385 protein-coding genes, 1 tRNA gene and 4 pseudogenes (1 of these 390 only partly in view) are annotated in these 405460 nt (G+C 64.6%); 150 read left to right on the forward strand and 240 right to left on the reverse strand.

The annotated features are described in order from the left end of the window. From ACWHYV_RS19930 to ACWHYV_RS19970, 9 genes are all read right to left on the reverse strand, one after another. Window positions 1–212: the beginning of a PAS domain S-box protein gene (locus tag ACWHYV_RS19930; RefSeq protein ID WP_447978237.1), read on the reverse strand. Its footprint begins 2485 nt before the window's first position; 212 of the gene's 2697 nt are visible here — the first part of the coding sequence; the start codon lies at window positions 210–212; its stop codon lies off the left edge, out of view. Between the two features lie 198 nt (window positions 213–410). Then, window positions 411–1349 (reverse strand): response regulator, encoded by a 939-nt coding sequence (locus tag ACWHYV_RS19935; RefSeq protein WP_447978238.1) that lies wholly within the window; start codon window positions 1347–1349, stop codon window positions 411–413. A 10-nt stretch (window positions 1350–1359) separates the two neighbouring features. After that, window positions 1360–3498 carry an ATP-binding protein gene (locus tag ACWHYV_RS19940; RefSeq protein ID WP_447978239.1) on the reverse strand — a complete coding sequence of 713 codons (2139 nt, stop codon included), beginning with the start codon at window positions 3496–3498 and terminating at the stop codon, window positions 1360–1362. 24 nt (window positions 3499–3522) lie between these two features. Continuing rightward, window positions 3523–4557 carry an ATP-binding protein gene (locus tag ACWHYV_RS19945; protein ID WP_447978240.1) on the reverse strand — a complete coding sequence of 345 codons (1035 nt, stop codon included), beginning with the start codon at window positions 4555–4557 and terminating at the stop codon, window positions 3523–3525. A 37-nt stretch (window positions 4558–4594) separates the two neighbouring features. Then, window positions 4595–5002: an anti-sigma regulatory factor gene (locus ACWHYV_RS19950; protein ID WP_447978241.1), complete on the reverse strand. Its 408-nt coding sequence runs from the start codon at window positions 5000–5002 to the stop codon at window positions 4595–4597. Next, the gene (locus tag ACWHYV_RS19955) at window positions 4983–5372 is read right to left on the reverse strand and encodes an STAS domain-containing protein (protein WP_447978242.1); all 390 of its coding nucleotides are present in this window, start codon (window positions 5370–5372) and stop codon (window positions 4983–4985) included. The genes ACWHYV_RS19950 and ACWHYV_RS19955 overlap by 20 nt, the downstream gene beginning before the upstream one ends. Window positions 5373–5418: 46 nt before the next feature. After that, window positions 5419–6351: an STAS domain-containing protein gene (locus ACWHYV_RS19960; RefSeq protein ID WP_447978243.1), complete on the reverse strand. Its 933-nt coding sequence runs from the start codon at window positions 6349–6351 to the stop codon at window positions 5419–5421. A 156-nt stretch (window positions 6352–6507) separates the two neighbouring features. Next, window positions 6508–7767: an acetate/propionate family kinase gene (locus ACWHYV_RS19965; protein ID WP_447978244.1), complete on the reverse strand. Its 1260-nt coding sequence runs from the start codon at window positions 7765–7767 to the stop codon at window positions 6508–6510. Window positions 7768–8024: 257 nt separating this feature from the next. Next, the gene (locus ACWHYV_RS19970) at window positions 8025–8999 is read right to left on the reverse strand and encodes an MlaA family lipoprotein (RefSeq protein WP_447978245.1); all 975 of its coding nucleotides are present in this window, start codon (window positions 8997–8999) and stop codon (window positions 8025–8027) included. Between the two features lie 366 nt (window positions 9000–9365). Between ACWHYV_RS19970 and ACWHYV_RS19975 the strand changes: the two genes are divergently transcribed. After that, the gene (locus ACWHYV_RS19975; protein WP_447978246.1) at window positions 9366–9695 is read left to right on the forward strand and encodes a PilZ domain-containing protein; all 330 of its coding nucleotides are present in this window, start codon (window positions 9366–9368) and stop codon (window positions 9693–9695) included. 97 nt (window positions 9696–9792) lie between these two features. Here ACWHYV_RS19975 and ACWHYV_RS19980 read toward each other — a convergent pair whose 3' ends face one another. The 8 genes from ACWHYV_RS19980 to lon form a co-directional block, all read right to left on the reverse strand. Continuing rightward, window positions 9793–10299, reverse strand: a complete 507-nt coding sequence (locus ACWHYV_RS19980) for a DUF3015 family protein (protein ID WP_447978247.1) — start codon at window positions 10297–10299, stop codon at window positions 9793–9795. Between the two features lie 94 nt (window positions 10300–10393). Next, window positions 10394–10888 (reverse strand): DUF3015 domain-containing protein, encoded by a 495-nt coding sequence (locus tag ACWHYV_RS19985; protein ID WP_447978248.1) that lies wholly within the window; start codon window positions 10886–10888, stop codon window positions 10394–10396. A gap of 208 nt (window positions 10889–11096) precedes the next feature. After that, complete coding sequence (locus tag ACWHYV_RS19990) at window positions 11097–12140, reverse strand: M48 family metallopeptidase (protein WP_447978249.1); 1044 nt, start codon at window positions 12138–12140, stop codon at window positions 11097–11099. A 170-nt stretch (window positions 12141–12310) separates the two neighbouring features. Continuing rightward, window positions 12311–12994 (reverse strand): TIGR00266 family protein, encoded by a 684-nt coding sequence (locus ACWHYV_RS19995; protein WP_447978250.1) that lies wholly within the window; start codon window positions 12992–12994, stop codon window positions 12311–12313. 75 nt (window positions 12995–13069) lie between these two features. Further along, the gene (locus tag ACWHYV_RS20000) at window positions 13070–14554 is read right to left on the reverse strand and encodes an amidohydrolase family protein (RefSeq protein ID WP_447978251.1); all 1485 of its coding nucleotides are present in this window, start codon (window positions 14552–14554) and stop codon (window positions 13070–13072) included. Between the two features lie 132 nt (window positions 14555–14686). Then, window positions 14687–17251: a hypothetical protein gene (locus ACWHYV_RS20005; protein WP_447978252.1), complete on the reverse strand. Its 2565-nt coding sequence runs from the start codon at window positions 17249–17251 to the stop codon at window positions 14687–14689. A gap of 132 nt (window positions 17252–17383) precedes the next feature. Beyond that, entirely contained in the window at window positions 17384–18955 is a 1572-nt protein-coding gene (locus tag ACWHYV_RS20010; RefSeq protein WP_447978253.1) for an ATP-binding protein, read from the reverse strand. A 168-nt stretch (window positions 18956–19123) separates the two neighbouring features. Next, window positions 19124–21424 carry an endopeptidase La gene (gene lon / locus ACWHYV_RS20015; RefSeq protein WP_447980757.1) on the reverse strand — a complete coding sequence of 767 codons (2301 nt, stop codon included), beginning with the start codon at window positions 21422–21424 and terminating at the stop codon, window positions 19124–19126. A 316-nt stretch (window positions 21425–21740) separates the two neighbouring features. Here lon and ACWHYV_RS20020 point away from each other — a divergent pair, with 316 nt between their 5' ends. Further along, window positions 21741–22304 (forward strand): type 1 glutamine amidotransferase domain-containing protein, encoded by a 564-nt coding sequence (locus ACWHYV_RS20020; RefSeq protein WP_447978254.1) that lies wholly within the window; start codon window positions 21741–21743, stop codon window positions 22302–22304. A 95-nt stretch (window positions 22305–22399) separates the two neighbouring features. On the opposite strand, the gene ACWHYV_RS20025 is transcribed toward ACWHYV_RS20020, so the two are convergent. From ACWHYV_RS20025 to ACWHYV_RS20095, 15 genes are all read right to left on the reverse strand, one after another. Further along, window positions 22400–23020, reverse strand: a complete 621-nt coding sequence (locus ACWHYV_RS20025) for a class I SAM-dependent methyltransferase (protein ID WP_447978255.1) — start codon at window positions 23018–23020, stop codon at window positions 22400–22402. A gap of 229 nt (window positions 23021–23249) precedes the next feature. Further along, complete coding sequence (locus tag ACWHYV_RS20030) at window positions 23250–23714, reverse strand: bactofilin family protein (protein ID WP_447978256.1); 465 nt, start codon at window positions 23712–23714, stop codon at window positions 23250–23252. A gap of 114 nt (window positions 23715–23828) precedes the next feature. Next, window positions 23829–24731, reverse strand: a complete 903-nt coding sequence (locus ACWHYV_RS20035; protein ID WP_447980758.1) for a glycosyltransferase family 2 protein — start codon at window positions 24729–24731, stop codon at window positions 23829–23831. 7 nt (window positions 24732–24738) lie between these two features. Then, the gene (locus ACWHYV_RS20040; protein ID WP_447978257.1) at window positions 24739–25428 is read right to left on the reverse strand and encodes a PIG-L deacetylase family protein; all 690 of its coding nucleotides are present in this window, start codon (window positions 25426–25428) and stop codon (window positions 24739–24741) included. A gap of 20 nt (window positions 25429–25448) precedes the next feature. Further along, complete coding sequence (locus tag ACWHYV_RS20045) at window positions 25449–26600, reverse strand: glycosyltransferase (protein WP_447978258.1); 1152 nt, start codon at window positions 26598–26600, stop codon at window positions 25449–25451. A 23-nt stretch (window positions 26601–26623) separates the two neighbouring features. Then, window positions 26624–28381 carry a carbamoyltransferase family protein gene (locus tag ACWHYV_RS20050; protein ID WP_447978259.1) on the reverse strand — a complete coding sequence of 586 codons (1758 nt, stop codon included), beginning with the start codon at window positions 28379–28381 and terminating at the stop codon, window positions 26624–26626. After that, window positions 28341–29453, reverse strand: a complete 1113-nt coding sequence (gene waaF, locus ACWHYV_RS20055) for a lipopolysaccharide heptosyltransferase II (RefSeq protein WP_447978260.1) — start codon at window positions 29451–29453, stop codon at window positions 28341–28343. Before waaF ends, ACWHYV_RS20050 begins: the two co-directional genes overlap by 41 nt. Next, window positions 29443–30222, reverse strand: coding sequence for a D-glycero-alpha-D-manno-heptose-1,7-bisphosphate 7-phosphatase (locus ACWHYV_RS20060; RefSeq protein ID WP_447978261.1), 780 nt, complete (start codon window positions 30220–30222; stop codon window positions 29443–29445). The genes waaF and ACWHYV_RS20060 overlap by 11 nt, the downstream gene beginning before the upstream one ends. A gap of 119 nt (window positions 30223–30341) precedes the next feature. Further along, window positions 30342–31067: an SDR family oxidoreductase gene (locus ACWHYV_RS20065; protein WP_447978262.1), complete on the reverse strand. Its 726-nt coding sequence runs from the start codon at window positions 31065–31067 to the stop codon at window positions 30342–30344. Between the two features lie 9 nt (window positions 31068–31076). After that, the gene (locus ACWHYV_RS20070) at window positions 31077–33008 is read right to left on the reverse strand and encodes a glycosyltransferase (protein WP_447978263.1); all 1932 of its coding nucleotides are present in this window, start codon (window positions 33006–33008) and stop codon (window positions 31077–31079) included. Further along, window positions 33005–34027: a glycosyltransferase gene (locus tag ACWHYV_RS20075; protein WP_447978264.1), complete on the reverse strand. Its 1023-nt coding sequence runs from the start codon at window positions 34025–34027 to the stop codon at window positions 33005–33007. Before ACWHYV_RS20075 ends, ACWHYV_RS20070 begins: the two co-directional genes overlap by 4 nt. Beyond that, window positions 34024–35028 (reverse strand): glycosyltransferase family 9 protein, encoded by a 1005-nt coding sequence (locus ACWHYV_RS20080; protein ID WP_447978265.1) that lies wholly within the window; start codon window positions 35026–35028, stop codon window positions 34024–34026. The genes ACWHYV_RS20075 and ACWHYV_RS20080 overlap by 4 nt, the downstream gene beginning before the upstream one ends. 220 nt (window positions 35029–35248) lie before the next feature. Beyond that, entirely contained in the window at window positions 35249–37006 is a 1758-nt protein-coding gene (locus tag ACWHYV_RS20085; RefSeq protein ID WP_447978266.1) for an ABC transporter ATP-binding protein, read from the reverse strand. A 218-nt stretch (window positions 37007–37224) separates the two neighbouring features. After that, window positions 37225–38415: a class I SAM-dependent rRNA methyltransferase gene (locus ACWHYV_RS20090; RefSeq protein WP_447978267.1), complete on the reverse strand. Its 1191-nt coding sequence runs from the start codon at window positions 38413–38415 to the stop codon at window positions 37225–37227. Window positions 38416–38494: 79 nt separating this feature from the next. Beyond that, window positions 38495–38818 carry a PilZ domain-containing protein gene (locus ACWHYV_RS20095; protein ID WP_447978268.1) on the reverse strand — a complete coding sequence of 108 codons (324 nt, stop codon included), beginning with the start codon at window positions 38816–38818 and terminating at the stop codon, window positions 38495–38497. Between the two features lie 289 nt (window positions 38819–39107). Here ACWHYV_RS20095 and ACWHYV_RS20100 point away from each other — a divergent pair, with 289 nt between their 5' ends. The 3 genes from ACWHYV_RS20100 (at window position 39108) to ACWHYV_RS20110 (ending at window position 40537) form a co-directional block, all read left to right on the forward strand. Continuing rightward, entirely contained in the window at window positions 39108–39692 is a 585-nt protein-coding gene (locus ACWHYV_RS20100; protein WP_447978269.1) for a vitamin K epoxide reductase family protein, read from the forward strand. 206 nt (window positions 39693–39898) lie between these two features. Beyond that, a complete protein-coding gene (locus tag ACWHYV_RS20105; protein WP_447978270.1) occupies window positions 39899–40249 on the forward strand; it encodes an SPW repeat protein in 351 nt (116 codons plus the stop codon). Window positions 40250–40336: 87 nt separating this feature from the next. Continuing rightward, window positions 40337–40537 (forward strand): DUF1328 domain-containing protein, encoded by a 201-nt coding sequence (locus ACWHYV_RS20110; protein ID WP_447978271.1) that lies wholly within the window; start codon window positions 40337–40339, stop codon window positions 40535–40537. A gap of 74 nt (window positions 40538–40611) precedes the next feature. Here the strand turns inward: ACWHYV_RS20110 and ACWHYV_RS20115 are convergent, their stop codons facing one another. Together ACWHYV_RS20115 and ACWHYV_RS20120 are read right to left on the reverse strand one after the other, a co-directional pair. After that, complete coding sequence (locus ACWHYV_RS20115) at window positions 40612–41046, reverse strand: hypothetical protein (RefSeq protein ID WP_447978272.1); 435 nt, start codon at window positions 41044–41046, stop codon at window positions 40612–40614. 440 nt (window positions 41047–41486) lie between these two features. Beyond that, window positions 41487–41768 (reverse strand): hypothetical protein, encoded by a 282-nt coding sequence (locus ACWHYV_RS20120; protein ID WP_447978273.1) that lies wholly within the window; start codon window positions 41766–41768, stop codon window positions 41487–41489. 215 nt (window positions 41769–41983) lie between these two features. Here ACWHYV_RS20120 and ACWHYV_RS20125 point away from each other — a divergent pair, with 215 nt between their 5' ends. The 6 genes from ACWHYV_RS20125 (at window position 41984) to ACWHYV_RS20150 (ending at window position 47810) form a co-directional block, all read left to right on the forward strand. After that, window positions 41984–42424 (forward strand): TraR/DksA family transcriptional regulator, encoded by a 441-nt coding sequence (locus tag ACWHYV_RS20125; RefSeq protein ID WP_447978274.1) that lies wholly within the window; start codon window positions 41984–41986, stop codon window positions 42422–42424. A gap of 21 nt (window positions 42425–42445) precedes the next feature. Next, the gene (locus ACWHYV_RS20130; RefSeq protein WP_447978275.1) at window positions 42446–42982 is read left to right on the forward strand and encodes a YybH family protein; all 537 of its coding nucleotides are present in this window, start codon (window positions 42446–42448) and stop codon (window positions 42980–42982) included. Window positions 42983–43124: 142 nt separating this feature from the next. Then, on the forward strand, window positions 43125–43403 hold the full coding sequence (locus ACWHYV_RS20135) for an integration host factor subunit beta (RefSeq protein ID WP_447978276.1): 279 nt from the start codon (window positions 43125–43127) through the stop codon (window positions 43401–43403). Between the two features lie 358 nt (window positions 43404–43761). Further along, entirely contained in the window at window positions 43762–44958 is a 1197-nt protein-coding gene (locus ACWHYV_RS20140; RefSeq protein ID WP_447978277.1) for a BON domain-containing protein, read from the forward strand. Between the two features lie 285 nt (window positions 44959–45243). Further along, complete coding sequence (locus tag ACWHYV_RS20145; protein ID WP_447978278.1) at window positions 45244–45693, forward strand: hypothetical protein; 450 nt, start codon at window positions 45244–45246, stop codon at window positions 45691–45693. Further along, the gene (locus tag ACWHYV_RS20150; RefSeq protein ID WP_447978279.1) at window positions 45690–47810 is read left to right on the forward strand and encodes an amylo-alpha-1,6-glucosidase; all 2121 of its coding nucleotides are present in this window, start codon (window positions 45690–45692) and stop codon (window positions 47808–47810) included. Before ACWHYV_RS20145 ends, ACWHYV_RS20150 begins: the two co-directional genes overlap by 4 nt. A 63-nt stretch (window positions 47811–47873) precedes the next feature. Here the strand turns inward: ACWHYV_RS20150 and ACWHYV_RS20155 are convergent, their stop codons facing one another. Genes ACWHYV_RS20155 through ACWHYV_RS20170 form a run of 4 tightly spaced genes read right to left on the reverse strand, consistent with a single transcriptional unit; the run spans window position 47874 to window position 53848 of the window. Next, window positions 47874–48791 (reverse strand): YihY/virulence factor BrkB family protein, encoded by a 918-nt coding sequence (locus tag ACWHYV_RS20155; RefSeq protein WP_447978280.1) that lies wholly within the window; start codon window positions 48789–48791, stop codon window positions 47874–47876. 3 nt (window positions 48792–48794) lie between these two features. Then, window positions 48795–49559, reverse strand: coding sequence for an ROK family protein (locus ACWHYV_RS20160; protein ID WP_447978281.1), 765 nt, complete (start codon window positions 49557–49559; stop codon window positions 48795–48797). Then, the gene (locus ACWHYV_RS20165; RefSeq protein WP_447978282.1) at window positions 49556–52648 is read right to left on the reverse strand and encodes an efflux RND transporter permease subunit; all 3093 of its coding nucleotides are present in this window, start codon (window positions 52646–52648) and stop codon (window positions 49556–49558) included. The genes ACWHYV_RS20160 and ACWHYV_RS20165 overlap by 4 nt, the downstream gene beginning before the upstream one ends. Before the next feature lie 57 nt (window positions 52649–52705). Continuing rightward, on the reverse strand, window positions 52706–53848 hold the full coding sequence (locus tag ACWHYV_RS20170; RefSeq protein WP_447978283.1) for an efflux RND transporter periplasmic adaptor subunit: 1143 nt from the start codon (window positions 53846–53848) through the stop codon (window positions 52706–52708). Between the two features lie 329 nt (window positions 53849–54177). Here ACWHYV_RS20170 and ACWHYV_RS20175 point away from each other — a divergent pair, with 329 nt between their 5' ends. Continuing rightward, entirely contained in the window at window positions 54178–54522 is a 345-nt protein-coding gene (locus tag ACWHYV_RS20175; protein WP_447978284.1) for an RNA recognition motif domain-containing protein, read from the forward strand. Between the two features lie 122 nt (window positions 54523–54644). Continuing rightward, window positions 54645–55487, forward strand: coding sequence for a response regulator (locus ACWHYV_RS20180; protein ID WP_447978285.1), 843 nt, complete (start codon window positions 54645–54647; stop codon window positions 55485–55487). Between the two features lie 101 nt (window positions 55488–55588). On the opposite strand, the gene ACWHYV_RS20185 is transcribed toward ACWHYV_RS20180, so the two are convergent. From ACWHYV_RS20185 to ACWHYV_RS20325, 29 genes are all read right to left on the reverse strand, one after another. Next, on the reverse strand, window positions 55589–55885 hold the full coding sequence (locus tag ACWHYV_RS20185) for a hypothetical protein (protein ID WP_447978286.1): 297 nt from the start codon (window positions 55883–55885) through the stop codon (window positions 55589–55591). Between the two features lie 13 nt (window positions 55886–55898). Next, window positions 55899–56357, reverse strand: a complete 459-nt coding sequence (locus ACWHYV_RS20190) for a hypothetical protein (protein ID WP_447978287.1) — start codon at window positions 56355–56357, stop codon at window positions 55899–55901. Further along, window positions 56354–56989 carry a small metal-binding protein SmbP gene (gene smbP, locus ACWHYV_RS20195; protein WP_447978288.1) on the reverse strand — a complete coding sequence of 212 codons (636 nt, stop codon included), beginning with the start codon at window positions 56987–56989 and terminating at the stop codon, window positions 56354–56356. Before smbP ends, ACWHYV_RS20190 begins: the two co-directional genes overlap by 4 nt. Before the next feature lie 126 nt (window positions 56990–57115). Next, window positions 57116–57667, reverse strand: coding sequence for a Slp family lipoprotein (locus ACWHYV_RS20200; RefSeq protein WP_447978289.1), 552 nt, complete (start codon window positions 57665–57667; stop codon window positions 57116–57118). A gap of 31 nt (window positions 57668–57698) precedes the next feature. Then, entirely contained in the window at window positions 57699–58274 is a 576-nt protein-coding gene (locus tag ACWHYV_RS20205) for a BON domain-containing protein (protein WP_447978290.1), read from the reverse strand. 58 nt (window positions 58275–58332) lie between these two features. After that, entirely contained in the window at window positions 58333–58782 is a 450-nt protein-coding gene (locus tag ACWHYV_RS20210; protein WP_447978291.1) for a BON domain-containing protein, read from the reverse strand. A gap of 32 nt (window positions 58783–58814) precedes the next feature. Then, on the reverse strand, window positions 58815–59099 hold the full coding sequence (locus tag ACWHYV_RS20215; RefSeq protein ID WP_447978292.1) for a hypothetical protein: 285 nt from the start codon (window positions 59097–59099) through the stop codon (window positions 58815–58817). A 32-nt stretch (window positions 59100–59131) separates the two neighbouring features. After that, window positions 59132–60244: a hypothetical protein gene (locus tag ACWHYV_RS20220; protein ID WP_447978293.1), complete on the reverse strand. Its 1113-nt coding sequence runs from the start codon at window positions 60242–60244 to the stop codon at window positions 59132–59134. Window positions 60245–60393: 149 nt separating this feature from the next. Next, entirely contained in the window at window positions 60394–62133 is a 1740-nt protein-coding gene (locus ACWHYV_RS20225; RefSeq protein WP_447978294.1) for a class I adenylate-forming enzyme family protein, read from the reverse strand. Next, window positions 62108–63259 (reverse strand): citrate/2-methylcitrate synthase, encoded by a 1152-nt coding sequence (locus ACWHYV_RS20230; RefSeq protein WP_447978295.1) that lies wholly within the window; start codon window positions 63257–63259, stop codon window positions 62108–62110. The genes ACWHYV_RS20225 and ACWHYV_RS20230 overlap by 26 nt, the downstream gene beginning before the upstream one ends. Beyond that, entirely contained in the window at window positions 63256–64158 is a 903-nt protein-coding gene (gene prpB, locus ACWHYV_RS20235; protein ID WP_447978296.1) for a methylisocitrate lyase, read from the reverse strand. The genes ACWHYV_RS20230 and prpB overlap by 4 nt, the downstream gene beginning before the upstream one ends. Next, window positions 64151–65554, reverse strand: coding sequence for an MmgE/PrpD family protein (locus ACWHYV_RS20240; RefSeq protein ID WP_447978297.1), 1404 nt, complete (start codon window positions 65552–65554; stop codon window positions 64151–64153). The genes prpB and ACWHYV_RS20240 overlap by 8 nt, the downstream gene beginning before the upstream one ends. A gap of 92 nt (window positions 65555–65646) precedes the next feature. After that, on the reverse strand, window positions 65647–66423 hold the full coding sequence (locus tag ACWHYV_RS20245; RefSeq protein ID WP_447978298.1) for an enoyl-CoA hydratase-related protein: 777 nt from the start codon (window positions 66421–66423) through the stop codon (window positions 65647–65649). Between the two features lie 46 nt (window positions 66424–66469). After that, window positions 66470–67237, reverse strand: coding sequence for a methylmalonyl Co-A mutase-associated GTPase MeaB (meaB, locus tag ACWHYV_RS20250; protein ID WP_447978299.1), 768 nt, complete (start codon window positions 67235–67237; stop codon window positions 66470–66472). After that, window positions 67234–68163 (reverse strand): hydroxymethylglutaryl-CoA lyase, encoded by a 930-nt coding sequence (locus tag ACWHYV_RS20255; RefSeq protein WP_447978300.1) that lies wholly within the window; start codon window positions 68161–68163, stop codon window positions 67234–67236. The genes meaB and ACWHYV_RS20255 overlap by 4 nt, the downstream gene beginning before the upstream one ends. After that, complete coding sequence (locus tag ACWHYV_RS20260; RefSeq protein ID WP_447978301.1) at window positions 68160–68966, reverse strand: enoyl-CoA hydratase-related protein; 807 nt, start codon at window positions 68964–68966, stop codon at window positions 68160–68162. The genes ACWHYV_RS20255 and ACWHYV_RS20260 overlap by 4 nt, the downstream gene beginning before the upstream one ends. Window positions 68967–69028: 62 nt before the next feature. After that, complete coding sequence (locus ACWHYV_RS20265) at window positions 69029–70627, reverse strand: carboxyl transferase domain-containing protein (protein WP_447978302.1); 1599 nt, start codon at window positions 70625–70627, stop codon at window positions 69029–69031. A gap of 1 nt (window position 70628) precedes the next feature. Beyond that, window positions 70629–71045: a cobalamin B12-binding domain-containing protein gene (locus ACWHYV_RS20270; RefSeq protein WP_447978303.1), complete on the reverse strand. Its 417-nt coding sequence runs from the start codon at window positions 71043–71045 to the stop codon at window positions 70629–70631. Next, entirely contained in the window at window positions 71042–71884 is an 843-nt protein-coding gene (locus ACWHYV_RS20275; protein WP_447978304.1) for an MBL fold metallo-hydrolase, read from the reverse strand. Before ACWHYV_RS20275 ends, ACWHYV_RS20270 begins: the two co-directional genes overlap by 4 nt. A gap of 61 nt (window positions 71885–71945) precedes the next feature. Continuing rightward, window positions 71946–73541 carry an acyl-CoA mutase large subunit family protein gene (locus tag ACWHYV_RS20280; RefSeq protein WP_447978305.1) on the reverse strand — a complete coding sequence of 532 codons (1596 nt, stop codon included), beginning with the start codon at window positions 73539–73541 and terminating at the stop codon, window positions 71946–71948. A gap of 85 nt (window positions 73542–73626) precedes the next feature. After that, on the reverse strand, window positions 73627–74487 hold the full coding sequence (locus ACWHYV_RS20285) for a 3-hydroxyacyl-CoA dehydrogenase family protein (protein ID WP_447978306.1): 861 nt from the start codon (window positions 74485–74487) through the stop codon (window positions 73627–73629). Next, window positions 74484–75677: a thiolase family protein gene (locus ACWHYV_RS20290; RefSeq protein WP_447978307.1), complete on the reverse strand. Its 1194-nt coding sequence runs from the start codon at window positions 75675–75677 to the stop codon at window positions 74484–74486. Before ACWHYV_RS20290 ends, ACWHYV_RS20285 begins: the two co-directional genes overlap by 4 nt. Beyond that, a complete protein-coding gene (locus ACWHYV_RS20295) occupies window positions 75674–76843 on the reverse strand; it encodes a dihydrolipoamide acetyltransferase family protein (protein ID WP_447978308.1) in 1170 nt (389 codons plus the stop codon). The genes ACWHYV_RS20290 and ACWHYV_RS20295 overlap by 4 nt, the downstream gene beginning before the upstream one ends. Window positions 76844–76964: 121 nt before the next feature. Then, window positions 76965–77969, reverse strand: coding sequence for an alpha-ketoacid dehydrogenase subunit beta (locus ACWHYV_RS20300; RefSeq protein WP_447978309.1), 1005 nt, complete (start codon window positions 77967–77969; stop codon window positions 76965–76967). An 82-nt stretch (window positions 77970–78051) separates the two neighbouring features. Beyond that, window positions 78052–79056, reverse strand: coding sequence for a thiamine pyrophosphate-dependent dehydrogenase E1 component subunit alpha (locus tag ACWHYV_RS20305; protein ID WP_447978310.1), 1005 nt, complete (start codon window positions 79054–79056; stop codon window positions 78052–78054). A 91-nt stretch (window positions 79057–79147) separates the two neighbouring features. Next, window positions 79148–79903, reverse strand: a complete 756-nt coding sequence (locus ACWHYV_RS20310; RefSeq protein ID WP_447978311.1) for a hypothetical protein — start codon at window positions 79901–79903, stop codon at window positions 79148–79150. Continuing rightward, the gene (locus ACWHYV_RS20315; RefSeq protein WP_447978312.1) at window positions 79900–80892 is read right to left on the reverse strand and encodes a fumarylacetoacetate hydrolase family protein; all 993 of its coding nucleotides are present in this window, start codon (window positions 80890–80892) and stop codon (window positions 79900–79902) included. The genes ACWHYV_RS20310 and ACWHYV_RS20315 overlap by 4 nt, the downstream gene beginning before the upstream one ends. Beyond that, window positions 80889–81995 carry a homogentisate 1,2-dioxygenase gene (locus ACWHYV_RS20320; protein ID WP_447978313.1) on the reverse strand — a complete coding sequence of 369 codons (1107 nt, stop codon included), beginning with the start codon at window positions 81993–81995 and terminating at the stop codon, window positions 80889–80891. The genes ACWHYV_RS20315 and ACWHYV_RS20320 overlap by 4 nt, the downstream gene beginning before the upstream one ends. A 66-nt stretch (window positions 81996–82061) precedes the next feature. Beyond that, the gene (locus ACWHYV_RS20325; protein ID WP_447978314.1) at window positions 82062–82643 is read right to left on the reverse strand and encodes a VOC family protein; all 582 of its coding nucleotides are present in this window, start codon (window positions 82641–82643) and stop codon (window positions 82062–82064) included. A gap of 263 nt (window positions 82644–82906) precedes the next feature. Between ACWHYV_RS20325 and ACWHYV_RS20330 the strand changes: the two genes are divergently transcribed. The 3 genes from ACWHYV_RS20330 to ACWHYV_RS20340 are packed head-to-tail and all read left to right on the forward strand — an operon-like array spanning window position 82907 to window position 86032. Further along, window positions 82907–83629: a TenA family transcriptional regulator gene (locus ACWHYV_RS20330; RefSeq protein ID WP_447978315.1), complete on the forward strand. Its 723-nt coding sequence runs from the start codon at window positions 82907–82909 to the stop codon at window positions 83627–83629. 10 nt (window positions 83630–83639) lie between these two features. Continuing rightward, the gene (locus ACWHYV_RS20335) at window positions 83640–84596 is read left to right on the forward strand and encodes a hypothetical protein (RefSeq protein ID WP_447978316.1); all 957 of its coding nucleotides are present in this window, start codon (window positions 83640–83642) and stop codon (window positions 84594–84596) included. Then, complete coding sequence (locus ACWHYV_RS20340) at window positions 84596–86032, forward strand: tryptophanase (protein ID WP_447980759.1); 1437 nt, start codon at window positions 84596–84598, stop codon at window positions 86030–86032. The genes ACWHYV_RS20335 and ACWHYV_RS20340 overlap by 1 nt, the downstream gene beginning before the upstream one ends. Here the strand turns inward: ACWHYV_RS20340 and ACWHYV_RS20345 are convergent. The 3 genes from ACWHYV_RS20345 to ACWHYV_RS20355 form a co-directional block, all read right to left on the reverse strand. After that, window positions 86017–86547, reverse strand: a complete 531-nt coding sequence (locus ACWHYV_RS20345; RefSeq protein WP_447978317.1) for a hypothetical protein — start codon at window positions 86545–86547, stop codon at window positions 86017–86019. The genes ACWHYV_RS20340 and ACWHYV_RS20345 overlap by 16 nt on opposite strands. 125 nt (window positions 86548–86672) lie before the next feature. Beyond that, entirely contained in the window at window positions 86673–87047 is a 375-nt protein-coding gene (locus tag ACWHYV_RS20350; protein ID WP_447978318.1) for a YybH family protein, read from the reverse strand. 154 nt (window positions 87048–87201) lie between these two features. Beyond that, window positions 87202–87672, reverse strand: coding sequence for a hypothetical protein (locus tag ACWHYV_RS20355; protein WP_447978319.1), 471 nt, complete (start codon window positions 87670–87672; stop codon window positions 87202–87204). A 152-nt stretch (window positions 87673–87824) separates the two neighbouring features. Between ACWHYV_RS20355 and ACWHYV_RS20360 the strand changes: the two genes are divergently transcribed. Next, window positions 87825–88532: a PrsW family intramembrane metalloprotease gene (locus ACWHYV_RS20360; protein ID WP_447978320.1), complete on the forward strand. Its 708-nt coding sequence runs from the start codon at window positions 87825–87827 to the stop codon at window positions 88530–88532. 90 nt (window positions 88533–88622) lie between these two features. Here the strand turns inward: ACWHYV_RS20360 and ACWHYV_RS20365 are convergent, their stop codons facing one another. From ACWHYV_RS20365 to ACWHYV_RS20375, 3 genes are all read right to left on the reverse strand, one after another. Continuing rightward, window positions 88623–89948 carry a flavin monoamine oxidase family protein gene (locus tag ACWHYV_RS20365; protein ID WP_447978321.1) on the reverse strand — a complete coding sequence of 442 codons (1326 nt, stop codon included), beginning with the start codon at window positions 89946–89948 and terminating at the stop codon, window positions 88623–88625. A gap of 217 nt (window positions 89949–90165) precedes the next feature. Beyond that, entirely contained in the window at window positions 90166–90588 is a 423-nt protein-coding gene (locus ACWHYV_RS20370; RefSeq protein ID WP_447978322.1) for a hypothetical protein, read from the reverse strand. 36 nt (window positions 90589–90624) lie between these two features. Next, window positions 90625–90909, reverse strand: a complete 285-nt coding sequence (locus tag ACWHYV_RS20375; protein ID WP_447978323.1) for a hypothetical protein — start codon at window positions 90907–90909, stop codon at window positions 90625–90627. Between the two features lie 478 nt (window positions 90910–91387). Between ACWHYV_RS20375 and ACWHYV_RS20380 the strand changes: the two genes are divergently transcribed. From ACWHYV_RS20380 to ACWHYV_RS20390, 3 genes are all read left to right on the forward strand, one after another. Beyond that, complete coding sequence (locus ACWHYV_RS20380) at window positions 91388–91738, forward strand: hypothetical protein (RefSeq protein ID WP_447978324.1); 351 nt, start codon at window positions 91388–91390, stop codon at window positions 91736–91738. A 36-nt stretch (window positions 91739–91774) separates the two neighbouring features. Further along, the gene (locus tag ACWHYV_RS20385; protein ID WP_447978325.1) at window positions 91775–92068 is read left to right on the forward strand and encodes a hypothetical protein; all 294 of its coding nucleotides are present in this window, start codon (window positions 91775–91777) and stop codon (window positions 92066–92068) included. 67 nt (window positions 92069–92135) lie between these two features. Beyond that, window positions 92136–92312 (forward strand): hypothetical protein, encoded by a 177-nt coding sequence (locus ACWHYV_RS20390; RefSeq protein ID WP_447978326.1) that lies wholly within the window; start codon window positions 92136–92138, stop codon window positions 92310–92312. Between the two features lie 18 nt (window positions 92313–92330). Here ACWHYV_RS20390 and ACWHYV_RS20395 read toward each other — a convergent pair whose 3' ends face one another. From ACWHYV_RS20395 to ACWHYV_RS20435, 9 genes are all read right to left on the reverse strand, one after another. Next, on the reverse strand, window positions 92331–93179 hold the full coding sequence (locus tag ACWHYV_RS20395) for an acyl-CoA desaturase (RefSeq protein ID WP_447978327.1): 849 nt from the start codon (window positions 93177–93179) through the stop codon (window positions 92331–92333). Between the two features lie 73 nt (window positions 93180–93252). After that, window positions 93253–93399, reverse strand: a complete 147-nt coding sequence (locus ACWHYV_RS20400) for a hypothetical protein (protein WP_447978328.1) — start codon at window positions 93397–93399, stop codon at window positions 93253–93255. 138 nt (window positions 93400–93537) lie between these two features. Continuing rightward, the gene (locus ACWHYV_RS20405) at window positions 93538–93858 is read right to left on the reverse strand and encodes an RNA recognition motif domain-containing protein (RefSeq protein WP_447978329.1); all 321 of its coding nucleotides are present in this window, start codon (window positions 93856–93858) and stop codon (window positions 93538–93540) included. Window positions 93859–94126: 268 nt separating this feature from the next. Further along, entirely contained in the window at window positions 94127–96601 is a 2475-nt protein-coding gene (locus ACWHYV_RS20410; RefSeq protein ID WP_447978330.1) for an ATP-binding protein, read from the reverse strand. A 160-nt stretch (window positions 96602–96761) separates the two neighbouring features. Then, window positions 96762–97628 (reverse strand): tRNA 2-thiocytidine(32) synthetase TtcA, encoded by an 867-nt coding sequence (gene ttcA, locus ACWHYV_RS20415; protein ID WP_447978331.1) that lies wholly within the window; start codon window positions 97626–97628, stop codon window positions 96762–96764. 469 nt (window positions 97629–98097) lie between these two features. Beyond that, window positions 98098–98679, reverse strand: a complete 582-nt coding sequence (locus tag ACWHYV_RS20420) for a hypothetical protein (protein WP_447978332.1) — start codon at window positions 98677–98679, stop codon at window positions 98098–98100. Window positions 98680–98756: 77 nt separating this feature from the next. After that, window positions 98757–99101, reverse strand: coding sequence for a metal-sensitive transcriptional regulator (locus tag ACWHYV_RS20425; protein ID WP_447978333.1), 345 nt, complete (start codon window positions 99099–99101; stop codon window positions 98757–98759). A 133-nt stretch (window positions 99102–99234) separates the two neighbouring features. Next, entirely contained in the window at window positions 99235–101877 is a 2643-nt protein-coding gene (locus tag ACWHYV_RS20430) for a heavy metal translocating P-type ATPase (RefSeq protein ID WP_447978334.1), read from the reverse strand. A gap of 247 nt (window positions 101878–102124) precedes the next feature. After that, window positions 102125–102562 (reverse strand): response regulator, encoded by a 438-nt coding sequence (locus ACWHYV_RS20435; RefSeq protein ID WP_447978335.1) that lies wholly within the window; start codon window positions 102560–102562, stop codon window positions 102125–102127. A 219-nt stretch (window positions 102563–102781) separates the two neighbouring features. Between ACWHYV_RS20435 and ACWHYV_RS20440 the strand changes: the two genes are divergently transcribed. After that, a complete protein-coding gene (locus ACWHYV_RS20440) occupies window positions 102782–103342 on the forward strand; it encodes a cold shock domain-containing protein (RefSeq protein WP_447978336.1) in 561 nt (186 codons plus the stop codon). 34 nt (window positions 103343–103376) lie between these two features. Here ACWHYV_RS20440 and ACWHYV_RS20445 read toward each other — a convergent pair whose 3' ends face one another. Beyond that, entirely contained in the window at window positions 103377–103853 is a 477-nt protein-coding gene (locus ACWHYV_RS20445; protein WP_447978337.1) for a flagellar basal body-associated FliL family protein, read from the reverse strand. 288 nt (window positions 103854–104141) lie between these two features. Beyond that, complete coding sequence (locus ACWHYV_RS20450) at window positions 104142–104366, reverse strand: hypothetical protein (protein WP_447978338.1); 225 nt, start codon at window positions 104364–104366, stop codon at window positions 104142–104144. 293 nt (window positions 104367–104659) lie between these two features. On the opposite strand from ACWHYV_RS20450, the gene ACWHYV_RS20455 reads away from it, so the two are divergent. The 7 genes from ACWHYV_RS20455 (at window position 104660) to ACWHYV_RS20485 (ending at window position 110598) form a co-directional block, all read left to right on the forward strand. Further along, window positions 104660–105343 (forward strand): response regulator, encoded by a 684-nt coding sequence (locus ACWHYV_RS20455; protein WP_447978339.1) that lies wholly within the window; start codon window positions 104660–104662, stop codon window positions 105341–105343. Beyond that, window positions 105340–106776, forward strand: coding sequence for a sensor histidine kinase (locus ACWHYV_RS20460; RefSeq protein ID WP_447978340.1), 1437 nt, complete (start codon window positions 105340–105342; stop codon window positions 106774–106776). Before ACWHYV_RS20455 ends, ACWHYV_RS20460 begins: the two co-directional genes overlap by 4 nt. 569 nt (window positions 106777–107345) lie before the next feature. Then, on the forward strand, window positions 107346–108203 hold the full coding sequence (locus ACWHYV_RS20465; protein ID WP_447978341.1) for a substrate-binding domain-containing protein: 858 nt from the start codon (window positions 107346–107348) through the stop codon (window positions 108201–108203). A 348-nt stretch (window positions 108204–108551) separates the two neighbouring features. Further along, window positions 108552–108947: a hypothetical protein gene (locus ACWHYV_RS20470; protein WP_447978342.1), complete on the forward strand. Its 396-nt coding sequence runs from the start codon at window positions 108552–108554 to the stop codon at window positions 108945–108947. A gap of 314 nt (window positions 108948–109261) precedes the next feature. Further along, window positions 109262–109504 (forward strand): hypothetical protein, encoded by a 243-nt coding sequence (locus ACWHYV_RS20475; RefSeq protein ID WP_447978343.1) that lies wholly within the window; start codon window positions 109262–109264, stop codon window positions 109502–109504. Window positions 109505–109544: 40 nt separating this feature from the next. Then, on the forward strand, window positions 109545–109775 hold the full coding sequence (locus ACWHYV_RS20480; RefSeq protein ID WP_447978344.1) for a YtxH domain-containing protein: 231 nt from the start codon (window positions 109545–109547) through the stop codon (window positions 109773–109775). A gap of 151 nt (window positions 109776–109926) precedes the next feature. Next, window positions 109927–110598, forward strand: a complete 672-nt coding sequence (locus ACWHYV_RS20485; RefSeq protein ID WP_447978345.1) for a TetR/AcrR family transcriptional regulator — start codon at window positions 109927–109929, stop codon at window positions 110596–110598. Window positions 110599–110705: 107 nt separating this feature from the next. Here ACWHYV_RS20485 and ACWHYV_RS20490 read toward each other — a convergent pair whose 3' ends face one another. The 3 genes from ACWHYV_RS20490 to ACWHYV_RS20500 form a co-directional block, all read right to left on the reverse strand. Beyond that, entirely contained in the window at window positions 110706–111086 is a 381-nt protein-coding gene (locus ACWHYV_RS20490; protein WP_447978346.1) for a c-type cytochrome, read from the reverse strand. A gap of 272 nt (window positions 111087–111358) precedes the next feature. Beyond that, the gene (locus tag ACWHYV_RS20495; RefSeq protein WP_447978347.1) at window positions 111359–111976 is read right to left on the reverse strand and encodes a hypothetical protein; all 618 of its coding nucleotides are present in this window, start codon (window positions 111974–111976) and stop codon (window positions 111359–111361) included. Between the two features lie 251 nt (window positions 111977–112227). After that, on the reverse strand, window positions 112228–112752 hold the full coding sequence (locus tag ACWHYV_RS20500; RefSeq protein WP_447978348.1) for a hypothetical protein: 525 nt from the start codon (window positions 112750–112752) through the stop codon (window positions 112228–112230). A 258-nt stretch (window positions 112753–113010) separates the two neighbouring features. Between ACWHYV_RS20500 and ACWHYV_RS20505 the strand changes: the two genes are divergently transcribed. Further along, window positions 113011–113238: a hypothetical protein gene (locus ACWHYV_RS20505; RefSeq protein WP_447978349.1), complete on the forward strand. Its 228-nt coding sequence runs from the start codon at window positions 113011–113013 to the stop codon at window positions 113236–113238. 69 nt (window positions 113239–113307) lie between these two features. Here ACWHYV_RS20505 and ACWHYV_RS20510 read toward each other — a convergent pair whose 3' ends face one another. From ACWHYV_RS20510 to ACWHYV_RS20555, 10 genes are all read right to left on the reverse strand, one after another. Continuing rightward, a complete protein-coding gene (locus ACWHYV_RS20510) occupies window positions 113308–114054 on the reverse strand; it encodes a hypothetical protein (RefSeq protein ID WP_447978350.1) in 747 nt (248 codons plus the stop codon). 22 nt (window positions 114055–114076) lie between these two features. Beyond that, complete coding sequence (locus ACWHYV_RS20515) at window positions 114077–114562, reverse strand: hypothetical protein (protein ID WP_447978351.1); 486 nt, start codon at window positions 114560–114562, stop codon at window positions 114077–114079. A gap of 188 nt (window positions 114563–114750) precedes the next feature. Further along, on the reverse strand, window positions 114751–116100 hold the full coding sequence (locus tag ACWHYV_RS20520) for a TolC family protein (protein WP_447978352.1): 1350 nt from the start codon (window positions 116098–116100) through the stop codon (window positions 114751–114753). A gap of 20 nt (window positions 116101–116120) precedes the next feature. Then, on the reverse strand, window positions 116121–117263 hold the full coding sequence (locus ACWHYV_RS20525; RefSeq protein WP_447978353.1) for an efflux RND transporter periplasmic adaptor subunit: 1143 nt from the start codon (window positions 117261–117263) through the stop codon (window positions 116121–116123). Window positions 117264–117301: 38 nt separating this feature from the next. Continuing rightward, window positions 117302–120511, reverse strand: a complete 3210-nt coding sequence (locus ACWHYV_RS20530) for an efflux RND transporter permease subunit (RefSeq protein WP_447978354.1) — start codon at window positions 120509–120511, stop codon at window positions 117302–117304. 236 nt (window positions 120512–120747) lie between these two features. Then, complete coding sequence (locus tag ACWHYV_RS20535; RefSeq protein ID WP_447978355.1) at window positions 120748–120963, reverse strand: hypothetical protein; 216 nt, start codon at window positions 120961–120963, stop codon at window positions 120748–120750. Window positions 120964–121291: 328 nt separating this feature from the next. Continuing rightward, window positions 121292–122539 (reverse strand): MFS transporter, encoded by a 1248-nt coding sequence (locus ACWHYV_RS20540; protein WP_447978356.1) that lies wholly within the window; start codon window positions 122537–122539, stop codon window positions 121292–121294. A gap of 158 nt (window positions 122540–122697) precedes the next feature. Next, on the reverse strand, window positions 122698–123111 hold the full coding sequence (locus ACWHYV_RS20545) for a hypothetical protein (RefSeq protein WP_447978357.1): 414 nt from the start codon (window positions 123109–123111) through the stop codon (window positions 122698–122700). A 5-nt stretch (window positions 123112–123116) separates the two neighbouring features. Further along, window positions 123117–124238, reverse strand: coding sequence for a hypothetical protein (locus tag ACWHYV_RS20550; RefSeq protein ID WP_447978358.1), 1122 nt, complete (start codon window positions 124236–124238; stop codon window positions 123117–123119). Continuing rightward, a complete protein-coding gene (locus ACWHYV_RS20555) occupies window positions 124177–125124 on the reverse strand; it encodes a hypothetical protein (protein ID WP_447978359.1) in 948 nt (315 codons plus the stop codon). The genes ACWHYV_RS20550 and ACWHYV_RS20555 overlap by 62 nt, the downstream gene beginning before the upstream one ends. A 348-nt stretch (window positions 125125–125472) precedes the next feature. On the opposite strand from ACWHYV_RS20555, the gene ACWHYV_RS20560 reads away from it, so the two are divergent. Beyond that, window positions 125473–126588 (forward strand): glycosyltransferase family 4 protein, encoded by a 1116-nt coding sequence (locus tag ACWHYV_RS20560; RefSeq protein WP_447978360.1) that lies wholly within the window; start codon window positions 125473–125475, stop codon window positions 126586–126588. A 74-nt stretch (window positions 126589–126662) separates the two neighbouring features. Here the strand turns inward: ACWHYV_RS20560 and ACWHYV_RS20565 are convergent, their stop codons facing one another. The 4 genes from ACWHYV_RS20565 to ACWHYV_RS20580 form a co-directional block, all read right to left on the reverse strand. Next, a complete protein-coding gene (locus ACWHYV_RS20565; protein WP_447978361.1) occupies window positions 126663–127079 on the reverse strand; it encodes a response regulator in 417 nt (138 codons plus the stop codon). A gap of 3 nt (window positions 127080–127082) precedes the next feature. Continuing rightward, window positions 127083–127469 carry a YtxH domain-containing protein gene (locus tag ACWHYV_RS20570; RefSeq protein ID WP_447978362.1) on the reverse strand — a complete coding sequence of 129 codons (387 nt, stop codon included), beginning with the start codon at window positions 127467–127469 and terminating at the stop codon, window positions 127083–127085. Window positions 127470–127648: 179 nt separating this feature from the next. Next, on the reverse strand, window positions 127649–129052 hold the full coding sequence (locus tag ACWHYV_RS20575) for a sigma-54-dependent transcriptional regulator (RefSeq protein WP_447978363.1): 1404 nt from the start codon (window positions 129050–129052) through the stop codon (window positions 127649–127651). After that, window positions 129045–130646 carry an ATP-binding protein gene (locus tag ACWHYV_RS20580; protein WP_447978364.1) on the reverse strand — a complete coding sequence of 534 codons (1602 nt, stop codon included), beginning with the start codon at window positions 130644–130646 and terminating at the stop codon, window positions 129045–129047. The genes ACWHYV_RS20575 and ACWHYV_RS20580 overlap by 8 nt, the downstream gene beginning before the upstream one ends. 375 nt (window positions 130647–131021) lie before the next feature. Between ACWHYV_RS20580 and ACWHYV_RS20585 the strand changes: the two genes are divergently transcribed. The 3 genes from ACWHYV_RS20585 to amrS all read left to right on the forward strand — a co-directional run bounded on the left by ACWHYV_RS20585 (window position 131022) and on the right by amrS (window position 133691). Next, on the forward strand, window positions 131022–131681 hold the full coding sequence (locus tag ACWHYV_RS20585) for a hypothetical protein (RefSeq protein ID WP_447978365.1): 660 nt from the start codon (window positions 131022–131024) through the stop codon (window positions 131679–131681). Between the two features lie 406 nt (window positions 131682–132087). Further along, entirely contained in the window at window positions 132088–132465 is a 378-nt protein-coding gene (locus tag ACWHYV_RS20590) for a hypothetical protein (RefSeq protein ID WP_447978366.1), read from the forward strand. 128 nt (window positions 132466–132593) lie between these two features. Continuing rightward, entirely contained in the window at window positions 132594–133691 is a 1098-nt protein-coding gene (gene amrS, locus ACWHYV_RS20595) for an AmmeMemoRadiSam system radical SAM enzyme (protein ID WP_447978367.1), read from the forward strand. A gap of 49 nt (window positions 133692–133740) precedes the next feature. On the opposite strand, the gene ACWHYV_RS20600 is transcribed toward amrS, so the two are convergent. The 3 genes from ACWHYV_RS20600 to ACWHYV_RS20610 form a co-directional block, all read right to left on the reverse strand. Next, a complete protein-coding gene (locus ACWHYV_RS20600; protein WP_447978368.1) occupies window positions 133741–134847 on the reverse strand; it encodes a DNA topoisomerase IV subunit A in 1107 nt (368 codons plus the stop codon). A gap of 7 nt (window positions 134848–134854) precedes the next feature. After that, complete coding sequence (locus ACWHYV_RS20605) at window positions 134855–136972, reverse strand: DNA topoisomerase VI subunit B (RefSeq protein ID WP_447978369.1); 2118 nt, start codon at window positions 136970–136972, stop codon at window positions 134855–134857. 68 nt (window positions 136973–137040) lie between these two features. After that, window positions 137041–137280 carry a hypothetical protein gene (locus ACWHYV_RS20610; RefSeq protein WP_447978370.1) on the reverse strand — a complete coding sequence of 80 codons (240 nt, stop codon included), beginning with the start codon at window positions 137278–137280 and terminating at the stop codon, window positions 137041–137043. Window positions 137281–137429: 149 nt separating this feature from the next. Here ACWHYV_RS20610 and ACWHYV_RS20615 point away from each other — a divergent pair, with 149 nt between their 5' ends. Then, window positions 137430–138308, forward strand: a complete 879-nt coding sequence (locus tag ACWHYV_RS20615) for a fatty acid desaturase (RefSeq protein WP_447978371.1) — start codon at window positions 137430–137432, stop codon at window positions 138306–138308. A gap of 102 nt (window positions 138309–138410) precedes the next feature. On the opposite strand, the gene ACWHYV_RS20620 is transcribed toward ACWHYV_RS20615, so the two are convergent. The 3 genes from ACWHYV_RS20620 to ACWHYV_RS20630 all read right to left on the reverse strand — a co-directional run bounded on the left by ACWHYV_RS20620 (window position 138411) and on the right by ACWHYV_RS20630 (window position 140332). Further along, a complete protein-coding gene (locus ACWHYV_RS20620) occupies window positions 138411–138776 on the reverse strand; it encodes a hypothetical protein (RefSeq protein WP_447978372.1) in 366 nt (121 codons plus the stop codon). A gap of 529 nt (window positions 138777–139305) precedes the next feature. Then, window positions 139306–139773, reverse strand: a complete 468-nt coding sequence (locus ACWHYV_RS20625) for an FKBP-type peptidyl-prolyl cis-trans isomerase (protein WP_447978373.1) — start codon at window positions 139771–139773, stop codon at window positions 139306–139308. A 64-nt stretch (window positions 139774–139837) separates the two neighbouring features. Then, window positions 139838–140332: a hypothetical protein gene (locus tag ACWHYV_RS20630; RefSeq protein WP_447978374.1), complete on the reverse strand. Its 495-nt coding sequence runs from the start codon at window positions 140330–140332 to the stop codon at window positions 139838–139840. Between the two features lie 658 nt (window positions 140333–140990). On the opposite strand from ACWHYV_RS20630, the gene ACWHYV_RS20635 reads away from it, so the two are divergent. The 3 genes from ACWHYV_RS20635 to ACWHYV_RS20645 all read left to right on the forward strand — a co-directional run bounded on the left by ACWHYV_RS20635 (window position 140991) and on the right by ACWHYV_RS20645 (window position 142789). After that, complete coding sequence (locus ACWHYV_RS20635; RefSeq protein ID WP_447978375.1) at window positions 140991–141425, forward strand: CBS domain-containing protein; 435 nt, start codon at window positions 140991–140993, stop codon at window positions 141423–141425. A 74-nt stretch (window positions 141426–141499) separates the two neighbouring features. Further along, window positions 141500–141937: a BON domain-containing protein gene (locus ACWHYV_RS20640; protein WP_447978376.1), complete on the forward strand. Its 438-nt coding sequence runs from the start codon at window positions 141500–141502 to the stop codon at window positions 141935–141937. A 69-nt stretch (window positions 141938–142006) separates the two neighbouring features. Continuing rightward, the gene (locus ACWHYV_RS20645) at window positions 142007–142789 is read left to right on the forward strand and encodes a hypothetical protein (RefSeq protein ID WP_447978377.1); all 783 of its coding nucleotides are present in this window, start codon (window positions 142007–142009) and stop codon (window positions 142787–142789) included. Between the two features lie 81 nt (window positions 142790–142870). Here the strand turns inward: ACWHYV_RS20645 and ACWHYV_RS20650 are convergent, their stop codons facing one another. After that, window positions 142871–143455, reverse strand: a complete 585-nt coding sequence (locus ACWHYV_RS20650) for a cupredoxin domain-containing protein (RefSeq protein WP_447978378.1) — start codon at window positions 143453–143455, stop codon at window positions 142871–142873. A 292-nt stretch (window positions 143456–143747) separates the two neighbouring features. Here ACWHYV_RS20650 and ACWHYV_RS20655 point away from each other — a divergent pair, with 292 nt between their 5' ends. The 3 genes from ACWHYV_RS20655 to ACWHYV_RS20665 all read left to right on the forward strand — a co-directional run bounded on the left by ACWHYV_RS20655 (window position 143748) and on the right by ACWHYV_RS20665 (window position 145534). Continuing rightward, window positions 143748–143921 (forward strand): hypothetical protein, encoded by a 174-nt coding sequence (locus ACWHYV_RS20655; RefSeq protein ID WP_447978379.1) that lies wholly within the window; start codon window positions 143748–143750, stop codon window positions 143919–143921. Continuing rightward, complete coding sequence (locus ACWHYV_RS20660; protein ID WP_447978380.1) at window positions 143918–144133, forward strand: hypothetical protein; 216 nt, start codon at window positions 143918–143920, stop codon at window positions 144131–144133. The genes ACWHYV_RS20655 and ACWHYV_RS20660 overlap by 4 nt, the downstream gene beginning before the upstream one ends. A gap of 162 nt (window positions 144134–144295) precedes the next feature. Beyond that, window positions 144296–145534 carry an NAD(P)/FAD-dependent oxidoreductase gene (locus ACWHYV_RS20665; protein ID WP_447978381.1) on the forward strand — a complete coding sequence of 413 codons (1239 nt, stop codon included), beginning with the start codon at window positions 144296–144298 and terminating at the stop codon, window positions 145532–145534. A gap of 7 nt (window positions 145535–145541) precedes the next feature. On the opposite strand, the gene ACWHYV_RS20670 is transcribed toward ACWHYV_RS20665, so the two are convergent. Then, on the reverse strand, window positions 145542–146918 hold the full coding sequence (locus ACWHYV_RS20670; protein ID WP_447978382.1) for a GAF domain-containing protein: 1377 nt from the start codon (window positions 146916–146918) through the stop codon (window positions 145542–145544). Window positions 146919–147204: 286 nt separating this feature from the next. Here ACWHYV_RS20670 and ACWHYV_RS20675 point away from each other — a divergent pair, with 286 nt between their 5' ends. Continuing rightward, window positions 147205–149001 carry an ATP-binding protein gene (locus ACWHYV_RS20675; protein ID WP_447978383.1) on the forward strand — a complete coding sequence of 599 codons (1797 nt, stop codon included), beginning with the start codon at window positions 147205–147207 and terminating at the stop codon, window positions 148999–149001. A 27-nt stretch (window positions 149002–149028) separates the two neighbouring features. Here the strand turns inward: ACWHYV_RS20675 and ACWHYV_RS20680 are convergent, their stop codons facing one another. The 6 genes from ACWHYV_RS20680 to hyfB are packed head-to-tail and all read right to left on the reverse strand — an operon-like array spanning window position 149029 to window position 156322. Next, window positions 149029–149538: an NADH-quinone oxidoreductase subunit B family protein gene (locus tag ACWHYV_RS20680; protein ID WP_447978384.1), complete on the reverse strand. Its 510-nt coding sequence runs from the start codon at window positions 149536–149538 to the stop codon at window positions 149029–149031. 16 nt (window positions 149539–149554) lie between these two features. After that, window positions 149555–151132 (reverse strand): hydrogenase large subunit, encoded by a 1578-nt coding sequence (locus ACWHYV_RS20685; protein WP_447978385.1) that lies wholly within the window; start codon window positions 151130–151132, stop codon window positions 149555–149557. 10 nt (window positions 151133–151142) lie between these two features. After that, complete coding sequence (locus ACWHYV_RS20690) at window positions 151143–152675, reverse strand: proton-conducting transporter transmembrane domain-containing protein (protein ID WP_447978386.1); 1533 nt, start codon at window positions 152673–152675, stop codon at window positions 151143–151145. Window positions 152676–152678: 3 nt separating this feature from the next. After that, window positions 152679–153347 carry a hydrogenase gene (locus tag ACWHYV_RS20695; protein ID WP_447978387.1) on the reverse strand — a complete coding sequence of 223 codons (669 nt, stop codon included), beginning with the start codon at window positions 153345–153347 and terminating at the stop codon, window positions 152679–152681. Beyond that, window positions 153348–154301 carry a respiratory chain complex I subunit 1 family protein gene (locus tag ACWHYV_RS20700; protein WP_447978388.1) on the reverse strand — a complete coding sequence of 318 codons (954 nt, stop codon included), beginning with the start codon at window positions 154299–154301 and terminating at the stop codon, window positions 153348–153350. Then, window positions 154298–156322, reverse strand: a complete 2025-nt coding sequence (gene hyfB / locus ACWHYV_RS20705) for a hydrogenase 4 subunit B (RefSeq protein WP_447978389.1) — start codon at window positions 156320–156322, stop codon at window positions 154298–154300. Before hyfB ends, ACWHYV_RS20700 begins: the two co-directional genes overlap by 4 nt. A gap of 501 nt (window positions 156323–156823) precedes the next feature. Between hyfB and ACWHYV_RS20710 the strand changes: the two genes are divergently transcribed. The 3 genes from ACWHYV_RS20710 (at window position 156824) to ACWHYV_RS20720 (ending at window position 159182) form a co-directional block, all read left to right on the forward strand. Continuing rightward, a complete protein-coding gene (locus ACWHYV_RS20710; protein WP_447978390.1) occupies window positions 156824–157981 on the forward strand; it encodes a hypothetical protein in 1158 nt (385 codons plus the stop codon). A gap of 307 nt (window positions 157982–158288) precedes the next feature. Beyond that, the gene (locus ACWHYV_RS20715) at window positions 158289–158768 is read left to right on the forward strand and encodes a hypothetical protein (protein WP_447978391.1); all 480 of its coding nucleotides are present in this window, start codon (window positions 158289–158291) and stop codon (window positions 158766–158768) included. 51 nt (window positions 158769–158819) lie between these two features. Beyond that, a complete protein-coding gene (locus ACWHYV_RS20720) occupies window positions 158820–159182 on the forward strand; it encodes an FHA domain-containing protein (RefSeq protein WP_447978392.1) in 363 nt (120 codons plus the stop codon). A gap of 71 nt (window positions 159183–159253) precedes the next feature. Here the strand turns inward: ACWHYV_RS20720 and ACWHYV_RS20725 are convergent, their stop codons facing one another. Beyond that, the gene (locus ACWHYV_RS20725) at window positions 159254–160408 is read right to left on the reverse strand and encodes a YncE family protein (RefSeq protein ID WP_447978393.1); all 1155 of its coding nucleotides are present in this window, start codon (window positions 160406–160408) and stop codon (window positions 159254–159256) included. 291 nt (window positions 160409–160699) lie between these two features. Here ACWHYV_RS20725 and ACWHYV_RS20730 point away from each other — a divergent pair, with 291 nt between their 5' ends. Together ACWHYV_RS20730 and ACWHYV_RS20735 are read left to right on the forward strand one after the other, a co-directional pair. After that, a complete protein-coding gene (locus ACWHYV_RS20730) occupies window positions 160700–160885 on the forward strand; it encodes a hypothetical protein (protein ID WP_447978394.1) in 186 nt (61 codons plus the stop codon). A gap of 138 nt (window positions 160886–161023) precedes the next feature. After that, entirely contained in the window at window positions 161024–161476 is a 453-nt protein-coding gene (locus ACWHYV_RS20735; protein WP_447978395.1) for a CBS domain-containing protein, read from the forward strand. On the opposite strand, the gene ACWHYV_RS20740 is transcribed toward ACWHYV_RS20735, so the two are convergent. Next, the gene (locus tag ACWHYV_RS20740; protein WP_447978396.1) at window positions 161439–162077 is read right to left on the reverse strand and encodes a pseudouridine synthase; all 639 of its coding nucleotides are present in this window, start codon (window positions 162075–162077) and stop codon (window positions 161439–161441) included. The genes ACWHYV_RS20735 and ACWHYV_RS20740 overlap by 38 nt on opposite strands. Before the next feature lie 101 nt (window positions 162078–162178). Then, on the reverse strand, window positions 162179–162586 hold the full coding sequence (locus ACWHYV_RS20745) for a hypothetical protein (RefSeq protein ID WP_447978397.1): 408 nt from the start codon (window positions 162584–162586) through the stop codon (window positions 162179–162181). Between the two features lie 455 nt (window positions 162587–163041). Between ACWHYV_RS20745 and ACWHYV_RS20750 the strand changes: the two genes are divergently transcribed. The 4 genes from ACWHYV_RS20750 (at window position 163042) to ACWHYV_RS20765 (ending at window position 167586) form a co-directional block, all read left to right on the forward strand. Beyond that, window positions 163042–164313, forward strand: coding sequence for a cation:proton antiporter domain-containing protein (locus ACWHYV_RS20750; RefSeq protein WP_447978398.1), 1272 nt, complete (start codon window positions 163042–163044; stop codon window positions 164311–164313). A gap of 102 nt (window positions 164314–164415) precedes the next feature. Next, on the forward strand, window positions 164416–165591 hold the full coding sequence (locus ACWHYV_RS20755) for a PAS domain S-box protein (protein ID WP_447978399.1): 1176 nt from the start codon (window positions 164416–164418) through the stop codon (window positions 165589–165591). Between the two features lie 258 nt (window positions 165592–165849). After that, window positions 165850–166617 carry a hypothetical protein gene (locus ACWHYV_RS20760; protein WP_447978400.1) on the forward strand — a complete coding sequence of 256 codons (768 nt, stop codon included), beginning with the start codon at window positions 165850–165852 and terminating at the stop codon, window positions 166615–166617. A gap of 15 nt (window positions 166618–166632) precedes the next feature. Continuing rightward, window positions 166633–167586, forward strand: coding sequence for a hypothetical protein (locus ACWHYV_RS20765; RefSeq protein ID WP_447978401.1), 954 nt, complete (start codon window positions 166633–166635; stop codon window positions 167584–167586). A 39-nt stretch (window positions 167587–167625) separates the two neighbouring features. Here ACWHYV_RS20765 and ACWHYV_RS20770 read toward each other — a convergent pair whose 3' ends face one another. Continuing rightward, a complete protein-coding gene (locus ACWHYV_RS20770; RefSeq protein WP_447978402.1) occupies window positions 167626–168999 on the reverse strand; it encodes a hypothetical protein in 1374 nt (457 codons plus the stop codon). Between the two features lie 588 nt (window positions 169000–169587). On the opposite strand from ACWHYV_RS20770, the gene ACWHYV_RS20775 reads away from it, so the two are divergent. After that, window positions 169588–169881: a hypothetical protein gene (locus tag ACWHYV_RS20775; protein WP_447978403.1), complete on the forward strand. Its 294-nt coding sequence runs from the start codon at window positions 169588–169590 to the stop codon at window positions 169879–169881. A gap of 223 nt (window positions 169882–170104) precedes the next feature. Further along, window positions 170105–170563, forward strand: coding sequence for a response regulator (locus tag ACWHYV_RS20780; RefSeq protein ID WP_447978404.1), 459 nt, complete (start codon window positions 170105–170107; stop codon window positions 170561–170563). A gap of 9 nt (window positions 170564–170572) precedes the next feature. On the opposite strand, the gene ACWHYV_RS20785 is transcribed toward ACWHYV_RS20780, so the two are convergent. From ACWHYV_RS20785 to ACWHYV_RS20795, 3 genes are all read right to left on the reverse strand, one after another. Next, complete coding sequence (locus ACWHYV_RS20785; protein WP_447978405.1) at window positions 170573–170989, reverse strand: response regulator; 417 nt, start codon at window positions 170987–170989, stop codon at window positions 170573–170575. Window positions 170990–171289: 300 nt separating this feature from the next. Next, window positions 171290–171601, reverse strand: coding sequence for a hypothetical protein (locus tag ACWHYV_RS20790; RefSeq protein ID WP_447978406.1), 312 nt, complete (start codon window positions 171599–171601; stop codon window positions 171290–171292). A gap of 322 nt (window positions 171602–171923) precedes the next feature. After that, window positions 171924–172247 (reverse strand): hypothetical protein, encoded by a 324-nt coding sequence (locus tag ACWHYV_RS20795; protein WP_447978407.1) that lies wholly within the window; start codon window positions 172245–172247, stop codon window positions 171924–171926. A gap of 266 nt (window positions 172248–172513) precedes the next feature. On the opposite strand from ACWHYV_RS20795, the gene ACWHYV_RS20800 reads away from it, so the two are divergent. From ACWHYV_RS20800 to ACWHYV_RS20810, 3 genes are all read left to right on the forward strand, one after another. Then, window positions 172514–173764: an MEDS domain-containing protein gene (locus tag ACWHYV_RS20800; protein WP_447978408.1), complete on the forward strand. Its 1251-nt coding sequence runs from the start codon at window positions 172514–172516 to the stop codon at window positions 173762–173764. Window positions 173765–173919: 155 nt separating this feature from the next. Beyond that, on the forward strand, window positions 173920–174843 hold the full coding sequence (locus ACWHYV_RS20805) for an endonuclease/exonuclease/phosphatase family protein (protein ID WP_447978409.1): 924 nt from the start codon (window positions 173920–173922) through the stop codon (window positions 174841–174843). A gap of 257 nt (window positions 174844–175100) precedes the next feature. Then, complete coding sequence (locus ACWHYV_RS20810; RefSeq protein WP_447978410.1) at window positions 175101–175265, forward strand: hypothetical protein; 165 nt, start codon at window positions 175101–175103, stop codon at window positions 175263–175265. Between the two features lie 48 nt (window positions 175266–175313). Here the strand turns inward: ACWHYV_RS20810 and ACWHYV_RS20815 are convergent, their stop codons facing one another. From ACWHYV_RS20815 to ACWHYV_RS20825, 3 genes and pseudogenes are all read right to left on the reverse strand, one after another. Further along, window positions 175314–177797 carry an ATP-binding protein gene (locus ACWHYV_RS20815; RefSeq protein WP_447978411.1) on the reverse strand — a complete coding sequence of 828 codons (2484 nt, stop codon included), beginning with the start codon at window positions 177795–177797 and terminating at the stop codon, window positions 175314–175316. A gap of 175 nt (window positions 177798–177972) precedes the next feature. Then, a complete protein-coding gene (locus tag ACWHYV_RS20820; RefSeq protein ID WP_447980760.1) occupies window positions 177973–181347 on the reverse strand; it encodes an ATP-binding protein in 3375 nt (1124 codons plus the stop codon). A gap of 105 nt (window positions 181348–181452) precedes the next feature. Beyond that, window positions 181453–181608 (reverse strand): annotated as a pseudogene (locus tag ACWHYV_RS20825) (zinc-ribbon domain-containing protein); the annotation flags it as partial. A 427-nt stretch (window positions 181609–182035) separates the two neighbouring features. On the opposite strand from ACWHYV_RS20825, the gene ACWHYV_RS20830 reads away from it, so the two are divergent. Together ACWHYV_RS20830 and ACWHYV_RS20835 are read left to right on the forward strand one after the other, a co-directional pair. After that, complete coding sequence (locus tag ACWHYV_RS20830; protein ID WP_447978412.1) at window positions 182036–182668, forward strand: SRPBCC family protein; 633 nt, start codon at window positions 182036–182038, stop codon at window positions 182666–182668. Window positions 182669–182863: 195 nt separating this feature from the next. Next, the gene (locus tag ACWHYV_RS20835) at window positions 182864–183400 is read left to right on the forward strand and encodes a hypothetical protein (RefSeq protein ID WP_447978413.1); all 537 of its coding nucleotides are present in this window, start codon (window positions 182864–182866) and stop codon (window positions 183398–183400) included. Between the two features lie 23 nt (window positions 183401–183423). On the opposite strand, the gene ACWHYV_RS20840 is transcribed toward ACWHYV_RS20835, so the two are convergent. The 16 genes from ACWHYV_RS20840 to ACWHYV_RS20915 form a co-directional block, all read right to left on the reverse strand. Then, window positions 183424–183630 (reverse strand): hypothetical protein, encoded by a 207-nt coding sequence (locus ACWHYV_RS20840; RefSeq protein WP_447978414.1) that lies wholly within the window; start codon window positions 183628–183630, stop codon window positions 183424–183426. Between the two features lie 104 nt (window positions 183631–183734). Further along, on the reverse strand, window positions 183735–184505 hold the full coding sequence (locus ACWHYV_RS20845; RefSeq protein WP_447978415.1) for an SLBB domain-containing protein: 771 nt from the start codon (window positions 184503–184505) through the stop codon (window positions 183735–183737). Between the two features lie 52 nt (window positions 184506–184557). Next, window positions 184558–186513, reverse strand: coding sequence for a polysaccharide biosynthesis protein (locus tag ACWHYV_RS20850; RefSeq protein WP_447978416.1), 1956 nt, complete (start codon window positions 186511–186513; stop codon window positions 184558–184560). A gap of 30 nt (window positions 186514–186543) precedes the next feature. Further along, complete coding sequence (locus ACWHYV_RS20855; RefSeq protein WP_447978417.1) at window positions 186544–187677, reverse strand: DegT/DnrJ/EryC1/StrS family aminotransferase; 1134 nt, start codon at window positions 187675–187677, stop codon at window positions 186544–186546. Between the two features lie 42 nt (window positions 187678–187719). Beyond that, window positions 187720–188370: an acetyltransferase gene (locus ACWHYV_RS20860; RefSeq protein WP_447978418.1), complete on the reverse strand. Its 651-nt coding sequence runs from the start codon at window positions 188368–188370 to the stop codon at window positions 187720–187722. Further along, entirely contained in the window at window positions 188367–188978 is a 612-nt protein-coding gene (locus ACWHYV_RS20865; RefSeq protein ID WP_447978419.1) for a sugar transferase, read from the reverse strand. Before ACWHYV_RS20865 ends, ACWHYV_RS20860 begins: the two co-directional genes overlap by 4 nt. Further along, window positions 188975–191377 (reverse strand): glycosyltransferase, encoded by a 2403-nt coding sequence (locus tag ACWHYV_RS20870; RefSeq protein WP_447978420.1) that lies wholly within the window; start codon window positions 191375–191377, stop codon window positions 188975–188977. The genes ACWHYV_RS20865 and ACWHYV_RS20870 overlap by 4 nt, the downstream gene beginning before the upstream one ends. Before the next feature lie 92 nt (window positions 191378–191469). Beyond that, window positions 191470–192978 carry a hypothetical protein gene (locus ACWHYV_RS20875; protein ID WP_447978421.1) on the reverse strand — a complete coding sequence of 503 codons (1509 nt, stop codon included), beginning with the start codon at window positions 192976–192978 and terminating at the stop codon, window positions 191470–191472. A 5-nt stretch (window positions 192979–192983) separates the two neighbouring features. Continuing rightward, window positions 192984–196343 (reverse strand): glycoside hydrolase domain-containing protein, encoded by a 3360-nt coding sequence (locus ACWHYV_RS20880; protein ID WP_447978422.1) that lies wholly within the window; start codon window positions 196341–196343, stop codon window positions 192984–192986. Window positions 196344–196498: 155 nt separating this feature from the next. Continuing rightward, a complete protein-coding gene (locus tag ACWHYV_RS20885; protein WP_447978423.1) occupies window positions 196499–197842 on the reverse strand; it encodes a lipopolysaccharide biosynthesis protein in 1344 nt (447 codons plus the stop codon). Then, window positions 197839–199011 carry a hypothetical protein gene (locus tag ACWHYV_RS20890; RefSeq protein ID WP_447978424.1) on the reverse strand — a complete coding sequence of 391 codons (1173 nt, stop codon included), beginning with the start codon at window positions 199009–199011 and terminating at the stop codon, window positions 197839–197841. The genes ACWHYV_RS20885 and ACWHYV_RS20890 overlap by 4 nt, the downstream gene beginning before the upstream one ends. Then, the gene (locus ACWHYV_RS20895; RefSeq protein ID WP_447978425.1) at window positions 199008–200372 is read right to left on the reverse strand and encodes an O-antigen ligase family protein; all 1365 of its coding nucleotides are present in this window, start codon (window positions 200370–200372) and stop codon (window positions 199008–199010) included. The genes ACWHYV_RS20890 and ACWHYV_RS20895 overlap by 4 nt, the downstream gene beginning before the upstream one ends. Before the next feature lie 3 nt (window positions 200373–200375). Then, the gene (locus tag ACWHYV_RS20900; RefSeq protein ID WP_447978426.1) at window positions 200376–202592 is read right to left on the reverse strand and encodes a GumC family protein; all 2217 of its coding nucleotides are present in this window, start codon (window positions 202590–202592) and stop codon (window positions 200376–200378) included. 11 nt (window positions 202593–202603) lie between these two features. Continuing rightward, a complete protein-coding gene (locus ACWHYV_RS20905; RefSeq protein WP_447978427.1) occupies window positions 202604–203212 on the reverse strand; it encodes a UpxY family transcription antiterminator in 609 nt (202 codons plus the stop codon). Between the two features lie 61 nt (window positions 203213–203273). Next, window positions 203274–204647, reverse strand: coding sequence for an outer membrane beta-barrel protein (locus ACWHYV_RS20910; protein WP_447978428.1), 1374 nt, complete (start codon window positions 204645–204647; stop codon window positions 203274–203276). A 466-nt stretch (window positions 204648–205113) separates the two neighbouring features. After that, on the reverse strand, window positions 205114–205584 hold the full coding sequence (locus ACWHYV_RS20915) for an arsenate reductase ArsC (RefSeq protein WP_447978429.1): 471 nt from the start codon (window positions 205582–205584) through the stop codon (window positions 205114–205116). Window positions 205585–206077: 493 nt separating this feature from the next. Between ACWHYV_RS20915 and ACWHYV_RS20920 the strand changes: the two genes are divergently transcribed. Together ACWHYV_RS20920 and ACWHYV_RS20925 are read left to right on the forward strand one after the other, a co-directional pair. Then, a complete protein-coding gene (locus ACWHYV_RS20920) occupies window positions 206078–206551 on the forward strand; it encodes a response regulator (protein ID WP_447978430.1) in 474 nt (157 codons plus the stop codon). Window positions 206552–206575: 24 nt separating this feature from the next. Then, window positions 206576–206923 carry a hypothetical protein gene (locus ACWHYV_RS20925; protein WP_447978431.1) on the forward strand — a complete coding sequence of 116 codons (348 nt, stop codon included), beginning with the start codon at window positions 206576–206578 and terminating at the stop codon, window positions 206921–206923. 104 nt (window positions 206924–207027) lie between these two features. On the opposite strand, the gene ACWHYV_RS20930 is transcribed toward ACWHYV_RS20925, so the two are convergent. The 4 genes from ACWHYV_RS20930 to ACWHYV_RS20945 form a co-directional block, all read right to left on the reverse strand. After that, complete coding sequence (locus ACWHYV_RS20930) at window positions 207028–207531, reverse strand: outer membrane beta-barrel protein (RefSeq protein WP_447978432.1); 504 nt, start codon at window positions 207529–207531, stop codon at window positions 207028–207030. 299 nt (window positions 207532–207830) lie between these two features. Beyond that, the gene (locus ACWHYV_RS20935; RefSeq protein ID WP_447978433.1) at window positions 207831–208199 is read right to left on the reverse strand and encodes a hypothetical protein; all 369 of its coding nucleotides are present in this window, start codon (window positions 208197–208199) and stop codon (window positions 207831–207833) included. Window positions 208200–208213: 14 nt separating this feature from the next. Beyond that, a complete protein-coding gene (locus tag ACWHYV_RS20940) occupies window positions 208214–209581 on the reverse strand; it encodes a tetratricopeptide repeat protein (protein WP_447978434.1) in 1368 nt (455 codons plus the stop codon). Window positions 209582–209688: 107 nt separating this feature from the next. After that, window positions 209689–209889 carry a hypothetical protein gene (locus tag ACWHYV_RS20945; protein WP_447978435.1) on the reverse strand — a complete coding sequence of 67 codons (201 nt, stop codon included), beginning with the start codon at window positions 209887–209889 and terminating at the stop codon, window positions 209689–209691. A 288-nt stretch (window positions 209890–210177) separates the two neighbouring features. On the opposite strand from ACWHYV_RS20945, the gene ACWHYV_RS20950 reads away from it, so the two are divergent. Further along, a complete protein-coding gene (locus tag ACWHYV_RS20950; protein ID WP_447978436.1) occupies window positions 210178–210342 on the forward strand; it encodes a hypothetical protein in 165 nt (54 codons plus the stop codon). 159 nt (window positions 210343–210501) lie between these two features. Beyond that, complete coding sequence (locus tag ACWHYV_RS20955; protein ID WP_447978437.1) at window positions 210502–210669, forward strand: hypothetical protein; 168 nt, start codon at window positions 210502–210504, stop codon at window positions 210667–210669. 506 nt (window positions 210670–211175) lie between these two features. Here ACWHYV_RS20955 and ACWHYV_RS20960 read toward each other — a convergent pair. Beyond that, on the reverse strand, window positions 211176–212348 hold the full coding sequence (locus tag ACWHYV_RS20960) for a phospholipase D-like domain-containing protein (protein ID WP_447978438.1): 1173 nt from the start codon (window positions 212346–212348) through the stop codon (window positions 211176–211178). Window positions 212349–212576: 228 nt separating this feature from the next. Here ACWHYV_RS20960 and ACWHYV_RS20965 point away from each other — a divergent pair, with 228 nt between their 5' ends. The 3 genes from ACWHYV_RS20965 (at window position 212577) to ACWHYV_RS20975 (ending at window position 214715) form a co-directional block, all read left to right on the forward strand. Next, window positions 212577–213266 (forward strand): DUF2238 domain-containing protein, encoded by a 690-nt coding sequence (locus ACWHYV_RS20965; RefSeq protein ID WP_447978439.1) that lies wholly within the window; start codon window positions 212577–212579, stop codon window positions 213264–213266. 57 nt (window positions 213267–213323) lie between these two features. Further along, window positions 213324–214022, forward strand: coding sequence for a hypothetical protein (locus ACWHYV_RS20970; protein WP_447978440.1), 699 nt, complete (start codon window positions 213324–213326; stop codon window positions 214020–214022). Window positions 214023–214499: 477 nt separating this feature from the next. After that, window positions 214500–214715, forward strand: a complete 216-nt coding sequence (locus ACWHYV_RS20975) for a hypothetical protein (protein WP_447978441.1) — start codon at window positions 214500–214502, stop codon at window positions 214713–214715. A 167-nt stretch (window positions 214716–214882) separates the two neighbouring features. On the opposite strand, the gene ACWHYV_RS20980 is transcribed toward ACWHYV_RS20975, so the two are convergent. Next, window positions 214883–216025: a DUF2235 domain-containing protein gene (locus ACWHYV_RS20980; protein ID WP_447978442.1), complete on the reverse strand. Its 1143-nt coding sequence runs from the start codon at window positions 216023–216025 to the stop codon at window positions 214883–214885. A 289-nt stretch (window positions 216026–216314) separates the two neighbouring features. Here ACWHYV_RS20980 and ACWHYV_RS20985 point away from each other — a divergent pair, with 289 nt between their 5' ends. Further along, complete coding sequence (locus ACWHYV_RS20985) at window positions 216315–216863, forward strand: UpxY family transcription antiterminator (RefSeq protein WP_447978443.1); 549 nt, start codon at window positions 216315–216317, stop codon at window positions 216861–216863. Window positions 216864–216952: 89 nt separating this feature from the next. Beyond that, the gene (locus ACWHYV_RS20990) at window positions 216953–217114 is read left to right on the forward strand and encodes a hypothetical protein (protein WP_447978444.1); all 162 of its coding nucleotides are present in this window, start codon (window positions 216953–216955) and stop codon (window positions 217112–217114) included. A gap of 150 nt (window positions 217115–217264) precedes the next feature. Here ACWHYV_RS20990 and ACWHYV_RS20995 read toward each other — a convergent pair whose 3' ends face one another. Then, complete coding sequence (locus ACWHYV_RS20995) at window positions 217265–218101, reverse strand: hypothetical protein (RefSeq protein WP_447978445.1); 837 nt, start codon at window positions 218099–218101, stop codon at window positions 217265–217267. Window positions 218102–218552: 451 nt separating this feature from the next. Between ACWHYV_RS20995 and ACWHYV_RS21000 the strand changes: the two genes are divergently transcribed. Beyond that, window positions 218553–218924: a hypothetical protein gene (locus tag ACWHYV_RS21000; RefSeq protein WP_447978446.1), complete on the forward strand. Its 372-nt coding sequence runs from the start codon at window positions 218553–218555 to the stop codon at window positions 218922–218924. 680 nt (window positions 218925–219604) lie between these two features. Here ACWHYV_RS21000 and ACWHYV_RS21005 read toward each other — a convergent pair. Further along, complete coding sequence (locus tag ACWHYV_RS21005) at window positions 219605–220099, reverse strand: response regulator (protein WP_447978447.1); 495 nt, start codon at window positions 220097–220099, stop codon at window positions 219605–219607. Window positions 220100–220519: 420 nt separating this feature from the next. On the opposite strand from ACWHYV_RS21005, the gene ACWHYV_RS21010 reads away from it, so the two are divergent. Continuing rightward, entirely contained in the window at window positions 220520–220867 is a 348-nt protein-coding gene (locus ACWHYV_RS21010) for a hypothetical protein (RefSeq protein ID WP_447978448.1), read from the forward strand. A gap of 217 nt (window positions 220868–221084) precedes the next feature. On the opposite strand, the gene ACWHYV_RS21015 is transcribed toward ACWHYV_RS21010, so the two are convergent. The 4 genes from ACWHYV_RS21015 to ACWHYV_RS21030 form a co-directional block, all read right to left on the reverse strand. Next, complete coding sequence (locus ACWHYV_RS21015; RefSeq protein ID WP_447978449.1) at window positions 221085–221981, reverse strand: FkbM family methyltransferase; 897 nt, start codon at window positions 221979–221981, stop codon at window positions 221085–221087. A gap of 255 nt (window positions 221982–222236) precedes the next feature. Further along, window positions 222237–222641 carry a hypothetical protein gene (locus ACWHYV_RS21020; protein WP_447978450.1) on the reverse strand — a complete coding sequence of 135 codons (405 nt, stop codon included), beginning with the start codon at window positions 222639–222641 and terminating at the stop codon, window positions 222237–222239. Window positions 222642–223150: 509 nt separating this feature from the next. Next, on the reverse strand, window positions 223151–223438 hold the full coding sequence (locus ACWHYV_RS21025) for a hypothetical protein (RefSeq protein WP_447978451.1): 288 nt from the start codon (window positions 223436–223438) through the stop codon (window positions 223151–223153). Window positions 223439–225117: 1679 nt separating this feature from the next. Beyond that, a complete protein-coding gene (locus ACWHYV_RS21030) occupies window positions 225118–225366 on the reverse strand; it encodes a hypothetical protein (protein ID WP_447978452.1) in 249 nt (82 codons plus the stop codon). A gap of 445 nt (window positions 225367–225811) precedes the next feature. Between ACWHYV_RS21030 and ACWHYV_RS21035 the strand changes: the two genes are divergently transcribed. Next, window positions 225812–226903 (forward strand): aminotransferase class V-fold PLP-dependent enzyme, encoded by a 1092-nt coding sequence (locus tag ACWHYV_RS21035; protein WP_447978453.1) that lies wholly within the window; start codon window positions 225812–225814, stop codon window positions 226901–226903. A 122-nt stretch (window positions 226904–227025) separates the two neighbouring features. On the opposite strand, the gene ACWHYV_RS21040 is transcribed toward ACWHYV_RS21035, so the two are convergent. Next, window positions 227026–228405 carry a sigma 54-interacting transcriptional regulator gene (locus ACWHYV_RS21040; RefSeq protein ID WP_447978454.1) on the reverse strand — a complete coding sequence of 460 codons (1380 nt, stop codon included), beginning with the start codon at window positions 228403–228405 and terminating at the stop codon, window positions 227026–227028. A gap of 114 nt (window positions 228406–228519) precedes the next feature. Continuing rightward, complete coding sequence (locus ACWHYV_RS21045) at window positions 228520–229158, reverse strand: SRPBCC family protein (RefSeq protein WP_447978455.1); 639 nt, start codon at window positions 229156–229158, stop codon at window positions 228520–228522. 69 nt (window positions 229159–229227) lie between these two features. Here ACWHYV_RS21045 and ACWHYV_RS21050 point away from each other — a divergent pair, with 69 nt between their 5' ends. From ACWHYV_RS21050 to ACWHYV_RS21085, 8 genes are all read left to right on the forward strand, one after another. After that, complete coding sequence (locus ACWHYV_RS21050) at window positions 229228–229956, forward strand: helix-turn-helix transcriptional regulator (protein ID WP_447978456.1); 729 nt, start codon at window positions 229228–229230, stop codon at window positions 229954–229956. A 591-nt stretch (window positions 229957–230547) separates the two neighbouring features. Further along, window positions 230548–230826 carry a type II toxin-antitoxin system RelE/ParE family toxin gene (locus ACWHYV_RS21055; RefSeq protein ID WP_447978457.1) on the forward strand — a complete coding sequence of 93 codons (279 nt, stop codon included), beginning with the start codon at window positions 230548–230550 and terminating at the stop codon, window positions 230824–230826. 12 nt (window positions 230827–230838) lie between these two features. Further along, the gene (locus tag ACWHYV_RS21060; RefSeq protein WP_447980761.1) at window positions 230839–231159 is read left to right on the forward strand and encodes a HigA family addiction module antitoxin; all 321 of its coding nucleotides are present in this window, start codon (window positions 230839–230841) and stop codon (window positions 231157–231159) included. A gap of 346 nt (window positions 231160–231505) precedes the next feature. Further along, window positions 231506–232123, forward strand: a complete 618-nt coding sequence (locus ACWHYV_RS21065) for a hypothetical protein (RefSeq protein ID WP_447978458.1) — start codon at window positions 231506–231508, stop codon at window positions 232121–232123. Between the two features lie 514 nt (window positions 232124–232637). Further along, a complete protein-coding gene (ligD, locus tag ACWHYV_RS21070) occupies window positions 232638–234635 on the forward strand; it encodes a DNA ligase D (protein ID WP_447978459.1) in 1998 nt (665 codons plus the stop codon). A gap of 487 nt (window positions 234636–235122) precedes the next feature. Continuing rightward, the gene (locus tag ACWHYV_RS21075; RefSeq protein WP_447978460.1) at window positions 235123–235368 is read left to right on the forward strand and encodes a CopG family ribbon-helix-helix protein; all 246 of its coding nucleotides are present in this window, start codon (window positions 235123–235125) and stop codon (window positions 235366–235368) included. A gap of 2 nt (window positions 235369–235370) precedes the next feature. Continuing rightward, entirely contained in the window at window positions 235371–235772 is a 402-nt protein-coding gene (locus tag ACWHYV_RS21080) for a putative toxin-antitoxin system toxin component, PIN family (RefSeq protein WP_447978461.1), read from the forward strand. A 459-nt stretch (window positions 235773–236231) separates the two neighbouring features. Beyond that, window positions 236232–237341, forward strand: coding sequence for a hypothetical protein (locus ACWHYV_RS21085; RefSeq protein WP_447978462.1), 1110 nt, complete (start codon window positions 236232–236234; stop codon window positions 237339–237341). Window positions 237342–237901: 560 nt separating this feature from the next. Here ACWHYV_RS21085 and ACWHYV_RS21090 read toward each other — a convergent pair. Next, the gene (locus ACWHYV_RS21090; protein WP_447977236.1) at window positions 237902–239086 is read right to left on the reverse strand and encodes an IS256 family transposase; all 1185 of its coding nucleotides are present in this window, start codon (window positions 239084–239086) and stop codon (window positions 237902–237904) included. Window positions 239087–239281: 195 nt separating this feature from the next. Here ACWHYV_RS21090 and ACWHYV_RS21095 point away from each other — a divergent pair, with 195 nt between their 5' ends. Further along, window positions 239282–240163 carry a PAS domain-containing protein gene (locus ACWHYV_RS21095; RefSeq protein WP_447978463.1) on the forward strand — a complete coding sequence of 294 codons (882 nt, stop codon included), beginning with the start codon at window positions 239282–239284 and terminating at the stop codon, window positions 240161–240163. Window positions 240164–240207: 44 nt separating this feature from the next. Here the strand turns inward: ACWHYV_RS21095 and ACWHYV_RS21100 are convergent, their stop codons facing one another. Further along, on the reverse strand, window positions 240208–240462 hold the full coding sequence (locus ACWHYV_RS21100) for a DUF433 domain-containing protein (protein ID WP_447978464.1): 255 nt from the start codon (window positions 240460–240462) through the stop codon (window positions 240208–240210). 352 nt (window positions 240463–240814) lie between these two features. On the opposite strand from ACWHYV_RS21100, the gene ACWHYV_RS21105 reads away from it, so the two are divergent. Beyond that, the gene (locus tag ACWHYV_RS21105; protein ID WP_447978465.1) at window positions 240815–241039 is read left to right on the forward strand and encodes a type II toxin-antitoxin system HicB family antitoxin; all 225 of its coding nucleotides are present in this window, start codon (window positions 240815–240817) and stop codon (window positions 241037–241039) included. Continuing rightward, window positions 241032–241252: pseudogene (locus ACWHYV_RS21110) on the forward strand (type II toxin-antitoxin system HicA family toxin). The gene ACWHYV_RS21105 and the pseudogene ACWHYV_RS21110 overlap by 8 nt, the downstream one beginning before the upstream one ends. A 238-nt stretch (window positions 241253–241490) precedes the next feature. Here the strand turns inward: ACWHYV_RS21110 and ACWHYV_RS21115 are convergent. From ACWHYV_RS21115 to ACWHYV_RS21185, 15 genes and pseudogenes are all read right to left on the reverse strand, one after another. Next, window positions 241491–241712 (reverse strand): type II toxin-antitoxin system HicB family antitoxin, encoded by a 222-nt coding sequence (locus tag ACWHYV_RS21115; protein ID WP_447978466.1) that lies wholly within the window; start codon window positions 241710–241712, stop codon window positions 241491–241493. Between the two features lie 332 nt (window positions 241713–242044). Then, complete coding sequence (locus ACWHYV_RS21120) at window positions 242045–242239, reverse strand: DUF2283 domain-containing protein (RefSeq protein WP_447978467.1); 195 nt, start codon at window positions 242237–242239, stop codon at window positions 242045–242047. Next, entirely contained in the window at window positions 242223–242498 is a 276-nt protein-coding gene (locus tag ACWHYV_RS21125; RefSeq protein WP_447978468.1) for a DUF4258 domain-containing protein, read from the reverse strand. The genes ACWHYV_RS21120 and ACWHYV_RS21125 overlap by 17 nt, the downstream gene beginning before the upstream one ends. A gap of 1062 nt (window positions 242499–243560) precedes the next feature. Continuing rightward, window positions 243561–246383 (reverse strand): helicase-related protein, encoded by a 2823-nt coding sequence (locus tag ACWHYV_RS21130; protein ID WP_447978469.1) that lies wholly within the window; start codon window positions 246381–246383, stop codon window positions 243561–243563. After that, window positions 246383–248452 carry a hypothetical protein gene (locus ACWHYV_RS21135; protein WP_447978470.1) on the reverse strand — a complete coding sequence of 690 codons (2070 nt, stop codon included), beginning with the start codon at window positions 248450–248452 and terminating at the stop codon, window positions 246383–246385. The genes ACWHYV_RS21130 and ACWHYV_RS21135 overlap by 1 nt, the downstream gene beginning before the upstream one ends. A 2-nt stretch (window positions 248453–248454) precedes the next feature. Next, window positions 248455–249783 (reverse strand): hypothetical protein, encoded by a 1329-nt coding sequence (locus ACWHYV_RS21140; protein WP_447978471.1) that lies wholly within the window; start codon window positions 249781–249783, stop codon window positions 248455–248457. Between the two features lie 17 nt (window positions 249784–249800). Then, window positions 249801–250310 carry a hypothetical protein gene (locus ACWHYV_RS21145; RefSeq protein WP_447978472.1) on the reverse strand — a complete coding sequence of 170 codons (510 nt, stop codon included), beginning with the start codon at window positions 250308–250310 and terminating at the stop codon, window positions 249801–249803. Continuing rightward, a pseudogene (locus ACWHYV_RS21150) lies at window positions 250307–252411 on the reverse strand (3'-5' exonuclease). The gene ACWHYV_RS21145 and the pseudogene ACWHYV_RS21150 overlap by 4 nt, the downstream one beginning before the upstream one ends. A gap of 65 nt (window positions 252412–252476) precedes the next feature. After that, entirely contained in the window at window positions 252477–252692 is a 216-nt protein-coding gene (locus ACWHYV_RS21155; protein ID WP_447978473.1) for a KTSC domain-containing protein, read from the reverse strand. Then, window positions 252685–254532 (reverse strand): ATP-binding protein, encoded by a 1848-nt coding sequence (locus tag ACWHYV_RS21160; RefSeq protein ID WP_447978474.1) that lies wholly within the window; start codon window positions 254530–254532, stop codon window positions 252685–252687. The genes ACWHYV_RS21155 and ACWHYV_RS21160 overlap by 8 nt, the downstream gene beginning before the upstream one ends. A gap of 5 nt (window positions 254533–254537) precedes the next feature. Next, window positions 254538–255731, reverse strand: a complete 1194-nt coding sequence (locus tag ACWHYV_RS21165) for an SIR2 family NAD-dependent protein deacylase (RefSeq protein WP_447978475.1) — start codon at window positions 255729–255731, stop codon at window positions 254538–254540. A gap of 21 nt (window positions 255732–255752) precedes the next feature. Next, window positions 255753–258536, reverse strand: a complete 2784-nt coding sequence (locus ACWHYV_RS21170; protein ID WP_447978476.1) for a site-specific DNA-methyltransferase — start codon at window positions 258534–258536, stop codon at window positions 255753–255755. A 2-nt stretch (window positions 258537–258538) separates the two neighbouring features. After that, window positions 258539–261001: a BPTD_3080 family restriction endonuclease gene (locus ACWHYV_RS21175; RefSeq protein ID WP_447978477.1), complete on the reverse strand. Its 2463-nt coding sequence runs from the start codon at window positions 260999–261001 to the stop codon at window positions 258539–258541. 171 nt (window positions 261002–261172) lie between these two features. Beyond that, window positions 261173–264589: a TM0106 family RecB-like putative nuclease gene (locus ACWHYV_RS21180; RefSeq protein WP_447978478.1), complete on the reverse strand. Its 3417-nt coding sequence runs from the start codon at window positions 264587–264589 to the stop codon at window positions 261173–261175. Window positions 264590–265029: 440 nt separating this feature from the next. Then, window positions 265030–265105, reverse strand: a tRNA-His gene (locus ACWHYV_RS21185). Between the two features lie 360 nt (window positions 265106–265465). On the opposite strand from ACWHYV_RS21185, the gene ACWHYV_RS21190 reads away from it, so the two are divergent. Next, the gene (locus tag ACWHYV_RS21190) at window positions 265466–265792 is read left to right on the forward strand and encodes a YnfA family protein (protein WP_447978479.1); all 327 of its coding nucleotides are present in this window, start codon (window positions 265466–265468) and stop codon (window positions 265790–265792) included. A 214-nt stretch (window positions 265793–266006) separates the two neighbouring features. On the opposite strand, the gene pyrF is transcribed toward ACWHYV_RS21190, so the two are convergent. Beyond that, window positions 266007–266744, reverse strand: a complete 738-nt coding sequence (pyrF, locus tag ACWHYV_RS21195; RefSeq protein WP_447978480.1) for an orotidine-5'-phosphate decarboxylase — start codon at window positions 266742–266744, stop codon at window positions 266007–266009. Between the two features lie 252 nt (window positions 266745–266996). On the opposite strand from pyrF, the gene rpsT reads away from it, so the two are divergent. Further along, complete coding sequence (rpsT, locus tag ACWHYV_RS21200) at window positions 266997–267275, forward strand: 30S ribosomal protein S20 (protein WP_447978481.1); 279 nt, start codon at window positions 266997–266999, stop codon at window positions 267273–267275. Here rpsT and holA read toward each other — a convergent pair. From holA to ACWHYV_RS21245, 9 genes are all read right to left on the reverse strand, one after another. Further along, window positions 267256–268347 carry a DNA polymerase III subunit delta gene (holA, locus tag ACWHYV_RS21205; RefSeq protein ID WP_447978482.1) on the reverse strand — a complete coding sequence of 364 codons (1092 nt, stop codon included), beginning with the start codon at window positions 268345–268347 and terminating at the stop codon, window positions 267256–267258. The genes rpsT and holA overlap by 20 nt on opposite strands. Before the next feature lie 2 nt (window positions 268348–268349). Continuing rightward, the gene (gene lptE / locus ACWHYV_RS21210; RefSeq protein ID WP_447978483.1) at window positions 268350–269024 is read right to left on the reverse strand and encodes an LPS assembly lipoprotein LptE; all 675 of its coding nucleotides are present in this window, start codon (window positions 269022–269024) and stop codon (window positions 268350–268352) included. Between the two features lie 95 nt (window positions 269025–269119). Then, window positions 269120–271762: a leucine--tRNA ligase gene (gene leuS / locus ACWHYV_RS21215; protein ID WP_447978484.1), complete on the reverse strand. Its 2643-nt coding sequence runs from the start codon at window positions 271760–271762 to the stop codon at window positions 269120–269122. Window positions 271763–271928: 166 nt separating this feature from the next. After that, the gene (locus tag ACWHYV_RS21220; protein WP_447978485.1) at window positions 271929–272105 is read right to left on the reverse strand and encodes a hypothetical protein; all 177 of its coding nucleotides are present in this window, start codon (window positions 272103–272105) and stop codon (window positions 271929–271931) included. Between the two features lie 34 nt (window positions 272106–272139). Beyond that, entirely contained in the window at window positions 272140–272817 is a 678-nt protein-coding gene (locus tag ACWHYV_RS21225; protein WP_447978486.1) for a SprT-like domain-containing protein, read from the reverse strand. Next, window positions 272814–273809, reverse strand: a complete 996-nt coding sequence (locus tag ACWHYV_RS21230) for a hypothetical protein (protein ID WP_447978487.1) — start codon at window positions 273807–273809, stop codon at window positions 272814–272816. The genes ACWHYV_RS21225 and ACWHYV_RS21230 overlap by 4 nt, the downstream gene beginning before the upstream one ends. Window positions 273810–274132: 323 nt before the next feature. Beyond that, window positions 274133–274708 carry a D-sedoheptulose-7-phosphate isomerase gene (locus ACWHYV_RS21235; protein WP_447978488.1) on the reverse strand — a complete coding sequence of 192 codons (576 nt, stop codon included), beginning with the start codon at window positions 274706–274708 and terminating at the stop codon, window positions 274133–274135. A 77-nt stretch (window positions 274709–274785) separates the two neighbouring features. Further along, window positions 274786–275724: an SPFH domain-containing protein gene (locus ACWHYV_RS21240; protein ID WP_447978489.1), complete on the reverse strand. Its 939-nt coding sequence runs from the start codon at window positions 275722–275724 to the stop codon at window positions 274786–274788. A gap of 27 nt (window positions 275725–275751) precedes the next feature. Beyond that, window positions 275752–276186 (reverse strand): NfeD family protein, encoded by a 435-nt coding sequence (locus ACWHYV_RS21245; RefSeq protein ID WP_447978490.1) that lies wholly within the window; start codon window positions 276184–276186, stop codon window positions 275752–275754. Window positions 276187–276332: 146 nt separating this feature from the next. Here ACWHYV_RS21245 and ACWHYV_RS21250 point away from each other — a divergent pair, with 146 nt between their 5' ends. Continuing rightward, window positions 276333–277595: a response regulator gene (locus ACWHYV_RS21250; RefSeq protein ID WP_447978491.1), complete on the forward strand. Its 1263-nt coding sequence runs from the start codon at window positions 276333–276335 to the stop codon at window positions 277593–277595. 166 nt (window positions 277596–277761) lie between these two features. Next, window positions 277762–278061, forward strand: coding sequence for a hypothetical protein (locus ACWHYV_RS21255; protein ID WP_447978492.1), 300 nt, complete (start codon window positions 277762–277764; stop codon window positions 278059–278061). A gap of 181 nt (window positions 278062–278242) precedes the next feature. Here ACWHYV_RS21255 and ACWHYV_RS21260 read toward each other — a convergent pair whose 3' ends face one another. Both ACWHYV_RS21260 and ACWHYV_RS21265 read right to left on the reverse strand, forming a co-directional pair. Continuing rightward, window positions 278243–278440 (reverse strand): hypothetical protein, encoded by a 198-nt coding sequence (locus ACWHYV_RS21260; RefSeq protein WP_447978493.1) that lies wholly within the window; start codon window positions 278438–278440, stop codon window positions 278243–278245. Between the two features lie 259 nt (window positions 278441–278699). Then, the gene (locus tag ACWHYV_RS21265; protein WP_447978494.1) at window positions 278700–279107 is read right to left on the reverse strand and encodes a hypothetical protein; all 408 of its coding nucleotides are present in this window, start codon (window positions 279105–279107) and stop codon (window positions 278700–278702) included. A gap of 219 nt (window positions 279108–279326) precedes the next feature. On the opposite strand from ACWHYV_RS21265, the gene ACWHYV_RS21270 reads away from it, so the two are divergent. Beyond that, window positions 279327–280574 (forward strand): TIGR02710 family CRISPR-associated CARF protein, encoded by a 1248-nt coding sequence (locus ACWHYV_RS21270; RefSeq protein WP_447978495.1) that lies wholly within the window; start codon window positions 279327–279329, stop codon window positions 280572–280574. 64 nt (window positions 280575–280638) lie between these two features. Beyond that, complete coding sequence (locus ACWHYV_RS21275) at window positions 280639–281076, forward strand: acyl-CoA thioesterase (RefSeq protein ID WP_447978496.1); 438 nt, start codon at window positions 280639–280641, stop codon at window positions 281074–281076. Window positions 281077–281214: 138 nt separating this feature from the next. Here ACWHYV_RS21275 and ACWHYV_RS21280 read toward each other — a convergent pair whose 3' ends face one another. Beyond that, complete coding sequence (locus tag ACWHYV_RS21280; protein ID WP_447978497.1) at window positions 281215–281805, reverse strand: hypothetical protein; 591 nt, start codon at window positions 281803–281805, stop codon at window positions 281215–281217. 221 nt (window positions 281806–282026) lie between these two features. Then, window positions 282027–282590, reverse strand: coding sequence for a thermonuclease family protein (locus tag ACWHYV_RS21285; RefSeq protein ID WP_447978498.1), 564 nt, complete (start codon window positions 282588–282590; stop codon window positions 282027–282029). A gap of 160 nt (window positions 282591–282750) precedes the next feature. Between ACWHYV_RS21285 and ACWHYV_RS21290 the strand changes: the two genes are divergently transcribed. Beyond that, window positions 282751–282978, forward strand: a complete 228-nt coding sequence (locus ACWHYV_RS21290; RefSeq protein WP_447978499.1) for a hypothetical protein — start codon at window positions 282751–282753, stop codon at window positions 282976–282978. A 119-nt stretch (window positions 282979–283097) separates the two neighbouring features. Here ACWHYV_RS21290 and hemL read toward each other — a convergent pair whose 3' ends face one another. Then, window positions 283098–284381, reverse strand: a complete 1284-nt coding sequence (hemL, locus tag ACWHYV_RS21295; RefSeq protein ID WP_447978500.1) for a glutamate-1-semialdehyde 2,1-aminomutase — start codon at window positions 284379–284381, stop codon at window positions 283098–283100. 284 nt (window positions 284382–284665) lie between these two features. On the opposite strand from hemL, the gene ACWHYV_RS21300 reads away from it, so the two are divergent. Together ACWHYV_RS21300 and ACWHYV_RS21305 are read left to right on the forward strand one after the other, a co-directional pair. Further along, window positions 284666–286210 carry a hypothetical protein gene (locus tag ACWHYV_RS21300; protein WP_447978501.1) on the forward strand — a complete coding sequence of 515 codons (1545 nt, stop codon included), beginning with the start codon at window positions 284666–284668 and terminating at the stop codon, window positions 286208–286210. A 2-nt stretch (window positions 286211–286212) separates the two neighbouring features. Continuing rightward, window positions 286213–286446, forward strand: a complete 234-nt coding sequence (locus ACWHYV_RS21305; RefSeq protein WP_447978502.1) for a hypothetical protein — start codon at window positions 286213–286215, stop codon at window positions 286444–286446. Here the strand turns inward: ACWHYV_RS21305 and ACWHYV_RS21310 are convergent. Continuing rightward, window positions 286412–286972: a barstar family protein gene (locus ACWHYV_RS21310; RefSeq protein ID WP_447978503.1), complete on the reverse strand. Its 561-nt coding sequence runs from the start codon at window positions 286970–286972 to the stop codon at window positions 286412–286414. The genes ACWHYV_RS21305 and ACWHYV_RS21310 overlap by 35 nt on opposite strands. Window positions 286973–286980: 8 nt before the next feature. Then, window positions 286981–287478 (reverse strand): ribonuclease domain-containing protein, encoded by a 498-nt coding sequence (locus ACWHYV_RS21315; RefSeq protein WP_447978504.1) that lies wholly within the window; start codon window positions 287476–287478, stop codon window positions 286981–286983. A gap of 132 nt (window positions 287479–287610) precedes the next feature. Here ACWHYV_RS21315 and pyk point away from each other — a divergent pair, with 132 nt between their 5' ends. Next, on the forward strand, window positions 287611–289041 hold the full coding sequence (gene pyk / locus ACWHYV_RS21320; protein WP_447978505.1) for a pyruvate kinase: 1431 nt from the start codon (window positions 287611–287613) through the stop codon (window positions 289039–289041). Next, window positions 289038–289607: a hypothetical protein gene (locus ACWHYV_RS21325; RefSeq protein WP_447978506.1), complete on the forward strand. Its 570-nt coding sequence runs from the start codon at window positions 289038–289040 to the stop codon at window positions 289605–289607. Before pyk ends, ACWHYV_RS21325 begins: the two co-directional genes overlap by 4 nt. Before the next feature lie 188 nt (window positions 289608–289795). Here the strand turns inward: ACWHYV_RS21325 and ACWHYV_RS21330 are convergent, their stop codons facing one another. Genes ACWHYV_RS21330 through ACWHYV_RS21340 form a run of 3 tightly spaced genes read right to left on the reverse strand, consistent with a single transcriptional unit; the run spans window position 289796 to window position 295931 of the window. Next, the gene (locus ACWHYV_RS21330; RefSeq protein WP_447978507.1) at window positions 289796–290776 is read right to left on the reverse strand and encodes an esterase/lipase family protein; all 981 of its coding nucleotides are present in this window, start codon (window positions 290774–290776) and stop codon (window positions 289796–289798) included. A 10-nt stretch (window positions 290777–290786) separates the two neighbouring features. Continuing rightward, complete coding sequence (locus ACWHYV_RS21335) at window positions 290787–292478, reverse strand: hypothetical protein (RefSeq protein ID WP_447978508.1); 1692 nt, start codon at window positions 292476–292478, stop codon at window positions 290787–290789. 48 nt (window positions 292479–292526) lie between these two features. Beyond that, entirely contained in the window at window positions 292527–295931 is a 3405-nt protein-coding gene (locus tag ACWHYV_RS21340; protein WP_447980762.1) for a GMC oxidoreductase, read from the reverse strand. A 1471-nt stretch (window positions 295932–297402) separates the two neighbouring features. On the opposite strand from ACWHYV_RS21340, the gene ACWHYV_RS21345 reads away from it, so the two are divergent. The 6 genes from ACWHYV_RS21345 to ACWHYV_RS21370 all read left to right on the forward strand — a co-directional run bounded on the left by ACWHYV_RS21345 (window position 297403) and on the right by ACWHYV_RS21370 (window position 303716). Further along, window positions 297403–298044: an HAD family hydrolase gene (locus ACWHYV_RS21345; RefSeq protein WP_447978509.1), complete on the forward strand. Its 642-nt coding sequence runs from the start codon at window positions 297403–297405 to the stop codon at window positions 298042–298044. After that, window positions 298041–299657 carry a M16 family metallopeptidase gene (locus ACWHYV_RS21350; protein ID WP_447978510.1) on the forward strand — a complete coding sequence of 539 codons (1617 nt, stop codon included), beginning with the start codon at window positions 298041–298043 and terminating at the stop codon, window positions 299655–299657. The genes ACWHYV_RS21345 and ACWHYV_RS21350 overlap by 4 nt, the downstream gene beginning before the upstream one ends. 8 nt (window positions 299658–299665) lie before the next feature. Beyond that, on the forward strand, window positions 299666–301138 hold the full coding sequence (locus ACWHYV_RS21355; RefSeq protein ID WP_447978511.1) for a M16 family metallopeptidase: 1473 nt from the start codon (window positions 299666–299668) through the stop codon (window positions 301136–301138). Between the two features lie 221 nt (window positions 301139–301359). Further along, entirely contained in the window at window positions 301360–301908 is a 549-nt protein-coding gene (locus ACWHYV_RS21360) for a macro domain-containing protein (protein WP_447978512.1), read from the forward strand. After that, window positions 301895–302761: an MBL fold metallo-hydrolase gene (locus ACWHYV_RS21365; RefSeq protein ID WP_447978513.1), complete on the forward strand. Its 867-nt coding sequence runs from the start codon at window positions 301895–301897 to the stop codon at window positions 302759–302761. Before ACWHYV_RS21360 ends, ACWHYV_RS21365 begins: the two co-directional genes overlap by 14 nt. Further along, window positions 302751–303716: a site-2 protease family protein gene (locus ACWHYV_RS21370; protein ID WP_447978514.1), complete on the forward strand. Its 966-nt coding sequence runs from the start codon at window positions 302751–302753 to the stop codon at window positions 303714–303716. The genes ACWHYV_RS21365 and ACWHYV_RS21370 overlap by 11 nt, the downstream gene beginning before the upstream one ends. Before the next feature lie 48 nt (window positions 303717–303764). Here ACWHYV_RS21370 and ACWHYV_RS21375 read toward each other — a convergent pair whose 3' ends face one another. Both ACWHYV_RS21375 and ACWHYV_RS21380 read right to left on the reverse strand, forming a co-directional pair. Further along, a complete protein-coding gene (locus tag ACWHYV_RS21375; protein ID WP_447978515.1) occupies window positions 303765–304673 on the reverse strand; it encodes an NAD(P)-dependent oxidoreductase in 909 nt (302 codons plus the stop codon). Window positions 304674–304687: 14 nt separating this feature from the next. Then, a complete protein-coding gene (locus ACWHYV_RS21380; protein WP_447978516.1) occupies window positions 304688–305179 on the reverse strand; it encodes a hypothetical protein in 492 nt (163 codons plus the stop codon). 324 nt (window positions 305180–305503) lie between these two features. On the opposite strand from ACWHYV_RS21380, the gene ACWHYV_RS21385 reads away from it, so the two are divergent. Next, complete coding sequence (locus ACWHYV_RS21385) at window positions 305504–306898, forward strand: M20/M25/M40 family metallo-hydrolase (protein WP_447978517.1); 1395 nt, start codon at window positions 305504–305506, stop codon at window positions 306896–306898. Window positions 306899–306916: 18 nt separating this feature from the next. Here the strand turns inward: ACWHYV_RS21385 and ACWHYV_RS21390 are convergent, their stop codons facing one another. The 6 genes from ACWHYV_RS21390 to ACWHYV_RS21415 form a co-directional block, all read right to left on the reverse strand. After that, window positions 306917–308644 carry a hypothetical protein gene (locus ACWHYV_RS21390; protein ID WP_447978518.1) on the reverse strand — a complete coding sequence of 576 codons (1728 nt, stop codon included), beginning with the start codon at window positions 308642–308644 and terminating at the stop codon, window positions 306917–306919. 77 nt (window positions 308645–308721) lie between these two features. Then, complete coding sequence (locus ACWHYV_RS21395) at window positions 308722–309144, reverse strand: cupredoxin domain-containing protein (protein ID WP_447978519.1); 423 nt, start codon at window positions 309142–309144, stop codon at window positions 308722–308724. Between the two features lie 42 nt (window positions 309145–309186). Then, window positions 309187–309441 carry an anti-sigma factor family protein gene (locus tag ACWHYV_RS21400; RefSeq protein ID WP_447978520.1) on the reverse strand — a complete coding sequence of 85 codons (255 nt, stop codon included), beginning with the start codon at window positions 309439–309441 and terminating at the stop codon, window positions 309187–309189. Between the two features lie 16 nt (window positions 309442–309457). Further along, window positions 309458–310114, reverse strand: a complete 657-nt coding sequence (locus ACWHYV_RS21405; protein ID WP_447978521.1) for an RNA polymerase sigma factor — start codon at window positions 310112–310114, stop codon at window positions 309458–309460. A 238-nt stretch (window positions 310115–310352) separates the two neighbouring features. Beyond that, complete coding sequence (locus ACWHYV_RS21410; RefSeq protein WP_447978522.1) at window positions 310353–310898, reverse strand: ferritin-like domain-containing protein; 546 nt, start codon at window positions 310896–310898, stop codon at window positions 310353–310355. A 99-nt stretch (window positions 310899–310997) separates the two neighbouring features. After that, the gene (locus ACWHYV_RS21415) at window positions 310998–313229 is read right to left on the reverse strand and encodes a response regulator (RefSeq protein ID WP_447978523.1); all 2232 of its coding nucleotides are present in this window, start codon (window positions 313227–313229) and stop codon (window positions 310998–311000) included. A gap of 382 nt (window positions 313230–313611) precedes the next feature. Between ACWHYV_RS21415 and ACWHYV_RS21420 the strand changes: the two genes are divergently transcribed. Further along, window positions 313612–314433, forward strand: a complete 822-nt coding sequence (locus ACWHYV_RS21420; RefSeq protein WP_447978524.1) for a hypothetical protein — start codon at window positions 313612–313614, stop codon at window positions 314431–314433. A gap of 8 nt (window positions 314434–314441) precedes the next feature. Here ACWHYV_RS21420 and ACWHYV_RS21425 read toward each other — a convergent pair whose 3' ends face one another. The 4 genes from ACWHYV_RS21425 to der all read right to left on the reverse strand — a co-directional run bounded on the left by ACWHYV_RS21425 (window position 314442) and on the right by der (window position 319598). Further along, window positions 314442–315479 (reverse strand): DUF1207 domain-containing protein, encoded by a 1038-nt coding sequence (locus ACWHYV_RS21425; protein ID WP_447978525.1) that lies wholly within the window; start codon window positions 315477–315479, stop codon window positions 314442–314444. Then, the gene (locus ACWHYV_RS21430; RefSeq protein WP_447978526.1) at window positions 315479–316915 is read right to left on the reverse strand and encodes a cytochrome B6; all 1437 of its coding nucleotides are present in this window, start codon (window positions 316913–316915) and stop codon (window positions 315479–315481) included. Before ACWHYV_RS21430 ends, ACWHYV_RS21425 begins: the two co-directional genes overlap by 1 nt. 173 nt (window positions 316916–317088) lie before the next feature. Continuing rightward, complete coding sequence (locus tag ACWHYV_RS21435; protein WP_447978527.1) at window positions 317089–318162, reverse strand: cytochrome-c peroxidase; 1074 nt, start codon at window positions 318160–318162, stop codon at window positions 317089–317091. A 95-nt stretch (window positions 318163–318257) separates the two neighbouring features. Continuing rightward, window positions 318258–319598, reverse strand: a complete 1341-nt coding sequence (gene der, locus ACWHYV_RS21440) for a ribosome biogenesis GTPase Der (RefSeq protein WP_447978528.1) — start codon at window positions 319596–319598, stop codon at window positions 318258–318260. A gap of 143 nt (window positions 319599–319741) precedes the next feature. On the opposite strand from der, the gene ACWHYV_RS21445 reads away from it, so the two are divergent. After that, window positions 319742–320419: an HAD-IA family hydrolase gene (locus ACWHYV_RS21445; RefSeq protein ID WP_447978529.1), complete on the forward strand. Its 678-nt coding sequence runs from the start codon at window positions 319742–319744 to the stop codon at window positions 320417–320419. A gap of 40 nt (window positions 320420–320459) precedes the next feature. On the opposite strand, the gene ACWHYV_RS21450 is transcribed toward ACWHYV_RS21445, so the two are convergent. From ACWHYV_RS21450 to ACWHYV_RS21465, 4 genes are all read right to left on the reverse strand, one after another. Next, window positions 320460–321482: a D-alanine--D-alanine ligase family protein gene (locus ACWHYV_RS21450; protein WP_447978530.1), complete on the reverse strand. Its 1023-nt coding sequence runs from the start codon at window positions 321480–321482 to the stop codon at window positions 320460–320462. Next, window positions 321479–322540 carry a putative zinc-binding metallopeptidase gene (locus tag ACWHYV_RS21455; RefSeq protein WP_447978531.1) on the reverse strand — a complete coding sequence of 354 codons (1062 nt, stop codon included), beginning with the start codon at window positions 322538–322540 and terminating at the stop codon, window positions 321479–321481. The genes ACWHYV_RS21450 and ACWHYV_RS21455 overlap by 4 nt, the downstream gene beginning before the upstream one ends. Before the next feature lie 95 nt (window positions 322541–322635). Further along, window positions 322636–323253 (reverse strand): class I SAM-dependent methyltransferase, encoded by a 618-nt coding sequence (locus ACWHYV_RS21460; protein ID WP_447978532.1) that lies wholly within the window; start codon window positions 323251–323253, stop codon window positions 322636–322638. A 43-nt stretch (window positions 323254–323296) separates the two neighbouring features. Continuing rightward, entirely contained in the window at window positions 323297–323557 is a 261-nt protein-coding gene (locus ACWHYV_RS21465; protein WP_447978533.1) for a hypothetical protein, read from the reverse strand. Window positions 323558–323685: 128 nt separating this feature from the next. Between ACWHYV_RS21465 and rfaE2 the strand changes: the two genes are divergently transcribed. The 4 genes from rfaE2 (at window position 323686) to ACWHYV_RS21485 (ending at window position 329847) form a co-directional block, all read left to right on the forward strand. Continuing rightward, window positions 323686–324162 (forward strand): D-glycero-beta-D-manno-heptose 1-phosphate adenylyltransferase, encoded by a 477-nt coding sequence (gene rfaE2 / locus ACWHYV_RS21470; protein ID WP_447978534.1) that lies wholly within the window; start codon window positions 323686–323688, stop codon window positions 324160–324162. A 49-nt stretch (window positions 324163–324211) separates the two neighbouring features. Then, a complete protein-coding gene (gene mfd / locus ACWHYV_RS21475) occupies window positions 324212–327664 on the forward strand; it encodes a transcription-repair coupling factor (RefSeq protein WP_447978535.1) in 3453 nt (1150 codons plus the stop codon). 23 nt (window positions 327665–327687) lie between these two features. Then, window positions 327688–328611, forward strand: coding sequence for a peptidylprolyl isomerase (locus tag ACWHYV_RS21480; RefSeq protein WP_447980763.1), 924 nt, complete (start codon window positions 327688–327690; stop codon window positions 328609–328611). A 279-nt stretch (window positions 328612–328890) separates the two neighbouring features. Then, window positions 328891–329847, forward strand: coding sequence for a peptidylprolyl isomerase (locus ACWHYV_RS21485; protein WP_447978536.1), 957 nt, complete (start codon window positions 328891–328893; stop codon window positions 329845–329847). Window positions 329848–329857: 10 nt separating this feature from the next. On the opposite strand, the gene yihA is transcribed toward ACWHYV_RS21485, so the two are convergent. Continuing rightward, entirely contained in the window at window positions 329858–330541 is a 684-nt protein-coding gene (gene yihA, locus ACWHYV_RS21490; protein ID WP_447978537.1) for a ribosome biogenesis GTP-binding protein YihA/YsxC, read from the reverse strand. Between the two features lie 51 nt (window positions 330542–330592). Here yihA and mtgA point away from each other — a divergent pair, with 51 nt between their 5' ends. After that, complete coding sequence (mtgA, locus tag ACWHYV_RS21495) at window positions 330593–331315, forward strand: monofunctional biosynthetic peptidoglycan transglycosylase (RefSeq protein WP_447978538.1); 723 nt, start codon at window positions 330593–330595, stop codon at window positions 331313–331315. A gap of 81 nt (window positions 331316–331396) precedes the next feature. Then, window positions 331397–331714 carry a quaternary ammonium compound efflux SMR transporter SugE gene (sugE, locus tag ACWHYV_RS21500; RefSeq protein WP_447978539.1) on the forward strand — a complete coding sequence of 106 codons (318 nt, stop codon included), beginning with the start codon at window positions 331397–331399 and terminating at the stop codon, window positions 331712–331714. A gap of 55 nt (window positions 331715–331769) precedes the next feature. On the opposite strand, the gene ACWHYV_RS21505 is transcribed toward sugE, so the two are convergent. Then, a complete protein-coding gene (locus ACWHYV_RS21505; RefSeq protein WP_447978540.1) occupies window positions 331770–332207 on the reverse strand; it encodes a VOC family protein in 438 nt (145 codons plus the stop codon). Window positions 332208–332516: 309 nt separating this feature from the next. Between ACWHYV_RS21505 and ACWHYV_RS21510 the strand changes: the two genes are divergently transcribed. Further along, on the forward strand, window positions 332517–334094 hold the full coding sequence (locus ACWHYV_RS21510) for a PEP-CTERM sorting domain-containing protein (RefSeq protein WP_447978541.1): 1578 nt from the start codon (window positions 332517–332519) through the stop codon (window positions 334092–334094). A 64-nt stretch (window positions 334095–334158) separates the two neighbouring features. On the opposite strand, the gene ACWHYV_RS21515 is transcribed toward ACWHYV_RS21510, so the two are convergent. The 5 genes and pseudogenes from ACWHYV_RS21515 to murJ all read right to left on the reverse strand — a co-directional run bounded on the left by ACWHYV_RS21515 (window position 334159) and on the right by murJ (window position 338523). After that, the gene (locus tag ACWHYV_RS21515; RefSeq protein WP_447978542.1) at window positions 334159–335079 is read right to left on the reverse strand and encodes an isoaspartyl peptidase/L-asparaginase family protein; all 921 of its coding nucleotides are present in this window, start codon (window positions 335077–335079) and stop codon (window positions 334159–334161) included. A gap of 148 nt (window positions 335080–335227) precedes the next feature. After that, window positions 335228–335788: a hypothetical protein gene (locus ACWHYV_RS21520; protein WP_447978543.1), complete on the reverse strand. Its 561-nt coding sequence runs from the start codon at window positions 335786–335788 to the stop codon at window positions 335228–335230. A gap of 123 nt (window positions 335789–335911) precedes the next feature. After that, window positions 335912–336359, reverse strand: a pseudogene (dtd, locus tag ACWHYV_RS21525) (D-aminoacyl-tRNA deacylase). Beyond that, window positions 336359–336907 carry a methylated-DNA--[protein]-cysteine S-methyltransferase gene (locus ACWHYV_RS21530; protein WP_447978544.1) on the reverse strand — a complete coding sequence of 183 codons (549 nt, stop codon included), beginning with the start codon at window positions 336905–336907 and terminating at the stop codon, window positions 336359–336361. The pseudogene dtd and the gene ACWHYV_RS21530 overlap by 1 nt, the downstream one beginning before the upstream one ends. Beyond that, complete coding sequence (gene murJ, locus ACWHYV_RS21535; RefSeq protein WP_447978545.1) at window positions 336904–338523, reverse strand: murein biosynthesis integral membrane protein MurJ; 1620 nt, start codon at window positions 338521–338523, stop codon at window positions 336904–336906. Before murJ ends, ACWHYV_RS21530 begins: the two co-directional genes overlap by 4 nt. Before the next feature lie 115 nt (window positions 338524–338638). Here murJ and ACWHYV_RS21540 point away from each other — a divergent pair, with 115 nt between their 5' ends. The 7 genes from ACWHYV_RS21540 to ACWHYV_RS21570 all read left to right on the forward strand — a co-directional run bounded on the left by ACWHYV_RS21540 (window position 338639) and on the right by ACWHYV_RS21570 (window position 346462). Beyond that, a complete protein-coding gene (locus tag ACWHYV_RS21540; RefSeq protein ID WP_447978546.1) occupies window positions 338639–340384 on the forward strand; it encodes an AAA family ATPase in 1746 nt (581 codons plus the stop codon). Beyond that, window positions 340384–341913 carry a proteasome accessory factor PafA2 family protein gene (locus ACWHYV_RS21545; protein WP_447978547.1) on the forward strand — a complete coding sequence of 510 codons (1530 nt, stop codon included), beginning with the start codon at window positions 340384–340386 and terminating at the stop codon, window positions 341911–341913. The genes ACWHYV_RS21540 and ACWHYV_RS21545 overlap by 1 nt, the downstream gene beginning before the upstream one ends. Beyond that, complete coding sequence (locus ACWHYV_RS21550) at window positions 341904–342095, forward strand: ubiquitin-like protein UBact (protein ID WP_447978548.1); 192 nt, start codon at window positions 341904–341906, stop codon at window positions 342093–342095. Before ACWHYV_RS21545 ends, ACWHYV_RS21550 begins: the two co-directional genes overlap by 10 nt. Window positions 342096–342216: 121 nt before the next feature. Beyond that, a complete protein-coding gene (locus ACWHYV_RS21555; RefSeq protein WP_447978549.1) occupies window positions 342217–342993 on the forward strand; it encodes a proteasome subunit alpha in 777 nt (258 codons plus the stop codon). Next, on the forward strand, window positions 342986–343783 hold the full coding sequence (locus ACWHYV_RS21560; protein WP_447978550.1) for a 20S proteasome subunit A/B: 798 nt from the start codon (window positions 342986–342988) through the stop codon (window positions 343781–343783). Before ACWHYV_RS21555 ends, ACWHYV_RS21560 begins: the two co-directional genes overlap by 8 nt. 34 nt (window positions 343784–343817) lie before the next feature. Then, window positions 343818–345293 (forward strand): proteasome accessory factor PafA2 family protein, encoded by a 1476-nt coding sequence (locus tag ACWHYV_RS21565; RefSeq protein WP_447978551.1) that lies wholly within the window; start codon window positions 343818–343820, stop codon window positions 345291–345293. A 266-nt stretch (window positions 345294–345559) separates the two neighbouring features. After that, on the forward strand, window positions 345560–346462 hold the full coding sequence (locus tag ACWHYV_RS21570) for a hypothetical protein (protein WP_447978552.1): 903 nt from the start codon (window positions 345560–345562) through the stop codon (window positions 346460–346462). Between the two features lie 186 nt (window positions 346463–346648). Here ACWHYV_RS21570 and ACWHYV_RS21575 read toward each other — a convergent pair whose 3' ends face one another. Further along, window positions 346649–347476: a mechanosensitive ion channel family protein gene (locus ACWHYV_RS21575; protein ID WP_447978553.1), complete on the reverse strand. Its 828-nt coding sequence runs from the start codon at window positions 347474–347476 to the stop codon at window positions 346649–346651. 68 nt (window positions 347477–347544) lie between these two features. On the opposite strand from ACWHYV_RS21575, the gene ACWHYV_RS21580 reads away from it, so the two are divergent. Next, a complete protein-coding gene (locus ACWHYV_RS21580) occupies window positions 347545–347865 on the forward strand; it encodes a transcriptional regulator (protein WP_447978554.1) in 321 nt (106 codons plus the stop codon). Here ACWHYV_RS21580 and ACWHYV_RS21585 read toward each other — a convergent pair. Both ACWHYV_RS21585 and ACWHYV_RS21590 read right to left on the reverse strand, forming a co-directional pair. Next, window positions 347852–348337: an MEKHLA domain-containing protein gene (locus ACWHYV_RS21585; protein WP_447978555.1), complete on the reverse strand. Its 486-nt coding sequence runs from the start codon at window positions 348335–348337 to the stop codon at window positions 347852–347854. The two genes, ACWHYV_RS21580 and ACWHYV_RS21585, sit on opposite strands and share 14 nt — an antisense overlap. After that, complete coding sequence (locus ACWHYV_RS21590; protein WP_447978556.1) at window positions 348330–349616, reverse strand: NAD(P)/FAD-dependent oxidoreductase; 1287 nt, start codon at window positions 349614–349616, stop codon at window positions 348330–348332. Before ACWHYV_RS21590 ends, ACWHYV_RS21585 begins: the two co-directional genes overlap by 8 nt. Window positions 349617–349805: 189 nt before the next feature. Here ACWHYV_RS21590 and ACWHYV_RS21595 point away from each other — a divergent pair, with 189 nt between their 5' ends. Both ACWHYV_RS21595 and ACWHYV_RS21600 read left to right on the forward strand, forming a co-directional pair. After that, the gene (locus ACWHYV_RS21595; RefSeq protein WP_447978557.1) at window positions 349806–349985 is read left to right on the forward strand and encodes a hypothetical protein; all 180 of its coding nucleotides are present in this window, start codon (window positions 349806–349808) and stop codon (window positions 349983–349985) included. A gap of 55 nt (window positions 349986–350040) precedes the next feature. Beyond that, window positions 350041–352365, forward strand: coding sequence for a 6-phosphofructokinase (locus tag ACWHYV_RS21600; RefSeq protein ID WP_447978558.1), 2325 nt, complete (start codon window positions 350041–350043; stop codon window positions 352363–352365). Window positions 352366–352526: 161 nt separating this feature from the next. On the opposite strand, the gene ACWHYV_RS21605 is transcribed toward ACWHYV_RS21600, so the two are convergent. From ACWHYV_RS21605 to ACWHYV_RS21620, 4 genes are all read right to left on the reverse strand, one after another. Next, window positions 352527–352964, reverse strand: a complete 438-nt coding sequence (locus ACWHYV_RS21605; RefSeq protein WP_447978559.1) for a hypothetical protein — start codon at window positions 352962–352964, stop codon at window positions 352527–352529. Between the two features lie 71 nt (window positions 352965–353035). Beyond that, the gene (locus ACWHYV_RS21610) at window positions 353036–354193 is read right to left on the reverse strand and encodes a pyridoxal phosphate-dependent aminotransferase (RefSeq protein WP_447978560.1); all 1158 of its coding nucleotides are present in this window, start codon (window positions 354191–354193) and stop codon (window positions 353036–353038) included. Between the two features lie 228 nt (window positions 354194–354421). After that, complete coding sequence (locus tag ACWHYV_RS21615; protein ID WP_447978561.1) at window positions 354422–355651, reverse strand: CsgG/HfaB family protein; 1230 nt, start codon at window positions 355649–355651, stop codon at window positions 354422–354424. A 71-nt stretch (window positions 355652–355722) separates the two neighbouring features. Further along, window positions 355723–356157: a response regulator gene (locus tag ACWHYV_RS21620; RefSeq protein ID WP_447978562.1), complete on the reverse strand. Its 435-nt coding sequence runs from the start codon at window positions 356155–356157 to the stop codon at window positions 355723–355725. A 151-nt stretch (window positions 356158–356308) separates the two neighbouring features. Here ACWHYV_RS21620 and ACWHYV_RS21625 point away from each other — a divergent pair, with 151 nt between their 5' ends. Continuing rightward, the gene (locus tag ACWHYV_RS21625; protein WP_447978563.1) at window positions 356309–357931 is read left to right on the forward strand and encodes a SulP family inorganic anion transporter; all 1623 of its coding nucleotides are present in this window, start codon (window positions 356309–356311) and stop codon (window positions 357929–357931) included. Window positions 357932–357937: 6 nt separating this feature from the next. Here the strand turns inward: ACWHYV_RS21625 and ACWHYV_RS21630 are convergent, their stop codons facing one another. Next, window positions 357938–358840: a hypothetical protein gene (locus tag ACWHYV_RS21630; RefSeq protein WP_447978564.1), complete on the reverse strand. Its 903-nt coding sequence runs from the start codon at window positions 358838–358840 to the stop codon at window positions 357938–357940. A 201-nt stretch (window positions 358841–359041) separates the two neighbouring features. Between ACWHYV_RS21630 and ACWHYV_RS21635 the strand changes: the two genes are divergently transcribed. Further along, window positions 359042–359224 carry a hypothetical protein gene (locus ACWHYV_RS21635; RefSeq protein ID WP_447978565.1) on the forward strand — a complete coding sequence of 61 codons (183 nt, stop codon included), beginning with the start codon at window positions 359042–359044 and terminating at the stop codon, window positions 359222–359224. Between the two features lie 27 nt (window positions 359225–359251). On the opposite strand, the gene ettA is transcribed toward ACWHYV_RS21635, so the two are convergent. Beyond that, on the reverse strand, window positions 359252–360937 hold the full coding sequence (ettA, locus tag ACWHYV_RS21640; RefSeq protein ID WP_447978566.1) for an energy-dependent translational throttle protein EttA: 1686 nt from the start codon (window positions 360935–360937) through the stop codon (window positions 359252–359254). Between the two features lie 123 nt (window positions 360938–361060). On the opposite strand from ettA, the gene ACWHYV_RS21645 reads away from it, so the two are divergent. The 5 genes from ACWHYV_RS21645 (at window position 361061) to ACWHYV_RS21665 (ending at window position 364034) form a co-directional block, all read left to right on the forward strand. Next, window positions 361061–361201, forward strand: a complete 141-nt coding sequence (locus tag ACWHYV_RS21645) for a hypothetical protein (protein ID WP_447978567.1) — start codon at window positions 361061–361063, stop codon at window positions 361199–361201. A 123-nt stretch (window positions 361202–361324) separates the two neighbouring features. Next, window positions 361325–362638, forward strand: coding sequence for an MFS transporter (locus tag ACWHYV_RS21650; RefSeq protein ID WP_447978568.1), 1314 nt, complete (start codon window positions 361325–361327; stop codon window positions 362636–362638). A gap of 70 nt (window positions 362639–362708) precedes the next feature. Next, on the forward strand, window positions 362709–363398 hold the full coding sequence (locus tag ACWHYV_RS21655) for an SDR family NAD(P)-dependent oxidoreductase (RefSeq protein ID WP_447978569.1): 690 nt from the start codon (window positions 362709–362711) through the stop codon (window positions 363396–363398). After that, window positions 363395–363664: a DUF1653 domain-containing protein gene (locus tag ACWHYV_RS21660; RefSeq protein ID WP_447978570.1), complete on the forward strand. Its 270-nt coding sequence runs from the start codon at window positions 363395–363397 to the stop codon at window positions 363662–363664. The genes ACWHYV_RS21655 and ACWHYV_RS21660 overlap by 4 nt, the downstream gene beginning before the upstream one ends. Further along, window positions 363654–364034 carry a hypothetical protein gene (locus ACWHYV_RS21665; protein WP_447978571.1) on the forward strand — a complete coding sequence of 127 codons (381 nt, stop codon included), beginning with the start codon at window positions 363654–363656 and terminating at the stop codon, window positions 364032–364034. The genes ACWHYV_RS21660 and ACWHYV_RS21665 overlap by 11 nt, the downstream gene beginning before the upstream one ends. 47 nt (window positions 364035–364081) lie before the next feature. Here ACWHYV_RS21665 and ACWHYV_RS21670 read toward each other — a convergent pair whose 3' ends face one another. Genes ACWHYV_RS21670 through ACWHYV_RS21685 form a run of 4 tightly spaced genes read right to left on the reverse strand, consistent with a single transcriptional unit; the run spans window position 364082 to window position 366517 of the window. Further along, window positions 364082–364234 carry a hypothetical protein gene (locus tag ACWHYV_RS21670; RefSeq protein ID WP_447978572.1) on the reverse strand — a complete coding sequence of 51 codons (153 nt, stop codon included), beginning with the start codon at window positions 364232–364234 and terminating at the stop codon, window positions 364082–364084. 33 nt (window positions 364235–364267) lie between these two features. Further along, a complete protein-coding gene (locus ACWHYV_RS21675; protein WP_447978573.1) occupies window positions 364268–365044 on the reverse strand; it encodes a hypothetical protein in 777 nt (258 codons plus the stop codon). Between the two features lie 7 nt (window positions 365045–365051). Beyond that, a complete protein-coding gene (locus ACWHYV_RS21680; protein WP_447978574.1) occupies window positions 365052–366032 on the reverse strand; it encodes a hypothetical protein in 981 nt (326 codons plus the stop codon). Next, window positions 366032–366517 (reverse strand): hypothetical protein, encoded by a 486-nt coding sequence (locus tag ACWHYV_RS21685; RefSeq protein ID WP_447978575.1) that lies wholly within the window; start codon window positions 366515–366517, stop codon window positions 366032–366034. The genes ACWHYV_RS21680 and ACWHYV_RS21685 overlap by 1 nt, the downstream gene beginning before the upstream one ends. Before the next feature lie 151 nt (window positions 366518–366668). Here ACWHYV_RS21685 and ACWHYV_RS21690 point away from each other — a divergent pair, with 151 nt between their 5' ends. Both ACWHYV_RS21690 and ACWHYV_RS21695 read left to right on the forward strand, forming a co-directional pair. Beyond that, on the forward strand, window positions 366669–366884 hold the full coding sequence (locus ACWHYV_RS21690) for a hypothetical protein (protein ID WP_447978576.1): 216 nt from the start codon (window positions 366669–366671) through the stop codon (window positions 366882–366884). Between the two features lie 11 nt (window positions 366885–366895). After that, on the forward strand, window positions 366896–367876 hold the full coding sequence (locus ACWHYV_RS21695; RefSeq protein ID WP_447978577.1) for a hypothetical protein: 981 nt from the start codon (window positions 366896–366898) through the stop codon (window positions 367874–367876). On the opposite strand, the gene ACWHYV_RS21700 is transcribed toward ACWHYV_RS21695, so the two are convergent. Further along, on the reverse strand, window positions 367873–368352 hold the full coding sequence (locus ACWHYV_RS21700) for a PilZ domain-containing protein (RefSeq protein ID WP_447978578.1): 480 nt from the start codon (window positions 368350–368352) through the stop codon (window positions 367873–367875). The genes ACWHYV_RS21695 and ACWHYV_RS21700 overlap by 4 nt on opposite strands. A gap of 180 nt (window positions 368353–368532) precedes the next feature. Between ACWHYV_RS21700 and ACWHYV_RS21705 the strand changes: the two genes are divergently transcribed. From ACWHYV_RS21705 to ACWHYV_RS21740, 8 genes are all read left to right on the forward strand, one after another. Then, the gene (locus tag ACWHYV_RS21705; RefSeq protein WP_447978579.1) at window positions 368533–369312 is read left to right on the forward strand and encodes an inositol monophosphatase family protein; all 780 of its coding nucleotides are present in this window, start codon (window positions 368533–368535) and stop codon (window positions 369310–369312) included. 119 nt (window positions 369313–369431) lie between these two features. Further along, entirely contained in the window at window positions 369432–369890 is a 459-nt protein-coding gene (locus ACWHYV_RS21710; RefSeq protein WP_447978580.1) for a hypothetical protein, read from the forward strand. A gap of 17 nt (window positions 369891–369907) precedes the next feature. After that, window positions 369908–370369: an SRPBCC family protein gene (locus tag ACWHYV_RS21715; RefSeq protein ID WP_447978581.1), complete on the forward strand. Its 462-nt coding sequence runs from the start codon at window positions 369908–369910 to the stop codon at window positions 370367–370369. 178 nt (window positions 370370–370547) lie between these two features. Next, window positions 370548–371324: an exodeoxyribonuclease III gene (xth, locus tag ACWHYV_RS21720; RefSeq protein WP_447978582.1), complete on the forward strand. Its 777-nt coding sequence runs from the start codon at window positions 370548–370550 to the stop codon at window positions 371322–371324. Between the two features lie 132 nt (window positions 371325–371456). Then, window positions 371457–372023 (forward strand): sirohydrochlorin chelatase, encoded by a 567-nt coding sequence (locus tag ACWHYV_RS21725; RefSeq protein ID WP_447978583.1) that lies wholly within the window; start codon window positions 371457–371459, stop codon window positions 372021–372023. Next, window positions 372020–373375 (forward strand): tetratricopeptide repeat protein, encoded by a 1356-nt coding sequence (locus ACWHYV_RS21730; protein ID WP_447978584.1) that lies wholly within the window; start codon window positions 372020–372022, stop codon window positions 373373–373375. Before ACWHYV_RS21725 ends, ACWHYV_RS21730 begins: the two co-directional genes overlap by 4 nt. A 13-nt stretch (window positions 373376–373388) precedes the next feature. After that, on the forward strand, window positions 373389–376169 hold the full coding sequence (locus ACWHYV_RS21735) for a sigma 54-interacting transcriptional regulator (protein WP_447978585.1): 2781 nt from the start codon (window positions 373389–373391) through the stop codon (window positions 376167–376169). A 297-nt stretch (window positions 376170–376466) separates the two neighbouring features. After that, window positions 376467–377264, forward strand: coding sequence for an OmpA family protein (locus tag ACWHYV_RS21740; RefSeq protein WP_447978586.1), 798 nt, complete (start codon window positions 376467–376469; stop codon window positions 377262–377264). Window positions 377265–377434: 170 nt separating this feature from the next. Here the strand turns inward: ACWHYV_RS21740 and ACWHYV_RS21745 are convergent, their stop codons facing one another. Genes ACWHYV_RS21745 through ACWHYV_RS21755 form a run of 3 tightly spaced genes read right to left on the reverse strand, consistent with a single transcriptional unit; the run spans window position 377435 to window position 381079 of the window. Then, window positions 377435–377836 carry a secondary thiamine-phosphate synthase enzyme YjbQ gene (locus tag ACWHYV_RS21745; protein ID WP_447978587.1) on the reverse strand — a complete coding sequence of 134 codons (402 nt, stop codon included), beginning with the start codon at window positions 377834–377836 and terminating at the stop codon, window positions 377435–377437. After that, window positions 377833–379491 carry an alpha-amylase family glycosyl hydrolase gene (locus tag ACWHYV_RS21750; RefSeq protein WP_447978588.1) on the reverse strand — a complete coding sequence of 553 codons (1659 nt, stop codon included), beginning with the start codon at window positions 379489–379491 and terminating at the stop codon, window positions 377833–377835. The genes ACWHYV_RS21745 and ACWHYV_RS21750 overlap by 4 nt, the downstream gene beginning before the upstream one ends. Next, window positions 379451–381079, reverse strand: a complete 1629-nt coding sequence (locus ACWHYV_RS21755) for an alpha-amylase family protein (RefSeq protein ID WP_447978589.1) — start codon at window positions 381077–381079, stop codon at window positions 379451–379453. Before ACWHYV_RS21755 ends, ACWHYV_RS21750 begins: the two co-directional genes overlap by 41 nt. A 101-nt stretch (window positions 381080–381180) precedes the next feature. On the opposite strand from ACWHYV_RS21755, the gene ACWHYV_RS21760 reads away from it, so the two are divergent. Beyond that, a complete protein-coding gene (locus tag ACWHYV_RS21760; protein ID WP_447978590.1) occupies window positions 381181–381846 on the forward strand; it encodes a glycerophosphodiester phosphodiesterase in 666 nt (221 codons plus the stop codon). 57 nt (window positions 381847–381903) lie between these two features. On the opposite strand, the gene ACWHYV_RS21765 is transcribed toward ACWHYV_RS21760, so the two are convergent. The 3 genes from ACWHYV_RS21765 to ACWHYV_RS21775 all read right to left on the reverse strand — a co-directional run bounded on the left by ACWHYV_RS21765 (window position 381904) and on the right by ACWHYV_RS21775 (window position 386159). After that, window positions 381904–383274: a YhjD/YihY/BrkB family envelope integrity protein gene (locus ACWHYV_RS21765; protein WP_447978591.1), complete on the reverse strand. Its 1371-nt coding sequence runs from the start codon at window positions 383272–383274 to the stop codon at window positions 381904–381906. A gap of 87 nt (window positions 383275–383361) precedes the next feature. Next, window positions 383362–384687 carry a TldD/PmbA family protein gene (locus tag ACWHYV_RS21770; RefSeq protein WP_447978592.1) on the reverse strand — a complete coding sequence of 442 codons (1326 nt, stop codon included), beginning with the start codon at window positions 384685–384687 and terminating at the stop codon, window positions 383362–383364. Between the two features lie 2 nt (window positions 384688–384689). Then, complete coding sequence (locus ACWHYV_RS21775; protein ID WP_447978593.1) at window positions 384690–386159, reverse strand: TldD/PmbA family protein; 1470 nt, start codon at window positions 386157–386159, stop codon at window positions 384690–384692. A 122-nt stretch (window positions 386160–386281) separates the two neighbouring features. Between ACWHYV_RS21775 and ACWHYV_RS21780 the strand changes: the two genes are divergently transcribed. From ACWHYV_RS21780 to leuD, 9 genes are all read left to right on the forward strand, one after another. Beyond that, window positions 386282–387031, forward strand: a complete 750-nt coding sequence (locus ACWHYV_RS21780) for a hypothetical protein (protein ID WP_447978594.1) — start codon at window positions 386282–386284, stop codon at window positions 387029–387031. A gap of 63 nt (window positions 387032–387094) precedes the next feature. Then, window positions 387095–388732 (forward strand): acetolactate synthase large subunit, encoded by a 1638-nt coding sequence (locus ACWHYV_RS21785; protein WP_447978595.1) that lies wholly within the window; start codon window positions 387095–387097, stop codon window positions 388730–388732. Window positions 388733–388843: 111 nt separating this feature from the next. Continuing rightward, on the forward strand, window positions 388844–389476 hold the full coding sequence (locus ACWHYV_RS21790; protein WP_447978596.1) for an MBL fold metallo-hydrolase: 633 nt from the start codon (window positions 388844–388846) through the stop codon (window positions 389474–389476). 5 nt (window positions 389477–389481) lie between these two features. Beyond that, window positions 389482–390201, forward strand: a complete 720-nt coding sequence (locus ACWHYV_RS21795) for a dioxygenase family protein (protein ID WP_447978597.1) — start codon at window positions 389482–389484, stop codon at window positions 390199–390201. A 12-nt stretch (window positions 390202–390213) separates the two neighbouring features. After that, on the forward strand, window positions 390214–391389 hold the full coding sequence (locus ACWHYV_RS21800) for a hypothetical protein (protein ID WP_447978598.1): 1176 nt from the start codon (window positions 390214–390216) through the stop codon (window positions 391387–391389). A 62-nt stretch (window positions 391390–391451) separates the two neighbouring features. Continuing rightward, entirely contained in the window at window positions 391452–391988 is a 537-nt protein-coding gene (locus tag ACWHYV_RS21805; RefSeq protein ID WP_447978599.1) for a GNAT family N-acetyltransferase, read from the forward strand. Then, window positions 391985–393481: a glucose-6-phosphate dehydrogenase gene (gene zwf / locus ACWHYV_RS21810; RefSeq protein ID WP_447978600.1), complete on the forward strand. Its 1497-nt coding sequence runs from the start codon at window positions 391985–391987 to the stop codon at window positions 393479–393481. Before ACWHYV_RS21805 ends, zwf begins: the two co-directional genes overlap by 4 nt. Window positions 393482–393555: 74 nt before the next feature. After that, window positions 393556–394956 carry a 3-isopropylmalate dehydratase large subunit gene (gene leuC, locus ACWHYV_RS21815; RefSeq protein WP_447978601.1) on the forward strand — a complete coding sequence of 467 codons (1401 nt, stop codon included), beginning with the start codon at window positions 393556–393558 and terminating at the stop codon, window positions 394954–394956. Between the two features lie 24 nt (window positions 394957–394980). After that, entirely contained in the window at window positions 394981–395601 is a 621-nt protein-coding gene (gene leuD / locus ACWHYV_RS21820) for a 3-isopropylmalate dehydratase small subunit (protein ID WP_447978602.1), read from the forward strand. A gap of 70 nt (window positions 395602–395671) precedes the next feature. On the opposite strand, the gene ACWHYV_RS21825 is transcribed toward leuD, so the two are convergent. Beyond that, window positions 395672–396463: a hypothetical protein gene (locus ACWHYV_RS21825; protein WP_447978603.1), complete on the reverse strand. Its 792-nt coding sequence runs from the start codon at window positions 396461–396463 to the stop codon at window positions 395672–395674. Window positions 396464–396589: 126 nt separating this feature from the next. After that, complete coding sequence (locus tag ACWHYV_RS21830) at window positions 396590–398062, reverse strand: protein adenylyltransferase SelO (protein ID WP_447978604.1); 1473 nt, start codon at window positions 398060–398062, stop codon at window positions 396590–396592. A 102-nt stretch (window positions 398063–398164) separates the two neighbouring features. Between ACWHYV_RS21830 and ACWHYV_RS21835 the strand changes: the two genes are divergently transcribed. Further along, window positions 398165–398434, forward strand: coding sequence for a hypothetical protein (locus ACWHYV_RS21835; protein ID WP_447978605.1), 270 nt, complete (start codon window positions 398165–398167; stop codon window positions 398432–398434). A gap of 65 nt (window positions 398435–398499) precedes the next feature. Here ACWHYV_RS21835 and ACWHYV_RS21840 read toward each other — a convergent pair whose 3' ends face one another. Then, on the reverse strand, window positions 398500–399645 hold the full coding sequence (locus tag ACWHYV_RS21840) for a baeRF3 domain-containing protein (protein WP_447978606.1): 1146 nt from the start codon (window positions 399643–399645) through the stop codon (window positions 398500–398502). 242 nt (window positions 399646–399887) lie between these two features. Here ACWHYV_RS21840 and ACWHYV_RS21845 point away from each other — a divergent pair, with 242 nt between their 5' ends. Further along, complete coding sequence (locus ACWHYV_RS21845; protein WP_447978607.1) at window positions 399888–400076, forward strand: hypothetical protein; 189 nt, start codon at window positions 399888–399890, stop codon at window positions 400074–400076. A gap of 7 nt (window positions 400077–400083) precedes the next feature. On the opposite strand, the gene ACWHYV_RS21850 is transcribed toward ACWHYV_RS21845, so the two are convergent. Both ACWHYV_RS21850 and ACWHYV_RS21855 read right to left on the reverse strand, forming a co-directional pair. Next, entirely contained in the window at window positions 400084–401118 is a 1035-nt protein-coding gene (locus tag ACWHYV_RS21850) for a tetratricopeptide repeat protein (RefSeq protein ID WP_447978608.1), read from the reverse strand. A gap of 76 nt (window positions 401119–401194) precedes the next feature. Next, window positions 401195–402676: an FAD-dependent thymidylate synthase gene (locus tag ACWHYV_RS21855; RefSeq protein ID WP_447978609.1), complete on the reverse strand. Its 1482-nt coding sequence runs from the start codon at window positions 402674–402676 to the stop codon at window positions 401195–401197. A gap of 143 nt (window positions 402677–402819) precedes the next feature. On the opposite strand from ACWHYV_RS21855, the gene hisS reads away from it, so the two are divergent. The 4 genes from hisS (at window position 402820) to ACWHYV_RS21875 (ending at window position 405126) form a co-directional block, all read left to right on the forward strand. Continuing rightward, window positions 402820–404079: a histidine--tRNA ligase gene (gene hisS / locus ACWHYV_RS21860; RefSeq protein ID WP_447978610.1), complete on the forward strand. Its 1260-nt coding sequence runs from the start codon at window positions 402820–402822 to the stop codon at window positions 404077–404079. A gap of 102 nt (window positions 404080–404181) precedes the next feature. After that, entirely contained in the window at window positions 404182–404502 is a 321-nt protein-coding gene (locus ACWHYV_RS21865; RefSeq protein ID WP_447978611.1) for a DsrE family protein, read from the forward strand. A gap of 9 nt (window positions 404503–404511) precedes the next feature. Further along, window positions 404512–404856, forward strand: a complete 345-nt coding sequence (locus tag ACWHYV_RS21870; RefSeq protein ID WP_447978612.1) for a hypothetical protein — start codon at window positions 404512–404514, stop codon at window positions 404854–404856. A 3-nt stretch (window positions 404857–404859) separates the two neighbouring features. Next, on the forward strand, window positions 404860–405126 hold the full coding sequence (locus ACWHYV_RS21875) for a hypothetical protein (RefSeq protein ID WP_447978613.1): 267 nt from the start codon (window positions 404860–404862) through the stop codon (window positions 405124–405126). Window positions 405127–405460: the final 334 nt, after the last annotated feature.

Genomic DNA, 405460 nt, shown 5'->3' on the forward strand with positions numbered 1-405460 from the left:
ATATCGCCGTAGCGCTCGAACAGGATCTGATCGAGACGCTCGGCGATATCGGACGCGGCGACCGCCAAGGCCTGCCCGGTTCGATCGAGCAGCGAAGTGGCCATGTACTGCCGCAGGAACACCGCGGCGAGCACGGCGACCGCGAGCAGCCCGGCGATCAGGACCGGCAGCCGCCGATATGGGAAGAGACCTGGATCTTCAACACGGGACACGTCCGACTCCCGGCGCTAGTGGGCGCGAGACCGAAGGGACGGGTGGCGGTGACATCGAGCAGCAGCGTGAGGTGTGGGCACGAAGAACCCCCTTCTCCACTCCGGCCTCCGCACGAGACGGGCAATCGAAGGACGACCGGCAGCTCCAGGCGCGCGCGGTAACGGCGGCCGATACAGCAGGCCGGTGATCGAATGGTCCTACCGTTCCGCGAGCTTGGCCTTCAGGCGCTTGATCTCCGTTTCCATCTCCATCATCTTCAACTCGCGGCCGACGACGGCCTGCTCGAACTTCTCCAGATCGAGGATCTTCTCCTGCAACTCACGCCGGGACCGCTGGAGCTCGTCGATGCGCTCTTGCAACGAGGCGTTGAGCTTGCGGATCTCTTCGTCTTGACGGCGCCGGTCGGTGATATCGGTCACGATACAGACGGCGCCGCACCGCACCCCTTCTTCCATCACGGGGTCCACCGCGAGTCGATACCAATGGTTGCCGACCGTGATCGTCGTTTCCTGCCGGCTCGCGGCGTGCACCAGGTCCTTGAGCCCCTGCTCGGCCCCCGCCCTTGGATCGAAGAGCAGCAAATCCGTACACGGCCGCCCCACGATCTCGTCGAACGGTTGCGAGAGCAGCTTGCTCCACGCGCGGTTGCACCGGAGCACCACCCCTCGCTCGTCGAGCAGCGCGATGCCGTCCTGGATCGCATCGAAGGTGACGCGCCACTGCCGTGCCGCTTCGCGCAACTGAGCCTCGGCCTCACGGATGCGCAGGAGCGACCGCACCGTGGCGAGGAACTCCTCCGGCTGGGTCGGCGAGGTCAAATAGCCGTCGGCGCCCCCTTCCAGCCCCCGGACCTTGTCCTCCTGCCCGATGAACGAGGCGGACATCTGCAGGACCATGATGCGGTTGGCCGAGTCGCTCTTGATGCGGCGGCAAACCTCATGCCCGTTCACGTCGGGCAATTTGACGTCGAGACAGACGAGGTCGGGCCGCTCGGCGGCGACGAGGTGCAGCGCCTCTCCTCCCGTGGCCGCCTCCAGCACGACATAGCCGGCCTGGCGCAGCATTCTCGCCTTGGCGTAACGATTGGCCTCGTCGTCGTCGACGACGAGAATGGCGGGCGTGGATCGCGAAGCCATGGAAGCCTCCTCAGGATGCCTTGTCCCGGCCGACGGCCGGCGCACCCCATGTGTGCCGAAGCGTTGCGAGAAGATGCCGCCCGAGGCGGTCCTTGGTGAGGACGGCCGCGCCCTGGGCTACCAACCGGCGGTGCTCGTCGGAGCTCAGCACCTTCGAGGTGATGATGGTGACGGGGATCCCGCGGGTCGCCGGGTCTTGCTTCAACTCCACCAACACGTCGAACCCCGACATGTCGGGCAGGACGAGGTCGAGGAGGATCGCGGATGGACGGTCCCGTTTGGCTATGTCCAGCCCATACCGGCCTGCGGGTGCCTCCCGAACCGTGTACCCGCCGCCCTTCAGCAAACTGGCCACGACGTAGCGGCTCGACTCCTCGTCGTCGATGACGAGGACGTGGTCCCGCGCCGGAACGGGCGCGCGGAGCGACAGTTGCTCGAGGAGCCATCCCCGGTCGACCGGCTTCATGCAATAGGCGTCGGCCCCCAGCGCCAGCGCCTTGTGCTCATCTTCGACCCGGGTGATCACGAGGACGGGGATGTCGGCGCTGACCGGATCGGTTTTCAGCTTGGTGAGGAACAGCCACGTGTCCTCGCTCTTCAGCATGACGTCCAGTAGGATCGCACGCGGCCGGACGGTCGCGAGCACCCGGCGCGCGGCCGTCAGATTCCGGACCGGATAGAGCTGATAGGCGGTATGCTTGAGATATTTTTCATAGACCAGCACATCCGTGGCGTCGTCCTCGATGAGCAGGATCGGCACCCGGGTTCCGTCGGCCTCCGGCACCTTCTCGGACGTCGTCCCCATCTCGGTGTGGCGCCGGGGAATCCGGGCATAAAAGGTGGAGCCCACTCCGACCTGACTCTCCACCCAGACCTCTCCACCGAGGAGCTCGGCCAGCTTCTTGGACAGCGGGAGTCCCAGCCCCGTGCCGTGCACCAGGCGTTGAATCGGATGCTCGACCTGGGTGAACTCCTGGAAGATCCGCTCCTGGTCCTCGGGCGCGATGCCGATCCCGGTGTCCTGGACGGCGAAGACGACCGCTGCTCCGTCCGCCGACAGGGCGGCGGAGAGCCGCACCTCGCCCTTGCGGGTGAACTTGAGCGCGTTCGAGAGGAAGTTCCGGAGGATCTGGGAGACCTTCCCCTCGTCGGTCTCCAGCGCGGGGAGCCCGTCGGGCTCCTCCACGACGAGTTGCACCTCGGGGTTGACCAGGAGCGGCCGCAACATCCCGCGCAGGGCGCTGAACAACGTGGCCACTTCGAACTCGCTGGGCCGCACGATGGTCTTCCCCGCTTCGATCTTGGCCAGGTCCAGCAGGTCGTTCACCAGCTCAAACAGCTCCCCGGCCGCCTTCTGGATGAAGCTCACCTGCCGCTCCTGCTCGCCCGTGAGGTCCCCGTCGGTGCGATCGAGCAGGATGTGGCACAAGGCCTGGATCGAGTTGAGCGGGGTGCGGAACTCATGGCTCATGTTGGAGAGGAAGCGGGATTTCAGCTCATCCGCCCGACGCAGGTGGTCGGCCTTTTCATCCAGCTCCGCATACAGGGCCACGACCCCGCGATTGGTGTCCTCCAGCTCACGGTTGAGCTGGACCAGCTCTTCCTGCCGTTGGCGCAGCTCCTCCAAGGTGCGCAGCAGTTCTTGATTTTGGCGCTGCAGCTCCGCGAAGGGGTTCTCGGGCTGCTGCTCGGCCAGGCGAGCGAGGAGATCCGCCAGACCTTTTCCGGCCACCGGCATCGCGCTCTTCGGGAGCAGCTTGCCGAGCCAGACCGTGGTCCCCGCCCTCGACGTGTCGACGCGAAACTGATCGACCAGGCGGCGGGCGCCCGTCATCCCGAGCCCCATGCCGGTCGCCGAGCGATACCGGCCCTCGAGGATCTCCGTGAGGTCGGCGATCCCGGGCCCTCGATCACTGATCTTGACCTGAAAGAGCTGCGGCGGCGTCCGACCTTCGATGAAGAACTCCGCCTTCCCTTGCTTGGCGTATTGGAAGGCGTTGCGCGCGATTTCGGAGACGGCGGTGGCGATCCGCGTCTGCTCTTCGTGGTCGAAGCCCAGAAGAGCGGCGAGGTGCCGTGCCCGCTGGCGCGCGAGCACGACGTCGTGCTCGAAATGGAGGGCCACGGTGAGGAGGGGCTGCATGGTCATGGCCTGGTTGCGCCTGGCATCGCGTCACTGAACCGCCTGTTTAGCGACCACGATCGTGACGTCATCACGCCCGCGGTTGAAGTCCCGGTAGAGGGTCGCCGCGATGACGGCCGGGTGTCGCTGTGCCAATCCCGGATAGTCCGCCAGCTTCCAATGCGTCCCCAGCCCGTCGGAGTGGAGGATCAACGCCGCACCGTCCGGCCAGGGATAGGAAAATTCGGTGACCTTCCTGATCTCGACGCCCGCCGTCCCGCTGAGCGAGACCAGGTTCCTGACGGTCTCGCCGTTCGTGATCACGGCGCTGATGTTCCCGACCCCGACGAACTGCACGACCGATCGTCCCACGTCGAGATCGGCCACCGCGACCGCGGCTCCCCGGGTGGCCCTCAACCCAAGATGAATCGTCTCGAGCACGGTGGGCAAGGGTTTCAGATGGTGCGCCTCGAACAGCCGGGACGCTTCCAAGGCCGCCTCCGCGGCGTGGAGGCCGTGCCCCAGACCGTCCGCCACCAGGAACCGCCACCGTCCTTGATGCCGGCGCACCGCCCAGCCGTCGCCGCAGGCCTCTTCGCCGATCTTCGAGCGGCACACCGCACCGACCTCCATGGCGGCGCTCCCGGGCTCGTCTCGGTAGGGACGCAGCTCGGCCCAGACGACGCTGCCTCGCTCGGGCTGGGAATAGAGGTCGAATCGATCGGACAGCCGTCGGATCGCGCCGAGCCCGGTGCCGGCGCTCCCGCTGGTCGAATACCCGTCGCGCAGGCATTCGGCGGCGTTGCGCATGCCGTGTCCTTTGTCGACGGCCGTAATGTGCATGGCCGGCGCGGCCGATTCCGCCCCGACCGTCCCGAGCAGCACTTCGCCGCCGCCCGCGTGCTTGACCAGGTTCGTCCCGACCTCGGTGACGATCAAAGCCACCTTTTCGGCCTGGCTCGCATCGCAACCGAGCCGCCGGGCCGCCTCGGTCGCCACCCGGCGGGCCTCCGCCACCTGGCTCGTCTCGGTGATCGGGACGACCATCGACTGGCGCGCTCCACCGGCAAAGACATCGGGGCTCATGGCACGGGAACCCTTTCAAAGGCGACGGCAACCTCGGCTATTTCCATCGCGTGATCACCACTCTGGTGCCCTCGCCGGGACGCGAGACGATCTCGAATTCGTTGACGAGCCGCTTGGCGCCGCCCAATCCCAGGCCGAGCCCGTGCCCCGTGGTGAAGCCGTCCTTCATCGCCTGCGGGATGTCGGCGATCCCCGGGCCCTTGTCCTCGAACGCGAGCCGGAGCCCCTGGCGGCCGAGGTGGCTCACGGTCTCCATGGAGACGACGCCGTCGGCGCCGGCGTGGTCCACGATATTGCGGGCCAGCTCGCTGGCCGCCGTGATGAGCTTGGTCTGATCGACGAGGCCGAACCCGATCTCGACCGCCCGCGCGCGGACCCATTGACGGAGGCGGACGATGTCTTCGCCGGAGCGGATGCGGACGGTCTCAACGGTCGACGACGGCACGGATCACTGCCTTCTCGCGGAGCGACGTACGAAGCAACTCCATGCCCTTGTCCACGTTGAGCGCCGTCCGGACACCCGTCAACGAGAGGCCCAGCTCGACCAGCGTGATCGCGACGGCGGGCTGCATGCCGACCACGACGGTTTCGGCGTCGAGCACCCGGGCCATCGACGCGATCGTCGCGAGCATCCGGCCGATGAAGGAGTCCACGACGTCGAGCATTGAAATATCGATCATGACGCCGCGGGCCCGCGTCTTCACGATCATCTCGGTGATATCGTCCTGGAGCGTCATCGCGAGGCGATCGTGCATGTCCACCTGAATGGACACCAACAGGAATTCATTCAACTTTAAAATAGGAATCCGTTCCATGATCTCCGTTCCGATCCTCGACGATCGAGAGAGGGTCGACGCCGCCTCAGTCGCCGGCGTGCGCGCGCGACGGGACGGGGGCGCGCCCCGCGCCGTTGGCATTGGGTGCGGCCGAGTCCTGGGGGGTGCCCTTCATGATGACGTGGCCCGTACGCTGAAACGCCACGGCGAGCGCTCCGGACAGGGTGGCCTTGGTGACGACGTCGTGGAGATCGACGCCGAGATGGACGATCGTTTGCGCGATTTGCGGGCGAATGCCGCTGATGATGCAGTCGGCCCCCATCAGCCGCGCGGCTGCGATCGTTTTCAGCAGATGTTGCGCGACCAGCGTATCGACGAGCGGGACACCGGTGATGTCGATGATGGCGATGCTCGAGCCGGTCTCCACGATCTTCTGCAGCAGGTTCTGCATGACGACCTGCGTCCGCTCGCTGTCGAGGGTGCCGATCAACGGCAGCGCCAGCACGCCTTCCCAGAGCTGCACCACCGGGGTGGACAGTTCCGTGAGCTCCTTCTGCTGCCTCGCGATGACTTCCTCGCGACTTTTTTGAAACGCTTCGGTCGTGAGCAGGGCCAGTCTGTCGAACAAGACGGTCGCGGTCCACAGCTCGGAGGCGAGCGCGTCCCCGTCCTTGGCATACTCATGGCGAAGACGCTCGAAGAGCGGCTGCTTGAACGAGAGGACGAACGTGGCGGTTTCGTTCGGGCTGAACCCTTGCCTGGCCCGCAATGCCGACATTTCGTGAAGCAGGGCCCGGACCGGCGCCCAACCCTCCTCATCGACGTTCATCCCGCCGGCTTGCAGCGCCTCGCGTAACCTCTCCAGGAACTGGGACGACTGCTCCCGCAACTGCGACTCTTTCAGCAAGTCGCTCCGGAGGGTCCCGGCCGACAGTTGCAGCGTGATCCATTCCTTCAACAGGTCTGCTTCGTGACGCTTGATGATCTCCGGAATGCGGGTCCTGGACGCGGCAGTCATGACGTTCCTCCTGGAAGTACGCGGGTTCGAAAGAAAAGAGCCTTACCTTATAGCGGGACGATCGCGGAAAAGATGTCCGTGCCCATCCTACACCGATCTGACGGATGACGACTGACAATGCGCGGACATCCGAACAGGGTTGAATGGCTCCTCCGGTCATGCGGCCAAGACCCTGACCGTCTCGCGAGCGATCTCGGACTCTTCGTCCACGGCGACCACAAATACGGGGAGGTGCCCATCCGCGCTGACCCTGGCCGTCTCTCCGGGGGACAAGGCCACCACCTCCCGGTTCCGCCGGGTGTCGAGGACGAGCCCGCACCAGTCCATCCCCTCGCAAATGCGCTCACGGATCGCCGGCGCATGCTCGCCGATGCCCCCGCCGAAGGCGACCGCCTCGACCCCGCCCAGCACGGCCAAGTACGCGCCGAGATACTTTCTGACCCGGTAGCAGAAGAGCTCGAGCGCGAGCTTGGCGTTCGGCTGCCCCCTGCTCTCCGCGTCGAGCAGCACCCGCACGTCGTTGGACAGCCCCGAGAGCCCCAGCAGCCCCGAGCGCTCGTTGAGCCACTGCTCGACGACTCCGGCCTCGACTGCTTCACACCGGGCGAGATAGGGCACGACGGCCGGGTCGACGTCGCCGGATCGCGTGCCCATGACCAGGCCTTCCAGCGGTGTCATCCCCATCGACGTGTCGACGGACCGGCCGCCCCGGATCGCCGTCGCCGAACACCCGTTGCCGAGCTGCAGCGTGATCAAGCGGAGCCGCTCGAGCGGCCGGCCCAACACCGCGGCACATCGCCTCGCCATCGAGGCGTGCGCGATCCCGTGGAAGCCGTACCGGCGGATGGCATGGCGGCGCATCACGTCCTGCGGCAGGGCGTAGAGCGAGCCCGTGGGCGGCATGCCGGCGTGAAAGGCCGTATCGAAGACGGCGACCATGGGCACGCCGGCCGGCAGACCTCGACGGGCCGCCCGGATCGTCGCCAGGCTCGGCGGATTGTGCAGCGGCGCCAGCGGTGTGAGCTGGTCCAGCTCGGCGATGACCCCCTCATCCACACGGACCGGCTCGCTGAAGCGCGTCCCGCCATGAACGACCCGATGCCCGACCGCATCGATCGATTCCCTCTCCAGGTGCTCCAACAACCAGGTCACGGCCTCGTGATGCGTCTCCAACCGGGGCGCCTGGGGGCTCTCAGCGGGCTGGGGTTCTATGGTGAGGACCGGCCGGCCGCCGATCCCGCTCACCGCGCCGGACGAGATAGTGCTGAGTGCTGAGTCCTGAGTGCTGAGTGGGGGAACAGGAGCAGTGCCGAGTGCTGAGCCCTGAGTGCTGAGCGGGGGAGTGGGAGCATGTGGAGCGTCGAAGAGACGGAACTTCAGGGAGGAGCTGCCGGCATTGAGGACGAGGATGCGCATGGGGTCATCAGTCCTGAGTCCTGAGTTCTGAGTTCGGGAGAAGCCGTGAGGCTGAGTGCTGGATCCCTCTACCGAGCCGAACCGCTACGAGAAGAACCCAACTCTTGACCGACGCCCGGAGACCATTTTGGCCATGCGTAACGATCACGCTGTCTCTTCAGTCCCGAGTTCCTGAGTCCTGGGCCTTTTCCTCCACTCAGGACTCAGCACTCAGCACTTTTTGGCATCTGGCTCAGCACTCAGCACTTTTTCGAGCCTCATTGCCTGATCGCGCGGGCCCGCTTCTGCAGGTACGCATTACGGACGGCGCCGTAGAGGTCCACGGTCGCCTCCTCGACGCCCTGGAACGTTTCCAGATTGATCGAGCGCTCGTTGAGCTGGTAGCCGACGTTCATCGGGAAGAGCGTGGTGAACGGCAGAAAGTAGTTCATGGGATTGAGCGCGAGATCGAACAGATAACCGACCCCGTCCCGGATCGTGAACGGCTGGGGGAGCAGCGGCAAGATCAAGTAGGGTCCCGGTCCGGACCCATAGCGCCCGAACGTCTGGCCCGTGTCTTCGTCGGGCGTGTCGAGCCCCAGCATGTCTTTCGAGAAATCGAGCATGCCCGCCCACCCGAACGTCGTATTCAAGATGAACCGCGTCAACTCGATCCCGGCGCCCTTCAATTTGCCTTGGAGCAGATTGTTCACGAAGCGCGGCACGAACCCGATGTTGTGAAACCCGCGGCTGATCCCTCGCTCGAGCCCATCGGGCATGACTTTGTCGTAGACCTCCGCCACGGGCTTCACCAGGTACTTGTCGACCTTCCGATTGAAATTGAACATGGCGACGTTGAACGGCTCCCACGGGTCGTACTCTTCGAAGGCATCCGGCTGCTCTCCTGGCTCCTGAAACGGATCGTACAGCTCGCTCTCGATCGACGTGGGCTCCGCTTCCCGCTCGGCGGCCTTCTCTTGCGCCTCGGCGGCGCTTGGCTGGGTGCCGGGCAACGGCCCGCGCGGGGAGCCTGCCGACGGCGGGCCGGCGTTTCCCGCAAACGCCACGGCACCGGCCGCGTCGGCGCTCTTTCCATCAGGCATGATCGGGGAAGCACCCGGGCTCCGGGCCTCGGACATCTCCTCGCCGGAGACCGTGGTCCGAAGCGCCATGTGATCGGCGCACCCGGCCATCACCGACACGAGCACGACAAGGACGCTCGCGCGCACACACGACCATAGTCGTTCCTTCACCCTACCGCCTCCGCATGGCCCGGACCGAAATCGCGGCACTGTACCAGAATGCACCGGGACAGAAAAGTCCCGTGCGCCCAGCCGGATCGGTGGGGAGGAATAGGAAGATGACGTCGGTCGACGATTGAAGCCGCCTGATTGCAGCCGGCTCGGATTGAGCGGGCTTGAGGCGGCGCGACGGACGGCGGCACACCGAACAGCCGCCTCCCGGGCCTGATCGGCGCACGGAAGGATACACCGAGTACAATTTTGGACCGAAATAATTAGGCTTGATATTTTAATTCAAAGTACTTAAGACTATGGCGCACTTATTGCCTCTTGTCCGTGGGCGGACGCGCCCGTTGGCTCCTAACCGTGAGGCGAAGCATGACCGATCGTCGCAGGGCGCCCCGATACGCCGCGGCCGGCTGGGTCTCCTTCACCGGAGAGGACGTGGTCAGCTCGGGGCAACTCGTCAATCTTTCGTTGGGCGGCTGTCTCGTCGGGGGGTCGGTCCCCATGCGGGTCGGCACGCGGCTCGCCCTGACCGTGCAGCTCGAACGGGACCGCGAGCCGATCGAGGTCGAAATGGGGACCGTGCAGTGGGTGTCGGGCTACCGATTCGGGATCGAATTTCTCATTGCACGCACCGAAGACATGGCGCGCCTGCGGTCCTACCTGTCACGCCACGTCGCCAATCATCCGGGTACGGGATAACCAGCGATCCCTGGGAGATGCGGTCAGATTCCGGCATGGCTCGACGTGAGCGTTCACGACTTTCGGTGATTCGGCGGGGAACGTCCCTGACCGGCGCTTAGAGGGACGCAGCAAACGGCGCGAGCGCTGGATCGCCGGACATGACGCGTGCGAGCGCGTGGAGCACCGTTGACGGTGTCGCCTCCGGGACGGCGATCGCGCGATACTCCTCCTGCACGAGAAGAAAGAGACGCGGGCGCACGGCTTCCGGCACGCCGAGCAAGTCGGCCAGCGAGGAGAGATGCTCCCCGGACCCTCGCGCCATGTCCTGCATCAGGTCGCGGAAGTTGGCTCCGGCGAAGACATTCACCTTCTCGCGCCGGGCGATCACCCCGTCGTTCGTACACCCCGATGTGCCGCTGCTGAGGGCCAGCGTTTGGAGGCCCGTTTGATTCGTCGTCGCGATCATCGCCTGCTGCAGGATGCGCTTCTTGGCCGGTGAATCCGCCCACAGCATGGCGCCGAGCCCGCATCCCGGGCCGGTCTCCATCAACGGCGCGCCGGCACCGGCCACAGGCAGGCCGGCCGCCAGCGCCGCCACGATCAGGGCCCACGCCTTGTTCATGTCATCCTCCGGAGGTACGCATGGAGAGTCGAGGATCGGCCGGGGTGGGAGGCGGCGGGTCGGGCTCCCGGCCGAGCCGGGAGCCCTAGGCAGGTCAATGCGTCAGCTTGACGAGAACAGGATGGGTGGTCATCGCGCTGTGCAGGGCCGTCAACATGGCGGCCGGGGTCGTCTCCCCGGACTGAATCAGCGCGGTGTACCGCTCTTGTGCCATGGCAAAAAATTCGGCGTGATGCTCGGCGGGAACGCCCAACAGCGCCGCCAGGGACGCCAGATGCTCCCCGTGTCCCTGAGCCATTTCTTGCGAGAGGTTCTCGAAATTGATCGCCGCGAACACGTTGACCTGTTGATCCTTGACGATCATCCCGTTGTTGGTGCATCCGGAGGTCCCGCTGCTGATCCCGAACGTCTGGGAGCCGAACGTGCCGTTGGTCGTCGCGCCGAACACCTGCATCATAATCGACTTGGGTTCCTTTTCCCACAGCATCTTCCCGAGCCCGCACCCCGGCCCGTCGCCCCAGGCCGCGAACGCCGCCCCGCCCTGAGCACAGATGAAGATCGCCGCCGCCATGATCCCTACTCGTTTCATCGCCATACCTCCGGTAAGTGTGCCAGTCCTCGCCCGGTCGCCCATCCCACCGGGATGGCCGCCGATGGCTCGTCAACTCAGCGTTAGAGCGTCAGTATGATCCGCTACTCTTTCTTGCTGCATCGGAGCCCGTCTGTATTCGGTGTAGTATTGCGTTACCGGCGGTGTCGGGAGCGCCGTGCGGCGCGCGGAGGCGAGGCGGCGCCCGTCACGGTGAGAGCGAGCCCTTGACGGCGGACCACTCGAACGGCAACGGGACCGGCTCCTGAGGAGCCAGCGCGGCGGCGGCCCGTTTGAGTCGATCGGCTCGGTCCCGGCTCAACGGATGCGTCGAGAGCCAGGCGACTCGCGGCCCTTCGGCGGAAGCCAGACGCTCGAAGAACGTGACCATGCCGTCCGTCGGGAGAGCCGCCCGGTGCAGCAATTGCAATCCTTCGAGATCTGCTTCCGTCTCCTTTTCCCGGCTGAACTTGAGCGTCGCGAGCTCGATCCCGAGCCGCTCGACCGCGCCAACGAAGCCCTCCCGGTTGCCCGTGACGACCATCAACGCGGCGACGAGACCCAGCGATTGCACGAGCCCTTCCAGCCCGTGACGGAGGAGGACATGGCTCACTTCGTGGGCCAACACGCCTGCCACCTCTTCCGGAGTGCCGGCCTGCTTCAGAAGGCCCGTATAGACGACGATCGTTCCGCCGGGAAGCGCGACCGCGTTGACCACGTCGCTGCGTACGACGATGACGGTGAAGCGGTAGGGATTCGCCGGCGCCTGTCCGACCAGGCGCTCGGTGATGGTCTGGACCGCCTCGACCGCCGGCCCTTCCGTCAGGAGACGTTGCCCTGTCAGGATCTCCTGCTTGGCCGCCTCGCCCAACTGTCGTTCCCAGTCGTGGGGAATGTGCGCCACGGCCGCGCGAAGCAGGGCGTCCGAGCTCCACCAGAGTCCGCCGGCGGCCAGGAGCAGCACGAAGGCGCCGATCCCCACTCGGCGGCGGAGCGACCGGGGACGCTCGGCGATCCGGCGCGTGGCCCGTCGCAGTTGCGCCGCCAGTGCTGCGGGGGCCGACGACTCAAGGCTTCGCAGCACCGCCGCGTCCTTGAGGTACACGCGGCGGTCGCTCTCTCCCGCGCGCCAGACCAGGACGAGGTGATCCTCGTCGAACCCGCCCGCCGCGACCGCGATGTGGTCATACGGAATGACGGTCGCCGGCGCCTCCGGGAGCTCCAGGACCAGACCGTCGACCTTAGGCTCCACCCGGCAGGCTCTCCCGGACGCCGGAAGGTCACGTCCAAAGCACAAGGCGTTGGGAGTCATCAGGAGGATGGTGATAATGGGGTAAAGTGGTAGGGGTTAGGGGCGGATCAGTGTATCTCCAATCACATATCCCATACCCCTTACCCCCGTCCTCCCTACCCGTACCCCTACTATTCCCCGGTCGGCATGAATTGGCGCAGCCAGGAGCCGAAGCTGCGAGGGTTGCGGCTTTGGATGTAGACGACGCCGGGGCCGCGAAATCGGCAGACGAATCCTTCACCCGACGTGAAACTGGCGATCCATCCGGCCGCCGCGGTCTCGATCGCGTAGGACGTGGTCGCCGTCCATGCGACCAGATGGCTGTTGTCGACGATGTACTCCTCATCGGGACGCAGGGTCACGGTGTGAACGGCGCCGAAGCTGTTCAGGATCAATCTCCCTTTGCCGCCGATCTTCAGGATGAAGAAGCCTTCTCCACCGAAGAGCCCGCGGCTCAGGCTCTGCATCTTGCTCTCGATCGAGAGGTCTTCGGCGCCCGCGAGAAAGCCGTCCTTCTGCACGAGATATTCCGTGACGCCGTCGAGGTCGAGGAGGATGATGTCGCCCGGAACGGTGGGCGCCAACAGGACCTCGCCAGGACCGTGCGTGGCCCGCAGGGTTTGGAAGAAGAACTTCTCGCCGGTCAGCACCTTTCGTGACAGCGCGCCGAGAAACCCGCCTTCCATCTTGCTGTCGAGTTCGATCGTCGGCGACGAGGCGACCATCGCCCCGGACTCGGCTTTCAGGCTCTCCCCGACGGCCAACGCGACCCGGACCATCGGAAAGGCCCCCGGGTACAAGATCTCGGATGTCATGTCATGCTCCCTCTTCGCGACGGCGATGCCGGCGTGTGCGGCCGCTGATCCCGATGCTCGACCGGCTGGAGCCCGTCAGCCTGCGACCCATCCATAAAAGCGCCCGCTCGGCTCCGGCCCTTCTTCCATGTACCCCAGTTTGATCCGGCTCAAGTAGTCCTTCGGCACGGCATGGCGGATCGCGTCGACCTCGACCGCGAAGACGCGCGCCGCATTCACCCCGAAGATCCGGGCCTTCACGTCCCGGGTCAACGCCGGATAGCCGTGCCGCTCGATGAGTCGTTCCGGCATCTCGAAACGCCGGAACGCTTCGATCTGCCACTGCGGCGTGCCGTACCAGATCGAATCCGTTCCCCAGAGGACGTGATCGGGGCCGAAGGCCGTGAGAAGCTGGCCGAGCAGGTGCGCACAGATTTCAGGGTGCGTGATCACGAGCTGGCCGAAGGTCGAGCCGAGCTCCATATAGAGGTTGCCGATCTCCGGGTGCGCGCGCTTCATGCGGCAGAATTCGGTGGTCCAGGGGATCGTCCCGGTCTTCGCGAACGTGTCCTCGATCCCGGCCGCGCTCTTGAACCCGGAGTGGTACACGAGGAAGTCGATCTCGGGGAAGTCTCGGGCGGCTCGAATCAGATCCTTCGGGTGGTTATAGTCTTCGACCGGGCCCAGCGGCAGCCCCTTGTGCACACAGACGCGCGGCACCCTCAGCTGCTTGGCCTGTTCGAGCATCGGGTAGGCGACCGCCTCGTCGTCCATCCACCAGCCGTGATCCACGCCTTTCGGTGGCGACCCGGTATAACACTTCCAGGCATCGACCCTCAGCGTCTCCGCTTGCATGGCCATGAATTCATGGTCCGCCGCGCCGAGCTGCGGCGTGGCCAGGCCGTGGGCCAGCATGCGTTGGGAGCCGGTCAGCCGATTGACCTCGTCTCGAATGTGGGCCATTTCGTCGGGGGGTACGACGGCCTGGCTGGGATAGGGTCCCGGCGGCGTGCTGATCAAGGCCAGCGTGGTGTCGCTGTCCAAGAAGACCTCTTTGACGAAATTCTCCCAGGCGAGGTCGGCGATCGTCCCGCGATCCTGGTGTAGCGCCGGGTTCAGCCCCGCCTCCCGCGCGCGGCGCCGAAGAGCCAAGAGGGCGTCCTTCGTGACCGCCCCCTTCCGGTGCCGCTCCTGATCGTCGGCGTCGTATCCGGCGCCGACATAGTGGGTCTGCACGTCGAAGATGAAAAACGGCTGGCCGCGCCGTTCGGCGAACGCCGCCGGGTCCGCCGCTTCGACCTCGAGGACGTCGAAGAACCGGCCGAACACCGCATTCATGGCGATCAGCGAGACGGCGAGCCCGCCGGTTCCTTTCAAGAAGGCGCGACGGCTCATACCCAGCCGAGGGGCGATCCGCCCCGCGGCCGAGACGGCCAGCTCCTCGACCTTGGCTTGCGCCGGCGTTTGGGCCGGCGGCACGAACTCCTCGTTGGAAATGATCCGGGTCGGAAGCGCGGCCGGCCAATGGCCGCCCTTCTGCAGCCGGGGGGTGGACGAGCGAGGGTGGATCCGACGGCGCACGAGGGCCCTCTTCAGTTGCGGGGATTCTGGGAGAAGCCGGTGATGATGTCAAGGCGGGCGGCTCAGCAGCAGGAAACGCGGTTCGAGTCTCTCGCGGCCCTCGACGAAGGGCGGGCTTCCCCACGTCGCGGGCTACGGGGTCGGGAACCCGGCGACGACGTCCCGCGTCGGATCCCCCTGGTCGTCCCTCCGGTCGACGCCCACGCTGTAAAGCGCCCGGCGGCCGGTGTTCACGAGCATGGGCAACTCGGTGAACGGGTCGTAATACTTGGGACCTGCCTGCGCGATCTGCGTGACGACGCTGCCGCTCGAAGCGGCGCCGCGCAGGCGTGCCTGTAACCCGGTCAGTCGGAGGCGCGCATCCGTCTCCAAGACCATCCCGTTGAGCTGCTCCCAATCGGGATGCGGATCCGGACCGAGCAGGTTGTCGATCGGGTTCCGGTAGTAGTCGAGCCACGAGCCGGCCGGAGCATGGATGAAGTCCTGGAGCCGCGGCCACGTCGTCTTCGGCGTCCACGCGACCTTGGTGAGCGCGTCGTAGTAGGCCGCGTATTCGTTGAGCGTCCGCTGCTTCGGCAACGGCATCTTCGAGAGCACCACCGTCAAGATGGGATCTTTGTCGGCTTTGCGGCGCAGCCGGGCGTCCACCCGCTTCACCGCCAGCGGAAACTCATTGTGCATGGGCCAGCGCAGCGACCGCTCCTCCGCTTCGAGCGGCCGGGCCATCCGGGTCACGCGCTGGAGGACCTTCTGCTCGACCGCCGGACGCATCAACAGCCCGGACATGACGGCCACGTCGTCGTTGACGCTTTCCGCCGCCAGTCGCTTCATGGAGGCGGTCTTCGCCTGCGCCAGCACCGTACGCCATGCGGTCAGGTCCGTTTCGAGGCGTTCGAGGCCGGGCGACAGCCCCTGTGCAAAGCCCTCGGCCAGATACAGGCGGTGAACGGCAAGGATTGTTTCGGCGTCCATGCTGCCCCGATAGCCGAACCCCCAGTCGTCAAACGGGAGCCCCAGCCATTGTTTGTAGCGGGTGAGGAGCCTCGCCTTGGGGTCGACCTTCTCACGCACCTCGACCCCTTCTACGGCCATTCGCGCTGCGGGGTCCGGGGCCTGGAACCATGCGGCCGGCCGGCGGAGGTCGCCGGTGAGCGAGTGTGTGGAATCCGAATCGCCGTCGGTCGGCGATTCCGCCGGCGCCGACAACCAACGGGTGTACCCGTCTTGCATCGGATCGCTCGAGGCTGGGGCGTCGATCCCGAGCAGGAGCAGGTAGCCGTTGTGCTTGGCGTCATCCAGCACCTTCGGAGGCGCGATCCGGGAGAGCTGCTCGAACAGCGCGCTCGGCTTTTGCTCCATCCCGAGCCACACGCCGGCGGTGCCGAGCACGACGAGCACCAGCCAGGCCACGGCGGCGATGCACACGAACAGGGTCAACCGGGTGAACGAATTCGTCATCCTGATCAGGCGGCGCGTCAGGATCCTCACGTATCGGAAGACCCATTGCGTCAACACCGAGGGGATGGCGCGGCGGCCGGACTCCCTGGCAGTCGATCGCGGCCTGGGGATCTCGCGCGAGGGGGTCGGCGCGTGAGCCTCCGGCGTTGCACCGGTGACGCGGCCCCAATAGGGGTCCTGGGCCGGCGCCTGCGGCCGGAGCGCGAACCCGTCCGGCGAGTGCGCCCACGGCGGAACAAACACTCCACGCGGCGAGTCCTCGTCCCCCTGGTCGCCGGAGCCTGACGGCAATGGCTCTTCGAATACGGCAGGCACTTCGGCATCGGCAGGAGGAGATGATTCGGGAGCTGCGGGCGCTTCGGTCATCGAGGCAGATTTCCCCGGCCCGAAGAGCACCGGTTCGGAGACCGAGCTGCCGCCCACCGGCATGCTGTTGACGGGAGGAAACGGGACCCGTTCGTCCACGTCGCTTGAGTCGCCATCCTGCTCGCGCCCATCGGCGCCGACTGGCGACACCTCCTCTTCCGGTCCATCGGAATCGGCATCGCCTTCGACCCTCTCGTCGGCGGAGTCGGGATGCGGGGAGAGCATGCTTGGAGCGTCCTCGTCCGCTTCGCGGTCATCGGGCTCGTCCGTCGGTGGCACGGAGACGTCCTCGGCTTCCAGCACACCTTGCTCGGCTTCGTCATGATCGCCTTGATCCTCGCGGCCGTCTTGCACATCGTCTCCATCGACCACGGGTGGAGCGTCGGGGGCCGGCATGCGGGCCGCGACCCGGTTCGCGACGAAGCTCGACGGGGCGAGGAGCTTGATCCGGTCGAATAACTGTTGGGCATAGTCCGGCCGCTCGGGGTCCGGCTCCGCCAGGAGGAGATCCACGGCTTTTTCATATTCGAAGACGGCGGCCAGCGGATCCCCCTTGGCCTCGTAGACCTGACCCAGCAGCTCGATGAAAGGGATGCACCGCGACGCCACGGCGAGGTATTCCCGAAGCAGCGCCTCGGCGTCCGCATGGGCGCCGCGGTGCATGGCTTCTTTGATCAACGATTCGAAGGCGCTTTTCGCGGTGGCGAGATTGCCGAACTTGAGCAACAGCGTCGCCAAGAGGTGGCGGCCTTCATAATGGGAGGGATCGGCCGCCAGGAGCTCTTTCAACACGGCAAACGATCGGCTGTATTTGCCGTCGTTCATGTGCTGGACGGCTTGCTGCAGCAGATCCGCGCTCTTGACGGCTTTCACGGAAGCGACGCCCCCTTGGAATGGTGCACTAAATGTAGCACTGGACGGAAGGTTCGTCGAAACGAGACCCGGAGAGAGCCGCCCGGGAGGGGGTCGGTCTGGAGGAGAAGGCTATCCGCCAATCCGGCGTGTCTAGGCTTTCACCGCGTCGAGCGTTTCCCTGACCTTCCGGGCCAGAGTCTCCGGTGTGAAGGGCTTTTGAAGGAAGGCGCTCCCGGTACTCAGGACCCCGTGATCGACCATGGCCGTTTCGGTGTAGCCGGACATGTAGAGGACCTTCATGTCCGGGTGCAGCTTCATCAACCCCTCGGCCAGCTCGCGCCCGTCCATCTGGGGCATGACGACGTCGGTCATCAGCAGATCGATCCGGCTCGCCTGCTGGCTGCCGATCAACTGCGCTTCGAACCCATGGCGCGCCTCCAGCACCGTATACCCGAAGAGCCGCAGGGTGTCGCGGATCAGGACGCGAACGGTCGGCTCGTCTTCGACGAGCAGGACCGTTTCGGTGCCGTACGGCAGGGTGGGCGGGAGCCGTTCGTTGTCCGGCGGCTCGATGACCGGATCCTCGACCAACGGCAGGTAGATCGTAAAGGTCGTCCCCGCCCCCACCTGGCTGTCCACGACGATGTGCCCGTCGCTCTGCTTGACGATCCCATAGACCGTGGAGAGCCCCAAGCCGGTGCCCTTGCCCTGCCCCTTCGTGGTGAAGAAGGGTTCGAAGATGCGTCCTTGGGTGGCCGGATCCATGCCGCAGCCGGTGTCGCTGACGATCAGCCGCGCATACCGGCCGGGCGGGATTCTGGCCTCACCCTGATCGACCGTTTCCAAGACCTCCACGTTGGCGGTTTCGATCGTCAATTTCCCGCCCTTCGGCATCGCGTCACGGGCATTCACGGCAAGATTCATGATCACCTGCTCCATCTGGGCCGGATCCGCTTTAACGTGTCCGAGCCGTGGATCCAGTGCCGCGACGAGATGGATGTCTTCGCCGATCAACCGCTGGAGCATGGTGTCGATGGTCTCGACGATGCAGTTGAGATTCAGCACCTTCGGCATCAGCACCTGGCGGCGGCTGAACGCCAGCAATTGCTGGGTCAGCGAGGCCGCCCGAACCGCCGCCTTTCGGATCTCTTCGACATCGGCCCGCAACTGATCGTCGTGGCGCAACCGGCTCAGCAGGAGCTGGCTGTAGCCGGTGATGATGGTCAAGAGGTTGTTGAAATCGTGGGCGATGCCTCCGGCCAGCCGGCCGATCGCTTCCATCTTCTGTGCCTGCTGGAGCTGGGCTTCCCGTTGGATCAACGTCTCTTCGGCGCGCTTGCGCTGGGTGATGTCCCGCGCAATCCCGAGGATCGTCGTCCCGTGATCGGCATCCCGCTCCCCGGCCAGCGAAATTTCCACGAACAGCCAGTCGTCGGATTTCGTCCGCAGGCGGGCTTCGAAGAGCGGCGGCCGTTCCCCGTCGGCCGCTTGACGCAACAGATCGGCGATGCCGCCGTGTTCCTCCGGGTGGACCAGCGAGAGAAAGGATCGGCCCGTCCAGTCGGCGACCGGCCAACCGGTCAGGACCTCGAACGCGGGATTCAGCGACAGCACCGTCAGATCCGATGAGAGCGAGACGATGATGTCCCGCGAGAGCTCCATCAGATGCCGGTACCGCTGTTCGGAAATGGGCAGGATCGGGTTTCCGGAGCTCGGCGTCATGACTCGTCGGATTCCTCGAATCGTCGGCGCGCTCGGGCCGATCGGAACCCCACAAAGGTATCTCGGACGTTCAAAACTGTCCAGGAAGCGCCGAAGATTGATCGCGCGGCGTCGAGTGGAGAGGGCGTGGCGCCGCGGTCATCCGACCGCGGCACCGAGGAGAATGGATCACCCGCAGACGAGCTGATACTCGGGGGCCTTGGCCCCGAGCGGCTCCCGCAGAGCCAGCGGGAGCAGATCCTCGATCGTGTCGACGAACTCGATCGTCATGTCGGCCCGGACCTCTTCGGGCACCTCCCGTACGTCCTTCTGGTTGGCCTTCGGGAGGATCACCCGCTTGATCCCGGCGCGTCGCGCGGCCAAGACCTTCTCCTTGATCCCCCCGACGGGCAGCACGAGCCCGCTCAAGGTGATCTCCCCCGTCATCGCGGTGTCGCTCCGGACGGGAATGTTGAGGTAGAGCGACGCCAAGGCCGTCGCCATCGTCACCCCCGCCGACGGCCCATCCTTTGGGATGGCCCCGGAGGGCACATGAATGTGCACGCCGTTTCGCTTGAACCGCGTGACGTCGAGGCCCAGGCGATCGGCGTGGGACCAGAGATAGCTTCGCGCGGCTTGGGCCGATTCCTGCATCACGTCCCCCAACTGTCCGGTGAGGGTGAGTCCTCGGCCACCGGGGAGCAACATGGCCTCGATGTACAGCACGTCGCCCCCGGCCTCGGTCCAAGCCAACCCCGTCGCCACGCCGGCCGGAAGATCCTTTCGGGCCTCCTCCGGCATGAACCGCTCCGTGCCCAACCAGTCGTCGAGTTGCTCGCGACGGACGACCACGGTGTCGACCTCGCCGTCCTGCTCGGCCACCTTCAACGCCACCTTACGGGTCAGCCGGCCCAGCATCTGCTCGAGCTGCCGCACGCCCGCCTCGCGGGTGTACCGGCTCACGATGTCCTTCAGCACGTCGTCGTCGAGCCTCACGCGCGTCTCCGCGAGACCCGCTTCCTTCAGCCGCCTCGGCCAAAGGTAGCGGCGGGCGATCTCGAGTTTCTCCTGCTCGCTGTAGCCCGGCAGGCGAATCACTTCCATCCGGTCCAACAGCGGCTGCGGAATCGGGTGCAGCGCGTTGGCCGTGGTGATGAAGAACACCTGCGAAAGATCGAACGGCAGATCGAGGTAGTTGTCCCGGAACGTATGGTTCTGTGCCGGATCGAGGATCTCCAGCAGCGCCGCCGCCGGGTCACCGCGAAAGTCGCGCCCGAGCTTGTCCACCTCGTCCAACATGAGGACCGGGTTCTTCACGCCCGCGCGACGCATTGCCTGGATGATCCGTCCGGGCATCGCCCCGATATAGGTGCGCCGGTGCCCCCGCAGCTCCGCCTCGTCATGGACCCCGCCCAAGCTCATCCGCTCGAACGTCCGGCCCATCGCACGGGCGATCGACTGCCCCAGACTGGTCTTCCCGACGCCGGGCGGGCCGACCAGGCAGAGAATCGGGGCCTTGGCGGCCGGATTCAGCTTCAGCACCGCCAGGTGCTCCACGATCCGCTCCTTGACCTCCTGGATGCCGTAGTGGTCCTCGTCCAGCACCGTCCGGACGTGCGCCAGCTCCAATTGGTCGGCCGACGTCGCGTTCCACGGCAGCTCCAGCAGGAGCTCCAGATAATTCTGGATCAGTTGGTGCTCGGGTGAAGCCGCCGGCGTCTTGGCCAGGCGCGCGAGCTCGCGATCAGCCTCCTTTTGCACCGATTCCGGCAGCGCGGCTTTCTCGATCCGCTCCTTCAGGTGCGCGACCTCGCTCCCCTCGCCGTCGGTTTCGCCCAGTTCCTGCTGAATCGCCTTGAGCTGCTGCCGCAGCATGTACTCGCGCTGAGACTTCCCGATTTCGGCCTGGGCCTCGCTGGCGATCTCGTTTCGCAGTTGCAGCACCTGGACTTCGTGCGTCAGCGCCGAGAAAAGCCGGCGAAGCAAATCGGCCCGGCTGGCCGCTTCCAACAGCCCCTGTTCGGCTTCGACCGTGAGGTTGAGCAAGGAGGCGACGCGATACGCGAGCGCGACGGGATCCTGTTCGGCTTGCAGCGCCTGGACCACTTCGCGGATACCGGACGACTGGACCAACCCGGGCAATTCGCTGACCTTGTCCAGGATCGCCCGATGCAACGCCTCGATTTCGGTCCCGGTATCGGTTGCCGCCTCGAGCTGCCGGCACCGAACGAGCAGGAACGGCTCCACCTGCTCGGTTCGCAGCAGCACGACCCGCTCGACGCCTTGGAGCAGCGTCTGGAGCATGCCGTCGGTGCCGCGCACGACCTGCTTCACGACCGCCTTCGTCCCAATCGTGAAGAGATCATCGATGGTCGGATCCTCTTGATCCGGCTTACGCTGCGCGACGACCAGAATTGTTTTTTCTTCCGTTTTCAACGCGGCTTCGAGCGCGGCGATCGACCGGCGCCGCCCGACCGTGATGGGCAGCATCACGCCGGGAAACAAGACCGAGCGCTTAATCGGCAGCACGGGAAGCGTCGCGATCGGCTTTTCAACGTTAGATTCCACGGTTCACCTCAAAGGGTTCAGAAAAGGGTTCAAAGTTGTGGCGTCAATGGATGGTCAGGTAATCACGATTCGGCTCGAGGAAAGGGGGCCACCCGCGACCCGACTCGGCGCATCCTTGTCAGCGGAGACCGGTGATCGAGTTCACCGGGTCAGACCCGGGTCTCTCACCCCGGCCGATATCGCCCGCCCCGTCATTAGGATAAGGAGAGAGGCCGGACCGACAGGACGAGGAGGACGTATGGCACAGAGAACATTGGAGAACTTGCGCGTCGCGATCCTTGTGACCGATGGATTTGAACACTCGGAGCTGGTGGAACCGAGGCGAGCCCTGGAAGAGGCCGGGGCGACCACCCGAACCGTCGCGCCCCATGAAGGGCGAATCCAAGGGATGCGGCATGACGAGAAGACCGAGACGGTCCCGGTGGACATGACCCTCGACCAGGCCGATCCGGCCCAGTTCGATGCCGTCCTCTTACCCGGCGGGGCCTTGAACGCCGATGCCCTGCGGGTCGAGCCCCGAGCGCAGGCATTCATCAGGACGATCCATCAAGGAGGCAAGCCGATCGCGGTGATTTGCCACGGCCCCTGGCTGCTCGTCTCGGCGGGGCTCGTCAAAGGCCGCACGCTGACCAGCTATCATACGATCCAGGACGACATTCGCAACGCCGGCGGACGCTGGGAAGACCGGGAGGTCGTGCGCGACGGGAACTGGGTCAGCAGCCGCAAACCGTCCGACATCCCCGCCTTTACCCGGGAACTGCTCGCTCTCTTCGCCGAGCACAGGAAGGCCGAGGCGGCCTGACACGGACTCAACTTGAGACGTTAATGGTTAATCGTTGATCGTTATTCGCGGGCCAAAGAGGCGGCCTAACACGGGCTGGAAGCGTCCGGATGAGCTCAGCGGCGCCGGCGCGCGAGCACGTTGAGCCAACGGCCGCGGCGCTCCTGGTGCACGACGACGGTGAGCGCCTCCACGGACCATCCCGATCGGAGGAGCGCGCGGCTGAGCTCGTCCTTGGTCCAACGGGAGATGTACCGGCCGGGGATCCAGCCGCGCCGGAGCACGCCGGACGTGCGGCCGTGCACGAACGTGGCGCCCAAGACCGCACCGGGCCGGACGGCGTCACGGAGGTCCGCAAGGACCTTGCGGACGGCCGGCTTGGGGAGATGGATCAGCGACGCCGCGGCCCAGATGCCGCCGAAGGCGTCCGGCCCGAAGGGCAAGTGTCGAAGATCGGCCTGAACGAGGGGAAGGCGCCGGGCTCGCGTTCGGCCGTAGCGAAGGAACCGTTCGAGCACATCCAGACCGACGACGCGATACCCGGCGCGTTCGAGTGCGCGGCCGTCCTGCGCCAGCCCGCACCCGAGATCGAGCAGAGGCGCCTCGGGATCGACTCTCCTGAGCCACTCGCGCAGCCATGGCGGCCGGCGGTACCGACCGCCCCATTGGCGCACGAACGACTCCGCGTGACGGCGATAGGCACGGACGGAGAGGGCGGAGACGTCAGGACGCGCCATGGCTGCTGCTCATCGTTCCGAGGCCGGCAACCCGAACAGGCGGCTCTGTGCACGGCTGACGCCGCCACGGTCCAAGGAAGGGAAGCGTTGAAGCCCGATCAGCAGGCGGAGCATGACGGATGGAGGTCCGCCGAGGCACGGAGGGGAAGGACGAGGACCGCGTCGCCTCACCGGCTGAGGCGCGGTGAGAAAGCGACGCGGCCGAGGTTGTCACGGGATGCTCGTGCTGCTAGCCGGTCATCCGCTTCACGTTCCCGGCGGGCTGGCTCACCGTTCTCACCTGCTCGCGCGGCAACTGGCGGACTTCTTCGCCGGTCATTTCGCACGTCCCATCGAACAGGACGCCTTCTTCAATGGAAAACACGGGGGCTTGCACCGAGCCGTTCAGCACCGCGGGAGCCATCAACTTCACCCGTTCCTTCGCGACCACGTCGCCGGTGATCTTGCCCTTGCTGACGACCGTGCCGGCGTGGATCTTTGCCGTAATGACGGCCTCTTCGCCGACGATCAGGACCCCACTGGTATGGATTTCGCCATCCACCCGTCCATCGATGCGGACCGTGCCCTCATAATTGAGCGCGCCTTTGAACTCGACGCCCTTACCCACGAACGCAATGATTTCGCCCGTGCCTGCCGCCGCCTCCGTGGCCGCCGGCTTGGCGGCGCTTGCTGTCTCGCCCTCTTTCTTCCACATGATGGTCCCCCGTGATGAATGGTTTCCCGTAGCCGGGTGAGGATAGGCTCCAAAGGGGGAGGGTCATATCAGGTTTGCGCTTTTTTGTCTGTAGGACCATGGTCCTACAGTGTGCTACGGACGAATCCCAATCCTCAGCCGCGCCAGGCGTGCTTCGACGTCCATTGGGGGAAGCCGTCGATGTTTCCACACCCATCCACATCCCGCAAGGGCTTGGGCGAACGCCAAGAACGAGCCCTTGTCGGCCCAAGCGAGGCCCAGGAGCCGACGTGTGTGACGCCATGCGACCGGAATCGGGCGTCGGAGCCAGAGAAACCATAAGGTGTTGCGCAGGAGCAGCCGGCGACGGGCCCGGGCATCGCGCCGGGGCGAGGGATGGTGGTGGACGACGAGCGCCGGAACGTAGCAGAGACTCCAGCCTCGCGCGGCCAGGTCGACGGCGAGCAGCATCTCTTCACCACCTAAAAAGAAGCGCGGCTCGAATCCGCCGGCTTCGAGGAAGGCGGCACGACGGACCATCGAGGCTCCGGCAAGAAAGCCCAACACCGGCGCTCCAGGGAGCGTGGGATCGGCCGGCAGGGGGCTGTCGGCCATTTCGACGCACGTCGGATCCTCTCGCTCCTCGGGTCCCACGAGGACCCGGGCGTTGACGACGGCCAACTTGGGGTGTGCATCGAGGAGGTCAGCCGCCTGGGCGAGCGCCCCGGGAGCCCACCAGGTGTCGTCGTCGCAGAACGCGACGTACGGGGTCCGCGCCGTGCGCACGCCGATGTTTCGGGCGACGGCCCCGACGTTCGCGTTCAGGGCGACCACTTCCACCCTGCCGTACCGCGCAAGCGCGGCGGCGGTGCCGTCCATGGAGCCATTGTCGACGACGACGATCGCCGGATGCTCGGGGAGCGCGATCACTCGCCCGACCGTGCGGAGTACTTCGTCCTTCCGGTTGAACGTGGCGATCACGACCGTGATCCGAGGGTCGGGTCGCGAAGGCGCTCGCAGCGCTCCATCGAAGCTCATGGCCACGCTATCGGCCAAGTCGCCAAAACCCCTCCTCGGCCGTGGTATCGCCGTGACCCGGCCGGCCGGGCGTCGCGAGTGCCCGCAGTTGCGAGGCATAGCAGCGCACCGCGCGACGTTTGAGCTCAACGTCACCCGCCGGAGGAGCCTGCACGCGCTCCAGCCGTAGCCCGGCTCTTCGACATTCCGCCGTGCGGGCGTCGAGGAGGCCGGGAATTCGGCGATACAGCGCGTCCTCGTACAGCCAGACCGAGAGGCGGGGGCGGCGGGCCAGCACGCCGATGACCGCCTCGTGCGACAGGCGATGGTCGCTGTGGAAGAGACCGAGCGGCGCCAACAGCGACCGCGTCTCGACCTCGTCGATCAGCCGCGCCAACGCCCGGGTCACCGTCTCGACGCGCGGCGTCAGGCCGTACTGGCTGTCGCAAAAGTCGAACCAGTAGGAGTGAGCGCCGAGCATCTCGAGCGCACGGCGGTCCTCTTCCCGTCGCACGCCTATCACGTCGTCACCCGGCTGAAATCCGGCGGCCCGGTCCCATTCCGTCAGCTCGGACCCTGCCGGCGGCCGGCCCGCGAAGAGCGTCGCCACGAGCGCCCCCGGCATGGCGGCCAACCAGCGCCCGCACGAAAAGACGGCATCGTCGCAATGGGGCGAGATGACCAGCCAGTGATCGGATCCGGTCGACGAGCCGCGCATTCGATGGGCTTCGAAGGCGCTCAGAGAAAGAGCACCTGATACTTCACCGCCCCCCGCAGGCGCCAGAAGACGGCGACTGGAGGAATGACGGCCGAGGTGACGAGCATTTCCAAGACGTGGCCCAGGCGCCGGGAGGTCCGGGACAGCCGGTGCGCACAGAAGTCCGCCGTCAAGCCCGCCCACACGATGAGCGCAAGCGCGGCGGCGGCGGTGTGTCCGGACAGGACCATGACCGTGGCGAGCGTTAAGGCGGCCGTGATCGTATAGTAGTGCCACGGCGGATGCTCCTGAATCCATTGCCGGTAGAGACGCGGATGCTTCTTGTACAGCAACGCATTGAACACGCTGTTCCGCTGCAGGCGGATGCTTACCCCCCAGGGGGCCGGTCGAACGGGATGGACGACCACCGCCTCGGGTTGCGGCACGCAGCGGTAGCCGCGTTCGATCACGGAAAAATGCAGATCGCTGTCCTCACGCCAGGCCCGGGTGAACCGCTCGTCGAATCCTCCGACGTCGGCCAACGCCTGGCGTCGGTAGAAGCAATTGGCGGTGGCGAGAGGTGCATTCTCCAAACCGGCGACGGACTTCTCGTAGTCCGTGGGCTCGGCGGAGATCGGGACGATGATGCGTCCCCACACCCCTGCCACCCCGCGTTGCTCGAAGGCCCGCACCCCGGCGGCCAGCCATTCCGGCGACGGGATGCAGTCGTCATCGGTGAACGCAATGATCGCGCCTTGCGCCGCCCGCCAGCCGAGGTTGCGGGCTGCGGCCGGCCCATGGAATCCCGTGACCGCATGGTAGGCGACCGTAAGGCCGGGACGGCGCGGCGCCCAACGCATCACCACCCGGCGCGTCTCCTCGTCCGGCCCGTCGTCCACGACGAGCACCTCGTAGGCCTCGGCGTCGAAGATCTGGGAGACCAGCGCGGCCAGGCACCGGTCCAAGAGGTGCGGGCGCTTGTACGTCGGGACCACCACGGAGACAAGACAGTGCCGAGTGCCGCGTGCGGAGCGCCGTGTCTCGGAAAGGACCGGGTCCGTGTCGACCGTCGAAGGCAACGGGCTGAGCGCTGCGACGGACACGCACGAGGCCGCTTCGCCGGCGGACTGATGCCGTTCCTCCGAGGAAAAGAGGTCGATCTGCTCGTGGTCCTGTTCCTTCGCCGTGCTCATCGTTCTCACTCAGGACTCGGCACTCAGCCCTTCTCGAGTCGCTTCTCCAGGAGAAACGACCCGATCACGAGCGCGTCGAGCGGCGAGGTCCAGAAACACTCGAGGGCGTCGCGCGGGGTACAGACGATCGGTTCACTGCGCGTATTGAAGGAGGTGTTGACCAGGACGGGCACGCCCGTGCGGCGCCGGAACGCACGGAGCAGGTCGTAGTACAGGGGATGCTGCGCGCGGCTGATGGTCTGCACGCGGGCCGTCCCGTCCACGTGCCGCACGGCCGGAATCCGGTTGGCCTTGTCCGCACGCACATCGTCCACGAACAGCATGAACGGGGAGACCCGCCCGGGCGTGAACCACTCCGCCGCCTCCTCTTCCAAGACCACGGGCGCGACCGGACGAAAATCTTCGCGGTCCTTGATCGCGTTGAGCCGCTCCTGCATCGACGCCGACAGCGGCGAGGCCAGAATCGATCGGCCGCCGAGGGCGCGCGGGCCGAACTCCATGCGGCCCTCCATCCAGCCGACGATCAGGTCGCGCGCCAACAGCTCGGCCGTCTCCTCGGGCACATTGGCCAGCCGGCGATAGCGCACCTTCGACCGGAGAAGGAACTCCTCGATCTCGTCGTCCCCATACGCGGGCCCCAAGAACGCGTGGTCCATCCGGTAGGCGCGCGGCGTCCCCCGGCGACCTTCACAGGCATCCACCCACAGCGCCGCGCCGAGCGCGGTGCCCGCGTCGCCCGCCGCCGGCTGCACCCACACGGCGTCGAAAGGACCGTGGTCGCGGATCTTGGCGTTCATCACGCAATTCAATGCGACCCCGCCCGCCAGGCAGAGCGCGTCCACCTTGGTCGCCCGGTGCAGCCATCGCACGAGCTCCAGCACCGTCTCCTCGAGGACGACTTGAAGCGACCGCGCCACATCATAGTGGCGCTCCTCCAACCGGCCGCCGCGCTCCCGGGCCGGCCCGAACCGCTCGACCAGGCGCGGGTCAGCGACTTGATACCGCCCGCCGTCGAGCACCTGGACGATCTCGCGGAACTGCGCGGCATACCGCGGCTTGCCGTAGGACGCGAGCGCCATCACCTTGTATTCGTCGGACGCATGCAGGAATCCCAAGTACGTGGTCACCTGTTCGTAGAGCAACCCCAGCGAATGCGGCATCCGGACCTCGGCCAGCGGCTCGAATCGGGCGCCGTGGCCGAGATGATAGGCGGTGGTCGCACGTTCTCCCCGGCCGTCGAGCGTCAATACCGCGGCCCGCTCGTGCGGCGACGCGTGGAACGCGCTGGCGGCATGCGCGACGTGATGCGCGACGAAATGCCAGCGGTAGGGTCCGTCGGGGCGCGCGCCCTTGAAGCGCGCCGCCAGATGGTGCGGTGCGCCCGCGGCCAACTGCCGCGGCGCGTTGACGACATAGGACAGAAACAACGGGTCCCACGGCGATTCCCAGGCATGCCGGACCGGGCGTGCGCTCGGCTGGAGCGGCAGGCTGATCGTCTCGTCCGCTCCGCGTTCCCCGAGCAGGAGGAACGGATCGTAGGAATAGGCCACGTGATCGACGTCGACCAACCGAATGCCCGCGGTGCGCAGGCAAAAGTCGATGGCATGGAAGGGCAACTCATAGGCGGTGAACGGGACGGGGCGCTTGCCGTGTTTGATGCGCGTGAACCGCTCTTCCTCCGCCGCCGCCACGACCCGTCCGTCTTGAACCAGACAGGCCGAGGGATCGTGGAAGGCGGCGTTAATACCGAGGGTGTACAAGGCGAAGCCCCTTGACTTCACGCGCCGTCTGCTCGAGCAGCTCGCCGGCCGCCCGCACGACCGTCTCGGGCTCCACCCGTCCCAAGCAGTCGTGGTGCCCTTCGGGGCACACGCTCTTGTAGCAGTACCTGCACGGCACATCATGGAAGAGGACCCGGTGCGGCACCTGCCACGGGGTATGCTGCGGGTTCGTGAGCGCGTAGAGGTCGACGACGGGCGTCCTCACCGCGGCCGCGAGATGGACCGCACCCGTGTTGTTGCTGATCAGCAGCGGCGCGCGGGCCAAGAGGGCGGCGAACAGCGCCAGGTCGAGGAGCCCGACCAGTGAATGGGTCGGCCGCCCCACCCGGTGCTGAATCGACGCGACCAGCTCGGATTCCGGCTCGGTGCCCGTCCAGACGATCTCGCAATCGAGCTCTTCGATCAGGCGCCGGGCGACCTCCGCGAACCGCTCGGCCGGATACCGCCGGGATGGGGCGCTGGCTCCCGGGTGCAGGACCACCCAGGGCCGGCCGTCGTCGACGCGATCGGCCATGAGGGCGTCGATGCGGGCGAGCGCCGCGGGCGGCATTCGAACCGACAAGCGCTCGTCCTGCGTCCGAGCCCCGATCTCGGCGACCAGATCGAGCTGCCGGCGCACTTCGTGCCGCAGCGAGGTCTCGGGTTCCGTTTCCCGAATCCAGTCGGTCAGCAGGTGGTAGGGGTTCTCGCGACAATGGGCGAGCCGGAGGGGAATCTCGGCGAGATAGCAGAGCAGGGCCGCCGGGAGCGGACTTTGGCTGTAGACGGTGAAGATCACCGCGCCGTCGAACCCGGCCGCCCGCAGCCGGCCGGCCATCTCCCAGTCCGATCGGCTGGTCCGGCGCGCCGCCGTCGCCTTCATCCACGGCGCCTCATAGACGAGGATCTCGTCGATCTCCGGGAGCAGCCGAGCCGCGTCGGCACCGGCCGCGGAGGTCAGCAGCGTGAGCGACCGCCCGGGAGCCGACTCTTTCAACGCGCGCATGGCCGGCCCGGTCATCAGCACGTCGCCGAGCGTATCGAGGCGCACGCACAGGAGCCGCCGCGCTTGGGACCAGCGATTAGCCGACATGCACGCTCCCGCTCCTGTCCCGCCACGGGACGGCTGGCGCCGCCATCCGCTCGGCGCCGGTGATGATCGAGGCCGCCTCCCGGAGATCCTGGGCCAGGTAATCGGGCCAGCGGCACCGGCCCAGTCGCCATTCGGTCTCGTGCCCATTGTCGAGCAGGATCGTCGTGCACCCCGCGCGCCGGCCTGCTTCCACGTCGTCCAGAATGTCGCCGATCATCCACGAGGCATCCAGGCGGAGGCGGTGCTCGGCGGCCGCCCGCTCGAGCAGTCCGGGCGCCGGCTTGCGGCACCGGCACGGCCCCGCGTGCGCGGGCACGGTCCCTTCAGGGTGGTGCGGGCAATAGTAGAAGCCCGAGAGCGGGACTCCCGCTTCCGCGAGCAGGCGGCGCAGCCGGTCCTGGACGGCGCTGAAATCCCCTTCGGTGAACCGGCCGTGGGCGATCCCCGCCTGGTTCGAGACGACGAACAAGAGATAGCCGGCCTCGTGCAGCCGGCGCAGGCCCTCGACCGCGCCCGGCATCAGCCGGACCAGCCGGGGATCACAGTTGTAGGGCACGTCTTCGATCAGCGTCCCGTCCTTGTCGAGGAGGACGGCGCTCTTCAGTGCTGAGTGCCTCTCCTCAGTGCTGAGTGCTGAGTGCTGAGTGCCTCCCGAAAGTGCTGAGTGCTGAGTGCTGAGTGCTGAGTGATCGGTCCTAAGTCCTGAGTCGAAGCCCGTCAGCACTTCAGGATAGTACTCAGCACTTTCTGTCTTTTTGAACTTCGTCAACTCTGCACTCCCCTAACTCAGCACTCCTCTCTGCACTCCCCTAGCTTTCGTCCTGAGTCCCCTCGGACTACTCAGCACTCAGGACTCAGCACTCAGCACTTCTTCAACTCAGCACTCTCTTAGGGCCAGGAGGTTTCCCGCATCGGGATGACCATAAGCTCCGGCACGACGGTCTCCGCCGGCAGTTGCAGAATGCAGCGGATCGTGTCCGCGACGTTTCGAGGATCTTGCAGCGTGGTCGTGTCGATGTCGGGGAAGCGCTCGAGCAAGAAGGGCGTTCGCATGCCGCCGCTCACGACCGCGGTGACCTTGACCTGATGCGGGCGGGCCTCGACGTGGAGCGCATGGCTGAAGCCGAGCAGTCCCCACTTGCTCGCATGGTACGCCGAGGCATTGGCCCACGCCCGCTTCGCCGCGGTCGAGACGATGTTCACGATGTGGCCGCGGCGCTGCTGCTTCATGAGCGGGAGCACGATCTTGGACAGGACGAACGGCCCCCGCAGGTTCGTCGTCAGAATGCGATCCCATTCCTCGAACGAGAGCTCCTCGATGGAGACCGTCCGGTCGATTGCCGCGTTGTTGACGAGAATGTCGATCCGCCCGAACGCTTCCCCCACACGCGTCACGGCCTTGCGCGCCTGCTCCTCATCACCCACGTCGAGCATGATCGGCAAGGTCCTGACGCCGTCCTTCGCAAGCGCTCCGGCCACCGCCTCCGCCCGATCGATGCGGAGGTCGGCGACCGCGACGACCGCGCCCGCTTCGCCCAACGACCGGCAGATCGCCTCGCCCAGACCTTGCCCGCCGCCGGTCACGAGGGCCACCTGTTGCTTCAGTTCCGGCATCCTGTCCTCCTATTTCCTCGCCTCGCGGGCGGCGCCGACCCGCGTGCGGCGGGTCTGCGGTCGCCGGGGCAATTCCCACATCGTCCGGACCCGCTGATCCTGCCACGCCAGGCGATCGCCGGAGGCGAGCCGTTCGTCCACCAGGCTGCACAGCAGGTGCATGAGCACGAGATGCACCTCTTCGATCGAGTGCCGATCGGAGCACGGCACCATGAGCATGACGTCCGCGAGCCGCCGGACCTCCGTACCCTGGAGCCCGAGCAGCGCGATCGTATGCAGGCCGCGGGCCTGCGCGGCCTTGAAGGCCTGATAGAGCGATCGGGACCATCCGGCGGTGCTGATCCCGATGAGCACGTCGTCGGGCTGCCCGAACGTTTCGACCTGCCGTGCGAAGACCGCGTCCGAGGCCGCATCGGACCGCAAATAGGCGCTGCCGGCGTTCAAGGAGAGGGCGGGCAGGCCCGGGCGGTCCGCCGACCGAAGGCGGCTCACGAACGAGGCGGCCAGGTACTCGGCGTCCGCGGCGCTGTCGCCCTGTCCGCAGATCAGGACCTTGCCGCCGCGCGCGAAGCAGCCGCTCACCATCTGCGCGGCTTCCAGCACCAGCGACCGCAACCGCCGCCGGGACTCCTGGATCACCTCCAGCGCCGCCTCGAACCCTTGATCGACGGCGGCCAATTGGTCCGGCTCCTTGCAGCGCTCGGGTTGGTTGGCGAGCAGCACCGTTTCGTAGAGCGCGGACAGCGCGTTCGTGACCTTCTGCCACGTGAACAAGTCGTTCGCGCGCTGGACCGCCTGCCGGCTGAACACCGTCAGGAGCTTCGGATGGCCGTACAGGTGCGCGAGCTTTTCGGCGAGCGCCTGCGGATTGTTCGCCGGGACGAGGTAGCCGGTCTCGCTGTCGCGGACGGTGAATTTGATGCCGCCCACGTTCGATCCGACGACCGGCGTGCCGCAGGCCATCGCTTCCACGGGCGTGATGCCGAAGGGCTCGTACCACGGCGTCGTGACGAAGATGTCCGCGGCGCTGTAGTAGTACTTGAGCGTGTCGCGGCCCCGCCGGCCGACGAACGTGACGTGCTCCGTCACCCCCTCGTCGCGGGCGACGGCTTGAAGGCGGGCGATTTCCGGGGTGACGGCCGGATCCGGCTCATCCGACTCGCCGCCCACGATGAGCAGCTTCGCCTGCACGCCGTGGTCCCTGAGGAGGCAGGCGAACCCTCGGATCACCGTCTCGATGCCTTTGCGCGGAACCATCCGGCCGACGTGCAGGATGACGCGGCTGTCCGGGGGCAGTCCCAGCGAGATCCGGGCCAACGCCTTGCTGATCGGCCAGAGCTCGGTCGGGTCGAACCCGCACGGAATGATCGTGATCTTGGCCGGATCGGCGTTGTAGAGCCGGATCAGGTCCTCTTCGTCCTGGGGCGCCTCGGCGACGACGTGGTCGGCCTCGAGGACGATGCGGTCCTCGATCTCGAAGCGGGCGTCCGGAAATTCATCGGCCTGGCGCTGGTGCAGGCGGCGCACGCGGCCGAGCGCATGAAACGTGATCACGAACGGGATGCCGAGCTTCTTCTTGAGCTCGGCGGCGACGAGGCCCGACATCCAGAAGTTGGCATGGATCAAGTCATAGGCTTTGCGCTGGCAGCGGCAGAACTTGAGCACGTACTCCGTGAACTCCTCCATGTACGGCAGCAGTTCCTCCTTGCGCACGAAGGACGCCGGTCCCGCGGGCACGTGCACGATCCGCACGCCGTTCACCCACTCGGCGGTCTCCGGGAGGATCTCGCTGTCCCGGCGGGTAAAGACGTCGACGTCATACCCCATCGCGGCCAGGCCCTTGGCGACCTGCCCGACGTACAGATTCTGGCCGCCGCAATCCACGCCGCCCAGGACGCTGAGCGGGGACGCATGTTCGCTGATCAATGCGATTTGTTTCATCGTGGAATCCCCTCCGCCAGCGCGGCTTCACCGGCCGCGCCTTGGCGCTCGGCCTCCGCCCCTCGCACGGCGACCTCGACCAACGTCCGATGCCAGGCCTCGACGAATCGCGCGATGCCGAACCGCCGGCGCGCGGTCCGGCGCGCCCCTTCACCCAGCCGCTTCGCGTGCTCCGGGCTGCGAAGCAGCTCGCGCATGCGCTCGATGAGCCGATCGACGTCCGTATCGACGTAGCCGGACACCCCGTTCTCGACCGCCGTGGCCATCTCCGTCGTCGCCAAGCCGATGATCGGCATGCCCAGGCTCATCGCTTCACAGACGGCCAGGCCCAAGCTCGTGTAGCGGATCGGATTGAAGACGAAGCGGTAGCGGCTCGTGAACGCCGGCAAGGCGTCGTGGGCGATCTCTCCGAGCCCGCCGGCCGACTCGGACTCCATCCCGACGAGATCGAGCGGGATCCGCCGCCGCACCCGCTCGAACACATCGGCCCCCAGGCGACGCCCGCGCCGGTGGAGGCCGTTGACGATTACGAGGCCCCGGTCCAACTCGCCGGTGTACCGGAGGTCGCCGGGCACCGGCACCCCGTGCTCGATCACCCGGGTGGGCGTCCGGCCGCTGTCCCACATCAGCGCGTTGAACGGCGTGACGTGAACGAGCAGCGCGGCGGGATCGTCGACGATGTGCCGGGTATTGGTCGGATGCTCCTGAGGCGGATCGTGCTCGAGGTAGACCCGCGGCAGCCGGCGCTGCGCCTCGGACAGGATCTCATACTGGTCCTCGACGAAATGCTGCTTCGATTGGAACAGCAGGACGTCCAGGTCCAGATCCGCGACCTCCTCGGCGGGGACCTCGTGCACGTTGGGCGGCCACGGGAACCCGGGCGCGCGTCCCGCGTATCCCGGGCCCGATCGGCCGACCGGGACATAGAATTCATGGGGCGTCTGGGAGAGATAGAAGAGGTAGTTGCCGTGCACATGCCAGGTGAACACCCTCACGCGACCTGACCGCTCGCCCGTCACGCGCGAACCTCTACCGCATGCTCCTCGATCAGGTGCTCCGCCTCTGAGAGCACCCGGTCCACCGTCGCGGCCGACCCCACACAGATGCGATGTCGCCGGCGATCGAGCGGCGCCCAGCGGACCGGGTCGGATCCGGTCACGACGACGACGCTGGGGACCTGGAGCGCGGCCGACACATGGGAGACCCCGGTATCATTCGCGACCAACAGGCGGGCGCCGCGCAGCAGAACGCCCAACGTGCCCAAGTCCGTGCGGCCGGTGAGATCGACGGCGGGCGCGCGCATCGCCTCCACCATGGTCCGCACCAGCCCGGCTTCTTCCGCGGTCCCCGTGATGACGATCCGAAGGCCCCGCGCGGCCAGACGATCGGCGACCGCCGCAAACCGTTCGGGCGCCCACCGCCGGTTCACCCCGCGCCCGCCGGGATGCACGCAGACGTAGTCGCCGGCCCGAAGCGACGCCGTCTCGTCCAGCGCACGGAACCGCCGCTCGTCGGCCGCGGCAAGGGGAAACTCCAGATGGTCCCCGCGGGGGGGAATGCCGAGAAACTCCATCAGCCGGAGATGCCGATGCACCTCGGGCAGGTCGTCCGGGTAGGACATGAAGCGGGACGGATCAGGGCAATACTCGCCGGGCACGACGAACCCGGCGGTGTCGCGGGCTCCGAGCAACGCCACCAAAGGGTTGATAGAGCGCCCGCTGCCGTGCATCTGGATGAGAAGATCGAAGCGGCGCTTCTGCATCGCCGCCAGGAAGGGGGGCAACAGGTCGGGTACGAGCGGGCGCTCGGGCAAGCCCGGGTAGCCGGGAAACTCGATCAGCTCATCGAGATAACGGTGAAACCGTGCGACGAACTGGTGCGCCCAGGGCAGGCCGATCAGACTGATCCGGGCCTCCGGAAACGCCGCGCGGAGCGCCCGCCAGGCCGGTACGCTGCACAGCAGATCGCCGAGGAACAGCGCTCGCACGATGCCGATGGTCTTGATCGATCCCCCACCCATCAGAGGGACGCCCAGAGGGACACCGTTCTTTCCATAAGGCCCATGTTCGTACGCACTTCCCACGCTCCATCTTTAGCTGATGGATGATCGCTGCAAACATCAGCAAATGCACGGAAAGCGTGTACACATCTCGGGCAAGCGTCGAGCGGCATCTCTTCTACGAGGCGCTGGCTAGGGATTTCGCAAGGAGGAGGGAGAGCGCCGACCGACGCGGCGGGCGTTAGACGGAGACGGGCTCCGGCAGGCACTGAGCCGCCTGGACCGCATGGCGGAGGCGCCCGTGCTCGAGCGTCAGACGAAGATCGCAGTGCCGCAGCACGCTCAGCCGATGGGTGATGACGAACGTCGTCCGCCCGCGCATCAAGGACTCGAGGCCCTCGAGGATCGCCGACTCCGTGCCGACGTCGAGCGCGCTGGTCGGCTCGTCGAGGACGAGAATCGGTGCATCCCGGAGGAACGCACGCGCCAGGGCGATCCGCTGCCGCTCGCCGCCCGAGAGCTTCGCGCCTCGTTCGCCGACCGGCGTCTGATACCCCTCCGGCAGGCGCTCGATGAACTCATGGGCCTGCGCGGCTCGTGCGGCCGCGGCGATCTCCTCGGCCGTGCTGTCGGGGCGGCCGTACCGGATGTTCTCCGCGATCGTGGTGGACAGCAACACCGGCTCCTGGAGCACGATCGCGAACTGCCGCCGGAGGTCGGCGAGTCGATAGTCGCGAAGGTCGATCCCGTCCAACAGGATCCGGCCGCCGGTGGGGTCGTAGAAACGCATCAGCAGATTGAGCAGCGTCGTCTTCCCGGCTCCCGTCGTGCCGACGATCGCGACCCGGGCTCCCGGGGGGATCGTGCACGTGACCCGATGGAGGGTCGGGCGCCCGTCGTACGCGAAGGAGACATCGTGAAAGACCACGCCCCCGCGGGCCCGAACGAGCGGACGCGCCCACGGGCGTTCGGCCGGCTCCGGCTGCGCGTCGAGGACGGCGAACGCGCGTTCCACCCCCGCCAACGACGATTGCAGCTCGGCGATCTTCTTGGTCAACGTCTCGAGCGGCCCATAGAGCTGGGCCAAGTAGGCCATCACCAACAGGAACTCCCCGAGCGTGAGCAGCCCCTGCTCGACGTGCCGGACGCCGATGCACAGGGCCGCCGTGGTCCCGCAGGCGATCACCATGCTGATGCCGAAGTCGAAGCCGCTCGCAATCCCGGCGAGACGGTTGTGGCCGAGCCGGCACTGGTCGATGCGCGACGCAAAACGGGCCTGTTCCTGCGCCTCGGTCCCGAAGGCCTTGACGAGGCGAACGGCGCCGAACACCTCGTGGGCCACGCCCATCGCGCGGGACTCCGTCCCCTTGACGCAGGCCCATTGCGCCCGCAACCGGCGGCCGCAGACCCGGGTGAGCACGAAGAGGATCGGCGCGGCCGTCAACGCCACCGCGGCCAATTGCCAATCGATCACCGTCGTGACCGTGACCATACCGACGAACATCAGCAGCGCCGTCACGAACGGAATACATCCATCGATCGGGATGTGCTTGATGGCGGCCGCGTCTTGCTGGAGCCGATACATGGGGTCCGCGGTGCCTCGGCCTTCGTGATACCCGATGGACAGACGTTGGAAGTGGTGGAACAGCCGGCCCCGGAACTCGCAGATCAAGCGCTCCCCGGCATAGGAAGACAGCCGCCAAATGGCGAGCCCACGCAGGTGCGTCAGTGCGGCGATCGACAACGACAGGGTCAGCACGGCAAGCAGCAGGCCCTGTTTCCCCCACGTCGCCATCGGGAACAGCCTGAGCCAGTCGGGGGGAGGCTGCGAGCCGATCACGGAATCCACCGCGATCTTGAGCGGCAAGGGAGCCAGCAAGGCCAGGGGAATCGACAGCAGGCCCAAGAACAAGATTATGAGCAGATGCGGGAGGGCGGGGCGTAGTTGCGCGAATATCCGGCGAGAGAGCCGCTGATCCGACCGCTGTAGCGATGTCAACGTGCCAGACCCATTGTTCCTAGCCAAAGCAGCTTAGTAGGAAAAACAGGAAATGTCAAATAAGTCAAATAGTTACGTATAATAGTGGTGGGTTATATAACTAGGTAGGCTGGCCCGGGGTCGGTTAGGTCGGTTTCGTCCGTTGAGTCCGTTCGGTCCATTGGGCGGAGCGGAAGGAGCGCCTCTCACATAGCCCTTTACCCCTTTACCACCGATCCCTATTCGAGGACTTGGAGGAGGAAGCACTTCAAGTACCGGGTCTCCGGCATGGCGGCGAGCATCGGGTGATCTTTGGCTTGGGACCGGCTCTCGAGGAGTCGAATCGTGCGACCCGCGTCCCGCGCCGCGTCCACGATCGTCGTCCAGAGCTCGGCTTCGCTGACGGGCTGTGAGCACGAGCAGGTGGCGAGAAAGCCCTCGCGCCGGACCGCCTTGAGCGCTCGAAGGTTGATGTCCTTGTATCCGGCGAGCGCGTGCGGAACGGCCTGCTTGCTGCGGGCGAAGGCGGGAGGGTCCAGGATGACGAGATCGAACCCGGGCCCGCGCTCGAACCGGCGCAGCGCGTCGAACGCGTCTGCCGCTTCATACCGACAGCGCGCGCCGACCTCGTTCATCTCGGCGTGCTGACCGGCCAGCGCGAGCGCCTCTCGGCTGGCATCGACCCCGAGGACCGCCCGTGCGCCCGCGCGTGCGGCCTGAATGCCGAACGCGCCGGTGTGGCAGAACACGTCCAGGACCTCGGCTCCCGGCGCCAAAGCGGCCACGGCCAGCCGGTTCTCACGCTGGTCGCAGAACCACCCCGTCTTCTGCCCGTGTTCGATGTCGACCGAGAAGCACGCGCCCCCTTCCTCGATCTCGATCCTCGTCGCCGGACCGCCCCGGAGGAAGCCTTTGGTCAGGGGCAGCCCCTCGAGGCGTCTCGTCTTGGCGTCGTTTCGCAGATAGACGCCCCGCGCGCCCGTCTCCGCGAGGAGGAGCTCGGCCAGCAGCGCTGTTCGCCGATCGATCCCGAATGAGAGGAGCTGCAGCACGAGAACGTCCGCATACCGATCGACCACCAACCCGGGCAGGAAGTCCCCTTCGGCGTGCACGACCCGATAGGCCGTGGCTCCGGACACGACGCGCCGTCGCAGCGCCGCCGCGGTCGCGACGCGTGTGGCCCAGAACGTGTCGTCGATGGCCTCGTCCAGGAACGTCAGGAGGCGCACCCGGATCTTCGAATGGGGATTGAAGAGGCCGCGCGCCCAGAACCGACGCGCGCTCGTCTCGACGTCGACCACGTCGCCCGGCGCGGGATCGCCGTGAATCGACTCGATCTCGCCGGCGTAGATCCACAGGGAACCGGACAAGGCCCGGTGCGCGCGCGTGCGCGCGAGGCGGACGCGTCCGGTCGGCGTCTCCCGTCCCATCCGGCTCACGCTCCGGCTGTTCCGGCGGGACGCTCCGAGTGGAGCGATGCGGGGAGGAGCGAGCGGCGTCGGCTGGAGCTCAGTGGCCCACCTGTTCCTTCAGTCTCATGATGAACCGGCTGAGCCGCGCCCGTTGCGCGTCCTGGAGGCTCAGAAACTCGAGGCCGAACGACCGTCCTTTGACCCAGCGGACGAGGGCCCGCTCGACCGTCATCGGCCAGGAATAGTCGGGCACGAACAGCGACACCCTCAGCTCGGAGCCGTTCGCCGGTTGGTGGTCGCATTCGACGCGGCAGCCGCCCCTGGAGAGATCGACCACGACTCCTTCGCCTTCCAACCCTCCGTCACCCTGGAAAAACACCCGGACTTGGAGGCGATACCGTTCCGACGATCGTGGCCGCATCAGGAAGTCCGAACCGACATACGAGCGCGCTACATTACCCAATCGTCCTCCCCCGATCAATCCCCGGCCGCCCCGACGGCCGGCGTCCCACCGCGCCCGGAGCCGGATCAGCCTGGACGCTTCAATTCCGTCCTGCAATTCTTGGCACGCGGCATGCTGGAGCAGCCCGAGTACGCAGTCGACAAGCATCCGAGGACGGGGCCGATCGAGGTCCAGATGACCCAGGAGCCGATCACCGCGGCCGTGCCCGGGATCGCCATCGCCAAGTAAGCGGAGAAACGGACGAGGGATGATCGATCGAACGTCGGAAGGGCGCCCCGCCACGCCACCGCGCGAAGGATTCCATGCCGATCGCCCGCCGGGATGGAGCTACAACCCCTCGAGCTGGGCCGAGCGGCTCCCGATCGTCGGCGTGGCCGTCCTCGGTTTCGCCATCGCCCTCTACCTGGCGCTCTATCAGTGGGGCATCGTTGCGACGGTCTGGGAGCCTTTCTTCGGCGACGGCAGCGAGCGAGTGCTTCACTCCTGGCTCTCGAAAGTCCTGCCGATTCCCGATGCCGCGGTGGGCGCGTTCGCCTATGCGCTCGATGCCGTCACGGGGCTGATCGGAGGCCCCGCCCGCTGGCGCACGATGCCGTGGATGGTCGTGCTCTTCGGGATCGCGGTCGGGCCGCTGGGGCTCGTCAGCATTTTTCTCGTCATCGCGCAGCCCGTGCTCCTGGACGCGTGGTGCTCGCTGTGTCTGGTGTCCGCCTTCCTGTCGCTCGTCATGATCGGCCCCGCCATGGATGAGGTGCTTGCAAGTCTCCAGCACATGAGACGGGAGTACGATGCCGGGCGCTCGCTCTGGAGCGCGTGGCTCGGCGGCGCCTGAGGGTCTCGACAAGATGTCCTCCGGTCGACACCGTGTCCGGAGGCCGCGGCAACCGTGCCCGCTTCCCCATTCGACCGCTTGCTCACGAGCCCGGCGGGTTTCCGATGAGACGGCGCGCGAACGCGGGATCCGGAGGCCGTCCTAGGAGCCGGCCGCCCCCTCCAGCCGAAGACGGCCGGGTACGGATCTGGCTACTGGTAGGCAGTATGGCGCCCCAGCTCGTGAACGCCGCGCTCGGTGTCTGGCTGATGGCCGCGCCGGACGTGCTCGGGTACGGCGGACCGGCCCGAACGATCGATCAGGTGTTGGGGCCGATGATCGCCAGTATGGCGATCATCAGTACATCAGAGGTGATGCGACCTCTCCGCTGGGCCAACGTCCCGGTCGGTGTCTGGCTGATCCTCTCGCCCTGGCTGTTGGCCTATCCGGCGGAGGCGCGGTGGAACAGTCTCCTGGTCGGTGTGCTGGTCGCCGCCTTCGCCGCGATGCGCGGCGCGGTGCGCGCGCGATTCGGCGGGGGCTGGCGGGTCTTGTGGGAGCGGCGCCGCCCGGCGTGACGACCCCGAGCGGCAGGTCCCGTGCAGGGGTGCCGCGCGCGGCGATCGAGACAGCGGTCGCCTTGCTCGAGTGAAGGAGGGATGGCCATGATGACGGTGGGCGCGATACTGGCGATCATCACGATCGTGACGGCCTTGTACGGATTCGGGTTTTTCAATACGCCGTACATCGGCACGTTCCGGATCGCCTTCTATTTCTTCTTGATCTTTTTCCTCGTCACCGTCGTCGTCGGGATGGTCACGCAGTCCTACTACGGCGGGTATGACCCGACGCCGCAGAGCCGCTGAGGCGAGCGGGCCCCGGCGGGCGATCACGCTCGGCGCGGCAGGCGCGGCGCGACGACTCCCCGGGCGCGCGCCTCTCACTCCACGAGGACGGTGCCGCTCGTGTTGGCTTCGCCGCCCGCCGCCGTCGATTCCATACGGACGTTGTAGACGTATGACCCGCTCGAGGCGAAGCACAGGCTCGCATACTCGTTGGGCTCGATCGTGGTGACGTTGAGCTTGCCGGCTTCATCCGAGAACATCGACATGAGGCGACCCGAGCGGAAGCTGTTCTGGCAGACGAGCTTGTCGCTCAAGGAATCGACGAAGACGATTTTGACCGGCGCGGACCGGCTGTTGATCCACCGCACCTCGTCACCCACGCGCACGGATACCTGTTTGGGGTTCAGGTCCTGGCCGATGCGCACGTCGTGGATCTTCCCGGTCCGGGTCGAGGGGGCGAGATCCTTTCCGGCACATCCGACGAGCGCGGCTCCGAGCACCAGTATCGAGACAAGTCGTTGGACCATCATCTTCCTCCTTTCTCGTTTCTTCGTATGTCTCATCCTACCGCAGGCGACCGCCGCTGTCTGTCGGTTGAACCCCGACGGTCGAGGCCTGTCGGATCGTCCCGGTCCCGGCGGCGAGAAGGAGAGAGACGCCGGCTCAGCGCCAGCCGGTGGAGGGCCATGAGGACACGGACGGTCTGGGCGATCGCCGCAGTCGTCGCCGTAGTGCTGATCCTCTTGCTGTGGGACTATCTCTGGGTCAACCTGATCCACAGCGGCGGGGTCGACGCACCGTGACGAGGACCTTCATCGGCGGCGTGCGGGAGGGGGCTCTTCACGGGGCGGCTCTTCGGGCGGAGGGTCTCGACGGGGCGGGCGAGGCCGGGGCGGTTCACGGCGAGGCGGCTTCTTGCGCGGCGGCTCCCGGACCGGTGAGCGAGGCATCCTGCCGCTTCCCTTCGTCCTCACCGCCCTCGCTTCTTGCTCTGCGAACGGAGTCCGGCACGCGAGCCGCCGGTCTTGCCGCCCTTCGCGCCCCGCCTCGAAATCGTACGTTCCTCGGACGGCTTGACGCGTTCGGCGCGGACCACCGCGGATTTTTTCGTCGCCTTCTTCGCATGCGGCGCCCGTACCGCCCGGTCGTCCTCTTCCTGTCGATCCGGGACCCGGGCCTGGTTTTTCCGCTCCTGCTCGAGCGGGAAATGCGTGACGCCGACGGCGCGAACTCCTTTGCCCAATCTGGCCATGATGTCCTCCTTGTAGGTGACCAGTATAAGCGATCTCCTACCGGCGGCTATCGGCCTCCACGTGAACACCTCGTCGGCGCTCTCGCCATGCCGTGTCGGCCACGGGTCGGGAGTCGGCTTTCGCGACCTTTCTGAGCGCAACGACAGCCCGTTGCAGCCGCACCGACATTCTTTCCGTGGGAGCCGCAATAGACTACCCCATCCCAGGAGGTGCTATGAACGGACACGACACGGAACATCGGCCGGCCGGCGCGGCGGCCATCGACGACGACCGGAAAGAGACGCTTCGCCGGATGTTGCTCGAGCGCCGGCAGGTGCTGACGCGCGAGATCGACGATCTGCTCGCCCGGCGGCGGATTGATCAGGGGATCCAGCGGGAGCAATCCGTCCCGGATCCGGGCGATTTATCGCTGCAAGACGCGACCGGCGACCAACAACTCTCGATCCTCGAGGTCCGCAACCGCACGCGGAACCAATTGGACGAGGCGCTTCGGCGGCTCGATGAAGGCACGTATGGGATCTGCGAGGACTGCGGCGAGCCGATCAGCCCCGAGCGCCTGAAAGCGATCCCGTTCGCCCGCCGGTGCATCGAGTGCCAACGCAAGGCCGAGATGCTCGAGCAGATCGAGAAGGAACCCGACCGTGACGAGATCTAGACGAAATCGAATGGGCCGCCGATGAGCTCGAAAGCCGGGCCGACCGCCTGCCTGGCACCGGCACTGGCGGCAGTCAGCCTGGCGGTCGCGCTTGGGACGGCCGGCCCGCTCAAGAGTCCTGTGGCGGCCGGGCCCGGCAAGCCGGATGCGGGTCCGGAGCGGGCCGTGCGGGCGGCGAATCTCGACGGGGTCAGAGAAACCGTCCGAGACTTCATCCGTGCGTGGAACCGCGACGACGCGGACGCACTGGCGGCACTGGTCCTGCCGGACGGTGATTTCGTGAGCCCGACGGGACAGACCGCAACGGGCCGGTCCGACATCACACGCCTGCTGACACGGGAGCACGAAGAGATCTTCAAGGGGACCTCGCTCAGCAAGACGATCCATCGGATCGACTTTTCCACCTCGACCGCGGCGGAGGTCACGGGCGTCTACGAGCTCGACGGCGTGAAGGCGCTCCTTGGATTTACCGTCTCGGCGGCGGGGACGTTCACCTTCACCCTCAAGAAACAAGGAGGTCGGTGGCTGATCGAACGGGCCTCCATCACCCGGTCCTGACGGCCGCTCCACCGCCCGAGGCGGCGCCGACTTTCTGAGCGCACGGCCTCGCCGCAGCACGAAAACCAGCTCCAACCCCTTGACAAATCCTCGTTTTTCGCTTAGACCTGCGGAGTCAACCGTGCCGACCAAGGGAGAGTGTATGACGAAATCCGACTTGATCGAAGCCGTGTCGCTTCAGGTCACGACCTTGACGAAAGCCCAGGCCGAACGCGTCGTCAATCTCATGTTCGATACGATTCGCGACGCGCTCCACAAGGGTGACAAGGTCGAGATCCGCGGGTTCGGCAGCTTTCGGCTGCGCGCGCGCCGGTCGAAAGAAGGCCGTAACCCCAAGACGGGTCAAGCCGTCAGCGTCCCGGCCAAGAAAGTTCCCTTCTTCAAGGCGGGGAAGGAACTCAAAGAGCAGCTCAACGCGTAGCGCGACCGTGCCGGTGCGTCCGTCCGGCGCCGCGCTCGGCCCCCCGATCGGCGCTGCCGCGCCATGGCTCGGCCTCACCCGCCGCTGCACGTCCTCCTCCCCGTGCCGATCCTTCCCGCACCCGCTCTCAGACCGTGACGCGGACGACACCCACCCTGGGGCTGCCTCGTAAGCCGCTGCCCCGCGGCAGACTCCTTCCGTATCAGACCCCCGATCTCACGTCCGCCGATGCGCGGTGGCCACGCGTGGACTTTACAGTGAAAGGAGCACCCGAAACGGCCACTGTGAGAATCAGTACATGTGATCAGTGCATGTGATGGTTCCGAATGTGAATGGATTCAGGGAAGGAGGAGGCACCATGCAAGTTGGCAAAGTCCGTATCACGCCGAGGAAGGCGTTGCTGGTCGCAAGTGCACTGCTGATCGGATCCATGAGCACGCCGTCGTGGGCCGCGCGATCCTACGACGACGACACCGGACGAGGGCAGGAGCGGGAACACCGCATGCGCGGCGGCTCGCCGTTTCCAAGCCATGGCCGCGGTTACTACGAGATCACGGCGGAGCGGGGCTATCTGGTCGGCGGCGAGGGCCGCACGGGCGACTCCATGCGGTACGAGGGCCGCGAAATCTGGACCGGCCCGAGCTCGGCCCTGATCCTCGTCGATGAACGCAAGAACACGGGCATGGTCACCGGGACGGTGCGCACCAAGGGCCACACCTATACCGTGCTCATGAATCGGTTCAACGGCGACAAGCCGTTCATGAGCGGAGGCATCGCGAAGGACCTCTACCTGCACGGCGTCACCGGAAAGGAAGGGCCCGCGCTCCCGAAGGTCTGGACGTACCTGGCCGGGTGGGGGGATGACTGCACCGTGTACAAGGATTCCGAGATTCTATACGACGACTTCACCTGCCACTTCATGGTGACGGAGACGGTACGCGACCCCTCGACGCACAAGATCCCGAACTACCCGAGCCGTGAGGAGCTAGAGGACTTGCTGCGGGCGAAAGAGGAGCAAGGAGACACCGAGGCCGTCGCGGACATCAAACGGCAGATCCGCGAGGCGGGCGACTCGGATCGCCGGGGCATGCAGTTGCACATCATCGCCCACTCTCCGAATCGCAACCTGAGCAACGTCCCGCCCTACGAACGCGCCATGCACTTCATGTGGGACAAGGTCACGTGGTGGAGCGGCCCCGAAGGCCCGCGAGGCGCGGGAGCCTGGCAGGGCGACGGCCGACACGGCCGCGGGGAGACGGACTCGGATCGGAAGCTGAAGCAGCGACTGGAGCGGGACATCAAGTACAACTACCCGTTCGTCGATTCGGACGACGTCCACATCCGAGTCCGGGACGGCGTCGTCGTCTTGACCGGCACCGTCGATACGCCGCAGGAAGCCGAGGACCTCGTCGAAATGGCGTATGACCGCGGCGCCAACAAGGTCGTGAACAAGCTGATTGCACGCGCGGAGGACGTGCCGCCCGGCGAGCACTCGGGGAATTTCGCCCCCTGGGGCACCTCGGGTGATTCCGGGAGCTTCGACTACTTCCGCTAGTGTTCTACGCGCGGGGGAGGGCTCCTGTGCCCTGCCCCGCGTTCATCCTCCTGTGTCCTTCCAAAGCCTTCTCTCCGCCACTCAGCCGCTCATCCTCTCCCCCGTTATTGTCTCGGCCTCGGTCGGTCGCATCGAGTTCGGAGGGTCGCTGCTCCGCCGCATTGTCGCGACGTTCGTGGGGCCGATGGGCACCTAGAGATCGAGGAGAATCCGCAATTGCTCGGGCACGGTTTGTAGGTCGCAGGCCGACGATCGGGACACGCCGGAAGGCATAGAATACGAGCGATGGACGTGCTGTCATGGCGTGAGGTTGATTTTCCTGGTGTCACGCTCGCGGGCCTCATCGCCGGCTACGTCATGGCGGTCGCCGGGCTGTGGGCCGGTCAAATCCCCGGTCTGGTCGCGATCGACATCGCCGACTTCGGAAGACGCTACATGGTCAGCGACAGCCCCATCGCCTGGTTGGTCGGGATCGCCTCCCATCTGATCAACAGCGTCCTGCTCGTCTTCGTCTGGGCCTCCGTGATCGACCCCAACCTCGGGTGGCCGCGGCCGCTCGAAGGCCTGCTGTGGGGGCTCGTGCTGGCGACCGTGTTCGCGGGCGCGCTCGTCGCGCCCATCTCCGGTCTCGGGTTCATGGGCTGGAAGACCGGCAATCCCCGATTCGCCGCCACCAGCCTGCTCCTTCATGCCTTGTGGGGCACGATCGCCGGGATCGTGTACGCGCCCCGATGATCGGCGAGGTCCGCGTCCCGCATCCGCTGACCGTCCTGCACGGCGGAGGCGTGGCGCTCGCGTGCGGGCCCGACGCGCAGATCCGGGCCCATCACCTGCACGGGTTCTTCGCCGGCGACACGCGGGTGCTCTCCACGTATCGGTTGTCGGTCAACGGGCAGCCGTGGCATCTGTTGGGCCGATCGCTCCTCGGCCGCGCCACCGCGCGGTGGGAATTTCAGAACGCGGCGTTTCGGGACGCGCGGGGCGAGATCCCGCGCGGCCACGTGCTGCTGAGCCTGCGCCGGCGCGTGGACGGGATCCTGCACGACGACTTGCGCCTCTGCGCGTATCACGAGCGCCCCCTGAAGCTGCGCCTCACGCTGCAGCTCGACGCGGACTTTTCCGATATCTTCGAGGTCCGGCGCCACAGCGTTCGTCCCCGGCTGACCGTCCGCCGTGACGCGGTGCTGTGCGGCGGCGTCTTGTCGTACGAGGTCCCCGGTTTCTCCCGCAAGCTGCACCTGGCGTGTCGCCACTGCGCCGAGCCGTCCTATACCGGCTCCCAAATCATCTTCGACCTCGATCTCGAGCCGCACGTCGAATGGACCTGCTGCTTGGACGCGATTCCCGAGATCGACGGGGAGCGCCTGTCCCTGTCCGCCGATCCGCACGGCCCGGAGCCAAGCCCGGCGGACGCCTATCGGAAGGTCACGCTCCGCGCGCCGCCGCTCCTCGAAAATCCGTTCGAACGCGGCGTCCAGGATTTCTACTCGTTGGCCGTCCCGCAGCCCGACCACGCCCCCTACGTGGCCGCCGGCGTTCCCTGGTTCCTGGCCCTGTTCGGTCGCGACACATTGATCAGCGCGCTGATGTCCGGGTTGGATGGGCTCTGGCCGGCCTTGGGCGCGCTCGCCGCCCTGGGACGGTTGCAGGCCACGGAGCGAGACGACTGGCGCGACGCGGAGCCGGGGAAGATGCCGCACGAGGTCCGCCGCGGCGAGCTGGCCGCACTGGGGCGGATCCCCCACTCCGCCTACTACGGGGCGCATGACGTGCCGGCGCTCTATTGCCTCACCCTGTGGCACACGTGGCGGTGGACGGGGGACCGGCGCGTCCTGCGCGATCATCTGAGCACGGCCGAGGCCGCCATGCGCTGGTGCGACGAGATGGGCGACCGGGATGGGGACGGATTCCTCGAGTACGCCACCCGGAGCGAGCAGGGCTACTACAACCAGAGCTGGAAGGACTCGGGCGACGCGATCGTGCACGAGGACGGCGCGTTGGCCGAACCGCCCTTGGCGACGGTCGAGATGCAAGGCTATCTGTTCGCCGCCCGGTTGGCGCTCGCCGAGCTGTTCGACGAGGAGGGCCGAGCCGCGGAGGCGGAGCGCCTGCGGCGCGCCGCCGCCGACCTGCGCCGGCGCGTGGAGGAGCGGTATTGGATGGACGATCGCGGCTTCTACGCGATGGCGTTGGACGGTCGCAAGCGCCAGGTCCGGAGCGTTTCGTCCAATCCCGGGCATCTCCTGTGGTGCGGGCTCCCGACCCGTCCCCGCGCCGAACGGCTCGCGCGGCGACTGCTGGAGCCGGATCTCTTCAGCGGCTGGGGCCTGCGCACGCTCTCATCGCGGCATCCCGCCTACAACCCGCTGTCCTATCAGTTGGGCTCGGTCTGGCCGCACGACACGATCCTGGCCGCCGCCGGGCTCTGGCGCTACGGCTTCTACGACGCCGGGGGCCGGTTGATCGAGGCGATCCTCGAAGCCGCCGAAGTGTTCGAGGCCGAACGGTTGCCCGAGCTGTTCTGTGGAGTGGACCGCTCGCATGGGCTCCCGGTGCCGTACGAAGAGGCCAACAGCCCGCAGGCCTGGGCGGCCGTCGTCCCGATCCTCATCGCCCAGCTCTTTCTGGGACTGGTGCCCGACGCGCCCCGTCAGCGCTGCTTCCTGACCCCCCATCTGCCGACCTGGCTGCCGCGGCTCGAGCTTCGCGGCATCGGCGTCGGCCAGGGCGTGCTGGACGTCACGATCACCCGTCGCCGGGACGTCACCGAGATCGACCATCTCAACACCAAGAACGTCGAGGTGGTCCTCGAGACGCCGCCCGCGCCGCTCTGGGGACTCCCGCCCGCGTGACGTTCACGCGGCGGGCCTGTGGATCCTCGCGGGGTGTGCGGCCGGCAGGGTCGTCTGGCGGGTTCACCCGGCCTGTTGATGAACGGCCGGCTCCGTGCGGACGGCGCCTTCGGCGGGCGCGATCCGCGAACCCAGGCGGTTCGCATACACGGCGGTGAATTCGGCCCCGAACAGGAAGATCTGGGCGGAATAGTAGACCCAGACGAGGATGACGACGAGGGACCCGGCCGCGCCGTAGGCCGAGGCGATGTTGCTCTTGCCGAGATACAGGCCGATCAAGAACTTCCCGATCGTGAAGAGCAGCGCCGTCATGGCCGCCCCGATCCACACGTCCCCCCACGCGATCCGGGCATCGGGAAGCATCTTGAACATCATCGCGAACAGCATCGTGATGACGGCAAAGGACAGCGCGAAGTTCAGCGCGTGGAGCACGACCTCCGGGACCGGCAGCCACGCTTCGAACCATCGTCCGACGGCGGCGAGCGCCGCGCTCAGCACCAGCGAGACCAAGAGGAGAAACCCGGTCCCGAGCACGGCCAGCAGCGAGATGAACCGGTCTCGGAGCAGACCCAGGAGCCCGCGGCCGGGCTTCGGCTCCACCTCCCAGATCGTGTTCAACGCGTCCTGGAGCTGCCCGAAGACGGCCGAGGCGCCGACGAGGAGCGTGACGACGGCCACGACCGTCGCCATCACACCGGTGGACGGCTGCTGCGCCCGCTCGAGCATGTCCTTGATCGTCGCCGCCGTCTGCGGCCCGATCAGCGCGGCGATCTGACCGAGGATGTAGCTCTCGGCCGCCTCCTGGCCGAACACGAGCCCGATCACGGCGATGATGATGACGAGCAAGGGCACGATCGAGAAGACCGTGTAGTAGGCGAGCGCGGCGCCGAGACGCGGGGCGCGGTCTTGGCTCCATTCATCGGCCGTCTCCTTGATGAGGTCCCAGCCTCGCCGCCACACCGGGGATCGCTCCTTGGCCACGGGTCACCGTCCACGCGCCGGCTCGTGGTTCGCGGAGGCGCGCCGGACCGGCCGTTCCGTCCAGAGCGCCAGGCCCCCGACGAGCCCGTTGAGATTCGACACGATCGTCACGTTCGCCGGCAGGTCTCCGATGTCGACCAGGCGCGCGTTCCCGCCGCCCAGGTACAGCCGGTCGAAGTGGAACGTCGCCTCGAGCTTCCGGATCATTTTTCTCACCCGCTTGTTCCACTTCCGCTTGCCGACCGCGGCCAGGGCGGCATCGCTGAGCTTGTCCTTGCCGACCTCGACGTTGGGGACCAGCCGCCCGTCGACGAACAGGGCCGAGCCGACGCCGGTCCCCAACGTGATGACCAGCTCCACACCGGTCCCGGCGATCACGCCCAGCCCTTGGACATCGGCGTCGTTGGCCACCCGCACCGGGGCCTTGAGACGGGCGGCGAGGACGTCGGCGAGCGCAAAATCCTTCCACTCCTCGGCCAGGTTCGGCGCCTCGACCACCTTGCCCTGCCGGATGATGCCGGGGAACCCGACCGAGACCCGATCGTAGGGGCCGATCTCGTCCGCAAGGGCCTTCACCGCGTCGAGCACTTCCCCCGGCATCCCGGAGGCCGGCGTCTTGACCCGCTCACGGTCGGTGACGGGCTCGCCCAGCTCGTTCAGCACGGCCGCCTTGATCCCCGTCGCCCCGATGTCGACCGCGAGCGTCCGGATCGGCTTGGGAGTCCCGGCACCGTTCTTGCCGCGATCGGAGCGTGTCGCCGTCTTCATGGCTCAAGCGTAGTGCGCCGGCCCTCGGTCGCGCTGTCGGCAGGCGGGGCAGGGAGGTGTCCGTGATGTCGGTACGTTCGACGGGAACGGCGCCGGGCGGTGTCGTGGGATCTACCCGCGCTCGGCGGAGGGCGCGTACGGCGCCGGCTCGGGGGCCGCGGCGGCATGACGCTCGCGATCCATTCGCGCCGCCGGGCGCCGAGCACGGTGGCGAGCGTCGTCATCGCAATGGGCCGCAACCGGAGCAGGGCGGCTTCGACCGCGGCCTCCGCCGCGTCCATGCCCGCCGCGCGCCGCTGATTCGCCACGTCGACGATCAGGATGGCGTTCTTGGTCACGAGACCGAGCAGCATGATGAGGCCGATTTCACTGTAGAGGTTGAGCGAGCCCCCGAGCACGAACAACACGATCAGCGCGCCGGTGACGGCCGGAGGCACGGACAGCAGGATCGTCAGAGGATGGACGAAGCTCTCGAACTGGGCGGCCAGGACCAGATAGACGACGAGGAACGCGAGGACGAAGGTCGCCCACAAGGCGCCGCTCGCCTGTTTGAGCTCCTTGGACTCGCCGCCGTAGGTGATCCGGACGCCGGCGGGCAAGACCTCCTGGACGATCCGCTCGACCTCGGCCAGGGCATCGCCCAAGGCGTACCCGTCCGCGACCCCCGCCGTGATCGTCGCCGACCGCATCTTGTCGTAATGGTTCAGCTCGGTCGGCACCACCGTTTCCTCGACGTCGACGAGGTTGCTGAGCTGGACGAGCTGGCCCTCGTCGCCGCGGACGTAGAGCACGCCGATATCGGCCGGCGTCGCCCGGTCCCGGTCGTGGATCTTCACCAGCACGGGGTGCTCGCGACCGTCTCTGGTAAACGTCGTGACCACGCGGCCGCCCAGCAGCGTCTCGAGCGTGCGTCCGATGTCGGCCACCGAGACGCCCAGATCGGCGGCCTTGTTCCGATGCACGTGGACGTCCAGCTCCGGTTTGTTCATCTCCAGATCGCTCCGGACGTTCCTGACGCCGGGATAGGCTTTGATCCGCTCGACGGCCTGCCCCGCGACCCGTTCGAGCTCTTCGTACGAGCCGGCCCGCAGGATGAGCTGGAGCGGCGGCTTCGTGCCGGCCTGCTCGAAGGCCGGGGGATGGATCGGCACCGCCTCGATGCCGGCGATCTGCTGCATCTTCGGCGCAAGCGCGGCGACGATCTCCTGTTGTGACCGCGACCGTTGGTCCCACTCGGTCAAGGTCACCCAGGTGCCGGCCCGGGTCACGCGCGTGGGCCGCGTCCCCGTCGCGACCCACGTCAGGTACGCCTTGATCTCCGGCACGTCGGCGAAGAGCGCTTCGAGCTGCCGCACGTAATGGTCGGTGTAGCGGATGGTGGCGCCCTCCGGAGCGATCATCGACACCATGAACGCCCCGCTGTCCTCGAGCGGCGCCAGCTCGCTCGGGAGCGCCAGGAACAGGACGCCGCCCAGGACGAGCAGACCCAGGCTCGCCGCCAGGACGCCGGGGCCGGCGTGCACGAGGCGCTGGAGCAGGCGGCGATAGCCGTCGAGCAGGCCGCGCGCGGCCCGGCGGACGCCGGCGGGCACGGGGACGCGCCGGCCCGCGGACGCCGGGCGCAACCAACGCGCGCTCATCATCGGCGTGAGGGTCAGGGCGATGAAGCCGGAAATCAGGACCGAGGCCGCGACGGCGACCGCCATCTCCGCGAACAGCCGGATGGTGGGTCCCCTGAGGAAGAGCAAGGGCACGAACACGGCGACCAGCGAGACGGTGGTCGCCAGCACCGCGAAGCCGATCTCGCGGCTTCCCTCCACGGCCGCCTTCAGCGCGGGCTCGCCGCGTTCGATCCGTCGATGGATGTTCTCGAGCATCACGATCGCGTCGTCGACGACCAGCCCGATCGCGAGCACGAGGCCCAACAAGGTCAGGATGTTGATCGTGTAGCCGAAGGCGTACATGAAGATGAAGGCGCCGATGATGGACGCGGGGATCGCGACCGCGGGGATCAGCGTCGCCCTCGCGCTGCCGAGGAAGAGAAAAATGACGAGGACGACGAGGACCAGGGCGATGGCCATGGCGACGTACACCTCGTCGATCGCCCGTTCGATGTATCGGGAATTGTCCGACGCGATCTTGAGTTGCATCCCGTCGGGGATCGTCGGTTGGAGCTCGGCGAAGGCGGCCTTGACCGCGCGGGCCACCGCCAGCGCGTTGGCCTTCGACTGCTTGACGACGCCGATGCTGACGGTCGGCACACCGTTGAGCCGGACGAGCTTGCGGTCGTCCTCCGCCCCGATCTCGGCGAACCCGACGTCCTCGAGACGGATGGGATAGCCGTTCCGCGCGGTGATGATCAGACGGTTGAACTGCTCGGGGGTGTCGAGCTCGCCGCGGGTCCTCACGCTGAATTCCAGGCGATCGCTCTCGATCCGGCCGGAGGGAATCGCCACGTTCTGCGCTCTGAGCGAGGCCTCGACGTCCTGGACCGTCAACTGGCGCGAGCTGAGCCGGTCGGCGTCCAACCAGATGCGCATGGCGTAGCGCCGAGCCCCCCAGACCCACACCTGCGCCACGCCGGGAATCGAGGCCAGGCGGTCCTTGATCTCGCGTTCCGCGTAATCGGTCAGCTCGAGCTCGTTGTACCGGTCGCTGAAGAGCGACATCCACACCAAGGCCTGCGCGTCGGCGCTGGCCTTCGTGATCACCGGCTCCTCGATCGTGAGCGGCAGGCTGCGGCGCACCGCGAAGACCCGGTCGCGCACGTCGTTGGCGGCGGCGTCGAGATCGCGGCCCAGCTCGAATTCCAGGGTGATCCCCGACACTTCTTCACGGCTGATCGAGCTGAAGGTCTTGACGCTCTCAATTCCGCTCAGCGATTCCTCGAGCACCGTGGTCACGTCGGTCTCGACCAGCCGGGCGCTCGCACCCGGATAGACCGTGCGGACCGAGACGACCGGCGCGGTGATGTCCGGGTACTGCCGGACGGACAGGCGGGTGAACGAGAGCACGCCGAACAGCACGACCACCAGCGTCATGATGGTGGCCAGCACCGGCCGGCGTATGGACACTTCGGACAGCTTCATGAACGGGACGCGTCTGGCCGGGAAGGTTTCGTTACCAGGGGCTCGAACCGCTCGATGTCACGGTGTCTCCGCGGACGCGACGCGCATGCCGTCACGCAGCTTGTGATGGCCGACGCGCACGACGGTGTCCCCTTCGCGCAGCCCGGTGAGCACCTGGACGAGCCCGCGCTCGCGGACGCCGAGCGTCACCTCGGTCCATCGGGCGACGCCGTCGATCGACCGGAAGACGAAGTACTGTTCGTGCTGGGGGATCACGGCCTCTTCGGGGATGAGGAGGGCCTTGGGCTGCTCGCCGAGCACGAGGTGCACGTTGGCGAACAGGCCGGGGCGGAGGGCGCCGCCCGAGTTGGGAATCCGGGCACGGAGGTGGACCGCCCGGCTGTTCGAATCCACCCGCGGGTCGATGACGTAGATCTCACCCGAGACGACGGCGTCGGGGTCGGCGTCGGTCGTGACGTCCACGCGCTGTCCGACCGCCAGCCGGTGCAGGTACGTCTCGGGAACTTTGAAATCGATCTTCAGCGTGCGAAGGTCCTCGAGATTCACCAGATCCTGGCCCGGCTGGACGTAGTCGCCCGGCGAGACCCGCCGAATGCCCAGGTAGCCGGTAAACGGAGCCCGGATGCGCGTCTTGGCGAGGCGCGTCTGATAGAGGGCGTACTTCGCCTCCGCCGCGCCCAGGTTGCTGATCGCCTGATCGATCTGCTGCGCGGACACGAACGGGTTCTGGTTGCCCATGAGCTGCTTCATCCGATCGTGCGTCGAGCGGGCGATGGCGAGCTGCGCATGCGCTTCGGCGAGGCTGGCTTTCAGTTCCGAGTCATCCAGCTCCAGGAGCACCAGCCCCTTCTCGACCCCCTGCCCTTCGGTAAAGAACACACGGGTCACGACACCGGGGATTTCGGGGCGGATCATCACGGACTCGTTGGCTTCCAGGGTGCCGACGGCCCGGACCCCCTCGGTAATCCTCCCGGCGGTCGCCGGCGCCAGCTCCACCAACGTCGGCGCGACGGCGGCCTCGCCGGCGGCTCCGGGCAGCCCGCTGGCCTTCTCGTTCCACACGTGGAACGTCCCCAACACGAGCAGGCACGCGCCAAAGAGGGCGGAGATGAGCAGCAGCCGCGAACGGTTCCGGGAGCGGTGGGACGAAGAGGGAGGCGCAATCGGGTCCGACGGCGCAAGAGGGAGCTGCGGCGTCATGAGACGCGCATTCTCCTCCATTCGATACCGTCAATCAAGTAGCAGGATCACGTAGGCCGTCGGGGCCCGGCGTTCATGGTGGTCGGTGCGGTCCGTGTTCGAGGCCTCCTTGTACGCGCCAAGCCGACGGCCTGCTTCTCCGGGACCGACGCCGGCCGGAGCCGCCGCGGGCGACTCGTCGTAACCTCTTGAGATCGAAGCGTTCGCCGTTGAATCGATCGAGAGGCGGCGCCGTTCGGGCGTCGGAGCAGGCCTACGCCCCAATGCCGGGTCGCCTGCTATGTTCCCGGGTGCCCCGGCCGGTAATGTGAGCGACAGGGAGCGAAGCGATGGCATCTTTGGTGTACGTAGAAGGGCTTCCCGCGTGGTATTCGCACGGCGATCTCAGCCGGTTGTTCGAAAGCGCCGGCGCAGTCGCCTCCGCGTACATCATCAAAGCCGGACAAGAAGCCCCGGAGCGCCGGCTGGTGTGCGGGGTCGTGGCGATGGCGAGCCGCGAGGAGGCCACGCAGGCGGTGGCGCTCCTGAACGGTCGCGAATGCTGCGGTGGACGGCTGTTGGTGGAACCGCTCGCCGAGTACGTGCTGACCAGTTCCGAGACCTGCCGCCGCTATCACAGCCGTTTGACCGCCCGGTGGAGGAGGTGGCCCCGCCGCCCCCGCCGATGCGGTTGAGGGCTCCCGCTAAGGGTGCTCGCTCGTCCTTTGACCGCCCTCCCGTCAGGAGGCGTCTTGACTCCTGCGCAGGCGGTGCCGCACAATTCACCCCCGCTCTTCAGGATGAATGGCCCGCACGAATGAGCCGCAGAATCTTGATCGTCGATGACGACGCCTCCATGTTGCAGGCACTGGCCGTGATGGTCCAGATGCGGTTGCCCGAGCTCGTCCCGGAGACGAGCGCGTCGGCCCGCGAGGCGTTGGACCGGATGACGGCCACCCGATTCGAGGCGGTCGTGAGCGATATCAAGATGCCCGGCATGGACGGGCTCGAGTTGACGAAGCAGCTCAGGCGCACCCATCCCACGACGCCGATCGTCCTGATCACCGGTCACGGCGATGAGGATCTGTGTCTTGAAGCGCTGGGCGCCGGGGCGTTCGCCTTCGTCCAGAAGCCGATCGATCGGAATTACTTCCTGGCGGCGGTCGGCCGCGCGATCGAGTTCGGCCGGCTGAGCCGGGACGTGCAGCGGCTTCGCGAGCACGAGGAACGGATGCGGTTGGCCCAGTCGGCGGCACACGCGGGACTCTGGGACTGGGACGTCAAAGCCGACCGCGCCGTGTGGTCGGATGAAACCTGGGATCTATTCGGACTGCCTCGTCACAGTCAGCCCGTGACCTTGGAATTCTGGCAGAGCCGTCTCCATCCCGACGATCGCGGCATGGCCGTGAGCGTCATCCAACGCACGTTGGCGCACGGAGAACGCTATGCCGACGAGTTCCGCATCATCAAACCGGACGGTCAAGTATGCTGGCACGCGGCCCGTGGCCGGGTCATGCGAGATGCCGACGGCGCCCCGATCCGGCTCATCGGTCTCACGACCGACATCACGGCGAGAAAACGCGTGGAGGAAGAACTGCGGATGCGGCTGGCGGACACGCATGAGCTCCTGAAATCCCTGCCGCCCCCACTTCCCGCGTAGCCCTCTCTTCTTGTCTTCCCATCACGCATATCCCATACCTCTTACACCTCTAGCCCCACTGTCCCATACCCCATATCCCACTACCACTCTCCCCCCACTTTCTACCCCCACTTCCCCCGCTTCTGATGGACGATCAGCCGCAGCCGCCCGTACTGGACCGGCTTGTCCGGGTCGCGCGTGTATTTGCCATGGTCCTCACCGATCTCGACCTCGCCCAAGGGGACGGTGATCTCCTGGCGCAGGTGGGGAAACGCGGTCTCGAGCGCGAGATCGACCACTTCACGGTTGCAGGCCGTCACCTCGGCGTTCAGGTCGCGCTCGTCTTCGAAATCCACCGTGATCCGCTCGTCGGGATCGATCCATAGGCGTATCCGGGCGGCCTTTTCCTCGTTGTCCATGGTCACTCCGTTTTCACGGCCGGGGCGCGGGCAGAGCCGGTGCGGCCAGCATCGAACGTCCCTGCTCGTCCCACAAGAACAGGGAGGGCTCGCCGTTGCGTAAGAGCGTCAGCTTCGCCCGGTCACGGCCCTCGGGGTCGCGCAGGGTCAAGGACGGCTCCTCCTCCAGCAGGTTCAAGGCGGCCCGAATGTGCTCCTGCGCGTCGAAGAGCCGGAGGCCGGGGGTGCCGTCGGCCAGCAAGCCGACCTCGATGCGACGCGCCCCTCGCGCGTCGTAGAGCCGCAAGGCCGGCGCCTCGTTGTCTTGCAGCGTCAGCTCGGCGCGCAACCCGCCGGCCGCATCCCGCAACAGGACGCTTCGCGCCTCGAAGACCGGCTCTACCCGTCGTGGACCGCCGAGGCCCGCGAGGACGGCGGCCGCGACGAGGATGGCCGGAAGGACCGTCCACAGGCCCTCGGCTCGGAGGCTCATCGGTCCGTCCCGATCGATCGCAGCGCGCGCACCCGCCCGCTCTCGTCGGTCTGGGCTTCGATCACATCGCCGACCTTCAGCTCACGTTTCAGGTCGGGACCGACGAACAGATGGACTTCTTTGCCCGACGCATCCTTGATCGCGAAGAAATCGCCCTTTTCGACCTGCAACACTTCCCCTTTGACGACGACTTCCCCTCGAACCGTTCGCCCCGCGCTCCCGGCGCTGGTGGGATGCAACCCTTCGGGAATCTGAAGCCCGGCCGCCTGGGACAGCTTCATGATTGCATGCATGACGTGCTCGCGGGCGTCGACCGTCTCGTTCTGCCGGCCGTGTTCGATCGCCTCCCCGAGCGCATAGACCCCTTCGTTCAACCGCTCGTTGTGGCCGGCGCGCTGGGCCTGCTTCGCTTTCTCGAGCGCCATCTCCGCGTGCTTGAGGAGCGCGTCGGGATTCCCCTGCTCGCCGGCCCGGTCGGCTTCCTTGGCGTGGGTCAGCGCCTCCTGCACGATGCCCTTGATCTGCTCGCTCGTTCCCGCTTGCGCGGCGGCCTGGGGCTCGCCGGCCCAGAGCATAGCCACGAGACCCGGCCATGCGAGCATCGGCGCAAGGGTGCAGACTGCGATTGCCATCGTTCCCTTCCGTAGTGTCATCTTCCGTCGTGTCATCGGCTCTCCTTTCGAATGTTCCGTCCTGTTGCCAGGCTTCGACGTCTCTCCGACAGCCCTCGGCAGGGCACACGGGCCCCCGCCGGAATCTCAGCTCCTCACCCGGCTGCCGCTCCAGAAGTAATAGGGCCGGTACCCATAGCCGTAGTAGTAGCCATAATAGGGGTAGGGCCTCGGGACCGCGCTCTCCTTGTCCCAGACCGTCATGTCTCTGATCGCCAGCGTCGGATAGGTGTACTCGCTTTCCCCGATGCGGCCCGTCGTCGGCGGCTGGACCTCCCCGATGATGGTCACCGGGGTGCCTTCTTTCACGACCGCCGGGTCGATCTCCGTCCCCTGATCGACCGCGAGGAACCGGCCCTGGGATTCGGTCCGCTCGGTCGTCGGCACGAGGTCATCGGTCAAGGGAAGCTGCAAGACTTCGATCTGGGTCTGGCCCTCGAGCCGCTTGGCCGACAGGACCTCTCCCCCCAAGACCACCAGACGGCCGGTATAGGAAGCCGGCGACTGTTTCACCTGCTCATACCCGACTTCTTGGTCCACCTTTCCCTTGAGCTCGTCCGGAATGACTTGATAGCGATTGCACGCGGTCGTGGAGACGAGCGCTACGAGCACGACCGCCGCCATGCTCCATCTGTTCATGGCATCCCCTCCTTCCCTCCGGGCCGGAGCCCTACCGCGGGGCGACGATCAGGCGGTCGACGATGTCAACCACGCCCGGCACGGCGAACACCGCGTACTGGACACGCAGACGCTCGAACGGGGAGGAGACCTGGCCGGTCAAATAGACGACGCCGTTCACCACCTCGGCGGTGACGCGATCCGGGTCGAAATACGGCGTGCGGCTGAGCGCCGCCCTCACCCGCATCTCCACGCTGTCGTCATCGGGTAACGAGGACGGCACGACGGTGAGGCCGTTGTCGACGCCTCGCACGCCCGGCACGCCCGCCGCCGCTTCCTCCGCCGCACGGCGTTCGTGCGCCGAGTTGACCGAGCCCATCAGGCTCACCACCCCATCCTTCACGGCCGCCGTCGCATGGGCGCCGGCCAAGCGCGGGTCGCGCTGAAGGACGGCGTGCACCGCCTGCCGGATGTCCTGATCGCGGCGATACCGGTCCCGCGGATCTTCGGAACCGGCCCCGACGGCGGCGCGCGGCACCAACGTTGCCGCGACGAGGAGCGCCGTCACCAGTGCTTTCGGGAATCGCCCGATCGTCTCCATCGCGTCTTGCTCAATGACGGTGTCCACTGGACGAGTGGTCAATTTTGTCGCGACTGCTCGCACCCGCGTGGCGGCTCCCGGTCGCTCACGGAAGAATTTGCCGATCTTTGAGCCCGGGCTGCCCTTCGAGCACTCGGTCTCGCTCCTGCTCCTCTACATGGGCCGCCTCACGGCGCTCGTCCTGGCCTTCGTGCCCCGGCTCGACGAGGATCCGGTTCGTCACGGCCGCGACGCCGGGCACCGTGCCGGCGGTCTTGGCCGCCCATCCACGCTCCTCTGGGGTCGGCACCGTCCCGTAGAGCGTCACCGCGCCGTTCTCGACGTCCACTCTGATGTTCTTCCACCGAATCCGGTCCTCCAGGCGCAAGCGTTTCTCGACGGTGGCGGCGAGCGCCTCGTCGGTACGATCCGACGCGCCCTCCGAGCGCGGGATCGGCGACGGCGTGCCTTCCGCTCCGACGCCGGCACCCGCGGCCCCGAGGACCGCCACCATCGCCACGATCCCTAGGCTCATCCATACTGCTCCTCTCGTCATGCTCCCTCCTGGTTCCTCGCCTGGTTCACGGGTCAAAAGTCGAAGATCCCGGAGGCCTCCGCGTCGTCGTAGATCATCTGGAGGTCGTTGACGTCGCGCCAGGACCCCCGTTCGTCGTAATAGCCGGCCTGGTAGCCGGCCTCCTGGCTGCCGGTTCCTTCGTAGTAATCGAAAAACCAGTCGTCGTCGTAGTAACCGTCGTCGAAGAACCCTCCTGAATACCCCGGGTCGTACACCGCCTCCGACGCCCCCGGCGCGGCAAGCACCAAGGCCCCCAGCAGCACGAGCGCCACCCACGGCCCCCATCCGGTCCTCATGACCTCTCCTTTCTCGGCATCCGTGGATGCCGTCACCGCAACGTACTGTCCGGCGGCGCTTGCCGAGACGGCTGTTCAGAGCCGCCGGTCTGCCCGCCCTCCCGCGACGGCATGGACGACGATCCGCCGCCGTGCAGTTTTTCGATGCGGGTGACCCGTCCGTCGTCCCGGACCTGTGCCTGGATCTCATCGCCGACCTGGAACCCTCGGTTCATGTCCTCGGAGACCATCAGGTGCACTTCCCGCCCCGACGGATCCTTGATGACATAGAAGCCGTCACGGTCGATCTTGAGGACCTCCCCCTTGACGACCACCTCGCCCTGGATCGTCTCCGGCTGTCCCCGCTCGCCGCCGGGCTTTCCGGTCTCCGCAATCATCATGGACTTCTTCTTCCGATCGATCTGCGCGGTCTTCCCGTCGGCCGTCACCTCTTGGGCCACCAGCAGTGGCTTGTCGCCCAGCCGAATGACCGGTCCTTTCGCCGCGATCTCCTGGCCGTCCTTGATGCTCAGGCCTTGCAGGTCGTGCCGATCGCCCAGATCGACCGCCATGCGCGTCCCTTCGTCCGTCTTGATCCGGGCCACGAGGTGCTTCCGCTCCGACCCGCGGAGCTTCAGTTCCTTGGCGGCTTCCACCTGTCCCTGCACCTCGCGGACTCGCGCGCGCGGTCCGCGGGCGTCGCCGACTTGCCCGCCCCGCGCGATCGAGACCGTCTCGCCGTAGATCCGCATCTGTTGCGCGAACAGGACCCGACGCCCGCTCACGCGTCCGACGGGACCGCGGACCGCGATCTCGTCCCCGGTGCGCAGCTCCCACTCCTTGAGCGCGTGGGAGGGACCCAGGTCCGCGAACACGGGAAATCCTGGTTCGGTACGGATCAGCGCGACGAGGTGCTCCGTCCGGCTCCCGCGCACGCTCACTTTTTTCAACCGCTCGATTTCACCGCTCACCTGCTTCCAGTCCCGACGCTGCATGCCGCGCCGATCCCGCGGCCGCGACGGTTCCTCCTGCTGCATCGACGGGTGTTCCTCCTGCACGCGCGCCTGGCGCTCCGACGACGCGCCGGCGGCGTGCGCCACCCCGACAGGACCGAGCAGCAGGGCGACGGCCAGGACCGAGGCGGACCGCATCCCGTGAGCCTTCATGACGGCCTCCTTCTCGTTCTTCTGTTTCGTGGAACCCTACTAGAGCACCGTACCTCACCGCGCACGGCTCCAGCCATCGGAAAGGCCCTGACGGCCGCGTCAACCGGCCGCGGAACGCGCTATAGGCGGTGTCCGTACGAGTAATTGTTCTAGGAGGAGGAGGGACCCTGCTCGGGGGCGAAGGATGATCCGGGCCGGCCCGGAGTCGAGTCGTCTTTGAACTGGCGGTCGCGGTAACGCGCGAGCGTCGGAGCCAGCCGCGCTTTCAGCTCCAGTCGTTTCGGTTTTCCCGTCGTCGTGTAGGGGACCTCGTCGCCGAAGAGGACGATCTTGGGCTGTTTGAAGTAGGGCAGGCGGGGCCGGCAGAAGGCGAGGATCTCCGCTTCCGACGGCGGAGCGGCGGGATCGCGGGGCACGACGTAGGCCGCGATCTCCTCCCCGTAGTACCGGTTGTCGAATGGGATCGCCAGCGCGCACTTCACGGCCGGATGGCCCTTGAGCACGTCGTCGATCTCGAGCGGAGAGACGTTGACGCCGCCCCGGATGATCAACTCCTTCAGCCGTCCTGAGATGAAGAAGAACGACCGGCCCTGCTCGTCGCGGAGGGCGAACCCTTCGTCCCCGGACCGAAACCACCCCCACTGAAACGCCGCCGCATTGGCATCCGGACGTTTGAAGTACCCGCGGCACACGGTGCGCCCGCGAATACAAATCTCGCCGCGCTGTCCCTCGGGAACCCTCCTGCCCTGGGCATCGAGAATCGCCATCTCGTTGTGGCGAAGGGGGACCCCGATCGAGGGATAGTCGTACGCGGTCAGCCAACGGCGCCGTGCGACCGCGGAGAGATCGGCCGGCAAGAAGCACGAATAACAGGTGGTTTCCGAGAGGCCGTAGCCGTGGCGGACGGCCACGCCGAATCGCTCTTCGAACCGGGCGGCGGTCTCCTTCAGCAACGGGCCGGCCCCGCAGATGACCCCTTTGAACCGATCGAGCGGATGGCGGCCGACGTCCGCGTGCGCTTCCAGCAGGAATTCCAGCAGGGTCGGGACGACGCTCACGCACGTGACCCCTTCCTCGTGGATCCGCCGCCAGAAGGGCGCCGCTTTGAATTTTCGGTTGAGGACGACGCCGCCGCGGCAAGCGAAGGGCGTCACGAGCGTCACCACGGTCCCGTTGACGTGGTGGATCGGCAGCACGCACATCAGGCGGTCGTCGGGACCGAAGCCGTGCCAGCCGGCGATCGCGTCCGCGTCGATCAGCAGGTTCTCGGCGGTCAGGATGACCCCCTTCGGCGCCCCGGTGGTCCCCGAGGTGTAGACGATGAGCGCCTCGTCGTCGAGGGAGGCTCCCGGCTCGGCGGCCGGCCACGCATCGGACGCCGGCGCGAGGTCCTCGTCCCCGACCGCGACCACGTGCCGCAGCCCCGGCACGTCCGCTTGCCACGCGCGGATGTCCTCGACGGCGTCCCGCCAGCCGAACACCGCCTTCGCCTCCGAATGCTCCAGGATGTAGCGCTTCTTCTCGGGCGTCTCCTCCACGTTGATGGGGACGACCGCGGCGCCGATCGTCCAGGCGGCAAAGTAGACCAGCACCGTCTGGTCGTGGTTGAACAGGACGGTCGCGAGCCGGTCGCCGCGGCCGAGGCCGAGCCGGTCGCGCAGGAAGCCGGCCAGGCCCGCGACCTTGCGTCCGAATTCGCCGTAGGTCATCGCCCGCCGAAGCCCGCGATCGTCGTCGTAGTAGGTGAGGAAGGGCCGCGTGACGAGGGCCGGATCGCGGACGCGCGCGCGGACGAGGTCGGCGAAGGAACGCCACGGCAGGCTGAACGGCGGGCCGTCCATTTGACGCGCCCGGTCGATCGGATCACGAACGTCGATCGAGAGGGACATAGGGTTGCGGCGGCGGCCCGGTGTAGAGCGCCCGCGGCCGGATCAGCCGGTTGTGGTCGTGTTGTTCGATCACGTGCGCGCACCATCCCGCGATCCGCGAGCAGACGAACACGGGCGTGTAGAGATCGCGGGGAATCTCCATCAGCAGGTACGCGACCGCCGTATAGAAATCGAGGTTGGGGTACAGGCCCTTCTCCTGCTGCATGATGCGATCAATGGTATGGGCGATGTCGTACCAGCGCGTGTCGCCCACGAGGCGGCTCAACTCTTCGGCGCGGCGTTGGATGATGCCCGACCGGGGATCGCCCTTCTTCAACACGCGGTGGCCGAAGCCCATGATCCGCCGTTTGTGCGCCAAGGCCTCGCGCACCCACGCCTCGGCCCGGTCGGGCCGGTCGATCTCGCGCAGCATCGCCGCGACGGCTTCGTTCGCGCCTCCGTGCAGCGGGCCCTTCAGCGTCCCGACCGCGGTGGTCACCGCGGCATGGAGATCACTGAGCGTGGAGGCGGTGACGCGAGCCGCAAACGTCGAGGCGTTGAATTCATGCTCGGCGTAGAGGATCAGCGACACGTCGAGCACGCGGGCCATCGCCTTCGCGGCCGGATCGCCGTGCTTGCCGGTCAGCAGATAGAGCACCTGCTCGGCGAAGCCGAGGTCCGGCCTCGGCTGGACCTGGGGCTTGCCGGCGGCCAGGCGATGCGCCGCGGCGATGAACAGGGGGATTTGGGCGAGCAGCCGGATCGACTTGCGAAGGTTGGCGTCGTGGGACCCGTCGCCGGCTTCCGGGTCGGTCATCCCCAGCAGCGAGACGCCGGTCCGCAGCACGTCCATCGGATGCGCGGTCGGGGGGACGACGCCGATGAACGCGTCGACCGGGCCGGGCAGACGCCAGTTGCTCCGAAGCCGCCCGGTGAAGTCGTCCAGCTCCTTGCGGGTCGGCAGATGGCCGACCAGCAGCAGCACGGCGACCTCTTCGAACGTCGCGTGGTCGGCCAGATCTTCGATGGCATAGCCGCGATAGCGCAGGCCGGACGATCCTTCATCGACCTGGCACAGCGCACTCTCGCCGGCCAGCACCCCTTCCAGTCCCGGGCTGTAGCCCGGATGTGGCGCGTCAGCCGTCATGTCCCGCTCCGATCACACGGCGTCGGCTCGCGCTCGTACTCGGCGTACCGGAGGACCTCGTACAGTTGCTGCCGGGTCTGCATCCGGCCGAGCCATTCCCGCTGGGTCCCGGTCTGCCGCAACTCGGCCAGCATGGCTTCGACGGCTTTCGCGGCGACGCGAAGCGCCGTCACCGGAAAGAGCACGAGGCGATAGCCCAGCGCCTCGAATTCCCGGGCGCTGAGGTACGGCGTCTTGCCAAATTCCGTCATGTTGGCGACCAAGGGGACGGTCCCCGCGGCCTTCCGCATGCGCTCGGCAAAGCGGCGGAACTCGTCGGCCGACTCCAAGGCCTCGGGGAAGATGGCATCCGCACCGGCCTGCACGTACGCTTCGGCGCGCGCGAGCGCCGCCTCGATCCCGTCGACGGCCCGGGCATCGGTCCTCGCCACGATGACGAAATCCCGATCGCGGCGCGCCGCCGCCGCCGCCCGGAGCTTCGCGACCATCTCGTCGACCGGCACCAGGCGCTTGCCGGGAAGATGCCCGCACTTCTTCGGCATCTCCTGATCCTCCAATTGGATGCCGGCCACGCCGGCGCGCTCGAACTCCTCGACCGCGCGCGCGACGTTCAGCGGCGGCCCGAACCCGGTGTCGGCGTCGGCGATCGCCGGGATCCCGACGGCGCGCGCGATCGCCCCCGCATCCGCCGCCATCTCGGTCATCGACAGCAGCCCGAGGTCCGGGAGGCCGCGCGCGGCGGCCAGCGCCGCGCCCGAAATGTACATCGCCTCGAATCCCGCGCGTTCGATCTGCAGCGCGGTCAGCGCATTGAAGGCGCCGGGCAGGACCAAGGTCCGCGTCCCCACGAGGTCCCGCAGGCAACGGCCGGGGCTGGGGTTCCGCCCTCCGTCACTCACGGTCCGACACCTTCAGCAGCGGCATCAGCTCACCGATGTCCGAGAGGGTCTCGAATTTCCAGACCGTCTCGGCGACGGCCGTGGCCGCGGCCGCGCCGACGACCGGGACGGACAGGGCCATGAACTTCTCTTCGAGCTCGCGATCCGACATGGGATTCTTGGGATGCCCGAGCGGATGCTCCACCTGTCTCGTATAGCTCCGGCCGGTCGCCGTCCGCACCGTCACCCGGGTGGGCATCGCGGCCGGGTACCGGTCGACGAAGGCGGCCTCCCGCACGACTTTCACCCGCTGCATCATCGCCTGAAGCGCGGGATCGTCGAGGCGATCGGAGTCGAAGGAATGCAGGTCCACGACGCCGTCGCGAAGCGCGACCGCCACGCAGTAGGGAAAGCTGTGATCGGCGGTCTCCCGCGTTTTCGGCCGCCACTTCTCCTCGTCCTTTCCGATGATCTCGATCGCGACGTCATAGCTGCCGACCTCGATCTGCTCGATCGCCTCGACCGCCGTCGGGCCTTCGGCCGCGAGTAGATCGCTTCGAAGCGCCAACGCCGCCTCCACCGCGGTCTGCGCATGGTACTCGACCGGGAAATGCTTGATGTACGTCTCCCGGATCTTGAACGGGACGGTCGCGGCCCCGTCCTGATCTCCGCCGAAGGCCGCCAGCTCCAACGGGCCGGACACGAGCTTCATGAACCCTTTCTCGCCTTCGAAGATCGGAGACGGCCCGGTCATGCCTTCCCGCGCCAAGAGCGCCGCAAAGACCCCGTTGCGGGCGGCATTGGAGAAGGCGCACGCCTTCCACATGCTCATGTCGCCGACGCGCGTCTGCCGGAGCGCGACATTCGACACGCCGGCCAGATTGATCGCTTGCCGGGTCTGCTCGTCGGTGAACTTGAGGACCTTGGCCACGCCCAAGGCCGATGAAAACGGCCCGTACGTCACGTGGTCCCACCCACGAGGCCGCAGGCCGGCCGCGTCACAGAGCCGGCAATGGACCTCGTACGCCACGACGAGACCTTGGATGACGCGCTGGCCCGACTTGTGCGCGAGCTCCCCGGCGGCGAGGACGGCCGGGATGTTGTCGGAGGGGTGGGCGGGTTCCTTGGAGAGGTAGGTGTCGTTGAAGTCGAGATACCGCACGAGGGCGCCGTTGGCAAAGGCGGCGAGGTCGGGCGACGTCTTGTGGGCGGTGCCCCAGATCGTCGCGCCCTCCGGCACGCTCACCGAGGCCGCGACCCGCCGCGCGATCCGGCAGGGGTCGGCATCCCAGGCCCCGAACGCGCAGGCCAGACTGTCGAGGATCCTCCGCTTCACCTCGTGGACGACCTCCTGCGGCAGGTCGTCGTAGCACACCGATCGCGTGAATCGGGCAAGACGTTCGGCAATCGTCGTCATCTCGCGCTCCTGAGAAGTGTGGTCCGTTAGGTCCGTTGAGTCGGTTCAGTCCGTTCGGGTCCCGGAGCTGCAAAGAGCACAGGGGATTGATGCTACCCCTCGAACTTCGGCTCGCGCTTCTCGAGGAAGGCGCGGGTGCCTTCTTTCTTGTCCGGTGACTCGCACAGTTCGCCGAACAGCTCCGCCTCGCGCGCCAGGCCCACCGCCAAGGGGCTGTCGAGCCCCGAGCGGATCGCGCGAAGCGCGCACTGGATCGCCAGACGGCCCCGCGCCTTGATGTCCCCGGCGAGCGCCTCGGCCTCCCGGAGGAGCTCGGCCGGGAGCACCACGCGGTTCACCAGCCCAAGCGCGACGGCGTCCTGCGCGGCGATCGTCGCCCCCGTCAAGATCAGCTCCGCCGCCTTCGACGGCCCGACGATCCGGGGGAGCCGTTGCGTACCGCCGAAGCCGGGAATGAGACCGAGCTTTACTTCGGGAAGACCGAGCACGGCCCCTGCCGCGGCGACCCGGATGTGACACGCCAAGACGAGCTCGAGCCCGCCGCCGACGCACGTCCCGTTGATCGCCGCGATCACCGGCTTGTCGTACCGTTCGATGCGGTTCAGCAAGGCCTGCCCTCGACCGGCGAATTCCGATCCCGCCAGGGCGGTGTTCACCGTGGTCAGCTCGTTGATGTCCGCCCCGGCGCAGAACACCGTCCCCGTCCCGGTCAGGACCACCACGCGAACACGGGTGTCCCCCTCCAGGGCCCCGAAGGCCCGGTCCAGCTCCTTCAGCATCGCGGACGTGAGCAGGTTGGCCGGCGGGTGATTGAGCCTGACCCAGGCCACTTGCCCTCCGATGTCGACGTTCACGAGCTGCTGGACCATCGATCCTCTCGTTGGCACGGCTCGAGCATGGCCGTCCACAGGGGCCTCAGGCCGACCGCCCGGCCCCGTGCCGGTCGATCGCAGCGATCAGCTCCGGGATCCCTTCCCCTTTGAGGGCCGCCGTCCGGATGACCTCGGGGCACCACTCACGGAGATCACGCAAGGCCGCATCCGCCCCCTCCCGATCGGCCTTGTTCACGACGACGATGTGGGCCACTTCGAACAGGCCGGCTTTCATGGCTTGGACCTCGTCCCCCAGGCCGGGTGCCACGACCGCGACGACGACGGGAGCCACCTTCGCGATCTCCAGCTCGTCCTGTCCCACCCCGATCGTCTCGACGAGCACGATCTGAAAGCCGGCGGCCCGTAAGACCACCGCCGCGTCACGGGTCGCCGCGGCAAGGCCGCCGTGGCATCCGCGGGTCCCCATGCTGCGAATGAAGACGCCGGGGTCCGCCGCATGCGCCTGCATCCGGATGCGGTCCCCCAAGATGGCCCCGCCGGTCACCGGGCTGCTGGTATCGACGGCCAGTACCGCGACCGTCTTGCCGCCGCGACGGTACGCGGTGATCAGTTGATCGATCAGCGTGCTCTTCCCCGCCCCGGGGTAGCCGGTGATGCCGACCACCGTTCCGCCACGAGCCGGCGCCGGAAGCCGCGCGAGGGCGGCGGCCCCTCGGGGGTCGTCGTTCTCGAGCCACGTCACGAGCCGCGCAATCGCGCGCGGGCGCTGCGCGCGGACGCCGTCGACCACATCGGCGACCTCGCCCTGCGCGGTCGGGGCTCCCGTGGCGCCGGCCTCGGCCATCGTCATGCATCCCCGCTCGGCCGGCTCTCGACCGCCTGGGAGACGCGCGAGGCCAACGCCCGACCCAAGTGGGGCAGCAGACCTTTCGCCGCCGAGACAACCTGACGCTCGTCGACCCGGATCTCGGCGCCCGACGCCTTCAAGGCGTGGACCAGGTCTTCGGTGGCGACGTTGCCCGCCGCTCCCGGAGCGAAGGGACACCCGCCCAATCCGCCGGCCGACGCATCGAAGGCCGTGATCCCATATTCGAACCAGGCGGTCAGCGCGTTGGCGATCGCCAAGCCGTAGGTGTCATGAAAATGGAGCGAGAGCCGCCGCCGATCGAGGCGCGGGAGCACCCGCTCCAACACCCGTCTGACGTCGGGGGGCGCCGCCTTGCCGATCGTATCCCCCAGGGAAATCTCCTCCACGCCAAGATCAAGCAGCCGCTCGACGACGTCAAGCACGTTCGAAGCCGGGATGACCCCCTCATAGGGGCAGACGAACGCCGTCGAGACATAGCCGCGCACCGCGATGCCGTCGCGTCTGGCTCCCGCGACCACCGGCTGGAACCGCCGCATGGACTCGTCGATCGTCGCGTTGATGTTCCGTCGGGTAAAGGCGTCGGAGGCGGCGGTGAAGACGGCGATCTTCGTTAGACCGACCGACCGGGCCCGTTCGAGCCCGCGTTCGTTTGGCACCAACGCCGAGTACACGACGGCGGGCGCGCGCTCGATTTTCCGACACACCTCTTCGGAATCGGCCAACTGCGGGACCCGGGCCGGCGACACGAACGCCCCGACCTCGATCTCGGCCACGCCCGTCCGGGACAGGGCGTTGATGAAGGCGACCTTGTGTTCGGTCGCCACCGTCCGGGGCTCGTGCTGCAAGCCGTCGCGCGGCCCGACTTCCGTGATCCGAATCGGGCCGGCCGCCGCGTTCGCGGTCATCATGGCCGGGACCCGTCCGGCCTCGCCCCCGCCCACCTCGGCGGCCGCTTGTCGAGAAAGGCCTCGAGCCCCTCGTGCGCCTCGGCTGACAGCCGCGCTTGGACGTTTGCCCCGATCGCCGCCGCCGCTTGGTCCGGCCCTTCCAGCAGGCGCATCCGCCGGATCAGCGCCTTGGTCTCCCGCACGGCACCGGGCGCGGCCCGCAGGGCGGCGGCCTCGAGCTCCGCGATCCTCTCGTCGAGGCCCTCGTTCGGGACGACGTCATGGACGAGGGTGAATTGCCGGGCGACGGCCGCCGAGAACGGATCCCCCGTCAGCGCGTACCGGCGCAGGAACGATTCCCCGGTCTTGCGCAGGAGGAACGGCATGATGACCGCCGGCACCAACCCGAGGCGGACCTCGCTCAAGGTGAAGCTGGCATCCTGCCGCGCGACCACCATATCGCAGACGGCCATGAGGCCGACGCCGCCGCCGAACGCGGGGCCTTGCACCCGCCCGATGACCGGGCACGCGCAGGCGTCGATCGCCTGATACAGCCGCATCAGGAGCTCGGCGTCTCCGCGCGCACGCTCTTCCGACGGCGCCCCGGCCGCCTTCATCCACTGAAGATCGGCGCCCGCACAAAAGACCGGCCCCTCGGCTCCCAGCACCACTGCGCGGACGGCAGGGTTCTCACTGGCCGCCTCAAAGACCTCGGCCAGCTCGCGCACGAGCTCGGCGGTCAAGGCGTTCCGCCGGTCCGGCCGGTTCAGAGACACGCGGAGGACGGCGGCCTGCTGCTCGACGCGAAGCCCCCGCACGGCCATCGCCGGACTCGTCGGCCGTCGACCGATTGATCGTTCACGGTCTGTCACGTAGATCGCTCCGCTTACATCCGGTACACCGGCGCCCGGGTCTCCTTGATCGGCGCCGCCATGGCGAGGTCCAAACACAGACCGACCACCCGGCGCGTCTCGACCGGATCGATGATCCCGTCGTCCCACAGACGAGCCGTCCCGTAGTAGGGGCTGCCTTCCCGTTCGTATTGCTCGGCGATCGTGTCCATGATGCGGCGCCGGGCCTCGTCGGTGACGGCGCCGGCCTTCCCGTCGCGCGGCTGCTTCACCGCGACAAGCACGTGGGCCGCCTGCTGCGCGCCCATCACCGACACCCGCGCGTTCGGCCACACGAACAGGAACCGGGGATCGTAGCCGCGGCCGCACATGGCGTAGTTGCCCGCGCCGTGCGAGGCGCCGATGACGACCGTGATCTTCGGCACCTCCGCCGTGGCCACCGCCTGGACCATCTTGGCCCCGTCCTTGATGATCCCACGCGCTTCGTACTCACGCCCGACCATGAATCCCGTGATGTTCTGGAAAAAGAGCAGCGGGATCTTGCGTTGCGCGCAGAGCTCGACGAAATGCGTCCCTTTCAACGCGGCCTCGGAAAAGAGGATCCCGTTGTTCGCCAGGATGCCGACCTGATGGCCCATCCACTCCGCGAAGCCGCACACCAACGTGGGGCCGTAGCGCGCCTTGAACTCCTGGAACCGGCTGCCGTCGACCAGGCGCGCGAGCACCTCCCGCGCGTCGACGACCTCCCGCGGATCGCGGGGCACGACCCCATACAGCTCCTCGGCCGGATACAACGGCTCGTCGACGCCGGCTCGCCGGGGCTTGGCCGGCTTCCTCAGCGTGGCCACGATGCTCCGGCAGATCTCCAGCGCCTCCCGGTCGTCCTCCGCCAGGTGGTCGCTGACCCCCGAGAGCCGGGTGTGGAGATCCGCTCCACCGAGCTCCTCGGCCGTCACCTCTTCGCCGGTCGCCGCCTTGACGAGCGGCGGGCCGCCGAGGAAGATCGTTCCCGTCCCCTTGACGATGATGTTCTCATCGCACATCGCCGGGACGTACGCGCCCCCCGCCGTACACATCCCCATCACGACGGCGATCTGCGGGATGCCGAGCGCCGACAGGCGGGCTTGATTGTAGAAGATGCGCCCGAAATGGTCTTTATCGGCGAACAGCTCGGCCTGGAGCGGCAGGAAGACGCCGCCCGAATCGACCAGATAGATGGCCGGCAGGCGGTTCTCCAGCGCGATGTGCTGGGCCCGCAGGTGCTTCTTGATCGTCATCGGGAAATACGTCCCGCCCTTCACCGTCGCATCGTTGGCGGCGATGACGCACGGCCGCCCCGAGACAAAGCCGATTCCGGTGATCAGCCCGGCAGCCGGCGCCTGATCGTCGTACATCCCGAACGCGGCCAGCGGGCTCAGCTCCAGCCATGGTGCGTCGGAATCGAGCAGGGCCTTGATGCGCTCGCGGGCCGTGAGCTTCCCGCGCTTCTTGTGGAGCGCCACCGCGTCGACCGGCCCCCCGGTCTGGACTTGGGCCAGATATTTCCGCAGATCGGCGACCAGGCTCTGCGCGTGCGCCTGGTTGCGTCGGAACTCCTCGGAGCCCACCGCCACGGACGTGCTCAGCACGCGCATCTCAGCCTCCTCGGTGCGGCCGTCGCAGGCCCTTGACGAAGTCGATGATCTCGTTCATCGGGGTCCCGGGCCGAAACAGCGCCCGGACGCCGGCCGCCTTCAAACGCGGCATATCCTCGTCCGGAATGATGCCGCCGCCGAACACGACGACGTCCTCGGCCCCCTGCTCCTTGAGCAGCTCGAGCACGCGAATGAAGAGCGTGTTGTGCGCGCCGGAGAGCATGCTGAGGCCGATCGCGTCCACGTCTTCCTGGATGGCGGTCGCAACGATCTGCTCGGGCGTCTGGTGAAGCCCCGTGTAGATCACCTCCATCCCGGCGTCCCGCAGGGCCCGGGCGATCAACTTGACGCCGCGGTCGTGGCCGTCCAGCCCGACCTTGCCGATCAAGACCCGCAGGGGCGCGACCACCACCGTCATACCTGCACCTCGTCGAGCACGTACTTGCCGTCGATGTCCTTGCGCAGGTAGCCGCCGTGGACCGACGGATCGTGCTCGAACAGCAGCAACCAGCGCTCCGCCAACGCGCGATCGAGCAGCCGGCGCTTGCTCTCCAGCGTCCGCAGCGGATAGAGGTCATAGCCCATGATGTAGGGCAGGGGCAGATGCGCGACGGTGGGGATGAGATCGCCGAGGTAGAACGCCGTCCGCCCTTCGGATTCGATCTTCACCCCCTGGTGCCAGCGCGTATGGCCGTCGGTGACGACCACCGAGACGCCCGGCAGCAGCTCGGTCTCGCCGTCCAGGAACTCCCACAGGTTCACGTGCGCGACCGGTGTGAAGTTCTCCCGGCGGTAGCTCGCGCGGGTCCGTTCGTTGGCCCGGGCCGCATCCTCGTACTCGCCGCGCTGGACGAAATACTTGGCCTTGGGAAAGGCCGGGACGAGGCCGCCGTCGCCGTCACGCAGCGTGTTCCCGCCCGCATGGTCGAAGTGCAGATGCGTATTGATCACCATATGGACGTCTTCCCGGGCGACTCCCAGGCGCTTCAACGACTCCTCGAGCGGCGGGCGCCGGTCCACCGCGAACCGCTGCCGGAACGCGTCGTCCTCCTTCCCGCCCAAGCCGGTGTCGACGAGAATGTTGCGGCCGTGGGCGCGGATCAGCAGCGGGTGCAGCCCCAGGGCGATGCGGTTCTGCTCGTCGGCCGGGCAGCACCGCTCCCACAGCACCTTGGGCACCACCCCGAACATGGCTCCGCCGTCGAGCCGAAAACGCCCGTCGGTGAGCATATGAAGCTCGAACGCGCCGAGTTTCATCGCTTCGCCGGACCCCTCGGCCCCTGTCTCGCCGTCAGCGTCATGAACACACGAGGCCGCCTCACAGCACCACCGGCTCGCGATACGTGCCGAAAATCTCCTTGAGCGCGGCACTGATCTCCCCGAGCGTCGCATGGGCCTTGACGGCGTTGATCAAGTACGGCATCACGTTCTCACTGCACGCGGCCGCTTCCTGCAGCTCCTCCAAGGCGCCCGCCATCTTGTACGGATCGCGCACCTTCCGCAGGTCCGAGAGCCGGGCGATCTGCTCGCGCTCGATCTCAGGGCCGAGCTTCAAGATCGCGAGCGGCCGGGACTCCGGCTCGACGTACTCGTTGACGCCGACGATGATCCGCTCCTTCTGCTCGACCTCGCGCTGGTACCGCTGGGAGGCCTCGAGGATCTCACGTTGAGGAAACCCGCTCTCGATCGCGTTCACCATGCCGCCCAGCTCGTCCAGTTTCCGGAAGTAGTTGCGCGCCCCCTCTTCCAGCCGATTGGTCAGCGCCTCCACGTAGTACGACCCGCCCAACGGGTCCACGGTGTTCGTCACCTCGCTCTCATGCGCGATGATCTGCTGCGTGCGGAGCGCCAGCTTCACCGACTCCTCGGTCGGGAGCGCGAGCGTTTCGTCCATCGAGTTGGTGTGGAGGGACTGGGTGCCGCCGAGGACGGCGGCGAGCGCCTGGAGGGTGGTGCGGACCACGTTGTTCATCGGCTGCTGGGCCGTGAGCGAGCAGCCGGCGGTTTGCGCGTGGCAGCGAAGCTGAAGCGACCGCGGGTCCTTCGGCTGGTACCGCCGGGCCATCTCGCGCGCCCACAGCCGCCGCGCCGCCCGGAACTTGGCGATCTCTTCGAAGAAGTCGTTGTGGACGTTGAAGAAAAACGAGAGCTGCGGCGCGAACCGATCGACCTCGAGGCCGGCCTGCACGGCCGCCTCCACGTACGTCAGCCCGTCATACAGCGTAAACGCCAACTCCTGCACGGCGGTCGATCCCGCCTCCCGGATGTGATAGCCGCTGATGCTGACCGGATGCCACTTGGGTACGCGTTCGGCGCAGTAGCCGAGGGTATCCACGATCAGGCGCAGCGACGGCTGCGGTGGGAACAGCCATTCCTTCTGGGCGATGTACTCCTTCAGGATGTCGTTTTGCAGCGTCCCGCCCAAGCGCTCCAGAGGGATGCCGCGCCGTTCCGCGACCGCCAGGTACATGGCCAACAGGATCGCAGCGGGGCCGTTGATCGTCATCGACGTCGTCACCTGATCGAGCGGAATGTGCTCGAACAGCCGATCCATGTCGGCGAGCGACGAGATCGAGACCCCGCAATACCCCACTTCGCCGTGGGCACGGGGATCGTCCGCGTCCAGCCCCATCAGGGTCGGCATGTCGAAGGCGACGCTCAGGCCGGTCTGGCCGTGCTCCAGGAGGTACCTGAACCGCCGATTGGTGTCCTCGGCCGACCCGAAGCCCGCGAACTGCCGCATGGTCCACAGCCGCCCGCGGTACATGGTCGGGTAGACGCCGCGCGTGAACGGGTAGTCGCCGGGACGTCCGAGGTCCGCGTCCGAAGACCAATCTTTCAGGTCATCGGCGGTATAGCACGGCTGAATGTCGAAGCCGGAGAGGGACGTGAAAGACGGTTTGCGTTCGGGCATGAGAGACCCTGTCGTCGTTCGCTCCGCTCATTCCGTTGGTCCGGCAACGAAACCACGCGGTCCGAACGGACACAACGGACGAACCTTATTGGTACACGTAGAACCCCTTTCCGGTCTTCCGGCCCAGCCATCCCGCCTCGACGTACTTCCGCAGCAAGGGCGCCGGGCGGAACTTGGGATCGCCGATGTCGTGGTGCAGGACCTCGCAAATCGCCAGGACCGTGTCCAAGCCGATGCGGTCGGCCAGCGCCAACGGGCCGACCGGATGGTTGGTTCCCGCCGTCATCGCGAGGTCGATGCCCTCGGGACCCGCGGTGCCTTCCTGAAGCAAGAAGACCGCTTCGTTGATCATCGGCATCAGCACGCGGTTGACGATGAACCCCGGCGCGTCCTTGCAGACGACGGGCGTCTTGCCGAGCCGCTTGACGACCTCGAGCGCGAGCTCGGTCGTCTCCTGGGACGTCGCGACGCCCCGCACGACCTCGACCAGCCGCATCACCGGCACGGGATTCATGAAGTGCAGCCCGATGACGCGATCCGGACGTCCGGACGCCGCCCCCAGCCTCGTGATCGAGATCGACGAGGTGTTGCTCGCCAGCACGGTCTCGGCCGGGCAGAGCAGGCCCATTTGACCGAACAGGTCGACTTTGAGCTGGGCATCCTCGGGAACCGCTTCGATGACGAGCTGGGCATCCCGGATGCGCGCCAGGTCCGCGATGGGGCTGATCCGCGCCATCACCGCGCCGATCTGTTCGGGACGGATCGCCCCCTTTTCGGCCGCGCGCCCGAGCGATTCACGGATCTTCTTCAGCGAGGCGTCCAGCGCCGTGTCGCTGACGTCGACCAGTTGCACGTGCCAACCGGCGACGGCCGCGACCTGCCCGATGCCCCGGCCCATCTGGCCGGAGCCGATCACCGCGACCGCCCTGACGTCTTCGATCCTCATCCCGGCTCGCGTTCGATCAGGATCGCCAAGGCCTCCCCTCCGCCGATGCAGAGGCTCGCCACCCCGCGCCGCAACCCGCGGGCCTCCAGGGCATAGAGGAGCGTCGTGAGAATGCGCGCCCCGGTGGCGCCGATCGGATGGCCCAAGGCCACGGCGCCTCCGTTGACGTTCACCTTCTTCGGATCCAGCCCCAGCTCCCGGTTCACCGCGATCGACACCGCCGAAAAGGCTTCGTTGATCTCGAACAGGTCGATGTCGTCCACCGAAAGATTGGCGCCCGCGAGCAGGCGCTTCACGGCTTCGACGGGCGCAATGGTGAACCACTCCGGCGCCAAGGCGGCGCCGGCATACCCGACGATCCGCGCCATCGGCCGGAGCCCGCGGCGCTCGGCCTCCTGCTCCGCCATGACGACGAGCGCGGCCGCCCCGTCGTTGCAGGCCGGCGAGTTCCCCACGGTCAACAACCCCTGGGGCCGAAAGGCGGGCTTGAGCGCGCGCATCTTGCCGAGGTCCGCGCGGTTCGGCTCTTCGTCCTCGGCGACCGTCAGGGGGCCGCCTTTCTTCTGCGGCACCTCGACGGCGACGAGCTCGCGTTTGAACGCGCCCGTGGCCATGGCCTCGCGCGCCCGGCGGTAGCTTTCGAGCGCATAGTCGTCCAGCTCAGCCCTGGTGAGCCCGTACTTGGCGGCGCACAGCTCGCCGCAGTCGCCCATGTGCATGTCGTTGTAGACGTCCCAGAGGCCGTCCTTGATGAGACTGTCGACCACCTCCGCGTGCCCGAGCCGATATCCTTGACGCGCCTGCTGCAGCAGGTACGGCGCCCGCGTCATGCTCTCCATGCCGCCCGCGACGACGAGCCGCGCCTCACCGAGCCCGATCGCCTGCGCCGCCATGATGACGGTCTTGAGACTCGATCCGCAGACTTTGTTGACCGTCGCCGCCGGGACGGAATGCGGGATCCCCGCACCGATCGCGGCTTGGCGGGCGGGCGCTTGCCCGAGGCCCGCGGTGAGCACGCAGCCCATCAGGACCTCGTCGACGGCCTCGGGGGCGAGCGCGATCCGTGTGAGCGCCTCGGCGATCGCCACGCTGCCCAAGGTTGTCGCGGGAACCGAGCTGAACACGCCGTTGAAGCTGCCCATCGGCGTTCGCACGGCGCTGACGATGACGGCCGGCTGTCGTCGTGTCACAAGCACGCCTCCCATCGGCTCTGCTCCAGGTAATGCTTGACGCGTGCCATGAAGCGATCGGCGGTGGCGCCGTCGATCACCCGGTGGTCGAAGGACAGGCTGAGATACGACATCGGACGAATCGCAATGGCGTCGTCGATGACGACGGCGCGCTTCTGGACGGCGCCCACCCCGAGGATGGCGATCTGGGGCTGATGGATGATCGGGGTGCTGAACAGACTGCCCATTCCGCCATGATTGGTGATCGTGAAGGTGCCCCCCTGCACCTCTTCGGGACTCAAGCGCTTGGTGCGCGCGCGCTCCGCCAGGTCAGCCACTTCCTTGGCCAACTGCGACAGCCCCTTGCGATCGGCGTGGCGGACGACCGGCACGAGCAGGCCGTCCTCGAGCGCGACCGCGATGCCCATGTGCACGTCCTTTTTCACCGCGATGCCGCGGTCCGTCCACGACGAATTGAGCACCGGTACGTCCTTGATCGCGCGGGCGACGGCGTGGATGACGAACGGCAGATAGGTGAGCGACCGGCCCTCTCGGAACTTGGCGATCGCCGAGCAGTCCGCCTCGAAGAACGTCGCCACGTGCGCGGAGGTCTGCTTGCTCTTGACCATCCGCTCGGCGATCGTCTTTCGCATCGCCGTGATCGGAAGCAGCTCCTCCTCGGCCTGCGCGGGCGCCTCGTCGCGTCCCGCTGCCACACGCGCCGGCTGCGCTTCGGCCGCGGGCCGCGCTTGGCCCGCTTGCCGCTGTGCGACGACATCCAGCACGTCCTTCTTGGTGATCCGACCGCCCGCGCCGGTCCCCGTGATCCGGCTCAGGTCCACCCCGTGCTCCTTGGCGAGCTGCCGCACGGCCGGGCTGTGATGATCCCCTTCGGGCTGGTGCCGGACGACGACCCCGCCGACCCGATTGACCACGCCGGTGGCCGCCTCTTCCGCCTCGATGCGGCCGATCACGGTGCCGACGGGCACGACGTCTCCTTCCTTGTAGAGAACCTCCGTCAACGTCCCGGCCGCGGGCGACGGGATCTCGAGCGAAACCTTGTCGGTCTCCACCTCCAGCAGGGACTGATCCTTCTCGACCCGCCCGCCCTGGGCGACGAGCCATTTGACGATCGTCCCTTCCGCGATGCTTTCCCCGAGTTGGGGCATGAGAATGTCGGTGGCCATGGCGTTGTAAGTAATGTTAACTGTTAATCGTTGTTCGTTAAACGGGAGGACAGAGCGACGTTTCTCACGCTCATTTCAGTGACCTGCTCGAATAACGAATAACGTCCATCGAATAACGAACTCAATACGCCGCCAATTTCCTTGCCGCCTCCACGACGTCGGTGGTCTTCGGCAAGAAGAACTCTTCCAACGGCGTGCTGAACGGCACCGGCGTGTCGGGGGCCGCGATCCGGACGATCGGGCCGTCGAGCGCATCGAAACACTCTTCGGCCAGGAGGGCGGCGATCTCCGCGCCGATCCCCCCCGTCTTGTTGTCTTCGTGAAGCACGATCGCCTTGCTCGTCTTCCGGACCGACTCGAAGATCAGGTCCTTGTCGAGCGGGACGAGCGTCCGCAGGTCGAGCACCTCGAGGTCGATCCCTTCACCCGCCAATTGTTCGGCCGCCTCGAGCGCCAGGTGCACCATCGCCCCATACGTCACCACGGTGAGGTCACGGCCCGTGCGCTTGATCTCCGCTTGTCCGATCGGGACGATGTAATCCTCGGCCGGCAACACGCCCTTGATGCGGCGGTAGAGGAACTTGTGCTCGAAATAGATCACCGGATTGGGGTCGCGAATCGCCGCCTTCAACAGACCTTTGGCATCGTAGGGGGTCGACGGGGCGACGAGCTTGAGGCCCGGCGAGTGGAAGAACCAGCCCTCGGGGCACTCGGAGTGAAACGGCCCGCCGTGCACCCCGCCGCCGAACGGGGCGCGGATCACCAGCGGGACCGGAGCGCGCCAGCGGTAATGGTTCTTCGCGGCGACTTCGGTGATCTGGTCGAATGCGCAGGAGATGAAGTCGGCGAACTGCATCTCCACGACCGGCCGCATGCCCATCATGGCGGCCCCGATGGCCGCGCCGACGAAGCCCGACTCCGAGAGCGGCGTATCCAGCACGCGCCACTCGCCGTACTTCTTCTGAAAGCCCTCGGTGATCCGGAAGGCGCCGCCGTACGGGCCGATATCCTCCCCCATCAGGAACACCCGTTCATCGCGCGCCATCTCTTCGTCCAGCGCCTGGGAGATGGCTTCGAGATAGGTCACCTCGGCTTGACCTGCTGCGGGAGACACGCGTGTCGTCATGATTCCCTCGTGCTTCTCGGTGGCCGCGCCGGCCGACGCCGCCCCCCGATGATGACGGCGCCGGCCTCGCCCGGACGGCCGTTCACGACAACTCCCTCGCCTCTTCCTCGGTGGCAAATACGCCTTCCAGCGTTTCCTTGCCCTCGGGCAACGGACTGCGTTCGGCGAATTCCACCCCGGCCTCGATCTCTTGCTTCACCCGCGCCTCGATCCGTCGCAACTCCTCGTCGTCCGCATAGCCCAACTCTCTCAGCAGGCGCTCGGCCTTGTCGATCGGATCTTTGCGCTTCCACTCCTCCAACAGCTCGCGGGGTACGTACTTGGCCGAGTCGTGCTCGGAGTGCCCGTGCATCCGCATGGTCTTGCATTCGATGAAGGTCGGTCCCTCCCCCGCACGCGCCCGTTGAATCGCCCGCTTCGCGGCCAGATACACGGCGGCGACGTCGTTCCCGTCGACGATCTCTCCGGGCATCGCGTACGCCTTCGCCCGATCCACCACGTCCGTGATGGCCATTTGCAGGTGCAGCGGCGTGGAATAGGCGTACTGGTTGTTGTTACAGAAGAAGACGACCGGCAGCTTCCGGACGGAGGCGAAGTTGAGGGCCTCGTGGAAGTCCCCGCGACTCGTCCCCCCGTCGCCCGTGTTGGTGATCACGACCCGTGACTCACCGCGCAGCTTGAAGGCCAAGCCGATGCCGGTGGCGACCGGGAGATTGTCGGCCAGGTGGCTGACGAAGCCGATGACTCCCCGTTTCAGATCCCCGATATGGACGTTGCCGTCCTTGCCCCGGGTCGGACCCGTCCGCTTGCCGAGATACTGCGCGATCACTTCTCCCGGCGTGATGCCGCGGATCAAGAAGGCGCCCATGTCGCGGTGGTACGGAGCGATGATGTCGTCGCGCTCGATGGCCGAGGCGTACCCGACGGCGATCGCTTCCATCCCGTGGCTCGTATAGACGCCCCCGACGATCCGCCCCTGGCGGTACAGGGCCGTCACCCGCTCCTCCAGAGCCCGGGTCAGGCGCAGGGAGTAGTACATCGCGAGCAAATCGGCGGGCTTGATGTCCTTCACGGCGTCACGATTCATAGGGCCTCCGCGTATCGGCCGCCAGCTCTCGGGCGTCCGCGTTCAGCAGAACCGCTCTGCTGATCGCTGAGCGCCGCTCGCTGACGGCTGTTCAGAGCTCCGGCATGTCCTTCCATGAGAGCAGCGGCTGCTTGCTCGCGCACAAGGGACATTGGGACGGCTCCCACTGGGGCATGGCGAGGTCGGCCGTGTAATAGAACTTGTGCCGCCGGGTCAGCTCGTCCACGAGCGGGAACTGCCCGCTGTCGCGACGGGCGAACACCATCATGCCGGCCAGCACGCCCTGGTGCTCCGTGACCACGTTGCCGAGCTTGCCGACGCAGTTCCCCCGCGTCGTCACATCGTTGAGGACGATGAAGCGCTCGCCGGGCCGGATCGCGCCCGTCAGGATGCTCGTCCCGATCTTGCCCGTCTCGTGCTCATAGGGCGTCAGCACGACGCGCAGCCGCATGCGGTCATGCAGAATGTCCGCCACCCGTTCGGCCAGCACGTGAGCGGCGGAGGCCGTGGAGACGATCCCGACGATCGGGTCGCGCTCGAAGTGCTGGCGGATCCAGTCGGCCATGTCCCGCGCGATCACGCTGACCAGTTGGGAGATGCGGGCGATCGACTCGAACCGCAGGTAGGTGGCGGTGTGGTGGCCGGACACGACCTCCACGTGCGTGTCGAAGAACACGGCCTGCGCGCTCCGCAGGATCCGGTGGACGTCCCAATCCGACAGCTTCGAAAACGGCACGTCGCGGATGATCGAGGCGAGCTTGGCGTCGATCGCCTCCCCCTCGTACAGCGCACGGTGCCGCTGGATCACCTCCGCCAACGTCTGCTCATCCGTCACCGCTGGGCTCATCGTCCCGATTCCTCCTTGATGACCTTCGTTCTCAACACCCCGATCGGCTGGATCTCGAGCTCCACCACGTCGCCGGGGCTCAGGTAGCGGTCCAGCTCCAGCCCGCAGCCTCCGCCCACCGTGCCCGATCCGAAGAGATCACCGGGGTAGAGCGTCTCACCGCGCGAGACGTGCGCGATCATTTGCGCAAACGACCAGTGAATGGTCCCGAACCGGCCCTTCGACCATTCCTCGCCGTTCACCCGCGCGATCATCGTCAGCGCGCTCACGTCCGGGATCTCGTCGGGCGTCAGCAGGCACGGCCCGATCGCGGTCGCGAAATCCTTCCCCTTGGCCGGGCCCAAGCGGCAGGCCATTTCCTGGAACTGGATGTCGCGCGCGCTGAAGTCGTTCATGATCGTATAGCCGGCGATATAGTCCTCGGCCTCGCGCTCGCCGATGTCGATGCCGCGACGCCCGACCACCATCGCGAGCTCCAGCTCGTAGTCCAGCTTCGTCGTGTCGAGCGGCCACGCCAGGACGTCCTCGGGCCCGATGATCGTCCGGTGGTTCCCTTTGTAATAGACGGGCGCCTTGTACCATTCGGGCGGAATGGGCTGCCCGCGACGCTTGGACGTGGCGGCGATGTGGTCCTCGAAGGCGATGAAGTCGCGCAAGGACGGAGGATGAGGAAGCGGAGCCAGAAGCCGGACATCGCGGCGCCGATGGAGCACCGTTTCGCCGTCCGGACCGCGGACCTCGTCGCCCTGAGCCAGGGCGTACTCGAACGCTTCACGCGCCCGGGCCATCGCGGGCAACTCGCCCTCCAGCAGGTCCAGCAGGGTCGGCGGGACCAGCACGTCGGCCAGCCGGCGCGGTTTCGGCTCGTGGCCGTCCGCGAGCAGCCTGGCATAGGCCATGTTGAGATCGACGATGCGTTCCCCATCCTGGGCGCCCACCCGCGCCGCGCGCCCGAGCGGGGTCCGGATCTCGAACGTGACGAGTCTCATCCGCGGCTCCAGCTCATCGCATAGTCCTTCACCTCGGCCCGCTCGAACTCGGGCAAGACCTCGAACGGCCGGCGCGACTCGATCATCACCGCGATTTCGGTGGTCGCGGTCTTCTCTCGGCTGGCCTGGACGGCCTGAGGCTGCGGACCGTGGTGGATCCCTTGCGGATGGAGCGTCAGCATGCCCGGCGTGATGCCCGCCCGGCTGAAGAACTCCCCCGCGTGATAGAACAGGACCTCATCGTAGTCCATGTTGCGATGATAGAAGGGCACCTTGAGCGACTGCGGATCGCTTTCGAGCGGGCGCGGCGCGAACGTCGAGAACAGCGCCCCGCCGGCCTGAAAGGTGGCGTGCACGCTGGGCGGCAGGTGGTACCGCGGGCTCATGACCGGACGAAAATCACGCACGTTGAGCTTGGCCGCCCACAGATCGCCCTTCCAGCCGACGACGTCCATGGGGTAGAAGGGGTACGCGACCGTGGTGACGGCCCCATCCCTCTTGATCCGGACCTCCCACTCCGGCCGTTCCTTCCCGTCGAGCGACGGATCCAACTCCGGCGCGGTCACGACCCCGAGGTCGAACAGCGCGTGGTGACCGAGCAGGCCGCGGTCGGGGACGCCGACCGGCGCCGGCGTCTCCACGATGAGAGACAGGCAGGGCCCCGCATCGACGTGGATGCGGTAGGTGGTCCCCTTCGGGATGACGACGTAATCACCGGGCTCGTACGCCAACACCCCGTAGTCGGTCTCAATGCGCCCCTGCCCGGCATGGATGAAGTACACTTCGTCCCCGTCCGCGTTTCGCAGGAAATACGGCATGGTGTGGGCGCGCCGCGAGACGAAGACGCGGGCATCGGGGCTTCGGAGAATTTCGACGGGGCCGCCTGCGGCCGCTTCGAGGTCGGGAACGGGGAGGGCCGCGCAGGCACAGGCACGGGGCCGGAGCGGCCCGTCGATGCGCACCCAGCCGGTCGGAGGATGGCTCCGGTACAGGTGCGACGAGGGGCCGGTGAATCCCTGGCGGCCGTGCTCTTCTTCGTACAGCCCGTCAGGCACACCCACGTGCGCCTGGCCGGGCGCCTTACCCCGCTTCACGAGATACATCGCGGGCCTCCCCTCTCGTAGGATCTGAACAAGGCCGCGGACTCCACACTGGACGAGGCGCTCTGCTCACGAGGCTCGACGACGAGGCGCCGCTTCGGTCGAGATCGCGTCGTAGTCGATGATCATCTGCTCCACTCCCTCCACTTGATCTTGCTCGATGTCTTTGTAGAGCGATTCGACCGTGCCGCGCACGAACGTGCGCGACTGCTCGTTGCCGTGCTGCCGTTGGGTCAGCTCGAGAAAGACGCCGGCGCCCGGAAAGAGCGGATACGTGAACCGCTGCTTCAACGGGCCGAACCCGTCCCGGCCCTCTTTCAGCGGCCCGCTGAACTTCACGCCGCGCGCTTCCCACTCCCGGCACACCGCCTCGATGTCGTCGACCTCGATGGCGACGTGCTGCACGCCCGGGCCGTACTTCTCGATGAACTCGGTGATCTGGGACTTGATCGCTTTGTCCCGCCCCTTCATCAGCGCGATCTTCGCTTCGCCGCGCTGCACCACGATCGTATCCATGCTGGACCGCTCGGTCCCCACGTCCCGCGCCGACCAGATGACTTCGAACCCGAGGACCTTGGTGAACAGATACTCCGCCACGTCCAGATTCTCGACGCACAGCGTCACATGGTCGATCCCTGCCGAGCCGCTCATGGTGCCCTCCGTGTTGCCTGATGCCTTCGAGGACTCGCCGGCTGCCGATTGCTGAAGACAGTATAACAGAACTTGACGCGCGATCAATATAGTTTTTCTATCATTCAATTCATCCACGGCATTGCAATATTCCAGCCTTGCATCAAGCCGTTTCTTGCGTTGTGGACTCATGACAGGAGCCTGGAATGATTTTGTCTTGCACGAATGATAAAAGAGTTATATTATTTGGGCACTCTCCCGAGTGTCTGCCGAGGAGGTGGAAGATGTCGTTCTACACCGATATGCGAACCCTGGTCCTCCGGCATGGGGCGATCAACAACCCCTATCTGGATCGCTTCAAAGCAGGCGCCTTGACGGACGAGGAGGTGCGGACGTTCGCCATCGAGTTCTACAACTTCGCCCGCTTCTTTCCCAAGATCCTCGTCGCCCAGTTGGTCAATACCGAGGACGAAGCGGTGGCGGACGAACTGACGACCGTGCTGTATTCCGAGCTGGGCGACGGCCGGACACGCAACCGGCACGAGCTGCTCTACCGCGACTTCCTCCGCTCGATCGGCATCGGCGTCCACACGGCGATGACGCAGCCGATGCTGCCTTCCACGAAGGCCTACATCGAGGGCATGGAAGCGCTGTACAGCAGCGGCAACCACGCCATGGCGCTGGGCGCCTCCTTCGGCCTGGAGAACATGGCGATCACCATGTGGGACCACCTGATCCCCGGCTTGAAGCGGCTGCGCGACGAGCGGTATCCCGGTATGGACCTGACCTATTTCACCTTCCACCGCGAGCTGGAATCCCGCCATGAGGAAGCGATGAAGAACGCGGTCGGCGCCATCGACGGGGGCCAGGCGGCCCTGTCGCCTCAAGAGCGCCGGGATTTCCAGCGCGGCGTCGAACAGGTGCTCGACTATCTGGAAGGGTTCTGGATGGGGCTCGAGCGGCGCGGGGTACGGCATGCCGAGGCCGCCCACCGCCTGTCCGCCTGACGAGGTCCCGGTGTCCGACATCTCCGGCTACATCGAAGCGATCAAGCATCGCTATCACCTCACCAGCGATTATGCGCTGGCTGAAAAGCTCGCCATCGCGCAGCCGGAAGCCAATTTGATTCGCCGAGGGTTGAAGATCCCCAAGCCGGAGCTGTGCATCAAGATGGCCAAGCTGCTCGACAAGAACCCCGTCGAGCTGCTCCTCATCGCGCAGAAAGACAAAGCCCCGAAGCAGGCCAAGGAATATTGGGAGCTCGCCTTGACCGCGGTCGACGTCATGCTCCACGTACCGAAGACGCCCCGGTACCTTCCGAAAAAGGTCGAAGCGATCGGGCGCGAGCTGCGCCAGCTCGAATCCCAGACCCTGGTCTACGAAGGCGCCGCCGCCAATGCCGAGGCGGTGCGGCTGATGGAGACGGCGGAGCACAGCGTCGACGCGATCATGGAACGCTGGAACATCTGGAAGAAAGGCGAGGCGCTCTACCCCAACTACCTCCTCGCGAATCAGGCGGCCGTCCGCCGGGAGGTGGCGATTCGCCGCCTGCTGATCCTCGCGACCGAGGACATGCATCAGCCCGACCTCGTCGCCGACGCCGTGGAGGTCATGGAGACGCAGCAGCGGGCGGGTATCAAGATCTTCTATGCCTTTCGCGACGACCTGGAGCGCTCGCCGACGTTCCAGCGCATGAGCGAGGAGTTCAAGAAGCAAGGGGCGGCGCACGACATCAACGCGGCGATGTTCGACGGCGAGATTCTCATCTATTCGCAGTCGTACGGGCAGGTGCCCTTGGGCGTGGTCGGCCGCCCGACTCCGATCACCATGATCCATCAGCTCAAGATCACCTGGAAGCCCGAGCTGATCCGGGAACTGAACCCCGCCCCGCTGTTCGATATGACGCGGTACGTCTTCGAATACGAAGGGGCGAAGCCGTTCAAGGTCAAGGTCGCCCGCTTGAAGGGCCGATGATGCGCTTCCCGTCCGAACCGTTCAAGATCAAGGTCGTCGAACCCATCCGCCGGACCACGCGAGAGGAGCGGCAGCGCCTGCTGTCCGAGGCGGGCTACAACCTCTTCCACGTGCCGGCCGAGAGCGTCTATGTCGATCTCCTGACCGACAGCGGCACGTCGGCGATGAGCGACCACCAATGGGCCGGCCTGATGCTGGGCGACGAGTCCTACGCGGGCAGCAAGAACTACTTCCACTTCGAGGAGGCCGTCCGCTCCATATTCGGCTTCAAGCACGTCATTCCCACCCATCAAGGCCGGATGGCGGAAAACCTGCTCTTCTCCACCGTCGTCAGGGCGGGCATGGTCGTGCCGAACAATATCCATTTCGACACGACGCGGGCCAACGTGGAGCACCAGGGCGCCGAGGCGGTCGACGTCGTCGTCAAGGAAGCCTACGACCCGCAGTGCGACCTGCCGTTCAAAGGCAACATGGATCTGGTTCGGTTGGAGCAGACGATCGACCGGATCGGGCGCGACCGCATCCCGCTGGTCATGCTCACGATCACGAACAACAGCGGCGGCGGGCAGCCCGTGTCCATGCAGAACATCCGCGAGACCCGCGCCCTGCTCGACCGCTACCGCATCCCGCTGTTCTTCGACGCCTGCCGCTTCGCCGAAAATTGCTTCTTCATCAAGGAGCGGGAGCCGGGGTACGCCGATCGCCCGATTCTCGACATCGCCCGTGAGCTGTTCGGCTATGGGGACGGCTGTACCATGTCCGCCAAGAAGGACGGGCTCGTCAACATCGGCGGGTTCCTGAGCCTGAACGAGGACCAGTGGGCGCAAGCCATCACGAACATGTTGATCCTCGTGGAGGGCTTTCCGACTTACGGCGGCCTCGCTGGGCGCGACCTCGAGGCCATGGCCCGCGGGCTGCGGGAGGTCCTTGAGGAGGACTACCTGCGCTTCCGCATCGGACAGGTCCGCTATCTGGGCGAATTGCTCGATCAGGCGGGGGTGCCGGTCCTCAAACCGATCGGAGGGCACGCCGTCTATCTCAACGCCAAAGCGTTCCTGCCGCATCTCCCGCAGTCCGAATTCCCGGCGCAGGCGCTGGCGGTCGCCCTCTACCGCGAGTACGGCATCCGCGGCGTGGAGATCGGGACGGTGATGTTCGGAAAGACCGACCCGTCCACGGGCCGCACGATCTATCCGGAGCTGGAAATGGTCCGGCTGGCGATCCCTCGCCGCGTCTACACCAACATGCAGATCACGTACGTGGCCGAATCGATCATCGAGTTGTTTCAGAAGCGGGAGACGATCGGCGGCCTGAGGATGACGTACGAAGCGCCGGTCTTACGCCATTTCACCGCCCGATTCGAGGAAGCGGTCCCAACCGGATCGCGCCCCGGGCCCCTCACGGGGCCGACGGCGAAGCCTCACGGCGTGGCGTGACACCGCTGCCCACCGGCGGCATCGGGCACACATCGAATCGAACCGGGGTAGGCCGACCCCACCGGTGCATGAATCGTATACGCAGGCACGACGGGTCCGGCGGCGGCGCTCTGGTCTCCGGGCCGGACCGAGGGCGACGAGGGCTTCCGGCGCTTCGGGACGGCGCGCTTGGCGGGCGGCTCGCTTTTGGGTGGTGGCTCGATCCGGGGCTGGATTTGGAGCGATTGGGGCTCCTCGGGCGGCTCTGACTGCGGGGATTCGCTGACCGCCGGCGGCCGCTGAGGCTCGGGCGGCGGCGCCGGAAGGGAGGGCTGGGCGGTCTCCTTCGGTTCTCGTTCTCCGGACTCGGGGGAAGCTTCCCGCTGCATCTTCAACAGCTCACGCACGGCCTCGAGGTTCTTGGCCGCCTGGTTGCCCCCCGTCTCATCAACCTCCACGATCACTCGATCTTCCCCAGTCAGAACGCAGGCGGAGAGCCAGCCGACCAGCACCAAGACTGCGACCCTGACCGCCATCGTGGAAGTCTCCTGATTGCACGATGACCCACGGCGGTTGGTGTGTCAAGCGGAGAAGGGTCGGGGTGGGGGTGGCGGCTCGACGGCAACAGCAGGAGCCGCCTCAGCGGCGAAGCGGGCGCATCCTATGCGCCACCGAAGGGGTCGTCGATGAGGAAACGCCAGGACCCGTCCGGCTGGCGACGGGCAATTTCGATCCCTCGCTGGGACATTTCCACGGGAGTCCCGTCAGGGGCGGTCCCCGTCAACGTCCAGCGGGACCGCAACAGGGCGACCCCGCCCGATTCAATCGCCTGTTCGGTCGCACAGGTGACGCGGGGCTTGAGCGCGAGAAACGTCTCCAGCACCTGCCGGATCGCTTCCCCGGTGACGGGCGGCCGACCAGGCTCGGGAACCAGCACCGCTCCCGGCTCATACAGGGCGAGCACCGCATCCACGTTTCCGGCCGAGAAGGCGTCCGCGAAGAGACGATGCAAGTCTTGTGGCTGAACCGCATTCATGTCGTGTCGTCTCCGGCGTTGCTGTCACTCCAGCCAGTAGGTGTGAGCCGAGGTGACAACGATCGGGAAGAAGCGCCTCCGTCAGCAACGGATGATCCGGCCCCCTCCACAATGCTTCACCTCAACCTCAACCTTACCCTCAACCTGGCCCCGGTCATGGCCGAGGCTCCGGCCCGGCTTCGAGGATCCGCAGCGCATGCAGCCCTTGTCGGGCTTGCTCGGCGTACCGTTGATCGAGGCCCTGCGGGTAGTGATCGAGAATGCGCCGGTAGGTCGCCTGCGCCCGCTCGTATTGCTTCTTGATCGCCAAATACTGGGCCAGCGCCAGCCAGTTCTGAACCGCCGCCTCGTTCGCCGCCTTGTACTGCACCCAGTCGCGGTCGATCTGATTTGCGCCGGGCTCATGCCCCCGCCGCCGGATATCCTCTCCGATGTGCGCCGCCACCGCTTCGATCTCTTGATTCTCCCGCACCGCCGCTTCCACACGGCCGTCTTCCAGCTGTGAATAAAACTGTTTCGTATGAGCCTTGATCGCATCGGTCCGTTCCCGATACCGATCCTGCCCGCAGCCCGCCGCGATCGACGCCAGCAGCAGGACCATGGGAATACCGACCCGTATTCGCATGCGCGCAGCCTAGCATCTTTCGGGGACGAATTCGAGTACGGCGGGATCGAGGGCCAGTAGAATCGCGGCCCGCACTCCACTATCCTGAAGCGACGCACCTGAAGCAACGCGCCTGAAACCCGCACCCGGAGTAACGCGACTCGGAGGAGGACGTGGCCTATCTCATGCTTTTTGCTTTGTCGTTTGCACCCGGCCTCCTCTGGTTGTGGTTCTTCTATCGCAAGGACACGCTCGACCCCGAGCCCGCTTCACTGATCATCAAGACCTTCCTCATCGGGATGGGCCTGGGCGTTCCCGCGACCGTCCTCGAGTTGCTGTTCACCGAGTCGGCGGTGGTCACGGTGGCGATCGCGCCGGTGATCGAGGAGCTGCTGAAGTTCGCCGGGGTTCGTTTCACCGTCTATCGCCGGGCGGAATTCGATGAGCCGCTGGATGGGATCATCTACACGGCGGCGGTGGCCCTCGGTTTTGCCTCGATCGAGAACGGCCTCTACCTGCTGGCCACCTATCTCACCGCGGTGGACACCGCGGCATCCTTGAACGTCATCACGCCGTTCGGGGTGCTCACGTCCGTGTTCCTCGTGCGCGCGCTGCTCAGTGTCCCGAGCCACGTGCTCTATTCCAGCATGTGGGGGTATGCCTTGGGGAGGGCGAAGTTCAGCGCGCCCGGCGAGGGGCGGCGGCTCCTCCTGACGGGCTTGGTCCTCGCGATCCTCTGTCACGCCCTGTTCAACTTCTTTGCGTCGCACCTCCCGCAGGCGGCGCTCGCCGAGCTCCTGCTCGTTGCGATCATGTGGCGGGTCGTCTTCAAGCGGATCGACGAAGGCTTGCGGACCTCGCCGCACCGGCCGACCGGCTAAGGCCTGTAGGCTCCGCGGGGCGGCAGGCTCGATCGCAAGCGAGCAGGACCCGTCATCCACGACGAAACGACCGGTGCGCGCTCGTCCCTGTCACCCGGTGCCGGGCGGTTCGCCGCCGAGCGCGGCCCCCGGACCGCTCACGCCGGCCAGCAACCGCACTTCGGCCGCCGCCCGCAAGCCGCTCTCGACTGCCCCGTTCATATAACCCTGCCATCGCATGCTCGTATGCTCGCCGGCGAACAGGACGCGACCATGCGGCCGGACCAGCCAGGGCCGAAGCGCCGGGTCGAAGGCGGGGTCGAAGTAGGCGTAGCCGCCCAAGGCCCAGGGATCGTCCTCCCACGAGACCACCCGGGAAGCGAGCAGCTCCGCCTGATCGGCTCCCAGCCAATCCAAGAAACGCACGATCCGATCCATCCCGCCTTCCTTGATCAGCTCTTGAGTCTCCCGGCTGGCAGATGCGCCGGCCATGAGGCTCAGGATGCCGTGGACGCCGGCCTGCTCCTCGTTGCCGTCCCAGAAGGCACCGATCGGGAGCTCACTGCCGAAGGCCTTGGGGGATTGCGGACGGAGCCAGAACCGCCGGTCGAACTGCAGCAGGGTCTTGGTGACCGGACCATAACGGAGGGTCGCGATCGCCTCGTGCTGCTCCGGCGGCAGCGGCGGATCGAAGTACACGACCTTGATGAGCGGAGCCGGGATGGTGACGACGAGGTACTCGCCGAGGAGATCGCTCTCGCTGCCGTCGGCGTGCCGGACCCGGGCCCGGACCCGGTCACCATCCTGAATCACGGCGGTGAGAACGGTCCGCAGCAGGACGCGATCACCCAACCTTGCGGCCAGCGCCGCGGGCAGGCATGCATTGCCGCCCTGAATCCGGTACGTCCGGCCCAAGCCGGGCGCCTCGCTGAGCTGATCGACCAGCGCAAGCAGTGACAGGTCCTCGGGGTCCGCGAGAAAGAAGCCCCGCAGCCCTCTGACGATGGCCCGCACCTCCTCCTCGGCTCGGATCTCCTCCAGCCAAGCCGCCACCGAGACGCGACCGATGGCCGCCGCAATCCCGCTGTCCCATCGGCGTTCGGCCAGTCGGTAGGCGCGAAGCAGCGGCGCCAAGGGTTCGGCCAACTTAGCCCATACGCTACCCGACCGAATGACGGGCTGCGGGACCGGCCCAGCCGCAGGGGTACGGACAAAGGCAAACCCACCGGATAGGATCGGCGTCAAGGTGAGACCGAGGGCGCTGGCCAGGTGCTGGATCTCGTCCTGCCCGTCGTCGATCAGGTCCCCGCCGGCTTCGGCATGTTGGCCGCCGATAAACCCCTCATGCAACGTCCAGACTCGCCCTCCGACCCGGTCCCGCGCCTCCATGACCTTGACGTTCACATCGGATTGCCGGAGATCGGCGGCGGCCGCCAAGCCGGCGAGCCCGGCACCGGCGATCAGGACGGTGGGACGGCGGGGCGAAGTGCATGACTGAGCGGCACACAAGGGAAGGGAACGCCGGGGCGGTAGAGGCGAACGGGAAGGCGGGGGCGGGGACGGCCAGCGACGGCATGGGCCCCGCGGGCCTGAAACTGAAACAAGGCCAGGCCGGCGGAGGAGCCGTCGCGCTCCTCCGCGGACTCCGATCTCGCTACGAGACTGGCGCCTTTCGGTCCACCAGGATCAGATAGTCGGTCAGTTCCTCCATCGCCAGACACGGCAGCTCACAGGAGATCCGATAGAAGTCCTCGCCACGCTCGCCCACGGTGAATTCCATGGAGGCGGTCTTCGGGCCGTCAGGACCGATCGCGCGGCTCTTCATCTCGGTCTTGAGCGAGGTAACCGTGAACTGATGGAGGTTCCGATTCGAATCGGCGTGCTCGAAGATGAGCTTGACGCGCGTACCGGCCCTCAGCGTCAAGCGCTTTTCCACCACCGGCGCGTCGTTCGTCATCAACCCCTGCTCGGTCACCTTGAACGTGATCGTCGTCTTGTCCGCCGTCCACCCGACCTGTGCGGAGACGAGGATCACAAGAGCGGCTCCAAGCATTCCCTTCCACGATCTTCTCTTCATGCCAACTCCTTTGTCTGAGGATCCCGCGTCGACTCCTTACCCCAATACCCGGCTCACCGGCGTCTGCCCGAAGATCGACGGGAGGATACCCGCGCACCGTTCTCGGCATTTCACCGGACATTCGGTCCTGTGATCGCACTCCAGCAGCCGGACGCACTGACGCTCCGCGTCCCAGTCGAGCAGGACAAGCGCTGCCTGGTGATCCTCAGGACAGGTGATGCGGCGACGCTCGACCGGCGGGCGTTGCCTCGGCATGGCGAGCCCGGAAGCGACGAGCATCGCGCCAAAGGTGAGAATCAATGATCCACCCACAAGATCCATGTCGTACTCCTTTCGCGGCTGGTGACTCTGCTGTGCCGACCAGTCAGAGAGGGAGCGCAAAGACGATGCCACTGCACAATGGAGCATGAGGCGCTGATGAGATCGAGACTTGTACAATCGATCGCCGAGCGGCGGCGGCGGCGTGGGGAGGAACGCTACGGCGAGCAATCGGGAAACGAGGCGGAGCTCCACAGGGTCACTACGTGGTCTTCAGTAGGCCATGGGCCCGGCGCGCGGCACTCTGATGCCGTTGCATTCAGCGCTCGGCGTGCACGATGCGTCGCCCGGTTGACAAACTCACCCTAAACGCTCATGCTGCAGGTACAGGGCAGACGGCTCGCGATCATTCGCGTCCCTTTTTCCTCCCACCCGACGCGATCGATTCCTAACCGCCGCTCCATCTCGATGCCTCTCGTCCCGTCCTGGTTCATCGAGCGACCGCATCCAAGCTGCGCATCCTTGCCGAAGGGAGAGTGTGATGTCCACGAGGAAAGTCGTCATCAACGCGTGCTGCGGGAAGTTCAGCTTGAGTCACGAGGCGTTCGTGCGGCTTCGCGAACGCGGGCAGCCCGACGCCTTGATCGAGCCGGATACCGGTCGCTACTGGCCAGCCGCCTACGGACCAAAGGAACCGAGCCTGAACCAATATGGCGCCCTCATTCCACGCGACGACGAGCGGTTGGTGAAGGTCGTGGAGGAGTTGGGAGCGGAGGCGAACGGGCACTGCGCCGAGCTGAAGATCGTCGAAATCCCCGGCGACATCGAATGGGAAGTGGAGGGGCTCCACGGCAGAGAATGGGTGAGCGAGGCCCATCGGACCTGGCGATGAGGCGTCGCCGCGGACGACGGCGTAACGAAGGCAACCATGGCAACCCTCAACGTTGAGCCGATCATCACGTTTGCCGACGGTTCCCGGTTGCTGCTGAGCACGGAATACGTCGGGGAAGCGAGTTTTCGGTGTGAGCTCTACCTCTCTTCAGAGGCGGCCGGAGACACGGCGGCCCGCTTCCGGTTGGTCACACCGTACCTCATTGAAGCCGGTACCTGCCTTGCCGCTCAGAACAAGGCCTACTCCTACGCGACACGTCTCTACCCCGAAGCGGCCTGCGACATGAAGAAGCCGCCGTATTTGATTTGGCGCGGCCCTCAACGACCATAACGGCACGGATCCCGCCCGGATCCGTCGGATCGGCGAGGGCGCCGGCGCCCCGCCCGAAGGAGAACCCATGCGCCCGTCGTTCACGAAGAAGAAGCGGCTGAAGAACGCCCGCAGCAGCGTGAAGATCAATTGGCATCAACTGGGGCTCACGGACCCCAGCGATGACAAGGAGAGCGTCCCGATCGAGGAGATCCGCCGTCAGGTGACGGTGGTGGCGAGCAAAGGACTCAAGCGCAACGGCTGAGGCGGGTGGCCGGCTCGCCTAGGCCTGCCCTTTCGTCGCGCGACGGAGCGAGCTGGCGAGGCCCAAGAGGGAGAGCGAGTAGATCAGCCATTTCGACGGATCGAAGTTGTACCAGCGCGGGCCGTTCCGATAGTCGCTCTGATAGGTATGGTGGTAGTTGTGATACCCCTCGCCGAACGTCAAGAACGAGACCCACCAACTGTTTCGGCTGGAGTCGAGCCGGCCGTGCGGCTGGCTTCCCCAGAGATGGCAGATGGAATTGATACAGAACGTGGAGTTCAACACCCAGAAGACCCGCCCGACGCCCGCGAGCAGAAAACCGCTCAGTCCCCCCCTCCACCCGTTCATCATCAGGCCTAGCAGAAACGGCAGCGCCAAGCCGGAGAGCACGATCGGCAGGTAGAACCGGTGTTGCCACAGGACGACGGGGTCTTGCCGCAGCGTGACCAGATATTTGTCGTTGACGTGCGGATCGCGATAAAAGACCCAGCCGCAGTGGCTGTACCAAAACCCTCGTTGGGCGTTGTAGGGATCCTGGTCCCGATCGCATTGCGCGTGGTGCCGGCGATGGTCGGCCGCCCATTTCAACGCGGAATTCTCGAGCGCCCACCCACCGGCGATGAGCAGCAGCGTCTTGACCCAGTTCGGACAGGTGAAGCTGCGATGGGCGATGAGCCGGTGATAGCCGACCGTGATGCCCAGCCCGGTCACCACGTAGAGCGTCCCGAACATCACCCAATCCAGCCACGTGTAGTCGTAGAAGTAGGCGAACAGCGGAACCCCGATCAGCGCGGTTAGGGTGATAAGCCCGAACAGGACCGTGGACACGTAATTCAGGCGCGGGGCGGACGACATGGCATGAGCCATCGTGAACGACTCCTGGGTTGAAGTGCGAGACACGAACGGACGGGCGGCCTGAGCGGAGGACGGGTGGTCGGGCCTAATGGTAGAGGGGATCCTGCGGTCCCCATTTCAGCCCCGCCAGATCGGGATCATCGCCATCCTCGCGCCGGGGGGTGATTTTCTTCTCTTCCTTGCGCTGAGCTCGCCGGGCCGCTTTCTCTCGTTGCTTGGTCTGTTTGGCCACTTCGCGAGCCCGCTTCGCGGCAGTCGCTTTGTTCGGCTTAGGAATAAGAGCCTCCTCGTACTGGGGAATGGGACATGGGACGAGCAGGGGCGGCTTTTCGACCGCCCCTGCCCTTGCTACCGCTTCAAGACGGTGTCGTTACCAGCGCCCGCGACGCTCGGTCCGGTTGCCCCCGCCTCCGCCTCCGCTGCGCATGCCACCTGTCCGTGGCTCTTGCGGCTTGGCTTCGTTGACGGTGAGCGTGCGGCCGTCGAGCTGAGTCGCATTCAATGCGGCGATGGCGCGCTGCGCCTCTTCGGAGCTCGCCATTTCGACAAAGCCGAATCCGCGCGATTGTCCCGTAAACTTGTCCGTGATGACCTTCGCCGACTCGACGGTCCCGTGCGCTGCGAACAAATCGTTCAGCTGCGACTCGGTTGTTGAATACGGCAGACCGCCCACATAGATCTTCGAACCCATCGGTTCCTCCTTATGATGTTGGATATTGTCTCAGAGCTCGAGAACTCGCAATGACAGGAAGGAGAGGGCCGAAGACGCGAGGCGCTTAGGTCAGGCTTCCGATCGGTTTCCCGGGCTAGAACAACATCGACCAGGCCTTTGGTTGACGCCTCACCACCGGGCCTTCGATGGTGAAGCAGACTGCACGATACCACGTTCGACCCATAAAAGCAAAGACACCTTCCGGCCGATGAACGACAGCCGGCTCCAAGGCCTCCTTGGAGGGCATTCATCGGACCGCCGTCGGTGTTGCCATCGACCGATCGACCAGTGGCAATTGAATCACGAACGTCGTCCCGTGCCCCGGGGTGCTCACCACCTGGATGTCGCCCCCGTGCTCTTTGACGATCCCATAGGTGATGGAAAGACCGAGGCCCGTGCCGAGCCCCACCGGCTTGGTCGTGAAGAAGGGATCGAAAATGCGGTCCTGCACCTCGAGGGGAATGCCGCTCCCGGTATCTTTGACCAGGACCTCGACTTGGGGGCCGAGAAAGGCCGTGGAGATGGTCATCCGCTTGACCGGACCGTCGGCCATGGCATCCTTCGCATTGACCAGCAGGTTGATGAAGACCTGCTCCAACTGAATGCGATTGGCGAGCACCGAGGCCTGATCGGCGCCGAGGTTCAAGTCCACCGAGATGTTCGCCATGCGGAGCGGTTCTTCCACCAAAGACAGGGCGGCATGGATGACATCGTGCACGAGGGTCGGCTCGCGCTCCGAGGCGCCCGCCCGGGCAAAGGTCCGGAGGTGTCCGATGATGCTGGCCGCACGCCGGACCTGCTGCAGAGCCCGCTCCAGATCGCCGATCATCATCCCCGTCGCCTGCCCGCGCTCCAACCGGTCGATCGCGTTCCCGATGAAGAGCCCGATGTTGTTCAGGGGATTGTTCAATTCGTGAGCGATCCCGGCGGCCATTTCTCCCAGACTGGCCAGCTTGGCGCTCTGGATCAACAACAACTGCTTGTCGCGCAACTCCTTGTTGCGCCGCTCCGCTTCGACGAGCAGTCGAGAGACGTTCTCTTCGGCCCCGGCCAGCCGCTTGCGCTGGGCGATCAAGGTCCGCACCCGGGCGCTCAGCTCCTCGATCGAGAACGGTTTGCTCAGATAGTCCTGAACCCCTTCCTTCAACAGGCGGACCCGGAGGTCCTCGTCGGCTTTGGCGGTCAGCACCAACACGGGCACTTCCTTGAGCTCCGGGAGCTCCCGCAACCGGCGGATCAACTGGTCCCCGCTCATGTCCGGCATCATAATGTCCGTGATGATCAGGTCCGGGCGGAGCTCCAGGGCCTTCTTCAATCCCTCGTCCCCATCGGCCGCCGCGGTGACCTGGTACGGAACGGACAGCGACTCGATGAGGAACCGGCTCAGCTCGACATTGTCCTCGACCACCAAAATCGTCGGCGCACTGCCATTGTGCGCCCCGGTGCCCCCAGAGGTCGGCGGCGACGCATCGGCGGCCGACCCGGGTCGCGGCTCGTGGTTTGGCTCAACGAGCTCCTGCGCTCCGGACCCGGATGCCGGCACATCCTGAGCAGAAGGCTCCGCTTCCGCCGTCTTCCCTTCGATGGCTTCCGACTCGGCCGGCTGTACCGGCAGATGGACCTGAAACCGAGCGCCGCCGCCCGGAGCCTCGTCGGCCCAGATTCGCCCCCCGAGCAGTTCACACAATTCCTTGGCGATCGCCAAGCCGAGACCCGTGCCGCCGTAGCGGCGGGTCGCCCCCCCGTCCCCCTGGCGGAACCGTTCGAAGATGGCCTCGCGCTGCTCGAGCGGCACGCCTGGGCCGTTGTCCTCGACGATCAGGACGATCCCACCCTCGGACGCGTCGAGGGTGCATCGTACGGCGCCGCCGTCATGGACGAATTTGAAGGCGTTGGACAGCAGGTTCACGAGGATCCGTTGCAGCTTCTCAGCGTCCGTCCGTACCCAGAGGTGCGGAGGCGTCTCGACGGAAAACGTGATCCGCCGTTCCTCCTTGGCCGCATCGAACTGTGCGGCGGTCAGCCGGACGAGGGCGCCGACGTCGGTGGCCCCGGGCTGAACCAATATCTTGCCGGCGTCGAGCTTCGCGATGTCCAACAGATCGTTCACGTGCCTGAGCAGCGTCTTGGCGTTCCGTTCGACGACCGTCAAATCATGGCGTTGCTTGTCGGTGAGCGCCCCGCTCTTCAGCAGCCGCTCCGTCGGTCCCGTGATGAGCATCAGCGGCGTGCGCAGCTCATGACTCACGTTGGCGAACAACTGAGATTTCAACTCATCCAGTTCTTTGACCCGCCGGTACAGGACTTCCAGCTCTTGATTGGCCCTCTCGAGGCCGAGCTTGCGCTCTTCGGACAGCTTGGCCGCTTGGATGAGTGACAAGGTCTTCGGAATGAGCGGCGGCAAGACCAGCGCGGTCGCAACGGAGGCCAAGGCCGTCAACGCCTTCACGTCTCCGGCCAGCCAGTAGGTGGGGGTCCAGAGCGTCCAGACCTCCATGAAGTGGGTCGCCCCGCAAGCAATGATAAACGTCCCGAACGCCAGGAAGACCCAATGAAAAGGAATGTCCCGCCGGGCCCGATGCACCAGGTAGGTGAGCGAGGCCGAGATGGCGACATAGGAGAGGCCGATCAGCGTATCGGAGGTCAGATGGAGCCAGACGAGCCCGGAATTCCAGAGGTAACACTGCCCGTGGGGGAGAAAGCCGTCGGCGAGGTTCGTCATGGTGCACCTTTGCGGATGATGAACGTGATGAGCCGACCCCGGTCTGCGGGGGTGGGAATGGGCTCCCCAGTATGTCGTACATTCTCCGTGTGGGGTATCAGATGATGTCCTACACGCTCGGGCGGCATCCAGAGGCGCGGCCGCCGATCGGCCAGCACCCTCAGCGTCGCGACCGGGCGGGGGTGACGAAGCCGGCTTCGGAAACCGAAGCCGGCTGATCAGGGAGGGCTTGAAAATCGAACAGCCGCCGGTCGAGCAGATGCGCCGGGAAGACGTTGGCGAGCGCCGCAAACATGGAATCGGTACATCCAGGATAGCGGGTTTCCCAGTCTCGAAGGAGCGCTTTCACTTCCTTACGCTTCAAATGCTCTTGCCCTCCACAGAGATCGCAGGGGATGAGTGGGAAGGCGCGCAGCTCGGCGTACCGTGCGAGGTCCGCTTCACGAACGTACGCGAGCGGCCGGATGACGATGTGGCGGCCGTCGTCCGAGCGCAACTTCGCCGGCATGGCCTTGAGCTTGCCACTGAAGAACAGGCTCAAGAACAGCGTCTCGAGGATGTCGTCGCGGTGGTGCCCCAAGGCGATCTTACTTGCGCCGAGCTCCGACGCCAGCCGATAGAGGATGCCTCGCCGAAGGCGCGAGCAGAGCGAGCACATGGTCTCGCCCTCGGGGACCGTCCGTTTGACGATCGAGTAGGTGTCCCGTTCCTCGATCCGGTAGCGGACGCCGAGGCGATCGAGATACTCGGGCAGCACATGGGCCGGGAAGCCGGGCTGCTTCTGGTCCAGGTTGACGGCGACCAGCTCGAAGCGAACCGGGGCGCGCTGTTGAAGGACGCGGAGGATGTCGAGGAGGCCGTAACTGTCTTTGCCCCCGGAGAGGCAGGCCATGACTGTATCCCCCTCCTCGATCATGCCGTAGTCTGCAATTGCCTGGCCGACGAGGCGACAGAGCCGCGTCGTGAGCTTCTCGAGCTCTTCGCCGGCTTTGCCTTGCCGGCCGTCGTGGTTGCGTGAGTGCTTCATGCCGCTCCTTGCGGCGCTATTGTAGTGCTCGGATGGTCAAAAAGGTAGCCGGCCCTCGAAAGCCCCCCGACCGGCGCTGCAGGGATGGCCACGGTGAGCGCGGTCGACCCGCGAGGGGTCCCGATCAGCGGCGCAGCCGCCGATGAACATCACGACCGTTGCCCGTGGAGCGGTGTCCCGACTTGGTCATACCGACCCCGCAGGGCGTGCCCCGTCAGGGGGCGAAGTACCAACCGAACGCGCGCCCGGTCAGGTCTCGTAATAGAGCACGACCGTCGTCTTCCCGCACTTGCTGCAGACGCCTTGCTTGGTCATCGGGATAGTCTGGCCCATCATCGCTCCTTTGATTGAGGTGAGAAGCGACCGATCATCCAACCGGAGTAGAAGATCAAGGCCCTATTCCCTGTTCGGCGCCAGGAGCAGGAGCGGAGCGGTCGAGCACGAGCGGCGGGTCCAGGCGCCCGTCCGATCAGTGATGGGAGAACGGCGAGACCCGCCGGGCCATCCTAAGAAGAGGGTTCGAGCGGGTCAAGCTTGGCGAGCCGGCCTCCCCGGAGACGATCGCGGCGGCGACCGCCATTCTTTCCAGACGCCGGGCCCACTCGTGGACACAGAGCAAGGCAGCCGCACACTGGACGAAGAAAAACACTTGGACGAGCTGCTGCACGTCCCAGCAGGAACGCCTGGTTTCAAACGTCTCGGCGGTGAGCCACGGGAAGGTGCAGAGCTGAAAGGCGAGGTACGGCACCAACGGCCACGTCAAGCACACGAACCACAGCAGGAGATCATCGGCATACGGTGAGAGGCGAAGCATCACGCCGCCGAAGCGACGCTCACGCAGCAGCCGGGTCACGCTGAAGCCGAGGACGGCGCCGATCGTGGCGCCGGACCCGAGCGTCAGTGCAAGCACGGGCCAGGAAAGACGCGGTCGGCCGGGGAGATCGATCAGGAGGCTGACGAGCTGCACGACGGCCAGCAGACAGAGGACCCGACGGAGCAGGCGGACGAACGACTGGATCGAGACTTCATGGGTCTGCACCTCGGCCGCCATCGACCGCACCCCCTCCACGGATCTCCACCCCGCTCGAGAAGTGTAGCCGATCCTCCCCGTTTGCGCCGAGCCTCCCGTTACCGTGAATGCTTGTAAATCAGCTCCATGAGCTCGTCGTACATGGCTTCGGCCTCCTCCCGGGAGCCCTTGCCGAGCGCCTCAGCCGCACAGTGCTTCAGGTGGTTCCGCATCAGCGCCCGTCCGACCGCACGCAGGGCTTCCTGGACCGAGGAGATCTGCACCATGATGTCCGGGCAGTAACGGTCTTCCTCGACCATCTTCTGAAGCCCGCGGATCTGCCCTTCGATCCGCCGGAGCCGATTCAAATTCGAGGCCTTGATCTCGGGGTCGACCGCAATCGCTTTTCGACCTTCCTTCACATCGCAGCCGCACGCACCGACCTCCTGATGCTCGTGAGTCATCCGGATCTCCTTGATCACGAACGTTGCTGTACGAGGCGACCTTCGCACCCGGCCCCATCTTCGGAACCCGGCCGAGCACGTGGCCGCCGAGAAAGGGCCGCGACACGCTTGGCCCTTCTGCCGCGGACGCCGCTCACAGCGCCAGCCTCCGCAATCGCAGGGCGTTTCCAATGACGGACACCGAGCTGAAGGTCATCGCGGCGCTGGCGATCATCGGGCTCAGGAGAAGACCGACAACAGGGTACAGGAGTCCCGCGGCGACCGGCACCCCGATCGTATTGTAGGCGAAGGCGAAGAAGAGGTTCTGCTTAATGTTGCGTATGGTGGCCCGACTCAAGCGCCGCGCCCGCACGATTCCGCGCAGGTCTCCCTTGATCAGCGTCACTCCCGCGCTTTCCATCGCGATATCGGTCCCGGTGCCCATGGCGATCCCCACGTCGGCTTGAGCCAGCGCCGGCGCATCGTTGATGCCGTCCCCCGCCATCGCGACGAGACGGCCCTCGGCCTGCAGTCGCTTCACGATCGACGCCTTGTGCTCAGGCAACAGGTCGGCGTGCACCTCGTCGATCCCCGCCTGACGCGCCACCGCCTCGGCCGTCGCCCGGCTGTCGCCCGTCAGCATGACGATGCGGATCCCATCCGCATGGAGTTGCCCGATCGCCTCCGGCGTCGCGCGTTTCACCGGGTCCGCGACGCCGAGGAGGCCGGCCAAGCGCCGGTCCACCGCCACCCCGATCACCGTCTGCGCGTCACCACGCAGCCGCTCGGTCTCTTCCAAGACCGGCGTGACGTCGACGCCCGACGCCTCGAGGAACGCCAGGCTTCCGACCGCGACGACCTGCCCATCGACCTCGGCTTCGATGCCCTTACCGGTCGCTGAACGGAAATGCCGAGGCGTGGAGAGCGCCATGCCCGCTGCACCCTTGACGACGGCGGCCGCCAGCGGGTGTTCGCTCGCCTGCTCGGCGCTGGCAGCCAGACGGAGCAGCGTCGAGCGATCATAGCCCGCAAGAGCCCGGACGGTCACGAGCGCGGGCTTCCCTTCGGTCAACGTGCCGGTCTTATCGATGACCAGCGTATCGACCTTCCCCAACACCTCGAGCGCTTCAGCGTCGCGGACCAGGATTCCCGCCGAGGCGCCCCGCCCGGTCCCGACCATGACGGACATCGGGGTCGCGAGCCCCAAGGCGCAGGGGCAGGCGATGATGAGCACCGCGATCGCGTTCAAGAAGGCGTAGGCGAGCCGGGGCTCCGGCCCCCAGAGCGCCCACGCGACGAAGGCGAGGGCGGCGACGAGGATCACCGCAGGCACGAAATAGGCGGCCGTCGCATCGGCCAGGCGTTGGATGGGCGCCCGCGTCCGTTGCGCCTCGCCGACCATCCGGACGATCTGAGCCAAGAGCGTCTCGCTGCCGACGCGCTCCGCTCGCAGCACGAAACTCCCGGTTCCGTTCACCGTTCCGCCCGCAACCCGATCGCCGGCCCGCTTCTCGACCGGCATCGGTTCCCCCGTAATCATCGATTCATCGACGCGGCTGTTCCCCTCCTCGATCACGCCGTCGACCGGGATCTTCTCGCCCGGCCGGACCCGAAGACGGTCGCCGGGGCGCACGTGCGCGATCGGCACGTCGAGCTCCGTGCCGTCGTCCTCCACACGGCGTGCGCGGTTCGGCGCAAGCCCGAGCAAGGCCCTGATGGCGCTCCCGGTCTTGCTCCGCGCGCGCAGCTCCAGGACTTGCCCGAGGAGCACCAGCGTGACGATCACCGCGGCGGGTTCGAAGTACAGCGCGATCTCGCCCGCCGCGGTCTGAAACGACGCCGGGAAGATGTGGGGGACCAGCGTCGCCAGGACGCTGTGCAGGTAGGCCGCCCCTGTTCCCAGCCCGATGAGCGTGAACATGTTGAGATGGCGGTTGACGACCGATGCCCAGGCCCGCTGGAAGAGCGGCCAGCCGGCCCACAGGACCACCGGTGTCGCCAACACGAGCTGGAGCCAGGCCAACATCCGGCCAGACAAGAGCTGTTGGAGCGGCCGGCCCGGCCACATGTCCGAGACCATCACGGCCAGAATCGGCACCGTGAGGCCGAGCGCCACCCAGAACCGGCGCGTCATCTCCGTCAGCTCGGGAGCGGCTTCTTCAACCGTGACCGTACGCGGCTCCAGCGCCATTCCGCAGATGGGACAGGAGCCGGGCTCCGATTGGACGATCTCGGGATGCATCGGACACGTGTACTCCACGCGAATGGCGGGCGCTTGGGTCACCGGCTCGAGCGCCATCCCGCACTTCGGACACGCCCCCGGCCCTTGTTGGCGGACCTCCGGATCCATCGGGCACGTGTGCTCGCGCGTGTCGGCCGGCCGCCCTCCCGCGGCGGCGTGCGCGCGTGAGTCCCCGTCCCGATGCGCCGCTGCCTCGGTCTTGCCGAGATAGCGGGCCGGGTCGCTCTTGAACCGCTGGACGCACCCCTCGCTGCAGAACGCGTAACGCCGACCCCCATGCTCGACATGGCCCGCGGCTTCGTGGGGCGCCACCTCCATGCCGCACACGGGATCACGATCACGTTCCACGACTGGGGCTGCCGCGGCGCCGGCATAACGCTCCGGCTCCCGGCCAAATCGCTGGTGACAGACAGGACTGCAAAAGTAGTAAGTCTGCCCTCGATGCTCATGGGCCCCGGCCGCATGTTCGGGGTCGACGGTCATCCCGCAGACTGGATCGATGTGATGGAGAGCTGCATCGGACACTCCAAGGACGGGACCCGTTGGCGTTCTCATGGCGTACACACCTCCGCAACGATCTAATCCTGAATACCTCTACCCCCTATACGGTGGACAGTATAATACCCCTCCAGGGTATGTCAAGTGGGGAAAGCCGGCTCGGCTCATGGTTGTCGAAGCATCACACCCTTACATGAGTCGAGCTAAGGCGATGGCCACGAGGAAGAGACTCCCGGCGGCTCAGCCGCCGGGTGCCGGCAGTTCACCAGAAGCGAGGCGCGGGAATCGGTCCGAGCGTGCGTCGTCAGATCGCGCACGCGGGGCGGAGCAGATGCAGGCGGCGTTGAACGACGGCTTGCTTGAGCAACGCGACGATGAAATTCGAATCAAGGGGTTTGTTCAGAAAGGCGTACGCGCCGGCGGCGATCGCCTCGGGACGGAGGTTCTCATCTGCGTGCCCGGTGATCATCAACACCGGCGTCTCCGGTTGGATGGCGTTGACCTTCCGGAGCAGCGTCACTCCGTTCATCCGCGGCATGCAGAGGTCGCAGATGACCGCGTCGTACTCGTTCGAATAGACGCAGCTCAACGCCTGCTCGGGCGTGTCGGCCGTGTCGATCTTCGATTCGGGCAAGCGGTGCTGAATCGAGTACGGCAGGGCGCCGAGCAGGACCTCGTCATCATCGATGATCAAGATACGAGCGGGCGAATTCCACAGCGCTGTGGTCTGTGATCGTGTCATAGATCCCTCCCGAAAAAGTGAGGTCAGTAAAGCACGTGGGGCAGGATGGAGGTATCAGCCGACGGCTCGCAAGTCCCGGTTGAACGCCCTACGCAGTTCCGGCCCGGGCACGGTCGACGGTGGGCGCCAAGTCGGGGGCGTGCCGGCATGGGAATGGCCGACAGGATGATGGTCGCCCGCCGCCGGGCATGATCCAATGGTGAGAGTCAAGGAGGCCGCATGGATCTTCAAATCGAGACCCGCAACACCGACTTGAGCCCCGCGTGGCGAGAGGAGATCGAGTCGCGGGTCGAGGATCTTCGCGCCGGGCGCGACGATCTCACCCACGTCCGCGTCACGCTCAAGAAGAATCGCCACAAGACGACCGAGGAGGATGCCGAGGTTCTGATCGTCGCGCAGATCCCCGGACGCACGCTCACGGCTCGGAAGACCGAGAATACGTTCGAGGAAGCGCTTCGCGTGACGTTCGAGACGCTCCGGCTCGAGCTCGAGAAGCACCGGGACAAGATCGGCTCCCATGAAGTCCGGCTCCCCCCGATTCCGGCACGAGGCGTGATCGCGCGCGTCTTTCGCGACGAAGGGTATGGATTCATCCTGAAGGAGGACGGCGAGGAAGTGTACTTCCACCGCAACGCGGTCCACGACATGGAGTTCGATGCCCTGGAAGAAGGCACGGAAGTGACGTTCAACGTGGAATTGGGGTTGAAAGGCCCGCAGGCGACGACGGTCAACCCGCCGCCACCGCCGATGATCGAGCGGTACGAGCACAAGGCCAGCTGAGGGCGTACGCCGCCGAGCAGGCCGAGCCGGCGCCTCAACTGTGAATCAGGAATTCCAGGAAATAGGCGGTGCGGATGGGGGCATCGGGAACGACCAGGGTCAGGTCCCGTGCGATCTCCTCGCGAAGCTGGAACTTCCCTTCCGGCGTGCGAAGGCGTTCACGATCGTAGCTCGACACGGTCACCATCAATCTGTCCCGTACGGACGGCAGGCGCCTTCGTACCGCGGCGGTCGCCCGCGGGTCTCCCACCTCCAGGCCGACCTTGAGGCGGAGGTAGCGCCCATCGGTCAGGCTGATCACGAACGGCTCGAGGACGATGATCTGAGCGGGTGCCTGGCCTGCCGCGGCGCCGTCAGTCCGCACCGCGGCGGTGATCGCGCTCAAGAGCTGGCTCTCCGAGTGGATCGTGAGCGGGGCGGTCATGGCGAGCGCCGCCACCAAGCCGGCGACGGCCGCGAGCGCGGCCAGGCTCCAGCACACCGCTCTCCTTGAACGCGAGGTGATCGTCACGGCGTGCGGTTCTCCTCATCCAACAGCCGCCCCCGGGGCGGCCGCACGCGGCTCCGATTCTGCAAAACGAGGACCACGCCGGTCGAGCGCGCTCACGCTCGTTGATGCCCGATAGCGAATATTCGCAGGGCCTGCCGCCCGCAACTCAAACGCCTCCCCGGCTGAACCGACAATAATTGCCAGCGGCGGACGGGAACGCTCCCTCCCGGGCAGGTCGCTCAAGTTCTCCTCGGCACGGCCGATAGGCTCTGCCCCCGCCCCGGCTCTTGCCGGCGGAGCTCCAATGACTCATCCCACTTCGCGAACGATTCGCCGCAACGCCTCCATCGTCGCCTCAGCCTCCCACTTCGGATCGCCGACCAACATGCGATAGACGATCCAGGCCAGACCGCCGAGCGCCGAGGCACAGAGGACATCGTTCGGATCCCCGTCGCCCAGGGTCAGCCTCGCCTCGATCGACCGCAACGCGCCGTCCTCGATCCTCCAGCCGCCGGTTCCGGCGACCGCCGGCACGCCGTTGGGTCGGTCGGATCCCCCCGGTCGCGTCCGTCGGATGCCTCGCCGTCCCCGCCGGCCGGCATCCCGGCTTCCGGGGTGACCTGGACCATGCCTCGCCGAGGACTGCCGCCTGCCGCTCCGCATAGCGCCGGGATGGTATGCCCGCCTCATGAAGCTCTCGTGAAGCCATCGTGAAAATTCGGTGGAGCCCTCTTCCTCGTCAAAACCCTTTCATGCTAGGGTCAGCGCAGCGGGGCCGTCCGGGCCCGTGGACAGGCGAGGCGCCGTGTCGGCCTTCGGAGGGAGTCATGCGTCTTCTCGTCGTGGAAGATGACCTGAGCGTCGCACATTTTCTCGAGAAGGGGTTGCGGGAGGAGCGCTATGCGGTCGACGTCGTGACGGACGGAGAGACGGCGCTCCATCTGGCGGAGGATACGCCGTACGACCTGATCATCCTCGATCGCATGCTGCCGAAGCGCGACGGCTTGTCGATGTGCCGGGCGCTGCGGAGCACCGGCCGAGCGACACCCATCCTCCTGCTCACCGTGTGCGACTCGACGGAGGACAAGGTGTTGGGGCTCGATTCCGGCGCCGACGATTACCTGACCAAGCCCTTCGCCTTTTCGGAGCTGCTTGCGCGGGTCCGGGCCCTGCTCCGACGCGGCCATGTGCAGCCGCCCGGTCGGCTCAAGCTGGGGGATCTCGAGCTGGACCCGGCCGCCCATCGGGTCTGGCGGGGGCAGACCGAGATTTTCTTGACGAGCAAAGAATACGCCCTGTTGGAGTATCTCCTGCGGAATGCCGAGCGGGTGCTCACCCGCACCGCCATCATCGAACACGTCTGGGACTTACGTTTCGACTGTATGACGAACATCGTCGACGTCCACATCCGCGCGCTGCGCGCAAAGATCGACCGCCCCTTTTCGGAGTCGCTGATCAAGACGGTTCGCGGGGTGGGGTACGTCCTGCAGCCGCCCAAAGACTCGCCATGACCTCCTTCCGCGGCCGCATCCGGCACTTGACGCTGGCGCTGATCGTGCTGCTGCTGGTTGCGTTCGACCTCACCGTCTACTGGGGCTTCCAAGGGGTCCTGAATCAATACGTCGATTCACGGCTGACCGCCATGGCGGAGAGCTGGGCGGACATCGCGGCGCGCAATCTCGCGATGCTGCTCGAGGCGTCCCAGAAGGGGCAGGAGGCGGCGGTGCCGACCGCGGTGCAGAACGAAGGGGAGCAGATCGAATTGCGCGAAGCGGCCCTCTCGATCCAGCTCTTGTCGCTGGACGGGAGCGTGCTGTGGAAAGGGGCCGCGGCCGTCACGGATCCGCCTCGCGACTCGGCGTTCCTCGAAAGCATCCGGCGAGGCGATCGGGTGATCGAGACGGTCAGCGATCCGGCCGGCGATTCCATTCGCCGCATCTGGGTCCCGATCCGAAAAGGCCATGAGGTGCGCTACCTCCTGCAAGTCGAAACGCCCATGCGGCTCATGGAAAAGGCCTTGAATTGGCTCGCGGCGATCCTGACCGCCGCCTCCGCGCTCGTGTTCCTGGTCGCCTGGTTCGGGAGCAACTGGCTGGCTCGCCAAGCCCTGATCCCCGTCGAGGCGCTGAGCGCAACCGCGCAGCGAATCTCCGAGCCATCGTCCCTCGGGACGCGCCTGGTTCTCGACGCCCCGTACACCGAATTTCGGCGGCTGGCCCAGGCCTTCAACACCATGATGGACCGGATCCAACGGGTCGTCGAAAGTCAACGACGCTTCATCGCGGACGCGGCGCACGAGATTCAGACTCCGCTGACCTCGCTCAAGGGCAACCTCGAAGTCTCGCTGCGCCAGCATCGGGAAGCCGCCGACTATCGGGAGGCGTTGATCAGCAACCTGGGCGCCGTCGATCGCCTCATCAACCTCAGCCGGTCGCTCTTGACGCTCGCGCGGTTGGTCGAGCCGGAGTCGCCGGCCTCGTACACCACCCTCTCGCTCGAGCCGATCCTCAAGGACCTCGTGGAAGAGCTCACGGTGCTGGCGCAGGACAAGGGCGTCGAGTTGAAGCTGATGAGCTTCTCGGCCCCGCTCGTCCGCGGGAGTCAAGAGCAGCTCGAACGGGTGTTCCTCAACCTGCTCGACAATGCCTTTCGCCACACGGACAGCGGCGGGACCATCGAGGTCCGGCTGGATCGCGACCATGGCGACGCCGTCATCGCCGTCGTCGATACCGGGGTCGGCATCCCGGCCGAGCACCTCCCGTATCTCTTCGAACGCTTCTACCGTGTCGATCGAGCGCGCTCCGAGGACTCCGGGGGCGTCGGCCTGGGCCTGGCCATCGTGAAAGAGATCATCGTCGCCCATCAGGGCTCGATCAGTGTGTCGAGCGAACTCGGCAAAGGCACGACCGTGACGATTCGCCTCCCCTCCGGCGACTGTCGCTGATCCCGGACGTCGCGCGCGACCGTGCAAGTTTTCATCGAACCTTCATCGATTCTTCATGTATCGGTGCTACCGTCTCACACGGGAGGCCGCGAACGATCGCACCTCCTAACTGGATGGTAGTGAGCGCCGGGTGGGAGTCGGCGGACGCCGGCTCCCACCTTGCTCCCTCTCAAGGGTTCTCTCTTCACTTCTTCAAGTCCCTACAGCCACCGTCTGATCTTGCTGCTGATCATGTTGCCGCCGGGACCGGTGATACCCGCCTCCTTCACCGTGGAACGATGCATCCTCCTCGGTGCCGACCCGCCTCAACAGTCGTGACCGTCCTCGAAAGCAGTCGTTCTCCGATAATCCCCTGACCGGGCCTCGGGTAGCTTGGGGAAGGCGCGGATGCATAGGCGATCGCCCCGGACTCACGAGGCCCCATAGACGATCGAGGCACTGTGAGGCGGCGGAGCGATGTTGAGAAGGGGAAGGGGAAGGCCGAAGCCAACCTGATGACCCAGCATCTGCATCTGTCGATGCAGGAGTGTGACGCTTCGAAGAACAACCGAGGAGCGCGCATAGCAGATATGGACACCCTCTTGTCGACGCCCAGTGAGAACCCCGAGAGGGCTCGGCCGCGCCAAGTGGCTCCGTTCCTACCGGCGATCCTCGGAGGGTTGCTCCTCGTCCTGTTGAGCAGCGCGCCGGCCGCCTGGGCAGGCGGGCATCTCCTCATCGTCGGTCACGGGCCGGAGCAGCGGATGATGCAGGATCTCGCCCTGGCGTTCGAGAAGAGCCACCCCGGCTCCGTCGTCGAGGTTCAGTGGGAACGCACGTTCAAGACGGCCGAGCTGGTCGCGAACGGCGAAGCGGATCTGGGCGTCGCGGGCGACGAGGCGCAGGGGCTCCGCGCGACGCCCGTTGCCTGGGACGGGCTCGCCGTGATCGTCAACTTCGCCAATCCCATCCAGTCGTTCACGATGGATCAGCTCAAGGGGATCTTCAGCGGCGCGATACAGTCCTGGGCGGAATTGGGCGGCGCAGAGGTCAAGATCGAGGTCATCCACCGGCCTCATGATCGGAATCTGCGAAGCGGATTGGAAAAGGTCTTGGGCGTTCCCAACACCTCTCGGACAGCGAGGACGATTCGTTCGGATCAAAAGGTCCTGAGCGCGGTCGGCGGGGAGCTGGCCGCGATCAGTTACCTGTCCTGGGGCCCGGCGACGGAAGCGCTCCAGTTCGGCGTCCCCGTCCGCATCGCTCTCATCGAGAGCATCGAGCCGGCCGAGCCCACGGTCAAATCCGGGCAGTATCGACTGAGACGCCCGGTTCTCTTGCTGCATCGGCCGGACGCGCATGCCGTGCGAGAGCAATTCCTTGCGTTCGTCCGTTCGCCGGCGGGGCAGAAGATCGTCGACGAGAGCTACGTCCCCTACAGCGAATAAGAGGCTGCTGCCCCTCGCGCCGAGCCCTGCCTCACACAACGACGTCGCCAATTCTTCGCAATCGTCCATGGCCGGTCTCGCCCGCTGATCCGGGGGACGTCGCGCCAACGGACCAGGCCCACGCCTCGATCCTCCGCCTTCCCTCGCGCTCCTACCCCACCTGCGCCCTTTCACAGTGAAGACGCGGCCGCACGCTCAGAGGACCGAGAATCGCTTGACACCTCCGACCGAATAGCCTATTATTGACCATACAGTCAGTTATGGTTTTATGGTCTGTTAAGAATATTAGGTCATGTTTGCACGAGACGGTCATGTTATGGCGTGTCGGCTCTGGACGGAGGAGACGTCATGAGAGCATCGCGTGCCACGACACACTCGCCTTCCCGGGTGTCTTCGATTGTCTCGCCCAAGGCAGCAGAACGGCCGGGGGGCGTGTCCGGCGCCTCCGTCCGATACACGACCGCGGAAGGGCAGGGCTATGTCGGTAAGGCGCGGCGCCACACTGCCGCGACGCTCTTCATCGAAACACCGGACCTCATCCCACCGGGGACGAGCATCGCGGTGGTGTTGATCCTCGAAGGTGAGCCCAAGAGCGAGCGCCAAGGCCGGGTGGCGTGGGTCTGCCCGCATCCCGATGAGTTCGGTTTTCAGCCGGGGATCGGGATCAACCTGACGGCGCAAGAGGCCGACCGGTCCCCGGCGGACCTCGCAAGCCTGGCGAATGAGGCGACGGAGCCTTCGTGAGCAGGGACCGCGGAGGAGGGAGGGACTATGCACTGCCGACGCTGCAACGGTCAGATGGTGCGGGAACGACTGCTCGATTTCAATGACGACAGCGGCAACCTGTACTGTGACGCCTGGCGTTGCCTGAACTGCGGCTCAATCGTGGATCTCCTCATTCTCCAGCACCGCCTGGAACAGCCGAGCGCGCCGTACCGGGGGAAAGCCAGGCGGAGAATGGGGAGGGCGGCACCCCCGGCGCGTGACGCGGGTGCCTCGAAACGAACCCGCGCGTCGAAGGCGGTGAGCTCACCTGCCATGAGAGGAGGTGCACAACCATGACCGGGAAGATGCAGCCGGTTGAAAGCCGACGCGGGAAGGTCGGGACCGTGTGGAAGGCGTTACAAGGGCTGGCGTGCCCGCGGTGCGGATGGCGCCGCTATTCTCTGGTCTTCCGCGCGACCGCCAAGGGTGGAGTCGGCCAGCTCGCCGCTCGGTGCAGTCACTGTCAGGCCCTTCGAGCGCTCGAGCCGACCGAGATCGAACGAGATCTCCAACTCATGGCTTCGGGCCGATGGTGACGACGAGAATCGGCAGCTCACTCAATCAAGGAGGTGGATCATGGCTGGATTGGAGAGGATGGGAATTGGTGTCGTGGCGTTCATGTCCGGCGCGGTGATCGGCGCCGGCCTCGGCCTCCTGTTTGCGCCTCAGCCCGGCGTACGCACGCGCCGGCGGCTCCGCGACGCGGCCGAGGATCTGAGTCGACAAGCCTCGACCTTGGCGACCGACGTGAAACAGATGGTCGATGACACGATCGACTCGGGGAAACGCGTGGTGGGCCTCGGATAGACCGGCCTGATGGCGCCGCCATCGGCATGGCGGCGCCTCTCCACGGCAACGGGTTCACCCATTTCTTTTCTGATCTTTTCCGAGCATGCTTGCGTCCGGGTCGATTGCTCCCCCGCCGCGATCTTGCTATTCTCATCACCCCGAGAGGAACATGGGCAAAACGACGGCCAGATCCGCGCGCGTGAGCCGCAAGGACATCGAGATCCCCGCGGCCGCTCCCGGGACCTCCCGCGTCGAGCGCAAGAAATCACGGACCCGGCGCCTTCTGCTGGACATGGCGCTGGCGCTCTTCTACGAAAAGGGAATCTACTGGACCAAGATCGAAGATATCACCGAACGCGCGGACATCGGCAAGGGCACGTTTTATCAATACTTCGAAACCAAAGAAGCCCTCCTGCACGCCCTTCTCAAGGAAGGCCTCGATAAACTCCTCGCTCAGACCAAGGAAGGCTTACGCGGCCTTCCTCCCTCGTCCCCGGACATCATTCGAAGGGTCATTACGGCGAGACTAGACTTTTTCCTGGCCCACCCTGAATTTCTCCTGCTGTTCCACCAAGTCCGAGGGCTGCTCCAGCTCGCGACGGAGTCGGCCAAGGATCTGCGCCAGGTCTACATCGAGCATCTCGACCAGCTGGCCGATCTCCTTCGCTCCGTCACCGGAAAGCGCCTTTCTCCACGGGAGCTCGCCACGGCGATCGTCGCGTTCACGTCGGGCATGCTCACCTATCATCTGTTGTTCGACAAGCCCGAGGACTTCGCTCGCCGTCGTGCAGATATCCAAGCCAGGCTCGAACGGAGCATTTCCGCTCTGGTCGCCCCCTGATCGGCTCGCTCCCGCATGTTGAAGACACGAGCGGCGATTGGCTGCGTCGCCTCGGCATGGCCACCGTCAGCGGCGGCCGATGAGGACGAGAGAGCGAGAGAAGATCGTTAGGAGATGGGTTTGAACGGGGCCATGTGGCGGAGGTAGCTGAGCACGTCGCGCATGTCCTGCTCGGTCAGCACGTCCCGGAATCCGTGCATCGGAGTGAACATCACGCCATGGGCGATGATCACCATCAATTCCCAGTCGCTCTTGACCCGGGAGCTGAGGGACTGGAGGTCGGCCGGGCGGATTTTCAGATACTGCGCCTCGGGCCCGGCTCCGTCGAGCTTGGCCCCATGACACCGGAGGCACAGCTCCTCATAAATCGCCTGGCCGTGTTTCGGGTTGCCCAACGAGCTCTGCGCAGCCACGTAGGAAGCGGCGCCGATCGAGGCCAGCACAGCCACGATCGCCAGGAAGGATATCATCGTGCGTCGGCTCTGCATCCGGCGGTATCCGGAACAAGTCGCGTGCCCAGCGACCAAATCTTCCGCCGGGACCCTGACCTGGCGGAGCTGGCCGAGTCATCCTCGGCGTGCTGCTGATCGCTCAGCAGGTCAGCTCCGCTTGCCTGAGCGCAGTGTGCCATGGACCACGGCTCGCGCCTATCGGAAAGGGAGGTGATCTACTGTGGGAGAGTTTCTGATGGCGCTCGAGGCAGCCCGTCAAACATCCGCTCCGTTCATCAGAGATCAGCCATGGTGGCCCCGCGGCACGATCAGTCGTGCTCTCCAGGGGCACGTCCCGCTCGGGGCTCGGACTTCTTCGAGCTTTCCGGCGACGCCTCCCGTTGAAGCGCCGTGTTCGTCGACCGCTCCACGGTCAGCCCCTCCAAAATCTTGAGCCGCTCCTTGAGCGTCATCAATTCGGTTTTATACCCCTCGCGGACGAGTCCCCCCATCAGTTGAACCTGCTTCTCGAGAGAGGCCGAAAGGCCGCCCAAGCTTTCCACCACCTTCGTGACCGACTGCATGGTTTGTTCGAAGCGTTGATGGTCCTTCACCAATTGCTCCCGGGTCTTCGTTTCCAGTTCGACGGCCTCGACGACCGCTTTGAGCTCCCGGTCCAGCGTTTCATAGGAGCGACGGATGCTCTCCGCCTGGCTATAGACCACGGTCCGCAGCGAATCGGAGACTTTCAGGACCTCTTCCTGACGCTTCTCCTGCGCGCGGAGATCCTTCTTCAATTCGCGCACCTCGTTGGCAAGGGATGAGACCGTGGTGCCGAGAACATCCAGCTTCCGATTGGCCGCTTGCTCGGCCTCATTCGTCGTGGCACATCCGATGAGACCGACGAAACTCAACGCCGCCGCGAGTGCCCCCGCATGTAACCGCATAACTCCTCCTCTCTAGGGCCGACAAAAGGTCCGCCATTCTACTCGGCCACGAGCAGCCTGACAGTCGGTGGGGAACCTACGCGCTTTGGGGTGGTCCTGAACCGATCGAGAAGGCGGTGGGAGACCTGTCCCGACCATGGTCGACGTGAACCAGTCGCGCACTCGGGATTCTCGTCCCGGTGGGACGGCGAGAGAGTGGTCGGCTGGTCGCGAAGGCGTTCGCCCGAGGCATCACGGGCCGGGGGCGCCGCTCAAGCCGTTCCGGCTGTAGCCGGGTAGGTCAAAACCCCGGGACGATACCAGGGGGAGAGATCGAGGCGAATGACCGCCCGGCTGGACGGATCGTCGATCAGGTGAAGCTGCAAATCTTCCGGCGTGAGCCGGCCGCCTGGACTCCCCTCGACGCCCATGTCCCCGAAGAAGGTCTGCCTGAGGGACTCGCCATCGACCTGTTGCAGCTCGTACTTGTCGTGCACGGTCGAGGCCTCGGGCCTCGTATTGTAGAGGTCGCAATAACGTTTGAGCGTGTCGGCCAACAGCACGAAGTGGATCGGGGCGAGTTGGTAGACGTCGCCTTTGACCTCGTGCGCGAGCTTGAGCTGCTCCAGCGTATGAAGAGCGGTCAGCGCGTCCAGGAAGCTCGAGGCGCGCGGCAGCAGTTCTTGGTATGCCCGGCGATCCTCCTTGTATTCACGCAGGTCTTCCACCATCCACTCCAGCGCTTCCTGCATGATGTCCTGGAAGACTTCATCCGGGGTGTGCAAATACCGCAACATGGCCCTCCACCGGCAACGTCGAGCGGTTGGAGCGTGCCGTCAATCTACTGCATCGTGAGACTGGAGGAGGTCAGCCGAGGGGAACCCGGGCTGTCAGACGATGGTCGCTCCCTCTCGCTCCTCCACGCGCGACGGTCGTCTCGCCGGCTCGCACCGTTTTCAGCGCTGCGGAGATCGACCATGGGTTCGACGGCCGACACGCAGGGCGGCCGACCACGGCCTAAGATTCAGGGAAGACGATGACGATGGAGGTGGAGCATGAGGTTGATCACGACCCTCTGGAGCTTGGTCCTGTCCTTGGTGCCGGCGGCGGCGTGGGCGGAGGAGGTCCATGCGTACTCCCGGGGGAATGCCTTTGTGTATTTCACGATGATCGCGTTCATCTTGATCTACGGGATTCACGATGCCTTTCGCAATCGGATGCTGACGTCCGTGAGTGCGGTCGTGATCCTGGTGACGCTGTACCTGCTCTTGCCGGCGAGTTGAGGCATGTCGAGATGGAAGAGGGGATGACGACGCCCGTCCCGGCGCACGCGCCTCGATCGGCCGGTTGGGTTAAGGCAGTTTCGCGATCGCCGCGCGCAGGTCGCCCAACGTCTGATAGCGCTCGGTCTCCGCCGTGGCATAGCCGCCGCCTTGATCGGTCCGTGTCCCGAGCAGGTAGATCTTCCATCCCGTGAGCGGCAGGCGGTCGTCGAAACGCGGAGGCTCCGGATCGCGATGCCAGATGCCGGCAAAAGCCAGCTTCTCGGACTTCTTCTTCTCTCCGGAAAAGGAAAAGACGAACTCGAAGCCAACCTTGTCCGGGGCCAACGGTGTCGCCTCGCCGGTCACGCGCCAAGGCGGCGAGAAATACCCCTTCGCGCCCGTCGTTCCGATCCTGATCGGCTCCTTCTTTTCCGTGATCGCGATCGTTTTTCGACCTTTCACCGACGACGGTCCCTGAGGGTAGGCCCGCGCCAGGATGTGCTCCACGAGCTGCACCTGCAGACCGGCCGTATCCAGCAGCTCCAGCTCTTTCCCGCTCGGCACATCGTCGCCGGTCACTGCCACCGCTTTCCCGCCGACGAGCAAGAGCGTCACCCCTTTCACCGTCTCCTGCTGCTTCACCTCGCGCCGGACCCACACGTCGCCGCCTTGCCCGACTTCCATCGTGAGCAGGGACGTCCCGTCAAACCCGCCCGGACGCAGCTTGATTCGATTCCCCTGCAGCCATTCCTCCTGGCCGCCCGGCGCAGTCCCCGCCAGCCCCAGGAGGACGACAAGCGTGAGAGCGGCTGCGCGGCTCCGTGTGGCCATCATTGATTCCTTCGGCGCGGCGCGCTCATCGCGGCTCGCCATCGGAATGGGCGGGCACTTTCGTGAGATCGACGTGAAGCTTCTCCAAGCTCCCTTCGTCATACACCAGGTGGACCAAGCACCGTTCGGGCTTGCACCGTGCGATCTCCTCGGATTCACTCGCCTGGATCCACCCGACGCGCTTCAGGTTGATATAGCGTCCAGGCGAGCTGAGGCTGGGCAACCAGTGCGCGCTCGCGCGAATGGCCTCCTCGATCTGCTCCTTCACCGCCCCTGCCACGGAGCTCCGCAGCTTGCCGGTCAGCCAGAGCACCGCGGTATCGCCTTTGAGGTCCACCCGCATCATCCGATCGATGTGAAAAAAGCGCGCGTGCTCGACCTTTCCCGTTGAGCTCGGCGCCGCGAGCCACGAGAGGGCAAGAGAAGCGTCCCCTCCCTCCGATCGTGCATATCCCCCGAGGCAGGCGATTCCGATACACACCGCACCGAGAACGAACAATCGTCGCATCATCCCTCCTACGTGATGGAACAACTCGAGCCCTCCGGACACCTCGTCATCGGGTCCTTTCCGGCAGTCTAATGAGGCGCGACCGCGAAAGTCCAGGCTCTCCATCGCGGTCCTGCTCCTCTACGGATAGAGCCGCCCGAGGTCACGCGGCGGGACGATTCTGAAGAGGAATCGGGCGGACGACAGGGCGGCTAGCGCGGTCCTGCCCGCAGGTTCCTGCCCGTCACATAGGACAAGGTCGCCTCGGCGATCTTGTAGTCGTACTGCGCTTGAGCCAGTCTGGTCTTGGCCGCGGTCACCGCCACCTCGGACTGTGTGACTTCAACCACCGAGCCGAGGGCGAGCTTGTAGCGCTGTCGCGCCAGCTCCAGCGCTTCCTCCGCCGTCATCACTTGCTCCTGCGCCAGCTTGATCTGTTCGGCCAATGTCAGCGTCTCCAGGTGGGCGGTGATCACCTGCTGCTTGAGCGTCTGCTCGATCGTCGTTTTCGCTGCGATGGCGGCATCCTTGTCCGCGACGGCCTCCCGCACCTGGTTCTCGATGAGAAATCCCGTGAACAGGGGCATCGACAGGACCGCGCCGGCCGTCCACCATCCTCCGGTGCTGACGTTCCGCTCCCGATCGTACACTTCGTAGTCGCCCGCGCTGGCGATGGCGGACAAGGTCGGCAAGTATTGCTTCTTGGCCGCCTTCGCGCGGGAATCCGCCGACAAGGCCAACTGCTGGACCCGTTGGACGTCCGGATGACCGAGACTTTCAGCGACAAGGTCGTCGAGCGGACCGTGGGCTCGGACCTCGATCGGAAGATCCTCGAGGACATAGTCGTCCCGGCCTTCGACCCCCATGGCGCGATTCAGGTCCGCATAGCTGGCTTTCAAGTCGTTCCGGGCCTTGACCAGCTGCGACTCGGCGTTCGTGAGCTCGACTTGCACGAGATCCAGATCGAGCTTCGACTTGAGCTGATTGCGGTACAAGGAGGCGACCTGCGCCCGGATCACGCCCCGTTCCCGCACGGTGTCTTCGGCGATCTGGACGAGCCGTCGCTGCTTGAGGCTCCGGAAATAGCTCCGCTGGACGTCGAGCAGGACGAGGGCCTGCCTCGCGCTGAGATCGTGCTCTTGGGCGCGGCCCGCGAATTCCGACGACTCGACCAAGGCATTGGTGAACCCGAAATCATAGAGCCGTTGGCTCGCGATCACCCCGGCCGTGTATTGGGAAAGGTTCGGCTGCAGCAGTCCTCCGCCGATCAAGAACCTCGGATTGACCCTGCCCGCCCCGGCCGTCGTATCGGCGTTCGCATAGATGTGCGGGTAGTACAACGACTTCGATTGCTCCGTGCGCGCCATGCTCGCTCGCAGCGTGGCCGCCGCCTCCTGCACCAGCGGATGCGTGGTCAGGGCCGTTTCGATCGCCTGCTGAAGGGACAGAAACGCTCCCTGCGCCTTCGGCGCGGCTGTGCCGGTTTCTGCCCGCGCCCTCCCCGGCCCGAGGACGGACAGGCAGAGGACGATCAGCATGGCCCCCACGCAACGACACGGCATCCGCGCGCCTCCAACCGCGATCATAATTTTTGCGACGACGGAGTCCCCTGGGGGAGCAGGTAGGGAGAGGCGCGCACCCGCTGGCCCGGGACCAACTCTCCCTTGCCCACCACCACGACATCCTCGTCCCCGCTCAATCCGTCGACCACTTCGACCCACACCCCGTCGTCGAGCCCGGTTCGGATGCCGGCGCGTCGCACGATGCCCTGGTCCACGATGAAGACCGCCTTGTCGTCCGGGCCGCTGTCGAGGATCGCGGAGGGCGGGATGGCCAAGGCGTCCGGTCGCTCCTCCAAGTAGAAGGTGGCCGTGATGAACATCCCCGGCTGCAGACGATGCTCCGGGTTCGGCAGATCGATCTCAACCAGCAAGGTTCGGGTCGAGGGATCCAGCACCCCCGTCGTTCTCGTGATGGCGGCGGTGAATTCCCGGCCGGGAAGCTCCTTGAGCCGGAGCACGACCGGAAGGCCGGGCTTCGCGAGAAACGAGACCTCCTGCGGGAGGCCCGCATAGACCCGCAGCGTGTCCAATTCCATGAGCGTGAACAGGGCCGCCCCTTGGCCCGCCGATGCCGTGGCCGAAGGGATCAAGGCTCCGGGGTCGACGAATCGCGCGGTGATCAGGCCGTCGAACGGGGCGTACACGGTGGTGTAGTCCAGCAAGACCTTCCGTGTATCCCGAAGGTGCCGGGTCGCCTTGGCTTCCGCCTCGGCGACGTCGACGTCTTGCTTGGCGATGACGTCGGGCGTCTCCCTCCACACGCGGTGGTACCGCTCATAGGTCAGCCGCTTGATTTCATGTTGCGCCTGCGCCTCTCGGTACTGCTGCTCGATCTCCGGTGCATCGATCACGGCGAGCCGTTGCCCCCGCTTGACGACATCGCCCTTGTCCACGCTCACGGACTTCAGATAGCCGGGGACCTTGGCGTACACCGTCGCTTGCTGCCACGGGGCGATCGTGGCCGGAATCGTGAGCGTCTTCCGGAGATGGCGGCGAGCCGGCTTCACCACCTGCACCGAGGCCAGGCCGGACGCATCGGCGTGCTGACCCGCCGCACGGGGCGCCGTCGCTTCCGGTGAGGAGGCGTTGAAGACCGTCAAGCTCAGGGCGCCGGCCGCGACACCGGCCAGCGTGGCGGTCCAGATCACTTTGCGAGCGATCACGTCATTCTCTCCTGTCGCTCCCCGCTCCTTCTGCCAGGTCAGACGGCATCCGCGGCCGGAGCGCGCCCGCGCCGGACCAGCGCATGCAGGACCGGGATGAAAAAGAGCGTCATCACCGTCGAGACCAAGAGCCCGCCGATCACGGCGCGGGCGAGCGGCATATTGGCTTCGCTCCCTTCCCCGATACCGAGCGCCATCGGCGCCAGGCCCAAGATCGTCGCCAGCGAGGTCATGCAAATGGGGCGCAGGCGAAGGCGGCCGGCTTCCAGCACCGCCTCTTCCAATGGTTGTCCGTCACGCATGCGCCGGTTCGCGAAATCGACGAGCAGCACGCTGTTCGACACGACGATCCCGATCATCATCAGGGTCCCGATCAACGATTCGACGTTCACCGACGTCCGGGTGGCCAGCAGCATGCCGATGACGCCGATGAAGCCCAACGGCACGGCAAACATGATGACGAGCGGATCGAGATAGGACCGGAAAAGCCCGACCATGACGAAGTAGATCAGCACGATGGCCAACGGCAGGATCCCGGCAAACCCGATGAGCGCCTTCCGCATGCTGTCCACTTCGCCCTTGAAGGTCACCCGCACGTCTTCCGGCAACACGACCGCCTCCACGGCCTCCTCCACGGCGGCCGCCACCCGTCCCAGGTCGTTGCCCGGCACTCCGATCAGCACGTCCATCGTCCGCTGCAAGTTGTAGTGATCGACCGTTTCCGGACCGTTCTCTCGCTTTACCTCGACGAGGTCGCGGAGCAGGACCGAGGCTTGGCCGTTGTCGGCTTTCGTCGGCGGCCTGGTAAACGCCGTCTGGTGGAGCGAGCCCGAGCTTCCGCGCTCGAGGGGCGTGCGGTTTTCGAAGGCGCCGGGCATGTCGACTTTGGCGCCCAGGAGCGGAATATTCAGGAAGTCTTCGAAGCCGACCAGCGTTTGCTCGGGATACTGAGCGACCACGAAGTAGGCGTTGTTCGATTTCGGATCGATCCAATAGCCCGGGCTGTACTGCAGGTTGGAGCTGAGGCCGATGGCCAGATCCATCACGATCTGACGCTCGTTCAGGCCGAGGTAGGCCGCTTTGGCTCGGTCGATGTCCAAGTGCAACTCCGGATAGGCCATACCCTGCTTGATCTGCACGTCGGCCGTACCCGGCACCTGGGAGACGGCGTGCCGGACGGACCGGGCCGCCTGCGCGACCTGATCCAGGTCCCTGCCGCTCACCTTGACGTCGATGGGAGCGGGCAAGCCGAAGTTGATGACGTCGCTGACGATTCCCCCGGTCTGGAACGAGAACTTGAGCCCGGGCAGCGCCGCGGCCAGTCGCGTGCGGAGCCGTTCGACGATCGCGTCGGTGCGCAGGGCATGGTCGTGCGCCAGGCTCACGAGGAGGAAGGCTTGGTGCGGGCCGTTCACCGGCGTGAACATCACCATCCATCCTTGCGGCAGGCCGATGTTTGCCACGATCTGGTCCAGATCGGACGGCGGGATTGCTTCCCGAATCAGCTCTTCGACCTGCGCCACGACGGCTTCAGTGTCCTCGATCCGCGTCCCTTCCGGCGCCGACACGTTGAGGATGAATTGGCCGGCGTCCACCTTCGGAAAGAACTCGGTCGCCAGGTTCGGAGCCAGACCGACCGCGCCCAAGAAGACCCCGGCCACGACGACCACCACGGCGATCTTGTGCCGGAGGCACCGGCGCAGGAGCGCTTCGTAGACGCCGACCAGACGGGCGAACAGGCGGTCGAACCAGCGGGCGCTCGTCTCCCCGTGCCCATGATGCGCCCGTCCCATGAGGCTGACGATGGCGACCGGCGCGACCGTCATCGAGGCGAAGTACGCCACGACCATCGCGTACGCGACCGCCATGGCGAGCGGCACGAACAGAAATTTGATGATGCCGGTGAAGAACATGATGGGGAGGTAGACGATCAGCGTGCTGACCATTGCCACCAGCATCGGCAGCGCGACTTCACTCACGCCGTCCAGTGCGGCTTGATGGATCGTCTTGCCCAAGCCTAAATGGCGATGGACGTTTTCGAGCACGACGATGTTGTCGTCCAACAGCGTCCCGATGACGAGGGCCAGTCCGCCGAGGGTCATGATATTGACCGTCTGGCCGGTGACATAGAGGAGAACGAACGCGGCCAGGATCGAGATCGGAATCGCGAGGGCGATGATCACCGTGTACCGCAGGTTCCCGAGGAAAAGGTACACCATGAGACAGGCCAGGCCCCCGCCGAGCAGTCCCTCATGCTCGAGCGTCTGGATCGACTGCCTGATGTAGAGCGATTGATCGAAGATGAGCTTGACGGTCAGATCCTTGGGAAGCCCGATGAGCTTCGGCAGCGCCTCCTTGATGCCGTCGATGACCTGAATGGTATTCGCCCCGGCCTGTTTGAGGATCGGCAGGTACACGGCCCGCCGGCTGTTGATCCTCACCACGTTCGTCTGGATCATGGTCGAGTCGACGGCCCGCCCCACGTCGCTCAATGTGACCGGCTGCCCGTTCACGATCTTGACGGGGATCCGGTTCATGTCTTCCACGAGCTTGATCATGCTGTTCGTGTAGACGTTGTAGTCGATCCGGCCGATCTTCACGTTCCCCGCCGGCATCAAGAGGCTTTGCGTGTTGACCGCCGTGACGACGTCTTGAGTCGACAACCCTCGAGCCAGCAGCCGCTCGCGGTCGAGAAAGACCGTGACTTGGCGGACCGCGCCTCCGAAACTCGGCGCGACGAAGACGCCCGGCACGTTGGCCAGTTGCGGGCGCACCGAGTAATAGGCCAGGTCGCGCACCTCTTTCTCGCTGCGGCTCCCGCTGCTCACCGTCAACGTGCCGATCGGCTGGCTGGCCGCCCCAAACTTCACGATGATCGGTGGGAAGACCCCCTGAGGCAGATAGCGCAGGGCCGAATAGGTGAGGCTGGTGATTTCCGCCACACCCGCATTCACGTCATAGGAAGGATGGAAATAGATCTTGATCAGGCTGACGCCGGGCAGCGATCGAGATTCGATGTGCTCGACGTACGAGGCTTGTAAGTAGAGCTGCTCCAACCGGAGGGTGATCGCCCCCTCGATCTCGCTGGGGCCCATGCCCTTGTAAAACGTGGCCACTTCGACGACGGGAATATTGATCTCCGGGAAGATGTCGACGACCATGCTCTGGAACGAGACGACCCCCAGGATGATTACGATCGCGGTCACCGCGACGATCGCATAGGGATTCCGAAGCGCCGCGCTAATCATCGGAGTGGCTCATCCGCGAGTGGCGTGCGGGCAGTCGTGTGGCCTCTCATTGGAACGAAGGATAGCAGGTTTTCCCGTTTCGGCCGGTCCGTCGCGTTCGGCTCAGGCGAGATCATGATGGAGTGAGAGCAGGCGGACAGTGCAGGCACGAACGTTTCGGCGGACATGGCCCGCAGCGCGGCCTCGGCCGGTCTCGCCGCGCGAGACCATGAATCTGCGGTGAGGCGAGGCCTGCACTAACGCGTATCCATCGTCTGCTTCCGCTCCCAATCGTGCAACACCGCCTGGAAGAGTTCGAGGCAATTGTTGATCATGGCCTTCTCATCTTCGTTGAGCTTGCCGCCGTCGTGCAGCAGCTTGATCATCACGGTCGTCGCCCTGACGTATTCCGAAACTTCCAGCCGATACCCGCTGTTGTCACCGGCTTTTCCTGCCCTGCCGTCCCGCTTCATCCCCACCCCACCGTTCGTGAACAGACCATGACCACTCGGGGGTGAGCAAGGAGCTTGCCGCCCGGGGTCATCGCAACGGGTTGATTTGACGGTGTGCGTCTTTCTCGTCACGCGTGCGGAGCTGCCTGGGCGGGCCGGCGCACAGTGCGCGGCAGTGGCACGCTCAAAATCGACGGGCGCCCGGCCCCACGTCGAGAACCGGATAGACGCAGCCGACGTTGGGGAGAGACCGACTCATGAAGCAATGGGGGACTGACTCGTGACGGCTCGGGGCAGAGCGGCGCCCGGAAAGACAGCGGAGCGCGCAGACCGCCGGCGGGATGCGCCGTCAGAATCGGGTGCGGAGGCTGGAAACCGCGGCGATGAACGCCGTGGCGAGCAAGGCGCCTGCGATGCCGAGCAGGGCGGCGGACAGGCCGATGGTATCCGCGGCCCATCCGACCCCCGCCATCCCCGCCATCGCCGAGGACATCCCGCCGGTGCTGAACGTCGTGAAGACGCGGCCGAGCAAATGCTGAGGGGTGATCTCCTGGAGAATGCTCCAGACGACGGGCGTAAAGACCGCTGTGCTGCCGCCGATCACCAGCACCATCAGGCCGGCCAGGACAGGGGTATGAAAGAAGCTGAGCCCGAAGACCGCGACCGCCCCCAGGAACATGGCGAACGCCACCAAACGAAACCGCGCGCCGAGCCCGCCCGGATGGATCGAGGCGAGCCATCCGGAGGAGATGAGCATACCCAGACCGAGCGAGGACCAGAGCCCTCCCAGCTCGGCCGGCCCGAGCTGCAAGGATTCCGAGGCCAACATCGGAAGCAGAAAGACCAGGGCGCTCGTCCCCAGGCTGTACAGCGCCGCCACGGCCATGAGCACGACGATCGTCCGCTGCTGCGTAAAGACGAACTGAAACCCCGCCAGGAGCTCCTGCACGAACCCCGCCGGCGGCCGATGCTCGAGCGGGGTCGGCGGCGCCGTGAACGTCAGGGGCAGGAGGCACAGCGCCGACACGACGAACGTGAGGGCGTCGATGTACAAGACCTGCTGCGGGCCGACGAAGGCGATGCCGATCCCGCTCACGACCGGTCCAACGAGCAATCCGATGTTCGTCGTGCTCTGCAACAAGGCGTTCGCCGACGTGAGCTGACCGGGGCGAACCAGGAGCGGCACCGAGGACGCCAAGGCGGGGCCAAAGATGGTCGAGACGACGGCGATGAGGAAGACGAGCGCGTAGAGGCGCTCGAGCGTCAAGACCCCGGCGCTATAGAGGAGAGGAATGCTCGCAACGAGCACGGCCCGCACGAGGTCGACCCCGATCAGCACCTGTTTCTTGGGCAGCCGATCCAAGTAGACCCCGATCAACGGCCCAAAGATCAGCGGCGGCACGGTCTGGAGCAGCCCCACGATCGTGGTCTTCATGGCCGAGCCGGTCAGGCTGTAGACGAACCACAGCAGCGCGACCTTGTGCAGGCTGTCGCCGACTTGCGAAATCGTCTGGCCCCACCACAGGCAGCCGAAATCGCGACTCGCCAGCAGTCGCCATCCAACCGCGTCGGGCTCGCCGCTCACACGTTGCGACATCGGGTTCCCCATCCTCTCTCTTCTACCTGCTCTTCGACCTGGTTCGGTCTTGGTTGCGTCTCGGAGAATCTCCTGAGCCGGATGGGCGACAGGAGGATCGGGCTTGCAGCAAAGGCAGCCCTTGGCCCCCCAGGTCGAGGAACACGAATGCTCGCCGGTTAGAATGGCAGGCGAACGCCGACCTGGACTTCACTGGGGACGAGTCCTTGGCTGAGATCCTTCAGTGACGACTGTGCCGGGCTCCCGAAGAGCGAGTTCCGGTAGATCTGATGATTGGCTTCAGGCGTGAAGCCGCCGCCGAGCCCGAGGCCGATGTACGGGACCACGGTGAGCTCGCTGAAGCGATAGCCTTTCGAAAGGCTGGGCGGATCATGGAACAGCCGCACATCCAGGCGCCCGGTGGAAAGCTCGCCGAGCACCGGTTCGGAGGTCCCATCGACCAGGGGACGCGAGGTAGGAGGCTCACCGGCGGTGAGGTCCAGCGCCAGAGCGGCGCCGGGCGGCCAGGTCGCGGAGGCCGCAAGACCCGCCAAGAACGTCACGGTTCGTACGAGAGTGCGGAGGGTGTTCATGATCCTCAATGACCGCTTTGCAGGCTGGTCTTCAGCGCTTTGACGAACGCACGCTGCTGGACCGACTCCAGGAGTTTGTCTCGCGACTCTTGCTTGGGGAGGGTGACCTCCACGCTGTACCAGTCCCCCTCATGGCGGCCCGGCCGCCCCTTGATGTCTTGGATCAAGCCTTCGATACTTTCTTTCGGCGTGCCTTCCTTGAACGACACCCAAAACGTGAACGGAGAGGGCGTCTCGCCTTTGGCGTCGGCGACGAGCGGGGCGGCGGCCGCATGGGCGCTCGCTTTTGCGTCCGCAACCCGAAGCTGCTCCTTGAGGGACTGCACGAGCGCCGCCTGACGGCCCTCGAGCAGCGCGACCTGCTGCACCAGCGCCTCTTTCGCGCTGGCGAGCCTGGCGACCTCCGCCTGCACCCTTTGGGCTTCGTGCATGGCCGCGGTATGCCGTTCTTCGAACCGGCGGTCCAATCCCGCCAGTTGCTGATGGACTTCCCGCTCCAACGTCTCGAACCGCTTCTGCTGAGCGGTAGAGAGGCTGAGCAGGAGCTCGGCTTGATCGGCCGTCCGCTGAAGAGAGGCGTTGTCGGCCTGAAACCGATCCCAGACCAGCACGCCGGCCAAGAGCGCCACACTCAGCGTCACGACCGTCTGCGCAAATGCGACCCGCCGAGCCCACGCACCTCGACCGGCTCGGGGCGCCCCGCCGTCGCGGCCGCGGAGGACCTGAAAGGCGGCTCCGGGGAGCGCGGCCCACGCCCGGCGCCAACCGTCCGACAAGATCAGCGGCGTCGCGGCCACGCGGATCGACGTGCCCCCTGCGTCGTTCGTCGCCTCGACTTCGACCCGATGATGCCGGGTCTTGATGTGGACCGTGCGGGAGCCCGAAGACGGGATGAAGAGGCTGCTGAGCAAGAGCCCGTCGGCCGATCGAACGTACACGGACTCGAGCGGCCGGGGGCATTTGGCGCGGAGGGTGCTCCTCCCGTGCCCGCACTCCACCGTCCCAAGACATTCGCTGTCGCCGAAGACCTGCAATTCATCGAGGTCCCGGCCCTGATCGGCATCACTACCGGCGAGTAGCCGAATCAGGTATCGCCGATAGCCGGCAAGACTGTTCGTCGGTTCCATGGCTTGTCCTCGACTTGAGACCCAGATTGAACAATCCCTCTCTCGCTAACGGGCGCAGTCGAACGGCCACCCTCGGGGGGCTCATGCCCCCTAACGATCTCCGTCTCAGATCATAGACCAGCTCGGTACACTCGGTGCACAGGGCGAGGTGCCAGATTCGATAGTCGATCCCATAGTCCTGCTCGAACAGCTCGGCCCATTGCGCGCGTGTCCGGCATTCGTAGTGGTCCGGCTCGCTCTTGCGGTAATGCGGTTGCACGATGGCCAGCAACCGGCGGGCTTCGTTGTCGAGGCCGCACCGATCCTTCAGCAACGTCTGCTCCAACTGCTGAAGGTCGTCCTGGGTCAGGCCGCTCTCTTCGAGCATTCGGCTCCATCCGCTCCGCCGCCAGCGCTCAAAGTTCTTGTAGATCCGCTGCAGGTCATTGACGCCCAACTGCAGCAGTCGCACGACCTGGCGCGGCGAGTAGCCGTACAAGTGATGGAACAACGCCACGAGGGCGTCGCGGCTGATCACCGCCCGCGCGGTCAACGCTTCCAAGAAACGCCCCAACGGCGACGTCAGATCCTTATGACAGCAGAACGCGTCCGCCTGGCTCAGAAACCTGGCCAGGTTGCTTTCCAGCAATAAAAGGGGACGGCACGGGAGCTCGAGCCTGGCAGCCGGCACGAAGCGCTGGACCAATTCAAAGGCCCACCGGAGCGCCAGCTTTTCATGGTAGCAGTCATCCGCCCATTGTCCGGTCTCTCGCATGAACCGGCGGATGCGGAGCACCGCATGGTCCAGCAGCTCGGGCAACCTGGACGCGATGAATTGATCGTACTCTTCGGGCGTGCCGACGAGACAGTTGAGGTCGCCCTTGTCCTCGATGCCCTCGTCCACCATTGCACCTCACTTTTATCGCATTGCGAACCGGCCGGGCAATCGACGTTTTTCCCCCGCTCCGTTGGATTGTGTCCACCCAGAAGAGAACGGTGAGCGGGTGCCCGCCCTAGATCAGGCTTATCTTGCCGGCACATGTCCGTGCCCGGTTTCAACACCATCGCACCGCCTGGAGGGCCGGACCCGCTTTCGCGCTCCTTCCGTGCGAAGGCGGTACCGCACCGTGTGGACCGCGCCACACCGCACGCAACTCGACATATTGTTTGCGGTTCCACGGTTTTTGTCGCCGTGGCGGCCGCCTGCCCCTGTTAGACTGCCGTTAGGATTCTCAACAATCGAGAGGAGGCTCATATGCGCATTGCCCAGGTCGCCCCCTTATGGGAAAGCGTTCCACCCAAACTGTATGGGGGAACCGAACGGGTGGTCTCCTATCTGACGGAGGAGTTGGTCCGGCAGGGGCACGACGTCACCCTCTTTGCGAGTGGTGACTCCGAGACGACGGCTCACCTCGTGCCGGTCACTCCCCGATCACTCCGGTTACACGACGGCATCTTCAACCGAGACGCGCCCATCACGCTCCAGTGTGAGCAGGTCTTCGGCAGCGATCTCGGCTTCGACGTGATTCACTCACATCTCGACTTCCTCGCATTTCCCTTGGCCCGCCGCTGCCCCTCTCCCGTGCTCACCACGATCCATGGACGGTTGGACCTCCCCGAGCTGACCCCGGTGTACCGAGAGTTTCGGGAGCACCCGCTGGTGTCGATCTCCGACGCCCAACGCCGGCCTATTCCCTGGGCGAATTGGGTGGGGACGGTCCACCACGGTCTTCCCCCGAACCTGTACCGATTCCACCGGGGCGGGGGAGGCTATCTGGCCTTCCTAGGCCGCATCGCGCCCGAAAAGTGCCCCGATCAGGCCATCCGGATAGCCCAGGCGACCGGAATGCCGCTTCGCATCGCGGCGAAGGTCGACCCGGCTGACCGCGAATACTTTCATTCCAAGATCGAACCGCTCCTCTCGGATCCCCTCGTCGAATTCATCGGCGAGATCGACGATGAGGAAAAAAATGATTTTCTTGGTGACGCGCTTGCGCTCCTCGCCCCGTTCGATTGGCCGGAGCCGTTCGGGCTGGTCCTGATCGAGGCGCTCGCCTGCGGCACCCCGGTGCTGGCGTATCGGCGCGGCTCCATCCCTGAGATCATCGAGGACGGCGTCACGGGCTTCGTGGCCGACACGCTGACGGAGCTGATCGACGCGGCCGGCAAGGTCCGGACCGTCGATCGGGAGCGGTGCCGGAAAGCCTTTGAAGAGCGGTTCACCGTCGAGCACATGGTACGGCGTTATGTCGCCCTGTACGAAGGGCTGGTGTCCGTCCAGGCGGGCGTTCGAGGCCAAGCGGGCGGCACGTGGAACGGATCCGCACCGCGGGCCGGGCGGGAGCAGCCGCGGCACCGGGAAGCCTTTTAACTGAACGTCGCGGTGGTGGCGCAGCATCCTCACTATCGCTGGAGCACGCACGTATGGCCCGGGGTACTGGCGCGTCAATCAGCCGGCAGGAGCCGCGGGGCGGAGGAGCCAGATAGGGGGTCGCCGAGTCGAAGGGCTTGCTCGACCAGCGCGAGTAGGGTGTCCGGCGCCACCGGCTTGTGCAAAAAGGCATAGGCGCCGAGCTGGGCCGCCTTTTCTTCTAACACCGGGCTCCCATACGCCGAGACCATGATCACTCTGTGGGGCCAGCGCATCACTCGGGAGGCAAGCAACAGGGACCAGCCGTCCAGACCCGGCAGGTAGAGGTCTGTGATGACGACGTCGAAGCTGGACTCGCGAAGATGGCCAAAGGCCTCTTCGGCCGTCGACACGGCGGTGACGGCCCACGTCGGGCAGTGGACGAAGAACAATGCACGGTAGGCGAGCAGCGTCGCGGGATCATCGTCGACGACGAGGAATCGGGGTGCCATGCTCTAGCGCTCGCGACCTTTTGTGACCCGATCCCTATAATGGGTCGGCTTGACCGACCGGCACGTGGGACCCGCTCGCTCGCCGGACCCTTCGCTCAAGAACGCCGCGCGTGTCCTTCGCCACACCTCACGCAGGCGCCGAAGGCTTTGCTTCGTGGATTGACGGAGATCACACCCGATCCCGGAGTAGATCTCGCCGGCCTCCGTCGCAACCTCTCCCATGGCCTTTTGCAACGTGGTCATCCCTCGAGCCAGTCGTTGACGGACCTCTCGCCCCGACCGGGGTGTCGCAAGGAGGGTCACCGCCACGCCGACCACCGCGCCCAGCAACGCCGCAACAACGAGGGAGCGCGTGCCCGCGTGTCGGCGTGATCCATCTTGCTCGATCATGACGTTCCTCGTACCAATGCCGATTAGAAAAGCCACTCTGCGACCTACAGAGGCCTTCCAACGTGGTGCAAGAGACGATCCGCTCAGACGCCGCCGAAGCGGTTGATTCGGCAAGCGGCTCTCAGGGAAGGCGCGTGCGGGAGCGTGCGGAGGCGCCGCGGATGTGTGCGGAGGCTCTCTTAAAGATCCGTCTTGCCATGCGGAGACTGGTCTTGAACGCCGTACTTTTCCAGCAGGCGATAGACCGCCCATCGGCTGATGCCGAGGAGCTGCGCCATATGGGCTTTGTTGCCGCGCGCGCGTTCATAAGCCGTGACGACGTCCTCTCTCGTCATGGTCGCGGCTTTTCGGCGCGCGGTCGCCAGCGGGGTCGGCTCCTCCGAACCGGCCTTGACGACGTCCGGGGCGTTGAGGTGCCGAACGTCGTCCGGAAGATCCTCGACGGACAACATCGAATGGGTGGCCAAGGTGACGCTGCATTCGATCACGTGTTCCAATTCCCTCACGTTGCCCGGCCAATCGTAGCGCACCAACACGTCCATCGCCTCAGCGGAAATTCCGCACATATTCCTGTCCGAACCGTATCGCGCCAAGAAGAGATCGGCCAGTAAGGGAATATCATCGGGGCGTTCTCGGAGGGGCGGCACGGTGATGGACACCGTCTTGAGCCGATAGAACAGGTCCTCGCGAAACCGTTTGTCTTTGACCATCTGCTGCAGGTCCCGGCGAGAGGCGGCCAGGAGGCGCAGATCCACCTTGATGTTCGTGTTGCTGCCGACCCGGCGAATCTCCCCTTCCTGGAGCACGCGGAGCAGTTTGGCCTGCCCGGCCGGCGAGAGGTCCGCAATTTCGTCGAGGAACAGCGTCCCTCCGCTGGCCTCCTCGATGAGCCCCCGCCGCAGACGATCGGCATGGGTGAAGGCCCCCTTCACGTGCCCGAACAATTCGCTCTCGAGCAGATTATCGGGGACCGCGCTGCAATTGATCGCGACAAAGGGGTGATCGGCCCGCGGACTGTTGTCGTGGATCGCCCGCGCGATCAGCTCCTTCCCGGTGCCGCTCTCCCCGTAGATCAACACCGAGGCCCTCGTGGGCGCCACTTTCCCGACCACTTTGAAGATCTCGATCATGCTTCTGCTCTGCGCGACGATGGAACCGGCACGCAGGCGCTCTCGGAAGGCCTTCCGCAGATCTCGGTTTTCACGCACCAGCCGATAATGCTCGACGGCCCGGGCGATGACGACCTGCAGTTCCTTGAGGTTGATCGGCTTCGAGAGATAATCAAACGCGCCGCTCTTCATCGCCTGGATCGCCGTCTCGACCGTTCCGAACGCGGTCACCAAGACCACCGGAGTGTCCGGGAAGTTTTCTCGATACCATTTCAGCATGGTGATCCCGGACACGGCCCCCATCTGAATGTCGGACACCACGACGCTGAACTCCTGCTCGCTCGCCTTCCGACAGGCTTCCTCGCCGCTGTCCGCCACCTCGACCCGGTAGCCGTTCTGGCCGAGCGCCTCTCTCAAGCACTCTCGGTTTTGCAGATCGTCGTCGACCACGAGCACGGCATCGCCGTCAGCCATCTCCGCACCTCGTCTGCTCGCCCCACAGCGGGAGGTCGATCGTGAACGCCGTACCCTTCCCCGCCGCCGTCTCGACGGCCAAGCGTCCTCCGACGGACGCAACCGTTCTTCGGCAGATCGCCAAGCCCAGGCCGGTTCCGCCTTGTTCCTGCCGTGTCGTCACAAAAGGCTCAAACATCCGTCTCACGAACTCCTCGGGGACGCCGGGCCCCGTGTCCTTCACGATCAACCGAGCCAGCGGTCCGGCTCCCACCCCTCCCTGAAGGATCACGTGTCCGAGGAGAGCCTCATCGCGACAGAGCCGGGTGACGATGCCCAATTCGCCTCCGCCTTCCATGGCCTGGAGCGCATTGGTGACCAGATTCAGGACGAGACCGTGAAGGGAAGCCCGATTGATCGCGACACCGGGCACGTCCACCCGGAGGTCCGTGGTGATCCGTGCCGGGTGCGGGGGGAGCAGCGCGAGGACCTCTCGAATCACCTCGTTCATGTCGACCGACGAGACGGCCGCCTCGACCCGCGTCGAGTGCAGGATGTGGCGGATCACCGTCGTCATGCGGTCGATCTCCGATCGGACGACCTGCAGATGTCGCCGGTGGTCCTTGAGATCGGTGGCCGCATCGATCAGTTGAAGGCGTCCCGAGATCGCATTGAGCGGGTTCCCGAGCTCATGGGCCATGACCGCGGACATCTCGCCGAGCGCGGCCAGCTTCTCGTTCCGTTCGGCTTCGATTTGCGCCTTGACCAGTTTTCGATTGGCCTCATCCAGGTTGGACACCGCGCTCGCGACGCGCTCTTGAAGCGAGGAGTTCAAACGACGAATCTCGTGGACGAGGGCTTCCTTCTCACGGATCCCTTCCTGGATTTGGCGGAGCATATCGTTGAACGTGCGAGCCAACCGCGAGATTTCGACCGGACCGACGACCGGGGCCTGCAGCGCCAACTGCCCCGACCCCACCTGCTCCATGGTTTCGAGGAGACGGGCGATGGGGCGATGGACTTGGATCCGGATGAGCACCAAGAAGGCGATCGAGGTGACGACGATGGCGCCGATCCCGACGATTTTGGCGACCTGCCGCTGTTCCACGATCAAGGCGTCGTATTTGGAGATCGAGAAGCGCCCTCGGATGGCCCCGATCGTCGAGGCGCCGAATCGAATCGGGGCGGCGATCAGCCAGGCCCGCTCATCAGCGGCGTCATCGAAGTGCGAGACCACATGCCCGGCTTCGATTTGGTCGACTTCGTGCGCCGTCAACAGGCCCGCCGGCCGCCCCGCCCCCTTGCTGATCACGGAGGTCGCCCGTCCGGAGTCGAGGGCCAAGACCTCGACCGACCGTATCCCGGGGCGCAGCTCCAGGATGTCGTTGAGCACCCGGTCGAGCAAGGACGGCTTGCGCACGTCCTCAGCACGCACCAGCGCCCGCCCGACCGCCGCCGCGGCGCGCAAGAACTCCGCATGACGGTGGCGAGCCGCGGCCTCCTCGATGATCAGCCGGTCCAGCGCCTTCACCGTGGCGACGGCCAGCGCGACGAGCACGATCCCGACGATCAAGACGGAGATGACCAGCGCGTTGAAGAGTCGAAGGTGGGTCATTGCCCTTGGGAATCTGCCCCGGCCATGCCATTCTCCTGCGGTCGCGATCGGCCAGCGGAGGAACGACTCGAACACCCGGCCAGGTGGGGAAGGTGTGCCAGAAATCGACGTGAAAGACAACCCTGAAGCAATCGGACGAGACGATCGCCGACTCGGCCTCGGGCCTCGAGGAGGCTCCTGCGGGCAACCCGAGCGGCATTCCCGATGACGCGGAGCGCTCATTCTTTCGACCGTCGGTGCTCGAAGAGCGGAATGCTTTATGAAAACTTCATGGTCCGCTCACATCGGGTTCATCAGAAGGGGCTACCGTTGACTCACCGACGCGAGTGGTTCCCGACGATGATTGAGCCCGGCAAGAGAGTGGCCGTGAGGGCTATGGCCGAAGACTCGAGCGTCGCCCGCCGAATCGTCGTGATGGAGGCTGATGACGCCCTGTTGGAGGACCTGCCCGCGCTGATCGAAGACCGGCTGCCCCACGTGGTGGTCGACGCTCGTCCGGCTCCACACCCCGTGCATGCGGAGCTGGGCGCGGATCGGCCGGCGGTCCTGCTCGTCGGGATCCCCATCCCCGGCGTCCCGTGGAATCGCATCATCGCGGACGCCAAGACCTTCCTGCCCGACGTGTCGGTCGTGCTTCTCGCGGAACAGGTGGACGGAGGCTTGGTCGAAGCGGCCACCTCGGCGGGGGCTTTCGAGGTCGTCCCCAAACCCTTCGACCGGTACGACTTCCTGTTGACCGTTAGGCTCGCGTTGCAGGCCAACCGCCTCGCCCGGTTCCTCAGAGCCAGACGGCTGATCGTCGAACGAGTCAATGCGAGGATCAGGGCGCTCGCGGAAGGCTTGGGGAGCCAACCTGGCGAGAGCCCGGATCTCCGGATGGGAAGACCATACACCGGCGGCGTGACCGCCTGCCACCGGACGGCCTATCACAATCTTCGGGCAGCCGAGCAACGGCTGTGTGCGAGCGCCGAACAGCTTCAGAACGCCTACGCGGCGGGGAAACAACGAAGCTGGAAACGGATCCTCGGGCTTTAGCCGCTCCAAGGCCCCACCGGCGCGAGGCAGCGCCAGCCCGATTCGAGTGCAAAGCCGAGGTTGGGCTCAGCGTCCATGGACGAGCCCGCGGCCTGAGCGCTCACCAAACCGACAAAGTCCCACACAGCCGCCTCGCCCGCAGAGCCCAGTACCCGAGTGGCCGGTTGGTCGGCACCCTGCAAAGACAAAATGTCCTCTCGGCGGACGGTTCGTATGGATTTTTTGCCAGGTAAATCTCCCCCCAACGAAGTTCCGAGCAGTTAAGCCGATCGGCAAGGCTGCACGGTGTGGCCTGCGGTTTGCCAGAAGGTGGTCATGGCGGGACTGGAGCGCCGCAGCTCGTGTGTCGGCTCGAGACACCGCCGCCATCCGATCGGGAAGTGTGCTCACAACACGGAGGTTGTCCATGCGAAGACTATTGCTGTCACTGGCGCTGCTCACGCCGGTGCCCATGTTCGCTCAGGCAGCGGATCTACAGTTGCAGCTCGTAGACAAGGATTGCTGGATCGAGGTCTTCGACGACGACAAGTACGACGCCGATGATCCCCACGTGAAGATTCCAGGTCCGCAGGAGTTCGCCAGCTTGAAAAATCTCGGCGGCCGTGACTGGGCCAACGACATCGAGAGCGTGATCGTGGGGCCGAGCGCGACCGTGCACGCGTACAGCGACAAGGACTTCCACGGGACGGAGCTCGCGTTTACTCCCAACCAACGCGTCCCGGATCTGGCCAAGCTGGACATGGCGAACGACATCGAGTCCATGAAGATCAGCTGCGGCAAGTGAGGGGGTAGCACCGCCGGGAGCGCGTGCCGCGCTCCCGGCTCGCCCTGACGACCGTCCGCCACGCGGTCGCATCCGCCCACATCCTCCGATCGCTTGGTATATTGGTATAATGGCCGCTGAAGATCGCCATGAACACGGTGGTACCGACCCGCTACTGGCATGCGCTCGGCGACGGCCGAATCCAGTGCGACCTCTGTCCGCGGTTCTGCACCTTGCAGGAAGGGCAGCAGGGGCTGTGCTTCGTCCGCGGCCGCCGGGACGACCGGATCGTGCTGAGCACGTACGGGCGCTCCAGCGGGTTTTGCATCGATCCGATCGAAAAGAAGCCGCTCCATCATTTCCTCCCGGGCTCAGCCGTGCTGTCGTTCGGCACGGCGGGGTGTAACCTCTCGTGCCGATTTTGCCAGAATTGGGACATGAGCAAGTCCCGGGAAATGGAGACGCTGGCGGACGAGGCCGCTCCGGACGCCATCGCCCGGGCGGCGCAAGCCTCCGGCTGCCGGAGCGTCGCCTATACCTATAACGATCCAGTCATCTTCCATGAATATGCGATCGACGTGGCGCAGGCGTGCCGCGAGGTGGGCATCAAGTCGGTGGCGGTGACGGCGGGGTACGTGTGTGAGGAGCCGCGGGCCGAGTTCTACCGCTTCATGGACGCGGCGAACGTCGATCTGAAGGGATTCACCGAGCGCTTTTACAAACGGATCTGCGCCGGGAGCCTGGAGCCGGTCCTAGACACGCTTCGCTACCTCAAACATGAGACCGCGGTGTGGCTCGAAATCACCACGCTTCTCATCCCCGGCGAAAACGATTCCGAGTCCGAGCTGGACGCCCTGACGCAGTGGATAGCCGGGGAGCTCGGGCCTGACGTCCCGCTCCATTTCACCGCGTTCCATCCGGATTGGAAGATGATGGACAAGCCGCCGACGCCGCCCGCGACGTTGAGCCGCGCCCGCCGGATCGCGCTCGCGAACGGATTGCGATACGTGTACACGGGCAACGTCGACGACGAAGAGGGAGGCCGGACCTCCTGCCATCACTGCGGGACGACGCTGATCGGTCGCGACTGGTATCACGTCACGGCATGGGGCCTCACGGACACCGGCTCCTGCCGGCGCTGCGCGACGGCCTGCGCCGGCGTCTTCGAAGCCGCACCGGGGGCATGGGGCGCCAGGCGCCGGCTGGTCGTCATTCGGAGCGTGGGCGGCGAGCCCCGGGCCTCCTAGGAGACGGTCGCCCGCTCCCGCGCCGTCCGATCGTCCGGCAGACGCTCTCTCAATCCAACCAGTCTTTCTCCTTGAGCTTCCGCGGCAGATACTTCTTCGTGAGGAACTGGAAGTCCTTGTTGGCGAGCGCGTCGAGCTCATACTTGAGGCCGCTCCCCAGCATGCGCTTGATCTCCTGCTGCCAGGCCGGCTTCTGGAACCACGGATAATTGAGCAGCTCCTTGGCCCGGGTGATGTCCTTCTCGTTCAGCTTGATGCCCACGTTGCGAGGCAGCTCGTACCGCTCGGGGTCGGCGCTCGACAGCCCCATGAACTTGGCCTTGGGAATCGCCATGCGCTGGCTTTCAAAGGCCAGGTTGATCGAGCCCTGCTTGACGACCGAGTAGATGTAGTACCCCCAGGGATCGTTGTCGACCAGCACGTAGACCGGCAGCCGATGCTCTTCGTGCAGCCGCCGCGCCAATCGCCGGACCCCGCGGGGCGGCTGGCCGTTCCCGGTCAAGAGCACGCAGTTGTAGCGCCGCCAGAACTTGTCTTCGGAGAGCCGGTTCCACTGGGTCCCTTTCTCCACGAGCAGCACGAAGTCGGCCGTGCAGCGGCGAATCTCGAGATATTCGGGCTCGACGATCGAGGGGACCGAGTAACCGCCCTTCCCCAGCTTCGCGCAGTCGACGCGGTCGCCGTCGTCGCCGAGGACCAACGGGCCGACCACGCTCCCGCCGTTCTCCGCCCGCACATGGAGCTCTTCACGCAGCGCCGCCAGCGACACTTCCAGATCTTCGATGATCGGATCGGATTCGTCCTGCGTGTCGAAGGTGTTCTCGTGCGAGTTCCGGATCGTGTGTTTGGTCCGGTAGTAGATTTCGCGCAGCGAGGTGGTCAACCGTGCCCGCTGCAGCTCGCACAGCGCGTCGGCGACGAGCATGGTCTGCATGAACTTCTTGGCCATGCCGACGTTGAAGAACGAGCGCGCCTGCTTTTTGCCCCCCATTTCGATCATGCCCTTCCGCTCGTTGAACGCAACGTTCGAGAACGCGCGAATGGGGATCGCCAGCGTCGGATCTTTGGAGCGCTGAGCGGCGGTCACCACCAGGTCGGCAAGACCAACCAGTTTCTTCTCCACGAGGCCGTTGGGCTTGTCTTTCTTCTGTGCCATCGTCACCCTATTGCTTCCGGCCGGCCGCCGGGCGGGGCCGTTCCTTCCGACTTCGTCGCCGGCCCGGGGCCGGCGTCCCAGCCGAAGCTCCCGTATCGGCGAAGAGCGGGAGCTGAGCCGCTGCGCCCTTGGCGGGCTTGAGGCCCGTGCCCGGCCGGTCTCCCGATCCGTCGGACGCCCCGGACGGCGGCGCCGGCGTCTTGTCCTCACCGGACAGAGCCGCCTGGGGCGCACTCGCTACCGGCGCGGTATGACCGTGAGACGCCCCCGCCTCCGCGGCCACCGGCACTTCTCCCTCGATCCCTTCCGGCGTCACGATGATCGAGTGGGGCAGGCCTTCCGGTCCCGCTCCCGTTTTCCCGAGCACCTCGTCCGTTTTGAGACCGCCCGTCCGCGACGCCGCAATCTTCTGGAGTTGCGCCTTGAGCTTCTCGGTCGGCACTTTGCCGCCCTTGAGGCGGTTGCACGCCTCGACCACTTCTTCGATGTAGAGCTCGAAGAGGTTGCGCCGCCGATATTCGCTCGCCGCCCGTTCCCGGCGCCGTAAGTAGAGACCCAACCGCCGGCCGCATTCACGCAGCGCCAGCGTGATCTCTTTATGAATCTCGTCGTAATCGGCGATCGCCTCCTTGCTCTCGCTCGTGAACGGCACCCATACGGATGCCATGTGGACGAAGATCACCATCGGCCCGGCCGGGAGCGCCCCTCGCGACTGCGCGATGCCGTAATTGCGCCAAGTCGTGTCGAGCACCGCCTTGAAGGTCGCGCAGGCGGACTGCTGGTACAGCAGCGGCACCCGGTTCGCATAGCGGATCACCCTGGCCAGCTCCGAGTCTTCGTCCCGCCCCTCCCCCTCGGCCAGCGGTCCCGCAGGTCGCGGCTTCGCCGCGGCGTCCGAGCTGTTCCCGTAGGCCACGCCCGCCTCGATGATGAAGGGATTGCCGCGATACACGGCCGGCGGCCGGCTCACCGCTGTATAGAACTCCCCTTTGATCTGCTTGTAGAGGCCGGCGAGAATCGCCTTCTCGCCGATCGGCGAGAGACAGTTCGTGGGCGGCGCCATGATCTTGGTGACTTGAATCGTCTGATAGAGCCGCTCCGCGGTCGGGCCGTGGATGGCCCGTGGACGGGTCTCGGGCGCCACCTTCGCGGCCTGGCAGATCTCCTCCGCCAGCGCGGGCGACACCCGACAGAAATCGCTCGACAGAAAGCCCGCGAGCGTGTGGCTCTTGGTGTCGTGCAACATCTTGAGGAGCATCCCGAACTCGATCCCGTACGGGTGCGGCTTGATCTCGCGGGGAGCCGGCGGCAATTCATGGTACGTGCGCGGGTACTCCTTCGTCTCGCCGTCCGGCGTCCGGTACACCAGCCGCACGTGCGGGTTCGCAATCGAGGTCTGCTCCAGGTACTCGTCGACCGACGCCCGCCCTTTTTGATACCGGCCGTCCACTTCGAGCGAGACCTGAGTGCCGCGAGGCTGCTCCCAATCGATCTGCTTGTTCTCGTGCACGAGCGGCTCGTTCTTCTTCGTGTCGATCTGGACTTCGAAGTAATGCGCCGCCGCGCGCGGACCGGTCCGCGAGATGATCCTCACCGGCTTGCCGGTCGTCAGTTGGCCGTACATGCCCGCCGCCGAGATCCCGATCCCTTGCTGTCCTCGGCTCATCCGGAGGCGATGGAATTTGGACCCGTACAAGAGCTTGGCAAAGATGCGGGGAATGTGCTGGCGGACGATCCCGGGGCCGTTGTCGGTCACCGTGATGCGAAACCGGGTGGCCTGGCTCGCAGGCGGTGTCGCGCCCCCGTTCGCCACCACGTCGAGCTGCACCGTGACATCCGGCAGGATCCCGGCTTCCTCGCAGGCGTCGAGCGCATTGTCGACCGCTTCCTTCACGCAGGTCAGCAGGGCCTTACGCGGGTTGTCGAACCCCAGCAGATGGCGGTTCTTCGTGAAAAACTCGGAGACGGAGATTTCCCGCTGCCGCGCGCCCATCTCCACGGCGGTCACCGTCTGGGCGGGACGGCCGCCAGGGGGACGGCCCTTGGGGGACGCGATTGGTTCGGCAGGAGGCACGGGTGGCGCCGCGGGCGAGGCAGACGATGAGAGATCCTTCTTCTTGGCCATTGACCCTCTCAGATGATGGGCGATCCGACTTCGGCACGAAACCGGTGGGCATTCTACCAGAAGACCGGTCAGTCCTTTCCGAGCCCGGCAACCGTGAGCACGGCGTACGGTGCCAGGTAGTAGCCGGCCACGGAGGCGGCGACGCCGAAGACGGCACCCGGCAGACCGGAGAGAAGGACGCCGATGATCGGGGAGAGGAACACGATGAGGATCATCAGCACGGCGATCGGCTTGTTGCGATCGTAGAACGCGCGCCGCGGCTCACTCTTGAGCAGGTGACTGAAGGAGCGGTCGGGATGATGGCTCACGGGAACAGGATAACAAAAGAGGGAGCGATCGTTCCAGGCCCGGCGGGCACCACATCCACCCCGGCCAGCGATGAATTGCGTAGAACACCCAGATTGACTAATTGACCGAGTAGGCCTAGAACCTACGCACGTCATCCCAAGGATTTTGCATGCGACGGATCAGCCAGCTAGCCGAGCCCGACGAATGGCAGTGGGTTCGCCGAGCGCTGCTCGATTGGGCGGTCATCGTGGCGGCGGTCGTGGTCACGGGATGGCTGGACCACCCTGTCGCCTTTGTCTTGGCGGCGCTGATCATCGCGGTGAAACAGCACGCGCTCGCGATACTCGCCCATGACGGTGCGCACCGCCTCGTCAGCCGCAACCGACGGTTGAACGACCTGCTGACGAACCTCTTCTGCTTCTGGCCCTTGGGCTTCCCGCTCGAGGGCTACCGTCGCTTTCACTTTCAGCACCATCGGGCGACCGGGACGGATCAGGATCCTGAATTGATTCACAAGCGGGCGTTCGGGCAATGGGAGGTGCCGATCACCTCCCGTCAACTCACGATGCACGCGTTGACGGATTTGCTCGGCGCGGGAATCCCCCATCTTGCCATGGCCGCCTATCTCACCCGCGCCGTCTCCTTCGTCGACGGCATCATGGCCCCGTTGTTTTGGCTCGTGACCGGCACCGTGGCCTGGCTGGCCGGGCAGGCGTGGATTGTGATCCTGTGGTGGGCAAGCCTGCTGTTTTGCCTCTGGCCGATCTTTCGGTTGAGGATGTGGACCGAACACGGGGGCACTCACGGAACGCACCGGATTTCTGCCGGCCTTCTCGCCCGGGCCTTGATTCTGCCCCACAATACCTACATGCACTGGGAGCATCATGAGTTCCCGATGATACCCTGCTGGAACCTCCCTCGAGTCCGTGACCTGATTGCCGCCCCGACGATTACGTCGCTGCCGCACCTGTTCCGGGCGCTTCGGCAGCCGGCTGCGCCGGACACCGTGGCATTCACATCCGATACCCGGCGGGCCGCTAGCGACTGACCCCGACGGCACCCAATACGAAGTCTGGGGAAGCCCTCTCCGCTCCATCCGCATGCACCAGCCCCGCCACATGCCCCAGCCCCGGCTGCGGCCAAACTGGCCTCAGAGCTCGGTGGCCTTCTCCCCGGCCTCGTCCGGTGTGGCTTTGAAGATATAGATCGTCTGCGTTTCGAAGTCGGCCACGAGGCGAAGCTCATCTCCAATGCCGACGTCCGCCGGGGCCCCATCGACGGGGAGCCGCAGCTCCTGACCTTCTTCCGTCTCGGCGATGAATTCGTCGCCCTCCTTTCCCACGATCGTGGCCCGCATGGTCTCCGCGGGCTGAGCCTCATTGGAGGGCCCGGTGTTTTCCACGCCGCGCGCATCCCGGCCGTCCGTGGATAGGATGGATCTCGGGGCCTGAGCCCCGGCCGGTGCAGCCAGCAGCCCCACGCCAAGGGCAAGAGTCGACAGCAGGTGTGTGAACATGGTGACCTCCGTTCCTTCATCATCACAGCCTGCCCGGGCGATCACAATCGGAGCGTCTCCGGCACCTAAAGAGAAGAATGTCTGACAGTTGTGAAGACGCGCGCGGCCGCACGGTCTTCATAATAGGATGGGGAGGAACCCGTAAGTACTTCGCAGCCACGAAGCTCCGGCTTCCTCGGACAGCCTCGGACGGATCGTCTGACTGCCCTCGGGAACGGACCGGGGTACGGTTGGGGCATGTTATGCGCGTTGTGTTTTCACAGGGACTTCGTCCACACCGGGGCCTTCTGGCGGTGCAGGCAATGCGGGCACATCGTCACGGGTCAAGCCTTGTTGGTGGATGACGACCAGCGGGACGGTCCCCCGCGTCACGCTCGTCGACCCGAAGGCCGCAAGGAACCGCGCGGCGGGTAACGCCGGCCGTCCCCTGCCCCGCCGACCCGACGACTGTGCATTGTCACACCGTGCCTCGGTGACCGGCGTCCCGCGGCTTCTCTATTATTCTGTCTAGCTCCATCTAGTATTCTGTCTAGGCTGACTCTTTCCGTGAAGACGATTCGGGGACGTCGACGATCTCAACGAGGTCGATGTCGAAAATCAAATCCTTCCCCGCAAGCGGGTGATTGGCGTCAAGGGTCACGCCGACCTCGGAGACCTCGGTCACGCGCACAGGAACTGCGTTGCCATCCGGACTCCGTACCTCCAGCTCCATCCCGACATCGGGATGGACCCCCTCTGCGACGAACAGGGCGGGGTCGACGGTGACACAGAGGGATTCTTGGTGAGGGCCATAGCCGAGCTCACTGGGGATCTTTTCCGTCTTCGAGTCGCCCGGCTTCATGCCAAGGACCGCCTGATGGAAGCCGCGGATCAAATCATTGCTTCCGAGCTTGAACTCCAATACGCTCCCTCCTTGTGAGGAATCAAAGACCGTCCCATCCTCTAGCTTGGCGGTGTAATGGACTCGGACGGTATCTCCTACTTGCGCCTGCCTCATGGTGTCACCCTCAAAAATGTTGAGCATCCGCCACCGGTGGTCGATGGTCGCGGTATGCTTGCTCTCACTGTAAGGCCAACGACGTGATGCTCGCCCGGCATGGCCGGCCGTTCTTATCCGGCCGGATCCAGATCCAGACGTTGGTCACACCCTCTCCCGGTATCTGCCATTCTTCGTGCTCGAACGTCGTACCCGGCGGGCTGAACGTATATTCCTGGCGGAGGATTTCTCGGTACGTCTGCCCACCGTCCCGTGAGATCGAGAGGGCGAGCTCCTGGATTCGACTGACCTCAGGCTCTTCGACTTCGAGACTCACTCGACGAACGGTGTGCGGAGCATCGAAGGAGAGCACCACGCTTTGATCGCCGGACTCGCCGGCAATCCAACGTGTGCTGCCGGGCCCGTATTGGCCGTCGCAGATGTGGTCGACGGGATGCTCCGGCATCTCTGAGGACACCAGGACCGTGGCCACCTCGGGGATCGAGATGCCGGCTGGTCCGTGGCGACGGCTGCTTCCGCCTATGCGATGGCCGCTCCCAAGTATCTGTTTGCGTAGCATTGCGCTTCCTCCTTGCCCTCGAGGGCCGCACACGACCGTCCGCCCATCCGCACACTATGCTCCATGTCTACTCCACCCCCCGGGAGAGAAGCCTATCAGTCAGATCACGGATTTCTTGTAGGACCGAGCGGAGCAGTGGGCAAAGGTAAGGCAAGCATACGTTCAACGGAACAAAGGCCTGGTTGACGAAGGACAAGCGGAATCGCGCTCATGAGAATGAAAATGAATCGGGAATGTCGTCATAGGACCCGCCGCTCGGACATCTCGTTCTGGTCCGGACACCTTGACCCGTATTCGGAACATGGTCCGCAGCGTGAGCTGCCGTGCGCATGGAGCCATCCCGTATCACTTTGTGCGATCCGCCGTAAGCCGCGCAGACTCCCCGCCTTTCGACTGCTTACCCGACGTAGCAGACGAGCCGACCGCTCTTCGCTCGCTTGACTGACGCAGGGCACCGGACTTGCCTCGGTACAGCAGTGAGGCACGGCCCATCGATCAAGCACCGGACGAGGCAGAACCAAGGCAGCAAGGTCGCGTATGACACCGCCCAGACGTCTATTGGCCGCCTCGTGCTTCGTGCGCCTCGGCGCGGCGACACCTGGCTGAGCCGCGGTGGACGCGGTGGAAATTGGAAAGATTTTACCAGGAGGAACCAGACATGACATGCGAAGACATCATGACGCGAAACCCCACGACCTGTACCCCGGCAGCGACTGCACAGGCTGCGGCGCTGATCATGTCCGAAGAAGACGTCGGGATCGTTCCGGTGGTTGACCCACAGACCCGCCGGCTCGTAGGCGTTGTCACCGATCGGGACCTCTGTCTGGATGTCGTCGCGGCGGGACGGAACCCGCACGACGCCAAGGTGGCCGAGAGTATGCACACCAACCCGATCACCTGCCGTCCCGAAGACGATCTTCAAGCCTGCCTGCACCAGATGCGGCGGCATCAGGTGCGGCGCATCCCAGTCGTCAATGAAGAAGGCTGCTGCGTGGGCATCATTTCCCAGAAGGATCTCGCCTTGGCACTGAACGAGCCGGACCAATTGGCCGACACCGTCAAGGAGATCTCGAGGCCCGCGCATGCGGCATGAGGCACGACCGAGGCGGGGAGGACAGTGACTCGCACAGCTCGCACAGACAGCTCGCACAGGAAGGAGGAACCGCCATGAAGACGGCATGTTCGACTGGACTCGTGCTTGGTGGGCTCCTCGTGTTTCCGCTCGGACTGGGGACCCTGGACGGCCATGCGGCAGAGACCGTTCCCTTGGTGGATCAGAAGAGCACGGGCCCGCGAGACGATGAGATGTTGTCGGCCAAGCTCGAAGAGAAGCTCCGGATGGACGGCCGGATCAATTGGGGCCTGCTTGCAGTCGCCGTCAAGGATGGGCAGGTCACGCTCTACGGGGTGGTGAAGACCCCGGAGGAGGAAGGGCTCGCGACCCGGATTGTAATGTCCGAACCGGGAGTCAAGGCCGTCCAGAACAGCCTGGTCGTTGAACCCAGTCTTCCAGAAACGGAGAAGAAACCAGACCTCACGGACAAGGATGGCAAAGCCGTCCTTGAAGGCGAGGGACAGATCAAGGAGCAGCAAGTACTGCCATGACGATCCATCGGATGTTTGAGCCTGCATCCCTGTCCGCTGTCCCAGAAACTCTACGAGAGGAGAACAGCCATGAATAGGATACGGGGGATGGTGATCGTGGCGCTGCTGGCGGGAGGAAGCGTCTCCGTCGCGCTGGCGTCAGATCCACCCGGGAACCTCCTTCAAGGGAATCGGCATGTGATCGGGATCGTCGAGGACGTGAAGAGTGGCCAAATTCAAGTGAATACGGGAGAGGTGCAGCCTCGGTTCCTTCCCGTGCACCAATCTACCGACAAAGCGATGGCTTCCGTCAAGAAGGGGGACCGGATCGAGATCACGCTCAACGAGCAAAATCTCGTCGTTGACTACCACCTTGCCGGGCAGCCGGGCACCCACCGAATCATCCATGGACGGCTGATGCAGCCTCTGGTGATCGGGCATGAGGAAGCGTTGATCAGGACCGACGAGGGAAAGGAAGAGACATTCGGCGTGCTCCCACAGGCGCGCAGTAAGGTCGCCTCGATCCCGGTCGGGGTGGAGGCTGAGTTTCTCGTGGACGAGGCAGCCCGCATCGCCGATGCGATCTTCGCGAGCCAAGAGGCCCTGCACCGGGCACAGGCGAGTCCCGAGCGCAAATCGCCGCTCAAAGGTGCGCATCGTCGGGTCGAAGGGACGATCGTCGAGCCGCTGGAAAAGAACATGGTGACCATCCAGACGGTCGAGGGTGAGCGACAGCCTTATGAAGTCAGGAGGTCCGTGCAAGAGAAAGTCTCAAGGCTGGGGAAGGGCGATGCCGTCGTGCTGATGGTCGATGGCGAGGACAAGGTGATGGACATCGCGACCGAGGTGAAGGCAGGAGGCCGAGAAGGATAGCGGACTGCCATCCGGCGGGGCGGCTTCCGCCGCTCCCGCCGGTGTACGCGCTCGGGGCGCCCGAGAGGTCAAAGGTTGGCCTTACTTCTCCTCGGGCGTCAGCGTCAGCCCCGCCTCCGCCTCGGGTCTCGACGGCGTGATGCGTGGCGGCGTCTTGCCTTCCTCCACTTCACGCCGAGAAGCCGATGTCCCTTCCGGCGCGGCCTCGCTGATCGAGGCGGCCGTCGCCCCGCCCTCTTCGACACGGATCTGCGCCGAGAGGACTTTTTCTCCGCCGGCCACCGGGCCCTTCTCCCGAGCCATATATTTCACCGTCCCGGCTTTATCAAAACAGAAGCTCGCATAGCGACCGGGGCTGATCTCCGCCTCCTGGTCGATCGCGGCCCGGAACCCGCGTTGGCACGCGGCGTGGTGGGCCGCCTCGATCAGGATCACCCGTATGGGCAAGGTTCCATCATTGATGAATCGGACCTCGTCCCCCACATCGACCTTCAAATCGGCCGGTGCGACGGAGGCAAAGTTGATCCTCACGTCCACGACCTTGCCGGTTCGACTGGTTTCAGGAATGGCGGTCCGCTGACCCGGTGTCAACTGCTGGCACGCCAACAAGAGAATCGCCATTCCCCCTATGCCGAGAATTCGCCCTGCTCCAAGCATTCGTTTCATGGTGGCCTCCTTGACTGGTGATGCCTTTCTTTCAGCGTACTCCGCACTAGAGGAACGAGGCCAGGGTGGCAGATTCGTAGGGCTTGGGGGAAGGTATGCCGGCGCGGGGCGCGGGCGGGGCGGCCCGTCGTTCCTCCGACGCCGCTGCATCAGGATCCGTCCAGGACGCCGCCGTGTGACTCGTCGGGTGAGCCGTTCTTCGCCGCCGTCCGTCCGCCTATTCCGTTTTCGCACGTCATGCAGTAAGATAGGCTCGTCGGTCGACGTGTTCTCTCGTAGACAGGATGCGAGTGTGATGTCGAAGCGTTTGACATACGATGAACAAAAGGCTGCTGAAGCGGCATTTCGCGGCCTTCCACCGGACAGCAAATGGTCTTCGTCTGCGCGGGCCATCTACGACGGAATCATCAAGGTCACCCAAGGCCGGGATGTCGCGGAACCACTGGTCGAGGAGGTGACGGTATGAAACGCCATGACAAAGAGCCGCGCGTGCAGGCGGACTGCTCGGAGCGCTCACTTCGGTCCTGGGCGCTGGTCGAGGCGTGCCCTCGGTGCCACCGCAATTCCTTGGTCCAAACCGGCGCCTTCTGGTCTTGTCGGCACTGCTTCTACGCGATCACTCACACCGCCCTCCGGCGCGATCAAGCTGAACGCAGCACCGATCCCCGCCCGCGCTAACTCGCCGGACCGCTGCGCACCTCACCTGCCCGCGACCTCGCCCATGTTCTTCGCGGTCCTTGACGCATCGTTCCCATTCGCCTGCGCACCTGCTGATCGCCAGGAGAAACGGGGGCCCACTCCAAAGTGCTGGAGCCGCGACAGACGAAGGACCGGCGTCGAGTGGTGATCATCGGCGGGGGCTTTGGCGGCCTGACGGCTGCACAACGCCTCGCCGGGATGCCTGCGGACATCACGCTGGTCGATCGGACCAACCATCACGTCTTTCAGCCGCTCCTGTACCAGGTGGCCACGTCCGCCTTGTCGGCCGGCGACATCGCGTCCCCGCTTCGGACGATTCTGCGTCGGAGCGGGGTCACGGTCATGATGAACGAGGCGATCGCCGTCGACCGTGCGGCGCGAACGGTGCGGCTCCAAGACGGGGAGCTGCCCTTTGACGACCTGGTCCTGGCGCCCGGATCGCGCCACTCCTATTTCGGTCATGAGCAGTGGGGGCGGATCGCCCCGGGCTTGAAGACCCTGGCGGATGCCTTGGAGATCCGCGAGCGGATGCTGCTCTCGTTCGAATGCGCGGAGCGGGTCGGGGGGCAGGCGGCCAAGAAGCATCTGACGTTCGTCATCGTCGGCGGCGGGCCGACCGGGGTGGAGTTGGCCGGTGCGATCGCCGAGATCGCGCGGCGGTCCATCCTCCCGGATTTCCCGCGCATCAGCCCGGACGACATTCAACTCGTCCTGCTCGAGGCGGGCGACCGCATCCTCGCCGGGTTCGACCCGCGTCTCTCGGCGGAGGCGCAGACGGTCCTCGAAGAGTTGGGGGTGGACGTCCGTTTACAGGCGCGCGTCACCGAGGTCACCCCATCCGGTGTCTGGATGGGAACCGACGTGCTCGAGAGCGCCAACATCATTTGGGCGGCGGGGAACGAAGCCTCACCGCTGCTGCGCTCCCTCGATGCGCCGCTGGATCGGCAGGGCCGCGTGATCGTCGAGAAGGACCTCTCGATCCCGGGCGACTCCCACATCTTCGTCATCGGGGACGCGGCGTGCTCGATCGACAAGGACGGCGCTCCGCTGCCCGCGCTGGCTCCGGTGGCGATGCAGCAGGCCCGGTACGTGGCGCGAGTGATTCGGCGCGGCGTGCCGGCCGACTCGCGGCGGCCGTTCGTCTATCGGGATCGCGGCATGTTGGCCACCATCGGGAAAGCGCACGCGGTGGCGCAAATCGGCCCGATTCGGACCGTCGGTGTGATCGCCTGGCTGCTCTGGTCCCTGGTCCACATCTTCTTTCTCATCGGCTTCCGCAACCGGCTTCGCGTCATGTTCGAATGGGCCTGGTACTACCTGACCTACCGCCCGGGCTCCCGCCTGATCGTCGGGAACAAGAGCGAGAGAGACGGGCTCTAGTCGCCTCTCATCGCGGTGCCGTGCCTGTCTCCACCTCCGCCATCAGCCGGTCGCGCCGGATCAACTCCTCCATCACGCGTTGGACGGTGGGTGAGGCGCCGATCAAGCGGTCGGGCAACCCTCCGCCCGCTCCCACCCGGACGTCGATGATCACGGCAAGAATCTCGGCGATGAGCTTTAGAAACCCGCGTTCATCATCGGGCCACTGACGGGACTCGCCGACTGAATGAGCGGAGAGCACGCCGAGGAACCGTCCCTCCCGGTGAATCGGCACCTCCAAGCCCGACAGCGCCACGGCGGGATCGTCAAGGAAGACGGGCTGAACGGGAGCCATGCGCTCATCGGAGACGAGATGGTCGACCTGCACGACGCGTCCGGCCATCAAGGGCTCCAGGTAGGCGGGATCCGGCCGGACGAATTGCCCGGCGATCACACGATGCAGTTGGGGGGTGCGCCGATACAGGTGCCGGCACTGCAGCGTTCCGGCTGCCGCATGATACTGCCAGACGGCCATCCGAACGATGCTCACCCCTTCACCCGCTTCCTCGAGGATCCGGCGAATCGACTCCGCCGCGCTCCTGTCCGTCATGAGGACGTCGAGCGAAGCGAGCAGGGCCCGCTGTTGCCGGTGCAACCGCGCCCTATACCCGATCTCGGCCGCCGTCGCTGCTTCCCAGAGGGAGGCCGGTCTCGCCTCCACCGTCTCCGCAAGGCCGTGCGACACCAACAAGGCCGAGATCAAGACCCAGAAGTAGCCGAACGGATAGAGGGCCGCCCCAAGCTTGGGAATGAAATCCACGCCGGCCAGATACCCCGTCACGATCCCCAACCCGACGAATTGGACCATCCGCTTCCGCCCATAGGACTCCGCGGTCTTGTAGGCGCGATAAAAATGCCAGAGGCTGGCCGCCGCCATCGCGCCGAAGTATCCGATGAAGGCGATCCCGGCGTGACCATAGAGCGGGTAGAACCCCCACCACTGCCTGGTCACCCGAGGGATCAGCTCGGTGTTGAAGGCGAGTCCGGCAAAGAGGAGCGAGACCAGCCACGCCGCCCAGACGGCCGGTCGTTGCGTGTCGTAGAGATCACGGAGGCGGATGGCCAAATGGTAGGTGGCGGCGCAAATGAACGGCACGCCCAGATAAGCGAGCTTGGCCCACGCAAGCGCGTCCTGCTCGCTCTTGCTCGAATACATCAAATGGAAGGACAGTAACCAAATCGCAGCCGCCACGAACACGAGGCTCAGGGGCAGCCGGATGCTACGCGGGACCCCGTGCACCAGGAACTGGAGGAGCACAATGCACAATCCGGCTGCAGCCGCGAACGGCGGCAGCGCATAGGGATTGAAGAAGTAGTGGTTCGTGTCCAGCAACTCGGTCAACATGACCTACCAAAGCGTGCACCGCCCCACCCAATCCTTTTAGTGTTTCATACTCGCGCCCCACCGGATTAAGAGGCCGGCGAGTACTTCGACGTGTGACGATTACTTACGTATCCGGCCAAGAGAAGCCCGGTATACGACGTAAGCATCCGGCTGATAGCCGGCGTTACCAATTTCCGTCATGATGCCGCCCCTGAATGCTACGGACTCTTCCCTCCCTGACTCATCGATTTTCCCATGGCGCGGCGGTGCTCCGACCGAGTTGTCCCATCGTCTTTGCGTGACCAGCATGCGTCCGACTGAAGAACGTCAGTTGCTCGAGCGGGAAGCATTGGCCAGTGTTGCCACCAGCATCAGCTCCATTTTCACGGTCCATGAGCCGCTCGATCGCATGCTGCACCTGTGCATGGAGTCCCTCGTCTGGCATTTGGACGTGTCGTTGGCCCGAGTGTGGTTGCTGGACCACACGGGGGACACGCTGATTCTCGCCGGGAGCGCCGGGCTCTCGACCAACCTCAAGGGCGAGTATAGTCGCGTCCCGGTCGCCGCCCCCCTGAAGATCGGGGAGATGGTTCGGGATCGTCGCCCTCGTCTGACCAATCGCCTTCAAGAGGAATCATGGGTCCGCAACCCGCAGTGGGTCGCGCGGGAGCACCTGCGGGCGTTCGCCGGGTATCCCCTGGTCGCCCAGGACAAGGTGGTGGGCGTGCTGGCCCTGTTTGCTCGTCATGAGCTCGGTCCGCGGACCCTCGATGAATTGGCCGGGATCGCCGCGAACCTCGCGCAGTGCATCGTCCGGAGCCGGACCGAGGAGGCGCTCCGCACGAGTGAGGAACGGCTGGCCTTGGCGGTGGAAGGGGCAGGGATGGCCCTGTGGGACTGGGACCTGCAGTCGGATGCGATGGTCTGGTCCCCACCGTTCTTTGCGCTCTTGGGTTATGAGGTCGGCCGGACGCTTCCCAGCCGAGAGGCCTGGGAGGCGCGAATCCATCCCGAAGACCGAGCGCGGGTGCGTGCTGAAATGGCCCACTGCCTTCAGCGACACCAGCCGTTGAGTCACGATTACCGGTTGGTTCGCGCCGACACGGGTGACGTCGTGTGGGTGGCCGCCCGGGGCAAATACCTGTACGACGCGGCGGGAGTCGGCATTCGTCTCATTGGCGCCCTCTTCAACATCAACCATCGAAAGCAGGCGGAAGCCGAGATCCAGCGCCTGCTCGAGGAGGCGCAGGCCCGTCAGCGCGAGCTCCGCGAAAAGCAGGCCCAGTTGGTCCAGAGCGCCAAGTTGGCCTCCATCGGAGAGCTGACGACCGGCCTCGCCCACGAGCTCAACAATCCGCTCAACAACATCGCGCTGTTCCTGGGAAACGCGCTCGACCTCATCGAGGCGCACCTGACCGGGCCGCTCAAGGACCCGCTCATCTCCTCTCTGCGTGAAGCCAGCGGGCAGGTCGACCGGGCGGCGGCCATCATCACTCACCTCCGGATGTTCGGGCGATCAGGGAAGGAAAGCTTTCAGCCGCTCGAGATCAATAGCGTCATCCGAGCCGCCCGGGCATTGCTCGCAGAGCGGATGCGGCTGGCTCAAGTGGAGACCATCGTGTCGCTCGAGGTCGCCAATCCGTTGGTCGACGGGTGTCAGATCCAACTGGAACAGGTGCTCGTGAACCTCCTCGCGAACGCCATCGACGCGGTCGCGGAGGCTCCTCGAAAAGCCATCACGCTGTCTTCGACCCTCACCGACGATCGCGTGACCGTCTCCGTCAAGGACAGCGGGATAGGGATCCCGCCCGAATACCTGTCGCGGGTCTTCGATCCCTTCTTCACGACGAAGGAAGTCGGACAGGGGACCGGGTTGGGTCTCTCTATCGCCTTCGGCATCGTCAAAGAACACCATGGCGAGATCGCCGTCACCTCGCAGGTCGGTCATGGAACGGAATTTACGATCCAGTTACCGATCTCCGGCGCGGCAGTCTTGGCCCAGCGACCGCTCGAAGACGCGTCGACGAACAGGGTGGAACGGCTCACTGAGGAGGCAGATGGTGGATGGTCGGGCGACCGGGTTGCGAAGGAGCACGGCAGTTGACGTGTCGATCGTCCGCCTCCCCGCCGCTTATCGCTTCTCGTCGCTCCGGAGCTCGCTCAAGATCTTCAAGAATTCGGATGGCCGAGGGGGACAGCCCGGAATGGTCAGATCAACGGGCACATGCCGGGCGACAGGCCCGGTGACCGCATAGCTGCCCTTGAACACCCCGCAATCGATCGCACAATCACCGAACGCGATCACCAATTTGGGCGCCGGCGTACTGTCGTAGGCGTCCTTGAGCGCTTCCTCCATATTGACCGTCACCGGTCCGGTCACGACGAGCGCGTCGGCGTGCCGTGGTGAGGCGGCGACGTGGATGCCGAAGCGTTCTTGATCGTAGATCGGGCTCGCCAAGGCATTCAGCTCCATCTCACAGGCATTGCACGATCCGGTGTCGACCTCCCGGAGCGTGAGCGACCGCTTGAACAGCCGGGCCTTCGTCCTGGCCTCCGCGATGTCGCGGTCCACATGCGGCGGCTCCGGATATTGCCCCGTCACGATCCCTTCCTTGACGCTCTTTTTCAGTATCCGAAACATGGTGTCCTCCTTTCCTTCAGAGATCATTGCCGGCATAGGAGAGATTGAAGCTCTTGTTGATGAGCGGGAAGTCCGGGACGATGTTGCCGAGCACCGCCTGCTGAATCGACGGCCAGTTGACGAACGACGGATCGCGGACCTTACAGCGCTCGATCGCGCCGCCGGCGCCGGCATGCACCGCATAGAGGATTTCGCCGCGCCAGCCTTCGACGGCTGCCACGGCCCATCGGCCTTTCGCCGGAACGGTCCCGCCCGTCGCGACGTGAGGACCATCCGGGATTCGTTGCGTCGCTTCACGGAGCAGCCGAATCGATTCATGGATCTCGTCGACCCGGACCCGGAAACGCGCACGCACGTCGCCATAGCGGTACAGCACGACGTTCACGGTCAATTCGTCGTAGGCGGCAAACGGCCGATCGCGTCTCAGGTCACGGTCGATCCCCGAGGCACGGCCGACGACGCCGACGGCCGCGTGCCGCCGGGCTTCGTCTTCCGTCAGCACTCCGGTGGTTTCCAGCCGATCGACCAAGGACGCGTTGGCGAAGAGGATCGCTTCGAGCTCGCCGAAATCCGCCGCGATGCGGTCGCTCTCTGCCGCGATCTCGGCAAGGTGCCGGCGCTCGAGATCGCCCGTGACGCCGCCCACGCACAGCGCGCCTCTCAGGAAACGCGAGCCGAACAGCCGGTCGTTGAGCTGGAGCACCCGCTCCTTCAGCCGGCTGCAGTGGGCGTGCGCGGCCGCATACGCCGTGTCATGACAGATCGCCCCGACGTCGCCGAGGTGATTGTGCAGCCGTTCCAGCTCCAACAACAGCGTTCGTAGATATCGGGCGCGCCGCGGCACGTCGAGCTCGTACAGCGCCTCGACCGCCTGACAATAGGCCAGCCCGTGCCCAATCGTGGTATCCCCACTGACCCGTTCGGCCAGCGACACCCCATCGAGCAGCGACCTCTGTTCAAAGAGCTTTTCCACGCCCCGGTGCTTCCAAAAGTGCCGGAGCTCCAACTGCATGATCGGTTCGCCGGCGACGGAGAAGCGGAAATGCCCGGGCTCGATGATCCCGGCGTGAATCGGACCGACCGGCACCTCAAACACCCCCTCTCCCTCGATCCGCCTGAACCGATAGCCGCCGGCGTGCCGGTCGAGGACGCAATCCCACGCCACGTCCTTTCGTAATGGATGCGCGGCCTCGGGCCAATGTTCATGCCTCACGAGCCTCCGCAAATCGGGGTGGCCGACGGCGACGAGGCCGAACAAGTCCTTGATCTCACGCTCGTACCATTTCGCGGCGAGGGTCTGCGGGGTGATCGAGGGATAGTCGGGAGTATTGGCCGGCAGCTCGACATGGAGCAGGAGCCACTGTTTGGACGGCAGGAGCGTGAACAAGTAATACAGATCGTACCGGCCGTGCGGCTCCCGCGCGTCCAGGGCCCACAGGAGCGAGAGCAGGCCGTCGAGGCGCTTCACGACGCAGCCGACGACGTCGGGAAGCCGCCGGCATGTCACGCGGAGCACCGGCGCTCCGGCCTGCCGCCCCTCGCACGCGATCGCCTCCCCGAATTCCCCCTCGAGCACGTTCAGCACGGCATTCATCTGACCTCCTTCAATGTGAGACGAGCACCGCCGCGGCCCGGTCGAGCAGCACCTGAAGAGGTGGAGGGAGCGCCAGACTGAACCCGACCAGGACCGCGACGATCGCGATCAGCGGGGCCTTGCCGACATGCCATTGTTCGCCGGACCGCACGCCGTCCGGCACCTCGCCCCACACCATCGAGCTGATCCTCGACATGACGCCCGCGAACAGGGCGACCGCGAACGTCAGAAAGAGCGAGACGATGGCCAAGCTCCGCACGTGATCGGACAGCGTGAGCGTCAAGAAGCTCCCGAGGTGCATCGTGTCCGAGGCAAACGTCTTGGTCGCCAGCGACGAGATGATGAGGGTCTCGCTGACGAACAAGGAGAAGGGGGGCATGCCGACCAGAGCCAGCGCGGCCACGAGGATGGCCACGGCCGTCACCGGCTGGGCCTTCGCAAGCCCCCGCACTCCGCCGATCTCCAACGTGCCATACCGCCGATGGACGTTTCCGGCGGCAAAGAACGCCAGGGCCTTCGCGAGCGCATGGTTCAGGAGGTGAAAGAGGCCGCCGAACGTCCCCATCACGCCGCCGGCCCCGAATCCGATCATGGCCAGCCCCATGTGCTCGATGCTCGAGTAGGCAAACAGCCGTTTGTAGTTCTGCTGAACGAGGAGAAAGAGCGCCGCCACGCCGAACGACCCGAGGCCGAAGAGCAACACGAGATTCCCCGCAAAGCCGCCGGGCAGGGCTTCATCGACGATCATCTTGCTCCGCAGGATGGCATAGACCGCCACGGTTTCGAGCACGCCCGCCAGCATGGCCGTAACCGGGGCCGGGGCCTCGCTGTAGGCATCGGGCAGCCAGGTGTGCATGGGGACCAGGCCGACCTTCGTGCCGTAGCCGACCAGGATGAACACGAACGCGAGCTTGAGCACGTGCGGATCGAGACGAGCCGCGACCTCCTGTAACTGGGTCACGTTCAACGCGCTGCTGACATCACCCAACACCCGGATGGACGAATAATAGGTGAGGACGGTCCCGAACAGCGCGAGCGCGATCCCGACGGAGCATAGGATCAAATACTTCCACCCGGCTTCCAGCGCCTGCCGCTTCCTGGAGAACGCGATCAGGAACGTCGTCGCGAGCGTCGTGCCCTCGATCGCCACCCACTGGAGGCCCAGGCTGTTGGCCACGACGGCGAAGACCATCGCGAACAGGAACAGATGGAACAAGAAGAAGAAGCGGCTGAGCCGCGCAGGGGCGATGACGCCGCGTGCCACCCAGTCGTCCAGGTAGGACCACATGTACAAGGAGCAGGAGACGCCGATGATCGCGATGATGAGCAGGATGAGCAGCGCGAGCGCGTCGATGTACACGACGCCGAACAGGGCCGTCACGGCGCCCTGCTCCAAGACGCCGCGGCCCAACATCCACTCGGCGACCACCAGGGCCGCCATGCTGAGCACGTTCACGGCATGGAGGAGCCGGGCCTGCTTGATCAGCAGGCTCATAAGGCCGGCAAGCAGCGGAGCGGAGAGCAGCAAGAGAGTCGCGATCATGCCTTAGTCCTTCAAGGTGGTCAGGCGGCTCGTATCGAGGCTGTCGAAGGCGTCTTGGATCCGGTGACTGTAGATGCCGGCGATCAGCCCGCCGACGAGCACATCAAAGAAGACCCCGAGCTCCACCAGCAGCGGCATGCCATAGGCCGCGGCGGTGGCGCCGAGGAAGAGCCCGTTCTCCATCACGAGGAAGCCGATGACTTGGGTCACGGCCTTCTTCCTCGCGATCATCGTGAAGAATCCGATGAGGACGATCGCGAGCGCGATGCCAAGTGAGTCGCGTGTGAGCAGGAACCCCAACGGAATGATCGGTTGGGTGATGAAGAAGGCCACGATGACGAGCCCGCCGCAGACGAGCAGGCCGGCGGGCACGTTCACGTTCATGACCAGTTCCCGCGTCACGTTCAGTCGCTCGACCACCCGCCTCAGGATACGGGGAAGGATCACGGCTTTGATCCCCACCGTCAACAGCGCCGCCAAGTACAGATGAGGCATCCCGGTGAGCGCGGCCACGAGGACGGCCGTCACGGCGAGCCATGCCGACTGCAGGGCGAAGAGATCCACACACGAGGACAGGCGGCGCTGAGCCACGATGGCAAAGCTCGTGAGCAGGAGAACGGCGGCACACAGGTCGACCAGTTGAGTCGCCACCGTGGGTGAAACGTGAAGCACCTAGCCTCCCAAGATGTAGAAAAAGACGAGCGCGAGCAGCGCCAGGACGAACGCCAGCCCGAGGAACTCGGGCACTCGAAAGAGGCGCAGCTTGGCAAACATGGATTCGATCACCCCGATCAAGACCGCGAGGCCGGCGATTTTCAGGAGATAGGCGCCGAGGCCGACCGCCAAGGCCGTTCCGGTGCGCGTCGTGGCGATTCCCCACGGACCAAACACGTTCGCCAGGAGCGTCAAGAACACCAAGAGCTTGATGCCCGACGCCCATTCGATCAGGGCCAGATAGCGGCCCGAATATTCCAAGACCATCGCCTCGTGGACCATCGTCAGCTCCAGGTGCGTCGCGGGATTGTCGACGGGCACCCGGCCGGTCTCGGCGAGGGTCACGATGAAGAGAGCCGCCAACGCCATCATGTGCGACGGGGAGGCGCCGAGGAGGCCCTGCTGCGCGCTCTTGTGAACGATCGTGCTGAGGTTGGTCGACCCGGAGGTCAAGGCAATGGCAAAGATCGACAGGATCATGGCCGGCTCGGCCAGGGTCGTGATGATCGCCTCACGGCTGCTCCCCATCCCGCCGAAAGCCGAGCCGGCATCCAGCCCGGCGAGGATCAGAAAAAACGTTCCGATGGCCAGCACATAGACCAGCGCGATGATATTGCCGGCGAAATTCAAGGGGGTCGTCGACACGAACATCGGCACGAGGAGCCCCGCCGCAAGGGAGGACGCGAAGACGATGTACGGGGTCGCCGTAAACAACCACGAGGTGGTGGTCGAGACCACCGGTTCCTTCCGGAACAGTTTCGCCATGTCCGCGTAGGGCTGCCAGAGCCTCGGCCCGCGCCGGCTCTGGAGAAGCGCCTTGACCTTTCGGATCAACCCGAGCACGAAGGGCCCCAAGAGGAGCAGCAGGACGGCTTGGGCGACCACCACGAGCCCATGTGCCGCGAGCGTCATGAGGCCGCCACCAACAACAGGACGAGCACCACGAAAATGTAAGACAAGTACACGTGAATGCTCCCCGCCTGCACGACCCGAAGCCGGTCCGCCGCCCGTTGAAACCAGGCGGCCACCGGCTCGTACAGGACGCGCTGGATGACGGGCTCGATATGGAACTCGAAGCGCCGTCGCTTGGCGAAATAGCGCGATTCCTCCAAGAACTCGGTTTCCAATTTGATCGTCGGGCGATAGATCGTGCTGAAGATGCGTTTGATCGGCTGGACGAACCCGATCGCGCTGTACTGCATGCGCGGCGACAAGGGAAGACCGCAGTTCCACGTGTGGGAAGAGCGCCGGCGCAGTGCGCCCCCGAACCATCGCGCGAGCCCGAGGCCGAGGAGGCCCAGAGCGACCAACATGACCGCCAGCGCCGCCGGGGAGATGCTGGAGAATTCGGCGTTCGCCGGTGTCAACGCCCAACCCTCGAGTGCCAGGGCTTTTTCTGCGATGGCCGTGCCGACGAACGGCGCGGTCATGCGGTCAAGGAGCGGCACGACGGCGAGCGGAGCCAGGCCGAGGAGGAAGCACCACGACGCGAGGAACCCCATACCCACCCGCATCGACACCGGCACTTCGCGCGCGGCCGCGGCGTGGTGGGACCGTGGAAGCCCCAGAAAGGCGATGCCGAAGGCTTTCGCGAAACACGCCAGCGCCAGCGCCGCCGTCAAGGCCAGGATGGCCGCCGCGAGCGGCAGCATGAATTTGAGCAGCAGGGTGGGCAGGTGAAAGCTGAGGAACAGCGTTTGGAACACCAGCCATTCACTCACGAACCCGTTGGTCGGCGGAAGCGCAATGATCGAAGCCGACCCGACCAGGAAGAAGGCCCCGGTCCATGGCATCCGCCGCAGAAGACCGCCGTAGTCCTCGATGTTCTTCCCGCCTGTCGACGACACCACCGCGCCCGCGCCCAGGAACAGCAGCCCCTTGAACACGGCATGGTTCAGCGTGTGATAGAGGGCCGCGAGCAGCCCTAGCGCTGCAAGCTCGTTCAGCCCGTACACGCGGAAGACCATCGCGGCGCCGATCGCCATCACGATGATGCCGATGTTTTCCACGCTGTGGAAGGCCAGGAGGCTCTTGATGTCGTGCTCCATCAGCGCATACAGCACGCCGAGGAAGGCGGAGACGGTGCCGAACGCGAGGAGAAGCACGCCCCACCACCAGGCGAATTCCCCGCCCATGAAGTCGAAGGACACGCGCAGGAGCCCGTAGATCGCCGTCTTGATCATGACGCCCGACATCAACGCCGACACATGCGACGGCGCCGCGGGATGGGCGTAGGGGAGCCATACATGGAGCGGCACGATGCCGGCCTTGACCCCGAACCCGATCAGCGCCGTGAGGAACGCGGCCGCGCGCATGCTCTCCGGCAGCGCCTGCCCGGCCTGCCGGAAATCCTGAAACGAGAACGAGCCGGCTTCCTGGAAGAACATCAGGAACGTGAGCAGGATGAACGCCGTGCCGAGATGGGCCATGACGAGATAGAAGAGCCCGGCATACCGGACCTCCGCTTTCTCGTGCTCGGTCACCACCAGGAAGTAAGAGGCCAGGGACATGACTTCCCAGACGACCAGGAACAGCAGTCCATTGTTCGCCAGGACGACGAGGGTCATGGAGGCGAGAAACAGGTTGTACATGGCCCCCAACAGGGGCACGCGCGCCGGCTCATGGGAAGCGAGCGAGCCGAACGCATAGATGGAGGCCGGGAAGCCGACGAGCGAGATCGTGGCGACGAAGAAGCCGCTCAGGGCATCGAGCGAGAGCGACAGGTCCAGGAAAGGCAGGTTCGAATCGACGGCAAAGACGGCCGGTGCGCCGCTGAGCACGGCACGCAGACCGAGAATGAAGCCAAAGATGGTTCCGAGGATAGCGGGAAGGCTGGCGGCTGTAACCGAGAGGGCGGCCGGCTTCTTAAGAAAGAACGGAAGAACGACGCCGGTCGCATAGCTGACCAGCATCGCGAGCAACAAGGCCTTCATTCAAGAATACCGAGACAGTTCAAAGAGCTGCGAGAAACGAATGCGAGTACTGTACCAGAATTCGGGCGCGAAACGTGACTGGAAATTGAAGGCAAATTCGAATGAGGTGAAAATAGTTCGGCTCAAAAGCGCCCCACCGCGTGTGAAGTTGTGGCGCTCCTGCTCTTAGGTGGTCTGCTCGGAGCGTGAGGAGCTTCGCCCACCGGCGCCCACGCGGCGCGACGGCCCCCATCACGGCGAGAAGCCCGACGTCGAGGGCTCGACTCGGTCATTCTTGTGCAGCGACGCCGAATTTCAGCCGCTCGGCTCGGGCCGTGGAGGGCGCCCGATCAAGAACGCCAAGCCGCGAAAGGAGATAGCCTCGTCCTACGAATCGGTACGTAACCTGCAGATGCCTCCCCTGCCTGCCAGAGCCGCAGTCGGGGCTCTCACCCGGGAGCCCCGTCGCAGCCTGTCCTCTGATCGGAAACGGGCAACTGTTCACCTTTTTGGGAGGTTGTTATGCCGTACCCCTTCGCTCCTCGGTCCCTTGCGGCTGCGGTGTCATCGGCAAGCCTCTTCGCGGTGGTCGGGATGACGTCGATCGCGGGGGCCGACGAGACCCCGATCCCTCTGTTGAGCAACTGGGAAGCCAACATGACGAAGTTCGGTCGCCAGCATTGCAACACGCTCGCCCCCGGGGCGGCCGATTACTCGACGCAATTGAACGCGGTGTACTACGACGGTGAGCGCGTCTACTACCAGATCAAGGACTATACGGGCGATCCCACGTGGAAGTACTGCGCCGGCCTCGCCGAGGCGATCTACCGCGACGGGTACGTCATTCCCAACGGGGGCAAGGTCGCGGGCTTCATGAACTTCACCAAGGGCATGGTGATCGATTACCAGACGACCGCCGACCAAGTCTCGCGGGACACCATCATCTCGATGGCGCAGCGGGCGAGCTACTGCCCGGACGGCACCCCGCTCGAATGGACCGCGAATACCGACCGCAGCCGTGAAGTCGCCTACGTCATCATGAGCTATCTGAGCGCGGAAGCGATGGGGGAGCCCCGACGGGCTCGGCTGGCGGACATGGTCAACCAAGCGCTCGGCCACATCGACCAGTGGTTCGTCACGAAGACGGCCCCGTACGTTCGCCCGTTCATGGTCGGGATCACCATGCAGGCCCTGATTCAGTACTACGAAGCCACCGGTGATGCGCGCGTCCCGCCGAAGATCCAAATCGCGCTGGATGAGCTGTGGGCGCACTCCTGGATGCCGGACAAGCTCGTGTTCATGTACACCGACCGGGAATCGAATGACGGGAGTGGAGGCATGACGCCGGCCCCGGACCTCAATCTCATCATTGCGCCGGCCTATGCCTGGTACTACTTCCATACCGGCGAGACCCTGTATCGCGACCGCGGCGATCTCGTCTTCCAAGGGGGCGTGACCAACGCCGAAAGCTGGTTGTACCTGGCCAAGCAATTCGATCAGAGTTATTGGTGGAGCGTTGATTACGTGAAGTGGAGAAAGGCCGCGCAGCCGGGCATGACCACGACTCCGGTGTCTTCTCCCACGCCGACCGAGCCGACCGTCGAGCCGGCCCCGGCACCCGAACCCGACCCGACCCCTGCGCCGATCCAGAAGAAAGGGAAGGGGCATTACAAGCGCTGACCGGAAGCACCCCGACTCGCGGAGGGCGGTGACAGGGTCATCGCCCTCCTTTCAGGTATGGCGGCGCCGGTGACGTGATGGCGTTCCTGGTCGTCGGCATCCCGGCCCGGCTCTCTGCAAGATCGGATACCGCTTCCGCTCAAGATCAGCGAGTCGTCGAACCGAGAATCATCGACGCACTCACTTTTTGTCGCTCTCGTACAATTTTGTGTGCCACGAGCACACACGGCGGTCCGACTCGCCTTGTGAATCGATGCTCTTTCAAGGGTACGCCGCTTGCTCCGTCCGGGCGACAAGAAGGGACCCGTTGGTCATCGAAGCCGAACGCGTGAAAGACCGAGCGCTCCTCCTGTGGCAGGCGCTGCTCCGCCGTCTCGATGCCTGCTTGCGCCAGTGCGGGCTCAAGGCGGGAGACCGCAGCGATTATTTCATCAATGCCGTCACCGTGTATGCCTGGTTGGGCGAGACCGAGGCCAAGCACGCGGCCCTGCGGTGTGCCCAACGAAGCAGCAAGGGACAACGAACGGCCATGCTCCTGTATCTGGCGACGATGGCACAGGACCTGAGCCGGCTGGTGTCCGTCTCGGGCGACCATGCCAGGTTCCCGGGACGACTCAAAGAGGTCGAGGCGGTCATCGAGCGCATGAACTGGGACGGCCCCGACGACTCGGACGAGCGCCAAGAGCCGCTCAGCATTCCTCCGGAATACCTCACGGCCCTGAATGAGGCCGACGCGCATATCTTCGAGCGCAAGTACCCGGACCTCTTCAAGGCGCTGCAGCGATGACGCCGACGCGAGGCGAAGGGCGCTCTTGATCCGAGACGGGTTGACGACGACATGAGCCATGCCAAGCTGCGGGTCGTGCTCTTGAGCAGAGCCGAAGAAGAGCTTCCATTGGAACAGGGCGAGCTGACGATCGGCCGCGCCCCCGATAACCATCTGATCCTCGGCCACGCGGACGTGTCGGACTATCACGCGCGCCTCGTGAGGGTGGGCTCCACCTTCTACCTGGAAGATGTCGGCAGCGCGGAAGGGACGTACGTCAACGGCGTCCGCGTCGACGAACAGCCGTTGATGCACCGAGACCGGATCAGGATCGGGCCGCAGCTCCTGATCTTCGAGCACATGGAGAGCGACGGGTCTCCCGACACCCGTGATCGGGATCGCGCGCAGTTCGACGCTCGAGAACGGGCCTCGTAGTCACACTCCTCCCCGCCTGCCGAAACGCGCTCCCGTCGCGCTGTGAGCCCATTGGCAGGCAGGCCGACCCATTAGCGCGCCTCCGTCGGAAGAAGGACGATGCAGTTCGGGTTGAACCCCGCGTGCTTCAGCGTGTCCATGCTTTTGACCACCTCCCCTCTTTCCACATCGATCACCGTGACGGAACCGTCGCTCATGTCGGGGAGATTCAGCAAGCTGTTTTGGACGAACAGATAACGCTCGTCGGGGGAAAGGACCAGATGGTGAGCTCCAGCCGCCGCCGGGATCATCTTGAGGAACTTCGGGCGCTGAGGATCGCTGGTGTCGTAGATGCTCACCGCGCCCGGCTTGGCGGTCGTGACAAAGAGCCGATCCCCCCTCTTGTTGTACAGCATTTCGAGGGGAACGCCTTGACCACGTGCGGTGAAATCATCCACCTGCGCAAACGTGAACTCCTTGGAGGCGGGATCCCAGACCGCGGCCCAGAGCGTGCCTTCCAGCATATTCGTGATATGCGCGACCGGCGGGCTGGCGTGCCGGGAAAACAGGACTTCTACCGGGGCCGCCTTGGACGGGGATCCCTTCGAGGAGACCTTGTGGGTAGACAGCAGCCTGCCGCTGCTCGCTTCGACGACCGTAATCGTCTCGCCTGCTTCCGCCAAATTACCGGGGGCCACCGTGCTCGTCACCAGCATGCGATCGATGTCGTTGTTGACATCGATTCCGTGCGGATATCGAATGAAGGGCGAGGCCGAGTCGCTCGAGCCGATGGTCTTGATCGGCCGGTCCGTAGAGGCGTCGCCCACCACGACATTGTCGGATCCCATACACGTCAGGTACCAGGTGCGATTGTCGGCGGAGAGGACGAGATCCTCGAGCACTTTGCAGTCCGGGATCTCGATCGCCTTCATCCGATAGGGGAACCGCGTGAGGTCCAGGACATGGAGGACACTCTGCCCGAGCGCCGTGACATAGGCTTTCGTCCGATCACGATTGTAGAAAATGTGATGCGCGACGAGATCCGATGGGAGGGGAATGTCCATGAGCACGCGCCCAAAGTCCGCGGACGCCGGATCGACGTCCATGATCGCGATGCCCTCCTTGCGGACCGCCTGTCCGGGCTTACTTTCGTAATTCAGCATGGCGAGGATTTCCGATCGCGCCTCAGCGACCGATAAGGTCAGGAAGACGGCGGCGATGAAGGGAAGAAGACGAAGCGTCGTCATGGCATGCACCTCCTCTTCGGGCCTCGAAACGTCCGGTGGAATAGCCTCCATCTAGGGGAACCGTGGCGGGATGTCAATCGGACGAGGGAACTCAGGAAGTTGAGGCGAAGGTCGAGCTCGAGGTGAAGACGAACCGAGCCTCTCTCTGAGGCCTCGTGCTCACCCGAACGGGTGAAGCCAAATACACCAAGGAGTGTATAGCCTCAGCCGGGGAACCGATCTTAACGTACTCTGTTGCCGCCCTGCGGCAGAGGTCTCGGGCAGTGTCACGCCCAAGGTGAGGAGTCTCCAATGGAGCCGGCTATTCGGAAGCAGTACCGTCTCGAGCACCCAAGTCTGAAGATGGACCCGGGTTCCCAGGCACAACGGGAGGTGCCGGACTGGGAAACGAGATTGGGCAAAGCCATCTTCTACATCACGTGCGCGACGGCGATTTGGTTCTTCTATTGGTTGAACGGCATTCAGTGTCCCTGTTAGCCGGTCTTGTTCCGTCGTCCGTTGTCGAAAGCCGGGCCCGTCGGGGCCCGGCTCCCACCTTCCCATGCACCCCGCTCGCTGCCGGAGCAGCAGGGCCGCCACTTCCAGGGCGGCCGCAGGAGGAGAAAGGAGGGCGCCATGTTGGTCCGCGAGGTGATGTCGACGGGATTGGTCACCACGAGAGCGACGGAGACGGTGCGCTCCGTCGTGGTGAAGATGGTGAGCCGGCGGTGTGGAGCCGTTCCCGTGGTCGAAGACGGCCATCGTTTGATCGGCATCGTCACCTTGCGAGACATCATGCTCCCGCTCTATCCCAACTACGGCGACTACATCCACGACAACGTGCACAGCCGGGATTTCGTCGAAATGGAAGCCGGCTACCCGGAGGTGCTCGCGAAGAAGGTCGAAGAGGTGATGAGCCGGAATCCGCTCACCGTGAGCCCCGATGATCCGGTGCTCGAGGTCGCGTCCTATATGGGCCTGAAAAACTTCCGGCGCATCCCGGTGGTGGACGGCGCCCGGAAGCTCGTCGGCATGGTGACGATCGCCGACATCAACCGCGGACTCTTTTTCGCCCAGTACGATCGGTGAGGCGCTGAGGCACGGGGGCATCCGTCCACTGAGTGAGCCGCTCGATCTCACCGTTCGTCAACTCCCGCCATTGACCCGGCTCCAGAGCGCCCAGTCCGATCGGACCGATCGCGATGCGGACGAGTCGTAGAGTCGGATGCCCGACCGCCGCCGTCATCCGTCGCACCTGTCGGTTCAGTCCCTCCCGCACGGTGATCTGGAGCCAAGTCGTTGGGACCGATTTACGAAATCGGATCGGCACCGGACGCTCAGGCAGGTCGGGAGCGGTCTCCAGGCGCCGGACTTCAGCCGGCCTGGTGCGCCGTCCCTCGAGGACGATCCCGCGTCGTAGCTGGGCCAGCGCATCGTCGCTCGGAACACGTTCCACTTGGGCCAGATAGACTTTCGGCAGCTTGTGCAGGGGGTCCGTGATGCGATGCGCCAGGAGACCATTCGAGGTCAGGATCATCAATCCCTCGCTGTCCCGATCGAGTCGTCCCGCCGCGTAGACATCGGGCACGGGCACGAAATCCGCCAGCGTCGGCCGTCTCTCAGGATCGGTGAAGCAGGGCAGCACGCCATAGGGTTTGTGGAAGACCAGCGTGCGAGATCGTGGCTTCATGGCACAGCGCCCGGTTGACGACGGCTCCACCGGCCATGCCGGGCTGACGGCCGCCTGGTGAAGTGATCCCAATGACAACGGCGGATGCGCTGGACAGAGCGTTAATACCCTCGCCCGCTGCCGCTCCGCCCCATCCGATCCAGCGGGAGGGCTTCATACCGTTGCTTCAGGTCAGGATGCTCGTCGAGATACCGCTTGACGGCCGCCTCGTCGGCAAAGACCTCGGAGCTTCGCCGCCGGTAGTCTTCGACCGTCAGGTCATACTTCGCCAGGATCGTGCTGAGCTTCGCGTTGATGTCTTCTCTCATTTCGCGCATCCGGTCGGGCGAGGGCCGCTGCCCTTCCCCGAAGGCCATCCCTCCGCCCTGAAAGTAGCTCGTCATCATCTCCCCGACCTCGATGCGGGCGTGGACGAACTTCTCGATCTCGGCCGGATCTGCGGCCAGGCCGCGCCCGCCGAAGAGCAGGACACCGAATGAGAGAGCGATGATGGTGCGTGCAGGATTCATGATATTCCTCTCAAGTCTCGATCAGCATGTGCTCCGTCCAATGCACGCATCATATCATCTTGCCCCCTGCCACCGGAGGTGCGCGGGCTGTCCTGAGGCTCTCATCGGGACGGCGGTCGGAGCGAGAGCCGACCGGCCGCCGTCACCCGATCCTCTTCGTTTGAATCGTGCGCTCTCGTCCTCCCACCCCCGGTCGTCGAGCGATCGGAACCGGGGTAGATCGACTTCCGGCTCGGTCAGCAGTTGCAAGACGATGAAGGCCAAGTCGCAGAGACGGCCGCGGCAGTCCCGTCCCATTGGATGCTGGTGGAAGTGGCCCCCGTCTTGGTGCCGCCGCTCGGGCGGGCGGAAGGTTCTAAAGGTACTACCGGTGCATCCTTCAAAAGTAGGATTGTGCGGCAAATCCGGAGAGAGCTAGTGTGGTCGCCGCATTGCCCGGGAGACTGTGGGCCGTCATGCCGAATCTCTTGCTGCTCCTCGTTCAGATCGCAGCGATCATCATCGTCGCACGACTCGTGGGGTTCGCCTTTCGGACGATCAACCAACCTCAAGTCATCGGCGAGCTGGTCGCCGGGATCCTGCTCGGACCGTCGCTGTTGGGATGGCTGGCCCCCGAGGTCTCCTCGGTGCTGTTCCCCTCCGACAGCTTGGGCTTCCTCAACGCGATCAGTCAGCTCGGCATTCTCGTCTTCATGTTTCTGGTCGGCCTCAAGCTCGAGCCGTCCAAGCTCAAAGGGCACAGCCGGGCGGCCTTCGTGATCAGCCAATGCAGCATCCTGCTGCCCTTCCTCATGGGCGCCGCGCTGGCCGTCTATTTTTATCCACGACTGACCGACGGACGGGTGACCTTCACGGGGTTCGCGCTCTTCATGGGCGCGGGGATGTGCGTCACGGCCTTTCCCGTTCTTGCCCGTATCCTGGCGGAAGGGAATCTCTCGCGGACCCGAGCCGGCTCCCTGGCGATCGCCTGCGCCGCGATCAACGACGTCACGGCCTGGTGCATCCTCGCCGCGGTCGTGATCCTCGTCCGGTCGTCGGAGCTCGCCTCATCGCTGTGGCTCACCGTGGTCGGCTCCGGCATCTTCGTCGCGGTCATGGTCTTCGGGCTTCGCCCGATCCTTCACCGGCTCGAAGCCCGCGCCCGCGAAACGGGGAAAGTGACGCAAAACGTCCTCGCCGTGATCCTCGTCTTGATGCTGATCTCCGCGTCCGTCACCGAATGGCTGGGGATCCATGCGCTCTTCGGGGCCTTCCTCCTCGGCGCCGTGATGCCGAAGGACGGGGAGTTCATCGCGGGCGTGGTGCAGAGACTGGAAGACGTGACCTTGGTGTTCTTGTTGCCCCTGTTCTTCGCCTTCAGCGGCCTTCGCACCAGCATTGCCCTCGTCTCCGGAGCCGAGATGTGGGCGTACTGCGGCTTGATCCTGGCCGTCGCCATCGCCGGCAAGTATGCCGGGTCGGCCGTCTCGGCGTACTTCATGGGGATTTCCTGGAAGGAGGCGAGCGCGATCGGCATCTTGATGAACACCCGCGGCTTGATGGAGCTGATCATCCTCAACGTCGGCCTGGACATCGGCATCATTTCGCCGACCGTGTTTGCGATGATGATCATCATGGCGCTCACCACGACGTTCATGACTGCCCCGCTGCTCCGGTGGACCTATCAGCCGGCCTATGAGCCGCTCCCGGTCGAGCCGAGCGCCGAGCGGGAATTGTCCCTCCACTAGATCCCTGGCTGAGATCCCTGGCCCCGGGAACCCCGTGTCCTTCGGCACTTGATTCCGTCTCGCCCGCTTCAGTACGATCTGGCCTTTCCCATGAGCCTACGCATGCCCTCCAGGCTTCTCATCGTCGACGACGATGTCGATTCCCTGCACGCGATCCGCGACCTGCTCCTCTTTCATCTCCAGCATGCGGAGGTCGAGACGACCCGATCGGGGCAGGAAGCGCTCCAGCACCTGCGGTCCAAGACCTACGATGCGGTCGTGAGCGACATCAAAATGCCGGGCCTCGATGGGCTGAGCTTGATGGCCGCGATTTGCCAGGAACACCCCAACCTGCCCACCCTGCTGATCACCGGACACGGCGAGCGCGAGCTCGGCGTCAAGGCGATCAAGAGCGGCGCCTATGCCTACATGCAAAAGCCACTCGATCGGGAGTACTTCGTCGCCTGGGTCCAGCGCGCCATCCAGCTCTCGGCGCTGACGCGCCGCGTCGAGGAACAAAACCAGGTGATGAAACGGCGCGCGCAGGAGCTCGAGGAGGCGCTGCAAGCGTTACGGGACAGCGAAGAGCGGTTTCGCCAATTGGCCGAGGCGACGTTCGAAGCGATCGCGATCACCGAGCAAGGGGCGATCCTCCGGGTCAATTCGAATTTCTCGAAGATGTTCGGCTATGAGGAGACCGAGCTGACGGGCATGCAGGCGGTCGATTTTCATCCGGCCGAAGCGCGCGAGTTGGTGCATCGGATGAACACCGTGTGCGACGAACGGCCGTACGAGGCGGTGTGCCTCAGAAAAGACGGGTCGACGTTCATCGGCGAGATTCACGGGAAAGCCATCCCCTACCACGGCCGGCAGGTGCGGGTGACGGCCATCAGAGACATCACGCTCAGAAAACGCGCGGAGCAGTCCTTGCGCGAATCGGAGGAGCGGTATCGGACGCTCATCGAATCCGCGACGGACGTGATCTACACGCTGTCCCTTCACGGCGAGATCACCTCGTTGAATCCGGCCTTCGAGGCCAGCACGGGTTGGGATCGGCAGCAGTGCGTGGGCCGGCACTTCGCCGACCTCGTCCACCCTGAGGACTTGCCCTTGGCGGTCAACTCCTTTCAGCAGGCGTTGGCCGGGCGCGAGGTGCCGATCTTCGAGCTGCGGATTCTGGCGAAATCGGGCCAGTATCGGATCGGCGAGTTCAAGCAGAAGGCGCTGACCGAAGGACAACGCCTGGTGGGTGTGCTGGGAATCGGACGTGACGTGACGGACCTGAGGCCCAAAGCGTGAGCGCCGACCCGAGTACCCACCCCTCCTAAGGCCGCTCGGCGCACGCTCTAGGGACCGACTCCTACAGCGATCCCGCATCGCTGCTGACTGCACGGCCGATTCTGACGCCGTATCTTCCCCTCGTCCAACGGCGACGCCGCTCTGAACGGTGACTCGGTATCGCCCCGCGCACGCGAGCGTCCGCGAGGCGTTGTCCCGCCGGAGTCTGGATGATTCAGCTCAGCCGAACGATCGACGCTTCGTTGGAGGGAACCGACGATGGATCATGAGGGGATGAAATGGCTGGCTTCGGGGTTGCTCCTCCTCGGCATCTCGAGCGCGGGGTGCGTGACCACGCATCTTGAATTCGACCGGATGACGGGCTCGGCCTTCCCTGCCGCTCAGACCGTGGATGGCGACCAGGTGACGCTGACGTCGATCTACGCGAACGCGGGGCATGTGCTCGTGGTGAATGAGGACGAAACGGACATTCCCGCCCTCGGCGGGGAAGACCTGATCGATGAAGACTGTATCACCAATGCGGAGTTGGATGCGCTGGAGACGGATCACCGAGCCAGCCAGGTGGAGGCGGCCTCGTTCGAATGCGGCTGGGGCTGGTTCAGAACCACCTGCACCCGCTATCACTTGTACGGCGTCGTGGTGAATCATTACGGCACGAATTCCTCGGGAACCAGTTGCGATACCGGGTTGCTGGGCAGGATGTGGTCGACCAGCAAGCGACAAGCGTTTGCCATGTACTATAAAAACAGCACGGTCAACGGCAACCCGAAGAAGTACCTCCGGAGCGCGGCCCATGAGATCGGGCACGCCTACAACCTGCATCATGAAGACGGCGACGGGAGCACGACCATCATGAATCAAACCGGGGTCGTCGGCGACAGCTTCGTGTACGAGTTCTCCGACACGAGCCAGACGCATCTGAAAGAGCACCCCGCCCAGTGCAAGTTTCCCGGGACGGGCAGCTTCTACTCGGTCCATCCGGACCACACGCTGCACAGCTACGTCTCGGCGACCTGCAGCGACTAGCTCGGGAGGTCCCTCATGCCATCAATGAGTCGGGGACAAGCCCTCGTTCCGGACCTCCTGCGCCTCGGCATGGTCATGGCCGGTGTGCTCGGGCTCGCCCTGCTGCCGGCGTTGAGCGCCGGGCAAGAACCCTCCGGCGCCCTGAAGCTCGTGCTCACGACCGACAAGCCACAGGTGTTGCTCGGCGAACCCGTGTATGTGACGGTTCAGCTCCTCAACACGGGGGCAAGCCCCGTGGAGGTGTTTCAGAACTTGGACCCGGAAGTCGGTGCGTTGCAAGTGGACGTCACCGGACCGCAAGGCGCGTTTGGCTACGTGCCGTACGCGATTGCCGATTCCGAGATCCGGTTGGAGCCGCTGGCGCCACGAGCAGAGGTGAGCGCCGTCGTGCCGATCTTCTACGGGGGGCGCGGGTGGACCTTCACGCAACCGGGCGACTACACCATCCAGGCCGTCTACACGAATCCCGTGCGCAGGTCCATGCCGGTCCGCTCCAATCCTCTCTCGATCACCGTCCAAAGACACGCCGCTGGAGAGTTCCTGATGAAAGGCGAGGCCGGAGAAGAAGCGGGCAAATTTCTGCTGTGGCAGCAAGGGGACCATCTCCGCAAAGGCCTTCGCCGGTTGACCGACCTGATCGAACAGTACCCGGATTCGCCCTTGGGGGACTACGCGAGGCTCGCCCTCGGCCTGAACCTCAGCCGATCGTTCAAGGACTACTCGATCGGCCAAGTCCGGAAACCCGACTATGAAGTCGCGAACCGGTACCTGCAAAAGGTGGAGCCGGCCCGGTTGCCCGCAAGCCTGCAGATCGAAACACATCTGGCGCATGCCCGAAGCTTGCTGCAACTCGGCCGTGGCGAGGAGGCACGCCGCCTGGTCGACGACGCCCGTCGCATCGCCGGGGACCGGACGCCTCTGCTGTCCCGGCTCAAGGAGGTGCTGCGTCGGCATCCGGAATTGCGCTGAGGCACTCTGAGCCGGCTGGCCGGCGAATGGAAGGTGGGGTCAGTGGTCCACCGTCCAGTTGATGGCAACAATCCGCCACCCTCTTTCCCCCTTCGCGGCGGAGACGATCACCACATCGTGGGGCGCATGCTTGAACCGCACGAGCGCCGCGAATGCGGCGGCCGATGCCTTCGATGAGCCCGGCACCCGCACGAGCAGATAGGGTGGGGTGCCGGGTGCGAACGGAATCAGCGCGTCATCGGCCGTCTTGAAGTCGGTCAGCGCCTTGCGCGCGGCGAACGCCTCACGCAACGCGCCGAAGCCCTCCTTCCCCTTCGGTCCGCCAAGGCCGTGGCCCAGCTTGTTCACCAGCCCGTGATCCCGCACCCGCCACATCCAGAGTTGCGCGGCCACCAGGTCGGGCCCCGCCTCTGGGTTTCGGCCCTGCGCGCGCAGATGCTGCACCGCCTGCTCCATCCCGATGAAGCGCTCGAGGACCGGCCCGGGACTCGGCTGAGTGAGCCAGGCGTCGAAGAACGTCTGAAAGAAGGCGTGGACTTCCCGGGGCACGTCGAGCGCGCCCTTTCCGACGAGCGCATTCGGCGGCACCTTCCCGACCGCATGCGCGAGGCGGGCCGAATAGCCGAACGTCTCTTCGCCGTCCTCCAGGGTCGTCTCGTCCAGGAACTCGACGTCGGTGAAGCCATGCCTGACGAACCAGGCCTTCTTGGCCGTCTTGGTCGCCAGCGGGGCGAAGTCCCGCACCTCTCCCTCGATGGCCGCCCAGGACTTTGCAGATCGCGGCCACCCTCGCTTCTCCAGATACGCGTCCAGAAACTCGTAGGTCGCCTTGGCCGTGTCGAGGGTGTCCGCGGGATAGCGTGAGGTGAGGTCGGCATCGTGGCTCGCCCACCCGCCGCGGTCCGCGGGGTGGGCCCACGAGAGACGCTCGCTGCACGAGAGGAAGGCGAGCCGCGGCGTGTCCGGCACGCCCTGGTGCGACCAGGAGTCCTGGAGCGCGTGCAGGGCTTCCCCGAACTTCCCGAGCTCGAAGGCCCGCTCGCCCTCCGAGTGGGTCAGAGGCGCCACTTCCTGCAGGGCTCGCCGCCTCGCGGCCTTGCCGCCGGGGTCCACTTTTCGCGCCGGTGGCAGATCCGGGAGCTTCGCGAAGGAGGGAAAGTGCGAGTCACGCACGAGCTGAGAGGCCTGCTCGTCCCGCCCGAAGCACGCGTAATGAACGACCAGATGCCGCGCATCGAACAGCCCGTGATCCATGTTGAGCGTGCCCCCCGCGATGAGCCGGGCATCCGGCTCGGAGAATCCGGCCTCGAGGGCAAGCCATTTGGTCAAGCCGAAGTGGACGTCGCTCTCCCAGGCGAGGACGGGCGCACTGAAGAGGACGCATGTCAGCCCGGCCACGACGAAGACTTTCATCTGAGAGACTCCCGAGAAGCTGGGATCCGATGGGAGCACGTCCTCGAGGCGCAGGGGCGGAGCGGGTGGCAAGCCTGCGGGGTGAAGGACCGAATCGTTGGCCTCTTCTGCAGGAATGGAAGCAGCAGCGCCTGCTTGAGACGTAGCGCCTGAAGTATAAGGAACGACGCGCTGTGAGGCAACCCGACGAGTCGAGGAAGTCAAGCGGAGGGAGGAGGACGGGAGGCGAGTCGTCATCATCCGGGCGACAAGGACTTCTCAGGCCGTCTGATTCTCCTCGAATGAGAGAGGGCCTACACTACAGCTTGGGGCCAAGGTGGGAACCGCAGGACCTTGCACCTTCACCAACCTGCTAGTCGCTCAACGAAGTGCAAGGAGTGTTTCAATCTTGGCCTCTCATCTAATAGAGGCTGACGCGTCTTTCGTGCTGGAGTGATTGCCAGCCCTTCGTTGAGAAGGCCGCCCCGTCCGGGGCGAGCGCGATCGCCGGCAGAGGTACACGCCAGCCTCTTTATTTTCGTCCTCCCGATAGCGTCGCTCCGGACATCTACGACTACTCCCGGCTCCCGGCGCGCGATACGATGACGCATGAAGAGTCTGCCTATCGCGCTGGCAGCCGTGGTCCTTGTCACCGTAGGCGCGGGCTGCGGCGGAACCACCGGCCTTGGCTTCTACGGGACGACCGGCTACGCCGGTCCTCTGTATGCTGACCCGTTCTGGCCGCCTGGCGCGCCCTACTCTTACTACTATCCTTATCGGTTCGGCCTTGGACCCCGCCTCTACACGGGCCCGTTCTATTATCCGCCCACCTTTTTCTCGCCGTATCGACCGTACCCCTATCGGTACGGCTGGCGCGGCCCTCGCCGCTTCTCACGTCGTTAGCTCCCTGGTCGGTCCCCGCCCGTCACGCCGCTCGGGCCTTCACTTTTGTAAGTGCTTGAATTACCGAGGCCAACGGCCGTCCAAGAGGGTTCTATGGGGCCAGGGGCGCGAGAAGCGTCGGTGAGGACTCGCGCTCTCGCAACGATTCGATACACTTGGAGGGGACAGGAGCCGGAGCGGCGCTGCTTCAACTCTTACACAAGGAGTACCTAAGGAGACGATGATGGGATTCGAGGTACGACAACCGACCGTTCTGCTGGTCGATGATCATCCTTCGGTTCGCTTGATTCTCACGGCGGGGCTGAAAGCGCAGGGATTCAACGTCCTGACGGCCGCGACCGGCGAGGAAGCCTTGAATCTTTGTCGCGATGCGCACGGCAAGGTCGATGTCTTTCTCACGGATCTCGGCTTGATTTCACCGGATCTTTCCCCGGAAGAGGCTGAAGCGGTGGCGATCCCGAACGGGCTCGTGCTGATCGAGCGCGCACAAGAACTCTACCCGGACATCAAGTTTCTGTTGTTCACCGGGCACTCCGATGAAAGCTTGGAGCGGTTTGGGCTGCGGGCTGATCTGGTTCAGTTCTTGAGAAAGCCGGTAGAGTTGGCAACCCTGGTCGCGACCTTACGTGGCTTGCTGCCCGAGAGCACGGCAGGGTGGAAATGGAAGCATGAAGGACCGTAAGCCTGAACCTCACGCGTGAACCGCGGCAGGTCGGCTCGCGGTCAGAGCACGCCGCAACACCGCTTTGATCTCCTCACGATCAAACGGCTTTCGGATCGTGTGATACGCGCCCAGTGCCGCCGCCTCCTTTGCCCATTCACCGATGTCATAGGCCGTCATCATGATGACGGGGACGTCCAGCCTGAGCCGTTGGACGCGCTTCAAGAACGCCAGGCCGTCCATCCCTGGCATTCGCAAATCGAGCGCGATCATACAATAGCGCCGTGGTGACGCTTCAACCGCCAGGAGTGCGAGAATGGGGGACTCGTAGGTTTCGACTCGGATCGAGGGCACCCAATACGGGATGGCATCAGACAAGCCCCGGAGGAGGTCTGGGTCGTCATCGATCAAGAGAACCGTATCCCGCTCCACCAGTGATTCGGACATTCGTACGTCTCCCGCCGCGAGCTTTTCTGTCCCGACAAAGCCGAGGCCTGTGTAGGCGATGGACTGTACTCAGGACCGGCGTGGCCTTCTATCGCTGCGCCTAGGAATTTTGTGTCCTAAGCCGTTCGATAGGACTGGTTCGTAAGGAGCGAGCGCTAGCCGCGAGCTGCAGCGCGGGAAGGCGCACCGAAAAGGGTTAGCCAGAGCTGAGGGCGGCGAGCGGCATGGGTGCCGTGAAGCATTTCAGACTGGAAAGGGAGGGCAGGGACTTTCCCAGGTCCGGGCTGTCGTCGATATTCGTTATCCGGCCGACTTCCAGCGATAGGCGCGCAAGGCGGACTGCGTCAGCTCTGCAAAGATTGACGCGAGGCGCTGCCCTTCCAGTGATTCGCCTTCCGTGACGCTCAGACTTCCCTCGGTGGCCAGGCGGCTGTGCTCGAACAGTGCCACTGCCGCACGGGCTTCTTCCAGCGTCCCGAATGCTAATTGCCAGAGAGTCCCGTGAACCGACGTGGCGGATCGCTTGTCGTGCGGGGGACAGGCGCGAAACAGCGGCGTCAGCATGCCTTCAGTCACGTGCGGAGCGGTCCGGAGGTAGACGGTGGGACGCATGACGAGCCTCCTTGGTCTGGGTGGGAGGCTCGAAGCTAACACTAAGACCGAGCACTTGCAAGACGGAACCGAACAAAGGCCTACCGGAAAGATCTCCACGTGGTACGCTCGCCCGCGCTTACCACTAGAGGTGAGCCTTGCTACGCGTGGGCTTCGGTCACAGGCGAGACGCTGTCCGCGCTTGCGCCGGCCCGAGAACCAAGGACCGCGCAGGATAGGAGGGCCGGCGATCAGCACCGTCCTCCCTTGGGGCATATCGCCGCCACGTGCACGATACCGCGGCGGCATGCCCTCTTTTAGATACTAGAGAGAAGACTACCGGCTAGTGACTGGGCTTCGCGGCGCCAGACGTCGTACCGGCGCCCGACTGCCCCATCGATCGACCCGCGTCGGTGTCACTGCGCTTCGACCCATGGCTCGCTCCGGCTTCCCTTCCGGACTCCGAGCGTGGACGAACCGCGCCGGTTGCGGACCCGCTCTCTTCATTCCGTCCGGACTTCGAATCGACCGGCGCCCGGTCCCCGGTCGACATCTGCCCCTCGGCTTCCTGGTGCGTCCCTGTCCCCGTCGATTGACCCGGATCGTATGCCAAGACCACTGCCAAGACCGCGAGCGCCCCATACCCCGCCGATGCCATCCTCATCATCGTCCTCCCGGTAAAACCGCCGTCGCTCGATCCTGTTGGTCTTACAGTACTGACCGGCGGGAGAGCCGGACATCGGCCGCCCAGAGGGAGAAGGCGTGCGCGGGGCTGACGCTGCGTAGAGGTGTGGGGGACCGGTCGTGTCTGGGAAAGCACGCGTCGATTCCTCGGAATCTGACAGACAGTCAGGCTCGTTTCTGCTAGGGTGCATTGGGTTCGGTATGCCGCTCGTTCTGACAACTCCGCTCCGCCCTCCTAAGGAGGAGAAGATGCAGCCCGACGATTTCTTCCAGACCGTTCCCTCAACCGATGTGACCAGCCTTCATCAGTGCGACCACTTCGTCCAATTCTATGAGCGGGAGGACTTCCTGCTGGATGCGTTGAGCGGCTTCATCGGCTCGGGACTACGGGGCGGAGACGCCTGCGTGGTGATCGCCACCCTCCCCCACAGAAACGGCCTGGAGGCGCGCTTACAGGCGTCCGGCCTCGACCTGCCCCATGCCATCGCGACCGGCCAGTATCTCTCACTGGACGCCGCCGACACCCTGAGTCGGTTCATGGTCGAGGACGGCCCTGATCCCGATCGATTTGCCGGCACGATGGCCCCCGTCCTTGCGCGAGCGGCCGCCGGTGGGCGAGCGGTCCGGGCATTTGGCGAGATGGTCGCGCTGTTGTGGGCGGATGGAAAGATGCAGGCGGCCTTGCGTCTGGAAGAGCTGTGGAACGACATGGTCAAACGCGATCGCTTCTCCTTGTTCTGCGCCTATCCACTCACCGCCTTTCTGCGCGCCGCGGACGGGGACGCGTTCGCGGAGATCTGCATGAAGCACTCCCGGGTCATTCCGGAAATCCCCGACACGGAGCGGGCGTCTCTCAGTAATCCGCAGACGGTCATCGCCCTCCTCAGGCAGAAAGCGATCGCGCTGGAAGCCGAGATCGCGGAGCGCCAGAAGGCCGAGGAGAGACTGGCTCGCCGGGAGAAGGAACTGGCGGATTTCTTGGAAAACTCCGTCGTCGGTTTGCACCAGGTCGGTCCCGATGGAACCGTCCTCTGGGCCAACAAGGCCGAGCTGGACCTCCTCGGGTATGCGCCTCAGGAGTACATCGGCCGTCATATTGCAGAGTTCCACGTCGATCCCGACGTGATCGACGACATCCTCGCAAAGCTGCGTCGCGGGGAGGCCGTGTACGACTACCCTGCACGGCTGCGATGCAAGGACGGCTCGGTCAAACACGTGCTGATCCATTCCAATGGATGCTTCGAAGACGGCAGGTTCATGCACACGCGCTGCTTTACGCAGGACGTGACCGAGCACTGGAAAGCCGAGCAAGAAATCCAACGTCTCAACCGGGAGCTGACCGGCAAGGTCGAGGAACTGGAGCGGTCTCGGGCCGACCTCAGCGAGAAGGTGATCGATCTGGAACGGTTCCACGACGTCGCCGTGGGCCGCGAGTTGAAAATGATGGAGCTGGAAAAGAAGCTCGAGGCGTTGACGTCGGTTCCCCGCGACCTTCCCTGACCGCCGTCCGGTTGTCGCCCTCCGCAGAAAGCCGGCAGGCAATCCACCTCCGTTTCGCCTACCCTCGGCTCAGAGCGCAGCCGCCGGTCGGTCTTGACGACGTGCCGGCCCGTCGCCAACATGGCCTCATGTGGCTGGCCCTCCTGTGCCTTTTCATGCTCGGCTCTGCACCGGCCGTTGCGGCTGCCGACGGAGCTGTTCTCCCCCTCCGTGTGGTCACCTACAACGTCCTCCATGGGGGCCTCGTCTCCGGCTTCGCTGAAGGCGACACCCATCTCGAGGCGCGGCTCGCGATGGCCGTCGAGGAGCTGAAGGCGCTGGACCCGGACATCATTGCGCTACAGGAAGCCTCGGAAAGCCGACGCCACGGAAATGTCCCGCGCCGCCTCGCCGAGCACCTGGGCTTCCACGTCGTCTTCGCCCCCGCCACCGAGCGCATCGTGAGATTCCGGCCGCTCGACAGGCTGATCGTCGCCCTCCTCGGCTTCAAGGAAGGCATCGCCATCCTCAGCCGCTTCCCGGTCGTGCAGAAAGCGATCCATGATTTGCCGCGATGCCGGCACAAGCTCGAGCCACGTATCCTGCTCCATGTCGAGGTCCAGACGCCCGCGGGGCCCCTGCCCGTCTTCTCGACGCACACGGCGCGCGGGGATGAGTGTCAGATCGAGCGGGTCGGGGAGATCGTGCAAGCGGGCCGGGGCCCCGGGCTCTCACTGTTGATGGGGGACTTCAACGTGGCCGAGACCTCCCCGGCGCTCACCACGCTTCGGCAAGAGCCCGGGGTGATCGATGCCTTCCGTGCCGTCAATCCGGACGATCCCGGGCCCACGGTGTGGCAGCGCATCGAGGTCGAGCGGCCGACCGTCTCCCGGCGGGTCGATTTCATCTTCCTGTTGAACGGGGGAGCCTCGAGCGGCGCCGTCCGATCCAGCCGGACGGTATTCAATCGCCCCGGCCGTCTCGCCAACGGAGCCGCCCTGTGGCCATCGGATCACTACGGCGTCTTCGCCGAGGTGGAGCCCTCCTCGATCGAGAGCAGGCGGACGGCCGAGCGGTCACGAAGGGGAGTCGGCCAGTAGTCACGCGCCTCAGCGTCACCGTTCAGAGTCTGCTCGTAACCTGCTGGAGCGTATCTCCCCCGATACAGGTGTATCCGTACCGCTGGTCTCGCACCTCGAAGAGACCGCGAGTCGGTGTCCTTCCTCTCTCCAAGCGATGTGAATGACTGGGCTTTCCTTCAGCCACTCGCCTTGGTATTGCCTTTGCTCAACCACCGCATCAGGACAGTCGGACAACGGCATGAGGTCAACGACCATCGGGCAGGAAGGAGGACACCATGGCGTGGATGGTGCTCACATCAGCGGCGGCAATCTTCGGGATGTTCGTGCTGATCTTCGCGGAGCCGCGAAAGGGAACGTATCAGACCTTTGGGTCGGTGGTCCTCAATGCACCTGAGCCCGAGGCGGACACGCATGAAGAGACGCGGCGGTTGGCCGCGTAGAGGGCCTTCGGCGGCGTGTAGCCTCGCGGGCTCGAAGGGCCGGCACCATCAGCCCGCGCTCCGCCATCCGAGAACGTTGTGCGCGACGAGGGGCTTGCGAAACCCTTTCAAGCTGAGAGGACCGATACACTCCACCTGAACGTGATCATGAAGAACGTGAGCCACTCGCTCGGAGACGAGGATCTGACCGTGCCGCGCTTCCCCACAGAGCCGAGCCGCGAGATTGGTGACGGGGCCGATGGCGGCATAGTCTTGGCGCCCTTCGAATCCGATAATGCCCAGCGTGGCATACCCGGTTGCGATGCCGATTCCCGCCCCGAGATCGATGCCGCGCCGGTTCCAGGCCTTGCATAACTCCGCCATGCGAGCCTGCATGGCCAGCGCCATCCGGACTGCTTGCTCGACGTGATTGGGGACGGGAAGGGGATCGTTGAAGAAGACCATGATCGCATCGCCCGCGAACCGCTCGAGCGTGCCCCCATGGTCGGCAATGAGCCGTCCCATCTCGGCGTGATAGTCTCGCAGCACCCCCATCAAATCCTCCGGGGCGGCCGCCTCGGCAAACTCCGTGAAGCCCCGCAAATCGATGAACACGACCGTGATCTCGCCACGATGACCTCTTAGGAAGTCTTCCCGGTCGCCGGCGACGATCATCTCGGCCAGGTGAGCCGGAAGGAAGCGCGCCATCTTCTCCTTTTGCAGTTGCATGAGCTCGCGTTCCTGTGCGCGCGCCCGGATGAGGTTGCCGACCCGGGCCAGCAGCTCATGCTCGTCAAAGGGCTTGGCCAGATAGTCATCGGCCCCGGCATTGAGGCTCTCCACCCGCGCCTCGGTCCCCGCCCGGGCGGTCAAGAAGATGACGGGGATCGACCGGAGCGTCTGATCCGCCCGCACCGCGTTCAACAGATCGTAGCCGCTCATGCGGGGCATCATGGCGTCGGTCACGATCAACTCCGGACGGTCGGCCCGGACCTGCTCCAACGCGTCCGCCCCATCATGGGCCAGGATCACGCGATAGTGCCGTGCCAGCACGCGCTCCAAGTAGACCCGCATATCGGCGTTGTCGTCCGCGACCAGGACGAGCGGCCGCTCGATGGCGCTGTTGATGGGAGCGCCACGAGACGGTCCTTGGGCGGGTTCACTCCCGCCGACGGCCGGCAAGAAGGTGACCTCGTCGTCCTCTTCCAATGGGACCATGCCGCCGGCCCCCCCGACCGCGCCCCTGGGGAGTCTGACCGTGAAGGTCGAGCCGCGGCCGAGGTCACTGTCCACGGTGATCGTGCCGCCGTGCATCGTGACGATGTCTTTCACCAAGGCGAGTCCGATCCCGCTGCCTTCATAGCGCCGCGTGGCGCTGCCCTCCACTTGCGTGAACCGGTCGAAGATGCGGCCCAACTGGTCGCGGGGGATACCGATGCCGTTGTCCTCGATCTCCAGCTCAACGGTCGAGTCGCCGGCGGTCAACCGGATCCACACCTGTCCCCGGTCGGGGTCGCTGAACTTGAACGCGTTCGACAGCAAATTGAACAACACCTTCTTCATCTGTCGCGCATCCGCTTCCAAGGCAACCGGCTCACCGAGGCCCTTGAGATGAATGCGTCGGGGTTGGCTGGAGTCGAAGTTGGTGACGACGCTCCGCACCAGGGCGGCGAAATCGATGCAACGTTTTCTCGGCGCGGCCTGCCCGCTGTCGAACTTCGCCAGATCCAACAACTCATTGATGAGGAACAACAGGCGCGAGGTGTTGCGCAGGCCGGATTCCGCCAGTTGCCGGGTGTCCTGGTCGGCGGCACGCGGCAGGAGGGTCTTGAACGCGGCCAGGCTGAGGGTGAGCGGCGTGCGGAGCTCATGGCTGATGTTGGCGAAGAATTCCGATTTCAGCCGGTCCAACTCGAGCAGCTTCTTGTGCGAGGCCTCCACCTCCTGGCGGGCCCGGCGCTCGGAGCCCCTCGCCTCGAATTCCGCCCGCTGAAGCCGCTCGTAGAGGTAGACGGAAAAGAGCAGGGCCACACAGGTCCAGAGAAGAAAAAACGAATTCTCGATGGCGGCATTGACGTCGGCGGGCGACGTCGCGCTCATGACGTTGGCGCCATAGTACGCCGCCATCGTGACGAGCTGGGCGATCAAATGGCTTCGCCACGACACCGGGACGATCACCGCGGCGGCCAAGAACACGAGGTTCAGCCCGTTGTAGTACTGCGCGGTGAACCCGCCCAAGATCACGGTCATGCGGACGACGCAGAGATTGCCGACGAGAACCCAGAGGATCAGTAAGCCGTTCGGGGTGACAAGAGGGGCTCGTGTGGTGAGGGCGGCGAACCCGGCCAGTAAGCCGAGCTCGAGGACGACGCGGGTAACGAACAGCTCCCCCAGGTGGTCGCCGTGCAGCAGGACGTCCGCGCCGATGAACACGGGATTGGCGACCAGCCCCAGATAATACAAGACTCGCAGCCGTTCGCGGATGAAGTCGCGGCGCCACCGGCCATAGTCGTCGGGGTCGTCGCGTGACCGTTGCTCCGGCGGCTGGGCCATCGCGGGAGGCCTCCAAGAGAGGACAGCTGCGCCCTGGACATCCGAGCGGTGAGCTTCTGCAGGCTAGGCCGCTCTCGGATGCAAGTCAAGCGCGGCCGGAGAACGTCAGGCCAGTAAGAAACTCGGCTCATGACCTTCGGAGCAGGCGACGACTTCATCGGTCCCCGGTCCCCGCTCACCGGCATTCGATCATGCCCGCCTTCGAGACAAGGACCTCGGCTCGATGGAGGAACGTTTCCTCACCCGTGCGATTCCCGATTTCCAGGTAGATCCGCGCACGGTCATACTCGAGTCCCAGGGCCTCGGCGGTGCGCACACTCCGTTCCCACCAAGCACGCGCCTTGGCGGTCTTCTTGCTGTGCCAATAATAGGTCCCCAGACAGCGATAGGCGGCCGGCAAGCCGGTTTCATCGAGCTGGCTCTTCCGTAAGGCCAGACCGCATGCGTCTTTGGCCTCGGCGGCAGCGGCCTGATCCCTCGGTCCCGACGGCTCATCGAGCAAAGCCAGTTTTAGCTCCGCCATACCGACATAGACTTGCGTGAGGAGCAGGCCTCTCAACCGACGGACCGTAACGGTTTCAGAGGCCGATTCCAGGATCGTGCGCGCATCCGCCAAGGCATCGTTCCGGATGTAGCACATCGCCAAGTCGGCCTGAGCACACGCGACAAAGGGATAGTCGGGGACCGCCTTGAAGAGATCAACCGCGCGCTGAAGATGAGGGATCGCCTCGTCGATTCGCCCGGACTTCCACAGTGCCCGCCCCAGGCCTTGAAGTCCCCATCCCCATACCTGGCGGTCGGCGGTACTCTCTCCAATCTTGATAATCTCTTCACTCAGCTCTTGTGCTTCATTGAGGGGCAAGAGCCAACTCAGAAGTACCGACGCGGCGCCCCATCCATGCCAATCACCCGCTTCTCTATACGCGGCTGCGGAACGGCGGTAATAGCGGATGGCCGGCTCGAGTCGGCCTCGACAGGCTTCATGCATACCGAGGCCATGGTAGGCGTAACCGGTGGCGATGGGATTCCGTAGCTTCTCGGCGATCGCGGCGGCACGGTGGTGGTACCCCGAAGCGATTCTCCGCAAAGAAATGAGATCCAGAACCGTTCCGCAGACCATCGCCCCCACTGCGGTTCCCAATGCATACCCGGCCTCTTCGGAGGTATTGAAGAACGTGAGGAAGTCGAGGAGCAGGCGTTCCTGGTCGGTGAAGTAATCAATCCAGGCGAGGACGATGCAGGTCCGGAAGAGCTCTTCGGCGACTCGAATTCCGTCCTGTCTTGCGCCCCGGGGCAGCAAGCCAGGCAACAGCCGATGGGCAAGTTGCCGTGAGAGTTGTTTCAGAATCGCGATCCGAATCCCGAGCCGACTCTGCGGGTACGACTGACCGAGTCGAAGGAGCGCCCGATACAGATACTCGACCGCCTGCACGTGTTCACCACGCCGGAATAGCGCCTCGCCCATGGTGCGTTCCAGCGCGGCTCGTTCACGTGGATCCCACCGGTCGCCAAAACCCCGCTCATAGATCGCGAGGGCTTGTCGATAGAGCGCCAGCGCTTCCGCATCGGCGGCCACCTTGCCTGCTTGATGGGCCGCTTTACACAAGTAGTCCTGCGCCTTCCCCCACTGCTCGGCCTTGGCATAGTGGTACGCCAGCAGCGTGAGGACCTCTTCGAGGCGGTCACTGAACAGCCCTTCGAGGCACTCCGCGACGCGGCGATGCAGCTCTCTCCGTCGATCCGCCAGAATGCTCGCATAGGTCGTCTCCTGCACCAACGCATGTTTGAAGACGTATTCGAGCTCCGGGATCTGACGTTTCTCGCGAATCAGCTCCACTTCCTGAAGCTCGATCAGATGCTGGTCCAGCTCGTCGCCGGCTTCCATGATGTGTCGCAGCACTCGGTCGAAGAAGCTCCGGCCGATGACCGAAGCCACCTTGAGGACATGCTTCACGTCATCATCAAGACGATCGATTCGAGCCGTGAGGACGTCCTGGATCGTGTCCGGAATGACGATCTCCCCCATCTCCGCCGTCAACAGCCATGTGCCCGGGTGCTTCCCCCGCACCAGGACCCCGGTGGTTTGAAGCGACTGAATCACCTCTTCAATGAAGAACGGGTTGCCTTCGGCCTTGCTTCCGATCAAATCAGTCAGCCAGGCGGGCAAATCCGTGCTACCGATCAAGGCACCAATGAGCGCGGTGCTTTCGGCAGGAGAGAGGGGCGCAAGCGGAACCTCCGAATAGCGTTGAGCATATTTGCGCAGGGCGAGATCACGCAGCCGCATGCCGGGACAGACGGGATCAGGACGGGTCAACCAGCAGATGAGCAAGGGGACGGTTTCCGTCAACGGAAGCAGATGCTCCAAGAGGGCGGAGGACGATTCGTCGGCCCAATGCCAATCCTCGAAGACCAAGACCAGAGGTCGAGTAGAAGCCAGTTTCTCGAAGAACAGCCGGGTGGCCCGGAAGATTTGGCGGCCGATCGCCTGCGCGTCCAGATACTTGATGCGGTCGTTCCGCTCGCCTTTGCTGTCGAACCCCAAGAGCTTCCCGAGGTACGGCAAGATTTCGCTCGTCTCTCGAGGGAACACTTGGGCGATACCCAGCTCGAGTTTGTCCCAGGCTTCGTCACCCGTCTCGTCTCCCGTGATGCCGAAAAAACTTCTGATGACGTCGTGGAACGGCCAGTAACTCATCGACTGACCGAAGGAGATGGCCCGCCCTTCCAACCAGAAAAGCGCCTGCCGTCCGACAGGACGTCTCACCTCCGCGACGAGACGAGACTTGCCGAGGCCGGCCTCGCCGATGACGGCGACCAGCCCACCGTGGCCGTGAAGGACACGTTCGACGGCCGAGCTCAGGACCTTGATCTCGTCAGCCCGCCCCAGGAGCGGGACCCCCGTATCAAACGAACGTCCCCCGCCACGTTGATGTGTGGCGCCGCGGAGTCGATAGATCCGTACCGTTTCCGTCTTGCCCTTCACACGGTGATCGCCGATCAGCTCGGCGTCGATATACTGCGCGGCGGCCGCGTAGGTCTGCTCGCTGAGATAAATCGACCCCGCCGGGGCGTCCTGTTGGAGCCTGGCGGCCACGTTGGTCGTGTCTCCGACGGCGGTGTAGTCCATGCGTAAGTTGTCGCCGATCTTCCCCACCACGACCTGGCCCGTGTGAAGCCCCATGCGAACCGTAATCGTCTCAGAATTGCTCGCCTGCCCATCTTGAAGCGCCCTTTGGATCCCAAGCGCGGCCAGCGCCGCCCGTCGCGCATGGTCCTCGTGCGCAAGAGGGGCTCCGAACAAGGCCATGAATCCGTCGCCGAGAAACTGGTTGATCGTCCCTTCGTAGCGATGAACCTCGCCGAGGGCGAGATCGAAAAATTGATTCAGCAGCGCGTGCATGGCGTCCGCGCCAAGGCGTTCGGCCAGCGCGGTGGAGTTGGCGATGTCGCAAAACAGCACCGTGACCGCCTTGCGCTCCCCTTCCAGACTGCTGCGGGATGACAGGATGCGTCTGATCAGATGCGCAGGCGTGTAGGACCGGGGCATGCTGGGCTGTGCTTCACGCGGCTCATGCTTGGAACCCAAGACCTGACCGCACCCACCGCAGAACTTGTCGTACGGTTCGTTCTGGAACCCACAGGATGCACACGCCAATGGGAGCATACGGCCACATTGGGAGCAGTACTTCCGCCCCTCGCTATTCGTCATCCCGCAATGGCGACACAGCACGGCGCGCTCCGGTTCTTTACTGTGGCCCAATAGGACCTCTTCTCCGGCCCCAATCGCCCGAAACTCAGCAAGAGCCATACCGTTATGCCCTTCAGAAAGGGCAGGAAGAGAAGATTGGAAATAGTGAACTTAGCGGCGGCCGATGATTGATTGTATTTTTATCGCCAGGAATCCGTATCGAATCGAGTACGGTGCATTTATCTTGTCCGATACGTCAGGACAGCAATGGGCCTTCCTGGGTAATCCCCGCTCTGCGTGTGCGGCCCCGGACGGGTGTCGGAGTATGAAGGAAAAGTCGGACGCCGCCGGGTGTGTCGGTTTCCTCGCAGCGCCGTGAACCATCCGGGTTGGGCGGTAGGCTCGGCACCGACCGGCGACAGGATCGGCCGGGGACAGCCAAGCGCTAACCGGACGGCAGCATTGTGAGCGGCGTTCGATCATGCTCTAGCAAAGAAGACAACGGGAGGGAACGATGAAGGCATGGAGAGCAAGGGGATCGCGTCGTATGACGCCACGCACCGCCCTCTGGCTCGGGCTTGGACTCGTGGGTGCCGGAATCCTCCTGCGGGCCGTAGGCCTGGAAAGACTGACACGACTCCCGTCCTCGCAAGTCCTGGGAAGGAAGCCTCGGCACCAGGAGGGCTGGAGCCGCATCCGCGTCGCCCATCCAGTCACCGCGGTCTATGACTTCCTCCGGCAGCCCGAGAACGCCCCGAAGTACCTGCCGCACATCGACGAGGTCCAGACGCACGACGCGCGCCATGCGCGGTGGATCATGCGAACGCCGGGAGGGGTCCGGGTCACCTGGGAGGGTGAGCTCGTGGACGACCAGGCGCCGAAACGCCTGGTGTGGCAGTGGCGCGAACGCGGGATCGATGCAGGACGACTCACCTTCGAGTGCACGGCCGCCGAAGGGGGCCGAGAAACGTTGGTCGACCTTGGTCTCGACTATGACAGGAGCGCCTCTCCGCTCCAGACGGTTTTCGCTGAATTGTTGCCCGACCCACGGGCCCAGGCCGAGACCGCCCTTCGTCAGTTGAAGCGCTTTCTCGAGACGCCCGCGCCCGAGCCAGTCGAACCGGTGGCCGAGCGCGAAGGCATCAACCAAGGGGGGTCGGGCTCGGGGGTGAACATGTGAGCCGAGGGCCTGATCCGCGATGAGTGCCTTTCGGGCCCGCCTTCTCCTCACCCATTGCTCTCAACCGTATCCTTGCAGGACGAGAGAGCCGCTTCGGCGACCTCGTCCCGCGCATTGCCCACCCTTGTCTCCCGGCGTTACCATGGAGTCGCGGGGACGATGACGACCAACCACGAGCATAGAGGAGGGATGACTATGAGGGCCCATGATGCTGTACCGATCATGCCCATGATCTTCCTCTTGTCCCTCGGCGCCTGCGCAAGCTCGGGCGATCTCGATGCCCTTCGTCAAGAAGTCAGATCGAGCCTCGGTGCGACGAAGCGTGACGTCCGTCAGGTGCAGGCGAGAGTCGATGCGGTCGCGGAAAGCAAGGCTGATATCGGAACGACACGGCAACTGGAAACGGCCGTGCGCACCTTGGAAAAGAAATGGGACCTCATGAGCGATGATCTGGGGCGGGAAGTCGTCGCCATGAGGAAAGCGCTCGAGCAGGCGAACAGCATGCAGGACGCGCAGAAGGAGATCGACGACCTCAGCCGGAAGGAGGTGGAGCTCGGACGGAGTCTCCACCAACTTCAGTCCCTGGTGGCCACGTCGACGAGTCAGGTGCAGGCGCTGGCCCGGGCGCTCGTTCGCGCGCATCACGCGCAGATCGAAACGCTCCAGAGCCAGGCCAAGGAGCTCGAGCAAACCGCGAGAGCCCTGGACGTGACCGTGGACAAGAAACACTGAGCGTCGCGGGGCCGGCGGGCGTCCTAGAACCCGGGAGAACGCATCGATTGATTCAGTTCGCGGTCCGCAGCTTCTTCCATGCCTTTTTCTTCCATGGGCGGCTGGTCGCTGCCTGGCTCGGGCGAGACGCCTAGCTCGGGCGGGCTCTGCTCGCCCGGCGGCTGGCTGGGCTTCTTATCGTGTTGCGGCTTCAGTCGGCTTCCACCCACAACAGCTCTCATCAGATTCATGTGGAGGTCGACGCCATATTCTGCGGGCTCGATAACCTCCCGGAGCGGCGTGACGTTGAGCAGAAAAGCGGCCGTGACGGCGAGCTGCAGATCGAAGCGGATGGCTAGAAAAAGCTCTCGGGCACCAAGATGATGTCATCCGGGGATATTGGCTCATCAAGCCTTGCACTGAACGATTGCTCTTGGTTGTCCACCATCCGAAGAATCTTGGTCCGGCGCTCCGCTGCCTTTTCTGTGAGGCCGCCTGCCATCGTTATGACTTGATGGACGGTTAATCCTTCCTCGAACACATACTCCCCTGGCTTCCTCACCTCCCCCGTCACATAGAATTTCTTCGCTTGGCTGACCACGATGAGATCGTCGGGCAAGGCGCTCGCGTGCAGATCGATGGCAACGGTCTTACGCACGCCATCACGAGTTCGTGTGAGTTCTAGATGACGCCGCGCGGCTTTCTCGGTGAATCCCCCCGCCATCGCAATGGCCTTCTGTACCGTCAGCCCCGGTTCATAGGCATAGCCTCCGGGGGCCTTCACTTCCCCGGCAACGTAGAAGTTGCGATATTTGGCGATGAGGATCGTCACCTTGGGATTCTTTAAATAACCATCCGCCAGACGTTTCGTGAGAAAATCACGCAACTGCAGAATGGTCTTTCCCTTGGTGGATACCGGTCCGAGTAGCGGAAAGCTAATCTTCCCATCGTCACCCACTTTGGCTTCTAGGCTGAGATCATCCTCTCCAAATACTTGAATGCGGATGACGTCATTCGGCCCCAGTGTATACGCGTGCTCAGAACCGGCCTGCACCCCGGCTCCCTGAGCGACCATCAGCAGCATGATCACCATGGCAACAGCGTGGCAACTCCGCATCGTATTCATCCTCCTCGCTCCTCCCGCTGGAGAGGGCTCGGGAATTCGGGCAGGCAAACACTCAGTTGGCAAGCGTGCTCGCCGACCTGGCGTCCGCATTTCGGCTCCATAGGCCGGGCGTTATCCTTTGAGCCCTCGCGTCGAAGCTTGGCATCATCCGCTCGGCAGCAAGAATGGCGCCGTTGCCAAGCGGCTTGAAGGTGGGAATTAGTCTGCAAAGGGCTTCGACGGCTCGTTCGGCATTTTGAGCTGAAGCCGCCTGCTCCAGGATCGTCAGAGATTGATCCAGAAGACGGCGATCGGGAGGCTGGCTGGGTCTCACGCGGAGAATCTTGTCCACCCGTGAAGGCTCCACGGTCTCATCCGGACCGACCAGCTCCTCAAAGAGCTTCTCGCCCGGTCTTAGGCCGACAAACTCAATGTCGATGTCCACATCGGGGACATAGCCCGACAGGCGAATGACGTTCCTCGCCAGCTCGACCACGTTGATCTGCTCGCCCATCTCCAGCACATACACGTCATCGGGGTCTGCCAACGTCGCAGCCTGCAAGACAAGTTGCACCGCCTCAGGAATGAGCATGAAGTAGCGCCGGACTTCCGGATGCGTGACCGTCACCGGTCCTCCGCTCTTGATCTGCTCGAGGAATCGGGGGACCACGCTGCCATTGCTCCCCAGGACGTTTCCGAACCGGACCGTCATGAATCGTGTTCGGCTACTTCGATTCAGATCCTGGATGATGAGCTCGGCGACACGCTTGGTGGCGCCCATCACGCTTGTCGGATTGACCGCCTTGTCAGTCGAAATGAGCACGAAGCGTTCCACATAGTGATGGTGCGCCGCTTCGGCCACGGCTTTGGTTCCGAAGATGTTGTTTTTCACGGCCTCGCACGGTGAGAACTCCATGAGCGGCACATGCTTGTGCGCGGCCGCGTGAAACACGATCTCCGGCCTATAGGCCGACAGGGTCGCATTCAGCCGGGCGGTATCCCTCACATCGCCGATCACGGCATGGATCTTCGGGCTGCTGCCCCGATCCATTAATTCTGTATGGATCGCGTACAGATTATTTTCGTAGCGTTCGTAGAGCACCAAATCCTGAGGGCCCAAGGCCGAAATCTGGCGGCATAATTCCGATCCGATTGACCCGCCGGCGCCCGTCACCAGGACTCGTCGTCCTTGCAGCTCACAACGGATCGCCGTCAAGTCGATGCTCACCGGGTTGCGTCCAAGCAGGTCATCGATCGAGAGGTTTCGAATTTGGCTCACGGTCGCCCGCCCGTCCAGCAGATCCCGCAACGACGGCAGGGTCTTGATCGGAATGCGATACGTCTGCAGGGCCGTCACGATCTCGCGAAGCATTTTAGAGCCAGCCGTGGGGATGGCGATGAGGATTTCGTCGGGCCAGTGCTTATTGAGGATGACGGGCAACTGGTGACGCGTGCCAAGCACCGGGACGCCGTGGATTCGGTGGCCTGATTTGCTCACGTCGTCGTCAACGAAGCCAATCGTCTCATACCCGTACAATGGATTATGGTGGATGTCCCGAACGATCATCTCTCCCGCGTCGCCCGCTCCATAGATCAGGAGCCGCCGCTTCTCATGCTTCGGGTGGGCCGATTCTCGTGCCATCCGCCTTCCCAGGCGCATGCCGCCAAGCAGCATAATGGTGAGGACGGCATCGAGAATGAACACCGACCGCGGATATCGGGCCATGGCCAGAGCCCAATGGATGGCGGCATAGATCAAGGCCGTACTTGCTGACACCGAGACCACGATGTTTCGAAGATCCCACACACTCGTATAGCGCCACAGGCCTTCCAACAGCATGAACCTGTGAAACATCAAGAGCCGGAGGCCGACGACCAGAGGCAACGCCAGCAGGCATTGCTCCAACGCCCATTCTGGGATGGCCCCATCAAAGCGGAGCGAGAAGGCCAGATAGTTTGCCAGCAGGACAACGAGCACATGGATGGCGACGACACTTGCCCTGCGGCACTTCAGCAACATGTCCGTCATGGTATCGGACCTTTTTCTTCTAGGTGGAACTTACGCGAGGATGGCGCGGATCTTCTCGCAGACCGTGTCAATGTCGGTCAACGTCATGTGGGAGTAGAGCGGGAGGGCGAGTCCTTCCCGTGCAGCCGTGTTGGTCTGCGCGAGCCGATCGCTGAGCCGCATCGGAAAGTCTTGGAACATATCCTGACGATGAACCGGGGGGTGGAAGTAGCGCTTCGTTTGAATCCCCACGTCCTTGAGAGCTGTATAGACCTGATCGCGCGTCTGCTTTGCGCGGTCTGAAATGAAGATCACGAAGTAGTTCCCACTCGTCGTTCGATCCGCTGGAAGGGACTGAACGGTGCACCCTCGAAGACTCCCCAACCGTTCCCGGTACAGATGGATGCGGACGAGGCGTTCCTTGACGAGATCGTCAATCCGGCGCACCGACAGCAGCCCGACCGCAGCATGGAGCTCGCTCATGCGCGCTGACAATCCGAGATGCAGCATCCCCTCCCCGGTAATGGGATCCTTGCCGTAGTCGCGCATCGCGCGCACGCGGTCGGCGAGGTCGCCGTGATTCGTCGTGAACAAGCCGCCCTCAATGGCGGTGACGACCTTGGTCGGGCTCAAAGAGAAGATCTCGGCGGAACCCAAGCCGCCAAGAGGCTTTCCCTTATAGGTCGCCCCGAGACCCTGCGCGCTATCGAAGAAAACGGGCACACCGCGGCGCTCGCCGATCGCCACCAATGAGTCGACGTCCGGTGGAAGCCCGAAGATCGTGACGCCGCAAATCGCTGAAGTTTTCGCGGACAGGTTCCGCTCGACGTCATCGGGATCCAGCGTGCAGGTTCCCGGCAAGCAGTCGCAGAACACCGGCACCAGGCCGTTCCACACCAACGCCTGGGCTGTTGCGGCAAAGGTGAACGATGGGACGATGACCTCGCTTCCCCGAGGTAACCCCAGCGCCTGCACCGCGAGCATGAGGCCGGCAGTACACGACGAGAGCGCGACGGCATGGCGGACACCGATTTGCCGGCAGACTTCCTCTTCGAACGCTTTCACGACTGGTCCCAGCGTAACCGTTCCGAGGGCCCACTGATCTGCGAGGAGGTCGACGATGTTTTCGAGCGGAGGGAGTGTCGGACGGATGATGGGCACACTGGTCAGTGTCTGAGTGCTCATGAAGGCCTCCTTGTTGTTGTGAAAGGACGCGGAGAGAAGGACTCAGTCGGAATCGCGCGACCTTAGAGGACGTGCAGGAACGCCAGCGAACTTGGAGCCGGCTGGAATATCATCGATGACGGCCGCCCCCGCCCCGACGATCGTCCAGTCGCCAATTCGCCGTCTCGGCAAGACGACGGCCCCAAGTCCGATCAGAACACCTTCCCCGAGCCGGACCTCGCCGCCCAGGCAAGCGCGAGGGGCAACGTGGCTGAATCTTCCCACCTGACAGTGATGCTCGACCACGGCGCTCGTATTCAGAATGACCCCGCATCCCAACTCCGCTCCCGTGTTGATGACGACGCCGGCACACACCATGCTGCCGGGCCCTAGGTTCACTGCGCGGCCAAGGATCGCTCGCGGATGGATGGCGGTGAGGAGATGCTCTCCGGACGCAAGAAGGGCCGTGACAAGTTGCGCTCGCGTTTTATTGTCCCCGATCGCCACGACCGCGCTGTCGTGCCCGAGGTGCGGAAGCATGTTGAGGGGGCCGAGGACGGGCAAGCCCAGGAGCTTTTGGCCCCACTTGCTGGCATCGTCGTCAAGGAAGCCGAGGAGCGACAGTTGCGGGTCCTGTTCCAGCATCCCGATCAGGATATCGGCCACGACCTGCGCATGGCCGCCGGCGCCGAGGATAATGCTTCTCCGCTTCATCTCAGAGCCTCGCTGTTGTCCGTCGTGCCTTTGAAGCGGGCCATGGTCGCATGGCCCGGATGACTAATGCCCGTTCCCATCAAGAGCGGCGCCGCCGTCAATGCGAGAATCTTGAGATCCAACCAAACCGACCGGTGCGCGACATACCACAGGTCGAGCTCAAACTTCTGTTCCCACGTCAGTTGGTTACGGCCATGGATCTGAGCCCAGCCCGTGATGCCAGGAGGCACATCGTGCCGTCGTCGCTGTTCGGGGGTGTAGCGATCGATGTACTCCATGAGGAGTGGCCGAGGCCCCACCAGGCTCATCTCTCCCTTGACGACGTTGATGAGCTCGGGAAGCTCATCCAGGCTCGTGGCGCGCAAGAAGCGACCGAACGCCGTCAAGCGCTCGGGGTCTGGCAGCAGCGAGCCGTTCGGCCCGCGTTGGTTGGTCATCGTACGGAACTTGTACAGCACGAAGGGTTTCATGCCGAGTCCCGGACGCCGCTGGCGGAACAGTACCGGCCGACCCAGCATCACACGGACGCCCAAGGCCACGACGAGGAGCACCGGGAGCAATGCGACGAGACCGGTGCCGGCCAACAGCATGTCGAGGAGTCGCTTCATCGATTGACCGAGACGAGCGCCGGTACGGAGGGCCTGGGGCCCCGTTCGTGCCGAGGCGCCGGTACACCGGGGGCTGGAAGGCCCTGATCCTGCAAGAGCTTCACGAACAGCGAGTGCAGGTCTTCCCAGATCAGCTCGCGCCGGAAATCGCGCCGCACCCGCCTGCGTGCCTGGTGGCCGTGTCGACGCCGGAGATACGGGTTCTCGAGGTACTTCCGAATCGTTCGTTCCAGCGCGGCGGCATCACGGACAGGGATCAGGGCGCCCGTTACCCCGTCCTCTACTGCGTCAACGCACCCCGGCACGTCCGTCGCCACCGCGGGAATTCCCATTGAGGCCGCCTCTAGAATGACGTTCGGGAATCCTTCCCGATAACTGGGCAACACCAGCAGATCCATACATGCGTAAAAGGGCGACGGATCGTCCCGATGGCCAGCGAGGTGTACCCGTCCGTCACGGTGAAGCATCGTGTGCACATCCGACGCAAGCGGGCTGTGCGTCTCCTGCGCGCCCAACACGAACAAGTGCAGTCCGGGAAACTGCACCCGCAATTGCCGCCAAGCGTGCGCCAATTCGAGCAAGCCTTTATCGGGAACCAAGCGACCGACAAAACCGATGACCAGCTCGTCATGGCCGATTCCATACGTTCGCCTAAGATGTGTGCCTTCTTCGCGCTTCGCCCTCGTCATGCGGAACCGCCTGGTGTCCACACCGTTGCTGCTGCCCGCCCGCAGCACGGTGCCGCGTCCCTTGGCAAACACACCCACCTCCACAGCGCGCCGCATCAGGCTGTGGCTGTTACAGAGTATGTGAGTCGACACGCGGCACGTGATTCGCTCGGTCAACCACAGCACTCCACGACGAACCCCCCGTTCGGTCTCAAACCGCAATCCCCGTAACACATAGACGCGGACGGGCGTCCTGCAGAACCAGGCTGCCAGCGCCACCAGAAACCCGGCCTTGGGCGTCCCTGCACTCACGAGCCACGGGCGTTCCTTTCGCAGCACCCGGAGGATCTTCCATAAGGCGGCAAGATCGTGGGCCGGGCGAATCTCACGTGCCATTGGGATCTCCGTCAGGTTCACCTGTTCATCGCTGGCCAACCGTCGAACCATTGCACCCGGGCTACAGAGCAGGCGCACCTGAAAGCCCTTCTGAGCCAGATACGCCAGCTGCCCCCGAAGCAGTATGCTGCTCTGAGGATCTGTAATGCCGACGAGGAGTTTGGGACGAGGCTCAATGACCTTGCTCTTCAAGGCCCTGAGCAGCGTCCGTCGGCGCATGGACAGGTGCTCGTCGGTAAAGGAGTGGACCATCCGTTCGCTGTGGGCGGCGAATTGAGCAAGTAACTCGGGGCTCTTGGACAACCTGACCAAGAGATGGCTCAGCGCCTGACAGTCGTCGACCGGAAAGCGCTGAGCGGACGGCAGGAGCTCCACAATTCCGCCCACATCGGTTCCGACGACGGCGAGTCCGCGCGCCATGGCTTCGATCATGGCCCTGGGCATCCCTTCGCTGGCGGACGTCATGACGAACAGATCGGAGGCGTCGAGAATCTCAAAGACGGGGCGCCGGCCCGCGACCTGACCATGAAAGATGGTCGTCTCCGCCATCCCGAGCGCTGCCGCCAAGCGCTCGAGCTTCACCCGCAGCGGGCCGTCGCCGACGATGTGGAGATGAATGTTCGCTCCAGACGCTCTGGCCGAGCTGACGGCCTGCAACAGCATTTCGTGACGTTTCACGGGCACGAGGCTCGCCACGAGCACAACCACGAGGCGCCCCGCGATCTCGTCGTAGCGCTTCGCCGGTTTGATTAGACTCACCGATAAGCGAACGTCCGAGATCTCATCGGCGATGGTGCGCGGACCCGGCGGATAGCGTTGCCTCAGCGTCCGGCCGACGTAATTGCCGACCTCCGCATGATGGGTGACCTGACGAAGGCAGTGTCCCATATACCGCCCATACAGGCTCTTGAGAAGCCCGTGCTCTTGGTATTGCAATGCGGCGACCGGATCACCGATCAACTCGAACATCACCGGCTTACCGAGCCTTCGGGCGATGCGAAAGGCGATGTGCCCGGACACGGACGGCGCCCGAATGCAGACGGCGTCGGCCCAGCTCACGGCTTCTGCGAGTGCCCGGGAGACACAGTGAGGCTCGCGTACCCAGTGGAACCCCTGCCGGTCGGGGAGAGGACAAAAACTGACTGCTGCAGAATCGACCCGACAGCTGAAAGCCGGGCGCGCATCCGCTCGTATGCGGGCCGCAACCCTTACTCGATCGAAGACCGCAATGTAGTCATCGAAGAAATGGTGATCGTAGCAGGAGGCATCAAAGATTCCCGCTGACGACCCAAAGAACCGATGATCCGTCACGAGCAGGAGCTTCTTCTGGCCCATACCGCCTCGTTTGATCGGGAAAGTACGCAATCCGTCATTGCACCCCGCGCGTCTCGGACCAGCACAAGGAGCTGTTGGGAGCGGCTCTGGATTCAGGTTGGGAGCGCCGTCCCGGGGGTGGAACTGAATCTCACGACCAGCAGTGGCACCGCGCCGTGCTTGATGCAGAAGAAGAGGATGATATCTGAATCGGCCCCTAGGAGCAGCCAACTCAGGATGACGAGAAGAGGGGTGATCAACAACCGACTGTCACGAGCGGCGAGCGTTGCCATGAGGCCGCGAACCCGGCCGACCACGAGCCCGAGGAGCCCGAACGCCAAGGGGACTGCAACTGGGCTGAAGTTCAACATTGTTTCTCCGGCGAGCCCATAGACGTTGCTGGCGTTCCACCGTCTGGGATCGTAGGTCATATTCAGCAGCGCCTCGGTGCCTTCCTTGACCTTTGTCGGCGGCCGGTCGGGCCAGACGGTTTTGGGGATGAGCAAGGCGAGCGTGCCCAGATAGGTTCGGCCCCCTGCACCGGTGTAGTGGGACATCGGGTCGGACAGATTGTGGAGCAGAAGCGCCTGCACGTCACTTCGTCCCAGATCCTCGAGGACGACCACTTCGAACGTCCGGCCGGTTTGGGCTTCGAGCACCGCCCGTGACCGTCCACCTTCCATTAAAAGGCTCGCGTCGAGGCCCGCGCCTTTGTAGAAGCCGTAGGCGTACATAAAGAGCAGGGCGGGGATCAGGCCGAGGAACAGGAGCCCTTTCGAGATGGGACGCACGAAGAAGTGGATCAGCCCAACCGCCCAGAAGAGCCCCCATAGGACCGTCTGGCGACTCCCTCTGAGACCTCCAAACAGCATCTGCAAGATAAGAAAGAGCACGATGACGACGAGAAGCACCGGCCAGGACTTCCAGAAGTCCTTTTTGCCCGCGTAGATCACGAACGCCATCATCGCGAGGATGGGAAAACTTTCCGAGACCATGAACAACCAACCCATCCCGCCGAACTCTTCTCGCCGTTCGGCATACGAGGTGATATAGCCGCTGATCCCACCGTACTGTTGATACACGACGAGTTGGGACAGCCCGGCGATGAGCAACGCGACCGCGATGATTCGCCCGAACCGCTTTCGATCGAGGCTCCAGTGGGCTCGATTCCCGACGGGGCGCGGCACACGTTCGAAGGCCCGCCGGCTCAGGCGGTACACCACGAGTCCCATCAAGTTCAGCACGGCCATGGCACCGAGCCATGGTCGCCAGTCCGCCGGGGGCGTGGCATACCGGAGCCAGTAATCCCAGGCGACATGAAGCAACGGGGCAAGAAAGAAGAAATGAAGGCCGAGCAGGCCGAGAATCCCGGCGGGGTCGAAGATCGCGACACGGCCGCGAAGCCAGTCGACGGCGTCCGTCGCGATGACGATCCCGCACAGCAGGACGGGAACGACGAACCAGTGCTGGGTCTCCTCATAGAAGGCGAGGAATGCCAACGCTGCGGCCGTGCAGCAATAGGCCGCCATCAACCAACTTGGCGTCTGGAGGGCGGAGTGCCCCGCCGTCATCCATGACGGGCTCCCGGGCGCGAGCTTCACGAAGCTGGCGGTGCTGGACATGGACGTTATTTCTTGCGGATCAGAATGGCCCGCCATCGCTGAGGATAGATGTCGACCAACAGCTGCGTGCCGATTCGAGGATAGGCATACCCCGGCAGGATCGGATCGCTGAACGAGAGATCCTCGATGCGTCCACCGAGCCCTAGCGCCCGAAGATGCGGCTCCACATGCAACGTGTACCCGACCGTGTCACGGTTTCCGACGATGAGCAGCGCCTCCTGGCGCTGTCTATGGACATAGCCGGACACCTTGATCATGTCCTCCGGTAGGTCCGCGGCCTTGCCATGCACGGAGACGGTCGCGAGATCCGGGAAGGCCCAATAGGGAAGAAGCTCCGCCTCACGCCGGTTGAATGATTTCCACATGAGCAGCTCAGGACGGAACCCGCCCATGCTTTCATAGGGATAATTCGAATACTTCACGTTCACATAGGAATACATCACCCCGTGGAGGTTATGCAGGGTCAGCATCATGTTCTTCGTGACCGGAAGCTCGGAGCCGTAGTGCCAGATGCCCATACGGGGAATCCCCTGCAGCAGGGTGTCGTACGCCAACGAATAGCGCGCCAGTGAGAGATCCTTCAGCGAGGACATCCTCTTGTAGTGCTGCTCTCCTGTGACCGCCAGATCGGAGAAGCTTTCGATCGCGTAGACCGGAGCGTCGACGACATGGGGCATGTGATAGCCGGCGGAGCCCTCGCCCAGTTCCAGCTTCAACATGACGTAGAGCCGCTTGAACAGATTGCGAACGGCGAAGACCGGATAGGTTCCGTGCACCTGCTCCCCGCGTGTCCATCGAAAGTTGTGAGTGGGGTTCGTCATCAACCACACTTCGGACAGCCCATCCGTATGAAAGGCATCGACCAGCGCATCCTCATGCATGAACTTCGCGCTATGAAGGAGATAGTCGGTGAAGGGACTCGCATGGTTGTACCAGCCTCGGAATTCAGGCTCCATGCGCATTTCATCGCCGAACGCCTCGTTCTCGGGGATCCCTGGCGGCAAGGAGAATCCGCAGTAGAAGACGTTGATGAGCCCGTACTTCCGCGCCAGCCGATTGACCCCTCGGAGCGGGCTCAAGTGCCGCTCCTCATAGAAACGAACGTTGGAAAAGAGATCCGGTCCATAGTTGACGTAGTGATGGACGACCCCAATGCCAAGTTCCTTGAGGTCGCGATAGATCGCTTCGATTTGTGCCTGCGTCTCGGGATTCTGCGGGGTCTGGGCGTTGATGGACGACCCAACGGACCGCATCATCTCGTAATACTCGGCACGCCGTAGTGCTCGGACCGGGGTCGGCGTCAGCGCGAATGTGAACGTCCTCGCGGCGGAGAGCTCCACGGGCGCATCGATGAAATGGAACGTCATCGTCACCCGATCCTTGCTGCGATGGAGGCCGATCATCCGTGATTCGTCCCGGGGAGACCACTCCCGGTCACTCTCCGCGACCCATTCGATGCCCCGGTCTCGCGTTCCCAGAAACAGTTGCCAGGTGAAAGGCATCCACCCATCGGGGTGGTTCTGCCTGAAGTCGTCGAGGGTGCCATACGGAAAGGCCGACCCGCTGGATGTGTCGTTCACCCGCGTGCCGAGAGCTCGATGCGAGAACCACTCAGCGTATTGGGCCCGCACCGCCACGTGGAGCGCGAGCTGCTCGACTCGAATCGGCTCCTTCGAGGATGCTACGGTCACGTCATAACGGATGAGGCCGTCGTATTCGAGGCGGCCCCTGATACGCAGGGCCAGCCCCCCTCCCACCCAGCGCTGCTCAAACAACGCTTCGGTCGGCCTCACCTCCCGGATCTCGAGGGGACCAGCATCGAACTGAACCGCTCGTCCGCCCACGCGGGCCTGCAGGGTCACGGGCGCGGCGAGAAATGGGGCGCCCCGGGTGATGATTTGCTGAGGAAATGCCAGTTCGTTGAAGATCAGATGACGCAAGGCGATCGAGAAGCCTTCGTCTGTGCGTTGCACGGGCTGGAACCCTGGCGGCACCCGGTCCGTCAGGCCGAGTCTCTGCCCAAACCATTCGGGATTCGCTGGCCTCCGAATCACTCGGGAGGTCTCCGCAATGACAGCCCCGTTGCGGAAGATTCTGAGCTGCAGCGCATAGTCGTGGTTTTCATGCGTCTTCTCAGAAGAGAGCATGACTTCGACCTCGCCGGTCGTCGCCGGCACCACCACACGCTGCTGCTCCAGCACCTTTTCGTCATCTCGGAGTTGCACCTCGAGCAGGTCTCCGGGCGCGACATCGCGCGCCTCCCTGACGTTGACCCTCACCACGACTTTGCGGGCCTGCAAGAATTCTGGCCGGATGTGCACGGGCAGGCGGCTGAGCGTCACCGGGATGACCTGCTGCATGGCGATACTTCCCGTGCGGCGGTCCACGAGTCGGTAGGCGAAGACGTGGTAGCCGTCAACGACGGGGAAGAGGACTTCCTGCTCGACTCGTTGGCGAGGAGAAGCAGGAATCATTCGCGTTCCGCCGTCGATACGCTCGTACATACGGTCCAGAGTCGCCTCGATCTCTTCACGACTACGAATATCCAGGATGCCACCGCGCTCTGCTGCGGCTTGCTCCGCTCCGACCGCCTTGACGCGCTCGATCCATCGCCATTCCTCGGCAAACTCCTCCGAACGCCCCCGAGGCGGCTCTTTCCGCCGGAATACTTCGTACTGGAGCTGATAGGTATGCGCCTCGAGAGAGCCGTTGCGCACGGCCGCGACGAATCGCCCCCGGCCGTCCCTCGTCAACTCGACGCGAGAGACCTCGAACCCGATTGGCTGTTCGGAAAACACGAGCGTCGGAAAGGCGTCCAGCCGGTGCTGGAGCCCGATCAGGGCGGCCGGAGTCACCTGATGAAAGAACACAGCCGCGCTCCACTGCACGCCCTCGGCGGGGCGCCGCTTCTCCTGCGGCACCCGCATGTGCTCGATCGTTCTCCACGGCACGGCCAGCTCACCTTCCCAATGTCGGCTGTTGAGGGTCGTCCGGTACTCCAGCTTGCGGGGGACTTTGTTGGCTTCCCAACCGGTCAAGTCGTGTGTATACGCGCCGGCCGTATTGGCGGCGATGGCATAGCGCGGCTCGAGCATCCCGGCGAGGCGAACGCCGTCCGTAAAGGGCGCCACCCAGATTTCGATCGTATCGTCTCGCCCCCAGAGCGGTTCACTCGTCCATCCCGCTTGACGGACCGAAGCTATCGGAGCGGATTGCGCCGGCGGGCGCTCAACTCTGAATCCCACGTTCAGGTTCCCATGATGGTGTCCCAGCACGATGCTTCCCGATTGTGTGCTCTGTCTGCCCGTGTTGGCATCGGTGAGGGCGCCGATCCGCGTCGCGTATTGCCATTCCTGATCCCCCATCGCGCCATCGACTTGGGTGGCATGAGGCAGGACAGGCACCGTGTAGACCGGGTGCCAAGCCCAATCAGATGGGGGAAATGCCCACGCGATTGCCGGCACACAGACGGAGGCGAACATGACGAGGGGGATGGACAGACGTGTCCGGGCGGTGGCGATCATTCCTGGGCGGCTAGAACAGGGGTATCGACAGCTCGGCCGGATGTTCGCCCGCCCGTGGTCAATATAGATCGTAGAGCCCACAATTTGAGACCGGCGGCGATGGCGCAGGCACAGAGGATCGCCAAGGCGGCGCCATGGAGGCCGTAGGCCGGCGTGAGGACGGCACACAACGCGACGACGAGCGCCATGTTCACGACATTGACCCCGAGATGAAGAGAAAACCTCCGCACCGCGATCAATCCGGTGTCGAGCGGCCAGTTCAAGTAGACAAAGGCCGCTGCGGTCATCAAGAGCAACAGCACATCGCTTGCCTCGGCATAGTCTGGGCCGTAGACCCAGTCGAGAAACTGCTCCCCGGCAATCATCACGGCCAGGACCCCGATCCCCCCTATTGCAACGCAGACCCCGATCAGCCTCCTCAGCAACCGCCCCAGGCCCCGAGTGTCGGCGTCCGCCCAGTACCGGCCCGCAACGGGGCTTGCCGACTGTTGGAGGGCGCTCCCAATCAGGTGTCCTGATGTGCTGAAATAGGCCAAGGCGGCAAAGATCCCGAGCTCCCGTTCCCCAAGATTGGCTGCGATGAAATAGCGCGGCACGTTCGTGCTCAGTGAATTGAGCATGGCAACGAAGCCGAGCGGACAGGCCATGAGACCCAACCGGCACAGCGTCTGACGGTCGAGGGTCGGGCGAATCCAGTCCCACGTCAGCCGACGGACAGGACTCTGCAAGCCCGGACCGTCATCGCTGCGTGCCGTGGCGCCGGTCAGACAGGATCTGGCGTTCGGCACGTCGTAGGCCAGCAGGACCCCCATCCAGGCGCCGCCCATCAGAAGGAGCCCCCACACGAGCCCTCCGGCTGCTTGCATCGCGCTCCACACCGTCCCGACGGCGAGCACACCTCTGGCCATTTGCGACTTCGCGATGAAATCCATCCGCCGGTATTGCTGAAGAAGGCCATGGGCCACATCGGACAGTGATTCCATGGCCTTGGCGAATCCGACGGCGATGATCACGAGGGCCGTGTGCGATCCATGGCCGGTCAGTAGAGCGATGCCGCAGATGAACAGAAGCGCGAGCGCCGTGGTGACGAGGCGCAAGCCCCAGTAATCGCTGAAGTCGTATTCGCGCTGCGCATCAGTCGCTTGAATTTGGCGAAGCCCAAGATTGGCAAAGATCATGACGGGAGCCGTGACAGCAAGCCCAAGCGCGAATTGCCCGACTTCAGCAGGACTGCCGAGGCGAACCAGGATGAGCAATATCCCCCATTGGCAAGCCGAATACACCACGTTGCCCGCCATGGTCCATGAAAAGTTGCGCTGGAGAGACAATGGGTGGATCATTGATTGACCGGGCGCACCATCTGGGGAGTGATGACGTGGACGGGACCGAGCGCGACGCGCCGTTCGAAGAATCCGCCCTGCTGATGGACGACCTTGCCGTTCATCAAGAAGACCTTGATCGACACGCTTCCACCCGGCGTCCTCACCAACGCATACCACGGCATCGTGTCTTCCGCATCCACCGACCATTGTCCGAGCCCGTGGTCGTCCAGCTGGAGATAGATGACAGGGGCTTCACCGCCCGCAGATTCTCCCTCGAGATCCAGCACCAGCAACGCCTCGCCCTCGGGTAGGTGCACCTCGGCGGTCGCAGCCCCATGCCCTGAGAGCCACCCGTCGTGAGTTCCCTGCCACGACGTCGCTTCGATGGACGGGAGGCTTCGAACGTCGGCTTCCTGCGGTAGGATTCCTGCGCGGATGATCTGAGACTGCCCCTCGGCCCGCTCTTGGATCAACTGCGGATCAGCGGCCTCCTCCGACCACCGGTGCGCAAAGTACAACCGATCCGTCAGGTCACTGGTCAGCTGCTCACGGACCGCACGGTCACGCGGAAGGATCGCTCGGATCAGCGCCGGATCTTGCAGCGTGTCCCAGCACAGCTCGACATAGCGCTTCGGTTCATTCGGAGCGCCGATCCTCACGAGCTCCGCGACTCGCTCTCGGTCCGCGGCGTCGAGATCGGGCCACCGCGAGAGGTACCAGCGCGTGGCCTCAAACCAAATCCAGGGATCCTGTGGGTACAGACGCAGTGCGTTCTCGATGGAGCGTTTCGCCGATCGGACGTCCCCGGTCAGATAGTCCGTCCAGCCGGCGAAGAGTTGATACTCGGCGTTGAGCGGGTGTCGCTGCACCGCAGACCGATACGCGTGGCGCGCGTGGGCCATGAGAGCCAGATACTCGCTGCTGTCCACAGGCTTGTCCGACGCCTGGGCCTGCAGCCATCGTCCGTAGGCAAATGCGTGCGCAGGATTCCACGGCTCCCATTCTCTCGCCCGCTGTAGCAGGGTGTGCGCGGTGGTCATGCGGTCATCCTCTTTCTCCGATGAAGAGGTCAGCGTCTCTTCCAAGAGGCGTTCTCCAGTACGGCCGAGCACATGCCCGACCAGGTCCAACAGGCTCACCCCTGCCAACAGGATGAGGATGAGGGCGACGGTGAGGCGAAGGGTCATCCTTGTGCCCCTTCAGGCCTGAGCTGGAAGACCCGCCATCCCAAGGCCAGCAACACTGACGTCGCCAGTGCAATGGCCGAAACGTGAAAAGGAAAATCGACCAAGGAGTGCAGCATGACCGTGACGACGGCTGCGAGACACCCGGCACCCATCGCATGCTCGAAAGGGGTCCGGCTCCTTATCCAGCGAACCCACCAAGCAGCCCCGTAGAGGATGAGTGCCGTGATGACCCCCACGCCGCCGACGATGCCGCTTTCGATGAGCAATTCGAGCGGGTCGCTATGGGCATGGGGCCATGACAGGCGAGTAAAGGTGCCTGCTTCCTTCTGTCGCGCATAGGCATCCTGGTATCCGCCCAGCCCGACTCCGAAGGGAGCGAATTCGCTGACGAGACCCAGTGATCCCCGCCATGTGACCACACGCGCATCTTCAGACAACTCGCCCTCGCTCAACGCCTGAAAACGCGCGGTCCAAACATCGAGCGCGCCCGCTCCTGCAACCACCAAGGCCAGAACCGCGATGCCAATGCCGAGCATGAGCCGTCGAGGGAGCCGACGCGGCAGCCACAGGACGAGCAGAAGGCCGCCCCCTAGGACAGTGGTGACGGCGGCGGCGCGGGAGAAGGACAAGAAGACGGCGCCCATGAGGAACATCAGACCGCACCCAATCGCGACCATCATCAGCTTGTCTCGGGTGCTGAGCGGCGCCGGACGGCGGGTCGCCTGCTGCCACCTCTCAAATAGGAGCCCGAGACCGAGCATGAGCGTCATGACGAGAAAGGCCGCAAAGTGATTTCGGTTGTGGAAGGTGCCGGTCGCTGCCTCAGCGAGGCTGGCCCGTGGCTTGGCCAATCCATAAATGGCTTCGGCGATCCCAATAGCGAGGAGCGCGAGGGCGAGTTGGCGGACCCGGCGATGAGAACGACAGAACCACCCCGTGAGGATAAACGCGGTCGCGCAGGCAGACAGCATGATCAGCCCGCGGAGCGCCCATGCTGGCGCGATCGCGAGTGAATGCCAAACAGTTCCATCGGCAAATCCCGGCAAGGTGTCGACGTATGCGGCTTCCAACTGTGGGGAAAGCCAGGCCATGGTCGAGCGCGGGAGCGGAACCAGTTGGATCGCCGAGTATCCGATCCAGAGGAGCCAGGCACCGACCCACACCCCCCACCATCCTGCTCCCGTGCCGGGGCTCGAGATCACACTGACCCGTGGCTCGGTGAGAAGCGCAAGAACTCCCAAGAGGAAGAGCCCTGCCGCCAGCAGCGGCCAGGCCCACGCCGCGTTCGAGCCATTGGGCAGAGGGGCCAGCACGAGCATGAGCAGGAATGCCGCAAACAGAATGTCTTGCCAGCGACTCATAGCTCACGCTTTCACGAGCGTCTCGTGCCGCCCCTGCTTGTGCTGCGCATCCTTTCCATAGTAGCCGTAGAAAGACGGCATCTCTTCGAGACGCACCTTTTGCACTACTGCACCGAGGAGTCGTGCCCGGCCGGATCGTGTGATGCGCTGAACAGTCAAGCGGCAGGCGTCACGGCTCGTCTGCCCCGCACTGGTCACCAGAACAACGCCGTCCACCTGATCCGCGAGGATCACGGGATCTGTGACGGGCATGACCGGGGGCGCATCGAAAATCACCTGATAGGCTTGTGCCCTGCAGAATTCCATCAGCTTCTGCATGCGGCTCGAATGGAGGAGCTCGGAAGGATTCGGGGGGATCGCCCCATGGAAAATGACGAAGAGGTTCGGCACGTGGCTGGGATGAACGATCTCTTCGGGTTCGGCTTCCCCGGCAAGAAAGTGCACCAGGCCCTTCCCGCTTTTCTTACCGTTCCCGTTTGAAGACCGGAACATGTCGTGGAGCCGCGGGCGTCGGAGATCGGCGTCGATGAGGATCACCGGCCCCTGACCGAGCTGGGCCATGGCGATCGCCAAATTGACGGCCAACGTCGTTTTCCCTTCCCCCTCGCAGGCGCTTGTCACCAACACGGACGCCGGTCGTCTTTCGGCGGAAGACAGCAGCACGCTCGTGCGAATCGATCGGACGCTGTCGGCTATGGAACTCGTCGGATGCTGCACGAGAACCAGTTCGACCGGTTGTGTCTCCTTCCCAACCAACGGCACCATCCCAAGAATCGGCAAGGTGGGCAGATGCCGTTCCAGGTCCTCGGGTCCTTTCAAGCTGCTGTCACAATATTCCCGCGCGAAGGCAAGCCCTACTCCGGCCATCGCCCCGACGAGCAACGCCAAGATCGTGTTGAACACGGTTTTGGGCCTCAGCGGGGCGGTCGCCGGAACCGCGGGATCGGCGAGATAAATGTTGCTGGCCTTCATCTCGGCGGACAGGTCCGCTTCCTTCATTTGCTTCAAGAACGTGTCGTAGAGCTGCCGATTGCTGTTCGCCTCTCGGTTCAAGAGCTCATATTGCACGCTGTGCTGCTCCAGCAGGACCTTCTCCTCTTCCTGTTTGGCCACCGCGGCCTTGATCAATCGCTCCCGTTCCAGCGCCACTTGATACTCATGCTTGACCGAATAGTAGATCTTCTCGATTTCGCGCCGGATCTGCTCACGCAGGTCCTTCAGTTCTGAGACCGCGTGGGCGATCTTGGGGTGCCGTGGCCCGTACTTCTCCGAGAGTTCCGCCAGATGTCCCGAGACCTTCACCTCCTGCCCGGTCAGCGTCTGGATGAGCGTCGAGTTGAGCACCTCCGCTGAAGCGATCAGCCTGGCCCAGTCGATCGAATCCCGGGTCGAGCCGGTCTGACGCACCGAAGCAATTTGCTGCAGCCGGGCAGACGCCTCCGACCGCTTGATTTCCGCCTTCACCAGCTCGGAGTTCAGCTCGGCCAGCTTCTGGGCCGAGATCGTCTGGCGCTCGTTCATGTCGATCAGCCCATACTTCGCCCGATAGGCGTAGAGCGCTTCCTCGGACTCCTCCACACGCTTCCGCAGCTCGTCCAAATGGCTTGCGAACCACTGGGCCGCTCTCTCCTTGATCTTCGCTTTCAATTCCAGCGTCCGATCGATATAGACCGACGCCAACGTATTCGCCGCCTCCGCGGCGAATCGCGGGTCCTCGGAAAGCACGAGGACATGGGCCAGCCTGGTCCCGCGGACCGGTTTCACCTCCACACGGTCTCGGAATTCCTTGAGCAGCAGCTGTTCGGAATCTTCCAATGAGGCTGCCCGCGCCCCGGTGCCCGTCACGAGCGCGGCCAACACGCTGGTGAGCCAGCTCCGATGCACGCGATATTCCGGGCGTTCGGCAAGGTGCAGCACCTGCGCCGCCTCCTTGAGCACCTGGTGGCTCTTCAACAACTCGAAATGGGTTTGAACGTATTCGGGGCTCGTGTCCGTCGCATAATTCTGCTCCGCGATCAGCATGCTCGGGCCTTCACGCTCGATGACCACGGCAGCCTTCGCTTGATAGATGGGGGTCTGCATCAGAGACCAGAGGGCGACCGCCGTGGTGAGGGCGACCGTCACGCCTATGATCACCGAGAGGTGACGCCGGCAGAGTGCGATGTATTCCAGCACCGAGCCGGTCGTGTTCTCCGGCGCGAGATTCGATCCCGGTGTCACAGGAAGAGGACTCATACCGTTGTGCAGACCTGCTGGCGCGGGTGGGCCCCCAGAGGGGCAGCCGGCCGTGCGACAGCCAAGGGCCCGTCGAGGGCGATGACGCTCCCGGCATCGATGTCGACCACGGCCGCCTGCTCGATCAAGCGTACGGCAATGACGAGCCGGCACTTGCTGGCCATTCGAATCAGCGATCCTCGGACACCTTGCAGGGGACCATGGATCACTTCCACCTCGACCCCCTTTCGCTCGTACCGCCCGTACTCGTACAGGAGATCGCTTCCCATCAGTCGTCTCAGGTGCTCGATCTCATCGTCGGGGATGGGAATCGGGCGCGGCCCATTCCCGACCAACTGGATCACACCTCGTGACTCCAATACCCGGATTCGGTCTTCGAGTCCGATACGTGCAAAGCAGTAGCCGGGGAATAAGGGGACTTCGACCTGCTGCTTTCGATCCTTCCACTGATTGACGGTCTTGATCGTGGGAAGAAAGTGCTCGATCCCTTTGGAGGCCAATTCCTCCCTCACGACCTTCTCATGGCGGGAGCGCGTCCACACGGCATACCAGGCAGGGCCATCCGTGCGCTTCTCGGCAGTGATCGATTGGGGTTGCATAGTCATTGTTCCCTGAGTCCGCAACGGCACGAGGACCGCGCGTGGTTGAGGTGAAGGTGGAACGAAGTTAGAGGGCTGCCTGCACCGAGAGCATCACCGTATTGGCTTGATACTCGAACGTCGAGGAGGTCGAAGAGCGGTGTTCGAACACGTATTGAAGGCCGAGGCCAAACCATTTGGTCGTTCGATAGTTCACCCCACCTCCCGCACTCGTCAGCACATCAGTACGTCGGGAGGTCGCACCAGTCCCACCACTATTCGCAACACTGGTGGCTTGATCGTGTTCGATGCCCAGGTTCGCGGTCAGTTGGATCCTGTCCGTCACCGAGTGTGAGGCGGAGAGGTTGACGCCCGTGGCGGTGAAGAAGACCGCGCTGCCGACCACGTCCTGGATGATCGCCCGGTACGGCTGGAGCAAGACCGTCGAGTACGAGGTCGGCTTCCAGGAGATTCGTCCGGAGACGAACAGGTTGGAGTAAGAATCCCGGTCTCGTTGGAAACGAGCCAGGAGCGGGGTCGATGGATCGCGCTGAGCGTCGTCGAACCTCAAATATTGATACCCCACTTGGATCTCTCCGCTGGTTTTCTCAGTGGCATCCCACTTGAGCCCCCCGCTCGCGGTATAGGTCGTCGCGTCGAGGTTGGTGTTCTGCTCGTAGGTGGTGTGGACCGCGCCGACGTTGAGCAAGGCCGATGTCTTGGGGAGGATGCGTCGCAGCACGGTGAGCGATCCCACGGTCGCCAGGCGATTTCGGATGAGGTCCTGGTTGTTGTTGAGATAGGTCCACTGAATGGCCTGGGTCGTGAGAACGATGCTCGTTTTACTTCCGATGATCTGCGCCTGTCCGGTGAAGCTCTTGGTCGCCCACTTGTTCACCTCGACGCTCTGCGTGTCGACGGCGGTTCCTCTGGGATCGTGGCCGAGCTTGTATTCCCCTTGAAGATCCAACCGCAGCCCGAAGGGAAAGTTGAGCTTGAGCCCGACCGCCGCCGTCTGATCTTGGACGTTGTTGCTCGGGGTCCGTTCGTAGAACTGGAGATTCGTCCGGTAATCCATCACGAGGAGATGTCGTTGAACGAACGGCAATTGGACTTGGATCCCAGGAGCCACCGTATGGAAGAAGTCGCTCTGTCGTTTGGTGTTCAAACGGAAGACGTTATCGGTATACATCTCGGCGAGCCCCAGGCTCGGATGCACACGCACCGGTCCGATTCTTGGAAGGTCGCCGGGAATGAGACGAACGAGAGTGCCGGGGAAGAGCGGATAATACCCCGTAAGTGGAAACAACGGAGTCGAATATAAGGCGCTCAGCAGCGCGGGATTGCTGAAACCGGACAGCCACAACCACCCCGTTCCGCCGAATAAGAATTGCTGTCCTGATTGACCGGACGGCACGGTCACCTGCCCCCAACCCGGTGTGACGGTGAAGAATGTCACCATCGCGACGGCCAGACCACGACAGAACCACCGGCGACATGCAAACGACATAGCTATGCCAAGGAACGGTCGCCGGGACTGCGCACCGTCGACCGTCCCGCAGTGTTACTGGACGATCCTTCCCGCCCCAACGCAGGCGGGAAGGACCATTCCGGTATGAGCGATTGCCTGAGAGCTCGAGCCTACCGAGACACGGGAGGCCGATCCGGGGGGCGGCCGGGAGGGCCATTCTGGGGATCCACAGGAGGCCGATCGGGCGGCCGGCCGACCGGGGCACGACCAGACTTACCAGGGGGGGAGATATCCGGTTTCTGACCGCTCGCCTGAGCAACGAGAGCACGTCCACCGCTACCGGCGGGCGGTTCTGCGGCCGCCATGCCGGCCGCGGTCGCAAGAGCAAAGAATGCGAGCGCACTCGCTACGGTACGTAACCTCATAGATCCTCCTTGGTTGGTGGTACAGGGATGCACTAGGGATGCGAATTCCTTTGGGCGGTGATGACTGGCGGATGCGTGCGGCTGGTAGCCGGAAGGTTGTTCATCGCGGGGAGCAGCCATTTCACTTTCGATTCCAGCTCGTCTCGAAGCTGACGGTAGGCCGACAGTGGCGCCCCTCCCCGGATCGCATTCGGGTCGGCAATGTTCCAGTGGAGCCGATGGATATGGGCGGGCAGCGCGGGAAGTTTTGTGAGCGCATTCGGACAGAGCGTCACGATCAACATCACGTCATCCAAGGGGACGTCGTCGATCGTTTTTGGATAATGCACCGAAATATCGATGCCGCGCTCCTGCATCACCTGCACGGCCATCTGGTCCAGCGGATGAGGACGGATGCCTGCGCTGAACGGCTCCACTTGGCCGATGCCGTAATAGCGCGCGAAGCCTTCCGCCATCTGACTGCGGCAGGAATTCGCGGTGCACACGAACAGCAATCGCTTCATGAGATGTTCCGCCCTCCATGGAGTCTACACATAGCTTCGCCCATTCACTTACAGCACGTACGGCGGGCGCTAAAACGCAAGCTGAGTGCCAAGATCAATCACCTTGAATTGTTGTGCCTTGCGAGTCGTACGTAGAGAATGGGACGCACAAATGTGAACAACCGTGACGAATGAATGTGAATTTTCCAACAGCCCCTCACGATATGGAAACCGTGCGGTCCCGACGGAACGGCGACGTGCGTGTGGCAAGCCATGGAGGTTCTTGCGCTCGCGCTCTTGCTGCTGAAGGATGGCTCGAACCGATGAACAGGATCTTCCTGACCGCGGGTTCGCCGGAGACCTTGAAAAGGCGCTTCGTGTTCATTTCTGTCTACCACCTTCTCCTTGGGGTCTCATGCATTCTCGATAGATCAAGTGATTCTTGGGGGCACGGCGTCTGCATGCCCTTCACCGTGAGAAGTATCGCGACAAGACAACGGAGAGGGATGGCGCCATGGACTCCTTCGATGAGACCACGCGAGCATCTTCCCTTGAAACCATTCTCCTTGTGGAGGACGATCCCTCCATCCGGATGTTGCTGGGGTACGAGCTGAGCCACGCGGGCTATACGGTTCTGAGCGCGAGCATGGTAGAAGAGGCGCTGAAGCTCTGCAAAGAGTACGACGCGCCGATACAGTTGTTGATCACCGACTTGGCCCTGCCTCAAGGGTTGCGGCTCGCAATGGGACGACCAGAACCGACCTTGGCGGGACTCGACCTGGCTGCCGAAGCACTGAAACTCCGCCCATCACTGCAGGTCCTCTTCATATCTGGTCAACCGGAGGAGGTCTTGGAACGGTTCCAAGTCCGGCAGGTCGCCGCGACCCTCCTGCGGAAACCCTTCGGCTCCGACACCCTACTCCGCGCGGTTCGGGCGCTGTTGTCCTTGCCCGTGAAGTACGGCTGGCTCCCGGGGCACACCCGCTAAACCCTAACGCTCGGGACTCGATCGATGATAGCCGGGGTGGCGCTTCTCATCGGCTTCCTCTCCGGATTCATGCTCTCCATGCTCCGGGTCGTCTTCTATCAGTGGGATCCGCTTGGGTTCGAGGACGAGACGACGACGTTCATGGTCCTGTTCCTTGTCGACGCAGGAGTCACGAGCGGTCTGGTGGGGATTGGAGCGGGATCCGTCCAGGCGGTCTGGCCCAGGGGGGCCACCGAGTCGGTTATCGCCGGCAGAGTCCTCCGAGAACCCGGGAGAACGCCCCTATTGATTCTTGCCGGGATCCTTAGACTCTTCCATGCCTTTTTCTTCCATGGGCGGCTGGTCGCTGCCTGGCTCGGGCGACACGCCTAGCTCGGTCGGACTCTGCTCGCCCGGCGGCTGGCTGGGCTTCTTGTCGTGCTGCGGCTTCACGTCGGGTTCCATTCCCACGGTCTCCGCACCCGAGCCAATGGTCGTCAGAACCGGATGCCGAAATACAGCGCGGGCATCACGTTCGTGTGGAGATCGACTTCCCGGCCCCCTGCGCGGTACGTCCTCCCGAGCGACGTGAAGTTGAGCAGGAAGTCGGCCGTGACCGCGAGCTGCTTCGTCACCGCATAGTCGAACCCCACCCCGATGGGAAGCAAGAAGGAGGCAGAGGTATCGGCAATCCCGCTATCACGGTCCTTGATGCCGGCCCGGACGAAACCCAGGCCGCCTTGGAACACGACCTTGGCCCGGTTGTCCCCCGGGATCGCCCACCAGTACTTGGCCTGCGCGGAGAGGCCGAACAGGAAATCGTTGCCGGCGCCGGCGTATTGGCCGAGCGGGCCGATGGAGAGGTTCGGTGCGATGAAATAGTCGGCGTGGCCCTTGAAGGCAAAGTCAACGGCGCCGTCGGGCGTGTTGCCCATGAAGCCAAGCCCGGCGCCCCCGGACCATCGGCCCGCCTGCAGATCAATCACTTCGCCAGTGGCCACTCCGGGCGTCGTCAAACCGACAGCCGACAGCACAAGAACAGCGGAAACGGCAAGGACAGGAATGCATGACCATCTCATGAGAACGCTCCCTCCTGATGACGTGAGAATCGGCGAGCCGCATCCGTCTGGATACCGGCTCGTTGTTTAGCAGTCTTGTACGGAAACAGGGGAGGCGACATCAAGCGGCATTGGTGCGGTTGGTCTGTCAGCCGCTGGAAGGGACCGGGTAGTTTCGGGAGACCCGAACGTAAAGGAACACGGCTGGAGGGGGCCTGAGTGGCAGCGGAACCTGTACAAGGCTACTGCCACCCTCGGACCTCATACCCCCGAGCCATCAGGCAGTGCTCCAGACCCCGTTGATAGGCCTGACGCGACAAGACCGGATGCGGGACGTCCATCGTTCCGAGCACCACGCCGCTGGGGGCGAGAACGGGCGGAATCAACCGATGCGGCTGCATACTCCATGGCGCCGTCTCCCACACCGTGTGCTGACACGCCCGCAAATCGCGCTCCGTATCATACCGTCCGGCTGTCTTCATCTCTGATGAGGGTTCGAAGATGGGGTGAGGAAGGGAGCGACCGGTCGCGCAGCCGGCACTCGCAAGCAGCAGCACGAGAAGCGGGAGCCACGATGATCGCTCGACGCACATCCGCTGAATCGCTCTCACTTGAGCCGCCTGTGTCACTTCAAGAGCCCGCGGTCAGGCCGAGGATGGGCCTGGAGCCAAGAACGGGCCGACCGGACGCGTTCATCGGCCGTCTCAGGGACAAGAGCCAGAAAGGACTGGAAGGCGCGGGCCGCATCGGGAATCTGCCCCATGGAGGCCAACGCGACGCCGAGGTTGTACTGTAATGTCGGCTCCTGGCTTTGGTGCCTCAAGGCTTCACGATAGACGGCGACGGCTTCTTCGGGATGACCGGCGGCCTGAAGAGCCGCCCCAAGGTTGATCGCTGCGGCCGCGTGGGTAGGCTGGAGCCCAAGGACCAGGCGATACTCGGCGATGGCTGCGGATAATTGATTGTCCGCCTGCAGCAACGTCCCCAGATTATAGTGCGCGACGGCATGGTCGGGTTGCAGCCGGAGCACGGTGCGGTACTCTTCGATGGCCGCAGACGCATCCCCCTTCCGGTGAAGCAGGTAGGCCCTCCCCAAGTGGGCGTCTCGGTGATCCTCCTGCATTGTGATCACCTGTTCAAACTCGACGAGCGCCTGGGCCAGGTCGCCCTGCACCATGAACACGGTGGCGAGGCGGTAGTGGCCATCCACGGAGTCCGGCTGAAGCCGGATGGCGCTCTGGTATGCCTGGACCGCCTCCTCGAACCGGGCCTTCTCCTGGAGGGCGCCGGCCAGGTTGAGCCAATACCCTGCTTCGGCCTCCTTGCTTGCCAGACCGACGGCCTTGCGATACGCACTGATCGCGTTGTCGAGATCGCCGAGGGCTTCATACGCCAGCCCCAGGCTGTTGTACGCGCCCGCATGATGGGGCTGTAACCGGATGACTTCCCGAAGCTCAGCCACCGCCTCATGCAGCTTGCCGGAAACCCGAAGAGTGACGCCCAGGTTGTAGTGCAGCCGCGGATCGTGTGGTTTGACGTGAAGGGCCATTCGGAACTGTTCGATCGCCCCCGGTAGATCCCCGTCCTGGTGCAGCGCCAAGCCGAGGTTGGTGCGGATCGCGACCTCGTCCGGCCGCAATCGAAGCGCCTCCCGATACTTCTCAATGGCCGCCTCCAGGTTTCCCATTTCCTGAAGCGCCAGGCCGAGGGCGTGGTGTGCTTCGGCGAAGTCGGAGTCGAGCCGAAGCGCCTCGTAGTATTCCATGATCGCGGTCTTCAGGTCTCCCTGCGCATGAAGAGCTCGCCCGCGGTGATAATGGTCAGCGGGGCTTTCGGTGCGGTTGACGAGCCAGGCAGCCTGCGAGGAAACAGACCCGGCGCCGATGTGGTCGAATGAGGAAAGCGGGACGCCCCAGAGGTTCGGCGGCGCGAAGAGGCAGAGGAACGCAGGGAGCAGGGGAAGCGCCAGGCTGAGGCGGCGTGGGGGGTCCACATGCGTATTGTCGTCCCTCAGCCTTAGGTAGTCAACCGCACCTCAGGCACACCGCCCACATCGAACTGGCTCTCTTGGATTGACTCCCAGCCGGCAGCTCGGCTCAACTACGCGCTCTGACGATCGGCCTTGTGCTCGTAGTACTCGGACATAGGCTCGTAGACCTCGGGAGGAAGCGTCAGTTGCGTGTAGACATTGCACGCGTCAGGATCGTTGGTGTCCGGACAGATGGGGAACGACTGCTGCTGTTGCCATTCCAGGATGCGTTCTTTGCGGCGCGGACTGTAATCCTTCCCCTGCACTTGCATGCACAACGCCTTCGCCTGCTCACATGCACCTCCCCGCACCGCCCACCACCTCGCCAATGCCTAGAAGGCGTTCACAGCAACCAGTATCTCTCTCGATACAGTCGTATCCATGCCGATCATCGCGTAATGATCGACGGGCCAGCGGCCAGACGTTCTTCCTGACGAAACCATTCGAAAAGACTCATCTCTGTCCGAGCAGACGCGCTGGTATTGCCTTTGCTCAGGCTCACATCAAAGAAGTGAGGCGGCAGATCGAACCACGATCGTCAGACAGCGAAGGAGGACACCATGGAATGGATGGTACTCACCTCGGTGGCGACAGTGTTCGGGATGTTGGTGCTGGCTTTCGGGCAGCCGCAGAAAGGGACTTACCAGACTTTTGGGTCGGTGGTCCTCAACGCGCCTGAGCCCGAAGTCGAGAAGCATGAGCAGACGCACCGCTTGGCCGCCTAGTCCGTGAGACGGCTGAGACAGCAAGGACTGACTCGTGGATCGCGGTGAAAAGAGGGTGTGCCGGTACAAGTGCTTGATCGAAGGCTGACTGTATGGCCGTTCTGCTCTGGCCTTGATCCTGCTGTCGAAGCCTCTTCAGCAGACAACCAGGAGGTGACCATGAGCAGTGGAATGATCTTCGACTATCAGCTCGAGCTGGAGCACCGCCGGCAATTGATCCAGCGCGCCCGCACCGGAGACGAAGCGGCCCGATCGGAGTTGTTCGTCGAGTACGGCGTGGTGATCCGGGCAGGCAACGAGGTCGACAGACCAGCCGCGCGCTGCTAGCACCGCGCGTCGAACCGCTCGGTCGTGCCTACGGCTCCGGGGCTTCCTGTTCTCTACAGTCTCTTGAAGGCGAATCGAGCAAGCGGGCCCAAAGCTCGCAGCCCTCTTCCAGTACCCCGACGGGTCTAAGCCGCTAAGCGTGTGTCGGCTCGCTCCTCCCGAGCTCGAATTCGCTCCGTGAGGATCAACCGACCAAGATCAGTGAGCGCCATACCGTGCTGGCACATGTGGAGCGTTTGGTCAAGGAACTGATCATCGACTGGGTGCTTGACGAGGTGGGCCAGGATTTCGCGTTCTGTCACGGCCTGGTGAGTAGCCATGCGTCACCTCCTGAATATGAGGAGTACTGGTTTCAGGATACGCCTTCGTTCCAGACACGAGCAGGGAGATGGCCCGAAACGGAGAGTGGGCACGAGGACTACATGATTCGCAGTAACTCATGGTGCAGATCGACTTTTCCAGGACCGCCGGTTGACTGAGTTGCAGCAGGGAGAAAGGACGACCGGTCAGAAATAATCATGGAATGGACTGATCACCATACCGAGGAATCGAGCCAACCAGCCCCGCTTCGCCAAGTCCTCTCGTGAAATCCTCTTCGAGTGCGAGAGATCGTTCGAAAAGACCTCCTCCAGTCGCTGCGCGATGGATTCATCATAGAAAATCACATTCAGCTCGTCGTTCATGGCCATTGACCGGTTGTCGAGGTTGGTGCTGCCCACCGTGGCCCACATACGGTCGACGATCATCATCTTGGTATGCAGCAGTGCCGGTGCATACTCGTGCAGCTGGATGCCACCGTCGAGGAGCTCGCCGAAGCCTTCACGTTGCGATGCCTGTGTCACGTACTCGACGCCGGAGCTTCGGACGATGCTGGGGACGAGCACACGAACCGCCACCCCTCGTTGCACCGCGTTGACCAGCGCGGCGGTGAGCTGCTCGTCCGGTAACAGGTACGGCGTCGAAATCGCGATCGATCTGCGCGCAGAATTGATCGCTTGCAAGAACACGGGGTACATCGCAAAATTGTTGTGCAGGGGGGAGCTGCGCACGATTTGCGCCCGCACGGGCTGATCCCTCACCTCGACCGGGGGATAGGGGAAATACTCCGCTCCACCCAGCAGCATGTTGGTTGCTTCTCGCCAGTGTTCCACGAACGCCTCTTGGAGGTACTGAACGATCGGGCCTTCGAGGCGTACGTTGGTTTCCCGCCAGCGGCCTTCGGTGCGCCCGTCGCCGTTCCACGTGTCGTCGATGCCGTACCCGCCGGTAAATCCCAGGCGTCCGTCGACCACGAGGATGCGCCGGTGATTGCGTTTGTTGGTCCGTTCCAGATTCCACGGCCGCAAGGGGCGGAAGTCCGGGACGAGGGCGCAACCGGCCGTGCGAAGCGCCTCGACATAGCGCCCAGGCAGGTCGGCCGAGCCATGTGCGTCCAGGAGAATCGCGACCCGGACGCCGGCCCGACAGCGTTCGACAAAGGCCTCAACGAACTGATCGGCCACCTGGCCTTCGTGAAAAATGTAGGACTCGAACGTCACCGTGGTCCGGGCCGAACGGATCGCCTCGAGCAAACTGGGAAACGTTTCCTCGCCATTCAACAGAATCTCCACGCGGTTGTCGCCGACGAGAGGCGCCCCGGTGAAGGCCTCCATCGACGTCTGAAACGCCGGGGCCGTCATCGAAAGGACGGGGAGCGACAGCGGAGCCGGCGTCGTGGCGCACGCACCCGACCACAGGCAGATCAGCAGGATCAGGACGCAACGAGAACCCGGTCCCCCCTTAGGTACTGTCCCATGGTTACTCGCTGCACTGTCCGTATGGTATCTTGAACTCCGCCTGCCTTTGATCATCTGTACAGCCACCGAGAAGGAGGCCCTAGCGGTATGTGGATCCCGAAGAATGCCACCATGGCACGTCCCGTGTCCTTCATTCCTCAACTCATGCTGGCATGGTATCTCGCGTTGTTCGGCGTCATGGCGATCGCCCCGGTCGATCCAAGGATCTGGTGGGGCGCCAATGTCCTGCCGGTCCTCTTCGTCGCCGTCCTCGTCTTGACGCACCGGGCCTTCCCTCTTTCGAATGCCTCCTATGTCTTGATCACCATCTGGCTCACGCTCCACACCGTGGCGGTCCATTATACGTACCCACAAGTACCGTTGGGTATCTGGTTGGACCAGTGGTTCCATTTCCACCGCAACCACTTCGACCGGATCGTCCATTTCAGCTTCGGCTTTTTCCTTACGCTCCCGCTCGTCGAAGTGTTCCGTCGTCGTTGTCAGGTGACCGGCTGGCTCGTGCCGTACGTCGTCGTCATGACGGTCCTTGGCTTCAGCGCTTTCTGGGAGATCGTCGAAGCGTGGGTTGGGCAACTCGCTCATCCCGATGTGGAAAAGGCCCTGGTCGGACATCAGGGCGATGTCTGGGACCCGCAGCGGGACATGGCGGCCGCCTTGTACGGCTCTCTCCTGTACATGAGCCTGCTGGCGGCCATGCGGAAGCTCCGGGAGCCGGAACAGCAGCCAGCCGCATCGTGTGATGCGGCCGGGATGCTCGAAGGGGATTCCATGACGATGACCCTGGGCCACCACAGCAGGTAACTGGTAAGGCGGTTGGAGATGGCGCGCGGAGCGGTTCAGGCACTATACGAACCACCCATGCAACCGGCCAGGACGGGGCTGGGTGACAACCCGATCTGGCAGTTCCTCGATCACCCCGATCCACTGGTCTTGGAGTTGCTCCTGATCGAGTATTGCGCCCTTGGCGTTCCCATGACCGAGCCGGTTGAAGGCTGGATTCGGCGCGCAGGCGAGCGCTGCGAGGCGCTGGGCTATCGGGAAATTGGCAGCTTCCTAATCGCCCATGCACAGCAAGAGAAAGACCATCATAGGTGGTTTCTGGACGATACACGCGCGCTCGTTGGGCAGTTCAACGAACGCCATTCGGTGCATCTCCAAGCCGACTGGTTCCTGAGTCAACCGCTTCCCACGAGTGTGCTGGAGTACCGGGCGCTGCACGAAGAAGTCATTGGAGGAGACTCCCCGTACTGCCAGCTCGCGATTGAGTACGAGATCGAGCGGCTCTCCGTGGTGTATGGGGCAGCGGCCATGCCGAAGATCGCGAAGGTGCTGGGCGGACAGGTCATACAGGGGTTGCGATTTCTTGAAGAACACACCCGACAGGACGTAGGGCACACCGCGTTGAACGAAGCCAATCTGAACCAGTTACTCAGCGAACATCCTTCCGTCCTACCCAGACTGCTCGACGCCGCCCGCAGAGCATTGGACTGTTACAGCGCATATCTGTTCGACTGTCTGCGCCTTGCTCGTGGAGAGGCGGCCCGTCTCCAGGGATAAGCTCTTTTCGTCGTTCCTCGATCCTTGTTGACCGACGTCCGGGTCGGTCCGTTCAACCCACATCCCGTCGTGTGAGCCACCGTGATTAAACGGTGGTTCTTCTGCGCAGGACATTTGGCCATATTGTACTTCGCGATCATCCTACATATAGTTCCGTCCTGATAGCCGCGCCCGGGACAGCGAGCCTCAGGACAGGGCTGAGCCCGCGACACAGAACCCCGGCCGCCCCTATTCAGCCACCCTGCTCTGGCGCACTGTGGCCCTCCTCAGCGTGTTCGGTCGAGCTTCTCACTGTCGCCCGCCAGCTCCCGATACCCCTCGTCTCCCCAAGAGCGAGGCCCCGCTGAGGAGCGCCCTCTGTGCGGCACTGAGGTCCCATGACGGACATTGACCGTCCTGACTCACTTCGCATTGGTCCGAGTCTCCATTCGCATCTGCGGCTCGTATCTGCTCATAACCACGTGAGAGGAGGGCAGCATGTACAAGAATGCTTCGCTGCTGGTCGCGTTGGAACAGCTCAAGGAAATGGAGACTCGACGGCGTCTTCTCGCGCAGGCGCGCAAAGGGAACGAGAAGGCCCAGAAGAGGCTGTGGCAACTCTACCGTGTCCGTCTCATTCCTGGGAAGGCCATTGCTCCTGAGCTCGTGATGCGTTGGCAAGCCCGGATCGATCGCCCCTGTCCAACACCATAACCCGCTGGCCTCTCCGAGACCCTCAGTTCCGGGTGACCCGGGCGGCCATGAGGAAGCAAGACGGCGGTGCCTCATGGCCCCTGAACATCTCTCCCGTCAGAAATGCTCGCGGCTGGCGGACGGATCCGTCCCTTCGCCTGCCTGGTGGGTCGGCAAGGCCCCTGGTCCTATTCCAACCCGGCCAGCTTCCTCAGTCCCTGGTGATGCGGATGATAGGAAGCATCGTCACTCAACCGCTTCGCGACGGTCGGATCCGTGTCTTGATTCCGGTATTGGAGAGCTATTTCGCCGCGCGTCCTTGTCAGAATTGGACGCCGTACCGGTCGTGAGAACCACTGGTACAGCCCCAGCAAGAACTTCTCATACGTCCGCGTGACCTCCGCCGTGTAATTCGCCGCCGGCAGCGGGAACTCCTCCACCTCCAGGCCGATCGCCCGTGCGTCCTCGATCATCCACTTCAACGCAATGTCCGCCAAGGGTTGTTGAGGATGGTAGCCGCCGCCCACGTCGCCATGGGCTCCGATGAACCATCGTTGGCGCAGCCGGTCGTTCGTCCATTGATCGTCCGGCGTCCAAATGGCCGGCGTATAGTCCGCCCGGTATTCATCAATGGCGAGCGCATGGCGCGCATACTCGACCATGCCGCTCAGTTTCGTGTCATGGAACAGGTAGCGGTTCTTGTTGAAGACTGAGACCCATTGAAGGGTCTTGAGGGGCACACCGAGATTCCCGACGGTATCCCATACGCCGATCAACCGAATACGAGTCGCCAACGGTGGATTGGCGGCGGGGTTGGAGGGATCGTAGACGGGATAGGAGTGGGTCGCCCTGAAGCGCCGGCTGTGTTCGGTATCCGGCCCGGCGTCCCGCTGGCGATACAGGTCGTACGCCTCGGCGATTGCAGGCGTCTTCCGGATGGCCTCATCCAACTGTTCTTGGATCTGGGCGTCACTCAGCCCATGGAGCGCGAGGGGCGGCACGTCGTTGCGCCGCAGAATGCCACATTTCCTGATGAGTCCCACCAGGCTTCTCGCGGTATAAGCCCCGCGGCTGAAGCCGAAGAGGAAGATCCGATCGCCGGGCTCGTAGGTCAGCGCCAAGTACATGTACCCCTGCTGGATGTTCCGGCTCAACCCGAACCCGAAGGCGCCGCGGAGCTTCTCCCATCGGCTCGTCCCCACCCCTTCGTCGTACCACACGAGTTGCTCCTCGGTGCGCTTCAAGCGTACGGCCAATCGCCAGATGTTGGTCGCCGCCTCCTTTTCGGCCTTATTCCAAGTGCCATCAAAGCAGAGCACGATCCGCTTCATGCAGTAACCCTCCGACGCGCGAGGTCCCGATCGTCCGATTGTTCCGAACGGCAAGAAGCTCGCGAATAGATGCGGTCACCTGCCAGGTTCATCACCTCGGAGAATAGCATGGGACAAGGGAAGGACTCGGATGGTTTGAGCAAGGACGGATGAGCTCATACCTGAGTACGATAGCGGCGTAGGTGAAGCGATAAATACAGGCATTTCGATTCCCGACCAAGCTTTCTCAGTCGTCCGACTGCTTGGGGCTACGGCAAACGCTATAGAGGAGCTTGAAGAGGCCGGGAGTATGGAGCCCGAAGACGTTTCACACTGGTTTGCCCTCCGCACCCGTAGCCGGGCCGAAAAGGTCGTGCACGAGCAATTGCGTCACCGTGGTCTCGAAACGTTGCTTCCTCTCGTCACGAAGGTCAGCCAGTGGAAGGATCGAAAGAAGCGCATCGAATGGCCGTTGTTTCCAGGCTATTGCTTTGCCCGCTTTAAACCGGCGGAGAAGCTCACCGTGCTTCAGTCGCCTGGGGTCGTCGAAATCATCGGGAGTGCCCGAGATCAAGCGGAACCGGTCTCGGACGCTGAGATCGCTGCGCTGCAACGTCTCGTCGCAGCTCGAAAGCCCGCTGAACCGTATCCTTCCCTCATTGAAGGGATGGAGGTGGAAGTGATCCGCGGCCCGCTAGCGGGCATTCGGGGCAAACTCATCAGAAAGGGCAATCATTGCCGCCTGATCCTCGCGATCAACGTGATTCGCCAAGGAGCCGCGGTCGAAATCCAAGCTGAAGATGTCTTGCCCGTTGATCCTTCTCCAAGTCCCGGGGGCCTTCATGTTAACAGTGCCTGACCGCCTGAACGGGGACGGCTCTCGCTCGGAAGCGGGCCCTCCCTGTTTCCCGCCGCTCCGTTTTCAGAGCTGAGGAGGATCGCGGCGCGATGTGGGAGAACGGCGACACGGCCGAGATGGAGGCGGAACGGATTGTGGAGTATTTTCTTGGTCTCGAGCGAGACGATGATCTCTATTGCTTGAAAGAAGTGATTGCAAGCGCCCTGCGCAAGATGTACGAGGCAGGAAGGCACGCGAGACCCAAAAGATAGCATCGCTTGCTACTATCCGGAATACCGCTCCGCCATCCGGGTATAGACGTCGCGGGTAGATGACTCGGATTCGGGGCCTGCCCTTGGAACGCTGATCCTCCGGTCGATGACCGCCGACGGAGGATCGTGACGGCCTCATTGTCGTCTTACCTAAGCCCGGTCCCGGCTGCGGAGTGCGATTCTACGGGCGAGCCACAGTCCTGGCAAACCCGACGCCACGAGCAGCACTGACGTCGGCTCGGGGATGACCGTTTGCGGTTCACTGTAAATGAAGTCATCCATCGCCACGACCTCGATCCCGCCACCTTCAGTTGGCCCCAGGATGGTATTCCCCGTCGTAATTGCCACTCTTGAGATCAGTTCGCCACCAGTGAACGACACACCGACGAACGACAAACCGTTGTTTGCGGTCGGAGCAAAGAATTTGCCGAGCGAGCCACCATTGAGACTGAAGTATTCAATTCCCGTCGTGTTCGGAACGTCGACGTCGGTAAAGACCACCCCGAACGCTTGCACGGTTGCACGCAAGTTGGTGCCGGGGACAAAAAAGACTTGATCAGTCACCACGCTATTCGTCGGACTGAACAGCCGTGGCGAGCTGAAGGTCGTGAAACTACCCGGGTAGGTTGGATTGATGTTTCCGAATTCGGGCGCAGGTTGGCCACTAATGCTGAAAACGGTGGAGTCGGGCTCAAACAGTGCCCCGCGGTTCCCCTTGAACAAGTCATGCGGCATGTTGGTGAGGACGGGCGCCGCGGCCCCCCCTCCATCCCAGTTGATTTCTCGCCGCCCGGTCGCTAATGGCCCCGGCGCATTCCCGTTGTTCATGCCTCCAATCGCACCTCTAAAGGCATCAACGGTGTCTTGAATGGCGGGGCGGTCGACACCCGCGTCGGAAAAGACGACAGGGGCGGCGGTAGCAAGGCCGCCACTTCCCACCATCATCAGGCTGAATACCAACAGGCCACGCAGTATGAGGTGTGCCATGATCCGACCTCCTGGTATTTGTGAGGAGCCGCAATATCCGTGCTACCGAGCAAGGGCCCGGAAAACCGGGAGTTATGTTGGGGATTTGGGGGTAGGACCGTGAGGTGTCAATGCGCCTTGCAGGCAGGATGACCCTGCGGCGCAGCATGTTCGCGCCGAACTAGGCGATGTAGAGAGGCGCACGCCTCGCCTTGGCACTCCTGCTTAGGAGTCGGTCGTTACAAGGGCGCTTGTCGCATCCTGCCCCATGGTCCCGAAGAGGTGCGAGCCTGAGGCTCACCCTGAACGGGAAGAGTCCTTGAAGTGAGCCGTGATGCTTTCACAAGGCCTCGCTCTCGTCGGACATCTCATCACAGCTCTGGCTGATTCTACTGCAAAGGCGGTATAGGTAGACTTTGCAGTAGCCGGGCGCCCTCCGGCTTTTCCTTTGGCGTTCGTGCACCGTTCCGCCATGGCTGACGGCTATGAGTTCAATCTGAATGAACTCGGCGAGGAGGCGCTGGATGAGCTCGCTCGCCGAGCCGAAGAGGCTGGCCGATCGGTCGAGGAGTATGCCAAGTATCTCCTAAACCAAAGCCTCCTCGGTAAACGCCTCCAGGCGCTCGAGGAGCGTCTCCTGTTCGCTTGTGGGACGGTGCATCGCATTCCTTCCTTAGCCGAATCGACGCTCGACGAGCGAGTCCAGCATCTCAATGAAATAGTCCGACGATACCTCAACCGGGTCGATGCGGGTGACCGCTGGGCAGGACAGGAACTCCCATCCATCGTGAAAGAGTTGGACACCGTGTCTCGGCTTCTGAGGGACATGATCGAGGGGCGGTGACCTCTGTCACCCACGGAGCCGGGAGCGATGATCTCCTTGTGGTAAGCGACAAGGATCCAGGCACGATCGACACGGCCCCGGTAACCGGTCGTGCGCGAGGGCCTCTTCTCATCGATCCAGGGAACACGAGCAGGATCGACATCCGAAACGGAGCCTCGCGCTCGATCTGGCAGAACTCGATCTGGCAGAAATGGGTTGAGCTTCTAGAGCGAGAAGGGCGAATCTTAAGAACACGGTGGCTCTATAGTGAAGTTGGCTCACCACCTCAATCGATGCCCCCTGGAGGGGAATTGGAGCGGAATGGTGACTTTGAAGCGGAGGTCGTGAGCTGACGGAGGGATGGAGAGGCTGAGGGGTGCTAGCCGGGCCTGGCGGTCTTTACCAGCGACATCTTGTATGGCCGGTTATGCGCCGGTGCGAGCACCTTGCCCGTTTCATCCACCGCTCAGCCTCGAGATGAGGTTGCCATTGCTTCAGGGGGAGTTGTATCGGGCGAGCAAGGACTTTCGCGTGCACCTTCCTTCATCTTCGTCGTCAGAAGAGGACGGGTTCGAGTGCCGTAGATTGACCTACCGAAAGGTCACTGTTGGGCTTGAGAGAGGCCAAGGCCGGATCCCGGTAACCAGGCGCAGTTCTACCTGATGACCTGAGGCGCAGTGGGCTAAATCAGTCGAGGACGGTCACGAAGCCCGGCGAAGGGTGTCGTTCAGCCGTTGGTTGACTTGGTCGATGCGCTCGTGTAGCCCCAGCCCTTCTTCGTAGCTGGGAAGTGATTCGTACACTGGCGGGACGGTCCGACGTAGCAGTTCAGACCGAAGAATAGAACGCGTCACCACCGTGTAGAGGACATCGGCATCCAGGGGCTTTTCGAGGACCGCATACGCCCCGTACTTCGCCGCTTCTTGTTGCAGAGCGGCCGAGACGTAAGCGGTTAACAGAAGCACCGGGGTACCAGGAGCGAGGGTACGGGCTTCTTTCAAGAGTTCGATGCCGTCCCGACCCGGCATGCGAAAGTCGGTGACAATCACGTCGAACTGACGTTGCGTGATGAGCGAGAGGCCCTCCTTCGCGGTGGTGGCTGTTTCGAGCACAACCTCTCGGTTGCTTCGCTCTAATGCCTCCCTGAGCGCGAGAAGAAAATTCTCATCGTCGTCGATGGCGAGGATACGTGGCACCCCGTACTCCTGCCAAGACGGTACAGCACTCCCTGTCTTCGGTAAAGTCGGCGACAAATAGCCCGGATTTCTAACTGCCTGACAGACTCCTTCTCTCTCCTTGTTCGTACTATCCCTGGCACAGTCGCCCGCATGGTGCACTGGCGGGAAGTTTGTGCAACTCCTGACATTGAGGCACAGCCGGGGATACCAGGACCGAATAGCCTTCGTTTTCAGCACTGGGGGATCGCGGGCGATGTGGGAGAACGGCGACACGGCCGAGATGGAGGCGGAACGGATTGTGGATTATTGTCTGGGGCTCGAGCGAGACGATGATCTCCTCCACCACTCCTTCGGGTGAAAGACAATCTACCTTTTAGGCAATGACGTGTCCTGTCTTTAACCTGTAGGCTTAGGTTTGACGATGCCGCGGGGGAGTCAATGACACGCATGATCCGAGGGTCGAGGAGGCTTCTGCTGGGCGCCCTCCTTGTCACCCTTGCGGTGTCCCAACCTGTTCCTTCTGTTGCCACGCATGAGGCCTGGATCGACGAATTAGCTGCGGCGGTGCTGTCTTACCGGATGCAGTACCCCAAGGGCAACTGGGCACCGTACATGCAACAACTCGAGATGATTCAAAACCGCGCACGCCAGCAGGATCAGGAGCGTGTGACAGCGGCGCTCGATGCGCTGCTCGCCATGCTGCGTCACGGGGCTTACGGGATTGATAGTCGAGCCGCCCACGCGCTGTACTGGATCACGCTAGGCTTTAGGCCACCCCATTCCTAGACCGCGAAGGGGCTTAAGAAACGAGACAAGCTCGAGCGGCCATCACGGTCTCCGGAGAGGAGGGACACTGTCTTAACAGCAACGTCTCCTTTTGCATGCCAGGTTGCTGTCGAGCCCCACATCGATTGACCGGGTAAGAGCTCTACAATCACGGCCGGTGAAAGCGGGGTGGCTTGGTCATGCCGAAATAGGCAGAGGTTTGCGCATTTTCGTGAGCCTAATGTTGGTTCGGCAGAGACAGCGCGTAAAGATAAAATCTTTCGCCGACCTTGCGAAGTTCGTTAGCGTCCTCTATTGCGACGATATCCTCGTTGTCTATTTGAAGCCACAGCTTGTACTCGTTCATCGCGATCACATCAAAGAGATCCCCTACCGATGTTCCATACCTGGCCAACGCATCGGGATGGTGAATCTCCAAACAGAGCTTCGGCTTGCGTGAAAGGATGGAGCGCGCGCCTCGAAGGACCTCAATTTCATACCCTTCGACATCGACTTTCAGGAGATGTGGGCAAATATGGTATTGGCGGGCATAGCCGTCGAGGGACTCCATCTTGACTTCTATACCGCGATCCACCGACTTCCGCCGGCAATCCTCAGGCCAATAACGCTCCTCCACCTTATTCGGTTTGACAACGGTATTGGACCTATTGGCCACAACAGCCTCTTGTGCACGGGGACCCACGGCAACATTGGCAACGGTGATATTCGTGCAGCCATTCAAGGAAATGTTTCGTCTGATAATTTCGACGTTCTTCGGATTCGGCTCGAATGTGAACACTTTTCCCTGCAAGCCAACCAACCGAGAGAAGATGAGAGCATTCCACCCATGGTGGCCCCCGACATCGAAGACGATGTCGCCCTGGCGAATCAGATGGTATCTGAGAAAGGACAGCTCCTTTTCTGCATAACGCCACCCCGGGTTGTCGTACCACAGTTGCGCAGTGGGGTCTCCGATGTAAAAGTCAAAAGAAACGTCGGCAATTATTTTGTTCCTGATGTAAGGTCGAAAGGTTGCTTCCTTGTACGTTTCTCTTAGGTCAGCAGCAAAGCATCGGAGGTGTTTGACGCCTTGTTTTGCAAACTTCGGCACTATCGCTTTCATGATGCGACGCATTTGAGGCCCTCCGCGTAGCATGTACGGGACACCTTCTTCCCGGCCGATCAGGTGTTTCGAGGATTCGCTGCCTTCTGGGTTCGTCGGCCCTTCTCGGATGGCTCCTTGTCTACTGCATCAAAAGCTGGCCGACGTGAACCGAATCCGTAAGCACGCAGAATGCTGGTCTATCAGCCAAGCTGAAGAACATGATTTGCTCCGAGGGGCAGGCGAGGAAAGCCCGCCCCGCCTCCTGTTGCCTTCTTCACTCGATGCCTATCGGATGTCCTGGTGCCTCTTGGATGGAGCTGACATTTCCGGCGTCTTCGGCACTTCGGGGAGTTTCACCAAGGCCTCGACGTCTCCATCGGAGGTTAATTGCGCGGCAATCGAATCCCCGATTTTCGGTAATTCCTTCAGTTTGCTGTCACCCGTTACCCGTAAATGCACTTCACGACCATTGGCATCTTTGATCCAGTACGATTCTTCAATTCGGGTTATTTGGCCGCTCACACTCTGGCAGGGAGAGTTGGTGGTGCATTTGGCACTGGGCGGGAAAGCAGGGACCACGGTCGGCGTTGAGCTCGGGGTCGATTCTTGAATCCCAAAGGCCGCCAACGGCAGCACGACTATCGCACCGGCAGCCATTAGTAGAGTTATCGGAGTTCTTGTTCTGTTCATGGCTGTACCCTCCTTCGTGCTAATCGCCTGTACACTCATCTTAGGCCTCCTCCCACCCAAACGCCGTAGGAGCGGTGCCCCAATCTCCTGTCCCCTGGATACATCGACGGCTCGCCCCCGTTATCCTTACGAAATCTCCGAGCCCTTTCTTCCATGGCGAATACGAGCACGCACCGTTCGGTGCCGCGTCGGGGGCCGAGGACAGCGGGCGGTGACATGAGCCGATATGGGTGAGCGAACTGCAGAGGGCCGCTTAACAGAAGCAGCCTCGCCAAATAACGGTGGTTATGAGGGCCGTCAGATTCGCTGGATCCGAGCAGAGCAATTGCAGCTGACGAAGCAGGAGCTGGCCGACCCGTTGGGGCTCGTGTCCTTGGAGGTGCGGCGCTATGAGAACGCACGGCATGCAACGGCCGTAACTTGGTCCTCCAGAGGTGTCGTTCGGATGACAAAAAGAAAGGGCAGGCCCGTAGACAGGCCTACCCTTGAAAAGAGGAACTGTCCCTCGGCTAAGACCCAGTTTGTTCCTCGTCCTGCTGAGGTCTCACGTTGAGGATCACCGCTCTCTTGGCCTGATCGTCGAGCTTCAACTCCAACTCATCACCGACGTTGAAGTCGTCAGCCGAGCCTTCGACGAGAAAGACCAGGTGTTCTCCTTCGTCCGTTTCCGTAATGAGGCGGTCCCCGTCGATGTCCACGATCTCGGCTGTGACGGTCTCGCTGTTCTCCGCGTCTTGCGTGGCATCCTGGCGTTCGGCCATGCTCATGCCCGGCTGGAGTGACTCGTCGGAAGGCATGTACGACTCGGCCGCCGCCACTGATCCAGCGCCTAACAGAGTCGCTATTGCCAATGTCGCAAGTTGCTTCCTCATAGTTCCCTCCTTTCAGTTGTCATCGTGGCGTACAGAGCCCTTGCCCCACAATGGAAGCGACGGAGCGACAGCGTAGGAGCCGCCTGGGGAAAGGTTCATCTGCTGACCACGTGTCGCCGTACCGTCTCCGACACTGAACGAATCCCCGTCAAATTCACTGAAGGTCGGCGTGTCAATTCACTCCCTGGCACGCAGCTACGGCGGAGGCGAGCCTCTGACCCCAGAAATGTCTTACGTTCCCCTCACGGTTTGCCGGCATTCCACCTCGCATCGCCTTACTTCGAGATTCAAACTTGGGCCTGTACGCTAAAACTATGACGTGCCCACGCTGCAAGGGATTCATGGTGCTGGACGAGTTAGGATGGTGGCCTCAGGCCTGGCGATGCCTGTCCTGCGGGGAACGCTTGGACCCCCAAATTGTAGCCAATCGACGGCGTCCTGAGCCGGCTCAATCGAAAGGCAAGCCCCGAATCCCAGGTGATTCGTTGAAGAAGCGATCCTAGTGACCGGGGCATCAAGGACGCGGCAGAGCAGGCCATCCGGTTCCTAAGCGACCAGCCGGGGCAACTTGGTTGTTCCGTTATGGGCAGATCGGAAAGGGCGACGCTGTACCGCCAAGCGGTCGTCAAGCGGTCGTTAGGGCGTGCAACCTACCTGGTTTGGCCTTCCTCGCTGTCCTGAACCAACGGCTCATACACCTGCCGGCCAGCCTCCCTGGGAATTGGGCACGTCGGACCGGGGTGTGGACAGCCAGGGAGCAAGGAGCCGCCAATTCAGAAAAAGAGCCGGGAAATTCGGTAGAGGATAAGCGCTGTCTGAACAACCGGGGGTGCGGACATGTCGAAGAAAGAGATAGTGATCGAAGTATGGCACGACGCGGGGCATTGGTCGCTAAAGAAGGCCGATGATCAGTATTGGCACAGAGGGCGGGACGATCATGACTGGAAGCCTGGGTTACCACCCGGCCTGACGCTCGAGGATGCGTGGCACGCTTTCCAGGAAGGCTGAAAGGTTCAGGCCGCCGAGACATTCCATTCGGAAAGCGATACCGGCCCGGAGCTCCTTGATCTGACACCTGCGATTTGATGTGGAGTTCCTGCGAGCACCCGCGAACCCCAAAAGGGACTGATTGCGGGAATGGCAATGAAGGAACTGGCAATCCGCTCCAGTCCCTGTAATCGTCCTGTGGTTTTCGTAGGATACATCTGGCTGTCTTGCTATCCAGAGATTTTGTGGATCGGTTGGGGATAACCGGCCCTTGCAATTTGTCAATTCCGCCCCAGAGCTGCGCGTCACCACTCTGCGCATTCTTTGAGCATTGTGGTTTCAGCCGAAACACCCCAACATCTAGGTCAAGGCCATTTTTGTACACCTCTGACCGGGTTTTTTGAGCCTGCTCTAAGAATGTGCACAAGGTGTGAAGTGCGTATCCCGCCCCTGTAAGACCAACACCGACACGATCCGCGCTCTTTGGGCAGTGGTGATCATGAGTCGTCGTGGGCCTTGTCTCCTGCCCCGGCCTCCGTGCGCCTAGTGGAGTCGCTACACGGCGTCACTGCATTCCGCGACTATCAGGCACTCCACCTTGAGGTGGTCCCGGCGAGCTATTGTGTCGTTGAGTAATGAGACCGATTGTCAGTAAGGCCGTGAAAGCCCTTTATGCGGATCGCGAGATAGAGCGGTTGCGTGCTTTCGGGCAACGTGAGCGTACGTTTTAGGAGCCACGGTCCGCTCGGGAGTTCTCCCCACATGTTCCAGCGCTGCAGTTCATTCGTCTCCTCATTGAGCAGCAGATCGGACGCCGTCTTCTTCCAGGCCCGGACCGCGAGCAGCTTCCTGAGCGTGGCCACCATGGTAACCTCCTTTAGCCGTTAGGAGATCGGACGCGACGACACCCCATACCAAAACGTATGCCCGGCTGAAGCTTTACATTTCGACTTCTTTCCGTGCCTGGTGTCTCTTCTGAGACGTCTCACTGTTCCACTTGGGACGGCCTGAGATTAGGGCAGCCAACGTAAGTTGATAATCGTAGAACCGAGGAACGTCTTGTCGATATCTGCCCTACGGACTTCAGTCGTACATTCCCGCATAGGCATAATCGGCACAGCGGGTAAAATCTGTCTCACCCGCTCTCGGTGCTCGCGGATCTGGAGGTGCAGGTGGCCGAAGTCCACTTGCGCGAACTCACCGGGGCGAATCGCCCGCCGAACCTGCATCCCGATTCTTGTTGCTTCGGGGCTCGTGCTCGAAGGACACTTCGGGACGTGGCGGACTGAAGCAGTATCGGACGACGTTTGAATGCTCTACTTCAACTACGCAGGCCTGTCGCCGACCAACGCCGAAGTCCTCGAAGACATTCGCCGGACCAATACCGAATTCAGCACGGTGCTATTTTCTGAAGCCGGCGTCGCCTGGTATCGCTCCAAGGTTCGGCAGTGTCGCCTCCGCGTCGCGGAGCTTCTCGGGCTGGACCCGGACGTCGAGCACATCCGTTTTGTCCCGAATGCCACCACGGCCTACCGTCTGTTCTTGTCCTATCTTGAGTTCGCTCCCGGTGATGTCGTCATCGCCTCCGATCAGGAGCATCCATCAATCGCCCGGGCCATGTGCCGGCTCCGCCACAACGGCGTGGAGCTACGGCGCCTGAAGGCTGATTCGGAGGAGGCGCTTTGCGAGGGGCTCAAGCGGTTTTGCCAAGACGGCCGGGTTCGGCTGATCACGTTCAGCCATGTCGCGTATACCGATGGCAGGACTCTCCCGGTCAGGCAGATCTGCGAGATCGCACGTGACACGAACGCGATCGTTGCCCTCGATGGGGCGCAGGCGGTCGGCCAGATTCCCGTCGATGTAGGAGCGGCCGGCCCGGATTGCTATTTCTTCTCCGGCCACAAGTGGTGCGCCGGCCCGATGGGGACCGGCGCGCTCATCATCACAAGGACCTTTCTCGAGCGCTCACCCTCTATACAGCAGGAGCTGCTCGAAGTCGGCAGCCCCGAGAAATACTTTGACTTCGGCACCCAGGCAATCGGCCTCATAGCCGGCTTCGCCAAGGCGTGTGCGATACAAAGCAACCAGCGCGACACCGTGGCCAAGCTGGAAAGGCTTCGGTCTCTCTTGAGTGAGGAGTTGTCTGACCTGAAGGAGGCGGAGTTACTCGAATGGAACGGCCCACATGCCCCGGGGATCCTGTCGCTCCGGGTCCTCAAGCCCCATCTCTCGGTCGACGGAATTGTCACCCACCTGTTCGAACGATACGGGATTGCGCTCAAGCCGCCCACAGCGCCGGAAGAGCGTCAACTGATCAGAATCTCCTGGTCTGGCGAGACAAATCCGGACGACATTCGGTGGATGTCTGAAAAGCTCAAGAGCACCATACGCGGATTGCAGTAGGTCGTCCTTGGACCAATTCACCGGCATGCGTTCGCCACTCCTGAGGAAAAGAGCTCGCCACTGGCCCCCATGAGAGTCGGCTGCTCCCGCCCGTCACCGAACCCGTTGTGCTCGCTCAGCCCTCAGAGCGTGGCTTGGGGCCGTGTGATACCGAGAGCCTTGATGCGCGAGGCCAGCGTGGTCGGCTTCATCCCCAACAGGGCCGCGGCCCCGTCAGCGCCGAAGATCTTGCCCTTCGTGAGCCGCAACGCTCGAGAGATACTCTCTCGTTCCTGGCGCCTCAGATCCTCCCGTGTGACGAGTCGTGACGTCGGAGGCAGATCCGGCGCCGACACGCTGGGTTCGTGCCGCTGCGGGGGCTGGAGGTGAACGCGCAGGGGGCCGCCTTGGGAAAGGATGACCGCCCGCTCCACGGCGTTCTGAAGTTCGCGGACGTTCCCGGGCCAGTCGTGGGCGGCAAGCTGGGCGAGCACCGCCCGCGGCACTCGTGGAGCCGGCCGATTCATCCGTCGGGCACTCTGCGCGATGAAGTGCAGCGCGAGCGGTGGAATGTCTTCGCGCCGTTCGCGCAGCGGTGGAATGTGGACGGGGAAGACGCTCAGCCGATAGTAGAGATCTTGCCGGAAGCGGCCGGCTTCCACTTCGCGTTTGAGGTCGCGATTGGTCGCGGCGACGATCCGGACATCCACCGTGCGCGTGCGTGTCTCCCCCACACGCTCGACCTCGCCTTCCTGGAGCACACGCAGCAGTTTTGCCTGCATCGAAAGCGGCACCTCTCCGATTTCATCGAGAAAGAGCGTGCCGCGGTCGGCCAGCTCGAAGCGGCCGGTGCGATCGGCGATGGCGCCGGTGAAGGCGCCCTTGACGTGGCCGAAGAATTCACTCTCGAAGAGAGCGTCCGGCACGGCGCTGCAGTTCACCTTGATGAGAGCCCGGCCCTTGCGGGGACTCCCGTCGTGGATCGCGCGCGCCACCAGCTCCTTGCCGGTGCCGCTCTCGCCGGTAATGAGCACGGCGGCGGCGGTCGGCGCAACGAGTTGGATTTGGCGGAGCACGTTTTGGAGCGCCTGGCTTTCGCCCACGAATTCCCCCATCCCGAGCGCGGCGGTGACCTCTTCTCGTAGATAGAGGTTTTCCTCCTCCAGGCGAGCGCGAAGGACATGAATTTCCTCAAGGGCCCTGGCATTGGCGATGCTCACCGCCGCGTAGTCGGCGAACATGCGCAACCATTCGAAGGCTTCTTCATTGAGCAGGCTCCGGTCGAAGAGAGCCAGCACGCCGAGGATCTCATCCCGAAAAATCAAGGGCTGCGCCGCGAACGTCCGGACTCCCTCGCGCGCGAGCCACGCCCGATCGGCGATCCACTCCTCATCCCCCTGAAGCCCCGCCAGCCACAGCGATTCACCGGTTTCCGCGACGCGTCCGATCTTTCGCTGGCCGATCGGAAACCGGTGAAAACTCCCGTCGAGTCGGCGGTAGTCGGTCTGTGCATCACGCGGCACGCCGCTGCTCGCGGCGAGGTGTAACCACCGGGTGGTATCGGAAAGACCCTCCCGTTTTCGACAGATCTCACAGGCTGCGTTCGGCATCGGCCCACGCGACTGTTCGGAGGGTGATCAGCGGTCAACATACCGAGTGACGATCGCGCCGCCGAAACGCCGGCGGAGGTGTTCACCGATGTCCATGAGGGCTTGGTCGTAGTCCGCTCTCCTGCTGTCAAGGTCTTCGGCATCGTAATACTCATCCCACGTCAGGATCGTGCCCTCCTCCGACGGCTCCATGGTCAGAAGATTGAGATCGTTTGAGAGGCCGAAAGCGTTGCCCTCCTCGCCGCTCGAGGCGTAGCCGCGGTTCGGCTCATACCAACGGATCACCTCACGGTGTGAGATCCCATCTCCGTTGTTTTCTCCCGGCTTGAAGTGGCACACGTACTCCGTGAGCGCACCGCTTGCATCGTGCGTAGCTACCACCTTCTCAAGCCCGGAGCTGTACTCGGGCAATCGTGAGACATCGCCGATGAGAGCCCACACCTCGGAGACGGGAGCCTTCAGCTCGACGCGCATACGGTTCCGCAGGGGCGCGGTGGTAAAAGAACTGGCCGGTGGGACTATCTTGTTTGCGACCTTCATAGCGTGACCCTCCTTGATTGTGCTGTTTATGGATAAGTCCGGACCTGTTCCGGCACACGAGCCGGTGACCGCCGTTGCAAGGACCACGATCAGCGCTCGACGCGACGACACCTTGCAGGGAATCATGTGACGCCTCCTTTCTGCCGTTAACCGTATTGCGAATATATGTGGATCGATGACAGAATCTGTCACCAAATGGCGAGAGCCGAGCGTTTGATGGAGTTGGCGGATCGGTTGCGCGCCTGCGCCGAAACCACCGTGGGAGCACTCGCGGCAGAGTTGGGGGTCAGCTCGCGTACCGTGCTGCGCGATTTGGCGGCGCTACGCCAGCGCGGCCTGCCGATCGTCGGCGATGCGGGTCCGGGCGGAGGCATACGCTTGGATGGTTCGCGTGGAGTGACGGCGGTCCATATGTCGGTGACCGAGGTGACGGCCATCTGGCTCGCGGCTCGATTGTCCCGCGAGGGAAGCGATCTCCCCTGGAGCCGGGCGGCGAGTTCGGGGCTCGCTAAACTCCTGAGCAGTCTGCCGGGTCACAGAGCCGGTGCGCTTCGGGAGCTGTGCCGCCGGGTCATCGTGGGCCCTCCCGCGGGTGCGGAGATACGATCATCAGCCGGCAGGCCGCCGCGCGAGCTATTGGATGTGTTCGAGGAGGGCTTTACGAACGGCATCGGGCTGCGGTTTCGGTACACGGACCGGTTCGGGAACAAGTCCGTGCGCCGCATCGAGCCTCACGGCCTGCTGGTCGAAACTCCGGTGTGGTATATCCTCGCCCGCGACGTCGACAAGCAGGAACCGCGGACGTTTCGAATGGATCGCATCACGCACCCGACTCTTGCTCCGCAGATCCGCTTCACCCCCGACCTTCGGTTGATCCAAGCCCAAGTTCCCGAGCCGGAGAAGCGGCGCCCTCTGGTGGAATAGCGCAAGCGGTTGATGTCACGTTGCTCCTCTTTGTCGGTCACGACGCCACGACGACTCACTGCATGGATCCGCATCCAGAATCATTGCCCATTGAAGGAGCGCGGGAGACAAAGCTTTCGTCGGCTTTCTCCTGCCGAGCTATCTGCCTTTAAAGGGCCTCCCTCTTCAGGTGAATCACTAAGGCGCGTCTGTCGGAGCGAGAGGTGGCAGTGGTGAGTGGATCTCCACTTACACACCCACAGGTTCACAACGGTTCTGTGTCCTCGCTGAGGATCTGCAAATAGCGATGATAGGCGAACAATCTGTTCCGCTGTCGGCCGGTGTATTCACGAACAATGCCCATTCAAGCAACGCCATCCCGTCTGTTGCCGCCGGGAATGACAGTCCTGTGCGTCGGCCTATGTCTGAGAGGGAAAGGATCGGTCGTTCGCGAAGGGCTGATTGGACGCGAAGCGCCGATCCCGCAGGGCGCTTCTTTTCGGGCATAGGCGTAGAGAAAGAGATGCGCGTCCGGGCAGTAATGAGGACTTTTAGCACACGTCAAGCACATACGCTTTACGTCAAGCGTAAAATCATGCTAGGCTGTGAACCGTGATTCGAGGGTTTCGGGACAAGAAGACGGAGCTATTGTTTGCGGGAGAGAACGTCAAAGAGTTCTCAGGCTTTCGGAAAGTCGCCGAACGAAAGCTGACCATGCTCGACAGCGCTTCCGATCTCAAAGACCTCTTGGCCTCAGCCGGCAATCGGTTGGAGAAGCTGAAAGGCACTCGCGCAGGTCAGCACAGTATCAGAATCAATGATCAGTGGCGGATCTGTTTCGTCTGGATGGCTGACGGACCCCATGACGTCGAGATCACGGATTATCACTGAATGGAGACGATGATGATCAACAATGGAATGCGCCCGGTACACCCGGGAGAAGTTCTCTTAGAGGAGTTCATGAAGCCGGCAGATCCCCCCATTAACGCCAACATGCTGGCCAAGGCCCTCGACGTGCCGGCGAATCGGATCACGGCGATTATCAAAGGGCAGCGTAGCATCACGGGCGATACTGCGGTTCGCCTGGCTGCCTTTTTCAACACCACCGCTGAATTCTGGATGAATCTGCAGAAAACGTACGAACTCCGACTCGCAGAAAAAGCCCTGCCGGGGAAGGTCAAGAAGCATATCGAAGAACATCGGCATCTCCTCGTTTCGGGGTAACACGGGGATTCCCCTCACGTGGATGCGATACCAGCTTGGCGCACTGGACCATGGGGGCATTGTCGAGAATCTTCACCTGATTGGTCCGATGCCTGCGTACTAAGCACGACAAACGCGCCGCTGGCATAGCCATCCACGCTGGCGCGCAACGCGCAACATGCGGGCGACTTGGGTCGATGCCGAAGCTGATCCCAAGCGGAACTGCCAATCACCCGGTCCCCACGCCCACTGACGGGATCAGATACCCAGTTTGGCGCGCACTGGATCAACACCAAATACCGGCAGAGATCCAGTACGTGCTGCCCTTTCCCGCCGAAGCGGTCCGCACGATCGGTGATGAGGCGCGATGGATATTCCAGAGTCGGTTGGCACACGGCAAGGATTCCGTTTTGTCCCGCTTGAGGAAACCGAGGCGGCCGCCGAGCTCGGTCTGGAGACAGGCATGCTGCCGACTCCCGAGCAGGTTGTCCACCTTCGCCAAAAGCTGCAGGCCGATTTCGTCGTTGTGGTCACGATCGAAGACTATGGCAAGGTCCGCTGGCAATGGCTGCTGGGCGGAATGCTGATTGATATGACGGCCGAAAGCCTAGTGATCGGCTTGGCGACGGCGTGGAACCCCGTTGCTATCTTGACCAATTTTGGGTTTGAGCTGCTTACCAGCACACCGGTCTGGTTTGGCGGCGGGTACGTATTCGACGTCGCATTCCGCCCCGTACGCGTGCAGGCCCGAGCCTACGAGACGCTTCAGGGGTATCCGGTCTGGCAGGCCACGGAAGCAGCGATCTATGCCTGGGGAAAGCTCAAGCAGCTGCCGAAGACGGAACGGAACAAAAAGGAACGTACCGTTCCGAACCCAGCTCTTACCAGTCAGTATCTCGTCGAGAGACCGGCGCGCAGCCACCCCCTGACCCGCGGGCAGTCGCTTCTCTATTCAGTGTCGCTGAATAGAAGAGTAGATTATTAAGTGATAGGGCATCAACGCTTAATAGCCATACATTCCGACCACTTGCCAGAGCCCTGCCCAACAGGAACCCGTCGGCGATCTCCTCCTAGCGGTAGCGGCCTGGTCTCGATCTCGTCCCAAGGAAACAGTGGCTCCATCAGGGGGGTTACAGGTCTCTTCGCGCAGTTGCTTCAGCCTGTTCTTGATGGTCCCCTGGAAGAGGGCCACCGGATTCCATCCTGAAGGAGAGGAGCCGCCTTCGACTGCAAGGACCCGCAGTCAGAGAAGGGGCCAGCCGAGTCCGCGTGCGCACCGATCCTTCATCGACCAGCGAACGCGGGTAAAACCGGGGTCGCCAGCTTCGGTAGGACCAGCCCGATGTGCCGATGAGAATCGCAGCCACCTCTCAGCATATCCGATCACCACACCGCACGTCTCGCTCGGGGCCGTGCTTCGAGCCGACGCGATACAATGACCTATGGCCCGCCTCCCGTCAGCTCGATCGCTCCCGGTCCCGCCAGAGCAAGTCCTCCTCATGAGTGCGGTACCTGACTCGTTCCCACTCCAACACCCAGACCTGGCCTATGAACCGAAATACGACGGCATCCGGGTCAAGATATTGGTGCTCCCTGGGACCGGCCCGGGAGGCGCGCGCATTTGGTCTCGGCACGGCACTCTGATGACACACCACTTCCCCGATCTGAGTGAAGAGCTCGACCGGCTCCGGCGCACGCTGTCGGCCCCTATCGTGACCGATGGGGAAATTGTGGCAGTCGACAAAGAGGGGAGGCCGGGCGTCTTTCAGGATCTGCAAGGCCGGATCGGGCTGCTCGATCCTCGGCCGAGCGATCTCAGTCGCATGCCCGTCGCGCTGATCGTCTTCGACCTTCTCCTCGAGGACGGAGCGGACCTTCGGCCATTCCCGTTGAGAAAGCGGCGCGAGCGGCTCGAACGTGTCGTTGGCGTCTTCCGCTCGCAACGGCTTCAGCTTAGCCAACTCGTGAAAGGAGATGGGCGGCGACTCTACGAGGAAGCAGTGAACCGCGGCTGGGAAGGGATTGTGAGCAAGCGGCTCGACTCGCCCTATCGCAGTGGCAAGCGACATCCCGACTGGCGGAAATGGAAGTTCGAACTCGAGCAAGAGTTCGTGGTCGGCGGCTGGACCGAGAGTGAGAACCGGCCCTTCAGAGCCCTCTTGCTGGGCGTCTACACGGAGGACGGACGGTTGGACTATGTCGGACGCATGGGAAAAGCGTTTTCTGAAGCGGACCTCCGAGCACTGAGCCGCCGGCTTCGGGAGCTCGAAACACCGCGTTGTCCGTTCTGGAACAGGCCCGAGCCGGACGCCGCTCCGCACTGGGTGAAACCTGCGATGGTCATCGAAGCGAAATTCAATGCATGGACGCGGGGCGGCAAACTGAGAGAGGCCACCTACCTAGGCCTTCGCCCCGACGTGGACCCCACGTCGGTCCGGCGAGAGCCGGTTGTTTCGGCGCAACCGCGCCACACTGACACGAAGAAGCACGGCCTGATAGCTCCGGCGCGGCCGATGGGCGGGCGTCCTGAACCAAGAGAGGAGAGCACTCTTCTCACACAACTGGATGACATGCTCTCGGGTGGCGGGAAGGGAACGCTGACCTTTGCCGATGGGGTCACGCTCGCGGTCGATGGACTGCACAGGCCGGTATGGCCTCGCCTCCAGATCACCAAGGGCGACCTCATGCGCTACTACATCACGATCGCGCCATACCTGCTCCCGGCCATCGCCGATCGTCCGTTGACGTACCGGCCGTTCCCGCATGGAGCCGAGGCTCGGCCGGATCGCTATCATCAACGCGTGAAGCGCGACGTGCCGCCCGGCGTGCGGGTGGAGGCCTTCCGCGGGAGCGAGAGGGAATACGAGCCCCGGTTCATCGGCGGGTCGCTCGCCACCCTCCTGTACCTTGTCCAGATCGATGTGATTTCCGTGGATGCCTGGCTCTCCCGCGTGAGTTCGCCCGATCATCCGGACCTGGCAGTCCTCGATTTAGACCCGATGGCGGGCATCCCGTTTGAACAGGTGTGCGAGGTGGCCGGCTGGGTTCATGAGGAACTCACAGCCTTCAAGATCCCGGGCTTCCTCAAAACGTCAGGCGCCACGGGCCTCCACGTCTATATTCCCCTGGCGCCACGGACGACCTGGCGTGAATCATGGCAGTTTTGCCAACTCTTGGCGAAGCTCGTGACGCAAAAGCACGCGCGGTACGCGACGGTGGAACGGTCGATCCAAGGTCGCGGCGGCAAGGTCTATCTCGACTATCTCCAGAATCTTCCGGGCAAGACGATGGCGGCAGCGTACAGTGCCCGGGCCAACGCCTTCGCCGGGGTCTCGGCCCCGTTGCGCTGGAAGGAATTAGCAAGAGGCGTTCGACCTGAAGATGTCACGATGACGACGGTTGGCAATCGTGTGAAGCAGGTAGGCGACCTCTGGGAGGAACTCCGCGCAACCACCGGGGTGGATCTCCACGCGCGCGCTCATCAGAAAGTGAGCTAGTCTCGGCTTTCGACGTATCAGCACGCACGGGGGCATACTTGAGCTTGGCCAAATACCCCGGATACTCCTCGGCGGCTTGCTTCGCGATTGGGAAGCAGGGACAAGAGCATCGTTGGAGGGTTTTCCGGTCGGCAATCGTTACGTTGTTATGACTTCGCTGCACGATGCGCCGTCACTCAAACGTCGTCAGCACCTCATCGATGATTGTGGGATTGGCGCCCACGTGGCGCCGCCATGAACTCGCTGGAAAACGGAAAGGCTTTGATGTCGGTTCTGATACAAGAACCACGACAGCTTTTGGAATGGCTTCTGCGAATTGGCCGGATAACGAATGAAGATGACTCCCCCGGATTGGCCCGAATCGGCGGAGACGAGCTGGCCGAAATCTTTATCTTCCGTCAGCAGCGCTGTCCGAGGACGATCCCTTTCGTGTCTCATTGACGTGGCTGGATGGTGACTGTATGATTTTGTCATACATGAGGCTGTGATGAAACGTAGGCGAGTTCCCGTCACTGTTTCGCTCCCGTCCAATCTGGCTGAGAGTTTCGACAAGCTGGCCAAGGAGGAATCAAAGAGCAAGAGTCAACTCTTCCGCGAGATGCTGACCTCCTATGAGCAGCGGCGCAAAGAAAAGCGCTTCCATGAGCTGCAACGGTATGGCGCAAAGAAAGCGAGGAAGAAAGGCGTCTTGACCGAGGCCGACGTGGAGAAGCTGGTGTTCCAGGGCCGCTGATCGTGCGGGTCGTCTTCGACACCAACATCTATATATCAGCCTTCGCCATTCCCGGAGGCAATGCCGACGAAGCCTATGCCGAACCCATCCGTGGGAGGTTTGAACTCTTCACCTCGGTTGCGATCCTGACCGAAACGGCTAGGGTCCTCCAAACCAAATTCGATTGGACAGAAGACAAGGTCCGGCAGGCGATTCACGACATCAGCGAAACGGCCAGGGTCTTACGACCTCGTCCAAGTCTTCACCTTCTCAAAGACGAACCGGACAATCGTATATTGGAATGCGCTCTCGCGGCTCATGCACAGTGGATCGTCACAGGAGACCGCCATCTTCTGGCACTGAAACATCATCGCGATTGCGACATCATTCCTCTGGCAAGCTTCTTGGCGCTGGTGAAGACGTAACGCCGGCCCTTTCTATCTAACGTCCTCCTCCTATGGCCTGGCCAAGCTTCGGCGCGCGGCCATTCCATTCTTTGCTGAAGTGACTTATTCCCTGGTAGGGCGTGCGTCGATTCGTGTGGCGGCTCTGATGTGGCGGATTTCTGAAGTGGGCGATTTCGTGCAACCGATAGCCATACTGGCGATACGTCGTGTGGATCTGCCGCCCCAGCTCCCCGCTCCGCTGAAACAAGACGCGTAACGTCGGCCGCTGAGCTTGCGTGTGCCGGCGGAGAATGTCGCGGATCACCCGATTGGCTGGGCAATGACATCTCCTAGAGACTGAGGATGGGCCACGAATCGAGCAAACGGTGAGCACTTAGACATCGCATTCTGAATCTGCCGTATCCGTGTTCCGAGAAGCTGGATTTACAGAAAGGGCTCGAACGGTCTAGCGTCAGGTAGCAAGTAAAGGAGAGTGTTATGACTCGGACGATCGTTCTCGCCCTTGCACTGTCAATGGCGGTTGTGTCGTGCGCCCAGACCTATCAACTGATCGACCTTGGAATCCAGCCCGGATTTGATACGTCCGAACCCACCGGGATCAACCGCTTGGGCCAGGTGTCCGGGTTCTCGTCCAGGAACAGCGGCACCTTCCGCCGCGCGTTCTTCTACGATAAGCCGGGCTGCAAGATGGTTGACGTTGGCGCCGCGGTGCCGGACGCCTCATCGGAAGCGACGGCCATCAACGACTCCGCGATGGTCGTGGGTACCTTTCGGCGCTCGGACGGTAGGCTACGAGCCTTCTCGTTTTATCAAGGCGTGTTCCGGGATCTAGGCGGCGATGACCGGCTGGACCAACATGCACTTGCGGTGAACAACGGCGGGAAGATCGTCGGGTTTCAGTCCGTGCCGGGGCTTTCCACCGAAGAAGCGGTGGCGTACACCAACGGCCAAGCCGTCACCTTTCCGACCTTTGTGGTGGTCCCACCGAGCGGAACCGCGTTCGTGAACAAGGCGACCGGGATCGGTGAATTCGGTGAGGTGACAGGGCCGCTGGCGGCTTCGGGAGGCTCGATCCTCGGGATGAAATTCTTCCCGGACCTGAACCGATGGTTTCAGATTCGCCCAGCCTCGCCGCACCCGCTGCTTGCCGACTTTGACCGCATCATGCGGCCGGCGGCGATCAATGCCAACGGGAACGTGACCGGCACCATCGGCAGCGCGGTACCCCATGCGTTTCTCTCGCGGAATCACTTCGAGCCCACACGGGATCTGGGGACGCTCGACCCGGCGCATCCGGAGTGGTTCAGCGTGGCGTACGGGATCAACGCCTCCGCTCAAGTCGTTGGCGTTGCGCAGACCGGCGCGGAGATCACCGCCTTCCTGCACAACGGCACCACGATGATTGACCTGAACACGCGGCTCTCCGGAGCCGCGGGGTGGCGGCTAATCGGCGCGGTCGCCATCAACGAGAAGGGCCAGATTGCGGCGCAGGCGTCCCTCAACAACGGACCGAGACGTGCCGTCCTGCTCTTGCCTGCCAGCCGTTTTGGCGGCATCGGGCAAATATGCCCGCCTGTACTGCCCTGATGTTCGGCAATTCGCTCTCACGCTGAGATAGGGAATCCGTATCCGGGGGACGATATGTACGAGGCTAACGTGACTCGATGCGTGGAGGATTCAGCGACGTCCAGGAAGGCCAGGGACGGGTACAAGGCCAAGGACGACCAAGATGAGTATCGGTGCCAAGGCGACCAGGAAGAATCGAATCATTAGCGTGTCAGTGTTGGTCTTACGGGTGCGGGATACGCACTTCACACCTTGTGCACATTCTTAGAGCAGGCTCAAAAAACCCGGTCAGAGGGGGACAGAAATGGCCTTGACCTAGATGTTGGGGTGTTTCGGCTGAAACCACAATGCTCAAAGAATGCGCAGAGTGGTGACGTGCAGCACTGGGGCGGAATTGACAAATTGCAAGGGCCGGTTATCCCCAACCGATCCCCAAAATCTCTGGATAGCGAGACAGACAGAAGTGTCTTACGCAAACGACCGGGCGAGTACAGGGATCTGAAAGCCACGTCCATGTCCTGAGCTTCACCGGGCCTTCAAGCCCACCTGAACGTGGCGCCGTACCCGCTGTGACGGTGATGTCAAGCCGCTTGTGTAAATTCCTGAAGGGTGTGCTGACGCCACTGCAAATTAAACCGGTTGAAGATCGAGTAAATAATCCGCTCCACACTCTGGACATTGACAAAGCAGACCATCGGGCGCGTCCGCCGACGCACTTCCACGAAGCAGCGTTCGATGGCATTGGTGGTGCGCAGCTTGCGCCGCAGTCGCGGAGGACAACTGAAGAACGCCAACAACTCGGGCAGATCCGCCAGCACCCGCGCGACCACGGTCGGATACGCGGCCTGCCAGTGCCGAGCGAACGTGCGGGCGGCGGCCTCCGCCTCCCGCCGATTGGGGGCCTGATAGATCGCCTGCACGGCGGCCTTGACGGCCGCATGATCCCGGCGCCGGACACGCCCGAGTACGTTGCGCAGCTTATGCACCCAACACCGCTGATGCGGGACCCTGGGGTAGACGGTCTGCACGGCGGCCGCTAACCCCGGACAGCCATCCGTCACGACGAGTTGCAGGTGCCGGCCCTCCAGGCCGCGCCGGTAGAGATCCTGCAATAAGCCCTCCCACGCTGCTTGGCTCTCGCCCCGGCTCCGGGTAAACGCCAGCAACTGCCGGGTCCCATCGGCCCGGATGCCGTAGGCGACTAACAGCTGGACGCGCTTGCGGCCGCTGGGGCGTCGGACGCGCAGGCTCACCCCGTCCAGAAACAGATAGCGCCAGTCGTCGGTCAGGGGCGCCTGATGAAACTGGGCCACGGCGTGGTCCAACGCCCGACTGAGGCGCGAGACCGTTTGGGCACTGACCGGCTCCTCCGTGAGCAACGCGATGAGGCGCCCCGCGGGCCGCGTGCTGATCCCGCGTAAGAACGCTTCGCGGATGAGCAGGGTCACCTCCGGCGCACGCCGCTGCAGGCGCTGGAGCCCCCGCGGCAGGAACGCCTGTCGCCGCGTCCGGGCCACGCGGACGCGGAGCGTCCCGAACACCGTCACGACCTCTCGTTCATAGAAGCCGTTGCGATAATCCGGCCGGCTCGCGTCCCGCTCATACTCCCGCACCCCCAGATACCGATCCCGCGCCTCGACCGAGAGTCGCTCCAGGCTGCGTTGCCACACCTCCCGGGTGTGGCGATGCAGATCGCCCCAGAACTGCTCGCGGACGTCGCTCATGAAATGTTGAAACTGCTCGGTCCACGGTGCTAGCGTGCTCATGGGTGTAAGCCCTCCGTTGTTGGAGAATGGGTTTGCCTGGACAGCGACCCAGCTTACACCCTTCTTCTTTTACACACACAACGTTACATCACCCGCTGTGACGACGCCCTTGTGGAGCTGAGATGACAGGCATATGATGGGTGCGCCTTACTGCTCGCCCACAGCCTGTTCTTAGATGGCGTTGGAGAGGGACCGATGGCGGCGCAGCGTAACGTCGGCAAAAAACAAGGCTCCGGGAAAACGACCCGTCGGTCGGCAACGAAGAGCGGGAAGCGCTCGGAGAAGAGCCGGACCGGGCGTCAGCCTTTTTCAGATGATCAGTTTCGTCTGATGGTCGAAGCGGTAAAGGATTACGCTATTTACATGCTCGATCCGAAAGGGCGCATTATGAGTTGGAATGCAGGCGCCCAACGGATCAAGGGGTACACGGCGTCCGAAGTGCTCGGCAAACATTATTCTATGTTCTTTACTCAGCAGGCGATCGAAGCCGGAAAGCCCCAGTTGGAGCTCGAGGGCGCAAAACGCCACGGCCGCTTTGAAGAAGAAGGCTGGCGTGTTCGAAAACTGGGGCCGCAATTTTGGGCCAAGGTGGTGCTCACGCCGATCTATCACGATGGCCGGTTGCGGGGGTACGTCAAGGTCACTCAGGATCTGACGGAACGAAAAGCGGCCCACGATGCACTGCTCGAGAGCGAGCAATGGCTGAAAACGACGCTGCAGAGCATCGGTGACGCGGTCATTGCAACCGATGCAGCGGGAGATGTGAAGTTCTTAAATCCGGCTGCGGAACAATTAACGGGATGGAAGCAAGCGGACGCGCAAGGCCAGCCGTTAGACAAGGTATTGGCGATTATCAACGAAGACACACGCCAGCGGGTGGCAAGCCCGTTCTTCAAGGTTGTGGCGAGTGGGAAGGTGGTCGGTTTGGCAAACCATACCGTCTTAATACGACGGGATGGCACGGAAGTCGTCATCGCCGACAGCGCCGCGCCCATCCTCAGTCAAGATGGACACATTGTCGGCGTCGTCATCGTGTTTCGCGAGCAAGAGCGGTCGACAGCGACCACAGTTGAATGACCGGAGAGCCGTGCCACAGCTCTGGTCGGCAAGGAAGCGCACAGTTAGCGGCGAGTTCTCTTATGAGGAATAGGAGCACCGACCAATACCGTTTCTTCGTGGGCGACGGTGTCGGCGGCATACCAAATGGCAGCCTGAATGTCGGCTTTGGTCAGTCGAGGGTACGCATCAAGCAGGTCGCCTTCGGTTGCCCCTTCGCCAAGCTTTCGGAGGATGAGTTCGACGGGGATCCGCGTGCCGCGGATGACAGGCTTGCCCATCATCACGTTCGGATTCATTTCGACGCGATTTGTAGTCATCGATACCTCGTTCGCCTTGGAATGACGGTAGCATACCGCAGCTCATGCGAATCACGCGGGGACGGCCGTAGGGCCGACGGCGTTGTTGAGCTACACAGCGTGGACTGACTGCTGGTGGGAAGGGGACGGCCGCGAAATCGGCGGCCTTCGACAACCCCGGTCCACTTTCTTTTCCGTCTGGCCGTCAACTCCTCAGGGGTCGTCTCGTATCTTCAATCGTATCGAGAAGATTGGCGAGGGCGATGGGGCGGTTAGGGATCCCGCGAGTCACGGCATCTGGGCATCCAGAGAGGCATCGGCTATAATGCGTCCCGCCATCAGTCGGCGCTCTTTGGAAGCGAGGTCGAGAGCCATGGCACCAAAAAGCTATACGGCGATTGTCGAAAGGGAAGGTGCTGGCTACGTCGCGCTTTGTCCGGAATTGGACGTGGCCAGCCAGGGAGACACGGTCGAATCCGCCACAGCGAACGTGAAAGAAGCCGTCGAACTCTTTCTTGAATGCGCCGATCCCGCCGAAGTCGAACGCCGCCTCCACACGGAGGTGTTTGTGACCCGCTTCGAAGCGGCCAATGGGTAAGCTTCGCATCCTCTCCGGACGAGACGGCTGCCACATCCTCGAACAGCATGGTTTTCAGATGGTCCGTCACCGCGGAAGCCACATCGCATGCAATGGCGATCAGAGCTCGGCACAATCACCGTCCCTGTCCCGGATCACTCGGAACTCAGGCTTGGAACGCTGCAGTCGATCATTCGGCAAAGTGGAGTCGCGCGAACCGCGTTCGAAAGCTAACATTCACAACGAGCCTGATCTCCCTCGTCCCCTGTTTCGTATCGAAACCGAAAAACAACACGCGACTTTTTCTTAGGACATCGCAGCCGCAATCGGCCGAGCTAAGTCGTCCTTCCAGGGCGTTCGACCGCGATCATCGGCCACGGTAGGCCTCTCGGACTTGCCCCGCTGTGGCTCCCACCTTCCCGTAAGAAGCGAACGCCATGGCGTTCGAGGTGACGGATCAAATGGATCCGTTTCATGAAATGGAGGCGAGCGGCTCGCGAATCACAGTCTTGTCCCGAAGGCTTTCCTCGGCCAGAGCTCGGTTTGTTTCCAGGACCAATTGGACGGCTTCTCGGAGATTAGCCCGGGCTTCCTCCAGCGTTTCACCTTGGGTATTGGCACCAGGCAATTCTTCCACAAATGCGATGTACCCTTCAGGCACTTGCTGGAATACGGCAGTCAATTGTTCTTTCATGACAGTCTCTCCTTGCGCGGGAGTATTCCAGATCCTGAAGGCCAGCCCATCTCCTACCAGCTCGCGAGGTCCAGCACTCAAACGACGTGACGTCTTCTCCGAAACGACGGCGGTTTGAAACTGCAGTAGAATGGCGGCCTCGGCGGTCCTCGACGAAAGGAACGGCCCCATGAAGCGGTCTAACCGCATGCCCAGGAGGTCTGGGGGTTTACTATTTGAAAAGACTCCCCGGACATCTTCTTCTCCCTGGCCGCGGGCGTGAAAACCAAGGAGAATGCTGTCCGGGTTGAATCGAGAGCGTTGACGTGGTGGCTCATCATGCAGCCGTGAAGCTAAGCCACGGCGTATTCTAATGTCCGTGGATCTTCCATCCGCTTTGAGGCGTTCAAAATTTCGAGCCCCACGATATTGCCGTCCTTGTCGTAGTCGAGGATGATGCCTGGCTTCTCCTCGTCACTTTCCTCCACGGGAGCGGAACTGAACTCTATGGTGAGCACATCTACCTCTTGGTCATATTTCACTTTCATGATGCCCTCCAATACTTCGCAATTTTGTTGGTGCGGTAGACGGCACCACGACAGGGGGATTCACCGTCTCATTGACCATGACCCGCAAGAGATATCGCTTTCCACTGATCTCCACGCGTGATTGATAACAAGTGATGTTTTCCAACTCGGGGGTCTTCTGCTCCGGCGCACGCAACACTTGCTCCAAAAGCTCTCGCGCAAGCTTGCGTTTCTCCAACTCTTCCAGCAGGTGCTTCGAATAGTGGAACCTCAGTGTCATGGGTCGCCCTCGGTCAAGTCGAGCTCCGCTGTCCCGTCGGAGACGCCGTCTTCGGGAAGTTCTCGGTCATTAGGCTGTAATCATCAGAACCACGGCTCCGGCAGTGACAACTCCTACCCAAACTTGGGTCCGGCCTTGCGAGCATACATGCGCGGCTCGGTTTGCTTCAACCGCCGACTGACCGTGGCCGGATGCATGGCTAAATGGTCCGCAATCTCCGCGAACCGATAGCCATATTGTCGATAGGCCTCGGAAATGAGCCGCGCCGGCTCTCTTTTCCGCTCAAACAGCGCGCGCAACGATGGCCGCTGTGCCTGCGTCTGCTGCCGGGGAACGTCACGGATCACCCGATTGGGTTGGTGTTGTGCTACGAACTCTCCGACCCCAGATAGACCTGCCCCTTAACCTGGTCCCACGGCCGCGGTCCGCCTCGCCCTTCGGCCACGAACGCGCGATATTTCTCCTGCGCGGTCTCACCCGCTGGCCGAATTGGCTGAGCACCCACTCGGTGGTCAACCAGGCGGGGCCGCGCGTCTCGCCTGCCGTGGCGCGATAGCGGCTCCAGCTCCACTGCCGGAATCGGGCAACGAGCTTCGCCCGCACCGGATTCAGGACCACATAGCGGCACAGCTCCAACAAATGCGCATCCTTTTCCACCAGGATTGCGGTAAACCGCCCCTGAAAGAGATGCCCAACGCGATGATGCCGGCGATTGTAGGTCTGTGTATACCGGCCGTTGAGCTGCCGCATGCCGAGCGACAGATTGGGCTGCGGTGTCTCGATCAGGAGATGTGGTTGTCCATCAGGCAGTAGGCATGGCACAACCAGGCGTAGCGATCGACGACATGGGCCAGGAGGGTAAGCCACTGGAATCGGTCACGGTCGTCGGCGATGATGTCCTGTCGGGCATTGCCCCGACTGGTGACATGTTACACCGCGCCGGGAAATTCAATGCGAAGCGTATGCGCCATGGGGCCGGAGTCTATCCCGCTCGATATGCGATTGCCAGACCTGAGGTGACCCTCTTTCTGGATTACGATATCGCTACGACTATACGATACTTTAGACTTCCAGCCTTAGAGACAATTGATGAGCGATGGTCTCCGGAAGAGGAACTCTGGCGGACAATTTCTCGGTGCATTGCTCGTTGAGATCAAACTTCTCGCCCATTACCACACTGAACCAACGTTCCCGGTCAGTGACCACTCGAAACACCTTTTCATCCTGGGTCGCGCTCAAATAAGGCAGATAGACATAGATAGACTTCCCGCTTCGTTCCGCTTTCGCTCCTACACGATCCACACGTCCTGTACGTTGTTCGAGGGTACTGGGGTTCCAACACAGATCATGATGAATGACGTGACGGCAATTGAGATGCAAATCGACTCCTTCCGCCATCACACTGCTCGCCACAAGTATTTCGGGATAGAAAGGCGTGTTAAACGCTAACATCAGCCGCTGCCGTGTCGCTTGTTGAGTCGTGCCATTGACAAGTCGCACATTGGGCAGGATCAGCTTTGAGTCCTCTCCCTGCAGCTCGTCGTCGCTATAATTGGCCGCCATCCGGTCAAGGTGGGAGCCTGTTTGAATACTACAAACAGCATCTATAAATGCGTTCCGGCTGAACTCGTCACATTGATTCTCCAGAAACCCGAAGAAATCATGTAAAAGCCTGCTCAGTGTCATGCCGGACTGATCTGGCTTATGAAGGGCCTCCCGCATGTCGCCCTCCTGTAGCCTTCTCCGCTCATGTAGCGGGAAGAATCGTACTAGGAACGACGGCGTGCGGACGACGCGCCGAACTGCGTCGGCAAGGTCCTCGCTGTGCCGAGCGAGCGACGGGTAGCCCTTGAGGATATCGCCGGCCTCTGCATCACAAGCGCGCCGTACTGGAGAGTCCTCGTCAAAGAATCGTTTGCCCAGCCTATCAAGTTCCTCAAACACGGCGGTGGGGGCACAGCCAAGCGCGGAAGAACCAAGGTGGCGAATTTCTTCTTTTAAGGCGTGGGAAATCGCTCGACGCAGTGCTTTCCCCGTAGCAACGAAGTGGCAAAACACAAGCACTTTTTCGCCAAGGCGCCAACTCTCGATGACACGCCTCGTGGTGGCCGCTACTTTCGGATGGCTTATTGAAGCAGATGCAAGGTTCTTGGGCACGAATGCGTCTAGCTGTTCAAGATACCAATGCAGCTCCTCACTCTCCGGCGCACCGATGGGTACGTCGTCGTCTGCATCAGTGGCTTTCGACACTTTTCTTAATTGGGCCTCGTGCCGGGTATTCAAGAAGGCTTCGTAGCTCGATGCGAGTCCTTCGGCGAAAAGGGCTCGGCTCTGGGAAGAACAAGTAGTGGCCCGAGCTGCGAGAAGGAACGGTACCATCGCATCGCCATTTACCTCTAACCCGGTTACCGCTCCGATCTCGTGACCGTCAATGATGGCACGTCCGGGCAGTCGGACTCTGCGAGATACTGCATCGTGAGGAACTGGCAACTTCCTCGCTTTCAAATGGCGGATGACCCAGGGTTTCAAGAGCGCTTCTGCGGTCCGCATCTTCTCGTAAGCGGTTTCATAGCATCGGACGACCCTATCAACTTCTGGGGCGTTTCCGTTACGGCCGCGTACGAGTTCCCACCATTTGTCGACGTCGTCGCAGACGCATCCATCAACCGTGAGATGTTCGCCTTTGAGCCGGCCCCATGCGTCATCGAGACGTAGGGCCGCCTCCTGAGCCGCGTCTAAAGCTTTTCGCACGGCTAATAATTTGTCCTCGAACCATTGCTTCCCGTGGTGACGAAGGTTCCACGCCACTCCCTTGAACCGCTCCAGCACGGAACACAGTTCTCCATGCCCCAGCTGAAATGGGGTCGCCGTCAGAAATAGCATCCGCTCGAACACCCCTGCCAGGGCTCCACGCCCCACCTCTTCCATATCGTCCGAAGCTTCACGGCAACGGAATAGGGATGCAAGTTGTGTGGCATCGTTCTTAAGGTGATGCGCCTCATCGAGTATCAATAACGGCAACCGCAACCGAGCCCTTTGCAGGCAGTCTTTCCACGCCGGGCGAAGAGCTTCCTGAACAGCCCGGCGCGCATCTTGAAGCCGCTCGGAGAAATATTCTGACTGCCGACGTGGAATCCTTTTTAAGGCCTCAAACAGTTCGTCGGTATTCAACCGATCAAGCACGTTCACTACCGCCCGGGGCACTGGGTCATCATCGAGACAAGGGGGGCCTTCTTGCGCAAAATGGACTCCCCATCTCTTAAGTAGGGGCAACCAGTTGCTGGGGTGTTCTCTGAGCAGCTCACCCCAGAGTTCAGGTCCGTAATCCTTATCCATCCATTTAAGCCATAAGAGCGCACCCAAGATCTTACAAAGATCGCGCTTAAGGTCATCGATGCCGTGCCGGCGGCGCAGCGCTTGGCGTATGAGCGCCAGTTTCACCCACTGATCGGAAAGACCTCGACTCATCGCACCGTGAGTCACGAAAATGATCGCGCATCGGCGCTCCACCGGATCGTCCAGATATTTGAGAAACTCCTCGGCCCGTGTGGCCTTTCCACACCGCATCGTCTCCCCCATCGTCCGGAGGAGACACCGAGACACGAATAGAGAGAAATCCCTCGGCCATTTGTCTTGAAGTGACGGCGGTACCATTACGACCACGGGCCGGCGGCGTCGGTTGGCGATTGCGACAGATACTGCCACGGCAAGTGCGACAAATGTCTTACCCATCCCCACTTCATCAGCCAGAACGACACCTGGTTGATCCTTGAGACGGCGCAAAATCTCCTCGGCCGTTGTTTTTTGTCTGGCAGCGTCCTCAGCCGAAATACGGCCCTCGACATACAGATTAATGTGCTTGTAAAAGGGGTACAGGTGCGACATCAGTACTCTTTGTTAATACGTCCAAACACCCGCTCTAGGTACTGTCCCAGAGGTCTCTGCCGACCATCGGCTGACAAGGAGACGCGAGCGATTAAGTCATGCGCCGCGGCGTGGAGGGCCTTTCGGACAATATGGGCGGGCAACGTTCCTGGCCCACTCTTGGGTTTGACCCGCGTAAGTTCCAACGCCAATTCCGCAAGCAGAAAAGATCGTTCGTCGTCCGTCTTGGCCTCACGAAGGAGCGCGGAAGCCAAAGCCATGACGCCGACTGGCCCATTGATACGCCACTGCAGGCATTCATCACTGAGCACTGGGCGCTCGAGTCGAGACCGTAGACCGGAAAGGGCCCAAGAAAACCGCCGAGTGCGCTGAAGCAAGAACCCACTTGTATCGACACGCTTATGGGGGTCGAGATCGATCGACAGAGATGAGTTCTTGTCCTTAACGCTCGCTTTTTTCTTTAAATAGCCTCGCATCGCTTCATGGAGCGGGCGTGCGGATGTGAGGATCTCGATTAACACATCAAGAGGCAAGTCCCTTAGCTCATCAGGCGGAGGCAAATCCCCGGCCGACGAGACATTCACTGGCCACCAGGCCTTTCCGCCGGCCTTTTGCCATGTCACCCACAGTCCGGACGGCGGCCTGCCTTTCCACGGCAGCGCATAGAAATTCGGGCTCCCGGCTCTGTGCCATTCCTGCTCCGTGAATCTCGCCAGCTCGTCCTCATCAAGAATTCTCCAGTCACCGGGGAGATTGTCTCCAAACGTAAGAATGATTTCTCCGTCACCTCCCGCCTTCCCTCGATACGTCGCGTTTAGAAATCCCGACGGCAGCAGTACTGCCTGCTGAGGCGAATCAACTCCTATGTCTGAGGCAGCAATAAATTGCAGCTCGGATTCAGGCTTCGAAATAGGTTCGATCAGCGGGAACCTGCGCTCAAAGTCTACATAAGCGCCGCGTGGAGCTTGTTTGATGTCGAGGAGGTACGCCAAGTTCGCCTCGTAATTGGCAACCGCGCCTATCCCCGTTCCTGCGGATGTGAAGTTCGACGATCCGATGACGAACAGGACCCAGCGGTCGTCTTCCAACCAGATCTGCTTGGCATGAAGCGGTCGGTCCAGATCCGTTGTCAATCTGCTGAATGCTACGGAACAGGAATCGCGTGGTGGCCGAGTCGTGAGCAGCGAGTGCGGCGCGCGGACAAGTAATTGCTTTGAGGCTGGGTTGTCTTCAGTTTCAACACAGTAATCGACCGTCGCCTCTCCTCGTCTTCGTAAAATGTTCCAGAGCGCTTCCGCCGGCGGATTGATCTTTGCCTCAGGCGGGTCGAAGAACGGACTTACAACCCACGCTAAGTGTGGTGGGCTAGCGCCAGGCCAGATGGATGAGACTTGAGTGAACAGATCTGGACGGCCAGATCCGGTCAACACTATGCTTACTCGAAGCGGCTGTCGAGCGTGCTCATCTCCGGACGAACCCCACGTCCGGGAGAGAGTCTCCACACGATCGAGGAATCGGCGCATCCGCTGAAGCGGAAGCGAATCATCCTGAGCGACCGCCACATCCGCCACATGCCTGAGATACTGCAGGATTTCTTGCAAGAGGGGCCTTGGAGCCTCCGACCCCTCGTGGTAATCCACTACGCCATAGACTTCACGGTTCCGGCGATACCCGTCCTCCGTGAGGTTTGCCGAGCCAATGATGAGACGGACCAATTTGGACCAGCACAGAAGCGAGATTTTGGCGTGGAGAATGCCGCGATCAGATCGAACAGCATGGAGATCCCACCGAAGACTTCGTGCACCTTTGCAATGATGCTGGTCAACCAGGACCGCCGCGCAAGCCACCTGCGAGAGCTTCTCCTCTCGCTCAACCAGATAGACCGGGCCATCCTCTGTTGCGTCGGTTTCCAGTTTCAGAAAACGGCCAAGGCATTCTTCTTCAAAGAAGGCAGGAGAAAACGTGAAGGTGGTGGCGATGCACCCGACCGGATCACCGGCATCGTTAGGCGGCTCCCAGGCATCAAGTAACTTGCCATGGCCTGCTGGTATAGCGTTCTCGTCGCCCACTCCTACACCAACCTCAAGTCCTCGGCAAAAGACCACAGGGAGCTCAATCGATAGGCGTGGACATAGCTGTCGTCGCCAATCCCACCCTCTTCTCGTAGATATCCTGGGCGAACCATATAACTTCCATCGTCGAATCGCTCCACCCAAGGAAGCTTTCCATTCGGAGGCTTTTGTATCTGCACCCGTCGATGGTGCTCAAGCAGTCGTTGAACCCACTCCTTCGGAGTCGCCTTCTCTGAAACAAATTGGAAAGACTGAATGAATCCAGAAGATGCTCCGAACAGATACAAACAATCCGTAATCCTTCCAAACTGGCCCGGCACTCTGTCACATGCTTCTCGCACCAATTTACGCTCTGCAAGTTCTAATGCGGCTACCCGGCCCTTACTCTTCGATAAGATATACAGACATTCATCAAACGCATCTTGAAGGAGGCGAGCGAACACCTCATACGCGTCGATAGCCAGCAGCAACTCCTTCAACGACGGCGATGCAACAGTACGCAATGCCTCGTGGAACGGCCTTTCAGACCACACGCTATCGGTGTCATTGCGTTCTCGGACCTTGTGATAGACATTCATCCCTTGTGCGGACTTGAGAAAGTCCATCACTTCTCGAGTGAAGCCTTTTTCATGGCCGACTAGTAAGGACGCCAACATTCGGCGCTCTTTCGCCCCCGCATCGTACGGTCCTAAATGATCGGCGATTCGTTGCCAACCTTGCCATGATCCTGAGCGATCAACAGCCCCCTTCCGCAGCCCGTCCTTCACTGCGTCTTGCCAGGTTTTGAACAGATCAGCACCCTGCCCGTGTACAGACTCGTAGAATCCTCGAAGCCCTTGCTCATCTCGCCATATCCCGAGTAAGCGATACCCCATCTCGCCCAATCTGCCATCATCCTCGATGTCCAGTGTCCTGGCGAGGAGTCGGTACACCCCGTGGAACCCGAAGACGTTCGGTGTCTTAAGATACCTTCGAGCGGAGAGAGGAACGCGATCAGCAATCGCACGGCTGGCTTTGTCTCGCCCCGGGAGCCCAGACAGTCGTTTGTTGTCCTTGATACATCGGACAAGCCCTTCAACCACATACCACTCGAACACTTGCCACGGAGGACTGATACCATCCGACGCAATCGTCTCATCATCGAATTCGCTACAAATCGCAGCCGAGACTGCAGTGAGCGTCAAAAAACGAGGGTGACTCATGCGTTCTCGAACGCCAGGGATCAATTTCGTACCGAGAGCATCAGCGATCTGATAAAGCCCCAGAGGGTCGAGCGTCCCTTCGGCACTGACAACGGGGTCCTTGGCTGAGAGCAACGGCATCAGCATCGGCCAAATCCACTCGATTAGATGTAATACTTAAATTGAAGCGGCGGAATATTGGCCAGGGGGCCGGCGGTAAGTATCTCACCGACCGAGTACGCAAATTTCAGAGTAACCGGCTCTCCATCTGCAAAAATACAAGCGTTGTAGTTCAGCTTCGTCAGCGCCATGACGTCATTTAACACATGTTTTTCTCGGCGCCCTCGGATCATCTGGTTGATCGGATGCTTTCGCCAATCTGAAAGAATGGTGGCCTGTTTGTAGAAACCAACAAACTTTAGTACAGAATCTCTTGGATCTTTTGCATAAAACAGTACTGTCCATCCGCGCTGGAGTCGTGTCGGCAACTGGGGTGGAGAATGCTCTTTTCCCATTCCCCTGATGTAACCATAAGCTTTACTATCTAAAAACCTTTTGAAATTCCAACGCTCCGAACCGTCGCCCTTATGTTTCCGGATAAACTCATGATCGCCCTTGAGGAAGGAGCCGCTGTAATTGTCCGACCAACCGACATTGCAGAGCAGTAATTTCATGATGACTTCAGATCATCCAAGAACTCCGATGGCGGTTTGACACTTGTTATCAGCAAATAGTCACGCGCGCGAGTGCAGGCGACGTAGAGGAGATGGCGCTCGGTGTCATAGACTTCCTGCAAGTCTGCGTCGTCTCCTACGGTTTCGATTCGTTCTTGAAGGGGGATGATCTCATCGTCACAGGCCATCACGGCTACTGCGCGGAACTCCAACCCTTTAGCAAGGTGCATCGTGCTGATTGAGGTAAACCCGCTGGAGGTCTCGACGTGTTCATCGAGAATCTTAAACGGAATACCAGCCTTCTCAACTGCCGCGCGGGCACGGGGCAATTGTGCTTCGGAACGGACAAACACGCCAAACTCGTGAGGTGCCACCCTGCCTTCACGTGTTCTGACATCCACGTGCTGACTGCCTTGATCTCTTCCTTCTCATCGCTATGAACCTGAATTAAAGGCGGCGGTCCATTAAAGAGGGACACGGTATCCCGCCGATCATCTATGTTGCCGTCGACATCCGCTACCTGCGCCCCTAACAGGCGATCGGCCTGCATTCGGATTTGATGCGATGTTCTGTAATTGACTCGGAGCGTGCGCGAACGTCCCCGGATGTCGATACCCAAGGCTTTCCAAGAGAACGGTTGCTGGAAGATCCGCTGGCCAAGATCGCCGGAGAAAAACAGTGCGTTAGGACGATTCCCGCCCAATGCGGCGAAGAACCGCAGCTGCGCAACGCCGATGTCTTGCGCCTCATCTATTACTGCATAGTCAAACGGAGGGTGCTTCCCGTTGCTCAATTCCGAAGCCAGGGCCGTAAATACCGCGGCCTGCGTGGTCAGGCTTCGATCCTTGAGTCCCACACGACACCGTTCAAAAATCAACCATAAGATCGTCCGTTGAACTTCGGGCAACCTCGTCTTGCGGCCAAGTCTGGCGACGTCCCGATAGGCTTCCCAACTACCCAACTGCCATGCGTCTACCACCTGTTCCCACTCGCTGAGCAGAAAGGAGTGACTAAACTTATGGCCGCCGACCGATTGAGAAGCCGCCCTGAGAATGTCATGCACATCCTTTCTGCTTGCAAGCCTGACCGGTCCGATCAGCGACTTGTAGAGCCTGACTCCCAGTCCATTCAGCGAATGGACGTCGATGCGTTCTCCAAGTCGTGGTTCATTGCCGATTAATCGCCGCAGCTTGGTATGCAATGCATGAGCAAGCGTGTCAGAGAATGTCGCTAGCAAGACGCGGGCATCGGGGTTCGTGCGCGCCAAGAACGCGGCGCGATGCAGCGCCACGATCGTCTTTCCTGTGCCGGCTGAACCGGATACTCTCGCTGGGCCGCTATAGTCCCGCTCAACCCATTGTCTCTGCGCCGGGTGGAGAAAGATCGTCCACTTCTCCCAAGGGAACTCAAGCGCGCGCTGAAGCTCTTCAGCATTGGTAATGACGCGAAAGCGGCGCTGTGCGTCGGGATGATCGAAGGAGGCCTGTCTCGCGTACATAGCGACTGGCTCTGCCACTTGGCCAGCGATCGCGAAAGACACCGCTGGTTTGCCTCCTGTCGCGAGTTCCAGTAGCGCCTCCGCTGCCTCGCCCGGCAGATGCTCGACTAAGGATAGAAGTGAATCCTCAGTGGCCTGACGGACGTCTGGCAACCATTCCAGTGGTACACCGAAGCTCAAAAGCTCACCATCGGGAACCTGAGGGAAAAGTGTCTGCGGCGGCTTGGCGGCGTGTGAGGCTTCGACATATTTCGGGACCACAATCTCCTGCACTGTTTCACGGATCTCCACTAATTGAGCCGCGCCGGTCTTCGGATGTATCTCCAGCTTTCGGCGCTCGGCCCACTCATAGGCTTTCTCATGATGAGCGACGTAGCACAGTAACACGCTCCCTGGCGTACGGTGGACAATCAGTCGAATGTCCTTGTTGACACGAACCGACCAAAAGTTCTTGTCCTTCGCTTTATTAAGTTTATGAAAATTGAAGCCGGGATTGGCTGGATTGAGCTGAAGGTCAAAAGCCGTCATCTTCACAGCCTTCTGCTCGTCCCCAGTTAGGCAGGATAGGCTATCAGTAAAGGTGTCGGAGATCCTAAATTCCATTGCCTACGATTATGTGGCGGAGGCTGCAAGCGTCTCAGCGCGATATTTATACGGAGATGATCAAATCACAATTTCCCACACTGGTACCGATTCTTAACGTTAGTGTTGAAATACGTTCCTTTGGAATCAGAAAGCATCAATTCATTAAACACCCACTCTTCAACCTCATAATAAACATACGTTAACCCTGATCTGAGAAAACGCACATGTAGCTCTTGTGTTTCGCGATCGTAGCCTATGGCCTCTATGTTAGACGAATCGACAAGTTGCATTTCAGGCATTATCACCCTCTGGAATCTCAACCGATGTGGCTTGAGCACGCCAATTAGCCAAAGCGCGAGAATACAGACCCCCGTCGGGACGTTCTGACGATTGCCATACGTCCGGAAGTTTCGGATCGTCTCCTATGGGCTTTTGTTTTGCTTTCCGAACTCGTACTCGCGAGGGAATTGGCATGACCTCGCCAAGAAAAAGGCCTTCCCCAGTGCGAAGCGATGGCAACTGTTCTACGAGTCCGCCGAGGTCATCGGGAATTGCCGCGGCAACTTTGGCGCGATCAGCTGCGTTCGTTATTCTTAAAGCGATCATTGACCCACACTGACTCAACACCGTGTTGTCTATTTCTAAAGGGCGTTGCGTAACCAACATCAGACCCGTCCCGTACTTTCTCCCCTCTTTTGCAATCATCGATAACGTTCGATGAGCTGAGGTATCAGCGCCTTCGGGGGCAAAGCGATGAGCTTCGTCAAGGATCACTAATAGAGGTTGCTGCCGGCCGCCAACAGGAAGATCCTGAGCCCAAAAGAGCATATCGTAAACTACCCGCAGCATAGTGCCGACAATTATCGGAAGGACTTCAGAAGGGAGCCCAGAGACATCAAATATGGTTATCGGCTTATCGTGGCCAACCCAATCCCTAACAAGAGAGTCCAAGTCGCTTGTAATTCCCCCCTCGAGATCTGGCTCATAGCCACCGCCCGGAGAAAATAAAAATGAGAAGCGGCCGTCCTTTAGGCGACTACGCATGAGATCGAGATGCCTTTCTATATTACGCTTCCGCTGGTTCTTGTAAGGTGGCTGATTATAAGGACTGGCTGGAGGATACCTGTCAGACTTTAATTCATTTGCATTACCGACCTGAACTGGGGCGTTAGCCGTTGTGTCTGTCTGCTGGTTTGCGGAATTAAATGTGATTCTTTCAAACCTATCCAGCTCATACCAAAGACGTTTGATACTGAACGGGACAGGGGAATCTGCAGTTAGAGTCTCCATAGGGGGAGGAATGACAAGGCGACTAGCGGCTGCAGTCTTCATATCGAGAACTTCATCCCTAATGGCGGCCTCGTGGTTTGGTTGAAGCCCACCCAAGGTAAGGTGTTGAAGCTCAGAAAATGGAAGTGCCCAAAATGGAACCCAGAGAGGCTTTTCACCGGCCTCTTCGTTTGGTCGAACTCGGAATACTTTAGCCTTGTCGCTCAGCGCGGTGGCGTATTCCCCATGTGGGTCGATGACAATCGCACGTGCCCTCGGAAAACTCCCATCTGCAACCGACTCCAGAAGAACGGTAACCAGATTTGATTTTCCACTGCCCGTAGAGCCAACAATTGTGCTATGCCTCGAGACTAGCCCGGCTATGCTGATATCTGCGGATATGCCGGATGTAGCGGCGATACGGCCAACAGAAATGGTACCTTTTTTACCTTTGGCCCATCCGTAAATTATTTTTAAATCATCATTAGTAACGAGATGAACCTCATCCCCAACAGTGGGGTATTGGCCCACGCCTCTCTCAAACTCTGAGCCCAAGCCTTCGCCAAAAAGAACAATGGTCATCCACCGATAACCTGCAATGCGAAGGGAAGAATCCTCCTCCAATACTTCACTGAACGTCGGCCCAGCACTAGCTGTTGGCGCCGCATCTGCCCCTATCTGAGTGCATACGGCATAAAGATTTGCGTAACCAAGTGGAATGCGAAAAAACCCGCCGATCTGTCCGACTCGGTAGGATTCTCCTCCGATCATGACAAGGGTCGATGGCATATCGTCACGAAGACGCACGCGGACGACTGCTCCAGTTACTGAAGCAACCTGCCCAATGTACGTTGGATCAGCAAGCGGCATGGAACTTACGCCGGAGCCATAGAGTTAAGAAAGTTGCAAAACGAATTAAAATCTCCGATTTTAACAATTCCCGCTTTCCCCTCTCCTTGCCCGGCTGTTTGTTCCTCCATAAAGAAAGAATGTTCAAGTGGCGCCCACTTCGCCCTTCGTCCTCCTATGATACCGGTCTCTGGGCCAATTACGATCATATTTGGTCGCTGATAGGCTCGCCTTACTAAGCTGCTATCCTCCGCCATCTCGTTAAACTGGAGGGCGTATACATGTGTTCGAGGCCTGTTCTCTAAGGCGCCGAACAAAATGTTATTTATGTGCTCATCTCCAAAGCTGAACCCAGCTACGATTAATAATGCATCGTCTTGCTCTAAAAACCGGCTGAGTCGCTCGGTAAAAGCGGAGTATGGCTGCTGTCTTGATTCATCATATTTCTCGAATGAGGGATAAATCATCTCGCCTGCACTATCTGGCTGACCACGCACTACACGCATTCGTCCATCTTGATTAATACGTTGCCACGTAACAGAACCATGCATTTTCCAGAGCCGGGTCCAATTCGAACCAGGAGCGGCCTCAAGCCGACGCAAACTGTCAGGATTGAAGAAGGGGCGATAAGCCCCCACGAACCCATCAAAAACAGGTATTCGCTCGGCTTCAAGAGCATATTCAATCAGCACATCATAGTTCAGCGTAAATATTTCCACCGCCTTCTGGCGTGAAGTCCTTGCCAGCCACTTGGCAAATTTTCGATGTGGCCAATCATTCGGTACCGCCCGTAGTTCGGGCGTAACAACCTTTGCGATCGTTTTACGAAGCGCCTCTTCCAAGTGCTCAATTTCGTTCTTCTTAAGACCTGATAACGTATCAGATTTGCCAATGGCATTGACCATCATGCGTAAACGGGAAAGCATGGCCTCGACATTGGGGTCTTGCTTGCTTTCTTTGATATGCGTTTCAATATCATTCCAGCAATGAGCGTATTTCTCACCTAAAGCAATCGCATGCTCTCGGCACAACTTCGTAAGGCCAGCAATGCCGGGGATAAGGGGCTGCATTTTGCTCCCATCACTGGGATTCTGCACCTGCACTGAAGCAGACGCGCCTGCACCGAAGAGAAAAGCGATGGGCTTATCATGTCGAGCCAAGTGATCCCTTAGGTCTGACAGTGTCTTTTGCGCATCATGTAACGGAATCACATCGCTCATCGAGGTCCTCTTGTAATCAAATCAGACCCGGAACACCTTCATCACTTCATCGCCCAAGTGGTTAATGACTTTTACCGCGATCCGACCCGACTTGGGTTTACTGAATGGTCGAGATGTGTCGCTATGGAGGCTCGCCCAGGCTTCGGTGTCGATCTCGGCTTTGAGCGTGGTCTTTAGGGCATTGTAAGGATCATTCGCGCCGAGGAAGTAGGCGTGGCGGACGAAGAAGCTTTCTTCATTGTAGTCCGTGTCGATGAACCAGCAGGCAATCCCCTCAGCGCTATCGCTAATCACTTCACCGGTCTGAGGCTTGAACACATCCACACCTTTCACCTTCACTCGTATCTTGCCGTCCTTCTCGGTGATGAGGTCGATATCCGGTTCGCCGAAGATAACGAAGAGATTTCCCTTCCCGGTGTTTTTCAGCTCGTCAGACATGTGGAGGTCGGCATTCATCCTGGCCTTGAGCACCGGAATACGTCCCAGTTTGCTGAACTCGGTGGTATGGGCTTCGTAATTGAAAGCGCAGGCGATGAGCACGTCGAACCCGGCGTCTCCCGCCTCGCGGGCCGCTTCAACGAGGTCAGGGCGCGTGACGGTACCGAATTCAGGCCCGATGAAAATTGCGGCGCGCCTTTCCTTATCGCCCTCCAAATAGTGACCCTCCGCACAAACAAGATCACCGGGCCAGGGAGTCAGGGCGGTGAAGCTGATTCTGTCAGCCTTGTGTGCCTGCTGGACGCCGGATGTTTTGAGATTGTCCAGGATCATCTGAGCAAACGTCTGCTTCGCACCGTATTCTGGACTGCTTTCCTTGAACGTATCGATCAACTCATCATTCTCATCCACGCCCAGCACACGGTGAGGTGAGAGGCTCTCCACGGTGAACGGTCCAGCTACCCGAACTTTTTTCTTGTCCTCGTAGGGTTTATCGTAGAGGTACTCAAACTCAGCCTTGGCGGCGACGGATTTGTCGATCTCCTGCTGACGGGCGATGCGAGCCTGCCACCATTCGGCGTGGAGCTTCTTTGCCGCATCAGTCCACTTGGCATCGGCTTCCCGCGGAATCTCCCATTCCTGCCATTGCTTCTTAAGCGAAACGTTCAGCTTCTCGCGCAACGGCTCTAGTGTTGTCTGCCACTTGTCCCAGATGACATCAATTTCTGCATTATTGGCGATGGACTTGAGCGTAATGTGCGGCACGCGCTCATAGACGAAGCCATAGCGGAGGTTCCCGTGCACTGGCTGCGAGGACGGTGCGGTGCGCGTGATTTCTGCTTCCTTGAGTTGGCCTTCACGGGAATCGGCGAGCAGGAAAAACGGATAGCGCGCCCCCATGATGCGGGCACGGGCTAGCGCTAGCGCTACCCGCGAGGTATCAATCGTGATCCAGCGGCGGCCCCACTGCTCAGCCACATACGCAGAAGTGCCAGAGCCACAAGTTGGATCCAGCACGAGGTCGCCGGGATCAGTGGCCATAAGCAGGCAGCGTTCGACCAGTCGTGGATTGGTCTGCACGACGTAAACGGGAAACTTCTCCCCATGAAATTCGGTCCAAATATTCGCAATCGAGGCATAAGGCCAGTCATTCCAATAAACGATGCCACCAAGTGATTTGCCGCCACTATCAAAAATGCGATCGGCCTTATCAAGCCGGCGCATATCTATTTCAGGATTGTAAGTCCAATGGCGATTTGCACCACACTCGAAATCTTTCCCGTGAAACTTGAAATCCATGCTCCGCTCAGAACGATCTTGGCTCACGAGCGGATAATTTACACGCGTCCATCTCCACCGCGAGTTAAGACGGCTTTCAATCTCTTGCTCATCAAGATTCACAATTCGAGCATGTTCACCTTCCGGAGACACCAACGTGTTGAACTTGCTGTCATCTTCCGGATCGCGCCGCTCCTTATAGAGCGTTCGTAGTTTCAAGCCACTTCTTTTTTTCGCATACCATATGAGATAGTCGTTCACTGGGTCAGTAGTTGTAGTAGCGCTTTTCTTTTTCACAATGATCGTGACGATTGCGTTATCCTCCCCGAACACCTCATCCATCACGGCGCGGACTCGATGAACATTTTCATCACCGATCTGCACAAAGATAGACCCGGACTCGGTTAGAAGATCACGGGCAACGGTGAGGCGGTCGCGGAGGTAGGTCAGGTAGCTGTGGATGCCGTCGCGCCAGGTGTCGCGAAAGGCTTTCACTTGCTCGGGCTCGCGGGTGATGTGGTCGGTATTCCCGTCCTTTACGTCACGGCTCGTGGTGCTCCACTGGAAGTTGCTATTGAACTTAATGCCATAGGGTGGGTCGAAGTAGATGCACTGAACCTTGCCGCGTAGGCCCTCGCGCTCGGCTAGACTGGCCATCACTTGCAGCGAATCACCGAGGATCATCCGGTTCGACCAACTTTGGTCGTGCTGATAGAACTCTGTCTTGTCCACACCCTTTGGGATGCCGTTGAAGTCGGCAAAGAGATCCGGTGTGAGTAGCCCAGCTTGGTGCTCCCGTTCCTTCGTCTCTCGCAGCAGATCATCGATCAACGCCTTCGGATGGACCTTTTCCTGAATGTAGAGCGGCGGAGCATGGACGATTAGGTCTGACCAATCCTGCTCGTCCTTCTCCCGCCAGACGAGCTGCGGATCCAAGTCACGATTGCGCCGTTCGTACGCGATCCGGATCGGGCTCTGCTCCTCCTTCCGTAAGACGGATTGGTATTCCGCGGTGGGAATATTTTTTCGCTTTGCATCATCGTGCTTCAGTGCTTCGACCGTCTTGGCGGTCCCTTGCTTCTTGGCCATGCTTATTTCCCCTCGACCACCGATCTAGCTGTGGCGGCCTCGACCATCTTGTTAAACTCGCTCGCGATCTTGGCTTCGAAATCCGCTTCGATCAGATAGACCTCCGTGAACTCGGCAAAGGCCCAACGGCCATAGGTGCCGAGGTTGTTCACGCCAGGTACCCAATAGTTTTCCATGGCGGCCTTCTTTTCCTTGGCATCCTCACGCCGGTAGCCTTTGATCTCCACAACAAGATGAAGCAGATCTGTGTCACCATGGTCGTCATCGACCAGCACGATGAAGTCAGGGAGATACCTGCGCGTTTCTGATCCGTAGCGGTATGGCACTTCGAGCCCAAGATTATGGTTTTTGACGGTAATTTCGAGCGGATCGCGTTCTGGGCGAATAGCTTTGACATGGACGGTCTCCCGCGGTGGTTGTGGTGGCGCCACCACAGGCTTGGCCGTGAAATCGAACGGGATGCCAAGGATATCGGCGTATCTCGCGTCGAACAGGCCATCCTCATTCAGGTCGTACGATTCGCGACGCAATGCCCGACCAATGACCTGCTCGCAGAGCAGTTGAGTGCCGAACGCCCGCACACCGAGGACATGCGTGACCGTGTTGGCATCCCATCCTTCCGTCAGCATAGAGACTGACACAACGCAACGGATCGACTCCCCTAACCGTCCCTGTTTGCCGACGGTATTCATGACTTCACGCAGAAGGTCTTGGTCGGTCAGGCCCTCTGCTTGTCGTTGGTCGCCGGTTCGCTCGATGATCTCGCGCCGGAAGCGCTCGATCTCGTCTGATGCCATGCCGCGGAAATTCTCATCCAATGCCTCTCCGGATTCGAGCTGCTCGCTGTCAATGAGCAGGGTATTGGGACGAGGCAGCGGATTGCCGTGCTCATCAAAGTTTCGGAACAGCTCAAGGCGACCGTTTTCCAGCGTGGTGGAACCGTCCTCGTTCTCACGATAAAAGCCAGAAATGTAGTCGTACACGAGCTTCGAGGTAGAAGTATTGTTGCAGACCACGATGAAACAAGGGGGGACGCGCATGCCGGCGTTCTGCCAAAGCTCGAATGTCTTCTTATAGTGGCCGTAGAGCGCTTCGAGAGCGGTTTGTAACTCCACTGGCAAACTGAGCGGATCGAGGGTCGCGGCCTTTCCACGCCCCTTCTTTGGCATTCTTGTGCGGATGTGCTCCCAGAGATTGCGGAACTTTGGCATCTCTTCCCCAGGGATATTGTCTGCCACCGGCACGCGGGGCAACTTTACAATGCCGCATTCGATCGCATCCATGAGCGAGAAATCGCTCATGGTCCAGGGGAACAGTGTGCCCTCCGCGTAACCGGAGCCGCGAAGGAAGAATGGCGTGGCTGATAAGTCGATGATTTGAGTGACCCCGAGTTTGCGGGTAATCGTTTCGAGCCCGGATATCCACAGGCGGGCCGCTTCGTTGTTTTTCTCTGCCTCTTTCTTCTCGTCCCCTTTGAGTTCGTCATCGCCCGCTTTTGCTCCTGGCTTCTCACGGTAGCAATGGTGGGCCTCATCGTTGAGGACAAGAATGTTCTTCATCCCCATCAAATCCGGCATCACTCGCTGAAGCATCTGCCCTTCTGTTTCGAGGGTCTTGAGCTCTTCACCCCGTCCTTGAAGCAAAGAGCGGCCGCCTTTGGACAGTTCCAGTCGTTCTCGAAGCTTGAAGGCGTGGTAGTTCGTGATGACGATTTTGGCGTCCCTTACCTCGTCCAGCAGATCGTTGGGCACCAATTCGCGGCTTGCGTAATAGCTGTCCGGGTCGTTTGGCTGAAGGACGCGCAGACGGTCTTTGATGGTGAGCCCTGGCGTGACGACAAGGAAGCCACGCGTAAATTTCTTACTGTTCGGGCGGCGAACAGCATTGATCGTTTGCCAGGCGATCAACATGGCCATCACGGTCGTCTTGCCCGCGCCCGTGGCTAACTTCAGCGCGAGACGGTTCAGGCCTGGATTCGCATCGTTGTTGGCATTCGCGAGATGTTCAAGAAACCCTTTTCCGGCTTTTGAATTCGGAGCGACTTCCGCTAACCAGATAGCGGTCTCGACAGCCTCGACCTGGCAAAAGAACGGACGGGTGTTGCTGAATTTGTGATGCCGCCAATGCTGAAGTAACCGAGCGGTTTCCGGCGTGACTTGCCAGTCAGAGGGATTTTGCAACTTTCGCCAGGCGTCTACTTGGTCGCGAACGCCGTTGATTATTGCGGTTATGTCGTACTGCTGTTCTTGAGTTGAAAGCCCCTTCCCTTCGTCAAAGACGATCGAGGCTTGTTTTTCCGAAGCCTTGCGCTTTTTTGGCTTGGGAATCGGGGTGATGAACTCGGCAGGGCGACGCTTCTCTATGATCTTATGTGTGGGCTGGCCTTGGTCGTCGAGCTCCCAATGCCGGGAGGGGCAAACATAAGGCGAATTCAGGATTGGCTTTGAGAAAAAATCATCGCTCATATACTACAAAGCCATAGAAATGAAATAATGAGGCAGAGGCATACCGTTTTCGCTGGAAGAAATCAATTACTCCAAAGGGATACCTGGCGAAAACGACAGGTTGAGATGCCCAGATGGCATGCATTTCTCCCGTTTATCCGGGCAATCCATAGCTCGTTTATTCGATAAACCTCAATGGACCGCAACCTTGCAGAAAAGATTTAGAAGGGCCATCTCGCCCAGGGAACTTGGAATGCTGCGCGCAATCCGTGGATCCGCAACAACGACCGCAAGGCATTGGGCCCGAGAAATCGCTACGTTGATCCGGTTCCGGTCGAGAATGAAGGCCAAACCTCTGGAACCATATTCCCCATAGCTTGAGCAGAGGGACAGGATGCAGACTGGCGCCTCCTGGCCTTGGAACTTGTCCACACTCCCCGCTCGCGCACCTTGCGGAAGGACGGTCTTGAGCACCCGGACTTGGGCGTTGTAGGGGGCGATAAACAGAAAATCTTCGAGGTTCAATGCCTTGGTGGTGCCATCTTTGGTGGTAAAGGGACGCCCAACTAACTCGTTATAGATAGCCTTCACCCGCTCGACTTCCTCGTCACTTTGCTGTGTATTCCCGTCATGCTCTACCGGGCTGAAGAGAATGCCGTTTTCTTGATTGATGAGACGATTGCCTCCCGCGGCGAGCTCGATGCGCTGCCGGGTGCAGTCGGGATGCGAGAACAGCCGGCTTTCATAGATGCTTTCGGAAATGAAGCGGCAGACGGCGGGATGCATGCGACGGGATTCACCGAGGAATAGGCCATAGTCCGGCGGCACCACGGGGTGGAACACGGGCAGATCCGGCACGCTGCCCTGTGTGTCTTTCAACGCATACCGAAGCACGGACAAGCCGGCATCCCCGGGATGCGAGCCTTGGATGGGCTGCTCCGATTGCATCTGATCGCCGAGCAGAACGAGATTCTTGGCACATCGCGCCATCGCGATGGCGTTGGCGAGGGAGACCTGTCCGGCTTCGTCGATAAAGAGATAATCGAGCGTTCCTTCCCACTCTGGCCTGGAGAACAGCCACGCCGTCCCGCCCACGACGCCTTCCACATACCGGCCTCTTGCATCTCCGTTGCCTTCCACATAGTGCAAAGAGTTATTGCCAGCATGTAGTCCGGCGTCCATCTCACCCCCGACCTTGATACCGCAAAGACTGGACCCGGATTTATGTAGCGCTTTTCCACAAGCCGTGAGGAGGTTCACAATGGCCTTGTGGCTGTTCGATGCGATGCCGATTTTCCTTTTCGACGCGAGCAGTGCGGCGATGACTCGGGATGCTGTATGGGTCTTGCCAGTGCCGGGCGGGCCCTGGATGACCAGACAGCCTCCCGACATAGCGCCGGCCACGCGAATGGCAGCATCGACCGAGGATTCATGCGCCAACTGTAACTGCTCCACCGGAGGCTGACGAGTCAGAAGCGCCTTCACCGGCCGATGCAATCCTCCCGACAGATGCGCGGCCGCTACATCATCCAGCGCCGCCTGAATCTCGGTCGTGGGTACATATTCATCAGAAATGAGTGAGCCGTTTTTTGGGAATGCCCCTCCAAATTTCTCGCTCAACCCCTTCTTGCCGATCTTGAGTTCCAACGTACCTATCGATGCATCAAGAGAAGAAAGATTCAACTTGGCCTTTAAGGCGTGCGCGAACATGACGTAAGAACGCTCGCCGGCGGCAAGCTTGCACTCTTGTGCAGGATCGAAACGATACACCTGTACCAGTGATTGCTTGACAGAAGCTGGCGGCCCTGCCGCCTCAATGCCCTCAATGCAGCCCGGGTCATCACGTTGCTCTTCCGGCGTGGCAGCAGCCCGGTCGAACATACGCCACCATATCGGCTTCTGTTCCCGCCGATGGAACTCGATTACGTCCGCCAGCACAATGGCCTGAGCATCTGCCCGCTCGCGGAGCCGTCTGGCCGTCTCCTGCCGGGCAATGACCTCGGGCAGCAATTCCTTCCGTTCCTTGGACTCCGGCTCCGCATCCGCCGGCATGGTTTGGATATTGTTCTCACGCGCCAGCTTTCGGAGCCACTGGGACAGCTGGGCGGTGGACTGACAGTCGTCTTCGTTGTATTGCCGAATCGCTTTGAGGATGGGGCTCTTATTCCAATCCTTAGGTTGCGTGCTTTCCATCCACCGACTGTATTGGACGATGGAGTCGGCAGCCGTCGTGACCTCGGTGGCCCGCTTCGGACGGTACAAGCGTTCCACCACTTTGATGGAGTAACTGTCCTCCCCAATGCGCAGCCCTTGGCGGACGATCCGGTAGAGATCGACAAAAACTTCGTTTCGCAATAACTCATCGACCTCGTCTTGGCGGGTGTCATGGCGGGTGCTGAGCCGTCGGATTGCACTCACTTCATAATCGGCATAATGGTAGATGTGCATGCCGGGATGGCTCTTCCATTGGCCGAACACCCAGTCCACAAACCCTTCGAAGGCACGCTTCTCCTCGTCTCTGTCATGTGCCCACCAGTCTTGAAACTGATAGGACCTCGCTTGGCTGCTCCATTGGCACACGCCGAAGAGATATTCCAGGCCGCCGGGTGCCAGGGGATAGCCCTCCATATCGAAGAACACGTCGGCCGGATCCGCTGGCGGCAGAGCCGCAAGCCCGATCCGCTCGCCATTAATTCCGACGTGCGGCAAGACTTCGTAGCGTGGCGGCGCGTCGGCATTCGTCACACGATCCGCTCGGGTCGCGCATTGGAGCCGGGCTTGACCGACAAGCTTTTCCAAGGTGTCCGCGCTGAGTCTTGGAATCGTGCGCCCGTCCGCTTGAGCCAACTCGGCCATCGTCGTAATGCCAGCCTTGTTCAGTTTTTTGATTTGGCCTACGGTTACCCCTGCGACCTGGACCAGATGGTCTCTCTCTTTGAAAAATTGCTCGGCATGCGAGGTCCACTCGCGATGATCGGCGCGCGGCAGCGGCTCCGGCCGATCCGTAAGTCTGCCGGTAAACCGCTCTTGCATCGTCAAGAACGATGTTTTGACGTGGCGATAGTAATGAACGAAGTCTTCCAGACGGAATTGGACCCGCTCTTTTGTGCCGAGGATAATCCCGAATCGATCCGAGACCTGGTCGCCGATCATTTCTGTCAACATGTCGGCGTAGCAGCAGAGCTGAACGGCATAATAGGGCTTTGGAGACCGGGCCAACTTGGTGTCCCAGACCTGATAGCACCCATGGTCGTCGAGCATCAGAAAGTCGGCATAGCCGACAAACTGTCCGCTGTGTAAAGCCGCCTGATAGATGACCGGTGACTTGGATGTGATCGCGGCGAGGGTTTCTTCGCGGGCGGTCGCTGCGTTCGTCGTCCGAATTTCAACGACTCCGGCCGGCGCAGCTTTCAACTCTGCAAGAATGGCCTGTTCATGGTCTTGGCCGGTTTGTGCGATCAGCTGCTCATCGTCTGTTTCTTCATCAGGGGTGACCGCTTCAGGATTCTCTAAGTAGTAACGATCCATCCAGGAAGCGAACGGGGACCCTAAGTACCGGACAAGATCAGTCGGTGAATAGACCAGCTGCCCTACGGCGGTCTTTTTCATCCTCCCCTACCTTCCATCAATTCTCAGTCCACGCCCATAAGGCCTTAGTGCCCTTGATAAGAATTAGCGAAATGTTGAATCCACAATCGAATGCCAAGGCGATTACGGCGAGAAACGTCTTGGTCTCGCCCGATTGGATTTGGGGGCTTCCACTGCCCTCGATAGAGAGCAGGCGTTGAACGGTTTGGTGGATGCAGGGTTTGTCGAGATCACAGTAAAGCAGGGACTTGGCAGTGAAGGGCCTGATGACAACCGCTAGGAGTTTTCAAGCCATCCTCTCTAGATACGGCATAGAATATTCCCAACCACCGGGCAGAAGGATAGCGGCTTTCACCTATAGAGACAAGATCAGAGGGAGGCCGTTGGATTTGGTTGCTGTGGTGGAACCGGCAAACTGAACTCGGGACCCGACAGAAACATGAGAGGTAGGGAGGATTTTTTGGGGTGAGTGACGGGTTTCGAACCCGCAACCTCCGGAGCCACAGTCCGGCGCTCTAACCGTTGAGCTACACCCACCACTCAGGAAGGTCTCGTGGAAGAGCGCAATCTTAACAAATGCCGCCGCGGGGATAAAGGGGTTTGCGGCCAGGGGGTATGAGGGTAGCGTGGTAGGGGGTAAGGGGGTGAGTAGGGATATGGGATAGCGGGGTATGGGGTAGGGTGAAGAGTGGGGAGTAGTCAGGGGTATCGGCGGTAGAGTTGTATAGGGTCAGGGGAAGAGAGGGGATATGCCAGTGAGAAGACAGAGTCGAGCGAAAACGAGACCCTTAAAGTTTGGTGTCTCAGCCGGTACTTGACCATTCCGGTAGTGAAAGAGTACCTCCAACCTGCCACTCCGCTCGCGTTCCGCATCGCCCTGAAGGAGAGAGCCCTACCATGCTGCTGACGAAATCAGTCTTGCTGTACATCTTGGCCGGCATGTGTGAAATCGGTGGCGGCTATCTCGTCTGGCAGTGGTGGCGGAACGGGGCCGACTGGACGTGGGCGCTCTTGGGCGGAATGGTCCTGTTTCTCTATGGAATCGTTCCGACGTATCAGCCCGCTCATTTCGGTCGGGTTTACGCGGCGTATGGGGGCTGGTTCATCGTGCTCTCGATCGTCTGGGGGTGGGGCATCGATCAGATACGTCCGGACCGCTATGACGTGCTTGGCGCAGCGATCTGCCTGGTCGGCGTAGGCATCATCATGTACTGGCCGCGTTGAAACCCGTCCCTTTAATCCGATCAGAACCTGACTCCGCTACTCCACCCCATACAATTTACTTAACACCCTATCCCCCGTACCCCTTATCACCCTATCCCCATACCCCTCTATCACTATCCCTTATCCATTCATCCCCACACTTACCACATATCACTCTATCCCCGTACCCCTACTTCCTACCCCTCTATCACATATCCCTGCCGCGCCCCTTACCCTATTGCATGCCACTACTCCGCGCATTGAACGCGGCCTGCATTTCTTCGGCGATCCGCTCCGCGGCGGCTTTGGGGTCTGGGGCGTCTCGGATGGGTCGGCCGACGACGAGGTAGTCGGCGCCGGCTTTGATGGCCTGGCCGGGGGTCGCGACGCGCGCGTGGTCGTCGGTGCCCAGGTTGGCCGGGCGGATGCCCGGGGTCACGACGATGAAGTCCTTGCCGACCTTCTCGCGGATGACGGCCGCTTCTTCGCCTGAGGCAATGACGCCGTCCAGGCCGACATCGGCGGCGAGCCTGGCGCGCGCGCTCACGAGATCGGCCACGGACCATTGCACGCCCATGTCGCGGAGGTCCCCGGCGTCGAAGTTGGTGAGCACGGTCACGGCGAGCAGCTTGAGCCGCTCCGTGGCACCGGGTACCGCGGCCCGTCCTTCGAGGGCCGCTTTGAGCGCCTTGCGGTTGGCGTGGATGGTGAGCATGTGCACCCCCATCTGCGCCGCGCGGGTGGTCGCGCGCTTGACCGTCTCCTCGATGTCGAGAAACTTGAGATCGAGGAAGACGCGATGCCCGCGCTCGATCGCACGCTTGACCATGGCCGGCCCGGCGGCGGTGTAGAGCTCCAGGCCGATCTTCACGAAATTGATCGCGGTGCCGACGCGATCCAGCAGGCGTTCCCCCTCCTCGGCCGACGGCACATCCAACGCCAGGATGAGCCGGTCCTTCGCTGTCACTTGCATGCCGCCTCCTCTCCGCAGTTACGGGAAGTAATTGAGTAATGGAGTAAGAAAGTAATTGTTTGACGCTACTGGCGGTCAAGCGGCCCAGCCTGCCTCCTCTGCGCACTTGCCGGAAGTAATTGAGTCATGGAGTAAGAAAGTAATTGTTTGGCGCTGCGCGAGCCCAGTAAGAAAGTAATGTTTCTTGATTCGCGTCCGCTCGTATGTTACAAAATGAACCCTTTGTCAAAGTTTGTTTGAGAGGAGTGCCCCATGCCGGTTGTCCACAAATCGACGATCAAGCGCGCGCGCCAGGCCGAGCAGCGCAACCTCCGCAATCGCGCCGCGCTGAGCGCCGTGAAGAACGTGGTGAAGAAGGCGATGAACGCGATCGAAGAGAAGAACGCCGACCAGGCCGCCACGCTGGTGCGCGAAGCCACCGCGGCGCTCCACAAGGCCGTGAGCAAAGGCGTGCTGAAGCGCAACACGGCGTCCCGCCGCATCTCCCGTCTCACCGCCCGCGTCAACGCCCTCAAGAGCGCCCAGGCCTGATCGTCCGCGCCCCCGGCCGCGCGGGGACCTGCCCGGCGCCGACCGGAGGGCGGGTCGAAGTGGGCTTGGGTTTCGGGGCCTGCGCCAACCCACACAGCTCTATCCCCAACGCGTCGAGCAGCACGCGCGGATCGTTTGCGCTCCCGCCCTTCAATTTCGAATCGAGCTCGGCGAATCGCCGGAAGGCGGTCTGCAGGTGCGCGTCGGTGAACGGCGCGAGGAACGCGCGCAGCTTGAACGGCGGCACCCGGAGCAGACGCGCCGCCTCCCCTTCCCGTCCCGTCCGGGCCGCGTCCTTCGCCTTCCAGAGCTGCCGGTACTGCCAGATCAGCGACCCCAAGATCCGGAGCGGCGCCTCGCCGCTCTCCAGGTTGCGCGTGAGGATCCGCAGCACGCGCATCTTGTTCCCCGCCCCGATCGCCGCGGTCAAATCGAACACCGACGCGCCCGCCTCGCTTCCCCGGAGCGCCTCCACCTCGGCTACGCCCGCCACCCGGCCGTCCGCGACGTAGGCCGCAAGCTTCTCCAGCTCGCGCTTGATCAGGGACAGCGAGCTGGTCGCCGCCAGGTCCTTCAAGAGGACGACCGCGGGCTCATCCAGCCGCAGCCGCACTTTCGCCGCCTCGGCGCGGATCCAACTCGGGAGCTGTGCGTCGGGGAGCGGCCCGCAGTCGACCACGACGGCCGCCTGCTTGAGCGCCTGGGTCAAGGCCGTCCGGCCGTCGAGCTTGGGGGCGACGAAGACCAGCGTCGTACTCTCTGACGGGGCTTTGAGGTAGGGCACGAGCGCTTCGCCGTCCCGGGCCGAGAGCTTGTCCGCGGCCTTCACGAAGACCAGCCGGCGCGGGGCGAACACCGGGACCTCCCCGGCCCGCGCGACGATCTCGGCCCCGTCGCTTTCGTCCCCGTAGACCACGTCGATGTTGAAGTCGCCGAGGTCGCCCTCCTGCATCGCCGCCGCCTTGATCGTCGCGACGGCCTGATCGCGGAGGTCGTCTTCTTCGCCGAGCACGAGATAGATCGGCGCGAGCCCGCTTTTCTTGATCGCCTGGTCCAGCTCGAACGGCTTCATGGTTATCGAGGCTGGAACGTGCCGCCGGGCATCATCTCGGGAGGCACGCTCCCGGCCGGCGCGGCCGGCGCCGGCTTCAGCCCGTACGTTTCCAGGTGGGTCAGGAAGCGGGTGGCCAGATCCTGCACGATGAACCGGCCCGCCTGTTCCAACGCCCGCGCCTGGAGCACGCGATTGAATTGCAGGTCGTTCGTCACGAAGTATTCGGAGGAGGCGGTGGCGAGCTGGCTCCAGATGACCTCCTTGGTCTTCGTCTTCTCGACCGTCGCTTGGACGAAGACGGTCACCCGGCTTTCCACCGTCCGGGAGATATCGAAGGTCAGGGTCGGCACGATCACGGAGACGATCGACCCTTTCAGCACCAGATCGCTGGGCTCGTTCCCGGTGACCACCCGGGCCCCGCTGCCGTTCGAGAATTCGCGAAACGCATAGGCCGTGTATTTGAGCTCGAGGTTCGGCTCGAGCGACCGATTGATGAAGTTCTCGATCGTCAACGTCGGGGCGCCGGGCTTGATGATCGGCTCGGCCGCCCCGCCGCCGATCGTGGGCCCCGGTCCCTCCACCTGGAACTGATAGCCGCAGCCTGCGACGAGACCCGCCGCAAGGACGAGACCGAAGATGCGGCGGAATGCTGAGGGCTGAGTGCTGAGTGCTGAGTAAAGAGGGGACGTGGGCATCGGTCTCGGTCTCAGCGGTGAGCGGTCAGCACGGGTCGGGTGAGACAAGGCGTTGACCGGATTGAGACAGGCCGTCATGGTGGAACAGAGGAGCGCTATGCACCGGCACCCGGTACCACGAAGTTGATCAGCTTCTTCGGCACGTAGACTGTTTTCGCCGGCTCCTTTCCACCCAACCACTCGACGGTCTTCGCGTCTCGGCGCGCTTCGGCGACGATCTGCTCCTGGCTCCAGTCGGCCGGCACGTCGATCTTGCTCCGCAGCTTGCCGTTGATCTGGATGGGGATCGTGAGGCGATCGCTCGCGACGAGCGCCGGATCGAAGGCCGGCCAGCGCTGTTGGGCCACGCTCGGCGCCCCGCCGAACCGCGCCCACAACTCCTCGGCGAGATGCGGGGCGAACGGCGACAGCAAGAGGATCAGGCTGCCGACGGCTTCCCGAAGCGCGTCCTCTTCGCCGGACTCCTCGCCTGGCCCGCGCTCGGCCGTCCATTTATAGAGGCCGTTCACGAACTCCATCAGCGAGGCGATCGCGGTATTGAACTGGAACTCGCGCTCGATGTCGTCGGTCACTTTCTTGATCGTCCGGTGGGTCAGCCGCCGCAGCTCGAGCGCGCGGCCCGACGTGGACGCCTGTCCCGACCAGGTGGCATGCCCCAGTCTCGGGTGCAGCTCGGCCAATAGCCGCCACACCCGGCTCACGAACCGCGCGCAGCCTTCCACGCCCGTGTCGCTCCATTCCAAGTCCTTATCCGGGGGCGCGGCAAAGAGCGAGAACAGCCGGGCGGTATCGGCCCCGTACGTGGCGATGAGGTGCTCGGGGTCCACGACGTTCTTCTTGGATTTGGACATCTTTTCGACGCGCCCGCGCTCGACCGGCTGCCCGCATTTGGCACACCGCCAGCCGTCCTTCTCGGAGCCCGTCACTTCCGAGGGGAACAGCCACTCGTGCGTGGGGCAGCGATAGGTCTCCTTGCACACCATGCCCTGGGTGAGCAGGCTCTCGAACGGCTCGTCGACCTTGGTGAGCCCGAGGTCGCGGATGACCTTCGTGAAGAAGCGGGCGTAGAGCAGGTGCAGGACGGCATGTTCGATCCCGCCGATGTACTGGTCCACCGGCATCCAGTACCCCGCCGCCTGCGGGTCGATCGCCTGGTCCTCGTCGTGCGGCGAGCAGTAGCGGAGGAAGTACCAGGATGAATCGACGAACGTATCCATCGTGTCGGTTTCGCGGCGGGCGGGCTCATGGCACGTGGGGCATTCGGTCTCGACGAACGCGGGCGTCTGCGCGAGCGGCGACGCGCCCTTGCCCGTAAACGGCACGTTCATCGGCAGCTCGACCGGCAACTGCGATTCCGGCACCGGCACAATGCCGCACCGCCGGCAGTAGATGATCGGGATCGGCGTGCCCCAGTAGCGCTGGCGCGAGACGCCCCAGTCGCGCAGCCGATAGTTCACCGTGCGCTTGCCGGTCCCGTCCGCCTCAACGGCCTCCGCGATTTGCCGCTTCGCTTCGGTGATCGAAAGACCGCTGAACCGATCGGAGTGGATCAATCGGGCGCCCGGCTCCTCTTCTTCGTAGGCGCGGTCGAGGTGCGCCGCATCCAGCGTGCCGGCCGGGTTCTGGATCACGAGCGTGATTGGAATCTGATATTTGCGGGCGAACTCGAAGTCGCGCTGGTCGTGCGCGGGCACGGCCATGATGGCACCGGTCCCGTACTCATAGAGGACGAAGTTGGCGACCCAGATCGGGATGCGGGCTTTCGTGAACGGGTTGACGGCGTAGGCGCCGGTGAAGACGCCTTCCTTTTCCCGGTCCGCCGCCAGGCGGGTGAGGCGATCTTGCGCCATGACGTTGGCGACGAAGTCCCGGACGGCCGGCGCCGTGGGGCGGCCGGCGATCAGCGCTTCGACGAGCGGCGACTCCGGCGCGAGGCTCATGAACGTGGCGCCGAAAATCGTGTCCGGGCGGGTCGTGAAAATGCGGATGCTCGTGCGGTCGGGCAGCGGCTCGGCCAGGAGGAAGTCGATCTCCACGCCCTCGCTCTTCCCGATCCAGTTGCGCTGCATCGTGAGCACCCGCGCCGGCCAGCGGGTCAGGCGGTCGCACCCCTGCAGCAGCTCCTCGGCATAGGCCGTGATTCGGAAGAACCACTGCTCCAGCTCCTTCTGCACGACCACCGCGTCACAGCGCCAGCACCGGCCGTCCTCCACCTGCTCGTTCGCCAACACAGTTTCGCAGCTCGGGCACCAGTTCACGGCCGACTGGCGCCGGTACGCGAGCCCGCGCTCGTACATCTTCAGAAAGAACCACTGATTCCAGCGGTAGTAGTCCGGCCGGCAGGTCGCCACCTCGCGCGCCCAATCGTAGGACAGGCCCATCTGCCGGAGTTGCCCGCGCATGTACGCGATGTTCTCATCCGTCCAGATCTGGGGGTGCACGCCTTTCGCGATCGCGGCATTCTCGGCGGGCAGGCCGAACGCATCCCAGCCCATCGGGTGCAGGACGTTGTGCCCGCGCATGCGCTTGTACCGCGCGACCACGTCCCCGATCGCATAGTTGCGCACGTGCCCCATGTGGATGCGCCCTGACGGATAGGGGAACATCTCGAGGCAATAGTATTTCGGCGTGGCCGGTTGCTCGGCGGCCGCGAACGTCTTCTCGCGGTCCCAATACGCCTGCCAGCGGGCCTCGACGGCCCGATGATCGTAGGATTTCGTCTCGTCGGCTTTGGTCATCGCACCAATCTATCTATATAAAGGAAGTGGGTCGGCCGGGCCGAGCGAAAAACGATAACATACGCCGCCAGGCCCTACAAGGTGACGAGCGGCTGCCGGAGGGGCTTTCGAAGAGGCGAGCAGGGGATTACGCGGGGGCGTACTTCGAGATCCTCGACCGTGTCGGCTAGGGCGTGCTCGACCATGACCGGCGGAGCTCCAGGCAGACGTTGGACAGCTCCAAGGCGATCTGCACCCGTTCTTCAGGCGACATGGCTCGCGCGCGTTCGAGTTTTTCACGCTCCAGCGCTCGGCCGAGCGTGCTCTCGCGCCGCTTCAGCGTCAGCAGGTCCTGGTCAGCCATACGCAGAGATGATAGTGAAAGTGAAGAGGAAGCGCTACGCCTCTCCTGGAGCGAGGCTGGCAGCCGCCGCTGGTCCCGCTTGCATGAACGGCAGCGCGATTTGGATCGGCGGGATGTGACTGGGCAGCGGGACGAGCACCGCCACGTCCTCGACCGCGGCCGGCCGGACCACCTCCCGCAGCCGCCCGCTGCAGACCCCGCACCGGTGTTGGCGCGGGCGAATGCTCCGGCGCTGGCGGTGGTAATCGCGCCCGCACTCCTGGCAGCGCCAGGTATAGCGGCTCAGCGCGATGATCGCATCGTCGAGGTTGTGCCGGATCGTGATGCCGAGCCCGTCCCGGTTCATCACCGTCATGAGGCGACAGAAATCGGGACCGTGGTCGGGCCGGCGCTTGAGGACGTCGTACTGCCACTGGTGGATCATTTCATGGGCGAGCGTGCCGACGATCTCGGCTTCCGGCTGGCCGGACAGCAATGGGAGCGAGAGCCGAATGACGCGCCGCGGGCCGGTCAACCGCGCGACGAGGAGCTCGCTCGCCCGGGGGCCGACGCGGCTGGCGAACATGCCGGCGGAGGCCGTGAGCCGCGCGCTCCAGAGGATCGGGATCGCCGGGAGCCTGCCCCCGCAATAACGGGCGTTCAAGTCCTGCCAAATCTGCTGCAGCCGTTCGACGGCCAGCGGCGGGGCGGCGAGGGCCGGACGCGCGATCACCGGGCCAGGTCCTCGATGATCGCCGCCGCGAGCAACGGCACCATGATCTCGTGGTGGCCGGTCAGCGAGTAGCCCCGGCCGCCCTTCTGGGTCGGCCGCCGCACCACGTTGGTCAGCGGGCGATAGTGGGATAGGAAATCCATGTTGACGGTCGTGATCGAGCTCAAGGCGTGGCCGAGGTTCCGGCCGAGCGTGACGGTCTTCAAGAAGACCTCGGGGAGGATCACCGCCGAGCCGATATTGAGGTAGACGCCGCCCTCCATCTCGGCCACCACCGCCGCGAGCTTCCGGAAATCCAAGAGGGAGCCCGCGCCGATGGCGGCCCCGTCCGCCGCCGGATGCATATGGATGATGTCGGTCCCGACGGCGACATGGACCGTCACCGGGACGTTCAGGCGGGCCCCGGTGGCCAGCAGGCTCGTGCGCCGGTGCGGGAACAGTTTCTTGTGCGTGTTGATGTACCGCCCGACCGCCTCGCCGATCCCCTGCCCCTCCTTGAGCCCGAGCGCGATGGCCTCGTTCAGGAGCCGGCCGGTCTCCTCGGCCATCCCGAACCGGCCCGAGTCGATCTCCGCGTCCACTTCTTCGGAGGTATGGCCCATCATCGCGAGCTCGAAGTCATGGATGATCACGGCCCCGTTCATCGCGACCGCGGTGACGACGTCGCGCTCGATGAGATCGACGAGGATGGGGTTGAGGCCGACCTTCGTGACGTGCGCGCCGATGCCGACGACCACGGGCCGGCCACGCCGGCGGGCCGCGACCACGGCTTTGGCGACCGCGCGCAGCGTCTTCACCGCGAGGATGTCCGGGAGCGTGTCGAGGAAGTGCCGCAGCCGCCCGCCCTTGCGCCACGGCGAGGCGAAATCCGAGAGCGTCACCTTGCTGTGGCGGCGGCTGAGCGGATAGGTCTTGAGCTTGGAGACGTCGATCGGCAGGACGGTCGGCCTGCCTGACTTACCAGGCTGCGGGGAAACTCGTTGCTTGCTCACAAAGCCGTCTTGACCTCATCTGCAGCGGTGGCGGCGAGATTTCCAGGATGCTCAAAAAGGCCGTCAGTCACACCCGCCCGCTCCAGGCGCGCTAAGATGCGCCCCTTCCCGGCCGAGGCCGCAGCGAGGCGCACGGCGTCACGAATAAGTGACGCCACGTTTGTGCGCGCCGGCGAGATGGTGAGCCGGCCGTGTCTTGGCCCAGGCGTTTCCTTTTCACCCGCCCACCCCGAGCTGCCAAGACAGCTCTCTTCCCGTCGTGTGGTACGTTGAGGTCCTGAGCGATGCGAGAACAAAGCTGGCGGCCTTTTTCAGCATCCGTACTACGATTTCGCAAACAAGCCTTCCTCGATCAGCTCGCAGAGCACATGCCCCAGCGTGATGTGACTTTCCTGGATCCGCGCGGTCACGCTCGACGGGACGACGAACGGATAATCGACCATCGGCGCGAGCTTCCCGCCGGTATGGCCCGTCCAGGCGATCGTCGTGAGGCCCAGCTCCCGTGCGGCGTCGACCGCCTTGAGGACGTTCGGGGAGTTCCCGCTCGTGCTGATCGCCACGGCGATGTCGCCCTTGCGGCCATGCGCGCGGATCTGGCGCGCGAAGATCTCGGTGTAGTCGTAGTCGTTCGCGATGCAGGTGATCGCCGCGAGGTCGGTCCCGAGGGCGATCGCGGGGAGCGCCATGCGGTCGCGCCGGTATCGGCCGACGAACTCGGCGGCGATGTGCGAGGCGTCCGTCGCGCTCCCGCCGTTCCCGAAGAGCAGCACCTTGTGCCCTTCGCGAAAGGCTCGGATCATGAGTTGCGCCACGTCGACGATGCGGTCCGCATGCTCGTGCACGAAGCGCCGCTTCACGTCGGCGCTGTTCTCGAACGCTTGCACGACGAGGTCTTTCACGAAGCGGGATTGTAGGGCAGGCGCCGGACGCTGTCAAACAGAGGGGAGGATCGGTGTCGGCCGAAGACGACGCTCGCTCACTTGCTCGGACGCGGGCCGTCGGGGCGCCGGCCGATCACGTTCATCGCGAGCGCGATCATCGAGCCGACGTCCGAGAGCGTGGCGGGCAGCACGAGCGTGTTGCTCGCTTTCGCCAGCTCCCCGAACTTCCCGATGTACTGCTCGGCGACCCGGAGCTGCACGGCCTCGTACCCGCCGTTCACTTGGATCGCCTCGGCGACCCGCCGCAGCCCCTCGGCCGTCGCGGTGGCGATCGCCAGGATGGCCGAGGCCGCGCCTTCGGCCTCGTTGATCTGCTGCTGCTTCTTGGCCTCCGACGCCTTGATGACCTGCTGTTTCTGGCCTTCGGCCTGGTTGATGGCCGCGTCGCGTTCCCCTTCGGAGGTTAGGATCACCGCCCGCTTTTCGCGCTCGGCGCGCATCTGCTTTTCCATCGCGGCCAAGACGTCCTTGGGCGGCGTGATGTTCTTGATCTCGTAACGGAGGACCTTGATGCCCCACGGCTCCGACGCCTTGTCCAGCTCATTGACGACCTGCACGTTGATGTTCGTCCGCTCCTCGAACGTCCGGTCCAGGTCGATCTTGCCGATCTCGCTCCGCAGCGTCGTCTGGGCCAACTGGGAGATCGCGAACTGATAATCCGAGATGCCGTAGGACGCCTTGTGCGGGTCGAGCACCTTCAGGTAGAGGACGCCGTCCACGGCCACCTGGACGTTGTCCCTGGTGATGCAGATCTGCTCGGGGATGTCGATCGCCGTTTCCTTAAGCGAGTGTTTGTACCGGACGACGTCGAGGAACGGAAACAGAATGTGAAAGCCGGCGTTGAGCGTCGTATGGTACTTGCCGAGGCGCTCGACGACGAAGGCGCTTTGCTGGGGCACCACCCGGGCGGTCTTCGCAATGACGATCAACACGACCGCCGCCAGCACGAGCATGACGAACAAGCCTCCTGACATGGCCGTCTCCTCCATCGTCACATCATCCTAGTCAGCCGTCACCCAGAGGGTGAGGCCTTGCACTCGCTCCACCCGGGCACGCTGCCCTTTCTTGAGCCCGGTCGGTCCGGCATTGCGCGCGGTCCATGCGGATCCGCGCAGCTCCGCCTTGCCGACGCCGTCCGGCGCCACGTCGTCGAGCAGGACGGCCATCTCCCCTACCATCGTGTCGATCTCTTCGCCCGCCGGCTCTTGGGCCTTCAGCCAACGCTGGAGCGGCGCGCGGAACAGCAGCAGCGACGCGATCGACAGCACCGAGAACAGCAGCCACTGCAGCCAATCGGCCGTCACCAGCGAGAGCCCGGCCAGCGCGCCGACCGCCAGCGCGGCGAGGCCGAAGAAGAAGACGTAGAAGCCGCCGGGGGTGACGATCTCGATCGTCAGGAGGGCCAGCCCGATGAAGACCCAATACCACCACGTCATGGACGCCTCGCTGGGACAAGCGTAAAGGGGGGGACACCCCCTGTCAAGGAAGCCGCCGGGTGGCATCGGTCCCTACAGAGGTCTTCCTAGCCTCGCCAGCACGAATCATGCTACCCTACGCCTCGTCACCCTTGGCTCGAGCTACGGTGCGACCCCATCGCGCACGCCTCCTCATCCTCGACGCCGACGCGCACGTCCTCACCGCGCTCTCGGATACTCTCAGGCGCCGCCTTCCGTCGATCACGGTGGATACCGCGACCTCGTTGCACGGCGCACTGCGCCTGCTGGCGCTCGCCGAGTACGATCTCCTCCTTTCCGAGGCTCACCTCCCCGATGCGCACGGGATCACGCTGCTGTCCGACCTCCTCAAAGCCCGGCCGGGCGTTCCGCTGATCATCATGGGGCGACAATGGCCCTCGGATCTGATGATCTGGGGCGCAATCAACGGCGTGCATCACTTCCTCCAGAAGCCGATCGAGCACAACGCCCTGCTGGCCACGGTCCAGCACGTCCTGGAGCTGCGCGGGGTGACCCGGGAGGTCACGCGTGACGGCGTGCGGGCCCGGCGAAATGCGCGGCGCGCGAAGAAGGCGATCGCGCATGCGCGGCTCCTGCTCGAATCCCACGAGCAGCTCCTGGCCCGGCGGCGCGAGGCGCTGGCGGAGGCGAAGGAGAGAGAGGCGCAGCTCCGTGCGCTCATCGATCACCTGCCCGATCCAATGGTCGGGCTCGACGAGGACTGGCGGATTGCCGTGGTCAACAGGGCCGCCTGCGCGCACCTGTTCCCCGGCCGGTCCGCCGAGCAGTTGCTCGATCACCGGCTCTGGGAGCAGTGCCCGGACTGGCTCGGATCGCCGCTCGAGGAGGCGTGCCGCCGGGCGCTCGACACCCAGACCGTCGCCCGCGTGGACCTGATGCTGCCCACCAGCACCGCCTGGTTCACGGTCACGGCGGTCCCCTTTCCGTCCGGACTTTGCCTCTCCTTTCAGAAGGTGACGGCCCGCGACCTGCTGGGCGCCGAGCCCCGCGGAGCTGCGTTGCCCCCGCAGACGGTCTCGACCTCCGCGCCGGCCAACGGGCATGCAGCGCCGGCGAACGTGAGTGGCAAGGGTCGAGTCAGCCCTGTCCCCGCACCCGCAGACGCTGGCCTTCCAGGCCACCAATCGGAGCTGTGCCCTGAAGAGGACGTTCTCGAACGGGAGCGCGGCCGTGCGACCCAGGAGGTGCAGGACCAACTCAGCCAACTCATGGCGACGATGAAAGCGGACCTCGCCTGGCTGGAAGCCCGACTCCCGCCCGAACGCCTGCCCGAGCTGCTGAAAGTTCGGTTCATGACGCAGCTCGCGATCCGGATCGAGGAGGCGATCGAGCAGATTGCAACGGACGTCCCGCGCGAGCCGAGTCGGTGACGGTCCAGTCGTCGAGGCCGTCGGCCTCGGCCAGCCTGACTGTCCGGCTCTCGTGCACTTGTCGCGTCTGCATTGACCCCGTACAATGACCCATCAACTCGGCCCTATACACCCTCCTCCCCGCGAGCTCTAGACCCGACCCGTTCCGTGCTGAAGACCGTGCACGATGCTCGAGACCGACCAGGAACCTGATGACCTCTCGGAACAGGGCAAGCGGCCTCGGCGCTTCACTCCTATTCGACATCTCGGCCGCACGGTCTTCATCGCCGTGGCTCTATCCGTCGTGCTGGCCCAATTCTTCCGGGTCTCCCTCCTTGCCATCGTGGGCCTCCTGGTCGCGCTCGTCCTCCCGCGGTTTCTGTTCAGAAGGCACATCGTCGTGGCGTGGTCCCGGCAAGACTGGATCTGGCTCGCGCTCTCCGGACTGGCCCTGGTGTTCTACGCGAGGAGCACGGAACTCTGGTAGGGACCGGGCGCGGTGGGTACAGCAGGTGCGGTAACTCGGGTGACTGCCCGGAATGATGTGCCAGGCGGGGATGAGGAAAAGGGATCGGTGGCAGGCGCCAAGGCATCGCCCGAGATGAGCCGAAAGAGGCCGCCTGGGCGACCTCTTTCGCTCCTCTGCCCGCTAGGACTGTTCGCCGGGACTACTTGTAGTCGAAGGTTCCGGAGTCCGACGAGGTGCCGAAGATCGGCTTGTCGCGGGTCTCCTCCGTCGTCGTCGTGGCGTCCCGATCTCGGTACGCCGTTTCACGGTCGTAACGCGTGTCCGCACATCCCGCCGTCAGGCCCGCAGCCAGGACCATCCCGGCGATGACGCTCAGTCGCAGTCGTAACATCGTCATACCGTCCTCCCTGTGTGGTTCTGCCATCATCCTCCCTCTTTCAGCAGACACCATGCTCTCCGGTTCCATCTGCAGGCCTCATCCGCGACCCACGTAGGGCGCACGGGTCCGCCCGTGAGACGGATCCCTACACAGGACGGCGCCGACTGGTCACACCACGCCTTCATGTTCTCCGAGCCCAAACCGCCTGAAGCCCGAGAAGCCCGACTCCCGCCGAACGCCAGCCCGAGCTGCTGAAAGTTCGGCTCATGACGCACCGCTAAGGTTGGAAGATCCGGGATTGCTGCCGGCGATCTCTAACCACCAGCGAAGGCTGTCCGTCTGCATCGACGCTGAGCACGAGGCGGGTTTTTCCGTCGATGTCCCGGACGGCCACTCCGGATTCCTGGGCAATCCCGACCCAGACGCGCCGCGTCTCGCCCTCGTCGATGAGGGCCAAGTACGGTTGGCGGTCGCTAGACAGGCCGAAGATGCCCCGGACTTTGCCGTCGGCGTCCACCAAGCGGAACTCTTCGGCGCTGCTCACCGTCGGCGAACGAACGCCGTCATTGGCCGACAGCACGCTCTCATGAACGAGAATGACCCCGACCAGCCCCCCGATGCAGCTCCCTGCAAGGGCACCGAGCAACAACGCCGTGATCGTCCGTCTCTTTCCTGCTCTCCTCATCTGCTCCTCCTCGGCCTGGAATGCTCACTGACGCGGCCGCAGGCTGCGGCCCGCATGAGCCGAGAAAAATAGTAGGCGTTTTTCACCGGACCAGGCAAGAGCATGGACGTCAATGTTCAGTCGAGGAGCATCCCTGTGCATTCGAAGAAGAATGCTGACCGTCTTCGCTGGCGCGCGCCTCGTTGATCGCCTCTCGGGGCGATGCTATAGTCCGGCGCTATGAGCGAGGCGAGCGCCAAAGCCTTGTTGATCGCGGTGACCGATCACGCGCCGGCCGCCGTCTATTCGATCAATCGCCTGAAGCCCGAGCTGCTCTGCTTCTTCATGCCCGAGACGGCCAAGGGGGTGATCGAGACGGCGATCCAGCCGCACATCGTCCAGATGCCGCGCCGCTGGGATTGCGTCGTCACGCCCGATGCGTCCCGCTTCATGGCGTCGTACCATGCGCTCGGCCGGGTGCTGCCCGATCTGCTGGCGACGTGGGAAGTTCAGCCCGGCGAGCTCGTCGTGGACGTCACCGGCGCGACGCCCGCGATGGCCGCGGCGATTGCGCTCGCGTCGCTCCCGCTGTGCTCCCGGATCGTGAGCCTCCTCGAGACCGGCGGCGAGGGGGATCCGGTCACCGTGGACGGGCGCAGCCTTGTGTGGACGCAAGGGAACCCTTGGGACGAGGCCGCGACCGCCGCCCGGCGCGAGGCATGTCTGCTGTTCAACCGGGGTGCGTTCAGCGCGGCGGCCGCCGCCTTCCGGCTCATCGAATGGCGCGTGAGCGGGGGGCAGAAACCGCTGTATCGTGCGTTTGCCGACATGGCCGAGGGCTACGGCGCTTGGGAGCGGTTCCAGTACCGGCAGGCGTGGGACAAGTTGAAAACGGCGCTGAAGGCGCTCGAGATGGCGTCGTTGTGGGGCGGCCCGCCCGGGTTGAAAGGGCTGCTCCCCGCGATCAAGCAGAACGCGACCTTTCTCGAACGCCTGGTCCTGGACCCGAACGACGTGAAGGAGCAGCTCGCCTATGACCTGCTCGCGCACGCGCGGCGGCGCGCCGACCTGCATCATGACGTGGAGCCCGCCATGGTGGCGCTGCTGCGAGCGCTCGAAGCATTCGCGCAATACCGGCTGTGGAAACACCATAAGATCAAGACCTGGGACGTCCGACCGGAGCAGCTCCCTCAGGCGCTGCAGGAGACCTGCCGGACCTGCTACCTCGACGACGTCGACGGCAAGTACAAGCTCCCCTTGATCAGTCAATTCCGCGCGCTCGCGGGGCTCGGCGACACGGCCGGGCAGGCCTATCTCGCGCAGTGGGCGAAGATGAAGCCGCTGCTCGACGCGGCGCACGGCGGCGTCCTCGGCCATGGGTTCGAGCCGATCAAGCCCGAGCGCTTTCACCAGTTGTACGACCTGGTCGTCAGGGTGACGGAGATTCCGGACGCCTCGCTTCCGAAGTTCCCCACGCTGGCGCTGTGACGATGACGGCGCGACGTTCAGGACCCACGTCGACCGAACGGCGCTCGGGAGCCGGTCCGACGCTGTGAACGTCCGCATCTATTACGAGGACACGGACTGCGGCGGGGTCGTCTATTACGCCAACTACTTGAAGTACTTCGAACGCGCCCGCACCCACTACCTCGACGACCACGGCGTCTCGGTGACCACGCTGCTCGCTCAAGGAACGCAGTTCATGGTGGTGCAGGCGGCGCTCACGTACCGATCGCCCGGGCGCTACGGAGACACGTTGACGATCGATACGTGGCTCTCTGCGCGCAGCAAGGCCAGCATGACGTTTGCTCATTCGATCCGGGAACGGGCGAGCCGCCGGCTGGTGGTCGAGGGATCGGCGACGCTGGTGGCGGTCGATCGCGAAGGTCGCCTCATCCGCTTGCCGCGGTGTATTCTCGAGCTGCCGTCCGGGAATCCGCCGCGGCCCACCGCCCGCAGATCGACGGCCCGGCGCCGATTGCCTCGCTGACGACTGCGCGGAGACACATGGAGACGTATGGATAAGCTGGGAACCTGGTTGGCCATCAGCGCAGTCGCCGTGGGATTCGTCGTGCTCGTGTGGCTGCTGTTCGCAGAGGGGCCGACGGACAAGAAGAAGAAACGCTGATCAGGCTCCGGTGCCGGTCGCCTGCGTGGTAAAGAGGTCGGGATAGTGGCGGGTGCAGCAGTCCGGACAGAGGCCATGGGTGAAGGCGGCCCGGGAATGATCGGCGACGTACACTTCGATCGGCTTCCACGAGCCTTCATCGTCCCGGATTTTCTTACAGAACGAGCAGATCGGCAGCAGGCCCTCCAACGTCCTGACCTCCTCTTCGACCCGCTTCCGCATCAGAGACAGGAGCGCCGTCACCCAGATGACGAGCACGACGATGACCCGGTCGACCACCTGCCACCAGCCGAGGCCCGAGAACGACGCGAAGAGGCCGACGGCCGCCAAGGCCGACGACAGGACCGCGACACCGATCACTGAAGAGGATTCGTTGCGGCGGGACCAGAGCGCCACCCAGGCGACCGGCGCCAGATAGAGAACTCCTCCGGCCTCACTGCCGACGACCGCGACATCGATGAGGAACACGGCGACGGCGGCGGCAAAGACCGGTGCCATCCCAAGAGCGGCAGGGTCGGCGGCCCCAAAGTCCCATGCCGTCTCATCCCGCCCGATCTTCCCCTGACTTTCTTGAAGCGATACGGACGGCACGGGGCTCCTCTTAAGTCCCTTTTCTGAGACAGTACCGGTTCGACACTAGAGGCGCCTAGTCGGAGACCTAGCTATTCTCTGTACGGTGCAGTCCTACGTAACGATACCGCTTGTTCGGTTTGGTCCGTTAGGTCCGTTAGGACGGTGAGGTTCGTTTATCCGTTGGCTCCGAACGGCCCTCACTGACTCAACCGACTCAACCGACCTAACGGGTTAAAACGTCAGCGCCGGGCGAGCCCTTCGCGGATGAGGACATCAGCTACGTTTTGCTGGTCGACGAAGACGTCTGCCACCGTGCGGCCATAGACGTCCGTGCCGCGGGGGACGATCGTCACGGCCCCGCCTTTGAGGAGGTGCTCGAGCCGCGTTTTTGCTTCGAACCCTCCCGCTTGTCCCAGCTCGGGTGCGTTCACCCCCTGGATGCGGATCCGCCGCCCGTCGTACGCGAACGTGTCTCCATCGATCGGATAGATCTTCCAGGAATCGAGCGGCCGCGTCCCCTCGAAGACGCCGCCCGGGGGATCCACGGCCAGCCGGCGTTGATGCAGCGAGCGCCGGTAGGCTCGGATCAGCGGCCGGAGTGAATGCTGCCGCCGGCCTCTGAGGCGTGGAATGGCGACCGGAGCGGGCGCCTTGGCCGCCGGTCTCTGCACCCCCACGTGCTTGTCCTTGCATTGCCGCCCCGACTCACTCCCCGCCGCCGCCGGCGGCACCCCGAGCTGCGTGGTCATCAGGCACAGCCACATCATCCCCGCCAGGCTCTTCGCGCATACCCCGCTCCGCATCGCCGTCGACCTCCTCGTGATCACGAGACGTTCAACCAGGCGACCGATCGCCGCCCGCGTCAGCGGACGCTGCAAGAGTCATGCGTGGCAGCGCCGTTGACAAAGGAAATTTTCGCGTGCTGAAATGACCGGCACAGAGTCATTAAAGGAGGCCCTCATCATGGATATGTTTGGTCGAGTGGGGCTGGTCGAGATTCCGGTGCTGATCGCGCCGGATCAGAAGGAATGGTTGGACCGCATGATTGCCGAGGGCCGGATTGCGATTCCGCCCGGCGGAACCTTGGAGAAAGGGTCGCTCTACTCGATGTTCATCCGCATGCTGCTCCACAATGCGATGGAGGAGCAACGCCGGCAGGAAGCCCTGGAAGCCGACGACGAAGACGAGTAGATGTATCTGATTCCGCGCCCCTGTATCGGAGCAGATACGTAGGGCAGGGCCAAGTCTGGTTCTCTAGAGGAGTGCAGGCTCGGGACTCGGAACGGAAGGGCCGCGCGCCGGCGGGTAGCTTAAAGGCTGCGAAAGACGGTACGCGCCGCTCGGATGGTCTGCTCGATGTCCTTGTCGGTATGGGCGGTGGACACGAACGCCGCCTCGAACTGAGATGGGGCGAAGTAACTGCCCTTCTCCAACATCCCGCGGAAGAATTTGGCATAGGCGCCGGTGTCCGACTGCTTGGCTGAGGCATAGTCGACGACCGGCCCTTTCGTGAAAAACCCCGTCAGCATTGACGCCACGCGCGCTTGGGTGAGCGGCACCCCGGCCTTCCGCGCGGCCTCCCCCAATCCTTCGGCCAACGCCGCCGCCCGTTCTTCGAGCTTCTCGTACACGCCCCGCGCCTTCAGCCGCGTCAACGTTTCAATGCCCGCGGTCACGGCCAGCGGATTCCCGGAAAGGGTCCCCGCCTGGTAGACCGGTCCGGCCGGCGCCACGAGCTGCATGATGTCCCGCGCGCCGCCGTAGGCCCCGACCGGCAGGCCGCCGCCGATGATCTTCCCCAGACACGTGAGATCCGGCCGGACCCCGTAGCGGGCCTGCGCGCCCCCGTACTGCACGCGAAAGCCGGTGATCACTTCGTCAAAAATCAGCAGGATGCCGTGCCGACGGGTGAGCTCCCGAAGGGCGGGCAGGAACTCATTCGAGGGCGGGACGACGCCCATGTTGCCGGCGACCGGCTCCACGATCACGCAGGCCAGCTTCTCGGCATGGCGCTCGATCAGCTCTTGGGTCGTCCGCAGATCATTGTAGGGAGCGGTCAGCGTGTGCCGGGTGAAATCGGCCGGAACGCCGGGCGAATCGGGAAGCCCCAGCGTCGCGACCCCTGAGCCGGCCTTGGCGAGGAGATAATCCGAGTGACCGTGGTAGCAGCCTTCGAACTTTAGGACCCCGTCGCGCTTGGCATACGCCCGCGCGACCCGTATGGCGCTCATGACCGCTTCGGTGCCGGAGCTGACCAGCCGGACCTGCTCCATTGAAGGCACGGCCTCCGCGATCATCCGGGCGAGCCGAATCTCGAGCTCGGTCGGCGCGCCATAGCTCGTGCCCAAGGAAACCGCGCGCTTGATGGCCCGGGTCACCTTCGGCGGCGCATGCCCGAGGATCATCGGCCCCCACGACAGCACGTAATCGATGAACACGTTCCCGTCGACGTCGTAGATGCGCGCCCCTTTCGCGCGCTTGATGAACAGCGGTTGCCCGCCGACCGATCGAAAGGCCCGGACGGGACTGTTCACGCCGCCGGGAATATAGGTTTGCGCGAGCTCGAAGAGCTGTTGAGACCGCCTGATCTTCATAGGGGGCGCACGGTAGCATGGCGTTTTGAGGTCGGTCAAGACAGCGGATTATTCTTCTCGATACACGCCGGCATCCTTTCGGATACAGCTCCCGTCGCCTCCTCTCCGGCCCGTGGTCCAGGCTGTTGAAAATCCGTGCGTGGCCTCCGACTCGGCGCGGCGCAGCTCTTGCTGGTCGCTCGGCTGTCGTGGTCCGTCGCGTCTCGGCATCCGGCAGGACGCGGCGGCGTCTCTTTGCTTTTGCAAGAGGGGCGGGTAGAGTACGCGCGCTTGGAGGAGGGATCATGGCACGGGTCGACAAGGTCATCGTGACGAACGTCTCGCGCCTCAAGCAGAAATACGGCGCCGGGTACCAGGCCATCCAGCGGGCCGTGAAGGCGCTGATCGCCGCCGACAAGCGGCGGCGGTTGACCACGCGGTTGGTGGCCCTCGACGACGCCGCCGCCATGAAGCGGGTGCAGGGCCGCCGCGTGACCACGTTTCACGACTGCAAACAGAACAAGACCGCGATCGACACGATCTATCGAGCGCTGGCCCCCGATTACCTCGTGATCTTGGGATCGGTCGACGTGATTCCCCATCAGGACGTGCGCAACCCGGCCTACACCGGGCCCGAGGGAGACCCCGACCGGTACGCCTACAGCGACCTGCCGTACGCCTGTGAAGCCCCCTACAGCAAGAGGCCGGAAGACTTTCGCGGTCCCACGCGGGTGGTCGGGCGCGTGCCGGACATCACGGGCGGGCGCGACCCCGGCTATCTCGTCGCCCTGCTCGAGACCGCCGCCGATTACACGACGCTCGCCCGCGAGGACTATCTCCCCTATTTCGGGCTCAGCGCGGCCGTGTGGAAACGGTCCACGGCGCTCAGCCTCGAGAACACCTTCGGCTCCTCTCAGGGGCTTCAGCTCTCGCCGCCCAAAGGCTACGAATGGCCCGGCTCGCTGCTCGCCCGCCGCATGCACTTCATCAACTGTCATGGGGCCGAGGTCGACGCCTTCTTCTACGGGCAGTTGCGCACCAACTACCCGCACGCTCATTCGGCCGCGTATCTGGACAAGCGGATCATGGAAGGCACGATCGTGGCGGCGGAGTGCTGCTACGGCGCCGAGCTCTACAACCCCGCCGGGGCCCAAGGTCAAATGGGCATCGCTCAGACCTACCTGGCCAACAAAGCCTATGCGTACTTCGGGAGTTCCACGATCGCCTACGGGCCCAGCGAGGGGAACGGCGCCGCCGACCTGCTCTGCCAGTTCTTTCTCCAGCAGGTCTTGAACGGCGCCTCAGTCGGCCGCGCGGCGCTCGAAGCGCGCCAGCGGTTCGTGCAGTCCGCCAACCTACTGGAGCCGACCGACCTGAAGACGCTCGCGCAGTTCACGCTGTTGGGGGATCCCGCGATCCATCCGGTGCAGCCGGCTTACCACGCCCTGAGCAAGACGAGAGCCTTCTCCCAAGCATTCCCCGGCCCCAAGCCGCTGCCGCTCGGCCGGCTGCTTCGCCGGGATCGGCTGATGAAGACGGGCTTGGCGCTCGGCCGCACCGTCAGTGCGGTGAAGAGAAAGGCGGGCCTTCGCCCGCCGCGGCAGGTGACGGAGGTCCTGGCGCAAGCCGTGCGGGAATCGGACATCAGCCGTCCGACGCTCGTGTCCTTTGCGGTCCACGATCCCGCGCCCAACCCGTACCGCCCGAAGAAGACGTTCGGCGGGCGTGAAGTGTACGTGGCGATCGGCCGGCGGCGGCACACATCGGAGCGCGTCTGGGAAGTGGTCGCCGTCGCCGCCACGGTGCAACAGGGCCGGATCGTACGGCTTCGGCGCCTGCACAGTCGGTGAGCATGACCACGCGCGGCCGGGTCGTGAAGAAGCCGTTCGGTGAGGGAACGAAGAGCGAGCACCAAGCGGTCATGCTCGTGACCGATCAGGGGGAGCTCAAGCTGCGTCGCGAAGGGGGCAACCCTTTTTCCGACCCCGAGCTGGATCGGCTCGTCGGGAAGACGATCACGTGCGAAGGCGAGATCCACGGCGCGACGTTCATCATGAGGACCTGGACGGTCGAGCGCGGCGGGTAGCGGGACGGCCGGACTGCGCCGGTTTCGTGGGGGACGGCGCGCCGGCTGGTCGGACCGACGCCTTGACGATCGGTATCCCCCAGCGTTCCCGCTTCGCCTTCCCCCGTCGATCGACGACGAAGAGAACGTGGAACGGAATTTCCGGCCGGACGTCCTGTTCGGTCGCCCACATCTTCCCCGCCGCCTCCAGGATCGCGAGGAACGTGCGATAGTCGTCCTCATGCTCGGCCAGCACCTGGTCGGCATCGGTCACGATGAACACATAGCCGGCCGCGGGAACCCACTGGAGATCCGTGAGGCAGTCCTCGAGCGCATCCCAGTTCTTGCCGAAATAGGACGGGAACTCGAGCACGCGCGCAAACTCGCCGAGCAACCCCGATTTGGTCCGGCACTTCTTGCCGTGGAACGTCCGCACGGCATAGCCCGGGAGCGACGGGAGGAGCGCCTCATGGCTCTGGCCCTGGTCCAGCACGAGGAGCTCGACATACGGAGGCTCGATGGACCGCAAGTGCTCGAGCATCGTCATGGACCACCTCAATTGAGAGGGACGAACGTGCGGTAGTGGTCGCCGGTGTAGTACGCCTTCCCCGTCTTCTGTTCGATCACCAGCCGCTCGGGGCCGCGGTCGCGCCCCGGCAGCCGTGGGTTCACGTCGTACTCGCGATACCGCCCGGGTGGCAGCTTGCGCTCGCGATTGTGAAACACCCGGCCGCCCACGTAGCCGGGGAGCGGCTCGCCGTGCCGTTGCTGGATCGCCTCGAGGAGGCGCCGCGCCTTGAGCGGGGCGCGTTCGATCGCCGGCTCCGCTTCGCGTTGATCGACGGCCTGACTCGAAGACGCTGCCGCGTGGAAGGCGGCTGCCGGGAGCCGCCCGCCCGCGTCCCCGATCCCCGCAGCTGCGGCGGCAAAGAGGACGCTCGCCGGCGCGACGGCGGCGACCAGCGCCACAAGGCAGGCGAGCAAGCGAGCACGACTACCGGTTCGCCGTGCGATCCACACCACGCGCGCCATCACGCGGCGCGACCGTAGCATGGAGTCATTCGAAGGGCAAGCGCACCGCGCCACGCGCCGCTCGAGCGTGTAGCGTGGCCGTCCTCCGCGTGCATTGCCACTCCCCAGCCCCTCTGTTAGAATGCGCGCCACGCTTCTGTGAGTCGCGCCGGAATGCGAAAAGCGAAAATCGTCTGCACGATCGGCCCCGCCAGCCGCTCGCCGGAGATCTTGGATCGCCTGATCGAGAGCGGCATGGACGCGGCGAGGCTGAACTTCTCTCACGGTACCCGCGAGTCCCACGCCCAAGCCATCCAGGCCGTCCGCGAGGCGGCCGCACGCCAGCGCGCGCCGGTCGCGATCATCCAGGATCTCCAGGGGCCCCGCATTCGCGTCGGCACGTTACCCTCCGGGTCGCTCGCCATCCTGCCCGGGCAAGTCGTCCGGCTCGTCGGTGAGGGATCGCCGTCGTCGTCATCGGAGCGCGACGGCATGGTGATCCCCGTCACCTACCCGTCGCTGGCCGAAGACGTCCGACCCGGCGCCCGCATCCTCATCGACGACGGGCTCATCGAGCTGACAGCCGACCGGATCGTCGATCACGCGGTCTGCTGCCGGGTCATCACGGGAGGGACCATCGGCTCCCACAAGGGCATCAATCTCCCGGGCACCCGGATCAGCGCCGCGACGCTCACTGAGAAGGATCGCGAGGATCTCCGGTTCGGGCTCAAACACCGGGTCGATTACCTCGCCCTCTCGTTCGTGCGGGGTCCCGAGGACGTCATCGAGGCCCGGCGGCTCGTCTCGGACGCGGGCGGCGAAATCCCGATCATCGCCAAGATCGAGCGGCCCGAGGCCGTCGAGCACCTCGAGGCGTTGCTGGATCAGGCGGACGGGATCATGATCGCGCGCGGCGACCTCGGCGTCGAGATGGGCCCGGAGGCGGTGCCGGTCCTCCAGAAACGGATGATCACCGAAGCGAATCGCCGGCGCCGGCTCGTCATCACCGCCACCCAGATGCTCGAATCGATGACCCAGAACCCACGGCCTACCCGCGCCGAAGCGTCGGATGTGGCCAATGCCGTCTTCGACGGCACGGATGCGGTCATGCTCTCGGCGGAAACGGCGGTCGGGCGCTACCCGGTCGAGGCGATTCAAGTCATGGATCGCATCGTGCGCGCGGCCGAAGACGGCAAGGAGCCGGGGTTGATCCGCCGGGCGGAGCCCAACCATGGGCCGGTGTCGTTTGCCGAAGCGATCGGCGCGGCGGCCTCCTCCGCGGCGGCCGCGACCAAGGCCAGCGCGCTGGTGGCCTTCAGCCAGTCCGGCGCGACGATCCGCCTCCTGTCCAAGCAGCGCCCCTCGGCGCCGATCATCGCCTTCACCCCGTTCGAGCACGTCCGCTACCGCATGGCGCTCTACTGGGGCGTGCGGGCGTACCGCATGCCGCTGATCACCGACACCGACCACCGGATCCGAGAGGTCGAGTTGCGCCTGAAAGCCGAAGGGCTCGTCAAGACGGGGGATCGGATCGTGATCATCTCCGGGGCCCTCGTGGGGCAACGCGGGGGGACGAATCTGATGAAACTCCACGAAGTGGGATGAGGCGGAGCGCAACAACGATATGGGGGGGCATCTGGGGCCTCGTCCTCCTCGCGTCGACCCTGCTCCTCCATGCCCCCATCGCACCGGCTCAGACCGGCGCGCTGACCAAGGACCCCACGAAGCTGCTCCAGAAGTATTTGGACCTGGACATCAAGGGCGCACGATTGAACTCGCTGAGCCGGGAGGCGCAAAGGCCGTACGTCGCCTGGAAGGAAGAGCCGGTCTGGGGGCAGATCGTCGTGATCTCCGGATACGAGATCACCGACGACCTCGACGAGTGGCACGTCATCGACAACGTCGACGTCGTCATTCCGGTCACGTTCAAGGTGCTGGGCTCGGTCTATCTCGAGCAGGCCACGTTTCTTTCAGAGCCCAGGATCGAGCGGGTCGACTTCCACGTGAAAGCCGTGAACGGGCTCTGGCGGGTCGTCGACCCCATGCTTCCCCCGCACGTCGGGACCAAGCGCATCACCAACTACGTCCGCCAGGCGCTCCTCGAAGAGAGCGATCCGGCGAGAGCGACCACGCTTACCGCCTTGCGAGACGAATTGAAGAAGCTTCAGTAGTAGGATGTTGAAAAAGGCCCCCAGCTTTGTTCTCGCGTCGCTCAGGACCTCAACGTACCGCAAAGGGTACGCCTCGGTCCCTCACTCGCTGCGGCCGCGCTGGATGGCCTTTTTGAACATCCTGCGCAGTCATTCTGCTCCAGCACCATTCTCCTGAAGTTCCGAGTTTTCGGTCCTCAAAATAGTTCTTAGTCATCCCTGCCCAGGCGTGCGGCTTCGATCCGCAGAAGTCGGTCCATGATCCCGCCATACAGACCCGCGAGGTCGGCGTTCAGATCATGGGTGGGGCGGCGATCCGGGAACCGCCAATTGATTTGAAGGAAATGGGCGAGGGACACGGTTCCCGCGTACGCGGCATCATCCTCCCAGGGATAGTGCGCCGACCACACCGACACCATCCCGTCGTTTCCCGACACCCGCTCCTCCGGAGTCCCGCAGCAATTCAGTAAGGCATGGGTCGGCGCGAGCAGGGCGGACTGCGCCGCATCCTCGGGCCGAGGCCGGGCCATGTCCCCGCCGTAGCAGACGTAGACGACCCCGTGCGTCCACCGCGCCTCCCGCTCCCACTCCAGCAGCTCGGCGTTGAATCGCGCCATGGCCTCCGGGGTCAGCGCGAGGATCCCGCGCCTGGCCTGGTCCCGGCTAACGTGGAATCCGAGCAGCAGGCGATGGGCGAACTCCAGGGGATCGACCGGCTCACCGTCCGCGCGGCGGCGCCAGAGGGTGCCGAGCCACCGATAGACCCGCTCCAAGCCCCTTCCCATGGGATGGAGGACCGGGAGCCACGGCGCGACGAATCGGGCGATCGAGGACCCGCGATGCGGCGTGCCGATCGTCGTCAGCGACGCCACCCGGCCTGCGAGCCCTTCCATGGCGATGGCCCACCGTGCATCCAATCCGCCCATACTGTGCGCGATCACGTGGACGCCTTGTCCCTCGCGGCCCGCGGCGATCGCCTCGAGCTGTCCGGCAAGGGTGCGTCCTCGTCCCTGGATGGAATCCACGGGCTGCACGGCCGGCGCGTACAGGTCGAGGTGGACCCGCTCCGCATATCGCCGCCGGTAGAAGGCCCGCACGCCATGGAAGTAGTCCCGGCGCAACCCCGGGCGCAGGTCCTCGTCACCCCAGCCCAAGACGCCGTGGACGAAGACGACGACGAGCGACGGCACGCCCATCCGGTCAGGAGCCCGGACCGGGCAGCACGATCGGCGACTCGATCAGCGCGGGATCGGTCGCGGCCGGATCGTCGGGCACGTAGCGTGCGCCGTCGCCTCCTGCGTGCTCGCGCCATCGCCGTGGGACCCGCTCGATGCCGATCGGAAAGATCGTCAGCCGGCCGTGGCGATCGATGTGCAGCCGCAGGAAATGCTTCCACCCGGTGACGCGCAGCGAGGAGAACGCTTCGTTCATGTGCCGGCCGAAGCCGTTGAGGGACGCCAGCAGATAGAGCCCGAGCAGCAGCGAGCCGACCACCCACCCGCCGGCCCCGATCATCGCCCCGGCGGCCAGGAGCTGGCCGATCGACTTGAAGGGCAGGTCGAGCACGGAGACGGTGACATAGGTGGCGGCCCATCCGATGAAAAAGACGGCCAGGACATGGAGCAACCCATGCACCCCGCCCGCGACCCACCGATAGAGCCGGGCGTGGGTGTCGGTGAAGAGCCAGAACCCGATCAGGATCGACAGCACCCAAAAGACGGCGAACGGTTTCTGCAGGGTTTCCTCCACCGTTGTGTGGATGGCCGGCAGGATCTCGGACAGTCCCAGGCGCCCGATGTCGGCCATGACCGACCAGGCGGTCATCGTATACAGGATCGCCGGAACGAGCCCAAACGACGCGTTGTTCACCGGGAACAGGAGATTCCGCCAGCACAGCCGCCGCGAGGTGGCGGGGTCCGGCCAACTGCGCTGATGGGTGAAGACGCGACCCGGCCGGTCCTTGAACCCTTCCTGGATGGTCTCGACGTCCCACCCGTGCGTCGGATGGAGGAACGCTCCCCCTCCGCCGGCCGTCACCTTCTGCGTCCCGTCGCCGGCCTGATGCCGCCGGTAATGGTGGAGGTCGCCCGCGACGAACACGCGGACCCGTTTCCCCTTCAACACGACCTGCTCCAGGTAATCGAGATTGCGATCGTCGATCGCCGCGTCGTAGTCGTGATAGACCTTCTCGAAAATCCAGGCGGGCTCGGCATGGCAGACGATCACCGAATCCCCGTCCTGCATGGCCTCGGCCACCCGGCTGAAATACTCGACCTGCGGGCCGTCGATGTAGGAGGTGAGTTGCACGTCGGTCCCGAGCAGCCACCACCGGTGGGGCAGCTTCAACGCAAAATAGCTGCGCCATTGCGGCGTGCGGAACCCGCCGAGGTCCTCCTGGGAGAGAAAGTACCGCGAGAACGCCACCAGGCTGTCGTACCAATCGTGGTTGCCGGGGACGGCGAAGACGTCGGGCCGGCCCTGGGAGGGGAAGGCGCAATCGTACGGGATGAACGTGCGGCGTTTGTACTCGAGCAGATTCGCGGTGGGGTAGACTTCGTCGCCTCCGAACACCAGGATCCGGCCGCGCGGGGTGTCGTGCCGCCCGCCGTCGGGATCGACGACCGGCAGCTTGTTCCGTCCCAGATGGTAGGCGACGGCATAGGTCGGATCCCAGCCGTCGCCGACGTCCGCGACATAATCAATCCAGACGTCGTCGGATTCGGAGTAGTCATAGACGAGCGGGGCGCCGTCCCGATCGGCGAACAGCGCCTCGATCCGCCGGGGATCGCTGTGGCGCCCGAAGACCGTCGACACGACCACTTCACCGGCCGTCCGCAAGAGCTGCGGGGGGTCATACCAGCCCACCATCGGTTGCCGCTTGATGTCCGTCATGGCCGTCCTCCTCCGGCGTCGTGCACGATCAGCTGCGTGCCGCGCGGCTCATGCCGTCTCGTTGAGGTGCGCGAGGATCAGGGGATAGACGTCCCGGTCCGCGTCCTTGCCGACGATGCAGTCGATGTGACCGTACTCCGGGATCACGTGGCGCCGGTACAGCGCCGGCCCGTTGACCCGCGCGAGATGCTCGACCGTGAGCGCGGTGCTCTCGGGCAGAAAACACTCGTTGCGCTCCCCGTGGATGAAAGCGAGGGGAATGGCGAGGCGCTCGAGGTGCGGCAGATAGGCCTCGCGGCCGTCGGCGGCGACGATGTGACCGCGGGCGGTCATGAGCGCGAGATGCTCGAAGGCCCGCATGTTCGCGATCCCGAACAGCTCGTGCAGCGTGTCATGGGTGAGGGCATTGAGCTGCCCGTGCCGATACAGGGGGGCGTACATGAACGTGATCCGCCGGCAGACCGGGCTCCGGCACTGCTCCTCGAAGGCGACCGGATAGGCCTTGAGCCCCAGATCGAACAGGCGGTCCTTCCAGTCGGCATGCCGGTCCACGTAGGCGGTCAACGACGTGATCCCGAGCGCGCTCAAGACCTCGGGGAGATGGAGCCCGACTTTCAGGTTCGTGATCGGAGGGGCGACGATGTGCGTGGCCACCTGCGAGCAGACCGCCGCCCGCACGCCGCCGAGCCCGGCCAGCATGGCCATGACGAACGTGGTGGAGCCGAAACAATGCGCGACGACTTGAACGCTCGGCGCGCCGGTGAGGCGACGGACGAGATCGACCGCGGCGGGATAATCCTGCGTGGCGATGTCGTCGGCGGTGAACCGGGTGCGCGCCCCCGGCAGCTCAATGCTCGCGCGAGAGTCCAACAGCCAGACGTCGAAGTCATGGGCGACCAGGTACTCGACGAGGTTGGTCTCCACGGTGTCGAGCGAGAAGATGCGGCTCGACACCCCCAGGCCGTGCGCCAGCATGACCGGCCCTTTGCCGCCGCCTTGGTACCGCGTCACACGGATAGACGTGCCGTCCGCAGTCCGGACGTGATGGACGGTGGGTGGACCGGTGCGAAGCGGGCGGCGTTTCCGCGGCGGCGCGTCCGGGTCGAAGACGGCGGGCCGCGCAACGATCCCGCCGTAGGTGTCGAGCAGCGCCCCGGCGAAGAAGCGGCCGAACCGGGCCAGCCCGGAGAGCCGCGCGCGGAGGTCCGGAGCGTTCGTGACTTCCATCGTCGTGAGCTGCCAGGCAAAGTTGGCGGGATCGATCGCGAGCACGCCCTTGGCGAGGATGGGCGCCGCCGCGTCCGGCCCGTCTCGGACCGTGACATAGAGCGTCGTCGTGTCCGCCCAGACGTCCGGCCCGGCGTCGTTCTGCACCGATTTGAACCCCTCGAAGAAGAAGCGGCGGCCGTCCGGGGCGAGGAGCACCATCCGGTAGGTCATCCGGCGCGCCCCGACGCGCTCGGGGTCCTCCGGCAGTAAGTGGAAGCGGCCGTCCGTGATCGTCATCGGCGCCGCGGCCAGCGCCGGCGCCGTCACGGTGCCCACCATCGCCGCCGCGTGGGCGGGCCCTTCGAGCAACCGCTCCAGATCCCGGCTGATGATCGTGACCGTGAACTCGCAGGGCGACCCGTCCGCGCGCCCTTGTTCGGCTCCCCGTCGATAGTCGTCGTGCTCCCGCAGGGAGACGAACCCGCGCATCGTCTCCGTGAACCGGAGGCCGAGGGTCGAAGGCGCCGCCACCGGCGGCGGGTGTGCAGGTCCCTCTTCACGGAGCACCCATCCGCGGTCCTCGGCCAGGAGCGACATCGCGCGCTCGGCGAGCGCGCTGATCGTGAGCAGGGGATTCACCCCGAGCGGCCGCGGGATGATCGAGCCGTCGCAGACGTAGAGCCCTTCGTGCACCGCGTCGCCGGCCGGACCGCGAAAGATCTGGCCCTTGTGGTTCACGACGCCTTGCGTCGCGTCGTCGCCCATCACGCACCCGCCCAAGGGATGCACCGTGATCAACGGCTGCGCGGCGAGCGCGGACCACGAGGGGTTGGGCACATAGGTCCCACCCAACGGGCGCGTCGCCTCCGCCAGCCGCTCGTTCACCCGCTCGAAGCTCGGTTGCTTGCCCACGCCCGGCCAGTCCAAGCGCAGCCGGTCGTGTTCGTCCAAGGACAGGCGTCCGCCCGCGTCGTCGTGGCTCATGACGAGGTAGGTCTGCGAATGGCGGACCGCGCCATGGTAGGGACCGCGGAAGAGGCTCTCCAGCTCGCGCGCCTTGGCGTCGACCTCGCCGAAGAAGCCGCCCCCGGCGTCCCGGCCGGCGAGCTTGGCCGCGGCCGCCAAGACCGCCGGCAAGAAGGCGCCGAGCGCACCGGGGATCGCCCCTTCCTCGATGACCATCCCGTCCTCGAGCCGCGGCCGCTCACGCAGATCGATGAGGCCCGTGATGCACGGACCGACCGGCTCGCGCCCCTCGGCCGGGCGGTGCCCGAACCCGACGCCGTTGATCACCTCGTTGGTGTTGTAGCCGAAGCCCAGGACATCGCCGTTGCCGGTGACGCGACGGCCGAGCTGATCCGAGACGGCCAGGCCGTGCGCTCGCGATCGCAGGAGAATCTCGGTCGAGCCGAGCGTGCCGGCGGCGAGGACGACCACGTCGGCGGTGACGCAGAGCGTGGGGGCGTCGAACAGCTCGCGCCCCGATCGCAGGAGGTGATAGTGGACCTGCCAGCGGCCCCCCTGGCGGCCGAGGCGCCGAACCGAGACGCAGGTGAACAGCTCGGCGCCGTGCCGGCGGGCGTCCGGGAGGTAATTCATCAGGACGGTGTTCTTCGCCCCATGGTTGCACCCCGATACGCAGTCGCCGCACAGCACGCACGCGTGCTGCTCGACCCCCGCGTGGTTGACCCCGGAGGCGAAGGTGACGGCAATGGGCGGCCGCGTGCACCGCGCCTTCAAGGCGTCCGCCGACTTCTCCAGCGCCGCCAGCTTCGGGAGGCGCGGGAACGTGTCCGGGTACGGCACGGGCTTGAGCATGGCCTCGGCCCGCCGGTAGCCCTCCTCCAGCCGGCTCCCGACGTCGGCGCGCAAGGCCGCCGGCCACCGCGGGTCCTCGAACACCCTCGGCTCGGCGCGCAGCGAGACGTTCGCGTTCACCAGCGAGGTGCCGCCGAGCCCGCATCCGACGAACACGTTGATATCGTGGCCGAGGTGGAAATCATAGAGCCCGGTTCTCGGGCCGATCCGGCCATGCGGCGTCTGGGCCTGCATCTCACGCAAGGCCTCGCCTTGCGTGTCCGGGTATTCCCCGGGCTGAAACTCCTTGCCCCGCTCGAGCACGCAGACCCGGCGGCCGGCGCGGGCCAGCCGCGCGGCCGCAATGGCGCCGCCATACCCCGATCCCACGACGACCACGTCATAGTGCGGCTGCATGGCTTCAATCGGCGATGAAAGTCGCGTCATCCCACCACCTCCTCGACCCGCGGCGAGCCCGGCCGCGCCTCGGCTTGCCCGGGGCTCCCGACCGCCGCCGGCCCGGGTCGGTCCCGTCCCCGCCTCGGCCGATCGCACCGCCGGACCGTCCGGCGGAAAGATGCCGTACAGCACGAACTGTTTCAACCGCTCCGTGGACCAGGGCTTCGCCTCGACGCCGTCCAAGATCGAAGGATCCGCCCGGACCCGGGCTTGATAGGCGAGGAGGGCCCGATAGGTCCGGATGCCGAGGCCGGAGAGCGCGGCGAAATCGGCTTCGTCGGTGAAGTAGACGGCCAGTTGCGCCTGGTCCCGCCAATCCGCGATCGTGTCGAACGGATAGGGAAGGCAGGCCGCCAGCTTCTTCAGGTCGCAGGTCGCCAACGCCTGCAGGCTGTCGATCCCCTCCTCGTTCAGCCGGTCCTCAATCTCGAGCGTGATCCCTTGCACGACGGTCAGCGGCGTGTACACGTACTTGCCCACGACGGGGAACAGTTGCGACAGCCGGCCGGCCAGCCAACTGAAGACCATCTTGACGGTCCGGCGGGGGTAGAAGCCGGCGAAGAACGAGAGCACGATCAGGAGCCCCGAGAGCGCCGCCGGCCCGCCGGCCGTCCCGGCTGACGGCCCTTCGTGGAAGACGATGAAGTAGATCAGGATGGAGGCGAAGATGGCGAGCACCGTCCGCACCCCGCCCATCACCACGACACGGGGCACGAAGTCGCGGTCGATGATCCGGCGGATGAAGTGATAGAGGTTATAGAGGAAGGCGCCCCAGAAGGCGTACATGACGACGCCGAGCGGGAAGTAGACTCCCGGGAAAACCTCGATGGTCGCCACGCCGAAGCGCGCCCATGGAACCAACGAGGCCGGCGCGCCCTCGGGCACGACGCGATCCCGGACGTATTCGTCGCCGAGCGTGAACACGCCCATCAACAGGACGCTCAACACGACCAGGAACGTCATCGGATAGACGAGCACGGAGAATCGTTCGGCGGCGCGCCCGGCGTGGCACTGCTTGAGATCCAGGTAGTGCATCGCGGCCACGCTCCAATAGACCCCCGCGATCCCGGCCAGCAGGCCCAGGTGATAGAAGAGCTTGTCCCAGGCGGGCGCGACGGCCTCTTCATGCATCAAGAGCCCCAACGACACCAAGATCGCCGCGGCCGTCGCCCCACAGGAGAGGATCACCCGTCGCTGCATGTCGGCGCTCCCATGATCGGCCATAGTGGGACGTCCGATCTGAAAAGGCAATAGACATACCTGGCCTGCGCGGAGGCGCATTCGGTCGAACTGCGCGAAGTCCGGCACCGCGGCGGGGCGCGGAGCACGCAACCTGTATCCGACCGGCTACAGCCTGTATCGCATCGGATAAGAGCGCGGGCCGGAGCGCATGCGGCCGCCGTCTCGCATGGCTCGCCTCGCCCCTCGATCCCGGCGTCGACTTTGGTATAATCGGCCGATGCACCCGGTGGACCTCCTGATCTTCGACCTCGACGGCACCCTGATCGAATCCAAATGGGACATCGCCAACGCGGTCAATCTCACCTTGAGTGAGCTGGGCCTGCCCCTTCGCTCCCAAGAGGAAATCTTCAGTTTCGTCGGCGACGGCGTGAAGCGCCTCCTGCGTCTGTCCGTCGGCGAAGACAACCTCGATCGATACAACGAAGCCCTGCGGGTCTTCCGCGGTCACTACCTGGCTCATTGTTTGGACTGTACGGCGTTCTACCCCGGCATTGACGCCGTCCTTACCCATTTCGAGCGGAAACACAAAGCCGTGGCGACCAACAAGTCGCTGGAATACACGACGAAGATTCTCGACGGGCTGGGGCGACATCACTTCGCCTATGTGGTGGGCGGCGACAACGGGTTCGGGCTCAAACCCGACCCGGGCATGCTGCTGCACATCCTCGAGAAGCTCGGCGTCGAGAAGGACCGCGCGGTGCTGATCGGGGACAGCACGAACGACATCAACGGCGCGCACAATGCGGGCATCAAGGTCTGCGCCGTCGGCTACGGCATGGGCAATCGCGAGAAGATGCGGGCCTGCCAACCGGATTGGTTCATCGAACACCCCCACGAGCTCATGGATCTCTTCGTATGATCGTCCACACGGCATCACGTCGCATGCTCCCGGTTCCCTGCCTCCGCCTCCTCGTGTCCGTATCGGTTCTGATCCTGATCGCCGGAGCCGCCCCCGTCCCCGCCGGCACCCCGCCCGCGACCGGGCTCGCCGAGCGCGTCGTCGAACACACCCTGGCCAACGGGCTCACGGTCCTGCTCGTCGAGCGGCACCAGAGTCCCGTCGTCTCGATCAACGTCACGTTCGGCGTCGGCGGCATCAACGAGTACAACGGGATCACCGGGATCGCCCACCTCTACGAGCACATGGCCTTCAAGGGCACGCGGACGCTCGGGACGAAGGACTACGCCAAGGAGCGACCGCTGCTGGACGAGCTGGACCGGCTCCAGCAGCGGATCGAGCAGGTACGGCAGGAGCTGCTCGCGTCGGGCCAGGACGAATCCTCGTCGGCGACGCTCAAGGAGCTCCGGCAGGCGTTTCAAGAGGCGCAGGAACGCGCCGGGAAGTACGTCGTGGGCAACGAGCTGGCCCTGCTCTACCAGCGGCACGGCGGCGTCGGCTTGAACGCCTCGACCGGAAAGGACATCACGCGCTACACCGTGAGCCTCCCCGCCAACCGGCTTCCGCTGTGGGCCGCGGTCGAATCCGACCGGATGGCGAACCCGGTCCTGCGCGAGTTCTACAAGGAGCGGGACGTCGTGCTCGAGGAGCGCCGGCTGAGGACGGAGGACAGTCCGCAGGGCCTGCTCTTCGAGGTCTTCACCGCCACGGCCTTCCTCGCTCATCCCTACGGCTTCCCGACGATCGGGTGGGCCTCGGACATCCAGTCGCTCACGCCCGCCGTCACCGAGCAGTTCTACAAGACCTACTACGGCCCGGAGAATGCGGTGATCGCGATCGTCGGCGACATCAACCCGCCCGAGGTCCTCGCGTTGATCGAGCGGACGTTCGGCACGGTCCCGCGGTCCGCTCCCCCGCCCCGCGTCGTCACCGTCGAGCCGCCGCAGCGCGGCGAACGGCGGGTGGAGGTGGAATTCGACGCCGAGCCGGTGATCCTGGTCGGCTTCCACAAGCCGGCCATCGGCCATCCCGACGACTACGTCTTCGACGTGATCGATTCGATCCTGTCCGAAGGACAAACCTCGCGCCTGTACCAGCGCCTCGTCCGTGACAAGCGGGTGGCGGCCTCCGTGGACACCCAGGCGGCCTACCCCGGCGTCCAAGCGCCGAACCTCTTCGTGATCAGCGCCACCCCGCTTGCGCCTCACACCACACGGGAGGTCGAGCAGGCGATCGCCGAGGAATTGGATCGGCTGAAAACGGAGCCGGTCACCGCGGAGGAGTTGGCCAAGGTCCTGAACAACCTCGACGCGGAATTGCTCCGCTCCCTGCGATCGAACAGCGGGTTGGCCTCCCAGCTCGCGTACTTCCATACGGTGGCGCGAAGCTGGCGGTACCTGCTGACCGCGCGCGAGCGGATCGCCGCCGTCACGACCAAGGACATCCAGCGGGTCGCGGCGGAGTATCTCACCCCGTCGAACCGCACCGTGGCGACGCTCGTGAAACCCCGGCCCGGTCCGAGCACCGTGTCGGCCGAGGCGCGCGCGGCCGCAGCCAAGGCGGTGCGACCATGAGGCGTCTCATGCCGGATCGACGCGCGGCGGTGGCCCATGTCCTGATGCTCGCCCTCGTCCTGGCCGGGCTGACGGGTTGCGGCGAGCGGCGGATGGTGTCCGCCGCCGTCGCGGATCGAGCCGGCGCGGGCGCCGTCGATCCACGGCAGATGACGTTCCCGCCGGTGGAGTTCAATCCGCCCGAGCCCGAGCGCGTGGTCCTGGACAACGGCATGGTGGTCTACCTCTTGGAAGATCATGAGCTCCCATTGATCACGATGTCGGCGACGATGCGGACGGGCGGGTGGCTCGAGCCCGACGAGAAGCTCGGACTGGCGGGGTTGACCGGGCTGGCGATGCGGACCGGCGGCACGGAGCGCTTGCCCGCGGCCGAGCTGGACCAGGAGCTCGAGCGGCTGGCGGCGGTCCTGACCGTGTCCATCGGCGTCGAATCCGGCGTCGCCTCCTTGGACCTGCTCCAGAAAGACCTGGACCGCGGCCTCACGATCTTTGCCGACGTGCTCCGGCGGCCGGCCTTCGAGCCCGCCCGGGTGGAGTTGGCCAAGCTCCAAGCGCGGGAGTCGATCCGCCGCCGCCACGATCAACCCCAGTCGATCGCCTCGCGGGAGTTCGCGAAGCTGCTCTACGGACCGGCGCACCCGTTCGCCCGGGAAAGCACGGTGCAGACGATCGGCCGCATCACCCGAGACGATCTGATTGCGTTTCACGCCGCGACGATCCATCCGAACGGGATCATCCTGGGCGTGACCGGAGACTTCGACCGGGCCGCGATGCTGGCCAAGCTCCACGAGGTGTTCGGGGATTGGGCCCCCGGGCCCGTCCAGCCGACGGTGGTGCCGCCGCCCCAGGGGACCCGTGATTCGGCCGTCCGATTCATCGTCAAGGGCACGTCTCAGACCCATCTGCGCGCCGGGCACCTGTCGCTCAAAGAGACCGATCCGGACTACCCGGCCCTGGTCCTGCTGAACGACATCCTGGGAGGCGGGTCGTTTCGCAGCCGGCTCTTTCAAGACATCCGGACCCGGCAAGGCCTCGCCTATTCCATCAGCAGCGTGTTACGCGGCGGCATCTATGCCGACGGCGTCTGGGGAGTGCGGACCGAAACGAAGAGCGCCTCGACGCAGCAGGTGGTGGCGACCCTCGTCGCCAACCTCACCCGCCTCCACGAGCAACCGGTGACCGAGGCGGAATTGGAAGAGGCGAAGGAGGCGTTCGTCAATTCGTTCATCTTCTCGTTCACGAGCCCCGCCAGCATCGTGAATCGGCGGGTCGAGTTGGAGTACGATGGGCTGCCGAAGGATTTCCTGCAACAGCTCCGCGACAAGGTGATGAAGCTGACGGCGGAGGACCTGCTTCGGGTCGCGCGCAAGCATCTCCATCCGGATCGATTGAAGATCCTCGCCGTCGGCCCTCCGGAAAACGGCCGGATCCTGGCGGCCTTTGGAGAGCCGAAGGAGATTCATCTCGAACCGGACAGCTAGAGTCCCGTGCGCCTCGCCATGGCCGATGGCCGGCCTTTCGTGCTCACGATCCATCGCAGTCGCGGTCGACTCGGGTTCCGATCGAAAAGGCGGCGCGCCATGCGCCATCGCGGCCGACTCACCCAGGCTCTTCCCTCGGGCTTGCCTCCCGCCATGGCGTCCCTGTGCAGCTTCCCTTCCTGCCGTCTGACAGCCGGGAACACGCAAGGAGCGTAGAAACGATGGGCCGGCGCACGATCGAGATCCGGATCGTTCCAGGCAGCCTCCTCGAGGTTGAAGCCGACGCGGTGGTGAACGCTGCCAACAGCTTGGGGATCATGGGCGGCGGTGTGGCCGGAGCGCTCAAGCGCGCAGCCGGCGAAGCGGTCGAAGAGGAGGCACGGCGGCATGCGCCGATTCCGGTCGGCACGGCGGTGGCGACGTCCGGAGGCGCGACGAGGTTCCGGGCCATCATCCATGCGCCGACGATGCCGTCGCCGGGCATGCGGATCCCGGCGGACAACGTCGGGCGGGCGACATCGGCCGCGCTGGCGGCCGCCGAGCGCGGGGGGTTCGCCTCGGTGGCGTTTCCCGGACTCGGCACCGGCGTCGGCGGAGTGGCCCCGGCCGAGGCTGCGCGCCGGATGATCGATGCCATCGACTCGTTCGAAGGCCGCACGGTTCGCCTGGTCACGTTGATCGACCTCGATCCCGACATGGTTCGCGCTTGGAGCGAGGCCCTGGGCTCTGGTGAGGGCCGGGGGGTCGGCGACGACGATGGCGGCCGGTGATGCCATGCGGCTCGAGGACGACTTCTGTGATATTGTGAAGAAAGCCCGCCTCGGTCAGGGGATGACCGTGCACGGGTTGGCATCGGCCAGCGGCCTTCAGGCCGAGCTGATCGCAGCGGTGGAGCGCGAGGCGCGGACGCCGAGCGAACCGGACGTCGAGGCCATCGCGCGCGGGTTGCGCCTGCGCCCACGGCCCTTGGCCGACATTGCGGCAGGCCGGTGGCATCCTTCTCCCCCGTCCATCTCCGGGGTCGACACGATCCTGGGCGACATCGGCGGCTATGCGGTCAAGGGGTACGTCTTGCATGACGGCGGGGAGGCCATCATGATCGATACCGCGTACAATCCCGACGCGATGATCGAGACGGTCCGCCGTCTGGGCGCCACGCTCAAGGCCGTCTGCCTCACACACGGGCACGCCGATCATGCGGAGGGGCTCGATGAGATCGTGCGCCGCTGGTGCGTCCCCGTCTACCTGGGCCGCGATGACGAGGCCCTGCTGTCCTGGACGCCGCCGGCCGATCTGCTTCAGAGCCCCCGCGATGGTGAGTGCCTGTCCGTCGGCCGGCTGCAGGTCCGGTGCATCACCACACCGGGTCACACGCCGGGCGGGACCTGCTACAGGGTGGACGGCCTCGAGCAGCCGATCTGTTTCGTCGGCGATACGCTGTTCGCCGGCTCCATCGGGCGGTCGAATCCGTCGAGCCTGTACCCCGTCCATCTCGCGTCGGTTCGCACCCGGGTCCTGACGCTGCCTCTGCAGACGGCGCTGTTTCCCGGACACGGTCCGGCCACCACGGTCCGCCAAGAGCTCGAGCACAACCCGTTTGCGGTGGCGCACGATGAACGATGACCGACACCAGTTCCTGACGATCGACCGGGCGGGCGACGAGCGGACCGGCTGGCCGGCCGGCATGAACGAGCCGATTCTGGCCGCCCGGCCGCGCTCCGCGTTCAGCGACTGGATCCTGCCCCTTGGCCTGTTCGTCGCCACGGTGTTCACGACCCTCTGGGCGGGCGCCTATGCCACCAACCGGGACGCCTTCCAAGGCGCCTGGCGATTCCTGATCAACGACCCCTCCGTGCTCAAGAAAGGGATTCCGTTCGCCGGCACGCTGCTGGGCATCCTCGTCACCCATGAGTTTGGGCACTACCTCTTGTCCCGGATCCATCGCGTCCCCGCCTCGCTCCCACTGTTCATTCCGGGTCCGCCGCACTTCATCGGCACGTTCGGCGCGATCATTCGGATGCGCGGACCGATCTTGAGCCGCAAGGCGCTCTTCGACATCGGCGTCGCCGGGCCGATCGCCGGCTTCGTCGTCGCCTGCGTCGCGCTGGTCGTCGGCCTGCGCTGGTCCACCGTCGTGCTCGACCAGGGCCTGTACGGTCTGCGGTTGGGCGAGCCGCTGTTGCTCCAGTTCCTGTCCTGGCTGGTGATCGGCCCGCTGCCGCAGGGCTACGACGTCGTCTTGCATCCGGTCGCGTTCGCCGCCTGGTTCGGATTGTTCGTGACGTCGTTGAATCTCATCCCCCTCGGGCAGTTGGACGGCGGGCACGTCGCCTACGCCTTGTTCGGCCCTCGCCAGCGCACGATCGCCCTCACGGTCGTGCCGATCCTGCTGTTCTTGGGATTCGTCGGTTGGCCGGGATGGTTCATATGGGCCGGGATGGCGGGAATCTTCGGCCTGGCCCATCCTCCGGTCATGGATCCCGAAACCGTGCTCGGGCGGGCCCGTGTCTGGGTCGGGTGGGGCGCGGTCGTCATCTTCGCGCTTACCTTCGCCCCGATTCCCTTTTCGGTCCAGTAGGACTCTCGCGCCTTCTCCTCGGCTCCGTGCCGTGAACGGACCATCGTCTCAGGAACCGGTCTGAACCTGGGCATGGCTCAGCGCTTCGAGCGCCAACATCAAGGCCTGGGTGCCCTGCCGCCCGTGTCCGTGCGCTTGGACCGCGACATAGAGCTGGTGAACCAAGGCCAGGCCGGGGAGCACCAGCCGCATCCGCCTGGCCTCCTCGAGTGCGATCGCCATGTCCTTCACGAAGTGGTCGACGAAGAAACCCGGATCGAAGTTTCGGCGCAGGATCCGCGGCGCGAGATGGTCCAGGGTCCAACAGGCCGCGGCGCCCCCCGAGATGGCCTCGAGCAACGACTCCGGCTTCAAGCCGGCCTTGGTCGCGTAGAGCAAGCTCTCGCAGGTCCCGATCATCGTCCCGGCGATGACCATCTGGTTGCAGAGCTTGGCATGCTGCCCGGCGCCGGGCCCGCCCTGATGCACGATCCGTGTGCCCATGAGCTGCAAGAGCGGCAAGACGCGCCCGAGCGCGCCGGCGTCCCCGCCGACCATGATCGAGAGCGTCCCGTCTCGTGCGCCCACGTCTCCGCCGGACACCGGTGCATCGAGGGCGGCCGCGCCTTTTTCACCTGCCGCCCGCGCGATCTCGCGGGCGAGGCTCGGCGGGCTGGTCGTCATGTCCAGAGCGACGGCAGCGGGGTGAATCCCGGCGAGGACGCCGTCCTCGGCAAAATACACGCGGTGGATGTCTTCGGGGACCCCGACCATCGTGATCACGACCTGCGACCGCTCCGCGACCGCGCGCGGCGAGTCGGCCCATGTCGCACCCGCCTCCAGCAGCGCACGCGCTTTCTCACGGGTGCGCGTGTGCACGGTCACGGACCGGCCGGCCCGAACCAGCCGGCCGCACATCGCCGCTCCCATCACGCCGGTCCCGATCCATCCCACTCCGTCCAGACTGGGTGATGTCATCCGCGCCTCGGGGCTCAGTTGTCAATCCGTGTGATACTGCGGGCAATCGCCTGAACCGGAGGCGGGCCGGTGGTCGGGGACGGCGGCGGCAGCCCGTGCTCGGGGCGGAACTCGCCGAACCGCGTCGGCACTTGGATGCCCGCGTAGACCCGCACCTTGTCCCCTTCGGCCACCTCGGGATGCCGGATGATCGGGGTGCCGCAGATCCCGGGGACGCCGACCAGGAGGAAGTGTCCATAACCGGCTTCATCCTCGAGCACGAAGGTGTAGGCGCCATAACAGGCCGCTCCTGACGCGAGAAAATACGGATCCAACACCCTCACCGCCCCGACCACTCCCTCTACGAGCACGTCGTGAAGATGGAACGCGTCGGGATCGGCCACGATCTCCTCGATCGTCACCGGCTCGTTCCCCCTCGCCTGGGCGGCCGCCAACGCGAAAATCCATGCGACCACTATGGCGATCGTCACGGCTCGCCCTCGACCCATCCCGTTCAGTCTGAACATCCGTCCTCCCTCGGCGCCGTAACAGAGCATAGGGTGCCGCCCGAGTCAAGGGACGCGCGGATCGGACACTCACGAGCGATCCGCGCCCTGCCCTTCCGCCAACCCCGCGGCCTCCCAGTCCATGACGAGGAGAGGACTTCGCGCTGCACGTCGCGGAGCCTCGGGGCTTGCTCTCCGAGCCAGGAACCGTGTAGATCAGGGCTGCCGGCATCGACGAGGCGGGCGCGCGACGGTGCTTCGTGCCGCCGACACAGTCGAAGCCTTCGGCTGCTCCGCCGCCGGCACAGCCCCTCGCGTCGAGCACTCACACACGAGAAAGGATCAATGATGCCCCGAGCGACCAGCCGCGCGAATGCCTCTCTGACCCGCTACATTGCCGACATCCGCCCGCGCTTCGAAGCGCTGTTGGCCGAGATGGTCCAGATCCCATCGGTCAGCATGGATCCTGCCCGTGCGCCCGACATTCGCCGGATGGCCGACTGGGCGGCCCATCTGCTGAAAGACTTGGGCGCAGAGGGTCGCGTCGTCGAGACCGACGGTAACCCGGTGGTGTCCGGAGGATGGACGACGAACCCCGCCTATCCGACCGTCACCGTTTACAACCACCTGGACGTCCAGCCCGCGCAGGAACCGGAATGGCGGCAGCCGCCGTTCGTCTTCCACAACGACCACGGCCGGTACCGGGGGCGCGGCGCAACCGACGACAAGGGTCCGGCGCTCACCGCGCTCCTGGCGGCCCGCTACGCGGTGGAGCAGGGCACACCCATCAACGTCCGTTTTGTCTGGGAGTTGGAGGAAGAGATCGGAAGCCCGCACTTTGCCTCGGCGCTGGCGCCCGGCAAAGGCATCCCGAGGCCTGATTCCGTTCTCGTCTCGGATACCATCTGGGTGGCCAAAGGGAAGCCGGCCATCCCATACGGCCTTCGCGGCCTCTTGGCGGTCCGGTGCTCCTTACGGACGGGGACGGTGGATGCACACTCGGGGTTGACGGGCGGCGCGGCGCGAAACCCCCTGGCCGAGTTGTGTGCGTTGGCCCAGGCGTGCGTCGATGCGCGCACGGGCCGGGTGAAGATTCCCGGGTTCTACGACGACGTCCTTCGCCCCACGCGCGCGGAGGTGGCAAGCTTTCTGGAGTCCGGGTTCGATGTCGGACGGTTCACCCGCGCCTACGGGTTCAAGTCCTTGCGCACGACGGAGGCGGAAGAGGTGCTGCGACGAATCTGGGCCGCCCCCACCTTCGAGGTGCACGGGCTCGTCGGCGGCTACACCGGACCGGGCGTGAAGACGATCATCCCGAGCGCCGGAGAGCTGAAAGTCAGCATGCGGTTGGTCCCGAACCAGCGGCCCGAGACCATCTTCTCCTTGCTCAAGCGGTTCGTGTCGGAGCAGAACCCGGATGTCCGGGTCGAGGCGGAGGGCATGCTCCAGCCGTTTCGCGGCGTCTTCAGCGGTCCCTACGCGGACGCCGCCCGCCGGGCCGTACGCGCAGGGTTCGGGAAAGAGCCGGCGTTCATCCGGGAAGGGGGCTCGATCGGGGCCGTCTCGATCATGCACCGCGCGTGGAACGTGCCGATTGTGTTCATGGGCCTGAGCCTCCCCGAGCACGGCTACCATGCGCCCAATGAGTATTTCGACTGGGGGCAAGCGGCGGGGGGCATGCGGACGTTCGCCGCGTACTTCGAGGAGCTCGCCCGGATGGGGGACCGGGAACGGGGCTGAGGTCCGCGACGGAGGCGGTCACCCCTTGCCCTGAACGCCGTCCTCGGCGAGAAGCGGCTGGAAGGTCGGATCGGCCTCCACGACGCCCTTCAAATTGTCGTTGGACAGCAGGTAGCGCCAGGACACGAGCGAGGCGCCCGGCACTTTGAAATACCAGTCGCGCGCCTCCGTCAAGCGTGCGAGCACGGCCTGGTTGTCGCGATCGGGCGTAAAGAGCAGGCTGTACGCCATCGTGTAGGCCGCCGCAAACTTGTCGACCGGCCGGTCCGCCAGGTTGAAGGCCTCTTCCGCCTCCTTGTAGGCCTGTTTGACGCCGGGATCGTCCAGGATACGGTTCCAGGCGACCTTGGCGATCCGCGACCAGGCCAACTCGATCAGCGCTCGGGCACGCAGGTTGTTCCGCGTGGCCGGCACCTCGTTCACCACGCGCTCGTGCGTGGCGATGGCAGCCAGTTGATCGTTGTTCCATCGGTAGGCGATACCCAGCCTGATCCGGTTCTCCAGGTCCTCCGGCCGCACCTTGGCCAGCTTTTCCATGGCCGGCACCACGCGATACAGGTAATCCGCGGGGGTCGGCGCGGTGAATCCGCCCATCTCCATGCCCAAGGAGATGTCCACGCGGGTGGTTTGCGCATACGTGTTCCAATAGAGCTCGTTGAAGCGGGCGGCGAGCGCCGGATCCGTCACCGACACCGCATGGGCGGCGGCACCGGCGGCCAGCAGGGTCTCGTAAAGGTCGCGGGTCAGGAGCGTAAGCGCATCGGGCTGCAGCGGATCGATGATCAACACACGGTTGAGCAACGCCACCCGGTTGTGCAGATCGGGGAACAGGGAGGCCCGGCCGACCGCGGCGATCAAGAGCCCGGCGACGTCGTTGCCTTCCCACCACTCGGTGGAATTCGGGACATAGCCCCCGGCTTCGGTCACGAAGGGCACGGCCCCCGCCGGATCGCCCAACCGCGAGACGGGGAGGTTCAAGACCGCGACGTCGCCGGGGAACCCGTGCTTCTTCAGCCCGGTGATCGCCACCCAGGACATGGTCACCGCCTTGATCGCCTTGATCGGGCGCTTCACGGTGCTGGTCCATTGATACGCCCCGGGCGCATAGGCGACCGGAGACGTCAAGGCGTCGCGGTAGCCGATGCGGAGCGTGACCCGCGTCGCGGAGGCGGCGGAGGTCCCTTCGCCCTGCCGTTTGGGAAAGGACGCGGCCGGCAGCGGAGCCGTCCCAACGAGATCGACTTTCAGCCCCGTTCCCGGCGGAGAGGCGCCGAGGCGCTCCATCACGAACGCGGAAGGCGGGTAGTGAGTCAAATCCTCGGTGAAGAACACGAGGCTCCCCTTGCCCGGCCACACGGCGTCCATGCCCTGGCTCTGTTGGTCGACGGCCTCCGCGTGCGCCTGTTCGATCTCATCCCAGCAGGCTCGATAGATCGGATCGCTGGCCGGCGGGTGTTGGGAGGCTCGGGCGGCGGCTGCGCGCATCTGATACTGGCAGGCGAAGTCCAACCGGCCCGCCGCGACACGGTCGCCCTTGGACACCGCGTCGATATACTGCTGCACGGCCACGACGGCCGGCGAGGTCCTGACTCCACCGGAGGCTTTCCCTTTTCGCGGGGCCGCGTCCGCCGTCCCAAGGCCGCTCATCAGGAGTCCCACGGCCGCCGTGAAGGCGATCGCCGCCGACGCGCGCCGGGCGCCGAGAGCCGATTTCGATGATGTTCGCCGATGAGTCGAAGAACCCATGTCCAACTCCTCCGTAAAAAAAAGCCGCCTACTCTACCATGGCGCCGGCGCTGGCTGAAAGGGTTCCGCCCGGACGGCTAGCGTTCGACCTGGATAACGGCGCGCATCTCGTGTCCGGGCATATCGCAGAAATAGGGATAGGCACCGGGCCGTTCCGGGGTGAATCGGATCTCGGACCGGCCGCCCGAGGGGATGATGACCTTACGCAACCCGCCGGCGCCGAAATCCGGTGCACCGTTGCCGGTCACGCGCACGTTGACGCCCTCGAACAGCTCGCCCGGCACGAAGGCGTGCAGCTCGGCGTCATGGTTGATCAAGACCAGTCGGACCGGGGTGCCGGCATGGAGCGTTACGGCGGGCGGCTCGAACCGGCGGGCATGAATGTCGATCGTGACCATCGCCTCACCCGGCGGCTCCGCTCGGGAGTCCACGAGCAGTAGGGTCAGGCCCGCGGCGGCGACCGCCGCTCGAAGCTGTCGAGGCCACGAGAGCTGCCGCATGGAGGTCGTCCTCCCTCGAGGTGAGCGAGCGCCCGGACCGCCTCAGCCGATCGCTTTGAGGATCTGCCGGCGAAGTTGAGCCTTTGCGGTCGGAGACAGGGGCTTGGCCTCGAGATGGCGGCACAGCGAGACCGTGACGCGCAGGCCGTCGAGGAACTCTTCGCACCGGGGGCAGGCTCCCAGATGCGCGCGGATCTCCCGGCACACGTCGCTCGTCAGCTCGTCGTCCAGGTACGCCGAGAGACTCCGGAGAATCCGAAGGCAGCCGGCTTTCGTATGGCGATGCGGTCGCTCCACGACATCCGCTCCGCGGTTATCTGACTCCGTCCATCCTCGCAAGCTCCTCGGCGTCCCGGTCCGATGAGGCCCGCCACGAACGCGCCACGCCTCTCGCCGTCAATTCCCGCCTGACGAACAGGCGCGCGCGGTGGAGCCGGGACTTCACCGCCCGCTCGTTCAGCCCCATGATCGCCGCGACCTCTTTGGCCGACAGCCCTTCCATGTCCCGGAGGATCAACACGACGCGATACTTGGGCGGCAGCGCACGGATGGCCTGATTGAGGGCCCGCCGCAGTTGCTTGTTCTCGAGCGCTTCCTCGGGAGAGAGGCCTTGCGCGGGAATCTGGAGCTTGAGCTCCCCGTCCGACGTCGGGATGAACTCCTCGAGCGACAGCTCCCGCTCGGGCTCTCCCTTCTTGCGCCGGCGCATGGCCATGCACGCGCGAATCGCGATGCGGTAGAGCCAGGTGGACAACTGGGCCTCACCTCGGAACTGTGAGAGCCCCCGATAGGCGTTGAGAAACGTCTCCTGGACGAGATCGCGTGCGTCCTCCACCGGGCCGCAGACCCGCTGCGCGAAGCGGTAGATCCGGTCCGCATGGTCGCGATACAGGCGGTCGAATGAGGCCGCATGCGCACGCGACGGCCGCGGGTGGTCCGCGATCGCCGCTTCTGGGGAACGCGCCGCCATCAAAAACGGAGTCTACGGGCGCGCCGAGAAAGGTGTCAAGGGGAACCGAGGAAACGCGGAGCGCAGGAAGAAGCGCTGAGCGCGGAGTGCTGAATGCTGAACGGAGGACTACCGAGAAGGAACAAACGCGGAATGCTGAAAAGACAACGGGAGGGCATGGAAGAAACGCGGAACGCGGAACGACAGCTCAGGTGCTGATCGTCTCCTTCGTTCCGCGTTCAGCGCTCATCGCTTCTTCTCACCCTTTCGTGGGGTCGAGGGTCGTGAGCAGGTTGGCCAGCTCATCGGCGTGCTCTTCTTCCTTGGCGAGGATGCCCTCCATCATGCGACGGCTGGTCGGGTCATCGTCCCCGAAATACCGGATCATCTCGGCGTACGTGTCGATGGCGATCCGCTCGGCGATGAGATCCTCACGGATCATCTCCACGAGCGAGTCGCCCTCGACGTACTCGGCGTGACTGCGGGTCAACAGCCCCTCCGGGTTGAGATTCGGCTCGCCGCCGAGCTGCGTGATGCGCTGCGCGATCTCGTCGGCGTGCCCCTGCTCTTCGATGGCATGCTGCTGGAACTCGTTCGCGACCGGCTCCGCGTGGATCCCCTTGGCCATGAAATAATGCCGTTTGTACCGAAGCGTGCAGACGATTTCCGTGGCGAGCGCCTCGTTGAGCAGCTTGATCACGGTCTGGCGATCCGCCCGATAGCCCTCCGTCACCGCCCCCCGCTCGACGTGCTCCCGTGCCCGCCGTCGAATCTCCTGGACATCGCTGACGAATGCGCTTTTCATTGAAGCCTCCTTAAGAAGACCCTTTACGTTCTCACTCGGTCATGTCGTCCCGTCAATGGTCCGGCCCCGCGTGGCGTCGGCGGCACCGGTCCGGCCCTCTCATCCCTTCTTCTGCCAGGCAAAGCTGGCGACGACCGTCGCCAACTCAATGGGCTCGACCGGTTTCGCCACGTGCATCTGGAACCCGGCCGAAAGGGCCCGCACCCGGTCCTCGGCCCTGGCGTACGCGGTCAGCGCGACCGCCGGGATCCGCCCGCCCTGCTCGGGCGCCATGGCCCGTACCCGTCGAATCAGCTCATAGCCGTCCTCTCCCGGCATCCCGATGTCCGAGATCAGGACATCCGCCGGCCACTGCCGGAGGACACCGAGCGCTTCCTGCGCGGAGCCGCAGCCGCGGACCGTGGCGCCGCACTTCGACAAGACCTCGAGGAGCAGGTCGCGGGTCTCCAGCTCATCATCCACGACAAGGACGTGAAGCCCGGTCAACTCCGGGATCTCACACCCTCGCCCTCCGTCCGAGGCCGACCCGCCGAGCACCGCCTCCCGGCCGTCCGGCTGGTTCACCCGCACCCCGACGATGGGGAAGATCACCGTGAACGTCGCGCCGTGGCCTTCCCCTTCGCTGTCCGCCTGGACGCTCCCGCCGTGCATCTCGACCAAGTGACGCACGATCGCAAGGCCCAGGCCGAGCCCGCCGTGGCTCCTCGTAATCGAGCTGTCCGCCTGGCGGAAGAGCTCGAACGTGTACGGCAGAAATTCGGGGCTGATTCCCTGGCCGGTATCGCGGACGATGAGATGAACCTGGGAGTCGTGGCGCTCGAGCGCGACCCACACGCGTCCTTCCCTCGGGGTGAATTTGATCGCGTTCGAGAGAAGGTTCCAAGCGACCTGCTGCAGGCGATCCGGGTCCCCGGAGACCAAGCCCGCCTTCCAGTCCAGCGCCTTCTCCAGCCTGATGTTCTTGGCATCCGCGGCCGGGCGGACGGCGTCGAGCGCCGCTTCGATGATCGGCGCCAATTCGACGGGGCGGACGTCGAGACGCAGCTTCCCGGTGCTGATGCGGGAGATATCGAGGAGGTCCTCGATCAGGTGCGCTTGGAACTTGGCATTCCGTTCGATGCTGGCGAGCGCCCGCTGGGCGGTCGACGGGTCGAGCGTGCCGGCCTGCAGCATCTGCGCCCAGCCGAGAATCGCCGTGAGCGGGGTGCGCAGCTCGTGCGACACCGTCGCCAAGAACTCATCCTTCAATCGGTTGGCTTCTTGCGCGTCGCTGTACAGCCGGGCATTGTCCATGGCGAGCGCGGCGCGGCGGGCGAGCTCCTCGGCCAACTCCCGGTCGTCGCGGCCGTACGGCTCCCGGTCCCCGTTCCGCCCCAGGGTCATCGCGCCCAGGCTCCGTCCATGGGCCACCAGCGGGACGATCATGACCGAATGGCCGCCCAACGCCTGGTGTGCCTCGAAAAACGCCCGGTCGGCCGGGTCCACCGAAGGGTCACGCGACCGCACGGTAAAGACCGAGGTCTCGGCCGACCGGTGAACGCGCCGGATCGGATGGGACAAGGGCATTTTGTCAGGCGCGATCTTCTCGGCGACGTGCTGGAGCAATCCGCTTCGCTCCGGATCGGCATGGGTCAGCGCGACCCGCCGGAACCCGCCGCCCTTCACCGTCGCGCTCACGACGCAGTAATCGGCCAGCGTGGGGACCATGAGGCGCGCCACCCGACCCAACGTCTCGTCGTAGTCGAGCGTGGCCACGAGGATCCGGGTGGCATCCGCGAGGAAGGCCAGGCGCTGCTGCGCCCCGCGGGCTTCCGCCAGCGCGCGATCGCGGGCCTTGAGGAACTCATCCTTCGCCTGATTGGCTTCGGTCAGCTCACGGGTCCGCTCTTGGACGATGCGTTCGAGCTCGGACGCGTGCTTGGCCAGGGCCAGGCTCTGCTCCTCGACCCGCCGCTTCAGGTGACGAGCCTGGACCGCGCGGCTGAGCGAGGCCATGAAGTGGTCGCGATCGATCGGCTTCTCGATGTAATCGTAGGCGCCGCCGCGCAAGGCCCGAACGGCCAGATCCCGCTCGCCATGCCCGGTGATCAGCAGCACCGGCATATCGGGCCTGAGGTCCCGAACCTTCTCCAGCAGGCTCAGCCCGTCCAACTCGGGCATCTTGATGTCCGTCACCAGCGCGTCATAGTCGGTCCCGGCCACCAAGGCCAGGGCTTGCCGGCCCGAATCGCAGGCATCGACGACGATGCCGTCCATCCGGCTCGTAATCGTGTCGGGAAGGGCTTCGAGCAACGCGGGATCGTCGTCGACGATGAGGATCCGGGATGTCATGCGCGCACTACTCCACGAATGGGGCTTGGGACTCTTCGTCTTAGCAAGCTTCAGGCCTCCGCGCCTTTCCGTACGTCCGGCGACCGACATCGTCTGTCTTCAAGCTCCATGCTGCCTTGCGCTCGCCTGACCCAGTCACCCACGAACACAAGCGCGGATAGAGACGCCGAACACAGCCAGCCGTCCGTACACCTTGTCCAGCCCGGGAACAGTCCGTCCCCTGCCGTGGCCGCCCCGGTCGTCCCGGCCGGGTCGATCTTCATGGCGAAGGTTCGGCCCCACGGCCTGCCCGCTTACCGGTACGCTCCTTGCAGCCCTTCCCGGCGAGGAATGGCGCCAATTCACGGGCACGACAACCGACAACCATGAGACGGAGCGCATCATGACACCAACACGCGTCGCAGTGCTTGTAGGCATGCTCGTCGTCACGCCGTCGTTCACGGTCCAGGCGGCCTCGCAGTCGGAGGGAGCAGAGAGCCGCGGCATCCAAGGGCAGCATCAGGTCACGGGGACGATCGAGCGCATCGCGAGCGGACAGATCGAAGTCAACACCGGGGAGGTGCAGCCCCGGTACATTCCGTTGAATGAGGCGAAAGAAAAGGGACTTCCGGAGCTGAAGCCCGGCGATCGCTTGGACATCACGCTGAACGATCAGAACTTGATCGTGGACTACCACCTGGCGGACGCCTCCGGCCGGCCGGCGGCCGGTTCCGAGCATCGCATCGTGAAAGGACGGATCGCTCAGCCGCTCGTGATCGGCCATGACCAGGCTATCCTCCGGACCGAGGACGGCCGTGAAGAGGGCTTCGAGATCCGGTCGCAGGCACGGAGCAAGGTGGCCTCGATTCCGGTCGGCGTCGATGCGGTGTTCCTCCTCGACGAGACCAATAAAATCGTCGACGTCACGTTCGAGGATCGTGACGCGTTGAAGCGCGCCGAGGAGAGGCCGGACAAGAAGTCCCCGATCAAGGGAGCGCACCGCCGGGTCGTCGGCACGATCGTGGAGTCGCCGACCAAGGACCAGGTGACGATTCGCACGGCTGATGGGAAGGAGAGACCCTATGCGGTCCGCCCGCTCGTCGTGGACAAGCTGACGACGCTGTCCAAGGGCGAGCTGGTCGTTCTGCTCGTGGACGATGAAAACAAGGTCATGGACATCGCGATCCCCCCGGCCGAGGAATCAGGCAAGGGCCCGGCCCGCTAGCCGGGCCGTCAGAACTTGAAGTACAGCCCGATGCCGATCGTCTCGATCTCCTGGGTGAAAAACTGGCCGTACGGGTTGAACCCCCGGTAATAGTTCAGCAGCACGCGAACCCGGTGGGTGGCGCGAGGGCCGAACCACTCGAAGCCGCCCACCACCGTGGCGTTGACGTTCCAGCCGAGCTGCTCGAACTGTTTGAAGTCGGCCCCGGCGACCAGGATCGGGTTGCCGAAGATGAAGCGAACGCCCCGCTGCCCTCGCGCCTCCACCCCCCACTGGATCTTTGCCCGGTGGAGATCCGGCTCACGCTGGACCAGATAGCCGCCGCCCCCGTAGACCCGAAACCACCCCAGCTCCATCGAGACCAGGCCGTCGACCTCCTCGAAGCTGAAGTTGATCCGGCGAAACCCCGGATTGTTAAGGATGAACTCGTCGCCCACATGGCTGCTTTGATGGTAGAGCCGAAAGCGGGCCGAGAACGGTCCGTGGCGCCACGTCAACGGAAAGCCGACTTGATAGTCGGCGTTGATCAGATCCACCGAGGGCGCGTCGAGGTTGAATTGCGAGAAGACCGCGCCGAACACGCTCACCTGCCAGCCGTCGCAGCCTCGCTGTTGGCGCCGCCCCCACAGTCCGAAGCTCTCCCCGAAACCGACGAAGCCGGCGTTGATGCTCTCGCCCGGGGTGCGGAAGCGCACGCGTTGATAGCTCGCCTGGAAGCGCGGCTGCTTCGGGTCGGCCAGGAGCGGGCGGAACACGTCGTCCTGGGGTAGACGCCGGTCCTGGAGCGGTTCGACGGTTCGAGCCGACGAGGGATGCTCGGTGGTGGCATAGCGGCAATCGAGCGGCGGAGCGGCGGCCGGCTCGGCGGGTGCCGGCTGCTCCTCCGCGCCCGCGACGGCTCCGGTAACCCCGACGGCGAGCAGGGCCAGGAGGACGATCAGGGCGGAGCGGGCGCGAAGCTCGATTCGGGTCCCCCTGTCGAGCCGCGCAGCGGCGCCCTTGCCGCCTCCGGCTCCCGTGGGCGCCGGGGAACGCCCCGCGGTCATTACAAGGTCCTGAGAAACGCGACGAGCGCCTGCTTCTCCTCCTGCGTCAGCTTCAGCTCCAGCACGACGTTGAAGAACTCGACCGTATCTTCGAGGGTCGGCAGCCGGCCGTCGTGCAGGTAGGGCGGAGAATCTTTGATGCCGCGCAAGACAAAGGTCTTGATCGGCCCATCCGCCTCGGCCCCGAACCGTTCCAGGTGCAGGTCGTGCATCTGATGGTCGGTATAGGCGGGCGGCTGATGGCAACCCGCGCACTTGCCCTTCCCCCAAAAAATCTCCTCGCCCTTCAACTCCTGAGGCGTCGCGGCCTTCCGGTTCAACATCCCGATCGGGGTCAGCTTCGGCGCCGGCGGGAAATCGATCATGTTCTGCATCTGCGCCATGTGCGCGACCTGCAGCCGATCGATGATGTTCAGCCCCTTCTTCATCCCCCGGATCGGGTCGCCGTTGAAATAGGCCGTGCGCTGCTCGAACTCAGTGAAATCTTCCACGGACCGGAGGCTTCGCTTCGAGCCATGGACCTGCTGGTTGAACATGCCTCGCAGGCTCACCGTGTCGAGCCGCAGCCGGTCGCGTTGCGGTCGGGTGTCCGGATTCAGGTGAAACTGCCCGGTCGTATGGAAGTTCACGTGACAGTCCAGACACGTCACCCCGAGACTCGGTTTGACGGACTTGCGATCGTGGGTGAGATTGAACTCCTCTTGCGCGAACTGCGTGACCAGCAGTCGGAGCCCGTCGAACTGGGCCGGCGTGACCAGGCCCCGGAACAGACGATCGATGTTCTCCGCGCTCACGACTTCGCCTTGGGAGACGTCGCCCAGCTCCGGGTGCGTGGTGAGAAAGATGGGCGGCGGAAACTCCGGCAAGAAGCAGTCGGGCAGATCGAAGTCCACGTCGAACCGCTCGAGCCGCGGGAACGCCTTGATTTGCACCTGAGGAAAGACTTGTCCGCCGACGGCGGGTTTCACGTGCGGCAGCCGCCGGAACCCCGGCGGGAAGACGCCGCGGCCTTTGATGTCCTCGGCCTCCATCTGACCCAGCTTCTCCCAGGTCATGCCCTCCGGGAGCAGCACGGCGGGTCCGATCGGCTGCGGTTTTCCCTTCGTCATCGTCACGCCGTCCGTGGTGCGGCAGTCGAGGCGGTACCGCTCCCGCAGCAGCGTGCGCTGCCGCTCCATCACCTGCGGCTTTTCGGCTCGGTCCTTGGCCATGACCGATTCGAACGCCCGCTGCGGGTCCTGGCCGGGCGGCGCGCCAAAGACGTCGTAGTAGAAATCCACTCCCTCGAACCCCTTCTTCTTGGTCTCGTCGATCGCCGGCGACGACTTCCCCTCCCCCGACCGGTTCTCCGCCACGCTGTTGAGCGCGAGGGACAGGAGCACGGCGAGGGACAGCGCGATGCCCAGGCTGAATATCGAGCGCACTCGGTGCCGCATAGATCCTCCTCTTCGCAGACACCGATGACTGTAATCGCCGGAGCCGGGACGCGCCGTCGGCCCCGGACGCCTTTCGATGTGGCGATCGCACGCTCGGCGTGTAGGGCATCGTTGAAGAGGAGGGAACGGCCGTCGCAGGACGGCTGTCGACGCCGGCGTCGACAGCCGTGAGATCAGGGCAGCTTGGGCGGCAGCACCTTGATCGGCGCGCCCGTCAACGCCTTGAGGAAGGCGACGAGGTCGGCCTTTTCCTGCTCGCTCAAACCAAGGGGCTTCATCAACGGGCTGAGGTGCGGGTTGGGGCCGCCACCCTTGTCCTTGAAGGCGATCACTTCCTCGAGCGTCTTGAACACGCCGTCGTGCATGTACGGAGCCGTTTCCACGACGCTGCGCAACGTGGGGGTCTTGAACGCGCCCTTGTCCTTCTCACGCCGGGACACGTTGTAGCGGCCGAGGTCCTCCTTGAGCAATCCTGCTTGCGGGACGCCCAGGTTGTGGAACTGGTTATCGGTGAAATTCGGACCGTTGTGGCACAGGATGCACCGGGCTTTCCCTTTGAAGAGGCCCAGCCCGCGGACCGCCGCCTCGTCCATTGCGCCCTGGTCGCCCATGGCATACTTGTCGAACGCCGAATTGGCCGACACGATCGTCCGTTCGAACGCCGCGATCGCCTCGGCGATGCTCTGGAGACTCGCGTCCTTTCCGAACACGGCCCGGAACTGTTTTTGGTACCCCGGGATCTTCGCGATCTTGGGCACGACCGTTTCGTGCTTCTCCGCCATCTCGACGGGATTGTGGATCGGCCCGATCGCCTGCTCCTCGAGCGACCCCGCGCGCCCGTCCCAGAACTGGAGCGGAATGAAGGCGGTGTTGTAGACGGTGGGAGCCTGGCGTCCGCCCGCCGTGCCGAAGGCCCCGATCGAGAACTGCCGGGCATCGGCGAACCCCGTGCCGGGGTTATGGCAAAACGCACACGAAATGGAGTTGTTCTTCGACAGCCGGGTGTCGAAGTACAGTTGCTTGCCCAACTCCACTTTCTGGACGTAGGTCAGGTTCGTCGGCGGGGTCGGGACGTAGGCGGGCAAGGGCCCGATATCGGGGACCGTGAGGCCGTCTATGGTCACCGTGTCCGTCTCCGATGGGCCCCCCGTCCCCTGATCCTGCGCGCCCAGTCGCTCCCCGCTCACCATCCAGGCGACCACCGGGACGATGAGGAGGGCCATCACCAGCTTCGTTCGCTCATGCATAGCCACCTCCCGTGAAGACAATGATGAACGATGAGTGCTGAGCGATGAGCGGGAAGTGTGGGGCACCCAGCACCCTTCGTTCAGCGCCCCCCTAATTATTTCTGCCTGACCAAGATCCTGATCGGCGTGCCGGCAAAGCCGTATTCTTCGCGAATGCGCTTTTCGAGGTACCGGAGATACGTCTTGCCGACGTCCTGCGGCCGCCCGACGAAGAAAGCGAACGTCGGCGGCTTTGCGGCGACCTGCGTCAGGAAGACCGCTTTGACGGTCTTGGTCGGCCGCCCCTTGCGGATCGGGAGCGGGTGCTCATCGATGACCTGTTGCACGAACTTGTTCAGCGCCCCGGTCGTCACGCGCCGGGTGAACGCAGCCATGACCCGATCGATCTCCGGGAACAGTCGCCGGAGGACGTCGGGCTTCAAGGCCGACCCATAGAGCACGGGGGCCCACGTGAGGAACCGAAGGCGCCGGTGAAGCTCCCGCTCGTACGCCGTCTTCGCGTCCACGTCCCCGGCCCGCAGGTCCCACTTGTTCACGAATAGGACACAGCCGCGTCCTTGCTCGAGGATCAGCCCGGCGATCTTCGTGTCCTGTTCGGTGATCCCCTCCACCCCATCCAAGACCAGCACGGCGACGTCCGAGCGACCCATGGCCGTGACGGCACGGGAGACGCTGTAATGCTCCACGCCGTGCTCGATCCGGCCGCGCCGCCGGATTCCGGCGGTGTCGGTGAAGACGTACCGGCGCCCCTCGTGCTCGACCTCGGTATCGATCGGATCCCGCGTGGTGCCCGGCACGTCGGAGACGACGACCCGCTCCTCACCGAGGATCCGATTGATCAAGGTGGACTTGCCGACGTTCGGACGGCCGACGACGGAGACCCGGACCGGCGGCGGTCCGCCCTCCTCGGCCTCCGAGGCGGGCAGGAGCGGATAGATCGCCTCGAGGAGGTCGTCGACGCCGAGACCGTGCTCCGCTGAGATCGAGAAGAGGTGCTCCGCTCCCAGACGGTAGAAATCGGCCGTGAGCGGCTCGGCCTTCGGCGTATCGATCTTGTTGACCGCATAGAAGACGGGCTTGGTGATCGGCCGAAGGAGCTCGACGATCTCGTGATCGGCGGGCGTGAGCCCCGCCCGGCCGTCCATCACGCAGATGACGAGGTCGGCCTCCGCGATCGCGATCTTCGACTGCTGCCGGATCAGCGCGAGCATCCCGTCGGTGGACGTGGGATCCAGCCCGCCCGTGTCGACGAGCCGAAACGGCCGGCCGCGATAGCTGCCGTCCGCATAGTTTCGGTCCCGTGTCACCCCCGGCACGTCGTCCACGATGGCGTTGCGCTTGCCCAGGATGCGGTTGAACAGGGTGGATTTTCCGACGTTCGGGCGTCCGACGATCGCGATCAGCGGTGGGGTGGGAGTAAACAGATCCGGCGCCATAGCCTGCCGGACCCTATCATAGGGCTTTTGCCGAACACAAGAAACGCTGGGCGAGATGAAGACTGGGCAGGACCGCCGCCGATCGCCGGCCGGTCTCGGACAGCCGGCATGGTTTCGTTATAATGCCACCTCGGAGTCGCCTCATGCCGCACCCTACCCCCATCAATGGGTTCGACTGGAACGCCGTCGATTCCGTCCTGCTCGACATGGACGGGACACTGCTGGACCGCCATTTCGACAATTTCTTTTTCGAAGAGGAATTGCCCCGGCGCTATGCGCTCGAGCGCCGGCTTCCGCTGGACGCAGCCCGCGAATACCTGTTCGCGCTCTACCGGTCGGTCGAGCGGGAGCTCGACTGGACGGATCTGCACTATTGGACGCGGCGGCTGGGTCTCGACCTCGTCGCGATGACGAAAGAGCTCGAGCATATGATCGGGTTTCTGCCGGGCGCGGAGGCGTTTCTCCGGGGAGTGCGGGCCCGCGGAAAGCGCATCGCCCTCGTGACGAATGCCCACCCGGCCGGGGTCGAGATCAAGGTGGCGCGGACCAGTCTCCATCGCTACGTGGATCGGATCGTCGACGCCTTTGAGGTCGGCTACCTCAAGATGCGCCCGGAGTACTGGCCCGCGTGCCAACGCCTCCTCGGCTTCGACCCGGCGCGCAGCCTCTATATCGACGACGACGAATCCTGCCTCGACAGCGCCCGCGCGTACGGCATCGGCCACATCTATCACAGCGCCAAATCCAGCACGCAGCGTCCGCCTCATCCCTCCACACGCTTCCGGTCGGTTGAGAATCTTGCCGCCTTGCTCCCCGATTGACTTGTCGGTGCGCGACGCATCCTGGCGCGGCAGATGTGCCTCATCCCACTCGTTCGGGCTTCCACTCCAGCCCCAACGTCAGGATCCGCTGGAGCAGGGCTGGGTAGGACACGCCGGCGGCTTTGGCCGATTCGGCGAAGTCCTCGCCTTTCGCGATCTGCGGGTTGGGGTTCGCTTCAAGGACGTACACACGGCCCTGTGCATCCATCCGCAAGTCGATGCGCGCGTACCCGCTCAGATCCAGCGCGCGATAGACCCGCCGGCAGAGCCGCTGAATCTGCTGCGTCGTCTCGTCGGGCAGATCTTTGAGCTCGGCCGTCTTGATCCCGTACTTCTGCTGGTACTTGACGCTCCATTTGACCCGTTCGGTCGCGATGTGGTGCACCCCGTTGGGCATTTTCGTGAACTGCATCTCCCAGACCGGAAAGACGCGGAGCCGTTGGTTCCCGATGACGCCCACGTACAGCTCGCGGCCGGCGATGTACTGCTCGACCAAGGCGTCGGTCCCGACGCTCTCGTGAATGAACGCCACGCGTTCCTTGAGCTTCTCCTCGGTGTCGACGACGGAGGCTTGGCTGATCCCCAGCGACGCCTCTTCGGTCAGCGACTTGACGATCACCGGATACGGCATGCGGGCGGGCAGCCGGGCCTTGCGCCCCCGGCGGATCACGGTGAACTCCGGGACCGGAATCCGGTGGTAGGCGAGCAATTTTTTCGACAGCGCCTTGTCCCGCGCCAGCATGAGCCCGCGGGAGTTGCTCCCCGTATAGGGCATGCGCAGCATCTCGAGGAAGCTCACGATGTTGTAGTCGAACATCACGACGTTGTCGAAGGCTTCGAGCAGGTTGAAGACGATGTCGGGCTCCCAGTCCTGGATCGTGCGGCGGGCGACCGACAGATCGTCGTGCAGCCCCAGGGCCTGGACCTCGTGCCCCAGCTTGCGCAGCGTCGTGACCACGTCGTATTCGGTCTTCCAGTCGGCGGTTTCCGCGTCCGCGGCGGACGCATCGTCGGGAGGGACGAGATGGGTGTGCACCAGGACAAGGACGCGCCGGACCTTCATAGGGCGAGCTTGTGTCCTCCGGTGAACAGATGCTGCATGGCCTGGACGGTGAGCAGCACGGTGAATTCCAGGCGCGCCTGGTCTTCAGGGACGGCCAACCGCAGGTTGAGCTGCTGGCAGCGGGCGATCATCGCCTCGAACACCTGATCGATCGTGTATTGGTAGATCCCGGTCCAGCCGGCGACCAGGCGCCGGACCGGCTTGCGGATGCGCGTGAGGAAGCGGACGGCGGTTTGATTGCCGGCGTGCTCCGGCGCATCCGAGAACAGCCGGCGTAGGTCGCGGTCGTATACCGCGGCACGGTCGACCCCGTAGTGCCGCCGCTTCCGCTTGTAGTGGTGCCGCAGCGTCTTCCGCAGCCGGCGCAGCGGGTCCACTTCCTCGCGCGACGTGTTGGCCGGCTCCCGTCCGCCGAGCGACCGCATCAATTGGTCCACGTACCCGAGCTTCTTGAGAACCGGCCACCCCGCGTACCGCTCGTGCCACCGCGACCCGGGCGTCAGCCACACGGCGAACGTCTCGGCAAAATCCTCATCGGGATGGCTCTGCGCGTACCACGCGCCCAGATGCACGACGTAGCTCTTGCTGTAGGGCTTGAACGCGTAGTGATCGGGGTACGGTTCGGAGGAGCGACCGAAGAGTTGCTGGCGGCGACGGCGGCGGCGGAGACCGAACGCGTTCTCGATGGCGTGCCCGGTCTCATGGCGCAGGATCCGCATGCACCAGTCGGCATCCCCGCCCTCGACCTCGAGCATCTGGTTGAGCTCGAGCTTCGCCAGCCGAGGATGCGCGAGATAGAAGGGAATGGCGATCCCCGGAACGCCATCCGGACAAAACCATTCATCCGACAACCAGAAATGAGGGCGGAACTTCAGACCGTGCTCGTCGAGCTCCCGATAGAGCTGGGTGATCCGGTCCTCGAGCGGGCTCCCGGCGATCGTGACGTGCAGATCGCACAAGCGGAGATCGAGCAAGCGCTCATCCGGCCAGTCGGCCCACTCGGGCGATTGGACCGTTCCTGCTTCGTCGCTCGCGTGCACGCCCGTCTCGGATGTCACGACGGCTGGCCCCCGGCTCCATCAGGAAGTATAGCAGCAGGCGTTTCTACGTACATCCAGAGGCGCGGCATGGGACGAGGACGGCGCAGGTCCGGTCAGACGGGCACCGCGGCGCCCCTGAACATCTCCCCGCCGATCCGCGGCACGCCGTCCATCACGAAGCGGTCGAGATGCGTGAGCGTGAAGCCGCTGTCACGGATCAACCGGTCGATCGGGCGGTTCAGGTTGCAGCCGCAGGCCAGGACGCGCTGGACGGGATTCAACACGTTCTGCCATCTGGCGGTCTTCGGGTCTTCGCTCCGCCCGTGCTCGAGGAAGACGAACCGGCCGCCGGGCTTGAGCACGCGCCGGACTTCTCTCAGCGCGGCCGCGACGTCGGGAATCGTGCACAACGTCCAGGTGCTCACGACCGCGTCGAAGGTGGAGGCCTCCCACGGCAAGCGCTCCGCGCTCAACCGGAAGACCTCGACGGGCATCTTGGCGTGCGCCGTGCGGGCCGCGACACGATCGGGTAGGCAGTTGCCCGGCTCGACGCCGGTGAGCCAGGTGACGGTCGGAGGGTAATGCGGAAGATTCAAGCCGGTGCCGAACCCGATTTCCAGGACCCGGCCGCCCACGTCCTTGAGCGCGTCGGCGCGGAGCGCTTGGAAGCGCGGCCCCCGCATGACCCAGTCCATCAGGCGGGGGAATATGAGATCGGCGTAGACGCCCATGCGGGTGACGGCAGGGGGAGACCGGCGGAAGACGCGCGGCCGGCTATTTCTTGTCGGCGGGCTTCTGCCCCTTGACCGCCTTGTTGACGGCTCCGGCGGCCTCGCTGGCCGCCTTGCTGATCCCCTTGCCGGCCTCGTTGCCCACCTGCTTGATCTTCTCCATCGCCTGGGGGATCGGCTTCGGCAGATCGTCCACGCGCAACGAGAGGCCGCTCTTCTCCTCCTCGGCGTGCGCCGCCGTGGCCAGCAGGAAGACGACGGCAAGCGCCCAGAGGCGTCTCGGACATCGTGTTGGTGCCATCATCGGACCCTCCTTGGCCGGCACTATACCATTTTTGCACCTGTCGCGCTCCACGGCCAGCGCGGGGACGCAGCAGCGCCTCGGCCGAAGACGGTGATGTATTTTGATCGGGCAGCAAGGTAAGATAAGCCGTGCGCGAGAAGATCAAGACGCGGGCCGACTTGGTGGAGATCCTGTCGAAACGGCGCGCCCAAGGCTCGCGGGTCGTCTTCACGAACGGCTGCTTCGATCTCATGCACATCGGCCATACCCGGTACCTCCAGGCCGCGCGCGACCTGGGCGATTGCCTCGTGGTCGGCGTCAACACCGACGCCTCGGTTCGGAGCCTCAACAAGGCCCCCGGGCGGCCGATCGTGCCGGACGTGCAGCGCGCCGAAGTCCTCGCGGCGCTGGCCTGCGTCGATTATGTCGTCCTGTTCGACGAGCCCGATCCCGCGCGGCTGATCGAAGCCCTCCGGCCGGATGTGCTCGTGAAAGGCGGGGACTGGCCCCTGGACAAGATCGTCGGCCGGGACCTCGTGGAGGCCCGCGGCGGGGCGGTGAAGACGCTCCCGCTCGTCCCCGGCGTCTCGACGACCACGTTGGTGGAGAAGATCAAGAAGTCCTGACCATCATTCGACGATCGTCGGCCGCCACCGGCAGACGCGCAAGAGCAGAGTGTCCGCCTCAAGCCATCCACTGCACTACTGGGACAACGTTCTCAAGCCGATCCGGGAGCGCCTCCTGGTGCCGCAGGCCCGGGCGCGCATCACGGGCGCCCACGGCGCGATGCCGGCCTTCGCGCTGAGCGTCCTGACTCGGGCCAGCGAGCGCTCGTCTCTGGTGATCGCGGCCTCTGATGAAGCCGCGCAACGGTTCTCCGACGACCTGCTCTTTTTCCAGACCCTCTTCGGGTTCCCCTCCGACGCCGTCCAGCTGTTCCCCGAGTGGGAGACGCTTCCCTACGAGCCAACCGCCCCGCCTCCGGAGCTGATCGCCCGGCGCATGCGTGCGCTCCTGCGCCTGACCGAAGGGGCGCGCACGGTGCTCGTGACCTCGGTGCCCGCGGTGCTCCAGCGGCTCATGCCCGCGGACGTGTTTCGCGGCGGCGGCCTCAAGTTCAAGGCCGGTCAGACCGTCGAGCGCGAAGCGCTGATCGCGCGCCTGCTCCGGCTCGGCTACCGCCGGGGATCGGTCGTCGAGATCCCGGGCGAGTTCAGCGTCCGAGGCGGCATCGTGGACATCTTCTCGACGGCCTACGACGAGCCGCTCCGCGTCGAGCTGCTCGGTGATACGATCGAATCGATCCGCCGGTTCGATCCCGCCACCCAGAAGTCGACCGACACGCTGTCGGCGGCATGGCTGCTCCCGGCCCGCGAAGTCGTGTACCCGGAAGAGGACCCACGGGCCCTGGAGCCCCTGCCGCCCGACGCCGAATGGCGCAGCCCCAACGTCTACGACGCCATGGAGACGCTGCTCGAGTATTTCCGGCACCCGCCGATCATCGTGCTCGATCAGCCCGATGCGCTTTCCGGCAAGGCGCAGGAATTCCTCGACGAGGCCGCCGACGCCTATCTCCGATCGGACAGGAGCGAGGCCGGCGAGTACGCGGCGCCGGACGCCTTGTACCTCACCTGGGAAGAGCTGCGGCGGCGGCTCGAGGACCGCTCCTGGCTGGCTTTCGAGCCGCTCGGAGGCGGGGACGCCGGCTGGCAACCCACGGTCGCCTTTCCGGCCCATGCTCCGAGCAGCGTCGGTCTGGCTCAACGCGGGACGCCGTTCACCGAAACCCTCCAGCGCTTGAACGAGCTCCGGCAGGCCGGCCCCGTGGTCGTCGTGGCGCGGTCCCGCGGGCAGGTCGACCGCCTCCTCGCGCTGTTCGGCGAACAAGACCTTCCGGCCGAGCGGTGGAAGCCCCAGGATCTTGCGGTCTCGACCCAAAAGCCGCCGTTCTCGGTGGTCCAAGGCGAGTTGTCCGCCGGGTTCGTCGCTCCGGAGGCACGGTTCGCCATCGTCACCGAGGAGGAGTTGTTCGCCAAAGGGATGCGGCACCGGCCGGCGGCCAAGAGCCGGACGGCGACCTTCCTGTCCTCGCTCGAGGACCTGAACGCCGGGGATTTCGTCGTGCACGTGCAGCACGGCATCGCCCGCTACGAAGGCCTCAAGCGACTCGCCGTCCAGGGCTTCGAGAGCGATTATCTGATCCTGCGGTTCGCCGGCGGCGACACCCTGTACGTGCCCTTGGATCGATTGAACCAGGTCCAGCGCTACAAGGGGGCCGAGGGGCATGCACCGAAGCTCGACAAGCTGGGCGGGACGAGCTGGGAGCGGACCACGGCGCGGGTCAAGAAGAGCATCGAAGAGATGGCGCACGAGCTCGTGGAGCTGTATGCCAGCCGCGAGGTCGTCCAACGGCATGAGTACGGCCACGATACGCCGTTGACGCACGCGTTCGAGGCGGCGTTCGAATACGAGGAGACGCCCGACCAGATCCGTGCGATCGAGGACATCAAGCGCGATCTCGCCGCCGCGAAGCCGATGGACCGGATCGTCTGCGGCGACGTCGGCTACGGGAAAACGGAAGTCGCGATGCGGGCGGCCTTCAAGGCCGTCGAGCACAATCGCCAGGTGGCGGTGCTCGTCCCGACGACCTTGCTCGCGCAGCAACACTACGACAACTTCTCCCAGCGCTTCGGCCCCTTCCCGATCAAGGTCGGCTTGCTCTCCCGGTTCCAGACGCCGAAGGAAGCCAAGGCCGTCCTGGCGGGGCTCGCCGACGGCTCGATCGATATCGTGATCGGGACCCACCGCCTGCTCCAGAAAGGCGTCGTCTTCCGCAACCTCGGGCTGGTGGTGATCGACGAAGAACAGTGGTTCGGCGTCCGCCACAAGGAACGGCTCAAGCAACTCCGCACGCAGGTGGACGTGCTGACGCTGACGGCCACGCCCATCCCGCGGACGCTCCAGATGGCGATGTCGGGCCTCCGGGACCTGTCCGTCATCGAGACGCCGCCGCCCGGGCGCCTGGCGATCCGGACGCACGTGATGAAGTTCAGCGAGGAGACGGTGCGGGAGGCGATCGTGCGCGAGCTGGGCCGCGGCGGACAGGTCTACTTCGTCCACAATCGCGTCCAGACGATGGAACGGACGGCCACGTGGCTCCAGCACCTCGTTCCCGAAGCCCGGATCGTCATGGCGCACGGGCAAATGGACGAGCGCGTGCTCGAGGGCGTCATGCTCAAGTTCCTCAAGCGCGAGGCCGATGTGCTCGTCACCTCCGCCATCATCCAGTCGGGCCTGGACGTGGCGAACGCCAACACGATCCTGGTGAACCGCGCCGACACGTTCGGCCTCTCCCAGCTCTACCAGCTTCGCGGCCGCGTCGGCCGCTCGGGCCAGCAAGCGTATGCCTACTTCTTCACGCCCGACGAAGGCACGCTCACGACCGACGCCCAAAAGCGGCTGCTGGCGATCCAAGAGTTCACGGAGCTGGGCGCCGGATTTCGCATCGCCGCGGCGGACCTCGAGATTCGCGGGGCGGGCAACTTCCTGGGGAAGCAGCAGTCGGGCCACATCGCCGCGGTCGGGCTGGACCTGTATCTGCAAATGGTCGAGCAGGCGGTCCAGCAGATCAAGGGGACGGTGGTCGAAGAGGAGCCGGACCCGACCCTGCACCTCAACGTCTCGGCCTTCATCCCCGACACCTATGTGACCGATTCGCACCAGCGGCTCTCGCTCTACAAACGGCTGACGTCGAGCACGCAGATGGGGGATCTGGCGCTCTTGAACGGGGAGATTCAGGACCGCTATGGTCCGCTCCCGGAGCCGGTCGAGCGGCTGTTCGAGGTCATGCAGGTGCGGATCTTGGCGAAATCCCTGCGCTTGACCTCGCTCGAGCTCAAGGACCAGGCCGTCGCCCTGGCGTTCGATCCCAAGCGCCCCCTCCCCGAGGAGGGGATCCGCCTCCTCATGGATCGCTATCGCGGCCGGTTCAAGCTCTTGAGCCCGCTCTCTTTCGAGCTTCAATTGACGCACGCCGACTGGTCGCAGCAAGCCCCCGAGCTGACCGCTGCCTTGCAAATACTGGGAACCTGTGGTACCAAGAAATCCGGAGCCGCAGTCACCGCCTGAGTGGAGCACCAACCGTGATCAGCATGCCGAGCCGCACATGGGGGCGAGCCGCCTCGGGGCGGGCGCACGCCGTCCGGCGCCTCGCGGCCGCCGGGGCCCTGGCGGGCGTGCTCCTGACCGGCGCCTGCGCGCAGGAGCAGTCCGGGGAGTCCCCGGTCCTCGCGGTGGTCAACGGGAAGCCGATCACCCAGGCGGAATTCGAGTATCGTTGGTCCGAGCTCTCGGAGTCCGGCCGGGCCCGCTACGAAAGCCAGGGGGGAAAGAAGAAGTTCCTCGACGACCTGATCTCCCGGGAGATCCTGCTCCAGGAGGCCAGGCGCCAGGGCTTGGATCAGAGCCTGGAGCTCCGCGAGCGGCTGGCGCGGATCAAGGAGCAGCTCTTGTTGGACGAGCTGCTCAAGGAAGTGGCCTCCGCCCCCGTCCAGGTTTCCGACTCGGAGCTGGAAGCCTACTATGCCTCGCATGCGGACATGCTGCTCGCCGCCCGCCAGATCCGCGGCGCCCACATCGTGCTCCAAAACGTGTTCCAAGCGCGGGATCTCAAGCACCAGATCAATCAGGGCGCTAACTTCTCGAAGCTCGCCCAGCGCTACTCGCTGGACGAGAAGACGAAAGCGGATGGCGGCGAGTTCGATTTCTCGCGCAACGGGATGATGGATCCCGCCATCGAGCACCTCCTGCTCACGCTCAAGCCCGGCGTCGTCAGCGATCCGATCGAGACACCGGCCGGCTTCCACCTGATCCGCGTCGTGAGCCGCGGACCGGACGAAACGAAGCAGGTCGAAGCGGTCCGGCAGCGGCTGAAGCGGGAGCTGTACGCGGAGAAGCGCCGCCAACAGGTGGAGGAGGTCTTGGCGAAGCTCCGGTCCTCGGCCAGCATTCGGGTGGCGACCGCGCCCGATCAGATCACGCAGGGACTTCGCTCCGTTGCCGGTCACACGCCCTAGCCCGCATTATTCATGAGCGCTTCTACTGCACCCGCCGATACGCCGCTCCGACACAGCTTGGGTGCGTGGTTCATGCACCCAAGCGGGCGGGCTCGCCCCTCAGGGCCTCAACGTACTGGTCAAGTACGCCTCGGCCCCTCGGGGCTCCGCGCGCCCGTCTCGCATGGCGTCTTGGCGGTTTCGTCACGAACCGCCATGCATAATGCGGGCTAGCTCCTCGTCTCACGAGATCCCCTGTTTCCAGACGCTCTGGCCATGACGGCACACCGCAGAGTTGGCGTGGGGCACCGGGGGTCGCATCGCCGGGCCGTTCCGCGTCTTGCGATCGTGGGTCTCGCCATGCTGTTGGCTTTCGGCCCGCTCCACGTTGGAGGCGCGTCGGTCTCCGACCGCATCGTGGCGGTGGTCAACACCGAGCTCATCACACTCTCCGAGCTGAAGGCTGAAATTTCGGCCGAAGAGAAGCGACTCAGGGAGCAGTACCGTGGCGACGAGCTCGAGCGCCGGCTGCGCCAACTCCAATACCGCGGGCTCACACGCATGATCGAGCGCAAGCTCCAACTGCAGGCGGCGAAGGCCCGCGGGGTCGACGTGGGAGACGAGGAAATTCTCAAGGCGCTCAAGGAGCTCCGGCGTCAAGGCGAGCGGGTCGATGAGAACAACCCGGCCGACAAGAAAAGCGTCCGGGAACAACTGACCCTGATGCGGGTGGTCGATCGCGAAGTGCGGAGCGGCATCATGGTCTCCGAGCAGGAAATCAAGCGCTACTACGAGACGCACCAGGACCGGTTCTTGATGCCCGACGAGTATCGCATCAGTCAGATCCTGATCCGGCCCAAGGCGATCGAGACCGAAGAGGAAGCGAGGAGCCGCGTCGCCGCCATCTACGCACAGTTGAAAGCCGGCGCGGATTTCACCGACCTCGCGTTGAAGTATTCCGACGGGCTCGAATCCACCAAGGGCGGACATCTCGGGTACGTCCGGCAAGGGGAATTGCTGCCGCAGATCGAACGCGCGCTGACGGCGCTCACGCCCGGCGAAGTCAGCGAGCCGGTCCAGACCACGGAAGGCTGGCACATCATCCGGCTCGAAGAAAAGCGCCCCCCGCAGTTCCGGCCGTACGCCGAGGTGAAGAACGAGATCCAGGCGCTGGTCTACGAGCAGAAGAGTGAAGACGTCTTTCAGGTGTGGCTGGCGGACTTGAAGAACAAGGCCTTCATCGAGGTGAAGTTTTAACGGCCGTGCGTCATCGGCCGTCGGCGTGGTGAACGTCGGCGCTCCCGTCAGGGCCGCCGTCAGCACTGCTGAGGCCTCGAGCACCCTTCCCGCCTTCCCGGTTCAGCATCGCCTTTCGGATGACCTGCCAGAGCTCGTCGGTTCCTTCCCGCGTCACCGAGGAATAGGGCAAGACCTCGGCGTCGATCCCAAGCACCGCCCGGACGGACTCCAGCGCACGTGCTTGGGCGCCGCGTGCGAACTTGTCGATCTTGGTGGCGACGACGATCGGACGGCGGCCGATGTCGATCAGCCAGCGGTAGGTCAGCTCATCCTGCGGCTGCGGCCCGCGCGCGTCGACGAGGAGCAGGACCGCGCGAAGCGGCGCGCGATCGGCCACGTAGCGCTCGAGCAGCGGGCCCCATTCCTCCCGCACCGACCGAGAGACCTTGGCGTAGCCGTAGCCGGGCAGGTCGACCAGATAGAAATGCCGGAGCGCCGGGTCGGAGGTGGTGATGCTGAAGAAATTCAACAGGCGCGTCTTCCCGGGCGTCCGGCTGACTTTGGCCAGAGCCTTCCGGTGCAACAGGGAGTTGATCAACGACGACTTCCCGACGTTGGAACGCCCCACACAGGCCAATTCGGGCCGGCCGTCCGCCGGGCACTGCTCGAGTCGGGCGCAACTCTTCACGAATGCGGCGTCGAGAACCTTCACGGTGCGTCTCCATCGTGCCTTCCCGCGGGCCATTTGCTGTATCATCCCGTCATGAGCAAGTCAAACCAGAGGACCGTGCCGCGCCTGCTCCTCGTGCTCATCGTCGCGGTCGGGTTACCGCTCGGGGCACTCGCCTGCTACTGGCTGATGACCTTCCCGGACGTCGGGCGGCTGGCCCACAGGAACCCGAGCACGACCGCGTTGATGGAGACACGCCGGGCCCAGGATCGGGGCGGGACCGTACACTGGAGCTGGGTGCCGCTCACGAAGATCTCCCCGCATCTGCAACGAGCGGTGATCGTCGCCGAAGATGCCTCCTTCTACCGGCACGAAGGATTCGATTGGGAAGGGCTGAAGGACGCCGCCGTCAAGAACCTCGAGCAAGGCCGCTGGGGCCACGGCGGCAGCACGATCACGCAACAGTTGGCGAAAAATCTGTACCTGACCACCGAGAAAAGCCTGTGGCGAAAGGCGCGCGAGGCGCTGATCACGCGGGAGCTCGAGCACCGGTTGACCAAGAAGCGGATTCTCGAGCTGTACTTGAACGTGGCCGAGTGGGGGCGGGGCGTCTATGGGGCTGAAGCCGCGGCCCGCCATCACTTTCGAAAATCGGCGGTGGACCTCACGCGGGAAGAAGCGGCGCTGCTCGCCGCCATCCTCCCGTCGCCGCGGCACTATGATCCGCTCCGCAAGACCCGCTACGTGCTGGTTCGTCAGCAGCAGATCCTTCGCTGGATGGACACCCGTTCCGCCGTGGCGAGGAGGTCGACCTGACGGCATTCGGCTACGCCCCGTCCGCGCGGCCGGCGATCGCACCCGGCGCAAGGACCTTCAGGATCCAGGCAAGGAGGAGGCATGGAGTGGTTCTATCTGTTCGTGGCGGGCGTCTTCGAGGTCGTGTGGGCCATCGGGCTCAAGTACACGGAAGGGTGGACGCGGCTCTGGCCCAGTCTCGGCACCCTCGCGGCCATGGCGGTCAGCTTCGTGCTGCTCTCGCATGCGCTCCGCTCCATCCCGGTGGGAACGGGATACGCCGTCTGGACCGGGATCGGCGCGGCCGGCACCGCGGCACTCGGCGTCCTCCTCTTCGATGAATCACGCCAGCTGGCCCGGCTGCTGTTCATCGGGCTCATCGTCATCGGAATCATTGGGCTGAAACTGACGACCCGATGACCAGCTTCATCGCCTCCATGCCGAGCATCTCCGGCCGTTCCGCGGATTACCGGGATTAACGCGGCTCGTCTCTGTCGCCGACCTCGGCGTGCTCCCGCTCGCCGAAGATCGCCGACTCGTATTTGTAGTGTTTGAATTCCAGGAGATTGCGCGACGGATCCTCCAGAAAGAACGTCCCGTGCTCGATCCGGGTCCCGACGAAACGCCGGCGGGGCTGCTGGTAGAACGCAAGGCCCTTGGCCTTGGCTCGTTCGGCAAGCCGCTGCCATTCGTCCTCAGACCTGAAGATCAGCCCGAAATGGCGAGGATAGATGCCCTGCTGCCGCTCCAGGCGCTGACGGGTGAGCTGGGCCACGATCTGGTGCCCGCCGAACTCCAGGGTCATCGCCGAGGGCGATTCGCGCCCCAACCCGCATCCGAGCCCGTCCACATAGAATCGCTTCGCCTCTCCAAGGTCATGGACGGGAAAGGCCAGATGAAAGAGCACGTCCATATTCTAGAACCTCCATTCGGACTCCCTTCCGATCATACTGCGGTCCAACCGTAAAACTGTCGGCATTTTTTACGGTCCCGGCGCATCCGGCGTCCCATCTCGTTAGAGCTTGAAAGCGTAGGACATTGTGCGATTGGTTGGACGGGGCTGCACCGACAGCCGGCAGAACACTGTCAAGAAATACGACAGGCCGCGAGTGATTCCTCGCCGGCGATTCGAAGGAAATCAATGACATGGAATAGGTATTTCTCTTGCTCAAACCAGAAGGCTTTGCCGTCAGCCACAACTCGTAAAGGAGAGGTGAGAGGTATGGTCTGTCTGATCGATGCCAAAAAATGGGTGCTCTCGGTGTTCACGATCGTCCTGCTCGCCCTCCCTCACTCCGGCTGGGCGGGCTCGATCTTCCTCACCGGCCATGACCCGGATTTTCACGCTCAGAGCGGGCCGGGAGAGAATCCGACGGGGGCGCAGAAGATCAACCAGGTTGCCGTCGACTTCATTTCCGACCCGGCATTCAACCCCTTCACCTCCGGCACCAGCCAACTGCTGTTCGTCGAATCCAAGGGATCGATCCCCGGGGGACACCGACAGGGCGCCCTGGGCATGAACGCGAGCGGCATCACCAACTACGTGCATCATGACTTCACCACCTTGAACGCCGCGCTGGACCAATTGGGGACCACGTACCACGGGATCGTCGTCGCCTCCGATTTCGGCGGAATCCTGCGCCAGGCGGAGCTCGACATCCTCAATGCCCGCTCGGGCGACATCATCAACTTCCTCAACGCGGGCGGCGGGATCTACGCCATGGCGCAGAGCAACAACGGGGCGCAACTCACGCCGGGAGGCGGCCATTTTGGCTTCCTCCCATTCATCGTCACGAGCACCTCATTCAACCAGACGGAAACCGGCATCACCGTGACGCCCTTCGGCCAGAGCTTGGGGCTGAGCAACGCGGACGTCAACGGCAACTTCTCTCATAACGTGTTCACGAACACCGGCGGGTTGAACATCGTAGACGTGGATCAGTTCGGGAACATTCTCTCATTGGCGGGACGGGGCCGGGTCGACACGGGTGGCGTCACCCCTGGCACGGTCCCCGAGCCAACTTCCATCGTTCTGCTCGGCTCCGGGCTGGTCGGCTTCGCGCTCTGGAGGCGAAAGAGATGGGCGGCGATTCCGATGAAGTCCTTGAAGGTTTTTGTCCTGTCTGCAGCGATCGTCGCAGCCGCGGCGTGGGCTCCGTCGGGCGCATGGGCGGCGGCGGTCGGCCCCACGCCGTACCTCAGCTTTGCGGATAGCCCGTTCAACGGCCTGCCTTTCGGTTACTTTCATCTCGAGACCTTCGAAGACCATGCGCTCAACACACCGGGTGTGACGGGCAGCCCGGGCGGGGTCACGAGCATCGTGTTCGGACCCTCGATCCATGACTCGGTCGATGCCGACGACGGGCTGATCGATGGAAGCGGCCTCAACGGCGATTCTTACTTCCACAGCCCGGGCAGCCAGGGCGTCACGTTCGCGTTCGATCAGACCGTGTTGGGATCCCTGCCGACCCATGCGGGGATCGTGTGGACCGATGGCGCGGGGACCACCCTGTTCGAGGCCTTCGATGCCTCCAATGTATCGTTGGGCACGATCGGCCCCGTTGCAATCGCCGACGGCAGCTTCAACGGCGAGACGGCGGAAGATCGCTTTTTCGGGTGGGTCCATGCCGGAGGCATCTCGAAAATCGTCATCAGCAATGCCAGCGGCGGGATCGAGGTGGACCACCTGCAGTATGGCGGGGGTGTGAACGGTCCCGCACCGGTGCCGGAGCCGAGCGCGTGGCTCCTGCTGGCATCCGGGCTGGCTGGGCTCGCGGCTTGCCGAACGAAGAAGGGCTGAATCTCGCGGAGGGCGACCGAAGGGCCTTGCCGTCGCACACGGCAAGGCCCTTCGTTTTTTTGGATCACCGAAAGCAATCGTGGACGGTCGGCGGGCCTTTTCCGGCCCAATGGCCGGCCGCCATGCGAGGCGAGGTGTGTTGGATCGCCAGCCGGCCTCGTGCATCCAGCACCAGCGCACCGGCCTCCCCCCGAACTCGGGTGACCAACTTATCCAAAACCACACGGGTCGCGGCCCCCACCGCCGCTCCGGTCGAGAGCCGATCGACGATCTCTTTCGCGACCGCGAGCCGGATGATCGTCTCGCCGATCCCGGTCATCGAGACCGCTCCCCCTGCATTGTCCGCGTAGACGCCGCAGCCGATCAGCGGCGTATCGCCCACCCGGCCGGGCAACATCACGGAGACGCCGCCCGTCGAGGCCCCGGCCGCAAGAATCCCCGCGGCATCCAGCGCCACGGCCCCGACCGTTTCCAATCCGCTGCTGCGGGGCGCCAGGCGCCGGTACACGGCCAGACTCTTGCGATTGACCGCCTTGCGCCGACGGTGGGCCTCACGGGCGATCTGCTCGCGGGTCGGTGCGGGAAGCCGCTCGAGACGACACTGCCGTGCGAACCGGGCGGCGGGGGCTCCCACCAGCAACACATGGTCGGTTTCCTCCATGACCAATCGCGCTGCGGTGATCGGATGGCGAATGCCCTCGATCGCCGCCACGGCGCCCGCGCGCAGCCCCCGCCCTTCCATGATCGAGGCATCCAGCCGCCTGGCGCCATCCAATTGCAACCGAGCCCCCACGCCGGCGTTGAAGAGCCCGGAGCCTTCCAGCTCGCGGATCGCCGCTTCGACGGCCGCCAGCGAGGTGCCTCCGGCGTCGAGGACGGCAAAACCCGCCCGCAGCGCTCCTTCCAGGCAGGCGCGTTGCCTCGCCGAGAGCGTCCGCCGGCCGGCGCCGCCATGGACTGCGATGACCGGAGCGCGCGACCTCAAGAGACGTGTCCAGCCGAGATCGTCCGGAGGGTTGGGACCGGCACCGGCCGCGTCGGAAGGACGCCGGGCCCCCAGAGAGAGCCGCGCTCGCGGTGGAGCCGGGACCGGCCGAGGCGGCACACGCGTTGGAGCAGCATGCGGGTATGGCTTAATTGAGCAGCAGGTCTTTGGCCTTGCGGTAGGCGGGATCCTGCATCCGGTCGAGGTCGGAACGCACGAACCCGAGTCCGGTCACGCACAGCTCGAAGTTCTCCGAGAGCTTGCGGAACAGCGGAGAGGTCTCTTCGCTCTCCAGGTACTGCGCCACCATGCCGTAGGAGCGCTTCCCCGTCTTGACGTAGTCGACGAGAAAGTCCTGGTGATAGATCAAGCTGGCGGTCTTGAGTCGCGTGAGATATTCCGGGAACAGGCCGGCCATGAACAGCGTGAAGTCGCCGATGTGACGGTGCACGTCGCGCTCCCGTTCGAACGACTCGGCCTGGAGCAGCACCTCGGATTCGAACAGCATTTCGACGACCGTCGCCAGGCGCCGGCCGTGTTGATTGCGGATCTTGAAGAGTTCGTCGGAATGCGTGAATTCGACGAGGAGATTCGAGACGTAGCCGGTGATCTTCTGATCGGGCCAGCCCAGCTTCTCGGTAAAGCTGCGCTCGGTCAACGCCGCGAACAGCCGGCGCAACGGATGATGTTCAGGGATAAGAGACCCCATAGTCACCTCCCGCTGTTGTCAGTATGCCATCCCACCGTTTCCGTGACAAGTTGTGTGCCGCTTACAGACCTCGTCCGAACCCTGCAGCTTTCTCGGAGGTTGGAGCCCGAACCTTGATACGGCTCAGGAGGAGCGGCTGTCGAGAAGGAACGTCACGGGCCCATCGTTCACCAGGCTCACCGTCATATAGGCTCCGAATCGTCCGGTTTCGACCGGCACCCCGCGCGCGCGGCACCCGGCGATCGCGTGCTCATACAGCGCCGCGGCGAGATCCGGCGCCGCCGCGGTATCGAAGCTCGGCCGGCGCCCCTTCTTCGTGTCTCCCAACAAGGTGAATTGTGACACGAGGAGCACCGCGCCCCCCCACGTCGGCCACCGAGCAGTTCATCTTGCCCTCCCGGTCTGCGAAGATCCGAAGCCCGAGGAGTTTGTCGACGATGTAGTCGGCGTCACGCTCCGTGTCGGCTTTGGCCACACCGAGCAGGACCAACAGTCCTGCGCCGATCCGTCCCACCGTCCGACCGTCCACCGCGACCGTCGCCTCGGTCACCCGTTGGATGACGGCCTTCATCATCCGCACCGCCGCCGTCGAAGGGCGCTCAAGGTCCCTTCGTGCTCGAGCAGTCGTCGCTTCGCGCGAAGCCCGCAGGAAAAACCGCCGAGCCGGCCGTCCGCGGCCACGACCCGGTGGCAGGGGACGATCAGGGGAACCGGGTTGGCTCCGCAGGCGCCGCCGACGGCTCTGGCGTAGGCGGCGCCCCCGACCCGGTCGGCCACCCAACGGTACGATCGCACCCGACCATAGGGGATACGGAGCAGCGCGTGCCAGACGCGTCGTTGAAAACCCGAGCCGGCCGCCAGATCGAGCGGCACCGTGAACACGGTGCGCGTACCGTCGAGAAACTCCAGCAGCTCCTCCTTGGCCTGCATCACGATGCTCGATGCGTGCCGGTCATCCTGGCCGGGTCGTGGATCGAGCGTCCCGAATCGCCCTTCACCCAGCTCGGCCGCGGCCGCCTGCTTGGTCGACATCGGCAGGACGACACGGGTGACGCCGGCGGCCGAGGCCGCAACTCCCATCCATCCCCACGATGTCGCGAACACCAAGTGCCGGCTCATGTCACGACTCCCAACCGACCGACCTTGCGCTTGACCATTCCGAGCAACACCTCCAATTCTTCCGAGCGCATCAAGGCGTGCGCTCCCATGTATCCCGTCACGCTCAACCCGATGCCGACGAACAGCATGATGCTCTTGGCCGCCCATTGCCCCTCCCGGGTCCAGACTTCCAGCCCGGCAACCCAAAGGCAGGCGACGGCGACCGGCAGCGCCGCGACGAGCACCCGGCCGGCCGACCGCCCGACGGACCGCCAGTCCATCCCGCCCAAGCGCCGGTTCAGCACCATGACGAGCGTCCCGACGTTGAGCATGCCGGCAAGGGCCGTGGCCAGAGCCAGCCCGGCATGCGCGAGCCACTCCATCAAGACGAGCGAGAGGAGGAGATTGGCCAGCACCGCCACGACGGCGATCACCGCCGGCGTCCGGGTGTCCTTGAGTGAATAGAACGCCGAGACGATCACGCGCATGCCCGCAAACGCCCAGAGACCGACGGCATAGCCCAGCACCGCCAACGCCGTCGCCCGGGTGTCCGCCGGCGTAAAGCTGCCGTGCTCAAAGAACACGTGCACGATCGGGTGCCGCAACAGGATCAGCCCGACCATCGCCGGGACGATGATGAAGAGAATCATCCGGAGGCCGAACGCCAAGGTGCCGCGCAACTCTTCGATCGCCCCGCGCGCCGCCTGGGTCGACAGCGTCGGCAGGATCGCCGTGGCCAGGGCGACGCCGAAGATGCCGAGCGGGAATTGGATCAGGCGCATGCCGTAGAACAAATAGGTCGGGCCGCCGGAAAAGAACGACGCGAGGATCGTGCTGATCGTGATGTTCACCTGGGTCACCGAAAGACCCAACAGGCTGGGCACGATCAGCGCGCCCACCCGCCGAACTCCGGCGTGACCGGGCTGAAAGCGCCAGGAGAACAGCATGCCTCTCGACCGGAGGCCCGGCAACTGCATCACGAACTGCGCCGCGCCTCCGGCGACCACGCCGATCGCGACCCCGTAGATCGGGTGGGCCAGGAGCGGGGACAGAAACAGCGCGCAGCCGATGATGAAGACGTTGAAGAAGACCGGCGAGAGCGCGGGCGCCGCAAAGGCCCGAAGCGAGTTGAGCACGCCCATCGCGAGCGCGGCCAGGCTGATGAACACGAGGTAGGGGAACATCAGCCGCGTGAGCAGCGTCGTGAGGGCGAGCTTCCCGGGGTCGTCGTGAAAGCCGGGCGCCAGCAGCCAGACGAGCCCGGGCGCTGCCAGGATCCCGAGCACGGTGACGCCGATGACGATCGTGAGCAGCGTGGTGAACATCGCGCTCGCCAGCTCCCATGCCTCGCGCTTGCTGCCCCGCGTGTGGTATTCCGTGAAGACCGGGATGAAGGCCGCCGACATCGACCCTTCGGCGAAGAGCTCGCGCAGCAGGTTGGGGATGCGGTAGGCGACGAAAAAGGCGTCGGCGGCCGGGGTGGCGCCGAAGAGGCGGGCGAGCACCATGTCGCGGACGAAGCCGAGCACCCGACTGGAGAACGTCGCGGCGCCGATGAGGCCGGCGGCCCGGACGACGGCGTGATGATCGTCGCCCGATCCGCCGGCAGCACGCTCGATGTCGCCGGGCCCGGACATGGCGGCGGATTCTAGCCGGTTGCCTGGTGAATATCCATATCGCGTCAGGTGGAACGTGCAAGACCGGGCTCGGAGAAGTGTGATAGCATGAGGCTCTTGCCACGACGGAGGCGCTATGAGTGACCATCGCGAGGGAGAGCGGGGGCCATGGACATCCTCGGCCCCGGACAACGAGCCGGGTCGTCCGCGGGCGGAGGGGCGGAATCCGCTGGTGCTCCTCGATGAGTGCCTGGCGGCCTGCCCCGACGGCGACCCGCGGCAACCCCTCCTGTACAAGCTCCGCCACCTCCTGATCCAGCAGGGTGCGGCCGCCCAACAGCGCGAAGCGGAATTCACGAAGTTGAGCGAGGTGGTCTCGAAGCTCACGGCCCCCGCCAACCGCATCGGGATGTTGCTCGAAACGCCCGCCGAGGGGCTCGCGCGCATCAGCGTGGGGGGCGCCGAATACTATACGAACGTCGACCCTCGGGTACCGGCCGGCGAGCTGAAGATCGGCACCCAAGTGCTGATCAACGAGGCCTATGCGGTCGTGAAGACGCTCGGCTACGATCGGAGCGGTCCCGTGTTGAAACTGACCGAGGCCCTCCCGGACGGGCGCCTGCGGTTCGAGCAGGAGGCCGGGCGGCAGGCGTTGATCCTGCAGCGCTCGAGCGACCTGGTCGGCGCGGAGTTGAAGGCGGGCGATGAGATCCGCATCGATCCCAGCCACCGGATCGCGATCGAGCGGCTGACCTCGAAGGCGGCGACCTCGCATGTGCTCGACGAAACGCCCTCGATCACGTGGGAGCAGATCGGCGGTCAGCGCGCCGCGATCGAGGCCATCCGAAAAGCGATCGAGTACCCGTTGCTCCACGCGGCCACGTTCAGCCGGTTCAAGTTCACCCAACCGAAGGGGTTCCTGCTCTATGGTCCTCCGGGATGCGGAAAGACGTTGATCGGGCAAGCCGCCGCCGCGAGCCTGGCGAAGCTGGTGGGACAATCGGACGCGGGGTCCGACGACCAGCCGACGATCACGTCCGGCGCGTTCCTGCACGTCAAGGGGCCCGAGATTCTCAACATGTGGCTGGGCGAATCCGAGCGGATGGTCCGGGACCTGTTTGCGCAGGCACGGGCGCGACGGAACGCCGGCGCGCTGCCCTTCATCTTCATCGACGAAGCGGAATCGATCCTCGGAACGCGGCGCGCGCTGCGCTCCTTCAACATTTCCAATACGCTCGTGCCGATGTTCTGCGCCGAAATGGACGGGATCGAGTCGCTGCGCGACGTGGTCATCATCCTCGCGTCGAACCGGCCGGACCTGATCGACCCCGCCGTGCTGCGTCCGGGACGCATCGATCGCAAGATCAAAGTCAGCCGACCGGATCGGGAAGGCGCCGCCGACATCCTGCGGGTCTATCTGACTGCGGAGCTGCCGCTGGACCGCGAGCTGCTCGCCCGTCACGGCGGCGACCGGGCCGCGGCGTGCGCGGCGATCATCGACGAGCTCGTCGATGCCATCTTCCGGCGGAGCGACGAGAGCCGGCTGCTGGCGATCCGCTTGCGCAGCGGCCAGAGCAAGGTCCTGTACCGCGGGGACCTCGTGTCCGGCGCCATCCTCGCCTCGATCGTGCAACGGGCCAAGGAGCGCGCGATCGAACGCGCCATCCGGCGGCCCGACGACCCGGACGCCGAGGGGCTGAACTTGGACGATCTCCTCGCCTCGACCGATCGCGAGTTCCGGGAAGGTGAGATGCTGCCGCCCGATGACGCCGCGGAAGAGTGGCTGAAATTGTTGGACCATCATCCCGAACAGGTCGTCGGGATCTCCTCGTTCCGGAGCGGACGCCGGAGCGAGGAACGCACGGTCGCGCAGATCATTTGATGCGTTTGTTCGGCCTCGAGACGGAATACGGCATCGCGCGCGAGGACCTCTCGTCCATGGATCCGGTCGTGGAGTCGATGGAGCTCGTCCGGGCCTTCCTCACGGCGGGCTTCGAGCGCCGTTGGGATTACAGCGGGGAAGATCCGCACGAAGATGCGCGCGGATTTCGCGCGGCGCGGCTTCAGCAGGACCGCGAGGAGGACGAGTTCGCCGAACGGGACGCACGCCGGCCCTTTTCATTTCACGAGATGAAGAGCGATCTCGTGCTGCCGAACGGCGCCCGCTTCTATAACGACCATACCCATCCGGAATACTCGACGCCGGAATGCCGCAGCCTCAAGGCCCTCGTCGCCCACGACCGGGCCGGCGAACGGGTCGCCCAGCTCGCCGCGGACCGGCGCAATGCGGTACTGGGCGGGCCGAAGATCCAGCTCTACAAGAACAACACGGATTTTCACGGGCACAGCTACGGCTGCCACGACAACTATCTCGTGCCCCGCGCGATCCCGTTCTCCCGGCTCGTCGCCGGCCTTCTCCCCTTCCTCGTCAGCCGCCAGCTCATCGCCGGGGCCGGCAAAGTCGGTCTCGAAGGACAGGAAGAGGAGTTCCGGCCGGGCCTCTACCAACTCAGCCAGCGCGCGGACTTCATGGAGACGGACCTCGGCGTCGACACGATGCACAACCGGCCGATCCTGAACACCCGCGACGAGCCGCACGCCCGCCGCGACAAGTATCGCCGCCTGCACCTGATCGTCGGCGATGCGAACATGTGCGAGCTCGCCACCGCGCTGAAGGTCGGCACGACCCGGCTGGTGCTCGACCTCATCGCACGGGACGCGGCCCCCGACCTCGAGCTCGCCAACCCGGTCGAGGCGATCAAGGCCCTGTCGCGGGACCCGGATCTCAAAGCCGTCGTCGCCAGGCGGTCGGGTCGGACGATCACCGGCCTGGAGCTGCAAGCGGCGTACTATGAGGCGGCAAGGCGCACGTTGGGCGGCATGGATGAGGAGACCGACTGGGTCCTGAACGAGTGGGGAGACACGCTGGCGCTCTTGGCGGCCGATCGCGACCGGCTCGTGGGCCGACTCGACTGGGTCACGAAGCGCTGGTTGCTGGAGACCTTCGTGCGCGAGGAACGGATCGGCTGGGACGATCCATGGCTCGCGAGCCTGGATCTGGAGTACCACAACGTCAACCCGGACCGCGGACTGTTCCTCGGCCTGGAGGCGGACGGCCGAACGCGCCGGATCACCGATGAAGCCGCCGTTGAATCCGCCCTGACCCTCGGACCTCCCGACACGCGAGGGGGCATCCGCGGCCTCTGCATTCGGCGCTTCCCGAAAGACATCGAGGCCGTGCAATGGGAGCGCATCCAGTTCCGCGGATCCCCGCGCCTCACCCTCGATCTGGGCGACCTCTTCGAGCCGGTCGAGGTCGAGGCCCTGACCGCCATCGTAGAGCGTGCCGGCTCGCCGGCCGAAGCGCTCGCACGCTGGCACGAACGAAAGGAACGCGCATCATGCCTGTGATGACATGGGAACGACGAGAACGCCCGCTCGATCCGATGCCGAAGCCCTTGGACCCTTCCGAGGAGGGCGGAGGCCCGAAGAGGCCGGACTCCGGCTCGCCGGACAAAGACAACCTGCTCAAGCGAATGCGGAAGGTCGATCCCAAGCAGGCGGAACGCTACCGGCAGCGGACCGGCGAATAAGGATGGGAACGCCCAAGTCCGGCGGGGGCCGGACGTGTGGAACGGCGTACCGGGGGCTCCCGCCTGCCGGTGCGGCCCAAAGGCGGCGACGAGCCGGCCGGTGCGGCGAGAGGAGACGAGCATGGGAATGGAAGGCGACTTCCTGCAACTGCTGAAGGAACAGGGGTACGTATTTCCAACGGCCGGGGAGGCCCGCCAGGAGCGGGCGGACATCACCCGCGGGACCACGATCCTCGCGATGAAGTACGCCGACGGGGTCCTCGTCGCCGGTGATCGCCGGGCCACGGCTGGGAACACCGTCATGTACGACCGGACGGACAAGGTCCTCGAGCTCGATCGGCACAGCCTCATGGCCATCGCCGGCGTCCCGGCGACCGCCTATGAGATGGCCCGGGTCCTCGAGCACTCGTTCAAATACTTCCGCCGGACGCAACTGCAGGAGCTCAGCTTCGAGGGCAAGTTGCGGGCCGTCTCGAAGCTGCTCAAGGAGAACGTCCCGGCCGCATTGGCGGGCACGGGGGCGGTGGCGCCGATCTTTGCCGGCTACGACTTCGAGCAGGGCTGCGCGAAGATCTACTTCTACGACATCCTGGGGGCCGAATTCGAAGGCGTGGAATACGCCGTGTCGGGGTCCGGCTCGCCGACGATTCGCGGGATCCTCCACTACCTGAACACGTGGAGCGATCGGCCGCTCAGCCGGCTTCCGGAAGAAGAGGCGGCCACCCAAGCCCTCCGCCTGTTGACCTGTGCGGCGGAATTCGACTCGGCGACCGGCGGGGTGAACCGCGAAGCGAATCTCTACCCGGTCGTGAAACTGATCACGGAACGGGGTGTGCAGACCCTCCCGGAGACCCGGCTGAAGGCCCTGTTCGAGGAAAGGGTGGTCCGCCATGTATGAGGAGCCGTACCGCTGGGTGGAGGCGGTCGGAAACCGCCGGCAGTACCTTGACGAGCAGTTCGCCCAAGGGAGCCCCGTCGTCGCCGTCGGCTACGACGACGGCATTCTCCTGCTCACCGTGAGCCGCGGCACGCCGAAGCTCTACGAGATCTATGATCGGATCGGTTGGGGCGGCATGGGCCACCCGGCCGATCTCGAAAAGCTCCGTTTCAATCTGTTGGAGATGGCGCATCTCGAGGGCTTCAACCGCTCGCCCTCGGACGTCACCGGACCACGGCTCGTCAAATATGGGCTCGCGCCGGCGATCAAGCAGGCGTTCGAGGAAGTCTTCCGCGCGCCGTTCATCGTCAAGATCCTCCTCGCCGAGCTCGGCGGCAAGCCCGAACGGGACGCGTTCCTCACGATCGATTACGACGGCACGTTCGAGGAGTCGCCGCGCCATGCCGCGGTCGGCGCCACCGCGGCGGTCCAGAGCGCCATGACGGCCTACCTGGACCGGCTGCCGCTCCGCCAGGCCGGGATCGAGGCGGCCTTTCCCGCCGCGTTGAAGGCATGGGCCGTCGGCTCGGTGCGCCAACGACGGGAGACGGAGGACGCCAAGGCGGAGCCCGACGCGAAGGCCGAATCCGCCGTGCCGACGGATCCCGAGTTGGAGCAGCATCTTCGTGACACGCTCGGTGGAAAGCGCATCGAGTGCGCGCTCCTCGAGCGCTCGTTCCCGGGATCGTCGAAGTACCGTCCGCTCAAGCCCGAGGACGTGGCGCGGCTCTCGCCGGCCTGGCTCCGCTAGCTCGGGTCAAAGTTCCGTTGCCCCGGCACCGACCATGGTCAACCGCATTCTCGGCCTGGAAACCGAATACGGCCTCTTGATCAATCAGGACCGGCCGGAGCACTCCCCCACGTGGATCGCCCATCGCATCCGCGATCACATCTTCCACGTCCAGCAGCGCGGCGTCCTCGATCTCCATCATCGCGGGCATGACGAGCCCCCGGGCAACGGCGGGTTCCTGACGAACGCCGGACGGATCTATCTCGACATGGGCCACTTGGAATTCGCCACGCCCGAATGCGCCACGCTGACCGATCTCCTGTCCGCGGATCGCGCCGGCGATCGGATCCTTCAGGGCGCCATTCAGGAGCTGGGCCTGGCCGACAGCGTGTCGCTGATCAAGAACAACATCGACCATGAGACCGACGCGACGTTCGGATGCCATGAGAACTATCTGGTCTCGCGTCGGTTCCCGTTTTCGCGGCGCGGCCTGAATCAACTGGTGCCGTTCCTGGTCACCCGGCAGGTCTTCACGGGGGCGGGCCGGATCGGGCGCGCGCGCGCGGTCGAAGAATGGGTCCACCGCGGCCAGTTGATCGTGCGCCGGGCCTCCCTCCATGACCGCGCGCTGCCGTTTCAGATCTCCCAACGGGCCGATCACATCGTCAACGATTTCTTCGAGTGGGTGCAGCAGAACCGGGCGATCGTGAACACGCGGGATGAGCCGCTGGCGGACCCGAACCAGTTTCGGCGCATCCACCTGCTGCTCGGCGATTCGAACATGGCGGAGGTCGCCTCTGCGCTGAAGTTCGGGACCACCTCGCTCGTGCTCCAGTTGATCGAGGACGGCCACTGCCCCAAGGGCCTCGAGCTGCGCGAACCCGTCGAGACGCTGCAGGAGATTTCCCAGGACCAGGAGCGCCGCTGGCTGGTCACGCTCGACTCCGGGGCGACGATGTCGGCCATCGACGTCCAGGAGCGCTATCTCGAAGCCGCGGACCGGCACTACCGGGGTCAGGACGACGAGACGGACTGGGTGCTCGACGAATGGGCGTCGGTCCTCGCCGACCTGCGCGGGGACTACACGAGGCTCGTGGGACGGGTCGATTGGGCCTCGAAGCTCTGGTTGCTCGAGTCCTTTCGGGAGAGTGAAGGCGTGGAATGGGACGACCCGGTCATGAAGAGCCTGGATCTCGAGTACCATAACCTCCATGACGGAAAGGGCTTGTACTTCGGGCTGGTCGAGGAAGGGCGGACCCCGAGGGTCACCACCGATGCCGCCGTCCGGATCGCAGAGGATCAGCCGCCGCGCAACACCCGGGCGTACGGCCGCGGTGAGCTGGTCCGGCATCTCTTGACCTGCGGCCCGCCGGGGGACACCGAAGGTTTGGCGCCGGAGACGCGATTCCTTCCGCCGTACGTCATCAACTGGTCGGCCTTCCAACTTCGGGGCCGCGCGCCGTTCCTGATGCCGAATCCTTTCAAGAGCTACGTGCAAGAGGTACGCGGTCACCTGACCGCCGGTCGCTGAATCCGCGATCGCCGGTGAGACGATTTGTCCCAGCCGGGACAGTCGTTCTTGCGCCGAACCTCCCGAGAACCCGGCGTTAATGACGATCGGCCCCCCATCGTTCAACAAAACGTTCCCGCCCGCTTTCCGATGTGCCGGCTCTTGTCGCGGTCCCGTGTAGTAACGGGTTGGAATTACAGGAATCAGGGGCATGCGGGAGTCGGGCGGGGCCTGAGGCCGTCAGCATGGCCCGCGTCTTGCCCTCCTGACTCCCCACGGTTCATGCCATGAAACGCGACATCGATCCCGTCAAAATCATCAAGATCCTGCCCGTCCCCAAGTCCTCATCGCAGCCTCCGTTCATGGACCCTGGCTGGGCTTCGAAGCTGGCGGCCAAGATCCAACGCGCGGTGAGTCGCGGGGCCGCTTTGATCTCGGGGCAGTCGAGGCAAACAATCGATTCGTGTCGGCGGACGATGACGGCCATGCGAGGCAGGATCGTCGATCGGCTGAGGACGCGGCCGTGGGGCGGCGAGCTTTCAAGGGACCAGGCGCCGCTTGCACCACCTCAAGAGACCACGCGATTGGAGGAAGGGGGGACCTCGTCCTCTGCAGCAGGGAGCGACGCCGGGGCCCCCGTTCCGCCGCAGCCACCCGCCCCTGTCCGCCACTCGACTTTCCCTGGCGTCGGGCCCGTTGCCCGGGACCGTGTCCGGCTGATCTGGGATCAGGCCGGTTTGAAGGGCCGGGAATCCTGGCTGCTGGGCAAGAGCACCTGCAAGCGGATCGGCCGGCAAGCGCACGCCCGGCTTCTGCTGTCGACACGCTCGGCAGTCGTCTGGCTGCTCACCCGAAGGGATCAGCTCCGCCGGCAGGCACACAGCCTTTCGGCTGCCGCCTCCGACCGCCTTGGCGCCCTTCGCCGCTCACGAAGTCGGCCCGCCGGGCAGGTCGACCAACTTTCGGCCATGGCCGAGCGGCAGCAGGCCGAGCTCCTGGAGCTGCGTGCCGAGGTGACCGCGTTGAAAGCCGAGTTGGTGAAACAGGCGCAGGCCCTCTCGGAGGTCGCCAAGCGCGTTCGGTCGATCACCAGCCGGCATCCCTCACACTCACCCGAAGGCGGTGGACATCGCCGCAGCCTCTCGAAGCGCAACGGGCAGGGGGAATCCGAAACGCGCCCCGACCACTGAGAATGGGGAAATAGGGATAGAGGGGTAGTGGGGTATGGGATAGTGGAGTAAAGAGGTAGGAGCGATCCACCCCTTTCTCACCCCCTCTACCCCATACCCCCATACCCCTCTATCACTGCCCCTACTCACATACCCCTATCACTTATCCCTACTCCCCATACCCCTCTCTCACTTACCCCTACCCCATCACTTATCACTACGACTTCGCTCCAAGAAACGGCGGAGGATCGCCTGTTCGATCCTGGCCGTCCGGTGGGAGGGAGCGGGGATCCGCAATAAAAGGTCGACGCGCCCGGGCTCGGGAAGATGGAGCGTCACCCTCGGTTGCACCGAGGGCGCATCCAACCATGCCTTGCCTTCCAACTGCTTCATGTGGTGCGCGGCCTCTTCCATGAAGGAGGCGCACTCCTCCGCGGCGATCTCCAACAGCCATTTCTCCGCCCGTACCCAGTCCTGCTCGAGCGCGAGCGGCACGGTGACGATGTGGACCGTGTACTCTTTCATGTAGGTCTCGTTGACGACCGGATGGCTGAGCAAGAGGCTGTTCGGAAAGGTCACGGCCCGGCCGGTGTATTGAGAGGAGCTGTGACCGGGTCCGACTTCCAGGACCGTGGTGGCCAGCAGGTTTTGGTCGACCACGTTCCCGCGGGTGGTGCCGATCTCGATGCGATCACCCAGCGTATATGCGTTCGTCCCCGCTCGGACGACCGAGCCGCTGAGGCAGAGGATCAGCTCCTTGGTCGCCAAGACGAGCGCGACGGCAATGGCGACCAGCGAGACGGCGAACGTGCTCAGCTCATGGGCCCAGATGAACACCAGGCCCACGATGAAGATCAGCGCCGCGAAGTTTCGGATCGTCAGGACCCACCGACGGCGGGTCTCCACCGACAACGTCTGGCTCGCAAGGACGGCGCGGGTCAGGGCGATCCGGAGCATCAGCACGATCGCCAGCAGCGTCAACGACTTCAGGACGTCTGGAATCAAGGCGCTATCGGTAAAGGGCAACGACATCATGTCTGATCTCCTCCGGATCGGCGGCGCATGGCTGCTCGGGCTTGGAATCTGCTAGTGTACCGTGCCGTATGCCGGAGCGCGACCAGACACCCCGCCAGGCCCTCATCGCGATCCTGACGGGGAGCTTGCGCTCCTCTTATGAGCTGGCGCGACTCCTCGGCCTGCCCGAGCGGCAGGTGGAAGAGCACCTGGCACACATCGTCCGCACGCTTGCACGGGATCGCACGCGCCGGTTCGTCCTCGAGCCGGCCGAATGCCCGGATTGCGGCTTTGTCTTCCGTGGGCGCACGCGCCTGACCCGGCCCAGTCGTTGCCCCCGCTGCCGCGGCGAGGGCGTCACCGGGCCGCGCTACGGGATCGAGCCCCGAACGGACGTCAGCTCCGGATAGGCGTCCATCGAGCAAAGGTGGCCGCCTGCCCGACGGCCCGGTCGTCGTCGTCGAGGACCGTCCAGACGATGGCATTCTCGACCGTAAACCGTTTGCCGGTCTTCGAGACCCTCACGCCGCGATAGCCGTCGAACCATCCCCGTTCCGCCGCCTGCGCCAACATCCGCTTGCGCTCCTCTCGGTCGGCCGGCTCGGCCGTCAACCGGGACGGCGTGCGGCGCAGTGCCTCCCAGGTCGTCTCCCACAACTCCAGCGCGACCCGGTTCCCGTAGTTCAGCAACGGATCGTCTCCCGTACCGTGGGACACGAGCACGAAGGGGGCGTCGAAGACCGCCGCGGCTTGGGCAAGGGGCGACTCCTTGCGCTCGACCAGCTCGCGGCCGGTCCAGCGGCGGTAGCTGTCGAGCAGCAGGCGGACCCACTCCACCGCCTCCGCGTCCATCCAGGGCTCGCGGTCGCCGGCCTCAGCCATCGCGTCTCAGCGAGGCCGCCGCGCCGCGCCCTCCCAGATACCCCGTCGCCCATGCCCACTGGAAGTTGAAGCCGCCGATGCGGCCATCGCAGTCCAGCATCTCCCCGACGAGGAAGAGGCCCCAGACCTTCCGTGAGGCCATGGTGCGGTAGTCGATCTCGGCAAGCGGGACGCCGCCGGCCGTAACCTCGGCGAAGTTCCAGCCGCGATCCCGGACGACGGCCAAACGTGATCGGGTGACGGCATGGGTGAGGGACCGCCGTGCGGACGACGACAGCCGGCCGAGGGAGAGCGCGGGATCGAGACCGCACGAGCGGCACACCCAGGCGGCCACCCGCTCAGGAAGACGCTGGGCCAGGACGGCCACGACCCTCGCACGGGGCCGCGCCGCCGCCTGGGTGAGCCACCAGCGCTCGACGTCCTGGAACTCGTGTCCGGGAAGGAAGTTCAGGAACAGATCCGGGCGCGCACCGGCCGCCTCGGCGGTGGTCCATACCCGGCTGGCGTCCAGCACGGCGGGGCCGCTCACGCCGAAATGCGTCCAGAGCATACTGCCGATCCGCCGGTCCGCGACCTTGCCGTCGGCGAACGTCGTGAGCTCGGCCGGATGACTGATGCCCGAGAGATCGGGAGAAAACGTCCCCGGTTCCAGAACGAGCGGCACGAGGGCGGGGGCCGTCGCGGTGACCGTATGGCCGAGCCGTCCGACGATCGTCCATCCGGACCCGTCGCTCCCGCTCCGCGGCAGAGACCGCCCCCCGGTGGCCATGATGACGCGGCGTGCGTGCAGCACTCCTCCGTGTGCGTCGTCCACTCGGAACGCCGTTTCCGGTCGGCCGCTCTCGTCGTCGGCGAGGCGGCCGACGTTTATGACCCGCCGCGACGGGGTGACGGAGACGCCGAGGGCCCGGCACCGGGCGAGCAGGGCGTCGAGCACCGTCCTCGCCTTGTTCGTCACCGGGAACAATTTCCCGGACTCTTCCTCCTTGAGCGGTACCCCGAGCGACGCGAACCATCGCTGCGCCGCCGTCTCGTCGAACGCGGCGAGGATGTTGCGCACGACCGGCCGGGCGCCGTGAAAATCATCGGGGCCGACCGTCGCATTCGTCACATTGCACCGGCCTCCGCCGGAGACCAAAATCTTCGCGCCCAGCCGGGCGGCTCCGTCCAGCACGACGACGCTCGAGCCCCCGCCGGCCGCCTCGGCGGCAAAGATGGCGGCCGCCAGGCCGGCCGCGCCGCCGCCGATGACGACGATGTCCGCGCGATCAGAGATCATGAAAGCCTGTTCCTTATCACAGCCGCCACCCGAGACCCAAGCGGCGGCCGACGCCTGCGTAGTCGTCCTCAAGTGTTTTGACGAAATAGCGTCAAACCCAGAAACGGTGTATGCTAACGGCCATTTTGTCGGACGTCAGAATTGGTCTGACAAGGGCGGATCATTCACACTTACAGAGGAGGCACGTAAATGAGCCGTCGCGCCGAGACCGAAACGCTGGCCCTACTCCGAGAGATTCGCGATCTCGTTCAGGTGCTCGTCCTGAGGGAGGTGCAGAGTCCGCAATTCACCGTGGAGGACAAGCCGGCGCGGAAGCTCTTCTCGTGGGCCTCGATCCACAAATCCTGCGAACGTCCGCCTGAGCCGTAAGTCCACCCGGCCGGGAGGCTCCTCCCGGTTGCGATTTCCTTTGCTGGAGGTGAGCATGCCCTCCGATGTCGATGCGTTAGCGTTTGTGAGCGTGGCCGGCCTTCTCCGCTATGGGGAGGCCGTCAGCCGAGTTCCCCTGGAATCGCGCCCCGGTTCGATTTCCCTTCCCCCCGCTCCCCCGTCGATTCCCGACCGACCTCAACGCGTGATCGGCGCCATCGAGGCGATGCGGGCCTTTGCCGCGCAGGCGCACGAGGGCTTTCCGACCGCCGGAGACTATCGAGCGGCCCGGCGACGGTTGCTCGACGAGGCCTGCGGCGGCGATCACCTGACCTTCTTCGCCGCGTGGAACCGCCTCGTGGCGGACGGCACGCTGGCCCCGCTGCTCCAGGGGCGCGTCGGCGCCGTGCGGAAGCCGACGCGGCGCCGGCCGGTCGCCATCGTTCCACGCGCTCAACTCACCCCGCAGCTCGCCGAAGGCCGCATCATCCTCGATCTCGGTGACGACCGCTTTTGGCTGCTGCCCCGCGACATGTCCAACCGCACCTTGCTCTTTACGATGCGCCACGGCGTCTCCCAGGTCGAGAGCAAGACGCATCGGGTCGGATGCCGCTTGGCCAACGTGCTGGACCCCGAGCGGGGCCGCCCGAAGGCGGACGCGGTGGGCGCGGCGTTGGCCCGGATGGTCGGCGTCATCGGACAGCAACTCGACTTCCTGCATCTGCACAACTACCTCGATCCCACCACCTTCCTGCACTTCGTCAGTCGCAGCCCCAACACCCGCCAGCTCTTCGCCCGCGTCCTGAGCGCGTTGACCTCCGGCGGGCTCCACCAAGCGGAACCCGCCTTCGAGGCCGCGCTCGAGTCCTCGGATTTCGGCTGGGTCACGGGGCTGGAAAAGGGCCTGGAGGCCGACCTGGCCGCAGAAGCCTTCGAGGTCGATGCGAAGACGGCCAAGCGGCTGCTCAAGCACCCGCTCTATTGCTACCCGGGCGGGCATTCCTTCTTCGATTTGTACGTCGACGTCATCGACGGCCTGCATCGCCTCGCGCACGACAGCCAGGGCAAGGTCGCCTGCCTCTATACCCACAGCTCGACGCTTCGCGCCTTGATGATCTACCTCGACCCTCGGCCCTTCTATGAAGCGTTCCGCGAGTTCAGCGACTACAAGGAAGGCCAGGACAACGTGGTCCTCCTCACGTACGAGCAAGGCCAGCTCTCCGGCTATTCGACCGCCGTCGGCCTCTCGGCGCACGAGCGGGCGGCGCGCGAGGCCTGGGTCTCGGTCGAGCGCGAGCGGCGCGACCGGGTGACCCTCAGGCCCCGTCAATTGAAACGGCTGGTCGCGCTCGTTTCCGGCGGCGACTTCGCCGGCGCGGGCGCCGCGTTGAAGGAATTGTACGTGAGCGCCAGCCAGATGGGCGTGGAAGTCCACTTCGTGCGCCATGGGTTCCTCGGGCTGGCCAACAACTGGATCCAGATCGTCCGCGAGCAGGATACCCGCGGAATGGTGAGCCAAGCGAGCAGCCCGATCGGCAGCAGCCGCTTCGAGGACTTCAAGGACGAGCGGATTCAACAGGCGGCCATCCGGCACCTGCAACCTTACCTGGAGAACGGCGCGCTCATCGTGCTCGGAGGCGACGGCAGCTTGCGGGGCGCTCGCGCCATCTATGAGAACTTCGGCGTACAGGTCCTGGGGCTTCCCGGCAGCATCGACGACAACATCGCGGGCACCACGTCGCTGGGGTTCCATTCCGCCGTCGCCCTGGCCAACCAATCGATCGAATCCCTCAAGGCGACGAGCGCGGCGATGGGGAGCGTCTTTTTCGTGGAAGTGATGGGGGCGGGATCGGGCCATCTGGCGCTCGCGTGCGCCTACCAGGCCCGCGCGGAAGGCTTGTTGGTCAACGAACATCCGGACCCCGACGGCTACATCGAGCAGGTGATCCTCGGACGGCTCAAACAGACGCTCGGGATCCGCAACAAGAGCCACCTCTTCGTGGTCGCGGAACGGACTCCGCATCGACACCACCCGAGCGGCGGCGTCCACGGGCTCGTCGACTACGTCGCGCGCGCGGTCGCCCAGTGGCCGCAGTTCCAGATGGCGCCCGGCCGGTACCCGCTGACGGTCTCCACCAAGGCGACGATCCTCGGCCACACGCTCCGCGGGGCGCGACCGACCCCCGAGGACAAGGCGATCGCGCAAGACCTCGCGTATGAAGCCGTCCATCGGTTGATCGAGCAGCCGGAGGAAGTGGTCGGCTGCATGCTGGCCTACCGCGGGCCGCAGCACATCGAGCCCATTCCGCTCCATGCGCTGGCGCCGAAGCCGTTCAATTGGAATCTGTTCAGCCGCATGCACGGCGGCGAGGCGACCTGACCTCGCTCAGGTCCGCGGACCCGCCGTCGCTTCTCCCCGATGCTCCGCCCTCGGCTTCCGCGTGGAGCGCCGCGGCAGCGCGGCGCTCCGCACGGCTCTCACTGAGAGCAGCCGCGGGCGTGGACACCCGTTGGTGGGATTGGGAAGGAAGGCCGAGCGGCTCAGCGCCGGCTCGTCTGGGGGCTCACTCGTCTGACGGAAAAGGTTCCGCCGGGTTGGGTCGGGGTCGTGTTGCTCTCGATCCGGGTGTACCACCACCGGCCCTCGCCTTCACGATAGTCGGGGGTCAGGAGGATTTCGAATCCGCCTTCGCGATCGTTCCCCGGCTGATACCAGTGCCCGCTCCAGGCTTGGCCGGCCAGGTCGGTCGTCAGGAACTCGCCGCCCTTCCACTGATAGAAGCCGTTGCCGTCTTCATTCAACCGCAAGGTCTGCACGAACCCGCTGTCCTCGTATTCCCATTCCCCCGCCAGCACCATCCGATGAGGTCCGCCGGTGGAGACCTTCAGGTCTCCCTGTCGGGCCGCCGGTCCCTGGGCACACGCGGCCGCCGCTGCACTGATCCCGATGATCGCCATAGCTCGAAGTGCTCGTCTCACCGCTCTCCTCTCGTGGCTTGATCAGTTCACGGAACTGTCACGTCGACTGCAATTATAACAGGCCCGGCGGATCACGAAAGCTGCCCGATCGCCCGGCACGCCGCGTCCAAGTCGGCGTCGGTCTTCGCGAAGCACAGGCGGATGTACCGGTGTCCCTCGGCGCCGCTGAAAAACGCTTCCCCGGGCACCCCCGCCACACCGGTCTTCTCGAGCAGGTACATCGCCCGCGCCTTCCCGGTTTCGCCCGGCAACCGCGAGACGTCCGCGAGGACATAGTAGGCGCCCTGGGGCACCGCGGGCGGGAGCCCGCTCGACGCCAAGGCCGCACAGAACCGATCCCGCTTCCCCTGATAGTCCCGTGCGAGATCGGCGTAGAACGAGGGCCCGAGCCGCTCGATGCCGGCCGCCACCCCGTATTGAAGGGGAGTCGGCGCGCACACGTACAAGAGATCGTTCATCGCCCCGATGAGCTGGGCCCAGCGCGCCCGGGCGGCGCTGTAGCCGATCCGCCATCCGGTGATGCTGAAGGTTTTCGAGTACCCGCCGATCGTGATGGTGCGGTCCTCCATGCCCGGCATGGCGGCGAGGCTGACGTGCCGGCGACCGTCGAACAGGAAATACTCGTAGATCTCGTCCGTGAAGACGAAGAGGTCGTGCGCGATCGCCAACTCCGCGATCCATTCCAGCTCCTCGCGACTGAAGACCTTCCCGGACGGATTGCCCGGCGTGTTGACGACGATCGCCTTCGTCCGCGGGGTGACCTGCCGCTCCAACTCCATCCGTGAAAAGCTCCATGCGGGAGCCCGGGTCGGGATCAGGCGCGGGACCGCTTCGACGGCCACGAGCGCGCTGATGTGGTACGCGTAATGCGGCTCGAACACGAGGACTTCGTCCCCGGGATTCAGCAGGCCCAGGCAGGCGCAATGAAACGCCCCCGTCGCTCCGGCGCTCACCGTGACTTCGGTCTCCGGGTCCACGGTGACCCCGTTGTACTCGGCCAGCTTGCAGGCGATCGCCTGGCGGAGCTCCGGCAGCCCGTCAAATCGGCTGTACGTGTTCAACCCCATCTCCATGGCGCGCTCGGCCGCCTCCCGCACGAAGTGCGGCACCTCGGTGTCGCAGACACCTTGCGCCATGTTGATGCCTTTGACGCGCGCACACGCGGCCGTCATCGCCCGGATTTCGGACTGCGCCAGGCCGGCCATGCGCCGGTTCCCGTGTCGTGCCATCGCTCGCTCCTCGATCACCGGCCTCTTTCCTGACATACCGGCCGGCTTGCGGTCAAGCCGCGACCGGGGGGCTGGCACACCGGCACTCTTCTCGGTCGAAGGGCGCGGTTCCGGCTTCAGAAGCGTCACGAGCAGCGGACCGGGCCGACACGGCGAGACGTGGAACGAGGAGTTCACGATGCGGATGACCGTCGACGGGGCAAGCGCCGAACCGGAGGCCCGCCGCCCTCACACTCCGGGCCGGCGTTCGGCGATCACCTCGACCCGAAGGCGCTGCTCGCCCCGCAGCACGTCCAAGAGCAGCGGGTGCCCCGCCTCGACCTGACAGGCGCGCTTGGCCTCCCGTTCGCCCGGCAACTCGGCCAACACCGTCTGCCGGCAGGCGAGGACGAGATCGCCGATTTTCAGGCCGGCCCTGTCCGCCGGCGACCCGGGGCTGATCTCCTGGACCAGATAGACGGACGACCCGAACCAATCCCGCCACTCCCACCGGACGCCGATCCGCCCGGTGCCGAGCCATCCGGCTTTGATGCCGAATCGCGTGACGATTCGATGGGCGATCAGACGGGCGAGGTCGTCCGGCGTACCGGCAAAGGTCTCGCTCGAGTGACCGTCGCCGTCGAAGAGGAGCTGCCCGGACTCGACGTCGATGACCCGAAACGACAAGGCGACGCCGGCCGTCGTCCCCGCCTCCTCCCATCGCTGGACCTCGCCCAACACGATCGCCTGGGCGCCGGCCAGGCGGCCGACGTGAAGTGCCTGCGCTTCGTCCGAGTACGTCAACTGTACGATCTGCTCCTGCAGGACCTCCTCGAGGCGTGCGCGCTCGACCAACGCGATGCCGAGATCCAGGAACAGATTCGTGACGATCGCGCTGACCTTGGCGCCGGCTCCCGGGACGCCGGCCGGATCGGCGAACGGCATCACGGCCATCGTGTGATAGCGCTCGCCGGTTCGGCTGTTGATCGGGCCATGCCCCGTGGTGACGGGATCCCACTCTCGATTCACCCGCGCGGCGGGCCCCTCCAAGGTCGTCGCCGCCCCCGTACACCCCTTTTTCTTCTGCATCAACGCGACCGGCGGCCCCCATGCGCACAGGTGATCGTGGATGAGAATGAGGTGGACGGCATGTTCCCGCTGGCGCTCGCTGGCCCAGTTGGTGAACGTGTAAAACAGGCATCCCCCCACCCAGACGGAGACGGGACACAACGACAGCTCGTACAGCCACTGACGCGGGGTATTGAGGTTGTACTGCCACACGGTCACCCGGCCGTCGTCACGAAGGACCAGATCCGGCCGGCCGATCGTCTCCAGGACGGATTCCTTCGGCATCGCGGGCGACAGGCGGTCCAGCTTGCTCTCGGAGTTGACGAAGGTATAGACCACGGCGCAGCCGGACAGCACGCCGAGGAAGAGGGTCCCGGGGACCACGAGGAGCATGCGAGGGAGGCGGCTCATGATGATGCGCCCCGGCGAGCGTAGCACCGGGCGCCGGGCCTGGCAACAGCGGGCGAGCGGGACACGGCGCCTCAGACCGGCTTCGGCGGGTCGAGCAGCTCCTGAATGGTTTGCACCAGGGCATCCATTGTGAAGGGCTTGTGAAAAAAAGGGGTGTTGGGGTTGAGCGCGGCGTTGAGGAGAACCTGTTCGTCCCGGTAGCCGGACATCAAGATCACCTTGGACTCGGGGCGGATCGCGAGCACCATCGGCGCGAGCTCGACCCCGCTGAGGTTCGGCATGACGACATCGATCAACAGGAGATGAATGGGGCCTTGATGCGCCTTGCAGATCGCGAGCGCTTCCTGGCCGTCCTGGGCTTCGAGCACCGTGAAGCCGCGCGACTCCAACCCGAGCGTCAGAATTTTTCGCAGCTTGGGCTCGTCGTCCACGACGAGAACGGTCTTGGCAGGACCACGTGACGCGGGGTGACGCACGTCGCCGGGGTTCGTGCGCGGTTCGGTCATCCTCTCCCTACTCCTCTGGGCTCGCCGCGCGTCAGTGGCGTCAGGCCGGCGGGCTCGCGAGGTTCACCCTGGGGGATCACGCTTCTATCTTAAAAAATTTCTGGTAGTCTTTTCCACGTCGTTGTCGGGACGTCACGCAGGAAAGGAGACCATGGGTCGGGAATCACCTCGATGGCGGGTGGGAGCGGTTCTCCCCGTGCTGAAATACGACCTGCCGGCCTCCATCGTCGTGTTTCTGGTCGCACTTCCCCTGTGCATGGGGATCGCCGTGGCGTCCGGTGCGCCGCCGGGCGCCGGCTTGATCACGGGGATCATCGGAGGCTTGATCGTCGGGGCGTTCGCCGGCTGCCCGCTGCAGGTCAGCGGGCCCGCGGCCGGCCTGACCGTAGTGGTCTGGGAGCTGATCGAGGTCCAAGGCATGGAGAAGCTGGCGGTGATCGTCCTGCTCGCGGGCGCCATTCAGATCCTCGCCTCGGTCCTGCAGCTCGGGCAGTGGTTCCGGGCCGTCTCGCCCGCCGTCATCCAAGGGATGCTGGCCGGCATCGGGGTCTTGATCTTCGCGAGCCAGTTCCATGTGATGATCGATGATCTGCCGAAAGGCACGGGCCTCGCGAACCTCGTGACGATCCCGGCGGCGATCGAAAAAGGCCTGATCCCCGGCGACGAGGGGTTCACCACTCACCATCTCGCCGCCATGGTCGGGCTGATGACGATCGCGGCGATGGTCGCATGGAACTGGGCCCCGAGGCGCGCGCACCTGCTCCCCGCGATGCTCGTCGGCGTGGCGCTGGCGACCGCGGTGGCCGGCTTCTTTCATCTGCCGATCAGCTATGTCCGGGTGCGGGACAACATCTTCACGCTGGTCCACGCACCCGACTGGGAGTCGCTCAGTCACCTGCTCGACACGTCGATGCTCTCCGCCGCCGTGGCCGTGGCGTTCATCGCGAGCGCGGAATCCTTGCTCTCGGCGACGGCCGTCGATCACCTGCACGCGGGGCCCCGCACGTGCTATAACCGCGAGCTCGCGGCGCAGGGGGTCGGCAACATGATCTGCGGCGCGTTGGGCGCGCTGCCCGTGACGGGCGTCATGGTTCGTAGCGCCGCGAACATTTCGGCCGGCGCACGGACGCGCGCCGCGACGATGCTGCACGGGCTGTGGCTCCTCCTGTTCGTCGCCTCGTTCCCGTTCCTGCTCAGGCTCATTCCGACCGCGAGCCTCGCTGCCCTGCTGGTCTTCACGGGCTACAAGCTGATCAACCTGGACGCCGTACGCGAGCTGCGCCAGCACGGACGAAGCGAGGTGGCGATCTATGCAGTGACGATGGTCACGGTGGTCGCGACGAACCTCCTCACCGGCGTCCTGGTCGGATTCAGCCTGGCCCTTGCGAAGCTCCTCTATACCACCCAGAACTTGGCGACCGAGGTCGTTCACGACCGGGACAACGGGACCGTCTCGCTCACCCTCATGGGCATCGCCACGTTCGTGAGCCTGCCACGGCTTGCCACCGCCGTGGACGCCGTGCCGCCCCGCACGACGGTCGCGATCGACATCGAGGCGCTGCGGCATATCGATCACGCCTGTCTGAGCTTCCTGCAATCCTGGAAGAGGCTTCACGAGCTCAACGGCGGAGCGGTACGGCTCGATCTCGGCCGGCTGAAGGCGCGGTCATACCAGGTCCGAGACCATCCCCGCCCCCCTGGCGACCGCCCGGCACCTGTGCCGCTGCCTCCGGCCACGGAGGTCCGGTTCTCGCCGGGCAAGTCGATCACCTGACCCCCGCTACCATACTTCGGCGCGAAAACTGTTCAGGCGGAGGCCGTGCTGCTGTAACCCCAGCTCCAACTCGCGCCGGCACACGGCATTCCCGCACATGCGGAGGTCGGCCCCCTCGAGCTCCGGGACGATACGGAGGAGCGGACCCAGATCGATCCGGGCCTCGCCGTCGCACGACTCGCCCGCCCGCACGATCCTCCCTTTGCCGTACGGCCAGTCCACGGGCCAGGCCCGCGTCAGGACCGGATAGTAACGGAAGTGGTCCGGGAAGCGCCGTTCGAGCCCCAACAGCTCCTCATGACACATGAGCTGGCCGGGATGCCGCACGCTGGCCACGAGCGTGAACCGGCAGCCGGGAGGCTGGATCCCCCGGCCGAAGTCGAGCCCGGCCATGTACCGCACGTAGGCGAGGAACGGCGTGATACCGGTCGAGAGCGCGACCGCGACGAGGCGCAGGCGGGGCCACTGCTCGTCGGGCTCCAGCCGCAAGTTCCTGGCTCCGACCTCCTGCGTGTTCTCGAAGAGGACCAGCGCCTCGCCGTCCCGACTCAGGTCCATCCGCACATCGACCGTCCCGCCCTCCCGCCAGAGCCGCTCGACCTCGTCCGTCTGCCACCAGATCGACGTGTCGGCCCGCGGCTCGTGGGTATGGTTGATGATCGTCTCGAGTCTTCGGGGGCTGAGCCGCGCGCAGTTGGACCGGGTGTACATCCGGCGCCGGACCTTGGCCGTGCGCGCGCCCCGCGGCTTGGCCAAGAAGGCGTTTCCCGGCCGCATCGCGTCCTGCACGGGGAGGCGCCGCCCCTCCAGCTCGTACTCCTCGGCGAGCGAGAGCGTGACGAGCCGGATCTCACCCGGTTCGATGGTCTCGACGCGGCTCACGACGGCGGGAACGAAGATCTCAGCCATCGCGTCGTCCTAGCCCCCCTCGCACGGTCGAATCGCCGCCTGACGCCCCGCGCAGGCCCGCACCCGCCCGTCCGCCATCGGAACGTCGCCAGGTCCTCGGCTTCATGAAGGATTTCTAATGTCCTCTTAATCCCGATTTCATGTGTCGTCGCTAGCCTTTGCACCGAGCCCCGGGGGACCCGGTCAACGAAGGAGGCCACGATGCAATGCGGGAAGTGCCAGGGCCTGATGGTCACCGAATGGCTGGCGGATGAACTGGATGAAGCCTATGTCTGGCGCTGCCTGAACTGCGGGTCGGTGCTCGACTCCGTCATCGACCGGCATCGCAAGCAGCCGCCGTCACCCGCCCTCTCCGTGCCCGCTTCCGCGAAGACCGCCGGCTGACCTCCCGAGCCGAGGGCCGCGCCGTGCTTATCCGCGCGTGAGCTTGCGATACCGGATACGGTGCGGCTGCTCGGCCGCTTTCCCCAGCCGCTTCTTTCGGTCCGCTTCGTAGTCACTGTAGTTGCCGTCGAACCACACGACCTTGCTGTCCCCCTCGAAGGCGAGGATGTGGGTGGCGATGCGATCGAGGAACCACCGGTCGTGGCTGCTCACCATGCAGCATCCGCCGAACCGTTCGAGCCCTTCCTCCAGCGCGCGCAACGTGTTCACGTCCAAGTCGTTGGTCGGTTCGTCCAAGAGCAGGAGGTTCGCCCCCTCCTTGAGCATGCGGGCCAGGTGCACCCGGTTGCGCTCCCCGCCCGAGAGGTCCTTGACCTTCTTCTGCTGGTCGGTCCCGCTGAAGTTGAACCGGGCGCAGTACGCGCGCGAGTTCACCTCCACCTTCCCGAGCGTGACCGTGTCGCGCCCGTCGGCAATCACTTCCCAGACGGTCTTGCTCCCCGGCAGGGTCCGGTCCTGATCGACGTAGCCGAGCTTCACGGTCTCGCCGATGCGGATCGTTCCCGAGTCCGGCTTCGCCTGCCCGGTGATCATCCGGAACAGCGTCGTCTTTCCGGCCCCGTTCGGGCCGATCACCCCCACGATGCCGCCCGGCGGCAGGCGGAAGGTCAGGTTCTCGAACAGCACCTTGTCGCCGAACGCCTTCGACACGCTGTCCGCCTCGACCACGACGTCGCCCAGACGCGGGCCCGGCGGGATGTAGATCTCCAGGTCCTCCGCCTGCTGCTCCTGCTGCTGGCCCAGCAGCTCTTCATAGCGGGTGAGCCGCGCCTTGCCCTTCGCGTGGCGTCCTTTGGGCGACATGCGGATCCATTCCAACTCGCGCTCGAGCGTCTTGCGCCGCTTGGATTCCGCTTTCTCTTCTTTCTCCAGCCGGTTTTGCTTCTGCTCGAGCCAGGACGAATAGTTGCCTTGAAAGGGAATGCCGTGGCCGCGATCGAGCTCCAGGATCCACCCGGCGACGTTGTCGAGAAAGTAGCGGTCGTGCGTCACCGCGATTACCGTCCCCTCGTACTCTTGGAGATGGTGCTCCAGCCACTGGACGGACTCGGCGTCCAGATGATTCGTCGGCTCATCGAGCAACAGGATGTCCGGCTCCTGAATGAGGAGGCGGCAGAGGGCGACGCGCCGCCGCTCGCCGCCGGACAGGACCCCGATCTTGGCGTCCGGCGGCGGGCAGCGGAGCGCGTCCATGGCGACTTCCAGTTGGTTCTCGAGCTCCCAGCCCTGCGCCGCCTCGATCTGATCCTGCAGCCGGCTCTGCTTCTCCAGGAGCTTCTCCATTTCGTCGGGCGAGAGCGGGTCGCCCAGCTTGTTGCTCACCGCCTCGTACTCCCGTAACAGGGCGATGACCTCGGCGCGCCCTTCCTCCACGACCTCCTTGACCGTCTTCTGCTCGTCGAGACGAGGCTCCTGCTCCAACAAGCCGACCGTGTACCCCTTGGACATCGTGACTTCCCCAAGGTAGTCCTTGTCCACGCCGGCGATGATCCGCAGCAGCGTGCTCTTCCCCGATCCGTTCAATCCGATCACCCCGATCTTCGCGCCGTAGTAGAAGGACAGGTAGATGTCCTTCAGCACCTGCTTCTTGGGCGGGTGCACCCGGCCGACGCCGATCAGCGAAAAGATGACCTGCTTGTCATTGGTGCTCATGGCTCCTCCGGTGTTTGATCGCACGGTTGTACCGTACTGATCGCCGGCGGCGCAATGCGCGCTCCTTCCCACTGGAACAGCACCGGCGACGGGCGTACAATGAGCGTCAGCGAGAGGTGGAGCATGTTGCCGATTGCGCTGCTCATCGCCTTGACGATCCTGACGTGGGCCGCCGCCGTGGTCGCCGTGTACGTCGAGCCGGACGCAGGGTCCGGGTCGGGCGACGACCATACGCACGATCAGGATTACTACGAAGCCGCCTAGTCGCCGCCCCGATCGACCGGGGTGAGTGCGACCGCGGCGATCGCGATCGCACGCCCGTGTGGTGTGCCCGGCCGCGGGTGGGCGCCGTCCGCGCGCCTCCTCTCCTGTGTTATCGTAGGGAGCATGCAGATTCCCGATCCCGCCGGGCCGGGCGCGGCTCCGCCGGTGAGCGCCTCGCCGTCCGCGGCCGTTCCGACCCGCTCCCCCTGGCGCGCGCTCGCGCATCGTAATTACGCCCTTTTCTTCACCGGCCACGGCCTGTCGCTCTGCGGCACCTGGATGCAGAGCATGGCGCTGGCTTGGCTCGTCTACCGACTGACCGGCTCCCCGCTCTTTCTCGGTCTCGTCGAGTTCGTCGCCCGTGCGCCGATCCTCGTCTTCAGCGTCGTGGGCGGCCTCCTCGCCGATCGATGGCCCCGTCACCGGCTGATGATGGTGGCGCAATGCGCCATGCTCGTCCAGGCGGCCATGCTCGCGCTCTTGACCCTGACCGGGGCGATCACGATGGGCTGGATCCTGGGGCTTTCGTTGTTCTTGGGCGTGATCAGCGCGCTCGAGATTCCCGTCCGGCAGTCCTTCGTCGCGGACTTGGTGCCGCGCAGCGCGATCCCCTCGGCCATCGGGCTCAACTCGTCGATGTTCAACGCGGCGCGCATCATCGGCCCCTCGCTGGCGGGCTGGATCGTGAGCGGGGCGGGCGAAGGGGTATGCTTCCTGATCAACGCGCTCAGCTTCCTCATCATTCTGGCCTGTCTCCGGGCCATGCGGCTGGAGCGCGCCGCGACGCACGAGACCGGGCACGCGGTCGACCTCCTCCGCGACGCGTTCCGCTACGCGTGGCGCACCCCGCACGTCCGGGCGGTCCTCGCCGTCACCGCCGTCTTGAGCGTCTTTGCCATGCCGTACAGCACGCTGCTCCCCGTCTTTGCGCGGGACGTGCTCCATGCCGGGCCGGGAGGCCTCGGCCTGCTCATGGCGGCGAGCGGCGTGGGCGCGCTGATCGCCGCCTTCCGCCACGCACGCCGGCAGACCGTGCGGGGACTGGGCCGTTCGATTGCGCGGTCCGTCGTCGCGTTCGGCATCGGGCTGCTTCTCTTCGCGGTGAGCGAGGACTTCTGGCTCTCGTCGGGGGCGATGGTCGCGATCGGTTTCGGGATGGTGAGCAGCCTGGCGGGCATCAACATCCTGCTGCAGACCCTGGTTCCCGACGGCCTCCGGGGCCGGGTCGTGAGCTTCTTCACGACCTTGTCGCTGGGGTTCACGGTCTTCGGGAGCCTCTATGCCGGCGCGGGGGCCAGCTACCTCTCCGCTTCGTCCATCGTGATCCTCGGCGGGGTGATCACCTTGCTCGCGGCAGGCCTCTTGTGGCGTTCGCTTCCCGGCATCCGCCGGCACATCGAGGAGCATCGTCTGCTTCCCGCCGAGCCCGCCGCCTGAGCGTGCCGCGTGGCTCGAGCGTCCACGCGGATGATTGCGGGCTCGGCGCCGGGCCCCTATAATCCGTGCCGTGAAGCGGTTAGCGGGTAAGGTCGCGGTCGTCACCGGCAGCAGCAGCGGGATCGGAAAGGCGATCGCCGTGGTCTTCGGCCGGGAGGGCGCCCGCGTGGTCGTCGCAGCCCGTCGAGAGCGCCTGTGCGAAGAGGTGGCGGCGGCCATCCCGGTCGACGTCACCGTCGAAGCGCGGGTGCAGCACCTCATCGACGAGACCGTGCGTCGCTTCGGCCGGATCGACATCCTCGTCAACAATGCGGGGATCGGCGGCGGCGGCCCGATCGCGGAGACGACCACGGAGACGTTCGACCGCGTCCTCGACACCAACGTGCGGGGAACGTTTTTCTGCAGCCGAGCCGGCTTTCGTGCGATGCGCGGGACCGGCGGCGGGATCATCATCAACATGTCGAGCGTCGCCGGCGTACAGGGGTGGGCGGGCACCGGCGCCTACAGCGCCTCGAAGTTCGGCATCATGGGCTTGACGAAGGCGATGGCCGACGAAGGGCGGGCCCACGGGATCAAGGTCTGTGCGATCTGTCCGGGGGGCGTGGCCGACGAGCTGGTCGATGCCCCGCCGGAGGCGATCCTGGCGAGCGGGGCGATCAGTCCGTACGACGTCGCCGACACGGCGGTCTATCTGGCGACGCTGAGCCCCAACGCCATCGTGCAGCAGGTGGTGATCGATCGCCTGGGAGCGGACTGGTGAGCCAGCGCGGCCGACATGATACGGGCGAACAAGGCGCGGAGATACGGCCCGGGCGGTACCGTCATTACAAGGGCCGGCCGTACGAGGTGATCGGCTGCGCGCGACATTCGGAAAGCGAGGAAGAGTTCGTCGTCTACCGCGCCCTGTACGGCGAACGCGGGCTCTGGGTCCGTCCCAAGGCCCTGTTCCTCGAGCCGGCGATCGTCGACGGGCGGCCGGTGCCCCGCTTTGCGCTCATCGAGGAGGCCGGCGCGCATGGCCGTTGATTGGCGGCGGGGGGCGCGGCGGCTGGCGATGGCCATTTTTCTCACGCCCATCGTGCTGTTCGTGCTCTACCTGCTGGTCGTGCTCAACTACAGCTTCTCGGACGGTGATCGCGTCGGCTACTTACAGAAATTTTCACGCAAGGGGTGGCTCTGCAAGACGTACGAAGGCGAGCTGGCCATGACGACCGTGCCGGGGGTCGCACCGATCATCTGGCAGTTCAGCGTCTGGGACGAGCGCGTGGCGCAGGAGGTCAACCGGCTGCTGGGGGAAAAGGTGGTCCTGCACTACAAAGAGTACCGGGGCATCCCCACCGATTGCTTCGGCAGCACGGACTACTTCGTGGACCATATCGAGCGGGCCCGGGACTGAAGGCCGATCGACGCCGGCGAGCGCCCGACCGTTCACGCCGGCGCCGCTCACCCGTCGTCGAGGTCGTCCATCGGCCGGCGGGGTCGCATCGGGCTTTGCTGCCGCTCTTGCTCGATGAGCCGCTGGCAGGCCTCGCACAGCTCACCGGCGCCTTCGGTCATGAACGTTTCGGCGACCTCACCGCATCGTTCGCAGATCATCGCTTGACCCCGCCATCCTCTCTGCATGAGCCGTCACAGCTCGACCGTGGTCCACGCCTGTGCGTCGAGGAGCACGTGCTCGTTGGTATACCAGGCGCTGGGCGGCGTCTGGTTGGCCCGACGATAGTACTCGTGCCACCACTTGGCGGCCTGCCAGATGGCTTCCGGGCAGCTCGACCGGCTTTCGAGCCCCGGCGTCAGATCGTAGCCGGCCGCACCGAAGACCACCTCCAGCATGGCCGCGGACGGGAACCCATGGCCCTCGAGGAGGGGATTGCCGGTTCGCCCCACGCCCCACGTGAACGCCAGCCAGCGCAAGATGAGATCGGGAACATCGAGGACGGCCCGCTGCCGCTGAAAGTGCGCGAAGGCCTCCGCGACGGCCGCCCGGGTAAGCTTCCCCGTTTTCGGGAGCTGGATCAGCGCGATGTTCGGATACGCCTCGGCGCTGTAGTAGCGCCGCAGCACCGCTTTTTGAACACCGTTGCTCGGCGGGGCGAAGCCGAACCCGGCGGGCGGGTCCAGCGAGACCTCGTAGACGGGCGTCGCGCCCAGATCCGCGGCGAGCTCGCCGAGCAGCATCACATGCGACCAGTGGCTCGGCGTGAAGTCGTCGCGCAAATGGGCCTGCGCGATCCGCAGGCGAAACGACATCGCATCCCGGCCCCCGACCAGCAGGAGCTGGAGATCCTGCCGTTTCACGTGCCGCTTCAGCCGGCCCAGCCAACGGAGGTTGTCCTCGCGCGGCTCGCGCGGGAACTCGGTGAAGCGGGGGCTTTCCGTCCCCCGCGAGCTGAGAATCTTGATCATGGGCTCCTCATCCTCCCCACGACGGCGGGATCTTGATCTCGGTGAGCTGCACGGGCGCGGTGACCTCGCCGCGGGCGTCGATCGGCCAGTACGTGACGCGGAGCGCGAGGCCCGCGCCGTCCCGGCGGAACGACAGCAGACAGACGTGGTTTCCCTTCTGAGGATGGACCATGCGGCACTCGAGCGCCCTTCCGAGGACGGAGGACGCGAGAAAGGCCGGGGGCGCATCCGGATCGGAATGGCGGGGCCAGGGGTTGCGCCGCCCGACCAAGCCGCCGAGGAACGCTGCGATCTCCTTGAACGTGTCGCCGCCCTGCGTGGTGACGAGCGACGAGGGCGACGAGACGATCTCGTAGACGGCGTCGCGCTGGCGGCGGCGATGGCGGGCGACCGCCACCCGGCCCCAATGGACGTCGCCGGTCACGCAGAGCAGCGGTCGCCCCTGCTCGCCGAAGGTCGCCAAGGTCTGCATGAGGGCCGGATAGTCGTCATAGTCCGCCAGCGCATAGTCCACGATCTTCCCGCTGATGCCGCCCTTGGCGTCCTCGAACAACGACTGTCCGGTGGCGAAGACGCCGATCAGCCGGTCGGTGAGGACGCGATCCCGCCACGCCCCGATGGCCTGCAAGACTCCGGGGGGCAGCATCGACCGTCGGCTCTCGGCGCGGCTTCGCCGGGTGTCCACGAGACAGAACGAGAGCGGCGGCACGTCCAGGATGGTGGGCTCCGGCGCCGCCGAGGCCAATTGAAATCCGTCGTAGAGGACGTGGGCCGCGGCCGTCCATCGCGCTCGTCCGTTCCGTCCCCAGGAGTTTTGCACGATCGCACTGGCGTGCGGAAAGTTGTTCCAGTACTCATGATCGTCCGGGATTGACACGCTGGGGGCGGCGGCCAGCACGTCCGCATACCCGGGCGGCTGCTCCCAGTTCCTCACGTAGTCCCGCTCGAACTTGTCCGCGAGCCAGCGCACGTCGTCCTTGAAGTTCATCAGCGTCGGGGGTCCAGGTACACCTGATCGCCCAGCAGGAGCGTGAGGTGCGGCTTGGAGGCGGCCTTCAACTGGGACACGACCGTCCCCGCCAGCCCGCCGCGATCTTCGGCTTGATGAAAACAGGAGATGAGCAGCACGTTGAACGTCTCGCCGAATCGCCGCGGCACCTCCGCCGGCAGCGTCCGGGTGGTCAAGTGCGCCGTCTCATCCTCCGTGCGCAGGGCCATGTCGTACACGGTCCCCGGTTGCAGCCCGTCGAATTCATAGACGCCGCTGAAGGCCCGGGGCTCCCCGCGGCCGACCATTCCTCCGGGACCGTCCGGCCTGACGCTGCTCAGCGGGCGGACCGCGACCACCGCCGGGGACGGGATGCCGGCGATCTCCCACTGCAGGTCCGCGGGTGCGGTGGTGCGGTTGAAGGCTCCGACCCAGACGCGGAGCTTCCCGCTCGACGCGACCCGAGGGTACAGCACCAGACTCATGTCCTCGCTCCGTGGCTCTCGTCGCAGTCTAGGGGAGACGTCGTAAGCGATCAAGGGGCCGCTCTCGGCTCAGCCGGCGGCCGAGGGCGGGAAAACAGATGAAGCGGTGGGAGCGATGTGTTACACATAGGGGGACTCTTCGGAGGGATGGATGGCGGCTTTCTTTCAACGCGGCATGATCGCCCGGTCCGTCGGCGTCGTCTGCATCGCGCTCGGCTTCGTGACCGGCATGTACGGCCTCGAGCGGCCGGAATCCGCCTGGCTTCCCTCGGCCCTCGGCCTGATCGTCACCGGCCTCCTTGCCCAAGGCTACGGCCTGTACTGCTCGATCCAGCGCCTCCGTCACCAGGGACCTCGAGACCGGTAACCCGCCTGCGGATGCGCTCCTGCCGACGACGGCTCCTCGTCCTGATCGCCTCATGGGCAATCTCGGTCGTCCCGGCGTTCGCCGAGGAGCGGTTGCTCGCGCACGGCTCCGAGTACCTCCTCACCGTCGACGTGCGCGAGTGGGTGAGCCAGGGCCGGAGCGCACACAACATCGGCGACCTCGACGGACAGCCGAACGTGCGCTCCGAGCTGACGTGGCGCGGGGTCAACAGCGTGGTCACCCAAGTCTCCGCCAACCTGGTCTATCGTCGATTCGTCGGCGAGGCGCTCATCGGCTACGGAGGCGTCGGGAGCGGGACGCTGCTGGATCAGGACTGGGACGGCGCCAACCGGACTCTCAAGAGCTCGGAGACCATCTCCCGGGTGGACGACGGTCACGTCTTCATGCTGTCCCTGACGCCGGGAGCGCGCCTGGTCGAGTGGGCCTTCGCCGATAACCCTGTACGCGGCGGCGTGGATCTCCTGATCGGCTACCAACTCTGGCAGGAGAAGTATGTCGCGTTCGGGGGCCAAGATCTGCTCCCCGGAACACGGCGGTTCCCCGGCGCGGTCAGCTTGACGCAAACCAATACCTGGCACAGCTTCCGGGTGGGAACTCGGGTGATCGTCCCGGCCTGGTCATGGCTCACGGTCAAGGCCAGCGCGTTCTATATTCCGTACAGCTCCTATCGCAACGAGGACGTCCACCACCTGCGGAGCGAGCTGAAACAGGACCCGAGCTTCCTCACGACCGCCACCGGGGGGAACGGGGTGCAATTGGAAGGATCGATCGTGCTGCGAGTCTGGCGGCGCCTCATGCTCGAGGCCGGCTATGCCTACTGGGACCTCCGGTCGGGGACCGGGACGGTGGAGCAGTTCTTCCGTGACGGCTCGATCGCGGTGGGGCGCCACAACGAGGAGCACACACGCCGGCACGGCGTGTTTTTCGGGGTCAGTTGGCTGTTCGAAGGAGGGCGGGGCGGCAGGAGCTAAGCGCCCCTCGCTTGGAGGAACTCGAAGAGGCGCTTGTTCTCGCGCGCGGTGCGCAAGAACTTGAAGCCGATCCCGCGCGAGCTGATCGATCGGACCATTGCCGCGACCTCGACCGGCGGCCGGTCCTCCTCCAACAAGAGTTGGAGGTAGAAGATGTCGTCCACCTGCACGATCGTGTCGCTGGCGATGACGCAGCCGCCGAGGGAAATGTCCAGCACGGTCCCGACGCCGCGGATCCGGCCGCCGCTGAACGAGAGGGCCAGCCGGACCGGAATGCGCCGGTGCTGCCGGCGATCGACGAGCCGTGTGGGATAGATGCGGCCGACTCGGCATGCAAAGAAGCGGTGACTACACGACTGGCAGCGAAACGGTGACACGAACACCGCCGAGGCGCACCGTTCGACCAGCGAGCCGCACTCGGCCCGCAGCACTTCGTCTGTACCGCAATCCGGGCAGGTGACGAGCCGTCTTCTCATGGCGCCTGACCAAGGAGTATATCCGAGGTCACGGGTTTTGCGGGTCGCCCCGGCCGTGATTCGATGGCGTGCGGCTGGGATCCCGATGCGGGAAGGCCCCCGCCCGGCCTGCCGGGTCGGGCGCCGCTGCCCGCGGCTCGGGCGGCCCGCGAGGTCCCATCCATTCTCTGAGGAGCGACGATGACGCATGAGTTGGACGTGTTGGAGCGCGCGATGCGCGCGGCCGGCAAGCAGGTGCTCGAGCTGGCCGTCAACGGCTTCGAGACCCACATCAAGAAGGACCGCTCCCCGGTGACGACGGCCGACATCGCCGTCAATCGGCTCCTGCGCGAAGCGCTGCTCACCGCCTTTCCCGGCGACGCCTGGCTCTCGGAAGAGGTCCCGGACGACCTCGCGCGCCTGCACCACGAACGGGTCTGGGTGATCGACCCCATCGACGGCACGAAATACTTCATGCGCGGGGTCCCTCAGTACGCCATCTCGGTCGCGCTCGTCACCGGAGGCCAGCCGGCCGTGGCCGCGATTTACAACCCTCCGACCGACGAAATGTTCACGGCGGTGCGCGGGGAGGGGGCGCGGTTGAACGGGGCGCCGATCCGTGTTCAGCGATCCGGATCGTCCCGGCCCGTTGTCTTCGTCAACCCTTCGGCGTTCGATCGCGGCCGCTTCGGCCCCATCGCCGACGCGGCCGACTGTCGGCCGCTCGGCTCGATCGCCTATACGCTGGCCTGCGTGGCGGCCGGGCGCGCGGACGGCACGATCAATCTCGACCGGCTGAACGAATGGGACGTGGCGGCCGGCGTGCTGATCGTCATCGAAGCCGGCGGGGCCGCCCTCGACGCGCTCGGGCGGCCCCTCGCGTTCAACCAGCCGAAGACCGCGATCAAAGGGATCGTGGCGGCCGGCCCGGACGGCCTGGAGGCCATGCTGGAGTTGGCTCGCCGCCTGTCCGCTTCCTGAGCGCCTCGATCCACCGACACCCGCGGCTGGGGCCGGCGGACAGGACCACGCCGGCTCGGCCGATAGTCGCCTTCCTCTCCCCGCCGTACACTGGAGCCAATACGAGCAAGGAGGACGTGATGATGCAAGCCGTGCCTCTGCTGGTGGGGCTGGTGACCATCGTGACCGCAGGCTCACCCCAAGCGGGCACCGACCTGGTGCAGGACCGGCCGTACGAATCGGTCACCGAGTCCGAACGGCTCTACGACCCGGACGCGGCGGAGACGATTCGCGGCGTCGTCGAGGCGGTGGAGACGGTCCGCCTCGAGGACGGAGCCCCCTTCATGCAGGTGCGCCTGCGGACCGAGGACGAGGCCGTCCGGGTCCACCTGGCCCCTGAATGGTTCATGCAGGAGCAGATCAACCGCCTGGAGATCGACGTGGGGCGTGAGTTGGAAGTGCGCGGATCGAAGCACGTCGTGAAAGGCGAGCCGGTGTTCGTCGCGGCGGAGGTCCAGAACGACGGGCGGGATCAGCGGCTGCGGCTGCGCCACCCCGACGGGACCCCCGTGTGGACGAGCGGCGAACGCGCGGGTTAACGAACGAGGAGGAGATCATGTCAACGATCGACAAATCAGTGGACGTCGAAGTGCCGGTGCGAACGGCCTACAACCAATGGACGCAGTTCGAGGAATTCCCCCGCTTCATGGAGGGCGTGCGCGAGGTGAAGCAACTGGACGACAAGCGGCTCCACTGGCGCGCGGAGATCGCCGGCAAGGAGAAGGAATGGGATGCGGAGATCATCGAGCAGATCCCCGACAAGCGGATCGCCTGGCGGAGCATCGGCGGCACGCCGAACGGCGGCGTGGTGACGTTCCATGAAATCAGCCCGACCCGGTGCCGCATCATGCTCCAGATGGAGTACGATCCGCAGACGTTCGTCGAAAAGGCGGGAGACGCGGTCGGAATCGTCTCCCAGCGCGTGCAGGGCGACCTCGAACGGTTCAAAGCGTTCATCGAGTCGCGCGGGGCCGAGACCGGGGCCTGGCGCGGTGAGATCCGGAAGACCGGCTCATGACCAGGCGATGGTGAGCGCCCGGGCGCTCACCGTCTCCCTCCGCTCTTTCCAGCCCCGACGCGTTCCGGCCACCCCCCGCCGCACCAGCCCTCGTCGCGCCCGTCTCTGCCCCCTTTGACGACTCCGCAGTTACGCCGCGGCGCCGCGTGCGTTATAATCCCACCCTCTGTTCGTGACCATGAAGATCGCGACCTTCAACGTCAACTCGATCCGCATCCGCCTCCCGATCGTCCTCGAATGGCTGGACCGACACAAACCGGACGTGCTCTGTCTTCAGGAGACGAAGGTGCAAGACGAGCACTTCCCGGCGCTGGCGTTCGCCGGCACCGGGTACCACCTCGCCTACCGGGGGATGAAGTCGTACAACGGCGTGGCGGTGCTGAGCCGGATCGAGCCCGAGGCCGTGTACTACGGCTTCGACGACGCCGAGCCCGAACCCGATGATGAACGGCTGATGCGCGTCGTCATCCGCGGGATCCCGATCATCAACACCTACGTGCCGAACGGGTTCAAGATCGACTCGCCCAAGTATGCGTACAAGCTCGCGTGGTACGCCCGCCTCCGCACGTACTTCGCGGAGCATCTGTCGCCGGCGCGGCCGGCCGTCTGGTGCGGCGACATGAACGTGGCGCCGGAGCCGATCGATGTCCATAGCCCTGACAAGCATCTCAAGCACGTCTGCTTTCACGAAGACGTGCGCCGCGCGTACAAGGAGACGATCGCGTGGGGGTTCATCGACGTGTTCCGCAAGCTCCACCCCGACAAGCAGCAGTTCACGTTTTGGGACTATCTGCGACCGAGCTCGCTGGACAAGAACAAGGGCTGGCGGATCGACCATATCCTGGCGACGCCCCCGATGGCCGACCGATGCATCGAGGTGGACGTGGACATCGAGCCCCGTCGCGGGCCGAACCCCTCGGACCATACGTTCCTCTGGGCGGAATTTTCGGCATGAACGGGCGTTGGGTCCGTTGAGTCCGTTTGGTCCGTTCATTCCGTTTGCATAGAAACTGTTCAATCTCATAACGGACAAAACCGACTGAACGCACCTAACAGACCTAACGGACTCAACGTTACTAACTGATCCATGCAGTCCCCGCGTCGCGGTCTCGTGCTCGTCGGTCATGGCGGCATCCCTCGGGATTGCCCGCGTGAGCTCATCACCCGACTCAAGGCCTTGGAAGCCGGGCGGCGGGCGACGAGCGAGCCGGCCACGGCCGAGGAGCACGAGTTGGACCGGCGCATCCGCCGCTGGCCCCGCACGCCGGAGACCGACCCCTACCAAGCCGGCCTCGACGCCCTCGCCGCCCATGTGAAAGCGGCGCTCGACGACGACACCGTGTTCGCCGTCGCCTATAACGAATTCTGCGCACCGACCGTCGAGGAGGCGGTAGCGGCCGTCATTGCGGCAGGCGCGACCCAGATCTCCGTGGTCCCTTCGATGCTGACGCCCGGCGGCAGCCATTCCGAGGTCGAGATCCCGGAGAGCCTCGCCCGGCTCCGCGCGAGGCATCCCGGCGTCCGCATTCGATACGCCTGGCCGTTTGATCTGCCGACGGTCGCGGCGATGCTCGTCGCGCACGTGCGCCGGTTCGAGGTCGAGCCGGGATCCGTGGATGCTATAATCGGGGCGATCGACACACCGCATCGATGATCAGTACGAAGACGGCCATGGCGGTCTGCGCGTCTGTCGGCATCCTGCTCTCCGGCGTTCAGGTCGCCGCCCAGGACACCGGCCAGGCTCCGGACGCTCCTTCATCCGAACAGGCGCCCGCCGTCCCTCCGGAGCCCTCCGCGGCATCGGCCGTTGAACCCGATCCCCTCCCCGCCGAGTCGGCGGAGCCCGATCCCGAGGAAGCACACTACCTGCTCGGGCTCGAACGGTTGAGGACGGGGGACTACGTCGGCGCGATCGAAGAGCTGCGGGAGGTGCTCCGCATCGCCCCATCCGACGTCCCTGCGCGGCTCGCCCTCGGCACCGCGCTCTACCTGATCGCAGACCTCGATGCGGCGGCCGACGCGTACCGCACCGTCCTGCGGGTCGAGCCCGGGTCGCTCGAGGCGCATCTGCATCTCGGAACCGTCCTCATGGCCAAGCACGACTGGGCCGGAGCCCGCGAGGTCCTGCAGGCGGCGCTCCGCGCTCAGCCCGAATCGATCCAGGCGCACTACAATCTGGGCGTCGTCCGCGACAATCTCGGCGATCGGAGCGGCGCGATGGAGGCGTATCGGCAGGCGTTGGCGCTCAAGCCCGACTTTGCCGATGCCCATTACCACGTCGGGTTGCTCCTGAAGGTGAGCGGGCAAGAGGCCGAAGCGGCCCAGGAGTTCTATGCGGCGGCGCTCGCGGGGCTCCCCCGGGCGCAATACTTTCTCGGAAGCGCGCATGCCTCGGGGCGAGGGGTGGAGCGCAATCTGCCGATCGCGATCCAGTGGTGGTTTCGTGCCGCCGAGCAGGACGAGCCTCAGGCCAAGGAAGCGCTGTCGCAGATCCGCCAAACGGCGTGGACGAAAGGCAAGCGTCCCGAAGAGAGCCGCCAGGCCGCCGAGGCCTTCGCCGAATTCAGACGGGAGCTGGCCAAGGAATATCCCGCGGCGAACGGCGAGCGGCCGGACCCCATCGGAGCCGCGCTGCTCGAAGCCGGCCAGGTCCAGGAAGGAGTCGCCGTCCTGCTGCGCGAAGCCTATGCGCTCAGTGAACCGGCGCATGCGCGCCTGGAGGCGCTCTATACCGAAGGCCTCCCCGGGCACCTGCCCGCCCACGACCCCCGCATCTTCGACTACCTCAAGCGCACCGCGGAAGAGGGCTCCCCCCGGTCCCGCCTGGCGCTCGCCCGGATCCTGGTGCGCGGGTTGGGCGTCCCGCAGGATCCGGTGAAGGCCAAGAGCCTGCTCAAGGGGGCCGGCTCGGAGGAAGCAAAGGCCCTGTTGAAAGAGATCGGCCCCTTGCAGCAGAACCGGAGCGGCGGGAAGCCCCCTTCATCGTCCGCCCGAACGCGACCGTGACTCGTTGAAACCCTTGCTGCGATCCGCTCACCGCTTCGTCGGCACGGCGCTCGGCACCGCGGCCGTCCTGGCCCTCCTCGCAGCGGTCGCGGCGCTCGGGCTCGCCCACCTGGCCCCGGGGCTCTTCACGACGCTCGACCGCGGTCCCTATGACGCCTGGCTCCGTCTCAGCCCTGCGACGCCGGACCCTTCGCTGATCCTGATCACCCGCGACGCCGAGACGGATGCTCGCTTCGGCGGGGGTCCGATCGACCATGCCGTGTTTGCCCGCGTCATCATGGGCTTGAAACGGGCGGGGGCCGCGGTGGTGGGCGCCGACCTCCGGTTGGACGCCTCGCGGGCCCCCGGGCGCGGCGGCGCGGCCGGCGACGCGATCCTCATCGAAGCGACACGGAGCGCCGGTCAGGTGGTGTACCCCCTCGCCGTCGCCCCGGCGCCCGAGGCCGCCGCCGGCCGGGATCCGTCGGCCTCCTTTCTCCATCCGGCCTGGCCGGTCCTTCCAGCCGCTCGGCTCGCGGCCCTGCTGCCGGTCGAGCTCACCGCCGCGCCCCTGCCGGCGTTGGCGCACCATCCGCTGAGCCTCGGCCATGCCCTCGCTTCCGCCGATCCGGACGGGACGGTGCGCGCGCTTCCCCTGTACGTCCGGATGGGGGACCGCGCCGTTCCCGCCTTCGCGATGGCGTTGGCCGCCGCGTTCCTCCAGATCGAGCCCTCGCAGGTCGTCCTGCGGTCGGGAGCCGTGATCTTACGGGACATCGAGCCGCCGGCCGGCGGGCGACGGACCATCACGATCCCCACCGATGGACGGGCCCGGATGTTGATCCGCGAGGCCGGCCGAGGAACGGACGCCTTCCCTTCCCGTACGCTCTTTGAGGTCTGGGGCGCCATCGACCGGGGAGACACCGAGACGCTTCGGGAGTGGGTGGCGGGAAAACTGGTCGTGATCGTCAGCCATGAGACCGCGAGCGGCGGCCTGCCCGCGGCGCAGGACCACGACATCCTGCGGCAGATCGCCGCCCTCAACACGATCCTCACGGGCACCTGGCCCACGTCGATGCCGGGCGGGTTCACGGTCGTCCTGACCCTCGGCCTTGCGGTCCTTGGAGCCTGGAGCGTGCTCCGTGTCGGCGGCGTCATGGGCCTTGGGATCGTCGGCCTCCTGGTGGGCGCTCATCTCACGCTCACCGTCTTCGCGCTGCACGCCCAAGGACTGGTCCTCCCCGTCATGATGCCGCTGTCGGCGCTCCTGCTCGCGTCCGGCGGCGCCGCCTTCCGCGCGCATGCGACGGCGTCGCGGGCGGTCGCCGCGCTTCAAGCCGAGATGCGGCGGATCGAACGGGAGCTGGTGGACGTCCGCGACGAGCTGGTGCGGCGGGAATCGCGCGTCGAAGCGCTCGAGGAAGACTTGGACGGGGCGAAGGCCGCCGTGTCGCGATCGTCCGGCCGGGCGCAGGAGCTGCTCCACACGACCGAGCGCTTGACGCGCGAGCTGCTCGACGCCAAGGCGCAAGAGGCCCGGACCCGTGCGGTGCTCGCGACGCTCGAGCAGGAGTTGGCGGGATTGCGTGCGGCCACGACCGAGGCCGGGGCGCTGGGCGACGCGGAGCTGGAACGGCTGCGCCAGGAATGCGAGCGGCTCGGCATCCTGACGCGCGACCCACACGTGCTCGGCCTCTTCCGCGACTTGAAGAAGGGCGCCCGCTCGGCGCTCCCGATCCTGATTCTCGGGGAGCCGGGCACCGGGAAAGAACTGTTCGCGCGCGCCGCGCATCAGCTCAGCCCGCGGGCCGCCGGCCCCTTCGTGGCCGTCAACATGGCGGCGCTCCCGCCCGAGCTGGTCGAGAGCGAGCTGTTCGGGCATCGCAAGGGCAGCTTCACGGGAGCCGCCGGCGACCGCAAGGGATATTTCGAGCAGGCCGATCGGGGGACGATCTTCTTGGACGAGATCGGGGACCTACCGCTCGCGCATCAGGGCAAGCTCCTGCGGGTGCTGCAGGAACGGTCGTTCTACCGCGTGGGCGACACGAAGCCGACGGCCGTCGACGTGAGGATCGTCGCCGCCACGAACAAGGATTTGGCGCGCGGCGTCGCCGAGGGGTGGTTCCGGGAAGACGTGTACTTTCGCCTCACGGGCGTCGTGCTGCGGCTCCCGCCGCTCCGGGAGCGTCCGGCCGACCTCCCGCTCCTCGCCGAGCGCCTGCTCCGCCGGGCCGCCGACGCGCTGGGCCGACCTGAGGTCGCCCTCTCGAACGAGGCCCTGGCCGCGCTCCAAGCCCGCCCCTGGAGAGGGAACGTCCGTGAGCTACGGCAGTGCCTCGAACAGGCGGTCACGCTGACCGAGGGCCGGATCATTACGAAGGCCGACCTCCGATTGGGTGTTCCGGAGGGAGCGGGCGCCGGCCCGGCCCCGCCGTCGCCCGACGCCGGGAGCGACGACGCAGTCCTCGCCTGCCTCCGCCAGTATCGGTTCGATATGCAGGCGACGGCACGTGCGCTCCGATGCGATCGCAGCACCGTGACCCAGCGGCTGAAGGGCCTCGGCTTCCGCGCGATCGTCGAGGCCGGGGGCGACGTGCGCCGGGCGGCCGACGTGCTCGCCGGCGATCCGGCCTTGACCCGCACGGTCGAGCTCAAGCTCAAGGAATATCGCGATCATCTGCTCAAGACCATCCAGGGCTTCGGGACGGCGCAAGACGCCGTCGCGGTCTGCCGCAAGCGCTTCAAGAACCTCCCCGATCGCCACTTCGAGTCGGTCGAGACGCTGATCCGACAACATCTCGATCGGACCAGCTAGCCGGAGCCCTCGGCGGGTGGGAGCCCCCCGCTCCGGCCGATTCTTCCCTCCTCGCTCCCCGCATCCATGCGGGGCTCTGCGCCGCCCCGCACGCCCCGTGAATCGACGGAACAACGCAACGTCGTGGTTTCGTGGCGGTCCTCGCCTCCGGCGCCCACGCCGTCGGCTGGCGATTGACTTGCTCTATGACCTCCGCACGCCGCCCGTTCCCGGAATGAAAGGAGGTGACGAGGCGGGAAGCCGGGCGGCGGATTCGGACCATTCACCCATCACCATCAGCACGCACGAGGAGGAACCATGTCGAAGCCAATTGACCAGGCTGTTGCCGCCGCGCCTACGGGCGCACGACCCACGACCACCACTCCTGCACCGCCCCCCACGGCGGCCCATGACGGAGAATTGAGCACCAAAGCGGCGTTGATCGCCGTGGCAATCTTTGCCGTGATGGCGGGCCTCTTCGCGTACGGCTTCTATCTGCAGCAGCACATCGAGTCGTCCCCCGCGCCGCCGATCGCCCCGGCGGTCCCCGGCACCCATCCGGTCGAGCAGCCGATCCCCGCCGCAGCGGCGACGCCGGCAGCCGGGCCGCTCTCGGCGTCCGCACGCGCATCGGCCGCCCCGCTGGACACCGTCCATGCCGATGTCTATTTCGACTTCGGCAAGACCCGCGTGCGGGCCGAGGCCGTCGCGGCCCTGCAGGCCCACGTGGCCAAGATGACCGGCGCCGGCCACTGGGGGGTGCTGATCCAGGGCTATGCGGACCACCATGGTCCGGCGACCTACAACAAGACCCTGGCGCTGAAGCGCGGGGAAGCGGTGAAACAGCTCCTGATCGAGCTCGGCATGCCGGCCCAGTCGATGAAGGTCGTGAGCCTGGGACAGGAGGCCGCCGTCTGCGCCGACGAGACGGCGACCTGCCGGCGACTGAGCCGCCGCGTGCATCTCGAGTTCGTCAAGCTCGAGACCGGCCCACCAGCCGAACCTCCGGCGGAAACGGAGGCGGAAGGGTCGGCGAAAGACCAGATCCAGGAGAGCCCCGCGGGCTCCGCCGAACCGGTGCCCGCCGTGTCGAGCTCGAACGACGCAGCCGAGTGAGGCCCCAAAGAAGTGCTGAGTGCTCAGTGCTGGGTGCTGAGTTGAAAAGTCAATGAATAGGCGCTGAGCTCCGACTACCGGGGCGTCATTCCAAACAGAGGACGAGCCGCCGGCGAGCCGCCTCGCCGGCGGTCGCTCGGCGCACCTGAGACGACCCTGAGACTGCGGGGTCATGCCCCCGGCAGTAGCGTCACCCGGACCTCGCGCCTGCGAGGGCCGTCGAGCTCGATCAGCAGGATCGACTGCCAGGTACCGAGGACCAGACGCCCCTCGCTGATGGGAACCGCCAGGGAGGGGCCCAGGATCGAGGAAGCCATGTGCGACCAGGCATGCGAGGGATCGTGGGCATGGCGGAACTGGAGCTTCGGGATCATCGCTTCGACGACGTCCAGCAGGTCCTCTTCCGTGCCTTCTCCGACTTCCCCCGTGGTCAAGGCTGCGGTCGTGTGCGTGACGAAGAGGAGACAGACACCCTCCCGTACCGCGTGCCTGGTGATGACCGCTCCGACCTGTTCGGTGAGGTCGACCGCCTGGGTACGCCCCGTCGTCGTGATGAGCAAACGGTCCATCATGGTGCGCCTCCGGAAGGGGTGTCGAGCCGGATCAAGAGCCCTTCGTCGGGCCTGAGGTCGATCCATTCGTCGATCCCCTCGCCTTCCCGATCGAGATGGGTCGAAAGGAGCACGGACCCCCGGGCCTCAAAGGCGATCGTCTGCGGTTGCGCGCTGAAGTTCAACGCGGCCAAGACGCGCGTCCCCTCGTGCTCCCGGACATAGACGAGCACCTGCTCGGTGACCTCGAGGCGACGATAGCTCCCCGCCACCAGCACCTGCTGCGTACGACGGATCTGGATCAGGCGGCGGTAGAGCGTGAGGAGCGAGCGCGGGTCCTCCCGGGCCGACGCGACATTGACGGCCCGCCAATCCGGAGCGATCGGCAGCCACGGCACGCCCGTCGTGAACCCGGCGTGAGGCGAGGCGTCCCATTGCATCGGCGTGCGCACCGGGTCGCGTCCGACGCCGAAGCCCGGCACGTTGCGCTCCCAGGGATCCTGCACCTGGTCCGGGGGAATCGGACCGTTCCGCATACCGATCTCGTCGCCGTAATAGAGCGTCGGGGTGCCGCGCAGCGTGAGGAGCAACATCGCGGCGACCCGCGCTTGTCCCGGGCCGATGCGGCTCGTGATCCTGGGCTTGTCATGGTTGCTCAGGACCCAGTTGGGCCAGCCATGGACCGGGAGCGCGGCCTCGTACGCGTCGATCGTGGCGGCCACCGTCGGCGCATGCCACGCGATCTCGATCAACTGAAAGTTGAACGGCAAATGGACGCCGGCGCCCCCGCTCCCATAGTAAGTCACGAGCCGCTCCACGGGGAGGTAGATCTCGCCCACCATCATCCGATCCTCGTACTCGTCGAGCACGCGGCGCATCCCGGCGATGATGTCGTGGACCTCCGGGCGATCGGTTGTATAGGTGGCCAGCAGTTGATGGTACGGCCACTGGCCGGGTCGGTATTCGGGGTTGGGCGGGTTACAGCGAAACTGATCGTCCTTGATCAAATGCCAGATCACGTCGACCCGAAAGCCGTCGACGCCGCGCGCCAGCCAGAAGCGCATCACGTCATGCATCGCCGCCTGGACCTCGGGGTGGCGCCAGTTCAAGTCGGGTTGGGCTTCCAGGTAGGCATGGTAGTAGTACTGCCCCGTCTTGGCGTCCCACGTCCAGGCGCTCCCGCCGAACGTGCTCAACCAGTTGTTCGGCGGCCCGCCGTCCGGCGCGGGATCGCGCCAGATGTACCAGTCGCGCTTGGGGTTGTCGCGCGAGGCCCGGGATTCGAGGAACCAAGGATGCTGATCGGAGGTGTGGTTGGGGACGAAATCGAGGATGACCTTGATCCCGCGCCGGTGCGCGTCGGCCAGCAGGCCGTCGAAGTCCTCGAGTGTGCCGAAGATGGGATGGACGCCGGTGTAGTCCGAGATGTCGTAGCCGAAATCGACCATGGGCGAGGGGTAGATCGGCGAGAGCCAGACGGCGTCGACGCCCAGCCATTCCAGGTAGTCGAGCTTCCCGCGAATGCCGGGAAGATCGCCGATCCCGTCCCCGTTGCTGTCCACGAAGGAACGCGGGTAGATCTGGTAGACGACGCCGCGCTGCCACCACCGGAGCGGCTCTTCGACCAGCGGCCTCCTACGCCCGCCCCGTGTCGAGCCGGTACCAGCGGTAGCCATAGCCTTCGAGCTCGATTGGGCGTGCCGGATCGCCCACTGCCTCCGTGCCGCCGACGAGGAGGGGCACCGGCCGGCGCAGGGGTCCCCCGAGGTCGAGGGTGACGCGAATCACCTGGTCGCTCAGATTGTGCACGGCCAGCAGCTCACCGCGCTGCCACCGCACCCGGTGGGCGAACACGGCCGGCTCATCGGTCGTCACGATCTCCGGGTCGCCCCACGCCCATTCGGGACACTCGTGACGGATCCGGATCAGCCGCTTCACCTGGTTGAGCAACGACGCCGGGTCCTTGTCCTGATCGACGACGTTGACCCGGCGGTAGCCGAAGGGGCCGTCCTCGATCACCGGCCGGACCAGACGAGGCGTGGCGGCCCTCGTAAAGCCCGCGTGGCGCTCGGCGGACCACTGCATCGGGGTGCGCACCGCGTTCCGGCCCTCGAGCGAGAGGTCCTCGCCCATGCCGATCTCATCCCCGTAGATCAGCAACGGGGTACCGGGCAGGCTGAACAGCAGGCTGAAGGCCCCCTCCACCCGGCGGCGGTCGCCGAGCATGGAGGCGAGCCGGCGCCGGACGCCGCGGCCGAAGATGCGCATGGTCGGCTCCGGCGCGAACGCCCGGTAGACCTCCTCCCGTTCCGCGTCCGTGAGGCGCTCGAGGTCGAGCTCGTCGAGATTGCGGAGAAAGTTGACCCACTGTCCCGCTTCCGGCAGCGGGGGGAGCAGGCGAAGCACCCGGGCGAGCGGCTCGGCGCGCCGTCGTGCAAACGCCAGGAACAGGTGGTTCGCGAGCAAGAAATTGTACAGGAGCTGCAGCTCGTCTCCCTCGCCGAAAAAGGCCCGTAATTGCTCGGCGGGCACATCGCTCTCGCCGAGGAACACGGCGTCGGGCCGTCGCTGCGACAGCGCGCTCCGCAGGTCCTTCAGGATGGTGTGCGGCTGATCGGGGCGCGGCTCCTCGCCCTTCGGCTCGATCATGTGCGAGGCGGCGTCGAGACGAAAGCCCGACACGCCGAACGAGAGCCAGAAGTCCATGACCCGCTTGATCTCGTCCCGCACCTCGGGGTTGCCGGGGTCCAGGTCGGGTTCGAAATGGTAGAACCGATGATAGTAGTATGCGGCGGCGAGATCGTCGTACGTCCACACGCTCGACTCGCTGCCTGAAAAAATCGGCCCCCGCTCGGGAGGGACGGGCGGCGGGGCATCGCTCCAGACGTAGTAGCGCCGGAACCGAGACCCCCGGTCGCGTCTGGCCGCCTGGAACCAGGGATGCTCGTTCGACGTGTGGTCCGCCACCAGGTCGAGAATGATCCGGATCCCCCGCTCCCCGGCGGCATGGACGACTTCGATGACGTCGTCGAGCGTGCCGCAGCGGGGATGCACGCGGTAATAGTCGGTGACGTCGTAGCCGTTGTCCCGCACGGGCGACGGATAGAAGGGCAACAGCCACACGGCGTTCACGCCCAGGTCGGCGAGATAGTCCAACCGGCTCAGCAAGCCCGGAAAGTCGCCGACGCCGTCCCCGTTGGTATCCTGGAACGTGGCGACGTCCACCGCGTAGAACACGGCGTTCTTGTACCAAAGGCCGGACATCGGGCGCTCACTGCCATTATTCCGGCCTCCGCGCGGTTTGGATGTCCGAAGGCCAGGCGAGGCGTTGTCGGTCAGGGCGGATGCAGGAGGAGCGAGCGACGATGATGCGGGTGGGACATCGCGGCGCCGCCGGGCATGTGCTCGAGAACACACTCGGGTCGATCGAGAAAGCCATCGAGCTCGGCGTGGACTACGTCGAGGTGGACATTCGCCGCACGCGGGACGGCGCGCTCGTCGTCATGCACGACCCGACCCTCGACCGTACGACGACCGGCCGGGGCGCGGTCGCCGCGACGACGTGGGAGCACATCAAGGGCGTCCGCACCAAGGACGGGCAGCACGTGCCCGTGCTCGCCGAGGTGCTGGACCGGTGCAACGGCCGGGTCGGCCTGATGCTGGAATTGAAGGCGAAGGGGATCGCGGCGGACGTGGTGAACGCGGTCGCGGCCAGCCGCTTCAGCGGCCCGCTGCTGTACGCGTCATTCCACCATCCGGACCTGGTGCGCGTGAAGGGGCTCGCGCCCGGGGCCGGGATCATGCCGCTCATCAGCCGCGGCCGCATCGATCCGGCGGCGCTCGCGGGGCTCGGCGCCGCCCACGTCGGCCTGCGCCATGATCGCCTGACCGCCGCGCGGGCGCGCGCGCTCCACGCCGCCGGCATCACCGTCTTCGTCTATACCGTCAACGAGCCCGTGCGGATGCGGACGGTCATGGAGTTGGGAGCCGATGCGGTGATCTCCGACGTGCCCGATCGGTGCCCGGACTGAGCTCGACCGATCCGTCGCCGAGCGCGCGCCGGCCCCCGGCGACCACCGTGTGCGGCCTCATCGGTGCAGCGGTTCGTGGAGGATCGCGTGGGGCTGGTCTTGCGCCTCCTCGGCGCCTCTTTCGAGGGCCCACGCCCTGAGCGTGAGGCCGCCCAAGGCGCGCGCGGCTCCCGAATCACGGCGTCTCAACACCCGGTCGACGGGATCCTCGGGCTCGCGTTCCCGGCGCTCCGTCGGGCGCTTCTCCCGTAACCCCTCCAGGACGTCGGCGAGCAGGATCGATTCCGGCGGCTTCACCAGCCCGATCCCGTCGGGCTCCGCCAGCCGGCCGAGCAGGCCCTGTTCGACCAGGTCGTCGACCTGCTCCTCGACGACCGAGACCGGCAGGTTGGCGTCCGAGGCCAGCTCGCGGCTGCGATACGGCGGCTCGGCGTTCAGGTACCGGCGCGTGATCGTGAGCAGCACGGTCAGCGCCGCCCGTTCCGTGAACGCATGCGTCCCTTGCTTCCACAAGACGTGCGTCTGGTAGGCCAGCGGATGCTGGTGAAAGAACGAGACCTGCGCCCCGACGAGGATGATGAGCCAGCCGATGTAGAGCCACAAGAGGAACAGGATCAGGATCGCGAAGCCCGAGTAGATGGCACTGTATCTCGCCGAGCCGACGACGAAGGCTGCAAACACCTCGCCGGCCGCGCCCCAGAGCAGGGCCGCGACCAGCGCGCCCACGAAGGCCGAGAGCAGGCGGACGCGGGTATTCGGCATGAACGCGTACAGAAAGGTGAAGACCCCGCACAGGATGGCAAAGGGCAGGTACTGAGCGGCCCAGACCGCCACGTAGCCGAACGGCTGCACGTCGAGGACCCGTTGCACCAGCGTATGGCTCTGCACGGAAGCGAGCAGGCCGAAGGCCGTGAGCACGAGGACCGGTCCGACCAGGACGACGCTGAGATAATCGGTGAACTTCCGGGTCCACGAGCGGGCTTGCCGGACCCGCCAGATCGCGTTGAAGGCGCCTTCGATCTTGTCGATGAGCGAATAGGTCGTATAGAAGAGCCCGGCGATCCCTACGATGCCGAGCACGCCGACACGGAGGTTGTCGACGAAGCGGATGATGTTCGCGGTGATCTCCTGCCCCTTCGGCCCGAGGGGCGCCAAGAGCTGCGCGAGGACCGGTTCGATCTGATGATGGACGCCGAACGCTTTCAGGACGGAGAACATCACGGCCAGCAAGGGGACCAGGGACAGGAGCGTGGTGTACACGAGACCGGCCGCCCGCGCGTCCAGGAGCCGCGCGCGGAACTCGATCGCGACCGCATAGGCGAGGCGAAGGGCCTGCACGATGAGACGCTGCGGGCCGTGCAGGGCGCGGACGTCGAGGGTCCACAGATCGTGGCGGAAGAACCGTTCCAGGCGGTCGGCGCCTCCCATCCTTCTCTCCCGGGCTCTCTGGCGGACGCCTTCGTCGGCCCGCTCACCGGAGCGCCGGCGGTCGTCCGGCGGAGACATCCGGCTCGGTCAAAACCGCGTGACGCTCGAAAAGTTGAAATCGAGGAGCCTGAGGGCGGGCAGCATCATCTTCCACTGCTCGTTGGAGACCGCCCCCATCGGCTCGGTGAAGCCGCCCAGCAGGTTCAACACCCGGAGCGGGCTGTCGTGCCAGCGGAAGTTCACGAGCGGCGCGGTCACCATCCCGCCTTCGATCAGGAACGTCCCGTCCCGCGTCATGCCGGTGAGGGTCAAATCCAGGGGGTTCACGCTCCGGATGTACCAGAAGTTCGTCACCAGGACCCCCCGGTCCGTGCTTCGGATCAGCTCGCCCAGGCTGACCGCCTCGGCCGGCGCTCCCTCCAACAGCGGAGCGTCGACGGCGGGAGTGGGGGGCACCCCGTGCTCGTGCGCGGTGAAGCGATCGTACCGCAACTGCCGGAGCGTCCCGGCCTGGATCAGCGCGAACGGCGCGGCCGCCAGGCCTTCGCCGTTGAATCCGCCGCCCAGCAACGCCGGATGGTCGGGCGCTTGCCGCAGCGTCAACCGCGCGTCGACGACCGGCCGGCCGTGCAGGTCCATGAACGGGCTCGTCCGCTTGTCATAGGATTTCGCGTCCATCATCCAGATCATGGGTCCGATGAGCCCCGCGACCGCGGCGGGCTCCAGGATGACGGTGTAGCGGCCCGGCGGCAATTCGATCGCCGGTTTCACCCGCCCGGCCTTCTCGACCGCGATCCGGGCGTGTTCCCGAACATCGAGCTCCTCGATCGATCGGTGGACGTTGGCCGCCCACCCGCTTCCCTCGTGCCCGAGCGCGGTGAGGCTGAACCGGGCCTCCGTCCGCGGCTCATAGGCGAGAAGCCCGCTGTCGGCCGCCACGCCGACCGCGGCCGCCGAGGAGGAGACGATGCCGGCGGCGGTGAACCCTTCCGCTCGGCAGAAGTCGATGGCTTCGCCCGCGAGGACGCGGCGCCTCTCCGGCCCCGCGCGGGCGGTCTCCTCGTGCAGCGTGTGCAGCGCGGGATACGACTGCGGGGGGAGCGGGGGGAGGTACTCCGGGTCCTCCGGAGCGACCCGCGCGATCGCGGCGGCGCGTTTGACCATGTCCCGGACCGCTTCGTCTCCGAAATCCGTCGAGGTCGCGGTCCCGTGACGCCGCCCGAACGCCACGGTGACGGTGAGCGTCACCCGGTGCTGGTCGAGGTTCTGCACGATTTGATTGTTCGCGAAGCGCGTGGTCGCGCTGTGGAGGTCGTTCACCGCGACCAGCGTATGCTCGCCCGGCGACGACTCGAGGACGCGAGCGGCCACGCGTTCGAACAGCTCCCGCGACAGGAGCGACGGTGCGCTCATGGTCACGCGCCTCCGCCCGCAGCCTTGCCGCGCAGCACGCTGACCCGGCGAAAGCGGGCGTGCGCGGCGGCGTGAGTCATCCAGCCCGACTGGGTCGGCTGTCCCTTCCCGCACGTGATGAAGCCGTACCGCCGCCGGTGGGATGGGTCGGCCACGGCGTCGCAGCTCCCCCAGAACTCCGGGGTGATCCCGTGGTAGATCACGTCCCGCAGCATGTGCGTGACCCGGCCGTGCTCGATCAGCCAGAAGGCGTCGCCGCCGAATTGGAAGTTGTAGCGCCGCTGATCGATGCTGAACGAGCCATGGCCCTCGATGTAGATGCCACGCTTCACGTCGGCGATCATGTCGCTCAGCCGGGCGGTGCCGGGCGCGAGCCCGATGTTGGCGATCCGGACCATCGGGATCGAGGCCCACCCGTCGGCTCGGCTGGATCCCCGGGAACGCTCCTGGCCGATCTTGGGCGCCACCTCGCGGTTGGTGCAGTAGCCGACGAAGACGCCGTCGCGGACGATGTCCCAGTGCTGGCACGAGACCCCGTCGTCGTCGTAGCCGGTCGCCGCCAACGTCTCGGGCTCGGTGTTGTCCGCGATCAGTGTGACGTGCGGCGAGCCGTAGCGGAAGGACCCGAGCGTGTCCGGCGTGAGGAAGCTCGTCCCCGCGTAGTTGGCTTCGTACCCCAGCGCACGGTCCAGCTCGCTCGGATGGCCGCACGATTCGTGGATCGTGAGCGACAGGTGCTCGGGGTCGAGCACGAGGTCGTACCGACCCGGTTCGACTTCCGGCGCCAGGACCTTCTCGACGGCCTGAGCCGCGACGCGCGGAGCTTCTCGAAGAAACCCGGCCTCCTCGATCAGCTCGTAGCCGGTCCGCAGGTGGGGCGTATTGAAGCTGCGGCTGGCGAAGCGCCCGTCCGCCACCGCGGTGGCCTCGAACTCCCCGTGCGTCGCGAGCAGGTCGAACTGGATCACCGATCCCTCCGTCGAGGCGAAGACCTTCTTGTCCCGCCGCGCCCAGAGGGCGGCGCTGCTCCGCGCGATCCCGCTCTGCCGGTGCAGCATCTCCATCGTCTCGAGCAGCAGCCGGGTCTTCTCCTCGAGCGGGACCGCGAACGGATCGAGGCGTCTCGGCGTCGAGACGGTGTCGACGTGCACGGGCTCCGGGCACAGCCGGACCGGATCATGGGTCAGCCGAGCCGACTGTTTGGCGATGTCGACCGCGAGGTCGGTCACCCGCCGCACCTCGCCCGCGGTCAGGACGGAGCTGGCCGCGAACCCCCAGGCGCCGCGGTAGAGGACCCGCACGCCGAACCCGCTGTCCTCGCCGTCGACCACCGCGGCGATCCGGCGGTCTTCCCCTCGCACCACCTGCGTGAGGGACTCCTGCATCCGGAGATCGCCGTACTCGGCGCCGCTTGCGCGCACGCGGCTCAGCACCAGCTCGATGACTTCTTCGCGGGTGATCAGGCTTCCCATCTTTCACGCACTATACCGATTCCGCCGACGCTTTTCGATGGGCCGCACCGGCGCTCGACTGACAGGCTACTCCGCACGGCGCTGATAGCGGGACTCCTCTTAATTCCTTCAACGTACGGGCCATGCCCGCAACGGTGAGGCTGACGGCGGCGGGGCTCGGACGGCTGTTGGCCGGCGTCATCGCCTGTCTGCTCGCGCTCGATCTGATCGTGGAGGCGGTCAAATTTTCCACCGGGCACAACTGGCTCTTCGGGCTGACCCGGCTGGTGAGCCTCGACCGCGAGATGAACCTCCCCACGTGGTACTCCTCCTCGGTCCTGCTGGGGTGCGCCGTTCTCCTCTTGGTGATTGCGTCCCATGCGCGCCGCCTGCACGATCGGTTCACCGGTCATTGGTACGGCCTGGCGGCGGTGTTCGCCTACCTCTCGCTGGATGAAGCGGCCGAGATCCACGAAATGACGATCCGCCCGCTCCGGTCGCTCTTCAACACGGCCGGCCTTCTCTATTCCGCATGGGTGATCCTGGGCGCCGCCTTCGTCTCGGTCATCGGGCTCCTCTACCTGCGGTTCCTCCGGTCCCTGCCCCGCTCGACACGGCGGCGCATCGTCGCCGCCGCGAGCCTCTACGTGGGCGGCGCGCTTGGGGTCGAGAGCGTCGCCGCCCGCTCCATCGCGATCCACGGGGCCGACACCGTGGCCTATGCCTTGCTGGTCGTCCTCGAGGAGGGGTTGGAGATGGCGGGGGTCGCCGTCTTCCTCTGCACGCTCGTCTCGTACCTGCATCAGCAGGCCGGCGAGATACGCGTGCTGCTCGCCGAGCCGTCCGCCCACGAGCCCGCCGCCACGCCGCGCACCCGCGCCTCGGTTCGTTGAGGTCCGCCCGGATCGGCCCGAGCCCGACTTGACCGCTCTCCGTGTTTGGGCGAATAGTGGGGTATGAAGGCCGCCGAGCTCATCGTCCGTTGCCTCGAGAACGAGGGCGTCGAATTCCTGTTCGCCGTGCCCGGGGAAGAAACGCTCCATCTCACCGATGCGCTGCTCGACAGCACCATCCGCGTCATCACCGTCAGGCATGAGCAGGGCGGCGCGTTCATGGCGGATGTCTACGGCCGCCTGACCGGGCGTGCCGGCGTCTGCCTGTCGACGCTCGGGCCGGGCGCGACCAATCTGCTGACCGGCGTGGCCGATGCGAACCTGGATCATGCCCCGCTCGTCGCCCTCACCGGTCAAGCGGGCCTCGATCGCATGCACAAGGAGTCCCATCAGTTCATCGACGCGCTCGGCCTGTTTCGCCCGATCACGAAGTGGCAGGCGCAGATGACCACCCCGGCCATCATCCCGGAAGCCATCCGCAAAGCCTTCAAGGTGGCCCAGTCGGAAAAGCCGGGCGCGACCCACATCGAAATCCCGGAAGACGTGGCGGCGGGCGCCACGCAGCCGCGCGACGGCGAGGCGCCCCTGCGCGTTCAGACGCCGTTCCTGCCGGAGCCGCTCCGCAGCCAGGTCGCGCGGGCGGTCGACATCCTGAGCCGCGCCCGACATCCGGTCCTCCTCGCCGGAAACGGGATCGTCCGCCGGCGGGCGCACGAGGCCGTGCGCCGGTTCGCCCGGCGGCTGCACATCCCGGTGCTCCATACGTTCATGGCGAAAGGGGTGCTGCCCGATTCCGATCCCTTGTCGCTCTATACGCTGGGCTTCCGCTGGCGGGACTACGCCTCGCTCACGCTGGAAGAGGCCGACGCCGTGATCGCAGTCGGGTACGATTTCGTCGAGTACGCGCCGTGCTTGTGGAATCCCGGACGGGACAAGCGCATCGTGCACGTCGATGCGGCGCCGGCCGAGGTCGACAGCCACTACATCGTCGAGGTGGGGGTGCTGGGGGACCTCACGCTCGCGCTGGAGCAGATCGGCGACCGCCTCTCGGCGTTCGACGGTCAATGGGCGAAGCGGCAGCGCGAACGGCTAATGGCCGGTCTGGAGGCGGAGGCAGAAGGCGGGAGCGGACGACTCCGGCCGCAGGACATCATCCGGGTGCTTCGCCGGGCGCTCGCGCCGACCGACGTCGTCGTCTGCGATGTCGGGGCGCACAAGCTCTGGATGGCCCGGGAGTTCCCTTGTGAGCATCCCAACACCTGCGTCATCTCAAACGGCTTTGCCTCGATGGGGATCGGCCTCCCCGGCGCCATGGCCGCCGCGCTCGCCTTGCCCGGGCGGCGGGTCGTCACTGTGAGCGGGGACGGTGGCTTCCTGATGAACGTACAAGAGCTGGAGACGGCGGTGCGGGAGCGGCTCCCGATCATCGCCTTGGTCTGGCGGGACGACGGCTACGGCGTGATCCGCTGGAACCAGATGAAACAGTTCGGACGGAGCGGCTTCGCGGAGTTCGGGAATCCCGACCTCGTCCGGCTCGCCGAGGCCTTCGGGGCGCTCGGGCTTCGCGCCACCGACGCGTCCGAGCTGCGTGCCTGCCTCACCCACGCCGTGGCCGCGGACCGGCCCGTCGTCATCGATTGCCCGGTCGATGCATCCGAAAATCTCAAGCTCACCGAGCGACTGAAGAAGCTGGGGACGTGATCATGATAGGGGGTAGAGAGATATGGGGTAAGGAAATACTGATCCTACCCGCTTCCCCCTTTACCCCTATCCCTCTATCCCGCTACCCCTCTATCCCTACGAGGAGGAGCCATGCCGGAGCCGAAGGGAACCGCGACGTGCCGGGGTGAAGTGGCCCCGCGGGTCTATCACTGGACCATGCAGGACGATCGCATCAATTTCCAAAGCGACAGCTATGCCGTGGTCGAGGCCGGCCACGTCATCCTCATCGATCCGCTGCCGCTGGCCGCCGCCGACCTCGGCGCCCTGGGTCGGGTGCAGGCCATTTGCCTCACGACCTCGCGGCACGAGCGGGCCGCGTGGCGATATCGCCGCCAGCTCCGGGTTCCGGTCTATGGGCCGTCGGGCGGCACGGACTTCGAGGAGCCGCCGGATGCCTGGTACAACGAAGGTGACCACCTGCCCGGCAACCTCATCGCCGTTCCGGCCGCCGGACCGGCCACGCCGCACTACGCCTTCTACCTCGAACGGGACGGCGGCATCCTCTTCTGCGGCGACCTGTTGGTCAATCCCGGCGATGCGGGGCTCGCCTTGTTACCCGACGCCTTCCAGGACAGCCCGGAGGCGAGTCGAGGCAGCGCACGCCATCTGTTGAGCTTTCGCTTCGAGACCCTCTGCCCGAACCACGGCGATCCGATCCGGACAGCCGCGCGCGAGCGGCTCCGATCCTTGCTCGGCGAGCCCACGACCCGCGTGCCGGAGTGATCGGAATGCGCTGCCATGACCCACGAGTCCCGCGCCGCCGCGCGCTCGCCGCCTTGGACCGGGGGTGGTCCTGGATCGCGGCGAGCCTCCTGTGGCTCGCGGCGGCTCCATGGGCCCCGCCCGCCATCGCGGAGGCCGCGCCCTGCCTTCCCACGCCGCGGCAGACCGAAGGCCCCTACTACCCGCCGAAGAGCCAGATCGAGAGCCAGCTCGATCAGGACAACGACTTGACCCGCCTGGCGGGCCGCGAGGGAACCGCGAAAGGCCGGATCCTCTACGTCATGGGACAGGTGCGCGACGAGCGCTGCAGGCCGATCGAAGGGGCGGTCGTCGAAATCTGGCAGGCCGCGGAGAATGGGCGCTATCGCCACCCTCGGGATCGGGACAATCCGGCGCCGCTCGATCCCGGTTTCCAGTATTGGGGTAAGAGCGTAACCGACAAGGACGGCCGCTATCTCTTCAAGACGATCAAACCGGGCGCGTATCAGGCCGGCCCTCGGTGGACCCGCCCGCCGCATATCCATTTCAAGGTGCGGCATCCGGCCTTCCGGGAGCTCACGACCCAATTGTATTTTTCCGGTGATCCCCACCAGTCATCGGACTATATTCTCAACGACGTGCCGGGGCCCGCGCGCGAGCGCGTCATCGCGCCGATCGAGCCGGCGGGCGGGCCGGACTATGAACCGGGAGCCGGGGTGTGCCGATTCGACCTGACGCTCTTCTAGCAGGACGGGTTCGTGGACCATTCTGAGCTGAGCCGGCGGATGGGTGGATCGGCCAAGAAGACGATCGTCATCATCAAGCGCCCGGCTGCGCCGCCGCCACGGCCGGCCGCGGGCGATTCGCCTCTCCTCGCGCCGCGTCAGGCCCCGGACGCGGGCCACTCGGCGCCGCCACGACCGCCTGCGAGCGCTCCGGTGCTCCAGGCGGTCGCGACTCCTCGCTGGCTCACCTGGTGCCGGCAGCCGGCCTCCTGGGCGATCGTGGGAGGACTGACCCTCGCCGTGCTCGGCGCGCTCGTGATCGTCCGGCTGATAGAGCGGCTCCCCGCGCAGACCCGTCGGTCGGTGACGGCGGTTTCCGCGCCAGCCCCGGCGGCCGAGCCAACTCCCGTCCTACGGACGGCCGATTCCGCTCAGATGCCGCGTGAGGCGCACGAGCCGGACGGCTTACCCCGTGCGCCGATCGTTCGCCCGAAATTTCCGGCTGCGTTTCAGGGGGAGGTCCGCGTGTACGATCAGTTGATCGTCCGGTCGGCGCGCCAACTCTCGGCTTCCTTGCCGGGCACCGATGAGGCGGAGGCCCGGGAGCGGCCAGGGGGAGGAGGGGGCCGGGCTCCTCAGGAGATCGGCGCCGCGGCCCTGTTCCGTGGCAGACGGATGCCGAACGCGAGCGAGGGAGCCGGCCCGAGGAGCACCGGCAGCGAGCGCTCCGCCGAGAGCCGGCCGTTGATCCCGCTGGGCCTTCGCTACACGATCGAGCGCACCGGCCGGGGCGGCGCCCCCCGCCTCTCGATCGAGGCGAACCAGGACGGCTACGTCTCCTTGTGGGGTCGGGATACCGACGATCTCTGGCGACGGCTGTCGCCGCCCGAGCACGACGACGTGTCGACGGCGCGCGTCGAACAAGGCCAGCGGTACGTCCTGGCCCCGAAACGGGACGCCGAGCCCGATGGCGTCGAGGCCTCCCCGGTCGTGCTGGTGCTCTCGCGTCATCCCGAGCCACACGCGTGGCTCGCCGGCCGAGCCGACCCCGGAATGCCGGGTCAGCCGTTCGCCGCGCTCTTCGGCCGCCCATTCCATCGTGAAGAGGTCGAGGAGCCGAGTCGAGACGGGCGACGGGAGAAGGTCGTCTATGTCGTGGAAGCCGAACCGCATCCCTCCTCCCACTTGGTGATCGATCCGAGCGAGTAGGCGCGATCACCCCGTGCGGCGGTAGGCAGGGTCCCCCATGGCCGCTATAGCCGCTATAATGGATGCACGACGTCGACGTGGACGCGCCATGCGGGTTCCGCCGGCGTCTCCTCGATCTCATGCTGACCATTCGTGCCGCCACCGAGAACGACTTCGCCGCAATCCTCACGATCCAGCGGGAAGCGTTCGCCGAGTACGAGGGCACTTACAAGACCACCGGCTGGACGGCGGAGACCTTGGAGGACCTGCGGCGTGATGCGCGGGACAAAAAGATCATGGTCGCCGAATGGAGCGGCGCCATCGCCGGCTCCGTCCGCTTTTGGGTGGTCGGCGGTGTGTGCGTCATTCGCTTGCTCTCGGTCAACCCCGCCCTTCAAGGCCGGGGGATCGGCAAGGCGCTCATGCGAACGGTCGAGCAGCTCGCCACGGACGCGCACAAGTACTACGTCTGCACGATGCTCCGCACGGCGCGCAACGTGCACCTGTTCCTGGCCCTGGGATACCGGCCGGAGAGCCTGATGCCGAACCACTACCAGCGCATGGACATGATTTGCTTCGCCAAGTACCCCCACCCGACGCCGATGGAGCACGAGTCATGACCGCGCCCAATACGTCCGGCCTCATGGTCATTTTCGGAGCCGACGGGGACCTGACCAAGCGCAAGCTGCTCCCCGCGCTCTACCACCTGGCGGCCGACAACTATCTGCCGAAAGAGTTCGCGGTGGTCGGGCTGGCGCGGACCGAGATGACCACGGACGAGTTTCGCGAACGGATGAATCGGGATGCCCGCGAGCATATTGCCGGCCATGTCGACAGAGACGTGTGGGGCTGGCTCCGGGGCCGCCTCCATTACGTGACCGGGGATTTTCGCGACCCCGGTGCCTACGCGAAGTTGGCGGCCACGCTCAAGGACCTGGACGGGACGTATCGCACGCCCGGCAATTATCTCTACTATCTGGCCACGGCGCCCCAGTTCTTCGGGGAAATCGTCCAGCGCCTGGCGGGGGAAGGGCTCGTGACGCAACTGCCGGGGCTGTGGCGGCGCGTCGTCATCGAAAAACCGTTCGGGAAGGACCTGGAATCCGCCAAGGCCTTGAACGCGCAGCTCCGGCAACACCTCAGTGAGGATCAGATCTATCGGATCGACCATTACCTGGGCAAGGAAACCGTCCAGAACATCCTGGTGTTTCGCTTCGGCAACGGCATCTTCGAACCGATCTGGAATCGCCGGTACATCGACCATGTGCAGATTACCGTGGCGGAAAGCATCGGCGTCGAGCACCGCGGGACCTATTACGAGCAAGCGGGCGCGTTGCGCGACATGGTCCCCAATCACATGCTGCAGTTGTTGAGCCTCGTGGCCATGGAGCCTCCCAACTCCTTCGACGCCAACGCCGTCCGGGACGAGAAGGCCAAAGTGTTGCGGGCGATCCTGCCCCTGCATTCCATCGAGGTGCTGCGCTCGACGGTGGCCGGACAGTACGGCGCGGGGTCGATCGGGGGCAAACCGGTCCCGGCGTACCGCGAGGAACCGAACGTGTCGCCGGTGTCGAACACCGAGACCTTCGTGGCGCTCAAGCTGCTCATCGACAGTTGGCGGTGGGCCGACGTGCCGTTCTACCTGCGGACCGGCAAGCGGCTGGCGAAACGCGTCACCGAGATCAGCATCCAGTTCAACCGGCCCCCGGCCATGCTGTTCCGCAAGACCCCGGTCGAGGATCTCGCGCCGAACCTGCTCGTCCTTCGCATCCAACCCGACGAAGGCATCTCCCTGCGCTTCGACGCAAAGCTCCCGGGGCCCAGCGTCCGGGTGGGCACCGTGGACATGGATTTTCACTATTCGAAGTACTTCGGCGATGCCCCGCACACCGGGTACGAAACGCTGCTCCACGACTGCCTGGCCGGCGACGCGACGCTCTTTCAGCGCGCCGACAACGTGGAGGTGGGCTGGGCGACGGTCCAGCCGATCCTGGACGTCTGGGCCTCGCTCCCGCCCAACGGCCTGCCCATCTATCCGGCCGGCTCCTGGGGCCCCCGCGAAGCCGACGCGCTGCTCGAACGGGACGGCCACCGTTGGCGCGTTCCCGACTGATCCGGCCCGGCCTTCGACCTTCCAGACGGCCGAACAAAGCTGCTATACTGAGTCCCTTTTCCGGTGAGGGAGGCATGGCGGCGAAGACGCTCTTCGACAAGATTTGGGACGCGCACGTCGTTCGGGAATCGAACGGGACGACCCTGCTCTACATCGATCGGCATTTGATCCATGAGGTGACCTCTCCGCAGGCCTTCGAGGGCCTCCGGGTGGCCGGCCGCCAGCCGCGCCGGCCCGAAGCGATCTTGGCCGTCCCGGACCACAACGTGCCGACCACCGATCGCCGGTTGCCGATCGCCGACGAGGTGAGCGCGACCCAGATCCGGACGCTCGAAGAGAATTGCCACGCGTTCGGCATCACCGTGTACGGCATGCAGGATCCCCGGCAGGGCATCGTGCACGTCATCGGCCCCGAGCAGGGCTTCACGCTCCCGGGGATGACGATCGTCTGCGGCGACTCCCACACGTCCACCCACGGCGCCTTCGGCGCCCTCGCCTTCGGGATCGGGACGAGCGAAGTCGAGCACGTGCTCGCGACCCAGTGCCTGATCCAGAGCCGGCCCAAGAGCATGCTGGTCCGCGTCGAGGGACGGCTGTCCGACCGCTGTTCCGCCAAAGACATCATCCTGGCGATCATCGGCCGGATCGGGACGGCCGGCGGGACCGGCTATGTCCTCGAGTACGCCGGATCGGCGATTCGCGCGCTCACGATGGAAGGCCGGATGACCCTCTGCAACATGTCGATCGAGGCCGGGGCGCGCGCCGGCATGGTGGCGCCCGATGAGACGACCTTCTCGTATCTCAAGGGCCGCCCGCTGGCGCCGGCCGGCGAGCTGTTCGAGCGCGCCGTGGCAGCATGGCGTGTGTTGCCGAGCGATCCCGGCGCGACCTATGACAAGACCGTGGAGCTGCGGGCCGAGAACATCGCGCCGCAGGTCACCTGGGGGACGAGCCCCGGCATGGTGACCGGGGTGGACGGCAAGGTGCCCGATCCGCGCGACTTTCCGGACGAGAAGGCGCGCCGCGCCGCCGAGCGCGCGCTCGAATACATGGCGCTCGCTCCCGGGACCCCCATCACCGCGATCAAGCTCGACAGGGTCTTCATCGGCTCCTGTACCAACTCGCGCATCGAAGACCTCCGGCTGGCCGCTCAGTTCGCGAAGGGCAAAAAGGTGGCGCCCGGCGTCCACGCCATGGTCGTGCCGGGTTCCGGGCTCGTGAAGCGGCAGGCGGAGGCGGAGGGCTTGGACGCGATCTTCAAAGACGCCGGGTTCGAATGGCGCGAAGCGGGCTGCAGCATGTGTCTGGCGATGAACGCCGATGTCTTGCAGCCCGGCGAACGCTGCGCCTCGACGAGCAACCGCAACTTCGAAGGCCGCCAAGGCGCCGGCGGCCGCACCCATCTCGTCTCTCCCTCCATGGCGGTAGCGGCGGCGATCGAGGGGCATTTTGTCGACATCCGCCACTGGTCTTGACGTGAGCTGAGGAAGAGAACCGTGATGCAACCGTTTACGACCCTGACCGGGATCGTCGCCCCGCTCGATCGCGTCAACGTCGATACGGATCAGATCATCCCGAAGCAATTTCTCAAGACGATCAAACGGACGGGACTTCGGGAAGGCTTGTTCTACGATTGGCGGCGGCGGAAGGATGGAGCTCCGGACCCCGCGTTCTTTCTGAATCAGCCCCGGTATCGGAACGCGACGATTCTGTTGACCCGGGACAATTTCGGCTGCGGCTCCTCACGGGAGCACGCGCCGTGGGCGCTGCTCGATCAGGGCTTTCGCTGTCTCATCGCCCCGAGCTTCGCCGACATCTTCTACAACAACTGCTTCCAGAACGGAATCCTGCCGGTCGTCTTGAAGCCGGACGCGGTGCAGGCGCTGTTCGAGGCCGTCTCGGCCACGGAGGGCTACCAGGTGACGGTGGATTTGTCGGCCCAACAGGTCACGACGCCCGAGGGAACGACCTATGGGTTCGAGATCGATCCGTTTCGCAAGGATTGTCTGTTGAAAGGGCTCGACTCCATCGGCTTGACCCTGCAACACGAGGCGGCCATCTCGGCCTATGAAGCGCGGCGCCGCGTGGAGGCGCCCTGGCTCTTCGCCGGACAGAAGTAATTGAGTCACTGGTAAGTCAGTAATTCTTCCCTCAATTACCTATTACTCACTTACTGAATTCCTCCTTCCTTCAGGCTGCCGTGAAGTCGATTTCCGCACCCGCCCGGGGTTGACCGAACGCCTCGTAGGCGTTGCCGCCGCGCAGGAACAATTCGATCCATCGAAGCACCTCGCCCCGTTTGGTCGTCCACCCGCTGCTGCCCGGCGCAAACGCCATGCGTCCCTGTGGAACCTCGAAGGTGCCGTCGCTCACGGTCGCCTCTTGCGTCACCCCCTCGATGTCGACCTTCAGGACCATGCCCGGCCGCACCTTGTGTGGGTCATAGCGGACGGTCGTTTTCAGGTTCCCATATCCGTCGACATAGGCGATGCGGCGGGGCGGGACGGCGGGGACCGCGGATAAGGGGATGTCCTCGGCCAGGGCGTTCGGGCGACCCAACGCGATCGCGGCGGCGGCCTGCGGAAACAGATCACGCGATCGGAATTGCGATCCTTCGGCCGGGGCCGCCGCCCATCGAAGCTTTTCCGCGTCCTCCCGAATGAAGGACAGCGCGTAGCCGGCGTTGACGCCGATCACCCGCACGCCCGTCGGCAGCCGGGCATAGCTCAGCCGCTCGCCGGCGTTCCGCGTCCGCGCCGCCTCGTCATCCTGCCGCGGGGCCACGTTGTGGTAGACGATGGTGCCGGGCGGCGCGGGATTGAGCCCCAACTGGGCAATACAGAATCCGGTGGCCAGCGTATCGAACGGGGCCACGGGCGTCACGACGGGCTCCGCATCGGGCAGGTAGATCTTGATTCGCTGAATCACCTCAGCGAAGGCCAAATCCCCTTCCCCGTAATCCGCGACGATGTGGACGAGCATGGTGGCCGGTTAGGTCCGTAGGTCTGTTGTGTCCGTTGAGTCAGTTACGTCCGTTGGGTCCGTTTGTCAGTTGAATCCGAACAACGGACTGAACGGACCAAACCGACCGAACGGACCTCAACGGAGTCACGACGAACAACTGACGGCGATCCGTTTGCCCCAGTCGGGCGGCGGCGCGGCATAGACATCGAATTCCGGCTGGTCGTCGAACGGCCGCCGCAGCACGCTGAGCAGCCGATCGATCTCCGAATAGTCCTTCTTCTCGACCGCGGCGGTGATCGCCTGCTGCGCCAGGTAGTTCCTGAGCACGTACTTGGGATTGACGGCGTGCATCCGGACCCGGCGTTCGGCGTCATGGCTTCCTTCGGCCAGGAGACGAGCCCGGTACCGCTCCGCCCAACGATCGAAGCGGTCGACGTCCACGAACCCGTCGCGTAACACCGCCGGCGCCTGGGTCGTATGCGTCGAGAACGTCGCGAGGGCCCGAAAGAACAGCGTGTAATCGACCCGGCTGCCATGGAGCAGGGCGAGCAGGTCGGCGACCAGGCCGGGATCATCAGGAAGAGTCTGCTCAAGCCCCAGCTTCTTTCGCATGAGCTCGTCGTAGAACGCCTGGAGCCGAGGTTGATAGCCGTGGAGCGCCTCCTTGAGCGGCTCCTCGGACGCCAAGGGCAGGAGCGCCTGCGCCAAGCAGCTCAAATTCCACAACGCGATATAGGGCTGTTGGTTGAACGCGTAGCGCCCGTGATGGTCCGAATGGTTACAGATGAAGCCCGGGTCATAGTCGTCGAGAAAGCCGAACGGGCCGTAGTCGAGGGTCAGCCCGAGGACCGACATGTTGTCGGTGTTCATGACGCCGTGCGCGAACCCGACCGCCTGCCACTGGGCGATGAGCCGGGCCGTCCGCTCCACCGCTTCACGGAAGAACGCCACGTACCGGTCTCCGGATCCGGCCAGGTGCGGGAAATGATGGGCGATCACGTAGTCCGCCAGCGTCCTCAGGTGATCGTGCTGCCGACGATAATAGAAGGCCTCGAACGAGCCGAAGCGGACGTGCGTGGGGGCGAGCCGTACCAGCATCGCGCCGGTCTCGATCGTCTCGCGCCACACCCGGTCCTCGCTCCCGATGATGCAGAGGGCGCGCGTGGTCGGAATGCCGAGGCCGTGCATCGCCTCGCTGCAGAGATATTCCCGGATCGTCGAGCGCAGCACGGCCCGGCCGTCGCCGTCACGAGAAAAGGGGGTCAGCCCCGCTCCCTTGACGTGAAGGTCCCATCGCTCGCCGCGGCTGTTCCGGACCTCGCCGAGCAGGATCGCCCGGCCGTCGCCCAGTTGGCTGACGTAGACGCCGAATTGATGGCCGGCATAGAGCATGGCGATCGGCTCGGTGCCCGGCCACGGCCGCCGCCCCGTCACGAAATCGACGAGCTCCGGGCGCGAGGCCTCGGCCGGATCGAGATCGAGCAGTGCGGCCGCGTCCTCGTTGAAGCTGATCAGATGCGCGGGTTGCGTGAACGGAGTCGGCGAAAGCCGCCTGTGGAACGCCTCCGGCAGGCGGGCATAGGTATTGTCGAACTGCAGGTCTTCGAGCCGGCGCATACGCCATTATCCCGTGCCGTCTCTTCAGACTACAAGACCGGCGGGAGTTGTGTTTAGGGGGACGCTTGTCTACAATACGCTCGCGTCGTCGAAGGAGGAGCCGTGAAAGGCGTACGATTCGAGCGGATCGGGACGGGACGCTACTACAATGTAATCCTGCACATCGGCAGCAGTTACGTTCCGGTGAGCGACGAGACGATCGAGGAGCTCAAGGCCCAAACGCTGCTGTCACCGGACCGCTTTCTCGAGCTCCTCCTCCAGAAGGTGGGGTATTCGTCGTATCTGAAGGAGCAAATCCGCGCCGAGTTGAAGAAGTCCGGCGATCCGGTGACGCAGATCACCGTCCTCCAAGGCGCCATCCGCGACCTCTGATCCCCAACGGGCTCCTGTCCTCTTCCGCCCATCCCTCATCGTCAATCCATGGTTCCCGCCGAGGCTCAGTATCGGAACACCGCGGCCGCCGCGTGGCCGTCCGGCACCTGATCCGGTGGCACGGCATAGACCGCCCCGGCATGCAGGAGGGTCTGGACGGCGGCGAGATCGAACAGCTCATCATCCCCCGCCTGCTCCTGCTCGTGCACCTCGACCGCATAGGTCTGGGGATCGAAGCGCCCCCAGCAGCTGGCGCCCAACGCGATGAAGAGCGAGGCGACCCGGCCTTGGTGCGCCGCCCGCACGATCTCGTCGATCGCGTGGGAGGCGCGGCCTTTGGCCAGCCCCTCGCGGTAGTCCGCCGCGGCTTTGTTTCTCGCCTCTTGAAAGTACGGTTTGACGACCGACAGTGCCTGCTGATGCAGCTCCTCCGGTTTCAGCCCGTCGGGATTCCCGGTGACCCCGCGGTCCAAGAGATGCTCATAGCTGTTCACCGCCCGGTAGAGCGGGTGGAGATACTCGACCGCCGCGACGATCAGCGGCGCCCGCTCGTCTCTCAACGCGTCGGCCACCGCCTTGTTCACTTGGCGCAGGTACCGTTCGATGTTCCGATCGTCGACATCGGTGCTCGAGCCGTGTCCATGGACGATCCCGCTGCCGGGCTGACCGGGCGGGGTAATGGGCTGGAGCTGGAGCTGCGTCTCGGGCTGCTCGTAGCCCTCGGCGGCCGTCACCCCTTGCGGCGCGTTCGGGAGGTCCCTCTGGTGCACGCTGTGCGCGCTGCACTCGAGCAGTCGGACCGCCTGCTGGCTCAAGGCCATCACGAAAAACCGACCTTCCTGGCTGAGCACCGGCATCAGCGGCTTGAGGTAAAAGCGGTCCGAGACACTGAGAAACTCAGTGAACGCGAGCGGCAGGCGGTACACGCGAAAGACGTCCTTCGCCCGAAACACGGCCAGCCCGTCGCTCTGGTGTCGCCAAAACGCGGCATCCTCCAGCAACTCATGCACGGGCTGGAGAAAGGCTCTCGCTTCAGGCGCCCGCATCCGATCCGTCAGCTGGGCTTCCGCCTGCTTCAGAAGATTCTTCAGCCGGATGGGGTCCTGCTGGATCTCGGGTCCCGCCCGATGGGTGGGCATGAATAGGGACAAGGACGGGGGCTCCGACCGCGCGGCCAGCGTCTTCAACTCTTCGTGGGTCAACAGTGCCATACCTCTCTCCTTGGGTGACGGCGAGATCGCCGGGTCACGAGACGACCCTGATGACGTTATTGCAGGATCGTGGTCTGAAGGGCGATCCGTCGAACTCCGACGCCGCCGTCAGCCGGAGGCCCATGCCGGTGCGACGACACTGGAGGTTGAGCGAGCCTGCGCCTGGGAAGGCCGCCCGGACCACGGGGCGAAGGCGTGGAGCGACGACAAGGACGGGCGCGGTCGGGGTGGTAGGGTGACTTATGCCTTGTCCAATCTGTTCGGCGCGGGCCTTCTATCACACCGGTGCCTTTTGGCGCTGCGACCGGTGCGCGTACATGATTACCGACCAAGCCTTGTTGATGGAGGAGTCGCGGGACGGAACGCGCGTGCGGACCCTGTCCGGGCCGACGCGGCAGCTCGGGAGGAAGCGCGCGGCGGAGGCTTCCTAGGCCGGGATTAATCCCAGGTGCCGCCTTCCTTGAACAGGTGGTTCATGATCCGGGACTTCTTCTCGGGATCCTTTTCGAGCTTGACGGCCTTCGCGTACAGATCCATGGCCAGCTCCGGCTTCCCGCGCTCCGCATAGAGACGGGCCAATCCCAACGTCGCGCTCGCATCCTCGGGGTTGTCCTTGAGCGCGCGGTTGAACGTCTCCATCGCCTCGTGCTTGGCGCCCCGGTTGAATTGGATCCAGCCGACCGCGGTGCGCGCCGGGGCAAAGTACTCATCGGCGCGCAGCGCGTCTTCGTATTCCCGAAGCGCGAGATCCGTTCGGCCCTTGGTTTCGTACAGGCCGGCGAGCGCGAAATGGAGCTCGGCGTCGTTCGGGGAGAGCCGGAGCGCCTCTTTGTACTCCGTGATCGCCGCCTCGATCTTCCCTTGCTCCGCCAAGGCGCAGGCCAAGTTCGCGTGCGCAATGGGATCGGCGGGGTTGAGCTTGATGACCTCGCGGTACTGGGGAATCGCCATTTCGAGCTGGCCCTGATGCTGGTAGGCCACGCCGAGATTCGTCCGGGCGGCGGCATAGCGAGGGTCCAATTTCACCGCTTCGCGGTACTCCTTGATCGCCATCTCCATCCGGTCGGCGCGCTCGTGGATCTGGGCCAGGAAGTAGTGCGGCTGCGGGGCGCGCGGGTCGAGGCGGATCGCCTCCTTGTACCGGTTCACCGACTGCTCCGACTGCCCCGACTGCGCTAAGAACATCCCGGCGACCAGGTGGGCATTCGCGCTGTCCGGATGGGCTTTGAGCAGCCGTTCGGTCCAGTCCCGGATCACCTCGATATCCTGGGACTCTTGCAGGCACTTGCTGTGGCTCTGCCAGGCCAGACCGAACTCGCCGTTCAGCAACTGAACGACGTTGAGGGCGAAGTGAGGCCGCGGGTCCGCCGTCGTCCCCAGACTCGAGACCCACGCCTCGGCCGCCTGGGCCGCCGTTCCCCAGTCGCCCCGGACCAAGGCTTCTTCGATGCGCTGTTCGTAGGAGCTCGACATGGTTTCGATAGGGTCTGTGACTCTCGTCCCACTCGGCGCTCAGCACTCATCACCGGGCGTCACGGCCCGTGCGTCCCTAGCGGGTAAGTCGATCCTCTTCCTCGGGCGGCGTCGCCTGGATCTGCGCCCCGAGGAACGGGTAGCGCTCCGCGATTCTCTGCTTCATCTCCCAGGCGATCCGGCGATAGGACCAATGCCCTTTGACGCCTGACCGCAGCTTGGCGATGTACTCGGCCTCGGCGTAGTCCATCTTGAAGAGGCAGCGCATTTTGAACCCGAACGGGATCGCATAGAGCGCCGCCTCCTGGCTGGCCTTCTTGAGCTGGTCGATGTCGCGCCTGACCGCATCCATGGCGTCCCGGTATTCCACGTCCAGGCCGGCCTCGATGAGCGCCGGCGGCACATCATAGCCGTGCAGGGTCGTGAAATTTTGTTGGATCTGCTGGCACCGGCGATGCCGGTGCAGGTCGCGCCACCCTCCCACATCCATCAGCACGTCGAACACGAACGCGTAGCCGGCCCGAAACTCCTTGATCAGCTCATCGTACGGCCCTCGCGTGCGGAGCGCGACCTCGATCACCTCGTGCTTCTGTTTCTCGCTCCACTCGCCGACGAGGGCGAGGAGCCGCCGATACGAGGCGTGGGCGACCCGGTAGAGCAACGTGGCGGCCAACTCATCGAGCGGCGGATGCGGCTCGATGAGATCGACTCGCTCGCCGTCCGGGGCGGGCGTCTCCAGCCCGGTGCCCCGCAGCACCTCCCGGGCGTAGCGGGCGAGCTCGGTGTAGACGGTCGCTTGGTAGGGACTGGCGCGGGCGTGCCGGGCCAGGGTCGGGGCGACCGGCTTCCCGGGCGCCGGCGACTCCCCGCACAGCTCTCCCCAGAGATTCACGGCCGGGCGCTGGCACGCCTCCTTCAGCTCTTCCCCAATGAGGCGCAACTCGGGCAACTGGGACGACAGCAACCGGGTGATCTGCTTCTCGAGGGTCCGGATGCTCACGACCTGACCGACGTTCGTGCGGACGGCGAGCGGCAGCAGATACCGGGTGACGTCGAACGCGCGGGCGGCGATGGTCCGGTCGTAGTCGGCCGGCTTCATCCCTTCGGGTCTCGGCGACCGCTCGGCGAGGTATCGGGTGAGCGGCGCGTGAAGATGCTGATACGCGTTGAAGAGGCTTCCGAAGATGCCGCGGTAGAAGCCCTCCGTCTCGGTGCCCCGGATCGCATCGGGCACGTAGCATCCGCTCGGGCCGAAGCTCTGATACCGGCTCGATTTGGCCTGTCCATCCCAGAGCGGCTCGTCTTCGATGCGGATGGCCGCCAACTCCGAGATGTGCTCGAAGCAGATCACGACGTGGCCCAGGTCGGCGATCGAGGCATGGCCGTACGCGAAATAAAACTGCTCCCAGAATTTCTCCGCCGAGTGCGCGTGCACCCAGCGGAGGCTGTCTTCGATGGAATCGGGTGAGCGGCTGTAGCGCGCCAACGCATAGGCCGACTTCTCGGGCGGCATGGGCGCCAAGGCGATGACGCGGCGGGTCGGACCGTCAATCGGCATGTGCAGGTCCTTCGAGGATACCGTGGACGTTCGTCGGCGCACTATAGTCCCGCGCGCCCTGTGGTGCAAGCCGCATCCCCGGTGCTCGCGTTGACTTGCGAACGAACCGCTCGTTATAGTTCGCTGTCGAGGAGCGTGCGGCCATGATTCATGCGATCAAGGGTGTCAAGGACGTCCTGCCCGACGAGATCGCGCGTTGGCAGGCAATCGAAGGGGCCGCCCGTCGGCTGTCGACCCTCTACGGCTTCCGGGAGATCCGTGTGCCGATCTTCGAGGTGACCGAGCTGTTCGCCCGCAGCATCGGCGCGAGCACGGACATCGTCGAGAAGGAAATGTACACCTTCCAAGACCGCGACGGGAAGTCGTTGACGCTTCGCCCCGAGGGGACCGCAGGGGTCGTCCGGGCCTACATCGAGCACAACCTGGGCGCCTCTCCACTTCCACAGAAGCTCTTCTATCTGGGACCGATGTTTCGGCACGAACGGCCGCAAGCCGGCCGCTTGCGGCAATTCCACCAATACGGCGTCGAGTCCTTCGGCAGCGCCAACCCTCTGGCGGACATCGAGGTGATCGCCCTGTTGTGGCGGTTCCTGACGGATCTCAAGCTCCCGAGCTTGGCGCTGGAGCTCAACAGCCTCGGCGACCAGGCGGACCGGGCGGCCTACAAAGGCATGCTGATCGAGTTCCTGAACCTCCGCCAGGACGCGCTGTGCGAGAACTGCCGGCGGCGCACGACGACGAATCCCCTTCGGGTGCTCGATTGCAAGACGCCCTCTTGCCGCGCGGCGACCGAGGATGCGCCGAACATTCTCGATTCGCTCTCGCCCGCATCGCGCTTGCACTTCGAAACCGTGTTGACCGGGCTGAAGGATCTCGGGATCCCGTCGGTCATCAACCCCCGCCTGGTGCGCGGGTTGGATTACTATACGCTCACGACGTTCGAGGTGACGTCTCAGCACCTCGGCGCCCAAAACGCCGTAGGAGCCGGGGGGCGCTATGACGGGTTGGTCGAGACGTTGGGCGGACCGAAGACCCCGGCCGTCGGCTTCGCCGTCGGGCTCGAGCGCGTCGCGCTGATGCTGCCCGATGCCGCGGTGCCGCCTCCTCCGCAGCTCGTCGTCGTTGCGGCGTTCGGTGATACCGGCGCCGCCGTCGGGCTGCGGCTCTTGGAGGAACTCCGCGCCCAAGGGGTCCCGGCGGACATGGACACGCGCGCCTCGACGCTGAAGGCGCATCTTCGCCAAGCCGATCGCCTCGGCGCCTCCCTCACCCTGATCGTCGGGGACGACGAGGTGACCAAGGGCCGCGCGATCATCCGGAACATGGCGTCGAAGGAACAAGAAGAAGTCCCCTTGGCGTCCGTGACGAGTACGCTCGCCGCCCGATTCCGGCCCGGTTTCTAGGGCCGTTTTTCCAGTTGACATCGTAGGCTCAAGGGAGTAGTTTCTCAAACATTATCAATGACTAGTGCTCTTCGAGCGTCTTGACTCATCCTGTGGATTTCGATGCAGAAACAGAAGCTCGGCGTGCTCTTGTCCACCCCCCCATCTCATCCTAATGTCAAGACCGTGGCGCATCTCTGTGACGAGGGATTACGCTCCGGGGTGGACGTCTATCTCTACCTCATCGACGAGGGCGTGAAGAACATCGACAATCCGGATCTCGTGTCCTTGTCGCGGTCGGGTGCGAAGGTGTTCGCCTGTGCGTACGGTTGCCAACAGCATCATGTGTCCACGGCGACCCTCGATCCCGGGATTCAACTCTGTGGGCTCGTCGTCCTGTCGAACATGATGAACGGCTGCGACCGCTTTGTCGCCTTCAACTAGCGGAGCCTCGTGTCCCCACGCATCGCGGTCGTGATCCGGGAAGATCCTCGAAAATCAGGCCGCGCCGTCGAAGCCTTGCGCATCGCGCTGGGGCTCGCGGCCGGTGACAACCCCACCACGGTCGTGCTCCTGAACGAGGCCCCGTGGTTGTTGGCCGAGGAACCCGAGGACCTCGTCGATCAGGAGATCCTTGAGAAGCATCTCCCGGTGTTCAAGGAGCTGGGCACCCCCTTCGTGGTGGAGCCAGGCGCGCGTGCCCGGGTCACACTGGATGCCGATTTCGCCGTTCGAGAGGCGGCTCGCGACGAGATCGCCTCCATCATCGCGGACGCGGATCGCGTCCTGGTCTTCTAGAGCATGACACGGTCGAGGAAAGTCCTGTACCTGGTCAAAGACGGCTCCCCCACCGCGTTGGACCTGGTGTCCTCGGGCTCCCAGGCTGGGCACGATGTCTCGGTTGTCCTGATTCAGGATGGCGTGACGCTCTCCAGCGTTCCGGCGGCACGGGTGTACGCCTTGTCCGAGGACGTCGGCGCGCGATCGGTACGAGCGAGCTATCCGGCGGTGTCGTATGGCGACGTTCTTCGGATGATGTTCGAGGCCGATTCGGTGATTGCCCTGTAACCGACTCTTCTCCTGTGAGATTCGTGTCGCGTAAAGACTTCGTAATAGCAGAAGGAAGTCGTAGGTAGGCTGAAAACTGTTGATGAGATGTAACGAGTTGAAAAAGTTGGTAGAATCTAGCCAAGGACAGCGCGGGACCATGGGGTGGCCCTGTGGATAGGCGCTGTGTAAGGTCCGGGAAAGCCGGGGGCTAGCACGGAGGGGTCGGAGGGGCGATAGGGAGGCATGCCGATGCCCGGGGCGATCCCGATCAGTTCTCTCCAAACTCTGTTGAAAACCGACGGAAATTATCAACAGGTGTTAATAAACTTGTGCATAAGTGGAGGATCGCATC

The organism is Candidatus Nitrospira bockiana, from assembly GCF_965152565.1.

What these genes read in the sequence shown, in the direction of transcription:
- ACWHYV_RS20590 (WP_447978366.1), top strand. Translation starts at nt 132,088, where the DNA reads ATGCGAAGACTATTGCTGTCACTGGCGCTGCTCACGCCGGTGCCCATG.
- ACWHYV_RS20040 (WP_447978257.1), bottom strand. Translation starts at nt 25,428, where the DNA reads ATGCGCGGCTCGTCGACCGGATCCGATCACTGGCTGGTCATCTCGCCC.
- ACWHYV_RS20560 (WP_447978360.1), top strand. Translation starts at nt 125,473, where the DNA reads ATGCGCATTGCCCAGGTCGCCCCCTTATGGGAAAGCGTTCCACCCAAA.
- leuC (WP_447978601.1), top strand. Translation starts at nt 393,556, where the DNA reads ATGGCGGCGAAGACGCTCTTCGACAAGATTTGGGACGCGCACGTCGTT.
- ACWHYV_RS20180 (WP_447978285.1), top strand. Translation starts at nt 54,645, where the DNA reads ATGAGCCGCAGAATCTTGATCGTCGATGACGACGCCTCCATGTTGCAG.
- ACWHYV_RS21095 (WP_447978463.1), top strand. Translation starts at nt 239,282, where the DNA reads ATGGCGGCGCAGCGTAACGTCGGCAAAAAACAAGGCTCCGGGAAAACG.
- ACWHYV_RS21145 (WP_447978472.1), bottom strand. Translation starts at nt 250,310, where the DNA reads ATGAAATTACTGCTCTGCAATGTCGGTTGGTCGGACAATTACAGCGGC.
- waaF (WP_447978260.1), bottom strand. Translation starts at nt 29,453, where the DNA reads ATGTCGGCTAATCGCTGGTCCCAAGCGCGGCGGCTCCTGTGCGTGCGC.
- zwf (WP_447978600.1), top strand. Translation starts at nt 391,985, where the DNA reads ATGACCGCGCCCAATACGTCCGGCCTCATGGTCATTTTCGGAGCCGAC.
- ACWHYV_RS21025 (WP_447978451.1), bottom strand. Translation starts at nt 223,438, where the DNA reads ATGCCTTCCGACGAGTCACTCCAGCCGGGCATGAGCATGGCCGAACGC.
- ACWHYV_RS21120 (WP_447978467.1), bottom strand. Translation starts at nt 242,239, where the DNA reads ATGAAAGTGAAATATGACCAAGAGGTAGATGTGCTCACCATAGAGTTC.
- ACWHYV_RS20605 (WP_447978369.1), bottom strand. Translation starts at nt 136,972, where the DNA reads ATGGCCAAGAAGAAGGATCTCTCATCGTCTGCCTCGCCCGCGGCGCCA.
- leuD (WP_447978602.1), top strand. Translation starts at nt 394,981, where the DNA reads ATGCAACCGTTTACGACCCTGACCGGGATCGTCGCCCCGCTCGATCGC.
- pyrF (WP_447978480.1), bottom strand. Translation starts at nt 266,744, where the DNA reads ATGCAAGTGACAGCGAAGGACCGGCTCATCCTGGCGTTGGATGTGCCG.
- ACWHYV_RS21015 (WP_447978449.1), bottom strand. Translation starts at nt 221,981, where the DNA reads ATGCGTCGCATCATGAAAGCGATAGTGCCGAAGTTTGCAAAACAAGGC.
- ACWHYV_RS21650 (WP_447978568.1), top strand. Translation starts at nt 361,325, where the DNA reads ATGCAGATTCCCGATCCCGCCGGGCCGGGCGCGGCTCCGCCGGTGAGC.
- ACWHYV_RS21435 (WP_447978527.1), bottom strand. Translation starts at nt 318,162, where the DNA reads ATGCATGAGCGAACGAAGCTGGTGATGGCCCTCCTCATCGTCCCGGTG.
- ACWHYV_RS21530 (WP_447978544.1), bottom strand. Translation starts at nt 336,907, where the DNA reads ATGAGCCGGCACTTGGTGTTCGCGACATCGTGGGGATGGATGGGAGTT.
- ACWHYV_RS21405 (WP_447978521.1), bottom strand. Translation starts at nt 310,114, where the DNA reads ATGGCGGCGCGTTCCCCAGAAGCGGCGATCGCGGACCACCCGCGGCCG.
- ACWHYV_RS21865 (WP_447978611.1), top strand. Translation starts at nt 404,182, where the DNA reads ATGCAGAAACAGAAGCTCGGCGTGCTCTTGTCCACCCCCCCATCTCAT.
- ACWHYV_RS20100 (WP_447978269.1), top strand. Translation starts at nt 39,108, where the DNA reads ATGATCGATCGAACGTCGGAAGGGCGCCCCGCCACGCCACCGCGCGAA.
- ACWHYV_RS21630 (WP_447978564.1), bottom strand. Translation starts at nt 358,840, where the DNA reads ATGGCTGAGATCTTCGTTCCCGCCGTCGTGAGCCGCGTCGAGACCATC.
- ACWHYV_RS20210 (WP_447978291.1), bottom strand. Translation starts at nt 58,782, where the DNA reads ATGACGAGAGGAGCAGTATGGATGAGCCTAGGGATCGTGGCGATGGTG.
- ACWHYV_RS20225 (WP_447978294.1), bottom strand. Translation starts at nt 62,133, where the DNA reads ATGTCCCTCTCGATCGACGTTCGTGATCCGATCGACCGGGCGCGTCAA.
- meaB (WP_447978299.1), bottom strand. Translation starts at nt 67,237, where the DNA reads ATGACGATGGCCGAGGCCGGCGCCACGGGAGCCCCGACCGCGCAGGGC.
- ACWHYV_RS20860 (WP_447978418.1), bottom strand. Translation starts at nt 188,370, where the DNA reads ATGAAGCGGAGAAGCATTATCCTCGGCGCCGGCGGCCATGCGCAGGTC.
- ACWHYV_RS20385 (WP_447978325.1), top strand. Translation starts at nt 91,775, where the DNA reads ATGGCAACCCTCAACGTTGAGCCGATCATCACGTTTGCCGACGGTTCC.
- ACWHYV_RS20875 (WP_447978421.1), bottom strand. Translation starts at nt 192,978, where the DNA reads ATGTCCAGCACCGCCAGCTTCGTGAAGCTCGCGCCCGGGAGCCCGTCA.
- ACWHYV_RS20145 (WP_447978278.1), top strand. Translation starts at nt 45,244, where the DNA reads ATGGACGTGCTGTCATGGCGTGAGGTTGATTTTCCTGGTGTCACGCTC.
- ACWHYV_RS20245 (WP_447978298.1), bottom strand. Translation starts at nt 66,423, where the DNA reads ATGGTCCAGCAGCTCGTGAACGTCGACATCGGAGGGCAAGTGGCCTGG.
- ACWHYV_RS20950 (WP_447978436.1), top strand. Translation starts at nt 210,178, where the DNA reads ATGGAATGGATGGTACTCACCTCGGTGGCGACAGTGTTCGGGATGTTG.
- ACWHYV_RS20495 (WP_447978347.1), bottom strand. Translation starts at nt 111,976, where the DNA reads ATGCGGTTACATGCGGGGGCACTCGCGGCGGCGTTGAGTTTCGTCGGT.
- ACWHYV_RS20065 (WP_447978262.1), bottom strand. Translation starts at nt 31,067, where the DNA reads ATGCCGGAACTGAAGCAACAGGTGGCCCTCGTGACCGGCGGCGGGCAA.
- ACWHYV_RS21825 (WP_447978603.1), bottom strand. Translation starts at nt 396,463, where the DNA reads ATGCTCGTCCACATCGTCGCGGATTACGGGGAAGGGGATTTGGCCTTC.
- sugE (WP_447978539.1), top strand. Translation starts at nt 331,397, where the DNA reads ATGGAGTGGTTCTATCTGTTCGTGGCGGGCGTCTTCGAGGTCGTGTGG.
- ACWHYV_RS20750 (WP_447978398.1), top strand. Translation starts at nt 163,042, where the DNA reads ATGCCGAATCTCTTGCTGCTCCTCGTTCAGATCGCAGCGATCATCATC.
- ACWHYV_RS20540 (WP_447978356.1), bottom strand. Translation starts at nt 122,539, where the DNA reads ATGTCGCAACGTGTGAGCGGCGAGCCCGACGCGGTTGGATGGCGACTG.
- ACWHYV_RS21700 (WP_447978578.1), bottom strand. Translation starts at nt 368,352, where the DNA reads ATGAGAAGACGGCTCGTCACCTGCCCGGATTGCGGTACAGACGAAGTG.
- ACWHYV_RS20855 (WP_447978417.1), bottom strand. Translation starts at nt 187,677, where the DNA reads ATGAGCACTCAGACACTGACCAGTGTGCCCATCATCCGTCCGACACTC.
- ACWHYV_RS21285 (WP_447978498.1), bottom strand. Translation starts at nt 282,590, where the DNA reads ATGCGGAGCGGGGTATGCGCGAAGAGCCTGGCGGGGATGATGTGGCTG.
- ACWHYV_RS21680 (WP_447978574.1), bottom strand. Translation starts at nt 366,032, where the DNA reads ATGAACTTCAAGGACGACGTGCGCTGGCTCGCGGACAAGTTCGAGCGG.
- ACWHYV_RS21620 (WP_447978562.1), bottom strand. Translation starts at nt 356,157, where the DNA reads ATGACCGAACCGCGCACGAACCCCGGCGACGTGCGTCACCCCGCGTCA.
- ACWHYV_RS20265 (WP_447978302.1), bottom strand. Translation starts at nt 70,627, where the DNA reads ATGCGCGTGCTGAGCACGTCCGTGGCGGTGGGCTCCGAGGAGTTCCGA.
- ACWHYV_RS20070 (WP_447978263.1), bottom strand. Translation starts at nt 33,008, where the DNA reads ATGAAACAAATCGCATTGATCAGCGAACATGCGTCCCCGCTCAGCGTC.
- mtgA (WP_447978538.1), top strand. Translation starts at nt 330,593, where the DNA reads ATGAGCAAGTCAAACCAGAGGACCGTGCCGCGCCTGCTCCTCGTGCTC.
- hyfB (WP_447978389.1), bottom strand. Translation starts at nt 156,322, where the DNA reads ATGAAGGCCTTGTTGCTCGCGATGCTGGTCAGCTATGCGACCGGCGTC.
- ACWHYV_RS21690 (WP_447978576.1), top strand. Translation starts at nt 366,669, where the DNA reads ATGGCGGCTTTCTTTCAACGCGGCATGATCGCCCGGTCCGTCGGCGTC.
- ACWHYV_RS20340 (WP_447980759.1), top strand. Translation starts at nt 84,596, where the DNA reads ATGCGCTTCCCGTCCGAACCGTTCAAGATCAAGGTCGTCGAACCCATC.
- ACWHYV_RS21010 (WP_447978448.1), top strand. Translation starts at nt 220,520, where the DNA reads ATGACACGCATGATCCGAGGGTCGAGGAGGCTTCTGCTGGGCGCCCTC.
- ACWHYV_RS20350 (WP_447978318.1), bottom strand. Translation starts at nt 87,047, where the DNA reads ATGAATGCGGTTCAGCCACAAGACTTGCATCGTCTCTTCGCGGACGCC.
- ettA (WP_447978566.1), bottom strand. Translation starts at nt 360,937, where the DNA reads ATGAGCACCAATGACAAGCAGGTCATCTTTTCGCTGATCGGCGTCGGC.
- ACWHYV_RS21260 (WP_447978493.1), bottom strand. Translation starts at nt 278,440, where the DNA reads ATGACGATGTTACGACTGCGACTGAGCGTCATCGCCGGGATGGTCCTG.
- ACWHYV_RS20745 (WP_447978397.1), bottom strand. Translation starts at nt 162,586, where the DNA reads ATGAATCCTGCACGCACCATCATCGCTCTCTCATTCGGTGTCCTGCTC.
- ACWHYV_RS20260 (WP_447978301.1), bottom strand. Translation starts at nt 68,966, where the DNA reads ATGGCCGTGCGGGGGCTTCGCGTCGAGCAGCAGGCCGCCGTCCTCCGC.
- ACWHYV_RS20755 (WP_447978399.1), top strand. Translation starts at nt 164,416, where the DNA reads ATGCCCTCCAGGCTTCTCATCGTCGACGACGATGTCGATTCCCTGCAC.
- ACWHYV_RS20170 (WP_447978283.1), bottom strand. Translation starts at nt 53,848, where the DNA reads ATGACGCCGCAGCTCCCTCTTGCGCCGTCGGACCCGATTGCGCCTCCC.
- ACWHYV_RS20185 (WP_447978286.1), bottom strand. Translation starts at nt 55,885, where the DNA reads ATGGACAACGAGGAAAAGGCCGCCCGGATACGCCTATGGATCGATCCC.
- ACWHYV_RS21115 (WP_447978466.1), bottom strand. Translation starts at nt 241,712, where the DNA reads ATGAAAGAACAATTGACTGCCGTATTCCAGCAAGTGCCTGAAGGGTAC.
- ACWHYV_RS21510 (WP_447978541.1), top strand. Translation starts at nt 332,517, where the DNA reads ATGGTCTGTCTGATCGATGCCAAAAAATGGGTGCTCTCGGTGTTCACG.
- murJ (WP_447978545.1), bottom strand. Translation starts at nt 338,523, where the DNA reads ATGTCCGGGCCCGGCGACATCGAGCGTGCTGCCGGCGGATCGGGCGAC.
- ACWHYV_RS20640 (WP_447978376.1), top strand. Translation starts at nt 141,500, where the DNA reads ATGAAGACGGCATGTTCGACTGGACTCGTGCTTGGTGGGCTCCTCGTG.
- ACWHYV_RS20885 (WP_447978423.1), bottom strand. Translation starts at nt 197,842, where the DNA reads ATGATCCACCCATTGTCTCTCCAGCGCAACTTTTCATGGACCATGGCG.
- ACWHYV_RS20775 (WP_447978403.1), top strand. Translation starts at nt 169,588, where the DNA reads ATGAAGAGTCTGCCTATCGCGCTGGCAGCCGTGGTCCTTGTCACCGTA.
- ACWHYV_RS21785 (WP_447978595.1), top strand. Translation starts at nt 387,095, where the DNA reads ATGAAGGCCGCCGAGCTCATCGTCCGTTGCCTCGAGAACGAGGGCGTC.
- ACWHYV_RS20770 (WP_447978402.1), bottom strand. Translation starts at nt 168,999, where the DNA reads ATGAAAGTCTTCGTCGTGGCCGGGCTGACATGCGTCCTCTTCAGTGCG.
- ACWHYV_RS21645 (WP_447978567.1), top strand. Translation starts at nt 361,061, where the DNA reads ATGTTGCCGATTGCGCTGCTCATCGCCTTGACGATCCTGACGTGGGCC.
- ACWHYV_RS21595 (WP_447978557.1), top strand. Translation starts at nt 349,806, where the DNA reads ATGAGCCGTCGCGCCGAGACCGAAACGCTGGCCCTACTCCGAGAGATT.
- ACWHYV_RS21395 (WP_447978519.1), bottom strand. Translation starts at nt 309,144, where the DNA reads ATGCGGCAGCTCTCGTGGCCTCGACAGCTTCGAGCGGCGGTCGCCGCC.
- ACWHYV_RS20200 (WP_447978289.1), bottom strand. Translation starts at nt 57,667, where the DNA reads ATGAACAGATGGAGCATGGCGGCGGTCGTGCTCGTAGCGCTCGTCTCC.
- ACWHYV_RS20985 (WP_447978443.1), top strand. Translation starts at nt 216,315, where the DNA reads ATGGAGCCCGAAGACGTTTCACACTGGTTTGCCCTCCGCACCCGTAGC.
- ACWHYV_RS20510 (WP_447978350.1), bottom strand. Translation starts at nt 114,054, where the DNA reads ATGATGGCCACACGGAGCCGCGCAGCCGCTCTCACGCTTGTCGTCCTC.
- ACWHYV_RS21220 (WP_447978485.1), bottom strand. Translation starts at nt 272,105, where the DNA reads ATGGCTGACCAGGACCTGCTGACGCTGAAGCGGCGCGAGAGCACGCTC.
- ACWHYV_RS21550 (WP_447978548.1), top strand. Translation starts at nt 341,904, where the DNA reads ATGCCTGTGATGACATGGGAACGACGAGAACGCCCGCTCGATCCGATG.
- ACWHYV_RS21385 (WP_447978517.1), top strand. Translation starts at nt 305,504, where the DNA reads ATGATGCCCCGAGCGACCAGCCGCGCGAATGCCTCTCTGACCCGCTAC.
- ACWHYV_RS20565 (WP_447978361.1), bottom strand. Translation starts at nt 127,079, where the DNA reads ATGGCACCCCGATTCCTCGTCGTCGACGATGATCCCGCGACGCTGCTC.
- ACWHYV_RS21390 (WP_447978518.1), bottom strand. Translation starts at nt 308,644, where the DNA reads ATGGGTTCTTCGACTCATCGGCGAACATCATCGAAATCGGCTCTCGGC.
- ACWHYV_RS20880 (WP_447978422.1), bottom strand. Translation starts at nt 196,343, where the DNA reads ATGGGGGATCAGGAATGGCAATACGCGACGCGGATCGGCGCCCTCACC.
- ACWHYV_RS21795 (WP_447978597.1), top strand. Translation starts at nt 389,482, where the DNA reads ATGCGCTGCCATGACCCACGAGTCCCGCGCCGCCGCGCGCTCGCCGCC.
- hemL (WP_447978500.1), bottom strand. Translation starts at nt 284,381, where the DNA reads ATGAAGATCAGGCGGTCTCAACAGCTCTTCGAGCTCGCGCAAACCTAT.
- ACWHYV_RS20960 (WP_447978438.1), bottom strand. Translation starts at nt 212,348, where the DNA reads ATGACGGCCCCGGCGTTTCAGACGTCGATGGAGGCCTTCACCGGGGCG.
- ACWHYV_RS21410 (WP_447978522.1), bottom strand. Translation starts at nt 310,898, where the DNA reads ATGAAAAGCGCATTCGTCAGCGATGTCCAGGAGATTCGACGGCGGGCA.
- ACWHYV_RS20475 (WP_447978343.1), top strand. Translation starts at nt 109,262, where the DNA reads ATGACCGGGAAGATGCAGCCGGTTGAAAGCCGACGCGGGAAGGTCGGG.
- ACWHYV_RS21305 (WP_447978502.1), top strand. Translation starts at nt 286,213, where the DNA reads ATGACCACGCGCGGCCGGGTCGTGAAGAAGCCGTTCGGTGAGGGAACG.
- ACWHYV_RS21875 (WP_447978613.1), top strand. Translation starts at nt 404,860, where the DNA reads ATGACACGGTCGAGGAAAGTCCTGTACCTGGTCAAAGACGGCTCCCCC.
- amrS (WP_447978367.1), top strand. Translation starts at nt 132,594, where the DNA reads ATGAACACGGTGGTACCGACCCGCTACTGGCATGCGCTCGGCGACGGC.
- ACWHYV_RS20230 (WP_447978295.1), bottom strand. Translation starts at nt 63,259, where the DNA reads ATGACGGCTGACGCGCCACATCCGGGCTACAGCCCGGGACTGGAAGGG.
- ACWHYV_RS19965 (WP_447978244.1), bottom strand. Translation starts at nt 7,767, where the DNA reads ATGCGCATCCTCGTCCTCAATGCCGGCAGCTCCTCCCTGAAGTTCCGT.
- ACWHYV_RS20280 (WP_447978305.1), bottom strand. Translation starts at nt 73,541, where the DNA reads ATGCCCGAACGCAAACCGTCTTTCACGTCCCTCTCCGGCTTCGACATT.
- ACWHYV_RS21520 (WP_447978543.1), bottom strand. Translation starts at nt 335,788, where the DNA reads ATGGGGTCTCTTATCCCTGAACATCATCCGTTGCGCCGGCTGTTCGCG.
- ACWHYV_RS20990 (WP_447978444.1), top strand. Translation starts at nt 216,953, where the DNA reads ATGTGGGAGAACGGCGACACGGCCGAGATGGAGGCGGAACGGATTGTG.
- ACWHYV_RS20975 (WP_447978441.1), top strand. Translation starts at nt 214,500, where the DNA reads ATGTACAAGAATGCTTCGCTGCTGGTCGCGTTGGAACAGCTCAAGGAA.
- ACWHYV_RS21245 (WP_447978490.1), bottom strand. Translation starts at nt 276,186, where the DNA reads ATGACGTGGTGGTATTGGGTCTTCATCGGGCTGGCCCTCCTGACGATC.
- ACWHYV_RS21365 (WP_447978513.1), top strand. Translation starts at nt 301,895, where the DNA reads ATGGCGGCCGGTGATGCCATGCGGCTCGAGGACGACTTCTGTGATATT.
- ttcA (WP_447978331.1), bottom strand. Translation starts at nt 97,628, where the DNA reads ATGAAGCACTCACGCAACCACGACGGCCGGCAAGGCAAAGCCGGCGAA.
- ACWHYV_RS20575 (WP_447978363.1), bottom strand. Translation starts at nt 129,052, where the DNA reads ATGGCTGACGGCGATGCCGTGCTCGTGGTCGACGACGATCTGCAAAAC.
- ACWHYV_RS21505 (WP_447978540.1), bottom strand. Translation starts at nt 332,207, where the DNA reads ATGGACGTGCTCTTTCATCTGGCCTTTCCCGTCCATGACCTTGGAGAG.
- ACWHYV_RS20555 (WP_447978359.1), bottom strand. Translation starts at nt 125,124, where the DNA reads ATGGTGGACGAGGGCATCGAGGACAAGGGCGACCTCAACTGTCTCGTC.
- ACWHYV_RS20045 (WP_447978258.1), bottom strand. Translation starts at nt 26,600, where the DNA reads ATGAGCACGGCGAAGGAACAGGACCACGAGCAGATCGACCTCTTTTCC.
- ACWHYV_RS21465 (WP_447978533.1), bottom strand. Translation starts at nt 323,557, where the DNA reads ATGATGGCACCAACACGATGTCCGAGACGCCTCTGGGCGCTTGCCGTC.
- ACWHYV_RS20420 (WP_447978332.1), bottom strand. Translation starts at nt 98,679, where the DNA reads ATGGCGGCCGAGGTGCAGACCCATGAAGTCTCGATCCAGTCGTTCGTC.
- ACWHYV_RS20355 (WP_447978319.1), bottom strand. Translation starts at nt 87,672, where the DNA reads ATGCGAATACGGGTCGGTATTCCCATGGTCCTGCTGCTGGCGTCGATC.
- der (WP_447978528.1), bottom strand. Translation starts at nt 319,598, where the DNA reads ATGGCGCCGGATCTGTTTACTCCCACCCCACCGCTGATCGCGATCGTC.
- ACWHYV_RS20920 (WP_447978430.1), top strand. Translation starts at nt 206,078, where the DNA reads ATGGACTCCTTCGATGAGACCACGCGAGCATCTTCCCTTGAAACCATT.
- ACWHYV_RS20800 (WP_447978408.1), top strand. Translation starts at nt 172,514, where the DNA reads ATGCAGCCCGACGATTTCTTCCAGACCGTTCCCTCAACCGATGTGACC.
- ACWHYV_RS21850 (WP_447978608.1), bottom strand. Translation starts at nt 401,118, where the DNA reads ATGTCGAGCTCCTACGAACAGCGCATCGAAGAAGCCTTGGTCCGGGGC.
- ACWHYV_RS21580 (WP_447978554.1), top strand. Translation starts at nt 347,545, where the DNA reads ATGCCGGAGCGCGACCAGACACCCCGCCAGGCCCTCATCGCGATCCTG.
- ACWHYV_RS21610 (WP_447978560.1), bottom strand. Translation starts at nt 354,193, where the DNA reads ATGGCACGACACGGGAACCGGCGCATGGCCGGCCTGGCGCAGTCCGAA.
- ACWHYV_RS21425 (WP_447978525.1), bottom strand. Translation starts at nt 315,479, where the DNA reads ATGACCGCGGGGCGTTCCCCGGCGCCCACGGGAGCCGGAGGCGGCAAG.
- ACWHYV_RS21265 (WP_447978494.1), bottom strand. Translation starts at nt 279,107, where the DNA reads ATGAGGAGAGCAGGAAAGAGACGGACGATCACGGCGTTGTTGCTCGGT.
- ACWHYV_RS21540 (WP_447978546.1), top strand. Translation starts at nt 338,639, where the DNA reads ATGAGTGACCATCGCGAGGGAGAGCGGGGGCCATGGACATCCTCGGCC.
- lptE (WP_447978483.1), bottom strand. Translation starts at nt 269,024, where the DNA reads ATGCCCACGTCCCCTCTTTACTCAGCACTCAGCACTCAGCCCTCAGCA.
- ACWHYV_RS20275 (WP_447978304.1), bottom strand. Translation starts at nt 71,884, where the DNA reads ATGAAACTCGGCGCGTTCGAGCTTCATATGCTCACCGACGGGCGTTTT.
- ACWHYV_RS21100 (WP_447978464.1), bottom strand. Translation starts at nt 240,462, where the DNA reads ATGACTACAAATCGCGTCGAAATGAATCCGAACGTGATGATGGGCAAG.
- hisS (WP_447978610.1), top strand. Translation starts at nt 402,820, where the DNA reads ATGATTCATGCGATCAAGGGTGTCAAGGACGTCCTGCCCGACGAGATC.
- ACWHYV_RS20685 (WP_447978385.1), bottom strand. Translation starts at nt 151,132, where the DNA reads ATGAATGCCGTGCTGAACGTGCTCGAGGGGGAATTCGGGGAGGCGATC.
- ACWHYV_RS20530 (WP_447978354.1), bottom strand. Translation starts at nt 120,511, where the DNA reads ATGATTAGCGCGGCGCTTCGGAATCCCTATGCGATCGTCGCGGTGACC.
- ACWHYV_RS20380 (WP_447978324.1), top strand. Translation starts at nt 91,388, where the DNA reads ATGTCCACGAGGAAAGTCGTCATCAACGCGTGCTGCGGGAAGTTCAGC.
- ACWHYV_RS21125 (WP_447978468.1), bottom strand. Translation starts at nt 242,498, where the DNA reads ATGACACTGAGGTTCCACTATTCGAAGCACCTGCTGGAAGAGTTGGAG.
- ACWHYV_RS21445 (WP_447978529.1), top strand. Translation starts at nt 319,742, where the DNA reads ATGCCGCACCCTACCCCCATCAATGGGTTCGACTGGAACGCCGTCGAT.
- ACWHYV_RS20625 (WP_447978373.1), bottom strand. Translation starts at nt 139,773, where the DNA reads ATGAGGCAGGCGCAAGTAGGAGATACCGTCCGAGTCCATTACACCGCC.
- ACWHYV_RS20030 (WP_447978256.1), bottom strand. Translation starts at nt 23,714, where the DNA reads ATGTGGAAGAAAGAGGGCGAGACAGCAAGCGCCGCCAAGCCGGCGGCC.
- ACWHYV_RS21045 (WP_447978455.1), bottom strand. Translation starts at nt 229,158, where the DNA reads ATGATTCCCTGCAAGGTGTCGTCGCGTCGAGCGCTGATCGTGGTCCTT.
- ACWHYV_RS20970 (WP_447978440.1), top strand. Translation starts at nt 213,324, where the DNA reads ATGCAACCGGCCAGGACGGGGCTGGGTGACAACCCGATCTGGCAGTTC.
- ACWHYV_RS20395 (WP_447978327.1), bottom strand. Translation starts at nt 93,179, where the DNA reads ATGGCTCATGCCATGTCGTCCGCCCCGCGCCTGAATTACGTGTCCACG.
- ACWHYV_RS20915 (WP_447978429.1), bottom strand. Translation starts at nt 205,584, where the DNA reads ATGAAGCGATTGCTGTTCGTGTGCACCGCGAATTCCTGCCGCAGTCAG.
- ACWHYV_RS21140 (WP_447978471.1), bottom strand. Translation starts at nt 249,783, where the DNA reads ATGCTGATGCCGTTGCTCTCAGCCAAGGACCCCGTTGTCAGTGCCGAA.
- ACWHYV_RS20835 (WP_447978413.1), top strand. Translation starts at nt 182,864, where the DNA reads ATGAGGGCCCATGATGCTGTACCGATCATGCCCATGATCTTCCTCTTG.
- ACWHYV_RS20680 (WP_447978384.1), bottom strand. Translation starts at nt 149,538, where the DNA reads ATGTTTCGGATACTGAAAAAGAGCGTCAAGGAAGGGATCGTGACGGGG.
- ACWHYV_RS21165 (WP_447978475.1), bottom strand. Translation starts at nt 255,731, where the DNA reads ATGAGCGATGTGATTCCGTTACATGATGCGCAAAAGACACTGTCAGAC.
- ACWHYV_RS21770 (WP_447978592.1), bottom strand. Translation starts at nt 384,687, where the DNA reads ATGAGCGCACCGTCGCTCCTGTCGCGGGAGCTGTTCGAACGCGTGGCC.
- ACWHYV_RS21740 (WP_447978586.1), top strand. Translation starts at nt 376,467, where the DNA reads ATGTCGAAGCCAATTGACCAGGCTGTTGCCGCCGCGCCTACGGGCGCA.
- ACWHYV_RS20375 (WP_447978323.1), bottom strand. Translation starts at nt 90,909, where the DNA reads ATGGATCTTGTGGGTGGATCATTGATTCTCACCTTTGGCGCGATGCTC.
- ACWHYV_RS21715 (WP_447978581.1), top strand. Translation starts at nt 369,908, where the DNA reads ATGTCAACGATCGACAAATCAGTGGACGTCGAAGTGCCGGTGCGAACG.
- ACWHYV_RS21170 (WP_447978476.1), bottom strand. Translation starts at nt 258,536, where the DNA reads ATGGCCAAGAAGCAAGGGACCGCCAAGACGGTCGAAGCACTGAAGCAC.
- ACWHYV_RS20080 (WP_447978265.1), bottom strand. Translation starts at nt 35,028, where the DNA reads ATGGGTGGGGGATCGATCAAGACCATCGGCATCGTGCGAGCGCTGTTC.
- ACWHYV_RS21670 (WP_447978572.1), bottom strand. Translation starts at nt 364,234, where the DNA reads ATGATCTGCGAACGATGCGGTGAGGTCGCCGAAACGTTCATGACCGAA.
- ACWHYV_RS21270 (WP_447978495.1), top strand. Translation starts at nt 279,327, where the DNA reads ATGAGCGAGGCGAGCGCCAAAGCCTTGTTGATCGCGGTGACCGATCAC.
- ACWHYV_RS20650 (WP_447978378.1), bottom strand. Translation starts at nt 143,455, where the DNA reads ATGAAACGAATGCTTGGAGCAGGGCGAATTCTCGGCATAGGGGGAATG.
- ACWHYV_RS20615 (WP_447978371.1), top strand. Translation starts at nt 137,430, where the DNA reads ATGCGACGGATCAGCCAGCTAGCCGAGCCCGACGAATGGCAGTGGGTT.
- ACWHYV_RS20845 (WP_447978415.1), bottom strand. Translation starts at nt 184,505, where the DNA reads ATGAATACGATGCGGAGTTGCCACGCTGTTGCCATGGTGATCATGCTG.
- ACWHYV_RS20805 (WP_447978409.1), top strand. Translation starts at nt 173,920, where the DNA reads ATGCTCGGCTCTGCACCGGCCGTTGCGGCTGCCGACGGAGCTGTTCTC.
- ACWHYV_RS20815 (WP_447978411.1), bottom strand. Translation starts at nt 177,797, where the DNA reads ATGGCCCAGCCGCCGGAGCAACGGTCACGCGACGACCCCGACGACTAT.
- ACWHYV_RS21175 (WP_447978477.1), bottom strand. Translation starts at nt 261,001, where the DNA reads ATGAGCGATGATTTTTTCTCAAAGCCAATCCTGAATTCGCCTTATGTT.
- ACWHYV_RS21765 (WP_447978591.1), bottom strand. Translation starts at nt 383,274, where the DNA reads ATGGGAGGCGCCGACCGCCTGGAACGGTTCTTCCGCCACGATCTGTGG.
- ACWHYV_RS20515 (WP_447978351.1), bottom strand. Translation starts at nt 114,562, where the DNA reads ATGATGCGACGATTGTTCGTTCTCGGTGCGGTGTGTATCGGAATCGCC.
- ACWHYV_RS20025 (WP_447978255.1), bottom strand. Translation starts at nt 23,020, where the DNA reads ATGGCGCGTCCTGACGTCTCCGCCCTCTCCGTCCGTGCCTATCGCCGT.
- ACWHYV_RS20520 (WP_447978352.1), bottom strand. Translation starts at nt 116,100, where the DNA reads ATGCCGTGTCGTTGCGTGGGGGCCATGCTGATCGTCCTCTGCCTGTCC.
- ACWHYV_RS21460 (WP_447978532.1), bottom strand. Translation starts at nt 323,253, where the DNA reads ATGGGCGTCTACGCCGATCTCATATTCCCCCGCCTGATGGACTGGGTC.
- ACWHYV_RS21160 (WP_447978474.1), bottom strand. Translation starts at nt 254,532, where the DNA reads ATGCCGCTTGCTGATCCAACGTACATTGGGCAGGTTGCTTCAGTAACT.
- ACWHYV_RS20905 (WP_447978427.1), bottom strand. Translation starts at nt 203,212, where the DNA reads ATGACTATGCAACCCCAATCGATCACTGCCGAGAAGCGCACGGATGGC.
- ACWHYV_RS21760 (WP_447978590.1), top strand. Translation starts at nt 381,181, where the DNA reads ATGATGCGGGTGGGACATCGCGGCGCCGCCGGGCATGTGCTCGAGAAC.
- ACWHYV_RS20315 (WP_447978312.1), bottom strand. Translation starts at nt 80,892, where the DNA reads ATGAGACTCGTCACGTTCGAGATCCGGACCCCGCTCGGGCGCGCGGCG.
- ACWHYV_RS20790 (WP_447978406.1), bottom strand. Translation starts at nt 171,601, where the DNA reads ATGCGTCCCACCGTCTACCTCCGGACCGCTCCGCACGTGACTGAAGGC.
- ACWHYV_RS21705 (WP_447978579.1), top strand. Translation starts at nt 368,533, where the DNA reads ATGACGCATGAGTTGGACGTGTTGGAGCGCGCGATGCGCGCGGCCGGC.
- ACWHYV_RS21355 (WP_447978511.1), top strand. Translation starts at nt 299,666, where the DNA reads ATGCCGGATCGACGCGCGGCGGTGGCCCATGTCCTGATGCTCGCCCTC.
- ACWHYV_RS20090 (WP_447978267.1), bottom strand. Translation starts at nt 38,415, where the DNA reads ATGGGACGGGAGACGCCGACCGGACGCGTCCGCCTCGCGCGCACGCGC.
- ACWHYV_RS20580 (WP_447978364.1), bottom strand. Translation starts at nt 130,646, where the DNA reads ATGACCCACCTTCGACTCTTCAACGCGCTGGTCATCTCCGTCTTGATC.
- ACWHYV_RS21635 (WP_447978565.1), top strand. Translation starts at nt 359,042, where the DNA reads ATGCAATGCGGGAAGTGCCAGGGCCTGATGGTCACCGAATGGCTGGCG.
- ACWHYV_RS20405 (WP_447978329.1), bottom strand. Translation starts at nt 93,858, where the DNA reads ATGGGTTCGAAGATCTATGTGGGCGGTCTGCCGTATTCAACAACCGAG.
- ACWHYV_RS21745 (WP_447978587.1), bottom strand. Translation starts at nt 377,836, where the DNA reads ATGATGGACCGTTTGCTCATCACGACGACGGGGCGTACCCAGGCGGTC.
- ACWHYV_RS20255 (WP_447978300.1), bottom strand. Translation starts at nt 68,163, where the DNA reads ATGATGACCGCGAACGCGGCGGCCGGCCCGATTCGGATCACGGAAGTC.
- ACWHYV_RS20285 (WP_447978306.1), bottom strand. Translation starts at nt 74,487, where the DNA reads ATGAGGATCGAAGACGTCAGGGCGGTCGCGGTGATCGGCTCCGGCCAG.
- ACWHYV_RS20890 (WP_447978424.1), bottom strand. Translation starts at nt 199,011, where the DNA reads ATGACCCTTCGCCTCACCGTCGCCCTCATCCTCATCCTGTTGGCAGGG.
- ACWHYV_RS20410 (WP_447978330.1), bottom strand. Translation starts at nt 96,601, where the DNA reads ATGACGAACCTCGCCGACGGCTTTCTCCCCCACGGGCAGTGTTACCTC.
- ACWHYV_RS20220 (WP_447978293.1), bottom strand. Translation starts at nt 60,244, where the DNA reads ATGAAGGCTCACGGGATGCGGTCCGCCTCGGTCCTGGCCGTCGCCCTG.
- ACWHYV_RS20310 (WP_447978311.1), bottom strand. Translation starts at nt 79,903, where the DNA reads ATGAGCCCAGCGGTGACGGATGAGCAGACGTTGGCGGAGGTGATCCAG.
- ACWHYV_RS21360 (WP_447978512.1), top strand. Translation starts at nt 301,360, where the DNA reads ATGGGCCGGCGCACGATCGAGATCCGGATCGTTCCAGGCAGCCTCCTC.
- ACWHYV_RS20035 (WP_447980758.1), bottom strand. Translation starts at nt 24,731, where the DNA reads ATGAGCTTCGATGGAGCGCTGCGAGCGCCTTCGCGACCCGACCCTCGG.
- ACWHYV_RS21430 (WP_447978526.1), bottom strand. Translation starts at nt 316,915, where the DNA reads ATGCGGCACCGAGTGCGCTCGATATTCAGCCTGGGCATCGCGCTGTCC.
- ACWHYV_RS20175 (WP_447978284.1), top strand. Translation starts at nt 54,178, where the DNA reads ATGGCATCTTTGGTGTACGTAGAAGGGCTTCCCGCGTGGTATTCGCAC.
- ACWHYV_RS20980 (WP_447978442.1), bottom strand. Translation starts at nt 216,025, where the DNA reads ATGAAGCGGATCGTGCTCTGCTTTGATGGCACTTGGAATAAGGCCGAA.
- ACWHYV_RS20840 (WP_447978414.1), bottom strand. Translation starts at nt 183,630, where the DNA reads ATGAATCTGATGAGAGCTGTTGTGGGTGGAAGCCGACTGAAGCCGCAA.
- ACWHYV_RS20470 (WP_447978342.1), top strand. Translation starts at nt 108,552, where the DNA reads ATGAGAGCATCGCGTGCCACGACACACTCGCCTTCCCGGGTGTCTTCG.
- ACWHYV_RS20945 (WP_447978435.1), bottom strand. Translation starts at nt 209,889, where the DNA reads ATGCAAGTGCAGGGGAAGGATTACAGTCCGCGCCGCAAAGAACGCATC.
- ACWHYV_RS20765 (WP_447978401.1), top strand. Translation starts at nt 166,633, where the DNA reads ATGCCATCAATGAGTCGGGGACAAGCCCTCGTTCCGGACCTCCTGCGC.
- ACWHYV_RS21325 (WP_447978506.1), top strand. Translation starts at nt 289,038, where the DNA reads ATGAGGCGGAGCGCAACAACGATATGGGGGGGCATCTGGGGCCTCGTC.
- ACWHYV_RS21730 (WP_447978584.1), top strand. Translation starts at nt 372,020, where the DNA reads ATGATCAGTACGAAGACGGCCATGGCGGTCTGCGCGTCTGTCGGCATC.
- ACWHYV_RS21545 (WP_447978547.1), top strand. Translation starts at nt 340,384, where the DNA reads ATGCGTTTGTTCGGCCTCGAGACGGAATACGGCATCGCGCGCGAGGAC.
- ACWHYV_RS20465 (WP_447978341.1), top strand. Translation starts at nt 107,346, where the DNA reads ATGGACACCCTCTTGTCGACGCCCAGTGAGAACCCCGAGAGGGCTCGG.
- ACWHYV_RS21020 (WP_447978450.1), bottom strand. Translation starts at nt 222,641, where the DNA reads ATGAACAGAACAAGAACTCCGATAACTCTACTAATGGCTGCCGGTGCG.
- ACWHYV_RS21240 (WP_447978489.1), bottom strand. Translation starts at nt 275,724, where the DNA reads ATGTCAGGAGGCTTGTTCGTCATGCTCGTGCTGGCGGCGGTCGTGTTG.
- ACWHYV_RS20570 (WP_447978362.1), bottom strand. Translation starts at nt 127,469, where the DNA reads ATGATCGAGCAAGATGGATCACGCCGACACGCGGGCACGCGCTCCCTC.
- ACWHYV_RS21780 (WP_447978594.1), top strand. Translation starts at nt 386,282, where the DNA reads ATGCCCGCAACGGTGAGGCTGACGGCGGCGGGGCTCGGACGGCTGTTG.
- ACWHYV_RS21790 (WP_447978596.1), top strand. Translation starts at nt 388,844, where the DNA reads ATGCCGGAGCCGAAGGGAACCGCGACGTGCCGGGGTGAAGTGGCCCCG.
- ACWHYV_RS20320 (WP_447978313.1), bottom strand. Translation starts at nt 81,995, where the DNA reads ATGTATCTCGTGAAGCGGGGTAAGGCGCCCGGCCAGGCGCACGTGGGT.
- ligD (WP_447978459.1), top strand. Translation starts at nt 232,638, where the DNA reads ATGAGTGCGGTACCTGACTCGTTCCCACTCCAACACCCAGACCTGGCC.
- smbP (WP_447978288.1), bottom strand. Translation starts at nt 56,989, where the DNA reads ATGGCAATCGCAGTCTGCACCCTTGCGCCGATGCTCGCATGGCCGGGT.
- ACWHYV_RS20325 (WP_447978314.1), bottom strand. Translation starts at nt 82,643, where the DNA reads ATGAGCGGCTCGGCAGGGATCGACCATGTGACGCTGTGCGTCGAGAAT.
- ACWHYV_RS20820 (WP_447980760.1), bottom strand. Translation starts at nt 181,347, where the DNA reads ATGCCCCGGTCCTACACGCCTGCGCATCTGATCAGACGCATCCTGTCA.
- ACWHYV_RS20725 (WP_447978393.1), bottom strand. Translation starts at nt 160,408, where the DNA reads ATGACGACGCTTCGTCTTCTTCCCTTCATCGCCGCCGTCTTCCTGACC.
- ACWHYV_RS21335 (WP_447978508.1), bottom strand. Translation starts at nt 292,478, where the DNA reads ATGACGGACATCAAGCGGCAACCGATGGTGGGCTGGTATGACCCCCCG.
- ACWHYV_RS21755 (WP_447978589.1), bottom strand. Translation starts at nt 381,079, where the DNA reads ATGTCCGGCCTTTGGTACAAGAACGCCGTGTTCTACGCGGTGGACGTC.
- ACWHYV_RS21555 (WP_447978549.1), top strand. Translation starts at nt 342,217, where the DNA reads ATGGGAATGGAAGGCGACTTCCTGCAACTGCTGAAGGAACAGGGGTAC.
- ACWHYV_RS19985 (WP_447978248.1), bottom strand. Translation starts at nt 10,888, where the DNA reads ATGAAACGAGTAGGGATCATGGCGGCGGCGATCTTCATCTGTGCTCAG.
- ACWHYV_RS20670 (WP_447978382.1), bottom strand. Translation starts at nt 146,918, where the DNA reads ATGTTGACCGAGTTGCTGGACACGAACCACTACTTCTTCAATCCCTAT.
- ACWHYV_RS21750 (WP_447978588.1), bottom strand. Translation starts at nt 379,491, where the DNA reads ATGGCTACCGCTGGTACCGGCTCGACACGGGGCGGGCGTAGGAGGCCG.
- ACWHYV_RS20865 (WP_447978419.1), bottom strand. Translation starts at nt 188,978, where the DNA reads ATGAAGCGACTCCTCGACATGCTGTTGGCCGGCACCGGTCTCGTCGCA.
- ACWHYV_RS20345 (WP_447978317.1), bottom strand. Translation starts at nt 86,547, where the DNA reads ATGGCGGTCAGGGTCGCAGTCTTGGTGCTGGTCGGCTGGCTCTCCGCC.
- ACWHYV_RS20270 (WP_447978303.1), bottom strand. Translation starts at nt 71,045, where the DNA reads ATGACGGTGGTGGTCGCGCCCCTGCGGGTCTTGATCGGCAAGGTCGGG.
- holA (WP_447978482.1), bottom strand. Translation starts at nt 268,347, where the DNA reads ATGAAGCCGTTCGAGCTGGACCAGGCGATCAAGAAAAGCGGGCTCGCG.
- ACWHYV_RS21370 (WP_447978514.1), top strand. Translation starts at nt 302,751, where the DNA reads ATGAACGATGACCGACACCAGTTCCTGACGATCGACCGGGCGGGCGAC.
- ACWHYV_RS21840 (WP_447978606.1), bottom strand. Translation starts at nt 399,645, where the DNA reads ATGGCACTGTTGACCCACGAAGAGTTGAAGACGCTGGCCGCGCGGTCG.
- ACWHYV_RS20300 (WP_447978309.1), bottom strand. Translation starts at nt 77,969, where the DNA reads ATGACGACACGCGTGTCTCCCGCAGCAGGTCAAGCCGAGGTGACCTAT.
- ACWHYV_RS20780 (WP_447978404.1), top strand. Translation starts at nt 170,105, where the DNA reads ATGGGATTCGAGGTACGACAACCGACCGTTCTGCTGGTCGATGATCAT.
- ACWHYV_RS19995 (WP_447978250.1), bottom strand. Translation starts at nt 12,994, where the DNA reads ATGACATCCGAGATCTTGTACCCGGGGGCCTTTCCGATGGTCCGGGTC.
- ACWHYV_RS21000 (WP_447978446.1), top strand. Translation starts at nt 218,553, where the DNA reads ATGGCTGACGGCTATGAGTTCAATCTGAATGAACTCGGCGAGGAGGCG.
- ACWHYV_RS20295 (WP_447978308.1), bottom strand. Translation starts at nt 76,843, where the DNA reads ATGGCCACCGACATTCTCATGCCCCAACTCGGGGAAAGCATCGCGGAA.
- ACWHYV_RS19955 (WP_447978242.1), bottom strand. Translation starts at nt 5,372, where the DNA reads ATGGAACGGATTCCTATTTTAAAGTTGAATGAATTCCTGTTGGTGTCC.
- ACWHYV_RS21180 (WP_447978478.1), bottom strand. Translation starts at nt 264,589, where the DNA reads ATGAAAAAGACCGCCGTAGGGCAGCTGGTCTATTCACCGACTGATCTT.
- ACWHYV_RS21585 (WP_447978555.1), bottom strand. Translation starts at nt 348,337, where the DNA reads ATGGCTGAGGCCGGCGACCGCGAGCCCTGGATGGACGCGGAGGCGGTG.
- ACWHYV_RS21590 (WP_447978556.1), bottom strand. Translation starts at nt 349,616, where the DNA reads ATGATCTCTGATCGCGCGGACATCGTCGTCATCGGCGGCGGCGCGGCC.
- ACWHYV_RS20910 (WP_447978428.1), bottom strand. Translation starts at nt 204,647, where the DNA reads ATGGTGACATTCTTCACCGTCACACCGGGTTGGGGGCAGGTGACCGTG.
- ACWHYV_RS20095 (WP_447978268.1), bottom strand. Translation starts at nt 38,818, where the DNA reads ATGCGGCCACGATCGTCGGAACGGTATCGCCTCCAAGTCCGGGTGTTT.
- ACWHYV_RS20545 (WP_447978357.1), bottom strand. Translation starts at nt 123,111, where the DNA reads ATGAACACCCTCCGCACTCTCGTACGAACCGTGACGTTCTTGGCGGGT.
- ACWHYV_RS19945 (WP_447978240.1), bottom strand. Translation starts at nt 4,557, where the DNA reads ATGAGCCCCGATGTCTTTGCCGGTGGAGCGCGCCAGTCGATGGTCGTC.
- ACWHYV_RS21830 (WP_447978604.1), bottom strand. Translation starts at nt 398,062, where the DNA reads ATGCGCCGGCTCGAAGACCTGCAGTTCGACAATACCTATGCCCGCCTG.
- ACWHYV_RS20460 (WP_447978340.1), top strand. Translation starts at nt 105,340, where the DNA reads ATGACCTCCTTCCGCGGCCGCATCCGGCACTTGACGCTGGCGCTGATC.
- ACWHYV_RS20660 (WP_447978380.1), top strand. Translation starts at nt 143,918, where the DNA reads ATGAAACGCCATGACAAAGAGCCGCGCGTGCAGGCGGACTGCTCGGAG.
- ACWHYV_RS20600 (WP_447978368.1), bottom strand. Translation starts at nt 134,847, where the DNA reads ATGGCACAGAAGAAAGACAAGCCCAACGGCCTCGTGGAGAAGAAACTG.
- ACWHYV_RS21350 (WP_447978510.1), top strand. Translation starts at nt 298,041, where the DNA reads ATGATCGTCCACACGGCATCACGTCGCATGCTCCCGGTTCCCTGCCTC.
- ACWHYV_RS20730 (WP_447978394.1), top strand. Translation starts at nt 160,700, where the DNA reads ATGGAGCCGGCTATTCGGAAGCAGTACCGTCTCGAGCACCCAAGTCTG.
- ACWHYV_RS20870 (WP_447978420.1), bottom strand. Translation starts at nt 191,377, where the DNA reads ATGGGCCAGAAGAAGCTCCTGCTCGTGACGGATCATCGGTTCTTTGGG.
- ACWHYV_RS20585 (WP_447978365.1), top strand. Translation starts at nt 131,022, where the DNA reads ATGGCCGAAGACTCGAGCGTCGCCCGCCGAATCGTCGTGATGGAGGCT.
- ACWHYV_RS21775 (WP_447978593.1), bottom strand. Translation starts at nt 386,159, where the DNA reads ATGGGAAGCCTGATCACCCGCGAAGAAGTCATCGAGCTGGTGCTGAGC.
- ACWHYV_RS20630 (WP_447978374.1), bottom strand. Translation starts at nt 140,332, where the DNA reads ATGCTACGCAAACAGATACTTGGGAGCGGCCATCGCATAGGCGGAAGC.
- ACWHYV_RS20505 (WP_447978349.1), top strand. Translation starts at nt 113,011, where the DNA reads ATGAGGTTGATCACGACCCTCTGGAGCTTGGTCCTGTCCTTGGTGCCG.
- ACWHYV_RS20215 (WP_447978292.1), bottom strand. Translation starts at nt 59,099, where the DNA reads ATGAGGACCGGATGGGGGCCGTGGGTGGCGCTCGTGCTGCTGGGGGCC.
- ACWHYV_RS20430 (WP_447978334.1), bottom strand. Translation starts at nt 101,877, where the DNA reads ATGAGAACGCCAACGGGTCCCGTCCTTGGAGTGTCCGATGCAGCTCTC.
- ACWHYV_RS20500 (WP_447978348.1), bottom strand. Translation starts at nt 112,752, where the DNA reads ATGTTGCGGTATTTGCACACCCCGGATGAAGTCTTCCAGGACATCATG.
- leuS (WP_447978484.1), bottom strand. Translation starts at nt 271,762, where the DNA reads ATGACCAAAGCCGACGAGACGAAATCCTACGATCATCGGGCCGTCGAG.
- ACWHYV_RS20020 (WP_447978254.1), top strand. Translation starts at nt 21,741, where the DNA reads ATGGCACAGAGAACATTGGAGAACTTGCGCGTCGCGATCCTTGTGACC.
- ACWHYV_RS20010 (WP_447978253.1), bottom strand. Translation starts at nt 18,955, where the DNA reads ATGACGCCGAGCTCCGGAAACCCGATCCTGCCCATTTCCGAACAGCGG.
- ACWHYV_RS21725 (WP_447978583.1), top strand. Translation starts at nt 371,457, where the DNA reads ATGCAGTCCCCGCGTCGCGGTCTCGTGCTCGTCGGTCATGGCGGCATC.
- ACWHYV_RS19935 (WP_447978238.1), bottom strand. Translation starts at nt 1,349, where the DNA reads ATGGCTTCGCGATCCACGCCCGCCATTCTCGTCGTCGACGACGACGAG.
- ACWHYV_RS20330 (WP_447978315.1), top strand. Translation starts at nt 82,907, where the DNA reads ATGTCGTTCTACACCGATATGCGAACCCTGGTCCTCCGGCATGGGGCG.
- ACWHYV_RS21300 (WP_447978501.1), top strand. Translation starts at nt 284,666, where the DNA reads ATGGCACGGGTCGACAAGGTCATCGTGACGAACGTCTCGCGCCTCAAG.
- ACWHYV_RS21565 (WP_447978551.1), top strand. Translation starts at nt 343,818, where the DNA reads ATGGTCAACCGCATTCTCGGCCTGGAAACCGAATACGGCCTCTTGATC.
- ACWHYV_RS19940 (WP_447978239.1), bottom strand. Translation starts at nt 3,498, where the DNA reads ATGACCATGCAGCCCCTCCTCACCGTGGCCCTCCATTTCGAGCACGAC.
- ACWHYV_RS20645 (WP_447978377.1), top strand. Translation starts at nt 142,007, where the DNA reads ATGAATAGGATACGGGGGATGGTGATCGTGGCGCTGCTGGCGGGAGGA.
- ACWHYV_RS20480 (WP_447978344.1), top strand. Translation starts at nt 109,545, where the DNA reads ATGGCTGGATTGGAGAGGATGGGAATTGGTGTCGTGGCGTTCATGTCC.
- ACWHYV_RS21380 (WP_447978516.1), bottom strand. Translation starts at nt 305,179, where the DNA reads ATGTTCAGACTGAACGGGATGGGTCGAGGGCGAGCCGTGACGATCGCC.
- ACWHYV_RS21315 (WP_447978504.1), bottom strand. Translation starts at nt 287,478, where the DNA reads ATGCTACGGTCGCGCCGCGTGATGGCGCGCGTGGTGTGGATCGCACGG.
- ACWHYV_RS20760 (WP_447978400.1), top strand. Translation starts at nt 165,850, where the DNA reads ATGGATCATGAGGGGATGAAATGGCTGGCTTCGGGGTTGCTCCTCCTC.
- ACWHYV_RS21105 (WP_447978465.1), top strand. Translation starts at nt 240,815, where the DNA reads ATGGCACCAAAAAGCTATACGGCGATTGTCGAAAGGGAAGGTGCTGGC.
- ACWHYV_RS20690 (WP_447978386.1), bottom strand. Translation starts at nt 152,675, where the DNA reads ATGATCGCGACTCTCTTGCTGCTCTCCGCTCCGCTGCTTGCCGGCCTT.
- ACWHYV_RS21480 (WP_447980763.1), top strand. Translation starts at nt 327,688, where the DNA reads ATGCCGAGCCGCACATGGGGGCGAGCCGCCTCGGGGCGGGCGCACGCC.
- ACWHYV_RS19975 (WP_447978246.1), top strand. Translation starts at nt 9,366, where the DNA reads ATGACCGATCGTCGCAGGGCGCCCCGATACGCCGCGGCCGGCTGGGTC.
- ACWHYV_RS21255 (WP_447978492.1), top strand. Translation starts at nt 277,762, where the DNA reads ATGCTCGAGACCGACCAGGAACCTGATGACCTCTCGGAACAGGGCAAG.
- ACWHYV_RS21855 (WP_447978609.1), bottom strand. Translation starts at nt 402,676, where the DNA reads ATGCCGATTGACGGTCCGACCCGCCGCGTCATCGCCTTGGCGCCCATG.
- ACWHYV_RS20305 (WP_447978310.1), bottom strand. Translation starts at nt 79,056, where the DNA reads ATGAATCGTGACGCCGTGAAGGACATCAAGCCCGCCGATTTGCTCGCG.
- ACWHYV_RS20165 (WP_447978282.1), bottom strand. Translation starts at nt 52,648, where the DNA reads ATGAAGCTGTCCGAAGTGTCCATACGCCGGCCGGTGCTGGCCACCATC.
- ACWHYV_RS20550 (WP_447978358.1), bottom strand. Translation starts at nt 124,238, where the DNA reads ATGGAACCGACGAACAGTCTTGCCGGCTATCGGCGATACCTGATTCGG.
- ACWHYV_RS20140 (WP_447978277.1), top strand. Translation starts at nt 43,762, where the DNA reads ATGCAAGTTGGCAAAGTCCGTATCACGCCGAGGAAGGCGTTGCTGGTC.
- ACWHYV_RS20925 (WP_447978431.1), top strand. Translation starts at nt 206,576, where the DNA reads ATGATAGCCGGGGTGGCGCTTCTCATCGGCTTCCTCTCCGGATTCATG.
- ACWHYV_RS21090 (WP_447977236.1), bottom strand. Translation starts at nt 239,086, where the DNA reads ATGAGCACGCTAGCACCGTGGACCGAGCAGTTTCAACATTTCATGAGC.
- ACWHYV_RS20995 (WP_447978445.1), bottom strand. Translation starts at nt 218,101, where the DNA reads ATGGCACACCTCATACTGCGTGGCCTGTTGGTATTCAGCCTGATGATG.
- ACWHYV_RS21345 (WP_447978509.1), top strand. Translation starts at nt 297,403, where the DNA reads ATGCACCCGGTGGACCTCCTGATCTTCGACCTCGACGGCACCCTGATC.
- ACWHYV_RS21575 (WP_447978553.1), bottom strand. Translation starts at nt 347,476, where the DNA reads ATGATGTCGTTGCCCTTTACCGATAGCGCCTTGATTCCAGACGTCCTG.
- ACWHYV_RS20810 (WP_447978410.1), top strand. Translation starts at nt 175,101, where the DNA reads ATGGCGTGGATGGTGCTCACATCAGCGGCGGCAATCTTCGGGATGTTC.
- ACWHYV_RS20105 (WP_447978270.1), top strand. Translation starts at nt 39,899, where the DNA reads ATGGCGCCCCAGCTCGTGAACGCCGCGCTCGGTGTCTGGCTGATGGCC.
- ACWHYV_RS21665 (WP_447978571.1), top strand. Translation starts at nt 363,654, where the DNA reads ATGGCCGTTGATTGGCGGCGGGGGGCGCGGCGGCTGGCGATGGCCATT.
- ACWHYV_RS21310 (WP_447978503.1), bottom strand. Translation starts at nt 286,972, where the DNA reads ATGACGATGCTCGAGCACTTGCGGTCCATCGAGCCTCCGTATGTCGAG.
- lon (WP_447980757.1), bottom strand. Translation starts at nt 21,424, where the DNA reads ATGCTGCCCATCACGGTCGGGCGGCGCCGGTCGATCGCCGCGCTCGAA.
- ACWHYV_RS19960 (WP_447978243.1), bottom strand. Translation starts at nt 6,351, where the DNA reads ATGACTGCCGCGTCCAGGACCCGCATTCCGGAGATCATCAAGCGTCAC.
- ACWHYV_RS20485 (WP_447978345.1), top strand. Translation starts at nt 109,927, where the DNA reads ATGGGCAAAACGACGGCCAGATCCGCGCGCGTGAGCCGCAAGGACATC.
- ACWHYV_RS21065 (WP_447978458.1), top strand. Translation starts at nt 231,506, where the DNA reads ATGGATATTCCAGAGTCGGTTGGCACACGGCAAGGATTCCGTTTTGTC.
- ACWHYV_RS20455 (WP_447978339.1), top strand. Translation starts at nt 104,660, where the DNA reads ATGCGTCTTCTCGTCGTGGAAGATGACCTGAGCGTCGCACATTTTCTC.
- ACWHYV_RS20710 (WP_447978390.1), top strand. Translation starts at nt 156,824, where the DNA reads ATGCCGTACCCCTTCGCTCCTCGGTCCCTTGCGGCTGCGGTGTCATCG.
- ACWHYV_RS21560 (WP_447978550.1), top strand. Translation starts at nt 342,986, where the DNA reads ATGTATGAGGAGCCGTACCGCTGGGTGGAGGCGGTCGGAAACCGCCGG.
- ACWHYV_RS20635 (WP_447978375.1), top strand. Translation starts at nt 140,991, where the DNA reads ATGACATGCGAAGACATCATGACGCGAAACCCCACGACCTGTACCCCG.
- ACWHYV_RS21190 (WP_447978479.1), top strand. Translation starts at nt 265,466, where the DNA reads ATGCTGCTGACGAAATCAGTCTTGCTGTACATCTTGGCCGGCATGTGT.
- ACWHYV_RS21030 (WP_447978452.1), bottom strand. Translation starts at nt 225,366, where the DNA reads ATGGTGGCCACGCTCAGGAAGCTGCTCGCGGTCCGGGCCTGGAAGAAG.
- ACWHYV_RS20720 (WP_447978392.1), top strand. Translation starts at nt 158,820, where the DNA reads ATGAGCCATGCCAAGCTGCGGGTCGTGCTCTTGAGCAGAGCCGAAGAA.
- ACWHYV_RS21845 (WP_447978607.1), top strand. Translation starts at nt 399,888, where the DNA reads ATGCCTTGTCCAATCTGTTCGGCGCGGGCCTTCTATCACACCGGTGCC.
- ACWHYV_RS20620 (WP_447978372.1), bottom strand. Translation starts at nt 138,776, where the DNA reads ATGTTCACACACCTGCTGTCGACTCTTGCCCTTGGCGTGGGGCTGCTG.
- ACWHYV_RS20785 (WP_447978405.1), bottom strand. Translation starts at nt 170,989, where the DNA reads ATGTCCGAATCACTGGTGGAGCGGGATACGGTTCTCTTGATCGATGAC.
- ACWHYV_RS20850 (WP_447978416.1), bottom strand. Translation starts at nt 186,513, where the DNA reads ATGACGGACATGTTGCTGAAGTGCCGCAGGGCAAGTGTCGTCGCCATC.
- ACWHYV_RS20125 (WP_447978274.1), top strand. Translation starts at nt 41,984, where the DNA reads ATGAACGGACACGACACGGAACATCGGCCGGCCGGCGCGGCGGCCATC.
- ACWHYV_RS20120 (WP_447978273.1), bottom strand. Translation starts at nt 41,768, where the DNA reads ATGGCCAGATTGGGCAAAGGAGTTCGCGCCGTCGGCGTCACGCATTTC.
- ACWHYV_RS20955 (WP_447978437.1), top strand. Translation starts at nt 210,502, where the DNA reads ATGAGCAGTGGAATGATCTTCGACTATCAGCTCGAGCTGGAGCACCGC.
- ACWHYV_RS21060 (WP_447980761.1), top strand. Translation starts at nt 230,839, where the DNA reads ATGATCAACAATGGAATGCGCCCGGTACACCCGGGAGAAGTTCTCTTA.
- ACWHYV_RS21695 (WP_447978577.1), top strand. Translation starts at nt 366,896, where the DNA reads ATGCGCTCCTGCCGACGACGGCTCCTCGTCCTGATCGCCTCATGGGCA.
- ACWHYV_RS21450 (WP_447978530.1), bottom strand. Translation starts at nt 321,482, where the DNA reads ATGAAGGTCCGGCGCGTCCTTGTCCTGGTGCACACCCATCTCGTCCCT.
- ACWHYV_RS19980 (WP_447978247.1), bottom strand. Translation starts at nt 10,299, where the DNA reads ATGAACAAGGCGTGGGCCCTGATCGTGGCGGCGCTGGCGGCCGGCCTG.
- ACWHYV_RS20435 (WP_447978335.1), bottom strand. Translation starts at nt 102,562, where the DNA reads ATGACACGATCACAGACCACAGCGCTGTGGAATTCGCCCGCTCGTATC.
- ACWHYV_RS20150 (WP_447978279.1), top strand. Translation starts at nt 45,690, where the DNA reads ATGATCGGCGAGGTCCGCGTCCCGCATCCGCTGACCGTCCTGCACGGC.
- ACWHYV_RS21155 (WP_447978473.1), bottom strand. Translation starts at nt 252,692, where the DNA reads ATGCCTGAAATGCAACTTGTCGATTCGTCTAACATAGAGGCCATAGGC.
- ACWHYV_RS20240 (WP_447978297.1), bottom strand. Translation starts at nt 65,554, where the DNA reads ATGACGACGATTGCCGAACGTCTTGCCCGATTCACGCGATCGGTGTGC.
- ACWHYV_RS20440 (WP_447978336.1), top strand. Translation starts at nt 102,782, where the DNA reads ATGGATCTTCAAATCGAGACCCGCAACACCGACTTGAGCCCCGCGTGG.
- ACWHYV_RS20535 (WP_447978355.1), bottom strand. Translation starts at nt 120,963, where the DNA reads ATGAAGCGGGACGGCAGGGCAGGAAAAGCCGGTGACAACAGCGGGTAT.
- ACWHYV_RS21805 (WP_447978599.1), top strand. Translation starts at nt 391,452, where the DNA reads ATGCACGACGTCGACGTGGACGCGCCATGCGGGTTCCGCCGGCGTCTC.
- ACWHYV_RS20895 (WP_447978425.1), bottom strand. Translation starts at nt 200,372, where the DNA reads ATGAGTCGCTGGCAAGACATTCTGTTTGCGGCATTCCTGCTCATGCTC.
- ACWHYV_RS21615 (WP_447978561.1), bottom strand. Translation starts at nt 355,651, where the DNA reads ATGAGCCGCCTCCCTCGCATGCTCCTCGTGGTCCCCGGGACCCTCTTC.
- ACWHYV_RS21290 (WP_447978499.1), top strand. Translation starts at nt 282,751, where the DNA reads ATGGATATGTTTGGTCGAGTGGGGCTGGTCGAGATTCCGGTGCTGATC.
- ACWHYV_RS20700 (WP_447978388.1), bottom strand. Translation starts at nt 154,301, where the DNA reads ATGACGCTCGCGGCACATGGGCTCGTGGTGGTCGCCCAAGCCGTCCTG.
- ACWHYV_RS20795 (WP_447978407.1), bottom strand. Translation starts at nt 172,247, where the DNA reads ATGATGAGGATGGCATCGGCGGGGTATGGGGCGCTCGCGGTCTTGGCA.
- ACWHYV_RS21420 (WP_447978524.1), top strand. Translation starts at nt 313,612, where the DNA reads ATGACACCAACACGCGTCGCAGTGCTTGTAGGCATGCTCGTCGTCACG.
- ACWHYV_RS21050 (WP_447978456.1), top strand. Translation starts at nt 229,228, where the DNA reads ATGGCGAGAGCCGAGCGTTTGATGGAGTTGGCGGATCGGTTGCGCGCC.
- ACWHYV_RS20965 (WP_447978439.1), top strand. Translation starts at nt 212,577, where the DNA reads ATGGCACGTCCCGTGTCCTTCATTCCTCAACTCATGCTGGCATGGTAT.
- rpsT (WP_447978481.1), top strand. Translation starts at nt 266,997, where the DNA reads ATGCCGGTTGTCCACAAATCGACGATCAAGCGCGCGCGCCAGGCCGAG.
- ACWHYV_RS20675 (WP_447978383.1), top strand. Translation starts at nt 147,205, where the DNA reads ATGCGTCCGACTGAAGAACGTCAGTTGCTCGAGCGGGAAGCATTGGCC.
- ACWHYV_RS21685 (WP_447978575.1), bottom strand. Translation starts at nt 366,517, where the DNA reads ATGAGTCTGGTGCTGTACCCTCGGGTCGCGTCGAGCGGGAAGCTCCGC.
- ACWHYV_RS21035 (WP_447978453.1), top strand. Translation starts at nt 225,812, where the DNA reads ATGCTCTACTTCAACTACGCAGGCCTGTCGCCGACCAACGCCGAAGTC.
- ACWHYV_RS20190 (WP_447978287.1), bottom strand. Translation starts at nt 56,357, where the DNA reads ATGAGCCTCCGAGCCGAGGGCCTGTGGACGGTCCTTCCGGCCATCCTC.
- ACWHYV_RS21710 (WP_447978580.1), top strand. Translation starts at nt 369,432, where the DNA reads ATGATGCAAGCCGTGCCTCTGCTGGTGGGGCTGGTGACCATCGTGACC.
- ACWHYV_RS21675 (WP_447978573.1), bottom strand. Translation starts at nt 365,044, where the DNA reads ATGATCAAGATTCTCAGCTCGCGGGGGACGGAAAGCCCCCGCTTCACC.
- ACWHYV_RS20110 (WP_447978271.1), top strand. Translation starts at nt 40,337, where the DNA reads ATGATGACGGTGGGCGCGATACTGGCGATCATCACGATCGTGACGGCC.
- ACWHYV_RS21130 (WP_447978469.1), bottom strand. Translation starts at nt 246,383, where the DNA reads ATGTCGCACCTGTACCCCTTTTACAAGCACATTAATCTGTATGTCGAG.
- ACWHYV_RS21075 (WP_447978460.1), top strand. Translation starts at nt 235,123, where the DNA reads ATGAAACGTAGGCGAGTTCCCGTCACTGTTTCGCTCCCGTCCAATCTG.
- ACWHYV_RS20830 (WP_447978412.1), top strand. Translation starts at nt 182,036, where the DNA reads ATGACGCCACGCACCGCCCTCTGGCTCGGGCTTGGACTCGTGGGTGCC.
- ACWHYV_RS20370 (WP_447978322.1), bottom strand. Translation starts at nt 90,588, where the DNA reads ATGAAGAGAAGATCGTGGAAGGGAATGCTTGGAGCCGCTCTTGTGATC.
- ACWHYV_RS21600 (WP_447978558.1), top strand. Translation starts at nt 350,041, where the DNA reads ATGCCCTCCGATGTCGATGCGTTAGCGTTTGTGAGCGTGGCCGGCCTT.
- ACWHYV_RS20135 (WP_447978276.1), top strand. Translation starts at nt 43,125, where the DNA reads ATGACGAAATCCGACTTGATCGAAGCCGTGTCGCTTCAGGTCACGACC.
- ACWHYV_RS21375 (WP_447978515.1), bottom strand. Translation starts at nt 304,673, where the DNA reads ATGACATCACCCAGTCTGGACGGAGTGGGATGGATCGGGACCGGCGTG.
- ACWHYV_RS21625 (WP_447978563.1), top strand. Translation starts at nt 356,309, where the DNA reads ATGGGTCGGGAATCACCTCGATGGCGGGTGGGAGCGGTTCTCCCCGTG.
- pyk (WP_447978505.1), top strand. Translation starts at nt 287,611, where the DNA reads ATGCGAAAAGCGAAAATCGTCTGCACGATCGGCCCCGCCAGCCGCTCG.
- xth (WP_447978582.1), top strand. Translation starts at nt 370,548, where the DNA reads ATGAAGATCGCGACCTTCAACGTCAACTCGATCCGCATCCGCCTCCCG.
- ACWHYV_RS21415 (WP_447978523.1), bottom strand. Translation starts at nt 313,229, where the DNA reads ATGACATCCCGGATCCTCATCGTCGACGACGATCCCGCGTTGCTCGAA.
- ACWHYV_RS21340 (WP_447980762.1), bottom strand. Translation starts at nt 295,931, where the DNA reads ATGACGCGACTTTCATCGCCGATTGAAGCCATGCAGCCGCACTATGAC.
- ACWHYV_RS20740 (WP_447978396.1), bottom strand. Translation starts at nt 162,077, where the DNA reads ATGAAGCCACGATCTCGCACGCTGGTCTTCCACAAACCCTATGGCGTG.
- ACWHYV_RS20735 (WP_447978395.1), top strand. Translation starts at nt 161,024, where the DNA reads ATGTTGGTCCGCGAGGTGATGTCGACGGGATTGGTCACCACGAGAGCG.
- ACWHYV_RS20425 (WP_447978333.1), bottom strand. Translation starts at nt 99,101, where the DNA reads ATGACTCACGAGCATCAGGAGGTCGGTGCGTGCGGCTGCGATGTGAAG.
- ACWHYV_RS20490 (WP_447978346.1), bottom strand. Translation starts at nt 111,086, where the DNA reads ATGCAGAGCCGACGCACGATGATATCCTTCCTGGCGATCGTGGCTGTG.
- ACWHYV_RS20115 (WP_447978272.1), bottom strand. Translation starts at nt 41,046, where the DNA reads ATGATGGTCCAACGACTTGTCTCGATACTGGTGCTCGGAGCCGCGCTC.
- ACWHYV_RS21085 (WP_447978462.1), top strand. Translation starts at nt 236,232, where the DNA reads ATGACTCGGACGATCGTTCTCGCCCTTGCACTGTCAATGGCGGTTGTG.
- ACWHYV_RS20130 (WP_447978275.1), top strand. Translation starts at nt 42,446, where the DNA reads ATGAGCTCGAAAGCCGGGCCGACCGCCTGCCTGGCACCGGCACTGGCG.
- ACWHYV_RS21570 (WP_447978552.1), top strand. Translation starts at nt 345,560, where the DNA reads ATGAAACGCGACATCGATCCCGTCAAAATCATCAAGATCCTGCCCGTC.
- ACWHYV_RS20160 (WP_447978281.1), bottom strand. Translation starts at nt 49,559, where the DNA reads ATGAAGACGGCGACACGCTCCGATCGCGGCAAGAACGGTGCCGGGACT.
- ACWHYV_RS20390 (WP_447978326.1), top strand. Translation starts at nt 92,136, where the DNA reads ATGCGCCCGTCGTTCACGAAGAAGAAGCGGCTGAAGAACGCCCGCAGC.